At 67.3% G+C, this 456,057-nt stretch carries 397 protein-coding genes, 9 tRNA genes, 1 other RNA gene, 3 pseudogenes and 2 riboswitches (2 of these 412 cut by a window edge); of the genes and pseudogenes, 191 read left to right on the plus strand and 219 right to left on the minus strand.

The genetic code is table 11. From position 1 onward, the window contains the following. Together V5740_RS05420 and V5740_RS05425 are read right to left on the minus strand one after the other, a co-directional pair. Positions 1-751, minus strand: the 5' end (the start) of a protein-coding gene (locus tag V5740_RS05420) for a sugar ABC transporter ATP-binding protein (protein WP_347304054.1). The gene continues 767 nt to the left of window position 1, outside the view; only the first 751 of its 1,518 coding nucleotides appear in the window; it begins with the start codon at positions 749-751; its stop codon lies off the left edge, out of view. Next, a complete protein-coding gene (locus V5740_RS05425; RefSeq protein WP_347304055.1) occupies positions 748-1,377 on the minus strand; it encodes a DUF2291 domain-containing protein in 630 nt (209 codons plus the stop codon). The genes V5740_RS05420 and V5740_RS05425 overlap by 4 nt, the downstream gene beginning before the upstream one ends. Positions 1,378-1,665: 288 nt before the next feature. On the opposite strand from V5740_RS05425, the gene V5740_RS05430 reads away from it, so the two are divergent. From V5740_RS05430 to V5740_RS05445, 4 genes are all read left to right on the plus strand, one after another. Continuing rightward, entirely contained in the window at positions 1,666-4,539 is a 2,874-nt protein-coding gene (locus V5740_RS05430) for a TonB-dependent receptor (RefSeq protein WP_347304056.1), read from the plus strand. 64 nt (positions 4,540-4,603) lie between these two features. Further along, positions 4,604-5,830, plus strand: a complete 1,227-nt coding sequence (argJ, locus tag V5740_RS05435) for a bifunctional glutamate N-acetyltransferase/amino-acid acetyltransferase ArgJ (RefSeq protein WP_347304057.1) — start codon at positions 4,604-4,606, stop codon at positions 5,828-5,830. Beyond that, positions 5,827-6,624, plus strand: a complete 798-nt coding sequence (locus V5740_RS05440) for an inositol monophosphatase family protein (protein WP_347304058.1) — start codon at positions 5,827-5,829, stop codon at positions 6,622-6,624. Before argJ ends, V5740_RS05440 begins: the two co-directional genes overlap by 4 nt. Before the next feature lie 121 nt (positions 6,625-6,745). Continuing rightward, the gene (locus V5740_RS05445) at positions 6,746-7,465 is read left to right on the plus strand and encodes a siderophore-interacting protein (protein WP_347304059.1); all 720 of its coding nucleotides are present in this window, start codon (positions 6,746-6,748) and stop codon (positions 7,463-7,465) included. Here V5740_RS05445 and V5740_RS05450 read toward each other — a convergent pair whose 3' ends face one another. The 5 genes from V5740_RS05450 to V5740_RS05470 form a co-directional block, all read right to left on the minus strand. Beyond that, positions 7,466-9,070, minus strand: coding sequence for a peptidase dimerization domain-containing protein (locus V5740_RS05450; protein WP_347304060.1), 1,605 nt, complete (start codon positions 9,068-9,070; stop codon positions 7,466-7,468). 147 nt (positions 9,071-9,217) lie between these two features. After that, positions 9,218-9,757, minus strand: coding sequence for a transcription termination/antitermination protein NusG (nusG, locus tag V5740_RS05455; protein WP_347304061.1), 540 nt, complete (start codon positions 9,755-9,757; stop codon positions 9,218-9,220). Between the two features lie 53 nt (positions 9,758-9,810). Further along, positions 9,811-10,005: a preprotein translocase subunit SecE gene (gene secE / locus V5740_RS05460; RefSeq protein ID WP_347304452.1), complete on the minus strand. Its 195-nt coding sequence runs from the start codon at positions 10,003-10,005 to the stop codon at positions 9,811-9,813. Between the two features lie 237 nt (positions 10,006-10,242). After that, positions 10,243-10,395, minus strand: a complete 153-nt coding sequence (locus V5740_RS05465; RefSeq protein WP_347304062.1) for a hypothetical protein — start codon at positions 10,393-10,395, stop codon at positions 10,243-10,245. Between the two features lie 169 nt (positions 10,396-10,564). Continuing rightward, positions 10,565-10,640, minus strand: a tRNA-Trp gene (locus V5740_RS05470). Positions 10,641-10,732: 92 nt separating this feature from the next. Between V5740_RS05470 and aat the strand changes: the two genes are divergently transcribed. Further along, positions 10,733-11,554 (plus strand): leucyl/phenylalanyl-tRNA--protein transferase, encoded by an 822-nt coding sequence (gene aat, locus V5740_RS05475; RefSeq protein WP_347304063.1) that lies wholly within the window; start codon positions 10,733-10,735, stop codon positions 11,552-11,554. Between the two features lie 35 nt (positions 11,555-11,589). Here aat and V5740_RS05480 read toward each other — a convergent pair. From V5740_RS05480 to V5740_RS05495, 4 genes and pseudogenes are all read right to left on the minus strand, one after another. Next, positions 11,590-12,108 (minus strand): annotated as a pseudogene (locus V5740_RS05480) (DUF2155 domain-containing protein); the annotation flags it as partial. Continuing rightward, positions 12,002-12,403, minus strand: a complete 402-nt coding sequence (locus tag V5740_RS05485; protein ID WP_347304064.1) for an NADH:ubiquinone oxidoreductase subunit NDUFA12 — start codon at positions 12,401-12,403, stop codon at positions 12,002-12,004. The pseudogene V5740_RS05480 and the gene V5740_RS05485, both read right to left, overlap by 107 nt. A 63-nt stretch (positions 12,404-12,466) precedes the next feature. Further along, the gene (locus tag V5740_RS05490; protein ID WP_347304065.1) at positions 12,467-12,928 is read right to left on the minus strand and encodes a DUF192 domain-containing protein; all 462 of its coding nucleotides are present in this window, start codon (positions 12,926-12,928) and stop codon (positions 12,467-12,469) included. A 44-nt stretch (positions 12,929-12,972) separates the two neighbouring features. Continuing rightward, a complete protein-coding gene (locus tag V5740_RS05495) occupies positions 12,973-13,491 on the minus strand; it encodes a RecX family transcriptional regulator (RefSeq protein ID WP_347304066.1) in 519 nt (172 codons plus the stop codon). A 197-nt stretch (positions 13,492-13,688) separates the two neighbouring features. Between V5740_RS05495 and V5740_RS05500 the strand changes: the two genes are divergently transcribed. Beyond that, a complete protein-coding gene (locus V5740_RS05500; RefSeq protein ID WP_347304067.1) occupies positions 13,689-15,416 on the plus strand; it encodes a fatty acyl-AMP ligase in 1,728 nt (575 codons plus the stop codon). A 44-nt stretch (positions 15,417-15,460) separates the two neighbouring features. Further along, the gene (locus tag V5740_RS05505; RefSeq protein ID WP_347304068.1) at positions 15,461-15,844 is read left to right on the plus strand and encodes a VOC family protein; all 384 of its coding nucleotides are present in this window, start codon (positions 15,461-15,463) and stop codon (positions 15,842-15,844) included. Positions 15,845-15,859: 15 nt separating this feature from the next. Here V5740_RS05505 and V5740_RS05510 read toward each other — a convergent pair whose 3' ends face one another. Further along, entirely contained in the window at positions 15,860-16,267 is a 408-nt protein-coding gene (locus V5740_RS05510) for an MAPEG family protein (RefSeq protein ID WP_347304069.1), read from the minus strand. Between the two features lie 137 nt (positions 16,268-16,404). Here V5740_RS05510 and V5740_RS05515 point away from each other — a divergent pair, with 137 nt between their 5' ends. Genes V5740_RS05515 through V5740_RS05525 form a run of 3 tightly spaced genes read left to right on the plus strand, consistent with a single transcriptional unit; the run spans position 16,405 to position 18,676 of the window. Beyond that, a complete protein-coding gene (locus V5740_RS05515; RefSeq protein ID WP_347304070.1) occupies positions 16,405-17,607 on the plus strand; it encodes a toxic anion resistance protein in 1,203 nt (400 codons plus the stop codon). Continuing rightward, positions 17,607-18,380 carry a hypothetical protein gene (locus tag V5740_RS05520; protein WP_347304071.1) on the plus strand — a complete coding sequence of 258 codons (774 nt, stop codon included), beginning with the start codon at positions 17,607-17,609 and terminating at the stop codon, positions 18,378-18,380. The genes V5740_RS05515 and V5740_RS05520 overlap by 1 nt, the downstream gene beginning before the upstream one ends. Beyond that, positions 18,380-18,676, plus strand: a complete 297-nt coding sequence (locus V5740_RS05525; RefSeq protein WP_347304072.1) for a polyhydroxyalkanoic acid system family protein — start codon at positions 18,380-18,382, stop codon at positions 18,674-18,676. The genes V5740_RS05520 and V5740_RS05525 overlap by 1 nt, the downstream gene beginning before the upstream one ends. Before the next feature lie 18 nt (positions 18,677-18,694). On the opposite strand, the gene V5740_RS05530 is transcribed toward V5740_RS05525, so the two are convergent. Then, positions 18,695-18,769: transfer RNA gene (locus V5740_RS05530), tRNA-Thr, on the minus strand. 115 nt (positions 18,770-18,884) lie between these two features. On the opposite strand from V5740_RS05530, the gene V5740_RS05535 reads away from it, so the two are divergent. The 10 genes from V5740_RS05535 (at position 18,885) to dxs (ending at position 27,014) form a co-directional block, all read left to right on the plus strand. Further along, the gene (locus tag V5740_RS05535; RefSeq protein ID WP_347304073.1) at positions 18,885-19,052 is read left to right on the plus strand and encodes a hypothetical protein; all 168 of its coding nucleotides are present in this window, start codon (positions 18,885-18,887) and stop codon (positions 19,050-19,052) included. A 39-nt stretch (positions 19,053-19,091) separates the two neighbouring features. Then, positions 19,092-19,778: a 2,3-diphosphoglycerate-dependent phosphoglycerate mutase gene (gpmA, locus tag V5740_RS05540; RefSeq protein WP_347304074.1), complete on the plus strand. Its 687-nt coding sequence runs from the start codon at positions 19,092-19,094 to the stop codon at positions 19,776-19,778. After that, positions 19,778-20,287 (plus strand): 5-(carboxyamino)imidazole ribonucleotide mutase, encoded by a 510-nt coding sequence (purE, locus tag V5740_RS05545; protein ID WP_347304075.1) that lies wholly within the window; start codon positions 19,778-19,780, stop codon positions 20,285-20,287. Before gpmA ends, purE begins: the two co-directional genes overlap by 1 nt. Beyond that, a complete protein-coding gene (locus V5740_RS05550) occupies positions 20,284-21,348 on the plus strand; it encodes a 5-(carboxyamino)imidazole ribonucleotide synthase (protein ID WP_347304076.1) in 1,065 nt (354 codons plus the stop codon). The genes purE and V5740_RS05550 overlap by 4 nt, the downstream gene beginning before the upstream one ends. A gap of 1 nt (position 21,349) precedes the next feature. Further along, complete coding sequence (locus tag V5740_RS05555) at positions 21,350-21,838, plus strand: dihydrofolate reductase (protein WP_347304077.1); 489 nt, start codon at positions 21,350-21,352, stop codon at positions 21,836-21,838. Continuing rightward, positions 21,835-22,767, plus strand: a complete 933-nt coding sequence (locus V5740_RS05560) for a bifunctional riboflavin kinase/FAD synthetase (RefSeq protein WP_347304078.1) — start codon at positions 21,835-21,837, stop codon at positions 22,765-22,767. The genes V5740_RS05555 and V5740_RS05560 overlap by 4 nt, the downstream gene beginning before the upstream one ends. Then, positions 22,768-23,565 carry a TSUP family transporter gene (locus V5740_RS05565; protein WP_347304079.1) on the plus strand — a complete coding sequence of 266 codons (798 nt, stop codon included), beginning with the start codon at positions 22,768-22,770 and terminating at the stop codon, positions 23,563-23,565. Between the two features lie 308 nt (positions 23,566-23,873). Further along, on the plus strand, positions 23,874-24,545 hold the full coding sequence (msrA, locus tag V5740_RS05570) for a peptide-methionine (S)-S-oxide reductase MsrA (RefSeq protein ID WP_347304080.1): 672 nt from the start codon (positions 23,874-23,876) through the stop codon (positions 24,543-24,545). 21 nt (positions 24,546-24,566) lie between these two features. Continuing rightward, positions 24,567-25,028, plus strand: coding sequence for a transcriptional repressor (locus tag V5740_RS05575; RefSeq protein WP_347304081.1), 462 nt, complete (start codon positions 24,567-24,569; stop codon positions 25,026-25,028). Positions 25,029-25,094: 66 nt separating this feature from the next. Next, positions 25,095-27,014: a 1-deoxy-D-xylulose-5-phosphate synthase gene (dxs, locus tag V5740_RS05580; protein WP_347304082.1), complete on the plus strand. Its 1,920-nt coding sequence runs from the start codon at positions 25,095-25,097 to the stop codon at positions 27,012-27,014. 22 nt (positions 27,015-27,036) lie between these two features. Here the strand turns inward: dxs and V5740_RS05585 are convergent, their stop codons facing one another. Next, positions 27,037-27,447: a hypothetical protein gene (locus V5740_RS05585; RefSeq protein ID WP_347304083.1), complete on the minus strand. Its 411-nt coding sequence runs from the start codon at positions 27,445-27,447 to the stop codon at positions 27,037-27,039. Positions 27,448-27,451: 4 nt separating this feature from the next. After that, the gene (locus V5740_RS05590; protein ID WP_347304084.1) at positions 27,452-28,396 is read right to left on the minus strand and encodes a J domain-containing protein; all 945 of its coding nucleotides are present in this window, start codon (positions 28,394-28,396) and stop codon (positions 27,452-27,454) included. Positions 28,397-28,472: 76 nt separating this feature from the next. Between V5740_RS05590 and pdxH the strand changes: the two genes are divergently transcribed. Both pdxH and V5740_RS05600 read left to right on the plus strand, forming a co-directional pair. Continuing rightward, positions 28,473-29,078, plus strand: a complete 606-nt coding sequence (pdxH, locus tag V5740_RS05595; RefSeq protein WP_347304085.1) for a pyridoxamine 5'-phosphate oxidase — start codon at positions 28,473-28,475, stop codon at positions 29,076-29,078. Next, on the plus strand, positions 29,078-29,878 hold the full coding sequence (locus tag V5740_RS05600; RefSeq protein WP_347304453.1) for a PhzF family phenazine biosynthesis protein: 801 nt from the start codon (positions 29,078-29,080) through the stop codon (positions 29,876-29,878). Before pdxH ends, V5740_RS05600 begins: the two co-directional genes overlap by 1 nt. A 42-nt stretch (positions 29,879-29,920) precedes the next feature. On the opposite strand, the gene infC is transcribed toward V5740_RS05600, so the two are convergent. Together infC and pdeM are read right to left on the minus strand one after the other, a co-directional pair. Continuing rightward, on the minus strand, positions 29,921-30,442 hold the full coding sequence (infC, locus tag V5740_RS05605) for a translation initiation factor IF-3 (RefSeq protein WP_347304086.1): 522 nt from the start codon (positions 30,440-30,442) through the stop codon (positions 29,921-29,923). A gap of 106 nt (positions 30,443-30,548) precedes the next feature. Continuing rightward, positions 30,549-31,307, minus strand: coding sequence for a ligase-associated DNA damage response endonuclease PdeM (gene pdeM / locus V5740_RS05610; RefSeq protein ID WP_347304087.1), 759 nt, complete (start codon positions 31,305-31,307; stop codon positions 30,549-30,551). A gap of 44 nt (positions 31,308-31,351) precedes the next feature. On the opposite strand from pdeM, the gene hemF reads away from it, so the two are divergent. From hemF to V5740_RS05625, 3 genes are all read left to right on the plus strand, one after another. Next, entirely contained in the window at positions 31,352-32,218 is an 867-nt protein-coding gene (gene hemF / locus V5740_RS05615; RefSeq protein WP_347304088.1) for an oxygen-dependent coproporphyrinogen oxidase, read from the plus strand. Positions 32,219-32,515: 297 nt separating this feature from the next. Continuing rightward, on the plus strand, positions 32,516-34,609 hold the full coding sequence (locus V5740_RS05620) for a bifunctional (p)ppGpp synthetase/guanosine-3',5'-bis(diphosphate) 3'-pyrophosphohydrolase (RefSeq protein ID WP_347304089.1): 2,094 nt from the start codon (positions 32,516-32,518) through the stop codon (positions 34,607-34,609). Next, positions 34,609-35,424, plus strand: a complete 816-nt coding sequence (locus tag V5740_RS05625; protein ID WP_347304090.1) for an NYN domain-containing protein — start codon at positions 34,609-34,611, stop codon at positions 35,422-35,424. Before V5740_RS05620 ends, V5740_RS05625 begins: the two co-directional genes overlap by 1 nt. 4 nt (positions 35,425-35,428) lie before the next feature. On the opposite strand, the gene V5740_RS05630 is transcribed toward V5740_RS05625, so the two are convergent. Genes V5740_RS05630 through V5740_RS05640 form a run of 3 tightly spaced genes read right to left on the minus strand, consistent with a single transcriptional unit; the run spans position 35,429 to position 37,285 of the window. Next, entirely contained in the window at positions 35,429-35,824 is a 396-nt protein-coding gene (locus V5740_RS05630) for a MerC domain-containing protein (protein WP_347304091.1), read from the minus strand. A 38-nt stretch (positions 35,825-35,862) separates the two neighbouring features. Continuing rightward, positions 35,863-36,840 (minus strand): peptidylprolyl isomerase, encoded by a 978-nt coding sequence (locus tag V5740_RS05635; RefSeq protein WP_347304092.1) that lies wholly within the window; start codon positions 36,838-36,840, stop codon positions 35,863-35,865. Between the two features lie 40 nt (positions 36,841-36,880). Next, positions 36,881-37,285 (minus strand): metallopeptidase family protein, encoded by a 405-nt coding sequence (locus tag V5740_RS05640; RefSeq protein ID WP_347304093.1) that lies wholly within the window; start codon positions 37,283-37,285, stop codon positions 36,881-36,883. A gap of 99 nt (positions 37,286-37,384) precedes the next feature. On the opposite strand from V5740_RS05640, the gene V5740_RS05645 reads away from it, so the two are divergent. Next, a tRNA-Ser gene (locus V5740_RS05645) sits at positions 37,385-37,475 on the plus strand. A 68-nt stretch (positions 37,476-37,543) separates the two neighbouring features. On the opposite strand, the gene V5740_RS05650 is transcribed toward V5740_RS05645, so the two are convergent. Continuing rightward, the gene (locus V5740_RS05650) at positions 37,544-38,359 is read right to left on the minus strand and encodes an APH(3')-I family aminoglycoside O-phosphotransferase (protein WP_347304094.1); all 816 of its coding nucleotides are present in this window, start codon (positions 38,357-38,359) and stop codon (positions 37,544-37,546) included. A 103-nt stretch (positions 38,360-38,462) separates the two neighbouring features. Here V5740_RS05650 and V5740_RS05655 point away from each other — a divergent pair, with 103 nt between their 5' ends. Then, positions 38,463-39,341: a 2-dehydropantoate 2-reductase gene (locus V5740_RS05655; protein WP_347304095.1), complete on the plus strand. Its 879-nt coding sequence runs from the start codon at positions 38,463-38,465 to the stop codon at positions 39,339-39,341. A gap of 60 nt (positions 39,342-39,401) precedes the next feature. Here the strand turns inward: V5740_RS05655 and V5740_RS05660 are convergent, their stop codons facing one another. From V5740_RS05660 to cobO, 8 genes are all read right to left on the minus strand, one after another. Further along, on the minus strand, positions 39,402-39,812 hold the full coding sequence (locus tag V5740_RS05660) for a ModE family transcriptional regulator (RefSeq protein WP_347304096.1): 411 nt from the start codon (positions 39,810-39,812) through the stop codon (positions 39,402-39,404). Between the two features lie 175 nt (positions 39,813-39,987). Further along, the gene (gene metH, locus V5740_RS05665) at positions 39,988-42,693 is read right to left on the minus strand and encodes a methionine synthase (RefSeq protein WP_347304097.1); all 2,706 of its coding nucleotides are present in this window, start codon (positions 42,691-42,693) and stop codon (positions 39,988-39,990) included. A gap of 5 nt (positions 42,694-42,698) precedes the next feature. Further along, on the minus strand, positions 42,699-43,766 hold the full coding sequence (locus V5740_RS05670; RefSeq protein WP_347304098.1) for a homocysteine S-methyltransferase family protein: 1,068 nt from the start codon (positions 43,764-43,766) through the stop codon (positions 42,699-42,701). A 31-nt stretch (positions 43,767-43,797) separates the two neighbouring features. Then, positions 43,798-44,547 (minus strand): ABC transporter ATP-binding protein, encoded by a 750-nt coding sequence (locus V5740_RS05675; protein ID WP_347304099.1) that lies wholly within the window; start codon positions 44,545-44,547, stop codon positions 43,798-43,800. Further along, positions 44,538-45,506: an iron ABC transporter permease gene (locus V5740_RS05680; protein ID WP_347304100.1), complete on the minus strand. Its 969-nt coding sequence runs from the start codon at positions 45,504-45,506 to the stop codon at positions 44,538-44,540. The genes V5740_RS05675 and V5740_RS05680 overlap by 10 nt, the downstream gene beginning before the upstream one ends. Then, positions 45,503-46,372, minus strand: a complete 870-nt coding sequence (locus V5740_RS05685) for an ABC transporter substrate-binding protein (RefSeq protein WP_347304101.1) — start codon at positions 46,370-46,372, stop codon at positions 45,503-45,505. The genes V5740_RS05680 and V5740_RS05685 overlap by 4 nt, the downstream gene beginning before the upstream one ends. Beyond that, positions 46,320-48,164 carry a TonB-dependent receptor gene (locus V5740_RS05690; RefSeq protein ID WP_347304102.1) on the minus strand — a complete coding sequence of 615 codons (1,845 nt, stop codon included), beginning with the start codon at positions 48,162-48,164 and terminating at the stop codon, positions 46,320-46,322. Before V5740_RS05690 ends, V5740_RS05685 begins: the two co-directional genes overlap by 53 nt. Positions 48,165-48,282: 118 nt before the next feature. Beyond that, positions 48,283-48,481: riboswitch (cobalamin riboswitch) on the minus strand. Positions 48,482-48,504: 23 nt separating this feature from the next. Further along, positions 48,505-49,125: a cob(I)yrinic acid a,c-diamide adenosyltransferase gene (gene cobO, locus V5740_RS05695; RefSeq protein ID WP_347304103.1), complete on the minus strand. Its 621-nt coding sequence runs from the start codon at positions 49,123-49,125 to the stop codon at positions 48,505-48,507. Between the two features lie 159 nt (positions 49,126-49,284). On the opposite strand from cobO, the gene V5740_RS05700 reads away from it, so the two are divergent. Both V5740_RS05700 and V5740_RS05705 read left to right on the plus strand, forming a co-directional pair. Then, entirely contained in the window at positions 49,285-50,208 is a 924-nt protein-coding gene (locus V5740_RS05700) for a formylglycine-generating enzyme family protein (RefSeq protein WP_347304104.1), read from the plus strand. Between the two features lie 112 nt (positions 50,209-50,320). Beyond that, on the plus strand, positions 50,321-51,241 hold the full coding sequence (locus V5740_RS05705) for a pirin family protein (RefSeq protein WP_347304105.1): 921 nt from the start codon (positions 50,321-50,323) through the stop codon (positions 51,239-51,241). A 9-nt stretch (positions 51,242-51,250) separates the two neighbouring features. On the opposite strand, the gene V5740_RS05710 is transcribed toward V5740_RS05705, so the two are convergent. Continuing rightward, entirely contained in the window at positions 51,251-52,180 is a 930-nt protein-coding gene (locus V5740_RS05710) for a LysR family transcriptional regulator (RefSeq protein ID WP_347304454.1), read from the minus strand. A 112-nt stretch (positions 52,181-52,292) separates the two neighbouring features. Here V5740_RS05710 and V5740_RS05715 point away from each other — a divergent pair, with 112 nt between their 5' ends. Further along, the gene (locus tag V5740_RS05715) at positions 52,293-52,991 is read left to right on the plus strand and encodes a pirin family protein (protein ID WP_347304106.1); all 699 of its coding nucleotides are present in this window, start codon (positions 52,293-52,295) and stop codon (positions 52,989-52,991) included. Between the two features lie 65 nt (positions 52,992-53,056). On the opposite strand, the gene V5740_RS05720 is transcribed toward V5740_RS05715, so the two are convergent. After that, positions 53,057-53,377 (minus strand): GCN5-related N-acetyltransferase, encoded by a 321-nt coding sequence (locus tag V5740_RS05720; protein WP_347304107.1) that lies wholly within the window; start codon positions 53,375-53,377, stop codon positions 53,057-53,059. A 330-nt stretch (positions 53,378-53,707) separates the two neighbouring features. On the opposite strand from V5740_RS05720, the gene V5740_RS05725 reads away from it, so the two are divergent. From V5740_RS05725 to V5740_RS05735, 3 genes are all read left to right on the plus strand, one after another. Then, positions 53,708-56,269 (plus strand): TonB-dependent receptor, encoded by a 2,562-nt coding sequence (locus V5740_RS05725; protein ID WP_347304108.1) that lies wholly within the window; start codon positions 53,708-53,710, stop codon positions 56,267-56,269. Between the two features lie 100 nt (positions 56,270-56,369). Then, the gene (locus tag V5740_RS05730; protein ID WP_347304109.1) at positions 56,370-58,025 is read left to right on the plus strand and encodes a 5'-nucleotidase C-terminal domain-containing protein; all 1,656 of its coding nucleotides are present in this window, start codon (positions 56,370-56,372) and stop codon (positions 58,023-58,025) included. 110 nt (positions 58,026-58,135) lie between these two features. Further along, positions 58,136-58,345, plus strand: coding sequence for a hypothetical protein (locus tag V5740_RS05735; RefSeq protein ID WP_347304110.1), 210 nt, complete (start codon positions 58,136-58,138; stop codon positions 58,343-58,345). Here the strand turns inward: V5740_RS05735 and V5740_RS05740 are convergent. From V5740_RS05740 to V5740_RS05750, 3 genes are read right to left on the minus strand one after another with little or no spacing between them, the layout of a single operon-like run. Then, positions 58,329-59,318, minus strand: a complete 990-nt coding sequence (locus V5740_RS05740) for a bile acid:sodium symporter family protein (RefSeq protein WP_347304111.1) — start codon at positions 59,316-59,318, stop codon at positions 58,329-58,331. The two genes, V5740_RS05735 and V5740_RS05740, sit on opposite strands and share 17 nt — an antisense overlap. A gap of 16 nt (positions 59,319-59,334) precedes the next feature. Further along, on the minus strand, positions 59,335-59,913 hold the full coding sequence (locus tag V5740_RS05745; protein WP_347304112.1) for a TIGR00730 family Rossman fold protein: 579 nt from the start codon (positions 59,911-59,913) through the stop codon (positions 59,335-59,337). Between the two features lie 5 nt (positions 59,914-59,918). Continuing rightward, positions 59,919-60,452, minus strand: a complete 534-nt coding sequence (locus tag V5740_RS05750; RefSeq protein WP_347304113.1) for a phosphoribosyltransferase family protein — start codon at positions 60,450-60,452, stop codon at positions 59,919-59,921. 188 nt (positions 60,453-60,640) lie between these two features. On the opposite strand from V5740_RS05750, the gene V5740_RS05755 reads away from it, so the two are divergent. Next, positions 60,641-63,970 (plus strand): S41 family peptidase, encoded by a 3,330-nt coding sequence (locus tag V5740_RS05755; RefSeq protein ID WP_347304114.1) that lies wholly within the window; start codon positions 60,641-60,643, stop codon positions 63,968-63,970. 108 nt (positions 63,971-64,078) lie between these two features. Here the strand turns inward: V5740_RS05755 and V5740_RS05760 are convergent, their stop codons facing one another. From V5740_RS05760 to V5740_RS05790, 7 genes are all read right to left on the minus strand, one after another. Then, positions 64,079-67,216 (minus strand): autotransporter outer membrane beta-barrel domain-containing protein, encoded by a 3,138-nt coding sequence (locus V5740_RS05760; RefSeq protein WP_347304115.1) that lies wholly within the window; start codon positions 67,214-67,216, stop codon positions 64,079-64,081. Between the two features lie 155 nt (positions 67,217-67,371). After that, entirely contained in the window at positions 67,372-69,777 is a 2,406-nt protein-coding gene (locus tag V5740_RS05765; RefSeq protein WP_347304116.1) for a TonB-dependent receptor, read from the minus strand. 1 nt (position 69,778) lies between these two features. Continuing rightward, on the minus strand, positions 69,779-70,708 hold the full coding sequence (locus V5740_RS05770) for a FecR domain-containing protein (protein ID WP_347304117.1): 930 nt from the start codon (positions 70,706-70,708) through the stop codon (positions 69,779-69,781). Between the two features lie 68 nt (positions 70,709-70,776). Then, entirely contained in the window at positions 70,777-71,307 is a 531-nt protein-coding gene (locus tag V5740_RS05775) for an RNA polymerase sigma factor (RefSeq protein ID WP_347304118.1), read from the minus strand. A gap of 94 nt (positions 71,308-71,401) precedes the next feature. Continuing rightward, positions 71,402-72,028 carry a glutathione S-transferase family protein gene (locus V5740_RS05780; RefSeq protein WP_347304119.1) on the minus strand — a complete coding sequence of 209 codons (627 nt, stop codon included), beginning with the start codon at positions 72,026-72,028 and terminating at the stop codon, positions 71,402-71,404. A gap of 94 nt (positions 72,029-72,122) precedes the next feature. After that, positions 72,123-72,199: transfer RNA gene (locus V5740_RS05785), tRNA-Arg, on the minus strand. 47 nt (positions 72,200-72,246) lie between these two features. Further along, positions 72,247-72,642 (minus strand): NUDIX domain-containing protein, encoded by a 396-nt coding sequence (locus tag V5740_RS05790; protein ID WP_347304120.1) that lies wholly within the window; start codon positions 72,640-72,642, stop codon positions 72,247-72,249. A 46-nt stretch (positions 72,643-72,688) separates the two neighbouring features. Between V5740_RS05790 and V5740_RS05795 the strand changes: the two genes are divergently transcribed. Next, positions 72,689-72,877: a Flp family type IVb pilin gene (locus V5740_RS05795; RefSeq protein ID WP_347304121.1), complete on the plus strand. Its 189-nt coding sequence runs from the start codon at positions 72,689-72,691 to the stop codon at positions 72,875-72,877. Positions 72,878-72,966: 89 nt separating this feature from the next. Continuing rightward, the gene (locus V5740_RS05800; protein WP_347304122.1) at positions 72,967-73,182 is read left to right on the plus strand and encodes a Flp family type IVb pilin; all 216 of its coding nucleotides are present in this window, start codon (positions 72,967-72,969) and stop codon (positions 73,180-73,182) included. A 63-nt stretch (positions 73,183-73,245) separates the two neighbouring features. Here V5740_RS05800 and V5740_RS05805 read toward each other — a convergent pair whose 3' ends face one another. From V5740_RS05805 to V5740_RS05835, 7 genes are all read right to left on the minus strand, one after another. After that, on the minus strand, positions 73,246-74,733 hold the full coding sequence (locus tag V5740_RS05805; RefSeq protein ID WP_347304123.1) for a M48 family metalloprotease: 1,488 nt from the start codon (positions 74,731-74,733) through the stop codon (positions 73,246-73,248). 114 nt (positions 74,734-74,847) lie between these two features. Continuing rightward, positions 74,848-75,345 carry a hypothetical protein gene (locus tag V5740_RS05810; protein WP_347304124.1) on the minus strand — a complete coding sequence of 166 codons (498 nt, stop codon included), beginning with the start codon at positions 75,343-75,345 and terminating at the stop codon, positions 74,848-74,850. A 137-nt stretch (positions 75,346-75,482) separates the two neighbouring features. Next, entirely contained in the window at positions 75,483-75,824 is a 342-nt protein-coding gene (locus V5740_RS05815; RefSeq protein ID WP_347304125.1) for a hypothetical protein, read from the minus strand. 52 nt (positions 75,825-75,876) lie between these two features. Beyond that, positions 75,877-76,866 (minus strand): acetyl-CoA carboxylase carboxyltransferase subunit alpha, encoded by a 990-nt coding sequence (locus tag V5740_RS05820; RefSeq protein WP_347304126.1) that lies wholly within the window; start codon positions 76,864-76,866, stop codon positions 75,877-75,879. A 10-nt stretch (positions 76,867-76,876) separates the two neighbouring features. Beyond that, complete coding sequence (locus V5740_RS05825; protein ID WP_347304127.1) at positions 76,877-77,779, minus strand: tyrosine recombinase; 903 nt, start codon at positions 77,777-77,779, stop codon at positions 76,877-76,879. Beyond that, a complete protein-coding gene (locus V5740_RS05830) occupies positions 77,776-79,629 on the minus strand; it encodes a hypothetical protein (protein WP_347304128.1) in 1,854 nt (617 codons plus the stop codon). The genes V5740_RS05825 and V5740_RS05830 overlap by 4 nt, the downstream gene beginning before the upstream one ends. After that, a complete protein-coding gene (locus V5740_RS05835; RefSeq protein ID WP_347304129.1) occupies positions 79,626-79,757 on the minus strand; it encodes a hypothetical protein in 132 nt (43 codons plus the stop codon). The genes V5740_RS05830 and V5740_RS05835 overlap by 4 nt, the downstream gene beginning before the upstream one ends. Positions 79,758-79,826: 69 nt before the next feature. Here V5740_RS05835 and V5740_RS05840 point away from each other — a divergent pair, with 69 nt between their 5' ends. The 3 genes from V5740_RS05840 (at position 79,827) to V5740_RS05850 (ending at position 81,937) form a co-directional block, all read left to right on the plus strand. Continuing rightward, complete coding sequence (locus tag V5740_RS05840) at positions 79,827-80,408, plus strand: shikimate kinase (RefSeq protein ID WP_347304130.1); 582 nt, start codon at positions 79,827-79,829, stop codon at positions 80,406-80,408. After that, on the plus strand, positions 80,399-81,505 hold the full coding sequence (gene aroB / locus V5740_RS05845) for a 3-dehydroquinate synthase (protein WP_347304131.1): 1,107 nt from the start codon (positions 80,399-80,401) through the stop codon (positions 81,503-81,505). Before V5740_RS05840 ends, aroB begins: the two co-directional genes overlap by 10 nt. Before the next feature lie 135 nt (positions 81,506-81,640). Further along, positions 81,641-81,937, plus strand: a complete 297-nt coding sequence (locus V5740_RS05850) for a GIY-YIG nuclease family protein (protein WP_347304132.1) — start codon at positions 81,641-81,643, stop codon at positions 81,935-81,937. Between the two features lie 80 nt (positions 81,938-82,017). Here V5740_RS05850 and gor read toward each other — a convergent pair whose 3' ends face one another. Both gor and V5740_RS05860 read right to left on the minus strand, forming a co-directional pair. Then, a complete protein-coding gene (gor, locus tag V5740_RS05855) occupies positions 82,018-83,364 on the minus strand; it encodes a glutathione-disulfide reductase (protein WP_347304133.1) in 1,347 nt (448 codons plus the stop codon). A gap of 89 nt (positions 83,365-83,453) precedes the next feature. After that, complete coding sequence (locus V5740_RS05860; RefSeq protein WP_347304134.1) at positions 83,454-84,920, minus strand: DEAD/DEAH box helicase; 1,467 nt, start codon at positions 84,918-84,920, stop codon at positions 83,454-83,456. 99 nt (positions 84,921-85,019) lie between these two features. Here V5740_RS05860 and V5740_RS05865 point away from each other — a divergent pair, with 99 nt between their 5' ends. Continuing rightward, positions 85,020-86,588, plus strand: a complete 1,569-nt coding sequence (locus V5740_RS05865) for a DUF6683 family protein (protein WP_347304135.1) — start codon at positions 85,020-85,022, stop codon at positions 86,586-86,588. Between the two features lie 49 nt (positions 86,589-86,637). Here V5740_RS05865 and pgi read toward each other — a convergent pair whose 3' ends face one another. Further along, on the minus strand, positions 86,638-88,170 hold the full coding sequence (gene pgi, locus V5740_RS05870; RefSeq protein WP_347304136.1) for a glucose-6-phosphate isomerase: 1,533 nt from the start codon (positions 88,168-88,170) through the stop codon (positions 86,638-86,640). 96 nt (positions 88,171-88,266) lie between these two features. Between pgi and lepB the strand changes: the two genes are divergently transcribed. The 4 genes from lepB to V5740_RS05890 are packed head-to-tail and all read left to right on the plus strand — an operon-like array spanning position 88,267 to position 91,488. After that, positions 88,267-89,100, plus strand: coding sequence for a signal peptidase I (lepB, locus tag V5740_RS05875; protein ID WP_347304137.1), 834 nt, complete (start codon positions 88,267-88,269; stop codon positions 89,098-89,100). A gap of 38 nt (positions 89,101-89,138) precedes the next feature. Continuing rightward, a complete protein-coding gene (rnc, locus tag V5740_RS05880) occupies positions 89,139-89,768 on the plus strand; it encodes a ribonuclease III (protein ID WP_347304455.1) in 630 nt (209 codons plus the stop codon). Continuing rightward, positions 89,765-90,688 carry a GTPase Era gene (gene era / locus V5740_RS05885; protein ID WP_347304138.1) on the plus strand — a complete coding sequence of 308 codons (924 nt, stop codon included), beginning with the start codon at positions 89,765-89,767 and terminating at the stop codon, positions 90,686-90,688. The genes rnc and era overlap by 4 nt, the downstream gene beginning before the upstream one ends. Then, on the plus strand, positions 90,685-91,488 hold the full coding sequence (locus V5740_RS05890) for a transporter (protein ID WP_347304139.1): 804 nt from the start codon (positions 90,685-90,687) through the stop codon (positions 91,486-91,488). Before era ends, V5740_RS05890 begins: the two co-directional genes overlap by 4 nt. Here V5740_RS05890 and V5740_RS05895 read toward each other — a convergent pair. The 3 genes from V5740_RS05895 to topA form a co-directional block, all read right to left on the minus strand. Next, positions 91,469-92,884: an MFS transporter gene (locus tag V5740_RS05895; protein WP_347304140.1), complete on the minus strand. Its 1,416-nt coding sequence runs from the start codon at positions 92,882-92,884 to the stop codon at positions 91,469-91,471. The two genes, V5740_RS05890 and V5740_RS05895, sit on opposite strands and share 20 nt — an antisense overlap. Positions 92,885-93,284: 400 nt before the next feature. Then, positions 93,285-93,467 (minus strand): hypothetical protein, encoded by a 183-nt coding sequence (locus V5740_RS05900; protein ID WP_347304141.1) that lies wholly within the window; start codon positions 93,465-93,467, stop codon positions 93,285-93,287. Then, complete coding sequence (topA, locus tag V5740_RS05905; protein ID WP_347304142.1) at positions 93,467-96,046, minus strand: type I DNA topoisomerase; 2,580 nt, start codon at positions 96,044-96,046, stop codon at positions 93,467-93,469. Before topA ends, V5740_RS05900 begins: the two co-directional genes overlap by 1 nt. 127 nt (positions 96,047-96,173) lie before the next feature. Here topA and V5740_RS05910 point away from each other — a divergent pair, with 127 nt between their 5' ends. The 6 genes from V5740_RS05910 (at position 96,174) to V5740_RS05935 (ending at position 100,860) form a co-directional block, all read left to right on the plus strand. After that, positions 96,174-96,692, plus strand: coding sequence for an N-acetyltransferase (locus V5740_RS05910; RefSeq protein WP_347304143.1), 519 nt, complete (start codon positions 96,174-96,176; stop codon positions 96,690-96,692). 23 nt (positions 96,693-96,715) lie between these two features. Continuing rightward, complete coding sequence (locus tag V5740_RS05915; protein WP_347304144.1) at positions 96,716-97,234, plus strand: DUF1285 domain-containing protein; 519 nt, start codon at positions 96,716-96,718, stop codon at positions 97,232-97,234. Beyond that, on the plus strand, positions 97,231-97,839 hold the full coding sequence (locus V5740_RS05920) for a CoA pyrophosphatase (protein ID WP_347304145.1): 609 nt from the start codon (positions 97,231-97,233) through the stop codon (positions 97,837-97,839). Before V5740_RS05915 ends, V5740_RS05920 begins: the two co-directional genes overlap by 4 nt. Beyond that, complete coding sequence (locus V5740_RS05925; RefSeq protein ID WP_347304146.1) at positions 97,836-99,020, plus strand: CCA tRNA nucleotidyltransferase; 1,185 nt, start codon at positions 97,836-97,838, stop codon at positions 99,018-99,020. Before V5740_RS05920 ends, V5740_RS05925 begins: the two co-directional genes overlap by 4 nt. A gap of 207 nt (positions 99,021-99,227) precedes the next feature. Next, the gene (locus V5740_RS05930; protein WP_347304147.1) at positions 99,228-99,836 is read left to right on the plus strand and encodes a hypothetical protein; all 609 of its coding nucleotides are present in this window, start codon (positions 99,228-99,230) and stop codon (positions 99,834-99,836) included. Between the two features lie 154 nt (positions 99,837-99,990). After that, positions 99,991-100,860: an amidohydrolase family protein gene (locus V5740_RS05935; RefSeq protein ID WP_347304148.1), complete on the plus strand. Its 870-nt coding sequence runs from the start codon at positions 99,991-99,993 to the stop codon at positions 100,858-100,860. A gap of 7 nt (positions 100,861-100,867) precedes the next feature. On the opposite strand, the gene V5740_RS05940 is transcribed toward V5740_RS05935, so the two are convergent. Beyond that, complete coding sequence (locus V5740_RS05940; RefSeq protein ID WP_347304149.1) at positions 100,868-104,161, minus strand: DUF4450 domain-containing protein; 3,294 nt, start codon at positions 104,159-104,161, stop codon at positions 100,868-100,870. Positions 104,162-104,284: 123 nt separating this feature from the next. Further along, the gene (locus V5740_RS05945; RefSeq protein ID WP_347304150.1) at positions 104,285-107,797 is read right to left on the minus strand and encodes a TonB-dependent receptor; all 3,513 of its coding nucleotides are present in this window, start codon (positions 107,795-107,797) and stop codon (positions 104,285-104,287) included. Positions 107,798-108,073: 276 nt separating this feature from the next. Between V5740_RS05945 and pelA the strand changes: the two genes are divergently transcribed. Further along, positions 108,074-109,381 (plus strand): pectate lyase, encoded by a 1,308-nt coding sequence (gene pelA, locus V5740_RS05950; RefSeq protein WP_347304151.1) that lies wholly within the window; start codon positions 108,074-108,076, stop codon positions 109,379-109,381. A 40-nt stretch (positions 109,382-109,421) separates the two neighbouring features. Here pelA and V5740_RS05955 read toward each other — a convergent pair whose 3' ends face one another. The 5 genes from V5740_RS05955 to V5740_RS05975 all read right to left on the minus strand — a co-directional run bounded on the left by V5740_RS05955 (position 109,422) and on the right by V5740_RS05975 (position 116,941). Beyond that, positions 109,422-111,674 carry a glycoside hydrolase family 88 protein gene (locus V5740_RS05955; RefSeq protein WP_347304152.1) on the minus strand — a complete coding sequence of 751 codons (2,253 nt, stop codon included), beginning with the start codon at positions 111,672-111,674 and terminating at the stop codon, positions 109,422-109,424. A gap of 39 nt (positions 111,675-111,713) precedes the next feature. Then, on the minus strand, positions 111,714-113,081 hold the full coding sequence (locus tag V5740_RS05960; RefSeq protein WP_347304153.1) for an oligogalacturonate lyase family protein: 1,368 nt from the start codon (positions 113,079-113,081) through the stop codon (positions 111,714-111,716). Positions 113,082-113,092: 11 nt separating this feature from the next. After that, entirely contained in the window at positions 113,093-115,363 is a 2,271-nt protein-coding gene (locus V5740_RS05965; protein WP_347304154.1) for a hypothetical protein, read from the minus strand. Positions 115,364-115,427: 64 nt separating this feature from the next. Beyond that, a complete protein-coding gene (locus tag V5740_RS05970) occupies positions 115,428-116,159 on the minus strand; it encodes an SDR family oxidoreductase (protein ID WP_347304155.1) in 732 nt (243 codons plus the stop codon). Further along, positions 116,156-116,941 (minus strand): IclR family transcriptional regulator, encoded by a 786-nt coding sequence (locus tag V5740_RS05975; RefSeq protein WP_347304156.1) that lies wholly within the window; start codon positions 116,939-116,941, stop codon positions 116,156-116,158. Before V5740_RS05975 ends, V5740_RS05970 begins: the two co-directional genes overlap by 4 nt. A gap of 162 nt (positions 116,942-117,103) precedes the next feature. Between V5740_RS05975 and V5740_RS05980 the strand changes: the two genes are divergently transcribed. From V5740_RS05980 to accC, 8 genes are all read left to right on the plus strand, one after another. Continuing rightward, on the plus strand, positions 117,104-118,393 hold the full coding sequence (locus V5740_RS05980; protein ID WP_347304157.1) for an L-fuconate dehydratase: 1,290 nt from the start codon (positions 117,104-117,106) through the stop codon (positions 118,391-118,393). Then, the gene (locus tag V5740_RS05985; RefSeq protein ID WP_347304158.1) at positions 118,390-119,139 is read left to right on the plus strand and encodes an SDR family oxidoreductase; all 750 of its coding nucleotides are present in this window, start codon (positions 118,390-118,392) and stop codon (positions 119,137-119,139) included. The genes V5740_RS05980 and V5740_RS05985 overlap by 4 nt, the downstream gene beginning before the upstream one ends. Before the next feature lie 5 nt (positions 119,140-119,144). Then, complete coding sequence (fucP, locus tag V5740_RS05990; protein WP_347304159.1) at positions 119,145-120,425, plus strand: L-fucose:H+ symporter permease; 1,281 nt, start codon at positions 119,145-119,147, stop codon at positions 120,423-120,425. Positions 120,426-120,454: 29 nt separating this feature from the next. Further along, positions 120,455-123,190 carry a glycosyl hydrolase gene (locus V5740_RS05995; RefSeq protein WP_347304160.1) on the plus strand — a complete coding sequence of 912 codons (2,736 nt, stop codon included), beginning with the start codon at positions 120,455-120,457 and terminating at the stop codon, positions 123,188-123,190. 85 nt (positions 123,191-123,275) lie between these two features. Continuing rightward, positions 123,276-123,689 (plus strand): holin family protein, encoded by a 414-nt coding sequence (locus V5740_RS06000; protein WP_347304161.1) that lies wholly within the window; start codon positions 123,276-123,278, stop codon positions 123,687-123,689. 64 nt (positions 123,690-123,753) lie between these two features. Next, the gene (aroQ, locus tag V5740_RS06005; RefSeq protein WP_347304162.1) at positions 123,754-124,206 is read left to right on the plus strand and encodes a type II 3-dehydroquinate dehydratase; all 453 of its coding nucleotides are present in this window, start codon (positions 123,754-123,756) and stop codon (positions 124,204-124,206) included. Positions 124,207-124,273: 67 nt separating this feature from the next. Continuing rightward, positions 124,274-124,777 (plus strand): acetyl-CoA carboxylase biotin carboxyl carrier protein, encoded by a 504-nt coding sequence (gene accB, locus V5740_RS06010; protein ID WP_347304163.1) that lies wholly within the window; start codon positions 124,274-124,276, stop codon positions 124,775-124,777. Positions 124,778-124,781: 4 nt separating this feature from the next. Beyond that, entirely contained in the window at positions 124,782-126,131 is a 1,350-nt protein-coding gene (gene accC, locus V5740_RS06015; protein WP_347304164.1) for an acetyl-CoA carboxylase biotin carboxylase subunit, read from the plus strand. A 22-nt stretch (positions 126,132-126,153) separates the two neighbouring features. Here the strand turns inward: accC and V5740_RS06020 are convergent, their stop codons facing one another. Further along, positions 126,154-126,618, minus strand: a complete 465-nt coding sequence (locus V5740_RS06020) for an Lrp/AsnC family transcriptional regulator (RefSeq protein ID WP_347304165.1) — start codon at positions 126,616-126,618, stop codon at positions 126,154-126,156. A gap of 220 nt (positions 126,619-126,838) precedes the next feature. Between V5740_RS06020 and V5740_RS06025 the strand changes: the two genes are divergently transcribed. Both V5740_RS06025 and V5740_RS06030 read left to right on the plus strand, forming a co-directional pair. After that, a tRNA-Ile gene (locus V5740_RS06025) sits at positions 126,839-126,911 on the plus strand. Positions 126,912-126,946: 35 nt separating this feature from the next. Further along, positions 126,947-127,023: transfer RNA gene (locus V5740_RS06030), tRNA-Pro, on the plus strand. A gap of 28 nt (positions 127,024-127,051) precedes the next feature. Here the strand turns inward: V5740_RS06030 and V5740_RS06035 are convergent. Further along, positions 127,052-127,948 (minus strand): AraC family transcriptional regulator, encoded by an 897-nt coding sequence (locus V5740_RS06035; protein WP_347304166.1) that lies wholly within the window; start codon positions 127,946-127,948, stop codon positions 127,052-127,054. 154 nt (positions 127,949-128,102) lie between these two features. Between V5740_RS06035 and V5740_RS06040 the strand changes: the two genes are divergently transcribed. Further along, a complete protein-coding gene (locus V5740_RS06040; RefSeq protein ID WP_347304167.1) occupies positions 128,103-128,828 on the plus strand; it encodes an SDR family oxidoreductase in 726 nt (241 codons plus the stop codon). A gap of 44 nt (positions 128,829-128,872) precedes the next feature. Here the strand turns inward: V5740_RS06040 and V5740_RS06045 are convergent, their stop codons facing one another. The 3 genes from V5740_RS06045 to V5740_RS06055 are packed head-to-tail and all read right to left on the minus strand — an operon-like array spanning position 128,873 to position 131,641. Beyond that, positions 128,873-130,051, minus strand: a complete 1,179-nt coding sequence (locus tag V5740_RS06045; RefSeq protein WP_347304168.1) for a carboxynorspermidine decarboxylase — start codon at positions 130,049-130,051, stop codon at positions 128,873-128,875. A gap of 13 nt (positions 130,052-130,064) precedes the next feature. Then, on the minus strand, positions 130,065-130,430 hold the full coding sequence (locus tag V5740_RS06050; protein WP_347304169.1) for a hypothetical protein: 366 nt from the start codon (positions 130,428-130,430) through the stop codon (positions 130,065-130,067). After that, complete coding sequence (locus V5740_RS06055; protein WP_347304170.1) at positions 130,430-131,641, minus strand: saccharopine dehydrogenase family protein; 1,212 nt, start codon at positions 131,639-131,641, stop codon at positions 130,430-130,432. The genes V5740_RS06050 and V5740_RS06055 overlap by 1 nt, the downstream gene beginning before the upstream one ends. A gap of 106 nt (positions 131,642-131,747) precedes the next feature. On the opposite strand from V5740_RS06055, the gene V5740_RS06060 reads away from it, so the two are divergent. Next, positions 131,748-132,719: a pyridoxal-phosphate dependent enzyme gene (locus V5740_RS06060; RefSeq protein ID WP_347304171.1), complete on the plus strand. Its 972-nt coding sequence runs from the start codon at positions 131,748-131,750 to the stop codon at positions 132,717-132,719. Between the two features lie 373 nt (positions 132,720-133,092). Here V5740_RS06060 and V5740_RS06065 read toward each other — a convergent pair whose 3' ends face one another. From V5740_RS06065 to otsB, 3 genes are read right to left on the minus strand one after another with little or no spacing between them, the layout of a single operon-like run. Then, positions 133,093-134,484: a trehalose-6-phosphate synthase gene (locus V5740_RS06065; RefSeq protein ID WP_347304172.1), complete on the minus strand. Its 1,392-nt coding sequence runs from the start codon at positions 134,482-134,484 to the stop codon at positions 133,093-133,095. Next, positions 134,481-136,298: a glycoside hydrolase family 15 protein gene (locus V5740_RS06070; protein ID WP_347304173.1), complete on the minus strand. Its 1,818-nt coding sequence runs from the start codon at positions 136,296-136,298 to the stop codon at positions 134,481-134,483. Before V5740_RS06070 ends, V5740_RS06065 begins: the two co-directional genes overlap by 4 nt. Beyond that, positions 136,295-137,038, minus strand: coding sequence for a trehalose-phosphatase (otsB, locus tag V5740_RS06075; protein ID WP_347304174.1), 744 nt, complete (start codon positions 137,036-137,038; stop codon positions 136,295-136,297). The genes V5740_RS06070 and otsB overlap by 4 nt, the downstream gene beginning before the upstream one ends. Positions 137,039-137,092: 54 nt before the next feature. Here otsB and V5740_RS06080 point away from each other — a divergent pair, with 54 nt between their 5' ends. Then, the gene (locus V5740_RS06080) at positions 137,093-137,839 is read left to right on the plus strand and encodes a response regulator transcription factor (RefSeq protein ID WP_347304175.1); all 747 of its coding nucleotides are present in this window, start codon (positions 137,093-137,095) and stop codon (positions 137,837-137,839) included. Between the two features lie 33 nt (positions 137,840-137,872). On the opposite strand, the gene V5740_RS06085 is transcribed toward V5740_RS06080, so the two are convergent. Next, on the minus strand, positions 137,873-140,620 hold the full coding sequence (locus tag V5740_RS06085; protein ID WP_347304176.1) for a TonB-dependent receptor: 2,748 nt from the start codon (positions 140,618-140,620) through the stop codon (positions 137,873-137,875). A gap of 110 nt (positions 140,621-140,730) precedes the next feature. After that, positions 140,731-142,320 (minus strand): hypothetical protein, encoded by a 1,590-nt coding sequence (locus tag V5740_RS06090; RefSeq protein WP_347304177.1) that lies wholly within the window; start codon positions 142,318-142,320, stop codon positions 140,731-140,733. Positions 142,321-142,472: 152 nt separating this feature from the next. On the opposite strand from V5740_RS06090, the gene V5740_RS06095 reads away from it, so the two are divergent. The 12 genes from V5740_RS06095 (at position 142,473) to V5740_RS06150 (ending at position 155,175) form a co-directional block, all read left to right on the plus strand. After that, positions 142,473-142,913, plus strand: a complete 441-nt coding sequence (locus tag V5740_RS06095) for a tetratricopeptide repeat protein (protein WP_347304178.1) — start codon at positions 142,473-142,475, stop codon at positions 142,911-142,913. A gap of 113 nt (positions 142,914-143,026) precedes the next feature. After that, positions 143,027-143,656, plus strand: a complete 630-nt coding sequence (locus tag V5740_RS06100; protein WP_347304456.1) for a lytic transglycosylase domain-containing protein — start codon at positions 143,027-143,029, stop codon at positions 143,654-143,656. Further along, complete coding sequence (locus V5740_RS06105; RefSeq protein ID WP_347304179.1) at positions 143,653-143,973, plus strand: TrbC/VirB2 family protein; 321 nt, start codon at positions 143,653-143,655, stop codon at positions 143,971-143,973. The genes V5740_RS06100 and V5740_RS06105 overlap by 4 nt, the downstream gene beginning before the upstream one ends. A gap of 1 nt (position 143,974) precedes the next feature. Then, a complete protein-coding gene (locus V5740_RS06110) occupies positions 143,975-144,256 on the plus strand; it encodes a VirB3 family type IV secretion system protein (protein ID WP_347304180.1) in 282 nt (93 codons plus the stop codon). A 37-nt stretch (positions 144,257-144,293) separates the two neighbouring features. After that, complete coding sequence (locus V5740_RS06115) at positions 144,294-146,759, plus strand: VirB4 family type IV secretion/conjugal transfer ATPase (protein ID WP_347304181.1); 2,466 nt, start codon at positions 144,294-144,296, stop codon at positions 146,757-146,759. Next, positions 146,756-147,955, plus strand: coding sequence for a type IV secretion system protein (locus V5740_RS06120; protein ID WP_347304182.1), 1,200 nt, complete (start codon positions 146,756-146,758; stop codon positions 147,953-147,955). The genes V5740_RS06115 and V5740_RS06120 overlap by 4 nt, the downstream gene beginning before the upstream one ends. 1 nt (position 147,956) lies before the next feature. After that, a complete protein-coding gene (locus tag V5740_RS06125; RefSeq protein ID WP_347304183.1) occupies positions 147,957-148,778 on the plus strand; it encodes a TrbG/VirB9 family P-type conjugative transfer protein in 822 nt (273 codons plus the stop codon). After that, entirely contained in the window at positions 148,778-149,905 is a 1,128-nt protein-coding gene (locus V5740_RS06130) for a TrbI/VirB10 family protein (RefSeq protein WP_347304184.1), read from the plus strand. Before V5740_RS06125 ends, V5740_RS06130 begins: the two co-directional genes overlap by 1 nt. Positions 149,906-149,909: 4 nt before the next feature. Continuing rightward, a complete protein-coding gene (gene virB11, locus V5740_RS06135) occupies positions 149,910-150,950 on the plus strand; it encodes a P-type DNA transfer ATPase VirB11 (RefSeq protein ID WP_347304185.1) in 1,041 nt (346 codons plus the stop codon). 37 nt (positions 150,951-150,987) lie between these two features. Further along, entirely contained in the window at positions 150,988-153,177 is a 2,190-nt protein-coding gene (locus tag V5740_RS06140) for an RNA degradosome polyphosphate kinase (RefSeq protein ID WP_347304186.1), read from the plus strand. Beyond that, on the plus strand, positions 153,174-154,715 hold the full coding sequence (locus V5740_RS06145; RefSeq protein WP_347304187.1) for a Ppx/GppA family phosphatase: 1,542 nt from the start codon (positions 153,174-153,176) through the stop codon (positions 154,713-154,715). The genes V5740_RS06140 and V5740_RS06145 overlap by 4 nt, the downstream gene beginning before the upstream one ends. 73 nt (positions 154,716-154,788) lie before the next feature. Further along, entirely contained in the window at positions 154,789-155,175 is a 387-nt protein-coding gene (locus V5740_RS06150; RefSeq protein ID WP_347304188.1) for a hypothetical protein, read from the plus strand. Here V5740_RS06150 and V5740_RS06155 read toward each other — a convergent pair whose 3' ends face one another. The 3 genes from V5740_RS06155 to V5740_RS06165 are packed head-to-tail and all read right to left on the minus strand — an operon-like array spanning position 155,176 to position 158,387. Beyond that, a complete protein-coding gene (locus V5740_RS06155; RefSeq protein ID WP_347304189.1) occupies positions 155,176-155,916 on the minus strand; it encodes a hypothetical protein in 741 nt (246 codons plus the stop codon). Positions 155,917-155,961: 45 nt separating this feature from the next. Continuing rightward, entirely contained in the window at positions 155,962-157,968 is a 2,007-nt protein-coding gene (locus tag V5740_RS06160; RefSeq protein ID WP_347304190.1) for a TonB-dependent receptor, read from the minus strand. Then, positions 157,965-158,387 (minus strand): nuclear transport factor 2 family protein, encoded by a 423-nt coding sequence (locus V5740_RS06165; RefSeq protein WP_347304191.1) that lies wholly within the window; start codon positions 158,385-158,387, stop codon positions 157,965-157,967. The genes V5740_RS06160 and V5740_RS06165 overlap by 4 nt, the downstream gene beginning before the upstream one ends. Positions 158,388-158,503: 116 nt before the next feature. Here V5740_RS06165 and V5740_RS06170 point away from each other — a divergent pair, with 116 nt between their 5' ends. Both V5740_RS06170 and V5740_RS06175 read left to right on the plus strand, forming a co-directional pair. Then, a complete protein-coding gene (locus V5740_RS06170; protein ID WP_347304192.1) occupies positions 158,504-159,628 on the plus strand; it encodes a cobalamin-independent methionine synthase II family protein in 1,125 nt (374 codons plus the stop codon). After that, the gene (locus V5740_RS06175; protein WP_347304193.1) at positions 159,628-160,389 is read left to right on the plus strand and encodes an IclR family transcriptional regulator; all 762 of its coding nucleotides are present in this window, start codon (positions 159,628-159,630) and stop codon (positions 160,387-160,389) included. The genes V5740_RS06170 and V5740_RS06175 overlap by 1 nt, the downstream gene beginning before the upstream one ends. A gap of 16 nt (positions 160,390-160,405) precedes the next feature. On the opposite strand, the gene V5740_RS06180 is transcribed toward V5740_RS06175, so the two are convergent. The 4 genes from V5740_RS06180 to V5740_RS06195 form a co-directional block, all read right to left on the minus strand. After that, positions 160,406-161,722 carry a HAMP domain-containing sensor histidine kinase gene (locus V5740_RS06180; protein ID WP_347304457.1) on the minus strand — a complete coding sequence of 439 codons (1,317 nt, stop codon included), beginning with the start codon at positions 161,720-161,722 and terminating at the stop codon, positions 160,406-160,408. An 82-nt stretch (positions 161,723-161,804) separates the two neighbouring features. Further along, positions 161,805-162,479: a response regulator transcription factor gene (locus tag V5740_RS06185; protein WP_347304194.1), complete on the minus strand. Its 675-nt coding sequence runs from the start codon at positions 162,477-162,479 to the stop codon at positions 161,805-161,807. A 90-nt stretch (positions 162,480-162,569) separates the two neighbouring features. Further along, on the minus strand, positions 162,570-162,866 hold the full coding sequence (locus V5740_RS06190; protein WP_347304195.1) for a hypothetical protein: 297 nt from the start codon (positions 162,864-162,866) through the stop codon (positions 162,570-162,572). Between the two features lie 90 nt (positions 162,867-162,956). Then, entirely contained in the window at positions 162,957-163,682 is a 726-nt protein-coding gene (locus V5740_RS06195; RefSeq protein ID WP_347304196.1) for an SIMPL domain-containing protein, read from the minus strand. Positions 163,683-163,821: 139 nt separating this feature from the next. Here V5740_RS06195 and V5740_RS06200 point away from each other — a divergent pair, with 139 nt between their 5' ends. Then, positions 163,822-165,606, plus strand: coding sequence for an ATP-binding cassette domain-containing protein (locus tag V5740_RS06200; protein WP_347304197.1), 1,785 nt, complete (start codon positions 163,822-163,824; stop codon positions 165,604-165,606). Between the two features lie 3 nt (positions 165,607-165,609). Here V5740_RS06200 and V5740_RS06205 read toward each other — a convergent pair whose 3' ends face one another. Then, positions 165,610-166,098: a DUF6456 domain-containing protein gene (locus V5740_RS06205; protein ID WP_347304458.1), complete on the minus strand. Its 489-nt coding sequence runs from the start codon at positions 166,096-166,098 to the stop codon at positions 165,610-165,612. A 107-nt stretch (positions 166,099-166,205) separates the two neighbouring features. Here V5740_RS06205 and V5740_RS06210 point away from each other — a divergent pair, with 107 nt between their 5' ends. Further along, positions 166,206-166,781: a helix-turn-helix transcriptional regulator gene (locus V5740_RS06210; protein WP_347304198.1), complete on the plus strand. Its 576-nt coding sequence runs from the start codon at positions 166,206-166,208 to the stop codon at positions 166,779-166,781. 18 nt (positions 166,782-166,799) lie between these two features. Here the strand turns inward: V5740_RS06210 and secF are convergent, their stop codons facing one another. From secF to dgoD, 6 genes are all read right to left on the minus strand, one after another. Further along, entirely contained in the window at positions 166,800-167,783 is a 984-nt protein-coding gene (gene secF / locus V5740_RS06215) for a protein translocase subunit SecF (RefSeq protein WP_347304199.1), read from the minus strand. A gap of 10 nt (positions 167,784-167,793) precedes the next feature. Continuing rightward, on the minus strand, positions 167,794-169,398 hold the full coding sequence (gene secD / locus V5740_RS06220) for a protein translocase subunit SecD (protein ID WP_347304200.1): 1,605 nt from the start codon (positions 169,396-169,398) through the stop codon (positions 167,794-167,796). A gap of 14 nt (positions 169,399-169,412) precedes the next feature. Then, positions 169,413-169,733: a preprotein translocase subunit YajC gene (gene yajC / locus V5740_RS06225; protein ID WP_347304459.1), complete on the minus strand. Its 321-nt coding sequence runs from the start codon at positions 169,731-169,733 to the stop codon at positions 169,413-169,415. A gap of 260 nt (positions 169,734-169,993) precedes the next feature. Next, positions 169,994-171,412 carry a sugar porter family MFS transporter gene (locus tag V5740_RS06230; RefSeq protein ID WP_347304201.1) on the minus strand — a complete coding sequence of 473 codons (1,419 nt, stop codon included), beginning with the start codon at positions 171,410-171,412 and terminating at the stop codon, positions 169,994-169,996. Continuing rightward, positions 171,412-172,140: an SDR family oxidoreductase gene (locus V5740_RS06235; RefSeq protein WP_347304202.1), complete on the minus strand. Its 729-nt coding sequence runs from the start codon at positions 172,138-172,140 to the stop codon at positions 171,412-171,414. The genes V5740_RS06230 and V5740_RS06235 overlap by 1 nt, the downstream gene beginning before the upstream one ends. Positions 172,141-172,209: 69 nt before the next feature. Next, the gene (gene dgoD / locus V5740_RS06240; protein WP_347304203.1) at positions 172,210-173,355 is read right to left on the minus strand and encodes a galactonate dehydratase; all 1,146 of its coding nucleotides are present in this window, start codon (positions 173,353-173,355) and stop codon (positions 172,210-172,212) included. Positions 173,356-173,607: 252 nt separating this feature from the next. On the opposite strand from dgoD, the gene V5740_RS06245 reads away from it, so the two are divergent. Continuing rightward, a complete protein-coding gene (locus V5740_RS06245) occupies positions 173,608-174,612 on the plus strand; it encodes a class 1 fructose-bisphosphatase (protein WP_347304204.1) in 1,005 nt (334 codons plus the stop codon). A gap of 105 nt (positions 174,613-174,717) precedes the next feature. Here V5740_RS06245 and V5740_RS06250 read toward each other — a convergent pair whose 3' ends face one another. Continuing rightward, the gene (locus V5740_RS06250) at positions 174,718-177,162 is read right to left on the minus strand and encodes a beta-galactosidase (RefSeq protein WP_347304205.1); all 2,445 of its coding nucleotides are present in this window, start codon (positions 177,160-177,162) and stop codon (positions 174,718-174,720) included. Positions 177,163-177,416: 254 nt separating this feature from the next. On the opposite strand from V5740_RS06250, the gene V5740_RS06255 reads away from it, so the two are divergent. Next, positions 177,417-178,148, plus strand: coding sequence for a FadR/GntR family transcriptional regulator (locus V5740_RS06255; RefSeq protein ID WP_347304206.1), 732 nt, complete (start codon positions 177,417-177,419; stop codon positions 178,146-178,148). A gap of 63 nt (positions 178,149-178,211) precedes the next feature. Here the strand turns inward: V5740_RS06255 and V5740_RS06260 are convergent, their stop codons facing one another. Both V5740_RS06260 and V5740_RS06265 read right to left on the minus strand, forming a co-directional pair. Beyond that, the gene (locus V5740_RS06260) at positions 178,212-179,201 is read right to left on the minus strand and encodes an alpha/beta hydrolase (RefSeq protein ID WP_347304207.1); all 990 of its coding nucleotides are present in this window, start codon (positions 179,199-179,201) and stop codon (positions 178,212-178,214) included. 45 nt (positions 179,202-179,246) lie between these two features. Beyond that, on the minus strand, positions 179,247-180,161 hold the full coding sequence (locus tag V5740_RS06265; protein WP_347304208.1) for a TraB/GumN family protein: 915 nt from the start codon (positions 180,159-180,161) through the stop codon (positions 179,247-179,249). Positions 180,162-180,307: 146 nt separating this feature from the next. Between V5740_RS06265 and V5740_RS06270 the strand changes: the two genes are divergently transcribed. From V5740_RS06270 to V5740_RS06305, 8 genes are all read left to right on the plus strand, one after another. Continuing rightward, the gene (locus tag V5740_RS06270; protein ID WP_347304209.1) at positions 180,308-180,478 is read left to right on the plus strand and encodes a hypothetical protein; all 171 of its coding nucleotides are present in this window, start codon (positions 180,308-180,310) and stop codon (positions 180,476-180,478) included. A 17-nt stretch (positions 180,479-180,495) separates the two neighbouring features. Then, complete coding sequence (locus V5740_RS06275) at positions 180,496-181,785, plus strand: serine hydrolase domain-containing protein (RefSeq protein ID WP_347304210.1); 1,290 nt, start codon at positions 180,496-180,498, stop codon at positions 181,783-181,785. A gap of 60 nt (positions 181,786-181,845) precedes the next feature. Then, positions 181,846-182,415 carry an RNA polymerase sigma factor gene (locus V5740_RS06280; protein ID WP_347304211.1) on the plus strand — a complete coding sequence of 190 codons (570 nt, stop codon included), beginning with the start codon at positions 181,846-181,848 and terminating at the stop codon, positions 182,413-182,415. Then, complete coding sequence (locus tag V5740_RS06285) at positions 182,393-183,346, plus strand: FecR domain-containing protein (protein ID WP_347304212.1); 954 nt, start codon at positions 182,393-182,395, stop codon at positions 183,344-183,346. Before V5740_RS06280 ends, V5740_RS06285 begins: the two co-directional genes overlap by 23 nt. Before the next feature lie 71 nt (positions 183,347-183,417). Further along, the gene (locus V5740_RS06290) at positions 183,418-186,528 is read left to right on the plus strand and encodes a TonB-dependent receptor (protein WP_347304213.1); all 3,111 of its coding nucleotides are present in this window, start codon (positions 183,418-183,420) and stop codon (positions 186,526-186,528) included. Beyond that, on the plus strand, positions 186,528-187,658 hold the full coding sequence (locus tag V5740_RS06295) for a pectinesterase family protein (protein WP_347304214.1): 1,131 nt from the start codon (positions 186,528-186,530) through the stop codon (positions 187,656-187,658). The genes V5740_RS06290 and V5740_RS06295 overlap by 1 nt, the downstream gene beginning before the upstream one ends. A gap of 129 nt (positions 187,659-187,787) precedes the next feature. After that, on the plus strand, positions 187,788-188,762 hold the full coding sequence (locus V5740_RS06300; protein WP_347304215.1) for a rhodanese-related sulfurtransferase: 975 nt from the start codon (positions 187,788-187,790) through the stop codon (positions 188,760-188,762). Beyond that, positions 188,755-189,363, plus strand: coding sequence for a glutathione S-transferase (locus tag V5740_RS06305; protein WP_347304216.1), 609 nt, complete (start codon positions 188,755-188,757; stop codon positions 189,361-189,363). Before V5740_RS06300 ends, V5740_RS06305 begins: the two co-directional genes overlap by 8 nt. Positions 189,364-189,404: 41 nt before the next feature. Here V5740_RS06305 and V5740_RS06310 read toward each other — a convergent pair whose 3' ends face one another. From V5740_RS06310 to V5740_RS06365, 12 genes are all read right to left on the minus strand, one after another. Further along, on the minus strand, positions 189,405-190,433 hold the full coding sequence (locus V5740_RS06310) for a methionine synthase (RefSeq protein ID WP_347304217.1): 1,029 nt from the start codon (positions 190,431-190,433) through the stop codon (positions 189,405-189,407). A gap of 27 nt (positions 190,434-190,460) precedes the next feature. Continuing rightward, positions 190,461-191,444, minus strand: coding sequence for a DUF1852 domain-containing protein (locus tag V5740_RS06315; RefSeq protein ID WP_347304218.1), 984 nt, complete (start codon positions 191,442-191,444; stop codon positions 190,461-190,463). A 125-nt stretch (positions 191,445-191,569) separates the two neighbouring features. Further along, a riboswitch (cobalamin riboswitch) is annotated at positions 191,570-191,794 on the minus strand. Between the two features lie 303 nt (positions 191,795-192,097). Next, a complete protein-coding gene (locus tag V5740_RS06320; protein WP_347304219.1) occupies positions 192,098-193,975 on the minus strand; it encodes a sulfatase-like hydrolase/transferase in 1,878 nt (625 codons plus the stop codon). 61 nt (positions 193,976-194,036) lie between these two features. Then, a complete protein-coding gene (locus V5740_RS06325; RefSeq protein WP_347304220.1) occupies positions 194,037-196,703 on the minus strand; it encodes a glycoside hydrolase family 2 TIM barrel-domain containing protein in 2,667 nt (888 codons plus the stop codon). A 24-nt stretch (positions 196,704-196,727) separates the two neighbouring features. Next, entirely contained in the window at positions 196,728-197,684 is a 957-nt protein-coding gene (locus V5740_RS06330) for a fumarylacetoacetate hydrolase family protein (protein WP_347304221.1), read from the minus strand. Next, positions 197,681-198,460 carry a cyclase family protein gene (locus V5740_RS06335; protein WP_347304222.1) on the minus strand — a complete coding sequence of 260 codons (780 nt, stop codon included), beginning with the start codon at positions 198,458-198,460 and terminating at the stop codon, positions 197,681-197,683. The genes V5740_RS06330 and V5740_RS06335 overlap by 4 nt, the downstream gene beginning before the upstream one ends. After that, entirely contained in the window at positions 198,460-199,632 is a 1,173-nt protein-coding gene (locus V5740_RS06340) for an MFS transporter (protein WP_347304223.1), read from the minus strand. Before V5740_RS06340 ends, V5740_RS06335 begins: the two co-directional genes overlap by 1 nt. After that, positions 199,629-200,786, minus strand: a complete 1,158-nt coding sequence (locus tag V5740_RS06345; protein ID WP_347304224.1) for an alpha/beta fold hydrolase — start codon at positions 200,784-200,786, stop codon at positions 199,629-199,631. The genes V5740_RS06340 and V5740_RS06345 overlap by 4 nt, the downstream gene beginning before the upstream one ends. A gap of 3 nt (positions 200,787-200,789) precedes the next feature. Beyond that, complete coding sequence (locus V5740_RS06350; RefSeq protein ID WP_347304225.1) at positions 200,790-202,343, minus strand: nucleoside hydrolase-like domain-containing protein; 1,554 nt, start codon at positions 202,341-202,343, stop codon at positions 200,790-200,792. 46 nt (positions 202,344-202,389) lie between these two features. Further along, the gene (locus tag V5740_RS06355; RefSeq protein ID WP_347304226.1) at positions 202,390-203,292 is read right to left on the minus strand and encodes a VOC family protein; all 903 of its coding nucleotides are present in this window, start codon (positions 203,290-203,292) and stop codon (positions 202,390-202,392) included. A 15-nt stretch (positions 203,293-203,307) separates the two neighbouring features. Further along, on the minus strand, positions 203,308-204,429 hold the full coding sequence (locus V5740_RS06360; protein WP_347304227.1) for an FAD-dependent oxidoreductase: 1,122 nt from the start codon (positions 204,427-204,429) through the stop codon (positions 203,308-203,310). Between the two features lie 23 nt (positions 204,430-204,452). Then, entirely contained in the window at positions 204,453-206,807 is a 2,355-nt protein-coding gene (locus V5740_RS06365) for a TonB-dependent receptor (RefSeq protein WP_347304228.1), read from the minus strand. Positions 206,808-207,038: 231 nt separating this feature from the next. Between V5740_RS06365 and V5740_RS06370 the strand changes: the two genes are divergently transcribed. The 3 genes from V5740_RS06370 to V5740_RS06380 all read left to right on the plus strand — a co-directional run bounded on the left by V5740_RS06370 (position 207,039) and on the right by V5740_RS06380 (position 211,543). Next, positions 207,039-207,950 carry a LysR family transcriptional regulator gene (locus tag V5740_RS06370; protein ID WP_347304229.1) on the plus strand — a complete coding sequence of 304 codons (912 nt, stop codon included), beginning with the start codon at positions 207,039-207,041 and terminating at the stop codon, positions 207,948-207,950. 295 nt (positions 207,951-208,245) lie between these two features. Further along, on the plus strand, positions 208,246-210,555 hold the full coding sequence (locus V5740_RS06375; RefSeq protein WP_347304230.1) for a TonB-dependent receptor: 2,310 nt from the start codon (positions 208,246-208,248) through the stop codon (positions 210,553-210,555). 4 nt (positions 210,556-210,559) lie between these two features. Continuing rightward, positions 210,560-211,543: an MBL fold metallo-hydrolase gene (locus V5740_RS06380; RefSeq protein ID WP_347304231.1), complete on the plus strand. Its 984-nt coding sequence runs from the start codon at positions 210,560-210,562 to the stop codon at positions 211,541-211,543. A 44-nt stretch (positions 211,544-211,587) separates the two neighbouring features. Here the strand turns inward: V5740_RS06380 and V5740_RS06385 are convergent, their stop codons facing one another. Beyond that, the gene (locus tag V5740_RS06385; protein ID WP_347304232.1) at positions 211,588-211,719 is read right to left on the minus strand and encodes a hypothetical protein; all 132 of its coding nucleotides are present in this window, start codon (positions 211,717-211,719) and stop codon (positions 211,588-211,590) included. 307 nt (positions 211,720-212,026) lie between these two features. On the opposite strand from V5740_RS06385, the gene V5740_RS06390 reads away from it, so the two are divergent. The 3 genes from V5740_RS06390 (at position 212,027) to gloB (ending at position 214,996) form a co-directional block, all read left to right on the plus strand. After that, positions 212,027-212,103 (plus strand) — tRNA-Pro (locus V5740_RS06390). Between the two features lie 339 nt (positions 212,104-212,442). Beyond that, positions 212,443-214,143, plus strand: coding sequence for a 30S ribosomal protein S1 (gene rpsA, locus V5740_RS06395; RefSeq protein ID WP_347304233.1), 1,701 nt, complete (start codon positions 212,443-212,445; stop codon positions 214,141-214,143). Positions 214,144-214,234: 91 nt separating this feature from the next. Beyond that, a complete protein-coding gene (gene gloB / locus V5740_RS06400) occupies positions 214,235-214,996 on the plus strand; it encodes a hydroxyacylglutathione hydrolase (RefSeq protein ID WP_347304234.1) in 762 nt (253 codons plus the stop codon). Here the strand turns inward: gloB and V5740_RS06405 are convergent. The 7 genes from V5740_RS06405 to radC all read right to left on the minus strand — a co-directional run bounded on the left by V5740_RS06405 (position 214,990) and on the right by radC (position 219,124). After that, positions 214,990-215,601, minus strand: coding sequence for an NAD(P)H-dependent oxidoreductase (locus V5740_RS06405; protein ID WP_347304235.1), 612 nt, complete (start codon positions 215,599-215,601; stop codon positions 214,990-214,992). The two genes, gloB and V5740_RS06405, sit on opposite strands and share 7 nt — an antisense overlap. A 77-nt stretch (positions 215,602-215,678) precedes the next feature. Then, positions 215,679-216,251: a hypothetical protein gene (locus V5740_RS06410; protein ID WP_347304236.1), complete on the minus strand. Its 573-nt coding sequence runs from the start codon at positions 216,249-216,251 to the stop codon at positions 215,679-215,681. Further along, complete coding sequence (locus tag V5740_RS06415; protein ID WP_347304237.1) at positions 216,244-216,738, minus strand: ATPase; 495 nt, start codon at positions 216,736-216,738, stop codon at positions 216,244-216,246. Before V5740_RS06415 ends, V5740_RS06410 begins: the two co-directional genes overlap by 8 nt. 88 nt (positions 216,739-216,826) lie before the next feature. Then, entirely contained in the window at positions 216,827-217,051 is a 225-nt protein-coding gene (locus tag V5740_RS06420; protein WP_347304238.1) for a F0F1 ATP synthase subunit C, read from the minus strand. 36 nt (positions 217,052-217,087) lie between these two features. Next, positions 217,088-217,882 (minus strand): F0F1 ATP synthase subunit A, encoded by a 795-nt coding sequence (locus tag V5740_RS06425; protein WP_347304239.1) that lies wholly within the window; start codon positions 217,880-217,882, stop codon positions 217,088-217,090. A gap of 80 nt (positions 217,883-217,962) precedes the next feature. Next, positions 217,963-218,280 (minus strand): AtpZ/AtpI family protein, encoded by a 318-nt coding sequence (locus tag V5740_RS06430; protein WP_347304240.1) that lies wholly within the window; start codon positions 218,278-218,280, stop codon positions 217,963-217,965. A gap of 112 nt (positions 218,281-218,392) precedes the next feature. Next, entirely contained in the window at positions 218,393-219,124 is a 732-nt protein-coding gene (gene radC, locus V5740_RS06435; protein ID WP_347304241.1) for a DNA repair protein RadC, read from the minus strand. Positions 219,125-219,171: 47 nt separating this feature from the next. On the opposite strand from radC, the gene V5740_RS06440 reads away from it, so the two are divergent. From V5740_RS06440 to V5740_RS06450, 3 genes are read left to right on the plus strand one after another with little or no spacing between them, the layout of a single operon-like run. Continuing rightward, positions 219,172-222,375 (plus strand): YdbH domain-containing protein, encoded by a 3,204-nt coding sequence (locus V5740_RS06440; RefSeq protein ID WP_347304242.1) that lies wholly within the window; start codon positions 219,172-219,174, stop codon positions 222,373-222,375. After that, positions 222,372-222,587, plus strand: coding sequence for a YnbE family lipoprotein (locus V5740_RS06445; protein ID WP_347304243.1), 216 nt, complete (start codon positions 222,372-222,374; stop codon positions 222,585-222,587). Before V5740_RS06440 ends, V5740_RS06445 begins: the two co-directional genes overlap by 4 nt. Further along, a complete protein-coding gene (locus V5740_RS06450; RefSeq protein WP_347304244.1) occupies positions 222,587-222,973 on the plus strand; it encodes a YdbL family protein in 387 nt (128 codons plus the stop codon). The genes V5740_RS06445 and V5740_RS06450 overlap by 1 nt, the downstream gene beginning before the upstream one ends. A gap of 40 nt (positions 222,974-223,013) precedes the next feature. Here V5740_RS06450 and V5740_RS06455 read toward each other — a convergent pair whose 3' ends face one another. After that, on the minus strand, positions 223,014-225,809 hold the full coding sequence (locus V5740_RS06455; protein WP_347304245.1) for a DUF3857 domain-containing protein: 2,796 nt from the start codon (positions 225,807-225,809) through the stop codon (positions 223,014-223,016). Positions 225,810-225,955: 146 nt separating this feature from the next. On the opposite strand from V5740_RS06455, the gene purB reads away from it, so the two are divergent. Genes purB through V5740_RS06475 form a run of 4 tightly spaced genes read left to right on the plus strand, consistent with a single transcriptional unit; the run spans position 225,956 to position 228,964 of the window. Then, entirely contained in the window at positions 225,956-227,272 is a 1,317-nt protein-coding gene (purB, locus tag V5740_RS06460; protein ID WP_347304246.1) for an adenylosuccinate lyase, read from the plus strand. Between the two features lie 26 nt (positions 227,273-227,298). Beyond that, a complete protein-coding gene (locus V5740_RS06465; RefSeq protein ID WP_347304247.1) occupies positions 227,299-227,649 on the plus strand; it encodes a LapA family protein in 351 nt (116 codons plus the stop codon). Continuing rightward, positions 227,646-228,332, plus strand: a complete 687-nt coding sequence (gene pyrF / locus V5740_RS06470) for an orotidine-5'-phosphate decarboxylase (RefSeq protein WP_347304248.1) — start codon at positions 227,646-227,648, stop codon at positions 228,330-228,332. The genes V5740_RS06465 and pyrF overlap by 4 nt, the downstream gene beginning before the upstream one ends. Then, positions 228,332-228,964, plus strand: a complete 633-nt coding sequence (locus V5740_RS06475; protein ID WP_347304249.1) for a phosphoribosylanthranilate isomerase — start codon at positions 228,332-228,334, stop codon at positions 228,962-228,964. Before pyrF ends, V5740_RS06475 begins: the two co-directional genes overlap by 1 nt. Before the next feature lie 124 nt (positions 228,965-229,088). On the opposite strand, the gene V5740_RS06480 is transcribed toward V5740_RS06475, so the two are convergent. Continuing rightward, positions 229,089-229,904 (minus strand): alpha/beta hydrolase-fold protein, encoded by an 816-nt coding sequence (locus V5740_RS06480; protein ID WP_347304250.1) that lies wholly within the window; start codon positions 229,902-229,904, stop codon positions 229,089-229,091. Positions 229,905-229,953: 49 nt separating this feature from the next. On the opposite strand from V5740_RS06480, the gene V5740_RS06485 reads away from it, so the two are divergent. Further along, complete coding sequence (locus V5740_RS06485) at positions 229,954-231,120, plus strand: ABC transporter substrate-binding protein (RefSeq protein ID WP_347304251.1); 1,167 nt, start codon at positions 229,954-229,956, stop codon at positions 231,118-231,120. 6 nt (positions 231,121-231,126) lie between these two features. Continuing rightward, positions 231,127-232,530: a hypothetical protein gene (locus V5740_RS06490; RefSeq protein ID WP_347304252.1), complete on the plus strand. Its 1,404-nt coding sequence runs from the start codon at positions 231,127-231,129 to the stop codon at positions 232,528-232,530. Between the two features lie 3 nt (positions 232,531-232,533). Here the strand turns inward: V5740_RS06490 and V5740_RS06495 are convergent, their stop codons facing one another. Both V5740_RS06495 and V5740_RS06500 read right to left on the minus strand, forming a co-directional pair. Continuing rightward, complete coding sequence (locus V5740_RS06495) at positions 232,534-233,319, minus strand: ABC transporter ATP-binding protein (protein WP_347304253.1); 786 nt, start codon at positions 233,317-233,319, stop codon at positions 232,534-232,536. Next, positions 233,312-234,370 carry an iron ABC transporter permease gene (locus V5740_RS06500; protein WP_347304254.1) on the minus strand — a complete coding sequence of 353 codons (1,059 nt, stop codon included), beginning with the start codon at positions 234,368-234,370 and terminating at the stop codon, positions 233,312-233,314. The genes V5740_RS06495 and V5740_RS06500 overlap by 8 nt, the downstream gene beginning before the upstream one ends. A gap of 346 nt (positions 234,371-234,716) precedes the next feature. On the opposite strand from V5740_RS06500, the gene V5740_RS06505 reads away from it, so the two are divergent. The 3 genes from V5740_RS06505 to V5740_RS06515 all read left to right on the plus strand — a co-directional run bounded on the left by V5740_RS06505 (position 234,717) and on the right by V5740_RS06515 (position 238,189). Then, positions 234,717-235,622: a hypothetical protein gene (locus V5740_RS06505; RefSeq protein WP_347304255.1), complete on the plus strand. Its 906-nt coding sequence runs from the start codon at positions 234,717-234,719 to the stop codon at positions 235,620-235,622. A 37-nt stretch (positions 235,623-235,659) separates the two neighbouring features. Beyond that, the gene (locus V5740_RS06510; RefSeq protein WP_347304256.1) at positions 235,660-236,811 is read left to right on the plus strand and encodes an amidohydrolase; all 1,152 of its coding nucleotides are present in this window, start codon (positions 235,660-235,662) and stop codon (positions 236,809-236,811) included. Between the two features lie 124 nt (positions 236,812-236,935). Beyond that, positions 236,936-238,189 carry a cyclopropane-fatty-acyl-phospholipid synthase family protein gene (locus V5740_RS06515; RefSeq protein WP_347304257.1) on the plus strand — a complete coding sequence of 418 codons (1,254 nt, stop codon included), beginning with the start codon at positions 236,936-236,938 and terminating at the stop codon, positions 238,187-238,189. A gap of 104 nt (positions 238,190-238,293) precedes the next feature. On the opposite strand, the gene V5740_RS06520 is transcribed toward V5740_RS06515, so the two are convergent. Continuing rightward, positions 238,294-241,083 carry a pre-peptidase C-terminal domain-containing protein gene (locus V5740_RS06520; RefSeq protein ID WP_347304258.1) on the minus strand — a complete coding sequence of 930 codons (2,790 nt, stop codon included), beginning with the start codon at positions 241,081-241,083 and terminating at the stop codon, positions 238,294-238,296. A gap of 355 nt (positions 241,084-241,438) precedes the next feature. Here V5740_RS06520 and V5740_RS06525 point away from each other — a divergent pair, with 355 nt between their 5' ends. The 3 genes from V5740_RS06525 to V5740_RS06535 all read left to right on the plus strand — a co-directional run bounded on the left by V5740_RS06525 (position 241,439) and on the right by V5740_RS06535 (position 243,967). Next, positions 241,439-241,984 carry a hypothetical protein gene (locus tag V5740_RS06525; RefSeq protein WP_347304259.1) on the plus strand — a complete coding sequence of 182 codons (546 nt, stop codon included), beginning with the start codon at positions 241,439-241,441 and terminating at the stop codon, positions 241,982-241,984. An 85-nt stretch (positions 241,985-242,069) separates the two neighbouring features. Next, positions 242,070-243,296 carry an argininosuccinate synthase gene (locus V5740_RS06530; protein ID WP_347304260.1) on the plus strand — a complete coding sequence of 409 codons (1,227 nt, stop codon included), beginning with the start codon at positions 242,070-242,072 and terminating at the stop codon, positions 243,294-243,296. A 191-nt stretch (positions 243,297-243,487) separates the two neighbouring features. Then, on the plus strand, positions 243,488-243,967 hold the full coding sequence (locus V5740_RS06535) for a septal ring lytic transglycosylase RlpA family protein (protein WP_347304261.1): 480 nt from the start codon (positions 243,488-243,490) through the stop codon (positions 243,965-243,967). Positions 243,968-244,063: 96 nt separating this feature from the next. Here the strand turns inward: V5740_RS06535 and V5740_RS06540 are convergent, their stop codons facing one another. The 11 genes from V5740_RS06540 to V5740_RS06590 form a co-directional block, all read right to left on the minus strand. Next, positions 244,064-246,001, minus strand: a complete 1,938-nt coding sequence (locus tag V5740_RS06540) for a potassium transporter Kup (protein WP_347304460.1) — start codon at positions 245,999-246,001, stop codon at positions 244,064-244,066. 129 nt (positions 246,002-246,130) lie between these two features. Beyond that, positions 246,131-246,814 (minus strand): hypothetical protein, encoded by a 684-nt coding sequence (locus V5740_RS06545; RefSeq protein ID WP_347304262.1) that lies wholly within the window; start codon positions 246,812-246,814, stop codon positions 246,131-246,133. Then, positions 246,811-247,230, minus strand: coding sequence for a cytochrome c-type biogenesis protein (locus V5740_RS06550; protein WP_347304263.1), 420 nt, complete (start codon positions 247,228-247,230; stop codon positions 246,811-246,813). The genes V5740_RS06545 and V5740_RS06550 overlap by 4 nt, the downstream gene beginning before the upstream one ends. Continuing rightward, positions 247,227-247,757, minus strand: coding sequence for a redoxin family protein (locus V5740_RS06555; protein WP_347304264.1), 531 nt, complete (start codon positions 247,755-247,757; stop codon positions 247,227-247,229). The genes V5740_RS06550 and V5740_RS06555 overlap by 4 nt, the downstream gene beginning before the upstream one ends. Next, positions 247,754-249,676 carry a heme lyase CcmF/NrfE family subunit gene (locus V5740_RS06560; RefSeq protein WP_347304265.1) on the minus strand — a complete coding sequence of 641 codons (1,923 nt, stop codon included), beginning with the start codon at positions 249,674-249,676 and terminating at the stop codon, positions 247,754-247,756. Before V5740_RS06560 ends, V5740_RS06555 begins: the two co-directional genes overlap by 4 nt. Continuing rightward, the gene (gene ccmE / locus V5740_RS06565) at positions 249,673-250,119 is read right to left on the minus strand and encodes a cytochrome c maturation protein CcmE (RefSeq protein WP_347304461.1); all 447 of its coding nucleotides are present in this window, start codon (positions 250,117-250,119) and stop codon (positions 249,673-249,675) included. Before ccmE ends, V5740_RS06560 begins: the two co-directional genes overlap by 4 nt. Positions 250,120-250,128: 9 nt before the next feature. Continuing rightward, positions 250,129-250,269 carry a hypothetical protein gene (locus tag V5740_RS06570; RefSeq protein WP_347304266.1) on the minus strand — a complete coding sequence of 47 codons (141 nt, stop codon included), beginning with the start codon at positions 250,267-250,269 and terminating at the stop codon, positions 250,129-250,131. Continuing rightward, complete coding sequence (gene ccmC, locus V5740_RS06575; protein WP_347304267.1) at positions 250,269-251,012, minus strand: heme ABC transporter permease CcmC; 744 nt, start codon at positions 251,010-251,012, stop codon at positions 250,269-250,271. Before ccmC ends, V5740_RS06570 begins: the two co-directional genes overlap by 1 nt. Before the next feature lie 74 nt (positions 251,013-251,086). After that, entirely contained in the window at positions 251,087-251,659 is a 573-nt protein-coding gene (locus V5740_RS06580; protein WP_347304268.1) for a sugar O-acetyltransferase, read from the minus strand. A gap of 14 nt (positions 251,660-251,673) precedes the next feature. Further along, a complete protein-coding gene (locus V5740_RS06585) occupies positions 251,674-252,738 on the minus strand; it encodes a Glu/Leu/Phe/Val dehydrogenase dimerization domain-containing protein (protein ID WP_347304269.1) in 1,065 nt (354 codons plus the stop codon). Positions 252,739-252,784: 46 nt separating this feature from the next. Next, positions 252,785-252,861, minus strand: a tRNA-His gene (locus V5740_RS06590). A 199-nt stretch (positions 252,862-253,060) separates the two neighbouring features. Here V5740_RS06590 and V5740_RS06595 point away from each other — a divergent pair. Then, a complete protein-coding gene (locus tag V5740_RS06595) occupies positions 253,061-253,696 on the plus strand; it encodes a 2OG-Fe(II) oxygenase (RefSeq protein WP_347304270.1) in 636 nt (211 codons plus the stop codon). A gap of 6 nt (positions 253,697-253,702) precedes the next feature. On the opposite strand, the gene V5740_RS06600 is transcribed toward V5740_RS06595, so the two are convergent. Both V5740_RS06600 and V5740_RS06605 read right to left on the minus strand, forming a co-directional pair. Next, positions 253,703-254,374: an MBL fold metallo-hydrolase gene (locus V5740_RS06600; protein WP_347304271.1), complete on the minus strand. Its 672-nt coding sequence runs from the start codon at positions 254,372-254,374 to the stop codon at positions 253,703-253,705. Positions 254,375-254,409: 35 nt separating this feature from the next. Then, complete coding sequence (locus tag V5740_RS06605; protein WP_347304272.1) at positions 254,410-255,084, minus strand: S24 family peptidase; 675 nt, start codon at positions 255,082-255,084, stop codon at positions 254,410-254,412. Between the two features lie 130 nt (positions 255,085-255,214). Here V5740_RS06605 and V5740_RS06610 point away from each other — a divergent pair, with 130 nt between their 5' ends. Then, positions 255,215-255,400 carry a hypothetical protein gene (locus V5740_RS06610; RefSeq protein ID WP_347304273.1) on the plus strand — a complete coding sequence of 62 codons (186 nt, stop codon included), beginning with the start codon at positions 255,215-255,217 and terminating at the stop codon, positions 255,398-255,400. A 32-nt stretch (positions 255,401-255,432) separates the two neighbouring features. Beyond that, complete coding sequence (locus tag V5740_RS06615) at positions 255,433-255,825, plus strand: hypothetical protein (protein ID WP_347304274.1); 393 nt, start codon at positions 255,433-255,435, stop codon at positions 255,823-255,825. A gap of 47 nt (positions 255,826-255,872) precedes the next feature. Here V5740_RS06615 and cysS read toward each other — a convergent pair whose 3' ends face one another. From cysS to fsa, 3 genes are read right to left on the minus strand one after another with little or no spacing between them, the layout of a single operon-like run. Next, positions 255,873-257,348: a cysteine--tRNA ligase gene (gene cysS, locus V5740_RS06620; RefSeq protein ID WP_347304275.1), complete on the minus strand. Its 1,476-nt coding sequence runs from the start codon at positions 257,346-257,348 to the stop codon at positions 255,873-255,875. Positions 257,349-257,395: 47 nt separating this feature from the next. Beyond that, on the minus strand, positions 257,396-259,216 hold the full coding sequence (gene cobT / locus V5740_RS06625) for a cobaltochelatase subunit CobT (protein ID WP_347304276.1): 1,821 nt from the start codon (positions 259,214-259,216) through the stop codon (positions 257,396-257,398). Between the two features lie 3 nt (positions 259,217-259,219). Further along, positions 259,220-259,912: a fructose-6-phosphate aldolase gene (gene fsa / locus V5740_RS06630; RefSeq protein WP_347304277.1), complete on the minus strand. Its 693-nt coding sequence runs from the start codon at positions 259,910-259,912 to the stop codon at positions 259,220-259,222. Between the two features lie 126 nt (positions 259,913-260,038). On the opposite strand from fsa, the gene V5740_RS06635 reads away from it, so the two are divergent. Continuing rightward, positions 260,039-260,638 (plus strand): DUF2490 domain-containing protein, encoded by a 600-nt coding sequence (locus V5740_RS06635; protein WP_347304278.1) that lies wholly within the window; start codon positions 260,039-260,041, stop codon positions 260,636-260,638. A gap of 12 nt (positions 260,639-260,650) precedes the next feature. Here V5740_RS06635 and V5740_RS06640 read toward each other — a convergent pair whose 3' ends face one another. Beyond that, complete coding sequence (locus V5740_RS06640; protein WP_347304279.1) at positions 260,651-261,355, minus strand: DUF4197 domain-containing protein; 705 nt, start codon at positions 261,353-261,355, stop codon at positions 260,651-260,653. 5 nt (positions 261,356-261,360) lie between these two features. Next, complete coding sequence (locus V5740_RS06645; RefSeq protein WP_347304280.1) at positions 261,361-262,191, minus strand: outer membrane beta-barrel protein; 831 nt, start codon at positions 262,189-262,191, stop codon at positions 261,361-261,363. 203 nt (positions 262,192-262,394) lie between these two features. Between V5740_RS06645 and V5740_RS06650 the strand changes: the two genes are divergently transcribed. The 3 genes from V5740_RS06650 (at position 262,395) to V5740_RS06660 (ending at position 266,806) form a co-directional block, all read left to right on the plus strand. Continuing rightward, positions 262,395-264,569, plus strand: a complete 2,175-nt coding sequence (locus V5740_RS06650; protein ID WP_347304281.1) for a primosomal protein N' — start codon at positions 262,395-262,397, stop codon at positions 264,567-264,569. A gap of 101 nt (positions 264,570-264,670) precedes the next feature. After that, entirely contained in the window at positions 264,671-266,311 is a 1,641-nt protein-coding gene (locus V5740_RS06655) for a DUF6119 family protein (RefSeq protein WP_347304282.1), read from the plus strand. A gap of 63 nt (positions 266,312-266,374) precedes the next feature. Then, entirely contained in the window at positions 266,375-266,806 is a 432-nt protein-coding gene (locus V5740_RS06660) for an organic hydroperoxide resistance protein (RefSeq protein WP_347304283.1), read from the plus strand. 278 nt (positions 266,807-267,084) lie between these two features. Here the strand turns inward: V5740_RS06660 and V5740_RS06665 are convergent, their stop codons facing one another. After that, positions 267,085-267,534, minus strand: a complete 450-nt coding sequence (locus V5740_RS06665; protein ID WP_347304284.1) for a helix-turn-helix domain-containing protein — start codon at positions 267,532-267,534, stop codon at positions 267,085-267,087. A 59-nt stretch (positions 267,535-267,593) separates the two neighbouring features. On the opposite strand from V5740_RS06665, the gene V5740_RS06670 reads away from it, so the two are divergent. The 9 genes from V5740_RS06670 (at position 267,594) to purQ (ending at position 280,425) form a co-directional block, all read left to right on the plus strand. After that, positions 267,594-268,187, plus strand: coding sequence for an NAD(P)H-dependent oxidoreductase (locus V5740_RS06670; RefSeq protein WP_347304285.1), 594 nt, complete (start codon positions 267,594-267,596; stop codon positions 268,185-268,187). Between the two features lie 36 nt (positions 268,188-268,223). Further along, a complete protein-coding gene (locus tag V5740_RS06675) occupies positions 268,224-269,783 on the plus strand; it encodes a cryptochrome/photolyase family protein (RefSeq protein ID WP_347304286.1) in 1,560 nt (519 codons plus the stop codon). 79 nt (positions 269,784-269,862) lie between these two features. Then, positions 269,863-270,663, plus strand: coding sequence for a phosphoribosylaminoimidazolesuccinocarboxamide synthase (gene purC, locus V5740_RS06680; protein ID WP_347304287.1), 801 nt, complete (start codon positions 269,863-269,865; stop codon positions 270,661-270,663). A gap of 105 nt (positions 270,664-270,768) precedes the next feature. After that, positions 270,769-273,561 carry an EAL domain-containing protein gene (locus tag V5740_RS06685; protein ID WP_347304288.1) on the plus strand — a complete coding sequence of 931 codons (2,793 nt, stop codon included), beginning with the start codon at positions 270,769-270,771 and terminating at the stop codon, positions 273,559-273,561. A 52-nt stretch (positions 273,562-273,613) separates the two neighbouring features. Continuing rightward, positions 273,614-276,448, plus strand: coding sequence for an insulinase family protein (locus tag V5740_RS06690; RefSeq protein ID WP_347304289.1), 2,835 nt, complete (start codon positions 273,614-273,616; stop codon positions 276,446-276,448). 12 nt (positions 276,449-276,460) lie between these two features. Beyond that, positions 276,461-277,774, plus strand: a complete 1,314-nt coding sequence (locus V5740_RS06695) for a dicarboxylate/amino acid:cation symporter (protein WP_347304290.1) — start codon at positions 276,461-276,463, stop codon at positions 277,772-277,774. Positions 277,775-277,862: 88 nt separating this feature from the next. Further along, complete coding sequence (locus tag V5740_RS06700) at positions 277,863-279,452, plus strand: peroxidase family protein (RefSeq protein WP_347304291.1); 1,590 nt, start codon at positions 277,863-277,865, stop codon at positions 279,450-279,452. A 77-nt stretch (positions 279,453-279,529) separates the two neighbouring features. Continuing rightward, entirely contained in the window at positions 279,530-279,760 is a 231-nt protein-coding gene (gene purS, locus V5740_RS06705) for a phosphoribosylformylglycinamidine synthase subunit PurS (RefSeq protein ID WP_347304292.1), read from the plus strand. Further along, on the plus strand, positions 279,760-280,425 hold the full coding sequence (purQ, locus tag V5740_RS06710; protein WP_347304293.1) for a phosphoribosylformylglycinamidine synthase subunit PurQ: 666 nt from the start codon (positions 279,760-279,762) through the stop codon (positions 280,423-280,425). The genes purS and purQ overlap by 1 nt, the downstream gene beginning before the upstream one ends. Here the strand turns inward: purQ and V5740_RS06715 are convergent, their stop codons facing one another. The 10 genes and pseudogenes from V5740_RS06715 to araD1 all read right to left on the minus strand — a co-directional run bounded on the left by V5740_RS06715 (position 280,426) and on the right by araD1 (position 294,918). Continuing rightward, on the minus strand, positions 280,426-282,612 hold the full coding sequence (locus tag V5740_RS06715) for a pre-peptidase C-terminal domain-containing protein (RefSeq protein WP_347304294.1): 2,187 nt from the start codon (positions 282,610-282,612) through the stop codon (positions 280,426-280,428). It lies immediately after the preceding gene. 142 nt (positions 282,613-282,754) lie between these two features. After that, on the minus strand, positions 282,755-283,657 hold the full coding sequence (locus tag V5740_RS06720; protein ID WP_347304295.1) for an SMP-30/gluconolactonase/LRE family protein: 903 nt from the start codon (positions 283,655-283,657) through the stop codon (positions 282,755-282,757). 74 nt (positions 283,658-283,731) lie between these two features. Then, positions 283,732-284,835, minus strand: coding sequence for an arabinan endo-1,5-alpha-L-arabinosidase (locus tag V5740_RS06725; protein ID WP_347304296.1), 1,104 nt, complete (start codon positions 284,833-284,835; stop codon positions 283,732-283,734). Positions 284,836-284,899: 64 nt separating this feature from the next. Continuing rightward, on the minus strand, positions 284,900-287,776 hold the full coding sequence (locus V5740_RS06730) for a TonB-dependent receptor (protein ID WP_347304297.1): 2,877 nt from the start codon (positions 287,774-287,776) through the stop codon (positions 284,900-284,902). Positions 287,777-287,906: 130 nt separating this feature from the next. Then, positions 287,907-289,205: a glycoside hydrolase family 27 protein gene (locus V5740_RS06735; protein WP_347304462.1), complete on the minus strand. Its 1,299-nt coding sequence runs from the start codon at positions 289,203-289,205 to the stop codon at positions 287,907-287,909. Positions 289,206-289,279: 74 nt separating this feature from the next. Then, positions 289,280-290,314: pseudogene (locus V5740_RS06740) on the minus strand (family 43 glycosylhydrolase); the annotation flags it as partial. Continuing rightward, positions 290,311-291,360, minus strand: a complete 1,050-nt coding sequence (locus V5740_RS06745; protein ID WP_347304298.1) for an arabinan endo-1,5-alpha-L-arabinosidase — start codon at positions 291,358-291,360, stop codon at positions 290,311-290,313. The gene V5740_RS06745 and the pseudogene V5740_RS06740, both read right to left, overlap by 4 nt. Then, positions 291,360-292,961 (minus strand): alpha-N-arabinofuranosidase, encoded by a 1,602-nt coding sequence (locus tag V5740_RS06750; RefSeq protein WP_347304299.1) that lies wholly within the window; start codon positions 292,959-292,961, stop codon positions 291,360-291,362. Before V5740_RS06750 ends, V5740_RS06745 begins: the two co-directional genes overlap by 1 nt. Before the next feature lie 34 nt (positions 292,962-292,995). Beyond that, positions 292,996-293,925 (minus strand): Gfo/Idh/MocA family oxidoreductase, encoded by a 930-nt coding sequence (locus tag V5740_RS06755; RefSeq protein WP_347304300.1) that lies wholly within the window; start codon positions 293,923-293,925, stop codon positions 292,996-292,998. Further along, positions 293,926-294,918, minus strand: a complete 993-nt coding sequence (araD1, locus tag V5740_RS06760; RefSeq protein WP_347304301.1) for an AraD1 family protein — start codon at positions 294,916-294,918, stop codon at positions 293,926-293,928. It abuts the gene before it with no gap. A gap of 263 nt (positions 294,919-295,181) precedes the next feature. On the opposite strand from araD1, the gene V5740_RS06765 reads away from it, so the two are divergent. After that, positions 295,182-295,919 (plus strand): FadR/GntR family transcriptional regulator, encoded by a 738-nt coding sequence (locus V5740_RS06765; protein ID WP_347304302.1) that lies wholly within the window; start codon positions 295,182-295,184, stop codon positions 295,917-295,919. A gap of 37 nt (positions 295,920-295,956) precedes the next feature. On the opposite strand, the gene V5740_RS06770 is transcribed toward V5740_RS06765, so the two are convergent. Continuing rightward, entirely contained in the window at positions 295,957-297,210 is a 1,254-nt protein-coding gene (locus V5740_RS06770; protein WP_347304463.1) for a sugar MFS transporter, read from the minus strand. 210 nt (positions 297,211-297,420) lie between these two features. Between V5740_RS06770 and V5740_RS06775 the strand changes: the two genes are divergently transcribed. Together V5740_RS06775 and V5740_RS06780 are read left to right on the plus strand one after the other, a co-directional pair. Next, positions 297,421-298,539 carry an aldose epimerase family protein gene (locus V5740_RS06775; protein ID WP_347304464.1) on the plus strand — a complete coding sequence of 373 codons (1,119 nt, stop codon included), beginning with the start codon at positions 297,421-297,423 and terminating at the stop codon, positions 298,537-298,539. A gap of 13 nt (positions 298,540-298,552) precedes the next feature. Further along, complete coding sequence (locus V5740_RS06780; RefSeq protein WP_347304303.1) at positions 298,553-300,349, plus strand: IlvD/Edd family dehydratase; 1,797 nt, start codon at positions 298,553-298,555, stop codon at positions 300,347-300,349. 64 nt (positions 300,350-300,413) lie between these two features. Here V5740_RS06780 and V5740_RS06785 read toward each other — a convergent pair whose 3' ends face one another. The 8 genes from V5740_RS06785 to V5740_RS06820 form a co-directional block, all read right to left on the minus strand. Further along, positions 300,414-302,243, minus strand: coding sequence for a response regulator (locus tag V5740_RS06785; protein ID WP_347304304.1), 1,830 nt, complete (start codon positions 302,241-302,243; stop codon positions 300,414-300,416). Next, complete coding sequence (locus tag V5740_RS06790; RefSeq protein ID WP_347304305.1) at positions 302,240-303,121, minus strand: CheR family methyltransferase; 882 nt, start codon at positions 303,119-303,121, stop codon at positions 302,240-302,242. The genes V5740_RS06785 and V5740_RS06790 overlap by 4 nt, the downstream gene beginning before the upstream one ends. After that, on the minus strand, positions 303,106-306,126 hold the full coding sequence (locus V5740_RS06795) for a response regulator (RefSeq protein WP_347304306.1): 3,021 nt from the start codon (positions 306,124-306,126) through the stop codon (positions 303,106-303,108). Before V5740_RS06795 ends, V5740_RS06790 begins: the two co-directional genes overlap by 16 nt. A 212-nt stretch (positions 306,127-306,338) precedes the next feature. Continuing rightward, entirely contained in the window at positions 306,339-308,432 is a 2,094-nt protein-coding gene (locus tag V5740_RS06800) for a malate synthase G (protein ID WP_347304307.1), read from the minus strand. 63 nt (positions 308,433-308,495) lie between these two features. After that, positions 308,496-309,689, minus strand: coding sequence for a class I SAM-dependent RNA methyltransferase (locus tag V5740_RS06805; RefSeq protein WP_347304308.1), 1,194 nt, complete (start codon positions 309,687-309,689; stop codon positions 308,496-308,498). After that, positions 309,680-311,059: an NAD(P)H-hydrate dehydratase gene (locus tag V5740_RS06810; protein ID WP_347304309.1), complete on the minus strand. Its 1,380-nt coding sequence runs from the start codon at positions 311,057-311,059 to the stop codon at positions 309,680-309,682. The genes V5740_RS06805 and V5740_RS06810 overlap by 10 nt, the downstream gene beginning before the upstream one ends. Positions 311,060-311,064: 5 nt before the next feature. Beyond that, positions 311,065-312,924: a dihydroxy-acid dehydratase gene (ilvD, locus tag V5740_RS06815; RefSeq protein ID WP_347304310.1), complete on the minus strand. Its 1,860-nt coding sequence runs from the start codon at positions 312,922-312,924 to the stop codon at positions 311,065-311,067. Positions 312,925-313,030: 106 nt separating this feature from the next. Further along, the gene (locus V5740_RS06820; RefSeq protein WP_347304311.1) at positions 313,031-313,843 is read right to left on the minus strand and encodes a 4-(cytidine 5'-diphospho)-2-C-methyl-D-erythritol kinase; all 813 of its coding nucleotides are present in this window, start codon (positions 313,841-313,843) and stop codon (positions 313,031-313,033) included. A gap of 97 nt (positions 313,844-313,940) precedes the next feature. On the opposite strand from V5740_RS06820, the gene V5740_RS06825 reads away from it, so the two are divergent. Continuing rightward, entirely contained in the window at positions 313,941-315,038 is a 1,098-nt protein-coding gene (locus V5740_RS06825; protein WP_347304312.1) for an AI-2E family transporter, read from the plus strand. Positions 315,039-315,046: 8 nt separating this feature from the next. Here V5740_RS06825 and V5740_RS06830 read toward each other — a convergent pair whose 3' ends face one another. Both V5740_RS06830 and V5740_RS06835 read right to left on the minus strand, forming a co-directional pair. Then, the gene (locus tag V5740_RS06830; RefSeq protein WP_347304313.1) at positions 315,047-315,886 is read right to left on the minus strand and encodes a S1/P1 nuclease; all 840 of its coding nucleotides are present in this window, start codon (positions 315,884-315,886) and stop codon (positions 315,047-315,049) included. A gap of 16 nt (positions 315,887-315,902) precedes the next feature. Next, complete coding sequence (locus tag V5740_RS06835) at positions 315,903-317,573, minus strand: electron transfer flavoprotein-ubiquinone oxidoreductase (RefSeq protein ID WP_347304314.1); 1,671 nt, start codon at positions 317,571-317,573, stop codon at positions 315,903-315,905. 44 nt (positions 317,574-317,617) lie between these two features. Between V5740_RS06835 and V5740_RS06840 the strand changes: the two genes are divergently transcribed. From V5740_RS06840 to moaB, 3 genes are read left to right on the plus strand one after another with little or no spacing between them, the layout of a single operon-like run. Beyond that, the gene (locus tag V5740_RS06840; protein ID WP_347304315.1) at positions 317,618-318,370 is read left to right on the plus strand and encodes a hypothetical protein; all 753 of its coding nucleotides are present in this window, start codon (positions 317,618-317,620) and stop codon (positions 318,368-318,370) included. After that, positions 318,370-320,124 (plus strand): transglycosylase SLT domain-containing protein, encoded by a 1,755-nt coding sequence (locus V5740_RS06845; RefSeq protein WP_347304316.1) that lies wholly within the window; start codon positions 318,370-318,372, stop codon positions 320,122-320,124. Before V5740_RS06840 ends, V5740_RS06845 begins: the two co-directional genes overlap by 1 nt. Continuing rightward, on the plus strand, positions 320,124-320,651 hold the full coding sequence (moaB, locus tag V5740_RS06850) for a molybdenum cofactor biosynthesis protein B (RefSeq protein WP_347304317.1): 528 nt from the start codon (positions 320,124-320,126) through the stop codon (positions 320,649-320,651). The genes V5740_RS06845 and moaB overlap by 1 nt, the downstream gene beginning before the upstream one ends. Positions 320,652-320,658: 7 nt before the next feature. Here moaB and V5740_RS06855 read toward each other — a convergent pair whose 3' ends face one another. Further along, positions 320,659-321,369 carry a ZIP family metal transporter gene (locus tag V5740_RS06855; protein ID WP_347304318.1) on the minus strand — a complete coding sequence of 237 codons (711 nt, stop codon included), beginning with the start codon at positions 321,367-321,369 and terminating at the stop codon, positions 320,659-320,661. Between the two features lie 105 nt (positions 321,370-321,474). Here V5740_RS06855 and V5740_RS06860 point away from each other — a divergent pair, with 105 nt between their 5' ends. Further along, positions 321,475-322,578 carry a PA0069 family radical SAM protein gene (locus V5740_RS06860; protein WP_347304319.1) on the plus strand — a complete coding sequence of 368 codons (1,104 nt, stop codon included), beginning with the start codon at positions 321,475-321,477 and terminating at the stop codon, positions 322,576-322,578. Positions 322,579-322,744: 166 nt separating this feature from the next. Beyond that, positions 322,745-323,833 carry an OmpA family protein gene (locus V5740_RS06865; protein ID WP_347304320.1) on the plus strand — a complete coding sequence of 363 codons (1,089 nt, stop codon included), beginning with the start codon at positions 322,745-322,747 and terminating at the stop codon, positions 323,831-323,833. Between the two features lie 78 nt (positions 323,834-323,911). Here V5740_RS06865 and dnaE read toward each other — a convergent pair whose 3' ends face one another. Continuing rightward, entirely contained in the window at positions 323,912-327,388 is a 3,477-nt protein-coding gene (gene dnaE, locus V5740_RS06870) for a DNA polymerase III subunit alpha (RefSeq protein WP_347304321.1), read from the minus strand. A gap of 212 nt (positions 327,389-327,600) precedes the next feature. Between dnaE and V5740_RS06875 the strand changes: the two genes are divergently transcribed. Continuing rightward, positions 327,601-329,955 (plus strand): EAL domain-containing protein, encoded by a 2,355-nt coding sequence (locus V5740_RS06875; RefSeq protein ID WP_347304322.1) that lies wholly within the window; start codon positions 327,601-327,603, stop codon positions 329,953-329,955. Positions 329,956-330,010: 55 nt separating this feature from the next. Here V5740_RS06875 and V5740_RS06880 read toward each other — a convergent pair whose 3' ends face one another. The 5 genes from V5740_RS06880 to recG all read right to left on the minus strand — a co-directional run bounded on the left by V5740_RS06880 (position 330,011) and on the right by recG (position 336,087). After that, positions 330,011-330,292: a hypothetical protein gene (locus V5740_RS06880; protein ID WP_347304323.1), complete on the minus strand. Its 282-nt coding sequence runs from the start codon at positions 330,290-330,292 to the stop codon at positions 330,011-330,013. A 24-nt stretch (positions 330,293-330,316) separates the two neighbouring features. After that, on the minus strand, positions 330,317-331,003 hold the full coding sequence (locus V5740_RS06885) for an ABC transporter ATP-binding protein (protein WP_347304324.1): 687 nt from the start codon (positions 331,001-331,003) through the stop codon (positions 330,317-330,319). Next, positions 330,996-332,237 (minus strand): lipoprotein-releasing ABC transporter permease subunit, encoded by a 1,242-nt coding sequence (locus V5740_RS06890; protein WP_347304325.1) that lies wholly within the window; start codon positions 332,235-332,237, stop codon positions 330,996-330,998. The genes V5740_RS06885 and V5740_RS06890 overlap by 8 nt, the downstream gene beginning before the upstream one ends. A 71-nt stretch (positions 332,238-332,308) precedes the next feature. Beyond that, complete coding sequence (locus tag V5740_RS06895) at positions 332,309-333,910, minus strand: mechanosensitive ion channel family protein (RefSeq protein ID WP_347304326.1); 1,602 nt, start codon at positions 333,908-333,910, stop codon at positions 332,309-332,311. Between the two features lie 113 nt (positions 333,911-334,023). Beyond that, positions 334,024-336,087 (minus strand): ATP-dependent DNA helicase RecG, encoded by a 2,064-nt coding sequence (gene recG, locus V5740_RS06900; protein ID WP_347304327.1) that lies wholly within the window; start codon positions 336,085-336,087, stop codon positions 334,024-334,026. A gap of 80 nt (positions 336,088-336,167) precedes the next feature. On the opposite strand from recG, the gene V5740_RS06905 reads away from it, so the two are divergent. Both V5740_RS06905 and mfd read left to right on the plus strand, forming a co-directional pair. Continuing rightward, positions 336,168-336,434 (plus strand): succinate dehydrogenase assembly factor 2, encoded by a 267-nt coding sequence (locus tag V5740_RS06905; protein ID WP_347304328.1) that lies wholly within the window; start codon positions 336,168-336,170, stop codon positions 336,432-336,434. Between the two features lie 40 nt (positions 336,435-336,474). Beyond that, positions 336,475-339,975: a transcription-repair coupling factor gene (gene mfd, locus V5740_RS06910; RefSeq protein WP_347304329.1), complete on the plus strand. Its 3,501-nt coding sequence runs from the start codon at positions 336,475-336,477 to the stop codon at positions 339,973-339,975. 131 nt (positions 339,976-340,106) lie between these two features. Here mfd and V5740_RS06915 read toward each other — a convergent pair whose 3' ends face one another. Continuing rightward, positions 340,107-341,018, minus strand: coding sequence for a LysR family transcriptional regulator (locus tag V5740_RS06915; RefSeq protein WP_347304330.1), 912 nt, complete (start codon positions 341,016-341,018; stop codon positions 340,107-340,109). A 90-nt stretch (positions 341,019-341,108) separates the two neighbouring features. Between V5740_RS06915 and V5740_RS06920 the strand changes: the two genes are divergently transcribed. The 9 genes from V5740_RS06920 (at position 341,109) to V5740_RS06960 (ending at position 349,302) form a co-directional block, all read left to right on the plus strand. After that, a complete protein-coding gene (locus V5740_RS06920; protein ID WP_347304331.1) occupies positions 341,109-341,444 on the plus strand; it encodes a nuclear transport factor 2 family protein in 336 nt (111 codons plus the stop codon). Beyond that, positions 341,441-342,229, plus strand: a complete 789-nt coding sequence (locus tag V5740_RS06925; protein ID WP_347304332.1) for an SDR family oxidoreductase — start codon at positions 341,441-341,443, stop codon at positions 342,227-342,229. Before V5740_RS06920 ends, V5740_RS06925 begins: the two co-directional genes overlap by 4 nt. A 192-nt stretch (positions 342,230-342,421) precedes the next feature. After that, complete coding sequence (locus V5740_RS06930) at positions 342,422-343,630, plus strand: hydrolase (RefSeq protein WP_347304333.1); 1,209 nt, start codon at positions 342,422-342,424, stop codon at positions 343,628-343,630. Then, positions 343,627-344,640, plus strand: coding sequence for an arginine N-succinyltransferase (locus tag V5740_RS06935; protein WP_347304334.1), 1,014 nt, complete (start codon positions 343,627-343,629; stop codon positions 344,638-344,640). The genes V5740_RS06930 and V5740_RS06935 overlap by 4 nt, the downstream gene beginning before the upstream one ends. Continuing rightward, complete coding sequence (locus V5740_RS06940) at positions 344,637-345,890, plus strand: N-succinylarginine dihydrolase (protein WP_347304335.1); 1,254 nt, start codon at positions 344,637-344,639, stop codon at positions 345,888-345,890. Before V5740_RS06935 ends, V5740_RS06940 begins: the two co-directional genes overlap by 4 nt. Then, complete coding sequence (locus V5740_RS06945) at positions 345,890-346,159, plus strand: hypothetical protein (protein WP_347304336.1); 270 nt, start codon at positions 345,890-345,892, stop codon at positions 346,157-346,159. Before V5740_RS06940 ends, V5740_RS06945 begins: the two co-directional genes overlap by 1 nt. A 64-nt stretch (positions 346,160-346,223) precedes the next feature. After that, complete coding sequence (locus V5740_RS06950; RefSeq protein ID WP_347304337.1) at positions 346,224-348,056, plus strand: pilus assembly protein; 1,833 nt, start codon at positions 346,224-346,226, stop codon at positions 348,054-348,056. Then, the gene (locus tag V5740_RS06955; protein ID WP_347304338.1) at positions 348,053-348,634 is read left to right on the plus strand and encodes a TadE/TadG family type IV pilus assembly protein; all 582 of its coding nucleotides are present in this window, start codon (positions 348,053-348,055) and stop codon (positions 348,632-348,634) included. The genes V5740_RS06950 and V5740_RS06955 overlap by 4 nt, the downstream gene beginning before the upstream one ends. 71 nt (positions 348,635-348,705) lie before the next feature. After that, positions 348,706-349,302: a TadE/TadG family type IV pilus assembly protein gene (locus tag V5740_RS06960; protein WP_347304339.1), complete on the plus strand. Its 597-nt coding sequence runs from the start codon at positions 348,706-348,708 to the stop codon at positions 349,300-349,302. Between the two features lie 102 nt (positions 349,303-349,404). Here the strand turns inward: V5740_RS06960 and ssrA are convergent. Both ssrA and mscL read right to left on the minus strand, forming a co-directional pair. Beyond that, positions 349,405-349,748: a transfer-messenger RNA gene (ssrA, locus tag V5740_RS06965) on the minus strand. Continuing rightward, on the minus strand, positions 349,729-350,229 hold the full coding sequence (gene mscL, locus V5740_RS06970; RefSeq protein ID WP_347304465.1) for a large conductance mechanosensitive channel protein MscL: 501 nt from the start codon (positions 350,227-350,229) through the stop codon (positions 349,729-349,731). The genes ssrA and mscL overlap by 20 nt, the downstream gene beginning before the upstream one ends. A gap of 147 nt (positions 350,230-350,376) precedes the next feature. On the opposite strand from mscL, the gene V5740_RS06975 reads away from it, so the two are divergent. From V5740_RS06975 to V5740_RS06990, 4 genes are read left to right on the plus strand one after another with little or no spacing between them, the layout of a single operon-like run. Continuing rightward, positions 350,377-351,057, plus strand: a complete 681-nt coding sequence (locus V5740_RS06975) for a LemA family protein (RefSeq protein WP_347304340.1) — start codon at positions 350,377-350,379, stop codon at positions 351,055-351,057. Positions 351,058-351,068: 11 nt separating this feature from the next. Beyond that, positions 351,069-351,911, plus strand: a complete 843-nt coding sequence (locus V5740_RS06980; protein ID WP_347304341.1) for a TPM domain-containing protein — start codon at positions 351,069-351,071, stop codon at positions 351,909-351,911. Further along, the gene (locus V5740_RS06985; protein WP_347304342.1) at positions 351,911-352,585 is read left to right on the plus strand and encodes a TPM domain-containing protein; all 675 of its coding nucleotides are present in this window, start codon (positions 351,911-351,913) and stop codon (positions 352,583-352,585) included. Before V5740_RS06980 ends, V5740_RS06985 begins: the two co-directional genes overlap by 1 nt. Beyond that, positions 352,582-353,139, plus strand: a complete 558-nt coding sequence (locus tag V5740_RS06990; RefSeq protein WP_347304343.1) for an NUDIX hydrolase — start codon at positions 352,582-352,584, stop codon at positions 353,137-353,139. The genes V5740_RS06985 and V5740_RS06990 overlap by 4 nt, the downstream gene beginning before the upstream one ends. Here the strand turns inward: V5740_RS06990 and V5740_RS06995 are convergent. After that, a complete protein-coding gene (locus V5740_RS06995) occupies positions 353,136-354,068 on the minus strand; it encodes a 2-oxoglutarate and iron-dependent oxygenase domain-containing protein (RefSeq protein ID WP_347304344.1) in 933 nt (310 codons plus the stop codon). The genes V5740_RS06990 and V5740_RS06995 overlap by 4 nt on opposite strands. A gap of 86 nt (positions 354,069-354,154) precedes the next feature. On the opposite strand from V5740_RS06995, the gene V5740_RS07000 reads away from it, so the two are divergent. Together V5740_RS07000 and V5740_RS07005 are read left to right on the plus strand one after the other, a co-directional pair. Then, complete coding sequence (locus tag V5740_RS07000) at positions 354,155-354,898, plus strand: cytochrome c oxidase assembly protein (protein ID WP_347304345.1); 744 nt, start codon at positions 354,155-354,157, stop codon at positions 354,896-354,898. After that, positions 354,895-355,566 (plus strand): cytochrome b/b6 domain-containing protein, encoded by a 672-nt coding sequence (locus V5740_RS07005; RefSeq protein WP_347304346.1) that lies wholly within the window; start codon positions 354,895-354,897, stop codon positions 355,564-355,566. Before V5740_RS07000 ends, V5740_RS07005 begins: the two co-directional genes overlap by 4 nt. 43 nt (positions 355,567-355,609) lie before the next feature. Here the strand turns inward: V5740_RS07005 and V5740_RS07010 are convergent. Beyond that, a pseudogene (locus V5740_RS07010) lies at positions 355,610-356,170 on the minus strand (c-type cytochrome); the annotation flags it as partial. A gap of 43 nt (positions 356,171-356,213) precedes the next feature. On the opposite strand from V5740_RS07010, the gene V5740_RS07015 reads away from it, so the two are divergent. From V5740_RS07015 to V5740_RS07030, 4 genes are read left to right on the plus strand one after another with little or no spacing between them, the layout of a single operon-like run. Further along, complete coding sequence (locus V5740_RS07015) at positions 356,214-356,615, plus strand: c-type cytochrome (protein WP_347304347.1); 402 nt, start codon at positions 356,214-356,216, stop codon at positions 356,613-356,615. Next, complete coding sequence (locus V5740_RS07020; protein WP_347304348.1) at positions 356,608-357,555, plus strand: c-type cytochrome; 948 nt, start codon at positions 356,608-356,610, stop codon at positions 357,553-357,555. Before V5740_RS07015 ends, V5740_RS07020 begins: the two co-directional genes overlap by 8 nt. Continuing rightward, a complete protein-coding gene (locus V5740_RS07025) occupies positions 357,552-360,092 on the plus strand; it encodes a cbb3-type cytochrome c oxidase subunit I (RefSeq protein ID WP_347304349.1) in 2,541 nt (846 codons plus the stop codon). The genes V5740_RS07020 and V5740_RS07025 overlap by 4 nt, the downstream gene beginning before the upstream one ends. A gap of 2 nt (positions 360,093-360,094) precedes the next feature. Then, positions 360,095-360,379 (plus strand): hypothetical protein, encoded by a 285-nt coding sequence (locus tag V5740_RS07030; protein WP_347304350.1) that lies wholly within the window; start codon positions 360,095-360,097, stop codon positions 360,377-360,379. Positions 360,380-360,382: 3 nt separating this feature from the next. Here V5740_RS07030 and V5740_RS07035 read toward each other — a convergent pair whose 3' ends face one another. The 18 genes from V5740_RS07035 to V5740_RS07120 all read right to left on the minus strand — a co-directional run bounded on the left by V5740_RS07035 (position 360,383) and on the right by V5740_RS07120 (position 375,316). After that, entirely contained in the window at positions 360,383-360,757 is a 375-nt protein-coding gene (locus tag V5740_RS07035; protein ID WP_347304351.1) for a flagellar protein FliS, read from the minus strand. Positions 360,758-360,761: 4 nt separating this feature from the next. Further along, positions 360,762-362,198 carry a flagellar filament capping protein FliD gene (gene fliD, locus V5740_RS07040; protein ID WP_347304352.1) on the minus strand — a complete coding sequence of 479 codons (1,437 nt, stop codon included), beginning with the start codon at positions 362,196-362,198 and terminating at the stop codon, positions 360,762-360,764. Between the two features lie 30 nt (positions 362,199-362,228). Continuing rightward, the gene (locus tag V5740_RS07045; protein ID WP_347304353.1) at positions 362,229-363,356 is read right to left on the minus strand and encodes a flagellar type III secretion system protein FlhB; all 1,128 of its coding nucleotides are present in this window, start codon (positions 363,354-363,356) and stop codon (positions 362,229-362,231) included. Next, positions 363,353-364,135: a flagellar biosynthetic protein FliR gene (locus tag V5740_RS07050; protein WP_347304354.1), complete on the minus strand. Its 783-nt coding sequence runs from the start codon at positions 364,133-364,135 to the stop codon at positions 363,353-363,355. The genes V5740_RS07045 and V5740_RS07050 overlap by 4 nt, the downstream gene beginning before the upstream one ends. 4 nt (positions 364,136-364,139) lie before the next feature. Continuing rightward, positions 364,140-364,412 (minus strand): flagellar biosynthetic protein FliQ, encoded by a 273-nt coding sequence (locus tag V5740_RS07055; protein WP_121116583.1) that lies wholly within the window; start codon positions 364,410-364,412, stop codon positions 364,140-364,142. Continuing rightward, on the minus strand, positions 364,412-365,212 hold the full coding sequence (gene fliP, locus V5740_RS07060; RefSeq protein ID WP_347304355.1) for a flagellar type III secretion system pore protein FliP: 801 nt from the start codon (positions 365,210-365,212) through the stop codon (positions 364,412-364,414). The genes V5740_RS07055 and fliP overlap by 1 nt, the downstream gene beginning before the upstream one ends. After that, complete coding sequence (locus tag V5740_RS07065) at positions 365,209-365,496, minus strand: flagellar biosynthetic protein FliO (RefSeq protein WP_347304356.1); 288 nt, start codon at positions 365,494-365,496, stop codon at positions 365,209-365,211. Before V5740_RS07065 ends, fliP begins: the two co-directional genes overlap by 4 nt. 7 nt (positions 365,497-365,503) lie before the next feature. Continuing rightward, positions 365,504-365,830 carry a flagellar motor switch protein FliN gene (gene fliN, locus V5740_RS07070; protein WP_347304357.1) on the minus strand — a complete coding sequence of 109 codons (327 nt, stop codon included), beginning with the start codon at positions 365,828-365,830 and terminating at the stop codon, positions 365,504-365,506. A gap of 14 nt (positions 365,831-365,844) precedes the next feature. Further along, positions 365,845-366,732 carry a FliM/FliN family flagellar motor switch protein gene (locus tag V5740_RS07075; protein ID WP_347304358.1) on the minus strand — a complete coding sequence of 296 codons (888 nt, stop codon included), beginning with the start codon at positions 366,730-366,732 and terminating at the stop codon, positions 365,845-365,847. Beyond that, positions 366,729-367,298, minus strand: coding sequence for a flagellar basal body-associated FliL family protein (locus tag V5740_RS07080; RefSeq protein ID WP_347304359.1), 570 nt, complete (start codon positions 367,296-367,298; stop codon positions 366,729-366,731). Before V5740_RS07080 ends, V5740_RS07075 begins: the two co-directional genes overlap by 4 nt. Before the next feature lie 52 nt (positions 367,299-367,350). Next, entirely contained in the window at positions 367,351-368,259 is a 909-nt protein-coding gene (locus tag V5740_RS07085) for a hypothetical protein (RefSeq protein ID WP_347304360.1), read from the minus strand. 338 nt (positions 368,260-368,597) lie between these two features. Continuing rightward, positions 368,598-369,020, minus strand: coding sequence for a hypothetical protein (locus V5740_RS07090; RefSeq protein WP_347304361.1), 423 nt, complete (start codon positions 369,018-369,020; stop codon positions 368,598-368,600). Then, positions 369,013-370,341: a FliI/YscN family ATPase gene (locus V5740_RS07095; RefSeq protein WP_347304362.1), complete on the minus strand. Its 1,329-nt coding sequence runs from the start codon at positions 370,339-370,341 to the stop codon at positions 369,013-369,015. The genes V5740_RS07090 and V5740_RS07095 overlap by 8 nt, the downstream gene beginning before the upstream one ends. Further along, complete coding sequence (locus V5740_RS07100) at positions 370,335-370,895, minus strand: FliH/SctL family protein (protein ID WP_347304363.1); 561 nt, start codon at positions 370,893-370,895, stop codon at positions 370,335-370,337. The genes V5740_RS07095 and V5740_RS07100 overlap by 7 nt, the downstream gene beginning before the upstream one ends. Positions 370,896-370,932: 37 nt before the next feature. Beyond that, positions 370,933-371,955 (minus strand): FliG C-terminal domain-containing protein, encoded by a 1,023-nt coding sequence (locus V5740_RS07105; RefSeq protein WP_347304364.1) that lies wholly within the window; start codon positions 371,953-371,955, stop codon positions 370,933-370,935. Further along, positions 371,955-373,661 (minus strand): flagellar basal-body MS-ring/collar protein FliF, encoded by a 1,707-nt coding sequence (gene fliF, locus V5740_RS07110; RefSeq protein WP_347304365.1) that lies wholly within the window; start codon positions 373,659-373,661, stop codon positions 371,955-371,957. Before fliF ends, V5740_RS07105 begins: the two co-directional genes overlap by 1 nt. Positions 373,662-373,664: 3 nt before the next feature. Next, positions 373,665-374,060 (minus strand): flagellar hook-basal body complex protein FliE, encoded by a 396-nt coding sequence (fliE, locus tag V5740_RS07115; RefSeq protein ID WP_347304366.1) that lies wholly within the window; start codon positions 374,058-374,060, stop codon positions 373,665-373,667. Beyond that, positions 374,057-375,316: a sigma 54-interacting transcriptional regulator gene (locus V5740_RS07120; protein ID WP_347304367.1), complete on the minus strand. Its 1,260-nt coding sequence runs from the start codon at positions 375,314-375,316 to the stop codon at positions 374,057-374,059. Before V5740_RS07120 ends, fliE begins: the two co-directional genes overlap by 4 nt. 231 nt (positions 375,317-375,547) lie before the next feature. On the opposite strand from V5740_RS07120, the gene V5740_RS07125 reads away from it, so the two are divergent. The 3 genes from V5740_RS07125 to paoC all read left to right on the plus strand — a co-directional run bounded on the left by V5740_RS07125 (position 375,548) and on the right by paoC (position 380,014). Then, positions 375,548-376,573, plus strand: a complete 1,026-nt coding sequence (locus V5740_RS07125) for a flagellin (protein WP_347304368.1) — start codon at positions 375,548-375,550, stop codon at positions 376,571-376,573. A 114-nt stretch (positions 376,574-376,687) separates the two neighbouring features. Beyond that, positions 376,688-377,749 carry an FUSC family protein gene (locus V5740_RS07130; protein WP_347304369.1) on the plus strand — a complete coding sequence of 354 codons (1,062 nt, stop codon included), beginning with the start codon at positions 376,688-376,690 and terminating at the stop codon, positions 377,747-377,749. Between the two features lie 45 nt (positions 377,750-377,794). After that, the gene (paoC, locus tag V5740_RS07135; RefSeq protein WP_347304370.1) at positions 377,795-380,014 is read left to right on the plus strand and encodes an aldehyde oxidoreductase molybdenum-binding subunit PaoC; all 2,220 of its coding nucleotides are present in this window, start codon (positions 377,795-377,797) and stop codon (positions 380,012-380,014) included. Between the two features lie 4 nt (positions 380,015-380,018). Here the strand turns inward: paoC and V5740_RS07140 are convergent, their stop codons facing one another. The 4 genes from V5740_RS07140 to V5740_RS07155 are packed head-to-tail and all read right to left on the minus strand — an operon-like array spanning position 380,019 to position 383,061. Further along, entirely contained in the window at positions 380,019-380,375 is a 357-nt protein-coding gene (locus tag V5740_RS07140) for a DUF2794 domain-containing protein (RefSeq protein ID WP_347304371.1), read from the minus strand. After that, the gene (gene epsC, locus V5740_RS07145) at positions 380,375-381,103 is read right to left on the minus strand and encodes a serine O-acetyltransferase EpsC (RefSeq protein ID WP_347304372.1); all 729 of its coding nucleotides are present in this window, start codon (positions 381,101-381,103) and stop codon (positions 380,375-380,377) included. Before epsC ends, V5740_RS07140 begins: the two co-directional genes overlap by 1 nt. 43 nt (positions 381,104-381,146) lie before the next feature. After that, complete coding sequence (locus tag V5740_RS07150) at positions 381,147-381,767, minus strand: ATPase (protein ID WP_347304373.1); 621 nt, start codon at positions 381,765-381,767, stop codon at positions 381,147-381,149. Positions 381,768-381,777: 10 nt separating this feature from the next. Further along, positions 381,778-383,061 carry a heavy-metal-associated domain-containing protein gene (locus V5740_RS07155; protein ID WP_347304374.1) on the minus strand — a complete coding sequence of 428 codons (1,284 nt, stop codon included), beginning with the start codon at positions 383,059-383,061 and terminating at the stop codon, positions 381,778-381,780. 70 nt (positions 383,062-383,131) lie between these two features. Between V5740_RS07155 and purM the strand changes: the two genes are divergently transcribed. From purM to V5740_RS07170, 3 genes are read left to right on the plus strand one after another with little or no spacing between them, the layout of a single operon-like run. After that, positions 383,132-384,241: a phosphoribosylformylglycinamidine cyclo-ligase gene (gene purM, locus V5740_RS07160; RefSeq protein ID WP_347304375.1), complete on the plus strand. Its 1,110-nt coding sequence runs from the start codon at positions 383,132-383,134 to the stop codon at positions 384,239-384,241. A 22-nt stretch (positions 384,242-384,263) separates the two neighbouring features. Then, positions 384,264-385,214: a phosphoribosylglycinamide formyltransferase gene (gene purN, locus V5740_RS07165; RefSeq protein WP_347304376.1), complete on the plus strand. Its 951-nt coding sequence runs from the start codon at positions 384,264-384,266 to the stop codon at positions 385,212-385,214. 4 nt (positions 385,215-385,218) lie between these two features. After that, positions 385,219-386,436, plus strand: a complete 1,218-nt coding sequence (locus tag V5740_RS07170) for a sulfotransferase (RefSeq protein WP_347304377.1) — start codon at positions 385,219-385,221, stop codon at positions 386,434-386,436. Here the strand turns inward: V5740_RS07170 and ndk are convergent. The 3 genes from ndk to V5740_RS07185 all read right to left on the minus strand — a co-directional run bounded on the left by ndk (position 386,411) and on the right by V5740_RS07185 (position 388,789). Further along, positions 386,411-386,833 (minus strand): nucleoside-diphosphate kinase, encoded by a 423-nt coding sequence (ndk, locus tag V5740_RS07175; protein WP_347304378.1) that lies wholly within the window; start codon positions 386,831-386,833, stop codon positions 386,411-386,413. The two genes, V5740_RS07170 and ndk, sit on opposite strands and share 26 nt — an antisense overlap. Before the next feature lie 62 nt (positions 386,834-386,895). Further along, positions 386,896-387,330, minus strand: coding sequence for a DNA polymerase III subunit chi (locus V5740_RS07180; protein ID WP_347304379.1), 435 nt, complete (start codon positions 387,328-387,330; stop codon positions 386,896-386,898). Positions 387,331-387,334: 4 nt separating this feature from the next. Then, positions 387,335-388,789, minus strand: a complete 1,455-nt coding sequence (locus tag V5740_RS07185) for a leucyl aminopeptidase (protein ID WP_347304380.1) — start codon at positions 388,787-388,789, stop codon at positions 387,335-387,337. A 235-nt stretch (positions 388,790-389,024) separates the two neighbouring features. Between V5740_RS07185 and lptD the strand changes: the two genes are divergently transcribed. The 5 genes from lptD (at position 389,025) to V5740_RS07210 (ending at position 397,290) form a co-directional block, all read left to right on the plus strand. Continuing rightward, positions 389,025-391,253, plus strand: a complete 2,229-nt coding sequence (gene lptD, locus V5740_RS07190; RefSeq protein WP_347304381.1) for an LPS assembly protein LptD — start codon at positions 389,025-389,027, stop codon at positions 391,251-391,253. Positions 391,254-391,367: 114 nt separating this feature from the next. Further along, positions 391,368-392,777, plus strand: coding sequence for a peptidylprolyl isomerase (locus V5740_RS07195; RefSeq protein WP_347304466.1), 1,410 nt, complete (start codon positions 391,368-391,370; stop codon positions 392,775-392,777). 7 nt (positions 392,778-392,784) lie between these two features. Beyond that, a complete protein-coding gene (gene pdxA, locus V5740_RS07200; protein WP_347304382.1) occupies positions 392,785-393,783 on the plus strand; it encodes a 4-hydroxythreonine-4-phosphate dehydrogenase PdxA in 999 nt (332 codons plus the stop codon). Then, positions 393,780-394,601 carry a 16S rRNA (adenine(1518)-N(6)/adenine(1519)-N(6))-dimethyltransferase RsmA gene (gene rsmA / locus V5740_RS07205; RefSeq protein WP_347304383.1) on the plus strand — a complete coding sequence of 274 codons (822 nt, stop codon included), beginning with the start codon at positions 393,780-393,782 and terminating at the stop codon, positions 394,599-394,601. Before pdxA ends, rsmA begins: the two co-directional genes overlap by 4 nt. Before the next feature lie 334 nt (positions 394,602-394,935). Further along, positions 394,936-397,290: a TonB-dependent receptor gene (locus tag V5740_RS07210; protein WP_347304384.1), complete on the plus strand. Its 2,355-nt coding sequence runs from the start codon at positions 394,936-394,938 to the stop codon at positions 397,288-397,290. A gap of 36 nt (positions 397,291-397,326) precedes the next feature. Here the strand turns inward: V5740_RS07210 and cobA are convergent, their stop codons facing one another. From cobA to V5740_RS07250, 8 genes are all read right to left on the minus strand, one after another. Further along, a complete protein-coding gene (gene cobA, locus V5740_RS07215) occupies positions 397,327-398,118 on the minus strand; it encodes a uroporphyrinogen-III C-methyltransferase (RefSeq protein ID WP_347304385.1) in 792 nt (263 codons plus the stop codon). Continuing rightward, entirely contained in the window at positions 398,111-400,708 is a 2,598-nt protein-coding gene (locus V5740_RS07220; protein ID WP_347304386.1) for a molybdopterin-dependent oxidoreductase, read from the minus strand. The genes cobA and V5740_RS07220 overlap by 8 nt, the downstream gene beginning before the upstream one ends. Position 400,709: 1 nt before the next feature. Continuing rightward, complete coding sequence (gene nirD / locus V5740_RS07225) at positions 400,710-401,027, minus strand: nitrite reductase small subunit NirD (RefSeq protein WP_347304387.1); 318 nt, start codon at positions 401,025-401,027, stop codon at positions 400,710-400,712. Positions 401,028-401,032: 5 nt separating this feature from the next. Beyond that, the gene (gene nirB / locus V5740_RS07230; protein WP_347304388.1) at positions 401,033-403,534 is read right to left on the minus strand and encodes a nitrite reductase large subunit NirB; all 2,502 of its coding nucleotides are present in this window, start codon (positions 403,532-403,534) and stop codon (positions 401,033-401,035) included. A gap of 190 nt (positions 403,535-403,724) precedes the next feature. After that, positions 403,725-404,921 carry an alginate export family protein gene (locus tag V5740_RS07235; protein WP_347304389.1) on the minus strand — a complete coding sequence of 399 codons (1,197 nt, stop codon included), beginning with the start codon at positions 404,919-404,921 and terminating at the stop codon, positions 403,725-403,727. Then, positions 404,921-406,174 (minus strand): nitrate/nitrite transporter, encoded by a 1,254-nt coding sequence (locus V5740_RS07240; protein WP_347304390.1) that lies wholly within the window; start codon positions 406,172-406,174, stop codon positions 404,921-404,923. Before V5740_RS07240 ends, V5740_RS07235 begins: the two co-directional genes overlap by 1 nt. 218 nt (positions 406,175-406,392) lie before the next feature. Beyond that, complete coding sequence (locus tag V5740_RS07245) at positions 406,393-407,598, minus strand: CmpA/NrtA family ABC transporter substrate-binding protein (RefSeq protein ID WP_347304391.1); 1,206 nt, start codon at positions 407,596-407,598, stop codon at positions 406,393-406,395. Further along, entirely contained in the window at positions 407,595-408,179 is a 585-nt protein-coding gene (locus tag V5740_RS07250) for an ANTAR domain-containing protein (RefSeq protein WP_347304392.1), read from the minus strand. The genes V5740_RS07245 and V5740_RS07250 overlap by 4 nt, the downstream gene beginning before the upstream one ends. A 197-nt stretch (positions 408,180-408,376) precedes the next feature. Here V5740_RS07250 and V5740_RS07255 point away from each other — a divergent pair, with 197 nt between their 5' ends. The 4 genes from V5740_RS07255 (at position 408,377) to V5740_RS07270 (ending at position 413,603) form a co-directional block, all read left to right on the plus strand. Next, positions 408,377-409,165 carry an IclR family transcriptional regulator gene (locus V5740_RS07255; RefSeq protein ID WP_347304393.1) on the plus strand — a complete coding sequence of 263 codons (789 nt, stop codon included), beginning with the start codon at positions 408,377-408,379 and terminating at the stop codon, positions 409,163-409,165. A gap of 36 nt (positions 409,166-409,201) precedes the next feature. Next, positions 409,202-410,851, plus strand: coding sequence for an MFS transporter (locus V5740_RS07260; protein WP_347304394.1), 1,650 nt, complete (start codon positions 409,202-409,204; stop codon positions 410,849-410,851). Positions 410,852-410,876: 25 nt separating this feature from the next. Then, positions 410,877-411,689, plus strand: coding sequence for a ThuA domain-containing protein (locus V5740_RS07265; RefSeq protein WP_347304395.1), 813 nt, complete (start codon positions 410,877-410,879; stop codon positions 411,687-411,689). Positions 411,690-411,812: 123 nt separating this feature from the next. Beyond that, the gene (locus V5740_RS07270) at positions 411,813-413,603 is read left to right on the plus strand and encodes a thiamine pyrophosphate-requiring protein (protein ID WP_347304396.1); all 1,791 of its coding nucleotides are present in this window, start codon (positions 411,813-411,815) and stop codon (positions 413,601-413,603) included. Positions 413,604-413,701: 98 nt separating this feature from the next. Here V5740_RS07270 and V5740_RS07275 read toward each other — a convergent pair whose 3' ends face one another. The 6 genes from V5740_RS07275 to infA form a co-directional block, all read right to left on the minus strand. Continuing rightward, positions 413,702-414,352 (minus strand): PAS domain S-box protein, encoded by a 651-nt coding sequence (locus V5740_RS07275; protein ID WP_347304397.1) that lies wholly within the window; start codon positions 414,350-414,352, stop codon positions 413,702-413,704. A 297-nt stretch (positions 414,353-414,649) separates the two neighbouring features. Continuing rightward, positions 414,650-414,725 (minus strand) — tRNA-Phe (locus V5740_RS07280). Positions 414,726-414,834: 109 nt separating this feature from the next. After that, positions 414,835-414,996, minus strand: coding sequence for a DNA gyrase inhibitor YacG (gene yacG / locus V5740_RS07285; RefSeq protein WP_347304398.1), 162 nt, complete (start codon positions 414,994-414,996; stop codon positions 414,835-414,837). Further along, positions 414,993-415,964, minus strand: coding sequence for a ribonuclease (locus tag V5740_RS07290; protein ID WP_347304399.1), 972 nt, complete (start codon positions 415,962-415,964; stop codon positions 414,993-414,995). The genes yacG and V5740_RS07290 overlap by 4 nt, the downstream gene beginning before the upstream one ends. Further along, on the minus strand, positions 415,957-416,538 hold the full coding sequence (locus V5740_RS07295) for a nucleoside triphosphate pyrophosphatase (RefSeq protein ID WP_347304467.1): 582 nt from the start codon (positions 416,536-416,538) through the stop codon (positions 415,957-415,959). The genes V5740_RS07290 and V5740_RS07295 overlap by 8 nt, the downstream gene beginning before the upstream one ends. A gap of 52 nt (positions 416,539-416,590) precedes the next feature. Then, positions 416,591-416,836, minus strand: a complete 246-nt coding sequence (gene infA / locus V5740_RS07300) for a translation initiation factor IF-1 (RefSeq protein WP_347304400.1) — start codon at positions 416,834-416,836, stop codon at positions 416,591-416,593. Positions 416,837-417,055: 219 nt separating this feature from the next. Between infA and V5740_RS07305 the strand changes: the two genes are divergently transcribed. The 3 genes from V5740_RS07305 to V5740_RS07315 all read left to right on the plus strand — a co-directional run bounded on the left by V5740_RS07305 (position 417,056) and on the right by V5740_RS07315 (position 423,119). Continuing rightward, a complete protein-coding gene (locus V5740_RS07305; RefSeq protein WP_347304401.1) occupies positions 417,056-420,058 on the plus strand; it encodes a hypothetical protein in 3,003 nt (1,000 codons plus the stop codon). 61 nt (positions 420,059-420,119) lie between these two features. Then, positions 420,120-422,060 carry an excinuclease ABC subunit UvrC gene (gene uvrC / locus V5740_RS07310; RefSeq protein ID WP_347304402.1) on the plus strand — a complete coding sequence of 647 codons (1,941 nt, stop codon included), beginning with the start codon at positions 420,120-420,122 and terminating at the stop codon, positions 422,058-422,060. Between the two features lie 54 nt (positions 422,061-422,114). Next, positions 422,115-423,119, plus strand: coding sequence for a glycoside hydrolase family 43 protein (locus tag V5740_RS07315; RefSeq protein WP_347304403.1), 1,005 nt, complete (start codon positions 422,115-422,117; stop codon positions 423,117-423,119). Positions 423,120-423,122: 3 nt separating this feature from the next. On the opposite strand, the gene V5740_RS07320 is transcribed toward V5740_RS07315, so the two are convergent. From V5740_RS07320 to V5740_RS07360, 9 genes are all read right to left on the minus strand, one after another. Then, positions 423,123-423,509 (minus strand): hypothetical protein, encoded by a 387-nt coding sequence (locus V5740_RS07320; RefSeq protein WP_347304404.1) that lies wholly within the window; start codon positions 423,507-423,509, stop codon positions 423,123-423,125. Positions 423,510-423,549: 40 nt separating this feature from the next. Then, positions 423,550-424,443: an acyl-CoA thioesterase II gene (locus V5740_RS07325; protein WP_347301847.1), complete on the minus strand. Its 894-nt coding sequence runs from the start codon at positions 424,441-424,443 to the stop codon at positions 423,550-423,552. Between the two features lie 104 nt (positions 424,444-424,547). Then, positions 424,548-426,722 (minus strand): sodium-translocating pyrophosphatase, encoded by a 2,175-nt coding sequence (locus V5740_RS07330; RefSeq protein ID WP_347301848.1) that lies wholly within the window; start codon positions 426,720-426,722, stop codon positions 424,548-424,550. Between the two features lie 99 nt (positions 426,723-426,821). Next, the gene (gene thiL / locus V5740_RS07335) at positions 426,822-427,709 is read right to left on the minus strand and encodes a thiamine-phosphate kinase (RefSeq protein ID WP_347301849.1); all 888 of its coding nucleotides are present in this window, start codon (positions 427,707-427,709) and stop codon (positions 426,822-426,824) included. Then, entirely contained in the window at positions 427,706-428,170 is a 465-nt protein-coding gene (gene nusB / locus V5740_RS07340; protein WP_347301850.1) for a transcription antitermination factor NusB, read from the minus strand. Before nusB ends, thiL begins: the two co-directional genes overlap by 4 nt. Further along, positions 428,167-429,459 carry a histidinol dehydrogenase gene (gene hisD, locus V5740_RS07345; protein ID WP_347301851.1) on the minus strand — a complete coding sequence of 431 codons (1,293 nt, stop codon included), beginning with the start codon at positions 429,457-429,459 and terminating at the stop codon, positions 428,167-428,169. Before hisD ends, nusB begins: the two co-directional genes overlap by 4 nt. Continuing rightward, positions 429,459-430,124 (minus strand): ATP phosphoribosyltransferase, encoded by a 666-nt coding sequence (gene hisG / locus V5740_RS07350; RefSeq protein ID WP_347301852.1) that lies wholly within the window; start codon positions 430,122-430,124, stop codon positions 429,459-429,461. Before hisG ends, hisD begins: the two co-directional genes overlap by 1 nt. Before the next feature lie 30 nt (positions 430,125-430,154). Beyond that, entirely contained in the window at positions 430,155-431,249 is a 1,095-nt protein-coding gene (locus tag V5740_RS07355) for a spore photoproduct lyase family protein (protein WP_347301853.1), read from the minus strand. A gap of 51 nt (positions 431,250-431,300) precedes the next feature. After that, on the minus strand, positions 431,301-432,452 hold the full coding sequence (locus V5740_RS07360) for a pyridoxal phosphate-dependent aminotransferase (protein ID WP_347301854.1): 1,152 nt from the start codon (positions 432,450-432,452) through the stop codon (positions 431,301-431,303). A 279-nt stretch (positions 432,453-432,731) separates the two neighbouring features. Between V5740_RS07360 and V5740_RS07365 the strand changes: the two genes are divergently transcribed. After that, entirely contained in the window at positions 432,732-433,544 is an 813-nt protein-coding gene (locus V5740_RS07365; RefSeq protein ID WP_347301855.1) for a sulfite exporter TauE/SafE family protein, read from the plus strand. Between the two features lie 122 nt (positions 433,545-433,666). Beyond that, on the plus strand, positions 433,667-434,161 hold the full coding sequence (locus V5740_RS07370) for an Lrp/AsnC family transcriptional regulator (RefSeq protein ID WP_347301856.1): 495 nt from the start codon (positions 433,667-433,669) through the stop codon (positions 434,159-434,161). A gap of 53 nt (positions 434,162-434,214) precedes the next feature. On the opposite strand, the gene V5740_RS07375 is transcribed toward V5740_RS07370, so the two are convergent. Continuing rightward, a complete protein-coding gene (locus tag V5740_RS07375) occupies positions 434,215-436,839 on the minus strand; it encodes a TonB-dependent receptor (protein ID WP_347301857.1) in 2,625 nt (874 codons plus the stop codon). A 300-nt stretch (positions 436,840-437,139) separates the two neighbouring features. On the opposite strand from V5740_RS07375, the gene V5740_RS07380 reads away from it, so the two are divergent. After that, a complete protein-coding gene (locus V5740_RS07380; protein WP_347301858.1) occupies positions 437,140-438,138 on the plus strand; it encodes a LacI family DNA-binding transcriptional regulator in 999 nt (332 codons plus the stop codon). Positions 438,139-438,150: 12 nt separating this feature from the next. Here the strand turns inward: V5740_RS07380 and V5740_RS07385 are convergent, their stop codons facing one another. From V5740_RS07385 to V5740_RS07395, 3 genes are all read right to left on the minus strand, one after another. Continuing rightward, positions 438,151-438,855, minus strand: coding sequence for a TorF family putative porin (locus V5740_RS07385; RefSeq protein ID WP_347301859.1), 705 nt, complete (start codon positions 438,853-438,855; stop codon positions 438,151-438,153). 23 nt (positions 438,856-438,878) lie between these two features. Beyond that, complete coding sequence (locus V5740_RS07390) at positions 438,879-439,328, minus strand: hypothetical protein (protein ID WP_347301860.1); 450 nt, start codon at positions 439,326-439,328, stop codon at positions 438,879-438,881. Positions 439,329-439,460: 132 nt separating this feature from the next. Beyond that, positions 439,461-440,522, minus strand: coding sequence for a methylated-DNA--[protein]-cysteine S-methyltransferase (locus V5740_RS07395; protein ID WP_347301861.1), 1,062 nt, complete (start codon positions 440,520-440,522; stop codon positions 439,461-439,463). Between the two features lie 82 nt (positions 440,523-440,604). Between V5740_RS07395 and V5740_RS07400 the strand changes: the two genes are divergently transcribed. The 7 genes from V5740_RS07400 to V5740_RS07430 all read left to right on the plus strand — a co-directional run bounded on the left by V5740_RS07400 (position 440,605) and on the right by V5740_RS07430 (position 447,574). Then, positions 440,605-442,164 (plus strand): serine protease, encoded by a 1,560-nt coding sequence (locus V5740_RS07400; protein WP_347301862.1) that lies wholly within the window; start codon positions 440,605-440,607, stop codon positions 442,162-442,164. Between the two features lie 144 nt (positions 442,165-442,308). Then, a complete protein-coding gene (locus V5740_RS07405; RefSeq protein WP_347301863.1) occupies positions 442,309-442,863 on the plus strand; it encodes a F0F1 ATP synthase subunit delta in 555 nt (184 codons plus the stop codon). 28 nt (positions 442,864-442,891) lie between these two features. Then, the gene (atpA, locus tag V5740_RS07410; protein ID WP_347301864.1) at positions 442,892-444,421 is read left to right on the plus strand and encodes a F0F1 ATP synthase subunit alpha; all 1,530 of its coding nucleotides are present in this window, start codon (positions 442,892-442,894) and stop codon (positions 444,419-444,421) included. Between the two features lie 15 nt (positions 444,422-444,436). Beyond that, the gene (locus tag V5740_RS07415) at positions 444,437-445,318 is read left to right on the plus strand and encodes a F0F1 ATP synthase subunit gamma (RefSeq protein WP_347301865.1); all 882 of its coding nucleotides are present in this window, start codon (positions 444,437-444,439) and stop codon (positions 445,316-445,318) included. A 23-nt stretch (positions 445,319-445,341) separates the two neighbouring features. Next, a complete protein-coding gene (atpD, locus tag V5740_RS07420) occupies positions 445,342-446,805 on the plus strand; it encodes a F0F1 ATP synthase subunit beta (protein WP_347301866.1) in 1,464 nt (487 codons plus the stop codon). Between the two features lie 57 nt (positions 446,806-446,862). Continuing rightward, positions 446,863-447,312 carry a hypothetical protein gene (locus V5740_RS07425; RefSeq protein ID WP_347301867.1) on the plus strand — a complete coding sequence of 150 codons (450 nt, stop codon included), beginning with the start codon at positions 446,863-446,865 and terminating at the stop codon, positions 447,310-447,312. Positions 447,313-447,316: 4 nt separating this feature from the next. Beyond that, a complete protein-coding gene (locus tag V5740_RS07430; RefSeq protein WP_347301868.1) occupies positions 447,317-447,574 on the plus strand; it encodes an ATP synthase F1 subunit epsilon in 258 nt (85 codons plus the stop codon). Between the two features lie 5 nt (positions 447,575-447,579). Here V5740_RS07430 and V5740_RS07435 read toward each other — a convergent pair whose 3' ends face one another. Next, entirely contained in the window at positions 447,580-447,870 is a 291-nt protein-coding gene (locus V5740_RS07435) for an HNH endonuclease (protein WP_347301869.1), read from the minus strand. Next, complete coding sequence (locus V5740_RS07440) at positions 447,857-448,783, minus strand: DMT family transporter (protein ID WP_347301870.1); 927 nt, start codon at positions 448,781-448,783, stop codon at positions 447,857-447,859. Before V5740_RS07440 ends, V5740_RS07435 begins: the two co-directional genes overlap by 14 nt. Before the next feature lie 83 nt (positions 448,784-448,866). Here V5740_RS07440 and V5740_RS07445 point away from each other — a divergent pair, with 83 nt between their 5' ends. From V5740_RS07445 to odhB, 5 genes are all read left to right on the plus strand, one after another. Beyond that, positions 448,867-450,384 (plus strand): CpaF family protein, encoded by a 1,518-nt coding sequence (locus V5740_RS07445; RefSeq protein ID WP_347301871.1) that lies wholly within the window; start codon positions 448,867-448,869, stop codon positions 450,382-450,384. A 420-nt stretch (positions 450,385-450,804) separates the two neighbouring features. Continuing rightward, positions 450,805-451,767 (plus strand): malate dehydrogenase, encoded by a 963-nt coding sequence (gene mdh / locus V5740_RS07450; RefSeq protein WP_347301872.1) that lies wholly within the window; start codon positions 450,805-450,807, stop codon positions 451,765-451,767. Positions 451,768-451,778: 11 nt separating this feature from the next. Beyond that, positions 451,779-452,669, plus strand: a complete 891-nt coding sequence (gene sucD, locus V5740_RS07455; protein ID WP_347301873.1) for a succinate--CoA ligase subunit alpha — start codon at positions 451,779-451,781, stop codon at positions 452,667-452,669. Between the two features lie 85 nt (positions 452,670-452,754). Continuing rightward, positions 452,755-455,562: a 2-oxoglutarate dehydrogenase E1 component gene (locus V5740_RS07460; protein WP_347301874.1), complete on the plus strand. Its 2,808-nt coding sequence runs from the start codon at positions 452,755-452,757 to the stop codon at positions 455,560-455,562. Positions 455,563-455,577: 15 nt separating this feature from the next. Continuing rightward, a protein-coding gene (gene odhB, locus V5740_RS07465; RefSeq protein WP_347301875.1) for a 2-oxoglutarate dehydrogenase complex dihydrolipoyllysine-residue succinyltransferase crosses the window boundary here: on the plus strand, positions 455,578-456,057 show its 5' end (the start). 777 nt of this gene lie beyond the right edge of the window; 480 of the gene's 1,257 nt are visible here — the first part of the coding sequence; the start codon lies at positions 455,578-455,580; the stop codon falls past the right edge of the window.

Here is a 456,057-nt window from a genome sequence, read left to right on the forward strand (position 1 = left end):
CTGGCGTGCCGCTCGCATGCGGGCGCGGCGTGCCTTCCGACCCCATCATGTGCTGGATGATCCACGGGATCGAGAACTCGCCCCGGTCGGCATAGGCAACCCGGCGTCCGTCCCGCAGGATGGTGACGTGGTCGCCGATCCGCTCGATCTCCTGCATGCGGTGGGAAATGTAGATGATGGCAACGCCGGCGTTCTTCAGTTCCGCGATGACGGCGAACAATTGCTCGATCTCCGCGGCACTGAGCGCGGAGCTCGGCTCGTCCAGGATGAGGGTAGACACGTCGCGTGACAGGGCGCGGGCGATCTCCACCACCTGCTGTTCGCCGATGCTGAGCGCATGGACCGGTGTGTCGGGGTCGATGCGCGCACCCAGGCGGCCCAGGATCTCCACGGCGCGTGCCCGTTCCGCCCGATGATCGAGCATGCGCCCGCTGTTGACGCTGCGGTCCAGGAAGATGTTCTGCGTCACCGTCAGGTTCGGGCACAGGCTGAGTTCCTGATGCACGATGCCAATCCCGTGCGCCGCCGCGTCGGCGATCGATCGCAGAACCACCGGTTGCCCATCGATCGACAGCGTGCCGCCGTCACACGTCTCCACTCCGGCGACGATGCGCATGAGGGTGGACTTGCCGGCGCCATTCTCCCCGATCAGCACGTTCACCGCGCCGGCATGGGCGTCGAAGTCGACGTCATCGAGCGCCCGAATGACTCCGTAGCGCTTGATTATGTTGCGTGCCGCGACCCTGATCATTGGATCGCCAACTGGATCGGAGTGACCACAGGCGGCTCCACCCCGCCGTTGGCGCTGACCGTGCCAACGAAGGTGACCCGATCGCCTACTGCCACCCGGCTCAGCGTGGGTTCGAGCCGCTGAAGCGCGGCATCGGTCAGCGCCATGCCGGCTTTGGCGAAGCTGATCTGATCTGGGAAGCCATCAAAGGTGATGGACGGCATGGCATCACGGATGGTGCTGCCGGATACCACGGGCCCGGTCTGGATCAGCACCGGCCCGGAGGCGGCCTGCACTTCCATCCGGCCGCGCGGACCATCCCGATCGATCCTGCGGACCACACCGGTGCCGCGGACGGCGAAAGTCCATGGCGACCCCTCGCCCGCGCGGTTGCCGCGGCTCTCGCCCAGCTCGTCCAGCGGCCCGCCAAGCCGATCCAGCGGGATCGCCCGTGCGCCAAGCTCCTGCTCGACCCGGGTGGGCCATGTCTCTGCCATGAACCGTGCAAGGTCAAACGCACCGCTGTCCCGCGCGCGCACCGCGGCCACCTCGTCCAGCGGCACGACGGTGCAGCCGGCCAGCGGCACCAGCAGCCCCGCGATGGCGACGCCCCGCCATACCCCTTGCGCTATGCAGGTAATCCGCACCAACGATCCTCTCACCTACGCATGGCTCTGCGGCCATGTTGTCGTCGGCCAGAAAGCTAGGCGGCGGCGACAGCCCATGTCAAACGGTCGTTTGTCAATTTCTTCGAACGTCTGCCCCCGCATGGTGTAGCGCAACAGCCGCAATCACCGTCGAGCATGAACACATTGACCGCTCGCTCAACCCGCAAGCTCGGATGTACCGTGTTTTCGCTTGCTTTCGCTTGGTTGTGGTGGAAAACAAATCAGACGCAAACGCCAGATTTGCGCTCGACCAGGGAAAGGTTTGCCATGAATTCTCCCGAAACCGTACGTGCGTGCGTCCGGCTTGCACCCCTTCGTGCCACGCTGCTGGCGGGTGCCAGCATGCTTCTTGCCATTCCCGCCGCCGCGCAGGACGCAACCCTGCCGGACCAGACAGCGATCGTGCCCGGCGGTGTCGAGGGAGACGACGAGATCGTCGTCACCGGCTTCCGCAGCAGCCTTGCCCGCGCGCTGGAGATCAAGCGCGAGAGCACCGGTGTTGTCGACACGATCGTGGCGGAAGACATCGCCAAGTTCCCCGACAACAACCTGGCCGAATCGATTCAGCGTGTGCCGGGCATCGCCATCTCGCGCGACCAGGGACAGGGTCGCTCGATCTCCGTCCGCGGCCTTGGCGGCGACTTCACCGCCACTCGCATCAACGGCATGGAGAGCCAGGCCACGACCGACGGCTATAACGGTGCGAACCGGTCGCGCGGGTTCGACTTCAACGTCTTTGCATCCGAACTGTTCAGCCAGATCGACGTGCGCAAGACCGCCTCCGCCGACCTGCCGGAAGGTTCGCTGGGCGCCACGGTGGATCTCACCACGTCCCGTCCGCTCAGCTTCAACGAGACGGTGGTCACCCTGTCGGCGCAGGCCGGCTACAACGATCAGGCCGACAAGCTGGACCCGCGCCTGGCCGCGGTGTTCGCCACGCAGAACAGCAGCGGCACGATCGGCGCGCTGGTCTCCGCCTCTTACTCCATCGCGTCCGGCAACTTCCAGCAGAGCAATTCGGGTGACTGGAACCAGGGCATCGGCGATGGCGGGTTCTGCAATCCGGTGGCGCGGCCGACGCCCTGTGCCGGGACGAACATCGCAGTCTACAACCAATTGCAGAACCCGGCGGTCTACAACCCCCGCTTCCCGCGCTACGTCCAGGGCGTGGGCGAGACGGAGCGGCTTGGCCTGACTGGCAGCCTGCAATGGCAGCCGAGCGACGAGACCAACCTTGTGCTCGACGTGCTGTATTCAAAGTTCGACGTCCGGCGTGACGACTGGGCGCTGGAGCCGATCGGCTTCAGCCGCGCCGCTTCGCAAGGCGGCAAGCCGGAATCAATCGTGCGCGACGGCGTGATAGATGACACCAACTCCCTGGTTTACGGGCTGTTCGACAATGTCGATCTGCGTTCCGAACATAACCGCGACAACTTCACGACGGAATTCATCCAGGGCACGCTGGCGGGCGAGCACGAGTTCAGCGACCGCTTTTCCGTTCGCGGGCTGGTTGGCCACTCCCGGTCCGACTTCGACAACTTCATGGACCTGTCGACGCAGATCGACTCGTTCAACGTCGACAACTTCTCCTATGACCTGAGGCCGCTGGGGCAGACGGCGCCGGCGATTAATTGGGGTATCGACGTCACCAACCCCGCCAGCTGGTACTTCGGTCCGCGTGTGACGCAGCCCGACGGCACCGGTGCGACCGGGCCGGAGATCCGGCTGCGGCCGAACTACATCCAGAACCGCAACACCACCGCCCGCGCCGATGCCAGCTTCGCGGCGAGCGATGCGGTGAAGCTGACGGCCGGGGCGGAGTACAAGCAGTACAAGTTCGCCTCGCAAGCTCTGCGCTACGTGGAGGGAGAGGCGAATTTCCCGGCGATCCCGGCTGGCTACGACATCCAGGCGTTGACCCAGCCGTTCTGCGGGTTTGAAAACTTCGACATGCCTGACGGCAACACCAAGTGCTGGGTATCGCCGAACATCGATGCCTATGACGAAGCGTACAACATCTTCGGCAACCAGGGCCGCACATTGCTGTCGAGCACCGTCGCGGCCGCGCGGGGCGACAATCGTGCCGTGACCGAGCGCGACTGGTCGTTCTACGGCATGGCCGCGCTTGACACGGAGGTGGGCGGCATGCGGCTGCGCGGCAATATCGGCGGGCGCTACGTCATCACGCGTCAGCGATCGAACTTCCTCACCACCGTGCCGGCCAGCGTCTCGCCGACCGGTGTTGTCCCTACCGAAGTCGTGCGCACCTACCGCAACTTCTTGCCCTCCGTGAACGTTGTGCTGGAGCCGACCGACGATCTGGTTGTGCGGTTCGCGGCGGCCAAGACGATGTCCCGCCCGCCGCTGGGCAACCTGGCCGGCGCGACCACCGTCAGCGTGTCCGGCGGCTCCCGCACGGTCAACACCGGCAACCCGTTCCTGGAACCGTTCAAGTCGAACAATCTCGACCTGTCGGTGGAATGGTACCCGTCTGCCGGATCGATCGTGTCGGTCGGCGTCTTTTACAAGGACATCAGCACCTACATTCAGTCGAACACTCTGACGGCGCCCTACTCCACCACCGGCCTGCCGGCGGAACTGCTGGCCGGGACCAATGTGACGCCCGACACCGACTTCGTCATCACCAGCGTGGTGAATACCGATGGCGGGCCGCTGAAGGGCGTGGAGATCAACCTGCAGCAGCAGCTCGACTTCCTGCCGGGCGCGCTGGACGGCTTCGGCGTTCTGGCGAACTACACCTACGTCGATTCGACCATCGAGTATCAGGCGGGAACCAGCTTCGTGACCGCGACGCTGCTGAACCTGTCGAAGAACTCCCTCAACGGCACACTCTATTACGAGAAGGAAGGTTTCCAGGCGCGCGTTTCCGCCAACTTCCGCGACAAGTACCTGACCGGCGTCCCGGCCGCCTTCAATCAGGATGTCGCTGGTACGCGTGCCGCGACCTATGTGGACGCATCGGTTTCGTATGACCTGAACGAGAACGTCACGATCAGCGCCGACGCCATCAACCTGACCAACCAGGCCGACGTGCAATACAGCGATTCCCGCGCGGACCGCTGGGTCAATTACCGTCTGAACGGTCGACAGTTCTACCTGGGTGTCCGCACCCGGTTCTGACCGGCGCGAGTCCATCAGCCATCAGGGTTGCGAAGCCGGCGTCCCCGCCATAGGCGCAACCCTGATGGATCTGTCCCGCTCCCCCCTCGCCCAGCCATTCCCGGCCATCCCGCCCATCGCCGGCGTCACCCTGCGCGTGGCGCGGGCGCGGTACAAGGATTGGGATCGCGCCGACTTGACCTATGCCGAACTGGCGCCCGGTACCGCGGTGGCGGGCGTCTTCACCAGGAATGTGTGCTGTTCCAGTGAAGTGGAACTGGGACGGGAGAATGTGCGTGAGGGGTCGGCCCGCGCGCTGATCGTGAATGCCGGCAATTCCAACGCCTTCACCGGCTATCGCGGACGCGAGGCGGTGGATGCGATCATGGCGCAGGTCGCAGGGCATCTCGGCTGCGCGCCGCGTGAGGTCTTCGTGTCATCCACCGGCGTCATTGGGGTGCCCCTGCCGCAGGACAAGGCGCGTGCGGGCGTGACCGAGGCACTCTCCGCACCTGCCTGCTCCTGGGAAGAAGCAGCGCTAACCATCGGAACGACCGACACTTTCGCCAAGGGAGCGGTCGCACAGGCGGTGATCGGCGGCCGCACGGTGACGCTGGCCGGGATCATCAAGGGCAGCGGCATGATCGCGCCCGACATGGCCACCATGCTGGGCTACATCTTCACCGATGCGGCGGTCTCGCCGGCCTTCCTGCAACAAGCATTGAGCAGCGCGAACGAGCGTACCTTCAGCTGCATCACGGTGGATAGCGACACCTCCACAAGTGATACGGTGCTGGCCTTCGCCACTGGGCAGGCGGGCAACGCACCGCTGACCGGGTGGGATGATGCCGGGGCCGACGCCTTTGCCGCGGCGCTGCATGACATCTGCCGGCAACTCGCCTTGCTGGTGGTCCGCGACGGGGAAGGTGCGCAGAAGCTGATAGAGGTCCGGGTGACCGGGGCCGTCAGCGACGAGAGTGCCCGACGCGTAGGTCTCGCCATCGCCAATTCGCCGTTGGTAAAGACGGCGATCGCAGGGGAGGACGCCAATTGGGGCCGGGTCGTCATGGCCGTCGGCAAGGCGGGCGAGCCTGCTGACCGCGACAGGCTGTCGATCGGCTTCGGTGGACACTGGACAGCGCGAGATGGCCAGCCCGTTGCCAATTACGACGAAGGGCCGGTGGCGGACCATCTGCGCGGACGGGAGATCGCAGTGGCGGTGGACCTCGGCCTTGGCGACGGACAGGCCATCGTGTGGACCTGCGATCTCACCCACGGCTACATCGCCATCAATGCGGATTACCGATCATGAGCATGCTTGACCGCGAGATCCTGGCCTTGTGCCGGGACGTTACCAGCCGCATCATCCTGCCGCGGTACCAGAACCTGCAGGCTGGCGAGGTGGAGGACAAGGGCGGCAACGACCCGGTCACCATCGCCGATCGGGAGGCGGAGATCGCCCTGTTCGAAGGGCTGGCCAAGCTGGAGCCCGGCATCGGCCATGTCGGGGAGGAAGGCGCCTTCGCCGATCAGGCGGTAATGGAACAGTTGCGCGGCCCGTGCTGGATCGTGGATCCGATCGACGGCACGCGCAACTTCGCCGCCGGGCAGCCGCCCTTCGGCATCATGATCGCGCGGGCCGACGGCGGCTTGGTGCAATCGGGCTGGATCTTCGACTGCCTGACCGAACGCTTCTGCGCCGCGCACAGGGGCGCCGGCGCCTTCGTCGATGGGGAGCGGATCACCGCGCAGACCACCGGGGCCGAAGTGCCGGTTGCAGCGATCAGCCTGATCTTCCTCGACGATGCGCACCGGCAACGCGTGCTGGACGGGCTGGGGCCGCATTATACGCTGGCCGACATCCCCTATTGCGCGGCGGAGCAATATCCGCGTCTTGCCCTGGGCGTGAACGATGTGTCGATCTTCGAACGGACGCTCGCCTGGGATCATGCCGCCGGCACCCTGTGGCTGGAAGAAGCTGGCGGCAAGGCCGCGCGCAATGATGGCTCACCCTACCGCGTGGACGAATGGGATCGCCGTGGCCTGATCGCCGCCGCCAGCCCGGCCATATGGCAGGTGATGGCCGATCGCTTAAACGTCCTGTGACATTCGGATACCCTTTTTGCGATTGATTTGCAGGTTGGCGTGACTAGATGGTTCTTGAACGTAATACGGAATAGCGATCTTGACCGCCCAACAACGCCCCGCCCCACGCCCACTTACGGTGATGAGCAAGCGCCTGCTGACGCCCAACATGCTGCGCGTAACGCTGGGTGGCGCGGGCCTCGCGGGTTTCCCGGCAGGGCAGGCCGGTGGCTACCTGAAGCTGCGCGTGCCGGCACAGGGTGGTGGCAAGCCATGCGTGCGCACCTACACGATCAGCGCGCAAGGGCAGGACGGGCTGGAGGTCGACTTCGCCCTTCATGCCGACGCACATGGCAAGGCCGGCCCGGCCACGGCCTGGGCGCTGGGCACCGACGTCGGTGACGTGCTGGAAGTGGGCGGACCGGGCGCGGCCAAGCCGCTGCCGGCGGGCCATGACTTCTACCTGGTGGCAGGCGACATGACCTCCCTGCCCGCGATCAGCGTCAATCTGGCGGCGCTGCCTGACAATGCGCGCGGGCTGGCGGTCATCGAGATCAGCGACACGGCCGACCGGCAGGACCTGCCCTGCCCGGCGGGCGTGGAGCTCGCCTGGCTGGTCAAGCAGCCAGGCAGCGATCCCGACCTGCTTGCCCGGACGCTGCGCAGCCGTCCGTGGCCGCAAGGTTCGGTCTACGCCTGGGCAGCATGCGAGTTTGCCGCCATGCGGGCGCTCCGGACCTATTTGCGAGACGAGCGCGGCTTGATGCCAGACCGGCTGTATATCTCGAGCTACTGGCAGGCCGGCAGCACGGAGGATCGCCATCGCGAGGTGAAGCGCGCCGATGCCGAAGGCGCCGTCTGACTACTTGCCCGCTGCTTCGTAGTCGATGCCAAGCTGTTCCAGGTATGATCCGTAACGGCTTGAATCATAATAGAATGGTTCCATTAACGGGCGGTAGTCGCGCATCGCATCTGCGTTGAGGTGGATCGCCGGCTGGTCTTCCGGCCCGATCAACGGATCGTAGGTCTGCTCCGCCCCCTGCACATCGTTGAAGAACGCCTTGGCATCGCGCACCAGCTGCGGCGTCGTCATGATGTCGAGCACGGTCATCGCCACCGCCTTCGCCCCCTGCACCGCGCCCTTGTGCGCGATCGGCGTAGCCATCGCCATAGCGGCGAGCTGGTTGTGGTAGATTACGTTCGGAATGTTGGAGGGATAGCTGATGGTGATCGTCGGCACCGTCCACATGATGTCGCCGATATCGTCCGACCCGCCGCCAAGACCCGGCCCACGCGTCTCCGGGGTGGAGAGCGGCGTCACCTCCTTGCGCAGCGGCTCCACCGTCAGCCCGTTGTTCTGCTGGACCCTCGCGGTGAAGGCCTGGTCGGCGGCGGACCATTCCGGCATGCCCACCGCGGCGATATTGACATACGCCGCCTCTGCCAGCGGGCGGTTGCCATAGTTCGGCGCGGCGTAGCCCAGCACCCGGCGGCTGACACTCGTGCCGGTTCCCAGGGCAGCCGCGTCGGCGATGATGTTGCCGGTTTCGTACAGCGCGCGCAGCGAGGCGAAATCCTTCTCCCGGAAGAAGTACCAGGCGCTGACCTTGTCCGGCACGATGTTCGGCTGCCGCCCGCCTTCGGTGATGATCGAGTGCGACCGCTGCGTCAGCGGCAGGTGCTCACGCCTGAGATTCCACATCACGTCCATGGCGGTGGCGGCATCGAGCGCGCTGCGGCCAGACCATGGCATGCCGGCGGCGTGAGCGGGCTTACCGGCGAAAGTATATTCGACGGAGACCAGCGCATTCAGCCCCATGTCCCCCCATGCGGTGGTGAACCGGTCGCCGACATGAACGAAGATGGAGGCATCGACGTCGCGGAACAGGCCGGCGCGCACGTAATATGCCTTGGTCGCCAGCAGCTCCTCCGCCACACCCGGCCACACCATCAGCCGCCCGGGCAGGTCGTGGCGCTCCATCACCTGCTTGATCGCGATCGCCGCCGCGACAATCGCGGGCATGCCGCTATTGTGCCCTTCGCCGGGACCGGGCGCCCCCTCCACCATCGGCTTCACCTCGGCCGTGCCGGGCATCTGCGACAGTCCGAGCAATTGATCGATGTCGCTGCCGAGCGCGACCTTGGGCCCGCCTTCGCCCCAGCTTGCGGTGAAGGCGGTCGGGATGCCGGCAACGCCGCGCTCCACCGTGAAGCCGTGCTGTTCCAGGATGCCGGTCAGGTATTCACTGGTCCGCACCTCCTGGAAGCCGGGCTCGCCATAGGAGTAGATCTGGTCGACCATGACCTGCACCTCCTTGCGCTGCGCCTCCACGGCGGCGGCCACCTCCGCCTTCAGTTCGGCGCTGGCCTCGGCATGGGCGGGCGGCGGCAGGATGGCAGGCACGGCGGCGCACAGCGCCAGCATGGCCGTGGCATATCGGATCGAAGCGGAAAATCTGCGGCGCATGTGAACCCCCTGCCCTGATGCACCCTGCTTTTACGCAGGACGGAGCAACGGTTCACGTCGAATGCATTCACCAACAACAAAGGGCGCGCAGTTTTCCTGCGCGCCCTTCCATGTTCCTGCAACTTTTCGGCAGCAGGCGAATCGGCGTTACTTGACCAGCTCGACCTCTTCGAAGCCCAGCTCCACCGGCGTGGCACGGCCGAAGATGGAGACGGACACCTTCACGCGGCTCTTGTCGAAGTCCAGTTCCTCCACGATGCCGTTGAAGCTGGTGAACGGGCCGGCATTGACCTTGACCTGATCGCCGATCTCGTAATCGACGCTGACCTGCTTCTTGGGGGCGGCTTTCGCCTCCTCCATGCCGCCGAAATAGCGCGCCGCCTCCCGCTCCGAAATGGCCTGCGGCTTGCCGCCATTGCCCAGGAAGCCGGTGACCTTGGGCGTGTTCTTGACGAGGTGGTACACGTCGTCCGTCATGTTCAGCTTGGCCAGCACATAGCCGGGCATGAACTTGCGTTCGACCTGCACCCGCTTGCCGCGCTTCACCTCGTTAACGGTCTCGGTCGGGACCTGCACCTCCTCGACAGCCTCGGCCAGGCCCATGCGCTCGGCCTCCGACAGGATGGATTCGCGGACCTTGTTCTCGAAGCCGGAATAGGCGTGGATGATGTACCAGCGGGCGGGCATCGGCGGTTCCTTCGCGCGTCTTTGTGCAGGGCCGTGCGGCCCCGGTAAATGAATCAAACCAGCGAGAGCAGCCAGCGCACGGCGACGCCGAAGATGGAATCGACGCCCAGGAAGAACACGGACAGGATCACCACCAAAATCGCGACGAAGATCGCCGTGCGGGTGGTTTCCTGCCGGGTGGGCCAGACCACCTTGTTCGCTTCCGCGCGTACCTGGCGGATGAATTCGCCGGGACTGGTCTTTTCCATCTCATGCTCGCTCGGCTGGGCCATAAAGGCCTTGGCTGCTCTTGGCGCCTGCCGCCATGGGCTCATCGCCGCCCCGGCCGTGGCGGGCCGGGAGGGGCAGGATGGCTCCGATGTCGGAAAGCAAGCGCGCATGTAGCGCGGGACCACGCCGGGCGCAAGGCAGGCACCCGGCCCCCATCCGCCCCATACGAAAACGGCCCCGCAATGCGGGGCCGTGCGATTCATCGGCGCAGCGGTTCAGAACCGGCGCAGGAACCTGGCGAGAAAACCGGGCCGTTCCTCCATGGGCAGGATCGGGCCGTAGATGCGATAGCGGGTGCTGGCATCCTGGTGCGGGCGGGGCATGGTCCAGCGGTCGGGCTGAGAACTGCGGAAACTGAGGCTCGACATCGGTAAACCTCCCTGATGCGATGCTGATTACCGCTGTGAATGAACGGCCTGCCGCAAAGGTTCCCGTTCTGATCGCATCGGCGCGCGTCCTTGGTCACAGCTGTTACGTAGCTGCAACACTTTGCCCGATGTCAGGGCCCGGTCGGGGAGTTCGTCCGATGTCAGGAATTGGCAGGAGTGGAGGGACTCGAACCCACGGCCCTCGGTTTTGGAGACCGATGCTCTACCAACTGAGCTACACTCCTGCGGGAGACGCGCCCTTAGGCAGGCATTCGCCGCTTGGCAAGCGTGTCTGCCCGCTTTCCCGCGTGGCAGGGTGTGCTAGGGAACTATAAGCATGCACGCACCGACCTCGGCGCCGATCCCTACCGACCTGCTGCTGAACGCCTATCGCAGCGGCATCTTCCCCATGGCCGATGGCCGGGCGGACGATCAGATCTTCTGGGTGGAGCCGCGCGAACGGGCGATCATCCCGCTGGACGGGTTTCATTGCTCCCGCTCCCTGGCGCGCACGCTGCGCCGCGAACGTTATCGCGTTACGATCGACCAGGCCTTCAATGCGGTGCTGGACGCCTGCGCCGCACCGCGCGCCGATCACCCGGACACCTGGATCAGCGAGCGCATCGCCGCCAGCTATCGCGCGCTGTTTGCAGCCGGGCACGCCCATTCGGTGGAGTGCTGGGACGGCGACACGCTGGTCGGGGGCCTTTACGGCGTCGCGTTCGAGCGGGTCTTCTGCGGGGAGAGCATGTTCAGCCGCAGCCGCGATTCCAGCAAGGTGGCCCTTGCCTGGCTGGTCGTATTGCTGCGCAGGGCCGGCTTTCGCCTGCTCGACTGCCAGTTCATGACGGAGCACCTGTACTCGCTCGGCGCAGTGCCGATCAGTCGGGAGGAATACCTGGAGGCGCTCGCCGAGGCGATCTCTTATGGGGATGCAGGTGACCTGCGGACCGCCTATTCCGGGATAGTGTCCGCGGTCCCCGCGGCAGGCTCCGGCTCGGTTGGTGCGGGGGTTGCCGGGGATGGCGTCGCCGCCGGGGCGGGAGCCGCCGTGGCCGACGCCGTCGGCTGCGGGGCCGACCGGCCGGGCGACGGCACGCGGACTGCGGCCTCTTCTCCCGGGAAGGTCATTGCGCAATCCTTGATCCAGACATCGTAGATCGGGTGCTCCACGACGTTCAGGCTCGGTGAGTTCCTGAACAGCCAGCCCGAGAAGATGCCGCGCCATTGCGGCTCGCCCCCGGCCTGCGCGCGTTCCTGCACCAGCACCTGCACGAAGGCGCCGGTTTCCGGCTGCGGTTCCCACGGGGCGGTCCGCTCGCAGGCGGACAGGCGCAGGATCACGTCGCCCACCCGCCGGCTTTCGCCAGGACGCAATTCGATATCCTGGGTGATGTTGTTGCGCTTGTTCAGCAGACCCAGCGTGGCCACGCGCTGCGACATGGGGGTGCCGACTGTCTCCCCCCGTGCGGCAGCGGGCGGCTGCGGCTGTGCCAGGTTGCGCGGGATCGCCGTGCTCTCCGGCTCCGGCGCGGGTGGCCCGTCCGAACAGGCCGACAGCAGCAGCATCGCGGCCGCCGCCGGGACGGCAAAGCGGCATGTCATGTCAGGCGTCGGGCGACCAGGATTCGTAATCGCCGGTGGCACGTGCGCGCCGCCCACCCTTCTCCAGCGCGCCGGCGGGGCGATAGGCGCCCAGGGTACCGGTGGCATTGGGAGTGTAGTCGGCTTCCCAGATCTTGGGCGCCGGCAGATGGCTCTGCGGCAGGGCGTCGAAAGAATGGTGCAGCCAACCGTGCCATTCGGATGGCACGCGGCTGGCATCGTTGGCGCCGTCGTAGATCACCCAGCGCCGTTCCCGGCCATTCGGATCGCGCACCTTGGTGGAGCGATAATACTTGTTGCCCTGCGCGTCGGTGCCGACATGTTCCCCCTTGCGGGCGGAGAACAGGGAGGTGCCGATGGTCGCGCCATCCCACCAGGTGAAGATCTTGCCGAGGATGCCCATTGTGTCCCTGCCGTTAGCGTGGCCCCGCCCCAGGGTCCAGACCCTAGCGCGTGGCCGCGTTCCTCACCATTCGACCGTTGCGCCGGGACCGATGCCCAGCTCCGCCGCGCGGCCGCCGTTCAGCTCCAGCACGGCGATTGCCGGCCCATCGGACAGCAATTGTTCTTCCGAATATGGCTGCGCATTGGCAACGACGTTCAGCACCTTGCGGTCCGCACCGATGAAGACGAGGTCGAGCGGCAGCACGGTGTTGCGCATCCAGAAGGACAGCTGCTGCGGCGCGCGATAGGGAAAGATCATCCCCTCGTCCGCGCCCATTTCCGTCCGGAACATCAGGCCGCGGGCCTGCGCCTCGTTGGTCTCGGCCACCTCCACACGGAAGCGGTGCGCCCGCCCGCCAGTCGTGACGGTCAGGGGAATGACCTGCAGCCCGGACTGCGGGTGAACCGATGGCGTGGCCCCTTCCACCGGAGCAGACGCCCCGGCATCCTGCGGCGCACAGGCGGGCAACACGCACGCCAGCATAAAGGAGAGCAGAAGGGGGGCGCGGCGCATGGAATACCTCGTCTCTATTCGTCGTCCTCGGCGGCGGCCCAGCTTTCGGCCTCCGCCACGCTGCGCGTGTCCATCACGCCGCGCACGTCGGCCAGCATGTGGCCCGCGCGCAGCATGGCCGCAATCTGTTTCTCGCGCCGGGCGGGATCGGGCGTGCCCGTCCCGAACGGACCGAACCGCCGCTTGCGCGCCAGGGCGAGCACCGCCTGCCGGCGGGCAGCAGCACCGGGCCGCACGTCCTGCCGGATGGGCTCGGCGATACCGGCCTCGCCCAAAGCCTGGCCAATGCGCCGCGGGCCGTAACCTCGCCGCAGCAGCGATCCCGCCTTGGCTCGCGCGAAGCCGGCATCGTCGATGTAGCCCAGTTCCACATGGCGGGCGATGATCGCGGGCACCGGCGGCTGCCCTTCCCCGTCCCACCCTCGCTCCCTCAGCTTGCGTTGCAGGTAACGTTCCAGCTTGCCCGCACTGGTCGCGAAACGGGCAACATAGGCGAGCGCCAGTTCCTCCAGCCGGGCGCGATCGAGGGGCACCGGTGGGCGCCGGCTGCGACCCTGCGCCTGTGGATCAGCCCGGTCATCGCCTTGCATCGGACGCATTTCGCCTTATTGCTGCCACACTCCTTATCGAAGGGAGCGATTTGGCCCGGCGCATCCAGCAGGATCGACGCCGCATGAAGATGTTCAGGCGCACGAAAGCAGCGCCACGGGATGGGTTTGCCTTGCAGCATATGACGACACTGGTTCCAACCCCCAATGATTGCCCGCTGCCGCGCCGGCGCGCCGATTTCGCCACCTTTGTGGAGGCGATCGACTATGCCGCGCAGAGCGAGAAGGGCCTGAACTTCCACGATCCCCGCGGGGAACTGGCGGAGGTGTATCCCTATGCCCGCATGCGGGAGGATGCTCTGGCCGTTGCCCGCCGCCTGCTGGCGCAGGGCATCGGCAAGGGTGACCGGGTCGCGCTAATCGCGGAAACCGCCGCACCGTTTACCGCGCTGTTCTGCGGCGCGGTCTATGCCGGCGCGTGGCCGGTGCCCCTACCCTTGCCGACCACGTTCGGAGGGCGGGAGAATTATATCGATCAGCTGGCCGTCCAGCTGGCCAGTGCCGACCCGGTGATCCTGCTTTATCCCCCCGAACTGGCCGACATGTGCGGCGAGGCGGCGGCCCGGCAGGGTTGCGAAGGCGTGGACTGGGACAGCTTCGCGCAGCGTCCGGCACCGGAGGTCGCGCTGCCCACCCCAGCGCCCGATGACATCTGTTACCTGCAATATTCCAGCGGCTCGACCCGCTTCCCCACTGGCGTTGCCGTCACGCACCGGGCGTTGCTGCACAATCTGTACGGCCATTCGACCAGCATGGAGGTCGGCGAAGGCGACCGCGCCGTCAGCTGGCTGCCGTGGTACCACGACATGGGCCTCGTCGGCTGCTTCCTGTCGCTGATCGCGAACCAGGTCAGCGTCGACTACCTGAAGACGGAGCATTTCGCCCGTCGCCCGCTCGCCTGGCTCGACCTGATCAGCCGCAATCCCGGAACGACGCTGTCGTACTCCCCGACCTTCGGGTACGACATCTGCGCCCGGCGCATTTCCAGCCAGAGCAACGTCGCCGACCGGTTCGACCTGTCCCGCTGGCGGATCGCCGGCAACGGCGCGGACATGATCCGGCCGGACGTGATGCAGGGCTTCGTCAACGCCTTCGCCCCCGCCGGGTTCAAGGCCGCCGCCTTCACCCCGAGCTACGGCCTGGCGGAAGCAACGCTGGCGGTCACCGTCATGCCGCCGGGCGAAGGCATCCGGGTGGAGCTGGTGGAGGAGGAGCGTCTCAGCGGCACGCGCCGCGACCTCAGCCGCCCTGCCCGCTACCGCGCGATCGTCAATTGCGGCAAGCCGCTGCCCGACATGGAGGTGGAGATCCGCGGCGAAGGCGGCCGGCTGCAATCCGACCACCAGATCGGCAAGGTATGGTGCCGTGGACCTTCCGTGATGCATTCCTACTTCCGCAATCAGGAGGCGACGGACGACTGCCTGGTGGATGGCTGGCTCGACACCGGCGACATGGGCTACATGGGCAACGGATATCTGTTCATCGTCGGCCGGGCGAAGGACATGATCATCATCAACGGCAAGAACCATTGGCCGCAGGACATCGAGTGGGCGGTGGAGCAACTGCCCGGCTTCAACCACGGCGACATCGCCGCCTTCTCCATCGAAACCGACAGTGGCGAGGAGGCACCGGCAGTGCTGGTCCATTGCCGCGTTTCTGACCCGGAGGAACGTGTGCGCCTGCGCGACACGATCCGCGACAAGGTTCGCGCGATCACCGGCATGAGCTGCGTGGTAGAGCTCGTGCCTCCCCGCAGCCTGCCGCGCACCTCAAGCGGCAAGTTGAGCCGTGCCAAGGCCAAGAAGCTGTATCTGTCGGGCGAGATCGAGCCGTTCACACTGGCGGCGTGACGTCGCGCTGACGGTCGCCAGAGACAGCCTTTCAGGAGTTTAGCATGTTCAGCCACGTGATGCTCGGCGCCAACGATGTCCCCGCCGCCAAGGCATTCTACGATGCCGCGCTGGGTGCGCTGGGCGTTCCGGCGGGCGTGACCGACGAATGGGGTCGTGTCGTCTACATGACCGATACCGGCAGGTTCCTGCTCACCAGGCCAATCAACCAGCTACCCGCCACCGGCGCGAATGGCGGCACGATCGGCTTCCTTGCGAAAAGTACCGCGGAGGTGGATGCCTGGCACGCAGCAGGCCTGGCGAACGGCGGCTCGGACATCGAGAGCCCGCCGGGGGAACGCCAGGTCACCGGTGGGCGGGTCCTGTACCTTGCTTACCTGAGAGATCCCTCCGGCAACAAGCTGTGCGCGACATATCGCGTCGCGTGACCCGCATCCCGTCGCTCAACTGAACAGCAGCACGCCCAGCAGCACTACCAGCGCCAGCGTCGCCACGGCCCACGCCAGCGATCGGACGTAGGGCACCCCTGCCCAGTACAGCGGAAGGTACGCCACCCTGGCCCCCAGCCAGATCCATCCGGCGATAGCCGTCACCGGCCCCGTCTTGCCCGCCAGCACCACGCCGATCAGCGCCACGATGGCGACCGGGAACGTTTCCTGGAAATTCAGCTGCGCCCGTTCAAGCCGGCCGGCGACCGCGTTCAGCGGCGGCATCGGCCCGTCACGCGGCCCCGCGTTCCAGTCCAGCCCGTATTGCTGCGTTTTGAACTGCCCGGTCAGCAGAATATGCACCAGCAACAGCACCGCGCCCAGCACCAGCACGCCTAGTTCGGTCGGCAAATACACCTCCATCGTTCTCCTGCCATGCGGGCGCGGGCCCGCCGGTGATCCGGTCCGCATGATAGGGCCAGGCGGCCCGGCCTGTGAACCGCTTGTATTGCGTGTCTTGCCCTCTTAATACAGTAGCAGGCTGCCGGGAGACACAATGCATGGCCACCACGCCCACCGCGACCAAGGACGATTTTAAGCTGGAACTCACCCCGCCCGATCCGGTGCCGGTGGTTGCGGCGGAACGTGCCGCCGGGCTGGTGCCGGTCGATCCGGCCCAGAAGACGAAGCTGGACGAGCGGGTAGAAGGCTTCGTCGCCGAGCTGGTGGCGCTGGATGCGAACTCCCCCGACTTCGGCAAGAAGGTCGATCAGATCACCAACATGGGCCGCAAGGAGATCGCGGCCGCGGCGCAGATGTCGAACCGGTTCCTCGATCGTCCGGTTCGCGCGATGGACAAGGATACCGGTGTCGGCACCGACCTTGCCGAACTGCGCCGCACGGTTGAGGACCTCGATCCCGGCCGCAAGGCGACCGCGCCACGCAAGCTGCTGGGCATCATTCCCTTCGGCAACAAGCTGAAGACCTACTTCGACAGCTACACCAGCGCACAGGGGCACATCCAGGCGATCCTGGCGCGCCTCGCCAGCGGCAAGGACGAGCTGCTGATGGATAACGCCGCCATCGATGTCGAACGGCAGAAGCTGTGGGAGGCGATGGGGAAGCTGGAACAGATGATCCACATCTCCAAGTCGCTGGACGCCCGGCTGGAGGAGGAGGCAGCCAACCTGGACTCGGTCGATCCGGCCAAGGCGAAGGCGGTGCGCGAGACGGCACTGTTCTACGTCCGCCAGCGCACGCAAGACCTGCTGACGCAGATGGCGGTCAGCGTGCAGGGCTACCTGGCACTGGACCTCGTAAAGAAGAACAATGTGGAACTGGTGAAGGGCGTGGACCGCGCCAGCACCACCACGGTTGGCGCGCTGCGAACCGCGGTGACGGTGGCGCAGGCGATGACCAACCAGCGCTTGGTGCTGGGCCAGATCACGGCGCTCAACCAGACCACCGCCGGCATCATCGATTCCACCGGCAAGCTGCTGCGCGAGAACACCGCCCGCATCCACGAACAGGCGGCCAGCAGCACCATTCCGCTGGAAACGCTGCAGCGCGCTTTCCAGAACATCTACGACACCATGGACGAGGTCGATCAGTTCAAGGTGCGCGCACTCGAATCCATGCGCCAGACCGTCGACACGCTGAGCGTGGAGGTGGAAAAGTCCAAGGGCTACATCGCCCGGGCAGAGGGGCAGTCACAGGCCGCCGCGCAGATCGAACAGCGCGGATTGCTGAGCCTCGATAGCTGATGGCCGACAGCACGCACGACAGCGACGCGATCCTGCGCGGCGCCCGCAGCGCGCTCGACGCCAATCGGCAGGGCGGGCGGCGGACCGGCGGACGGCCGATCGGCGAAGGATCGGCCCGCCTACGCCGCAGGAACCTGGTCAAGCGGGTCAAGCTGATCGGCGTGGCGGTCCTCGCCATCCTGCTGGCCGCCATGGCCGCCGGTATCATCCTGAACGGGATCGGCTTTGCCGGAGTCATGCTGACGGCGGTCGCTATCCTCGTCGCGCTGCTGGTGTTCAGCAACTTCCCCCGGGTCAAGGTGCCCCGCCGCGCCGACCTGACGCGGACCCAGGACGCGCGCCAACTGGTCGCCCGCACGGAATTGTGGCTCGAGCATCAGCGCCCTGCCCTGCCCGCCCCGGCCGTCACCCTGGTGGACCGGATCGGCGTGCAGCTCGATGCGCTGGGCCTGCAGCTCGAAACCATCGACCCGGCGCACCCTGCCGCGGCCGAGACGCGCAAGCTGGTGGGCGAGCACCTGCCCGAGACGGTCGAGGCATGGCGCCGCGTGCCGGCATCGCTGCGGCGGGAAGAACATGCCGGCGCCACCGCGGATGCGCGCCTTTCCGAAAGTCTCGGCCGGATTAGTGACGAGCTGGACCGCGTCACCCGCCAGCTTGCCGACGGCGCGCTGGATGATCTGGCGGTCCGCACCCGCTACCTCGAATACAGATACAACGATGGCGAGACGCTGGCCGACACGCCGCAGATCGCCGCGCCGGAGAAGAACTGATGCAGGTCGCCATTCCCCACACGCTCGGCCGGGAAGCGGCGCGCGAACGGCTGCGCAGCCGCGCCCACACGCTGGGTGACGCGATCCCCGGCGGTGCCGCGCAGGTGACGACAGACTGGCCCACCCCCGACCGGATGCATCTGAACATCACGGCGATGGGCCAGGTGGTGGACGGCCATGTCGATGTGCAGGACAGCCAGCTGCTGTTCGACGTGACCCTGCCCGCGATGCTGAGCTTTCTGGAACCGATGATCGCCGGCGCGATCCGCCAGCAGGGGCCGAAGCTGTTGCGCTGAGGCGCCGCGACGGCCCGATGGTGCTGCTAGGGAGGATTGAACTCCCGACCTCACCCTTACCAAGGGTGCGCTCTACCACTGAGCTACAGCAGCGAACCATCGGGCCGATCGGCGTTCCTGACCAGAGCAGGAGCCGCGGCGAGGCGCGCCATTGGCCGGTCGCCTTCCTCTTGTCAAGCGCAGCCGCACCCGGCATCGCGCCTTTGCGATGAACGACCCGGCCAAGCCCACCCGCGAACAACGCCTGGCGCAACGCCTGCGCGACAACCTGCATCGCCGCAAGGCGCAGAGCCGCGCCATGGCGACGCAGGATAGCGCTGACGCCACCGGTGATACGGATGCCGGGCATCTTCCCAACGGCGCCCCACCTCGCTAGGGCGCGGTCCATTCAAGCCTTCGTCAATCGGGAGCCGCCATGCCCACGCTGATCCTTGTCCGCCACGGCCAGAGCCAGTGGAACCTGGAGAACCGCTTCACCGGCTGGTGGGACGTGGACCTGACCGATCAGGGCGAGGCCGAGGCGATCGCTGCGGGCAAGCTGCTGGCCGAACGCGGCATCCTGCCGACGATCGCCTTCACCTCCGTCCAGCTGCGCGCGATCAGGACGCTGCACCTGGCGCTTGAGGCATGCGGCCGGCTGTGGATCCCTGAGATCAAGGACTGGCGCCTGAACGAGCGGCACTATGGCGGGCTGACCGGCCTCAACAAGGCGGAAACCGCGGCGAAGCATGGTGAGGAGCAGGTGCATGTCTGGCGCCGCAGCTTCGACGTGCCGCCTCCGGTGCTGGAGGCTGGCGGCGATTTCGACCTTGCCGGTGACCCCCGCTATGCCGGGCTGGACGTGCCCGCGACGGAAAGCCTGAAGCTCACCATCGAGCGGGTGCTGCCCTATTGGGAAAGCGCCATCGTGCCGCAATTGCAGGCGGGCGAGACGGTCATCATCAGCGCGCATGGCAACTCGCTGCGCGCTCTGGTCAAGCACCTGTCGAACATCTCCGACGAGGAGATCACCGGGCTGGAGATCCCCACCGGGCAGCCGATCATCTACCAGTTCGACGATGCGATGCAGCCGGGTGAGCGGCGGTACCTGAAGGATATCTGATGGCGACCTCGCCCTCCGCCACGCCTGTCGCAATCGTGATGGGCAGCCAGTCCGATTGGGCGACCATGCGCCACGCGGCCGATGTGCTAGATGCGCTGGGTGTGGGGCACGAGGCGCGGATCATCTCCGCCCACCGCACGCCCGATCGACTGCACGAGTTCGGCAAGAGTGCGCACGAGCAAGGCTTCCGCGTGATCGTGGCCGGCGCGGGCGGCGCGGCGCACCTGCCGGGCATGGTCGCGGCGCTGACGCATTTGCCGGTGCTGGGTGTGCCTGTGCAGTCGCGCACCCTCAGCGGGCTCGATAGTCTGCTGTCGATCGTACAGATGCCCGCCGGCATCCCTACCGGCACGCTGGCGATCGGGCAGGCGGGCGCAACCAATGCGGGCCTCCTCGCCACCTCCATCCTGGCGCTGGGTGACGAGGCGCTGGCACAGCGGCTGATCGCCTGGCGCACGGCGCAGAGCGAGGCTGTCGCCGACCACCCGGTGGACGAGACCGCCGCGTGACGATCGCACCGGTCGTGCCCGGTTCCACCATCGGCATCCTTGGCGGTGGCCAGCTCGGCCGCATGCTGGCGCTCGCGGCCGCGCAGCTCGGCTATCGCTGCCATGTCTACGCCCCACCCGGTGACAATGTGGCGGCCGACGTCTGCGCCGCGATGACCGAGGCGGCGTGGGATGACGAGGATGCGCTGACCCGGTTCGCCGCCGTGTGCGACGTCGTCACCTACGAATTCGAGAATGTGCCGGTCGAACCGCTCGGCCTGCTGCCGCGCGACAAGCTCGCCCCGGGCCTTGCCGCTTTGGAAGTGGCGCAGGATCGCCTGCGCGAGAAGGATTTCGTGGAAGGCCTGGGCGGCCGCCCTGCCCCCTATTGCCCGGTGGACGATCACGACGATCTGCGCGTCGGCATCAATGCCATCGGCCTGCCCGGTATCCTGAAGACCCGGCGCGAGGGGTATGACGGCAAGGGGCAGTGGCGGCTGGAAACGGCCGCCGATGTCGCCGCGCTCGACCTTTCCGACGGTGGCTACATCTACGAGGGGCTCGTGCGCTTCGAGGCCGAGTTCTCCGTCATCCTGGTGCGCGGGCGCGACGGGTCGGTGCGGTTTTGGGATTCGACCCGCAACATCCACCAGGGCGGCATCCTCGCCACCTCCACCCTGCCCGCCGGCGCACTGGTGGAGTCCCAGGTGGCAGAGGCGCGCGCCCTTGCGGTGCAGATCGCCCGGCAGCTCGATTATGTCGGCGTGCTGACCTGCGAGTTCTTTGCGGGTGCAAGCGGGCCGGTGTTCAACGAGATGGCCCCCCGGGTCCACAATTCCGGGCACTGGACGATCGAGGGTGCGGTCACCAGCCAGTTCGCCAACCACATCCGCGCGATCTGCGGCCTCCCGCTGGGCGACACCGCCACCCGTGCGCTGCCCGTGACCATGCGCAACCTGCTGGGCGACGATGTCGCCGATCCGTTCGCCTTGCTGACGGACGATGCGGCGCAGCTGCACCTCTATGGCAAGGCCGATGCGCGCGACGGGCGCAAGATGGGGCACCTGACGCGCATCGGCTGACATGGCGGACCGGCAGATCATCTTCGTGGTGGCGCGCGCCAGCGACGGCACCATCGCGCTTGCCGGCGACGTGCCATGGCGCATCCCGGCCGATCTACGCCGGTTTCGCCGGCTGACCACCGGCCTGCCAATGGTGATGGGGCGCAAGACCTTCGACAGCCTGCCAGGTCTGCTGCCCGGGCGGCGCCACATAGTCATCACCCGGCAGCCCGACTGGCAGGCGGAAGGCGCGGAGGTCGCGCATGATGTCGCCGGCGCGCTGGCGCTGTGCGGTGAAGGGGACGTTATGGTGATCGGCGGCGCGGAGATCTTCGCCCTGTTCGAACCCCTCGCCACTCGGCTGGAAATCACGGAAGTGGAGGAGGACACCGGTGGGGAGGTGCGCATGCCCCCGCCCGGCCCCTACTGGATGGAGGTGGGGCGGGAGGCGCATCCCGCCGCCGATGGCTGGCCCCCATACGCCTTCGTCACCTACCAGCGCCGCCCATGATCCGCCTGACCCACCGCGACCCGGTACCGGACGGCCTGCGGGGCGCGATCGTCGCGCTCGGCAATTTTGACGGCTTCCACCTCGGCCATCAGCGCGTCGTGGCGGAGGCGGTAACATGGGCCCGCAGCGAGGGCCGTCCGGCGATCGTCGCCACCTTCGATCCGCATCCAGTGCGCCATTTCGCCCCCCATGTGCCGCCGTTCCGCCTGACCACGCTGGACCAGCGGCAGGAACTGTTCGCCGCCGCCTGGGCGGACGCCATGCTGGTGTTCGCTTTCGATGCGGAGCTTGCCACCATGTCGGCCGAGAGCTTCGTCGCCGACCTGCTGGCCGCCCGCATCGGTGCCGCAGGCGTGGTGACCGGGCAGGACTTCACCTTTGGACGGGGTCGCGGCGGCAGCACCGCCACTCTGGCGGGCGAAGGCGCCGGCTGCGGCATTCGCGCCCGCGCGATCGCGCCGGTCACCGCCGCCGGGCTCACCGTCAGTTCCAGCCGCATCCGCGATGCGCTGAAGGCGGGCGAGTGCGAGGTGGCAGCGGCGTTGCTGACCCGCCCCTTCGCCGTGCGCGCCCGCGTGCAGCATGGCGACAAGCGCGGGCGCACCATCGGCTATCCCACCGCCAACATGGACATGGGCACCTATCTGCGCCCCCGGTACGGCATCTATGCCGTGACCGTGCGCGACCTCGCCGGCAGAGGCATGTGGCAGGGCGCGGCGAATCTGGGCGTGCGCCCCCAGTTCGAACCGCCGGTCGAACTGCTGGAGGCATACCTGTTCGACTTTGCCGGCGACCTCTACGATCGGGAGCTTGAGGTCGCCCTGCACCACTTCCTGCGGCCGGAGGCGAAGTTCGATTCGCTGGCCGCGCTGACCGCGCAGATGGATGCCGACTGCGCGCGCGCCCGCACGTTGCTGTCCGCCCGATAGATGGACCTCGCCGCCGAAGCTTTCGCGCTACTGGTCGCGGTCGCCTTCGTCGCGGGCACGATTGATGCCATGGCCGGCGGCGGCGGATTGCTGACCATTCCGGCGATGCTGGCCGCCGGCCTGCCGCCGGTCGCGGCGCTGGGCACGGGCAAGCTGATGAGCACGCTCGGCACCGGGTCCGCCGTCTGGGCCTATGCCCGCGCCGGGCAGATCGACCTCAAAGCGTTCGCAGGCCCGGTCGCGGCCGCCTTCACCGGCAGCGCGCTGGGCGCGGTGGCGGTGCAGCATGTCGATCCCAGCTTCCTTGGCGCACTGGTACCGGTGCTGCTGATCGCCATGGCGCTGTATTTCTGGCTGGCCCCGCCGATGGGCACACTGGATCGCCACGCCCGATTGGGCCGGGTCGGCCTTTCGGCTGTCTGCGGGTTAATCGGCTTCTATGACGGGTTCTTCGGCCCCGGCACCGGATCGTTCCTGACGCTGGCGCTGGTGGCGCTGGGTGGCCTGGGGCTGGTGCGCGCCATTGCCAATACGAAGCTCATCAACCTTGCCACGAACGTATCCGCCCTTGTGGCGATGATCGCCGGCGGCCATGTGCTGTGGCCGCTGGGACTGGCGATGGCGGCGGCCAATGTGGCGGGCAACCAATTGGGTGCATTCCTGGCGATCCGCTTCGGCGGTCGCGGGGTGCGTCCCTTGCTGGTGGTGCTCAGCCTGGCGCTCACTGTTCGCCTGCTGGCCGACCCGGCCAATCCGCTGCGCCAGCTGGTCTCCAATTGGGCAGGTTTTTCGTACTAACAGGTACGTAATAGACGTTGACAACATTCCATACTGATGGGTATGGAAACTCTGCGTGGTGACCGATAACCCGCCTGCCCAGATGGGCGCGGACCGGTTTCCATGCATGACCGGCTGCCTGAACGGCAGCCAACGCCTGCATTCAGTACCGGGCAAGTGCCGAGCGCGCATCACGCGTGTCACGGCGTATCGCCCTTGGAGTTTTGCCATGTTCCTGTTCAAGAAAGATGCCGTCCTCTCCTTCCTCGTCGGCTTCGGCTTCACCGCGACCGCCATGCTGGCGACACTGACCACGGTCTGATGCACCAATGACCCTGCGTCCGCCTCTGTTGCTCGTGGCCGCGGCGCTTGCCGCGTGTGCGCCCGCGGCTGCGGCGGACAACGTGGTCGAGGCGCCCGCCGCCACCCGCACCGCGCAGGAAAGCGGCGGGCTGAAAGCCGCCTATTTCGCCGGCGGCTGCTTCTGGGGTGTGGAGGCCGTGTTCAGCCATGTGCGCGGCGTGACCAGCGCCGTATCCGGCTATCACGGCGGTAACCGCGCGACTGCCAACTATGACCGTGTGTCGAGCGGCGTTACCGGGCATGCGGAAACCGTGCGCGTCATCTACGATCCGGCGCAGGTTCGGTACGACGAATTGCTGCGGATCTTCTTCTCCGTGGTGGCTGATCCCACCCTGCGCGACCGGCAAGGTCCCGATCGCGGATCGCAATACCGCGCCGCTCTGATTCCCGTCGATGCGGAACAGCGCGCCGTTGCCGCCGCCTACCTCTCCCAGATGCGGGCGAGCGGCGTTTGGCAGCGGCCCATCGTTACCGAGATTGAGCGCCCGCGCGAGTTCTTCGTGGCGGAGGATGAGCATCAGGACTTTGCTCGCCGCAATCCCCGGCACGGCTACATCCAGCGGTGGGATGCACCCAAGGTCACAGCGCTCGCCCGCCTGTTCCCCGGCCATTACCGCGCCACCTTCCGCAACGGCTGATCGCAGCCTATATCGCAGCGCATGGCAAGTCATGCGCACACCGAACATAGCGGCCCGGGTCTGACGGCCGAGGCGGAGCAGGCGCTTACCCGCGCGGGCGAACAGTGGACCGCCATGCGCGCCAGCGTGTTCGACACCCTCGCCCGGCAGCAGCGCCCCGTCAGCGCCTATGACATCGCGGAGGAGGTCGGGAAGGCGCGCGGCAAGCGGGTCGCGGCGAACTCCATCTACCGTATTCTCGACCTGTTCGTGCGCACCAACCTCGCCAACCGGATCGAGAGCGCCAATGCCTTCGTCGCCAACACCCATCCGGGCTGCCGGCACGACTGCATCTACCTGATCTGCGATGATTGCGGTGCCGCCACCCATCTCGACGACGACCGACTGACCGGCGCGCTGCGCGAGGCCGGGACCAAGGCCGGGTTCGCCGATGTGCGCCCGGTGGTGGAACTGCGCGGCCTGTGCGCATCCTGCGCAGGTTGAACGATGTTCCGGATGAACGGCCGGGGATAATCGACACGACCCCCCTGCCTGTGTAAGCCTCTGTCGATGAACGTTCCTTCAACTCCCCTGCTCGATCAGGTCAATTACCCTGCAGACCTGCGCGCGCTGGACCCGCGCCAGCTGCGCACGCTGGCGGATGAGCTGCGGACCGAGATGATCGACGCGGTCGGTTCGACCGGGGGCCACCTCGGCTCCGGCCTCGGCGTGGTCGAGCTGACCGTCGCCATCCATTATGTGTTCAACACGCCGACCGACCGGCTGATCTGGGATGTCGGCCATCAGGCCTATCCCCACAAGATCATCACCGGGCGGCGCGATCGCATCCGCACCCTGCGCCAGGGCGGTGGCCTCAGCGGCTTCACCAAGCGCAGCGAGAGCGAGTACGACCCGTTCGGCGCGGCGCACTCCTCCACCTCGATCTCCGCGGGCCTTGGCTTCGCCATCGCCAACAAGCTGACCGGCTCCGCCGGGAAGGCAATCGCCGTCATCGGCGACGGCGCGATGAGCGCGGGGATGGCGTATGAAGCGATGAACAATGCTGAGGCTGCCGGCAACCGGCTGGTGGTCATCCTGAACGACAACGACATGTCGATCGCTCCGCCCGTGGGTGGGCTGTCGGGCTACCTCGCCCGGCTGGTCAGCGGCGGCAAGTTCCTGGGCCTGCGCGACCTCGCCAAGAAGCTGGCGCGCAAGCTGCCCCAGCCGCTGCACCGCGCAGCCAAGCTGACGGACGAATATGCCCGCGGCATGGCGATGGGCGGCACGTTGTTCGAGGAACTGGGCTTCTACTATGTCGGCCCGATCGACGGGCATGATCTCGACCAGCTGATTCCTGTGCTGGAAAATGTCCGCGACGCGGCGGAGGGCCCATGCCTCGTCCATGTCGTTACGCAGAAGGGCAAGGGTTACGCCCCGGCCGAAAGCGCGGCGGACAAGTACCACGGCGTGCAGAAGTTCGACGTCATCACCGGCGAGCAGAAGAAAAGCGCCGGCGGCCCCCCCGCCTACCAGAACGTGTTCGGCGAAACGCTGGCAAAGCTGGCGGATACGGACAGCCGCATCTGCGCCATCACCGCCGCCATGCCGGGCGGCACGGGCGTGGACAAGTTCGGCACGCAGCATCCCGAACGCACCTTCGACGTCGGCATCGCCGAACAGCACGCCGTGACCTTCGCCGCGGGCCTCGCGGCGCAGGGAATGCGTCCGTTCTGCGCCATCTATTCCACCTTCCTGCAACGCGCCTTCGATCAGGTGGTGCACGACGTGGCGATCCAGAACCTGCCCGTCCGCTTCGCCATCGATCGCGCCGGCCTGGTGGGGGCGGATGGCGCCACTCATGCCGGCAGCTTCGATGTCACCTACCTCGCCACTTTGCCCAACATGGTGGTGATGGCCGCGGCGGACGAGGCGGAGCTGGTCCACATGACCTACACCGCCGCGCTGCATGACGATGGCCCGATCGCCTTCCGCTATCCGCGCGGGAACGGCATCGGCGTGCCCCTGCCCACCACGCCCGAGCGGCTGGAGATCGGCAAGGGTCGCATCGTACGGCAAGGCAGCAAGATCGCGATCCTGTCGCTCGGCACCCGCCTGGCGGAAGCCCTGAAGGCGGCCGACCAGCTCGAGGCCAAGGGCCTGTCGACCACCGTCGCCGATTTGCGCTTCGCCAAGCCGCTCGACACTGACCTGATCCGCAAGCTGATGGCCACGCACGAAGTGGTCATCACCGTGGAGGAAGGTGCCATCGGCGGCCTCGGCGCCCACGTCCTGACGCTGGCCAGCGACCTGGGACTGACCGACGCGGGCCTAAAGATCCGCACCATGCGCCTGCCCGACGTGTTCCAGGACCATGACGCGCCGGACAGGCAGTATGACGCGGCCGGCCTCAACGCCCCGCAGATCGTCGACACGGCGCTGTCAGCTCTCCGCCATAACAGCGCCGGGGTGGAGGAAGCGCGGGCTTAAGCCTGGGGCTCGCGCAGCCGGGTCAGAGCTGCGCGCCCCTCGCCGTCCACGCCGCCATCTCACCATCGGCGATGGTCAGCGACACGCGCCAGCGGTCAGTGTGGCGCAGGATGTAGACATGCTCCCACTCGGCGACGATCTCGTCGCCGACGCCCATCATGCGGTATGCCACCCGCGCCTCCGCAACGCCGGGAAACAGCTCGCTGGCGGACAGTACCGTGCCGACTGGCCGGACGACGCCCTGCTGGCGGTAGAAGCCCATCAGCGTCACGCAATGTTCGCGAAACTGTTCACGCGGCATGCTGAAGTTGCCCGCGGGCGACGGGAACAGTCCGACCTCGTCCCACAGCAGGCTCAGCGCCTCGGCATCCTCCCGCGCGAAGGCGTCGACATATTCGGCGAAGAAGGCGGCGATCTCGTCATGGAATGTCATCGCGTCAGACCCCCAGCCTCGCGCGCACCGGTGTGGTGTCGCTCCACCCATCCAGGCGTTCGGTCAGGTCGGCCAGGTCGGCGGGCAGCGCCACGTTCAGCGTCACCAACTGGTCGCCCCGGCCACCTGCCTTGCGGGTGAAGCCGCGTCCTTTCAGGCGCAGCACCTTGCCCCCGCCGCTACCCGGCGCGACCGTCAGCATGACCGGCCCGTCAACCGTCGGCACCTTGACCTTGGCCCCGCGCACCGCCTCGTCCAACGTCACCGGCAGGTCCAGCCGGACATTGTCGCCATCGCGCACGAAGAAGGCGTGCGGCTGCACCTCGATCGTCACGGTCGCATCGCCGGGGCCACCAGGACCGGCCTCGCCCTTGCCCTTCAACCGCAACTGCGTACCGTCCTCGACACCGGCAGGCAGCTTCAGATCGATGGTTGCCCCATCGCCCAGCGTGATGCGCTGCGGCTCCAGAGTGGCCGCATCGGTGAACGGCACGGCCAGGCGATAATTGACGTTGGCTCCGCGCTGCGGCGCGCGCCGGCCGGCGCCGCCACCCATGCCGCCGAAGCCGGCCGGCCCGCCCCGCTGGCCGAACAGCCCTTCGAAAATGTCGCCGAGGTCAGCTTCCTGCCCGGCGAACCCTTCGAAGCCGCGCGTCCGCGATCCGCCGCCGCCTGGGAAGCCGCCGCCGAACCCGCCGCCACCGGCACCGAACGGCATGGCCGGATTGCCGTCCGCGTCGATCTCGCCCCGGTCGAACCGGGCGCGCTGGTCCTTGTCGGACAGCAGGTCATAGGCGCGCGTCACCTCGCTGAAGCGCTGCGCCGCGCTGGGATTGTCCGCGTTGCGGTCGGGGTGCAGTTCCTTCGCCAGCTTGCGGTAGGCGGACTTTATCTCCGCCTCGCTGGCCGAACGGGATACGCCAAGGGTGGAATAAGGATCAGCTGCCATGGTGTGTTAGCTAGGTAAGGCAATGAGTTTGGGCAAGCAGCTTTGCCAGCCCGGCGATGCGCTCTAAGGCAGGTGCATGACCGAACCGCAAGACGCCATCCCCGATACCGATCCTTTTGCCCTGTTCGCCGAATGGTTCGCGCTGGCAGAGGCGGCGGAACTTAACGACCCCAACGCCATGGCACTCGCCACCGCCACGCCGGACGGGTGCCCGTCCGTCCGCATGGTACTGCTGAAGGGGCAGGATGCGGACGGCTTCGTGTTCTACACCAACGCCGAAAGCCGCAAGGGGCAGGAGATCGCCGACAATCCCCACGCCGCGCTGCTGTTTCACTGGAAATCGCTGCGCCGGCAGATCCGCGTTGAAGGCGTGCTGGAGGAGGTGACGCGGGAGGAGGCCGACGCCTATTTTGCCTCCCGCGGCCGTGCATCGCAACTGGGCAGCGCCGCGTCCGACCAGTCGCGCCCGCTGGAGGATCGGCAGGTCTACCTCGACCGTGTCGCCGCGCTGGAACATGCGCTCGGTGATGCGCCCGTGCCCCGGCCGCCTCACTGGACCGGCTTCCGCCTGGCACCCGCACGGATGGAGTTCTGGCAGGATCGCACCGCCCGCCTGCACGAACGGCGACAATTCACCCGGCTTGCGGACGGCAGCTGGACCAGCACGCTGCTCTACCCATGATGACCGCGACCGCTCCCTACTGGCACATCGATGCCTTCGCCGCCCGTCCCTTTGCCGGCAACCAGGCCGCCGTGATCGAGCTTGCCGAATGGCTGCCTGATTCCGTGCTGCAGCAGATCGCGGCGGAAAACATGTTCTCCGAAACGGCCTTCCTGCTGCGTGACGCCAGCGAGGTCGCCGACTGGGAACTGCGCTGGTTCACGCCCGAGTACGAAATCCGCCTGTGCGGCCATGCGACACTCGCCAGCGGGCACGCGCTGCTGGGTCGCGATGGCGGCACCCGCGTGACCTTCCGCACCCGCCGGGCCGGTATGCTGGAGGTACGGGTGGACGGTGACGGCTATTGCGTGGCGCTGCCAGCCATTCCGGTGCAGCGCACGGACTGGCCTGAAGGTGCCGGCCCGCTCGGCACCAAGCCGCAGGAGGTGTGGCGCCACCCCGCCGGGTACAACGTCTTCCTGTTTGCTGGAGAGGAGGAGGTACGCACGCTGGCGCCAGACATGGCTGGGCTCGCTCGCCTAGGGCCGGACCACCAGTTCATCTGCACCGCCGTCGGCAGCGCCACCGATGTGGTCAGCCGAGTGTTCGTGCCAGGTGCCGGCATCCCGGAAGATCCCGTCACCGGCAGCGCGCATGCCGTGCTGGCGGGTTTCTGGGCACCGCGCCTCGGCCGCGACAGCTTCACCGCGCATCAGGCATCTGAACGCGGAGGGGATATCGCCTGCCGGCTCGATGGAAACCGCGTGTGGCTGACCGGACAATGCGTCACGATCGTGGAGGGGCAGTTCCGCCTGCCCTGAAGGCGAATGGCGGCGATCCCATCGCCGCCATCGCCGGTCGCCTTACTTGGGCGACAGCACCATCAGCATCTGGCGGCCTTCAAGGCGGGGGTATGCCTCCACCTTGGCGACTTCCACCACGTCGTCCTGCACCCGCTTCAGCAGGTCCATGCCCAGGTGCTGGTGCGCCATCTCGCGGCCGCGAAAACGCAGGGTCACCTTCACCTTGTCGCCGTTCTCGATAAACTTGTTCACGTTACGCATCTTCACGTCGTAATCGTGGTCATCGATGTTCGGACGCATCTTGATCTCCTTGATCTCCTGCGTCTTCTGCGTCTTGCGGGCGATGTTCGCCTTCTTCTGCGCCTCGTACCGGTGCTTGCCCACGTCCAGGAACTTGCAGACCGGCGGATCGGCGTTCGGCGATACTTCGACCAAGTTCAGGCCAATCTCGTTCGCCTGCTCGATCGCCTGGCGCGTGTACATGACGCCAAGGTTCTCGCCCTCGTCATCGATGACGCGGACCTTGTCGGCCTGGATGAAGTGATCGAAGCGGGGGCCGGACTTGACCGGGGGCGCCAGCATGCGCCGGGGTGGACGGGGTATGGTTTGCTCTCCTGTAGCCCTGTAGAATCACCCGCCCACATAGTGCGTGCGCCGCCTTTTCGCTAGGGGCACACGGATTTGGCGCTCAGGCGGCGGCGCGCCACAGCGGGAATTGCGCCAGCCGGCCTTTCGCCGCCACCACCGCGCGGATCGCGCGCGCGGGCTGCAGCGCCGCCAGGATGGCCGGATCACCCGCATCCATGCCGCCGGTCAACGCGCCGAATGCCGGCAGGATCATGCGCCCGCCGGCATTGCCGACGCCATCGCTCACCACGGCGCAGGGGCGGCGGATGCGCCGGGCGCGCACGGTTACCGCCAGCTTGGGATGAAAATGCCCGGACAATTCCGGCCGCATCTCCCCGGCGATCGCATGGTGGCGCAGGATGATGCCTGCGAGCTCTACCTCCGCCAGCACCGTTCCGCCCAATTGCTTCTGCAACTCCGCATGCCGGTCCGGCCCGGCACGATCGTGATTGCCCGTCAGCCACACCCAGTCGAGCACACCCGTCAGCGCCGCCAGCATGCCCGCCGCATGCGACTCCAGCCGGGATGGTCCGCCCGCATCGTGGAAATTGTCGCCCAGGGTGACGATCCGCCGCGCACCCGTCTGCCGCACCTCCGCCGCCAGTCGCGCCAGCGTCTCGCGACTGTCATAGGGGGGCAGCATCTGGCCGGACCGCGCGTAGAAGCTGCCCTTCTCCAGATGCAGGTCCGCCACCAGCAGCGTACGCTCGCGCGGCCAGTACAGCGCGTGGCCGGGCGTCAGCACGAACTCTTCCCCCGCGAAGGGCAGCGGGCAGCCGGTGGGGGTGCAGGGATCGGGGCCGAACGAAACGGGAACCATGCCCGCGCCTTGCCGCAGCCGCCCGGCTTTGGCAAGCAGCCGCAATGGAACAGGTAACCGACTGGACTCCCTACACCGCTCGCGCTCGCGACTGGTTCGAAACGTTGCGCAATCGCATCTGCGCCGAGTTCGAGGCGATCGAGCGGGAGGCCGGCAGCGACGCTGCCTTCACCTACACGCCGTGGGACCGCACCACCGATGACGGCAGCGAAGGCGGCGGCGGGGTGCGCGGCGTGATGAAGGGCCGCGTGTTCGAGAAGGTGGGCGTCAACGTGTCCACTGTGTCGGGCGAGTTCGCGCCCAAATTTGCCGCCACCATCAACGGCGCCAGCGCCGAAGCGCCCGGCTTCACCGCCACCGGGATCAGCCTGGTCGCGCACATGGCCAATCCGCATGTCCCCGCCGTGCACATGAACACCCGGTTCCTTACCACCACGGCGGCATGGTTCGGCGGCGGCGCGGACCTGAACCCGCCGATTCCCTATGCCGAGGATACCGAGGCATTTCACGGCGCCCTGCGTGCCGCGTGCCAGCCCTTCGACCCCGCCTGGTACGATCGCTACGCCAAGTGGGCGGACGAATATTTCTTCATTCCCCATCGCGGCGTCGCGCGCGGTGTCGGCGGTATCTTCTACGATCATCTTGAATGCGCCGATGACGCGCATTGGGATCGGCACTTCGCCTTCACCCGCGCAGTCGGAGAGACGTTCCTGGACGTGTTCCCGCGCCTCGTCCGCCGCCGCATGGGCGTGGAATGGACGCCCGCCGACAAGCAGACCCAGTTGGAATGGCGGGGACGCTACGCCGAATTCAACCTGGTCTACGACCGGGGCACGCTGTTCGGCCTGAAGACCGGCGGCAACGTCGATGCCATCCTGATGAGCCTGCCGCCCGAAGCGGTGTGGAGTTAGGAACAGCTTCGCGGCGATCGCCGCCCTCTCCGCTGTCCTACATCAGGTCCATCTGTCATGTCGGGCCGATGCCCTGCCATTTTCTCTCACATCCCTCATTCGATCGGCAAACCCGCGCATCATCCTGCCCGTCACCCCGGGCCAAGGTAGGTGTCAACTTAGTGTAAACTTCCAGCGTTTTCGGGTCACCGCCCCAGGGCGCCGCTTGCGGCACAGCGGGCGGCGGGGCAGAACCACCTCACCCCTTCGCGCGATAAAGTCTTGCCCTTCGCGCAACAATCCGCACATCGTATAGCAATGCTGCGGCAATATGAACTGGTGGAACGGGTCAAGGCCTACGACCCCGATGCGGACGAGGCGCTGCTGAACCGCGCTTACGTGTTCACCGTGCAGAAGCACGGCAGCCAGAAGCGCGCGAGCGGCGACCCCTATTTCAGCCACCCGGTGGAAGTCGCCGGGCTGATGACCGACCTCAAGCTGGATCAGGAGACCATCGCCACCGCGCTGCTGCACGACACGGTGGAGGACACGCTCGCCACCATCGCCGACATCGAGGCGCAGTTCGGCCCCGACATCGCCCGGCTGGTGGACGGCGTGACCAAGCTCTCCAAGATCGAGACGATGGCGGAGAACGAGCGGGCGGCGGAGAACCTGCGCAAGTTCCTGCTGGCTATGAGCGAGGACATCCGCGTCCTGCTGGTGAAGCTCGGCGACCGGCTCCACAACATGCGCACGCTCCATTATATCAAGAGCCCGGAGAAGCGCCGCCGCATCGCCCGCGAGACCATGGAGATCTACGCCCCGCTCGCCGAACGGGTCGGCATGTACGAATACATGCGGGAGATGCAGGCCCTCGCCTTCGAGCAGCTGGAGCCCGACGCCTACCACACCCTGACCGGCCGGCTGGAACAGCTGCGCAGCACCGACCATGGGCAGGTGGACAAGGTCGCTCTAGCCATCAAGCACGCGCTGGCCGCCGCCGGCCTGCAGGTGGCGGTCTGGGGGCGGGAGAAGCAGCCCTATTCCATCTGGCGCAAGATGGCCGAAAGGCACGTGGCGTTCGACCAGGTGACGGACATCATGGCCTTTCGCGTGCTGACGCAATCGGTTGGCGACTGCTACCGCGCGCTCGGGGTCCTGCACACCGTCTGGCAGTTCCTGCCCGGCCGGTTCAAGGACTACATCTCCACACCCAAGAGCAACGGCTACCGCTCGCTCCATACGGCGCTGATTTACGAGAACTCGATGCGGGTGGAGGTGCAGATCCGCACCGGGGAGATGCACCGCACCAACGAGTTCGGCTTGGCCGCACACTGGGCGTACAAGCAAGGCGACCGCCCCGACGGGCAGGTCGGCTGGTTGCGCGACCTGATCGAGATCGTGGATGCCAGCCACGATGCAGAGGAGCTGCTCGAGAACACGAAGATGGCGATCTACCAGGATCGCATCTTCGCCTTCACGCCCAAGGGAGCGCTGTTCCAGTTGCCCAAGGGGGCGAGCGCGGTCGATTTCGCCTTCGCCGTCCACACTGATCTCGGCGCGGCGGCGGTCGGCGCCAAGATCAATGGCCGCCACGTACCGCTGCGCACCGTGCTGGAAAACGGCGACGTGGTGGAGGTCATCAAGGGGCAGAGCGCGGAGCCGCAGCTGAGCTGGCTCGGCTTCGTCACCACCGGCAAGGCCCGCGCCGCCATCCGCCGCGCGCTCCGCGCCAAGGAGCGGGCCGAAGTGGTGGAGACCGGCCGCCGCCTGTACGAGGAGATCACCGATCGCCTGCCCACCAAGGTTGGCCGCAAGGCTATCCGGGAGGCGCTGGACCGTCTCGGCATGGATGACGAGGACGACCTGATGCACGCCATCGGCGCCGCTCGCCTGTCCGCCAGGCAGGTCATGGAGGCGCTGGTGCCCGGCAGCACCGCCGACCTGCCGGCCGAGCCGGAGGAGCGCGCCATCACCATCCAGGGCCTGCGTCCGGGTACCGGCTTCCGCCTCGCAGAATGCTGCCACCCTGTGCCCGGCGACCGCATCGTCGGCCTGCACGAGGAGGACGGCTCCGCCCGTGGCACCGTGGTCATCCATACGATCGACTGCCCGCGCCTGGCCGCGGAAGAGACAGAGGACTGGCTGGACCTTGGCTGGGGCGAACAGTCGCGCGGTGCAGTCGGCCGCCTGCGGGCGGTGCTGTACCACCGCACCGGCACGCTGGCGGAGATGGCCGGCATATTCGCCAAGAACAACGCCAACGTCATCGGGTTGGATCTGACCGAGCGGCGCGACGATCCGTTCCACACCTATGTGGTCGATCTGGAGGTCCAGGATCTCGCCCACCTCACCCGCATCCGCAGCGCGCTGCGCGCCAGTGACGCGGTCGCGGAAGTGGAGCGGGTCTGATGGCGCGTGACAATGCCGACCGTCGCATTGCCCTGCTGATCGATGCCGACAATGTATCCCACACCAAGATCGCGGCCATGCTGGCGGAACTGGCCAAGTACGGCACCGCCAGCATCCGGCGCGCCTATGGCAACTGGGCCAGCCAGGGGCTGAAGGGCTGGACGGAGAAGCTGCACGCCCACGCGATCCGCCCGATCCAGCAGTTCAACTACAGCACCGGCAAGAACGCCACTGACATCGCATTGGTGATCGATGCCATGGAGCTGCTCTACACGCAGCGCCCCGACGCCTTCTGCCTCGCCTCCAGCGATGCCGATTTCACGCCGCTGGTGATGCAACTGCGCGCCAACGGGCACGACGTCTATGGCTTCGGGGAACGCAAGACACCCGACCCCTTCGTGAACGCCTGCACCACCTTCCTCTACCTCGACACCTTGGAGGAGCCGGAGGGATCGGAGCCGCTGCCACCCAGGAAGGCCGCGCCGGCCAAATCCGCCAAAGCGAAGAAGCCGGCCGAGCCGAAGAAGGACGACGCACCTACCAGGCCCGACAAGCCGCTGGCGCTCGATGCCAAGCTCGTCACCATCCTACGCGGCGCGGTGGAGGCGGCGGCGCGTGACGATGGCTGGGCGCTGCTCGGCACCGCGGGCAGCGCAGCCAAGCGGCAGGCGCCGATCGACCCACGCAATTACGGCTGCAAGAACTTTCCAACCCTGTTCGAGGCGACCGGCCTGTTCGAGATCGTGGAGGCCGCCGGGCAGCGCTATGTCGCCGATCGCCGCAACACCGACCGGACAAAGGCGCCGGAGGTCTGACGCTTCAGGCGAGTCGCACAGTCCGTGCCCGCCAGTTTGCCAGATGCGCGCCCGCCAGCAGCAGGCTGCCTGCCACGGTGGCCGCAGTCTCCGCCCGGTCGGTCGGCATGAACAGACCCAGCGCCATCAGCGACAGCCCGGCCGCACCCGCCAGCAGGCATGCCCTGCCCTCCGGCCGCCGCGTCGCGCCCCACAATGCTACCGCACTGGTCGGCACAGCCAGTAACAGAACCGCCACGTGGAAGGCCTCGCCGGCGAACAGCGTCTCCGCGAGGATCGGCAGCAGAGCGAGCGCCAACGGCAGCGCAAGGCAATGCACCATGCACGCCACAGACGCCACGACGGCGAAGCTGTCCAGCATGGCGAGCGACGTACGGCGAGCGGGCTGATCCGGAACCATGCCGGGCCAGATAGCGCAGGCAAGTCAGTGTTACAATATCACATTTCCACGCGCCGCACCGGAACCGGCGCGTTACACAGATCCACTCCGCCCGCTGGTTGGAGATAGAAGCTGTCGCGCCGATTGGCCTTCACCGCCAGGTAGGCGGCGAAGCTGGCACCATCGGTGGCGAGATATTCGAACCGTGGCTGAGCGTCCGCTGGTAGGCTGTCGCCCAGTCGAATGGAGAGGATCGGGGTATGCTCCGCCTCCGTGGCGTAGACGCCCGCCTCTCCGGTGCCGCGCGACAGCGTAGCGAGGTGCTCAATTCCTTCGACGACCCGGCCGACTACCGCGATGTTGCGGTCAAGCTGGCGGGGCGCATGGCCGATCACCGCATATAGCTCGGCACCGGTGCCCGTGTCGGGCGACATATCGCGCGCCACGCCCACTGCGCCATAGCAATGAACCGGCCACGCCGTCCCGCCACCCTCGCTATCCAGCGCCAGCGGCCAGCCGGCGACATGGGCGCCGATGGCGTAGGAATCTATCCACCTGCTCACGGTGATCGGCTCTCGCCGATCCGGCCCGGTCAGCACGTAATCGCGCCCATCCTCCGGCCCACGTTCGACCGGGGTGATATAGGCGCTTTCGGGAACCGCCATGATGTCCGGCGGCAACGGCTTGGCGGAGGTGGCCGGGTCCTCACCCTCCCCCGCACCCCATTGCGCCACCCAATTGTCGACAACGCGATAAACGCTGGTGCCGTCCCACCAACCGGCCTGTGCCAGGGTGCGGATATTGCCGATCCAGCCCTGGCTGAAGGGCGGCGGCAATAGCTGTATGACCACCTGCCGCGTCCGGCCTGCAGCGTCGGGTGCCAGTTCCATCACCAGCAGATCGGCCGGTGGGATGGTACGCCATTCCGCCGCCGGCGCAGCCGCGATCACCGATGTAGGCGTGGGTGGCACGCTGTCCTGCGCCAGCGCGGCGGCAGGCAGAACGAGGGAGATGGCGGCAAGAGAGAGAAAACGCATGCGACCATCCTGCCAACCCGTGCGATCGGCGCAAGCGCGATCAGCCTGCCGCATCCTCCAGCGCATGCATGTCACCGTCGGACAGGCCGAAATGATGCCCGACCTCGTGCACCAGCACATGCGCGACCAGATGCTCCAAGGTGACGTCGCCGCGTTCTACCCACTCGTCCAGGATCGCACGGCGGAACAGCCGGATGCGGTCCGGCATCGTGCCCGAATGATCGATACTCTTGGCGCCGACCGGCAGCCCTTCATACAGCCCCGTCAGTTCGAAGGGGTCCTCGATCCCCAATTCCGCCAGGGTCTCCTCGTCGGCGAAATCCTCCACCACCAGCCGCACGCCCGCCAGGTGGCTGGCGAACGGCTCTCCGATCCGGCCCAGCGCATCGCGAGCCATGTTTTCGATGTCGGAAAGATCGGGCGACAGGTCGAAAATGCGTGACATGATGGCTTGAGCGTACTGTCCCTGTCGATGGTGACAAGTACAACCCTTGCCATGCGTCGCCCCGCTCGCTAGGGGCCGCGCTCTTGCCAGCAGGCATGCGGAGCGGTGGCCGAGTGGTCGAAGGCGCACGCCTGGAAAGTGTGTATACGTCAAAAGCGTATCGTGGGTTCGAATCCCACCCGCTCCGCCAAATACCGGTTCCGACAAGGGACCGCGTCACGCCTGCAGGGAAATGGCCCAACCCTGCCGATCGACGCCTCAGAACAGCTCGTCCAGCAACAGGTGGAACCGTAGCTTTCGTCGGTCCGGCTCGATCGCATATTCGGTGAACAGCCGATCCTGAAGGTCGGCGCCAAACTCGCCGAGACAGTTCCAGAGTACCGCGAGATCCTGGTAGCGGTCGCCAATTCCGGCGCGACCCACATCGATGCAGCCGACGACCTCGCCAGCGACCATCAGCAGATTGTCGAGCGAGAAGTCTCCATGGGTGACCACCGGATCAGGCGCGAGCGGCAGCAGGCTTTGCAGCGCATCCCACACCTGCCCCGCGGTCCACCCTTCCTGCTCCTCGTCAAAGTCGCTCTCATCGACCAGTCCAGCCTTGATGCGCTCCTTCGCCAGCAACAGCCTGTAGGCGTGATCGCTGCTGAAGGGGCACGCGGCAACCGGGACCGCGTGCAGCCGCCGCAGGAAAACCGCCAACGCATCGACAATGGCGGGCCGATCGTTAGGACAGGCGACAAGGCGTTGGTAAGCGGTTTCTCCCGGTAGCGCCGTGCTCAGCAACCACGCCGTATCCGTCGTCATGACGAAGCGCACAACCGCAGGCGCGGGGACGCGGCCCGCCATCCAGCGCAGCCTCGCCGCCTCCGCCATCAGATCGTCGGCAAGTATCCCCTCGCCTTGCTTGAGAAACAGATCGGGCGCGTCTGACCGGCCATGCAGCTGGTAGACGGCAGCGCCGGCCTTCCCGACGAGGTTCCTGGACCATCGGTAGCCGGACAGCGCGGCTGACATGCAGGCCGGCACCTCCATTGCCGCGCAGGCTTCCTCCCGTTCCGCCTCCTTGCGCATGATTGCTCCCCAATCAGTCCTGTGGCCTTGGCCTCCTGTGATCCGAAATGGCTTGCCAACGGTCAAGGATCGGCGAGACAGGCCGGACGGAAGATGTCCGATAATGGGGAGCGACAAAGTGACGCGGATCGCGATCGTGGGGGCAGGCGCGATCGGCGCCACGGTGGGGGCATGGCTGACCACCAACAGCCAGTTGGAAGTGACCTTCTGTGTGCGAAGCCACTTCGACCGCCTGCATGTCGAAACACCCTCTCGCGTGATCGACACCGTACCCGGGCTGTTAAGCGAAGTGGCGCAGGCAGCCCCGGTCGACTGGGTCATCGTCGCGACCAAGACCTACGATGCCGCGGGCGCCGCCACCTGGATCGACGCACTGACAGGCCCGGCCACGCGGCTGGCGATCCTGCAGAACGGGGTGGAGCACCTGACGCGCTTCACGACGCCCGGCCGTGACCGGCAGGTGCCGGCGATCGTGGACATCCCGGCGGAACGGCAAGCTCTCGGCCGGGTGCTGCAACGCCGGGACGGCTCCATCCTGATCCCGGCGGACGACAATGGCCGCGCCTTTGCCGCACTCTTTCGTGACACGCCGATTGACGTGCAGCCGATTGCCGACTGGCAGAGTGCGGCGTGGCGCAAGCTCGCCATCAATTGCGCCGGTGCGGTTAACGCTCTCACCCTGAAGCCCGCCGGAATTGCCGCTGAAGAGGATATTGCCGAACTGATGCGAGCGCTGGTGCGCGAATGCGTCGCGGTCGGCCGGGCGGAGGGTGCCACGTTGGGCGACACCCTGCCGGACGAGGTTGTCGCGGGCTACCGCGCCAGCGACCCGGACTCCGTCAATTCCATACATGCCGATCGGCAGGCCGGTCGCCAGACGGAGGCGGATGCGCGCAACGGGGTGATCGCACGCCTTGCGGCACGAAACGGATTGACGGCACCGCTGAATGCAATGGCGCACGTCCTGCTGACGGCACGCTGAGGCGGCTGGCTGCAGCCGACCGCCACCTCTTGAAAGTCATCGGCAGCGCGGAGGCGGCGCTTACCGCAGCGGTGGTGCAGGCTCGCTGACCGCCGACCCGGATTTCGGCGGGCGCGGCTGGTCCAGCAGTCCCGCCACGAGGCGCTCATAGGCGGCGCTCCCAGTCACCTGCGCTGTCACGGCCTCCAGCTCCCGATAGGCTTCCAGCACGGTACGGCCCTGAGCTGACAGCCGCGCACCGCGTTCGCGGCCCCCACCGGCAAGCGTATCGACCAGCCGTTCGCTGAAGCAGCGATTCATCTCGTCCACCAACAGCCAGGTACGGCGATAGCTCATGCCCAGCACGCGGCCGGCGGCCTTGATCGAACCTTCACGGTCGATCGCTTCCAGCAGGTCTGCCTTGCCCGGTCCCATGGCGAAGCTGTCCCCACAGACGAGCTGCAGTTTCAGCTTGAGCGGGCCGATCAGCATCTCGCCCGCCGTTCATTCCGATGCGGTGAGCCACGATCGCCGATTTGGCGGACGGAGGGTCGAGCGCCGCTGCATTCATCGGCGATCTGCTTGCAGGCGCTGATCATCATGTCCCCTCAGCTAGAACCTGCCGGCGGAGCGATGCAACCAAAGACCAGCCCCCGCGCCTGGTTCCTCAGGTCAAGTTTGGCCGCAGCCAGCGCTGCGCGTCCTCGACAGGCAGGTCACGCCGTGCGGCGTAGTCCGTAACCTGGTCCATGCCTATCTGCGCGACTCCGAAATAGGCCGCCTGCGGGTGTCCGAAATAGAACCCGCTGACAGCGGCGGTCGGCAGCATGGCCATGCTCTCGGTCAGCGTGATGCCGGCCACGTCATCACCACCGTCAGCGAGCATGGCGAACAATTGCGGTTTCAGCGTGTGATCCGGACAGGCGGGGTAGCCGGGCGCCGGGCGGATGCCGCGATATTGCTCCCGGATCAGCGCCTCGTTGGTCAGCTGCTCTTCCGGCGCATAGCCCCACAGCGTCGTACGGACATGCTGGTGCAGGCGTTCGGCGAAGGCTTCGGCGAAGCGGTCGGCCAGCGCCTTCAGCAGGATGTCGTTGTAATCGTCGTGGCTTTCGCGGAACCGCGCCAGATGCTGGTCAATGCCGTGGATCGCCACGGCGAACCCGCCCAGCCAGTCGCCGGCAGGATCAATGAAATCGGCCAGGCACATATTGGCACGCCCTTCCCGCTTGGCGACCTGCTGCCGCAGCATGGCAAGCCGGGTGCTGCCTTCGTTGCTGCGGTCCATATCCGGCACGGCGAACCCGGCCGGCACGCTGGCGCCGTCAGGGCTCCGATGGTCGGCCGAATGGCGGTTCTGCACGAAGATGTCGTCGCCATGCCGGTGCGCCGGCCACAGCCCGACCACGCCCCGCGCAGTCAGCCACTTTTCCGCGATGATCTGCGCCAGCATCGCCTGCGCATCCGCCCACAGGCTGCGCGCGCTTTCCCCCACCACCGCGTCATCCAGGATCGCAGGGAAGTTGCCCGCCAGTTCCCATGACCGGAAGAACGGCGTCCAGTCGATCACCTCCGCCAGATCGGCCAGATCCCAATCGTCGTAGCGGTGGATGCCTGGTTGCACGGGCGCGGGCGGCTTCAGCGCCATGTCGGCCTCAAACGCATTGGCGCGCGCCTGTTCCAGCGGGACCAGCGTGGATCCGCCAGCATTGGCGCGCTTGACCCGGACCTCGTCATATTCGGCCTTGGTGCGAGCGGTGAAATCCTCCGCCTGCGTGTCCGACACCAGCTGCGTGCAGACGCCCACCGCGCGGCTGGCGTCCAGCACATGCACCACCGCGCCTTTGTAAGCCGGATCGATCCGAAGCGCGGTATGCACCCGGCTGGTCGTGGCCCCACCGATCAGCAGCGGCATGGTCATGCCGGCGCGGGCCATCTCCTCCGCCACCGTCACCATCTCGTCCAGGGAGGGGGTGATGAGACCTGACAGGCCGATCATGTCGGCATTATTGTCGTTGGCGGCATCGATGATCGTCTTCCATGGCACCATCACGCCCAGGTCGATGATCTCGAACCCGTTACACTGGAGGACCACGCCGACGATGTTCTTGCCGATGTCGTGCACGTCGCCCTTTACCGTGGCGAGGACGATCTTGCCCTTGCCCTTGGCGCCCGGCTCCTTGGCCGCCTCGATAAAGGGGAGGAGGTGCGCGACCGCCTTCTTCATCACGCGCGCCGATTTCACCACCTGTGGCAGGAACATCTTGCCGCTACCGAAGAGGTCGCCGACAACGTTCATGCCATCCATCAGCGGGCCTTCGATCACCTCGATCGGCTTGGCTGCCGCCTGCCGCGCCTCCTCGGTATCCTCCACCACGAAGGCGTCGATGCCGCGCACGAGCGCATGTTCAAGCCTTTTGGCGACCGGCAGGGTGCGCCATTGCAGCGCTGCCTTGTCGTCTGCGCCACCTGCCTTCTGCCCGCGATAGCGCTCGGCAATGCGCACCAACCGGTCGGTCGGTGTCTCGGCCGGATCGCGCTGTGGCCGGTTCAGGATCACGTCCTCGCACGCCTCGCGCAGTTCGGGGTCGATCTGGTCGTACACGTCCAACTGCCCGGCATTGACGATCGCCATGTCGAGGCCAGCCGGAATGGCGTGATACAGGAAGATCGAATGCATCGCCCGGCGCACCGGCTCGTTGCCGCGGAAGCTGAAGGACAGGTTCGACAGGCCGCCGGAAAAGTGCGCGTGCGGGCAGCTTGCGCGAATGCGCTTCACCGCCTCGATGAAGTCCACCCCGTAATTGTTGTGCTCCTCGATGCCTGTCGCCACGGCGAATATGTTAGCATCGAAGATGATGTCCTCTGGCGGAAAGCCCATGCCGGTCAGCAGCTTGTAGGCGCGCTGGCAGATCTCGACCTTGCGATCCTCCGTATCCGCCTGACCGACCTCGTCGAAGGCCATAACCACCACGGCGGCGCCGTACGCCATGCACAGCCGCGCCTCGTGCAGGAACTTGTCCTCACCCTCCTTCATGCTGATGGAGTTCACGATGGGCTTGCCGCTGACGCATTTCAGGCCCGCCTCGATCACCTCCCACTTGGAGCTGTCGATCATCACCGGCACGCGGGCGATGTCAGGCTCGGCCGCGATCCGCTTCAGGAAGGTGGTCATCGCCTCCACCGCATCCAGCAGACCTTCGTCCATGTTGACGTCGATGATCTGCGCGCCGTTCTCGACCTGGTTCAGCGCGACGGAGACTGCGGCTTCATAATCGCCCGCCATGATCAGCTTCTTGAACGCCGCCGATCCGGTGACGTTGGTCCGCTCGCCAATATTGACGAAGCGGACGGAGGATGCCTGTTCGGTCATGTCGATCACGCCATGGTAAAGGGTTCGAGGCCAGCCAGGCGCGTGCGCACCGCCGGTGTCGGGATCACGCGTGGCTGCAGCGGGGCGACGGCAGCAGCGATCGCCCGAATATGCGCGGGGGTGGAGCCGCAGCAGCCGCCCAGCACATTGACTTGCCCCCGCTCCGCCCAGTCGCGCACCAGTGCGGCGGTGGTTTCCGGCGCCTCGTCATACTGGCCCAGTTCGTTAGGCAGGCCGGCATTTGGGTAGACCATGATCAGCGTGTCGCAGGTCTCGCTGAGGGTCTTCACATGCGGTCGCAACTGCTCCGCACCGAAGGAGCAATTAAGGCCGATCGTCACTGGCCGCGCATGGCGCACCGCATGCCAGAACGCTTCCACCGTATGGCCGGACAAGTTGCGACCGGAAAGGTCGGTCAGCGTCATCGACAGCATGATCGGTACGTCCCGGCCGAAGCCGTCCGCCGCCTCCTGCGCGGCCATGATGCCGGCCTTGGCGTTCAGCGTGTCGAACACTGTCTCGATCAGGATGAAGTCCGCCCCACCTTCGATCAGGGCGTCGGCCTGTTCGCGGTAGACATCCTTCAGGTAGTCAAAGTCGATCTCCCGATATCCGGGATCGTTGACGTCTGGGCTGAGCGAAAGGGTCTTGTTGGTTGGCCCGATCGCGCCCGCCACATAGCGGCGCCGGCCGTCCTGCGCGGCGAACTCGTCCGCGATGCGGCGGGCCATGGCGGCGCTTTCCCAATTGATCTCCTGCACCAGCCCTTCCGCACCGTAATCGGCCTGGCTGATGCGGTTGGCGGAGAAGGTATTCGTCTCCGCGATGTCGGCCCCTGCCGCGAAATAGGCGCGGTGGATGCTTTCGGGCACCTCCGGCTTGGTCAGCGCCAGGATGTCGTTGTTGCCCTTCTGATCGTGGCCCAGCGCCAGCGTGCCAGCATAATCCGCCTCGCTCAGCTTCCAATTCTGGATCTCGGTGCCGAAAGCGCCATCGGTGATGAGGATGCGATCCTGCGCGGCGGCGATCAACGCCTCGCGGGCACCCGGCGGGGCGAACTGGAGATTGGCCATCCGGGGCGCATATAAGTGATTGCTTATATATTCAAGCCGGGCCCTGAGGCACGATCACCGGCCCGTCAGGCTGCGCCAGGATCGTCACGTCAACACCGTAGGCTGCCGCTATGTTCGCCGCCGTCAGCACCTCGCCTGCCGGGCCGTTGGCCAGTTCGGCACCATCCTTCAGCAGCAAGACGTCATCGGCGACGCGGGCGGCCAGCGTCAGATCGTGCAGCACCAGCACCACCCCCACGCCCCGCCCCGCCGTTGCCCGCAACATCTTTAAGGTTTCCAACTGGTGCAGCGGGTCGAGGCTCGCCAACGGCTCGTCCGCCAGCAGCCAGGCGGGTTCTCCCGCCAACACCCGGGCCAGCAGCACTCGCGCGCGTTCCCCACCGGAGAGGGAGCGGACTGGCCGGTCGGCCAGCAGCGCCGTATCAGTGGCGGTCAGCGCCGCCTCGATCGTCTGCGGATCGATGTCGCCATGCGGCAGGCGGCCCAGTTGCACCAGCTCGCGCACCAGCATGTTCCAGTGCACGGCGGCATCCTGCGGCAGGTAGCCGATCGCGCGTGCCCGTTCCCTCGGCGGCAGCGCCGCCACGTTGCGGCCGTCCAGCAAGACGTGGCCACCGCTGACCGGCAGCAGCGCGGCGCAGGCACGCAGCAAGGTGGACTTACCCGCGCCGTTGGCTCCCAGCACCGCGATCACGCGGCCGGGCTTGAAGCTGGTGGTCACGCCGCGCAGCACGTGCCGCCGGCTCAACACCACCTGCAGGTTCTCGATGCTCAGCCCCATGACCGGCCCCGCTCGCCCAGCAGCAGCACCAGAAAGTACGGCGCTCCGATCAGCGCCATGGCCACGCCCAGCCGCACCTCGCCCGCGCCCGGCGCCAGGCGGCACAGGATGTCCGCCGCCAGCACCAGCGCCGCCCCGCCCAGCGCACTTGGCAACAGCAGCGCGCCCGGCCGTGCACCGGCCAGCGGTCGCAGCATGTGCGGCACGACCAGCCCGACGAAGCCGACCACGCCTGTGGCCGCCACTCCGGCGCCGACGCACAGGCCCGCCCCGGCGATCACCAGCGCCTGCAACCGCGACAGGCTGATGCCGAGGGAGCGCGCCGCATCCGTCCCCAACGTTAGCGCATCCAGGCTGCGCCCAGTCGTCAGCAGCAGCGCACAGCCGGCCAGCATGAACGGCGCGGCATGAGCGAGGTCTTCCGCGCCGCGATCGGTCAGCGCGCCCATCAGCCAGTCGATCGCCGCCGCCACGACATAGGGGTTGGGCGCAATGGAGATCAGGAACACCGTCAATGCGGCTCCCAGGCTGGCCAGCACCGTACCCGCCAGCACGAAGGCCGCAGGCGTCTCCGCCCGCCACGTCAGCGCCGCCAGCAGCGCCAGCCCGCCACCCGCCGAAAGCATCGCCGCAGCGAAAATACCCCATTGGCTCGCCCCGCCCAGTACGATCGCCGCGACGGCCCCCAGTGCAGCGGCGCTCGACGTGCCGAGCACGCCAGGGTCAGCCAGCGGGTTGCGCAGCCATCCTTGCATCACCGCGCCCGACAGACCCAGCGACGCGCCTAGCAAGGTCGCCAGTGCGGCGCGTGGTACTCGCAACTCTGCGATGATAGACCAGCGTGCGTCGCCCGCCCACCAAGCGGACAGTGGCACGACTGCCTTGCCCACAGACAGCGAGGCGAAGAACAGCGCGAACACCATGACAACCAGCAAGATCAGCAGCGTCACGCGCCTCATGGCGCCACCTGTCGTCGCACCGCCGCAAGCCGGGCCAGTGCCGCCGGTATCGTCGGCCCGCCGCAATTCACGAGTTCGCGCGGAAACGTGACCTCTCGGGTGTCCGCGTCAGTCCGCTCCAGCAGTCGTCGGCGGAGCGCCGCTGTCCGCCCGCCCCTATCGGGGCTGAGGATCACGGCGGGGGGATCGGTCAGTATTATCTCCACCGGCAGCGACCCGGTCATTGCCAGCCCGTAATCCGCCGCCGCGTTCCTGAAGCCTGCCACCTGCATCATCTCGTGCAGCAAGGTGCCGGCCCCGTTTGCCAGATCGCCCGATATATAGAGCAGCGCCGGAACCGCCGCACCACTCCATCGCGCCCCCGCCACCGCGTGGTCAATCCGGGCATTGATCGCCGCGCCGCGCGCCTCCGCGCCGATCGCGTGCGCCAGTTCGGCAACCTGCGCCTTGCTGGCGGCGATGGTCGTGGGGCTGTCGAGATAGAGCACCCGCAGACCAGCCTTGGCGAAGGCGGCGCGAGTGGCAGGGGGCGTGTAGCTGGTCGCGACCACCAGCCTGGGCGCCAGCGCGATCACCTCCTCCGCCGTGCCGCCCGTGCTACGCAGCCCGCGGGCGACGTCCAGCGGCACGGAGGTGGCGCCGGCCTGTTGCGAGTAGTGACTGATCGCCGCAATCCGCCCGGCCGGCACCAGCGCCAGCAGCAACTGGTCCGAACACGGGTTCAGCGACACGATGCCACCCTGCCGCTGCTCGCCCGCCGGGGCACACCCGGCCAGCAGCAACAGGAGCAGGGGCAGCAGCCGGCGCATCGCCTTAGTCGAACCGCAGGCGCACGCCGCCATGAACGGCACGCCCGATAGTGCCATAGCCGCGGACGACCTGGTATTCCTCGTCAAAGGCGTTCTCGACCCGGCCGTAAATCGACCAGCGCTCCGCCACCGGCATCTCCGCCCGGACAGCAACCAGCGTGTAGCCATCCAGCCGCGCGGTGTTCGCCGCATTGTCAAAGCTGTCGCCGACTAGTTGCACCGTGCCCCCAAGCGACAAGCCGAAGGCGAAGCGGTAATCGGCCGAAACGCTGCCGCTGTGGCGTGGGCGTCGGGCCAGCTGGTTGCCCTCGAACCCGACGCTGCGGTTCTCCGTATCGATCAGGCTGTACGACCCAGCGAGGGTCAATCCCTCGACCGGGCGGGCCACCAGCCCGATCTCTAACCCGTTGGCGTGCGTGCGGGCGATGTTGGAGTAGGTGAAGGTGAGCGGATCGAAATCGATCTGGTTCACCGTATCGCGGTGGAACCAGGTCGCGCTCGCCAGCAGGGCATCGCCCAGCAGGCGCTGCTCGACGCCAACGTCCCAGCTTTCCGCGGTCTCCGGCCGCAGGCTGGCCGTGCCGTAGAAGGGGGCATACAACTGGTACAGGGTCGGCGCCTTGAACCCTTCGGCGTAGGAGCCTCGCAGCACCGTTCCCGCCCTTACCGCAAGCGCAGCATTCGCGCCGAAGGTGGTGCGACCGCCGAATGCGTCGTCATCGTCATGCCGGATCGCACCGGTAATGGTCAGCGGGTTCAGAGGCGTCGTGATCGCCTCCGCCCACACGCTGGTGGTGCCTCGGCTGAAGCCCTGCACGCCATCGCTGAAGCGCGTATCCTCATGCTCCGCGCCGACGATCAACCGCACACGGTCCATCGCGTCGATGTCGCCCTTGTAGGTGTAGCGTTCCGACCGTCCGCGCGTCAGGAACAGCGGCTCCGCCCCTGCATCCCGGTCGTAATTGTCGCGATCCACGTTGGCAATTTGGAATGCGATCGTATTGCGCCAGCGCCCGTCCAGAATGTCGGCGTGTAGGCCAGCATAGCCGTACAGCTCCTCGGCGGTGGAGTATTCATCCGTGTCGGCGAAGGCGAAGGCAGGCGCGGGGAAGCCATCCAGATCGGTCCGGCTGTCCGCCCAAAAACCGCGCAGGTCCAGCCCCAGGTCGGGCGTGAACGCCACCTCGCCCCGCGCGCTGGCGCCATATTGCCGATACCCGTCCCGCTCCGCGCCGCCGTCGAATGCAGAGATGCCGTCAGTGCGCAAATACCCGCCGGTCAGTGCGCCCGACACGATGCCGCTGCTACCGGATACGCCGCTGCTGGCGAACAGCGTATCCATGCTGCCATATTCGACATTGCCGCGTGCCTGCAGACCTTCGGACGGGGCCTTGGTCATGATGTTGACCACGCCGCCGATCGCCTGGCTGCCCCACGGGACGGAGTTCGGCCCGCGCAGCACCTCCACCCGTTCGACATTGGTGGCCAGCAGACTGGCGAAGTCGAACCCGCCGCCCGGCGCCGCCGGATCGTTGACCCGAACCCCATCGATCAGCACCAACGTCTGGTCGCCTTCCCCGCCGCGTATGCGAAGGCTGGTCAACGTGCCCAAGCCGCCATTACGCGTCACGGTAACTCCCGGCGTGGTCGCCAGCAGGTCGCTGATCGCGATGGTCTGCCGTTGCTCGATCATGTCGCGGTCGATCACCGTCACCGCCTGGCCGGTCGTGGAGGCATCCTGTGGTGCGCCAATGGCGGTGACGATGATGTCGCCTCCCCGCTCCTGCGCCCCCGCGGGAGACACGGCCAGCACCGCCGGCGCTGCGGCCAGCAGATAAGAAACCTTCATTGACAAGCCCAATCCATCAAGGGCCACCGCCGCGCCACAACATGCGCGTACGAAGGCCAAACGCCCTGTCGCCTCTCGAGGATTTCGGCCTCGTCCGCGCGGCACACCCCGTCCGCACGATGGATCGACTGCGCCCGGCAGGTCTCCTGGCTCTCGGATCACCATGTCGCCCGGCCTTCCCGGATCGAGATCCAGTGGCCATTGCGGGCGAAATTCCCCGATCACAGTTGCGGGGGCAGCGCGGGCTTCGGCCCATGGCCGGTCCCGACTTCCCTTTTCATCCCCGCTTCCGGGGAACCGTTCGCACGCTAGGGGCCTTAAGCGCCGCTCGCCGGCTGCGTCAATATTCCACACCCTTCTGCGCGTTGAAGCCGGCATTGAACGGGTGCTTCACCTCTCCGAACTCTGTCACGAGGTCGGCCATCTCGGCCAGTTCCGCCCGCGCGCCGCGGCCGGTGATGCAGATATGCTTGGCCAAAGGCCGCTCGCGCAGGAACGCCAGCACCTCCGCCGACGGCAAAGTATCGTCGGCCAGCACGATGTTGAGTTCGTCCAGGATCACGAAGTCGATCTCCGGGTCGGCGATCAGGTCCTTCGCCCGTTCCCACCCGCGCCGGGCGGCTGCAATGTCCTTCGCCCGATCCTGCGTGTCCCAGGTGAACCCCTCCCCCATGCTCTCGAAGCTGACGAGATCAAGCGGCATCGCGGCGAAGAAATTGCGTTCCCCCGTCTCCCACGTACCTTTCACAAATTGCAGGATTGCGACGCGCATGCCCCAGCCGATTGACCGGATCGCCATGCCGAACGCAGCCGAAGACTTGCCCTTGCCGTTGCCGGTATGAACAATCAGCAGCCCGCGTTCCGCCGTGCGACGGGCCTGCAGCTTGTCACGAGCCACCTTCATCCGCTTCATGCGGGCATTGTGGCGGGAATGGTCGACGTGTTGCGAGGGATCGGACATGCAGCGCTTCTGGTCCGGCCATCGACACACGACAAGGCGGAACTGACGCCGAACCTCGCCCTGCGTCCGACCATGGGTTACAGGAGACCGACCGCATCGGTTTGACAAACGAAAGGTAGAAGCTGGATGGCCACGGCTGCATCCGCGCGCGGATCAGACATGATCCATATCGAAGGCGGCCGGTTCCAGATGGGTTCGGACCGCTTCTATCCGGAAGAGGCGCCGGTTCGCCCAGTGCGGGTGGACAGCTTCCTGATCGACGCGGTGCCGGTCACGAACGCCGCCTTCACCGCGTTTGTCGCCGCCACCGGCTATGTCACGGAGGTTGAGCGCATCCCCGATCCGGCCGACTATCCAGGTTTGGACCCCGCGCTGGCGATCGCAGGATCGCTGGTATTCGAGAAGACCCGCTCCCCTGTTGACCTCGCTGATTTCAACCAATGGTGGCATTTCCGCGCCGGTGCCGACTGGCGCCATCCGCTGGGCCCCGACAGCACAATCGACGGGCTGGGTGATCACCCGGTTGTTCACGTTTCCTATGAAGATGCGGTGGCTTTCGCGACCTGGGCAGGCAAGCGCCTGCCGACGGAGGCCGAATGGGAGTTCGCGGCGCGTGGCGGCGCGGATACCGATTACGCCTGGGGAGATGAGCTTGCGCCCGGCGGCGCGATGCTGGCGAATTACTGGCAGGGCCTGTTTCCCTTCTCCAACCAGCAGCTCGACGGTTATGAGCGGACCTCTCCCGTCGGGACCTATCCGGCGAATGGCTATGGCCTGTTCGACATGATCGGAAATGTCTGGGAATGGACCAGCGACTGGTACGCCCTGCCGAGCGGTACAGCTCCGGCGAGGGCCGGCAAGGCGGCATCCTGTTGCGCGATCCCGAACCCGCGCGGTGGGCGCAAGCGCGACAGCTACGACCCTGCGATGCCGGCAATGAAGATCGGGCGCAAGGTGCTGAAGGGCGGATCGCACCTTTGCGCCCCCAATTACTGCCAACGTTACCGGCCAGCGGCGCGACACCCCCAAACGGTCGACAGCGCCACCACCCATATTGGATTTCGCTGCGCCATAACGGTCTGACCGTTACCATGGCTTTTCCAGTCTCTCGAACGGATCAGGCAGGTTTATCCGCCTTTCCTGCACGACCGTGCTGCGCCAACATCCCGCCAGTATCCTTGCGTTGGAGAAAGACATGACGCTCCGCACCAGTACCGTCGACGGGGTCGACGCGGTCATACTGCCCCCGCTACGTGATCTGGGAGATGGGTTCACCGTGCGCCGCGCGCTGCCCAGTGCACATCGCCGCATGGTCGGCCCCTTCATCTTCTATGACCAGATGGGCCCGGCCGCGTTCCGTTCGGGCGAAGGGCTGGACGTGCGCCCGCACCCACATATCGGCCTCGCGACGGTCACCTATCTGCTGGATGGCGAGATCCTGCACCGCGACAGCGTCGGTTCGGTCCAGTCGATCCGCCCGGGCGAAGTCAACTGGATGACCGCCGGCCGCGGCATCGTTCATTCCGAACGCACCGGGTCGGAGGTGCGCGCGGCCGGTGGCGGATTGTTCGGGCTGCAGGCCTGGGTCGCCCTGCCCGCCGCGCTGGAGGAGACCGCGCCCGCCTTCGACCACTACGCCGCCGACGCGATCCCTGTGGTGGAGGATGCCGGCATGCGCCTGACGCTAATCGCCGGCAGCCATGACGGGCTCGTGTCCCCGGTCGGTACCCTGTCCGACATGGTCTATGCCGACATAGTGCTTGCCCCTGGCGCCCGCTATCGACTTACGGCGGAGCATGTGGAACGCGCGGTCTACCTGGTGGAAGGCGAGGTCACGGCCGAGGGGCAGGATGGCGGCTTCGCCGCCGGGGAGCTGATCGTGTTCAAGCCCGGCGCAGAGATCGTCCTGGCCAGCGCGCGCGGTGCGCGGCTGATGCTGATCGGCGGGGAACCCTTCCCCGAGAAGCGCCACATTTACTGGAACTTCGTCTCAAGCCGGGCCGACCGTATTGAGCAGGCGAAGGAGGATTGGCGCGCGCGCCGGTTCGCCGACGTGCCGCAGGAACACGAATTCATTCCCCTGCCCGACGAACCGAAGCCCGTCCGCTATCCCTGACGGACTTGACTAGAGATCGGCCGCGCCCGGCAACGGCCGATCCTCCAGTCCCAGGGCCACCATCTGCTCCACCAACCAGGTGCCTCCCGGGCCAGGCGGGCGGTCACGGCGGCTGATCGCATGAAAGCGGTAGGTGCCGCCCGGATCGTCCGGCATGGCCAGCCGGACCAGCGTGCCTGCCACCAGATCGGGTTCGATCAGGGGCAGCGGCATGTTGCCCCAGCCGATCCCCTCCCGCAGCAACTGATGCTTGGCGCCAAGATCAGCCAGCCGCCAGGTCCGCGGCGACAGGACCGCGAAGTCCCGCCCGTCGGTCAGCGGAGATCGATCGGTCAGCACCAGCTGCACATGGTCGCGCCCCGCGCCCGGCGTGATCCGTTCCATCCGTGCCAGCGGGTGATCGGGCGCCGAGACTGGCACCAGCGGCACACTGCCGGCAGCGCGCGTCTCCAGCCCGTCCGTGCCGCCGGGCAGCGGGCCCGACAGGCCGATTGCCGCGCGCCTATCCAGCACCAGCGCTGCCACCGCCCCCAGTGCCTCGACGTGCAGGCGCAGGGTGACGGTCGGACAATGCACGGCAAAAGCGCGCAGCAATGCTCCCAGTCGCGCGGCAGGAAGCATCACGTCCACCGCCAGCGTGACCTCCGCCTCCCATCCTTCAAGCAGGCCTTGTACCTTGGCCTTCAACCCATCCATGCCGCTGGCTACGGTTCGCGCCTCCGCCAGTACGGCGCGGCCCGCCTCTGTCAGTTGCGGCCGACGGGTGCCCGCGCGGTCGAACAGCAATACGCCAAGCTGCGCCTCCAGATTGGCGACGCCATAGCTGACGACGCTGACCGCCCGGTTCAGCCGACGGCCGGCCGCGGCGAAGCTGCCCGTTTCGACCACCGCCAGGAAGATGCGCAACTGGTCGAACGTGGGCGTACCTACGGCACTCATTTCCATTCTCTCGAACATTTGGCACAGCTTTATACAGGTTTTCCGGCGACACACAGCCGTCTATTTGGTGCCCAACAGCCGGCTCGACCGGCTTGCACAGGAGGACACCGACATGATCGAACTGCGACCTTTCGACAGCCTGGGTGGCGCCAATCACGGCTGGCTGGATGCGAAGCACCACTTCTCCTTCGCCAACTACTACGATCCGGCGCGCACCAGTTGGGGCAATCTACGGGTGTGGAACGACGACACGATCGCTCCCAACAGCGGCTTTCCCCCGCATCCCCACCGTGACATGGAGATCATCACCTATGTTCGCGAAGGGGCGATCACCCACCAGGACAATCTCGGCAATCACGGGCGGACCGAAGCGGGTGACGTGCAAGTGATGAGCGCGGGCACCGGCATCGCCCATGCCGAGTACAACCGGGAGGATGTGACCACCCGCATCTTCCAGATATGGATTCAGCCGACCCGCACGGGCGAGCAGCCAAGCTGGGGCGCGCGTCCTTTCCCCAAGGGGGAACGTGCAGGTCAGTTCGTGACGCTTGCTTCCGGCTTCGACGAAGATGGCGACGCGCTGCCGATCCGTACCGATGCGCGGGTCGTGGGCGCTACGCTGAAGGCGGGCGAGACGGCGGATTACCCCCTCGGTCGCAACCGGCGGGCTTACCTGGTGCCGGCGACCGGCGCGGTGGAGATCGGCGGGCAGCGGGTGAATGCCCGCGACGGTGCCGCCATCCGGGACGAGGATGTGCTGCGGATCACCGCGCTGGAAGACAGCGAGGTCGTGCTGGTCGACGCCGCCTAAAGGCATCGGCGAACATGGGGGAAGGACGGGCCGGCGGTCCGTCCTTCCTCGTATCGGCGATCTGGCTAGTGGGCCCCCTCCTTGCCCCGCCAGCGCAGCGATCGCGCATTGGCAGCGGGCAGGTCAAACCCGCCCGCCTCCGCCGCCAGCCCCAACGCGACCGCCTCCCCCAGCTGCGCATCGCTCGCTTGGCGATAGGCAGGTCGCCCACTGATGAAATCGTACCAGCACCCACCCACCGCATTGTCGAGCAGCACGCGGGCGAAGCAATGATCCAGGCGGATCGGCCAGTCGCGTTCGTCCGCCAGAGCGGGCAGGCGGCGGCGTACCAGGTCCAGCCATTCAGCTTCCAGGGCTGTGCGTCCAAGCTGGCGGGATTCGTTCATTACAGTGATGTGTGACGTTGCACGCATCTCGGCAAGCAGCCGGACGCGCCGCCCTACGTTCGTAACCGCACACTGTTCCCGGCAAAGTGTTGTATCCATGCCGCACTGCGGCAGAGAAGTTGCCGGCGAAACGGCCTCGATCTCCCGTCTTCGCGCTTGTGTCGCGCAAAAACAGTCACTTACGCGGACATGCCGCCTTTGCGGCAAGCGCGAAAGATGTCGCATCACTGTAACAATATTTGTATCTAGCCGCTCGCAAGGACGGCGGGCCCGGTGCGGTGCGACGCGTCCAGCTACAGCTCACCCCATCGCAGGCAGGAAATCCTCGCAATGAAGAACATCCTTTTTGGCGGCTGCTCGATCCTCGCGCTCGCCATCCCCGGCACGGCGCTGGCGCAGTCCGCCGCTTCCACCGAAGTTGAAGGCGAAGCCATCGTCGTCAGCGGCTCCGTCACGCGCGACGTTGAGGGCATTCTGATGCCGCAGACCCCGCGTGCAAAGCAGGTCCTGACGCAGGAGCAGCTGGAGCGGAACGGGCCGGGTCAGACGGTGCTTGATTCAATCAACATCATTCCCGGCGTCACCTTCACCAACAACGACGCCTACGGTTCCGGCGGTGGTCAGCTGTCGATCCGCGGCTTTTCCGCCGACCGCATCAGCCTGACCTTTGACGGTCTGCCGCTGAACGACACCGGCAACTACGCCATCTATTCGAACCAGCAGCTCGATCCCGAGATCATCGACAACGTCAATGTGAACCTGGGTTCGACCGACATCGACAGCCCGACAGCCGCGGCCTCCGGCTCGACCGTAAACTATCAGAGCCGCACGCCGAGCGAGGACATGGGCGCGCTGTTCTCCGTTTCGGCCGGTGACTTCGACATGTTCCGCATCTTCGGCATGTTCGATACCGGTGCGCTGACCAGCAGCGGGTTGCGTGCGTTCATCTCGGCCAGCAAGCAGGACTACAAGAATCCGATCAACAACTACGGCAAGGTCGACAAGACCCAGTTCAACGCGAAGATTTACCAGCCGCTGGCCGGCGACGACTACGTCTGGATTGCCGCGCACTACAACGAGAACCGCAACAACTTCTTCGGCTCGGTGCCGCTGCGCACCGACACCACTGGCGGCCGCGTCGTCGGTCCGGGCTCGGCCAATCGCTTCCCGCTTAACCGGGGCGAGGCGGAGTACGACATCAACTATCCTTGCGCGGTCAACCTGGAAGCCCGCCCGGGCGTGGCTGATATTGCGAACACCTGCGGTACCGAATTCGACCGCCGCTACAACCCGTCCAAGACCGGCAACATCCGCGGCGTCGGGCGCTTCACGCTGACCGACCAGCTGGTGCTGACGGTCGAGCCGAGCTTCCAGTGGACCCGCGCGAACGGCGGCGGCACCATCGCTGCGTTCGAAAGCCTGACCCCGACCAGCCTGTCCGGTGGCATCCCGAGCGGTCTCACCGGCAATGTCGGCGGCCAGTTCTACTTCGGTCGCGACCTCAATGGCGATGGCGACATCCTCGATCGCGTCACGGTCGTGCAGCCCAGCCAGACGCGCACCAACCGCTATGGCGTGATCTCCAACCTGATCTACGACATCACGCCCGATCACACCGTGCGCCTCGCCTACACGCTGGACTATGGCGATCACCGCCAGACCGGCGAAGCAGGCTTCGTCTACGGCAATGGCGAGCCGATCAGCACCATGCCGGCTTACGATAACCCGATCACCGATCGGGACGGCAACGTGCTGCAGAAGCGCGACCGCGAAAGCAAGGCGATCCTGCACCAGGTGTCGGGCGAGTATCGCGGCGCCTTCATTAACGGCCGCCTCAACGTGGTTGCCGGCCTGCGTGCGCCGTTCTTCACGCGTGACCTGCAGAACAACTGCTTCACCACCAGCGACAGCGGCTTCGTGGATTGCTTCGCCACGGATGCGGCCAACGCGGCCTATGCCGCGGCCCGCCCGACCATCCAGGGTCCGCAGCAGCGTGAGCTGGACTACAACAAGGTCCTGCCGAGCGCCGGCTTCACCTTCGACCTGACCGATCCGCTGCAGCTGTTCTTCAACTACTCGAAGGGGCTGCAGGTCCCCGGCACGGACGCGCTGTACAACTCGTTCTTCTTCGCACCCGACGCCGGCCCGGCCAACCCCGATCCGGAAACGACCGACAACTTCGATCTGGGTCTTCGCTATACCAACTCGATCGTGCAGGCGCAGGCGGTCGGCTGGTACACCAAGTATGCCAACCGTCTCGCATCGGCCTACGATCCGGAAACCGATCGCAACGTCTACCGCAACCTGGGTGACGTGGAGAAGTACGGTATCGACGGCAGCATCAACGTGACTCCGATCCCGGAAGTCTTCGTGGGCGTGTTCGGCTCCTACCTCCACTCGGAGATCAAGGAAGACGTGCAGAGCGGCGTGCGCAATGGCGTGCCGATCTTCGTCGCCACCGCGGGCAATCGTGAAAGCGGTGCGCCGGAATACAGCTACGGTGCGCAGGCCCGCGTGATGCTCGGCCCCGTGGACCTGGGCGCCACCGCCAAGCGGACCGGCGGTCGGTTCATCTACGACACCAACCTGCCGGTCTATGCCGGTACGGCAACCGCCCCGGTTGAGGTCTTTGGCGCCCAAACCCCGGCCTACTGGCTGGTGAACCTGGATGCCCGCGTGAACATGGAATGGGCCGGCCTGAACGACCGCACCTTCGTGCAGGTGAACGTCTATAACCTGTTCGACGACCTGTATGCCGGCACCTACACTGCCGGCCTGAACCAGGGCAACGTGCTGGGCAATGGCGTGTTCACGGGCACGCCGGGCAGCGTTCCCAACGTCCAGATCGGTGCGCCGCGGACCTTCTCGGTGTCCTTCACCGCAGGGTTCTGATCGATCGCGCCTATGTGGCGATGACGATAATTGCGGGGAGGCGTCTTGCGGCGTCTCCCCGTTTTTGTTTGGGAACATGATCGTTCCAGGAGTTTGCCCGATGATCCGCCGCCTAGCCCCTCTGTCGCTGCTGGCGCTGAGTGCCTGCGCTACCCTGCCGACCACATCATCGGGCGAGTTGCAGATCCTGGCTATCAACGACTTCCACGGCAATCTGGAGGTGCCAGCGCAACCGACCACCTGGTACGGCACGCCCGCCAACGTGCCCAGCGGACAGCAGAGCGCGATCCTTGGCGGCGCGGCGCGGCTGGGGGCGCAACTCGCCAGCATGCGCGAAGGCCATGCGAGCAGCATCACCGTGGCGGCGGGCGACCTCATCAGCGCCAGCCCGCTGATTTCCTCCTATTACCTCGACGAACCGAGCATCGCGGCGCTGAGCCAGATGGGGCTGGACCTCGCCGCTGTCGGCAACCACGAATTCGATCGCGGCACGGCGGAACTGACCCGCCTGCAACAGGGCGGCTGTGGGCAGAACACGCCCAAGCAGCCCTGCGCGCTGGAGCCGTTCAGCGGGGCCAGTTTCCAGTACCTCGCCGCCAATGTGCTGGATGAAGCAGGCAACACGCTGTTCCCCGGTACTGCCGTCAAGCAGTTCGGCGATGTCACCGTCGGCTTCATCGGCATGACGCTGAAGGAGACGGCGCAGGTGTCCAGCCCCGCTGGCACCGCGGGCTGGCGCTTTGCGGAGGAGGCGGAAACGGCCAACCGGCTGGCGGGCGAGCTGCAGGCAGAGGGCGCGGACCTGATCGTGCTGCTGCTGCATCAGGGCGGCGCGGTAGATGGCATGTTTCGCGCGGACGACTGCCCGGGACTGGACGGCGCGGTGGTGCCGATCATGGAGCGGCTTAGCCCGGCGATCCCGCTGGTCGTCTCCGGCCATACACACAATGCCTATGTCTGCCGAGTGCCGCAGGCCGGCGGGGGCGAGCGGCTGCTGACCAGCGCCGGCCGCTACGGCAATTTCGTGACCGACATCCGCGCCGCCCGCGATGACAATGGCCGCTGGACCTTCAACGCGCTGAACGTGCCGGTCACCGGTGCCGCGGGGGAGCAGCAGGGCATCGCCGCACTGGTCAGCCGCTATGCCGCTGCGACCAGCGGCGTGAGCAACCGCGTGGTCGGGCAGATCGCCGGATCGCTGGAGCGCGGGACCCAGATCGACGGTCCGTTAGGCCGGCTGGTGGCCGATGCGCAACTCGCCGCCACACGCGCGCAAGGGGCGCGGATTGCCTTCATCAACCAGGGCGGCGTTCGCACGACGTTCACGCCGGCAGCTGATGGGTCGGTGACGTTCGGACAGCTTTACGCCCTGCAACCCTTCGGCAACACACTGGAAGTGGTCGAATTGAGCGGGGCCGACCTGCTGCGCCTGCTGGAGGAGCAGTTCCAAGTAGGCCAGGACGGCGGCACCATGCTGTTCCCGTCGCGCGGCTTCGCCTTCGCCTTCGATCCCTCGCGGCCGGTCGGCAGCCGGATTACCAGCGCGACGCTGGATGGACAGCCCTTGGCACCCGGCGGCACCTACCGCGTGACGGTGAACAACTTCTTGGCGAGCGGCGGCGACGGCTTCACCGTGTTGAAGGGCGGCACCAACGTGGGCCATGGCGGCGTGGACCTGGATGCGCTGGTCGCGTTCATCACGGGCGGCGTATCAGTTGATCCCGCCGCGCGGATCACGCGGGTGGGCGCACTCTGACGCCGCCGGTCACGCCTGACGGCCGCTACATCGTGGTGCGCGGACGCTTGTGGCGACGCACCAACCCGGCGTTGCCAGCGGCCGAGCGGCAGGATTTGGTAAACCAGCTGATGGCTGCACGCAGCGCCGTCGGACGGGCGATGCGGGCTGGCGACACGGCGGCGCTCTCCACGGCGCGGCGGGCGGTTGATGCCGCAAAAATCGCGCTGGGCGAACGCGGGCCAGTATGGTGGGACGATGGCGCGCCGGACCTGAACCGGCACATGGCGCGCAACACGCCGTATAGGGGCTGGTTCGAAAATCTCAGCGAGCCGGGTTGACCTCCGTCTCCGGCTGACGGGCGTAGCGTCCGGCAAGCCACGCGCAGACCATCAATTGCAGTTGGTGGAAGATCATGACCGGCAGCAGCACGGTACCGACCTCCGCCGGGACGAACAGCACGCCCGCCATCGGCACGCCGGAGGCCAGGCTCTTCTTGGACCCGCAGAACAACAGCACGATCCGGTCCTCGCGTGCAAAGCCGAACAGCCGGCCAAGCATGGCGGTCGCCCCCAGTACGATGGCCAGCAGCAACAGCGATACCCCGGCGATTGTCAGCAGGTCCGTCAGCGAGACCTGCCCCCACAATCCCTCGACCACGGCAGCGCTGAAGGCGGTGTAGACCACCAGCAGGACCGATCCGCGATCGACCACCGTCAGCATGCGCTTCTGCCGCGCCACCCAGCCGCCGATGCGGGGTTGCAGCAGGTGCCCGGCCAGGAACGGCAGCAGCAGCTGCGTCACAATGGTAACCACCCCCGCGCCGGAGATCGCACTGCCATTGTCCTGTCCCCCGATCAGCAGCGCCACCAGCAGCGGAGTCAGCGCGATGCCCGCCAGGTTGGAGAACGCCGCGCTGCACACAGCCGCCGCCACGTTCCCGCGCGCCATGGCGGTGAAGGCGATGGAGGATTGCACGGTGGATGGCAGCAGCGTCAGGAACAGCAGCCCGGTGCGCAAGGCAGGGTCGAGCACCGGCAGCGACCATATGCCGAGGCCGAGCAGCGGAAACAGCACGAAGGTGACCGCGCCCGTCGTCAGGTGCAGGCGCCAGTGCCGCGCGCCATTCATCACCGCCTGACGCGACAGACGCGCGCCATGCAGGAAGAACAGCAGCACAATGGCGACGTTCGCCGCGTCGTCGGCGATCGTCGCGCCAACGCCGCGTGCCGGCAGCAGCGAGGCTAGGATCACGGTGCCGACGAGCAGCAGGATGTAGCTGTCGATGCGCAGCCGGGAGAGGAGCGAGTTCATGCCGAACGGGCCCGGCCTACCGGTCCCCTTCCCCCAACCAATGTTCGTTGGCGGGCGGCACGAAGCTGGCGATCCGCTCGATCATCGTTGCCGGATCGCGCTCCACGATCAGCATCGCCCGGTGGCGCGGCTGCAGGAAGCCTTCGGCCACCACGTCGTCGATGAAGCGGCCGAGCCGGCTGTAGAAGCCGTTCACGTCCAGCAGGCCGACCGGCTTGTTATGGTAGCCGAGCTGCGACCAGCACCATGCCTCGAACATCTCCTCGAACGTGCCGATACCGCCGGGCAGCGTGACGAAGCCATCGGCGAGATCGGCCATCATGGCCTTGCGCTCATGCATGGTCTTGACGACGTGTAGTTGAGTGATGCCCTGATGGTCATGCTCACGCGCGCGCAGCGCCTCCGGAATGACGCCGATCACCTCGCCGCCGGCGGCGCAGGCCGCATCGGCGACCACGCCCATCAGCCCGACCGTGCCGCCGCCATAGACGAGGCCAATGCCGCGCTGCGCCAGCAAGGTGCCGAAATCGTGCGCGGCTTGGGCATAGAGCGGGTTGGCCCCCGGAGAGGAGCCGAGATAGACACAGATGCGCATGGGGTTCAGTCCAGCCTTTCGGGCACGGAGCGCGCCTCTTCCAGGATGGTCTCGCGGTCGCTGACGGCTTCCCACGGGAACACGAACCAGCGCTTGTCCGTGTCGCGGTCGATCTCGTCCACCCAGATGTCCGCCGCCGCCCGGCTGCGGACATTGTTGATCAGCATGGCGAAGCGCAGGTTTGCCGCGTCGCAGCCCTGATCGGTCAGTAATTGCCGGATGTAGGCGACGGTGCCGCCGCTGTCGTTGATGTCATCCACGAACAGCAGCCGGCTGCCGCCCGCGCTCATGGTCGCGATCTTGCCCAGCAGCTCGTCGGCGAAGCCCGGTACCTTCGCCGAATGGTCGATCGAGAGCATCGGCACGTCCAACTGATGCGATACAAACACGGCCGGCACCAGCCCGCCGCGGCCGATCCCGATGATGAAGTCGGGCTGCCATTCCCCCTGCGCAACGCGCGTCGCCAGCAGGCGGACCTTGTCGAGGAAGTCGTTGTAATATTCGAGGTAGAACAGCTCGGGCTCGGCGTCGTCACTCATGCATCATGTGTCCTGTCGATGGCATGGACCCGCTGTTATCGCATGCACCCGGGGGCGGCAAATCGTGGTGGGCAAATCATGCGGCGGGTGGCGCGCCACACTCGTCGGCGATACGATGGGATAACCGACCGGGCCGCTGCTCCCGGGAAAAGCGCGGCATGCATCCGTCGGCAGGGGGAATAACGGATATGTACCGACTGGGCTTCGCCGCCGCCGTCAGCCTGCTCGCGCTGGCCGCATCACCCGTGCGGGCCGATACCGGCTTCTACCAATATCCGGCGGTCCGGGGCGACCTGCTGGTCTTCGCCAGCGAAGGTGACCTTTGGCGCACGGCGCGCGATGGCGGCACCGCGGTGCGCCTGACGAACCATGAGGCGGAGGAGACGGACCCCAAGCTGTCGCCTGACGGAACGATGGTAGCCTTCACCGCCAGCTACGACAGCAACCAGGACGTCTATGTCATGCCCGTCGCCGGCGGGACGCCGCGTCGGCTGACCTACGAAGGCGGGTTCCTGCGCACGGTCGGCTGGACGCCCGACGGCAAGGTCATCTTCTCCTCCCGCTTGACGGGCGGCGGTCAGGGCGAGGTGCTGTACATGATCGATCCTGCCGGCGGCGCACCCGTCGCCATCCCGCTGTGGCGAGCAAACGATGCGACCTTCGGCGTGGACGGGCGCACGCTGTTCTTCTCCCGCCGGGGCCTCTACGCCCGGGCCCGCGACAATGCCGTGCTGTATCGCGGCGGCGGGATGGAGCAGCTGTGGCGCTGGACGATGGGCTCCGCCGAGGAGGCCGTGCAGTTGCTGCCCGATTTCGGCGCGCCCATCCGCATGCCGATGGCGCATGGCGGACGCATCTGGTTCGTCTCCGACAAGAGCGGCGCGGATGCCATCTGGTCCGTGTCTGAAGATGGCAGCGGCGTGACGCAGCACGGGCCGGAGATGCCGTTCTCCATACTGCAGGCGAGCATGGATGGCGGCGACATCATCCTGCAGAACGGTGCGGACCTGCATGCCTTCGCCACCGCGACCAACACGCTGCAGCCGCTGACGATCGACATCGTGACCGACCGGGAACAGACCCGGCTGCGCTCCATCGCCGATCCGTTAAGCCAGCTGGAGGCAGCGCGCATCTCCCCGTCGGGCGAGAGCGTCGCCGTGACCGTGCGTGGCCGCGTAGCGCTGGGCGCGCCGCGCCAATTGCGCCGCGTGGAGTTTGCGGTGCCGCTGGACGCCCGCGCGCGGCAGGCGGTGGTGGATGCGAAGGGTGAGCGAGCCTTCATGATCCTGGACCAGGGCGAACGTGGCGACATCTATGCCATGGCGGCTGACGGATCAGGCGCGCCGGTGCGGGTGACGAGGGGCTATGACGCTTACATATGGTCCTTCGCCGTCGCGCCCGACGGCAAGACGATCGTGGTGTGGGACAAGCGGGCCCGTCTGCAGAAGGTGGACGTCGCCACAGGGCGCGTCACGCTGCTGTCCCAGAACGACACGGGGGAGGACGACGTCTTTGCCGATCTCGTCTTCTCGCCCGATGGCACCCACATCGCCTATGCGGAGCGGTCGCGGTCCAACAACGCCAACACGTCCGACCTTTTTCTCCAGAACCTCGCCACGGGGGCACGGGTACGGGGCACGTCGGGCAAGTACAACAGCTACGCGCCTGCTTTCGCGCAGGATGGTGCGTGGCTGTACTTCATCTCCGACCGCAACTTCGTGCCGTCCCCCGGCAGTCCGTGGGGTGACCGCAACATGGGCGTGGACTTCCCCGATCGCGGGGAGATCTACGCGCTGCAACTCGACCCGTCGGCCGACTTCCCGTTCCGCGAGGATAACGAGCTGACCGGGGGTGACGATGAGGAGTCGGACGAAGCCGAGGCGGACGGCGCGAAGGACGCGCCCGCCGACGACGTGGACGACAACGAGGAGAAGGAGACGAAGAAGCCCGCACCCATCGTCCTCTCGGGTCTGGCGGAGCGGCTGTACAAAGTGCCCGTGGAGCCGGGAATGGAAGGCACGCTGCTCGCCACCGAGGAGTTCCTGTACACCATCAAGGACAAGAACGTCGTTTCCATAGCGATCGACAAGAGCGATCCCAAGGAAGAGACCTTTGCGGAAGACGCGCGCGACATCGAACTCTCCGCCGATGGCAAGACGCTGCTGCTGGTGTCCGGCTCGCCCGAAAAGCCGTCGCTGGCGCTGGTGCCCGCCAAGGCCAAGCTGCCGGAGGAGATGGACCCATTGAGGGTGCGGCTGGATGACTGGCGGCTGGCAGTCGATCCCGTGGCGGAATGGAGGCAGATGTTCGTCGATGCCTGGCGTCTCCACCGCGACTTCGCCTTCGACCCGGCGCTGCGCGGCGTGGACTGGAACGCGGTACGCACTCAGCACGAGCCGTTGCTGGCGCGGATCGGTCATCGGGCGGAGCTGAACACGATCCTGGGCCAGATGGCGTCGCGCCTGGGCATCCTGCACAGCCAGGTGCGTCCCGGCGACCTGCCGCGGGATGACGAGAACAGCGAGATGGCGTTCCTGGGCGCGCGGCTGACGCCGGTTTCCGGCGGGCTGCGCATCGACAGCATCTACCGTGCGGAAGCGGACCTCGTGGCGCTGCGGCCGCCGCTTCGCCGTCCTGGCGTGGACGTGCGGCCGGGCGACATCGTGCGGCGCGTCGACGGCCGGCAGGTGACATCCATGGCGGACCTGCAAATGGCGCTTGCCGGCCGGGCGGGGCAGCAGGTGCGCCTGGACCTGGTGCGCGGCGGCGTGGCACGAACCGAGATCGTCGAGCCGATGACGATGGAAGGACTGGGAACAGCCAGCTATCTCGATTGGGTCGAAGGGAAGCGGGCGGAGACACGGACGCTGTCCGACGGCCGGATTGGATACCTCCATCTGGAAGCCATGGGGGCGGAGGATGTCGCCAGCTTCGCGCGGGACTACTTCTCCCAGCTCGACAAGGACGGCCTCATCATCGACGTCCGCAACAACTCGGGTGGCAATGTGGACAGCATCATCATTTCCATGCTGATGCGCGAACCTTGGGCATATTGGGCGCGGCCCGATGGTACGGGCGTGCCGACGACCAACATGCAAAACGCCTATCGCGGGCATGTGGCCGTGCTGATCGACGAGCGGACCTATTCCGACGGGGAGACCTTTGCCGCCGGGATCAAGTCGCTGGGTATCGCGCCGCTGATCGGCACCCGCACAGCGGGCGCCGGCATCTGGTTGTCGGACCGCAATCGCCTGACCGACAATGGCGCCGTCCGTATCGCGGAGAACGCGCAATATGCGATCGATGGCAGCTGGATCGTCGAAGGGATCGGGATTGCGCCTGATCACGAAGTGGAGAACCCGCCCCACGCTGCATTCGACGGGCAGGACGCGCAGTTACAGGCGGCCGTCACCCTGCTTAAGCAGCGGATCGCCGCGGAGCCGATGACGCCGCTGCGGCCGCGTCCGTTGCCACCGCTGGGTACCCCGGCGGGCGACGTGCGCCCGATTGAACAATAAGGAAAAACGGGCGCCGGGACCGAGGGGGGGGGGTTCCCGGCGCCCCAGAAGCAGACGGCGGCGCGTGGATGGGGGGTCAGGGTCCACACCGCCGTCCGCTGTTCCGCATCAGAAGCCGATCTTCAGCGTCCCGCGCAGGGCCACGGCATTGGCATCAAGCCGGTCCTCCAGCCGGACCTCGCCCGACATCTCGAACGTCTCGCCACCGCCCAGCGCGCGGAGGCCAGCGAACCAGCCGCTTTCCATCTGTTCAGGGTCGAGCGTGAAGCGGGTGCCGGCATCGCCGAAGCGGGCGGTGGTGGAACCCAGCGATCCGCGGGCGATCTCGCGCCAGCCGCCCTCGCCTTCCACCCGGAACCAGCTTTCGTCCCCCTGCCCGCGTCGGCCGCGGCCATTCCCCATGAAGTCGATACCAGCGACCAGCGATCCATTGACGCCCAGCTCGTCACTGGTGCGCTCCTCCACGATCAGGTTCAGGCTCTCGCCGCCCGTCTCGGCATAGCCGTCTTCCTGCAGGCGCGTGTAATCGACGCTGACCTGTGGCCGCACGAAGAAGTTACGACCGCCGAACTCGTAGGCAAGGCCCGCGCTGCCGCCGGTCACCGTGCCGTCCCATTCGCCCTCTATGTCCCGCGTGACCACGTCATCGCCGGCCTGCCCAGTGAAGGTGCGCTCGGATTCAAAGTTCGACTTGCCGACAAAGCCGCGGACATGTGCGCGCAGGCCGTCCCAATTGCCCCGCCAATAGGCGGCAAGGCCGTAGGTGTTGCCGGTTGTCTCGCTGCCGGCATCGTTGTTGTAGTCGGTCCACAGCCAATTCACGCCAACGCCCAGGGCGCCAAACCCGGTGTCAATCTCCGCCGCGGCGCCGTAGCCGAGGCCGTCCTGCATGAAGCTGTCGGTGACGCCTTCCCCCTTCTCCGTGCTCCAGCCGGCGACGGATAGGATCACGTCCACCCCGCCCAGTGACCAGGTCGGGCTAGGCGGATCCATGATCTGCCGGCCTAGCGCACGGGCGCCCTGGCTGATGCTTTCGAAACTGCCGCCGGCATGGTCGGGCAGCATCTGCCGCACGGTGCCGCGGAACTGGGCACCATCGGTGATGCCGAGGAACACGTCTTCGATGTCATCGTCCGCGCCGATCGCCGCGAACACCGCATTGTAGGCGCTGGTCTGCGACCGGTTCAGGCCAAGCTCCGTGGCGGAGCGGCGGGCTACGTCCACCGCCAGTGCATTGGCGGGTGCGTTGCTGGCGACGCTGGCCTTGAACAGGAAGGGGATCAGCGTTGTATCGGTGACCAGCCCGCCAGCCCCGTTCAGGCTGCCGGCCTGCAGGATGGTATAGCGCCCTTCCGCATTGGTGACGTCGCTTAGGCGCAGTTGCAGCTTGGCATCGCGGCCAAAGTTTGCCGCGCCTGTGACGGTGAGAGCCGTGCCCTCCCCGGCCGCCTTGCTCAGCGTCGCGCCGAAAGTGGTGCCCACCGCCATGTCGAGCGAAGCGATGGTCGCGGTGCGGCTGATGTCCAGCGTACCGCCGCTGACATTCACCGCCAGGTGTGCCGAATTCGCCAGCGTGCCGGAAAAGCGTGCGGTTCCCCCAATCGTCAGCCGGTCGGCGCCGCCGCCGAAGTCGGCCTGCCCTGCGAAGATCGCGGTGCCGGCAAGGCCCAGCGTATCGGATCCGCTACCGAATATGGCGGCGCCCGCATGGATCGCATCGCCAGACAGCGCCAGCGAGTTGGCGCCGCCGCCGAACCGAACCGTTCCGGCAAGCAGCCCGTCCGCCACCTCGACCCGGTCGTTGCCAGCCCCCAGGCGAACATCGCCCGATATGGACGGCGCGGCGATGCCGGTGGCGACCTGCGTCTGCCGGATCGTCACACCGGAATTGTTGGCGGAGAGGTCGATGGCGACGTTGCGGCCGGAATCGGCGCGTGCGCCGCTTGCCGCGATGGCGCCGCTGTTCTCCAGCAGCGTGACCGTGCCGCTGCGGTCGATCACCGCAGTGGCGCTGCCATTCTCTCCGCTGGCGGCGGCACGGATGATCCCGCTGTTGCGGATCGTGGGCAGGCTGGCGCCGGCATCGATCACCACCGCTTGTGTCTGAGCCGTATCGGCATTGCCGCCGCGTGCGTCGACCGTGCCGCCGACCTGCAGCGCGCCCGTGCTGGCGCCGGCGCCAAACCGCAAGGCGGTGGCGCTGGTGCCGTTGGAGTTGGCGCTGACGGTGCCGTTCACCGTTACCCCGTTGGCGATCGTCACGGCACCACCACGGCCGCCGATAATCAAGCCGTTACCAGCGACGCCGGCATATACCCCGTCGCCAGTCACCCGCCCGTCGATCTGCAGTCCGTGCCCGCTGGAGGTGCCCGCAACCGCGCCGATCGTGATCGCCCGATCAGTTGCGCCGATGACCATCGCGGGTGCCGCACCCAACGAAATGACCTGCGCGCTGCCTTCGCGGGCATCGTCGATCCCGTCGGCATCCTCGTCATTATTGGTGGGGGATGCGTCGCGCGGCGGCACGGCCAGCACGATCCCGCCGGTGACATTGCCGTCCACCACCAGCGCCGACCCGCCCTGCAGCAGGTCGTCAGCGTCCAGCCGGGTGGCGCCGCTGGGCGCCGCGTTGTAGCGGTAGCCGGTGGCGGTGATCGCCCCCTGCACCACCATCACGCCGGCGACATCGCCGGCGAAGCGCGCACCCACCGCGTCGACGCCGCGCGCGGTCAGCGGACCGGCGAGCCGGACATTGCCGGCGATCGCCTGCGCCTGCAGGCCGATCGCGCGGTCACCCGTGACCGTGGTGCTGCCATCATGCACTAGCGCGCCGTTCAGCGTCCCCCCCAGCACGATGCCAGCAGAATCATTGCCCTCCACCACGATGGTGCCCGTATGGCTGAGGCGCCCGGCATGCGCACCGGCGGTCCGGATGGCGAAGCGGTTGCGCCCCAGAGCCAAGGGCCCGTCAAGATCGCCGTCATTGTCGGTGTCGGTGGGCGTGTAAGGCTCGTCCAGCGTGATCGTACCGGTATTGGCAATGTCGCCGCTGGTGCCCGCCTGTGCCAGGATGCCGGTGGAGTTGTCGGCATTGGCGATCGTGATCGCGCCCGCATTGGCGACCGCATTGTTGCTGTCCACCGTAACCGCGGTGCCACCACCGACCACGACCGATCCGGCGGAAGTGATGGTGACGTTGCCCGGCGCGCCATTGGCGATGGTGGCGGTGCGGACCGGATTGGTCACGCGGGTTGTGATGTCTTGCGCTACGGCCGGCGTGGCCACAGCCATCGCTGCCGTGGAGGCAAGCAGGTAACGATGCATTGAGAACCCTTCCCGTCCTAATCCTGTCATCAGGACGGAGTGGAAGAGCGCCAGCCTTGGCCGGCACCCGCATTTCGTCAGAACGCGGCGTCGAATCCCAGGCGAATGGTGCGCGGGCGCAGTGGCGTCACCTGCTGGCGATCCTGCACGAATGGCGTGCCGAGCGCGAAGCGATTGCCCCGCGTATCAGCAAGGTTGGTCACGCCAAGCGTGACGCCCATGTCGGCCCGCCCAAGCCGCAGGGTCAGACCGCTGTCGAGGTAGTCGCCCTGCGGCTCCCCCAGTTCCGGCCCGATGCCAAGTCGCGACCTGCCGACATAGCTGGCCCAGCCACGCGCGGTCAGCTCCAATGAAGGGCCAACAGGTCGGCGCCAGTCGAACCCCGCCCTGACCGACAGGTCCGCGATGTTGGGCACCTGCCGGGTCCGCTCGATCGTCTCCGCCCGCGTCACCCGGTCCACCGCCCCGATGCTGGCCAGGAAGAAACTGACGTCTTCCGCCCGGACCCTGCTGCTGTTGACGGAGAGCCCACCATCCAGGCGCAGTTCGGAAGTAATGGCCACGCTGCCCGACAGCGTGGCGGTCCACACCCGGCCGTCGCCGATATTGGCGGTGCTGGGGAAGCCCGTGCCGTCGATGAAGTCGGCCTGAATGTCGCGCCAGTCTGTGAAGGAGACGCTGGCCGCGATATCGAACGGCCCGCGTCCGGCGGTGCCATGGCGGGCGCCCAGTTCGTAGGTGCTGGTGCTGTCGCGATCGAACCGGCGGACAATATCACCTTCGATCGCCAGGCCGCCGGGCCGGAAGCCTTCCTGATATCGCAGATAAAGCGTGGTATCCGGCTGCAATTGCGCCAGTAGCGCGGCCGATGGCAGCAGCACCGTCTCCCGCCGTTCCCCTGTGATCGCGCGCAAGGTGGCGACCAGCGGCAATGGCAGGTTCTCCCCCTCGCCATCCAGTTCTGACCGGGTCAACCGCGCGCCGGCCGTGGCGGTGAGGCCGGGCAACAGGCGCAGGCTCGCCTCGCCATAGACGGTCGCTTCCTCGATCCGGTTGGTGACCCCGGTAGTGGCGATGCGCTGCTGCGCTGCGGTGTCGTCGATGGCGCGGGTCAGCCGGACGCGGTTGCGCATGTAGCTGATCCCCGCCAGCCAGCCGAACCGCTCCCCGGTGGGCTGCCACAGGCGGGTCTCATGCGCGAACATGTGCGTGTCGTTTTCCTGCACGAACAGGCGCGGCGTGACGGGGTCGCGTGTGGCGTCGTAGCGTTCGGTGAGATCCTGCCGCGTCAGCCCGGTGGTGGAGCGGAGCTGCAACCCGCCGATCCGGCCCGACAATACGAACTGCCCCTGCGCGAAGCCGGCATCGGAGCCCTCCGTCACCAGGGCATCGCGCGTCAGTTCGTGCGATCGGGTGATTGTGCGATCGGCGTACTGGCTGTCGGCCGCGTCGATCCGCTGGCCGATACCCATCACATCCGCCGTCCAGCCCGGCGCCAGCTCCACCCGCAGCATGGCGCGGCCACCCAGGATGTCCGAACGGTTGACGTCCTGCTGCCCGATCAGTGGCTTGTCGATGTAGCCGCCGCTGCGCATTGCATCGACCACCACGCGCAGCGCGGCGGCATCTGCGGCCACCGGCAGGTTCAGCGTCGCGCCTACGTCCACGCCCGGTCGGCCATGCTGGGTCAGCGATCCGCCGATGCGCGCACTGGCGGCGGTCACGTCCAGTTGCGGAACATTCGGCACCAGGCGGATGATGCCGCCCAGCGACCCTGCGCCGTACAAGGTGCCCTGCGGCCCTTCCAGCACCTCCACCCGTGCAAGGTCGGACAGGCGCAGATCGGGATCTGGTGCGTTGTAGCCGAGCCTGAGGTCGCCGAGATACTGCCCGACCGTTGCCTGCGTCGGCCCGGTGAAACTGCTATCGGCGATGCCGCGGATGAAGAGTTTGTTGCGTCCGCTGCCCAGGTGAGTGGAGGAGACGCTGGCGAGCGCTTGCGTGATCCGCTCCGTCCCGCCGACTCCGCCGAAAGTGAGCACCTCCCCTTCCCGCACCGCGACCTGCCCAGCGAATTGACTGAGGTCGAGGTCACGCTTGCTGGCGACCACGGTGATCGGCTCACCGACGACCTCGGGCGGGGGTACCTCCGGGCGTGGCGCAATCGATGTGGCCGGCGCGCGTCCCGGCACGATCCGCCAGGCGCCCGTACCCACCATGACGGCCCGCCCGCCGACGGTGGCCGCGATCCGCCGGACAGCATCGACGGCGCGATGCCGGCCACGCAGCGCGGGGACCCGGCGACCGGCCAGCAGCGGATCGGCGATGACGATGCTGGTGCCGCTCTGCCGGGCGATGGCGATCACCGCCTGCCCTGCCGTGGTGGCCGGCACGTTCAAATCGACCTGCCCGTCCCGCGCAACCGCCGGAACAGCCAGCGCGGCACCCGCCATCAACAGCAGCGCACGCGCCGCATGGCGCATCTCAGCCGCCCCCGATCAGCCAGGTTGCGCCCTGCCGACGAACCGGAACGCCCAGCAGGGCGGCGGCCGCCGTCGGATCGCTGCGCACGGCGGCGATCTGGATCGAACCTGTCAGGCTGCCGCGCGGCGCACCGGGCACGATAGCGAAATGGTGTCCGCTCGCGCGTGTCAGTTCTGCCGCGACTTCCGCCAGGCTGGCATCGGTGAAGGTCAGGCGGCCGTCACGCCAGCTGCCGATGTCGGCCGTGGCGACCTCCTCGACGATCAGCCGATCCTCGCCCGCCATTTCGCTCAGCCGGTCGCCAGCGTCCAACCGTACCGCGGCACCGGACGGGTCGACGATCACCGCCCCTTCCGCTACCGCCACGGCGAAGCCACCCGCATCGTCGCGCACGTCGAACACGGTGCCTGCATCCAGCAACTCATGCCCCCCCGCCTCCACCACGAAGGGATCGGCTGCGTCATGGCGAACCGTAAATAGGGCCCGTCCGCCATCCAGCCGGGCGAAGCGCGGATTGTTTCGGTCGAGCGTCAGGCGACTGCCGCCCGCAAGATCGATGCGGCTGCCATCCTCCAGCGCCACGGCCAGCACCTGGCCGGGCGCGGTCTGTCGCACCTGCAGGTCGGGCGCCGTGCGCTGCCACAGACCGATGGCCAGCAGGCCGGCAACCGACGCCGCCAACGCCCCGCCCAACCAGCGGCGACGGGTGGCAGAACCGACCGGCGCGGATGCGGCGTCCGGCACGGCCGCGCCGCTTGCCGCCAGCTCGCCCGCTTCGACTGCTGCCGCGGCGATCCGGTCATAGGCGGCACGATGCTCCGCACTCGCCTCCAGCCAATGCGTGAAGCCGTCCCAATCGGCGAAGGCCGGGTCCAGCGTGCGTACCGCCCAGCCCAGCGCCTCTTGTGTCACCTGATCATCCGGCTGCATGGCGCGGTCCTCCTGCACACCAGACGGAGCCACCAGCCGCCAGCCTCGACACGGAGCGCAAAGGCGCGTCAGTCGGCATCGAACTGCTCCCGCAATTCGGCCAGCGCGCGGTACGCGATCCGCAGATCGCTCTCCACGGTGCTGAGGCTGACGCCGAATTCGGCGGCGATCTGCCGCTGTGCGATGCCGTCCACCCGGTGCCGGCGGAAGATGGCAGAGACGCGGGGCGGATGCAGGTCGGCCAGCAGCGCCTCGACCGCAGCCATCAGGTTGCGCCCCAGCACCGTCCGTTCGGCCGAGGGCGCAGCAGACACCAGTGGGTCACCCGCGCCCTGCGTATCGCTCCACGCCCGATCGCGGGACACCGCTTGGCGGCGGGCGCGATAGCGGTCGATCAGCACGGTGTTGGCGGCACGGTAGAGGTAAGCCAGCGGGCTTGCCACCGGCCCGCTTTGCGTGGCCGCGATCCTCAGCCAGACATCCTGCAATACATCCTCCGCCTCGTCCCCGGCACCACGCGCCGCAACGAAGCGCAGCAATTGCGCGCGATGCTGCAGAAAGGCCGCTTGCAGGCCGGATGAGGGCGGAGTGTCGGCCATTGCTCCCTTGCCGGCCGGGATTATGGCCGCATTGTACCGCGCCGCTTTGTGGCGTCTTGCGAACGCCAGTCAAGTCACTCGCCGCGCCGGGGCTTCATCCGGCATCGGCTTCGATCAGCCCGCTACGGCGGATCACCGGGGCGACCTGCTCCAGCTGCCGGGTCCGCTCCGCCACGGCGAGCAGCCGGGGTGCATGCGCGGCAAACCAGTCCCGCCGTGGGCGCCAGCTGGTGATGCACGCCACATAGGCATCGAGCATCGTCACCTGCCTGCCCATGACGAACGGCCCGGCAATCTCGGTCTCAAGCCACCGGTACAGTTCTTCCCGCCGGCGGTCAGTCGCCTGGCGCAGCTCGTCCGGGGCAGAGGGCGTCCAGCGTTCAGGATAGTCGCCGTAAGTGAAGGTCGGGTAGACGTTGGCCACGTACCACACCAGCAGCCGCAAGAAGCGGGCATGGTCGCTGGTTCCGGCAGGCGGCGCCAGATGCGGGTGCCGGCCGCACAGCCACAGCGCGATTGCGGCGGATTCGGTCAACACCAAGCTGTCATCCAGCACGAGCGTGGGCACCTGGGCCAGCGGGTTGATCGCAAGCAGCCGATCACGCGCAAGGCCGGGCCGGTCGAAGCCGTCGACGTCGACGAACTCGTACGGCTCCTCCGCCAGGGCGAACATGATCTCGACTATGGTCGATCCCCATCCGGGTACGCCGTACAGCTTCATCTGCCTCTCCGCCTGCCAAGCCTTGCCGGACAGTCGGGGGGAGACGACCTGTTTGCAACCGCAGTTTGCGCGTCGCGGACGATGATGGGGAAATTGGCGCACCCGGAAGGATTCGAACCTCCGACCCCCAGATTCGTAGTCTGGTGCTCTATCCAGCTGAGCTACGGGTGCGCTTGGGAGGGCGCCGAATAGCAGCCCGCGCCGGCTTGGCAAGGGGTTTAATGCAGGCGCGAAAGCAATTCCCGGTCCAGCGGCGCCAGCGGCAGGTCGGCAGCCTCCGCCCGCGTGAACCAGCCCCATCGCTGCCCTTCGAGTGCCCGCACCTCCGCCCCGTCATGGGACGCGGCGAACAGGAGCAGCAGCAGGCGCTGATCCTCGGCAAAGCCGGTCGGGATCAGCGCCGCCGCATCGAGCCGGAGGAACAATTCCTCCGCAATCTCGCGCACCAATGCCGCGCGCGGGCGTTCGTCCGGCTCCACCTTGCCGCCGGGAAATTCCCACAGGCCGCCGTGATGCTTGCCGGGCGGTCGCTCTGCCAGCAGCAGCCGGTCGCCGTCCCGCAGGCACAACGCCACGACCAGCATAGGAGGTTGCACCGCTTGTTTACCGGGCATGTGCGACAGCCAGCGGGATCAAGAGCGGTGACGAAGGGCGTGGCAGATGGGGATCATTCATCGGTTCAAGCGGCGACTGATAGCGGATCGCACAGGAGCGACAATGATCGAGTACGCGCTGCTGGCCGCCCTGCTGGCGATGCTGATCGTGGGAACGCTAGGTCAGATCGGCGACCACTTCGACGCCATCCTGCAGGCCGCGGCCGACGGGTTCCAGCCCAAAGAGGAGGGTTAGCACAAAATCAACTGGTTGACCCGTAACTTGCCCCTGCCTGATTCGAGAACTTGGACGGGCAGTCGGGTAGTGCACACCAGGAGACAAACATGCGGTTCTTTACCAAGCTGCGCCGGGACGAAGCCGGCGCCACGGCCATCGAATATGGCCTCATCGCGGCGCTGATCGCGGTTGCTGCCATTGCTGGTTTCAACGCACTGGGCACCCAGCTCAAGACGACGTTCCAGGGCGTCAGCTCCGAGCTGGTGATCACCGAAGGTGGCGCTGAGGGCGGCGGTGAGGGCGGCGGCGAGACCCCCGGCTAAGATCGCCCGGGCCAATGACATGATAAGGGCGGCGCCGGTTGGTGCCGCCCTTTTCGTATCCGGTCAGTTCGCCCGCACCACCAGCTTGTATTGCTGCCCGGCCACCACGGCAGCGTTACCGGCAAGGCCGTTCAGCACGCGGAAGCGTTCTTCCTGGCCGTTGGTATAGGCCATCCGGCGGGCGAGCGTTGCTACCGAATCGTTGCGGCCTGCGGTCACGACATCGATGCGGCGCGGTACGACCTCAGCCGCCTCCTGCGCGCTGATCCGGCGCATGGAATTGAACATCGGGTTGAACACCCCAGCCCCGCCCGCCGGGCTGATCGTGGCGAAGTGGAACGCCTGGCTGCCGGAGAACTGATAGGCGAACACCACCACGTCCAGCTGCTGCTGCCCGGAAGTGACGCGCGCCGTGCCGTAGGCGGCGGGAATGCCGTTCACCGTGGTGCGCTGCAGGCTTTGCGGGGCGAGCGTGCTGCCCTGCCCGCCCAGCGCCTGGAACACCTGACCGACATAGGTTTCCAGATTGCCGCTGAACGGCGCGGTGGACAATTGCCCCTGCCCGTTGCCGCCAGTGATGGAGACCGCCTGCGCGCCGTTCACCATGGTGAAGCCCTGGGGCACGCTGAAGGTCAGGCGGTACTGCGGATGGATGAAGCTCTGCCCCTCGATCACGCCCTGCGCCGGGTCGTCGTCGTAAACGAGACCGTCGATGCTGCGCAGGAACGTCTCCCGGTTCAGCGTGCCGCCGGCCTGCGCCCCGGCCATGTTGCGGGCGGCCTGCACGCGGCTGGCGGGATCGGGGTGGGTGGAGGCCCATTCGGGCACCGTCGCCCCCCGCCCCTGCAATTGCAGGTCGAGCGCGTTCTGCCGCGCCAGGCTTTCCAGCACGGTGGCCATCGCGCCCGGATCGTAGCCGGCGCCGCGCAGATACTGAATGCCGAGCTGGTCGGCCTCCGTCTCCTGCCCGCGCGAATAGCTGAGAGTCGCCAGTTGCGGCGCGGTGGAGGCTAGCTGCGAGCCGAGCCGTCCGAGCGAGGTATCGCCCAGCAGCACACCCGACAGCACCTGCCCCAACACGCCGAAGATCTGATTGCGCTGCGATGTCTGCGCCCGGCGGGCCGAGTGGCGGGCAGCGACGTGGCCGACTTCATGCCCCAACACGCCGGCCAGCTCCGCCTCGTTATTCATCAAGCCGACGAGCTGGCGCGTGACATAGACGTACCCTCCGGGAACGGCGAAGGCGTTGTTGACGGACGAGTTGAGCAGCGTCACCCGGAAGGAATCGGGCGTTGCGGCAAGGCCCGACTGGACGGCGATGTTCTGGCCCACGCCGACCACGTAATCGGCCTGCGGGCCGCGCACGGCGCCGCCGAATTCCTGCACGAACTGTTCGTGATATTGCGCGCCCTGCTGCGCCTCCGCCTGGGTGATCGGCGTGCCGGGCTGGATTCCGGCGCCCGGGACGCTGGCGCAGGCGCCAAGCGACAGCGTGGCAGCGCCGGCCAGGGTGATACCGGCGACACGGCGGCTGGATATGGATCGAGACATCGGCACGAAAACTCCCTGATCTCCATCGCCCCGGCTTAGCGGGTGCGGACGCATAAACATGTGTCAGGCGAACCGGCGGAATGGAGCTATGTTCCCCGAAACCTCCGCCGTGGTTTACACGAAACGGCGCGAAAGTGCGCGCGGCAGGAAGCCGTTACACGAGCCCGCATCGCCGTCGCCGGTCATCCGGTCGAGGCCCGAGACCAGCGCCAGAAGCGCGGAAATGCTGGGATTGCGCTGCACGCCGGTGAAGCGGCCCCGCCACAGGCGCGCGGTGAGCGTTCCGGTAGTGGCGAGTTCCATGCGATCGGCGGGTGTGAACTTCCAGCGCGGCTGTGTGCGACCGGTGAGCGCGGTGGTCCAGGCGGCGATGAACGAGCCGGCGCCCGGCCGGCGGCGAAGGCGATACGCGCTTTCCCGCGTCAGGCCTACGCGGCGCGCGGCGGTGGCGACGCAGCCGCCTTCCGCAAGGTAGCCGATGAAGCGCGCCTGCCGGTCCGGGGTCCAACCATCCCGCCGCGCGCGCAGCGGGACGGGCAGGAAGGCGGGCAGACGCAGATAGGGCTGCCAGGGCTTGCGACGACGGGGCGACGTATTGCGACGATTGCTCATGCGCGCGGGCGTAGGCGCGCGGGGCAGGTATAGGAAACTGGTCCGCGCGGATTTTGCGGGTGCCTGTGCCGCCGACCGTCATCCTGGACCTGTTTGAGAATCCATTGTGCCACCGCCATCGTCGCGGAGGCGGGCGGTCAGATGCAGTCTTCGGCCAGCTGCTCGACGCCCTTCTGCTCGAATTCGGCGATCAGCGTCTGCAGGCGCGATGCGGGGATGCCGTAGCGGTCCAGCAGCGCGGTCACCGCCTTCTGCCTGTCCCGCCCTTCCGCCGTGCCGGTGGCGGCGAGGCCCATGGCATCGAGCACGATCTCCCCATCCTGCCCCGACCGGATCAGCCCCAAGGCCATGCAATTGCACGTTGCGTGCGGCACGTCACCGGCACGGCAATTGGCGACGAAGGCATCAAAATGCGCCTGCGGCACCCGTGTCCTGATGCTCTCCTCCGCTGGCGACGCGGCCGTCGTGGCAGCTGCCATCAGCAATATCGCGGACCCAAACTGCATCTGCCTGCCTTCCCCCTTCGGCCGCCTAGCGCTTGCCCTTCTTCGCCGGCTTTGCGATCGGCGCGACCCCGCTGCCCAGCGCCAGGAACCGGTCTTCCCGCTGGCGGCGCAGCTCTGCCGGGGGCACTTCGCCGAGCTTGTCCAGCTCTTCCCCGATCGCTTCGCCGAGCGACAGGGCGGCAGCGCGCGGATCGCGCTGCGCACCGCCGGCAGGCTCGGACACGATACGGTCGATCACGCCCAGCTCGGCAAGATCCTGCGCGGTCATCTTCATCGCCTCCGCCGCCTGGGGCGCCTTTTCGGCCGTGCGCCACAGGATCGACGCGCAACCTTCGGGGGAGATCACGGAATAGACCGCATGTTCGAACATCAGCACGCGGCTGGCGCTGGCGAGCGCGACCGCTCCGCCCGATCCGCCCTCGCCCACGATGGCCGCGACCATCGGGGTGGGCAGCGCCAGGCAAGCCTCGGTGGAGCGGGCGATGGCTTCCGCCTGGCCGCGCTCCTCCGCCTCAATGCCGGGGAATGCGCCGGACGTGTCCACCAGCGTGACCACCGGCAGGTTGAAACGGCCGGCGAGTTCCATCAGGCGGATCGCCTTGCGATAACCCTCCGGCTTGCCCATGCCGAAATTGTGGCGGATGCGGGTCTGGGTGTCGTGGCCCTTTTCATGCCCGATCAGCACCACGCGGCGCCCGCCAAGCGTGGCGAGGCCGCCCATGATCGCCTGATCATCGCCATAAAGGCGATCGCCGCCGAGCGGCATCCAGTCGGTGAAGGCATGCGCCAGGTAATCGCGGAAATGCGGCCGCTGCGGATGACGGGCGACCTGCGTCTTCTGCCACGGGGTCAGCCCGGCATAGAGGTTAGCCAGCATCTCCGCGCTCTTACCCTCCAGCCGGGCGAGTTCGGCGGAGATGTCGACATCGCCGCTCTCCCCCGCGGTGGTGCGAAGGCCCGCGATGCGGCTGTCGAGTTCGGCCAGCGGCTTCTCGAAATCGAGGTACGAAGTCATGGCACCCGCGCTACGGCGAGTGGGAGCCGCCCGCAAGGGGGTGCCGTTCGTTCACCAGCGCGACCAGCCGCGCGGCATCGACATGGGTGTAGATCTGCGTGGTGGCGATGTCGGCATGGCCGAGCAGCGTTTGCAGCACGCGCAGGTCCGCGCCCCCTTCCAGAAGGTGCGTGGCGAAGGCATGGCGCAGCACGTGCGGGCTGACCCGTTGGGGATCGATATCGGCGCGCGCCGCCAGTTCGCGGATCAGCTGATAGAGGCGGATGCGGGTCAGGTGCCCGGCGGCGCTGCCCGACCGGCCGGGAAACAGATGGCGCGTGTCCGCCGGGCGGACCGCCAGCCACGCCGTCAGCGCGTGACGGGCGCGAGTGGAGACGGGCACCATCCGTTGCCGGCTGCCCTTTCCCGTGACGGTCACGAAGGGTGCGTCGCGCGGCACGGCGGAGAGCGGCAGGCTGACCAGTTCCGTCGCGCGCAGGCCCGATCCGTACAGCATCTCCAGCAAGGCCAGCATCCTGACGCCCTGCATGGTGCCGGCGGTGGCCTCCGTCTCCGCCCGGTCGAACAGGCGGGCGATCTCCGCATGATCCAGGATGCGCGGCAACGGGCGGCGGGTGGCCGGGCGCGGCAGAGCGGTGGTGGGGTCGTCGCTGCGCTGTCCTTCATCCACCAGGAATAGGTAGAACTGGCGCAAGGCCGAACATTTGCGTGCAAAGGAAGCGGGCGAGAGGTCCGCCCAGGCGGAGGTCAGCGTGCCGATCGCGGCGGCATCCGCCTGCGCCAGCGGGCCCACCTGCTCCTGCGCGCCCAGCAGATCGCTGCGATAGGCGGCCAGCGTGTTCGCCGCCGCACCCCGTTCCGCGGCGAGCATGGCGAGGAAGCCGTCGATCGCGGATGCGGGCGGCGCCGTCACGCCCGCGCGACCGCCTCCGCCGCGATCATCCGCGCCTCCGGCTCCAACCCGACCTGACTGAGCGCGCGGACGATGTGGAACAGTTGGCGCGCGGTCATCCGGTCCCAGCCATCCCCCTGCATGCCGACACCGGCCAGCAACGCGACCAGCGCCTGATTGCGGTACTGCGCGGCGGCGTCGATCCGCCGGCTCCAGGCGCTTTGGAGGCGTAGCGTCGCATCCATGTCGACCAGCAGGTCCTGCGCGGTTCCCGCATCCAGCCGGCCCAGCCCGGCGAGACCGGCGACAAGGAAGCGACCCTTGCGTCCTTCGCTGCTGCTGTCGTCGGCGATGAAGTCGTCCAGCGCGCCCTCGTCAACCGCGCCCGCGCCCGGCGTGCCCACCGCCAGCAGGGCCCAGCCGAGGCTGCCTTCGGGCACCACGTCGGCCCAGCGGGCGGCGTTGCGGTCGAGCCCGGCGGCCAGCATCGATCCGATCAGCTGCGGGGCGTCCGCCTCCACATCGGCCAGCACCGGCAGGCGCGCGGCGGCGTAGGCGGTCAGCACCTGGCCGGCATAGGCATCGCCGCCGCCCCACAGGTCGCGCATCGCGGCGACGCGGGCGGCGGGGTCGCGCGCCACATAGGCGAGGCGCAGGGATTGCGCACGATCGCGGGCCGGCCCTTCCAGCCCGGGCTCGTCATAGGCGAGCGAGAGCAGGTCGACGGTGGCGCCGGCGGACAGCACACCGGCCGCGCTGGCGGGACCGGCCGCGGCGACGCGCCGCGCCAGCGGGGTCGCCGGGATCAGCGCATCGGCATAGGTCAGCCGGGCAGAACTGTCCGCCAGCAGCCCGTCCGGCACTTCCAGCCCGAGCGCGCGCGCAAGACCCAGCCGCCACGGATCGATCGCGTCGACATCGTCCCACTCTATCGTCACCGACCGGCGACCATTGCCTGCCGCGCCGGCATATCGCTGCGCCAGGCGAACATCGATGGCATCGGCATCACCGCTCGCCAGCATGCGGCGCAGCGTCCGCTCCGCCTCGCGCGTCTCGCCGCTATGCGCCTCGCAGATCGTGCGGGCGAGCTGCCATTGCGTATCCTCCCGCAGCGTGCCCTGCACGCCCATGACCGGGCAGATGCCGAGAATGTCGCCGGTGCCGAGATAGGCGGACAGGGCAACCGCGCCCAGGCCCGGCGACCAGGCGGCCGATTCGATGTCCTGCACCAACGCGCGCGCCGCCGCCGGCTCCCCCAGACGGTTCAGCAGGTCGGCGCGCAGGGCAGCGAAGGCGACCGGGTCCATGCCGGCGGGCGCCTCCATGCGACTGGCCAACACTCGGCGCAGCAGGATGTGGCCCCAGCGCGACACCAGCGGCCCGCGGGTGCCGATCAGCGCCGCACGCACCAGCCCGGCGGGTTGCCCGGCGAGGGCGCCGGGGCCGAAGCCGCCTTCCGCCTGGTCGATGATACCCAGCCGGCGTAGCGCCCGGCGGGCGCCCGGCGGGATGTCCGCCTGCGGCTGCAGGCCGAACAGGGCATCGAACTCCGCATCGCTCATCGCCTCCAGCTCCCGCACGCTGGGCAGGCGGGCACCGGTGACGGTGGGAATGCCGATGGCGACCGGCGGGGAAGGCGCACGCGGCACCGGCAAAGGCTGCACCACCGCCGATGCGGATGGCTGCGGCGCGGCCGGGCTGGGCCGGGGCGAAGGCGCCGGTCGCGGCGTGGGTGCGGGACTTGGCGACGGGGTTGGCGCGGCCTGTCCGAAGCCGGGCGGCAACAGCGATTCCGGGGTGGCGAGCGCCCATCCGGAGGTCAGCGCCAGTGCGCCGCCCGCCAGCAGCCGGGCAAGAAGGCCCGGCTTCATCGCGCGGCTTCCAGCACGACCGGCTGCTCGATCATGCGCTGCGGCTCCCGCCCGCCATCGATCCAGGCCAGGATCACAAAGACCACGACCGCCCCGATCAGGACCTGCTGTATCGTTTTCCGGCGCATCGCCACTTCTTGTCCGCACTTCCTCGCAAGCTTGCGCAGGCGGGTAGCGCAACTATAGCGCGCCCGGCAATGACCATCGAGCCTTACAGCCCGGCCGACGCCCGAACCCGTGCCCTCGCCACCAGGGTGGCGGGGCGTGTTCGGCGACCGATCGTGCTGGTCGGCCTGATGGGTGTGGGCAAGACGAGCATCGGCCGGCGCCTGTCGCATATCTTGTCCCTGCCCTTCACCGATGCGGATGAGGAGATCGAGCGCGCGGCGCGGATGACCGTGTCCGAAGTGTTCGCCCAGTTCGGCGAGGCCTATTTCCGTGATGGCGAGCGGCGGGTGATCGCGCGGCTGATGGCACAGGGTCATGGCGTGATCGCTACCGGGGGCGGCGCCTTCGTGCAGCCCGACACGCGCGCGCTGATCCTGGAAAGCGGCATCGCCATCTGGCTGGACAGCGACATCGCGACACTGGTCGATCGCGTGGGCCGCAAGGATACCCGCCCGCTGCTGCGCGGGGGCGATCCGGCCGAGATCCTCCGCCGGCTGCAGGCGGAACGCGAACCCGCCTATGCCGAGGCGCCGATCAGGGTACAAAGCGGCGCCGGTCCGCAGGCAGAAACCGTGCAGCGCGTTTTGGAGGCACTTGATACATGGCTGTGATCCCCGTCGCCCTGGCCGGCCGGCCGTACGAAGTGCGTGTCGGCAGCGGCCTGCTGCCCGGCCTTGTCGCGGAAGCCGGCGCCCTGCTGCGCAAGCCGCGCGTTCCGGTGGTAACCGACGCCAACGTGCATGCCCGCTGGGGTGCGGTGGTGGAGCAGGCGCTGACCGCGGCCGGCAAGGAAGCGCGCTGGCTCATCCACGAACCGGGTGAGCAGGCCAAGAGCTGGAGCGGCCTTGCCCGGACGGTGGATTGGCTCCTGGCGGAGGAGGTGGAACGGGGCGACCACATCGTGGCGCTGGGCGGCGGGGTGATCGGCGACCTGACCGGCTTTGCCGCCGCGATCGTCAAGCGCGGCTGCGGGTTCATCCAGCTGCCCACCAGCCTGCTGGCGCAGGTCGATTCCTCCGTCGGCGGCAAGACCGCGATCAACACGCCGGCGGGCAAGAACCTGGTCGGCGCGTTCCACCAGCCCGCGCTGGTCCTGGCCGACCTCGACACGCTGGCCACCCTGCCCCCGCGTGAGCTGGCGGCCGGTTATGCCGAGGTGCTGAAATACGGCGTGCTGGGCGACCGGGCGTTCTTTGACTGGTGTGTCGCGCATGGCGGGTCGGTGGTGGCCGGCGATGGCGGCGCGCAGGCCTATGCCGTGGAACAGAGCGTCGCCGCCAAGGCGCGCATCGTTGCCGCCGACGAACGCGAGACGACCGGCACCCGCGCGCTGCTGAATCTCGGCCACACATTCGGTCACGCGCTGGAGGCGGAGACCGGCTACAGCCAGCGCCTGCTGCATGGGGAAGCGGTGGCGCTGGGGATGGTGCTGGCGGCGCGCTATTCCGCGCGGCTGGGCTACATCAGCACCGTCGATGCCGCCCGCGTGGCCGAGGCGGTGGACGCGGCCGGGCTGCCGGTGGAGATCCGCCCGCTGCAGATGCAGGCCGACGGGGCGGCGCTGGTTCGCCACATGCTGCATGACAAGAAGATGGATGCGGGCACCCTTCCCTTCATCCTACTGCGCGGCATCGGCGACGCCTTCGTGGACCGGCAGGTGCAGCTGGATGATGTGGCCGCGTTTATGGAGGAGCAGTTGCGGGGATAGCGGCAACTTGCCCTGTGAGCCGTTGGATTTGCGCCAGCGGCCTGATGGATCCTGAAACGAGTTCAGGATGACGTGTTCTGAGGGGTTCGTCATGCTGAACTTGTTTCAGCATCTATCCAGCGGCACTTTCCGACTATGCCGATCGAGCGCCATCCATGCGTCTACATCCTTGCCAGCGAGCGATATGGCACCCTGTACATAGGCGTCACATCCGATCTGACGAAGCGTGTATGGCAGCATCGTAAGGGTGTGACCGGCGGCTTCGCCAGCCGCCATAAGGTGCATCGCTTAGTCTATTTCGAACAGTTCGACGACATGGACCGGGCCATCGCGCGCGAGAAGCAGTTGAAGAACTGGCGGCGAGAATGGAAGATCAACCCGATCAACGGCGCCAATGCCCCTTGGCCCGATCTTGCGGTCAGCTTGGACTGAAGCCGCTACGGCCGCGCGAGCGGAGGGATGGATCCTGAAACGAGTTCAGGATGACTGGAAGGCGCGGCAGTGCGGCACCCTCACCGCATCAGCACCAGTTCCTCTGCCATGGTGGGGTGGATGGCGATGGTGGCGTCGAAATCGTCTTTGGTAAGGCCCGCCTTCACCGCGACGGCCGCAGCCTGCATGATCTCTGGCGCGTCCGGCCCGATCATGTGGATACCCACGATCTTGCCCGAATTGCTGTCGCAGATCATCTTGTAGAGCGCGCGTTCATTGCGGCCAGCCAGCACGTTCTTCATCGGGCGGAAGTCGGAAAGGTAGACCTTAACCCCGCCCAGCTTGTTGCGGGCATCCGCCTCCGTCATGCCGACGCCAGCCATCGGCGGGTGGCTGAACACGGCGGCGGGCACGCAATCGTGGCTGGCGGCGGTCGGCTTGTTGCCGAACAGCGTGTCGGCCAGCGCCTGCCCCTCGCGGATGGCCACAGGGGTCAGTTGCACCCGGTCGGTGACGTCGCCGACCGCGTGGATGCTGTCGATCGCCGTCTTGCCGAACCGATCCACCACCACTTCGCCCCGCTTGCCAAGTTCCACGCCCACCTCCGCCAGGCCGAGCCCTTCGGTGTTGGGCACGCGGCCGGTGGCGAACAGCACCGCATCCACCTCCATCGGGTCGTGGTTGGTCATCGACACCAGCAGGCTGCCATCGGCCTGCTTCTCTATCCCGCGGAAATCCGCGTTGAAGCAGAAGGCGATACCCTTCGTCAGGCTGATCTGCAGCAGCCGGTCGCGGATGCTCTCGTCATAACCGCGCAGGATGGTATCGCTGCGATTGATGATGGTAACTTTGCTGCCCAGCTCGTTGAAGATGCCAGCGAATTCATTGGCGATGTAGCCGCCGCCGGCGATCAGCACGCGGCGCGGCAGAGCGTCCAGGTGGAACGCCTCGTTGCTGGTGATGCCGTGTTCGTGTCCCGGGCAATCGGGCACGTGCGGCCGGGCACCGGTGGCGATCAGGATGTGCCGCGCCGTCACCACCGTGCCGTCCGCCAGCGTCACCTCGTTTGGACCGGTCACGCGAGCGCGCTGCTGGATGATCTCGACGCCAGTGTTCTCCAGCGTCTGGGTGTAGAGCCCTTCGATGCGGGTGACGTCGTTCAGCACATGGTCGCGCAGCGCGATCCAGTCGAACCGGGCGTTCTCCACTGTCCAGCCGAAATTCCTGGCGTCCTGCAAATCTTCCGCGAAGTGAGCGCCGTAGACGAGCATCTTCTTGGGCACGCAGCCGCGGATCACGCAGGTGCCGCCAACCCGGTACTCTTCTGCGACCGCGACCTTCGCGCCATGCGCGGCGCTGACGCGACTGGCGCGGACCCCGCCGGAGCCCGCGCCAATGGTGAACAGGTCATAATCATATTCGGGCATGGCGCACTCCGCGTGGGGAGCCGCGCATATGGCGGGCGCCACCCGGCTTGCCAACCGGGCGGGCCCGTTACCCGATCAGCCGCGCCTGATTAAGCCCTGGGCGCGCCTGCCGCACGGTTGCCACTACCGGCACCGCCGCCGCCACCGCGACGACGCCGGCGCTGACCGCCGCCATTGCCGCCGCCGGGGCGCGCTTCGCCCGATGCCGGACGGCCGCCGCCGGCCGCACGCTGGCCACCCTGGCCCTGGCCCCCATGACCCTGCGGTACGCGGCGCTGCTCGCCATTCACCGGCCGCGCCTCCACGATGCGCTGCGGCTTGCGGGGCCCGCGCTGCTGCTGCTGGCGGCGTTCCGGCCGGTCGGCATCCTTGGGGCTGGTCATCGGCAGGGCGGCGACCCGCTCCACTTCCTTGCGGAAGGATTCGGGCAGCGGCACCTGATCCAGCGTGACCTTGGTCAGCTTCTGGATGTCGCGCAGATATTCCTTCTCGTCCTGCGCGCAGAAGGACAGCGCCACGCCCTCACGCCCGGCGCGCGCGGTGCGGCCGATGCGGTGGACATACTGGTCGGGCACGTTGGGCAGTTCGAAGTTCAGGACATGGCTGACGCCCGGGATGTCGATCCCCCGCGCGGCGATGTCGGTCGCCACCAGCACGCGCACGCTGCCCTCGCGGAACTCGCCCAGCGCCTTTTCACGCTGCGGCTGGCTCTTGTTGCCGTGGATCGCGGCGGCGCGGATGTTGCTCTGCGCCAGCTTGCGGACCACGCGGTCGGCGCCGTGCTTGGTGCGGGTGAACACCAGCGCGCGATCGATCTCATTCTTGGTGAAGCCGTCGCGCAGCACCAGATTCAGCAGCGCCTGCTTCTCCTGCTGGCTGACATGGATCACGTACTGCTCGACCCGTTCCGCCGTCGTGGCGGCGGGGGTGATGGCGACCTGCGCCGGGTTGGTCAGGTACTGGCCCGCCAGCGTGCGGATCGCGGTCGGCATGGTGGCGGAAAAGAACAGCGTCTGGCGTTCCGCCGGCAGCATCTTCACGATCTTGCGCAGCGCATGGATGAAGCCAAGGTCCATCATCTGGTCCGCCTCGTCCAGCACCAGCACCTCCACATGGCCAAGGTCGAGCGCGTTCTGGTCCGTCAGGTCGACCAGCCGGCCCGGCGTGGCCACCAGGATGTCGACGCCCCGCGCCACTTCCTGCCGGTTGCGGTTGACGCTGGTGCCGCCGAACACGGTGACGATCTTCAGATTGGCAAAGCGGGCATAGTCGCGCGCGCTGTCGGCGATCTGCCCGGCCAGCTCGCGGGTCGGCGCCAGTACCAGCATGCGGCAGCAGCGCGGGCGGGGCCGCTTGTCGGCGGCGACCAGCCGGTCGATGGAAGGCAGCATGAAGGCCGCGGTCTTGCCGGTGCCGGTCTGCGCGATGCCGAGCAGGTCGCGCCCTTCCAGCACGTGAGGAATGGCCTGCTCCTGGATCGGGGTGGGCGTGTCATAGCCCTTCAGCGCCAGCGCCTGCACGACGGGCTGCGACAGCCCGAGGGTTTCGAAAGTCATGGATGAAATACTCGCAATATCTGCGGCGCGCGACGCACATGGGCGCGCGCGATCCGCGGGGGAGAGGTAAACCGCCCGCGTGAAAGGGAAGCCTTGTGCTTGGACCGAGACGCCGCCGGGGCGGTCCATCAGGACCGCTCGTTCACGCTGCACGCGCCTCGATGGCGCAGCAGATGGCTGCTGCAGTGCAAAAAGTCAATCGGATCGTCGCATGCCCGGCACGCAAGGACGGCTTGTCTTGGACCTGCCATCGCCGCTGGGGAAGCATCAAGCGCGTTTGCGAATCGCCAACGAAGGAGAGCCGCCATCCCGTATCTGCGACTGTTCGCCGCCGCCCTGCTGCTGTCCCCTGCCCTGGCGCCTCAGCCGGTATCGGCACAGGCCGCTGCCAGTCCGGCGACGATCACCTTCACCCGCGACCCCACCCGCTTCGAGGCGAAGAAGGAACAGATCGCAGCGACCTTCCAGCAGGCTTCGCCAGAAGCAGGTGCGCAGGTCCGCCAATTCCTGGCGCAGGATCTCCTTGCCTTGATCGCGCAGCCGATGGCGGCCATGGGCCTCGATACGCAGAACGTGATCGACATGGTGGCGACATACTGGATCGCGGCGCATGACGCGGTGAACGGCGTTGTGGGGCAACAGACCGATCCCGCGCTGGCCCGCGCGGCGCGCGACCAGATCGCGGCCACAATGGCGGGCGATACGCAATTGACGCAGATGAGCGAGGCCGAGCGGCAGGACTTGGCCGACACCATGTTGCTGCAAGCGCTGCTGATCGAGGGCCGAATGCAGTCAGCCGCAGGCTCCGGTCCTGCGATGGTGCGGCAGATGAGTGACCAGATCTATCAGGAAGCGTCCGCGCTCACCGGCACGGACCTGCGGGCAGTCAACCTGACGACCGCCGGCTTCGTGCCTAAGGCCGGCGCGGCGGCGCGCTCCGCCTCGTCCACAACTGCGGCGGCGACCGCCTCCTCGCCCGCGCAGAGTGCGCCCGCAGCGCACGCCGCCAACTGGGACAAGGTGGACGGCGTCTATTTCAAGCTGTTCTACGGCACGGGCGTCGGCGGCATGATGACGATGGATTACGAACCGGTCGTGCTGTTCACCGACGGCACCTACTACGAGGTGGAGGGTCCGGCGCTGGAGGATGTGGACCTCGCCGCCAGCCGCCAGGCCGAGCCGCGCAACTGGGGCCGCTGGACCCGCAGCGGCAACAGCTTCACCCTGACCGACTGGGAAGGTGACGGCGACACGCTGGACCTGCAGGACGGGCAGTTCTTCAAGGCGTTCGATGGCCCGGCCGGCGGCGACCGGCTGGACATGAAGTACGAACGCATATCCGGTGGCGGCAACACCGCGCTGGGCGGGGAGATGATGATCGTGTCGCAGAGCGAGCTGACCTTCGCCCCCGACGGCCGCTACACCAAGGGCAGCTTCGGCGGGGCGATGGGCTCCGGCGCGCAAAGCGGCGTCGGCATGACGGTGGGCAGCAATCGCCCGGCGACAGGCATCGGCCGCTACACAATCGACCGGCACACGATCACCCTGGCAGAGCCGGACGGCAGCACCAGCCGCCAGTTCTTCGCCTTCGGCTCCAGCGGCAACCCGGCGGAACTGGACCGGGAGCTGATCTTCGTGGGGGAGCGCGTCTTCGTCCACATGGACTGACGGCGACGCACCAGCCGCCTTTTGCGAAAGGCGGCTGGTGCGGACCCGATCAGCCGAGGCCGGCCGCCTTCAGCAGGGCATCGGTGCTGGCATCGAAATCCTCGGCTCCGCCCTCGATCTTCTTGGCGATCTCCTTGCCCAGTTCCACGCCGAACTGGTCGAACGGGTTGATGCCCATCAGCACCGCGTTGCAGAAGGTGCGGTGTTCGTGGAACGCGATCAGCGCGCCCAAGGTGGCGGGGTCGAGATCGTCCACCAGGATGGTCGCACTCGGCCGGTCGCCGGGATAGGCGCGAGCCGGATCGTCGCTGTGCTTGCCCGCCATCAAGGCGGCGCCTTGCGCGAAGCAATTCATCAGCAGGATGCGGTGGTGCGCCGGGTCCTGCAGGTCGCCGGGCGCGATGCTGGCGATGAAGTCGATCGGGACGATATGCGTGCCCTGATGCAGCAGCTGGAACACCGCATGCTGCGCATCGGTGCCGACGCCGCCCCAGGTGATCGGCGCGGTGTGGCCGTCCACAGCCTCGCCCTCTGCCGTCACGCTCTTCCCGTTGGATTCCATCTCCAGCTGCTGGAGGTAGGACGGCAGCAGCGCCAACCGCTGGTCATAGGCAAAGACCGCGCGCGTCTCGCAACCCATCAGGCGGCTGTAATACAGGTCGGCCATGGCGGCGCGCAGCGGCAGATTGTCGATCCCGTCCGTGTCGCGGAAATGCCGGTCCACCGCCGCGGCCCCGGCCAGCATCGACTCGAACTCCTCCCACCCGATCGACACCGCGATGGGGAAGCCGATGGACGACCACAGCGAATAACGCCCGCCGACGCTTTCGGCGAAGGGCAGCACGCGCGTTTCGTCCACACCCCACTCCACCGCCTTCTCCGGATATGCGGTCAGCGCGATCACACGGCCATAGGGGTCCTCCACGCCGTTATCGGCCAGCCATTTCAGCGCGCTGGCGGCGTTGGTCATGGTCTCGATCGTGGTGAAGGTCTTGGAGGCGACGGCGATCAGCGTCGTTTCCGGGTCACACGCGGCGAAGGCATCCTCCAGCGCGACGCCGTCGATGTTGGCGACGACATGCACGTCCACCAGCTCCAGATCGCGGGAAAGGGCGTCGATTGCCACCGCCGGGCCAAGCGCGCTGCCGCCGATGCCGATATGGATCAGGTGGCGCACATCGCCCAGCGCACCGTCATGGATCGCATCGACCAGCAGCCCCATGCGCTGGCGCAGGGCGGCGGCTTCCTCCACGCTGGTGTCCTTGCCGACGCCGCGCAGCGCGGAATGTTCGGCCGCGCGGTTTTCGGTCGGGTTCACCACCTCGCCCGCGAACAGGCGGCGGCGCATCTCCACGAAGTCGCTCGCCTCGGCCAGTGCCTCGAACCCGGCCACGAGATCGCGCGTCAGGTGCGTCTTGGACCAGTCGAGCAGCATGCCCGCGGGCTGTTCGGCATCGTCGCTGAGATCGAAGCGGGTCGCCAGCCAGTCGACCCGGGCCGGATCGGCGGCGAACAGCTCCGCCAGGGTGGCACGGGGCTGGTCCGCCAGCTGCTGCCAGGCATTGGCGCGCGCTTGGGTCATGGAAACTCCTCTTTGATGCTGGCGATACCCGGACGGGTAGCGTGATTCGGCGACACTAGCTTGACGCCGCGCCCGCCTGCCAACAAGACCCCGACGATGCCAGACACCGTTCCCCACACTGCCGACATGCCCGCGCCGCCCCCCGCAAAGCCGGAAAAGAAGGAGGACAGCCTGCCCGTCTTCCTGCTGAAGCTGGTTGTTGTCGTGCTGGTGTTCCGGACGCTGATCTTCTCCAGCTTCTCCATTCCCAGCGAATCGATGATGCCGCGCCTCTTGGAAGGCGATTACCTGTTCGCCGCCAAGTGGCCTTACGGCTATTCGCAGGCATCCATGCCGTTCGACCTGCCGCTGGTCAGCGGGCGCGTGCCCGCCGGCATGCCCGATCGCGGCGACGTCGCGGTGTTCAAGCATCCGGTGGACCGCGTCGATTACATCAAGCGCGTCATCGGCCTGCCGGGCGATCAGGTGCAGATGGTGAACGGCGTACTGCACCTGAATGGCACACCCGTCCGCAAGGTGCCGGCGGGCGCGCTGATCGTGAAGATGCGCCCTGAGGGGCGCTGCGCGGAGCCGCAGTTCCAGGAGCGGGAAGAGGACGGCATGCTCGCCTGCCGCTATCCGCGGTTCCGGGAGACGTTGCCGAATGGCGTCACCTACGAAGTGCTGGATTTCGGCTTGCGTCAGGCGGACACGACCGCGCCGGTGATCGTGCCGGCGGGGCACCTGTTCATGATGGGCGACAACCGCGACAATTCGCTCGACAGCCGCTTCCCCGCGGTGCCGGGCCAGGGCGTCGGCCTGGTGCCGGTCGAAAACGTCGTCGGCCGCGCCAGCTTCGTTTTCTTCTCCACCGATGGCAGCGCCGAATGGCTGAAGCCGTGGACCTGGTTCACCGCCGCGCGGTGGAACCGGATCGGGAGGGGTATCTGACCCCCCTCGATCCCGCGACCCGCGCCTGGCTGGAAGCCATGGGCTTTGGCGTGGCGGAGGAGGCCTTGTGGGTCGAGGCACTGACCCATGGCAGCACCGGGGCCGCGCGCGATTACCAGCGGCTTGAGTTCCTGGGCGACAGGGTGCTAGGCCTGTGCGTCGCCGAATGGCTCCACGCCACGCATCAGGGTCCCGAAGGCGAGCTGGCGCAGCGGTTGAACGCGCTGGTCAGCCGGCAGACCTGCGCCCGCATAGCCCGCGCCATCGGCCTGCCGCCGCATCTGCTGCTGGGCAAGCAGGCGCGCGACGATGGCGGGGCCGACAGCGACAATATCCTGGGCGACGTCATGGAGGCGCTGCTGGGTGCGCAGTTCCTGGTGAATGGGTGGGAGCCGACCCGCACCCTCATCCGCAGCCTGTGGGCCGACGCGGCGGAGGGAGCGAAGGGGGGCGCCAAGCATCCCAAGAGCGCGCTGCAGGAATGGGCCGCCGGCAATCGCCGCCGCGCGCCGGTCTACGAGATCACCGACCGTTCCGGCCCCGATCACGCGCAGCGTTTCACCGTGCGCGTCAGCGTGCATAATGTCGGCGAAATCGAGGCGACCGCTAACAGCAAGCAGGATGCGGAAACCGCCGCCGCCCGCGCCTTCATGCAGCGATTTGGATGATTATGGAAAACGAGAATACCTCTGGCGAGCCGACCTCCTGCGGGTTGGTGGCCGTGATCGGCGCGCCCAATGCCGGCAAGTCCACGCTGGTGAACCAGCTGGTCGGGCAGAAGGTCGCCATCACCAGCGCCAAGGCGCAGACCACCCGCGCCCGCCTGCTGGGCATCGCGCTGGAAGGCAGCACTCAGATCATCCTGGTGGACACGCCCGGCATCTTCGCGCCCAAGCGGCGGCTGGACCGCGCGATGGTCTCCGCCGCGTGGGAAGGTACCGTGGCGGCCGATGCGGTGCTGCTGGTGGTCGATCCGGTGAAACAGCGCCGGCACGAGCTGGAGCCGCTGCTGGAGCAGCTGAAGGACCGCAAAGAACGCCGCCTGCTGGCGCTGAACAAGGTCGATGTCAGCAAGAAGGAGCCCTTGCTGGCGCTGGCGCAGGACCTGGCGGGTCGCATCGGGTTCGAGGAGATCTTCTTCATCTCCGCCCTGACCGGTGACGGCGTACCCGAGCTGAAGGCGCATTTGGCCAAGGCCATGCCCGCCGGCCCGTGGCACTACCCGGAAGATCAGGTGAGCGATGCCAGCGAGCGCCTGCTGGCGACCGAGGTGACGCGCGAGCAGCTCTACCGCCAGCTGCATGAAGAATTGCCATACGACTGCGCCGTCCGGCCGGAGGCGTACAAGCAACGCCCTGATGGCAGCGTGGAGATCCACCAGCAGATCGTGATCGCCCGCGACAGCCAGAAGCCGATCGTGCTGGGCAAGCACGGCGCCCGCATCAAGGCCATCGGCGAGGCGGCCCGGGCGGAACTGTCCGAGATGCTGGGCGCGCCGGTGCATCTGTACCTGCACGTCAAGGTCGATGAACGCTGGCAGGATAGCCGCGAGATCTTCGAGGAGATCGGGCTGGACTGGGTGCGTTGACGACGCATCGCGGCCTGCTCTGGCTAAGTCTCGCGCTGCTCGCCCCGGCTGGCGCAAGCCGGGCGCAGGATGCGGCGCTCTGTTCCGACCGGCCCGGAAAGGCGACGCCGGCCTGCGTGCTGGAGGCTGGCGGAGTGCAGATCGAGACCAGCCTGGCGGACTGGAGCCGCGAACGCAGCGAGGGTGAGCGGACCGACACGCTGCTGCTCGCAGACAGCCTGATGAAGTTTGGGCTGGGCGGCGATACCGAATTGCAGGTCAGCTTCACGCCTTACCAGCAGGAGCGCATCACAGGTGACGCCGGGCGGATGACTGATCGGGGGATCGGCGATGCCGGATTGGCCGTGCGCCACCTTCTGGTCGACGGTGGCGGGGAGGCACCGTCCTTCGCGTTGCAGCCCTTCGTCACGCTGCCGGTCGGGGCGGCCGCGGTCAGCGACGGTACCTGGTCCGCCGGGCTGATCGCGCCACTCGACCTGCCGCTCGGCGGCGAATGGCAGTTCAACATCAGCCCGCAGCTCGCCGCGCAGGCGGACGAGGACGGCGACGGGCGGCACCTGCTGTATGGCGGCACGGCTGAACTGCAGCGTTCGCTCGGCCGCACGCTTACCGCATCGGCGGAGCTGTTTGCGGAGCGGGACGATGATCCGCTGGAGCCGACCACCGCCGTCACCGCCGATGCGACGTTGGCCTGGCAACCCTCGCCTTCGACCCAGATCGACGTGGCGAGCTACGTCGGGCTGTCGCACGACGCGCCGGCGATCCAGCTGATCCTCGGCTTTACCCGCCGGCTGCAGTAGCGGCCCTGACGCTGCGGAACCGGGCGAAGCTGCACCCCGCCGCCACCAGCGCCAGCGCGCAGGCGACCAGCAGCGGTGCCGGGCCGGTGCCGAGATTGCCCGCCAGCAATATCCCGATCGTCACCGCCGCCAGCGTTTGACCCAGCAGGCGAGACGTCGACAGCAGCCCGCCCGCTGCCGCCGAGCGGTGCTTGGGCGCGCGGCCGATCAGAAGGCGGCTGTTGGGAGCGAAGAACAGGCCGAAGCCAAGTGCGCTCAACGCCAGGCGCCAGGCGATGCCGGTCTCCCCGGCGCTGACCGGCATGGTGGCGAGGAGCAGGAGGCCGGCGATGGCGATGGCCATGCCGGTGACACCCAGCTTCGATGGCGCCACGCGGTCGGACAGCCAGCCGGCGAGCGGACTGACAACCAGCATGGTCAGCGGGAACGGCAGCAGCAGCAGGCCGACCTTCTGCGGGGCATAGCCGAACACCTCCTCCAGCCGGAAGGGCAGCGACAGCATCAGCGCGCCGCTGGCGATGAAGCAGGCGGTCGCCGCCAGCGCGGACAGCCCCAGCACCGGCTGGCGCAGCAGGTCCACCGGCAGCACCGGCTCCGCCCGCGTACGCTCCCGCCGGATCAGCAGCACCAAGGAGGCGACGCCGGCGATCACGCCCAGCCCGCCAGGCAGCGGCGCGCCGTGGCTGGCCAGTTGTACGCCGCCGATCAGCAGCAGCATGGTGGCCGCGCTCCATAACCCGCTGGTCCACTGCGCGGGAATGTCGCGGCGGATCGGATCGGGGAGCGACCGGCCCAGCAGCAGCGACATCAGCGCCAGCGGCGCGGCGGCGACGAACACCCATTGCCATGGCAGGTGGCCCACGATGTACCCGCCCAGCGTGGGCGCCAGTGCAGCGCTGCTCGCCACGACGACGGAGTTCACGCCCATCCCGGCACCGAGCTTCGCCGCCGGGTAGATCTGCCGCACCATCGCCGCCGACACGCTGAGCACCATGCCCGCGCCCAGCGCCTGCAGGGAGCGCAGCGCCAGCAGCACCGGCAGGTTGCCGGCGAACAGGCAGGCCGCGCTCGCCAGCATGAACAGCACCTGCCCGCGCTGGTACAGCCGACGATGGCCGATCCGGTCGCCCAGGCTGGCGAACGGCAGCAGCACCATCACCAGCACCAGCTGGTAGATGGCGACGACGTTGGTGACGGTGGAATTGCTGACGCCGAGATCGCGGGCGATGGTGGGCAGCGCGACATTGGCGATGTTGGTGTCCAGCACCATCACCGCCGTGCCGAAGCTGATCGCAGCGATCGCCCACCAGCGGCGGGGCGGCGGCAGCCCATCGTTGGACGCGGCGCCGACGACGGTGTGTTCTGCCACCGCGGCGGCCGCTTGCGTCTGCAACATGGCGGGCATGTGATGCCCGGCGCGACCGAGTTCAAGCACGCGCCGGCCCGGCGAAGTCGACACATCTGACACTGTTCAAGGGATGGCAACGGACTGCCCGCCTTGCCCCCGCTGCCGGTGCGAAGTTGACACGATCGATACCGTCACCCGACCGCCGCCGCACCGGCTGCCCTACCCCGCCGACGGCGCGAAGTTGACACAATTGACACTGTCCAAGGACCGGTCGCGACCACGTGCGCAGGGGAGCGGGCGCAGAATGGATGCGGGACTGTCGAGGATGAGTGGCCATGACCGACCCCGTGGCACAGGTGCCGGCCTGTAGGACAGCGGCGTTGCGCCCGCCCAACCAGACACCCGCACCCCGGAAGTGATCGGGATGACGTGGATGGATGATGGAGGATCAGCGCTTCTTGACGATCTCGATCCCGTTCTTCTTGGCGAAGTCCCTGGTGCTCTCCTCGCTGCGGTTCAGCGATTTGGCGATGTCCTTCAGCCCCTTCCCCTTGGCGGCGAGGGTACGCAGCTGGCCCGCCTCCTCCGCCTTCCAGGGTTGCTTGTGGCGTTCGAATACTTCCTTGCCCATCAGCTATCCGCCTTTGCCTTCTTCGCCGCCGGCTTCTTGGCAGCAGCCTTCTTGGCCGGAGCCTTCTTCGCGGCGGTGGCCTTCTTCACCGGGGCTTTCTTCTTCTTGGCCGGAGCCTTGGCCGCGCGGTCGCGGATCAGGGTGATCGCCTGTTCCTCCGTCAGGTCCTCCGGCTTCACATCCTTGGGGATGGTGGCGTTGGTGGTGCCGTCGGTGACGTAGGGGCCGAAGCGGCCGGGCAGGACCTTCATCTCCGCGCCGCTGTCGGGATGCGCGCCGAATGCCTTGATCGGCTCCGCCTTGGTGCGCGCGCCACCCTTGCGATTGGCCGCTTCCGCCAGCAGGCTGACGGCGGCGTTCATGCCGGTCTCGAACACCTCGGCGGTGGAGGTCAGCCGGGCATACTTGCCGTCATGCACCAGGTAGGGACCATAGCGGCCGATACTGGCCTGGATATCCTTGCCGGTCTCCGGGTGCTGACCAACCGTGCGCGGCAGGCTGAGCAGCTTCAGCGCCCATTCCAGGTCGAAGTCGGGCAGATCCTTGGGGATGGAGGCGCGCTTCGCCTCCTTGCCCTCGCCAAGCTGGATATACGGGCCGAAGCGGCCGACCTTGCGTTCCACCGGCAGGCCCGTTTCGGGATCGTTGCCCAGTGTCTCGTCCTGCGCCTCCTCCCCATCGGCACCCGGCTGGCCAAAGCGGCGGCGGAAGGTGCATTCGGGGTAGTTGTTGCACGCGATGAAGGCGCCGAAGCGACCGCCGCGCAAGGACAGGCGACCGCCATCTCGCCCTTCGGCCACGCATTTGGGGCAGGTGCGCGGGTCGCCGCCATCGGCCTGCGGCGGGAACAGATAGTCGGACAGGAACTGGTCCAGTGCCTCCGTCACCTCGGACGGCTGGCGTTCCATGACCTCATCGCTCTTGGGCTTGAAGTCGCGCCAGAAGGCTTCCAGCACCGCCTTCCACTGGGCGCGGCCGCCGGACACGTCGTCCAGCTCCTCCTCCATCTCCGCCGTGAAGTCGTAGCCGACATAGCGGGGAAAGAAGCGTTCCAGGAACGCGGTCAGCAGGCGGCCGCTCTCCTCCGCGAAGAAGCGGTTCTTCTCCATGCGCACATAGGCCCGGTCTCGCAGCGTCTGGATGGTGCTGGCATAGGTGGACGGACGGCCGATGCCGAGCTCCTCCATCCGCTTCACCAGGCTCGCCTCGGCAAAGCGGGGCGGCGGCTGGGTGAAGTGCTGGGCGGCCTCGACCCCCTTCTTCACCGGGCTGTCGCCCTGGCGCATCAGCGGCAGCAGGCCTTCCGCCTCATCCTCGTCCTTGGCATCGCGGCCCTCCTCGTACACGGCCAGGAAGCCGGCGAACTTCACCACCTGACCGGTGGCGCGCAGCGCGTGGCGGCCGGTGGGATCGCGCAGGGTGACGCTGGTGCGTTCCAGGCTGGCGGCGGCCATCTGGCTTGCCATCGCACGCTTGAAGATGAGGTCGTACAGCCGCGCCTCGTCCCCGCTGCCGGCGCGATCCTTCACGAAGTCGGTCGGGCGGATCGCCTCGTGCGCTTCCTGCGCGTTCTTGGCCTTGGTCTGATACTGGCGCGGCTTTTCGGGCAGGTAGTGCCCGTCATAGCGGTCGGCGATGGCCTTGCGGCAGGCGCTGATCGCGCTGCCGTCCATCTGCACGCCGTCAGTCCGCATGTAGGTGATGTGGCCCGCCTCGTAGAGCGTTTGCGCCAGCCGCATCGTGTGCTGCGCGGAGAAGCCGAGCTTGCGCGCCGCCTCCTGCTGCAGGGTGCTGGTGGTGAACGGGGGCGCGGGGTTGCGCTTCAGCGGCTTGGTCTCGACCTCCTCCACCGTGAAGCGGCCCTGCTCGACCGCCGCCTTCGCGCGCTGCGCGGTGGCGCCGTCGCCGATGCTGAGGCGATCGAGCTTCTCGCCGTCGAACTGCACCAGCCGCGCCGGGAACTGTGTGCCGTCCTGTTCCAGTTGCGCGGTCACGGACCAGTATTCCTGCGCCGTGAACGCCTCGATCTCGCGTTCCCGATCGACGATCAGGCGCAGCGCGACGGACTGGACGCGGCCGGCCGACTTGGCGCCGGGCAGCTTGCGCCACAGGACCGGCGACAGGGTGAAGCCAAACAGGTAATCGAGGGCGCGGCGCGCCAGATAGGCGTCGATCAGGTCGGTATCGAGCTGGCGCGGCGCCTTCATCGCCTCCGTCACGGCCTGCTTGGTAATGGCGTTGAAGGTCACCCGCTCGACATCATCGGGCAACGCCTTGCGCTTCTTCAGCAGTTCCAGGACGTGCCAGCTGATTGCCTCCCCTTCCCGGTCGGGGTCGGTGGCGAGGATCAGGCGGTCGCTCTTCTTCGCCGCGTCGGCGATGGCCTTCACCTGATCCTTGTTGCGCTTGTCGTCATAGATCTCCCAATCCATGGCGAAGCCTTCATCCGGGCGGACGCTGCCGTCCTTGCGCGGCAGGTCGCGGACATGGCCGTAGCTGGCGAGGACGCGGAAGTCCTTCCCCAGGTAGTTCTCGATGGTCTTGGCCTTGGCCGGCGATTCGACGATAACAAGCTGCATGTGCGGGTTCAGGTAGGCTCTCTCGTGTGTACGCGCGAGGGTGGAAAGGCAGCGGGGGCGTCGTCAAGCCTCTTGCTGCGCCTGAATCGTTGCCCCGCGTGGCATCAGGCCCTATGCGCCCGCCGCCATGGAAGCCGCCACCGCCCAGCTGATCCCCCTCGCCGATCACGACCCCATCGCTGTCGAAGCCCTGCTCGACCTGGTGTTCGGGGACGACCGCTTCGGACGAACGGCCTACGCCATCCGCGAAGGAACCGATTACCTGCCGGGCCTGAGCTACGCCGCGCTGGCGCCCGATGGCACGCTGGCGGGCACGATCCAGGCGTTCCCGGTGGCGCTGACGGACGATAATGGCCGCGCGCATCCGTTGATCATGGTGGGGCCGGTGGCCGTCCACCCCGATCGTCGCGACCAGGGGTTCGGCCGGGCGTTGATGGCGGCGCAGACCAGTGCGATCGATCCGCGCGCGCCGTTGCCGCAGGTGCTGATCGGGGATCCTGGCTACTACAATCCATTCGGCTTCCACGCCGATTATACCGGCGGCTGGCGCTGCCCCGGCCCGTGGGAGGCGCACCGCCTGCTGCTGCGCGCCAGCAACCCCGCCGTGCTGCCCGCCACGGGCATGCTGGGCCCTTGGCGCGGCTGACGGGGCGTGGCAGGGATCGTGGCGTGACCGGCGCCGACGATCTCCTGCACCATGCCTCCCGCCCGCTGCCGCCGGTGGATCGGTGGCAGCCGGAGCAGAGCATCGACAGCCAGATGCGCATCGATGCTGCGGGGCGCTGGTTCTACCAGGGGTCGCCGATCGCACGTCCTGCGATGGTGCGGGCATTCTCCACGCTGCTGCTGCGTGACGGGGACGGCCAGCACTGGCTGATGACCCCGCAGTGCCGGCAGTCGATCGCGGTGGAGGATGCAGCCTTCGTCGCGGTGGATGTTACGCGGGAGGGGGAACGACTGATGTTCCGCCTGGCCACAGGTGAGACCGTCGCCGCCGGGCCGGACCATCCGTTGCGCGCCGCCGGGACCGAGGATGCGCCGGCGCTTTACCTTGCCGTCCGGCATGGGTGCGAGGCGCGTCTGGACCGGTCGACCTGGCTGCAATTGGCCGACTTGGCGGAGCAGGCGACGGACGGCAGCTTCCATGTCACGAGCGACGGCATGCGGTTCGCGCTGTCCCCCGCTTGACCCTGTTCGACCGCCTCACCGCCCTGTTCGACGAAGGGCACGGGCTGACCCTGCCCGGTCTCGCCAGCGATGCCGACCTCGCGCCCGCAGAGTTGCGCCCGGCCGCGGTGCTGATCGCGGTGACCGAACGGGCCGAGCCCGGCGTGCTGCTGATCCATCGCCCGCGCACCATGCGCGCCCATGCCGGACAGGTTGCCTTCCCCGGCGGCAAGATCGATGCGGGCGAGAGCGCGACACAGGCCGCCTTGCGCGAGGCAGAGGAAGAGCTGGGCATCACGCCCGCAGCCGTGCGGCTGATCGGGGCGAGCGACCGCTTCGTGACGGCGACCGGCTATGACGTGACGCCGGTGCTCGCGACCGTGCCCGCCGACCTGCCGCTGCGGCCCAACCCGGCAGAGGTCAGCGCGTGGTTCGAGGCGCCGCTGCGTTTCCTGCTCGACCCCGCGAACCACGTGCAGCGCACCGGCGAGTGGCTGGGGCAGCGGCGCCAATATCTGGAGATCACGTGGCAGGATCATCGCATCTGGGGGATCACCGCCGCGATCCTGTCCAACCTGTCGCGTCGCCTGCGCTGGCAGACGCTGTTCGACGGGGAAGTGCCATGACCCGCCTGCCCCCGGTCCCGTGGACCGCGCGCGCCGACCTGGCGGAGCTGGTGGCGGCCCTCGGCCCCGGCAATCTGCGCTGGGTCGGCGGAGCGGTGCGCGACACGCTGCTGGGCCAGCCGGTGAAGGATGTGGATGCCGCGACCCCGCTGTTGCCGGAGGAGGTGCAGCACCGGCTGGCCGCGACAGGCCTGCGTTCGGTGCCCACGGGAATCGCGCACGGCACGATCACTGCGGTGCTGGCGGAGGGCCCGGTGGAGGTGACCACCCTGCGGCGCGACGTCGCCACTGATGGCCGCCACGCGACCGTAGCTTTCGCGACCGAGTGGCGCGACGATGCGGCGCGGCGCGATTTCACCATCAATGCCCTTTACGCCGATCCCGTGACGCTGGAGATCAGCGACTATTTCGGCGGTCTGGCCGACCTCGCCGACAGGCGTGTGCGCTTCATCGGTGATCCGGCGGAACGCATCCGCGAAGATCACCTGCGGATCCTGCGCTACTACCGCTTCCAGGCGCGTTTCGGGGCCGAGCTGGACCCGGCGGCCGAAGCGGCCTGCGCCGAGCTTGCCCCCACGCTGAAGGGCCTCAGCCGGGAGCGGGTCGCGGCCGAGCTGCTGAACCTGCTGGGCCTGTCCGATCCGGCATCGACGGTGGCCCGCATGGACAAGGCCGGCGTGCTGCCGATCGCGCTGCCCGAACGTACGCCAGACGGCATCTCCTTGCTGTCACAGGTTATCGCGTGGGAGCAGGCCCACGCCATCGCGCCCGATCCGCTACGGCGCCTTGCAGCCCTGCTGCCAGCGGATGTGCGGCTGGCCGACGGAGCGGCAGCGCGGCTCCGACTGTCCACGGCGCAACGCAAGCGGCTGTCGAAGGCGGCGGGACGCGGCGGCGACGATGCGATGGATGCGCGGGCATTGGCTTACCGGCTGGGCATGGCGGAGGCACTCGACCAGATGGCTCTCACCGGCGGCGACCCGGCGCCGATTGTCGGGTGGACGGTGCCTGCCTTCCCGCTGAAGGGCGGCGCGATCATCGCGCGCGGGATACAGGCCGGTCCGGACGTCGCCCGGATATTGCGGATGGCGGAGGATCGCTGGGTCGCGGAAGGCTTCCCCGACGCGGGTCGCGCAACACAATTGCTGGAAGCAAGCATCGCGGACGCGAAGATCGCGTGAAATGCTGCAACGCAACCAACTCATCCGATCTGAGTAACAGCTGGACGATAATGATTGGGCATATCGGCCCTTCATGCATTCTTTGACCGCAACGGGCTTTTCATGCGCAGCCGCGGCACCAGCCGGCGGCCGGTGCATTCAGACCCGTGACCCGCATTGCCGCTGTTGCCGGCGGCGGCAGGTAAACGTTCAGATGGAGTAGATTTTATGAACTTCAGGACCATTGCGATCGCCGCGGCTCTCGCCGGCAGCACGGCCCTTGCCCCCGCCGCCATGGCGCAGGCCACCGCACCCGCCGCCGGTGCCCCCGCGGCTGGTGCCACCGCCAGCACCGGTGTGACTGTCGGCGCGACCGTGTACGGACCGGACAGCACTGCCGTGGGCACCGTGGAAAAGGTTGAAGGCACCAATGTGGTCGTCAACACCGGCACGATGACCGCCACCCTGCCGTCCAGCGTGTTCGGCGCCAGCGAGAAGGGCCCGACGATCGGCTGGAACAAGGCTGACCTGGAGGCCGCGATCTCGGCCGAGACGCAGAAGACCGCCGCCGCGCTCGACACCAAGCTGATTGCCGGTGCCCAGCTGTTCACCGTCGACAATGTCGCGGTCGGCACCATCACCGAGGTGAAGCCTGACGGCATGGTCGTGGTCGACCACACCACCGCCGGCCCGATCCAGTTGCCCAAGGATCAAATGACGATTCAGGGTGAGAACCTGACCTTCTTGGCCACCGCGGCCGATCTGAACGCCGCCGTGTCGGCGCAGGCCGGCGCCGCTTCGACTGCGGCCACGCCGGCCACGGACGCGGTTAGCTGATCCAGCCAAGAGGCTGAGCAAGCGAGGGGCCGGGTCACCGAAGGGTGGCCCGGCCCTTCTCGCATCCGGGCAGCCGATCCGGCGCAAAGCGGTTGCCGACAGGGGCGGGCCGGCTATCGTGCATGAATCTGCAACTTCCCGGCGTCTCCACCACATGCCAGATCGTCAAGTTACCGCCGGCACGATTGATCGGGTGATCGACAGCCACGTTCACCTATGGTCGCTCGGCAGCGAGTTCCACCAATGGCCCGAAGCTGATCTGCCGGCGATCCATCAGGATTTCAACGAGGCTTCGCTGGTTGACCTGCCGGACGAAGTCGGCGCCGTGATCCTGGTTCAGGCACAGCCGGATATCCGCGAAACGGAGTGGCTGCTCTCGCTGGCAGAGCCGAACCCGCTGGTCGCCGGCGTGGTCGGCTGGCTGCCGCATGATCCGGCGGAGGCCGCCGGCCATGTGCGCCAGGTGGCTGATCGGCCCAAGCTGGTGGGGTTCCGGCCCATGCTGCAGAACCTGCCCGACATCAACTGGCTGCTGGATGCCGCAATGGAGCCGGTGATTGCGGTCATGACCGAGCGCTCGCTCCGCTTCGATGCCCTGGTCCGCCCTACCCAGCTTGGCACGCTGCACAGCTTCGCACGCGCTTTTCCCGGACTCCGGATCGTGATCGACCATGGTGCCAAGCCGGTGCTGGATGGGTCCACGCTTGATGGATGGCGCGAGGGGATGGCCCGGCTCGCCGACCTGCCCAACGTCTGGTGCAAGCTGTCGGGTCTCAGGACCGAGCAGCCGACAGGTGCCGCCGAAAGCGACCTGTTGCCCGTCATCGAGCATCTGCTCCGCCTGTTCCCCGGACGGCTGATGTGGGGCAGCGACTGGCCGGTCCTGCGCCTGGTCGGCGACGACTACCCGGACTGGCTGCATTTCGCGCACCGCGCCGTCACGAGCATGGCGCCGGCGCAGGTGCGCAGCATCTTCGCCGATGCGGCTGCGGCGTTCTACGGGGTGAACCGCGCTCCCGACTGAGAGCGCGTTAAACCCCTTCGTCGATTGTGGCGGCGAGCAGCCCGATCACCACCTCGTTCGCGCGCGCCCGCACGGTCAGCGATTGCAGCGTCCGTTGCGAGTCGAGCGGCAGCCCCAGCACCGTGGCGGAGCCGCCCGGGATGCGCCGCTCCGGCCCGGTGCCGCCATCCGCACCGCCGGCCTGCCGCACCTTCGCTGTTGCCAGATCCACGCGCAAAGGGCGCGGACCGGGGATGCGGAACTGGTAATCGTCAGCCAGGTAGTCACGCTCGATCGGCCACCACGTCGTCGGATTGTGCAGCGCCAGGCGGGTGGTCGTGCCGTCAGTGTAGGTGACGATCACCTCGCCATTGTCGATCCGGCTCTGCATCGCGTTCGTGGTGCCGGCCACCAGCAGGCGCAGGAACGCGCCCTTGCCGGACAGCGGCACCGTGGCCTCGTCCGGGTAGTTCTCCCACTTCGACACGAACAGCGCGTTGTGCCCTTCCGCGGGGGTGCGGAAGCGCCCGCCGTCGGGCAAGGTCAGCCAGCCATCCCCGGCCTGCGCCGCTGTGCGCAGGCCAGCATCGTCGATCTCCGCCGTGGCCTTCACATGGCCCGCCCATGCGCCGAGCCCCTGCGACGGCAGCGCCAGCGAGGTGAATGGGGAGCGCGGGGCGACATACTTGCCGGGCGCGAAGATCGCCTCGATCCCGTCATTGAAGGTCAGGTCCACCGCACGCTGCCGACCGACCGGCGCGCGGTCCGTCACTTGGGGCGGAACCTCCGCCTGCGGCGCCTCGCCCGTCGGCTGCCACCAGCGCATCGCGCCCTGCTGCCGCTCCACGAAGGTCGTGCCGGAGCCTGCGCCGGTCACCACCGGCCTTCCGCCCCAGCGAACGACGATCTCCGCCTGATGACCAAACGGTGCCTCGATCAGGATCGCAGGGCCGCCCACAGCCTCCGCATCGACCTGCCACCGGGCCGGCTGTCCGTCGACCGTCACCGCCGCGACATCGTCCATCGGGGCGCCGAGCCGGAGCTGCACCATGGCGAAGCGATCGGCGGGCTGGCGCACCGTCCAGCGTTCGGTCGCGCCGTCGCGCCGGAAGGAAAGGCTGACATCGGGATGGTCGAGCGCCGCGTGATCCCACGCGGCCGGCAGGCCGGGCGCGACCTCCAACCGGCGAGCCAGCGCGTCAGGGCGCACGCCGAACAGGCCCTCCACCATCGCCCGCGAGGTGACGCCCGAACCGTCCGCGAAGTCGCGCTGCGCCTCCCGCCGGTGGACGTCGAGGTAGTTCATGGAGCCTACATTGCCGGGGCTTATGCCCATATACATGCTGGCGAGCAGCGCGCCCTTGGCCAGCGTCACCGCCTCCTCCGCCCGGCCGGCCTGCCACAGGGCAAGGGCTGTGTGCAGGTTCTCCCCCATCACCACATTGTTGACCGACCAGGTGTAGGGCATCCAGTCGCTGCTGGCATAGACGCCGTATGGGCGGTCATCGGGCACACCGGCGCCATGGACCGGCAGGCGCGGCATCGTGCGGCCCAGCGCATCGGCCATCCGCCATGCCTCCTGGCGGTCGGGCACGCCGCTGTCGACGGTGTGGTAGAAGCTCCACAGGCCGGCACTGGGGTGCAGCATGCCTTCACCCAGCCAGTCGCGGTATTCGGCGAAGACGCCCTGCCCCGGCATCCACAACTGCGCGCGCATGGCGCGGCCGATCGCTTCTGCCTCGGCCTCGTAGGCGGTCGGGTCCTCGCCGAGCGCGCGGGCGATGCGTGCCGCCTCACGATTGTGGAACAGGTTGTAGGCGGAGGCATAGGCGACGCCCCCGCCATTGTAGCCGATGTCGTCGCTGGCCCAGATCTGCGCATACGCCTCGTACAGCGGCAGTCCCTCTGGGCCGAACGGGCGCCGGAACAGCCGCTTCTCCCACGCAAGGTGCCGCTGGATCGCCGGCCATGCCTCGCGCGCGAAGTCGAGATCGCCGGTCCACGCAAGATGGCGGAACAGCGCGTCGATGAAGACGGCGTTCATGTCATAATGCGAGTTCGAGAAGTCGCCGTTGGAATGCAGCGCCGCCTCGCTGCGGGCGAGGTTACTGTCAGCGTCGGCGGGCGGGGTGCTGTCGGGCACCGGATCGGTGTTCTGCCGCGGCAGCCAGGCGCGGAAATTGGCGCGCGCTCGGTCATGCCAGCCCAGCGCGTCCAGCGCGTAGGGACCGCGCCAGCCGAGCAGCTTGGTGCGCCAGGCGACAGCGCCATGCATGATCGCCTGCTGCGGCCCGTCCCACACCGCATCCGCCGCCACGTTGAGCGAGGCTACCGCGGCATTCAACCAGGGATCGGGCGTGGTGATGCGGACCTGCCCGCGCAGATCGGCGAAGTGCCGGCGCGCGGCGGCGAACTTGGCCGGCAAATCGGCGGCGGCGAAGGCATCCGCCAGCGGCGGGCGCGGCGGCGGCGCACGGCGATCGGCGCTGACCGCGGAATAGGTGGCGAGGTCGGCGCCCGATGCCGGGGCATAGCCGGTGCGCTGGAGGAGGAGGAACGCGCCTTCACCTGCCAGGGCCAGCGTGCCGGTGACGACCGGCCGCTGAACCGCGGCGTCGGCAGGGGTGAACAGCGTGGCCGCATCCTGCCAGCCCGCGCCATCCACGATCCCCTGTGTCGTCCCGTTCAGCACCGTTCCGGTGATGGTCCCGGGCTTCCCCGCCAGGGTGAAGCTGTCGCGCGACAGGGTGGCGATGTTGCCGTCGGCAAATTCGGGCTGGAACCCAAACCATTGGCTGATCGGCACGCGTTCGGTGCCGATATCCCCATCCCGCGTGCCGCGCTGCCCGCTGACGCCACCAAACGCCCAGTCGAGTGCGATGCCGCCGGCGATGCCCTCCCCTTTCGCGCTGATGGCGAGACCTTCAGTCTCCGCCAAGGCGACAGCGATCAAAGTGATGGTGCCGGACCCGAGGCGCGGATCAGTGATGCTATATTCCAGCTCACCCGGACGATAGCGGGTGGTGATGGCGGCTGCATCGTGCAGCCAGAAGCGGGTGCCGTCCGCCAGCCGCACGGCAAAGCGCAAATTGCCGCCGCGGCCAGGCAGGTAGAGCACGAACTCGGGCAAGTCCCCGCCATCGACACGGAAGGCAGTGTTGCCGCCATAAAGCGGCCGGTTGTAGCGTTCGGTGCCGTTCTCGATCCGGAAGGCGTCGCCATCAGGCGTGTAGCGGACCGGGCGCGCCAGTTCGCCTTCAAGGTTGGGCTGCACGCCTTCGGTGGCGACCAGCGTCTGGGCCGAGACGACGGGAGCCAGCATGACCGACAGGGCGAACGAGGCCGCCGCTTGCTTCCACAACAGGATAATCAGACTCCGTCAGATAAAGAAAGCCCGGCCTCGCACGAATGCGAGGTCCGGGCCAGTCAAACCTCCGGTGGGGCTTCAGAGGTCAGCGATAATACCGAAATAGAAGGTGCGGCCGACGAACACCTCGTCGAACATGTAGGGCGTGCCACCACCGATCACGCGGAACTCGTCCGGCGTGTACTTGCCGATCGAGGTGTTGAGCAAGTTCTTGCCTTCGACGAACAGTTGCAGCTTGGGGAAGAGCTGATACGAGGCCCGCGCATCGAGGTTCTCCGTACCCGTCTTGTAGACTGGGGGCACCGTCTTGAAGTAGTTGGCAACGGTGCTGCCATCCAAGCCAGCGCTGGCCGGGATGCGGTTTTCCGCATCAGGATCGGTCCGGTCGTAGAACATGTCGCGCCGTTGATAGGCGATACGGGCGTTCAGCTTGCCATCGTCGTACCACAGGTTGACGTTGTAATAGTACTTGGACTGCGACCGCGGTGGCAGCGCGATGCCGGTGAACAGGTCGACCTCCGTGGTCTCCTCGTTCGACTCGGTGTAGGAATAGTTGAAGCCGCCGCCCAGATATTGCAGCGGGCCCGGCAGGAAGGTGAACGCCGTGCGCCCGGCGATCTCGAACCCGCGCTGGGTCAGTCCACCGGGGCCATCGCGGTAGGTGTCCACGGCATAATCATCGCTACCCAGCGTGTAGCCATCGGTGGAGAAGCCTTCCGGTCGGCCGGTCTTCACGGCGATCTGGTAGATAGCGCCGGTCAACTGCGTATCCGCATTGGGATACCATTCCAGCGATAGGTTCTGCGTGGTGGCACCGTAACCGGCCAGTTCGGGATTGCCGATCCGGCCGGAGCAGCGATTGATGAAAGCGGCGAGCAAGCCTTCCGCGGCCCCATCGTCATCCGTGTCAGGATTGTCATCCTGAATCCGGTTTGGGTACTGCGCGTTGAACGCTGCCAGTTGGTCGTACAGGCCAGCGGGCACCGTCGCGCAGTTGGCAACGGTGGCCCCGGTCAGTTCGGCAAGGCTGGGGCGGGCACGCTGCTTGGCAATGGAATAGCGCAGGCCCAGAATGTCCTCGACCGGCCATGCCGCCAGGTTGAAGCTGGGCAGCCAATCCTCGCTGGTGCGCTTGATCTCCCCAACATCGCGCCGCAACAGCTGCGTGCCGACTACATAGCTTGGCAGCCCGTCGGCCTCGGTGATCAGCGTCGCGGTACGATTGGAGAAGTCGATCACCGGCGCGGCATCGACCTTGATCCGCTGGTACCGGACGCCGACATTGCCTTCGAACAGCACGCCGAAGGGGCGGACGGCGAAATCCGCCATGATGTAGGCGGACGAGGTTATCTCGTCCGTGTGGTAGGGGGGACGTTCGTAGACATTGCCGTCGGATGCGATGCATTCGTACAGGCAATCGAGGTTCCAGTCGCTGAGATCGGCCACCTTGCCCAGCTCGCGGGCGAAGACCTGGGTGTCGATGGTGCCCCAGTTAATCGTGCCGTCGTCACGGCCGGCCCCCGGCAGCTTCATTACCGACGCATTCAGGATCTGCTGGTACTGCTCTACCGTGATGGTGTGCAGTTTGTACAACCGGTCCGCGGTGGTGTTGAAGTTGGCGGGCGTGATCGCACGCGGGACCGAACCAAATACGCAGGGGTTACCCGCCGCGGCGGCCCGAACCGGGTCGCAGGCGCGGATCTGGTCCAGGCTGCGGGCGCGGGACAGCACGGTACCCGGCGTGATGATGTAACCGCTTTCGTTGAAGGTATCATTTTTGCGGATGCGGTGTTGCGCACCCATCTTGATCCGAGTCAGCGGCCCGAAATCATAGAAATCATGCTCGCCATCGAGCTGGAAGTTCCACTCGCTGTCCCGGTTCGCCGCCGGAATGACGTCGATTTGCGGGTTGGAGCTGTAGCCGGTGGCGCCGATCACCGGATAATACGTCGCCGGGTCATACTGATCGATGCCGGGGGTATCGACGGTCCACAGGCCGGTATCCGGCTGCAAGGCGAAGCTGGCCCGTTCCAGCGGCGCAAAGGCGCTGATGGCGATATCCTGCCGCTCGAACTTGGACAGGCTGTACTGGACGCGCCCCTTGATGGTCCACGGGCCGGAATCGAAATCCACGCCGCCCTGAGTGTAATATTGCTGGACGTCCCGCCGGATATCGCGATTTTGCGTGGTCATCTGCAGGTTGGTGACATAGCCCGGAACGGTCGTGGCGAGGCCCGCCGGCCGGTTGATCATGTCGTACGAGGTTACGAAATGGTTCTCGTTCACGACCACGTTGCCGATATTGGACGTGGCGAGTTGCCCGGCGGCGTTGGTGGTGCCGACAGGAATGGCAACGCTGTAGTTATAGTCCTGCGAGTTCACCTTCCGGATGTTCGGATTGTACGACACGAAGGCGATCAGATCGTCATTCACCTCCCAGTCGAGGCGTGCCTGCACGGAGAACCGTTCCTCCCCACGGATCTGGCGACCGGGGCGGACGTATGACGGGACGAAATCCTCCCACTGGGCATAGCAGTTTAGACGGCTGTTGATCCCGGTGGTGGGCAGCGCGGCGCAGCCCGACTTCTGCGTGACAGCGGCAGCGGCAGGATCGAAGGGCGTAGTGAAGCTCTTCTCCGGCGAATTGTCGAGGTCGCCCAGCGGGATATAGCCCTGCTGCGCACGCGAGACGCGCGAGTAATCGGTGCCGATCGACTGCTTTTCGTAAGTGCCGTTGATGATGAAGCCGACACGATCGTCGAAGAACTTCTGGGTGGCGATGGCGTTGATGCGCGGATTAATGTCCTCGCTCAGCGTCTGATACGCAGCTTGTGCATTGAGACGATACAGCGGTTCGTTGAAATCGAGGCCTGAACGCTGCTCGATCCGCACGGTACCGCCGACCCCGCCCGGCGTCATGTCGGCGGTCTGGCCCTTGATGACGTCCACGCTCTTGATGAGGTCGGATGACAACTCGCCGATCGTCGCAGCGCGACCACCCGTGCCGCCGCCAGAAGGCAGGGTGGTCATGCCGTCGACCTCGATACGGATCAGGTCAGCCGACTGGCCGCGGATGGTGAAGCCGCCCTGTTCGCCGGAATCGCCCACGTCCAGCGCGACGCCGGCAATGCGGCTGATCGCTTCCGCCGCGTTCTTGTCGGGGAACTGGCCGACATCGTCCGCCACGATCGAGTCCTGCGCGGTGCGCGCGGTGCGCTTGCGGGCGATGGCGGACTGTTCCGCCTGGCGGACGCCGGTGACGAGGATCTCGTTCCCGTCGCCTTCGGCCGTCACGCTGCCGGGCGCGTTGATCGACTCATTGTTGGGCACGGTGCTGTTGGCGACCCCCGGCCCCGCCTCCGCCGAGGTCTGCGCCGTCGGCGTGCTGCCGCCGGTTGGCGGAACCGCCTGGTTGCTCACCCGCTCCCCATTGACCACGGGCAGTGAGGAAGGCTGCTGCTGCGTCGGCGCCGGAGCGGGTTGTTGCGCGGCCTGCGCGTAGACCTGCGGACCTGATCCGGTCGCGACCGCCAGTGCGATCAGCGAAATGCCGGAACGAGATACAATACCCCTGAAAACCCCATGCGCCATCGGCGTCCTCACCCCTGTTTGCCGGCCGGCTATTGCCCGGTTCCGGTGGTTGTCGGCGCGGTGAGCCCATCTGCCCGTATCAGCGCCGGCGATGGCAACCGGTGTCATGACGAGCATGACCGATCCCCTTCGCAGCCCTGACGCTACTACATTCGCAGACGAATGGAAGCGGAAATTATCACCAGTGGAAAAGACTTTCATCTACGGACTGGCGGGAATATTATCTCCCGAGAAGATGGTGGTGACCGGTCGAGGTCGCCTGACGGGAGATAGGACATGAGAATCGCAGCCATATCGATCTTGCTGGCGTCGGCGACGATGACGGTGCCGCTGGCTGCCAAGGTGATCGGCACCAACGTGCCGGCGACGGAACTGTCGGCAGAACGGATCGCCGAACTGCCGGCGGGCGAGCGCGCGGAATGGCAGGCCTATCTCGAACGCTCCCAGCGGCAGCTTGCGGCGGACCGGGCATCGCTGGTCGCCGAACTGCCTGCGGGTGCCACCCCGCCCCCCGCGCCGGAGCCGTATGGTGCGGGCCCGAAATCGATGCCGATGGACCGCGAGACTGCCTGGTATGCGGGGGACGAGGCCCGGCGGATCGCCGATACGGTGGTCAGTTTCCAGACGCCAGCCGGCGGGTGGAGCAAGAACCAGAACCGCGCCGGTCCGCCGCGTCTGCCCGGACAGCGCTACAGCGCCAGTGCCGGTTCGGCCACGAGCAACCCGGGTAATTTCGACGAGCCGGTCGACCGCAACTGGACCTATGTCGGCACGCTAGACAACGGGGCCACCACGGCGGAGATGCGGTACCTGGCCAAGGTCGCGGCAGCGGTGCCGGGCGCGACGGGCGAGCCGTACCGGAACAGTTTCGTGCAGGGTGTGCGCTACCTGCTGGCCGCGCAGTACCCGAACGGGGGCTGGCCGCAGGTCTGGCCGCTGCAGGGCGGCTACCACGACGGGATCACCTTCAACGACAATGCTGTGGCGCAGGCGGCCATGTTGCTGGACGAGGTGGCGCGCGATCCGCAATTCGCCTTCGTGCCGACGGAGCTGCGCACGCAGGCGGCCGGGGCGGTGGAGCGCGGGATGGCCGCGATCCTGGCCGCACAGGTGCGGGTCGACGGCAAGCTGACCGGCTGGCCGCAACAGGTCGATGCCCTGACCATGGCACCGATGTCGGCCCGCAATTACGAGATGCGCTCCATCGCCGCGGGGGAGACCACTGATGTGGTCATGTTCCTGATGAACCAGCCCGACCCCTCGCCGGAGGTGCGCGCGGCGGTGGATGGCGCGATCGCATGGCTGCGCGACAAGGCTGTGAATGATGTCGCCTTCACGCGGGTTGAGGGTGAGGGGCGCAAGCTGATCCCGCAGCCCGGCGCCGGCCCGCTATGGTCGCGCAATTACGACATCGTCACCGGGCAGCCGATCTTCGGCGACCGCGACAAGTCGATCCACGACGACGTCAACGGCATTTCCGAAGGGCGACGCAATGGATACGCCTGGTGGGTCGGCCAGCCGGCCGAGGCGCTGGCCGCCTACCCCGCATGGCAGCAGCGGGTTGGCGTAGCGAACGGCGGCTGACCAGACTGGCCGGGGCACCCTGCCCCGGCCACCATCCGGTTTACCGGGCCGGAGCGAAGTCCAGCCGCTCCGCCCGGGCGTAAGCTTCCCAGGATGCCCGGTCGTTGAAGTCCAGCCCGTTCTCCCACGCAGCCCCGCTGTAGTAGGTAAACGGCTGGCTGGGCGTGACGTTGAGCAGGATCATGTAATTGTCGGCATCCTCCGCAAAGCCGGCCACCATGGCCGGATCGACGCGGATGGCGAGGCCCATGCTGCCGTTCTGCGGGTGCGGCGGTTCCCAGAAGGCGAGCAGGCCGGCGGCCGCGTCCTTCGTGACGAAACCCGGCCCGGCCGCGTTGCCCGGACGCTTGGAGATGCCGATGGCGACCACCAGCGGCTCCTGGCTGGAGGATGTCAGCGTAGAGGTGAAGCGGGTGAAGTTGGTGCCGAGCGGCAGGCTCGCCACCCGCTCCTCCGCCACGGAGCGCTCCACATCGACGGGCCAAGGGGCGTAGCGGACGCGGAAGCGTGCCTCGTTGCCGCCGGTCGCCAGCACCTCGTGCTCCGCGAAGTTGCGGGACGTCCACAGCTTGTTGTCGTGCCAGATACCCAGGCCACCGACGCCGCGGCCACGCCCGACGTCGTAATAGTCCAGCCCCTCGCCACGGTCGGTGTGGTAGTTCGGGAAGCGAAGCTGCCGGTCCATGAACGGGTAACGCACCCGCTTCGCCCAGACGTCGATCCCCGAACCCGATGGCGGCTCCTGCTTCTCCAGCGCGGGGCCGTACATGCGGAAGGCGACGCGGTCGTTCTCCCATAACAGGTCGTCGAAACGGTCGGGCGCGAAGCGGGCGACGGCGACGACGCGCTGCTCCGCCGCGGTCGGCGGGGTGAGCGGTTCGATATTGGCAGGCCGGGTGGGCGCTGCATCGGGATCGAAGGCGAGCGCGCGGGTGGCGCGCATCTCCTCTGCACGGCGGCGCTGCTCCGCCTCGCCGCGCACCGTCGCCGGCGGCGGCGGGGTGGGCGTGGTGGCGGCGATCGTTTCCGCATCGTCCTTGGTCGGCTGCGCGACCGGCAGCGTGGCAACCGGCTGGCTCAGTCCCATCATTTCCAGTCCCGCGAGCAGATAGGGGCCGGTGCCGTATGGCCCGGTATCCTCCGCCGCGGTGGGCACCGGCTGGTCGCCGGTCTTCTGTACCGCGCCCAGCAGGCCGCTGGGCAGGATCTGATCGTTCAGCGCCGCCCAGCCGCGCGTGACGTGCGGCAGCATCGTCTCCCGGTCGAGCAGACCATGATTGATCCCCCATGCAAGGCCATAGACGAGCAGGGCCGAACCGCTGGTCTCGGCCTCGGGGAAGGCTTCAGGGTCGAGCAGGCTTGCCCGCCACAGACCATCGGACTGCTGCAACTCGGCCGTGCGCGCCGCCAGCTTACGGAAGATGTCGAGGTAGAACTCGCGGCCCTCATAATCAGCGGGCATCGCCTCCAGCGTGCGGGCGAGGCCGGCGAGAACCCAGCCGTTGCCGCGCGCCCAATAGATCGGCCTGTCATTCTCCGACCGGCGATCGGCGAAGCGCTCGTCGCGCAGGAACAGTCCTTCTTCCGGTACCCACAGGCGTTCGGCGGTGCGGCGCCATTCCTTGTCCATGGCACGCAGATATTTGGGGTCGCCAGTCAGCGCGCTCATCCGCGCCATCACGGGCGGGGCCATGAACAGCGCGTCGCACCACCACCAGATCAGCGGATCGTCCGCCTCCGTCGTCCGGTTGAAATACGGCACCTGATGGTCGAGCCGCTGCTGCAACGGCATCAGCACGCCCTGCTGCCGCCGGCGGGCGTACAGTTCTTGGTACAGGTCGCCGATCGCCATGTCGTCCGCGTTCAGCAGCGTGCGGCTCTCTCGCGCGCCACGGAAGGCATAATTGTAGTGGTCGGCCACGTTGCTGAGGAAGCGCAGGGCACGCGGATCGTCGGAGATCCGGGCGACACGCGCAGCCCCGACATAAAAAGTCGCCGCCACCCAGTTGGACGACATAGAATCGAGCGCGCCGCCAGTGGTCAGCGGGATCGGCCGCCGGGCCATGTCGGCGATCTGCGCCGCCGTTACGTAGTCGAGCATCCGTGCAACGGCCGCACGATCGGGAACGGCATCAGGGGAGAAGGTGACCGCCGGACGGGCCGGCACAGTCAGCCAGGCGCTCTCCACACCGGCAACAGATGCGGCAGCAGGTGCGGCACCGGCCTGCGCCAGCACCGGATTGCTCGCCAGTGCGGTTGCCAGCAGCAACCCGCGGCTCAGGATACGCTTCAATGCCCTTCTCCCCAAAATATCGAACATGCGGCCGGCCCCTCAGGCGGGGGTCGGCGCAACCTCCACCATGTAGACGTGGTTGGAACCATGCATGTTGGACCCGAATACGATCCACTTGCCATCCGGCGTGAAGGTGATGTTCGGTTCCAGCCGGTAATCATGCGCCGACATGTCCACCAGCCGCTCGGACCGCATGTATTCCGGCGTGACCAGGTCATCCTGATACGTGTCAGGCTCCGCATCGGTGACCGTTTCCGGACGCAATGCGACGATCCATTTCCCGTCAGGCGCATGCGCGACCATGTCAGCATCGCCGCCGTCGCCGGCGAACAGCTTGCCATCGGGCGACACGTTGAAGTGGACCGACCAGTCGTTCTGCTCGATCCGCCGCCACATGCGCCGGCCGGTCGCCAGTTCCAGCCCGGCGACCCAGAACACCTGGCCGCGCGGGGTCTGCAGATCGTACCACAGCCATTGCCCATCCGGCCCGAAGAACTCGTGCCCCCAGATCTCGAAATTCATGGTCCGCTCGTGCAGCGGGGCAAGGCCTGTGCCGTCCGTGCGGATGCGCCACATGCGCGTCACCCGGTGCCACGGCCCTTCGTGGGAGAAGATCAGCTGATCGGGATCGGTGGGCGAGAACTGGGCGTGGTTCAGCCAGTCATTCGCCTTGTGGACCACGCGCCGCTCCCCGGTGCGCAGATCCAGCACGAAGAGCTCCATCGGAACGCGCGCGGCCCAGCGGGTCAGCATGCGCACGCCCTTGGCCTTGGCGAAGTTCAGCGGCTTGCCGTCCGGGCCGACGGCGGAATATTCCGCCTGGCCGAAGCGGCGATTGCGCGGGTCGGGAACATCGGGCTGCAGCGGCGCATCGCCATAGGCGACCGTGCCGACCATCAACGTCTCATCCGCGTTCATCTGCCAGATCTGGCCCGCTTCGATCCGGCCGACCTGCCTGCTTTCGCCGCTGTCTATGTCGGCGGCGTAGAGCGTGCGCGGGCGATCCGTCGGTTGCCCCTCCCCCTCGTCCGAGATGTAGTAGAACGCCGTGCGGTTGCGGCGCGACGTGAACATCAGCGACGCGCGCGGATCGGCCACGATCACGCGCCGCGCGCGCGTGGCGAGGTTCACCGCGGTGATCCCCTGCGGCGTAGAATAGACCAGCAGGTCGCCTTCGGGCGTGAACTGCTGGCGGTAGAAGTACAGCTTGCCGCCGCCCTCGTCCCCGCTCAGGCGGACGATGCGATGATTGGTCTTGGGATCGACCCAGTCGCTGGGCACGGCGCCGTTCGCGGCAGGGGCGGACGGCTGCGCCGCCTGGGCCTGCGCGAAAGCGGGCGCATAGGCGAGGCCGGCGGTGGCGCCGGCCAGCGCGCCGAGCGCGGCCCGGCGATCAAGATTGGTCATGTGCTCTCCTTTCACGGCGCGGGGGTGAACCCCTCTGCCCGGACGACCCAGCCGGTCCGGGGGAAGCCCGGGGCCTGACCCTGCGCCCCGTCCCATCCCCCGGCCATCAGCGCAACCGCCATCAGCAGCGATCCGTTGGACGGGAAGTAGGTTTCTGCCGCCCGCTTGTAGTCCGGTCCGTCAGGGCTGACCGCCTGGTCCACGCCACCGGCACCGCCGGTGGTCGGCACCAGGTCGTCCGCGTGCCCTTCGTAATGGACGCGCGGGGTCATGCCGGTCGGCCCCCACTGGTTGTTCTTCTGTTCTGCAAACAGCCAGGCCACGGCATCGTCCGGCCGGCCCAGCCGCGCGGCGGTCATCGCCAGCATCGGGAAGTCCCAGCCCCAGGTCTGCCGCAGATCCCAATGCGCCTTCACCGTGTCGTAGGTGCGCGCCATGATTGCGGGGTCGATCCGCTCGCCACCGATGAATCCATGCGCCATGAGGAGGGAAGGATGGTCGCGGTTACGGCAATTGGCCGCTGCGGCATGCCCGCTGCATTCTGCAGAAGTGGTGACTTCCCAGAAATCGGGCAGGCTCTCCACCGGCAGGTACAGCCCGTCGGCGGTCGCGGGCGGGGCGATGGCGGCAAGCGCCGTATCCCATGCGGCCTTGCGCGGCAGCCCCTGCCGCTCCCGCCATGCCTGCGCGGTGGCAAGGCCCCAGCGGAAATACTCGACCTCGAACGTCGGGTTCACCGTGGTCGCCGCCGGATAGTTCTCCTGCGCCGGAATCAGCGGTGGACCAAGATTACGCCGCGCGCCCTCCCCAACCGGCCAGCTGGCGAGCAGGTCGGCGCTCGCCTCCACCAGCTCGGCATAGCGGGCGGTGACCGCCGCATCGTCGCCCGAGCGGCGCAGGAGCTCGGCCAGCAGGATCGGATGCGGCTGCTGCCACATCAGGTAGGGGGAGATCGGGCTGGGACTGTTGCGCCCCTCCGGCCCGACCATCTTCGGCCACCAGGCACCTTCCACGCCGTGGCGCGCGGCTTCCGCCCGGGCGGCGGGCAGGTGGTCCAGATACCAGCCCATGCTGCGTTCCAGCAGCTCGGGCCGGCCCCACAGCGGCTGCCAGGCGCTGTGCCACGGATGCATTTCGAGATGGAACTTGCCGAACCAACTGTTGGAGAACAGCCCTTCTTCCTGCGGGGGCAGCGACCCGGCGGAATTGAGGGCCGACAGGTACTGCGAGAGCACCACCCGCCGCTCCAGCTCCGCCGCGCGGGGGTCGGTGCTGCCGGTGAAGTCCACCGCCGCGCCGCCTTGCCAGAAATCGTGCCAGTGCGGCGCCACCGCCGCCGCCGCATCGGCATAGGTGGGCAACGGCGCGGACGCCTCCTCCCGCTCAAACCGGACGATCAGGGTCAGGCGATCGCTGCCTTTGCCGGTGACGAGTGCGCCGTCGGGCCGCTCGGCGACCGAGCCACTGGCGCTGATGGTGGACCAGAACTGCGTGTCGTCGATCGTCCGGCTGAGGTGCAGATGATCGGCCCCGCGGCTTGCGACCGTGATCGACTGTGCGCCAGTGCCGGCGAAGCTGGTCGGGTCCGGGTTGATCCCCTCGGCCACCGAGGGATAGCGGACCGCGATCCCCAGCCGCCCATCGGCGATCAATTTCGACTGCACCTCCACCAGCAGCGCGTCGCTGTCCGGGTGCATGCGGGTCACAACCTCGACCGGCACCCCGCCATAGGTGAAGCTGCTGGTCAGCGCACCGCTCCACAGGTCGAGCTGCTGCCTGGTGCCGGCAACCTCGGAGAAGTCCGGTGTGCCGCCATCCGGAGTGACGAAGCCGATCCGCGCCAGCGAGAAGCGGTGCGGGTTGGCGCGTAGCCAGGCGTCGGCGGGCGTCTGCTCCGCGAAGGATGTCATCGCCGCATAGGGCTGCTTGCCGCGCCCGGGCACCTCCACCATGCGCAATCCGTCCGCTTCCGTGAACCCTTCGGGATTGGGGAAGCTGTGCCAGGCCCATTGCGCCATCGTCAGCAGCGGAGCCAGCGGTGAATAGCGGTCGGCGAAGGTCTGCAGGCCGGTGATGTCGGCGGTGAAGCCCAGTTCGCCATTGCCGATCATGACCGGCGCGTGCGGGTCAATCTCCTCCAGCGTGACATTGTGCCGCGTGACCAGTGCCTGCCGGTCGATCTCCTGCCCCTGCACCGCCACCGGGGCGAGCACCAGCAGCAGGGCCGCGCCCGCCTTCCCGCCCGCGCGGATCGTGAATGATCCGGCCGGCCTGCGGGTCATCCCGCGTGGTTCATGCCGCACTGCTCTCTCCCATTCCTGTATCACGTCAGCACCTTACGGCGGTTCAGGCCATGGTCCACCCGCCATCGATGGCGACAAGGGTGCCAGTCGTATAGGCACTTTCGTCAGCGGCCAGATACACCGCCAGCGCGGCGATCTCCGCCGCCGTTCCCAGCCGGCCCATCGGCTGTCGCGCGATGAAGGCGGCCCGCGCCGCCTCCGCATCGCCGGTCGCCGCCATGCGCTCGTCCAGCGACGGGGACTGCACGGTGCCGGGGCAGATCGCGTTGCAGCGGATACCCTGCCCGACATAATCCACCGCGACCGCACGGGTCAGCCCGGCAATCGCCGCCTTGGACGCGCAATAGGCGAAGCGGTTGGCGACCCCGATCATCGGCCCGGCGACGGAGGACAGGTTGACGATCGAGCCACCCCCGCCCGCCAGCATCGCCGGCAGCAAGGCCCGGATCAGGCGCGCAGGGGCATGGACATTGAGCGCGAAGGACAGGTCGTAGCCTTCGTCCGACGTGGACAGCAGATCGCCCGCATCGACGTAGCCCGCGCAATTCACCAGCACGTCCACCCGTCCGGCAACCTTGCCGAAGGCGGCGATGGCGGCGGGGTCGAGCAGGTCGATCGTGTGCGCCTCCGCCGGCAGGTCGGCCAGGCCCGCACCGTTGCGGTCCAGCGCCAGCACGGTGGCGCCTTCGCGCGCGAAGCTTTCGACGATGGCGCGGCCGATGCCCTGCGCCGCGCCGGTCACGACCGCGCGCTTGCCTGCGAGCCGCCCGCTCATCGCGGCACCACATGGCCGAGCGCCGCCGAAATGCGGCTGGCCGACCCGCCCAGCAGGGCCAGCGTCTCGTCCAGCGTGGTGCGCTGCGATCCGTCGATCATCACCAGGAAGGGGATGGTCAGCGCAGCAGCGATCTGACCATCGAAGCCGAACACGGGGTAGCTGAGGTCGGTCACGCCTTCGATCCGGGCGCTGGGCTGGGTGCGGAAGCCATCGGCCCGGACCTGCTCCAGCCGGCCCTGCAACTGCGCCCGCGACAGCCCCTTGGGCCGCGGCAGCACATCCAGCAGCGCGGCCTGGCGCGCCTCCGGCAGGAAGGCGAGCAGGACATGGCCGGAACATGAGGTCACGAGGTCCACGATCGCGCCCAGCCGAATGCCGAAGCCAACCGCGCCCGGATTCTCCTGCCGCTGCACGACCATCGCGCGCTCATCAGCCCGCAGCACCAGGTGGCATGACTGGCCGACTGCGCTCGCCAGTTCGAACATCACAGGGGCGGCGGCCTGCGCCAGCATCTGCGCCGGTGTCGCGCGGAACGCCACGTCCAGCGCCCGGTAGCTGACGCCATAGCGGTCATTGTCGTCCTTCTGCAGCCACTGCCGACGCTCCATCACGATGATGATGCGGAACACCTCGCTGATGGATCGGTCCAGCCGCTGCGCGATCTCGCTGATGGTCAGGCCGCCCGGCGCATCGGCCAGCAGCTCCAGGATGTCGAACGCCTTCTCCAGCGCCGGCGCATTGTAGGTCGGGGCTGGCTTGTCCCTGGTCAAAGTGTCCATGCCTCGCAAAACTCGACCTCACATTCTCTTCAACGCGACAGAGCGCAAGCCCACTTGCTAGACCACGCAGGTGGAAGTAGCTTCCAGATTTGAAAATAGCTGAGGCTGCAAGATGTGCAAGCACGGGATGGGGGTAACTGGGATGCTGGCAGGCGTGGCGCGATGACGCGGATCACCGGTTTGCGCACAGCGGATGTGCGCTTCCCCACCAGCCTGCAGCTGGACGGGTCGGACGCGATGAACCCCGATCCGGACTATTCGGCCGCCTATGTCGTGCTGGAAACCGATTCGGGGCTGGAAGGTCACGGGCTGACCTTCACCATCGGGCGTGGCAACGAAATCTGCATCGCCGCGATCGAGGCATTGGCGCCGCTGGTGGTCGGGTTGGACTTAATGGAGATCACGCAGGAGCCGGGACGGTTCTGGCGGCGGATCACCGGCGACAGCCAGTTGCGCTGGATCGGCCCAGACAAGGGTGCGGTACATCTCGCCACCGGCGCGGTAGTCAACGCCGTGTGGGACCTGTGGGCGAAGAGCGCGGGCAAGCCCGTCTGGCAGCTGGTTGCCGACATGACGCCCGAGGAACTGATCCGCTGCATCGACTTCCGCTACCTGACGGACTGCATCATGCCGGAAGAGGCGCTCGCCCTGCTGCGGTCGAGGGAAGCGGGCAAGGCGGAGCGGATCGCGCGGCTGCACGCGGAAGGCTATCCCTGTTACACCACCTCGGCCGGCTGGCTCGGCTATTCGGATGACAAGCTGGTCCGGCTGGTGCGGGAGGCGGTGGCCGACGGTTATCGGCACATCAAGCTGAAGGTCGGGCGCGATCTGGAGGAAGATATCCGGCGCGTGACCCTGGCGCGCGAGGCGATGGGCTCCGATGCGGTGCTGATGATCGACGCCAACCAGAACTGGGACGTAGGCGAGGCGATCGAGTGGGTGAACCAGCTCGCCTTTGCGGAGCCCTGGTTCATCGAGGAACCGACCAGCCCCGACGACGTGCTGGGCCATCAGGCCATTCGCGCCGGCATTCGCCCCACCAAGGTGGCGACGGGCGAGATGTGCCAGAACCGCATCCTGTTCAAACAGTTCATCATGGCCGGCGCGATCGACGTCGTGCAGATCGATGCATGCCGAGTGGGTGGGCTGAACGAGGTGCTGGCGATCCTGCTGATGGCGGCGAAGTACGATCTGCCGGTCTGCCCGCATGCGGGCGGTGTCGGCCTGTGCGAGTACGTCCAGCATCTCGCCATGATCGACTACATCGCCATCGCCGGCAGCAAGGAAGGACGGGTGATCGAGTATGTCGACCACCTGCACGAACATTTCGTGGATCCTTGCGAGGTGCGCGGCGCGGCATACTGGCCGCCGAAAGCGCCCGGCTTCTCCATCGAGATGAAGCCGGCCTCGATCGAAGCCTACCGCTTCGGCCAGTCGGGACAGCCGGCGTGAAGCTCGGCCTGGAAGACAAGGTGGTGCTGGTCACGGGCGGCGCGTCCGGCATCGGCGCCGCCATCGTCGCCGTTCTGGCAGAGGAAGGCGCCCGCCCCGTCATCCTGGACCGCGCGACACCGCCGGCGGAGCTTGCCGGACTGCCGAACGTCACCGCTCACCAGCTGGAACTGTCAGACGAGGCCGCCTGCCGCGCCATTGTCCAGCAGCTCGGCACGATTGACGGGCTGGTCAACAATGCCGGCACCAATGACACGGTGGGGCTGGATGCGGGGACGGAGGCGTTCGAGCAATCGCTGCGCCGCAATCTGATCCATTGCTACACCCTGGCGCATCTGTGCGCCCCGGCGCTGCGTGCCAGTGCCGGGGCGATCGTCAATGTCGCATCCAAGGTGGCGCTGACGGGGCAAGGCGCCACCAGCGGCTACGCCGCGGCGAAGGCTGCGCAACTGGGCCTGACGCGCGAATGGGCCGCTGCCTTCGCCGCCGACGGGGTCAGGGTCAATGCGGTGCTACCGGCGGAGGTGATGACGCCGCTCTACAACCGCTGGCTCGACACGTTCGACGATCCAGCCGCGCAATTGGCGACGATCACCAGCCGCATTCCGCTGGGACGCCGGATGACGACGGTGCAGGAGATCGCCGACACCGTGGTGTTCCTGCTGTCGCCGCGTGCATCGCACACGACCGGCCAGTGGATCGTGGTGGATGGCGGTTATACCCATCTCGACCGCGCGCTGGGCTAAGACGGGTGCCCTCCCCCTCGCGCGTCAGCCCAGCAGCATCGCAGCATTATCGCGCGGCACTCGCCATCACGGTCAGCCTGTTCTTCCTGTGGGGCATGGCCAACAATCTGAACGACATCCTGATCGCGCAGTTCAGGAAGGCGTTCGTGCTGTCCGACTTCGAGACCAGCTTCGTCCAGCAGGTTTTCTACCTTGGCTACTTCCTGTGGGCGATCCCGGCATCTCTGGTCATGGGCCGGCGCGGCTACAAGGCGGCGATCGTACTGGGGCTCGTGCTGTACGGAACCGGTGCGCTGCTGTTCTACCCGGCGGCGATGCTGGGTGAGTACCTGCTGTTCCTGCTCGCTTTGTTCGTGATCGCCTCGGGCCTCGCCTTCCTGGAAACCTCCGCCAACCCGTTGATGACGGAATATGGCGCGCCCGAGGGCGCCGCGCGGCGGATCAACTGGGCCCAGGCGGCCAACCCCATCGGCTCGCTCGCCGGGATCCTGATCGGCCGCACGTTCATCCTGTCGGGCATCGAGCATGACGAGGCGGCGCTCGCCACCATGTCCGCGGCCGAGCAGCTGGCCTATTACCAGATGGAGGTGCGCGCGGTCGCCCCGCCCTATGTCGTCATCGGCCTGGTGGTGCTGGCCTTCGCGATCGCCGCGGCGCTAGTGCGCTTCCCGGCGGGTTCGGGCAGCGAAGGTGTGGCCGGGCCTGCCGCGCTGCGGGCCGCGTTCCGTCGTACGCGTCTGCTGGCGGCGGCCGGCGCGCAGCTGCTGTATGTCGGGGCGCAGGTCGGTATCTGGAGCTACACCATCCGTTACGCCCAGGCGAACGTGCACGGCATGGGGGAGCGGGCGGCGGCGGATGCGCTGTTCGTGTCGCTGGTGCTGTTCGCGGCCGGCCGCTTCATCGGATCAAGCCTGATGTCGCAGGCGCGGTCAGCGACCTTGCTTGCCGTGTTCGCCGGCATCGCCTGCTGCCTGACGCTGGTCGCAGTCGGTGCTGGCGGACGCACCGGCCTCTATGCGTTGGTCGCGGCCAGCTTCTTCATGTCGATTCAATTCCCCACCATCTTCGCACTGGGGGTGGAAGGGCTCGGGCCATTGCGGCAGGCGGGTGCATCGCTCATCATCATGGCCATCATTGGAGGGGCGCTGCTTACCGCCATGATGGGCTGGCTGTCGGACCTTGCCGGCATTACGACAGCGATGCTGGTGCCAACGGTGGCGTTCGCGGTAATTACGCTGTTCGCCATGGCGGCGCGGCGACCCATCGGCGCTGAGCGGCTGCGCTGAGCACTAACAAGAACAAGGGGGAGTATCTCATGGCAAGCTCGGGACGGCGGAACACCGCCTGGCGGGTGATCGCCGCGCTTGGGCTGCTGAGTTCGGCAGCTATGCTGCAGGCCCAGCCGACCGGCGACGCGGGCCTGTGGCAGGGCTTCACGGAGCCGCCCACCGAAGCCCGGCCGATGATGCGATGGTGGTGGTTTGGCCCGGCAGTGACGCCGGAGGAGATCGACCGCGAGTTGCAGGCCATGAAGGATGGCGGCATCGGCGGGGTAGAGGTCCAGCCGGTCTATCCGTTGCAGCTCGACACGGCGGGTAGCGAAACCGCCAACCAGCGCTTCCTGTCGCCCGAGTTCCTGTCAGGGCTGCGCCATGCGGCCCAGACGGCGCAGGCACAGGGTCTGCGGATCGACGTGACCGCCGGCAGCGGCTGGCCCTTCGGCGGACCGCAGACGACGGTGGACCACGCCTCTGCCGAGATACGCATGGTCCGCGTGCCGGTCGCCGCTGGCGAGACCTCCGCGATCATGCCTGCTGTCGGTCCCGGCGAACGCCTGGTGGCCGCGCGCATCGGCCCGGTCACGGACGAAGCCACTGCCGACAGGCCGCTGCAGGAGGTGCCGATCGACCAGCCGCGCGCGGAACTGCGTGCGAGCGATCAGCCACGCGAATTGCTGGTGTTCGTCGCCGGCCGCACCGGCCAGATGGTGAAGCGGCCGGCAATCGGTGCGGAAGGCTACGTGCTCGACCACATCGACCCCGCAGCGGTGTCGACGCACCTGGATCAGGTTGTCGCGCCCTTGCTGACCGCCTTCGACGGCCTGACGCCGCCACATGCGATCTTCTCCGACAGCCTGGAAGCCTATGGCGCCAGCTGGACCCCCGATCTGCCGGCGGAGTTCCGCCGCCGGCGCGGCTACGACCTGATGGATCACTTGCCCGCCCTGTTCCTGGATACGCCGGACAGCGCAGGCGTGCGGTATGACTGGGCGCGTACCCTGTCTGAACTGGTGGACGAGCGTTACCTCGCGCCGATCGATCGATGGGCGCGTGATCACGGTACGCAGTTCCGCGCGCAGGTCTACGGCTTCCCGCCAACGACCCTGTCCAGCAACGCGCTGGTTGCCCTGCCCGAAGGCGAAGGCCAGAACTGGCGCGACTTCACCTCCACCAGGTGGGCGACATCCGGCGCGCACCTGTACGGCAAGCCGGTCGTCTCGTCGGAGACATGGACCTGGCTCGCCTCCCCATCCTGGGCCGCGACGCCGCTGGACATGAAGATGGAAGCCGACCGCCACTTCCTGCAGGGCGTCACCCAGCTGGTCGGTCATGGCTGGCCGTACAGCCCGCCCTCCGCCGGCGAGCCGGGCTGGTCGTTCTACGCCGCGGCGGCGCTGAACGATCACAATCCGTGGTATCCGGTCATGCCGTCGGTCAGCCGCTATCTGGCACGGATATCGTACATGCTGCGGCAGGGTGCGCCGGACAACCAAGTCGCGCTCTACCTGCCGATCGAGGATGCCTTCGCCACGATGCGTCCGGCGCGCGCCTCCGCGAACGAGATGATGGAGCGCCTTCTGCCCGAAGGGCTGACGGGCGACGTGCTGACGGCAGGGTACGGCTTCGACTTCGTCGATGCTGCGGCGGTGGCGGCTGACCGCCTCACGCATGACGTGTTGCTGCTGCCGACCCTCAATCGGATCGATGCAGATGCCTACGCGCAAGTGGAGCGCTGGCTGGATGCCGACGCCAAGCACCGGCTGGTGGTGCTGGAAGCCCTGCCGCAGACCTCCGGCGGGCTGCGGGACAGTGCGGCGGTCCGGCAGGTCAGGGCGATCAGCGCCCGTCTGGCCCGGCACCGGTCGGTCAGCATCGTACCGGCGAGCAGCGCGAGCGAAGCGCTGCGCGCCGCGGCGGAGCCCGACATGCTGCTGGCGGAGCCGAACCCCGCTGTCGGCTTCGTGCGGCGCGCCACCCAAACAGCGGACATCTATTTCGTCGCCAATACCGGCAATCGCCCGGTCCGCGTGAACGCCCGCTTCGCCACCCGCTTCGGCGCCGGCGAATGGTGGAACCCGATGACGGGCGCCCGGTCGCCCGCGGGTGACAACGAGGTCACGCTGGAACTCGCGCCGTACGAAAGCCGGCTGCTGGTCTTCGGCGACGCAGGCGAGCCGGCGGCCGAGCCGGCGCAACACGCCGCCGCGTTCAAGCCCTTGTCCGATGGCTGGTCGTTGCGCGTGGATGGCAAGCGGGTCGGGTCCGATGCCCTTGGCGACTGGACCCGCGATCCCGAACTCCGGCATTATTCTGGCGTGGGCAACTATACGCGCCCGGTCCAGCTCGACAGGGTTGATCCGGGCCTCTGCTATCTTCTAGCCTTCACCCATCCGGATGGCCAGGACACACAGCCAGTCGATGCTGCCGAAGGCGAACGTCACCACGCGGAAATCGCCACACCGATCCGTGATGCCGCCACGATCCGCGTCAACGGGCAGGAGGTCGGTGCGCTGTGGGCACCGCCCTATCGCATCGACATCACCCCGGCTCTGCGCGCGGGCAGGAACACGATCGAGGTGGCCGTCGCCAACACGGCTTTGAACCAGCTGGCGGGGGAGGCACGCACCGATTATCGGCTGCTCAACCGCCTGTATGGGGAGCGTTTCCAGCCGCAGGATCAGGCGCGGATTGCATCGCGCCCCTCCGGCATCGTCGGGAATGTGTCACTGGCGACCGTGATGCGCGGTGCACCTGAGTGTGCGGGGCCATAGACGCCCGCACGCGGTTCATCATTCTTTCCTACATGAACCAATGTGGTTCATTCACCGGCTCCCGACTCATATCCGGAGCTTGCCCATGGCTGTTTTCGAAACCCTCATCTCCCCAATTGCCTCGCTGATCGACAAGATCATCCCCGACAAGGAAGCGCAGGCCCGCGCCAAACTGGAATTGCTGAAGCTGGAAGGCACGCATGAGCTGGAGACGATCCGCACCCGCCTGTCCGCCATTGTGGCGGAAGCGGAATCCAGGGATCCGTGGACCAGTCGTGCACGGCCGTCCTTCCTCTATGTCATGTATCTCATGATCCTCATGGCCATCCCCATGGGCGTGCTGTCCGCGTTCCGCCCGGAAGCGGCGGCCAGCATCGCCAGCGGCATGAATGCCTACCTCAACGGCTTGCCGGAAGAGCTCTACGTCCTCTTCGGCACGGGCTATCTCGGCTACACCGCCGCCCGCCAGTGGGGTAAGGCGAAAGGCGCACCGCAATAGCTTTACCGATCCTGCCCCGGCGCTATGCAGACATTGCACTGCAGCGCCGGGGAGTTTGCCTGCCATGACCCAGACCGTACTGGTCCTGAACGGACCCAACCTGAACCTGCTGGGCACCCGCGAGCCGGAGATCTACGGCAACGAAACGCTGGACGACATTGCCGAACGGCTGGAGAACCTGGCGCGGACCCTGGACCTGACGGTCGACCTGCGCCAATCCAACCATGAAGGGCATCTGGTCGACTGGCTGCACGAGGCGCAGGCGCGCGACGCCAGGGGCGTGATCCTCAACGCCGGTGCCTTCACCCATACCAGCGTGGCGCTGCACGACGCCATCAAGGCGGTCCGCACCCCGGTGCTGGAGGTGCACCTGTCCAACCCGCACACGCGGGAGGCATTCCGCCATCACAGCTATGTCGGCATGGCCGCGAAGGGCACCATCGCCGGCTTCGGTGCTTTAAGCTACGAACTGGCGTTGCGCGCCATCGCGCAGCTCCAGACCAAGGTTGCCCCCTGACACTTGCTTTGCAGCAAGGGTGACCCCATAGGCCCGCGTTTATCGAATTACACCTTGGAGGTACCCCATGGTCGCAGACACGGGCGCGGATAATGCCGTGCCAGCGATGAAGATCGACAGCACGCTTGTGCGCGAATTGGCCGAGATGCTGGTCGATACCGGCCTGACCGAGATCGAGGTCGAGGAAGGTGCGCGGCGTATTCGCGTAGTGCGGCAGAACATCATCAGCGCCCCGCCCATCACACAGGCGGCCATGCCGGTCGCCGCACCGGCCGCCCTTCCCGCCGCCGCCCCGGCCGCTGCCGCGCCGGCGGCAGCGGAGCAGGCACCTGACCTTGCCAACGCCCTGCGATCGCCGATGGTCGGCACGGCCTATCTCTCGCCCGAACCGGGCGCGGCCCAGTTCGTGAAGGTGGGGGACCGGGTGAAGGCAGGCGATACCCTGCTGATTGTCGAGGCGATGAAGGTGATGAACCCGATCACCGCCACGACTGACGGCGTGGTGCAGGAGATCCTCATCACCAATGCCCAGCCGATCGAATTCGACCAGCCGCTGATGGTGATCGGCTGAACCGATGGGAATTTCGCGGATACTGATCGCCAATCGCGGCGAGATCGCGCTGCGCATCCACCGCGCCGCGCATGAGATGGGTATCGAGACCGTCGCGGTGCATTCCACCGCCGACGCCAACGCCATGCATGTGCGCCTTGCCGACCATGCGGTGTGCATCGGGCCGCCGGCCGCTTCGGAAAGCTATCTCAACATCGCCGCGATCATCGCCGCGGCGGAGATCACCGGCGCGGACGCGATCCATCCGGGTTATGGCTTCCTGTCGGAAAACGCGCAGTTCGCGGAGATCGTGGAGGCACATGGGCTCGCCTGGATCGGTCCCAAGCCCGAACATATCCGCACCATGGGCGACAAGGTGGAAGCCAAGCGCACCGCCGGCGCGCTCGGCCTGCCCTTGGTGCCAGGGTCGGATGGGGCGCTGACCTCCGTCGAGGAGGCGATGCGGGTCGCGGATGAGATCGGCTATCCCGTGCTGGTCAAGGCTGCCAGCGGCGGCGGCGGACGCGGCATGAAGGTGATCCCCGGCCCCGACATGTTGGAAAGCCTGATGCGTCAGGCCAAGAGCGAGGCCAAGGCCGCGTTCGGCGACGACACGGTCTACCTCGAGAAGTATCTCGGCAATCCGCGGCACATCGAGTTCCAGGTTTTCGGCGACGGCAACGGCAACGCCGTCCATCTGGGCGAACGCGACTGTTCGCTTCAGCGCCGCCATCAGAAGGTGCTGGAGGAAGCGCCCTCCCCCGTGCTGAGCGCGGCCGAGCGTGATCGCATGGGCGGCATTGTCGCCAAGGCAATGTCAGACATGGGCTACCGCGGCGCAGGCACGATCGAGTTCCTGTGGGAGAACGGCGAGTTCTACTTCATCGAGATGAACACCCGTCTGCAGGTGGAACATCCGGTGACGGAGGCGATCACCGGCGTCGATCTGGTACGCGAACAGATCCGTGTTGCCGAAGGCAAGCCCTTGTCCGTGACGCAGGACGAGATCACTTTCACCGGCCACGCCATCGAATGCCGCATCAATGCGGAGGATCCGTTCACCTTTGCTCCCTCCCCCGGCAAGGTGTCGGCCTACCACGCGGCGGGCGGCATGCATGTGCGCGTGGATAGCGGGCTCTATGCCGGTTATTCGATCCCGCCTTATTACGACAGCATGATCGCCAAGCTGATCGTCTACGGCCGCACGCGCGAGGGCTGCATCATGCGCCTGCGCCGCGCGCTGGAGGAGATGGTGATCGAAGGCGTTAAGACGAACATCCCGCTGCATGGTGCGCTGCTGCACGAGGATGACGTGCTGAGCGGCAATTATTCGATCAAGTGGCTGGAGGAATGGCTCGCCCGCCGCGAGGGTTGAGGACGATCGTGCCCGGTGCCCGTCAGTCGAACGGGACGCCGGGCTCGTTCTTGGCGGTGCGGATCGTCAACGACGTCTTGACGCTGGCGACGTTGGGTGCGGGCGTCAGCTTGCTGGTCAGGAATTCCTGGAAGCTCTGCAGATCGTGGCTGACGATCTTCAGGATGAAGTCGATTTCACCGTTCAGCATGTGGCACTCGCGCACCTCCGGCAGGGTGCGGATATGATCCTCGAACGCGCGCAGGTCTTCCTCCGCCTGGCTCTTCAGGCTGACCATCGCGAACACCGTGATGGCAAAGCCGAGCTTCGATGAATCGAGGTCGGCATGGTAGCCGCGGATCACGCCGGCGATCTCCAGGCTGCGGACCCGGCGCAGACATGGCGGCGCGGTCAACCCCACGCGGCTGGCAAGGTCGACATTGGTGATGCGGCCTTCCGCCTGCAATTCGGCCAGCAGCCTGCGATCAATCGCATCGAGCACCGCCATTTCATCTTTCTCCCAACACCTGCGATTGCGATGATGTGCGCGAAAGTAAGCGCACTTGCATCAGCAGGTTCACGTAACAAAGTTGTCCATGCCCGCAAGTCATAGCCATTGCAACAGCTTGATTGAGGCTGAGTTCTGCCCGTCCGGCATCCGACAAGACCCGCTTGCACGGCGAGCCCGGCGCGGCTAGGCGCAGTGGCGCAGCACGTGCGGTGCGAAGGGGCTCGTAGCTCAGCGGTTAGAGCTGGCCGCTCATAACGGCTAGGTCGCGGGTTCGAATCCTGCCGGGCCTACCGCGCATCGCACAGCCGCAGCCCCCAGGGGCGGTCGGGGAGTGGCGCAGTCCGGTAGCGCGCTTGCTTTGGGAGCAAGATGTCGCAGGTTCGAATCCTGTCTCCCCGACCAGTTCCCCTCACTCCACTGGTGCTTCGCCTCAAACGGGTGTCAGGATGCTACCGCTCATCTGCAGGCGCTGGATATCGCGGCGTGGTGGGGCGCCGAACAGGCGGGCATATTCGCGGCTGAACTGCGACTGGCTGTCATAACCGACGGCAAACCCGGCGGAGCCGGCACTGGCGCCCTGCGACAGCATCAGCCGACGCGCTTCCTGCAGGCGCAACTGCTTCTGGTATTCGAGCGGCGTCATGCGGGTCACTGCCTTGAAGTGCTCATGCAGAGATGACGCGCTCATGCCGGCTTCCGCCGCGATGTCGGCGACGCGCAGCTGCCGGTCGAAGCCGCGGCGGATGGTGGCTATGGCACGGCTCACCTGGCCCAGATGGCTGTCGCTGACCGCCATAGCCCGCAACGCCGGGCCCTGCGGACCCGCCAGCAGCCGGTAGAGGATCTCCCGCTCGATCAGGGGGGCAAGCGCGTCGATGGTCTCCGGCCGGTCGAGCAGACGCACCAGGCGACACGCGGCATCGATCAGGTCGGCATCGCTGGCGTGGATCGCCATCGGCGCCACGCCCGTCATCGGTGCTTTCTCACCCTCCACCAGGATCAGTTCCGCCAGCGCCGCCTGATCGATATCGATCTTGCAACACAGGTAGGGCGCATCCGGGCTGGCCTGCGTGACGTGGCCAACCAGCGGCAGGTCGACCGAGACCAGCAGATGATGCGCCGCATCGTAGACCAGCTTCTGATCCCGCAACGACACCTCCTTGGTGCCCTGTGCGATCAGGCAAAGCGAGGCATCATAAACGGCCGGGACAGGCGCCGTCGGCTCATCCGCGCGGAACAGCGACAGCCGGCCGATAGCGGTCGCCACCATGCCCGTGCGTGGGACATGCCGTTGCACCAGCGCGGCGAGGTCAGCGATGCGTTCCATGCGGTTGTTCTGGCATCCCCCGGCTGCCCTGCGCAAGCACAGCCAGTCACTTCCCGGAGGATCGTGCAAAAACTGCGGGCGATCGCTCTCACGCTGATGCCTGTCTTCGCGCCATCTGTGTGCAGCCCGATCGGGTGACAGGAAAGGAACGATAATGACCTCTTCGATCAACAAGACCGTGCTGATCAGCGGCGCTTCCGCCGGCATCGGCGAAGCGACCGTGCGGGAACTGGCGGGAGCGGGTGCGCGCCTGTTCATCGGTGCGCGCCGCACCGATCGGCTGGAAACGCTCGCTCGGGAGCTTGGCCCCAATGTCGCGTGGCAGGCGCTGGACGTGACCGACGCTGCCAGCTTCGCCGCCTTCGCCGACGCGGCCGAGCAGCGCTTCGGCCCGATCGACGTGCTGATCAACAATGCGGGCATCATGCCGCTGTCACCGCTCGCCGCGCTGAAGCAGGATGAGTGGACGCGCATGATCGACGTCAACATCCATGGCGTGCTCAACGGCATCGCGGCCGTGCTGCCCCGCTTCGTGGCGCAGGGGCACGGCCATGTGGTGAACGTCGCATCCATCGCCGCGCATGTCGTGCTTCCCAGTGCCGCCGTCTATTGCGCCACCAAGCACGCGGTGTGGGCGATCACGGAGGGATTGCGGCAGGAGCATGACGAGATCCGCAGCACCATCATCTCCCCCGGCGTCGTCGCCACGGAGCTGGGCCATGACATCACCGACCCAGCGATCGCCACCGCCCTTACGGAGTGGCGGCAGAAGTCGCTGACGCCCGACGCCATCGCGCGTGCGGTCCGTTACGCGCTGGAGCAGCCGGAGGGTGTCGACATCAACGAGGTGATCGTGCGCCCCACCGCGGCCAATATGTGACGGGGTGGCGGGGCGGCTCCAGTAGCCGTCCCCGCCCGCCCGCATCAGCTCAGCCGGTTGCGGAAATCCTCGTACTCGAAACGCTTGATGCATTCCAAAGCATCGGTATCGCTGTCCCACAGCCAGATCGACGGCAGCGGAACCCCGTTGAAGGTCGTCGTCTTGACCATGGAATAATGCGCCTGATCCAGGAAGGCGAAGCGCTCGCCGGCACGCGCCGGCACCGGCAGGCGGTAGTCGCCGATGACATCGCCCGCCAGGCAGGACGGGCCGCCCAGCCGGATCGGCTCGCCCTGGCCTTGCTCGGCCTCGCCCAGCATGGCGGGGCGATACGGCGCCTCGATCACGTCGGGCATGTGGCAGGTTGCCGACACGTCCGTGATCGCCAGCGGCATGGCGTTCCAATGGGTATCCAGCACCGTGCCGACCAGGATGCCGGCATCCAGCGCCACCGCCTCGCCCGGCTCCAGGTAGATCTCCGCGCCGGTATCCTCCGCCACGTCGCGCAGGAACTCGACCAGCTCCTCCCGCTGGTAATCGGCGCGGGTGATGTGGTGGCCGCCGCCGAAATTCAGCCATTTGATCTGCCCGAAATAGGGCTCCAGATGATCGAACAGCACATCCCAGGTGCGTTTCAGCGGCTCCAGGTCCTGCTCGCACAGAGTGTGCAGGTGGATGCCGTCCACCATCGCCATGTGCTCTTCCGTCAACTGATCGATCGGCCAGCCCAGGCGGCTGTGCGGTGCACACGGGTCATACCGGGGCACCTCCCCCTCGGCATGCATCGGGTTCACGCGCAGGCCGATGTCGAACCCGCCGCCGCGCACCCGCGCATCCTCCAAGATCAGGCTGGCGCGTTCCAGCTGCTGGGGCGAATTGAAGATCACATGGTCGGACAGCCGGCAGATCTCCGGCAGGTCCTCCGGCTTGTAGGCCGCGCAATAGGTCGCGATCTCTCCGTCGTAGAACTCGGATGCGAGCCGCGCCTCCCACAGGCCGGAGGTACACACGCCGTCGAGGTACTCGCCGATGATCGGCGCGACCGACCACATGGAGAACGCCTTCAGCGCCGCCAGCACCTTGATGCCCGCCGCATCGCGCACATCGGCCAGCATCTGCAAATTGGCGCGCAGCTTGGCCGCGTCGATGACGAAGGCCGGGCTGTCCACCCGATTCAGATCGAAATGGGCGAATGCGCCCGGATCGCCGGCTCTGGTTTCCATCAGTCCCCCGGAATCAATCTATACAGATCCCGCCGGTCGCTCGGCCGTTCTCCACCTTGGAGAAGCAGCCGAACGGCCGGTCGTCGGCCTGGCACTGGCCGGTGACCTGCGCATTGTCGGCGACGGCCTCGGTCACGACGCAATCGGCCGCGCACTGGCTGCCGTCGGTGCATGCCTTGCCCGCGTCGGCATAGGGCTTCACGCACAGCTCCGCCTGCAAGCGCCCGCGGCGTTCCACCACACCACCCGCCGCACGGCAATCGGCCGCGGCGCTGTCGGCCATGGTGGCGTTGGGGCCGATCGGCGCGCTCTCCTCCGCCGGGACAGGCGCGCAGGCGGCGAGCAGCGCCAGTGCGGTGACGATCAGCGGCCGCATCATCAGAACTCCAGCGGGGCGGAGAGCTGCTCGACCGTCCAGGGCAGGCCTTGCGTGTTCAGCATGTCCATGAACGGATCGGGATCGAACTCCTCCATGTTGAACACGCCCTTGCCTGTCCACGCACCCGTCAGCACCATGGCGCTGCCGATCATCGCGGGCACGCCGGTGGTGTAGCTGACCGCCTGGTTGCCGGTCTCGGCAAAGGCCTCCTCATGGTCGCAGATGTTTTTGATGTAGAAGGTCTGCTCCCCCGAACCGTCCAGCGCCTCGCCCGTGGCGATCACGCCGATATTGGTCTTGCCCTTGGTCGTGGAGCCCAGGCTGGACGGTTCCGGCAGCACGGCCTTCAGGAACTGCAACGGAATGATCGGGCGCCCTTCGTACATCACCGGGTCGATCCGGGTCATTCCGACATTCTGCAGCACGGTCAGGTGCTTGATGTACTCGTCACCGAACGTCATCCAGAACCGCGCCCGCTCCAATTCCGGCACGAACCTGGCCAGGCTCTCCAGCTCCTCGTGATACATCAGGTACATGTTCTTGGGGCCGACGCCCTCGAAGTCGAAGCCCTGCTTGACGCTCATCGCCGGGGTCTCGACCCACTCGCCGTTCTCCCAGTGGCGGGCGGGCGCGGTCACTTCGCGGATGTTGATTTCCGGGTTGAAGTTGGTCGCGAAGCTCTGCCCGTGATCGCCGCCATTGCAGTCCAGGATGTCGAGCCGGCGGATCGTCTTCAGCTTGTGCTTCTTCAGCCACATGGCGAAGACGCTGGTCACGCCGGGGTCGAAACCACTGCCCAGCAGCGCCATGATCGCGGCCTGCTTGAACCGGTCGTGGTACGCCCACTGCCAGTGGTATTCGAACTTGGCCTGATCCTTGGGTTCGTAATTGGCGGTATCGAGGTAATCGACGCCGGCTTCCAGGCAGGCATCCATGATCGGCAGGTCCTGGTACGGCAGCGCCAGGTTGACCACCAGCTTCGGCTGCACGCGGCGGATCAGGTTGACCATCGCCGGCACCTCCTCCGCATCGATTTCGTACGTGGCGACGTCCTGCCCGGTCCGCTCCTTGACGGAGACGGCGATGGCATCGCACTTGCTCTTTGTCCGGCTGGCGAGATGGATCGCGCTGAAGATCTCGGCGTTCATCGCCATCTTGTGCACCGCGACCGAGCTGACCCCGCCCGCGCCGATCACCAGGATTGTGGACATGCAAACTCCCATTTCGCAAAGCTGCGCTGCCGGCCATAACGCATGAGGCAGGGCACCGGCGCCAGCACAATGGCGCCCGTTTAGGCGAATGGAGCGGGTGAGCAAGATGAGTGTCGAAGCGGTCAGAATTCCGACACAGGCCGGCGTGGCGCGCGCGGCGGAGAAGATCGCGGCGATCCTGCCGCCCACCCCGCTGCTGCCGTTCACTTGTCGCGAACAGCAGGTGTACGCCAAGGCCGAGTGCCTGCAACCGATCGGCGTGTTCAAGATCCGCGGCGCCTGGCACCGCCTGTCCGACCTGACGGAGGAGGAGCGCGCGGCTGGCGTGGTCGGCGTGTCGAGCGGCAACCACGCGCAGGGCGTCGCCTGGGCCGCGCGGCGGCTGGGTATCGCGGCAGCGATCGTGATGCCGGCCGATGCGCCGCAGGTGAAGCTGGCGCGCGTGCGCGAATTGGGTGCGGAGGTCGTGACCTATGACCGGCGGACCGAGGATCGCGACGCCATCTCCCGCGCTCTGGCGGCGGAACGGGACGCGACGCTGGTTCACGCCTTCGGCGATGCATGGGTGATCGAAGGTCAGGGCAGCACCGGCATCGAACTGTCGGCGCAGATGCAGGCGCTGGCGGGTGGCGACCCTACGCGGATCATCACCCCGCTGGGCGGCGGCGGCCTGGCCGCGGGCCTCGCTCTCGCCTGCCCCGATGCCGAGATCGTGGGCGTGGAGCCCGAAGGCTGGGACGACGTCGCCCGCAGCCTCGCCACCGGCACGATCCAGCGCGTCGCTGCCGATGCCCCTGCCACCGCCTGCGACGCCTTGCAGACGCCCGCCACCTGGCCAGTCAACTTCGCCGTCCTCAACGGCCGCATCAGCGCGGTGACGGTGTCCGAGGCGGAGGTCCGCGCCGCCCAGCGCTTCGCCTTCGCGCAATTGCGGCTGGTCCTGGAACCCGGCGGCGCCACCGCGCTGGCCGCGGCGCTAGCGGGCAAGGTCGCGCTGGACGGGCGAACGGCACTGGTGCTGTCAGGCGGCAACACCGATGCGGCGAGCTTTGCCAGGGTGCTGGAGGAGGCGGCTTAAGGGTGGACTTACCTAAGCATCAATGGCCGGAATGGGTGGATTTCGGATCTTCGCCACAAGCTCACACGTCGTCCCGGACTTGATCCGGGACCCCGCTTCTTGATGCCACGCCAGAGGGTTAGCGGGCCCCCGGATCAGATCCGGGGGAAGATACTGATTTCGGCGCGGCAGATTTGGGACGTTTTCCGCCATTCCTGCCAGCGCCGCTGTCCTACATCAGGTGCATCTGTTATGGCACACCCATGCCCCGCCGGATTTCCTCGCGCACGCACTCAACGCCGGTCAGCTGCCGCGCCGCAGTACCTGACGCGGCGGCCCACGGTAGGTGTCAACTTAGTGTAAACTTCCAGCGCAAACCCTTGAAACAACACACTCACGCTGGCGCCGACACCCGCTCCAGATCGCCGATGAAATCCTCCGTCCAGCGCAGGACATTTTCCTCCCGCACGGTCACGATCAGCTGCTCCCACCGCGCCTTGCGCTCGGCCAGCGACATGTCCAGCGCCAGCCGGATGCTGTGGGCCACGTCATCCGGGCTGTACGGGTTCACCAGCAGCGCCTCGCCCATCTGCAGGGCCGCCCCGGCGAAGCGCGACAGGATCAGCACGCCCGGATCCTCCGGGTCCTGCGCGGCGACATATTCCTTCGCCACCAGGTTCATGCCGTCACGCAGCGGGGTGACCAGGCCGATCTTGGATGCGCGATAGAAGCCGAACAGCTCCGCCGTGCTGTAGCCCCGGTTGACGTACCGGATCGGCACCAGGTCCACATCGCTGCGTGCGCCGTTGATCATACCGGTCTTCTGTTCCAGCATCGTGCGGATCTTCTGGTACGATCCGATATCCTCCCGGCTGGGGGGCGCGATCTGGATGAACAGCAGGTCCTTGATCCGCTCGGGATAGGTGTCGAAAAACCGGCCGATGCCGTCGATCCGTTCGGGCAGGCCCTTGGAATAGTCCAGCCGGTCGACACCGATCATCGCGGTCCGCGTGCGGCTGGAATCCTTCAGCCGGCGGAACGCCGTCTTGGCCGCCATGGTCTGGCCCTGCGCCATGAAATGATCGTAGTCGACGCCGATCGGGTAAGCCTTGGCGATCGTGCGCCGGCCGTCCAGTTCCACCACGCAGCGTTCGTGATCGACCGTCGCATGCAGTTCCCGCTCGCAATAGTGCAGGAAGCTTTCCAGCCACTCGGTCGTCTGGAACCCGAGCAGGTCGTAATGCAGCATCGCCCGCACCAGCCGCTCGTGAAACGGCAGGCTGACGAACAGCCGCGTCGGCGGCCAGGGAATGTGGAGGAAGAAACCGATCCGGTTCTTGATCCCCCGCGCCCGCAACCTCTCGCCCAGCGGCATCAGGTGGTAGTCGTGGACCCAGACAGTATCCTCGGGCTCGATCAGCGGCAGCACGCTTTCGGCAAAACGTTCATTGACCCGCTCGTACCCGCGGCCGAACTCCTGCTCGTACTCGGTCAGGTCGATGCGGTAGTGGAACAGCGGCCACAGCGTCGAATTGGCGTAGCCGTTGTAGTATTCTTCGACATCCTGCTGTTCCAGGTCGATCGTGGCGGTGGTCACCCCGTCCGATCGCTGGACATTGATGTTGCCGGTGAACCTGTCGGTCTCCTGCCCCGACCAGCCGAACCAGATGCCGCCATTCTGCTTCAAGGCCGCGTTCAGTGCGCCGGCCAAGCCACCCTGGGCCCCTGCGGCCCCCCGTGCCTTGGGAACTGCGACGCGATTGGAAATGACGACAAGACGGCTCAACGGACAGTGTTCCAGTTCTTAGAGAGGAGGCCAGCGCAATTGATTACCCCAACGAGCGAATAGGTCTGGGGGAAGTTCCCCCACAACTCGCCCGTGACGAAGTCCATGTCCTCCGACAGCAGGCCCGACCGGGTGCGGTGGTCCAGCATGATGCAGAACAGCTCCCGCGCCTCGTGGTGCCGGCCCATCCGTGCTAGCGCATCGATCAGCCAGAAGGTGCAGATGTTGAAGGCGGTTTCCGGCGGGCCGAAATCATCCTCCCGCTGGTAGCGCAGCATATGCTCGCCCCGGCGCAGCTTGCGTTCGATCGCATCGATGGTCCCGGCGAAGCGCGGATCGTCCGGCTCCAGGAAGCGCATTTCCAGCAGCTGGAGCAGGCTGGCATCGAGGTACTCGCTCTCGAAGCTCGCCTTGTAGAAACCGTCCCGTTCGTCGGAATCCGCGACCCAGGCGTCGCGATCGATGCGGGTGCGAATGGCATCGGCACGATCGTGCCAGAGCGTCGCGCGATCCACCCTGCCCAGCCGCTCGGCCACATTGGCGAGCCGGTCACAGGCTGCCCAGCACATCACCACGGAATAGGTATGGACCTCTTCCCGGGTGCGGAATTCCCACAGGCCCGCATCGGGCTGATCGTGCATCTTCCAGGCCATCTCGCCCACCTGCTCCAGCCGGGCGAAATCACGTTCGTCAGCCACCCGCAACAGACGCTGGTCGAAGAACGCCTGCACGGTCGGCAGCACGATCTGGCCGTAGCAGTCGTGCTGCACCTGATGGTAGGCGGCATTGCCCACCCGTACCGGCCCCATCGCGCGATAGCCGGACAGCGCCGGCGCGACATTCTCCGTCAGCTCCGCCACGCCCATCACCGAATAAAGCGGCTGGATCTGCCCGCCACGCGCATCGTCCACGATGTTGCGCAGATATGCGAGGTACTTCTCCAGCACGTCGAGCGCCCCCAACCGGTTCAGCGCCTGCACCGTGTAGTAAGAATCGCGGATCCAGCAGAAGCGGTAGTCCCAATTACGGCCGCTGTCGGGCGCTTCGGGGATCGAAGTGGTCAGCGCGGCGACGATCGCGCCGGTTTCCTCGTGCTGGCACAGCTTCAGCGTAATGGCGCAGCGGATCACCTCCTCCTGCCACTCGAACGGAGTGGCGAGGCCGCGGACCCACAGCCGCCAGTATTTGCGCGTCTGCTCCTCCAGCTGCCGCAACTCGGCGCGAAGATTGCCGACGAACGGCTCGTCCGGCCCCAAGAAGAAGTGCTGATCGCTTTCCACCCGGTAGGTCTTGCCTGTCTCCACATAGCCGACGGGCGCATCGGTCGACAGGCGCAGCGTCTGCTCACCCAGCAGGTAGCGGATGTGGTTGCTGCCGCTGGTGGTGACAGGCTCGGCCGCGCCGTAATCGTGCACGGGAGCAAGCGTGATGGTCAGGCGCGGCACGCCGGCGACCGGGCGCACGATCCGCACGAACGCGACCGGGCGGTACATGCGCCCGGACCGTTCGAAACGGGGGCAGAAGTCGGTGATCTCCACCGCGCTGCCGTCCTCCGCCTCCAACCGGGTGACGAGGATCGGGGTGTTGCGTTCATATCGCTGCGTGGCGCGCACCTGCCCCTCCAGCGCGAAGCGCCACACTCCGCGATCCGGCCGCTCGCCATTCAGCAGGGAGCAGAACACCGGATCGCCATCGACCCGCGGGATGCAGCCCCAAACAAGGCCGGCGCGATCATCGATCATGCCGGAGACCTGGCAATTGCCGACCGGCCACAGTTCAAGGCTGGCGGGATTGGCGCCGTCCGCGGCGCTCACAGGCCGAGCCAGTCGTGAACGGCGATGACGTCAGGCAGCCGGTGCCGTGCGCGCGTAGGAGTGCGGTCGCCGACCAGGACGCCGAAGCCGCCCAGCGCCTCGGCCGCGCGGAAGCCATCCTCGTCGGTGATGTCGTCACCCACGAACACCGGCATGGCGCCGCTGAACGGCGCTACCTGCATGAAGGCACGCACCGCCCCTTCCTTGCTGACGCCGGGCCGCACAAGCTCGATCACGCTCTTGCCGCGCTTCACCTCCAGCAGGTGCACGGCCGCCAGTTCCCCCGCGAAGGCGAGGCCCGCCGGCTCCAAAGCAGGGTCGCTGCGATAATGGAGCGCCGCGCCGTGAGGCTTGGCTTCCAGCATGAAGCCGTGCGCGGCGGCGAAATCCTGCAGCGCAGCCTCGGCTTCCGGCGGCAGTGCCACCGGCGCATCACCCAGCAGCGAGCCATCGGCGAGTTCGCGGGCGATGCCATGCGATCCGGCACGTGCCACCCGCAAGGGCCCGAGATGCCGCTGCAGGTCGGGAATGGCCCGGCCGCTGACCAGGGCCAGCCGGCCGTCAAGCTGGTCAGCCAGGTCGGCCAGGCGATCCGCCAGACCATCACCGACGGTGATGCTATCGGGCGTCGGGGCGAGATCGATCAGGGTGCCGTCGAAATCGAGAAACAACGCTATTGGCCGGTCGGCGCGCAGAGCGGCGAGGGGCGGAGGCGACGGGGGGAGATTGTCCGGTAACATGCCAAATGTGTAGCCATGCAGGCCCGCCGGTCAACCGCTGCGCCGTGTTGTAACATGCGTCACAAGCCGGTCATACCGGTGCTGCACCGCTCCCGCCTCATCGTCCATGGGGGACAGGCGCACATGGCCAGACGGCACAACATCTTCAGCACCGATCCGGCTTGCGCCCATTTTGCGCCCTTCGTGCATGGTGACACCAGCTACAGCTTCCACCTCCTCGGCTCCGTGGCGCCTGCCCGGCTGCTGGACAGCGGCGCCTGGCTGTTCGTCGACTGGTTGCTGCCCGACCTGTCCGGGCTGGAATTGTGCCGTCGCCTGCGGGCCGATTCGCAATTGGCCGACGCGCACATCACGCTGGTGCTGGAGGAAGACAGCCTGGAAGACCGGCGCCGCGCACTGGCGGCAGGCGCCGACGATTACGCGATCGGTCCGCTAGACCGCCAGGCCATGCTGGACCGGGTCCTGGCGCTGAGCGCGGGCGGCGCCAGCGTGCTGCCGGAACAGCAGATCACGCTGGGCGCATTGCAGATCAATGTGGCCGGCCAGCAGGCCAGTTGGCAGGGGCAGCTGGTGCCGCTGCGCCCCAACGAGTTCCGCGTGCTCCGCTTCATGGCGCAGCAGCCCAACCGCGTGCTCAGCCGGCAGGATCTGGTGGTGGCGCTCGGCAAGGCGGGTGATCCGGATTATCTGCGCACCGTGGATGTGTGGATCAAGCGCCTACGATCGGGGCTGAAAGCTGCCGGCGCGCCGCGCTTGCTGCGTACCGTGCATGGCCGCGGCTACGTGCTCGACATTTTGTAGCGGACAGGGCCGGCTGAGCGCCGGCCCCATCGGTCAGAAGGTGACGGACAGGGAAGCACCGAACGTGGTGCCGATGTCCCAGGAATTGATCTCGATCCGGTTGGTGCCGTTGTCTTGGAATTCCTGATGGTCGGTGCCGAAGATGTTGCGCGCCTCCAGCTTCAGCTCGGCATTGGTTCCGCCCAGTTCCAGCCCTTGTCGGAACACGACGTCTAGCCTTGTGCCCGGCGTCTCCAGAATGTCGGGCAGCTGGTTGAACCCGCGGCTCACCACACGGTCGCTGGCATAGGAGAACAGGAACGTCAGCTGCTGCAGCTGCTCGCTGTCTTCCAATCCGAGCTGCAGGTTCACCAGGTGATCCGACTGGCCGGTCAGCGGCGCATCAGGACGGAAGAAAAGCGTGGCATCATCGGTGCCGTAGCCGAACACGGCGGTCCTATCGCCTTCCTGCACGCTGATGGACGATTGCGTGTAGGTATAGTTGGCGACCACCAGCAGTTCCTTCGTGGAGAAGAAGTCGCCGATGTCGGCAAGGTCGTACCGGTACTCGAACTCGGCCTCCGCGCCGTAAAGTTCGGCGGAAGGAGCGTTCGCGAAGCTCGTCAGCACGCGGCCATCGGCATAGGTGGCGAAGGCTTCGATCGGGCGATCGATATTCTTGTAGAAACCCGCCACCAGCGCACGCACGCCGCCGGCGGGGTAATATTCGGCGCGCGCTTCCAGGTTCAGCAGCTCGCTGTCGGTCAGCAGCGGATTGCCCTGGAACACGCGGGTGGATTCCGGATCCTGGTACGCCTGGAAGATCAACTCGCGGAACTGTGGCCGGGCGATGGTGCGCGAGGCGCTGAGCCGCGCCTGCAACCCGTCCGTGACTTCGTAGGTCAGTGTCGCGGCCGGCAGGAAGTAATCATTGCCGAGCGAGGTGGTCGCCCCGCTGTCCGGCAAGGGATTGGTGTAGACCGACAGGTCCGGCGCAACCGTCTGCACCGCATCCTCATACCGGACGCCGGCATCGATCGTCAGCCCGGCGACAGGCTCCGCGCGAGCCTGGATGTAGGCGCCATGCACCTCCAGGTCGGCCAGGAAGGTCGGGGTCGCACTGGTCGTCTCGTCCAGGAGCAGCTGGTAGCGGGAGGACGGATCGGTGTTGGCGTCGCTCTCGCCGAAGTCGATCACGTCGTCGCTCAACAGACCGGCCGGCTGCAACAGGCTGAACGCCGCAGGGAACGCACCATTGGCGCGGATGCGGAACTCCCTGCGGGAGGAGATACGGTCCGTCTTGGTGTAGGCATAGCCGACCGTCGTGGTCAGCCAATCCAGCACCGGGTAGGACAGGTCGAGACCGGCGGAATAATTATCCTCCGTGAGGTCGGAGAACACCACCCGCGCATCACTGCGCTGCCCATCCAGCGTGTTCTGCCACAGGCCGGGGAACGGGTTGCTTTCGCCCGGGCTCTGGAAATAGTCGAGCGAGTATTCGAACGGTGCCTCGCGCTGGGTCTGGGCATAGCCGGCGCGAAGGTCGACGCCCAGATCGCCAAATTCCATCTCGCCGACGAATTGCGTGTCGATCAGCTGGCGCTCGAACCACGAGGTGTTCTGGTCCACCTCCGCATTGCCGCTGTCGAAATTGGTGCCGATGCCCAGCACCGACTGCTTCAACGTGTCGCGGATATACAGGTTGGTCCAGCGGAAGCGATGCTCGCCGATCTCGAAACCGAGACCCAGCAGGCCGTTCACCAGCACGCGGTTGTCGGTGGTGTAGTTGAGGAACGAGGAATTGAGCTGCAGGTCCGCGCTGCCCGATGCATCGCTCTGGATCAGGCGGTTGCGCCAGCGATTGTTGATCCCGGCCGTGGCGATGATGCCAAGCCGCCCCTCGCCCACATCGATGCCGGTGCCCGCGGTGATCGCGCCGGAGAAGTTGACCGGCAGGCGGTTCAGCCGCTGCAGCGTCATGAATTGCGGGTTGGTGATATCCTTGATGATATCACGCACCGTGCCGCGATCGGTCACATCGCTCAGCTGCTGACCACTGTCGAAGAACGCCTGCAAGGCCGGCGGCGTGTCGCGCGAACCGTCATCGAAGCCGGTCCAGTCGCTGTCCGATCCGAAGTAGCTGTAGCCCACCTGGCCGGTCGTCTCGGTATCGCCGCTGATCCCACCGCCGACAGTGACGAAGCTTTCGTCAGGCACTGCGGAGGTCGTCAGGTTGATGACGCCGCCGCCGAACTCGCCCGGATAGTTGGCGGAATAGGTCTTCTGCACCAGCGAGGATGCGACCACGTTGGTCGGGAAGATGTCGAGCGGGACCACGCGGCTGAGCGGTTCCGGGCTCGGCAGCGGAAGGCCGTTCAGCAGCGCGAGGGAGTACCGGTCGCCGAGGCCGCGGACGAACACGAAGCCGTTGCCCTGCACCGACAGGCCGGTCACCCGGCCCAGCGCACCGGCGATGTCGCCCTCGCCCGTTCGGGCGATCTGTTCCGCCGACAGGATGGACAGCACCTGCGTCGCGTTGCGCTGCAGGTCGCGGTTGATGCGGCCCGTCACGATGATCTCGCCACCGGGAACGGAGATGTCCGCTTCCGTCGGGACCGGCTCGCCCGTCGCCGGATCGATCTGGTCGGCGGTCGCATCCTGGACGGCCGGCTGCTGGTTCGGCACGCCCGCGGGCACGCCGGCATTGGTGGACGCGGTGGTGCCCTGCGCGCAGGCGCCGAAGGGGGCCGAAAGGCCGGTGGTGAGCAGCAACAGCCCTGCCAGCTGCTTCGCAGTGGTCATGGTACGGACCCCCTCATGGATCGAAACTGGGGCGGGCGTTCTGCCCGCATCATGCAAGAACGGGCGCGCCCCAGCAGCAACTGGCGCGCGCCCGACATGGCTTCCTTGCCTTACTGGTAGACCGGCAGGCTGGTGCAGGCGCCGGTGTTGCCGGTGCCGAAGTTCGCCGTGGCCGAGTTGCAGGTCCATCGCGCGTACCAAGTGTCAGAAGCATCACGCACCGCACCGATATAGGTGGTGGCGTCGAAGAAGCTGCTCAGCGTGCTGGCGTTGAAAGCGGACACTGCGCTCTCGTTCGCGCCGTTCACGAACAGGTTCGTGAGGGTCGGCGTGAAGCTGGCATTGTTGTTAGTGCCGGCGTTGAAGATGGTGCGCACGTTGTCGGCGGTGACGTTGTTGCTGCCGATGAACTGGGCCGCACCACCGCACTGCATCACGACCGACTGGAAGATCGGCGGGCCGACATCGTCCAGGCCGCTGTCGCTATTCCGGATCGTTTCAGAATGCTGCACGCGAATGCACTCGTCCTGCGGGCTGACCAGCACGCCGTTCAGCAGCGCATAGTCGGTGCCGCCGCGCAGCCGGATGGCCGCCTGGCCGTCCGCCGCCGCCGCACCCTGCACGAACACGAAGTTGCTGATGCGGGTGTTCTGACGCGGGGTGGAGTCGCGCAGATCGTCCGAGTCGGCTTCGATGATGGTGTCGTGCGTGTTCGTGTTGTGGACCACGATCACGTATTGCAGGTTGGCCTTAACACCGGTGTCGCTGTCGATCGAGTCATCCTCGGCCCCGACGACGATGAAGTACTTCATGTTGACGTAGCCGCCGAAGAACTCGGCGCCATCGTCAGAACTGTTGTAGCTCATGATATGGTCAAGCTGCGTACCGGTACCGGTGCCGCCGGTGGTCAGCGATTGCAGTTCGCTGTTGCTGCCCAACACAAAGCCGGAATAGCGGATCTGGACGTAGCTCATCCGCCCGGAATTGTCGTTCACGGTGGCGCCGCCGAAGAAGGCGGGGCTTGCCGACCCTTCAACCTGGCGTTCGCACTGCGCGCTGCCAGGCACGGCGCCCGACGCCGCGCAATCGGTGACCGGCGCACGGCCGCTCAGCACCACGCCGCCCCACTGGCCGGAAGACGATTCGGTGTTGAACCCAACTACGTTGTCGCGGCTCGTGAAGATGATCGGCCGTTCCGCCGTGCCGACCGCATTGATGCGGTTGCCACGGTTGACGTTCAGGAAGGCTGCGCCGCTAGAATAGACGATCACGCCCGGATCGATGGTCAGAACCACATTCGTGTCGCTGGACCCGTCGGAGGCGTCGGGCACCGGCCCGCCATCCGTGCCGACGTCCACGCGGCCGTTCATGCGATACAGCACGCCCGCGAAATACGGTAGGCGACTGGACGCGTTGAACCGCGACGGCAGGGTGCAGACGCGATAGGTGCCGGTCGGTCCAGCAATCGTACCTTCGTCAGCCAGACCCTGCGGGTCGGCGATCGTCGGGCAGCCGCCGGCCGGCGTCACAGTCGCCGGCGGAGTCGGTGCAGGCGACGGTGCAGGCGACGGCGCAGGTGTAGCGGGCGGGTTGATGATGATGTTGCCGCCTGTCCCGGGAGAGGCGATTTCGTCGGGTCCGCAGGCGGACAGCGCCAGCAGGCTGCAGCCCAGAACGAGCGAACGGGTCAGGTAAGTCACAGCACATCCCCCATGTGGTGGCGAGAATCAGGCGATCGGCATCGCTGCGCCGCGACTAGGACCGTGCTGTGACACTTTCTTTGCAACGAGGATCAAGTTTGACGAACGTCGCAAGGTTGCAGTTTTGTGACAATGTGACGTTTTCATTGCACATGGCGATCATCGGCGTAGCCTGCATCATCAAACATTTAATTGCGGAGAGTATCGCCATGACCTCGCTTTCCCTTCTTGCCGCCGCCATCGTGCTGGTCGGCCAGCCGATCACCTCCGTTCCCGGCCCTGACATGAAGATCACCGAACTGCGCGAAGTCGCTTACGAGGAACTGATGGACGGCCAGACCGAGGCTGCGGTCTCGGTGATCGAGGCCGAGCTGGCGGAGCGTCCGGGCGACCCGGCCCTGCTGATCAACTTGGGCAGCGCCTATCTCCGCCAGGGTCGCGCGGCAGAGGCTGCGACCTTGTTCCAGCAGGCCGCGGACAGCCGGGTGCGCTACGATCTGGAACTGGCCGACGGCCGCTGGATGGATTCGCGCCGTGCGGCCAAACTGGCGCAGGTGAATGCCGGTGGCAGGATGCTGCTCGCGAGCAGATGAAGCAACGATCCCCGGCGCGGCAGGTCCGCGCCGACGATCTAGGTGATCCGGCAAGCAGTTGTGTCACGCGGCTGTCATCTGGCATAAGCATTGGCGCGCTTTCTGGAGCACCGATGATTCTGCGCACTGCACTGATTGCCACAGCAGCGATGCTGGCCACGCACGGTCTGCCTGCGCACGCCGACGTGCTGGAGATCGGGGCGAATGGCGACGCCGTGTGGCTGACCGGTTCGTCGGCAACCTCTCCCGTGGATGCTGGCGCCCCGGCGTCGCTGGCGGAAATACCACCGGAAGCCGGGATTGTTCCCGACCACGCGATCGCCATGCTGGCAGCGCAGGCAGGCACGGTGCCGCAGCTCTACGCCGCCAAGGTGGCGGAGCTTGCCGCACGCTATGATCTCAGCCCCGCACTGATAGAGGCGCTGGTCTGGCAAGAAAGCCGCTGGCGCGCCGATGCCCGCAGCCCCGTGGGCGCGCGGGGCCTCGCCCAGTTGATGCCGGGCACCGCCCGCGACCTGGGCGTGAACCCCGATGATCCGTTCGCCAACCTGGAAGGCGGCGCGCGCTACCTGCGCGAGCAGATCGATCGCTTCGGCGGCGATATCGAACAGGCGCTTGCCGCCTACAATGCCGGGCCAGGTCGTGTGATGCGTGCCGGCGGCGTCCCCCGCATCCGCGAGACCCAGGGCTACGTTTCTGCCATCATGGGCCGCCTTTCCGATCATTCCCGGAGTGACAAGTGAACGCCAAGTCCATCCTTCCCCGCCTGCTCGCCGCACTCGCCGCCATTGTCGCGCCCATGGCCGCCCAGGCGCAGCCGGTTGCCGGCAGCCCGCAGGGTTCCGGCCCCATCAACGCCGCGCTTGCCTGGATGCAGGGCACGCTGCTGGGCAACGTGGCCACGGCGGTGGCAGTGATGGCGGTGGCGGCGGTCGGCTTCGGCATGCTGACGGGTCGCATGAACTGGCGCTTCGGCGCGACGGTGATCATCGGCGTGTTCATCATCTTCGGCGCCGGCAGCATCGTGTCGGGCATCCAGTCCGCTGCAGCGGTTGGGTAAGGTGGACCTCATCCGCCACCCCGTCCATCGCGCGCTGACCCGGCCGCAGATGTTCGCGGGCGTGACCTACAACTATTTCATCATCAACGCCGCGCTGACGACGGAGCTGTTCCTGATCACGGGCAGCTTCCTCGCCCTGTTGGCGGCGGTGGCGATCCATGGCGTGGGTTATTTCGCCTGCCTGCGCGAGCCGCGCATCTTCGACCTGTGGCTGACCAAGGTCAGCAAGTGTCCGCGCGTCAAGAACTGGAAGCATTGGGGCTGCAACAGCTACGCCCCGTGACGGCGCCCAACCCCGTCGTCCGCAAGGAGCAGAACGCATGAAGACCAAGTGGCTGGGTGCCGCGGCATGGAGCGCCAAGGAAGCGCATGCCGGCGAGCGTCTGCCCTATGCGCGGCTGCTGGACGGCAATACCGTGCTGCTCCGCGACGGATCGCTGATGGCCGCGCTGCAGGTGCCGGGCCTGCTGTTCGAGACGGAGGACACGGACGCGCTGAACGCCCATGCGGCGACGCGCGAGGTGATGCTGCGTTCCGCTCTCGACGCGCGCTTCGTGCTGTATCACCATGTCATTCGCCGCCGGGTAGCGGTGGACCTGCCAGCCCGGTTCGACGACCCGCTGGCCGCGCATATCGACCGCCGCTGGAACGAGAAGCTGCAGGGCGGATCGCTGTTCGTGAACGACCAGTTCGTGACGCTGGTGCGCCGTCCGGCGCGGGGAAAAGCGGGTCTGGCAGAACGCGCGGGCAAGTTCTGGCAGCGTCGCGGCAAGGAACAGGCGGAGGCGGACCCCAAGGATTTGCGCGCCCTGCGGGCCGCATTGCAGGCACTCGCCGCGTCGCTGGGCGATTACGGTGCGCAGCCATTGGGCGATTATACCGGCCCTAGCGGCGGCACCAACAACGAGCTGCTGGAACTGCTGAGCGCGCTGTTCAACGGCGAGATGCGACCGGTGCGACGGCCCGAAGGCGACACCGATATCGGCCGCATGCTCCCCTACCGCCGGGCCAGCTTCGGCCTGGATGCGATGGAACTGCGCGGCGCGGGCGGGCAGGCGGGCACTGACTTCGCCGCGATGCTGAGCCTGAAGGACTACCCCGACGCAACGAGCCCGGGCCTGCTCGACCCCGTGCTGCGCCTGCCGTGCGAGCTGATCGTGACCGAAAGCTTTGCGCCGCAGGAACGGCAGACCGCGCGCGAGCGCATCGACCTGGCGCTGCGCCGCCTGCGCTCTGCCGACGAGGAGGCGATGGCAGAGCGCGCCGATATGCTGGCCGCGCGCGACCACTTGGGCAGCGGGTCCGTCATCTTTGGCGATCATCACCTGTCCGTGCTGGTGCGGGAGAGTGACCTTGCCCGGTTGGACGATGCTGCCGCCGCCGTCGCTGCCGCGCTGGCCGATACGGGCGCGGTCACCGTGCGGGAGGACACCAACCTGGAGCCCGCGTTCTGGGGCCAGTTCCCGGGCAACGAGGGCTACTTGGTCCGCCGCGCGCTGATTTCCAGCGCCAATATGGCAAGCTTCGGCTCGCTTCACGGCTTTGCGCTGGGGCAGGCAGATACCAATCATTGGGGCGATGCCGTGACGCTGCTGGAAACGACCAGCGCGACGCCGTTCTTTTTCAATTTCCACCACGGCGATCTCGGCAATTTCTCCGTCATCGGTCCATCGGGCAGCGGCAAGACGGTGGTGATGAACTTCCTGGCGGCGCAGGCGCAGAAGTTCGCACCCCGCACCGTGCTGTTCGACAAGGATCGCGGCGCGGAGCTGTTCATCCGCGGCATCGGCGGTCGGTACGATCGCATCCATGCGGGTGAGCCCACCGGGTTCAACCCCCTCGCCCTGCCCGATAGCCCGCATACCCGCGCCTTCCTGCGTGACTGGCTGGGCGTCCTGCTGAAGGCGGAAGGGCCGGAGGAGCTGGCGACCGTGGCCGGTGCGGTCGATGCCGCCTACGCCAACGCGCCGCATCTGCGTCGGCTGCGCTTCTTCCGCGAATTGCTGTCGGGCAGCCGCCGGCCGCAGCCGGGTGATCTGGCCGATCGCCTCAGCCCGTGGATCGACGATGGCGAGCATGGCTGGCTGTTCGACAATGCGGCCGACCGGCTGGACCTGTCCACCCGCGTCATGGGCTTCGACATGAGCGCGCTGCTGGAGAACCCGCGGCTGCGCACGCCGACCATGATGTACCTGTTCCACCGCATCGACGAGCGGCTGGACGGCAGCCCGACGATGATCCTGATCGACGAGGGCTGGAAGGCGCTGGACGACGAAGTGTTCGCCGCCCGCATCCGCGACTGGCTGAAGACGCTGCGCAAACGTAACGCACTGGTCGGCTTCGCCACGCAAAGCGCCCGCGATGCGCTGGACAGCCGGATTTCCACCGCGCTGGTCGAACAGACGGCCACCATGGTGTTCATGCCCAACGCCCGGGCCCGGGCGGAGGATTATTGCGAAGGCTTCGGCCTGACCGAGCATGAGTTGAGCCTGATCCGCAGCCTGCCCGCACACAGCCGCGCCTTCCTGGTGCGGCAGCCCGATGCCAGTGTGGTCGTCCGGCTGGACCTCAGCGGCGCGCCGGAGGTGCTGACCATCCTGTCCGGCCGCGAAAGCACTGTACGCCGGCTGGATGCGCTGCGCGCCAGCGTGGGCGACGATCCCGCCGCCTGGTACCCGCTGCTGACCGATACGCCCTGGCCCGGCGACGTGCCGGAGGACATGGCGGAGGTCACGCCTCTGCCGCCTGTCATGCCCGCCTTCGTGGCGCGGGAGGCGGCGGAGTGAGCGCCGGCTTCAGCCCGGCATTGTGTCAGGAGGCGCTGGACGGCGTCGGCAGCGGGGTCGCGGCGTCCCTGCGTGCGGTCGATTGCGCCGCAGCCGCCACCAGCCAGGCGGCGTTCGGCCGGCTGTTCGGCTCCGATGGCGCATTGCTGCCGGCGCTGACCGTGCTGCTGACGCTGTATGTCGCCTTCTTTGCGTTCGGCCTCATCACCGGGCGCTCCACGCTCGGCATTTCCGCCCTGACCCCGCGCATGGTGACATTGGGCCTGGTGCTGACCTTCGCCACCAGCTGGGTGGCCTGGCAAGGCACGGTCTACAACTTGGTCGTCGGCGCGCCCAACCAGATCGCCAACATCCTGATGGGCGGCGACGGCTCCGCCACGGACGTCTTCGCCGACAAGGTGGATACGGTGTTCGCCGTGTTGGTGCAGGCGAGCGGGGACGAGGCGATGGAGGGGGCAACCTCCACCTTCAGCCCGCCCGGCCTGCTGTGGCTGGGCGCCACGCTGCTTCTGCTGGGCACGGTGGGCCTGCTCGCCACCACCAAGATCGCGTTGGCGGTGCTGATGGCGGTCGGTCCGGTCTTCGTGGTGCTGGCGCTGTTCGATGCCACCCGCGGGCTGTTCACTGGCTGGCTTAAGGGCGTCGTGCTCCTAGCAGTGACGCCGCTGTTCGCAGTGCTGGGTGGGTCGCTGATGCTGGAACTGGCAGTGCCCGTGCTGCAAGCCCTGTCCATGACGCCGGGCAAGATCGAGCCGCAGCCCGCGATGGCCTTCTTCATGATCGGCGCGGTGCACCTGGCGCTGATGGTCATGGTGCTGAAGGTCGCCGGCACGATGGTGGCGGGATGGACCGTGTTCGGCCTCGCCAATACGAAGGAGGACAAGGGCGGCGCCGCGACTGCCGCTGCCGCCGCGCGCGGTGCCGCCGCCGCGGTAGTCGCCGCCACCCCGGCGGAGGCACGTACAGGCGCGGCGCCCTCGCGTGAGATCCGCCTTGCCGGGGCGGTCCTGCCTGCTGCTGCCAACGATCGTGGCGGAATGTCCTCCAGCATCACGCGTGAGACGCGCATCGTCGGCGGCGCGGGCCCATCCTCTGCCGCCGGCGCCTCGCCCGCCGCTGGCCCGTCGCGCGCGCGCGGGATCGGCAGCCGTTTTCGTGCCGCGCCGCCGCGCGCCAATCCTGCCAGGACTTCGTGACATGATCCGCCCGCTGTTTCTCGCCGCCACGCTGTTGGCTGGTCTTTCCGCGGCGTTGCCCGCCCAGGCAGACGACCGCCGGTTGATCGAACGCATGTTCGAAGAGAACGAGATCGTCACCATCCAGGGCCGCGCAAATGTGCAGGCGGTGATCCGATTCAACGAGAACGAGCATATCGAGAACGTCGCCATCGGCGATGCGCAAAGCTGGCAGGTGACGCCCAACAAGCGCGCCAATCTGCTGTTCGTGAAGCCGCTGGCCGATCGTGCGGCGACCAACATGACGGTGGTGACGGACAAGCACACCTACCTGTTCGACCTCGTCGCCAGCCCGGCCAACCGCAATCCGGTTTATCTGTTGGCCTTCACCTACCCGCCGGAGCCGGAAGAAGAGGACGCGCCGCTGCTGGCCGGCGGTGCGCCGGCACCCGCGCCCAGCGCCGTGGAGGTCGCCGCCGCGACGGACCCGTATGCCGTGGTTGATCCCGCGACGCTGAACCATGACTGGCGCCGCTTTGGCGCTGCCCAATTGCTGCCGCAGACGATCTACGACGATGGCGATGCGACCTTCCTGTCGTGGGACGCCGGCACCCCGCTGCCGGCCATCCTGGTGCAGGATCTGGAAGGCACCGAAGGCCCGGTGAACTACGCTGTGCGCGGCGACCAGATCGTGGTTGACGGCGTGCCGCGCCGCATAATTCTGCGATCGGGCGAAGACGTCGCTACCCTGGTCAACGAAGGGTCAGTCCGGCCGCGCCCGGCAGCCGCGGCCGCTGCCACCCCTGCCCAAGCCCGAGTGCTCGCCAGCACGGAGTCCCGCTGATGAAGCTTGCCAACCGCCTCTCGCCCGTGCGCGCCGATGGCCAGCCCGCGGCTCTCGACCGCGATCCGCGCGAAGGCGCCTCTGCCGAGGTGATCGATCTCGCCAGCCGCACCGCCTATCCGACCGTCGCCAATCGCAAGGGGCGCTCGGATGCGGTGGGCCTTGCCGCCGGGATCGGCTTCGTCGCGTTGCTTGGCGCCGCGACCCTGTGGGGCCTCAACGCCAGCCGCGTGCCCGAAGGATCGGCGGGTGTCGCACCTGTGGTGCAGAACGGTCCCGCACCAGGCGCCTTCATCCCGGCCGAACCGGCGCAGCCAGTCCCGGTGTTGAATGGTGAACCCGCCGGCGCACCCGCGCCGAGCCCGGTCTACAGCGCCCCGCCGGTCACCGCCGCTGCACCGATGGGCAATCCATATGCCAGCCCCACTGTTGTGTTCGACGCAGGTGCGCTGCCGGCTGAAGCTGCCGGTCCTGCGCCCGGCACGCCTGCCGCCGCTGCGGCGGCCGCGGCTGCGGGCACCGGTGCCGGCGACTTTGCCAGCCGCGTGGGCGGTGTGGGCGGTGGCCCGGCCGTGGCGCGCACGGATGTCGATCCGCGCACCACTGTGACGCAGGGCACGATGATCCCCGCCGTACTGGAGACCGCGATCAACACCGACGTGCCCGGCTACGTCCGCGCGGTCGTGAGCCAGGACGTGCGCAGCTTCGACGGAACGCGCATCCTGGTGCCGCGGTCCAGCCGGCTCATCGGGCAGTACCAGTCGGGCCTGCAAGCCGGGCAGAAGCGCGCCTATGTCATCTGGACGCGGCTGATCCGGCCAGACGGCGTTTCCGTCGCGCTCGCCAGCCCGGCCAGCGCGTTCGACGGCAGCGGCGGCCTGCCGGGCCGGGTCGACAACCACTTCTTCCAGCGCTTCGGCTCCTCCATCCTGCTGTCTGTCATCGGCGGGCTGACCGCGGTTGCCAGCGGCGGCACCAGCGTGGTTCTGGGTGGCGGGCAGGATGCGGCCAGCACCGCCCTGCAACAGAGCGGCCAGATCGGCCCCACGGTGCGCGTGCGCCAGGGCGAACCGATCCGCGTGTTCACCGCACGTGATCTGGATTTCAGCCAGGCACCGCGGATCTAAAGTCATGGCTGCAGAGATCGTGCAACTCGGCAGCCCGGTCGACGAGCCCGGCGCCGCAGAGCCTGACGCGCCGCGTATCAACAGCGGCAGCGTCTATCTCGATGCCTACCTCGCCCCGTTCCGTCCCTGGCTGGAACGCGATACGGTGACGGAGATCATGGTCAACCGCCCGGGCGAGGTCTGGGTGGAGGATGCCGCCCGATCGGGCATGCAGCGGATCGAGGCGCCGGGGATCGATGACCGACTGGTGCAGCGCCTGGCCGAACAGGTCGCCCGCGTCAGCCACCAGGGCATCAACCGCGAACATCCGCTGCTGGGCGCCACGCTGCCGGCCGATGGATTCGGCGGCGCGCGTATCCAATTCTGCGGCCCGCCGGCCACCCGCCGGCACTGGGCCATGGCGATCCGCCGGCATCGCCGGCTGGACCTGACGCTCGACGCGTACGACACCGGCCCGCTGCGCCCACCGGTCGAGACAGCCATGCCCGATCCGGCAGAACAGCCCGTCGCGTTCCTCCGGGCAGCGATCCGCGCGCGCAAGACGATCCTGATTTCCGGCGGCACCAGCACCGGCAAGACCACGTTCCTGAATGCCATGCTGGGTGAGATACCGGCGCATGAACGGGTCATTCTGGTAGAGGACACCCCCGAGCTGCGGCTGCCCGGCGCCAACGGTCTGGGGCTGGTGGCGGTGAAGGGCGAATTGGGCGAGGCGAAAGTCACCGCTAACGAGTTGCTGCAATCGGCCCTGCGCCTGCGGCCGGATCGGATCGTACTGGGCGAACTGCGCGGGGCGGAGAGCGTCAGCTTTCTGCGGGCGATCAATACCGGCCACCCCGGCAGCTTTTCCACCATCCACGCCAATTCGCTGCGCGGTGCGCTGGAACAATTGGCATTGATGGTGATGCAGACCGGCATCGGCCTGACCCGGCCCGACACGATCGCTTACGCCGCGTCCGTCATCGACGTCATCGTGCAGCTGGACCGCAGTGACGGACGCCGCGGGATCAGCGCCATCGCCCGTCCAGCCGACATCGTGAACTAGACAGGCACCATCCGGCTAGGGAATAGGTTCGTCGATCATGAGTACCATCGCGCCAGACCCCCGCACTGAGATCGCCGCCCTGCCCCACGCGGGTCCTTCCGCGCCGGAGGACCGCTATTTCAACCGCGAGCTGAGCTGGCTGTCGTTCAACGACCGCGTTTTGGCGGAGGCATGCAACAGCGCCTACCCGCTGCTGGAACGGCTGCGTTTCCTGTCGATCAGCGGCAGCAATCTGGACGAGTTCCTGATGATCCGCGTTGCCGGCCTCGCCGGTCAGATCCGATCGGGCGTAGGGAACATGTCGCTGGACGGGCGTACACCCGGCCAGCAGCTGGCGGCGATCAGCGGCAAGGTGCTGGACCTGACAGGTCAGCAGCAGGCGATCCTGGCGGACATCATGCCGCTGCTGTCGGCCCAAGGCATCCATATCGCGGGGGAGGACCGCCTCGACACCGCCGCTGACGAATGGCTGCGCGACTACTTCCTCAACTCAATCATGCCGGTCATCACCCCGCAGGCGATCGACCCGGCGCATCCCTTCCCCTTTGTCGCCAATCGCGGCATCGGCGTGCTGTTCAACCTGACGCGGGAGGATGACGGCAGCAGCCTGGTGGAAATGGTGCTGATCCCCAGCGCGCTACCCCGCTTCGTCCGCGTGCCCGCCAGTGTTGCGGGCGATCAGGCCATCTATGTCACGACCGAGCAGATCGTCTGCCGCTACGCCACGTTGCTGTTCCCCGGCTTCCGTGTCGATGGCGACGGCGTGTTCCGCCTGCTGCGTGACAGCGACATCGAGATCGAGGAGGATGCCGAGGATCTCGTCCGCTACTACCGCTCCGCCATCCAGCGTCGCCGGCGCGGCAAGGTCATCCTGCTGGAACTCGACCACGCCTTCGATCCGGCGGGTGAGCAGATGCTGCGCGAGCAGCTCGGGCTGGAACAGGCCATGGTCCTGCAGCTCGACCATCTGGTCGGGGTGGTCGACCTGTCGCAGATCGTGGGGGAGGACAGGCCCGATCTGAAGTTCACCCCCTACGCCCCCCGTTACCCTGAGCGGGTGATGGAGCATGATGGCGACTGCTTCGCGGCAATCCGCGAGAAGGACATTGTCATCCACCACCCTTACGAAAGCTTCGAGGTGGTGATCGACTTCCTGCATCAGGCGGCGAACGATCCGGCGGTCATCTCCATCAAGCAGACGCTATATCGCGCCGGCAACCAATCCCCGGTCATCGCCGCGCTGGTTCAGGCCGCGGAGGCCGGCAAATCCGTCACCGCCGTAGTCGAGCTGAAGGCCCGCTTCGACGAAGAGCAGAACCTGAAATGGGCAAGCGAGCTGGAGCGGGCGGGGGTGCAGGTCATCTACGGCTTCGTCGACTGGAAGACCCATGCGAAAGTCTCCCTGGTCGTGCGGCAGGAGGAGGAGGGTTATCGCACCTACTGCCATTTCGGCACCGGTAATTACCATCCCGTCACCGCGCGCATCTACACCGATCTCAGCTTCTTCACCGCGGATCCGTGCATCGGGCGGGATGCGGCCAAGCTGTTCAACTTCATCACCGGCTACGTCGAGCCGCAGGGCCTGGAACGGCTGGCGCTGTCGCCGCTCAACCTGCGCGAAACGCTGTACGAGAAGATCGACCGCGAATGCGCAAACGCTCGCGCCGGGCGGCAGGCAGCGATCTGGGCCAAGCTGAACAGCCTGACTGACGAGGGTGTGATCGACCGGCTGTATGCGGCCAGCGTGGCTGGGGTGCCGGTGGTGCTGGTGGTCCGGGGTATCTGTTGCCTTAGGCCCGGCATTCCCGGCCTGTCGGAAAACATCACCGTCAAGTCGATCATCGGCCGCTTTCTGGAACACAGCCGCATCTGGGCCTTTGCCAACGGGACCGAACTGCCCAGCGGGGAAGCCGAAGTGTTCATCACCAGTGCCGATGCCATGAGCCGCAACCTGAACCGGCGGGTGGAACTGCTCGTACCGATCCGTAACGCCACCGTGCATGACCAGGTGCTGGAACAGGTGCTGCTGGCCAATCTGCTCGACACCGAACAAAGCTGGCTGCTGGATGGCGAGGACGGCAGTTGGGAACGCGTCGCCGACGATGCGGATGGGTCCGGCTTCAATTGCCACGCTTATTTCATGACCAACCCTTCCCTGTCCGGCCGCGGCGACGCGCTGAAGGAAAGCCGCGTGCCCAAGCTGACACTGCGCCGGGGTGCTGCATGATCTCCCGCGCGCGCATTCGCCGGACCGCGGCAGCGCTGGAACGGCCCGATCGCGCAGTGATCGACATCGGGTCCAATACCGTGCGGCTCGTCGTCTATGCCGGTTCCGCCCGCGCGCCGGAGGTGTTCCTGAACGAGAAGGTCACCGCCCGCCTGGGACAGGACCTGGCGACGACCGGGCTGCTGCCTGATGCTGCGATGGAGGCGGCGCTGACCATGCTGGCCCGGTTCGCCACCATTCTCGACGATCTCGACATCGAAGATGTGCAGACCGTCGCCACCGCCGCCGTGCGCGATGCGGGCAATGGTCCCGACTTCCTCGCTCGCGTGGAGAAACTGGGGCTCCGCCCTGAGCTGCTGAGCGGGCAGGAGGAGGCGCAGCTTTCCGCGCTTGGGGTCACTGGCGCTTTTCCCGATGCGGCAGGTGCAGTTGCGGATATCGGCGGCGGCAGTTTGGAACTGGTCAGGATCGGTAACGGTCAGGCGCAAAGCGGCGTGACCCTGCCGCTCGGCACCTTGCGGCTGCCCGCCCTGCGCGATGCCGGGAATGGCGGTGGCGATGGTTTCCGCGCCCGGCTGGCGCAGATCATCGGCAATGGCGGCTTCTCTGGGGAGCCGGTCGGCCAGCTCTACATGGTCGGCGGTACCTGGCGCGCCTTCGCCGCATTCGCGATGCGGGAAGCCGATTACCCGCTGACCGATCCACACGGCTATCGCCTGTCAACGGCTGATGCCGATCGCTTCGCCCGCAAGGCGGAGAAAGTCCCGTCGGCGGAATTGGCCCGGATCAAGGGCATCTCCAACTCCCGTGCCGCCGTGTTGCCAGATGCGGCCGCCCTGCTGCGCGTCCTGCTCGCGCAATTGCAGCCTGACGGACTGACCTTTTCCGCCTGGGGTCTGCGCGAAGGATTGCTGCAGAGCCGGCTGGCGGCGGCCGCACGGCAGCAGGATCCACTGCTTTCCGCCATCGGGCAGTTCACCGAACCGCGCGGTGCCTCCCTTTCAATGGCAACGACGATCACCGGCTGGACCGCGGACGTGGCCGGTGGTGGCAACGGGATGACCGAAGGTGGCGGCAGCGAGCGGCTGCGTCTTGCCGCCACCCTGCTGGCGATCGCCGCCGCCCGGCTGGAGCCAAACATGCGGCTGCGTCACGCGCTCGACTGGGCGTTGGAGAAGCGCTGGCTCAACATCAGTCCGGGTGGCCGCGCCAGGCTGGCAGCGGCGCTGCACGGCGCCTGCGGCAAACCGCAGATCGAACCCTCGCTGCTGCGCCTGGCGCCTGAAGCCGCCTTGCGGGAAGCGGTTGGCTGGGGTCTGGCTATCCGCCTGTGTCGGCGGCTCGGTGCCGGATCGCACATATCGCTCATGACCAGCACGCTGCGGCGGGAGGATGACCGACTGGTCCTGTGGGTCGATCCGCAGCGGGCCACGCTGGCGGCGGGGCCGGTGCTCGGCGATCTCAGGAACCTGGCGCAGTGGCTTGGGCTGGACCACCAGTTGCGGGTTGCCGAACGAACGGCCGCCCTGCCCGCCTGACCCGGCGAAGGTTCAGTCGCCGTTCACCGCCGACAGCGCGTTTGTCATGGCTCCAACAAGCCGGGAATCCGCCATGTCTCGACTGATCGCGATTGCATTATCCGGGTTCGCCTTTGCCGTCACGTCCAGTTCCGCCGCAGCCCAGATCGCCTCTCCCCCGCCGCCGCCGGCAGTGGATCTGCCCGTAGATGTTCAGGTGACGGAGATACCGGCCGGCGCCGAGTTGGAGGCGCTGCGCGACAGCATCAGGGATGGCCGCGCAAGTGGCCAGTTGACCCGCCGCCAGGGCCGACGTCTGCGGAAAGAGGTCCATGTGCTGGAAAGCACCGCCGACCGCTATGCGCAGGACGGGACATCAGCCCACGAAGAGCGCGAGATGCAGGTTCGCGCTATCGTCGCGCGCCAGCAGGCAGACGCCATGCGCGGCGTCACGGTGGGCTCGCCTTCGCCGCCCCGCTGATCAGCCGGCCACCCGCCGCGCGAAGTTCGCCAACAACAGTTCCAGCCGCCGATCCGCCGTGCCGATGCTCCGCATCGCGGAAACATGGTCATGTCCGGCCAACAGGTGCATCGGCGGATAGGCCGCATGGGCGAGGCCCCAGGCGCCGGCAAGCTGCGCCGCCTGCACCTGACGATCCACGCTGTCACGCTCCGCCACTGTGAACAGAAGCGGCAGCTCCGTGCCGAGCAGACCGGCTATGCAGGCGCCTGCCGCATCGCTCCGCCAAGCGGCGCCGAACAGGGCCGCCATGTCGCCTTCCTCCGTACAGGTGCGTGTGTCGTAGATGCCCGACAGCATGGCCGCGCCTGCGATGCCGCCGCCCGCCGCCACATGGATCGGCTCGTCCACGACATAGCCTGCGACATGGAGCGCACCCATGCCATGACCGATCGGGACGATACGGGCTGGATCGACGCCATGCTCCTCCGCGTGGCTGCGCAACCAGCCGATCGCCGCCGCCAGTGAACGCGATCCGGGCAGGAGCGGATCGGCGGGCGTTGACCGGTAACGCATCGCGGCGCTGGCGATGCCGTGGCCAGCCATGGCGCGGCAGAGACGCGCGCCATCCTCTCCGACTCCGTCGGCATCGCCGACAAACAGCGCCAGCGGTGCAGCCCTGGCCATGACTGGTGCGCACAGCAGCAATTCCTGCGCGGGATCAACGCCATACTGGCGATGGTGCAAGGGCCAATTGGTCATAATGTTGCTTAGCGCGGGGATCACGACGCGGATAGTTCAGGCTGGTCACAAACCGTACCGGAAACCGATCCATGCGGTGAACGGTGCGCCGAGGTCGATCGAACCACTGCTATTCCGCGTGACGATGCTCTCGTCCAGCAGGTTCTCGACCCGGGCCACAAGTGACAGCCGGCGATGCAGCGGAACCTCGCCAAACAGGTCGAGCGTGGTTGCTGGCATAAGGGCATCATCTTCCTGGTCGCCTTCGAACTGCCGGCCCACGTGCCGAAGGGTGAGCGCCAGCCGGGTAGCCTCCGCCGGCTGCCAGCCGAGCGTGGCGCTGCTCGCGATGGCCGGCGTTTGCGCAGGGCGGAACCCATCCAGTTCCGCTGCCTGGCCGCCCGCTTCCACCTCCGCATCGGTCAGCGCGAGCGAGCCCTGCAGCGACCATGCCCCATGCGTGACTTCACCCGCCAGTTCCACTCCGTACGCCCGAATTGCCGGGAGGTTCTGCCGCTGACGCGTGGTCGCATCCAGCGTGACATTGGCAATGGCGTTCTCCAGCCGGTTGTCGAACACTGTCACCGCCAGGCGAGCGGCCGGCGTCACCTGCCAGTCTACGCCGCCCTCCATACCTGTCAGCCGTTCGTTGCGGAGCTGCGGGTTGGCCAGCGTGGTGGAAGGAAAAACCACGAACGGGCGGTACAGTTCATTGAGGTTGGGCAGCCTGAACCCGCTATATCCTGCGATCCGCAGTTGCACGCCAGGCGTGGCATCGTAGGTCGCGCCCGCCCGCCAGTTCACTGCCCAGCCCCGCCGGTCGGCGTAGTCCTCGTTGAGCAGGACCATGCCCGTCGGGCCGACATTGCGCTGGTACCCCTCGCGAATGGTCCAGCGATCGGCCCTGATGCCGCCTGTCAACATCAAGGGGCCGAGCTGCGCATCGTCCTCCGCAAACAAACCCAGCACCGTGTTGGCACCGCCGGCAAAGCGGCTGCCGTTGCCCGCCCCGCTCGCCAGATAGCGATCCTCTACCAGATCGCCCTCGGTCCGGCGGTAATCCACGCCGAGCCGCACGGTCTGCGAACCGATGGCGCGGCGCACCTCCACCTTACCGCCGATGCCGGTGGAAGGCGTATCGCGCTGATCCAGCGTCAGCGCGTAGGAGGTGGCGGAGATCACCCGATTGGTGAAGTTGCGCCACTGGACGTAAGCAAGCGCATCCACCTGCCACGCGCCCCGGCCGACCAGCCGCAGCGACAAGTCCTGCCCGTTGCTGCTGCTGTCGGCCCCACGGAACCGCAGTGTGCGCCGGTCATCAAAGGCGAGACCGCGCGCTTGCAGCTCAAGTTCGGGTGCCACCTGCTGCACCAAGCGGCCACTGGCCGACCAGCTGTCGTAACCGGCCCGCACGGTCGCCGGCACCCGCTGGCCCGCCGGCGTGGTGAAGAAGCCCTGCCCCCGGTCCCAGCGCCCGCTGACCACGGCAAAGCCATCGCCAATCTCCGGCGCGAGCGTCGCGGATAGTGCGGTCTCCCCCCGCTGATCGATCAGCGCCTCCCCCGAAAACAGGCCGAGCGTCTCCGCCCCGGCGCTCTCCAGTTCCACCGTACCGGCCAGCGCGCCCGCGCCGAACGGCCCCGCCCCGCCCCCGCGCGTCACTTGGACGCGGGCCAGACGCTCCGGCACAAGGGCGCTGAACGGGATGTAGCCGAAGAACGGATCGGCCATTGGCACGCCGTCGAGCAGCAATTGCGCCCGGCTGCTGGCGTTCCCGCCCAGCGCGCGCAGTGTAATGCCCTGCGCCGACGGATTACTGGACCGGCTGTCCGACCGCCGGAACTGCTGGAACCCGGCGACATTCGCCAGCACATCCTCCAGCCGACCGGACGCGCTGCGGGTGATCTCCTCCCGTTCCAGGGTCACCGTTCCGTATGCGGGCGTCGCCGGGCTATCCGGCAGGCCGGCCCCGGTGACGATGATCGGGACCGGATCAGCCTGTGCCAGCGCCGGCGCACAGGCCGCGGTGCCTAGCGCAAAGGCGGCGGTACCCGCCAGATCGCGGCTCATCATGGCTGGAAGTCGAGCGCGCCGACCCTTTCCGCGAAACGCCAGCCATCAGCTTCACGCACCAGCCGATCGGTGTAGCTGCCGATCAGCGGTGCCAGCCCCGCTCCGGTGAACAGCAGGATCACGCTGAAGGCGCGGGCACAATCGGCGCTTTCAGCATCCACCACTACGTTGGCGACCACATGCCGCTGCGCCCGCGCCGGGCGGGCGGTGAAGCTGGCGAGGATCGCATCCCGCCCCTCGACCCACTCGCCGGGCTTGCTTGGCCGGGCAAAGCGGGCATCGGCAGTGTAGAGGTCCGCAACCGCCGTCCACCGCCCGGCATCCGCCAGGTTCACGTATTTATGGATCAACCGCGCGCAATCCGCCTCGATCGCGCGGCGCTCCGCTTCGCTCAACCCCGTGGGCAGATTGTCGTGCATGCCCCGTGCCTTGGCACAGGCCATTGCCCACGCCAAGCCGCGCCTCCTCGCACTTGCGGCGAGTTCGCGTATGTGAAAGACGGTCGCTGTAACTGGCATATGAGACTGTTTTTACGATGATCCATACCACCCATGTCGGCAGCCTGCCGCGCGGTTCCGACCTCGTCCCGTTGCTGATCGCCCGCGACAAGGGGGAGGCGTATGACGAGGCCGAGTTCGACCGGATCGTGCAGGCTGCCGTCGACGACGCGGTCGCCCGACAGGTTGCGGCGGGCGTGTCGATCGTGTCGGACGGCGAGCTCGGCAAGGTGGGCTATTCGACTTACATCCAGGAACGGCTGTCCGGCTTTGGCGGACATACCCCGCGCAAGCCCGCGCTCGATCTGGCGGAGGTGCCCGATCTCGCACGCAAGCTGGCAGGGATCATGGGTGCGCAGGAATTCACCCGCGCCAGCGCCATCTCCAAGGTGGAATTGGTAAACCTGCAGCCGCTGCACGATGATGTGCGCCGCTTCCGCAGCGCGCTGGATCGGCATGGCGACGGGGTCGCCGGCTTCCTCAATGCGGCAAGCCCCGGCCTTATCACCGCATTCCAGCCCAACGCCTTCTATCCCGATCACGAAGTCTACTTGGCCGATTTGGTCGCGGCCATGCGTCCTGAATATGAGGCGATCGTGAATGCCGGCTTCGACCTGCAGCTCGATTGCCCCGACCTCGCGATGAGCCGGCACACCGGTTACCAGGACATGGACGAGGCGGAGTTCCTGCGCACCATCGCCGCCAATGTGGAGGCGCTGAATGCCGCCACCGCGAACATCCCGCCTGAACGGCTGCGGATGCATGTGTGCTGGGGCAATTACGAAGGGCCGCACGACCACGACATCCCGCTCGAGCGGATCATCGACGTGGTGCTCGCCGCCCGACCGCAGATCATTCTGTTCGAAGCGGCCAACCCCCGGCACGAACATGAATGGATCGTCTGGCGCGCGGCGGACACGGCCGGCAAGGTGCTGGCCCCAGGCCTGATCGACAGCTGCAGCAATTACATCGAAACGCCGGAACTGATCGCCCAGCGGATCGAACGCTTTGCCGGTTTCGTCGGCAAGGAGCGGGTGATCGCGAGCACTGACTGCGGCTTCGGCACCTTCGCCGGTTACGGCAAGATCGACCCGGCGGTGACCTGGAAGAAGCTCGCGAATCTGCGCGCAGGTGCCGATCTGGCGGATGCGCGGATCGGCTGATGCCGACGGACGCGAAGACCTCTTCCGCCGGTCCTGCGGCGCAGGTCAAATCGGCAACGCGCACGCTCGACATCATCGAACATGTCATCGCGGCCGACCGGCCCCTTGTGGCGCAAGAAATCGCCAGCACCCTGGCCATTCCGGTCTCCAGCCTGTCCTACCTCCTCGCCACGCTGGTGGAGCGGCGATACCTGCTGCGCGAAGGGCGCCGCTATCTGCCGGGTCCCGGATTGCAACGGCTGCACGCCCGGCCGTCAGGGCCGAGCTTGGTCGAGCGGGTCACGCCGCTGGTGCAATATCTGCGCAACCAGCTGAACGAAACCGCAAGCTTCCTGGTGCGCGTGGGCTGGGAGGCTGAAGTGCTGGTGACGCAGACCAGCGACCACGCCTTGCGTTACTCGCTGGATACCGGCGGGCGCCTGCCACTTCACGCGCTGGCCGGCGGCCGCGCCTTGCTGACTTTGTTGAGCGAGGCCGAACTGGAACAGTATTTCGCGGCCAGCAACCGTCATGTGATAACCCGCTTCACCATCACCGGCGAACAACCCCTGCGGCATGCGATCGCCGCGGCACGCGATAACGGCGTGGCGGAAACGGACCAGGAATATACGCTGGGCATTCACGGCATGGCCTGCATCGTCCATGCCGGGGGACAGCCTGTCGGGGCGCTGGCGGTCGCCATCCCCAAGGCGCGTCTCGCGCCGGATCGTCACGATCAGGTGCTCGACCTGCTGCGGCGTGCGGCCACCATGCTGGCGTAAGCCGCGCCGCCAACCCCTAGCCAGCCGCGCGGGGCAGGCGCAGGCGAACGAGCAAGCCCCCCAGATCCTCGCTCTCGTCCAATTCTACCGTGCCGCCATAGATGCCTACGACGTCACGCACGATCGCCAGGCCGAGGCCGGTTCCAGGCTTGCCCGTATCCAGCCGGGCGCCGCGACCGAATATACCCTCCCGCTTGGCTTCGGGAATGCCCATGCCGTCATCCTCCACCCAGATCGCGCAGGTTGGCCCTTCCCCTTCGGCATCGACGGTCAGGAACACGCTGCCGCCACCATACTTGGCCGCATTCTCCAGCAGGTTGCCCAGCACTTCGTCCAGATCCTGCCGCTCTATCGCCACCTCTGCCGTGGCGGAGCCAGCGATGTCGAACCGACTGTCCGAATACAGCCGCGCAACGGCCCGCTCGACCCCGCGGGCACTCTCCATCACATTGGTGCGCGACAGGCCGATCGCTCGACGACCCAGCGCGCGCGCGCGGGCGAGGTGGTGATCGACATGGCGCCGCATCGCCGCGACCTCCCGCAGCACGGTCTGGTCCAAGTCCGGTGAATGGGCGCTGGCCGCGTTGGTCAGCACGGTCAGCGGCGTCTTCAGGGCATGGGCGAGGTTCCCCGCATGGGTGCGCGCCTCCTCCGCCTGTCGGTCCGTATGAGCGAGCAAGGCATTAAGCTCCTCCACCATGGGCTGCACTTCGGTGGGCAGCGGTTCGGTGACCCGGTTCGCGCCGGTGCTGCGAATGCGGGCGATGGCCTTGCGCACGCGCCGTAGCGGCACCAGCCCCAGCCAAGTCTGCAACGCGACCATGCCGAACAGGCCAAGGCCGAGCACGGCGAAGCTCCACACCAGAATGGCGCGGCTATCGGCGATTTGCGCGTCCAGTTCGCCGCGTGCCGCCGCCACGGCGAACTGCCATTCGGTGTTGCTGCCCGGCAACCGCAAGGTGCGCTCGGCAATGCGCAGCGGCTCCTCTTCGAATTGCTGCGTGTCGTAGTAGTGCGGGCGGTAATCGTGCGACCTGTTCGACAGGGTCAGCGTGCGATCCCACAGCGAACGCGATGGCCAATCCTCGTGCCCCGGGCCGCTGATCTGCCAGTACAGCCCGCTGTTCGGCTCCAGGAAGCGCTGATCGCCCAGCGGACGGTTGAAGAACACCTCCCCCTCCGGCCCGATCTCGGCCGACCCGATCATACTGGTCAGGACATATTCCAGCTGTTCGTCGAACTGGCTGGTCAGCAGCGTGCCGATCGTACGATCCAGCGCCAGACCGCCGACCAGTAGCAGCACGCCGATCCATGCCGCCGCGATCAGCAGCATGCGACGCGCCAAGCTGCCCGTGGGCGGCGGCGTCACGTCCTCCGCAACGGTGGTCACCGGCGGCAGCGCAGCCGCGGCGACGTCACTCGCGCGGGGCGTCGGGGTCGTCGAGGCTGTAGCCAAGGCCACGGATGGTGGTGATGACATTGGCGCCCAGCTTCTTGCGGATACGCGTCACGAACACCTCGATCGTGTTGCTGTCCCGGTCGAAGTCCTGGTCGTAGATATGCTCGATCAGCTCGGTCCGGCTGACGACCTTGCCCTTGTGGTGCATCAAGTAGCTCAGCAGCTTGTATTCCTGCGCTGTCAGCTTGACCGGCTCCCCCGCCAGCGTCACGCGACCGCTGCGCGTATCCAGCCGCACGTCGCCCGCCATCAATTCGCTGCTGGCATTGCCCGTCGCGCGACGGATCAGGGCGCGCAGACGTGCGATCAGTTCCTCCGTCTGGAATGGCTTGGCCAGGTAATCGTCCGCGCCGGCGTCCAGCCCCGCGACCTTGTCGCTCCAGCTGTCGCGCGCCGTCAGCACCAGTACGGGGAAGTTGCGCCCCTCCCGCCGCCACATACCAAGCACAGTCAGTCCATCGATCTCCGGCAAGCCGAGATCGAGGATAACGGCATCGTACTCCTCCGTGGAGCCCATGAAGTGGCCATCCTCGCCGTCGACCGACAGGTCCACCGCGTAGCCGGTCTGTTCCAACGTGGTCTTCAGCTGTTGGCCGAGCGTCGGTTCGTCCTCGACGATCAGGATGCGCATGTCCAATCCCTTGCAAATACCCCGCGAGAAACGCCTTGGGGTTTTGCAACGAACGCGTCAACAATGCGGCAGGGTCCCGGATCGCCTGCCTTAGCGGGAGACGCGCAGAACACGGGCGGTGCGGGCATCGACATCGACCCAGATCACCTGCCCATCGCGAATGAACTTCAGCCGGTAAGCTGTGGCAACGCCGTCATATTCGAAGCCGAGATATTCATCCCCGCGCATCTGCGGGATGATCCGCCGCTCGATCTCGCGCACGGACATCACCCGGCCTGCCTGCATATGGGTCCGGGCGCTACGCTGGTCTTCCCGCGACTGCGCCGCAGCACCGTTGGGCACGGATGTGACGAGGGCGGCGGCGAGCAGAACAAGGGCTGGGCGCATGACACCGGTGTGTCTGCGCCCAGCCCATTGAACAAGAACTGAATGTTGGCCGGCAGGCCCGCGCTATGCGTTCTGCCGGGCAGTGTTGCCTCAGCGCGTCAGTTCGTAAGTGGTGACGATGGTGACACCGGCCTCCACCATGCCGGGCTGGATCGGCGGCGCGGCCGCCTCCATCGCCTGCACCCGCATCACCGGCTGCGGCATGCCGGGCGCCACACCCTCCTGCACCTGCACCAATCGCACATCGCTGTAACCGGCCATGCGCGCGTAATCGCGCGCCTGCGCCTGCGCCGTTGCCATCGCCCGCTGCCGCGCCTGTGCCCGGGCGGCACTATCGTCTGCCACGGAGAAGTCGGGCCCACTAAGGTCGGTAGCGCCCGCCGACACCAGCGCATCCAGCACCTCTCCCGCGCGGTCGATCTCGCGCAGCTTCACCTGCACGCGGTTCGATGCCTGGTAGCCGCGGAATACCTGCCTTTGCGCAGCCTGATCGTAGTCGTAGCGTGCGCCAAGGTTGATGCCGGTGGTCTGAATGTCACGCTCCGCAACGCCCAGTTGCTTAAGCCGGGCGATCACCTGTGTCATCTGCGTCGAGTTATTGCGCAGGGCTTCCACTGCGGTCGGCGCTTCGGTGGTGACGCCCGCGCCCACATTCACCTGATCCGGCTCGACCTCCACGCTCTCGCTCACCGTCAATTCGACCACCGGACCGGTGGTCGCGACCTGAACGGTCGCGGCCTGCACCGGCGCGTTGAGGATCGCGGCCGCGGCGACGGCACTTGCGACAAAGGCGGCGGCGGGTCTGAACACGTTCATCGCTTGGCGTACTCCGTTGATCTTTGTTGATCGTCGTCTGCTGCGCGGCGGCCGATGACCGGCAGATGAACCCACCGGCACCTGTGGGCAACGGCAGCTTGTGGAGCCGAGACGGAGACCTTAGGTGCCCGCCTTGATTATGGCAGATGCACCAATCCTTTCCTGGGAAAACCTCTCCCTGCAGCAGGGCGGCCGCTGGCTGTTCACCGACCTCGCCGTGCATGTCGGCCCGCGCGACAAGCTGGCGCTGATCGGCCGCAATGGCGCGGGCAAGACCACGCTGCTCAAGCTGATCGACGACCGGATCGAGGCGGACAAGGGCAAGCGATCCGTGCAGCCCGGCACGCGGGTCGTCCTGCTGGAGCAGGAGCCCGATTTCACCGGCCATGCCACGCTGATGGACTTCGCCCTTGCCGGAGCGGATGCACCACAGCGGCACGAGGTGGATGCGATCGCCGGCCAATTGGGCATCGCAATGGATCGCAGCGCCGCCAGCGCCAGCGGCGGCGAGAGGCGGCGCGCCGCCATTGCCCGCTCGCTGGCCATGGATCCCGACCTGCTGCTGCTGGACGAGCCAACCAACCACCTCGACCTCGCCGCGATCGACTGGCTGGAAAGCTGGCTGCAACGTTACCGCGGGGCGTTCATCGCCATCAGCCACGACCGCACCTTCCTGAAGCGACTGACCAATGCGACCCTGTGGCTCGATCGTGGGTCGATGCGCCGAAAGGAGATCGGCTTCGGCGGGTACGAAGCGTGGGAGGAGCAGGTCTATGCCGAGGAAGCCCGCGCGGCGGAGCGCATGGACGCCAAGCTGAAGATCGAGGCACACTGGCTGGAACGCGGCGTCACCGCGCGGCGCAAGCGCAATCAGGGTCGTTTGGAAGCGTTGTACAAGATGCGCGCGGCACGCGCCGCGATGATCAATCCCGCCGGCACCGCCAAGCTGGCCCTTGCCACCGATGACGAAGTACGAACCAAATCGGTCATCGTGGCGGAGAATGTCAGCAAGAAGTATGGCGACCGCACCGTCATCCGTGATTTCACCCTGCGCATCCAGCGCGGTGATCGGATCGGCGTGGTCGGGTCAAACGGCGCTGGCAAGACCACGCTCCTGAAGCTGCTCACCGGCGAGATCGCGCCTGACAGCGGCGAGGTAACGCTCGCCAAGACACTATCGGGGGTGATGATCGACCAGCAGCGTGCGCTGATGCAGGGCGACCGCACCGTGCGACAGGTGTTGGCGGAAGGCGGCGACTGGATCGACGTTCGCGGCATCCGCAAGCATGTGCAGGGTTACCTCAAGGAATTCCTGTTCGATCCCGCGATCGTCGACATGAAGGTCGGCGTCCTGTCCGGCGGGGAGCGCAGCCGCCTGCTGCTGGCGCGTGAATTTGCCAAGGCATCGAACCTGCTGGTGCTCGACGAGCCGACCAACGACCTCGACCTCGAGACACTGGACCTGCTGCAGGAGGTGATCGCTGACTACGACGGCACCGTGCTGATCGTCAGCCACGACCGCGACTTCCTGGACCGGACCGTCACGGTCACGCTGGGCCTTGATGGCAGCGGCCATATCGACATCGTCGCGGGCGGCTATGCCGACTGGGAAGCGAAGCGCAAGGTTCGCCAGCCAGGCGCCGCCAAGCCGAAGTCGGATACGCCGACACCGCCCCCTCCTCCGCCGCCCCGCGCCACCAAGCTCAGCTACAAGGACCAGCGCGATTACGACCTCCTGCCGGCGCGGATCGAGGAATTGGACTGTCTGATCGCGAAGGGCGAGGCGGCGCTGGCCGACCCCACACTCTACACCAGCGATCCGGCGAAGTTCGCCCGCATCTCCGCCGCGCTGGATCAGACGCGGGCGGAGAAGGACGCGGCGGAGGAACGCTGGCTCGCCCTCGCCGAGATGGTCGAGGGCTGAGGCTCACCGGATGCGGTAGTAATCCGCCACTCGTTCGAGCGCCAGCTTCAGCACCAGCTTGCCGCTGCGTGCCGGCCAGTCGAGCGCCTTTTCCGCGATCGGCAGCGTCTCCCCGCTGCAAACGACGCGCCAGAGGATATCCTGCAATCCCTTGCCGGCGCTGGTGCAGGCCTCGTCGAAGCGGCGCTTGGCGGCGATCTGGCGCTCGGTGGCGGTCAGACCCTGATCACCGGTGCCGCGGATGCGTACCGCTGCCCAGCTCATCGTGATGCTGGGGCCGAGTTGCGCCCGCTCGAAATCGGCGCGTAGCCGTTCGCCGGCCTCGAACAGACGATCCTCCAGGTGGCCATGCGCATGCAGCCAAGTCAGCGGCGATTCCGCGATGTTGACGGTGACGCTACGTCGCTTCGTGCCAGCACCACGCGCGCCCACCTTGCGCCCGCGCACCGTTCCTTCGCTGGTCAGTTCGCGCGTCACCAGTTCCTGCTGCATCATGTCTTTGAGCCCCTTGCCGTCGTAATGCGGCAGGGTTGCCAAAGCCGCCATGCTGTAGGAAAACGAAAACCAAACAGGTTATCGATTTTCTGAGTGGGGGCAGCATGATCAACCGCATTCGTGACATCCGGCAAGAAAAGGGGCTGACCTTGGCGCAGGTCGCCGCGGCTTGCGATCCGCCGACCACCGCGCAGACGATCGGCCGGCTGGAAACAGGAATGCGCAAGCTCAGCCTGGACTGGATGAACACCATTGCGGCCGCCCTGAAGGTGGAGCCGAACCTGCTAGTGCGGGAGGGCAGCGAGACAGGCCAGCCCAAGATCGTGGCGCGTCTGGGTGAGGGCGGGGCCGAGGCGCTGACCGTTCCGCGCGATGCGATCCTGCCGACAGCGCTGGGCGGGGAAGCGCCGCTGATGTGCCTGGCGATCGAGGCGACGCAGGGCGAGTACCGCGCGGGCGACCAATTGTGGCTGCGTCAGCACGCGCCGGAGGAGGCGCCGCGGCTGGTCAATCGGGATGTGCTCTGCCCCCGTTCGGGCGGGCGGTTCGCCTTCGGCCGCCTGATCAATCGGGAGGGGACGCGGATCGGCCTGCTGCCGCCTATGGCGGGGCAGTTGCAGGTCGTTGTCGACAACCCGCCGTGGATCGCCGTCGCGGAAATGCTGGTGCGGCGCCTCTAGCCAGGCGCCGCCCCTCGTTCACGCTTCGGGTCGTCCCATCGCCTTGCGCGCCTGCCGGTCCGCCGCGCTTTCCTTGGGCACGAAGCTGTCGGAGGTGACGCCCAGCCAGATCAGGAACGGCGCCGACATGAAGATCGACGAATAGGTGCCGATGAAGATGCCCAGCGTGATCGCGGCGGTGAAGCCGAAGATCACGTCCGGCCCCAGCAGCAGCAGCGACACCAGCGTGATCAGCAGCGACAGGCTGGTGACGATGGTGCGTGACAGCGTCTCGTTCACCGAGAGGTCCAGCAGCTCGGGCAACGGCATGCGCCGGTATTTCTTCAGGTTCTCGCGGATGCGGTCGTAGACCACGATCTTGTCGTTCAGCGAATAGCCAATCAGCGTCAGCAGCGCGGCCACGATGTTGAGGTCGAACTCCCACTGGGTCAGGCTGAACATGCCCACGGTCAGCAGCACATCCTGCACCAGCGCGAACAGCGCACCGACGCCGAACTGCCATTCGAACCGCACCCAGATGTAGATGGAAATGGCGATTGCGGCCAGCGCCAGTGCCTGCATGCCAGTCTGGAACAGTTCGCCCGACACTCGGCCGGATACCGCGTCCACACCGTCGATACGCGCATCGGGGTGGTTCTGGCGGATCAGCGCGGTCACCTTGTTGGTCATCTCCGCCGACAGTTCGGGCCGCGTGTCGGCACCGTCCGGCAAGCGCATGCGGATCGACACCTCGTTCGGCTCGCCAAAGGCCTGGATCACCGGTTCGCCGTAACCGAGTGCGTCGATCTCCTCGCGCAAGGCGGCCGTCGGCGCCTCCGCGCTCTGGGTAAAGGTCGTGCGGATCATCTGCCCGCCGACGAAGTCGATGCCCAGGTTGAGGCCGTTGGTGAACAGCAGCACCACCGCCGCCAGCATCGCCAGCACGTTGACGATGAAGAACGGCCACTGCCACCTCAGGAAGCGGATGTTCGTATTGTCGGGGACCAGCTTCAGCAGTTTCATCGCGCAGCCCTTACAGCACGAGGTCGTTCGGTCGCGCGCGGCGCAGCCAGCCGGCGACCCACATGCGGGTCAGCGTCACGGCCGTGAACACCGACGTGATGATGCCGATCACCAGAACCACGGCGAAGCCCTTCACCGGCCCGCTGCCGAAGAGGAACAGCAGCCCGGCGGCGATGACATTGGTGATGTTGGCATCGAAGATCGCCCGGCTCGCCTCGCGATAACCGCTCTCCACCGCCTGCACCACGCGCCGTCCGCGGGCCCGCTCCTCCCGGATGCGTTCGTTGATCAGCACGTTGGCGTCCACCGCCGCGCCGATCGTCAGCACGAAACCGGCAATGCCCGGCAGCGTCAGCGTGGCGCCGACCACTGCCATGACACCCAGGATGATCAGCACGTTGATGACCACCGCGGCGTTGGCGTAGAAGCCGAAGCGCGGACCGTAGGTGGCGAAGATGAACAGCACCAACGCCAGCGTGCCGACCCCGATGGCGATCGCACCCTTGCTGATCGAATCGGCGCCAAGCTCAGCGCGGACTGTCCGCTCCTCCACCACGGTCAGCTCCACGGGCAGCGCGCCGGAATTGAGCGCCACCGCGAGCTGGTTAGCGGACTCGACGGTGAAGTTGCCGGAAATCTGCGCCGTGCCGCCCAGGATCGGTGTCTGGATCACAGGGGCGGACAGGACTTCCCCATCCAGGATGATGGCGAACTGCCGGTTGACGTTTTCCGTTGTCAGCCGAGCGAAGCGTTGCGCGCCCTGCGGATCAAACGTGATCGACACAACTGGGCGATTCGTCTGCTGGTCCACCGTCTGCTGCGCATTGGTCAGCGAATCGCCGCGGATGCCGCCCAGCCGCTTGACTGCGATGGCGCCGCCGATCTGGGCATCCGCCGCATAAGGCACGATCTCGCTGCCGGGGGGGACGATGCCGGCGGCGATGTCGGACGGCAGCGCGGTGGTGTCGACCAGCTTGAACTCCAGGTTGGCGGTCTGCCCCAGCAGCTCCTTCAGCGCCTCCGGGTCCTCAAGGCCGGGCACCTGCACCACGATGCGGTCGGCCCCGGACTGAATGATGGTCGGCTCGCGCGTGCCCAGCGCGTCGATGCGCTTGCGCACGACCTCCGTCGCGCTGGTCATCGCTTGCTTGATCGCCAGGTCCAGCCCGGCGCGCGTCTGCGTCAGGATGAAGCGGGTGCCGTCCACCACCTCGATGGTCCAGTCGCGCTGGCCGGTCAGGCCCGCGCCAGTGGTCAGCGGCTCCAGCACGTCACGCGCGGCGTCGACCTGTCCGGGATCCTCGACCATGAAGGACAGGCGCCCGCCACTGGTGGAGATGTCGCCATGGCGGATGCGCGGGCTCGCCTGGCGCAGCGCGTCGCGGACATCCTCCTCCATCGACAGCAGTCGCTGCGCACCCACTTGCCGGGCATCCGCCTCCAGCATGATGTGGGAGCCACCGGCGAGATCAAGGCCGAGATTGACGACCGGGTTCGGCAGGAATGCGGGCCAACTACCGCCGGCCAGTGCCACCATGCTGGGCAGTGCACACAGCAGGCCGACAATGGTCAGGCCCCACAGCCATACACGCTTCCAGAGCGGAAAATCGAGCATTGCGGGCGACCGGCTCAGTCGTTGGCGGGCTTGCCGCCGGGCGGCAGGATATCGCCCAGGGTAGACTTAACCACCCGCACGCGCACGCCCTGCGCGATCTCGACCTCGGCGGAATCGTCATCGACCCGCACGACCTTGGCCAGAATGCCGCCCGCGGTCACGACCTGATCGCCCTTCTTCACGCCGGCGATCTTGGTCTGGTGATCCTTCTGCCGCTTCATCTGCGGGCGGATGATCAGGAACCAGAAGATCGCCACCATGCCGATGATCGGCAGGAACTGGAGCCATGCCGGCGGGGCGGAACCGGCGGCGCCGGCGGCAAGGAGATCAAGCATCATGTCGGCCTATCAGGGACGAGAGGAAGCACGCAGCCGTGCAAGAACAGCACCGCACGGACGCGCTGAGGCATCCGGCGGCGATTGGCGGCGGCGACTAGCAGCATTGCAGGTGTCGCGCAATCAAGCGGCGCGGTGGTGCGACTGCCCCGACCGAGTGTGGCTATCCGGTGGCTGTAAGTGCACCCGGTTCTGCCGGGCGAACCCCACATGCACCGTCTCGGGACAGCCGAGATACAGCACTTCTCTGTCGCCGTCATTCAGGTCCAGCTTTGCTCGATCTGCTCGAGGGTCCGCCCCTTCGTTTCCGGCAGACGTCTATAGATAAAGATCATCCCCAGCGCGCAGATCACGCTGTAGAGCCAGAAGGTCATGCCTGTTCCGGCCCAGCTGTTCAGCAGTGGGAAGGTGAACGTCAGCACGAAGCTCGCCGCCCAGAGCGCGGTCGTGGCAATCGCCATGCTGGCTCCGCGGGCTTCGCCAGGGAAGATCTCGGACAGGGCCACCCAGATCACCGGAGCCAAGGTCATGGCGTAACAGGCGATCGCCGCGACAACCAGCAACAGCAGCGGCCAGCCCTGCAGACCGGCGATGTAGCAGGCCCCCAGCACGGCATAGATGGAGGCCAGTCCCGCACAACCGATCAGCAGCAGCCGACGCCGGCCCCAGCGCTCGACCATGAACAGTGCCGCCAGGGTGAAGACGCAATTGACGATGCCGGTGATGACGATGTTGAACAGCGTGTCCGACACGGCATAGCCGGCCGACGCGAAGATCTCCTGCGCGTAATTGAAGATCACGTTGATGCCGCACCATTGCTGCAGCACGGCCAGGCCCACGCCGATCACCAGCACGCGGCGGAAGCGCGGCTCCGCCAGGACGGCGCGAAAATTGCGGCCTGGCGCGGTGGCGAGAGCGCTGCGGATCTCCACCACGGCCTGTTCGGCATAACGGTCACCGCCGAACCGGCGCAGGACGGTCGAGGCTCGCTCCCAATGCCCATGCTGCGCCAGCCAGCGTGGGCTTTCGGGTATGAGCAGGCAGCCGATGAAGAAGGCGACGGCAGGGACCGCCGCGGCGCCGAACATCCAGCGCCAGCCGGTCGTGCCGTTCCACGATGCGGCGATCTGGTCGAGCGATGCGCCTGCCGGGGTCGGCTCGGCGATCAGGAGGTTGACGATCTGTGCGCCCAGCAGGCCGAAGACCAGGGCGATCTGGTTGAGCACCACCAACCGGCCGCGGCTGGAAGCGGGCGCGATTTCAGCGATGTAGAGCGGCGACAGGCCCGAGGCCATGCCGATCGCGACGCCGCCCAGGATGCGCCAGGCCACGAAGGATTGGAGGCCGGTCGCCAGTGCGGTGCCGACGGACGATACTGCGAAGATCAGCGCGGCGAGCAGCAGCGCCGGCTTGCGGCCGAACCGGTCGCTGATCCCGCCCGACGCCATGGCACCGGCGAGGCAGCCGATGAGCGCACAGCTGACCGCCCATGCCTGATCAGCCGGCGCGGTTATGCCGAAGCTCGCCTCGTAGAACGGCTTCGCTCCGCCGACGACGACCCAATCATAGCCGAACAGCAGCCCACCAAGCGCCGAGACGCACGCAGCCAGCCATACAACGGCGGTGACCCTGTCGGCAGCAACGCTCGTGCCGGCATCCGCTTGCATCACCTGAACCATCAGAGTCGTCCCATCCGGCCGCCATCGGCCACTATGTCCTCGCCAGTGATGAAGCCTGCCGCATCGGACGCCAGGAAACGGGCCAGCGCCGCGATGTCCTCCGGCTGGCCCAGATCGGCCGGGTCAATCACCTCCGCGCCGGAGGCGATGTTCGGGCTTTCGCGCAGCATGGGCGTCTCGATGGCGCCGGGCAGGATCGCGTTCACGCGGATGCCGAGCGGCTTGCCCTCTATGGCGGCCGACCGCGTGAGGCTGACCATCGCCGCCTTCGCCGCGGCGTAGGGCGCCACCAGTGCCGATGTTCGCCGAGCATGGACCGACGCGACATTGATGACGCATCCACCGGGTTGCATCAGCCGCAAGGCATGTCCGGTGAACAGCGCGGCGCTGACGAAGTTGATGTCGAGCAGGCGCCGCCAGTCGGCCGCATCCAGTTCGGCGATCGGCTTGTAGATCATGGCGCCGGCGACGTTCACCACCACGTCGAGGCGCCCGAACCGCGACAGCGCGCTTTCGACCACGGCGGCGATCGCGGCTTCATCCTGCACATCACAGGCGACAGCGGCGACATCCGCCGCCCCAGCCGCCAGCAGGGCCGATCGGGCGGTGCCGTCATCGCCCCGCCGGTCGATCAGCAGCAGCCGGGCACCCTCCCCCGCAAAGGCGTGCGCCACCGCCATGCCGATGCCGCCAAGCCCGCCGGTGACCAGAACTACCCGATGCTGCATGTTATTTTACCCTGCGTCAGAGGTTCGGCCGTTCGTCTCGGGTCAGGTTCGCGTATGATACCGGAGCGATCACCATTCGCGGAGGTCCCCGTCAGGCCCGCGCAGGACGGGATTGCGCCAGCGATGCGGCGCTTGCGCCAGTTCCCGCACCCGCGCTTCGTCGATTACCACGCCCAACCCCGCGCCGCCGGGCACCGCGACGGTGCCGTCCGTCACGTCGAACACCGACGGATCAACGACAAGATCAAGCAGGTCCGCACCCACGCCGTTGTAGTGGATGCCGAGCGAAATCTCCTGAATCACGAAGTTGGGCGTGGTGGCGGCGAGCTGCAGGCAACTTGCCAGAGCCAGCGGACCGAGCGGGCAGTGCGGCGCGATGGCGACATCGTAAGCTTCCGCCATGGCGGCGATCCGGCGCGACTCCGACAGGCCGCCGGCATGGGCGAGATCCGGTTGGGCGATGTCGATCGCGGCCCGTTCGAAGAACGGCTTGAAATCCCAGCGCGTATACAGCCGTTCGCCCAGCGCCAGCGGAACGGAGGTCTGCGCGGCGATCTGGGCGATCGCCTCGGGCTGTTCTGACAGCAGCACCTCCTCCGCGAAAAGGGGCCCCAGAGGTTCGATGGCGTCGAGCACGCGGCGCGCCATCGGCTTGTGAACGCGGCCATGGAAGTCGACGCCGACGTCGATGCCGGTGTCGCGCACCAGTCCGACCCGTTCCGCCACCTCATCAGCCACCTTCGGGCTGTCGAGGCGGGAGAGACCGTCCGACCCGTTCATCTTGACCGCGGTGAAGCCCTGTTCCTTGCGCGCGAGCGCGGCCGCCGCAACGTCAGTCGGCCGGTCCCCGCCGATCCAGGCATAGACCCGGATGCGGTCCCGCACCTGCCCGCCCATCAGCTGATGGACGGGGACGCCCAGCTTGCGCCCCTTGATGTCCCACAAGGCCTGATCGATGCCGGAGATCGCCGACATCAGCACCGGTCCGCCGCGATAGAAGCCCAGCCGGTACAGCATCTGCCAGGCATCTTCGATCCGGTCGGGATCATGGCCGATCAGCCGGTCCCGGAACGCGTCGAGCGCGCCGGCCACAGCCTCGCAGTGCCCTTCCAGACTGGCCTCGCCCCAGCCGACTGCCCCTTCCCGCGTCTCTACGCGGACGAACAGCCATCGAGGCGGCACCAGGAAGGTTTCGATGCGACCGATGCTGTCCATGACTTGCTGATGGCCCCTGTTGTATCTTCACGCTGTTCGGGCAAAGGTCCCCGCAGGCGAATACCAGGGCGGACGGCGTGACGATCCGCACCCTGGCTCTTCCCCTGCCCGTTAGCCTGCTTGGCCGACGGTCCTGCGATTGTACGATTTCACCTCCGACGGTCAATTTATATATCATACTTTTGAAGCCGTCGGCTTCCACTGACCCCCGAGTTCCACCATCGGCCGCCCGGCCCCATTGCGAGTATGCGTATGAAGCGACTTACCCTTACCCGGTTCATGATCGAGGAACAGCGTCGCTCCGGCGTTCTGCAGCCTGAACTGCGCCTGTTGATCGAAACCGTGGCACGCGCGTGCAAGACGATCAGCCACGCCGTCGGCAAGGGCGCGCTCGGGGAGGTTCTGGGCAGCCTCGGCAGCGAGAACGTGCAGGGCGAGGTCCAGAAGAAACTGGATGTCATCGCCAACGAATTGCTGCTGGAGGCGAATGAGTGGGGCGGCCACCTGGCGGCCATGGCCTCAGAGGAGATGGAGGCGATCCACCGCATTCCCAACCGCTACCCCAAGGGCGAATACCTGCTGCTGTTCGATCCGATCGACGGGTCCAGCAATATCGATGTGGACCTTTCGGTCGGCACGATCTTCTCCGTCCTGAAGGCACCGGCCGATGCGTCGGGCCGCGACATCGTGGAAGCGGACTTCATGCAGCCCGGCACCGTGCAGGTGGCGGCCGGATACGCCATCTACGGCCCGCAGACGATCCTGGTGCTGACGCTGGGAAGCGGCGTGTACGAGTTCACCCTGGATCGGGAAGTCGGGTCCTGGCAGATGACGGACGGCCCGATGAAGATCCCGGCAGGCACCCGCGAATTCGCCGTCAACATGGCGCGTCATGAACAATGGTCGCCCGGTATGCGCCGCTACATCGACGAGCGTCTGGCAGGCGCGAACGGTCCGTGCGGGCAGGACTACAACATGCGCTGGACCGCATCCATGGTCGCCGATGTGCACCGCATCCTGAAGCGCGGCGGCATCTTCCTGTACCCCGCCGATCACCGTACGCCCGGCAAGGCCCGCCTGCGCCTGATGTACGAGGCCAATCCGATGGCCTTCCTTGTCGAGGAGGCCGGTGGCGCGGCGACGAATGGAACGGACCGCATCCTGGACGTGCAGCCCACCAGCCTGCACGAACGCGTCGGCGTCATCCTGGGTGACCGGGACGAGGTCGGGGCGGTTATCGATTACAATCGCGAGTGACGAACGCCGCAGGGTGAGCGCACCCGGCAAGCCATTGACGGTTCGTTCCTACCCGCAGGAACGAACCGTCAGTGGATCAAGCTGCTGCGTGGCGGCAGATCGCCATCAGGGCTGGACCGCCAGGCGCAATTCGTATTCGGGGATGATGCTGACCTTCCCGATCGCGGCGACCTGCCCGTCGGTGATCCGGGGCTTGATCTCCTCCTGGATGTAGATCGGGGCGTCGGCCCGCAACGGCAGCACGGTCAGCGTCCAGGGGCGCGCCAGCCTGTCACCGAACCGGCTGAGGCCGATTTCCCACGGCCGGCCGTAGAAGAACTGGTCGTCCAGCAGGTCCACACCGTCCAGCAACCGGGCCACATCGCCGCTGTAATCGATCCGCAACCACGCCTCGCTCAGATCGTCGAGGGTGTTTGGCGGAAGGTCGATGGTCCAGGCAGCCGACCGGCCATAGGTTTCCGGATAGGGTTGCAGCCCCGCATTGGCCCTGCCGCCGATCTCCGGCACGGGCATCTGGCCCGCCGGGCGCAGCGGCTTCACCTCGACATCGAGATTGCGGGCAGGCGCGCGCGAGGTCCACGTCTGGAACATGCCGTTCCTGGTCCGGGCGAGCCGAAGATTGGCCTGCGGCGCGGCATCGAGGGTGGGAAACACGCTGACGCGGAAATCGGCATCATCGCGTGACCGCACCCGCAAGGTGCCCCCTTCCATGAATGCCGGATCTTCGGTGTGCACCAGCCGACGCTGTCCTGCGATGTCGAACAGATAGAGCTGCTGCGCCTGCTCCTCCTCAAGGACGATAATCCGAACGGACTTGCCGGATGGCGTGGTGAAGCTGAGCGCTTCGCCGAAGCCGGGACGCACGTTCCGGATCACGGCGCCCTCCCCCGACGGGCCCGCGCCCCTGCCGCCGCGAATATTGCCGGCGCCGCGCAAGGCCAGTTCGACCGGAATGCCTTCTACGGCCGAGAACACGTAAACGGCACCCGCCCCGTCCTCCAGCCGGGTGACCGGCTGGGCCGTGGCCCAGCTCAGCGTGACGCCGTCCAGGTCCATGTTGATCGGCCAGATGAAGTGAGCGCCCGACGGGATATCGACAGGCTGGCTCGGGAAGCTGAGCGGACCGGACGGCAGCCGGACCGTGAACCGGGTGCCCGCCTGGATGGGCGTTTCGTACTGCCGGACATGATTGTTGAAGAACAGGAATCCGCGGTCGCCCTGCGACCTGACCGACCAGCGGGGTGTCGAGACATCGTCCCGGGTGGTCGGTTCCTGCGGCGGACGGTTCACCTGCATGGGCGCAAGCAGAGCGCCAAAGGAATTGATGAAGTGGTGATAGGGGCGGATCGCATCGGCGACAGGCTGTTCCTGCCCGTACTGTCCAAGCGGTGCCTGGAAATCATAGTTGACGATCGGCATGCCGTTGTAGCCGCCAAGGCGATCATCTTCCTCCAGGGTCGTGTGGCTTTGCGGGTTCCGCCCGCCGTGGAACATGTAATAGCCGTAGAGATTGGCGCCGGAGCCGAGCTGAACCGGTAGCATAGCGGCAATATCGTCAGGCGCGATCAGCGGGCGCCGGCGGTACATGATGGGGACGCCGCCACCATATTCCGCACCCAGGAAGGGTGTGTCGTCCATGTCGCTGGCGATGGTCCCCGCGCGACGCGACGTCGTCTGCGCGCCGACATTGCCGGCCACCCTGCTGTCGAAGCGGAAGGCGTAGACCTCCTTGGGCGGCAGCCTGTTTGCTGTCGCGCCCCAAGGTTCGTCCGGGTATCCCGCGAATACCGGCAGCACTTCGCCCCGCGGGTAGATCGCGCTGTCCCAGCCCGTGACCGTGTAAAGCGGCGCGTCGAAGCCGATGCCGCGCGCAAGGGTCTTCAGGGTCGAGATATGCTCCGCCCCCATGCCCGGACCATCCAGATTGTATTCGTTTTCAAGCTGCACGCCGATGATCGGGCCGCCATCCTTCCAGAACTGCCCCTGCACCTGCTGGTAGAGCTGCCGCCACCAGCGTTCGACATACTGGAGATAGACGGCATCGTTGCGGCGCGTGGGCATGGCATTGACCACCCAGTCCGGCGTGCCGCCGAACCGCACCTCGCCATGGGCCCAGGGACCGATCCGGATCAGGACCTTGAGGTCGTGCGCCGCCGCCTTCTGCACGAATGCACGCAGGTTGCGGTCGCCGCTCCAGTCGAATTCGGCCGGGCGCGCCTCGTGATGGTTCCAGATCACATAGCTCGCCACCACGTCGAGCCCCTGCGCCTTGATCTTGGCAAGCTGCTCGTCCCACTCTTCGGGCGGGAAGCGGGTGTAGTGGAACTCACCCATCACGGGCATCCACGGTTCGCCGTTCAGGGTGAAGTACCGGCTGTTCACGTCGATGATGTCGCCGTTCGGTGACGTGTTCGACCCCATGTTGAGGTGGCCCGTACGCGGAGCGGCGGCCGGCGCAGACGCGTCGATCGTCAACTCCTCCGCAGCGGCAGGGATGGACGCCAAGGCCGAGATGGACAGGAGGAGTGGCAGCTTCACGTTGTTACCCATCGTTGTTGTCCACTTGCTTGAAGCGCGGCTGGCGGCAGCCGCGATATGCTGCATGCGCCCCCGATCAGCTCATATATCATACTTATGTAGTATGAAGCTGGTTGCGGTGGCAAGCTACGTCGCCGGGTTGCTGATTGGCTGTGGTGTCGCCACCCGGCTCTGCAGCCGCTACGACACGGCGGTGCGACATTTGAGGATATAGATGGTCGGAGGATTGCTGGAGTGACGCGCGACTTGCCGGTGCTGCCGGTCTGATGGAAACGCCAGCCGAGACCGGCGGTAAAAATCTCACGCGCCGGATCGTGGAAGATTTGGGGCGGGCGATCGTGGTCCAGCATTATACCCCCGACACGCCCTTCCCGTTCGAGGCGGATCTGTGCCGGCAGTACAATGCCAGCCGATCGGTGCTGCGGGAGGCGGTCAAGATGCTCACCGCGAAGGGGCTGCTGGTCGCGAAGCAGCGCTCGGGCACGCTGGTCCAGCCGGAGCATGAATGGAACCTGCTCGATCCGGATGTCCTGCGCTGGATGCTGGAGCGGGAGTTCTCGATCGACCTGCTGATCGACTTCACCGAAATCCGCATGTCCATCGAACCACGTGCCGCCGCGCTGGCGGCGCATTCCGCCACTGGGCCGCAACGCCAGGCGATCGTCGCCGCGATGGACCGCATGTTCGCGGCGGAGCGCGGTGAGGACGACCCGCTCGCCTCCGACATCGCCTTCCATGTCGCGGTGCTGCAGGCGAGCAACAACCGCTTCATGCGCCAGTTCACCGACCTGACCGACACCACGCTGCGCTTCTCCATACGCCGGACTAACGAGTACAAGGGCGTCTCACGCGCGAGCGCGCGCGACCACAAGCGCGTGGCGGACGCGATCATCGAAGGCGACCCGACCCTTGCGGCGAAGCGCATGCGGGATCTGATCCAGGGCGCGCTCGACCTGCTTTTGACGGCGGGAGGGCACCCGAAGCGTCCGGAACATTGAAGCGACAGGTTCCGGCTGCGCTCAGAGCGGACGCAGCATTCGCGTCAAGGCCGATGCGTGAGTTCAGGGCGCCGCTGTCTGCGCCGGTTGGAGGTCCTGCAGGAACGTGTCGATTTCCGCCACCACCTGACTGGTGTAGGGTTGGAACAGCCAGAATGTGTGCGGCTGGTCCGCGAAATGAGCGTGATGGTGGGGAATGCCATGCGCCGCGAGGATGGGCAGGACCTTCTCCATCCCCGCCGTAAACCGATCCCGCTCCCCACTGATGACCAGTGTTGCGGGCGAGTTCGGCCCGACATGGGTGGCCGCGCTCGCCTCACGCCAGCGGTCCGGCGCCTGCTCCCACGAGCCGCCCAGCCAGCGCGCTGCCGGAGTGGCATCGTTGCGGTTCTCATTCGCCAGCGCCAGCGGCGTGGTGAAGTCGATCACGCCATCGATGTCGATCAGAGCGTTGACGCTGGGTGCCCGGTCCGATCCGCCGCTGAACAGGGTGGAGCCGCCGGTATACGCGACAAGGGCGGCCATCTGCCCGCCCGATGACTCGCCGCCGATCGCGACGCGTTGTGGGTCGATACCGAACTCCGCCGCCTGCGACATGGTCCAGCGAATGGCATCGTTCACGTCGATGACCCCGGCCGGATAGCCCGCCTCCGGAGCGAGGCGGAATTCGGGCAGGACAACGACATAGCCACGCTGCGCCAGCAGATTGGCCATGGAGTAGAAGTTGGACTTGTTACCCGAATGCCAGCCGCCGCCATGGACCAGCACGATCGCCTGCCCCGACCCCGTTTCGGCCGGCGGCAGGAAGACGTCGCTGTGCAGTTCCCTGCCACCAACGGTCTTGTAGAGGCGGTCGAACAGGATCTGCTGTCCTGCCACGGTGGTCAGCACCGGCAGACGGTAATCCGGGTGCGCTGCCTGGTTCGCCAGGAAGCGGCTGGATACCGTGTAGCTGTCATCGACTGGAATCGTCGGGGACTGTGCCGCCACCGGCATGTGCGACATCGCCAGCACCAGCAACCCTGCAGCGCCCCATCCCGCCTGCACCATCATTCCTTCTCCCTTCCTGATCGTACACCCGACAAGCTGCCCATTCGATCAGCGCCAATCCGGCCCCGAAATCACGAAGCCACGCGCCTGCAACCGGTCGAGCACGCCGCGTTGTTCGGCCAGTACGCGCAAAGGCACGACGGCGAGCGTCACCCCCCGCGCCCGCGCCGCATCAGCGATCATGCCGGTCCATTGCTCCCGGATTTCCGTCCCTAGCTCATCATCGGCCCATGGCCAGCATGTGCCGAGCGCCACTTCCAGCGGGTTCGCCATGACACCCGGCACGTCGGACCTGCGCCAGTCATCTGCGCGAGCCTCGATGATGCCGCGGCCCGCCTCTGTTGCTGTCATTGCTGCATCCAGGCAGGCTACGTGGCTCGCCGGCTCGGCCGCGGCCAGATTGTCGAGCAGGTCCTCACCGCGGAACCGGTCCGGCCGTTGGATCGGCACATCCGCGCGGTCGGCGGCCTTGCGCACCACGTCCGTCGCATCGTCGGTCGTGTTGTCATCGAAATCAAGCCGTCTGGCCAGCAGGTCGAAGGCGGACATCAGGAAGCTGCGGCGGTCGTAATCGACATCGTACAGCGCCTCCAGCGCAGCCAGTCGCGCGCGCTGGCCGGCCGTCAGGTAATCCGCCGCGACCGTGTCGTCAGGCAGTCTGGTGACGCGACCGCCAGCGAAGATCAGGCGCAGCACGTCGCCCGGCGAGAATTTAGGCAAAGCCCGCAGGATGACGCGGTCTGCCGCTGCGCTTGCCTGCTTCAACCGATCGGGCTGCCATGGCGTTGATTTCGGCACGGCGCGTATCTCGCCGACCAGGATGACGGCGCCGGCCGGCGTATCGATGGTCCACATGGGCGCGCCGGAACGTTGTGCCGTCACGACGATGGCATTGTCATCAACATCGGTCTGCGCGGTGGCCGGGTCGGCAACGACCATGCCAATGGCGAGGATGCCTGCCATGCCCAAGCACGCCGGGCTCGCGCGGGAAAGGCGGTTGCGGATCGCGTGGCTGGCCATGACAGACATATGCTGCGGCGGGCGGGCACATGATAGTCCCGGCTTGTGTCGAACTTGCAGCATTCCGTAACAGCGCCTCTACAAGGCCGATGACCGACCAACTGTGGCCAACACAGGCGCGCGGAGAGTTCGTCTCCATGTCGGTCGCCCAGCCGCAGGCAGAAGCGATGAATGCCAGCCCTGCAGATGCCAGCTCGTGCCGATGCCGCGGCGACCTTCTTCTTGAAACCGGCGAATGCGTGGTAAGGCGGGTGAAATAGATCGAGGGGGAGCGAACATGCGGGTGAACAGGGCGATGACATGGCTGGCCGCGCCTTTGCTGGCGGCACTGGCGCTGCCGGCAGGCGGCAACATGGCCCATGCCCAGTCCACGACGGCCGCCACGCCCGGCATTTCGGAAGAGCGGCTGGACCGGCTGCGCGCCGAATTGCAGCGCTATGTCGATGATGGCCGCATCGCCGGCGCGGTGATGCAGGTCCGGCAGAACGGCCGGTCCGTGTTCTCCGAAGCGGTGGGCTGGCGCGACAAGGAAGCGGGCGATCGGATGCGACCCGACAGCATCTTCCGCATCGCGTCCCAGACCAAGGCGCTGACCAGCGTTTCCATCATGATGCTGCTGGAAGAAGGCCGGCTGCTGCTGGACGATCCGGTGGGCAAGTTCCTGCCCGAATGGCAGAACACCACGGTCGCCGTGCCTGATGCGGCCGGCGGCTACACGATCGCCCCGGCGGAACGGCCGATCACCATCCGCGATCTGCTGACGCACACGGCCGGCCTGTCCTATGGCGGCGGCCCCGCCGAACAGGCGTGGCGCGATGCGGGGTTCGCCGGATGGTACTTCGCCGACCGGACGGAACCGGTGGCCGCGGCGGTCGCGCGCATGGGATCGCTGCCGATGGCGGCGCAACCGGGCACGAAATTCGTCTACGGCTACAACACCGATGTGCTGGGCGTGATCGTCGAGACGGTCAGCGGCATGTCATTGCAGGCCTTCTTCGACGAGCGGCTGACCGGCCCGCTGGGGATGAAAGACACGTTCTTCTACCTGCCGGCCGACAAGGCCGACCGACTGGCCGTGGTGTACGAAGCGGACGGGCGCGCCGTCCGCCGGGCGCCGGATGCAGATGCCGGAACCGGCGGGCATTATCATGGCCAGGGCCATTACCTCCAGGGTCCGCGCATCGCCTATTCCGGCGGTGCGGGCCTCCTGTCCACTGCGGCGGATTATTCCCGATTTCTGGAGATGATGCGGCGGGGCGGAGAGTTGGACGGGCGGCGTTATCTCAGCCGCAAGTCGGTCGACCTCATGACCGCCAATCACCTGGGATCGGTCGAATACGATCCTGGCATGAGTTTCGGCCTCGGCTTCTCCGTCCGCACTGACCTTGGCGCCGCGGGGGAACTTGGTTCGGAAGGGGAGTTCGGCTGGGGCGGAGCCTACCACAGCCAGTACTGGGTCGATCCGGCGGAAGGGCTGACGATCGTGTACCTGACCCAGCTGATCCCTGCGGGCGACATCGACGATCATGGCAAGGTCCGGGCGCTGGTCTACCAGGCGATCGAGTGAGCGCGGCATGATCTGCGGCTCCGCTGACGGAAAGTCGGTGGCCGTGAATCCATGGCAGTGATGGACCGGCGAGAACTGACGATCTGGATCGCGCGCGAGATCCTGCCGCACGAGCGGGAGGTACGCCGCTGGCTGCGCCGCACCGTCGTCAACTTCCACGATGTCGAGGATATCGTGCAGGAATGCTATGCCCGCTTCGCCAAGCTGCAATCGGTCGCCCATATCGAGGAGCCGCGCGCTTATTTCCGCATCACCGCACGCAATATCGCGCTGCGCCAGCTGCGTCGGGCGCGCATCGTACGGATCGACGCGCTTACGGAGATCGACGCCGTCACGCTGCCGGCTGATGAACCCTCCCCCGAACGGATCACCGGGGGGCGGCTGGAACTCGCCCATGTGCGCGCCCTGATCGCCGCCCTGCCGGACCGCTGCCGCCGGGTGGTGGAGATGCGCCGTATAGAGGGATTGTCTCAGCGCGACATTGCCCGGCAGCTCGGCGTGACCGAGAACGTGGTCGAGAACGAGGCTGCCCGTGGCCTGCGGCAGGTGCTGCGGCAATTGGCAGGCGAGCGGCTGAACGGCGGCACCGACGGCACGGAGGGGACCGATGTCCGACGCGCACAGGATTGAGCGATCCGCCTGCGAATGGGTGGTGCGCTATCCGTTGACCCCGGCTGAGGAAGCGGAGCGCAATGCCTGGGTCGCGGCGGACGAGCGGCATGCCGGCGCCCTGCTGCGGGCGGAGGCGGCCTGGCACCTGCTAGGCGATGCTGCACCGGAGCTGTCGGCGGAGCCGACTGCCGATGCCGCGCCGCCTCGCTCTCGCAGTCGCCGATGGTGGCTGGCCCTGCCCGCAGCGGCGGCCGCCGTCGCCCTCGCGCTGATCGCGCCATGGCAGGAGGGCGGCGACCGGATGGCCACGCAGGCAGGAGAGATCCGCCGCGTGCCACTGGCCGACGGGTCCGTCACGCTGATCGACGGCGGCAGCGAACTGGTGGTGGACCTGCGCCCCAGGGAACGCCACGTCACGCTGGTGCGGGGCGAGGCCTGGTTCGACGTGCAGCGCGACGAGCAGCGGCCCTTCGTGCTCGATGCCGGGCGGGCGCAGGTGCAGGTACTGGGCACCGAGTTCGCGGTCGAACGGATGGGTGGGTCGGTCCGCGTATCGGTGACCGAAGGCACAGTCTCGGCATGGTCCACCGCCACGCCGGGCGTGCGCCAGGTGCTGCATGTCGGGCAATCCGCCCTGTTCCCCGCATCGGGCGAGGCGCCAACCATCATCACGGAACCCGACGCGGTGGAGCGGCGGCTGGCCTGGCGGCAGGGCACCATCGCACTCAGCGGGGAGACGCTGTACGAGGCGGCGTTGCGCTTCAACCGCTACAACCGTCAGCAACTGGTAATCGAGGGTGCGGCGCTGCGCCGGCAGCAGCTGGTGGGGCTGTTCCGCATCGGCGATCCGCAGGGTTTCGCGCGCGATGCGGCCACCCTGCTTGACGCCCGGGTGGAGGTCGACGGCGACACCATCCGCCTGCGCGAAAAAGATTTGCCGAACCCCTGACGGAAGGCCACCGCGCCGGGCTCCTGTATTGTGACGCCCGGGCAAACCGGGCGCGTACAGGGGAGAGATACATGGACCATCGCGCCATCGCGCTTGCGGGCGTTTCCATCGTCGCTGTCGCCACCATGCCGGCTGCCGCCGCCGTGGCGCAGGAGCGTACCTTCGACGTGCCGGCGCAATCGGCCGAGACCGCGGTGCCGCTGTTCGCCCGGCAGGCGGGCATACAGGTGCTGGCGACGCAGGACGCGTTGCGCGGCCAGACCCTGCGCGCCGTGCGCGGAGTGATGAGCGTGGACGAGGCGCTGCGCCTGATGCTGTCGGGCAGCGGGCTGACCGTGACCCGCAGCCAGGGCACGATCCTGCTGCGTCGTCAGCCGCCGATCGCCGGGCAGGCGTCCTCCATGCTGATCGCCGCCAACGCCCAGGTGCAGCCGCAGGCGGGCAGCAGCGCCGCCGGCACGCTGGGCCAGGTTCCCGCCCAGCAGAACCCTGTCGACCAGACGCCGCTGCCGACGGGCGATGCGACCGACACCGGTGAGATCGTCGTCACCGGCTTTCGCGCCGCGATCGACCGCTCGCTTCAGGAAAAGCGGCAGGCGAACGGCATCGTCGATGTCATCACGGCGGAGGATGTCGCCGACTTCCCCGACAACAACTTGGCCGAAGCGATCCAGCGGCTGCCCGGCGTGTCCATTGCGCGTGATGCGGGCGAAGGACGCCAGATCACCGTGCGTGGCCTGGGTCCGCAATTCACCCGCGTGCGCGTGAACGGGGTCGAGGGGCAGAGCACCGCCGGCGGCACCGACAGCTCAGGCGGCAACAACCGTAATCGCGCCTTCGACTTCAACGTCTTCGCGTCGGAGCTGTTTAACAACATCACCGTGCGCAAGACGGCGAGCGCGGAGACAGAAGAAGGATCACTGGGCGCCACGGTGGACCTCACTACCGCCCGCCCGTTCGATTATGGCGAGTTCACCGCCGTGGTCAGCGCGCAGGCCGGGTACAACGACCTGTCGCAGAAGTTCGACCCGAAGCTGGGCGCAGTAATCGCCGACACCTTCGCCGACGACACGCTGGGTGCGCTGTTCTCCGTCTCCTACACCGGCCGTCGCATCTTCGAGGAAGGGCATGGGTCGGGCGGCTGGCTCGACGGGCAGAACTCCGGCGGGTACAGCCCGACCTCCCCGTTCGCGGAGGCGAACGACGTCGACACCTACAGCCCGCGTTTTCCGCGCTATGGCCGGCTGACGCACGACCAGAACCGGCTGGGTCTGACAGGATCGCTGCAGTGGAAGCCGGGCACCGACACGCTGTTCAGTCTCGACGTGCTGTTCTCCCGCTTCGAGGCGACGCGGACGGAGAACTGGCTGGAAAACCTCTCCTTCGCCCGCCCGCTGTCGCAGGGCGGTCGACCCGAGGCGGTGGTGCTGGATGGCGAGATCGATGCCGGTGGCGACATGGTCTATGGCCTGTTCAATCAGGTCGACATCCAGACGGAAACCCGGCGGGACGAGCTCAGCACCGAATACTCGCAGTACACCCTGACGGGCGAACACCGGTTTGGTGACCGGCTGCGGGTCAACGGCCTGGTCGGCTACTCCCGTTCCTATTTCGACAATCCGGTGCAGACCACCGTGATCCTCAACCGCAACAACACGGACGGCTACAGCTACGATTACCGACCCGATGCCAACTTGCCGCTGATCGATTACGGATTCGACGTCACGGATCCCGCCAGCTTCGCCTTCGGCATCCCCCGTTCGGAAATCAGGCTGCGGCCGAACTCGGTCGACAACCAGATCCTGACCGGACAGGCGAACCTCGCCTACGAGCTGACGGACAGCTTCACGATGAAGGCAGGCGTCAACGTGAAGCGCTACACCTTCGATTCCGATGCGCGTGCGCGCGTCAACGAAGGCGTCGTGCCGCAGCTGCCCGCGGGCACCACGCTGGCGGGCCTGACCTTCCTGCTCGACGATTTCGGTCGAAACCTGGGCGACCCCGACGGCAACGCCACGGCATGGATCGCGCCCGACATCGACGCCTTCGCCGACCTGTTCGACATCTACGACAACCAGGGTCTGTTCGAACTGTCGGGTGCCAGCAACGCCAATGCGCGCGGCAACATCCGCAGCGTACGCGAGACGGACACGGCGGCCTACCTGCAGCTCGATTTCGACGTCGATGTCGGCATTCCGCTGCGCGGCGATGTGGGTCTTCGCTACGTGAACACCGAACAGCGATCACAGGGCTACCAGCTGGTCGCGGGCGCGGCGCAGCAGGTCACGGCGGAACGCTCGTACGACGACTGGCTGCCCGCCTTCAACCTGACGGCGGAGGTCACGCCCGACTTCCTGCTGCGGCTGGGCGCGGCGCGGGTGATGACGCGGCCCAATCTGGGTTCGATCACGCCGGGCGGGAGCCTGAGTACCGTTGGCGTATTCTCGGTCAGCTCGGGCAATCCGCTGCTCGACCCGATCCGCGCCAACACCGTGGACCTGTCGGCCGAATGGTACTTCGCGCCAGAGGCGTTCCTGGGCGTCGGCCTGTTCTACAAGGACATCAAGACCTACATCCAGACCTCGCGCGTGACGCAGCCGTTCAACCAGTCCGGTCTGCCGCTCGACCTGCTGAACGGCCTCGGCGTGTCGCCCAACGACGAGTTCGTGTTCAACCAGCCGGTCAACACCGAAGGTGGTCCGCTGAAGGGGGTGGAGGTCAGCTACCAGCAGCCGTTCAGCTTCCTGCCGGGATCGCTCGCTAATTTCGGCACCCTGCTGAACTACACGTTCGTAGACTCCACGATCACCTATTTCGACCGGCTGTCGGCCAGCGGGTTCACCGATGCGGACCTGCTGGGCCTGTCCAAGCACGCCTTCAACGCGACGCTGTATTACGAAGACGACCGGTTCAGCGCACGCGGGTCCATCGCCTATCGCGACGATTACCTGACCGCCATCCCCAGTGGCACCAGCTTCAACAACGCCGATGGTGTGCGCAGCACGCTGACGCTGGACGGGTCGATCGGCTACTCGGTCAACGACAATCTGCGGCTGACGCTGGAAGGGCTGAACCTGCTCGACACGTTCAACCGCCAGTTCACCGATACCGGGCGCGACAGCATCCTGGTGAACAGCCATACGGGGCGGCAGTTCTATCTGGGAGCAAGGTACCAGTTCTGATGCACCAGACTGCCAAGGGACGATTGTGGACCCTGACCCGGCGGCAGGCGATCGCCGCCGCCGGGCTGCTCTCCCTTCCCGGCTGTATCACCGGCCAGGGCGGCACCGCCGCCGCTTACGATGCGGTAGTCGCCCCCGCCGCCCGCACCGACGTGCCGGCGGGGTCGCGTCACGCCAGCCTGGGTGCGGCGCTCGCTGCGGCGCCGTCCGCCGGCACGCGACCGTTCCGCATCTGGATCGCGCGCGGGGAATGGCGCGAACAGTTGACCGTGACCGCCCCACAGGTTCACCTGATGGGGGAGGATCGCGTCGCCACCCGTCTGTGCTTCACCGCCGCGTCGGGCCTGATCGCGCCCGATGGTCGGCCCTACGGCACCTTCCGCACCCCGGTAATCACCGTGACCGCCCCGGGCTTCGCCGCCAGCAACCTGACCATCGAGAACACGTTCGACGGCATCGCCGAGATGCGCAAGACCGGCCCCAAGCTGCTGTCCGACGATCCGCGCGGGCCGCAGGCGGTGGCGCTGATGCTGAGTGGGGAGAGTGACGGCGCGCTGCTGGAACGCGTGACGATCGCCAGCCACCAGGACACCTTCTTCCCCGACGCCGGCCGCACGATCCTGCGCGATTGCCTGGTCAGCGGCAGCTACGACTTCATCTTCGGCGCAGGCGCGGCGCTGTTCGAAGGATGCGAAATCCGCTCACGCCTTCGGCCCGACCCGGCGCAGGTGACCGGCTACATCGCCGCACCCAGCACGCTGCTGCGTAATCCGGTCGGGCTGGTGTTCGACCGCTGCCGTCTGACCCGCGACGATGGCGTGCCCGACGGCAGCGTGTTCCTCGGTCGCCCATGGCGCCCGTCCGCCAGCTTCCCCGATGGCCGTTATGGCAATCCGCAAGCGACCGGCATGGCCGCGTTTCTTGATTGCTGGATGGATAGCCACATCGCGCCGGCCGGCTGGACAGAGATGTGGTACACCGACCGCAGCGGTAACCCGCGTACCATGCTGCAGCCTGAAGAAGCGCGCTTCGCCGAGCATGCCAGCACCGGTCCGGGTGCACGGGGCCAACGCCGGGGTGCGGAGATCGGCCAGGCCGAGGCAGCCGTGCTGCGGCAGTTGCCTTCGTGAGGGTGAAGTTGGACGCGACCACCCCATAGGGGGCATTCAGCACCCTCGCTTAGGTGCTCAGCTCCGGAACGAACGCCTGAAATCGGCCGCTGTAGAGACGTGCCTTCGACGTGGCGCTATGGGCGGGGTATGAGCTCTATTCCGCAAGATCAGGCCCTCCTCACCGTGGCGGCCTTGTACCGCTTCACCCACTTCCCCGATTGCGGACAGCTGCGCGCGCCGCTTGAGAACATCTGCCGCACTCATGGTGTGCGGGGCACGCTGCTGCTCGCACCCGAAGGGATCAACGGCACGATCGCCGGCCACGACCACGCAATCACCGCCGTGCTGGACCACATTCGCCAATTGCCCGGTTGCGCGGATCTCGATGTGAAGCTGTCAACTGCCTCCACGATGCCCTTCCACCGGCTGAAGGTGCGCCTGAAGCGCGAAATCGTCACAATGGGGGAACCGGCGATCGACCCCAGGACAGGTGTCGGCACGTATGTCGAGGCGCAGGACTGGAATGCGCTGATCACCGACCCGGCCACGATCGTGATCGACACGCGCAACGAGTACGAGGTGGCGATCGGCACGTTCGATGGTGCAATCAATCCAGCGACTGCATCCTTTAGCGAATTTCCTGCGTGGTTCCGCAAAGTCCGCGAAGATCTGCTGAAAAGCGGACAGCAGACAAAGGTTGCGATGTACTGCACCGGCGGCATACGCTGCGAGAAATCGACCGCCTTCCTGAAGCAGGAGGGAGTTGAAGAGGTCTATCACCTGAAGGGTGGGATTCTTAAATATCTGGAGACTGTTCCCGAGGAGGCGAGCTTGTGGCGGGGCGAATGCTTCGTGTTCGACCAGCGGGTGGCGATCGGCCATGGCCTGGCGCAAGGCACGTTCGAACTTTGCCACGCATGCCGCCGTCCGGTGGACGCGCAGGATCACGCATCCCCCCACTTTGAAGCAGGAGTGAGCTGTCCCGCCTGCTTCCCTGAACGAAGCGATGCGCAGCGCGCCTCTTACCGGGAACGTCAACGGCAGGAGACGCTGGCTGCAGCGCATGGTCGTTCCCATGTCGGTGCTACCCGGATTGCGGGGCAAGACAGCCAGGATGGCTGATCTCATCCTCTACAGCTTCCGCCGGTGCCCTTATGCGATGCGGGCAAGAATGGCGCTTGCGGTGAGCGGTACGCGCTACGAGTTGCGCGAGGTCAGGCTGCAGATGAAGCCGGACGCCATGTTGCTGGCCTCGCCAAAGGGCACCGTGCCGGTGCTCGTCCTGCCGGACGGCAGTGTCCTCGACGAGAGCCTCGACATCATGCGCTGGGCCTTGACGCGATGCGATCCCGAGGGTTGGCTGTCACGAGACGATGCCGCCCTGATCGCCAAGAACGACCAAGCCTTCAAACGGCATCTGGACCGCTACAAATATCCGGAACGGCACGACAGCAACCCACTCGAGCATCGCCGGAGCGGGTTGACGTTCCTGCGCGAGCTCGACGTCCGTCTTTCCGCGCAGAGCCAACTTTGCGGCCCTGCGCGGGGACTCACCGACGCCGCGATACTACCGTTTGTGCGGCAATTCGCTGCGGTCGACCGCGAATGGTTTGCCGCCCAGCCGCTAGCCCACCTTCAGGCCTGGTTGAAGGAGCATCTGGAGTCCGACCTCTTCAACACGGTGATGATGCGGACAGCCCCGTGGTCACCGGACGATGCGTAACATCGTCAGAACCGTAGGAGCGTGAAGATGTCGGTTACCGCCTAGCCTGCCAGTTCCTTGCGGATGAGCTGCGCGCCGGCCGCCAATGCCTTCAACTTGCCCCACGCGACGTCGCGCGACAGCGGCGCCATCCCGCAATTGGTGGCCGGATAGAGCTTATCGGCGTCGACGAAGCGCAGTGCATTGCGCAGCGTGTCGGCGACCTGCCCAGGCGTCTCGATCGTGTTCGTCGCAACGTCGATCGCGCCGACCATCACCTTCTTGCCACGGATCAGTTCGATCAGCTCCAACGGCACGCGCGAGTTCTGGCATTCGAGCGAGATGATATCGATCTTCGACTTCTGCAGATTGGGGAACGTCTGCTCATATTGCCGCCATTCGGAGCCGAGCGTCTTCTTCCAGTCGGTGTTGGCCTTGATGCCGTAGCCATAGCAGATGTGGACGGCGACCTCCGCCTTCAGCCCCTCGGCCGCGCGCTCCAGCGTGGCGATGCCCCAGTCGTTCGCTTCGTCAAAGAAGACATTGAACGCGGGTTCGTCGAACTGGATGATGTCGACCCCGGCGGCTTCCAGCTCGCGCGCTTCCTCGTTGAGGATGCCGGCAAACTCCCACGCCAGCTTCTCGCGGCTCCGATAATGCGCGTCGTACAGGGTGTCGATCATGGTCATGGGCCCGGGCAGCGTCCATTTGATCGGCTGGTCAGTCTGCGCACGCAGGAACCGGGCGTCATCGACGAACACCGACGTTGGCCGTGAGACGGCGCCAACGACCGTCGGCACGCTGGCGTCGTAGCGGTCGCGGATGCGCACCGTCTCGCGCTTCTGGAAGTCGACACCGTCCAGATGTTCGATGAAGGTCGTGACGAAGTGCTGGCGGGTCTGCTCGCCATCGCCAAGAATGTCGATGCCTGCCTGCCGCTGATCGTCGACCGCCAGTCGCAACGCATCCTGCTTGCCCGCGATCAGATCGTGGCCCGCCAGCTTCCAGGGCGACCACAGGCTTTCGGGCTGGGCGAGCCAGGATGGCTTGGGTAGGCTGCCCGCGGTCGTCGTCGGCAACAATGTCGTCATGATGCAAATACCTTCGTGTCGTGGCGTTCAGAGGCCGCAGGTCGCGGACCAGCGCTGGAGCGTGGGCCAATGCGGCTTGATGAAATGCTCTTCGGCGAACTTGCCCTGCTCTACGGCAAGGCGGCTGCGCTCCTCGCGATCGTAGACGATGCGGGTCAGCGAATAGTCCTGATACCTCAGGCTCGGCTGGTAATGTTCAGCCGCGACGGAGTTCGCGTTGTAGATCTCAGGACGGTAGATCTTCTGGAACGTCTCCATCGTCGCGATCGTGCTGGCGAGTTCAAGATTGGTATAGTCGCTGACCAGATCGCCGACATGGTAGAAGGCGAACGGCGCGACACTGTGCGGAGGCATGAAGTAGCGCACCTTCATGCCCATCTTCGCGAAATACTGATCGGTGGGCGAGCACTTGTTGTTGCGATACTCGACGCCGAGGATTGGATGGACGTTGGTCGTCCGGTGATAGACCTCCTTGCTCGATACGCTCAGGCAGATGACCGGGGGCTTGGGGAAATTGTCGCGGTAGGCGCTCGACGCGAGGAAATGCTTGAACAAGTTGCCGTGCAGATCGCCGAAGCCCTCCGGCGCGCCGCCGCCCCCGGCCTTCAGGTGATCGGGCAGGACGACGCTGAAGTCGTAATCGCGGACATAGGACGAGAAATTGTTACCGATCATGCCGTCGCTGCGCTCGCCACTGATCCGGTCGGTCACGGTCGTGTGCAGGATCTCAATCAGCGGAAACGCCTGGTCGTCGGCGCCGCATCCGATCGTGAGCGCGGCCGAGACGATCTTCAGCTCCAGCGTGTAACGATCGCCCTTGGGATTGTCCCAGTGCATCAGCGCGTTGAAGCGGTGATCGATCATCACCAGCGTGTTGCGCAAATTCGCCTGGCGGCTGGTCCCGCGCGCGAGATTGGCGAAATTGGTGGTGATGCGCGTGTTGTCGGCCGGACGATAATCCTCGTCGAAGGGGATACTGCTGATCGAGAATGTGAACCCGCTATTCGTCATGACTCACCCAGGCTTTGCGGGCGGGAAATCAGGCGAAAGCGCGCAAGGCGTGAACAGGCCCGGACGGCGGCAAGCCACGGACCGTCGCATCAAGCGCGATCCACCGGAGGAACCCCCGTCCGAGGAACGTTATGGCGTCGATCGGCAGGTCTCCTGGCTTGCGGGTCAACGCAGCGGCTCCGGCCTTCCCAGGATCCTTGCGGGAGCCCAGTGGCACGTCATGGAGCCGCCACTCACCGCTTACAGTTGCGGGGGCAGCGCCGGACTCTGCCCGTGAAGGACACCACCGGCTTCCCGTCTTAGCCCCATCACCATGCCTGGAATGGGGAACCTCGACAGGGCTGCTCAACACCATCGGGCAAGCGGTGTCAATAATAATATAAGGAAGTCTTTATACATTGATGCACGGCTGGTGGGGCGGGTCTACACCGGGCGACGGAGGTGCTGAATGCCGGGTCCTGATGCCCCGGATGTTAATGCCATCGGCGACGGATTGTGACCTTGAGATCGCGTCGAGGTTGGGTGGGCGGGCAACACGGACATGCTGGCGGTTCAGCGATTACGGCGGCAGCATGACGTTCGCATTGGCCATACCAACACTGCACCTGATCAGCCTGCGTCACCATCCTGCTTCCAGATCATGAGCCTGTGACTTACGCTCCGCCGGGGCCACGCAGGAAGACCATCGACGGAGTATAGGTTCCGTTCAGCACCGCCACCTGATAGGACGCGGCGCGGGCGAGATACGGGTTCTCGTCCTGCGCTGCCGCTTCCAGCGCCGGCAATGCCGGACGGGCAGCTTCGCCAAGGGCGTCCAGCGCGTTCAGCGCCATCAGCCGGGGCGGCATGGGCAAGGCCGGGTCGGCGGCGAGTTGCGGCAAACCGGCATCTATCGCGCCTGACACGCTCAGCGCCTCAGCCGCGGCAACCCTGACGGCGTGGGATGGATCACCTTCCGCCAATCGGATCAAATCGGCGTGCGATGCTTCTGGGTGCGCCTTCAGGATCGCCATCCCGGTCGCCGCCCAATATCGCATGATCGGGTTCGCATGGCGCAGGTTGGCGACAAACAGATCCATGCTGGCCTGATCGCCACGCGCCGCCGCGGCGGCGAGGACCATGATGTCCTTCAGTGGGTAAAGCTGCTCGTCGCGGCTCGGCCGAAGACCTTCGCCAATCTCGCCTTCGGGGATGAAGCCATTGTCGCGGATGGCCAGCATGTGTTCGTCCAGCTGGCTGCGGAACTGCGCGATGCGCGCGGCATGCGCCTGATCGTCGATCAGGTTGGTCACCTGATCCACATCCGCCACCCGATCGTACAACTCCTCGAACGGCTTGGTCTGGAAGAAGCGCGCCTGCACGTCATTCAGGCGCCCGGCGATGCGCTCCTCATCCCATGACTGGTAACTTTTCAGCATCCATTCGAAGGCGCCATGCGTGCCCCAGATGCGGTTGGGCGAGTAGTTGCGGATATAGCGGTAACGCCCATCGGTCACGGTACGGGTGAAGTCATACCGTTCGTCCATCCTGTTGCGCATGCCGAAGGCCACGCCGGCCGGGGTTGCGACATGATGACCCAGGAAGGCATTGCCGCGCATCTGCTGCGGCCGTTCGATGCCGGCGATCGACAGCAGGGTGGGCGCCAGGTCGATGAAGCTGACAGGCGTGGTCACCTCCGTTCCCATCGGGACCGGCGACAGATGCTGCCATTTGGGCGGAACATGGACGATCAGGGCGCATCGCAGCCCTTCGTCGTAGCAATATCGCTTGCTGCGCGGCAGCACGCCACCATTGTCCGAATAATAGAAGATGATCGTGTCGTCGGCGAGACCATCGGCCTCCAGTTCCGCCAGGCGCTGGCCGATCTCGGCATCCATGGCAGACACCAGGTTGTAATAACTGGCAAAGTCGCCGCGCACGGCTGGCGTATCGGGCAGATAGGCGGGCACGCGCACCTCATCCGGCGTGACCGCCCCCTGGGTGGGGCGGAACAGCCGCGATTCATGCGTCGTCATGGAGTTGAACACGGCCATGAACGGCTGCCCCGCGGGTCGATCCCGCCAATGCGCCGTCTTGCCGGACGCATCCCAGATGCGTTCAGGCGCGATGTCGCAATTGTAGTCCGTCTTTTCGTTATTGGTGCAATAATAGCCGGCGGATCGCAGATATTCGGGGTAGCTGCGCAGGTCCGACGACACCTCCGCCACCGCCCGCATATGATGCGCCGGGCCGCAGCTTTCCGCATGCACGCCGGTCAGGATGCTGAACCGCGACGGCGCGCAAACCGGCGCATTGGCGTAGGCGTTGCGGTACAGGACGCCGCGCTGGGCCAGCGCGTCCAGCACCGGGGTGCGGGCGACAGGATCGCCATAGGCGCCGATGAAGGGATTGTTGTCCTCGCTCGTCAGCCACAGGATGTTCGGCAAGGCTCGGCCGGTTGTGGCCCCTTGCGCCAGCGCCTGGCCGCCCGCCGCCATTGCGGCCAGTGTGCTGCCGGCCAGCGATCCCAGGGCCTTGCGTCTATTGATCATCGCTCTGTCCTCAAACTCATCTCTGTCACGGCACACCCGCGCCGACCATCCTGGCCACGCGTCAGAGCGGCCGGACGGCAATTGCCGACACCACCGCCTCGCCACCGCGCGGTTCGAATGCCAGGTCCAGCGTCCCGCCCCGGCTCTCGACTTCGAAGCTGCGTTCGACCGCCTTGCGCGGCGCGCCGGCCTCCTGCTGGGGGGCGAACGCGTCGATCACGACGGTGCCATTGGCCTTTACGGCGAAGCTGCGCCCGGTACCGCCTGCGGGATCGGGTTCGAACGTGGCTACTGTCACTGCCCAGCGCCCGTCAGGCAAAGGAATGCGGTAGCTGAAGCTGCCTTCGCGATAGCTCTGGAACAAGGCGGGGTTCTCGGTTCCGTCCACCGCAGGCGGAGGTGCGGCGGGCCTGCCGCCGCTCAACATCCTGCCGGTGCCGCCCGTGAAGAACGTGTCGGAGCCGTAGCGATCATCGCCAAAGGTCCGGCCCACCAGCGCCCCGGCATCGATGAACACGCCGCGCGCCGGATCGGGCGCGTTCCATTCAATACGGTCGGTAACCTGCTCGCCGGCAATGGTTGCGCTCGCCACCAGCACGTTCGCACCCGCCGCCAGTTGCACACCGCGCCACACGCAGATCCGGTCGGGGCAGGCCGCCTCGTCGATCGGCTTGCCGTTCAGCGAAAGTGCCACCCGATCCGCGTTAGAATAGGCGCGCACATCCACATTGGCGTAGGCACGGTCGGTATAGCGCCGGCCGGTCAGATGCAGCGTCGGTGTGTCGGCCCAGTTCGCCTTGAAGAGGTAGAACGCGTCCTTGCGCGTTTCCCGGTCATAGCTGACCAACCCCTTGGTGTTGATGTCGGTCGCGTCGCCTTCGTTGCGGGAAGTGGTGGCGAAATCGAACATGTTCCACACCCAGCTGCCCGACAGGTATGGCCGTTCGCTGATCGCCTTCCAGTTCCCTTCCAGCACCCAGCTCTGATATTCCTCCGGCTGGGGACGGCCATAGGCGTTGACCGGCCCACCCAGCGGATTGTCCGTATGCTGCGTCAGCGCGCCCCCCGCGCCATATTCGCTCAGCATGATCGGCTTGCCGGGATACTTGGCGCGGATATTGTCCAGCGCGGGGCCGAGCATCTCGGGTCGGCCGTAATACCAGCCGAAATAGCGGTTGAGGCCGACGATCTGCGGCAGATCGCTCAGCTTCTGCGCACCCTCCAGCGACAGCGGCGATGGGGTGTCTTCGCAGCAATCCGCGTAGACAGTCGGGCGTGATGGATCCTCCTGCCGGGCCAGCGCCTCGACATTGGCCAGCATGTCGCGCGATTGCGCCGGCGGCCCCTTCGCTCCCTTCGTCAGCGCCGCGATCGCGGCACCGATATCCACCTCGTTGCCCACCGACCAGGTGACGATGGAAGGGTGGTTATAGTTCTGGCGGATCAGCTCCACCAACTGCATGCGAGCGTTGGCGATCAGTTCCGGACTGGCGGGTCCACCATTGAGCGATGATTGGTGGACGAAAGGCAGTTCCGCCCACACTGCCATGCCGGTGCGATCGGCGGCATCGGCCCATTCCTGCGCATGCTGGTAATGCGCGTGGCGGACGGTGTTCGCGCCGATCTCCTCGATCATGGCGATGTCGCGGGCGTGGTCCTCGGCCGTCAGAGCCCAACCCTTGCCTTGCATGTCCTGATGGCGCGAGACGCCGCGCAGCGGAGTGGCGGTGCCATTCAGGATGAAGCCGCGATCGGCGTCGAAGGCGAAGCTGCGGATGCCGAGCGGCTGGACCTGGCGGTCAATCACACGATCCCCGTCGCGCAACTCGCTGACTACCGAATACAGGTATGGATCTGCCCGCCCCTGCCACAGCCGGGGCGACGGGACCTGCAAGGAACGGTCCTCACCCTGCGACTGGCCGGGCCCGAGCCGGAGGGCGGTACTGTCGGTCGCGACGCCCTTCCCCTCTGCATCAATAATCGAAGTCATTAGCGTCAGCGCGCGGCGGCGCGTGCCGCTGTTACGCAGCAACGTTCGCACGGAGATGGTGGCGCGATCCCCTTCGATCCCCGTGGTGTTGACGTAGACACCCGGACCGCCATGGTCAGACAGGTCGATATGGGCATCGCCGACCGACACCAGCCGCACGCCGCGATATATGCCGCCCTGCATGAAGAAGTCGCCGCCCAGCGGGATCACATGTTCGGTCCGGTTGCCCGGAGCGGGTGCGCTGTTGTCGGCACGCACAACGATCAGGTTCTCGCCTGACCGGAGCAGGGGCGTGACGTCGATGCGGAAGCGCGAGAACGCACCGGCATGGCTGCCGGCATGGCGGCCGTTGACCCAAACATCGGCCACGCTGGAGACCGCGTCGAACTCCAGGAAGTGGCGGGCCGCGCGGCCGCCCGCCGGCAGGGTGAAGCTACGGCGGTACCAGCCGGGCCCCTGACGCATGTCGCTGTCGGCGGCGCGGGTGGTGGCGTAGGTGCCGATGCTGTTCCAAGTATGCGGCACATCCACGGTCTGCCACGCTGCATCATCGAATGTCGCTGCGACCGGCGCATCAGTGGTATCGCCGAAGGCGAAGCGCCAGCCGGTGGACAGGTCCGTCGTCGCCCGCGGCGAGGCGGATTGCTGCGCGCTGGTGGCCTGGGCCGCCACCGGCGGTACGATGCAGGCGGTGGCGGTCAGCAGGCCGGCGGCGAGGGCCGATCGAAGATTGAACATGATCCTCTCCTGATTCTATTCGTATCAGCCGATGCCGGATGCGACACGTTGATCCAGTTCGCCGAACGGGCTTGCCCCGCTGCCGGCCCGCATCGCCACACGATCGCCGAAGCTGAGGAACGGGGTGCGAAGGGCGCCATGCTCGATCATTTCGATCGCGCGTCGTTCGCTGATGCAGGTCGATCCCACATCGGCGTGACCGGCATTGGACACCGTGCCGGACCCGATGATCGTGCCAGCTGGCAGGCTGCGGCTGTGCGCGGCGTGGGCGATCAGTTCATGGAAGCCGAACTCCATCGCATCGCCGACCGGACTGCCGAACCACTGCCCGTTGACCTCCACCGTCAGCGGCAGGTGCACGCGGCCATTCCGCCAGGCATCGCCCAGTTGTTCGGGCGTCACCGCGAAGGGTGCGACGCTGCATGCCGGCTTGGCCCGTACCCAGCCGAAGCCGGTCTTCATCTCGACTGGCGCGATGGCGCGAAGGGACCAGTCATTGATCATCACGATCAGGCGAATGTGCGCCAACGCCGCCTCCGCCGTGCAGCCCATCGGCACATCGCCGGTGACGATACCGAACTCGCCCTCGAAATCGATGCCGTCCGCCTCACTCGGCAACGGCACATCGTCGGTCGGCGGGATGAAGCGGTGCGACAGGCCCTGGTACATCAGCGGCCGGTCGGTTTCGATCGGCGGCAGGTTGAACGCCTGCTGCATCAATTCGCCATGGGTGGGGAATGCCGATCCGTCCAGCCACTGCCAGGCGCGCGGCAGCGGGGCGGCGAAGTCCGTCGCGGCGACGCCCTGCCCCGTCTCGGCGGCGATTGCGGCACCGCGCAACGCCGGCAGCGCCGCCTCCCAATCGTCCAGCGCCATCTGCAGGGTCGGCCAGCCGGGCACCTCCGCCACGCGCGCGCCATCGGCGCTGACGGCCACCAGCGTTCCGTCACGCCCCCCGCGCTTCAGCGTCGCCAGCCTCATGCCTCGAAGATCGCGACTGCGCGAGTCCAGCCCGCCGAAGCGCCCTTGATCTTGTGCGGGAAGCAGCTGACTGTGAAGCCGTTGGGTGGCAGCGTGTCCAGATTGTGCAGCTTCTCCAGGTGGCAGTACCCGATGTCGCGTCCAGCCTTGTGCCCTTCCCAGATCAACGCGGTGTCTCCCGTCTCCTTCACCTTCTGCGCGGTGTAGCTGAACGGCGCGTCCCAGCTCCATGCATCGGTGCCGGTCACGCGGACGCCGCGGGTGGTCAGGTACATTGTCGCCTCGTACCCCATGCCGCAGCCGACATTGACGAAGTCGGGCCGGCCCAGCGCCGCGCCCGCAGCGGTGTTGACCAGCACAATATCGAGCGGCTGGAGGTCGTGTCCGATCCGCGCCAATTCCGCCTCCACATCGGCGGCGGTGGCGACGTAGCCATCGGGAAAATGGCGGAAGTCCAGCTTCACGCCCGGGCGGAAGCACCAGTCCAGCGGCACCTCGTCGATGGTGATCGCCCGCGCGCCGCCATCCATCGTCGGGTGGTAATGATATGGCGCATCCAGATGCGTGCCGTTGTGGGTGGTCAGCGTCACACGCTCCGCCGCGGCGAAGCCGGCGCCGTCAGGCGTCTGGTCCTGCGTCACGCCGGGGAAGAAGTGGGCCAGCTCCTCCATGGTTTCAGCATGAGACTGGTAGGTGATCTGGGGCCGCATGAACGGCGGATCGGCGATGGTGTCATTGTCCAGCATGATGGACAGGTCCACAAAACGGCGGGACATCAGACGGTGACCTTTCGGCGGAGAAACAGGGTGGTGATGATCGCGCCGGCCAGGCTGGCCGCCGCATAGAGCAGCAGCACCGCATCCAGCCCGCCGAGCGGGACGGTCAACGCACCGGCGACGATCGGTGCGGCGAACTGACCGAAGAAGAACGCGCCGGTCCACGTCCCCGTGCCGCGGCCGCGCACGGCGGGCGGCAGTAGCCGGACAGTCCAGGTCAGCATGTTGGGCAACAGGATGCCGCAGCCGATGCAGACCAGCACGGCGCAAGCGGCAGCCGGCAGGAAACCGTCCAGCAGGCTGGCGCCGGTATAGCCGATCGCGACCACCGCCAGCCCCAGTGCGAGCAGCTGCGGCCCCGCGGCGCGCTTCAGCCGCGCGAAGATGGCGGTGCCCAGCCCCACGCCCAGATTGGCCGCCGCACCGGCCGCCCCGATCCATCCGGGCGTAACCTCGCCCGACAGTTCCAGCACCGGTCCAAGCTGCACGATGATGGTGTAGAACAGCAGACCGATGCCCAGCGTGATCGCCACCGGGGGCAGCACTCGCCGCCACGGAAAGGCCGTGTCCGCTTCGTAGGCGCCGCGTCGCACCTCTGGCTCGAACAGGATCGCCGCCGCCGCCAACGCGATCGGCAGGGCCAGCAGATACAGGCCGAACGGTCCGCGCGAGCCGAACAGCTCCCCCAAAGCGCCGCCGATCGCGATCAGCGCGATCGCGCTGACGCTGGTAACGGCGACTTGCGTCGCGAACCAGCGTTCGCGCCGCTCACCGTCAAAATAGTCGCCCAGCAGGGTGGTCGCCACCGTCATGATCGATGCCTCCGCCAGACCCAGCGCGATACGCGCCGCGATCATGTGCGACAGGTCAGACAGTAAGATCGGCAGGGTACCGAAGGCGGCATAGGCGATCAGCGCGACCAGCAGCAGCGGCTTGCGCCCGACCCGGTCGGCGATCCACCCCGCCGCAGGGGAGAACAGCGCCACGCACAGCGCCGGCACCGTCATCATCACCGGCACCAGCACGCCGGCGCCCGGCACGCCGGCAAATTCGCGCAGCAGCAATGGCAGTACGGGCACCAGCGAGATGATCGCCATGACCGGCATCACCGAGGCTATCAGCAGGATCGCCCCGTGACGCGTCTGCGCCTGCCGCTGACCGGCCAGGTTCATGCGGTGGCACCGCCCAGCGTTTCGGCGAACCAATCCGAAATCAGGTCACGGCCATAGGCCATGTTGTCTGCCCCAACATGCTCCACCCCGCCCTCGCGCGGCGTGAAGATCACCTTCTCACGGTGCGGCGAGTTCACCAACTGGTCGTAGAGGTCATCGGCATAGGCGACGCTGATCTGGCGATCACTGGCACCATGGGTGACGAGGAACGGCACCTTGATGCGGTCCATATGGCCGTTGAGGTTCATCGCTTCCGACCTGGCGAGGAAATCCTCCTGGTCGGTCGCGCCGAACGCCCAGTGGACATGCGCCCAGTAATGCGGAACGGGGTTCTCGCCCTCCCGCGCCATGCGCTTGTCCTGCACTTCCCGCCAATTATGGTTCGCGCCCCACACCGCCCCACTGGCAAAGCGGGGTTCATAGGCGACGGCACGCGGCGCGAAATGGCCGCCCAAGGAGATACCGGTCATGCCGATCCGCGCGGGATCGACCTCCGGCTGCTGTTCCAGCCAGTCAACCGCCTTGCTGGCCCAGCTTTCGCTGTGCGGATCGACCGCCAGACCCTGCAGGCGCAGCGCCTCCCCGGAACCGGGCTGGTCGACGCACAGGGTGGAAATGCCGCGCCGCGCCAGTTCTGCCGGCAGGCGGGTCCAGTACAGCAATTCCTTGCAGCTATCGAGGCCATTGCAGAACACCACCACCGGCTTGCGGCCTTCACCCGGCGCCCGCGTGAACAGCGCCGACATCGTGCCGTTCGCCAGCGGGATCTCGACCCGCTCCCGGTTCAGCCTACCCAGCTTCGTCGAACGGTCGAATGCGCCGCGCGCCTTGGCATAGGTGTCCTTGCGGCCTGGCGCACCATGGCCCTGCATCCGCTCCGCCGTGAACAGGTACAGCGCGGCTCGCTCCAGCTTGTTGGAGGCGGAGAAGGAACGTCCCTTCGCCTCATCTTCCGCCGCCATTTCCATCAGCTTCCCGCCCATGGCCGCCCACGCCTGCATGAATTGCGGCGTACCCGCATCGGCGCCGTTGGCGGCGGCATCCTTGATGGGCTGGCACATGTCGACGATCTCGCCGATTTGGCCGCCGCTCTCCATCGCGATCGCGACCGACAGGTTCCAGATGTAGTTCGGAAATGGTTCGTACAGTGCCACGGTTCAGGAGCCTTGTTCAGGAAGGTTGCCAGTGACGCGCAGGACGACGCGTTCATAGCGGGTAAGGGCCGGCGTACCGTTGTCGGTCGCCTCCACGATCAGGTGCAGCGTGTCGCCCGGCCGGACGTCGCCGGGCACGAGGAGCGACACGCGCCCTTCCGCCCCGTCCGGCTGCAGTGCCACGGACCCGGCATAGCTGCCGACTTCCCGCCATTGCCGCCAGTGCAGCGTTACGCGATCATCATCGGGATCACGCACGCTTGCGCCCAGCACGACACGTTCGCCAGGCGCGACCTCCATTGTCCGTGGCGTCGCCAGCGCGATATGCGGCGGGTGGTTGGCAGCGCGATAGTCCGCCGTCGTCGCCCAAGCAAAGCGTGCGGCGAAGTCGCGCTGTGCAGCCTCCAGGAATGGGTGGGTTGGCGCTTGCGGGAGTTCGGGCGGCACGCCCGTTGTCGGCTGCGGCTCTGCAGGACCGCGCATGCTGGTGATCTGCGCGGCCGGGTCGGCATAACCACCCCACCCGCCATAGCTGTCGCCGCGATAGCCGCGCAGGCCGTTGTCGATCAGGTTGAGAAAGGTCGGCGTGTCACCTTCACCGATGAACGATCCAGCGGGTTGGACCGGCAGCCAGACATTGTAGCCCGCTTCCCGCAACTGCCCGGTCGATTTCCCCGCAATACCGAAATAATCGAAGATATCGCCTTCCACCATCTGCCGCCCGTCGCCCCAGACGCGGTAAAAGGCACCAAGCGTGCCTTGAGTGGAGATGTTGCGCCGCGTCCAGTCGGCCGAGAAAAAAATTGCATCGGCCGGGCTGGCGAGAAGTGGCGCCAGGTAGCTCAGCTCTACCCCATCCTTGTTCATGCGATAGCGGATCTCGGGCCAGTGCGGCCGGACATAATTGGCGAAGGTGTCATCCTGATCGCCCGAGGGGTGGATCACCGCCTTGCGGATCACCTTGGCCCGTATGCTCGACCATTCCGGGGTGTCGGCGTACCGTTCCTCGATCGACTTCAGCGCGCGCGCGATCGTGCTGCCTCCGCCCCAGGCGTGGAGATAGATCGGCGCTTCCTCGTCATCGACCAGCAGATCCCGGATCAGGTCCGATCCCGGCGTGTCCTGCTCCATCTCGCCATCGAAGGCGACATTGCCCCAGCGAATGCGAGAGCGCAGCACATCTGGTTCGGAATAGCCGGGGTCGTGCCTGACCAGATTGGGAAAGGCGCCCGCATAGGCAGCGACGGCCTCGTCGATGAAGCGTTCGCCCGGTGCCCAGCGCCAGGACAGGCACGGGCACAGGTCGCGGCCAAGGCGGCGGTAGTCGCGCCCGTCCGGGATCGCCTCGCGCTGACCATCGCCCGACCAGTGGAACTGGCTGCTGGCATAGATCAGCCCCTCGGTACGGAAATCCGCACTGTAGAGGAGGTAGCGCACCAGCGAGTTGGAATCGTCCAGCTCTGGATCGGTCGTGATCACGACGCGCGGCTTCTGGCCGGGCGGCGTTTCCAGATAGGTCGGCGACCCGGGCGCGGCCGCGCTCGCGCTGCCGATCACGGCAGCGGCAAGCGCAACTGCAACCCGGCCGACGGTTCGCATCGCCTCAGGCTTCGGCCGGTTGGAACAGCCCCGCATCCGCCTCAGGATGCGGCATGGTCTGTGGGCCGCCAGTACCGATGCCCCACTGGTCCATCACCTTCGGACCCGGCACATGCACCTGCGCCTCGTGCGTCTCGAAATCAACGTCCTCCAGTTCGGAGGTGTATTCGACCGCGAAGCCGCCCGGCGTGGTGAAGTAGCTGAAGGTATTGTTCCCTGCCGTGTGTCGCCCCGGGCCCCAGCGGATGTCGGTGCCCTGCTGCTTCAGACGGCTGATCCCGGCCATCATGTCGTCGACGCTCAGCATGTCATATGCAACGTGGTTCAGGCATGGCGGCCCCGGCAGGAAGGCAACGCGGTGATGCGCCTCGTTGCACCGCAGGAAGGCCATGAAGTCGCCCAGCCAGTCCGATAGGCGGAAGCCCAGCACGTCGATGAAGAAGGCGACCGCCGCCTTGTGGTCGGGCGAATGCATGACGATGTGGCTGATCTTCTGCGGGATGCCTTCCCAACGCGCCATCTGGCGCGCATCGCCGCGGGCCACATCGCTTGACACTTCGAACGTCAGTCCGTCGGGGGAGAAGAAGCGGAAGCCGTAGCCGCCGCCGAACCCGGTCAGCTCGCGCGGTTCGAAGATGATCTTCGCACCGGACTCGCGGACCCTGGCGGCCAGCGCATCGACATCAGCGCGGCTGTCGGTCGCGAGCGCGATGACGTCGATCCGCTTCGTGTCCGCCTGGCGCAGGCGCACGACGAACAGTTCCTCGTGCCCGTGCGTGGCGAAGTAGACCATGCCATCCTGCTCGGCCACTTCGCGCAGGCCCCAGTCATCGCGATAGAAAGCGCGTTCCGCCTCAAGGTCAGGAACGCCGTAGCCGATGTAGCGAATTTCTGTGACGCGGCTCATCTACGTAACTCCGTTTCAGATTGCTTTGGCGACAACTTCGAACATGCCGACGGTTGCTGCGTGATTGTCGACCGGCGGGCCGCGGCCGATCTGCCCGTCGCAGATCGCGCGGGAGGACTGGACGATGTAACGGCAGCGATCAAAGCGGCGCGCGCGGTATGCTTCGAAGGCGGCGGCAAGTTCATCATGCGCCGCCAGCTCCTCCGCCAGCACGATCGCATCCTCGATCGCCATACCGGCGCCCTGCCCCAGATGCGGCGTGGTCGAGTGGACGGCATCGCCCAGCAGCGCGATGCGCCCCTTGTGCCATGGCCCTTCCAGGAAGAAGGTTTCCAGCGGACGATAGACCACGCCGTCATTGTCGGTGATGGCCGCCGCCAGCGCCCGGATCTGCGGCGCCGGCACGCCGGCCAGCTTGTCGCGCATCGCCGCTGCCAGATCGGCCTTGTCGTACCAGCGGTTGTCCGGTTCGGGCGTGGTCACGAACATGTACATCAGCTCGCGCGACATCGGGACCAGGCCGATACCGATCGGGCCGTTGAACACGCACAGTCCCGTCAGGTTGGCAGGACGGGGGAAGTTGTAGCGCCATACGCTCTGCCCGGTGAACTCGGGCGCCGGCGCATCAGGGAACAACTGCTTGCGATGCACTGAGTAGATACCGTCAGCTGCGATCACCGCGTCATACCGGGCGGTGCCCCCGTCAGAGAAGCAGACGTCGACCCCCGAACCATCGTCGAGCAGGTCGCTGGCGGTGATGCCCAGCCGGATATGGGTGCCCGACCCAATCGCCCGGTCGGCCAGTACCTTCTGCAGCGCGCGCCGACCGATGCCGACATTGGCCGGCTTGCCCGGCACCAGTTGCGGGGACGGCACGGTGGCGACCTGCTGCCCCGTTGGGATATAGATCTCCACTTGGTCGAAGCCGCAGCCGGCATCCAGGTACTCGTCCAGCAGGTCGAGCTCAGCCATCGCACGGATGACGTTCGACTGCTGGATGATCCCCACGCCATAGACGCTCCAGTCGGGATCACGCTCGATCAGGTCGACCTCAATGCCCTGCCGGCGCATGGCGATCGCTGCGGTTAGCCCGCCGATCCCGCCGCCGATCACAAGAATTCTGCGGGTCTGCGTCATGTCCCTCACCCCTGCCAATCGGATCAGTAGTTGAGCCGAGCGCGGACACCCACGTACCGGCGCGCATCGCGCGGCACGAACTGGATAAGTCCCAGATTGGTGTTGTTCACGCCCGCATCGGTCGTCGAGCCGGCAGCGGCGCCGATGCTCGTCACATAAGCCTTGTCCAGCAGATTGTTGACAAAGAAGCTTAGACGGAACTGGTCGGACTCGATCCCAACCGAGCCGTTCAGCACCCCATAGCCCTCCTGCAGCGCCCGCGGATTGCCACCGATATCGAAGTTCACGGAGCTTTGATGCGTCCAGTCCGCCTGGAGGAAGCCATCAAAGGGAAGCGCGGGCAGTTCGACCGTGTAAGTGCCCGCAATGGTGTATTTGAACTTCGGCGAGTTGGCGAGCCGTGCCCCGGCAAGATCCTGCGTGCCCGTCGCGGGCGTGGCGCCCACGCAGACGCCCGGTTCGGTCGGCGTGCTTCCCACGACAAAGGGCTGGCCGGGGTAGCAGCCGGCATTTCCGAATTCCCGGATCTTCGCATCGACATAGGAAGCCGACGCATCGATGCGCAACGGCCGGAAGGGACGGACCGAGATATCACCCTCGATCCCCCGACTGCGCAGGCGCGGCGCATTGGCAAGGTTGAAGGTCGGCACACCGCCTACGAAGTTGGCAACCTGCGTCTGGAAGTTGTCGTAGTCCGTCCAGAAGCCTGCCAGGTTCATCTGCACCCAATTATCGAAGAACTGGCCCTTCAGGCCGATCTCGTATGCCTTGGACGTTTCCGGCTTCACCGGGTTGTTGGCGCGTGCGGGGTTGAAGCCGCTGGTCACGTCGAAACCCTGCCCCTTGTAGCCGGTGGCGTAGGAAGCGTAGGCCATGACGTCATCCGTCACATCCTGCCGCAGCGCGATCTTGTACGTCACCTGGTTGTCGCTCGCGCGCCCGGTGCAGGTCGTGCCGCAGCTCGCCGCCGTCGCATTCGCGCGTCGGTCGGTGAACTCCACGTCGATGATCTCGCGGTTGAAGCGGATGCCGCCATCGATGTGCGTCGTCGGCGTCACGTCGAACGTGGCTTGGCCAAATGCGGCGTAACTTTCGGTGCCGGCGCGCGAGTCCCAAAACTGCGCACCTGGACCGAAGGCGAAGCGGCGGAAGGCGCGATCGGTATCGCCGTCCGAATAGTACAGGCCCAGCACATAGCTGAGCGGGCCGGACGTCTGCGACACCAGGCGCAGTTCCTGCGAGAACTGGCGGGCATGGAACTGCGAAGGTTGCGTGACACCGCCCGGATTGTTGCCGATCGACGGCAGGTCCGTCATGTCGACGTCTTCCTGCACGTCCAGCTTCCAATCCTGGTAGCCAGTGACGCTGATCAGGTTCGCGAAACCCAGGTCGAGCGTGATGCGCCCGGTGTACATCTGCTGCCGGCTGTCCGACAGCGAGTCGGCATTCAGGCGGACATTGCGGTTCTCTGGCCCGGGGGTCACGCCCACGATACCGGGCGCGACCAGGTTGCCGGGGAAGAACGGCTGCACGGCGAAGATGCGCAGGTTCGGCGCCACGTAACGGAAGGTGCGCGTGATGTCGTTCTTGTTGCGCGAGTAGCTTGCCGTCAGTGACACGTTCAAACGATCGGTGGGCGTGATGTCGGCGCGCAGGCGAGCGCCATACGCCTCCTCATTGCCCTGCTTGGAATTGTCCGACAGGTTGGTGAGGTAGCCGTCGCGATTGACGTAGAAGCCGTTCGCGCGCACGCCCAGCCAATCGTTGACCGGTCCGCCCATCGCGGTTTCGACGCGGTAGTCCTCTTGCGACCATTGTCCGCCGATCGACACGGTCAGTTCGGAACCGGGCGCCTGTGTGGCGATGTTGACGACACCGGCCGACGCGCCCTTTCCGAACAGCGTGCCCTGCGGGCCGCGCAGCACTTCCAGGCGCGCGATATCGGCCAGGCCGGAGAAGGCCTGCGCCTGCTGCAGCAGCGCGACATCGTCCAAGATCACCGCCACCGCCGGCTCCACACCGGTGCTGAACGCGCTGGTCCCGATCCCGCGGATGTTGATGCTGTTGTTCACCGGGTTCTGACCCTGGGTCAGCGTCAGGCTGGGAACGGCGCGCGTCACTGACGCGACATCGGAAATTCCGCGATTGACCAGCGCCTCTGCCGTCAGCGCGGTTACGGCGACCGGTACGTCGCGCAGGCGCTGCTCGCGCTTCTGGGCTGTCACCACAATTTCGCCCAGGCCGACATCATCCGCCTGCTGCGCATTATCCTGCGTGCCCAGATCGGCTTCGGCCGGCGTGTCGAGATCGCTCGGCGGGACGGGCGGTGCGGGAAGAACCGTGCCGACCTGCGCCATCGCCGGCGTTGACACGACCATTGCTGACGCCAGCAACAAATGAAGGGTGCGCATGTGTTCTCCCAAACAATCGGCCTTGTTGGCTCCGATGGTGAGTTAGCAGCAAGGCAGGCATGCCGAAAATTGTTTGATACAATAGATATCAATCCAATTTGGTGATAATTGTTGTCGTGCGGCGCCTTGCTGACTGTGGGCGCTCCGACCCACGCACCAGCGTTGAGGCTTGGTGGATGAGAGGCAGGCAAAGGATCTATGCGCTTCAAAGGTCTCGACCTGAACCTGCTGCTGCTGCTCAGCGTATTACTGGAGGAGCGCAATGTCTCGCGCACGGCCGAACGGCTTAACCTCAGTCAGCCGGCTGCCAGCGCAGCGCTGGCGCGGCTGCGCGAGTTCTTTGGCGACCCGCTGATGACGGTTGTCGGCAAGCGGATGATACCCACTGCCCTGGCTGAGGATTTGCGGCCGCTGGTCAGGCAATTGTTGCACGATGCCGAACTGCTCGTCGGCACGTCCTCCGGCTTCGATCCCGCTTCCTCTCAGCGCCGCTTCAGGATCGGCGCGTCGGATTACATCGTGGCTGTGCTTGTCTCGCCGCTCTTGCGCGAGATCGAGCAGATCGCTCCCCGGCTGGCGATCGAGGTATTCCCGACAGGCCGTGAGGTCTTCGCCATGCTGGAGCGAGGCGAACTCGACCTTGTCATCGGGCCTGAGCCATACCTATCGCCGCTTGCCCCTTCGGAGCTGCTGTTCGAGGAGGAGCATGTCGCGGTCGGATGGTCAGGCAATTCGAGGATGCAAGAGCCCCTCGACGAGCAGACTTTCTTCGACCTTGGTCACCTGGCCGTGCGTATCGGCTTCGGTCGAGACATGTCGTTCGCCGAATCGCAGATGTTACCCTGGCGTGATCGGCGGCGTGTCGAGGCGACCGCTTCCAACTTCTCGTCAGTTCCATGGATGATTGTCGAGACACAGCGCATCGCAGTTCTGCAAAGGCGGTTTGCGCTCGCATCGTCGCGCTATCTGCCCCTGACCATCCAGCCGCTTCCGATAGCGATGCCCGCTTTGGTGGAGAAGATCCAGTATCACGGAACCCGGAAAACCGATGCCGGGCTCAAATGGCTCATCTCCACGTTACACAAGATCTCGGACTCGACAGCGTTCTAATGGCGCACCCGAACACTTGATCAGGTCACGGCGTTGATCGAGTGGTGTCACGCTGCCGGCCTTCCGCCTGCAATGCGCCCCTAGCGCAATCTGCCCGCGCTGCGCTGGACCGTCGAGTGCGTAGCCAAACGAGGCCGCATCACCTTGTATTGCATGATGATGCGTCATCGGCGCTCGAACCGAGTTAGCCCCATCAATCAGTTTCATTTATGCAAACCGATAAAGATAATGCATTTTACTGATCGCCCCGAGGATGTCATCCGCTGACCCAATAAAAACAAAAGTGGGATGAGGTATGAAGCACCACCTGTTGGTGGCGGGCGCCATTGCGGCCGTCGCCACTGCACCTGCGATTGCGCAGGATACCCAGTCGAGTTCCGACCAGCCGGTTTCGGAGCAACCGACCGAGGGCCTCCAGGAAATCGTGGTCACGGCACAGCGACGCGAGGAGAGCCTGCAACGCGCGGCTATCGCGGTAACGGCCGTAACGGGTGATGCGCTGGTGAATTCCGGCATCACCGAAACCACGAGCCTGGGCAAGCTGGTGCCAGCCCTGGTCGTTCAGCCGACGGGCGGCACGACCAGCTTCTTCCTGCGCGGAGTCGGAACCAATTCGCAAAACTCCTTCTCCGAGAACGCCATCGCCTTCAATTTCAATGGCGTATACGTCAGCCGTCCCACCGCCCCCGCGGGAGCGTTCTACGATCTTGAGCGTGTGGAGGTCGTCAAGGGTCCGCAGGGCACACTGTACGGCCGCAACGCCACGGGTGGAGCCATCAACGTCCTGCCAAAGAGGCCACGACTGGGCGAGTTCTCGGGCGAGGCTTTGTTCGAATATGGCAATTTCGACAGCAAGAAGGCCGTTGCCGCGCTGAACATGCCCTTCGGCGACAATGTCGCCTTGCGTGCTGCGGGGCAAGTCATCGATCGCGACGGCTATATTTCCGATGGTTACGACGACGATCGGGGTGAGGCGTTGCGCGCCTCGCTGCTCTTCGAGCCTTCGAGCCGCTTCTCGGCAACGATCGTGGCGGATTACTACAATCAGCACGGCAAGGGCGCAGGTGCGGTGTTGCTGCCCAACGCCCTGTTCGAGGTTCCGCCACTGGAAGATCGCGTCAGCGTGTCGGACCCGCGCACCGTGGCGGCGATCACGGCCTATGCGGCGACGCTGCCGGCTCCGCCCTTCTGCGTCGGCGGTTTCGTTGCCAGCGGCTGCATCGCCAACGCCGGCAGCGACGGCTTCCTCGACAACAAGTTCTATGGCGTTAGCGCGCAAATCGATAGCGACCTGGGTTTTGCGACGTTGAGCGTCATTACCGCCTGGCGCAAGTCCGATGCGCGCTATCGCACCTATGTGCCCGGCTTCCAGGGCGATGTGACCGACAGTGCCGAGCAATTGTCGGGTGAAGTACGCCTCGCCTCGAACGGCGACAACGTGTTGCGCTATGTTGTGGGCGCGTTCATCTTTTCCGAAGACCAGACGGCCGAGAACTACTTCCGCCAGGGCCGGCTTTCGACGACGCGGTTCGCACCCCGATTGGAAACGGACAGTATCGCTGCCTTCGGACAGCTGACCTACGATCTGGCAGCCTCCTTCCGCATGATCGCGGGGGGCCGATACACGCGAGAGGACAAGAGCCAGCAGACAGCGTCGGTATCTGGCGGCCTTCCGGGCGTTGTCGACCCACCGCTCGGCGCGCCCTTCGAAGGCGATCTCAGCTTCGAGAAGTTCACGTGGAAGGTCGGGGTGGAGTACGATGCCGGCCCGGCATCGCTCGTCTATGCCAATGTGGCGACCGGCTTCAAATCCGGCGGTTTCTTCGTCGCAGCGCCCCCAGCGAACACCTTCGCGCCTGAAACGCTGACCGCCTACACGATCGGTTCGAAAAATCGGTTCTTCGACAACAAGCTGCAGCTGAACTTCGAGGCCTTCTACTGGGACTACAAGGATCAGCAGATCACCTTTGTCGGCGGCATCCGGGCCGGGAACGGCCTGTTCGCCCAGGGATCGCTGACGACGAATGCCGGCTCGTCCAAGATCTACGGTACCGAGGTAGAGGCTCGCTTCGCACCGACTCGCAACGATCTCTTCAGTCTTAACATCCAGTACCTGAAGGGCGAGTATGAGAGCCTGATCACGGCCAACTTCTCGCCGACCGGGTCGCCGGTGCCCACCGGCTGCACGGTATTGGGCAATCGACCGGCAAATCCGGGTGTCAATGCCGCCCGTTTCTACGACGTCGATTGTTCGGGCAAGCCGACGGTCAACTCGCCGGAATGGGCGTTCAACATCGGGTACGAACACACCTTCGAGATCTCCAATGATCTCAATCTAGTGGCGGGCGTTCGGTCCAATATCGAAACCAGCCGGTTCACCAACTCGAACTTTCGGGAAGACGAGAAGCAGGGCAGCTTCATGATGTCGGATGCATTTGTCACCCTGGAAGGACCGGGCAGGCGCTGGAGTGTGACCGGTTTCGTGAACAACATCGAGGACGAAGAGGTAATCGCACGCGCCGGGTCGCGCCCCGTGCTCAACTTCCCGGTCGCCACCCTGCGTCCACCGCGGACATACGGCGTTCGCCTTGGCTACAACTTCTAAGATCATGGATAAATCGATGAAGCCCACATTCCTCGCGATGTCGCTGCTGCTCACGGCCGTGCTTCCAAATGGCGTGTCGGGGCAAGCGCCGACAGCGGAGCCGTCTTTCATCACTCTGGGAACGATGGGTGGTCCCGTCTCGGACGGCCACCGATCCCAGCCGGCGAACGTTCTGCTTCGGGGTCAGCGCGCCTATCTGATCGATGCGGGTGACGGGGCGGTCCAGCAGCTTTCCAAGGCTAATATCGGCCTGCCAACCGTCAAGGCGGTCTTCATCAGCCACCTGCATGTCGACCATACTGGCGGACTGGCGGCTGTACTGGGCCTGCGGAACCAGACCAACGTCCGCGAGGTGCTGACAGTCTATGGCCCTGTCGGAACACAGGAGCTGGTCAACGGCATTGTCGAATCCATGCGCCCGTCCGCGGCGGCTGGCTACGGTATTCCTGGCCAGCCCTGGGCACCGCCGGAGACGACCGTGCGTGTCGTCGAACTGCACGACGGCGGCGACATACAGGTCGACGACATGCGTGTGCGAGCGGTCAAGAACACTCACTACGATTTCGAACCGGGCAGTGCCGAGGACCAGGCTTTCCAGTCGCTTTCCCTGAGGTTCGACACGCCCGACCGATCGATCACCTACACTGGTGACACCGGACCGAGTCCGGCTGTTGAAAGGCTTGCTGCCGGATCGGATATCCTGGTCAGCGAGATGATCGACCTCGACGCAACGCTGGCCAACGTTGCGCGAAACTCTCCGAACATGCCCGAAGTGGTGAAGCGGGGCATGGTGCAGCACCTTTCCACGCATCACCTAACGCCATCGGAAGTCGGGGCGATGGCCGGCCGGGCGAACGTCAAGTCAGTGGTTGTCACGCACTTCGCCGGCGGCACCAGCGATGCGGAGCGATTGAAGACCTATCAAGGCGAGATCGGCGACCTTTATCAGGGTCCGGTGACCATCGCCAACGACCTCGATCGCTTCTAACGGTCTGCGCTCTCTTCAACCAATACGTAATGAAGAGTGGCGAACTACTCTTTGCGGAAGGTGGTATCAATGGCCTCACGTTTGCCATCGCGCTTCGGCAGCGCTGTGAGGTTCAGCGCCACTTCCTCCCCGAAGCCGAACGCCGCATCACCACTGCGGGTGAAATCGCGTTCCACGAGGCGACCGGCACTGTTGACCAGTATGTGAAGTCGGCCAAACCGCTAAGTCACTCGGCCCAATATGGCTGTCCGGTCGGCATTGCTGGTCAAGTCAGCGCGGATCGCCAGGACTGTCGTGCGCCGTGCCATACCCTTCCACCACCCTGCGGACGGTCGCCCTCCCCATCTGCGATGGGGAGGATCAAGGTACCCCGGCTAAAAAGCAGTGTCCGCTCTCCAGCCATCTGCGCCACCCGCATCGCGCCCACTCACACCGGGTTGCCACACCTGAAACCCGCGCCTATAGGCCCGCTTCCACTGGTCTCGGGACGTAGCGCAGCCTGGTAGCGCATCACACTGGGGGTGTGGGGGTCGGAGGTTCGAATCCTCTCGTCCCGACCAGTGGCAATCCCCCCTACAAACACCCTTGTTACGCTTGCCTTGCCCGCGCGCATCGCCTATGTGCCCGCGCGTCCGACGGGGTAATGCTGCCCGGTCCGGCGAAGCGGGGCCGCGGCAGACGGCCTGTTCAGGTCAATCCGGTCGCCCGCCGCGGAAAGAGCCAGCCGGCTTCCCGCACCGGGCATCGCTTTACCCGACCCCGCCCGCCTGATCGCCAGCCGCCATCATCCCTGACGATGTCCCGCCGGCATCCGGCCGTCGGGACGTATCGGCCATCCAAGACCGGCGGAGACAACCGCCTGGCCGGAAAAAACGTAAACGACAGGATACCACTCCTTTATGGCATCTACCGCCACCCCCAGCCGCGACGATTTCGCGGCAATGCTTGATGAACAGCTCGGCGGCGCCGACGGCGGCTTCGAAGGCCGCGTCGTCCACGGCACCGTCACCGCGATCGAGAACGGCATGGCCGTCATCGACGTCGGCCTGAAGAGCGAAGGCCGCATTTCCCTGCGTGAATTCATGCGTGGCGAGGACGACCACGGCCTGACCGTCGGTTCCGAGGTCGAGGTCTATGTCGACCGCGTCGAGAACGCCGATGGCGAAGCCATGCTCAGCCGCGACCGCGCCCGCCGTGAGGCCGCGTGGGACAAGCTGGAAAGCGAGTTCGGCGAAGGCAAGCGCGTCGAGGGCCGCATCTTCGGCCGCGTCAAGGGCGGTTTCACCGTCGACCTGGACGGCGCCGTGGCGTTCCTGCCCGGTTCGCAGGTCGACATCCGCCCGGTGCGCGATGTCACCCCGCTGATGGACGTGCCGCAGCCGTTCCAGATCCTGAAGATGGATCGCCGCCGCGGCAACATCGTCGTGTCGCGCCGCGCCGTGCTGGAAGAAACCCGTGCGGAACAGCGCAGCGAACTGATCGACCGTCTGGCCGAGGGTCAGGTGATCGAGGGCGTGGTGAAGAACATCACCGATTACGGCGCCTTCGTGGACCTGGGCGGCATCGACGGCCTGCTGCATGTCACCGACATGAGCTACAAGCGCGTCAATCACCCGAGCGAGGTGATCAACATCGGTGACACCGTCACCGTGCAGATCATCCGCATCAATGCCGACACGCAGCGCATCAGCCTCGGCATGAAGCAGCTGGAAAGCGATCCGTGGGAAGGCGTCGCCGCCAAGTACCCGGTTGGCCTGAAGACCACCGGCACGGTCACCAACATCACCGAATACGGCGCCTTCGTGGAGCTGGAAGCCGGGATCGAGGGCTTGGTCCACGTCAGCGAGATGAGCTGGACCAAGAAGAACGTGCACCCTGGCAAGATCGTCTCCACCTCCCAGGAAGTGGACGTCATGGTGCTGGAGGTCGACAGCGACAAGCGCCGGATCAGCCTGGGCCTGAAGCAGGCGCAGCGCAATCCGTGGGACGAGTTCTTCGATGCGCACCCGGTCGGCTCGATCGTGGAAGGCGAAGTCAAGAACGCGACCGAGTTCGGCCTGTTCATCGGCCTGCCGGGCGACGTGGACGGCATGGTCCACATGTCCGACATCGCCTGGGGCATCTCGGGCGAGGACGCGCTGGCGCTGCACCGCAAGGGCGAGACGGTCCAGGCCGTGGTGCTGGACGTCGATGTCGAGAAGGAGCGCATCAGCCTCGGCATGAAGCAGCTCGAGAAGGGCGCGCCGGCGGCCGGCGGCACCGCTTCGGGTGGCAGCCTGCGCCGCAACGAGGTCGTCACCGTCACCGTGCTGGAAGTGCGCGACGGCGGGCTTGAGGTCCAGGCGGGCGAGGATGGGGCCACCGGCTTCATCAAGCGTTCGGACCTTGGCCGCGATCGCGACGAGCAGCGCCCGGACCGCTTCCAGGTCGGTCAGAAGCTGGATGCCATGGTGATCGGCTTCGACCGGTCGAAGAAGCCCAACTTCTCCGTCAAGGCGCGCCAGATCGCCGAAGAGAAGCAGGCGGTCGAGCAGTACGGTTCGTCCGATTCGGGCGCGTCGCTGGGCGACATCCTGGGCGAGGCGCTGAAGCGCCAGTAAGCCTGTCGGCATAGCTGAACCGGAAGGCCCGTCCGCTCTACCCGAGCGGGCGGGCCTTTCCGTTTGGGGCGCATGTGCCTAGCTGTCGGGCATGACCCTACAACTCCACACCTTCCCCGCCCTCTCCGACAATTACGGCTTCCTGCTGCACGATCCGGCGAGCGGCGAAACCGCCTGTGTCGACACGCCCGACGGCGCGGAGTGCCTGACACAAGCGGAGGCGCGCGGCTGGCGCATCACGCAGGTGTGGAACACGCATTGGCATGCCGATCACACGCAGGGAAACGCGGCGGTGAAGGCCGCAACCGGCTGCACGATCGTGGCCCCGGCCGCGGAGGCGGCGAAGATCCACGGCGTGGATCGCGCGGTGGAGCCCGGCGACACGGTGATGCTGGGCGGCTGGCACGCGGAGGTGTTCGCCGCGGGCGGGCACACGCTGGGTCACATCGCGTACCACCTGCCTGCCGCCGGTATTGCCTTCGTCGGCGACTGCCTGTTCGCGCTTGGCTGCGGGCGCATGTTCGAGGGGACGCCGGACCAGTTCTGGGCCAGCCTGCAACGGATCGCCGCCCTACCCCCGCAGACCATCATCTGCGGCGCGCACGAATACAGCGCCGCGAACGCTCGCTTCGCGCTCCATGCCGATCCAAATAATGCGGCCCTGCAGACCTATGCGGACGAGATCACCGGCAAGCGAGACCGCGGGGAGCCGACCATACCCTTCCCGCTTGACCGGGAGCTAGCGACCAACCCGTTCCTGCGGGCGGGCGATCCAGCGATGCAGGCGCGGTGGGGCGGCGGCGATCCGGTGACGACCTTCGCTGCCCTGCGCGCCGCCAAGGACCACTACTGACCGGGGTAAGGCTTTGCCTTGAGCAGGCTGGCAAGATGCGCGGCATTGCCGGCGACCATGGAAGCGGTCTTGCTCACTTTGTCGGGCACCGTGTCCAAGTCCTTGAAGTTGGTCGAGCCCATCGCCTCCCCCACCCAGTAGCAGGCGGCGACCGCCGGGATCGTCCAGCCGGTGTCGTTGAGCGACTGGAACAATTGTGCGCTGCTCCAATGCGCGCCGTCCTCGTTGCCGACGATCGCCGCGACCGCAACCTTGCCATAGCTGGGCATGCGGCCCGCATCGTCGGTCTCGTCCAGGAAGGCATCCATCCGCTCCAGCACGCGCTTGGCGATCGAGCCGATCTGGCCCATCCAGATGGGACCGCCGAAGATCAGGATGTCATGCGCCAGGATTCTCACCCGCAGGGCCGGCCAGTCGTCGCCCTCCCCTTCGTCTGACGTGACGCCTGGCTTCACATTGTAGTCGGCGATGCGCAGCACCTCCGCCACTTCAACATCGTGCTGCTTGAAGGCGTCGGCGAGCACGCCGATCATCCGGTCGGTGCTGCTGTCCTCCCCGCTGCTCGGCTTCAGGGTGCAGTTGATGGCGATGGCACTGACAGACATGCAAAAACTCCCGCGCTGATTGTGTCAGCACGGGAGCGTCTGGTTGCGGTGAACGGTTCCGAAAGAACCGGTTGGGATCAGAGAGCGGCGATCGCCTCGTCCACCAGCCGGCGGTCGGCCCCGGCATCGTGGCGCTGCGCAATCAGGTCGCGGCTGGCCTGCGTCGCCGCACGGGCGGCATGGCTGCGAAGTTCTTCCACGGCGGCGCGTTCGGCGGCGGCGATCTTGTCCGTGGCCATCTGCTCGCGTCTTGCGATCAGTGCGGTGGTGTCATCCTCCGCCTGGCTCACGATGGCGTCGGCTTCGCGCCGCGCATTGGCCAGCATGTTGGCCGCGTCCTGCTCCGCGCCGGCGATGCGGCGGGCATATTCGTCGCGCAGGGTCTCGGCCTCGGCACGCAGCTTCTTCGCCTCGTCCAGCTGAGTGCGGATCGCGGCGATGCGGCCGTCCAGCCCGCCGGCAATCTTGCGGTGCACCTTGGCGCCGAAGAACGCCACCAGCAGCAGGATCAGCATGGCGATCGACACCCACTGGAACGGCGCTAGGCCGAGCAGAGCGGGTTCGACATGAACGGTATGACCGTCGGCCGTGGTCGCATGCAGCGCCGGATCGGCCTCGCTCGTGGCGAAGACGTGGGGGGCGTTAGCCATGGACCAGAACCTTCCTGACGGCATCATGCGCCGCGCCGCCATCGACATCGATGCCGGCCACGCGCGCGACGATGTCCCGCGTCGCCTCGCTCGCCACCTGCTCGATCTCGGCCGCCGCGGCGGACCGGGCGGTTTCGATCCGCTGTTCGGCCTCGTTCAGGCGAGCGTCGAGCGTGGCCCTTACGCCCGCGAGCCGCTGCTCGGCAGCGCGCTTGGCACCGTCACGGGCTTCGTTGACCAGCGCCTGTGCCGCCTCGCGATTGGCGGTTTCCCGCGTGCGCCAGGCCTCTTCCCGCGCATCCGCCTCGTCACGCGCGCCCTGCGCGGCGGCGAGGTCGTCGGCGATGCGGGCATCGCGCGTGGTCATGGTGTCCATGACCCGGGGCACCATGCCGCGGCCGATGATGAAGAATGCCAGGGCGAAGATCACCAGCAGCCAGAAGATCTGGCTGGAATAGGTGCCTGCGAGCTGTTCGATCTGGGGCATGGGTCGCCTAGCCGGTGTGAACTGTCATCGGGTCAGCCGCCACCCGGCGCCGTTGCTGGCACCGGGTGGGCGACGGACATTCACGTGCTTACTGGAAGATCAGCAGCGCGGCGATGACGAAGGCGAGCAGGCCCAGCAGCTCCGCACCGGCGAAGCCGATGAACAGGCGGCCCTGCTGCGCGTCGGCGGCGCCGGGGTTGCGCAGCGCGCCTTCGAGGAACTTGGCGAACACGTTGCCCACGCCGATGGAGGCGAGACCAGCACCGATCGCGGCGAAACCTGCACCGAGCAGCTTGGCGGCTTCAGGATCCATGATTAACTCCTTTGAAGAAACAGATGATTGAACAGGTCAGTGAAGGTTTTCAGCGTCGTTGATATACAGCGACGTCAGAAGGGCGAAGACATAGGCCTGAATGCCGGCCACCAGGATCTCCAGCGCGCAGATGCCGACCATCAGCGCCAGGCTGGGCAGCCCGATGAAGATGCCATAGCCAATGCCGGCATTGCCGCCGCTGATGACGAAGGACGACAGCACTTCCAGCAGCACGTGCCCGGCCATCATGGCCACGAACAGTCGCAGACCCAGGCTGAACGGCCGCACCATGAAGGAGATCAGTTCGATCGGCGCGATGATCGGCGCCATCCACCATGGCGTGCCGTGCGGCAGGAACAGGCTGAAGAAGTGCAGGCCGTGCTTGGCGAAGCCGACGATCAGCACGATGGAGAAGCTCATCACCGCCAGCACGCCGGTCACGGTGAAGTGGCTGGTGAAGGTGAATGGATGCACACCCACGATGCCCAGCGGCATCAGGCCCAGCATGTTGGCGAACAGGATGAACATGAACAGCGTGAAGATGTAGGGCACGTATTTGCGCCCGGCCGGGCCGATATTGGCTGCCAGCATGTCGTCGATGAAGCCGGTGAAGCTTTCGACCGCCATCTGCCAGCGCCCCGGCACCAACGACCGCTTCATCCCGCCCAGCATGAACAGCCACAGCACAACGGCGCTGATGGCCATCCACAGCGCACTGTTCGTGAAGGCGATGTTGTAGCCTGCGAGCTGCCAGTCAGCAGAGCCGAACAGCGGCTCGATCGTGAACTGGTGCATCGGATCGACCTTGGCCGGTTCGGCTGCCACGCTCATGTCCCCGTTTGATGACGCCGGAAAAAGCACGGCGTCGCTTAGTCAGTCGGCGCCTTTTCCAAACCCTGCCCCTGCAGGGTTCAGTCCGGGCGCCGGCTCGAAATCCGGATGATGTTCCTGAAGGCCACCACTATCCCCAGGGACAGCATGACCAACAGACCCCAGGGCTTGGTCCCGGCGAAGTGGTCGATCACCCAGCCAATCACCGCACCACCCAGGATCCCGCCCAGCAGTTCCGCCAGCACCCGGTTGCCCAGCTTGTAGGAAGCGTCGGCGCCGGTACCGCGCGGACGGTTGCGCTGCTCTTCGCGCTCCTGCGCGGCCTTCAGCCGTGCACCGAGCGCGTCGATCCTCGCATCCCCCTCGACAGGTTCCCGTGCGGACTGGTCATCGTTCATGTCCGGTTCCCTTCCATTGGGGCACGGGCATGACAGACGGCCTGCCCGCCAGGGGCGCCGACCCCTTAGGCGGGCTTCAATCCCGCGTCAACCGCGCCACAGGTGCGATACCTTACCTTGCGAGCAATCCTCGCGCGCGCAATGAGACATGCTGCCCCCGTCCAACGATTACATGGTCATGCAGGGTGATGCCCATGGCGTGCGCCACGTCGGCGATTTGGTGCGTCAGCTCGATATCGGCGCGGCTTGGCTCCGGATTGCCGCTGGGGTGGTTGTGCACCAGGATCAGCGCCGCAGCCCCGATATTGGCGCCCTTCAGCACCACTTCCCGCGCATAGACGGCCGCACCGTCCACCGTGCCGTTGCCGAAATTGTGATCGTCGATCAGGCCGTTGCGCGAATCCAGGTACAGCACGCGCACCCGCTCCGTCGTCAGGTGCGCCATGTCGATGGACAGATAGTCGATCAGCGCCTGCCAGTTGGCCAGCACCGGGCGGGCGCGCGCCTGCCCCTGCGCCATGCGCCGCGCCGCCACCGCCGCGATGCGCAGCGCGCCGATCGCGCCCTCCCCCATGCCCTTGACCTGCCGCAACAGGATCGGGTCTGCGTCCAGCACGCCGGCCAGGCTGCCAAACCGGCGCAGCAGGTCCTTCGCCAGCGGCTTGGTATCGCCGCGCGGATTGGCGCCGAACAACAGGAACTCGACGATCTCGTAATCGGCCAGCGCGTCCGGTCCGCCGGTCAGCAGCCGTTGCCGCAGGCGCGCGCGATGGCCCGCCGCGCCGTCAGCCGCACGCACCGGCGCCGCGGGTGGCTCATCAAGGGGCAGAAGCGGCGCGGCCATCGGATCGTGCATTGCCTTTGGCATGGCTTGCTTGCAAGTGGACCGCAATGGCCGACGACGCCGCACCCTCGCCTGCTGCCTCCGAGCCAACGCCTGCGGCGCCACCGGCGCGTCGCGTCGGCTGCTGGGCCGCCATCGGCATGCTGGTGCTGCTGGTGGCGGGCCTGCTGGTGGTGTGGCTGAACCGCGAACGGATCGCTGGCGACATCATCACCGACCTGCTGAACGACAATCGCATCCAGGCGACCTACGATATCGAGCGGATCGGCCCGACCGAGCAAATCCTCACGAACGTGGTCATCGGCGATCCGGCCCGCCCCGACATGACGGTGGAGCGGATCGTCGCGCGTATCGGTCCGCGCATCGGCACTCCGGTGCTGGAGTCCGTTCGTCTCGTGCGACCGCGCCTTTATGGCAGCTACCGCGACGGCCGGCTCAGCTTCGGCACGTTGGACCGGCTGCTGTTCGAAGGGCACAGCGCTGAGCCGTTCACCCTGCCCGACCTCGACGTGGCGCTGGAGGATGGCGGCGCATTGCTGGTGGGAGATGATGGGCGCATCGGCTTCAGCCTGTCGGGCAGCGGCTGGCTGCGCGACGGCTGGCGCGGGGAACTGGCGGCGATCGCCCCCCGCTGGCAGCAGGAAGGCTGTACCGCGGCGAACGCCGAACTGTACGGCCGACTGGAGATCCGCAACGCCCGCCCCTCTCTCGTCGGGCCGCTGCGCATGGATCGCCTCGCCTGCCCCGCAGCCGGTATTGCGCTGGCGAACGTGACCGCCCCCGTACAATTGCTGGCGGAGCAGGCGCTGGATGGCGTCAGCGGCCGCGCCCGCTTGCAGACCGGGGCCGCCAACCTGCCGCAGGTGACACTCGCCGGCACCCGGTCCGACCTGCGCTTCACCTGGGCGCGGCGTGCGCTGACGGCGGCCTTCGACCTGTCGGGGGAGCGGCTGCGCGCCGACGGCGTCCAGGTCGCGGCGCTGACGCTGGAAGGTGCGCTGCGCACCCGCGACGGGCTTGCCCGCATGGAGCTGGAGGCGGACGCCACCGCCACCGGGATCGCCTCCGGCCCGGCGATCGACCGCACGCTTGGCGGAGTGCAGGCGAACACCCGCGGCACGCTATTGTATCCGCTGCTCGGCCGGTTACGGGCGGTGCTGGCGCGGGAGGCGCGTGGCAGTTCCCTCTCGGCACAGCTGATCGCCCGCCGCACCCCGCAGGAAGGGGAATCGGCGAACCTGTCGCTGCTGGTTCCCTCCGCCCGGCTACGCGGCGGCAGCGGCGATACGCTGCTGCGGGTATCGCGCGCGCAACTGGCGACAGGCGGCGGCCGGCCGCTGCGCTGGTCGGGCAATCTGCTGACCGGCGGCGACCTGCCGCGCATCACCGGACGGCTGGAGCAGGCACCCGGCGGCCGGTTGGAACTGGTGGCCAGCATGGCGCCCTACCGCTTCGGTGGTTCAAGCCTGGCGGTGCCGCGCCTGCGGCTGGCGCAGGGCCGGGGCGGCATGCTCAGCTTCACCGGCGCGCTCGCGGCCAGCGGGCCACTGCCCGGCGGCAGCGCGCGCAACCTGCTGCTGCCGCTGGACGGGGATTGGTCGCGCACCGCCGGGCTCAGCCTGTGGCGCGGCTGCACGCCCGTCCGCTTCGACCGGCTGGCCTATGCCAATCTCTCGCTCGATCGTCGCCAACTGACCCTGTGCCCGCCGCGCGGTCGGGCCATCCTGCGCCTGCCGCCCGGCGGCGCGCTGCAACTGGCGGCGGGGGCCCCGGAACTGCAATTGAGCGGCCGACTGGGCGAGACGCCGATCACGCTGGCCACCGGCCCGGTCGGCTTCGCCTGGCCCGGCACGCTTACCGCCCGCGCGGTTAACGTGGCGCTCGGCCCGGCGGAGACTGCGACCCGCTTCGTACTGACCGACCTGACCGCGCAACTGGGGCAGGAGATTGCCGGCACCTTCGTGGGCACGGATGTGCTTCTCAATGCGGTCCCGCTCGACATCCGTGATGCGGCGGGCCGCTGGACCTATGCCGGCGGACGCCTGCAATTGAGCGAGGCGGCCTTCCGGCTGGAGGATCGCGCGCCGGTCGACCGGTTCAACCCGCTGGTGGCGCGCGATGCCGGCCTGACCCTGCAGGACAACCGCATAACTGCCGATGCGCTGCTACGCGAACCTGCCAGTGACCGGGCGGTGACCCGCGTCGCCATCGCGCACGATCTGACATTCGGCAGCGGGCGGGCTGACCTGGCGGTGGACGGCATCACCTTCGACAAGGAGCTGCAGCCGGTGGCGCTGACCCCGCTGGCGCTGGGCGTGGTGGCCGACGTGGCGGGGACGGTCACGGGCGCCGGACGGATCGACTGGAACGCCTCTGGCGTCAGCAGCAGCGGCACCTTTACCACCGACGATCTCGACCTTGCCGCCGCCTTTGGCCCGGTGACGGGCGCATCGGGCACCATCGCCTTCTCCGACCTCCTCGGCCTCACCACCGCGCCGGATCAGGTGCTGCGCGTCGCCAGCGTGAATCCCGGTATCGAGGTGACGGACGGCGTCGTGCGCTATCAGCTCCGCAACGGCGAGACACTGGAGGTGCTGGGCGGGCGCTGGCCGTTCTTCGGCGGCACGCTGGTGATGCAGCCCACCGCCATCACCTTCGGCAAGCCGGAGGTGCGGCGCTACACGTTCGAGATCACCGGCCTCGATGCCGGCCGCTTTGTCACCAATTTCGGCCTGTCGAACCTGTCGGCCACCGGCACGTTCGACGGCACCCTGCCGATCGTCTTCGACGCGGACGGCAATGGTCGCGTGGATAGCGGCCTGCTGATGTCGAACGCGCCCGGCGGCAACGTCTCCTACATCGGCGAACTGACCTACGAGGACCTGTCCCCGATCGCGAACTTCGCGTTCGATTCGCTGCGCTCGCTCAATTACGAGCAGATGAGCATCCAGCTCGATGGCAGCCTGACCGGGGAGATCATCACGCGCGTCAGCTTCGACGGGATCAGCCAGGGCGAAGGCACCAGCAGCAATTTCGTTACCCGCAAGCTTGCCAGCCTGCCGCTGCGGTTCGTTGTGAATGTCCGCGCGCCCTTCCTGGCGCTGATCGGCTCGGTCCGCTCGCTCTACGATCCCACCGCCATCCGCGACCCGCGCACGCTGGGCCTGCTCGGCCCGGCTACTCGGCCGGTCGATGACACTGCACGGCCCGGCGCGGATATTCAGCCTTCTGAAAGTGAGCCCATGCCATGACGCTGCTTGAATTGACCTGCCGGCATCCGCATCTTGCCTACCGGATCTGGCCGGTCCCGCTGTCCGCGATGCTGCTTGCCGGCTGCATCACGGTCAACGCGCCGGAGGAGCCGATCGTGATCGAGCTGAATATCAACATCAAACAGGAAGTGATCTATCGCCTTGCCGAAGATGCCGGCAGCGCGATCGAACAGAACCAAGAGATCTTCTGATGACCACCATCCGTTCCCTTGCAATTGCCCTTCCCGCGCTGGTGGCGCTCGCATTCGCGGCCCCCGCAGCGGCGCAGCGCGATCCCGCGTACGAAGCTGCGCGCGCCGCGGGCACCGTGGGTGAGCGGACGGACGGCTACCTCGCGGTGATCGGCGGCGGCGATGCCGCGCTGCGCAAGATGGTGGACGACATCAACATCCGGCGTCGCGCGATCTTCGCCCGCCGCGCGCAGGCCGAAGGCGCCACGATGGAGGAATACAGCTTCACCGCCGGCTGCCTGACCATCGCCCGCACCCAGCCGGGCGAGAAGTATCAGGCGCCGGACGGCAGCTGGCAGACCCGCGGCAATGGCGCGCCGGTCCGCGACAGCCGCTGCCCGGGCTGAACCCGACTCCGGCCGTCGCGGTTCGACACTCCCCGACCACTCAGTCCACTTCGATCCCGTACAGGGCGTAATACCGCTTCAGCGACGGTACGCGCGCCAACGCCGCGGCTATGTCGGCTTGGCCACCGGTATCGCCCATCTCGCGGCGAACGACCCCGCGCATGAACAGTGATCCGTCCATCTCCGGGCTGGCGGCCAGCGCGGCATTGAGGTCCTTCAGCGCCTCGGGCAGACGACCCAGGCGAAAATTGGCGAACCCGCGACTGTCCAGCACCGGTGGCGACCAATCCGCTGATTCGAGCGCCCTGGTGCAGATGTCGGTCAGGTCCTGCGTGTTGAAATCCCAAATTGCCTGATACCAGCACCGGGCATTGAGCAGCGCCGGATCGTCCGGCCGTTCGTCCAGCAGTGCATCCAGCCGGTCCAGACCTTCCTGCTTGCGGCCGGCCTGCGCGTCCAGGTCGCTCAGCATGGCTGCGAAGTTCCGCTGCTCCTCGCTGGTGCCGCCATAATCGTGGATCAGCGCGATCGCCTCCTCCACCTGCCCCATGTAGCGCATCAGCGTCGCCCGCTGGTCCACCGCGGCCATGTCGCCATTCAGCTCGTATGCCTGCTCCGCATCGGCCAGCGCCAGCTCCATCTCGCCCAGATCGGCATGCAACCGCGACCGCCACAGCAGGGTATCCGCATCGGGCTCCTGATCGATCACACGGGTCAGGTCTTCCTTCGCGCCGGCGAAGTCGTAGGTCATCTGGCGGAATCGCGCGCGGTTGCGATATCCCTCCACCTCGTCGGGGTCGTCGGCGATCAGCTTGGCATAGGCCGCCTCGATCGGCGCGACCCGCGTACGATCTGCCTTGCCCGCAAACGCGAAGCGCCGCTCCACCCCGTCGGGCGCGCGCAGGGTCAGGGTGGTGGAGCCGAACCGGCTCGCCTGTCCGCGCGCCTCGGTCGCCGCCGCGGGCGCCAGTTCACCGCCCGGCCAGCCGGCGCTGTCTGTCACGATCAGCGTGGAGCCGTCCAGCGTGGCCTGCCGCGCCAGCCGCATGCCCGCGATCTCCTGCGTGAAGCTGTCCTTGCCGTCCAGCCGGTATGCCGCGCTGCCACTCTCGGGCAGCAGCACCGTCATCTGCGTCTGCTGCCAATAGGGGCCGGGCAGCACCACCGGAATGTCGCGCCAGGCGGATCGGGCGCGGTCCGGGCGGAACTCGAAACCGCTGGTCGGCAGGTCCACGCTCCGCGATCCGCGTCCACGCTCCCACCGCCACGGCGAGGTCATCAGCGCCGTCGCGCACAGCGTCGCGGCATTGGCCGCGCTGTCGACCGTGATGGCGCTGTCCACCACCGCCGCCTCGCCCAGCACGTTGCTGACGAAGCCTTGCGCGAACTCCTTGCGCTGCTCCTCCGTCGCCTGCGCATCGATCATCCGGAACGCGCCGGCCGCCGCGCCCAGCACCTTCCATTCCCCTTCCACCAGCACCGGCAGGTCCAGCCCGGCGCGATGGTCGAAGGTGACGCGGCCCTGCTGGTCGAAACTGGTCTGCGGCCGCTGTGCCATGGCGATCAGGTCGGCGCCTTCGTCACGCAGCGGCAAGGCATGGTGGAAGGCCGGCACCTCCTCCACCACGGCCAGGCTGGCGCCGCTGCTGGTGCCGTCCAGCCAGTAATCGGTGCCCGCGACCGTCGCGCGAACGATCACATGGTCGAACGCCCCCGGCAGCGGCAGCATGCCCGGCAGCCCGTCGCCCGCCTGGCTCGACACCAGCACCGGCTCCGCCTCGATCCCCAGACCGCGCAGCAGGGTCAGCAGCAGCACCGTCTTGGCCTTGCAGTCGCCATAGCGGGCGGTCCACGTCTCGCCGGGAGCCTGCGGCATGTAATTGCCGCCGTTCATTCCGTTGGCGAGGTAGGCGATCTCGTCCTGCACCAGGCGCAGGGCGGCCACCGCCCGCTCCAGCTCGCCGGCGTGCCCTTCCCGGATCGCCGCCACCTGTGCGGTCAGTGCCTGATTGCTGTCCAGCACGCCGTCCGTCGCGTAAAGCGGCGCCATGATCCGGCTGACCTCCGCCCAGTCGGCGAAGGTGCCGGCCTGCATCAGGCGCGGCATGCGGTAACGGACAGGTGCATCCTCCGGCATCGGCGCCGGCTCGGCCAGCGGCAATGCCAGTTCCACGGTGACGAAGCCGCCCTGCGTCTTTGCCTCGGGCGCGGTCACGCCGTCGCTGACCTGCCAGCGTACCGGCGCGTTCTCGGGCCAGGACATGCGCAGCCGTCCGAACGCCGCCTCCATCGGCTTGGCCGGCAGCGGGCTGATCTGCTGCACTTCCCCATCCAGCGTCTGATCGGCCTTCGTGATGGAGAAGGCGAGCCGCAGCACGTCGCCCACGCGCAGGCCGGGCACCGCCAGGGTCGCGGTGCGTGCGCCGTCCAGGCTGCGCTGCTCCAGCTGCATCTCCCGGCGCAGCACGTCGAAGGTCGCGCCGCCGGCGACAACGTCGATCTCCTCGCCCCCGCGCATGATCGCGACACGATGGATGATAAGGTCGCCCTTGTCGGGCAGCCACGATGCCTGCAGCGTGCCCGCGGCGCTCAGCATCTGCGGGCTGTCGATCCGCACCGCCTGCTCGGCATAGCTCCAGAGGCGGCCGTCCTCGATCCGGTGCTGCTCGTCCCAGATCTGCAGCGGCGTGGTGCTGCGGCCTTCGGGCAGGCTCGCCACCTCCACCCAACCCGGCGCCGGCTGGTACAGCACCGTTTCGCCCGCCAGTGCCGGCGCGCCGGCCGCCCACATCATCACCGCTGCCGAAACCAGCGGCAGCTTGCCCCCAAATCGCATTGATAAGTCCCCGTAATCCCCGTCTGGCGCGCATAGAACCACGCCAGCGGCCCCGTGGCAATCGCCCGCGCCGCCTTGCCAAGCGGACCCCTGCGCCATAACGGGCGCGCTCACCCGCCTGCCCCTCGCCGATGGAGCTACGCCCGATGGTCCCCCGCTATTCCCGCCCCGCCATGACCGCCCTGTGGGAGCCGGAGGCGCGCTACCGCATCTGGTTCGAGATCGAGGCGCTGGCGACGGAGAAGCTGGGCGAGCTGGGCGTCGTCCCCGCCAGCGCGGCGGAGGCGTTGTGGGCCTGGTGGCGGACCGATCCGGCGATCGACGTGCCTGCGATCGACGCGATCGAGGCGGTGACCAAGCATGACGTGATCGCCTTCCTCACCTGGGTGGCGGAGCAGGTGGGCGACCAGGCGCGCTTCATGCACCAGGGCATGACCAGTTCGGACGTGCTCGACACCACGCTGGCGGTGCAGCTCGCGCGCTCGGCCGACCTGCTGCTGGCCGACATGGACGCGCTGCTCGCCGCGCTGGAACGCCGCGCACGCGAACACAAGTACACCCCCACGATCGGCCGCAGCCATGGCATCCATGCCGAACCGGTGACATTCGGCCTGAAGCTTGCGGGCTATCACGCTGAATTTGCGCGCAACCGCGCCCGCCTGCTGGCCGCGCGGGCGGAGATCGCCACCTGCGCCATCAGCGGCGCGGTCGGCACCTTCGCCAATGTCGCGCCGGAGGTGGAGGAATTCGTGGCCGAGAAGCTCGGCCTGCAGCCCGAAACCATCTCCACCCAGGTCATTCCGCGCGACCGGCACGCGATGTTCTTCGCCACGCTGGGCGTCATCGCCAGCTCCATCGAACGGCTGGCGGTCGAGATCCGCCACCTGCAACGGACCGAGGTGCTGGAGGCGGAGGAGTATTTCAGCCCCGGCCAGAAGGGCAGCAGCGCCATGCCGCACAAGCGCAACCCGGTGCTGACGGAGAACCTGACCGGTCTTGCCCGCATGGTCCGGTCCGCCGCGATCCCCGCGATGGAGAACGTGGCGCTGTGGCACGAACGCGATATCAGCCATTCCAGCGTCGAGCGCTTCATCGGGCCCGATGCCTGCATCACGCTGGACTTCGCGCTCGCCCGCCTGACCGGCGTCGTCGACAAGCTGGTGATCTACCCCGACCGCATGCAGGCGAACCTCGACCGGATGGGCGGCCTCGTCCATTCGCAGCGCGTGCTGCTGGCGCTGACGCAGGCGGGGGTCAGCCGGGAGGATTCCTACCGGCTGGTGCAGCGCAACGCGATGAAGGTGTGGGAAAGCGATGGCAGGCTGTCGCTGCTCCAGCTGCTGCAGGCTGACCCGGAAGTGACTGCGGCGCTGTCGGCTGACCAGTTGGCGGAACGCTTCGATCTCGACTATCACTTCGCGCAGGTGGACCGGATCTTCGACCGGGTGTTTGGCGCCGCCTGACAAGGGAGCGAAGGCCGATGCGGATCATGCGCACCATTCTGTGGGTCCTGCTGCTGGCGGCGCTGCTGCTGTTCGCGGTGACCAACTGGACGCCGGTGGAACTGCGCATCTGGGACAACATCGTGCTGGAAACCCGCCTGCCCGCGCTGGTCATCGTCGCCTTCGTCGCGGGCCTTGCCCCCATGTGGCTGCTGCACCGCGCGCGGGTGTGGAACCTGAAGCGGCGCATCGCCTCGCTGGAAAGCAGCGTGCGGACCGCCGCGATGGCAGCGCCCGCGGACACCCCCATCGCCGCCACACCCGTGACCGCGACCGCGACCGCTTCGGCGGACCCGGCCCCGGCCGGTACACCGCATCCTTTCGGAGAGCCACTTTGACCAACCCCGTCTTTCTTGCGCTGGACCTGCCGCGGCTGGATGCGGCGGTCGCGCTGGCGGGCAAGGTCCGCGGCCATGTCGGCGGGCTGAAGCTCGGCCTCGAATTCTTCTGCGCGCATGGCCACCACGGCGTGCACGAGCTGGCACAGCTCGGCATGCCGATCTTCCTCGATCTGAAGCTGCACGACATCCCCAACACCGTCGCCCGCGCGATGCAGGCGATCCATGTGCTGGAACCGGCGATCGTCACCATCCATGCCGCTGGCGGGCGTGCGATGATGGAGGATGCGAAGGCCGCCGCCGGCGAACGCTGCAAGGTAGTCGCCGTGACCCTGCTGACCAGCATGGACGATGCCGACCTCGCGCAGACCGGGGTGGGCGGCAGCGCGCATGACCAAGTGCTGCGCCTGGCCGACTTGGCGCAGGAGGCCGGTGTGGACGGGATCGTCTGCTCCGGGCACGAGGTCGCCGCCGTCCACCAGCGGTGGAAGAACGGGTTCCTGGTGGTGCCCGGCCTGCGCCCGGCCGACAGCCTGCCCGGCAATCGGGCGGGCGACCAGAAGCGGGTGGTCACGCCGCGCGCGGCCCGCGATGCCGGCGCCTCCGTGCTGGTGATCGGCCGCCCGATCACCCGCGCCGCCGACCCGCTCGCCGCCGCCCGCGCGATCGAGGCGACCCTGTAGTGCCGGCACCCGCCGTCAAGATCTGCGGTCTCAGCACGCCCGACACGATCGACGCGGCGGTGGCTGCCGGTGCCAGCCATATCGGCCTGGTCCACCATCCCGACAGCCCGCGCCACGTCTCTCTGGCGGACGGCGCCCGGCTGCGCGCCCGCGTGCCCGAACGCGTCAAGGTCGTGCTGCTGCTGGTGAACCAGCAACCGCAACCCACGCTGGAGGCGATTGCCGCCATCCGGCCGGACATCATCCAGTTCCACGGGCGCGAAACGCCCGAATGGCTGGCGCTGCTGCGCGGGCAGACCCGCATCGGCGTGTGGAAGGCGTTCGGCCTGCGCGATGCCGCCGCGCTGGAACGCGCGCGCAAATACGAAGGCACCGCCGACCTCCTGCTGTTCGACGCGCCCGCCAGCAAGCTGCCCGGCGGCAACGGCCTGCGGCTCGACTGGTCGCTGCTGACGGGCTTCCGCCCCTTCATGCCCTGGGGACTTGCCGGCGGTTTAAATCCCACCAACGTCGCCGACGCCGTGCACCAGACCGGCGCGCCGCTGGTGGATGTCAGCTCAGGTGTGGAAACTGCACCGGGCGTAAAGGACCCCGGCCTGATCCGGGACTTCGTGAAGGCGGCTGCGGCGTAAGCTCGCGCTCGCCGTCGCAACCACTCGTCGCCCCGGACCTGATCCGGGGCCCCGCTGAACCTTTGGGTGCAGCGTCAGAAATGCCGGATCAAGTCCGGGATAACATTACGTCAAGTCCCTCTCCTTACGCCCCGGAAGCCATCCGCAGCATCCGCGGCACTGCCGCCGACAGCACCGATGCATGGTCCTCCTCCGGCAGCAGGCGGAACTGCGCGTGCTCCTCCCCCAGCACGCCCGTCAGCAGCGCGGCGATGTCGCGCGCCCCCGCTACCATCTGCCGCGCCTGCCGCCGGGCCAGCGCGCTCGCGGCGTCGGGCGCGCTCGCCTGCCATGGTGGCAGCGCATCCTCCCACTCGCCGATGCACACCAGCGCGCGCCGATCGCCTGGCGCACGCGCCAGCCCCGCCTCCAGCACCGGCCGGTCCCACCAGGTGGACGGGCTGATCGCGGCATAGTTGCGGAAGGATCGCGGGTGCGTCGCCAGCACCCACAGGGTGAAGTACCCGGCCAGCGAATGCCCCCACAGGGTCGTGCGCCCCTCGTCCAGCGGCGCGCGCGCGGCCACCTGCGGCCGTACCTCCTCCAGCAGGAAGCGCAGGAACGCCTCCGCCCCGCCGGCCTCCGGCCGGTCCGCCATGGGCGAGGTGAACACCCGCTGCCGCCGTGCCCGATCACCGTCGGCTGCGCTAATGCCGACGATCACCAGCGGCACGACCGCCGTCGCATCGCTCCGCCGGCTCATCCGCCGCATCGCCTCCACACAGGTGCCGAAGCAACCGGCCCCGTCCAGCAGCCATACCGAAGGCCAGCCGCCCTCGGGCGCCGGTCCTTCGGGCACCAGCAGGTCGATCCGGTACTCGCCGACGACCTGGCTGGTCGCACCCGGCAGGCGGAAACAATCGTCAGGCTGCGTCATCACGTTCTTTACAATCATTATCATTTAGGCAAAAGGCGCATGCAGCCTGCAGCATCAGGGGGGACGGGGCAAGATGACCATTCGCATGGGCGTGACCACCGCCCTGCTCGCGTTCGCGCTGGCTGGGCTCGGTATCTCCGGTTGCCGGCAGGCCGATGCGCCGCAAGCCGACGCAAGTGCCTCCACCACCCTTGTCGATGTGCGTGGCCGGCCGGTGCGGGTGAACGGCCCGGTCAGCCGCATCGCCATTGACGATTCACGCTACCTCGTCGCGCTCGGGCTGATCCATCCCGATCCCGGATCGCTGCTGGTCGCCTGGCCGCAGGACGTGAACCGGCTGGGCGACGAGACCTACCAGCAGTTCCTGGCGAAAAGCCCCGCCCTCGCCACCCTGCCCAAGGTGGCGAGTTCCGCCGGCAGCTTTGATCTTGAACAGGTGCTCGCCGCGCGCCCGCAACTCGCGCTGCTGTCGCTGGAAAGCGGCGTCACGGACGCGCAGATCGCCCAGCTTGAAGGGGCCGGCATCACCGTCGCGGTGGTCGATTTCTTCGTCCAGCCGCTCCAGAACCTGGAACGCAGCCTGCGCCTGCTTGGCGAAGTCACCGGCCGGCAACAGCAGGCCGACGCATTCATCGCCTTCCGCAAGCAGCACATGGACCGCATCGCCACCGCCGTCGCCACCCTCCCCGCCACTGACCGGCCGACCGTCTTCCTGGAGGCGCATGCCGGCATGGGTGGTGATTGCTGCAACAGCCCGGGACGCGGCAATATCGGCGACTACCTCGCCTTTGTCGGCGGGCACAATATCGGCGCTGACGTGATCGAGCAGAGCTTCGGCAAGCTGAACCTTGAATATGTCATCAGCCGCGATCCCGCGATCTATATCGGCACCGGCGGGCCGCATCTGGCGAAGGCCAACGGTCTGGTGCTGGGCGCGGGGGTCACGCCGGCCCAGGCGCAGGCCGCGCTGCGCCGCGTGACGCAGCGGCCGGGCATCGCCGGCCTCACCGCCGTACGGCAGGGCCGCGCCTATGGCTTCTCGCACCAGCTCATCAATTCCCCGCTCGACATCGTGGCGGTGGAGACATTCGCCCGGTGGCTGCACCCGGACCTGTTCGCCGACCTGGATCCTGCCGCCACGCTCGACACCATCAACACCCGGTTCCTGGCCGTGCCCTATCGCGGCACTTTCTGGACGGGGCCCCTCACCGGTTCTTCGGCCGCTTCACCTCAGGAGTAAGTCCTCATGCTGCCCACCTTCCGCCGCGCCGGCTTGTCGCTGCTCGCCGCCACCTGCCTGCTGTCGGGCACCGTCCATGCACAGGACGCGTTCTCCACGCTGGACCGCACGGCGGAGGCGCGGATCAGCTTCTCCGGTCCTGACCGGATGACCCCGATCAAGGCCGGCTCCACCGTCACGGTCAGCGGCCAGGGGTTCGAGCCGGGGCAGCAGGTCACGCTGATGATCGGCACCACCCCGCTCGGCACCCCGCTGACGGCGGATACCGAGGGCGCGATCACCGGTACCGTCGCCGTCCCCGCCGGCGCGGTCAGCGGCAACCACCCGATCGTCGCCGTTACCTCGGCGCCCTACACCGCGCTTGTCGCCGACCTGAAGGTCAGCCCGGACGTGCCGCTGTCCGGCCAGGACCGCTTTACCATCGCCAGCGGCGTCGCCGCGCGTGGCATCTACCAGACGGCCTACAGCCCGAAGGCGGACGCGATCTTCGTCACCACCTCCGTCGGCCGCCCGCCGGTCACGCAGTCCGAACTGGTGAAGATGGATCCCGACACGCTGGCGGTGGAAGCCCGCGTGACCCCCGCGCCCGCCCCGGCGCAGGCGCCCCGCCCCGGCCAGCCGGCGCGTGAACCGGGTGTCTTCGCCGTCTACGGCGTGGGCGTGGACGATGCCGCCGGCACCGTGTGGGTCACCAACACCCGCCAGAACACCGTCGCCGTCTACAACCAGGCCGATCTGTCGCTGGTGAAGCAGTTCGATCCCGGCGCCGTCGCCCACCCGCGCGACGTGCGCGTCCACGCGGGCAAGGCCTATGTCGCCGCCACCAACGAGCCCTATGTGGCCGTGATCGACACCGCCACGATGGAGCCGCTCGCCCCTATCCAGATCCAGTCGGGCAAGCGCGGCGAGGCGTTCGGCGGCGCCAGCCTGTCGCTCGATGCGGCGAACAACCGCCTCTACGTCGTCAGCCTCTCCTCGGCAGAGGTCGCGGTGATCGACACGACCAGCGGCCAGGTGGGCAAGGTATTCCCGCTGCCGGGCGCGCAGGGTGCGATCGGCGTCTCGCACGATCCCGCCACCGGCCGCATCTATGTCGCGGCGCAGGGTACGGACAATCTGCTGGTGCTGGACGGCCAGACCGGCGCGGTGATCGCCGACACGCCCGTCGGCGCCGGCGCGCTGAACGTGGTGTTCGATCCGGCGACGAAGCAGGCCTATGTCACCAGCCGCGGCGCGGGCACCGTGACCGTCACCGATGCGGATGGGAAGATCGTCGCCAATCTCGGCCCTGCGCCGATGGCCAACCATGTCACGCTGGGCGAACCGGGCGTGGTCTACGCCTCCGTCAAGTCCGGCCAGGCCGCGGGCGAGGATGGCGACACGGTGATGCGCATCACTCCCAAGCAGTAAGGATCAGGGCAGGATGTCGTCGATCAGCACGCGCAGATCGGCGCCATCCTGCTCCACCCGTCCGGCCACGCGGTAGACCTCCGCCAACACACCGGCACTGATCGCCTGCGCCGGGGCGCCATCGGCCATGACCCGCCCTTCGTGCAGCACCACCACCCGGTCGGACCAGCGCGCCGCAATGGCGAGGTCGTGCAGCACCATCACCACGATCATCCCGCGCTCCGCCGCCAGCTGCCGCACCAGCTTCATGACGCGGAGCTGATAATACAGGTCCAGCGCGCTGATCGGCTCGTCCAGCAGCAGCACGCGCGGCCCGCGCGCCAGTGCCTGCGCCAGCGAGGCCAGTTGCCGCTGCCCGCCCGACAGGTGATCCAGGCCCGTCAGCGCCTTGCGCCCGATCCCGACCAGCTCGATCACCTTCAGCGCACGCGCCATTAGCGCCGCGTCGGATAGCGTCGGCCCCTCCACCGGGCTGGCGCGCAAGGCGCCCGCCACCGCCTCCAGCACGCTCAGCGCCACGCGCTGCGGCAGGCTCTGCGGCATGTAGGTGACGGCGCGCGCATGCTCCACCAGCGGCAGCGACAGCAGCTCCTGTCCGCCCAACCGCACATGGCCGGTGGCAGGGTGCAGCCCGGCCAGCGCGCGCAACAGCGTCGTCTTGCCCGCTGCATTGGGGCCGATCAGCGAAGTCACCGTCCCCGGCCGCAGCTCCGGCAGGTCCAGCCCGCCGATGATCGCGCGCCCGCTATAACCTGCCGTCAGGCCGGTGATCTCCAGCCCGTCAGACACGGTTCGGCCGCCGCAGGATCAGGAGGAGGAACACCGGCACCCCGATCAGGCTGGTGACGATCCCGACGGGCAGCAGCACGCCCGGCACCAGCACCTTGGACAGCACGCTCGCCAGCGACATGATGACCGCGCCCGTCAGGATGGAGGCGGGCAGCAGGAACCGGTGATCCTCCCCCAGCAGCATCCGCGCGATGTGCGGGCCGACCAGGCCGATGAAGCCGATCGTGCCCACGAACGCCACCGCCGTCGCCGCCAGCGCGCTGATGCGCAGCAGGCTGAACAGCCGCAACCGCCGGACATCGATGCCGAAGCTGCGCGCCCTGTCTTCCCCCAGCCTCAGCGCGGTCAGCGCATCCGCCGCGCGCCAGCTGAACGGCAGCACGGCGGCGACCACCACCGCCAGCGTCGCCAGCCCGCCCCAGGTCGACCGGCCGAGCGAGCCCATGGTCCAGAACACCAGCTGGCTCAGCGCCTCCTGGCTCGCCACGAACTGCAGCAGCGCGACCGCGGCGTTGAAGGTGAACACCAGCGCGATGCCGAACAGCACCACACCCTCGGTGCCCGCCGCGCGGCTGCGCGCCAGCGCCTCCAGCAGCAGCACGGATGCGAAGGCGGCGATGAAGGCGTTCAACGGCACCATCCAGTCCGCCGGCACGAACGGCAGGCTGATGCCGCTGACGATCGCCAGCGCCGCGCCGAAGCTCGCCGCGCTCGACACGCCCAGCGTGAACGGGCTCGCCAGCGGGTTGTTCAGGATCGTCTGCATCTCCGCGCCCGCCAGCGACAGCGCCGCACCCACCAGCAGCGCCATCAGGGCATAGGGCAGCCGCACCTGCCGGATGATGGTTACTTCCGGCATGGTCAGCTGGTCGGGACGGAACAGCCCCAGCACCACATCCGCCAGCCGCAAGGGCGACGGCCCGGTGGAGATGTCGAGCAGGAACGCCGCCAGCCCCAGCACCACCATGCCGGCGAGGATCAGCTCCCGCCGCCGCCGCGTGGCGCGATACGCCGACAGGATCGCCGCGCCATCATGTCCGTTCCCGTGCATTGCGGCCCGCGTTGACGCAAACGCCCCGCAAAGTCACGCACCCTTGATCCTCCCCATCACCGATGGGGAGGGGGACCGCTCGCGCAGCGAGTGGTGGAGGGGCATGGCGCGACGCCTCGCGCCACGGCTGTCCTACACGCCCCCATCTGCATAATAGGCCCGATTCGCCCACCCGCTCCCCAGACCGGAGACACCCGCGAATCATGACGCCGCAACCCGCCCCTGCAACGATCCGCCATGACGGCTGGACGCCCGAACGCACCACCCGCTTCCTCGACAGCCTGGCCGCGCGCGGCAATGTCCGCCGCGCCTGCGCCGCCGTCGGCCTCTCGCCGGAGGCGGCCTATTGCCATCGTCGCCGCGATCCGCTGTTCGCGCGCGGCTGGGCCGCCCCCTGGTGCTGGCGCGGGAGGAGGCGGAGCAGATCCTGGCCGATCGCGCGCTGGACGGGCAGGAGGAGGATGTCTGGTTCCGCGGCGAGGTGGTCGGCACCCGCCGCCGGTACGACAATCGCCTGCTGCTCGCCCATCTGGCGCGGCTGGACCGCGCCGCGGAGGCGCCGGTGGCCCGCGCCGATGCCGCCCGCTTCGATGAAGTGCTGGCCCGTGTCGCCGGCGAACTCCCGCCGCCCGAACTGCTGGCCCGGCCCGATGATCTGCTGCCGCGCGACCGGGCCGGCGCACTCGCCCATGCGGCGGAGGTCGAGAGCCTGTGGCAGGACATCGTGGTGCGCAAGCACGGCCTGCAAGGCTGGATCAACGGCGCTGCCGAACAGGCGGAGGAGGCGGAGGCCGCCGCCACCCGCATCCGGGAGGAGGCGCATGCCGACATCGAGCAGCCGGAGCCGACCGGGCCCCGGCCGCAACCCGGCTCCGACGAATATTACGCCAACATCCGCCGCATCAGGCGCAACCGCACGATCCGCGCCCGCACACAGGCCGGCACGCTGTGGGATGGCTGGCGCGATACCGCCTGGCGGCTGGTGGACGCGCAGACCGGGCGGCAGGCATCGCCTGGGACAGTGTCAGATGTGTCAACTTCGCTGCCGGCGGCACCGCCCCCGGACCTTGCCCCGCTGGCCGTGCTCCTCGCCAGCGCCGCGCCCGCTCTGCCGCCCTTCATCGCGCCGGCGCCGGTCGTCCCTGCCGTCGCAAGCAAGCGCGCGATGTGCAGCATGGAGCGGGGCGCGGACACCCCACGCGCCACGATGCGGTTCACGCCGGTCAGGCACAAGGCGGCTGCCCTGCGGTGACTGGCACGCATCCGCCCGGCCCGCTACAGCCTCCGGCATGACCATCCCCGCCGACCTGCACGATCTCGCCCCCGTGATGACCGGGTGGCGGCGCGACCTGCATCGCCACCCCGAACTCGCCTTTGCCGAACACCGCACCGCCGCCTTCGTCGCGGAACGGCTGCGCGCTTGCGGGCTCGATCCGGCGACGGGCATCGGCGGGACGGGAGTGGTAGCGGTGGTGGACAGCGGCCGGCCCGGCGCCACCATTGCGCTGCGGGCCGACATGGACGCGCTGCCGATGACGGACGAAGGCGGGCGCGACTGGCACTCCACGGTGCCGGGCGTCGCCCACACCTGCGGCCATGATGGCCATACCGCCGCGCTGCTGGGGGTGGCGCAGCACCTCGCCGCGCATCCACCCGCCAGTGGGCGGGTCGTGCTGATCTTCCAGCCGGCGGAGGAGAACGGCCAGGGTGCCCGCGCCATGATCGCGGACGGCCTGCTCGACCGCTGGCCGTTCGACGAGGTCTACGCCTTCCACAACATGCCGCTGCTGCCACCCGGCACCGCCGGCATCCGCACCGGCCCGGTGCTGAACGGCTACATAATCTGGGACATCTTGGTGGAAGGTGTGGGTGGCCACGGCGCCGCCTTCTTCAAGGCGGTCGATCCGTTGCAGGCCGCCGCCCGCTTGGCGGTGGAGATCTCTTCCATCGCCGGGCGCTACCTCGATCCGGCGGAAAGCGGCCTCGTCACGTGCTGCTCGCTGCAGGCGGGCAGTTCGCACAACATCATCCCCGCCTCGGCCACGCTCGGCGGGACCCTGCGCGCGCTGAAGCCCGATGTGCTGGCGCTGTTGTGGGACCGGTTGCAGCAGGCCTGCACCGGCATCGCCGCGCTGACCGGCTGCACGATCACCTGCCGCGCCCAGGCGGAGGTGCCGCCATGCGTCAATCATCCGGACGCCGCCGACCACGCCGCCGCCATTGCCGCGCAGGTGTTGGGGCAGGGTCGCGTGGTGCGCGACCATCCGCCCTACCCCTTCACGGACGACATGGCCCTGCTGCTGCAGGCTGCCCCCGGTGCCTATCTGTTCCTGGGGCAGGACAGCGCGATGTGCCACCACCCGGCCTACGATTTCGACGATGCGCTACTGCCCCAGGCGGCGGCGATCTTCGCCGGGATCGTCAGGCACAGGTTGGGATGAACGGCATGCCACACCCTCCGATTGACAGGCTCTGCAGCGCGTCCGTATCGCCATACCGCGCCGCAACAGCAGGGAGGCAAGCATTGAGGCAGCAGCACCTCACCATCGCCGCAGTGACGCGCGCATGACCCTGTCGGAACGCATCTTCGCCCGCGTGCTGGACGCCATGGTGCGGCAGGGCACCCTTGCCGTGACCTTTGCCGACGGCACGACCCGCACCTTCGGCACGCCTGCCGCCGCTTTCCCCGACGTGGCGATACGCTTCGCCGACCCGCAGGTGGCCCGCGATACGCTGCGCGACATGCGGCTCGGCTTTGCGGAGGCGTGGATCGACGGGCGCGTCGGGATCGAACGCGGCGACATCATGCAGCTGGTCACGCTGCTGCGGCATAACAACCGCTGGGAAGACAAGCGCGACCTCGCCCCGCCCTCGCCAACGCGCCGCGTGCGGCGGCGGGTCGGACACCTGCTGGAAGGATTCAACCGGCCCGGCTCGTCACGTCGCAACGTCGCGCATCACTACGACATCGGCAATCCGCTCTACCGCCTGATGCTGGACGCGGCGCATATGCAATATAGCTGCGCCTACTGGCCACGGCCCGGCATGACGCTGGAGCAAGCGCAGGAGGCGAAGCTCGCTCATATCGCCGCCAAGCTGGCGATCGAACCGGGCATGGACGTGCTCGATATCGGTTGCGGCTGGGGCGGGATGGCGATCTTCCTGGCACAGCGCACCGGCGCCTTCGTCACCGGCATCACGCTCAGCCAGGAACAGCTCGCTTTGGCGCGGGAACGGGCGCACGCGGCGGGCGTCGCCGACCGTGTCCGGTTCGAACTGGTCGATTACCGCCTGCTGGCCGAACGCGGGGACCGCTTCGACCGGATCGTGTCGGTCGGCATGTTCGAACATGTCGGCCAGCCGCAATTCACCACCTTCTTTCGCAGCTGCGCTCATTTGCTGGCGCCGGGCGGCGTGATGCTGCTGCACACGATCGGTCGCATGGGCGGCCCCGGCCGGACCGACGCGTTCACCGCCAGGCACGTCTTCCCCGGCGGCTACATCCCCGCGTTGAGCGAGATCGTCACCGCCAGCGAGAAGGTGCGCCTGATCGCCACCGACGTGGAGGTCTGGCGACGGCACTACGCCCCCACGCTGCACGCCTGGTACGCCAATTGCCTGGCCCACCGGTCGGAGATCGAGGCGCTGCATGGAGCACGCTTCTTCCGCATGTGGACTTTCTACCTCGCCGGGGCGGCTACCTCCTTCGAAAGCGGGGCGATGTGCAATTTCCAGCTGCAATATGTGCTGGACCGCGACGCCCTGCCCCTCACCCGCGACTACATCGCGGAAGGGGAACGGGCGCTGCTCGGCACCTGAAACAGGAAGCGGCCGGCCGGACGTTCCCGGACCGGCCGCTCGCCGTTACATTCCTGGCCGGCCGGCGGGCATGACCCGCCGACTGGATCCGATCAGGCCTTCGATCAGGCCCAGGCTTCGTTCAGCATCATGGCGTTGCTGCCGGAACCCGGCGCGCCGGCGGCAGGCATGACGGACGCCATCATGTCGGCGGCGGAGACGCCGATGAAGTCGGCGACCAGTTCGCCGCGGAAGAACATCTGCGCGCCTTCGGTGCTGTCCTGGAACGTCACCTGCCGCATGGGCACGCCGAGGGCGAGCCGGTCTTCCGTCACGTCGAAGTCCAGCACCCGGTCGACGCCCTGGTTGGCGCCGCTGAAGCGGAACGTGTCCGCCCCGTTGCCGCCCGACAGGATGTCGTTCCCGCGCCCGCCATCCAGGATGTCGTTGCCGTTGCCGCCTTCCAGCGTGTCGGCGCCATTGCCGCCCAGCAGGGTGTCGTTGCCGGCACCGCCGAACAGCGAATCGTCGCCGCCCGCACCGTCGAGCAGATCGTCACCACCATTGCCGAACAGGAAGTCCTGCCCGCTCTTGCCGTTGATGATGTCGTCGCCGCCAAGCCCGCTGATGTTGTTGAACTGGCCCGCACGGGCATTCAGCGTGTCCGCCTGCGCGGTGCCGTAGGCGGTGAAGCCCGCTTCCACGCCGTCGATCACCACCGAGATGGAGGCGACGCGGAACTGGTATTCCTGCGATGCCAGTACCTCGTACACGCCGGTGTCGAGGATCGTCGCCACGGCCACGTTGTTGGCGTAGACGATCGTGTCGCCCTCGACCTCCTCGTACCGCACCCGGCCACCGCCAAGCGTGTCGATCCGGAAGCTGTCGCCATCCTCCCAATCGGTGATCGTGGCGTAGCTGGCGTTGAGGAACGCCCCGCTGACCACGAAGGTGTCGTTGCCGGCGCCACCGGTCAGCGTGTTGTTGCCACGACCGCCATACAGCGTGTCGTTGCCCTCGCGGCCCAGCAGCGTGTCGTCGCCATCATTGCCGGTCAGGACGTTGTTGGCCCCATTGCCCAGCAGCACGTCGTTGCCGGCACCGCCGGTCGCGTTCTCGATCACCACGCCGCGCGCGATGGTGTAGCCGCCCCAGATGTTGTCGACGAACGACACGACGCCGCCGCCGGTCGGCGAATAGTCGATGGTCGCGGCCAGCAGGTCGATCTGCGCGGCCTTGGTGCCGTTGTACTGGATGACGTCGACCCCGCCGGTATCCCAGATCGTCTCGTAATAGGTGCCGGCATCGTTCGCGTCACCCAGCAGGTAGACGTCGTCACCCTGCGCGAAGGGATTGTTCACGCCGTAACGTTCCTGCAGCGCCGCGATGTCAAATGCGCTGAGCGTGCCGGACCAGCCGCTGTCGATATTGCTGAGGGAATACGGCGTCGGGCCGTCCGGGTGGAAGTCCCACGCATCGTTGTAGGACATCACGGTGTAGACGCCCTGGTTCAGGTTGAACACGCCGTAGGAACCGGTCGACCCCGACACGCCCAGCATCACGTCGGACCCGCCGCCCCGGTCATGCGGGTGCGCCAGGCCATGCGCGTGGCCGAATTCGTGCAGGATGACGCTGAAGGCGTAACCGCCCTGTTCCAGGCTGATCTGGTCGCCGGCCAAGTTCTGACCGGAGAAGCCTTCCTTGTCCCAGCCGCCGCTGTCCACGTTGAAGGCTCCGATGCCCTGCTGCGTGCCATAGGCCGGATCCTGCGGGTAGAAGTAGGCGCCGTACTGTTCGCTGGTCGTGGTGATCAGGCGGAATGTCGCCTGCTCGACATTGTCCGTGATGGCGTAATTAATGCCCAGGATCTTGGTATATTCGGTCAGCGCCAGCATTGTCTGCTGGATTTCGCGTTCGTTCCAGCCGAACGACGGCAGCGGGCTGGTGCCGTCATCGGCCAGCTCGCCAAAGGTCTCCCCCGCGGTGGCGAAGTAGACGTAGACGGTGTTGTCCTCGCCTACGGGAACGTTGGCCGCATTGTCCCAGATGATGGATTCGAGCGGATCGACCTCCGACAGGTCAGCGGCCTGACTGGTGATGGAGAAGCCGCCGGTCGATCCCCGGTAGGACGTCACATCAAGGAAGTAGGTCCCGGTTTCCGGCACCAGGAAACTGACGCGCGAGGAAACATCGCCGGGGAAGGCGACATCGTCGTTCACGGCGATCTGATTGCCTTCGGCGTCATAGATGACGGCGATGGTGTCGAGTTCGCCCGGACGCAGGTCGAAAGGATCGGTCTCGTAATCGGCGCCGCCACTGATCTCGATAGTGACATAGGTGCCGGCAACGGCCGCGAACTGGTAGGTATCAACCTCGTTGAAGCTCGACCCGTACGGACTGACCGCGTCACTTTCGTCAATGAAGCCGTAGACGACCGGACCACCGATGGTGATCACCGGGGCATTCACGAACGTGTCGCCGACTACGTCCCCATCCGGCGCCTGGACCGAGTCCAGCGTGAAGGTGCCCCCTGCGGTGGGATCGAAGGAGGTGGCGAGAAGGTAGTAGGTGCCCGTGACGGTCGCGGTCAGCGTGATCAGCGAATTGACGCCCGCGCCGCCGTCATCATCCTGCTCCAGCAGGTTGCCGTTGGGGCCGAAGATCGCCAGCAGGGGATCGGACAGCGGGCTGTCGCCATTGCCGTACAGGCTGAACAGATACGTCTCGCCCGCGGTCAGGGTGATCGTGTAGACTTGGTCTTCGCCGGGGGCCACGGTTCCGTCGACCAGCAGTTCGGCGGGCGCGGACACTGTTCCTTCCGCGATCGCAGCGGCGATGCTGGCATGGGCGGCCGCCATGACCGCATCCTGCGCGCCGGTGAAAGCGGCTGTCAGCACGCTGCCGGATTTCTCCATGCACATGGTGCAGCCGCAACCCAGGACATCGGGATTCGCAACCTTACTCGTCAGATGTTCGATATTACGCATGATGCGCCTTCCCCCATCGAAGTGAACGCCCCCCGTGCCCGTCCGCTGCGCGGCTCTCCCAGGGCACGACCCGGAGAAGCAATGAGCTGGTTGTTCATCGAATTTTAACCGGGCGCAAGACTTGCTTATGCGCGGCTGCAATTTTTGTCTGATATCGCAACTTTCGGATTGCCTGGCGCAATGCCGCCGAAATGCGACAGTTCAAAAATGGTATGATTTGTGCCAGGCGGGTAATGGCAACCTGCCTTGCCACACAAAGTGACAGGTCATAGTCTGCCGCCCTATGACATGTCCGCCGGGCCTGGCCCGATGTCTTGCCCCGCTGCTGCTGGTTGTGCTGGCATTGTTGCCGACGACCGTACAGGCGCGAGTGACGGCGCATTTTCATTCGTTCAATGGATCGGTGTTGGTCGGCCGCTATCCGCATACCTTTGTCGTGTTCGAAGGGCGACTGGACGATACCGGTACCCCCATCAGCGAGAATTGGGGCTTTTCCGCCCGCCGGGTCACGCCCGCGATCCTGTCCGGCCCGGTCGAGCACATCGTGATGACGGAGGAGCAGCGACAGATCGATCGGACGAACCGCCACTTCTCAATCACAGTGTCCGATGCGACCTTTCGCCGGATGCGGGCCGAGGTCGAGGCGTGGCGCAACGCGCCCGGCCGCTATTACGATCTGAACAGCCGCAATTGCATCCACTTCGTCGGCCGGCTGGCCGAACTGGCAGGGCTGCGGGTCGATTACCCGCGGGAATTGCTGCGCAAACCACGTGCGTGGCTGAACCATGTAGCCCAACTGAACCCGCAGCTTGGCGCGGCGCAAATCTGACCGGAGGCGCATGGGCGCCGCGCGGATTGCAGCGAACGGGCCGGGCTGATAGGCGCGCCGCGATCTCGCCAACCGGAGCCTTCGCATGACCACCCAGCCCCCCATCAAGCGCGTCGTCCTTGCCTATTCCGGCGGTCTCGACACCAGCGTGATCCTTAAGTGGCTGCAGGTGACGTACAATTGCGAGGTGGTGACCTTCACCGCCGATTTGGGCCAGGGCGAGGAGCTGGAGCCGGCCCGCGCCAAAGCCAAGCTGATGGGCGTGCCGGACGAGCACATCCATATCGAGGACCTGCGCGAGGAATTCGTGCGCGACTTCGTGTTCCCGATGATGCGCGCCAACGCCCGGTACGAAGGCGATTACCTGCTGGGCACCAGCATTGCCCGCCCGCTGATCGCCAAGCGGCTGGTTGAGATCGCGCGTGAGACGGGGGCCGATGCGGTCGCCCACGGCGCCACCGGCAAGGGCAACGATCAGGTCCGCTTCGAACTGGGCGCCTATGCCCTCGCCCCCGATATCCGAGTGATCGCCCCATGGCGGGACTGGGACCTTGCCAGCCGCACCGCGCTTATCGCCTGGGCGGAGGCGCACCAGATCCCCGTGCCCAAGGACAAGCGCGGCGAAAGCCCGTTCTCCGTCGATGCGAACCTCTTGCACACCTCGTCGGAGGGCAAGGTGCTGGAAGACCCGTGGGAGGAGGTACCGTCCTACGTCTTCAGCCGCACCGTCGACCCGGAGGATGCGCCCGACCAGCCGGAATACATCACGATCGATTTCGAGAAGGGCGACGGCACCGCGCTGAACGGCGAGGCGATGAGCCCCGCGACGCTGCTGGCGGCCTTGAACGACCTCGGCCGCAAGCACGGCATCGGTCGCCTGGATCTGGTGGAGAACCGTTTCGTCGGGATGAAGAGCCGCGGGATGTACGAAACGCCGGGTGGCACGATCTACGCCGCGGCGCACCGGGGCATCGAGCAGATCACGCTGGATCGCGGCGCTGCCCATCTGAAGGACGAGCTGATGCCCCGCTATGCGGAGCTGATCTACAACGGCTTCTGGTTCGCGCCGGAACGGGAGATGCTGCAGGCCGCGATCGACCATTCGCAGGCGCAGGTCAGCGGCACGGTTCGGCTGAAGTTGTACAAGGGAATGGCGAGTGTGGTCGGCCGCAAGTCGCCGAACAGCCTGTATTCCGAAGCACATGTCACGTTCGAGGATGATGCCGGCGCCTACGATCAGCAGGACGCCGCCGGCTTCATCCGGCTGAACGCCCTGCGGCTGAAGCTGCTGGCCAAGCGGGACGGACGCTGATCGAATCGCCGGGGCAGGCGCGCCCTGCCCTGGTTCGCCTCACCTGCGGCGAGGTGAGTAGCAGCCGCGATGAGCCGAAAAACGCCTGAACGCTTCGTTCCTGCATAACCGATGAATGGAGCAAGGCACGGGTTGAGTGGAGCCCGCCCGGGTTCCTGACATGAGCAACTCACCCTATCCCGTCCATGGACATGGAGGGATTGCACACCATGAAGCGGATCGCGCTGGCCGCACTGGCCCTGGCTGCTGCCGGCACGTCGCTGCAGGCGCTGCGCGCCGAGGAAGTGGCCCAGCCGCTGCCCGCGTCCTACATCGCCCCTAACGATGCCGACCTGCCCCGGTTCCAGATCGAGGACGATCTGGTTGTCGAGGATGCCGGAGAGGCCATCGATGGCGGCGTGGCCAGCTGGTATGGACCCGGCCTTGCCGGTCGGCCCACCGCCAGCGGCGAGACGTTCGATCCGGGCGAGCTGACCGCCGCCCACCGCACGCTGCCCTTCGGCAGCCTGGTGCGGGTGAGCCGCGGTGATCAGTCGGTGATCGTCCGCATCAACGATCGCGGGCCGTTCCACGGCAATCGCGTGATCGACCTCAGCACCGCCGCGGCCGAGCGGATCGGCCTGCGCCGCGCCGGTTCCGGCCGCGTGCAGCTGGCACTGCTCAACAGCTGAGCTGTTCCGGCGGCTGAGCAAGCCGCCCGTACCTTCAAGCGCCGGATTAGTGCTGCCCCGTCAGATCGCCGGGCCCCTTCCGCGTGACCGCCCGCGTCAGATCTCGACCTGGCTGCCCAGTTCGACCACCCGGTTCGTTGGCAGGTTGAAGAACTGCATCGGCGTCGCCGCATTGCGCATCATCCAGGCGAACAGCCGTTCCCGCCAGATCGCCATGCCCGGGCGCTCGGCCGACAGCAGGGTCTGCCGCGACAGGAAGAAGCTGGTCTGGATCATCTCGAACGGACCGCCGCCGATCTCTATCCGCTGCGGCTCCGGCTCGATATAGTCCGGCCCCTTCTTGGCGCGGCTCAATGCCTTCAGCGCCGCCGGCACGTCCGTCTCCTCCATGAAGCCGTAGCTCAGCCGCACGGAGTAGAAGCCGTCACCATGCTCCGCCACCTGGAACCGGTCAGCGCCGTCGACGAACGGCACCTCCGCGATCTGCACGGTCAGCACCACGACGCGTTCATGCAGCACCTTGTTGTGCTTGATATTGTGCAGCAGCGCGGACGGTGTGCCGCTGGCGCCTGAATGCATGAAGATCGCCGTGCCGGGTACGCGCGCGGTGGAATTGCGCGCGCTCTTGGCGAAGATGTCGAGCGGCAGGCTCACCTCCGCCATGCGGGCGCGCATCAGGCGGCGCCCCTTGGACCAGGTGGTCAGCAGGATGAAGGCGAGCCCACCCACCAGCAGCGGGAACCAGCCGCCGCTGGGGATCTTCGTCGCATTGGCCAGGAAGTACGCCCCGTCGACAATGAAGAACAGGGCCGCGACCGGCACCCACAGGTACCATTTCCACTTCCACACGGCGAACAGCAGCACCGCCATGAGGCAGGTGTCGATCAGCATCGCGCCCGTCACAGCGATGCCGTACGCGCTGGCGAGGTTGGAGGAATTGCGGAAGAACAGCACCAGCAGGATCACCGCGATGCACAGCGTCCAGTTGACCAGCGGAATGTAGATCTGCCCCTGGTGCTGCTGGCTGGTATGGTGGATGGTCAGGCGCGGGATGTAGCCCAGCTGCACCGCCTGATGCGTGACGGAAAACGCGCCGGAAATTACCGCCTGGCTGGCGATGAAGGCGGCGGCGGCGGCCAGCAGCACCAGCGGTAGGCGCAGTACCTCGGGCGCCATCACGAAGAATGGGTTGCGGATCGCCTCCGCCGCGGCGGCATCGCCCATGCCGATGATCATCGCGCCCTGCCCGAAATAGTTCAGCAGCAGCGCCGGCATCACGAAGCCGAACCAGGACAGCCGCATCGGCCCCCGGCCGAAATGGCCCATGTCGGTATACAGCGCCTCCGACCCGGTCACCGCCAGCACCACGGAGCCGAGCGCGAGGAACGCCAGCCAGCCGTCCAGCATGAAGAACTGCACCGCATACCACGGGTTCAGCGCCACCAGCACCCCGGGCGCCGTGGCGATGTGGAACACCCCCAGCACCGCCAGCGTCACGAAATAGACGATCATGATCGGCGCGAACAGCGTGCCCACCCGGCTTGTGCCGCTCTTCTGGATGAAGAACAGGGCCAGCAGCATCACCAGCGCGATGGGGATGACGAAGGGGTCAAGGCCATCCTGCACCACGGTCAACCCCTCCACCGCCGACAGGACGGAGACGGCGGGCGTGATCATGCAATCGCCAAAGAACAGGGCGGTGGCGAACACCGCCAGCATCAGTGTGTACCAGTGCCAGCGCGATCGCCCGATATGCTGGCTGATCAGCGTCACTAGCGCCAGCGTCCCGCCTTGCCCGCGATTGTCCGCGCGCATCAGGATGGTGACGTACTGGACCGACACGATCAGCGTCATCGACCAGAAGATCAGGCTGACGACGCCCAGGATATGCGCGTCGTCGATGGTCAGCTTGTGCGGGCCGACGAATGTCTCGCGGAAGGCGTAAAGCGGGCTGGTGCCGATATCGCCGAAGACGATGCCAACGGCGCCGGCCGCAAGCTTCAGCTTGGCGGAGGTGCGCTCTTCCCCTTGCATGGCGGTCAAGGCATGCGGCCCTTCGAGTAGACGCGGTTCACGGCCGCGACGGGTATCCCGGCACGAACAGGCGGCGCGCTTAGCAGCCTGTTCACCCCGCTGCAATGTGGCGACACGCCGTCGGTTCCGTCAGGGCGCCGGTGGCGGTGGCAGGGCTGGCGGATCCTGCGAGCCAGGCTGGCGCAGCGCGCGGGCCAGCAGTTCGTCCAGCCGCGCCAGCCGCACCGTCAACAGGGCACGTGGCCCCTCCCCGTCCGCAGGTGCGGCAGCCAGCGTCGTTTGCCAGGTCTCCCGCGCACCGATGATGTCCCCGCCGCGCAACTGCGCCAATCCCAAGAAATAGCCGGCGGCAACCGCGGTGCCATCCTGCCGGCCGGCCTGCGTGTAGGCGTAACGCGCCGGCGGCGTGAGCAGGCCGTCGGCATGTTCGACCAGCGTGTTGGCGAGCGTCAGCCACGCCTCTCCATCTGCCGGGTCCTGCGCCACGGTGGGACGCAGCAGGCCGGCTGCGGTGCGGTAATCCCCACGTGCGGCAAAGGCATCGGCGGTGATCAGCGCACGCGCCATCGACCAGTCCGCCGAATCGATCATCTCCCGCCGCAATTCCCGCCAGGCGAGGCCCGGAACCGGCTGAGCGGCAGCCCCGGCAGCCGGCGCGGCGGGTACGTCCGGGCTGGCCTGGAGCGCATAACCGGCCAGCCCCAGGGTCAGCACGGTGGCGAGCGTCAGCAGCGCGCCGCGTGGTACGCGCAGCACCAGCGCCGCGATCGCCAGCGCCAAGGCGGCGAGCAGGATGACGGCTAGCCAGCTCATGCCAGCCCCTTCCCGCGATCGCGCCGCAACCGGCGGCCGATCACCAGCGCGGCCCCGACCAGCAGTAGCGCAGGCACCGCGAACAGCGGCCAGGTGGTCGCGCCGATCGCCGGCTGGTAGCTGATGTAGTCGCCGTATCGGCCGATCAGCCAGGCGCGGATCTCCTCCGGCCGTTCCCCGGCGGCAAGGCGGCTGCGGACCTGGTGCCGCATGTCCCCGGCCATGGACGCGTCGCTGTCGGCGATGGACTGGCTCTGGCATGTGAGACAGCGCAACGTCGCCATCAATTCGCGCGCCTGCGCCTCCAGCCGTGGATCATCGAGCTGCCGATAGGCGTAGGGGGCGGGCGGCAGCCCCTCCTGCGCCGGCAAGGCGGCGGGCACCAGCACGAGCAGCAGGGCGAGCAGCAGCCTCACTCGCCCGCCTCCGCCAGCTGCTCCAGCAACAGCGGCACGTCGCGCGCGCGGATATCGCCGATATGCTGATGACGGATGATGCCCTGCCCGTCGATCACGAAGGTCTCCGGCACGCCGGACGAACCAAGCGCGATCTGCAGCTGGCTGTACGGGTCGGCTCCGATCCGGGTGAACGGATCGCCATAGGCGTCGAGGAAGGCGGCAACGTCTGACGGCTTGTCCCGGATGGCCACCGCCACGATCTCCGCCCCGCCGGCGCGCAAGGCGGCGAGCTGGGGTGCCTCCGCCGCGCAGGGTACGCACCAGCTGGCGAAGACGTTGAGCAGGCGCGCCCGGCCATCGGCGAAGTCGGTATTGGCGAGACCGTGCTTGCCGGGCACCTGAGCCTCCAGCGCGAAGGCGGGCAATGGCTGGCCCACCAGGGCGGAGCGCACGAACTCGTCCTTCGGCCGGGCGAGCTGCAGGGCGAACAGGCCCAGCAGCAGGGCGATGCCCAGCAGCGGCAGCCACAGGCGCCAACCCTTCATGCCCGGCCCCGCCGCCAACGGCGCAGGTCGGTCGCAAGGTGGCCGACCAACGCCAGCAGGCCACCAAGGGCGATCAGACCGCCGCCATACCAGATGCAGGTGACGAACGGCTTCCACCACAACCGCAACTGCCAGCGCCCGGCATCCTCGCCCGCCGCCTGACCGCCCATCACGGCATAAAGCTGCCCGTTCCAGCGGGTCAGCAACGCGCTTTCGCTGGTCTGCTGCGCCGGCGCCCAGAAGCTGCGCGCCTGCGGATGGATGAGCGTCGGCTCGGCCCCGGAGTAGGACACCGCCAGCCGGGCTGACAGCGCGGTCCAGTTCGGTCCCGCGACCGGCTCCACATTCGCCAGGATGACACGCCACGGGCCGACACTTGTCTCTTCCCCGACGCGCAGGGCAACCAGCCGCTCGGCGGTGAAGGCGCTGTCGGCGGACATGCCGAACACCGCCACCGCCACGCCCAGATGCGCCAGCACCGTTCCCCACAGCGTCAGCGGAGCATGGCGCAGCCGGCGGCGGACCAGCGGCAACACGCTGCCCAGCGCCACTGCGGCAGCCAGCGCCATGCCGAGCAGCGGCAGCAGCGCGATACCCGCCAGCACTGCCGCCAGCAGCGCCGCGCCGAATGCGGCCGCGATCGCCAGCACCTGCCACCGGATGCGGGCGAGCGTGTCGCGCCGCCAGCGCAGCAGCGGCCCCACCGCCAGCATCGCCATGGCCGGCAGGAAGAAGATCGCCCCCACCGGATTGAAATAGGGCGGCCCTACGGACACCCGGAAGCCCAGCGCCTCCGTCAGCAAGGGGTACAGCGTGCCCAGCAGCACGATGCCCAGGATCGCCGACAGGGCAACATTGTTGATGACGAGGCCGCCCTCCCGGCTGACCGGCGCGAACCGCTCGCCTTCCAAGACGGTCCCTGCCCGAAGCGCGAACAGCGCCAGCGCGCCGCCGATATACAGCGCCAGCAGCGCCAGGATGAAGGTGCCGCGTTCCGGATCGACGGCAAAGGCATGGACGCTGGTCAGGATGCCCGACCGGACCAGGAAGGTGCCAATCATGCTCATGGAAAAGGCGACCACCCCCAGCATCAGCGTCCAGGTGCGCAGCGCATCCCGCGCGGCCAGCACGCCAGCCGAATGCAGCAGCGCGGTCGCCGCCAGCCATGGCATCAGCGACGCATTTTCCACCGGGTCCCAGAACCACCAGCCGCCCCAGCCCAACTCGTAATAGGCCCAGTACGATCCGGCGGTGATACCCAGCGTCAGTGCCACCCAGGCGCCCAGCACCCATGGCCGCATGACGCGGGCGAAGGCCGGCGTCACCTCCCGCGTCAGCATCGCGCCCACCGCGAAGGAGAAGGCGACCGACAGCCCGACATAACCGAGGTAAAGCACCGGCGGATGCAGCGCGAGGCCGATATCCTGCAGCAGCGGGTTCAGCCCGGTCCCTTCCGGCGGCGCGGGATCAAGCCGGGCGAAGGGATTGGAGGAGAGGAGCAGGAAGGCATAGAAGCCCAGACCAACCCAGGCCTGCGCCGCCAATGTCGCTGACAGCGTGCGTTCGGGCAGCCGCCGCTCCACCGCGGCGATCAGCCCGCCGGCCAGAGCCATGACGCTGACCCACAGCAGCATGGACCCCTCGTGATTGCCCCAGGCGCCTGCCAGCTTGAAGATCGCGGGCTTCGCCGAATGCGAATTGCCGGCCACCAGCGCCACCGAAAGGTCGGTCACGGCAAACAGGTAGAGCAAGGCCGCAAAGGACAGCGCGCACAGCACCGCCTGCAACTGCGCGGCCGGGCGCACCATTTGGCCAAGCAGCGCCTCTCCATCGCGCAGCACCGCGATGCCGCCCAGCAATTGCAGGCCGGCGAGCGCGGCGGCGAGCCACAGCGCGGCGAGGCCCAGCTCCGCGATCATTGCGTCTCCGCGACCGTCTCGCGCGCCTCGTCCGCGTTCATCTCCGCCAGTTCGCGCGGCATGTAGTTCTCGTCATGCTTGGCCAGCAGGTTGGTGGCCAGGAAGGTGCCATCCGCGCCCAGCGCCCCTTCCGCCACCACGCCCGATCCTTCCACGAACAGGTCCGGCACGATGCCGCTGAACTGGACCGGCACCAGCGCCTGCCCGTCCCCGACGGTGAAGCGGATGGTGACGCCATCGGGCAGCGTGCGCAGCGATCCCGCCTGCACCATCCCGCCCAGCCGCACGGGCCGGCCGACCGGCGGCGGGTCGGCGGCCATGGCGCTGGGCACGAAGAAATAGCTCGCCTGGTTGCGCAGCGCCCACGCCGCGAGCAGGCCCGCGCCCACCAGCGCGACCAGCGCCAGCACTACCAGTACCAGCCGCTGATGCTTGGGCTGCAACGCCGCCACTCAGCGGTCCCGCATCGCGTCGCGCCGCCGTTCCGCCCGGCGCATAGCGAGCCAGCACCACCCAGTCAGCACAAGGGTCGCGAGCACCGCCACGCCATAGGCGGCGAGCACGAAGGTCCACTGATCCAATCCCTCGCGCATCAGCCGAACTCCGCCCCGAAGCCGGGCGCGGCCGAGCTGCGCCGGCGCAGCCGCGCCTCCGCCTGCGCGTCCGCCAGCAGCGTGCGCATCCGCGCCAGCACCACCCCGCCGAACAGCAGCGAGAAGCCGAGCGTCGCCAACAGCAGCGGGCCGAGGAACACGCCGTCGATCGACGACTGCCCCAGGGTAATGGAAGGCGGCTGGTGCAGCGAATTCCACCACACCACCGACCGGTTGATGATCGGCACGTTCACCGCGCCCACCAGACCATAGATCGCCAGGATGCGGCCGGACGCGCCATCGCGCGCGATCGCCCCGGCGAGCGCCAGATAGCCGAGATACAGGAACAGCAGCACCAGCATGGAGGTCAGGCGCCCGTCCCACACCCACCACGCGCCCCAGGTCGGCCGGCCCCAGATGGAGCCGGTGACGAGGCACACCGCAGCAAAGGTCGCACCTGGCACCGCTGCCGCGCGCGCGGCGATGCCGGCCAGCGGGTGACGCCAGACCAGCTCTACCAGGCTGGCGATCGCGATCGTCATCCATCCGCCCATGCCCAGCCAGGCGGCGGGCACATGGACGAACAGGATGCGCACCGTCTCGCCCATCAGCCGGTCCGGCGGCACCGCCAGCAGGCCCCAGCCGAGCGCAGCCGCGACGATCGCCAGCCCGCCCGCGAGCAGCGGCAGCGTCAGCCAGCGGGCGATCCGCAGGAAGCGGGCAGGATTGGCGTAGAAGTGCATGAATTGGCGCGTGACCTGCCCGACGTTCTAGTGCCTGTCCCGCGCGCCGCAAGCCCCCGCAATCGGCCTGCCGATCACGCGCCCGCGCGATCCTCCGGCAATAATTCGCGCACCACACGGCACGGATTGCCGGCGGCGAAGACCCCGGCGGGAACGTCGCGCGTCACCACGCTGCCGGCTCCGATGACGCTGCCCTCCCCGATCGTCACGCCCGGCAGGATCAGCGCCCCGGCGCCCACCCAGACATCGGCCCCGATGGTGACGGGCCGGCCATATTCCTGTTGCCGGCGCAGCGCCGCGTTCAGCGGGTGCATCGGCGTCAGCACCTGTGCCCCCGGGCCGAACATCACATGGTCGCCGATCGTCACCGGGCAGACATCCAGCACGATGCAGTTGAAGTTGAAGAACACGCGGCGGCCCAGCGTGATGTTGCTGCCGTAATCGCAGAAGAACGGCGGCTGCACCCACACGCTGTCACCACCCGCGCCGAAGATGCGCTGGCAGAGATCACGGCGCAACGCCCCGTCCTCCTCGGCAGAGGCGTTCAGCTGCTGGCACAGGCCGCGCACGCCATTGCGCCGCGCCACCAGATCGGGGTCGAGGGCGTCGTACAGTTCGCCCCGCACCATCTTGTCGTGTTCGGTCATGCTGGCAGGAACGCTCAGGCCCGGCCGATCAGTTCCTGCGCCATGCGGTCCGCGACTTCGTTCGCGGGGCGGCCGGTGGCCTCGCTCTGCTGCCAGATGGTCTGCAAGCGACCGGGGATCTGGTCGATGCGGCCCTGCACGTCTTCCATGTCCACGCTCGCGCCATGCTGGCGGGCGAGATATTCCAGGCTGACATTGATGATGCCGCCGGCATTGATGACGTAATCGGGCGCATACAGGATGCCCCGTTCCGCCAGCAGCGCGCCATCCGCCGCGCGGGCGAGCTGGTTGTTGGCCCCGCCCGCGACCACCCGGCAGGCGAGCTGCGGGATGGAGGCATCGGTCAGGATGGCGCCCAGCGCGTTGGGGCTGAACACATCGCACGGCGTCACCAGGATTTGGTCCGCCGGCACGCTGGTTGCGCCCAATTCGCTCGCCAATGCCTGCGCGCGGGCGCCGTCGATGTCGGCCAGCACCAGCTCCGCGCCGTCCGCCGCCAGGAGGCGGGCGACACCGCCGCCGACGCTGCCGCAACCCTGCACCGCCACGCGCACGCCCCGCATGTCGCCGGCGCCCAGCGCATGCGCCGCCGCGGCCTTGATGCCCAGATAGATGCCACGCGCGGTGAACGGGCCGGGATCGCCGCCGATCTCCCCCTCACCCGACGGCAGCCCGCAGACATGCGCACTCCGCTGGGAAATGGCGACCATGTCCGCCTCGCTGGCGCCGACGTCTTCCGCCGTCACATACTGGCCACCCAGCGCCTCCACCGCATCGCCGAACGCGGCGAGCATGGCGGGCGTCTTGGTGCGGTCGTGATCGAGCAGCACCACCGCCTTGCCCCCGCCCATCGGCAGGCCGGCCATGGCGTTCTTGTAGCTCATCCCCCGGCTCAGCCGCAGGGCATCGCGCATGGCGCCGGCAGGATCGGCATAGTGCCAGAACCGGGTGCCGCCCGCGCCGGGGCCGAGATGCGTGGAATGCAGCGCGATTATCGCGGTCAGCCCGCTGGCGCGATCGTGCACCAGTTCGACCCGCTCATGCGCGTCGTAATCGCTCTCGGTCCAGAATGCCGGCATACCTGCTCCGCTGATCGGGCGACCGGCGGGAAAGCCGATGGGCAGGTGGGGCGATTGACGGGGTTCGAACCCGCGACCTCCGGTACCACAAACCGGCGCTCTAACCAACTGAGCTACAATCGCCATCAGCCTGTCGCCGTGGGAGCGGCGCTGATTATGCCCGTGCGGCCCGCCGTCAAGCGGCGATCTGCAGAGGCTGGCGCCTGTTGCACACTTCGCGGCGGCGATGCAAATCCAAAAAGATGCGCGAGCCGGATTGCGCAAGATTATTACGTCGCCCTGCGATGCTTGCTCCGCCGCGCGGCCGTTCTACACCGGCACCATGGCGAATCCCGGAGAGACCAGCGCAGACCGATTGCTCGCCCACAAGGGTATCCGGCGCGTGCCCACGCCGCGAGCGGAACTGTTCGACCTGCCCGGCTTCCTGCCGGCACAGATGTGTGCGGACCTGATCGATCTGATCGACCGGGACCGGCGGCCCTCCACCATCGCCGATCCCAATGGTGACAATTACTTCCGCACCAGCGAGACCTGCGACCTGCCGGCCGACCTGCCGCTGGTGCAGGATCTGGAGAGGCGGCTGCATGACCTAAACGGCATCGACCCCGTCCATGGGGAACCGGTGCAGGGTCAGCGATATGCCGTGGGGCAGGAGTTCAAGGCCCACACCGACTATTTCGAACCGACCGGGCAAGATTTCGCGCAGTTTTGCTCAGTCGCGGGCAACCGCACCTGGACCTTCATGATCTACCTGAACGATGTGGAGGCGGGTGGCGCGACCCGGTTCAAGGTCGTCGACAAGATCTTCCAGCCGGAAACCGGCAAGCTGGTCTGCTGGAACAATCATCGCCCCGACGGCACGCTCAACCCCGCTACCCTGCATCACGGCATGAAAGTGAGGAAGGGCGTGAAATACGTCATCACCAAATGGTACCGCGAGAAGCCCTGGGGTTGGTGACGCACCCTACCCGCGCCCCAGCGCCGCATCGCCGACGAAGGGATTGCTCGCCCGTTCCTGCGCGAAGGTGCTGACCGGGCCATGGCCGGGGATGAAGGTCATGTCGCCCAGCGGCCACAGCTTGGTGACGATGCTGTCGATCAGCGCCTCGTGATCGCTCAACGGAAAATCGGTGCGCCCGACGGAGCCGGCGAACAGCACGTCCCCGACGAAGGCGAAGCGCGTGGGCTTGTGGACGAACACCAGGTGGCCCGGCGTGTGGCCGGGACAATGCAGCACGTCGAGCGTGATCTCGCCGAAGCTGACCGTGTCACCCTCCACCAGCCAGCGGTCCGGTTCGAACACGACGCCCGGTGTGCCGAAGCGCATGCCGTCCTCATCCAGCCGGGCGATCCAGAACCGGTCCTGTTCCTCCGGCCCCTCGATCGGCACAGCGATCTCGTTCGCCAGTTCCCCGGCGAGGCCGCAATGGTCGATATGGCCGTGCGTCAGCAGGATCTTCTCGACCGTCACGCCGGCACGCGCGACCGCATCCTTGATCTTGTCGAGATCGCCGCCGGGATCGATCACCGCAGCGCGCATCGTCTTCGTGCACCAGGCGAGGCTGCAATTCTGTTGCAGCGGGGTGACGGGAATGATCGCCGCGCGCAGCGGAGGAAGGGGCTTGGTGTCGGTCATGCCCCCTCGTTGCGCGCCGGGCGCGCCGATTGCAATCAGACGCGGCCGCTCTTCCACACGACACGGCCGATGATGTCGACCTCGTCCTGCGCCACCTCGATCGGGGCATAGGCCGGATTGGCGCTGATCAGCACCACACGACCGGGCTTGCCGATCTGCAGCCGCTTGACGTTAAGCACCTCGCCCAGCCGCAGCACATGGATGCCTTCCCGGAACGGGCGCGGCGTGCGGTCCACCAGGATCTCGTCGCCATCCTTCAGCAGCGGGTCCATGCTGTCGCCCGACACGCGGATGGCCGACAGCTTGGTCGGGTCCAGCCCCTGTTCGCGCAACCAGCGGCGGCTGAACATCATGGTGTCGAAGGATGTTTCCTGCGCCCCGACGCTGCCCGGCCCGGCGGATGCCTCGATCGCCATCCGGTCCAGTTCGACCCACTGATCGCTGTCCACCGCCAGGCTGCCGCCGAGGCCCGCCACATTGGTGACGGGAGGCGGATCGTAGGATTTATACTCCGGCGCACCGAGATGCGACTCACTGACATTGAAGAACTGAGCCAGCCGGCGCCGGTCCTCCTCCTCCAGCTTACGGGGGCTGCCCTTGGTGATATATTGCTGCAGATACGTGGCATTACGCCCGAGCATGCGCGACAGCGCGGCAAGGCTGGTGCCCTTTTCCCGCGCCAGATCGGCCAGCTTTTCCCGCGGATCCATGGTTTTTTCCTGTGTTCCTATGATGTCCCACATAGTGGATGCATTTTTCCTAGACAAGTAGGATTTTTCCCGCGATACATCGGCTCAGGCGATTCGCCTACCGGGTCAGTCTTCCACAAGTGAGGGCACAATGTTGTTGGGTCAGATCGAAGTATTCCTGGATCAAACGGGCATGGCGGCAACGAAGTTCGGGCGGCTTGCCGCACACGATCCCCGTTTCGTGCTCGATCTGCGCATGGGCCGTACGCCGCGGGATCATACGGCAAAGCGCACAGAACATTTCATGAACGACTACATGCAGCGCCACGCTGCCTGATTTTCTTCAACACATAACAGGGGGTCACCATCATGTTCACAGAAACCATCAACACCGCCGCCATCCACGCCACCGCCGCTTTCAAGAGCGCCGATGCCGGCAAGCGCCGCCGTCTCACCCCGGCCGATCGCCTGCGCGCCGCGCTGATCGCGCTGGCCGACGGCCATGGTACGGTGACCGATCATGGTGAGCGCGCCTGGGCCAGCATCACCTTCGCCGGGACCCGCCACCAGGTCACGCTGGTCTTCACCGGGGCCGACGCGATCGAGGCGGGCGAGAAGTTCGTCGCCTTCCTGCCCGAACATGACTTCGCCATTCCGGGCCAACTGGTCGCGGACGCCGCGGTCAGCGCGGTCGACCACCAGATGCTGCCGGTGGAGCGCATGGTGGTTCAGGTCGAGATCCTGATGCTTGACGACAACTGAGTTGCCGCGGGATCGGGGCGGCCTGATTCACCGCCCCGGTCCGCCCGCTACAGGCGCCACTCCCAGCCGAGCGGATCGCCGTCCATCGCCTCCACGCCCGCTTCGGTCAACCGGTCGCGCAGCGCATCGGACGCCGCGAAATCCTTCGCCGCCCGCGCCTCCCGCCGCTGGCCGAGCAAGGCTGTGATCTCGTCCTCACCGATCGCCGCCGATGACGGCCGCAGCCTGAGGTCGGCGCGGGTCAGCCGGCCGAGGTCCAACCCCAGCACGCCGTCCATCGCCGTCGCCGCCGCCAGCTTCAGCGCCGGATCGACCTTCTTGGTCGCCAGCACCTCCTCCAGCGCGGTCAGCGCAACGGGAGTGCCGAGGTCATCCGCCAGGGCCGCATCGAACCGGTCCATGGCCGGCTGCAACTTGCCCCAGTCCTGCGCCTGCGCCGCCGCCCGCGTCCATGCGGCCCAGCCGGCATCCGGCGCCCGTTCCTGCAGCGCCGCGATCGCCATCACCAGCCGCTTCAACCGGGTCAACGCCGCACCCAGCGCCTCCCAGCTGAATTCCAGCTCGCTGCGGTAATGCGCCTGCAGGCACATCAGGCGATAGGCGAGCGGGTGGTAGCCGCGCTCCACCAGCAGCGGCACGCGCAGGAACTCGCCCGCCGACTTGCTCATCTTCCCGCCGCGTTCGACCAGGAAATTATTGTGCAGCCACATCCGCGCACCCGAATTCACCGGATCGGTCAGTGAGCCGCAGCCGCAGAACGCCTGGTTCTGCGCGATCTCGTTGGGATGGTGGATCTCCCGGTGATCGATCCCGCCGGTATGGATATCGAACGGAAAGCCCAGCAGCTTGCCGCTCATCACGCTGCATTCCAGGTGCCAGCCGGGCGCACCGCGACCCCATGGGCTGTCCCATTCCATCTGCCGCGTCTCGCCGGCGGGCGTGGTGCGCCAAATGGCAAAGTCGGCCGCATTGCGCTTCCCCGCGACCGCCTCGATCCGCCCTTCGCCTTCCTCCGTATGCGCGCGCGCCAGCCGGCCGTAATCGGCGACGGTGCTCACATCGAAATACAGGCCGCCTTTCAGCCGGTAGCAATGCTTCGCCTCGATGCTGGCGGCGAAATCAATCATCGCGTCGATGTAGTCGGTGGCGATCGACCAGTGCGCCGGTTCCCGGATGTTCAGCGCGCGGATGTCGGCCCAGTACGCCTCGGTATAATGGCGCGCGATGTCCCAGATGGACTGGGCACGCGCCGCCGCCATCCGCTCCATCTTGTCCTCACCCGCATCGGCATCGTCGGTCAGATGGCCGACATCGGTGATGTTGATGACATGCGTCAGCCGATAGCCGCGCCAGCTGAGGGTGCGGCCCAGCAGGTCGGCGAAGACATAGGCGCGCATATTGCCGATATGCGGGTAATTGTAGACCGTCGGCCCGCAGGAATAGACCCGCGCCTCCCCGTCATGGATCGGCCGGAAGGGTTCGAGCTGCCGGGTAAGGGAGTTGAACAGGGTGAGTTCGGTCATGCCCCGGCGCTTGGCCCTGCATGGTGCCGCCGGTCAAGCGGCGCGCCTCAATCGGCGTCGAACAGGTCCGCCAGCTGTTCGATGATCGCGCCGCCCAGCTGCTCCACATCCATGATCGTCACCGCGCGCTTGTAGTAGCGGGTGACATCATGCCCGATGCCGATCGCCACCAGCTGCACGGGCGATTGCCGCTCGATCCAGTCGATCACCTTGCGTAGATGCGTCTCCAGGTAACCGGCACTGTTCACGCTCAGCGTGCTGTCGTCCACCGGCGCGCCGTCGCTGATGACCATCAGGATGCGCCGGTCCTCCGCCCGCGCCAGCAGGCGGCTGTGCGCCCACAGCAGCGCTTCCCCGTCGATGTTCTCCTTCAGCAGCCCCTCGCGCATCATCAGGCCGAGGTTCCGCCGGGCCCGCCGCATCGGCTCGTCCGCGCGCTTGTAGATGATGTGGCGCAGATCGTTCAGCCGGCCGGGCTGCGGCGGCTTGCCACCCGCCAGCCACTTCTCACGGCTCTGACCACCCTTCCACGCCCGCGTGGTGAAGCCCAGCACCTCCACCTTCACGCCGCACCGTTCCAGCGTGCGCGCCATGATGTCGGCGCTGATCGCGGCGATGGAGATCGGCCGTCCGCGCATCGAGCCGGAATTGTCGATCAGCAGCGTGACGATCGTGTCCTTGAACTCCTGGTCCTGCTCGACCTTGTAGCTCAATGACTGGCCTGGGCTGACGATCACCCGCGCCAACCGCGCGGCATCCAGCAGGCCCTCTTCCTGGTCGAAGTCCCAGGCGCGGTTCTGCTGCGCCATCAGCCGCCGTTGCAGCCGGTTGGCGAGGCGCGTGACCACGCCGGCCAGGCCGCTCAACTGGCTGTCGAGATAGGCGCGCAGACGGTCCAGCTCCTCGTGGTCGCACAGTTCCTGCGCCTCGACCACCTCGTCGAACTGCTCGGTATAGGGGCGGTAGTCGAACTGCTCGGGCAGGTCGGTCCATGGGCGGTTCGGGCGGCTGGGTATGCTGCCCTCCTCGCCATCCTCGCCGGCCTCACCCTCCGGCATCTCGCCGTCGCTCTCGATTTCGGAGGAACCGTCATCCTCCGCCTCGCCCTCGCCGGTCTCGCCGGTGACCTGTTCCTGGCGGCGCTCCTCGGCTGGCGATTGCTCAGTGCCCTCGTCCTCGCCATCCTCGTCGCCCAGCGCGTCGTCGTCCCCCTCGTCGGGATCGGGCTCCGCCGGCGCTTCGGTCTGCACCAGATCCAGGTGGCGCAGCATGTCGAGCGACAGGGACTGGAACGCGCGCTGGTCGCCCAGCCGCTCCGCCAGCTGCTCGAAGTCGTCGCCGATGCGCGCTTCCACCCACTCGCGCACCAGCTCCACGCCCTCGCGGGCAACCTCCGGCACCGGCTGGCCGGTCAGTTGCTCGCGCAGCATCAGGGCGACCGCGCTCGCCAGCGGCACCTGCTCCGCCTCCCGCGCCCGCGCGATGGCATCGCCACGCATGCGCTGCGCGGTGGAGGCGGCCAGATTGTCGCGCATCCCGGCGAAGGCCGTTTCGCCCAACGCCTCGTACCGCACCCGCTCGATCGCGTCGAAGCAGGCCCGTGCCACCGGATCGCCCGGCGCGACGCGGCGGTGCAGCCCTTCGTCGTGGTGGCGCAGCCGCAGGGCGAAGCTGTCGGCGAAGCCGCGCGCCTCGCGCGCCTGCTCCGCCGGCAGGCTGCGATGCGGCACGGGCACGCGCAGCGTACGCCCGGCCAGCAACGGCGTGTCGGGCGCCCAGCTGACCTCCGCCTCCGGCTCCTGCGCGATCGCGCGCGCAGCGCCGGTCAGCGCCAGCCGAAACCGGTCAAGGGGCGACTGTTCCGCCACGTATCAGCCGGCGGCCTTCTCGCCCGCCGCCTGCTCGATCTGCTTGACGATACTCTGCCCGGTGCCGGCCCAGTCCGCCATGAAGGCGTCCAGCCCCTTGTCGGTCAGCACATGCTTGAACAGGCTCCAGATCACCTTGGCCGGCATGGTGGCCACGTCCGATCCGATCCGCGCGGCTTCCAGCACATGCACCGGATGGCGGATGCTGGCGGCCAGGATCTCCGTCTCAAACGCATAATTGTCGTAGATCAGGCGGATGTCGCGGATCAGCTCCATCCCGTCGAAACCGTTGTCGTCATGCCGGCCGACGAAGGGGCTGATGAAGCTCGCGCCGGCCTTCGCCGCCAGCAGCGCCTGGTTGGCGGAAAAGCACAGCGTCACGTTGACCATGGTGCCATCGTCGGACAGCGCCTTGCAGGTCTTCAGCCCGTCGATGGTCAGCGGCACCTTGATGCAGACATTTGGCGCGATGGCACGCAGCACGTCGGCCTCGCGCATCATCTCGGCATGTTCCAGCGCCACGACCTCGGCACTCACGGGACCGTCGACCAGCGCGCAGATCTCCCGCGTCACGGCGATGAAATCCTTGCCGGACTTGCTGATCAGCGACGGGTTGGTGGTCACCCCGTCCAGCAGGCCGGTTGCGGCGAGTTCGGCGATTTCTGCTGTGTCAGCCGTATCGACGAAGAATTTCATGGTCGTTGGTGACTCCTCTGCCGTCAGGCGCTTGCGGCGCTACGCGCCGGACGTATAGGCGCGCTCATGCTCCGCACAACCGGGTTTATCCGCGCTTTCTGCATAGGCGTCGCCGGAATTGCGGCGATGACCGCGTCCGCGGCGCTGGCGAATGACGATACCCAGTACTGGCAGTTCCTGATCCTCAATGCCGCGGCCGGGAAGGATGGACGCTTGACGTTCGAGATCAGCCCGCGCGCCCGCGCCGATGCGGTGGGCGACGAACAATTGCTGACCCGTATTACTTACGATCACCGGCTGAACGATCACGTCACGATTGGCGGGGGTAGCGCCTTCGTCGGCGCGGTCGGGCCGGACGAGATCCGCCCGCACCAGCAACTGATCCTGACCAGCGGCATGGTAGAGGCGCGCACGCGGGTGGAGGAACGGTTCTTCGTCGGCGCGGACCGCATGGCCGTGCGCCTGCGGCAACGCCTGCAACTGACGGTGCCGCTCGCCCGCGCGGTCCGGGGTCTCATCTCAGGGGAAGTGCTGTACAATGCGCGCACGCAGAACGTGGGCATGCCGACGGGGGTCGATAGCTGGCGCTTGCGCACCGGCCTGCAATATCGCCTGGCTGACCAGCTGGAGGTAACCGGATCGTATCTCCTGCTACTCAGCCCGCGTGGCGTACGCGAAGATCAATGGAGCCATGTGCCGCAGATCATGCTGACCTGGCGCATGTAGCCGCATCGCCGGCTAGAGAGCAGCGGCGGCGCCGAACACGCCGGTCAGCACGGGGTCGCGCGTTCCGACCGGATCGGCACGGATACCACCCTCCTCCCGGCCGATCTCGCTCCAGATCGTGTCCTCCACGGTGGTAGCAAGGCCGCGCACGATGGCGGCACTATCGACCCCCGTCGCGGCATTGAGCAATCCGCCCAGCAGCGGATCGGACAGGGCGCCCAGCACCTCGTCCACCTCGGGCAGCAGCACGGATAGCAGGCGCCCGCCAAGTTCGCCGCGCAGATACTGCGTCGCTGCAGATGGCCCGCCGTTCACGATCGCCAGCGCGTTGCTGATGCCGATCGTGCGCACCGCGTCCGTCACCACGGGCGCCGCGCGGTAGCTTGCGTCGATCGCGGCGCCGGCGAAGACGTCGCCCATCCGCTGCCGGAACAGCGGAGATGCCAGCACGCGGGTCAGCGCGTCGCCCCGCGCACCCATGCGGTCGGACAGGTCGGCACGGGCCAGCGCCTCGTCCCAATAGCCGCCCGGTGCGGTCAGCCGGGCGAATGCCCGCTCGCTCGACAGCAGCAACAGGCGCCTGACCGCTTCGGTCAGGCTGATGCCGGGGCCGCCGGCGGCACAGCCGGCAAGGCCCAGCGGCAAGGCGGCGGCCAGCCCCGCCGCCAGCGCGCCGGCCATTACGGTCCGGCGCGTCGGGACAGGGCTGGCCGCCATCCGCATCAGAAGCGGAAGTTGACGTTGGCGGTCAGACCATGCGTCTTGAAGCGGCCGTTCAGCCGTTCGATGTCGGTGCCACCGGCGCCGCCGATCAGGAACGGGTTGGTCGCCGGCGCGCTACCGCGGCCCACCGCCACCTGGAAGTCGTCAGCCTTCAGGTTGCGCCACTGGTATTCCAGGCCCAGCGATACGTTGTCGGTCAGCTTGTGCTCGTAGCCGCCGCCCAGGACATAGCCCCACGCGCCTTCCTCGTCGTTGTTCGGCGTGAAGCTGTTGGCGGTGTTGGTGGTGGTGAAGCGGTTCTGCACGCGCGCCCAGGCGAGACCGCCCGTGGCATACAGCAGGCCGTCGCCGGAGGTCACGCCGGCGCGGGCGCGCAGCGATGCCTGGTTCCGCACGGTGCGGGTGAAGGTGTAGGACGCCGGCGTGGTGCTGAACCCGCTGACATAGTTGCGCAGCTTGCTCTGCGTGTAGTCGGCGACGACACCCAGAACCACCGGGCCGACCTGACGGTCGTAACCGGCGCGCACGCCCGCCAGCCAGGAATCCTGGTCATCCTCGCAACCGTTGGCCGCGACGCCGCTATTGGCGTTGCCGTCGCAGAAGCCGGGGCTGAAGGCGTTGGCACCCGCGGCGGTGCGAACGGTATCGGTGAAGTTCTCATCGCCATTGCCGTCGAACACCAGCGTCTCGCCGCTGTCGGCTTCGGTGATGGCGTAGCCGCCCTGGATGCCGACATAGGGGCCGTCCCAGGTGGTCGTGGTGGACTGGGCCATGGCCGGCGCCGCGATCACCGCGGTGCCCACGGTCAGGGCGGTCAGGAAAGCTTTCATTCTTCGATACCTTTTCACGTTGCACATACAGCCCGTAAGCTTGCCAGCCACGAACCGCCGCCTTCCCGTTTGGCTCCCGCATTTTGTTGCGGCGAAGATGATCCGTGACCGCCATGTTGCCTTTTCGCAACACGCGCCACAGTCCATCGGACAGGCACATCGCCCTTGTCGGATGGTGGCTGTCACCCCAATGAACCCCCGGCATGACCCGCATCCGCCTCCTGCAGTTCAATCTCGCGCTCGGCCCGCTCGACTATCGGGTGCCGGAGGGAATGGAGGTGCAACCCGGCAACACCGTCGTCGCACCCCTGGGCCCGCGCCAGATAATCGGCATTGTGTGGGAACCCGACCGCCTGCCCGCCGCCGACGTGCCGGAGGCGAAGCTGCGCCCGCTGCTGGCGAAGCTGCCCGTCCCCCCGCTGCAACCCCAATTGATGCGCCTGATAGAGTGGACCGCGGACTATTACTGCGCCCCTCTGGCGGCCGTCGCCCGCATGGTGCTGGCATCGGGCGGCGCGCTGCGTGGCCCCGCCACCACCACCGAATACCGCCTGTCGGGGCACGAGGCCCAGAGTTCACTGCGCCTCACCCCGCAGCGGCGGCTGGCGCTGGATGCCCTGCAGGGGGAGCAGGCGACGATGCGCGAACTCGCCGCCCTCGCCGGCGTCAGCGAAGGGGTGCTGCGCGGCCTCGCCAATGCCGGCGCGCTGGAACCGGTGCAGGTCGATATCGACCGCCCCTACCCCCCGGCCGATCCGGACCACCACCAGCCGACGCTCAGCGATGGCCAGCAGGAGGCCGCCGCCACCATGGCGCAGGCCGTCGACGCGCAACGCTTCGCCCCCTTCCTGCTCGACGGCGTCACCGGCTCCGGCAAGACGGAGACCTATTTCGAAGCCGTCGCCGCTGCCCTGCGCGCCGGCCGCCAGACGCTCGTCCTCCTGCCGGAGATCGCGCTGACGGAGGCGTTCCTCACCCGCTTCGCCAAGCGGTTCGGCACGGCACCGGTCCTGTGGCACTCCTCGCTCAAATCCACGGAACGCCGCCGCGCCTGGCGCGCCATTGCGGAAGGGCGCGCGCAGGTGGTGGTCGGCGCCCGCTCCGCCCTGTTCCTGCCCTATGCCGATCTCGGCCTGATCGTCGTGGACGAGGCGCACGAGGTGTCCTTCAAGCAGGATGACGGCGTCCGTTATAACGCCCGCGACGTGGCGGTGATGCGCGCCCGGTTCGAACAGATCCCGGTCGTCCTCGCCAGCGCCACCCCCGCACTGGAAAGCCTGCAGATGGCGGAGAGCGGCACCTATACCCGCCTCGTCCTGCCCAGCCGGTTCGGCGGCGCCACCCTGCCCGCGATCAGGATCGTCAACCTGACGGAGGAGAAGCCCGGCGCCGGCCGCTGGCTCGCCCAGCCGATCGTCGCCGGCATCACCGAACGCCTGCAACGCGGCGAGCAATCGCTGCTGTTCCTCAATCGCCGCGGCTACGCCCCGCTGACGCTGTGCCGCAATTGCGGCTACCGCTTCAAATGCCCCAATTGCAGCGCCTGGCTGGTCGAGCATCGCCTCAGCCGCCGCCTCGCCTGCCACCATTGCGGGCACGAGACGACGCCGCCCCCCGCCTGCCCCGAATGTGGCGAGCCCGACTGCATGGTCGCCTGCGGCCCCGGCGTGGAACGCATCGCGGACGAGGTGGCGGAGCTGTTCCCCGACGCGCGCACCGCCCTCGTCACCAGCGACACGCTGAACACGCCGGACAAGGCGGCGGCCTTTATCGCTGAGGCGGAGGCGGGCGCCGTGGACGTGATCGTCGGCACGCAATTGATCACCAAGGGGTTCCACTTCCCCGACTTGACGCTGGTCGGCGTGGTCGATGCCGATCTCGGCCTGGAGGGCGGCGACCTGCGCGCGGCGGAACGGACCTACCAGCAGGTCGCCCAGGTCGCGGGGCGCGCGGGGCGCGGCACCAAGCCCGGCGAGGTCCTGATCCAGACCCGCCACCCCGACGCGCCCGTAATCGCCGCGCTGGCGGCAGGCGACCGCGACGCCTTCTACGCCGCCGAGACCGAAGCCCGCCGCGACGCCGGCGCGCCTCCGTTCGGCCGCTGGGCCGCCATCATCGTCAGCAGCGAGGACGAGGCGGAGGCCCGCGAAGCCGCCAACCGCCTCGGCGCTACCCGGCCGGAGTTGCCCGACGTCGAAGTCCTCGGCCCCGCCCCCGCCCCGATGGCGTTATTGAGGGGCCGCTACCGCTACCGCCTGCTGCTTAACGCCCGGCGCACGGCACAGGTGCAGGCGGTGATCCGAGACTGGCTGGCAGAACATCGCCACTCACAGGGGGTGCGGGTGAGCGTGGATATTGATCCGTATAGTTTTGTGTAACCGACGTAGAAATCACTTCTTAGTGGATAATTCTGTCATTTCACCTTGAAAGATACCTCTGATGCTGGTCGAATGCTTAGCGGGCAGTTCTCGAGGTTGGAATGGGTGAGAAGACGCAAAACATTGCATTACGATTGCTTCGGAAAGAGGTCTGCCCAGAGGACGCAGTCAGAGCGGGTGTATCTATAGAAGCTTGGCCAACACTCGAAGGAGCGATGATTTGTACGGGATCAGCTGGGGGCTCAGCTCCGACTTGGACGGATTTTCTTGAACTTAATGGCACTCAGAAAGAGGAGCTAAAGCAAAGGTTTTCTTTCGGCCTTGTTTTTATACCAGTTGATGAACGCTGGTTCGCAGTCTCTTTCGGCTTCGGCCATACCAAGCTGAAAGCTGATGTCGTTCAAGAAGATTTCGGCTTGAGGGTCGTCATCAATTCTGTTGACCACCGCAAGCTACGAAGCGCGGATCTACGCACCCCCGACACGACCACAATGAGCCGTAGGTCGCAAACGAGTCGTGGGTCAGGGCGCGACGTGTTCGCCATTGACCCAGAGCGCGACATTGTTCGTGGCCTTTTAGGGGAACCAAAGGACCCTTCTTTCGCAACAAAAATCAGCGGTAGCGACTCCCTGATGATCAGGAGAAAGATGAAAGTCGCAGACCTACCCGACTTGTGCGCTAAAGCATTAGAACTGCATGACTGTGACGAGTACAAGACTGAATTTGGATGGATTGATCAGGTTCGCCATGTTCGCGAACCCGATAAATTGGATGAACTTCAAACGGCGCTTGTCAATGCGATGACCGAGGCGTTGAACCTGCCGCCCGATGAAGCGGATGACCTAGCACTTGCTTTTCCAGCCATCTACGACCCGGAAAAGTCAGCTTGGGTAAGATTCCGCGGCCTACGTCGCTCGATTGTATATCCTGATCTCGACATTAGACATTACCTTGAAGAGCTAAGAAGCAAGAATATACTATTGTACGAAGCTCAGTACTTAACTTCTCATTTAGTAGAAGAATGCGATGAGGACGGTGCCCGCACGGGCTCCTCGTGGCCGATTCGAGATTGCTTGGTATTTGAAACATCAATCGCCGATGAGCGATACACACTTACCGGTGGGCGATGGTACAAAATCGACTCTGATCTTGCGGCAGAGGTAACAAGCTTTTTCGATGGCGTGGAGAAAATCACTCTTCCGTCCGCGGAACCTGGTGACAACGAGAAAAGATACAATGCCCGCGTGGCAAGCACCAGCAGCGATCTTCTCGACTTGGATGTTAAGCTTGTAAGACCCAGCGGCTCTACATCTTCTATTGAGCTATGCGACTTCCTGGGTTTGGATGGTCGCTTTATCCACATCAAAGACAAAAGTGAATCGTCTCGGTTAAGCCACCTGTGGAACCAAGGTTTGATATCAGCTGTCACCCTCAAGCGCGACCCACTTTTCAGGGATGAGGCGCGCACTGTGATCGCTGACCAGCCCAATGGCGCGGCCTATGTGAACATTATTGCTGACTCGAACAGTTCTTTTGACCCGAGCAAGCACAAGATTGTTTTCGGCGTGCTAGTCTCAGGAAAACGGGAGCCTAACTTACCGTTCTTCAGTCTGATTTCCTTCCGGCATGCAGCCCGGCGGATTTCTGCCGAACTTGGCTTTCCCGTAGCCTTCAGTTGGATCAAGAAGTCCGATGTGGGGTTAGGCAAGCCGGTGCCTCGTAAGACGAAAATGGCTGCTTAACGATAGCATTGGATCGACAGCGTTCTGATGCGTTTAGAATGACGACCCTACGAGGAATCCGAAATGACCCCCATTACCCCCGTCTACGAAGCCCAGGCCACAGCCACCGGTGGCCGTGATGGCCGCGCCACCACCTCCGACAACAAGATCGACCTGAAGCTCTCCCCGCCCAAGGAGATGGGCGGCACCGGCGAAGGCACCAATCCGGAACAGCTCTTCGCCTCCGGCTATTCGGCCTGTTTCCTGGGTGCGATGAAGTTCGCCACCACGCAGGACAAGTCTCTGCCCAAGGTGCCGAATGACGCCAGCGTGACCGCCACCGTCGGCATCGGCCCGCGCCCCGACAAGGGCTTCGGCCTCGCCGTCACCCTCTCCGTCAACCTGCCCGGCGTGGACCGTGCGGAGGCGGAGCGGCTGGTGCAGGCGGGGGACGAGATCTGCCCCTATAGCCACGCCACCCGCGGCAACATCCAGGTCGACCTCCAGGTCGCCTAAAGCTCCTCCCCATTCGTGGGGAGGGGGACCGCGCCGCGACCCGAGCTTGGTGGAGGGCGGCGTGGTGGAGGGGGCGGGCCGCCCACACGCCGGCCCGCTTCCCACACTCCCTGACGAAGAACCGCTTTCCTACAGCCCCGGTTCTGTGGCTCAAGCGGCCCCATGCACCGCCGCCCCGCCGCCTTCGTCTCACCCCCTGCGCAGCACCGCCCGCGCTGGAACCTGAACAGCGCAGGAGCCGTCGCGGTAGGTGTCAATTTAGTGTCAACTTCCAGCCCTCAACCGGCGTCGGAGTCATCCTCCCGCCCGTCATAATCCGCCCGCGCCCGCGCCACCTGCATCCGGTTGTCGATCGCCCATTGGCCGATCACCGTCACCGGCGCCTGCAGCGACCGGCCCAGCGGGGTCAGCGAATATTCCACCTTGGGCGGCACGCTCGGCTCCACCAGCCGGCGGACCAGCCCGTCGCGTTCCAGTACCCTCAATGTGCGGGTCAGCATCCGCTGGCTGATCGCATCGATCTGCCGCCTCAGCGCATTGAACCGTTGCGGCCCCGCGCCCAGCGCCATGATGACGCGGATGGTCCACTTGTCCCCAACCCGCGCCAGCACGTCGTTCACCGCGGTGCAGCTGCCATGGTCGGGAACCTGCAAGGGTGGCGTGGTTACACCGGTGTGCCCATCGGACATTGATGTGCCTTCTTGCGCGTCGATGCTCAGGGTCGCCATATTCGCCTCCAGTCACCAACAGTAACCACACCGCTCATAACCACAAGGGGCCGTACCCAATGCAGATCCTCCGCATCGACAGCGCCACGACCGGCGATGATTCCGTCAGCGGCAAGCTGACGCAGATGCTGCTCGACCACTTCACCGCGCAGCATCCCGATGCGACGGTGATCGAACATGATTACGGCACCGATCCCCTGCCGCACCTCGACCCTGTTACAACCGGCGCCATCCGCCGGCCGGAGGAGGCGCGCACGCCGGAAATGCAGGCCGCCTTCCCCGAACAGCGCGCCATCCTGGACGAGTTCCTGGCCAGCGACATCGTGATCCTGGGCGCGCCGATGTACAACTTCACCATCCCGACGGGCCTCAAGACCTGGCTGGACCGGCTGGGCGTGCCCCGCGTCACCTTCGCCTACGACGAGAACGGACCGAAGGGTCTGGCGGGCGGCCGCCGCGTCATTATCGCCAGCAGCCGGGGCGGATATTACGAGATCGGCGATGCGGGGGAGCATCAGGAGACCTACCTCAAGACCTTCTTCAACTTCATCGGGATCGAGCCTGAGTTCGTCCGGGTGAACAAGGCCGGCTTCGGCCCCGATGCCGTGGCGGAAGGGCTCGCCGCCGCGAAGGAGCAGATCGCGACGCTCTGACGGGCACGGCCGGCGGGCCGGCGCGTTGCCTTGGCGATGCCCGGCCCCGTTCTCGTCCCCATCCTGGGCGACCAGCTCACCCCCACCCTCGCCTCGCTGGCCGGTCGCACCCCGGCGGACACGGTGCTGCTGATGATGGAGGTGGCGGAAGAGACCACCTATGTCCGCCATCACAAGGCCAAGATCGCCCTGATCCTGTCCGCCATGCGCCACTTCGCGGCCGAGATGCGCGATGCGGGCTGGCAGGTCGACTACGTGGCGCTGGAGGATGCGGGAAACACCGGCAGCTTCGCAGGCGAGATCGCCCGCGCCGCCACCCGCCACGGTGCCAGCGCGGTGCAGATGGTGGAGCCGGGCGAGTACCGGGTGATGCAGGACCTGCGCGCCCTGCAGGCGGACAGCCCGGTGCCGATGCGCATCCTGCCCGACGACCGCTTCATCTGCTCCCTGCCCGAATTCTACAGCTGGGCAGCGGGGCGGCGGGAGCTGCGGATGGAGTTCTTCTACCGCCAGATGCGGCAGGAAACGGGCCTGCTGATGGACGATGGGGAGCCCACCGGCGGCCAGTGGAACTATGACCGAGACAACCGCGCCCCGCCGCCCCGCCAGCTCGACGCCCCCGCCCCACCCCGCTTCACCCCGGACGCGATCACGGCGGAGGTGATCGCCATGGTCGAGCGCCTGTTCCCCGGCCATTTCGGCGATCTCGCCGCGTTCGGCTGGCCGGTCACCGCCCAGCAGGCGGAGGAAGCCGCGACTGCCTTCATGACGCAGCGCCTGCCGCATTTCGGCACCTGGCAGGACGCGATGCTGCATGGGGAGGATGCGCTGTTTCACTCCCTGCTCTCCACGTCGCTGAACTGCGGGCTGCTCGACCCGCTGGACCTCTGCCGCCGCGCGGAGGCGGAGTACCGGGCCGGGCGCGCGCCGCTGAACGCGGTAGAGGGCTTCATCCGCCAGATCATCGGCTGGCGTGAATTCATCCGCGGCATGTACTGGCTGAAGATGCCCGCCATGCGCGATGCCAACTGGTTCGGCGCGGAACTGCCGCTGCCGGACTTCTACTGGACCGGGGAGACGGACATGCGCTGCATGGCCGATTGCGTCCGCTCCACCCGCGACAACGCCCATGCCCATCACATCCAGCGATTGATGGTGCTGGGCAACTTCGCGCTGATCGCCGGGGTCCGCCCGCAGGAGCTGGAGGACTGGTTCCTGGTCGTCTACGCCGATGCCTACGAATGGGTGGAGCTGCCAAACGTCGCCGCGATGGCGCTGTTCGCCGATGGCGGCACGCTCGCCAGCAAGCCGTATGCCGCCAGCGGCAATTACATCAACAAGATGTCCGATTATTGCGGCGCCTGCCGCTACGACGTGCAGCAGAAGACCGGACCGGACGCCTGCCCCTTCAACCCGCTCTACTGGCATTTCATGGCACGCAACCGGGACAAGCTGGAGCCGAACCGGCGCATCGGCCGCGTCTACGCCACCTGGGACCGGATGAGCGAGGGGCGCAGGGCCGACACGCTGGCCAGCGCGCAGGCGGTGCTGGACGCGCTGGTCCCCGCCGCGCCGGGCTGGGCACGGGCGCCTTAGCGGTTCGATTGCCTTCCGCCGCCATTGCCCCTAAGTGCGCGCAAAAGCCGCCCGCCGGGCGCCAGCAGGAAGCAAGCCCATGTCCCGCCGCCGCCAGATCTACGAAGGCAAGGCCAAGATCCTGTACGAAGGGCCGGAACCCGGCACCATCATCCAGTACTTCAAGGACGATGCCACCGCCTTCAACGCCCAGAAGAAGGGCACGATCAACGGCAAGGGCGTGATCAACAACCGGATCTCGGAACACGTCTTCCTGCGGTTGTCGCATATCGGCATCCCCACCCACTTCATCCGCCGCCTGAACATGCGCGAGCAGCTGGTGCGTCAGGTGGAGATCATCCCGCTGGAAGTGGTGGTGCGCAACGTCGCCGCCGGCAGCCTGGCGAAGCGCCTGGGACTGGAGGAAGGCGAGCCGCTGCCCCACACGCTGATCGAATATTACCTGAAGTCGGACGAGCTGCAGGATCCGCTGGTGGCGGAAGAGCACATCGCCTGCTTCGGCTGGGCCAATCACGAGGAGATGCAGGACATCGCCTCCATGGCGATCCGGGTGAACGATTTCATGTGCGGGATGTTCGCCGCGATCGACATCCGCCTGGTCGACTTCAAGCTGGAATTTGGCCGCATCTGGGACAACGATTACGCCCGAGTGATCCTGGCGGACGAGATCAGCCCGGACAATTGCCGCCTGTGGGACATGACCACTGGGGAAAAGCTGGACAAGGACCGGTTCCGCCGCGATCTGGGCGGCGAGGAGGAGGCTTATCAGGAGGTCGCCCGCCGGTTGGGCCTGCTGCAAAGCGAGGATGGCCCGGGCGAGGTGTTCGACCTGTCAGTCCACCGGTCCCGCCTGCGCAGCCCGGCCAAGCCGAAGAAGTAATGTGCCGGGCCGTTCCGGCCGATCGATCCGGAACCACCACTTAAGCAGTTGAACACTATTGCCCTTTAAGGTCGCCGGCATCCGCATCTGGCGCCGAGGGGCTGCATGTTTACCGTCCTGTATTGCATTCGCGATCAACATGATTGGCGCCTGCTCGCGCTCGCCCTGCTCCTGTGCGGCGCCACCTGCTGGGCGACGATAATGCTGCTGCGTACGGCACAACGATCGCGCAACCGTGCCCGTCGGCGCTGGACAGGGCTGTCCGCGATAGCCGCGGGGGTCGGTGTCTGGGCGACCCACTTCATCGCCATGCTGGGCTACGACCCGGGCGTGGTGCAAGGTTACGGCTTCCTGCTGACCGCCGGATCGCTGGTGATCGTCGTGGCGGCGGCAATGGTCGCATTCTGGCTGGCCCTGCGGCTGGATGGGTGGTCGGGGACGCTGTCGGGCGGCACTGTCCTGGGCGGCGGCATCTCCGCCATGCATTACACCGGCATGATGGCCCTGCAGTTGCCCGGCCACCTGGTATTCGCCCCCGGCTATGTCGCTGCATCCGTGCTGCTGTCGATCGCACCGCTGTTGCCGGCGCTGCAACTGGCGCTCGCCCGTCGTTCGGTATCGAGTGGGGTCAACGCCGCCCTGCTGATGGCACTGGCCATCCTGCTGCTGCACTTTACCGGCATGGCGTCCCTGTCGATCAGGCCTGATGCCGGCCTGATGATCCAACACCCGATGGTTCTGTCAGCCATGAACCTGGGGGCGCTGATCTGTGTGGTGGCGAGCGGCCTGCTGGCGCTGCTGGGCATGGCATCGCTATTCGCATCTCGCGCCCGCATCACGATCGCCACCCGCGAACACGAATTCGCGCTGCTGGTCCAGTCGGTCCCGGGTCTGGCGATCTACATGGTGGCGCCTGACGGCCGCATCTGCTCCTGGAACCGGGGTGCCCGCAGTCTGAAGGGATATACCGAGGACGAGGCGATCGGCCTGCCCTTGTCCGCCTTCTACCCGCCGGAAGTACCCGCCGGTGCCATCACCGAAACGCTGGCTGCCGCTACCGAACAGGGCACCTACCGCACAGAAGGCTGGCGCTGTCGCAAGGACGGTTCGCGGTTCTGGGCGCATATCGTGGTGATGGCGATGCGTGACGATGAAGGCCGGCTGACCGGCTATGCCAAGGTCACGCGCGACATGACCCAGTATCAGGAGAATCAGGAGCGGCTGAAGACGCTGACCGCCAATCTGGACACCGCCCTGACCCATATGCATCAGGGCCTCTGCCTGTTTGACGAGCGGGAGCGGCTGCTGCTGGTCAATGCGCAGGCCTGCACGATCAGCGGCTTCGAACCGGGCGAGATGACGGTTGGCATGACGCTGGCCGACATCATGCGGTTGCATGCCCGGCGGCGCGACGGGGTGGAGCCGACACCCGAGATGATCGAGCGCACGCTGAAGCGCCACCGGCAGACTTACGCCGACCCCGACGGGGGTACGATGGTGTTCCAGACCTCGCTGGGTCGCACCCTGTGCATGACCCACCGGCCGCTGCCCGCTGGCGGCTTCGTCACCACCTTGGACGACATCACCGAAAGCCGCCGCGCGGCAGAGCGGATCGAGCACATGGCGCTGCACGACGCGCTGACCGGCCTGCCGAACCGGACGGGGTTCGCGCAGGGGTTGGAGGAGGCGCTGGCCAACGCGGCGGATAATGGCGGGCAATTGGCGGTCATCGGCATCGACCTCGACCGGTTCAAGGAGATCAACGACAATCACGGCCATGCCGCGGGCGACCTGGTCCTGCGCGACCTGGGCCATGCATTCCGCACCATGCTGCACGAAGGCGAACTGATCGGTCGCATCGGCGGGGATGAGTTCGCCGCCGCCAAGCCGTTTGCCGACAGCCATGACCTTGCCGAGTTCCTGCACCGCGTCGAACAGGCGCTGGAAACACCGGTGATGGCAGGGGAGCAGCGGATCCTGCCGGGCGGCAGTATCGGCATCGCGGTGTATCCCGGCGATGGCGCCACGCGGGAAGAGCTGGTCAACAATGCCGACCTTGCCATGTACCGGGCCAAGGGGTCTCCGACGCAGACCACCTGCTTCTATCAGCAAGGCATGGACCAGAGCGCCCGTGCCCGGCGCTTCATGGCGGCGGAGCTAAAGGAAGCGGCCGAACGGGACGAATTGCGGCTCGTGTACCAGGTGCAGCGTTCGCTGACCGACCAGTCGATCACCGGCTACGAGGCGCTGCTGCGCTGGCAGCACCCGATGCTGGGCTGGGTGTCGCCGGCGGACTTCATCCCGGTGGCCGAGGAATCGGGGTCGATCGTCGCGATCGGCGAATGGGTGCTGCGCACAGCCTGCCGGCAGGCCGCCGCCTGGCCGCGGCCCTGGCGTGTGGCGATCAACCTGTCCCCGCTGCAGTTGATGCATGTGGACCTGCCGGCTCTCGTGGCGGAGGTGCTGCTCGAGACCGGCCTCGCCGCACATCGGCTGGAGCTGGAGGTCACCGAAAGCGCCGTCATCAGCGACAAGCTGCGGGCGCTGCACGTGTTGCGCCAGATCAAGGCGCTGGGTGCGACCATCGCCATCGACGATTTCGGCACCGGCTATTCGTCGCTCGATACGCTGAACTCCTTCCCCTTCGACAAGATCAAGATCGACCGCTCCTTCCTGATCGAGTCCTCCGGCAGCGACCGGGCGAGAGCCATTATCCGCGCCGTGCTGGCGCTGGGCCGCAGCCTGGATGTGCCGGTGCTGGCCGAAGGACTGGAGAGCACCGACCAACTTGCGCTGCTGCAGGCGGAAGGGTGCGACCAGGCGCAAGGCTACCTGTTCGGCCGGCCGGTCCCGCTCGACCATGCGGAGATCACGCGGCTGGAGGCGGTCGTACACTGAGGCTGCGGAGACGCATTGCCGGTTCATCCGTGGCGAGGCATGACCGGGGGCGATGCACCGCCTTTCCCTTGCGCTCCTCGCCACGCTCTGTCTGCCCGTGTCCGCTTTGGCGCAGCAGCCCGCTGCCCTGCCGGCGATCGCCGCCAGCGATCTGCCGGTCGATCCCGACTGGCGGATCGGAACGCTTCCGACCGGCCTCACCTACCTGATCCGCGCCAACGGCACGCCAGCGGGGCAAGGGAGCGTGCAGCTGTGGATCGGCCATGGCGCGCTCAGCGAACATGATGGCGAGCGGGGGCTGGCCCACTTCATCGAGCACATGGCGTTCAACGGGTCCACCAACGTGCCGGAAGGCGAGATGGTGCGCCTGCTGGAACGCGAAGGGCTCGCCTTCGGTGCGGACACCAACGCCTCCACCAGCTTCGAACAAACAGTGTATCGGCTGGACCTGCCGCATGCCGATCCGGACATGCTCGGCATTGCACTGATGCTGATGCGGGAGACGGCGGGTGAGCTGAGCTTCGACCCTGCGGCCGTCGATCGGGAGCGTGGCGTGGTGCTGGCGGAGGCGCGCACCCGCGCGAACTATGCCTATGCGGAAACGCTGGACGAGTTCGCCTTCCTGTATCCCGGCGCGCGCTTTACCCATCGCATGCCGATCGGCGACAGCGAGGTGATCCGCGGGACGAGCGCGGCACAGTTGAAGGCACTTTGGCGGCGGCTCTATCGACCACGCAATGCGGCGCTGGTCGTAGTCGGCGACTTCGATCCGGCGGCGGTGGAGGCTGCGGTCGCGGCACGCTTCGGCGACTGGACCGGGGCCGATCCAGTGCCCGCACCGGGCGCCGGGCCGGTGCCGCTGCAGCTGGCGGGACTGACCGATATCTATGTCGATCCCGCATTGGCGGAGCGGGTGACGGTGGTGCGTCATGGCACGTGGACGCAAGAACCTGATACCGCCGAGCGGCGGCGCACCCGCCTGCTGCGGCAGATCGGCTATGCCATCGTCAACCGCGGTCTGGCGCGGCTGGCGCGCGGGGCGGACGCGCCGTTCAAGGCGGCAGGGTTCGGCACGGGGGAGGTGTTCGGCGTGGCCCGGTCGACCCGGCTGATCGTCGACGTGGTGGAAGGCGGCTGGCAGGCCGGCCTCACCGCCGCGCAGGCGGAGTACCGGCGCGCGCTGGCGCAGGGCTTTACCGCTGCCGAGCTGGCGGAGCAGTTGGCGCAACTGCGTACAGCGCATATCGAAGCGGCCGCCGGTGCCGCCACGCGCACCCATGCAGTCCATGTCGCCGCAGCCATCGCCCTGCTGGATGACGGCACCGTCCCGACCACGCCGGCCAGCGCCCTCGCCCGGTTCGAGGCATTCGCGCCGACTATCACGGCGGAGGCGGTGCGTCAGGCATTGCTGGTCGACGCAGTACCGCTGACCGAACCTCTGATCCGCTGGGAAGGACGCACCGCGCCGGAGGGCGGAGTAGAGGCACTACGCACGGCATGGGATGGCGGCATGACTGCACCGATCACGGCGGCAGCAGACGGTCCGGAAACGGAGTGGGCCTACGCCGATTTCGGAGCGCGTGGCGGCGTGGTGGCAGACGGCACGGATCCTGAACTTGGCATCAGGACACTGCGCTTCGCCAACGGGCTGCGGGTGAACCTCAAGCGCACGACCCTGTCTGCCAATCGCATCCTGGTGCGGCTTGGGGTGGATGGCGGCCAGTTGCTCGACACCGCCGACCATCCACTCGGCACAGCACTGGTTGGCGCGCTGCCGGCAGGGGGTCTGGGGCGCCATTCGGCGGACGAGCTGCAATCGCTGTTTGCCGGGCGCACGGTGCAACTGGGGCTGTCGGCGGGAGAGGACCGCTTCACCTTCTCCGCCGCGACGACGCCCGATGACCTCGCCCTGCAATTGCAGCTGATCGCTGCCGCCCTGACCGACCCCGGCTATCGGCCGGAGGGACAGGCGCAATATCTCCGGCAAGTGGCAGACTTCTTCGCCCGGACGGAGGCAACGCCGGAAGGTGCGTTGGCGACGCAGCTTGGCACGATCACCAGCGACGGCGACCCTCGCTTCTCCCTCCAGCCCCGAGCATTGCAGGAGGCGGTCACCTTCGCTGACCTGCGCGCCACGATCGGCGACCGGCTGGCCACGGGCGCGCTGGAGCTGGCGATCGTGGGAGACCTCGACGAGCAGGCGACGATCAACGCCATCGCGGCCACACTGGGCGCCCTGCCCGCACGGGAGGCGGAGTTCCGCCCCTATGCCGATAATCGTGTGCGCAGCTACACAGCCGACCGCACGCCGCGCACCCTGTATCATGGTGGCCCGGCGGACCAGGCACTACTGCGCCTGTCCTGGCCCACGACCGACGGCAGCGACCAGCAGGTATCGCTGAGCCTGGAGCTGCTGGAACGGGTCGCGCAACTGGCGCTGACCGAAGCTTTGCGGGAGCGGCTGGGCCAGACCTACTCGCCACGGGCGAACGCTGCGCAATCACGCACCTACGCGGGCTATGGCGAGTTCGCGCTGACCGCTGCCATCGCGCCCGCCGACCTGCCTGCTGCCCGCGCCGCGATGCTGGCGGAAATCGTTCGGCTGTCCACTGATCCGGTCAGCGAGGACGAACTGCTGCGTGCCCGACGTCCGCTGGCGGAAGCCTACGCCAACGCGTTGAAGGACAATGGTGGCTGGCTAGGTCTCGCCACTCGCGCGCAATCCCGGCCGGAAGACATCGTCCGGTTCCAGGCCGCACCTGCAATGCTGGCGGCGATCACACCCGCGCAGTTGCGCGACGCGGCCGCCCGCTGGCTCGACCCGGCACAGGTGCTGGAGGTCGCGGTGCTGCCCCGCCCCCTTCCCAACGATGCCCCCGATCAGTAGCCTGCCGCTTTGATGGCCAAGATAGCGCACCCGCCCGTAGCCGAAGCTCCACCCCGATCGCTGCCGTGGTGGCGACACCTGTATGTCCAGGTGCTGGTGGCGATCGCAGCGGGCGCGCTGCTGGGCCACTTCGTGCCGGACGTGGCCCAGACGCTGAAGCCGTTGGGCGATGGATTCATCAAGCTGGTGAAGATGGTGATCGCACCGGTCATCTTCCTGACGATCGTCACCGGCATCGCCGGCATGCGCGACCTTGGCGCAGTGGGGCGGGTGGCGGCCAAGGCGTTCGCCTATTTCCTGACCTTCTCCACGCTGGCGCTGATCGTGGGACTGATCGTCGCCAACACCATCCGTCCGGGTGACGCACTGCGGGTAGACCCGGCGACACTGGATGCAGGCGCAGTCAGCCGGTATGCGGAAGCCGCGCATCATGGATCGACACTGGCCGAGTTCCTGCTGGGCGTTATCCCCGACACGGCGCTAGGCGCCTTCACCTCCGGCAATATCCTGCAGGTATTGCTGCTGGCTGTGCTGTTCGGCATCGCGCTGGCGCTGACCGGCGCGAAGGGCGACCGGGTGCTAACCGTGCTAGAGGACCTGTCGACCATCATCTTCAGGCTGGTCGCCATCGTGATGCGCGCGGCGCCGATTGGCGCGTTCGGCGCGATGGCGTTCACCATCGGCGCCTACGGCATCGGCGCGCTGGCCGGCCTCGCCGGGCTGGTCGCCACCTTCTACCTGACCTCGCTGCTGTTCGTCGTGGTGGTGCTGGGCACCGTAGCGCGGGTTGCCGGCTTTTCGCTGTGGGACCTGGTGCGGTATCTCCGGGCGGAACTGCTGCTCGTTCTGGGCACGTCCTCCTCCGAATCCGCGCTGCCGTCACTGATGGAAAAGCTGGAACGGGCCGGCTGCCCCAAGCAGGTGGTCGGGCTGGTCGTGCCGACCGGCTATTCCTTCAACCTGGACGGGACCAACATCTACATGACGCTGGCCGCCCTGTTCATCGCGCAGGCGACCGGGGTGGAGCTGTCATGGGGTGAGCAGGCGCTGCTGCTGGGCGTCGCCATGCTGTCGTCCAAGGGGGCGGCGGGCGTGACCGGCGCGGGCTTCATCACGCTGGCCGCGACGCTGTCCATCGTGCCCAGCGTGCCGATCGCGGGCATGGCGCTGATCCTGGGTGTCGACCGCTTCATGTCCGAATGCCGCAGCCTGACGAACTTCATCGGCAATGCGGTGGCGACAGTGGTGGTCAGCCGGTGGGAAGGCGGGTTCGACAAGGGCCGTTTCCACGCCGCGACGCATGGCGAATTGCCGCCGCAAGGCTAAGATTGCATGATTTACGCAAAGGCGTAGAACATAGCCTGCAAAGCATAATCAGGAGGGTCGCCAGGGAAGTCCGGGAGGGGGCAAGTCCATGGCAAGTCTGAAGCAGACGCTGGTCGGCGGCGTCATCGGCATCGTCAACAATGTATCGCCGTTGCGCAAGCTGGTCAGCAAGCAGGTGATCAACAAATACGCGTACAAGACGCCATGCCGCCCGCGCGCCGTGTCCATGGCGGCGGACTACACCACCTGGCCCGGCCTGACGGACAAGCGTTACACCGGACGGCATCTGTGCCGCGCCAGCGATGCCGACCGTCCCGCCGCCCCGCCGATCGACGAGGTCGTTCGCCTGTTCGAACGTCGCCAGTTCAGGCCGGCGACCGACACCAACCTGCTGTTCCCGTTCTTCGCCCAATGGTTCACCGACAGCTTCCTGCGGACCAAGTGGGAGGCTGAAGGCAACCGCACCTTCCGCGAGAACGAGAGCAATCACGAAATCGACCTGTGCTCGATCTACGGCGTCAGCGAGGCGCAGACGACCATGCTGCGCGAAGGCGTTGGCGGCAGGCTGGCGCACCAGATCATCAATGGCGAGGTCTGGCCCGCACCGCTGTTCGCGGAGGAAGGCGGCGAGTTCCAGCTGGCGGAGCGGTACCGCCGCATCGCCGAGGTGGACGAGGATCACCCGGCGCGCGCCGGATTGTACACCGGCCCCAATTTCCGGCGCGTCACCAGCAAATGGTCGCCGGACGACAAGCGCCGCGCCTTTGCCGTGGGGCTGGAACACGGCAATTCGACGATGGCCAACCTGGTCATGAACACGCTGTGGCTGCGCGAGCATAACCGCACGGCAGCGATTTTGCAGACGGCGCATCCTGAATGGGACGACGAACGCCTGTTCCAGACCGCGCGCAACGTCACGATCGTGGTGCTGCTGAACATCGTGATCGGCGACTACATCGTCCACATCGCGCCGTTGGACGTGAAGCTGGAGCCGGTGCCCGGCATGGCGGAGGAGGAGCGCTGGTACCGCAACAACTGGATGGCGGTCGAATTCGCGCTGCTCTACCGCTGGCACGATCTGATCCCCGACAGCTTCACCCTGGCCGGGCAGACCTACCCGTCGGAACGGATGACCCGCGCGCACCAGTTGGTGACGGAGGCGGGGCTGGATCAGGTGCTGCGCGACGCCGCCGGGCAGAAGGCCGGGCGTATCGGCCTGGGCAATACGGCGGCTTTCCTGCTGGCGAAGGAAGGCGCCAATGTGAAACGCCTCAGCCTGGAGATGGGCCGCGCCTGCGGGCTGCCGTCCTTCAACGCGTACCGCCGGTATTACGGCATGAAGCCGGTCAGGAGCTTCATCGACCTCACGGGAGACAAGGACACCGCCGGCGCGCTGGAACGCCTCTACGGCCATATCGACCGGCTGGAATGGTTCGTCGGCATCTTTGCCGAGAAATACGGTTCAGCCAACATGATGGGCGAACTGCTCACCACCATGGTCGCCAACGATGCCTTCACCCAGGCGTTGACGAACCCGCTGCTGGCCGAAAACGTGTTCAACGAAGCGACCTTTGGCGCGGAAGGTATGAGCATCATCGGCAGTACTCGCACGCTGGCGGAGGTGATCGTGCGCAATACCGGCATCCGGGACAAGGGCAGCGTCCGCTTCACCGTCTGATCGCGGGCGCCCTTGCCCCGCAGCCGTCGCCGCGATAGGCGCAGGCGCATATCTGCAGCAGCGGGAAAGTTTGATCCATGAAGGTCCGCGTCCATGTCAGCCTGAAGCCCGGCGTGCTCGATCCGCAGGGCCGTGCCGTTCACCATGCGCTGGAAGGGCTGGGTTTCACGGGGGTCCATGACGTACGCGTCGGCCGGCTGATCGAACTGGACGTGGCGGACGACACCAGCGACGAGGTGCTGGACGAGATGTGCCGCCGCCTGCTGGCGAACGGCGTGGTGGAAAACTACCGGGTGGAGCGCGCCTGATGCGCACCGCCGTCATCACCTTCCCTGGATCCAATTGCGACCGCGACATGGCCGTCGCGCTGGAGAAGGTCAGCGGCACTGCCCCGCTTCGGGTGTGGCACGGCGACGCCATCCTGCCCGACAGACTTGACCTGATCGCGTTGCCCGGCGGCTTTTCCTATGGCGATTATCTGCGCAGCGGCGCCATGGCCGCGACCAGTCCGATCATGCGCGCGGTGGTGGAGGCGGCGGGCTGCGGCGTGCCGGTGCTGGGAGTCTGCAACGGGTTCCAGGTGCTGACGGAAGCTGGGCTGCTGCCGGGTGCGCTGCTGCGCAATGCCGGCCAGACCTTCATCTGCAGGACCGTTCCGCTGATGGTGGAAAACAGCCAGTCGCTGTTCACCGCCGGGTACCAGCAGGGTCAGCAGATCCGTATTCCGGTGGCGCACCACGACGGCAATTACTTCGCGGACGAGGATACGCTCGACCGGCTGGAAGGCGAAGGTCGCGTGGCATTCCGCTACGTGGAAACCTGCAACGGGTCGCAGCGGGACATTGCCGGCGTGCTGAACGACGCGGGTAATGTGCTGGGCATGATGCCCCACCCCGAACGCGCGGTGGAGGACGATCATGGCGGCACTGACGGCCGCGCCCTGTTCGAGGCCGCAGTCCGCCAGCTCGCCTGATCAGCGCGCCGCGAGACGCGGCTGGCCGACGCGCAGCAATACCTGTTCGTACGCCATCCCGTCCCCGCCCCGATCCACCAGGATATGCTGGTGTCCATTGCCGACCTGCCGCACGTCCCGGTCGTGCACGCTGACCGACAGATCATCGGTCAGCGCAATGCGGTAGAATGTGCTGCGCATGTATTCGGACAGTTCACCCGCCGTCAGCGCGCCGTTGGCGTCCCCGTCGGCATGGCCACTCAGGGCCTGCTGCAGGATCATGGAGATGTAGCCGCCGGCCTGGAACTTGTCGGCCACCAGGCTGGTGAGATCGCTGTCCGAACTGAAGATGCCCATGCGGCCCGTGCGCCGCTTGATGACATTGTCGAACCCGCCTGAAAAACAGCTGTCCAGCACCAGCAGGCTGCGTGCCGGGATCTGGTCGAACAATTGCGCCAGCTCGTAATCGCGCAGGGCGGCATCATACAGCTCGATCGTCTCGGCGCTGCCATCGCCTTCCATGATCGTGTCGACGTTCTCCTTGCTGCCATGGCCGGAGAAGAACATCAGGAACAGGTCGTCCGGCCCGATCTGCGCCGCGATCCGGCCGAACGCCTGCTGCACCGCGCCGCGCGTCGCCTCCGCGTTCAGCAGGGTCACGCTGCCGGGCGCCAGCACGCCGCCAGTCTGCAAGGTCTGCGTCAGCTTGGCCGCGTCGCCATCGGTCAGCGTCAGCGGGTTCATGCGGTTGTAGTCGGCGACCCCTACGCTGAGCAGGAAGACCCGCCCGGCACCCGCGCCCACATCGGCCACGACAGTGCCGCTGTCCCGCTCCATCCGCAGGGTATAGCCGCCCGTTTCCCCCGCGGCGTAGCTGGTGGCGGCAATCTCGTAAGTGCCATCCTGCGGCAGGGTAATCGCCAGACGGCTGTCGGTGCCATCATTGCCGGCACGATCGTCATTGGTCTCGATCGCGCCATCGGGCAGGTAGAGCGACAGGAAGGTGTCGAAATCGCCCGACTGCATGTCGAACACCAGCCGGTCCCCCCGGCGACCGGAGAAGCTGAACCGATCCTGGTACTCGCCGCTGGAGAAGGTCTGATCCCCCTCCACCAACGATCCCGTAACCGCACGGCCCAGGGCCAGCGTCGCGGCAGGCGGTGTCGCGGCGACGGTCGTCCCATTCTCAGCCGCCAGCCGGTAAGCGCCGCTGCCCCCGTCGGCGTAGGTGCCGACCGTGACCTGGTAGGCGCCGCTTTCCGGCAGCGTGACCTCCAGCAGGCTGTTCAGCGTGTCGCCCGCGGGATCGTCATCGTTGCTGGCGGAAAAGCCGCCCGGCCCGCTCAGCGCAACGGTCGGGTCGAACGCATCGGAGCTGAGCGAGAGGCGGACTACCTGTCCGGCCCGGCCCTCCAGCGTGTAGCTGGCTGATCCCGGCAGGGTTCCGGCGACCGACGATCCCAGCGCCAGCCGCGCGCCGCCAGTCACCGGCGCCACGTCGCCCGTCGCCTGCGCCGTCAGCGTATAGGCGCCCTGTTCGCCCGCGGCGTAGCTGGTGGCCCACAGGTCCAGCCGTCCACTGGCGGGGAACTGCACCTCCAGTTCGCTGTTGCCGCCGCCACCCGGCGCATCGTCGTTGAAGACCTGGTACTCGCCCCCGTCCGACGCCTGCAGGAACGTATCGACCGCATCCGATCGCATCGTCAGCATCAGCCGGCTGCCCGGCGTACCGGACAGAGTGTAGACATCAACGAACTCGCCGCTTTCCAGCGTGGCATCACCGGTCGCCAGTGCGCCCTGCACCGCATCGCCCGCCCGCAGGGTGCCGGTACCGGAAGGGGCCGTCGCCTGTTCCGGCCCGACGCTCGAGCCCACCGTGGTTTCCAGCTGATAGCTGCCGGTCTCGCCACTGGCATAGGACGTGACGAAGACCTGATACGTCCCGCTCGCCGGCAAGGTGAAGGTCAGCCCGGCGTCGCTGGTACCGTCATTTGCATCGTCGTTGCTGAATTCCGCATCTTGCGGCCCACGCACGAAGACGTAGGCATCGAAATCGCCCGAGCTGAGCGTGATGGTGACGGCATCGCCGGCCTGACCCGAGATGTCGTAGGTGTCGTAGAACTCACCGCTTTCCAGCGTCGCATCGCCACTCGCCAGCGTACCGCTGACCGTCTCTGCCAGGACAGGTAACGGAACCAGGGTGCCCAACAGGCACGCCGCGCCAACAGAAAGCCCCCGCATCCCAGACCCCCCAGCCCTCGCACAAGCGAACGGCAGCAGTATGGGCGACGGACGGCGCGGCGCAAAGCGCTTTGTTGCCGCGCGCGTCCGGCTTCAGAACAGCCTGGGCTCAGGCAGGAAGGGCGATCCGCACGGGCGGCAAACCGGTGACGTCCACCGGCAACGCGAACAGGTGCCCCGCCAGCGGTTCACGCGCGCGCCCCTCCGCATCCAGGTGGACGCTGGCGGTGGTGGCGAACAGGGTGCGCCCGTCCACGCCGCCGAACGCGACCTTGGTGATGGCGCTGACCGGCAGCGGGATTGCCTCCATCAGGTCGCCCGCAGGCGAATAGCGGCGGATCTGCCCACCGCCGAACAGTCCGACCCACACGCATCCGGCCGCATCTACGATCACACCATCGGGGAAGCCACCGCCCTGTTCGATGCGGACGAACACCCGCTCCGTCCCCACGGTCCCATCCGGCGCGAGCTCGGCGGCGTAGATGGTGCTGCCCAGCGTATCCACATGGTACAGCGTGCCGCCCTCCGGGCTGACCGCGGGACCATTGCTGACGATCACGGGATCGCTGACCGCGATGGTCCGCGTACCATCATATCGGTATATGCGCCCGCTCGCCTCGTCTTCCGGATCGTGCATGGTGCCGAACCACAGGCGACCCTGCTGGTCCACATGGCCGTCGTTCAGGCGGTTATCCGGCAGGTCCGGTTCCGGATCGTGCAACGGGGTAAAGGTGCCGTCCACAGGATCGAACCGGGCGAGCCCGGTCTTCAGCCCGGCAATGAAGCTGCCATCCGCGGCAGGCAGGCAGAAACCGACGGGCGCCGGAGCGGGCCAGCTGCGCCGGTCACCGGTCGCGGGGTCATAGCGGTGGACGGCCGGCGCCTTGATATCAACGAACCACAGCGCACCGCCGGAACCGATGGGATCGCTGTCGACCCAGACCGGCCCCTCGCCCAGCGTTGCACCGAGGTCCCACACGACCTCCGGCTCGCCCAATTGCACCTGTGCCATCGACCATCCTCTTGCCATTGTCGTGCTGCCGCCATGCCGCAAGGGCGCAGCGATCCGCAAGGGGGCCGCTGCGACTATCGCGCGACCGGCCAGCCGTCCGCCCAATCAAGCCGCTGAATCTGCAGCACCGGAAATCCGTTCCGCGTGGTGTCGTAGGCGTGATGGACGATGTAATCCTGACCACCATTGGCGACCACCGCCACATGGCCCCGCCCGACGTAACGGCTGCCGGTGCCCTGCCCGCTTTCGAGCACCACCGTTCCACCGCCATCCATCATCGAGCGGCCGTCCCGGTCAAGATATGGTCCAGTCGGACTGGCCGATCGGCCGACGCGGGTGTTGTACGTGCTGGCCGCGCCCTGACAGCAGGCGTCGAACGACACGAACAGGTAATAGAACCCGCCACGCCTGACTACGAAGGGAGCCTCCACCGCGCCGGGAAACGGACGCGAGGCGATGGACCGGATCGTGTCGCCAGCGCGGCGCATGCCGGTCGCGGGATCGAGTTCGATCAGCTTGATCCCGGTCCAGAAGCTGCCGAACGCCATCCACATGCGGCCATCGGCGTCGGTGAAGACCGCCGGATCGATGGCGTTGTAATTGTCGCTGCTGCGCGACTGGATCACCGGCCCGCGATCCTGCCATGTGGTCGCGGGCGCCGCCGGATTGATCGAGGTGGCGACCGCCATGCCGATGGCGGAGCGGTTCTCGCCAAAGCGCGAGATGGAGTAATACAGCCGGTACTCACCGCCGACCTTCACGATATCAGGGGCCCACATGCCCCCGGTGCCCGGCACCTCGGTCGCCGTCCAGGCGGGCAGCGCGGTGTAGCTGCCACCATGCAGCGTCCAGTCGGTCAGGTTGGGTGAGGTGCGCAGCGCCAGCAGCCCTTCCCGGTCGCCATTGTTACCGGTCGCGAACAGGTAGAACGTGCCGTTATCGTTCAGGATCGCAGGATCGTGCACGGGACCGGTGGCCCCCGTCAGCGCCAGCGTGCCCGATGGCGAAGGCGATGGAGCCGGCGAAGGCGACGAGGAAGGTGATGGCAGGGGTGCCGGCGCCGGCGTAGGTGTCGGGGCGACCAGCAGGCTGTCCCCGTCATAGGTGTCGTCGTCTCCGCCGCATGCCGCCAGGGCGAACAGCAGCGCGGTGGCCGTACCGGCCGCAAGCTTCCTCATCAGGCTTCTCCCATGTCGGGCCGCGCAGGATCTGTCGCCCGTGCTGGCCCGGTCGCCGTCGCCGTCAGTCGAAGGTGTAGCGCACCCCCAGCGCAAAGGTGCGCGGCAGCAGCGTGGTACCCAGATTGTGGGTGTCCTGCCCACCGGCATCCTCGAACTTGTAGTAGCTCTGCTGCAGTTCCTGCGTCAGGTTCACCGCATCGAAGGTGACCCCCAGCTCATCCGTGACTGCGACGGTCAACTGGAAGTCCAGGCTGCTTTCCGGCCGGCGCCACACCCCGATCGGATTGGCGAACAGGCGCGCCTCGTTGTTACTGAGGAACGCCTCGCGCCAGACATAGCTGAGCCGCGCGCCCACCGGGCCGCGATCGTAAGCCAGGGTGACGTTGTACGACAGGTCGGACACGCCGAAGAACGAGCTCTCGTCTTCCCCCACCACATTGCCGGCGGAATCGGTCAGCGGGATGTTCTGGTTGGAATCCAGGATCGTCAGGCTACCCTGTGCGCCCAGGCCGTTCAGCACGCCTGGCAGCTCCGGGAACAGGATGAACCCGAGCTCCGCCCCTTCCAGCACGCCGTTGCTGGCGTTCTCCGGCCGGGTGACGGCGAACACGTTGGTGTTGAGGCCGGTGCCGGGAATGGTCAGAACAGACGTGAACGGGACCACCAGACCGTCGATCTCCCGCCGGAACAGCGTACCGAAGATACCGGTGCTGCGATTGAAGTAATATTCGATGCCGATGTCGTAATTCTTGGAGGTGGTCGGCTGCAGATTGGCGTTGCCGCTGGTACCGCTGCCACGGCCGATGCCGGTAAGATCGCCGACGAGCTGCGGGAACGGGTTCAACTCGCCGAACGCCGGCTGGCGCAGCGTTTCGCCATAATTGAACCGAACACGGAGCTCTGGCGTGATATCCCAGCGCAGGGTCAGCGATGGCAGGACCGCGTCGGTGCTGGCTTCCGCATCGGTGACGATGCCAGTCACCCGATCGGTAAAGGTAAGATCCCTGTCCACCTTCACGTACCGCACGCCACCCTGCACCAGCATCGGGGCACCGAACAGGTCGATCTCCGTATCGAGCTGCAGATAGGCGGCCATGTTCTTCTCATTGATGTCAAAAACATCGACCATGGTCAGGGCGTCGGTAAGCAGGATACCGGGATCAACACTGGAACGGTATAGCTCACGCACGAGATCGGTATTGTCGTAGATGAACTGACCATTGGGGACCAGCCAGGATGTCGGCACGTTGGCCCGGCCCTGGAAGAAGTCCGAATTGGTCTGCTGCAGGTCCGGGGTCAGTTCGTTGAAGCGGACGGGAATACGCGGAGCGGTCGGCGTGACGCCGGCGCGGGTCAGCGCGGGCGCATCCTGCGTCCGGACGGAGTCCATCGCCTTGCGATCGTCGTAGCGGACGCCGAAGCGGATCTCACCGTCGAAGAACTGCTCGAACTCCTGCATGGTGTCGAGATGCGCGGTGAAAGCGCTGCCCCTGGACCGGTTGGCGTTGTCGTAGAACTCTCCAACGGTCCACTGCGCGGGGTCGAGCAGAAGCGAATTGTCGTCAAAATTGTAAGCCGGGAAGCCGTCCCGTTCGTTGAAGTCGACGTTGATCTCGTTCGCCACGCGGTTCAGGCGCATGGCCAGAAACTGCGTGTTGAACTCGCTGTTCTGGTACGACAGGTCGGCCGTGACGTAGCCGGTGTCACCCGTCTCCCAACGGCCGTTCAGCGCATAGACGAAGCTGTCGGTGCGGCTCTTGGTGTAGTCGCCGCTCTGGAACCCGAAAACGCTGCCGACCGTGCGTGACTTGATGATGTTGGTCCCGTCGAATAGCTCGAAAGTGGAGCCGGGGTTAGGCCCCAGATCCTGCCACCAGTCCACGAAGGAGAAGAACAGACTGTTCATCGTGGTCTGCTCGAACCGGTTCCAGAAGAACTCCGCCGTGTAGGTGGAGGTGCTGTTAGGCGACCATTGCAGCGCGGCGCTGACCGCCGGCCGCTCCCGTTCACCCTGCACATCCGGGCTGAACACGGCGTCACGCGACAGATAGTATGGCGTGTCCACCCCACGCAGCCGGAAGGTGGAGCCCGCCTCCGTCGGCAGGCCCCGTTCAGTGCCCGGCTGCCATGCGCCAGTTTCGGGGAACACGCGCTGCAGCGGGGTGAACCCGGTGGCGGGCGGTGGATTCTCCGTTACGAACGGCACCATCGCGCCGGCGGTGATGCTCTGTTCACGGAAGTTGTTCTTCCAGTACGACCCGCTGACCAGCAGGCCCACTTCGCCGATCCCCGTTTCCCACCGGTCACTGACCAGGGCGCTGAGGTTCGGGTTGATGCTTTCGTCCTGCTCCAGATAGATGCCGCGGGCCAAGCCGCTGATGGCGAAGCCGTCGAAATCGAATGGGCGGCGGGTGAACACGTCGATCTGCCCGGCGATGCCGCTCTCGATCTGGCTGGCGGAACGCGTTTTGTAGACATCGATCCGCGAGACGAGGTTCGCGGGGATGTCCGCCAGCGAGAATGAGCGGCCCGAAGCGGTGAAGATGTTGCGCCCGTTCTGTGTGGTCAGCGCATCGCCCAGCCCGCGGATTGAGATGCCCTGCGCTTCGCCGGAGCCGCGGTTGGTGACCTGCACGCCGGTGATCCGCTGCAGCGCCTCGATCACGTTATTGTCCGGCAATTTACCGATGTCTTCTGACACAACCGAATCGACGATCTGCACGGATTCGCGCTTCACATTCAATGCCCCGACAAGGCTGGCGCGTACGCCGGTGACGACGATCTCTTCGCCCTGAGCCTGCGGCGCCGTGTCATTTTCCGTCCGTGCGGTGCTGCCAGTGGCGGGGGATGGTTGGGATGCCTGCTGCGCCAGAGCCGGGTTGGCCAGCACCAACGCGCACGCAGACGCAGACAGCAGCAGCGAAGCTCTCTCGATCATGTCTCTCTCCCTAATGGCTACTTTTGAGCCTTTCATTACTCGGACAACTACGACCGATTTGAGCCGCTCGCAAGCCGTTCTGCAGCAGGAAGAGAAATCGTCGAACTGGCTGTGGGACGTGCGTAAGTCTTCAAACCAGGCGCAGCAGCAATGCCCCATGCGGCTCGACCCGCTTGCCAAGCCGACCTTCCGCGATCGGCAGCGCGGTGCTGGCCCATATGTCGGTGGCGCTCTTTGCCGCGCTCAGCCCCACATCCGTCAGCGCAACCGACAAATCTTGCGGCTCCTTGTCCAAGTTGAACACGGCGAGCCACGCATGCACTCCGTCGGCACTGCGCGCGGTCCACACGCGCAAGCCGTCCTTCAGAAAGTGCGGACGATTGTCGTGGCTGGACTGGTTCAGCGCGATCACTGCGGGGTTGGTCAACAGCGCCAGCGTGGCATCGTCGAGGTGGCGCAGATCCCCGCCCATGATGAGCGGACTGCGGGCGATCGCCCACAGCGTCATCAGCGTCCGCTGCTCCGCCGGGGTGAAGCGGGTATCCCGCTCCCCGAGCGCGAGGCGCCCCAGCGGCAGCATGTCGGCATCGGGCCAGCTACCCGGCGCGACATGCGGGTGCCAATTCTCCAGCCGGGTGAACTGCGCCTCCAGCATGCCCCAGTCATCCCAGAAATCGTCGGAGATGCGCCACATCTGCGCGTGGCGGCGCACATGGTCGGCGCGCGTCACCGGCGTCTCCCCCGGTGAAAGGCTCAGCACGATGGGTCGCCCGGCCCGGTCGATGGCCCGGTGCGCCGCCTCGATCTCCGCCGCATGCGCGTCATACGGGCGGCTCATGTCATCCATCTTTATGAAGTCGACGCCCCACTCGGCATATTGCCGGAAGATCCCGTCATACCAGTCCTGCGCGCCGGGACGGCCCATGGCGACGCCGTACATGTCCGGGTTCCACGAACAGATGCTGGAGGTATCGGCGATCTCCGCCGCGCGCACGCCGCTACTGCCGAACACCGGCAGGTTCTGCATCACTGCGGCGCGCGGGATGCCGCGCATGACGTGGATGCCGAAGCGCAGGCCCAGCGCATGGACCTGCTCCGCCAGCCGGGCGAAACCGCTGCCATCCGCGGCGGAGGGGAAGCGGTTGGGCGCGGGCTGCAACCGACCCCAGCGATCCATCGCGGGCTGCGGCCGGGCATTGTAGGTGTAGCTGCGCGCGTCCGGCTCATACCACTGGATATCGACGGTGAACACGTCGTAGCCCGCCGGCAGCAGCTTGTCCGCCATGATGCGGGCTGTTTCCAGCGCCTGCTCCTCCGTGATGGTGGTGGCAAAGCTGTTCCAGCTGTTCCAGCCCATTGGCGGGGTCGGCGCCAGCGTAGCGGCGGCGGCGGGCACCTGCGCGCCTGTCGTCATCGAAGTCATCGCCATGGCGCCGGCCCCGGCGCCCCCTGCCCGCAGCAGGGTTCGCCGGTCCAGCGCCATCGTCACGCGCCCAGGCTGGCGGGCAGCGGCCCGTTCGCCACAGGAGCGCCAAATTGCGGCACACCATCGGCGCTGTAGGTGAAGTACTGCACCCGCGTGTGGCGATTGGGGTCGAGCAGCGGATCGCCCTCGATCTCCCGGTAGTCGCGTCCGTGATAGACCAGCACGTCACGCCCCGCCGCATCTACGGTGAAGCTGTTGTGCCCCGGACCGTACACGCTGTTTTCCGGGCTGGAGCGGAACACCGGCTCCGGCGACTTGGTCCAAACGGCCGGATCCATGATGTCGGCATCGTCGCGCGCGGTCAGCAGGCCTAGGCAATAGCGGTCATCGGTCGCGCTGGCGCTGTAGGTCATGAACAGGCGGCCGTTCCGGGCCAGGATCGCCGGTGCCTCCGCCACCTTGTAGCCGCGCACCTCCCACGGCAGCGTCGGCACGGTCAGGCGCGCCGGCGGCGCGGCAAAGGTCAGCGGGCTGGCCATCGGCGCGAGATAGAGGTTGGAATTGGTATCGATCCCCGGCTCCTTCTGCGCCCACGCCATGTAGCGGGTGCCGCGATGGTGGAAGATCGTGCTGTCGAGGTTGAAGCTGTCCCACGGGGTTTGCAACTGCCCAAGGACAGTGAAGTCGCCTGCCATGGCATCGGCGCTGTCGGTGGCGACGGCATAGGTGCGGATGCGGAAAGGGTCCTCCCCGCCGCCGGCTGGCCCGGCAGCGAAATACATCACCCACTTGCCGTCGACCCAGTGCAGTTCGGGCGCCCACAGGAAGCCGGACATCGGCCCGCTCGCCTGATGGTGCCACAGCACCCGCTCCTCCGCCGTGGCGAGGCCCGCGATGGTGGCGGCGCGGCGCAGCACCAGGCGGTCATACTCGGGCACCGAACCGGTCATGTAGTACATGCCATCCGTGTGGCGGAAGACCTGCGCGTCGGCACGGTTGCGTACCAGCGGATTGCCGGCGACGGCACCCCGCCCGTCGGGCATCGTGGTACAGGCGGCAAGGCCGCTGGCCGTGCTGCCGGCCAGGAACAGCCGGCGGGTCAGATGGATCATTCGCTCTCTCCCTTGTCGTCGATCCCGATCACCTGCGGCCAGCCATCCTCGCCCCAAGCGATGCGGCCGACCTGCAGCGTCGGGATGCCATTGTTCTGCTTGTCGTAAGCGTGCCAGACCAGGACGTCGGTTCCGTCCACGTCGCGCATCGCGCCGGCATGACCAGGGCCGCGAAATCGCTCCTGTTCCGGCAGGTCGGCGCGCAGCAGAATCGTGCCCCCGCCCTCCAGCATGCTGGAGCCGTCCTTGCCCAGGTAGGGCCCGGTGATCTCCTGCGCGCGGCCGACCACGGTGTAGTAGGTGCTGTTAGCGCCCTTGCAGCAGTAATCGTATGACGCGATCAGCCAGTACCAGCCACCGTGATCGATGATGAATGGCGCCTCCACCGGCGCCGGCCCGCCCGCAGGTGCCGGGCGGCGGGCGATGGCGATCGGCTCCGCCGTGGTATCGGCCGGCTTGCCAGTGGCGGAATCCAGCCGGAAGAGCTTCAGCCCCGTCCAGAAACTGCCCAGCGCCAGCCAGTGATCGCCATCCCGATCCACCACGAAGTTGGGATCGATGGCGTTAAAGTCGGACTGCGGCGTGGACTGCACCACCAACCCCTCGTCCCGCCAGCCATAATCAGGACTTTTCGGGTCCAGCGTAGCGCTGGTGGCAAGGCCGATGGCCGATTGGTTGGAGCCGAAAGACGACACCGAATAGTACAGCCTATACCGCCCATTGACGTAGCTGATGTCGGGCGCCCACAGGTCCCGCGCCTTGGGCACCGCCTGCGTCGCCCAGGCGGGCAGCTCGGCGATCAGCGATGGCCCTGCAGTCCATTGTCGCAGGTCGGGCGAAGTGAGGCTCGGCACGAACCCCTCCTGCCCGCGCCTGCGTCCCGTGGCGAAGACGTAGTATGTGTCCCCTTCACGGATGACCACCGGGTCGTGCACCGGCGCGACATCGCCGGTCGGCACGCCGGGCGCCAACGGCACCGCAGTCTCCTGCGCCGCGGCCGGGCAGGCGAGCCATGCCAGCAGCGCTGCGGCAAGACCTGCGCGCATCAGCGCAGGTCCAGCATCACCACCGACTTGGCCGGCAGCGTCACCGTCAACGTATCGCCCTGCACACTCGCGCCGCTGAACGCGGCTGGCTGCACCGCTTCCGGCGCGTCGAACGTGTTCAGCGCCGTCATTGTGTCAGCGGTCAATACCCGGCCGCTGGCGGTGCCCGCCTGCAAACCCTGCAGCCGGACGGTGACGGTGGATGGGCGGTCGGGATCAGCATTCGCCAGCCCCATATGCACAACGCCATCAGTGCCGCGGACCGCTGAGGCGCTGACCGCCGGCAGGATGGAGGCGCCGGCAGCATAGTAGGGCGACTGCACCTCCACCGGCAGCACGTTTCCGTCCATGTAGTCGCGGTACATGTGGAAGACATGATAGGTCGGCGTCAGCACCATCTTCGGACCGTCGGTCAGGATCATGGCCTGCAGCACGTTCACCATCTGCGCTATCGCAGACATCTTCACCCGGTCGGCATGCTTGGCGAAGATGTTGAGGTGGATGGCAGCGACCAGCGCATCGCGTAGCGTGTTCTGCTGCCGCAGGAAGCCGGGCGTGGTACCAGGGTCCTGCGCATACCAGGTGCCCCATTCATCCACTGCCAGCCAGATGCGCTTGTCGGGATCGTACCGATCCATGATGGCCGTGTGCCGGGTGATGAGGTCGTCCATCCGATATGCCTCGGCCAGCGTCAGCGCCCAGCCATTCGCATCGAAGTCGGTCGCGCTGGCGCGCGGCGGCCAGCCGCCCGGCACCGTGTAGTAATGGAGCGAGAGCGCGTCGATCTGGCGCGACGCCTCCCGGATCAGCACCTCCGTCCAGTTGTAGTCGTCGACATTGGCGCCGGCGGCGATCTTCAGGATGCGCGTGCCGCGCGGTGCCTTGATGAAGGTGGCGTAGCGGCGCGTCAGGTCGGCGGCATATTCTGCCCGCATATTGCCCCCGCAGCCCCATAGCTCGTTGCCGACGCCGAAGTAGGGAACTGCCCACGGTTCGGGATGGCCGTTCGCCGCGCGTTCGTCCGCCAGGCTCCCGGCGGGCGCGGTCATGTATTCGATCCACTCGGCCATTTCCTGAGGCGTGCCGTTGCCGACATTGCCCGCGACGTAGGCCTCCGCGCCAAGCAGTTCGACCAAGTCCATGAACTCATGGGTGCCCACCGTGTTGGGCTCAGTCACGCCGCCCCAATGGGTGTTGATCTTGACTGGCCGGTCGCGCTTGGGCCCGATCCCCTCGCGCCAATGATACTCGTCGGCGAAGCAGCCGCCCGGCCAGCGGACCACCGGCACGCGCAACTCGCGCAGGGCGCCGATCACATCGTCGCGGAAGCCGCGCGTGCTGGGGATGGCGCGATCGTTGCCGACCCACAGCCCGCCATAGATGCCAGTCCCCAGATGCTCCGCAAACTGGGTGAAGATGCGCTTGTCGTAGACCGGACCGGGCGTGTCCGCGCGCACGGTGATCGTAGCGGTTCCCGCCGCCGGAAGCGACGGAACAGCCGGACGCTGCGCCGCATCCTGCGCCATGGCAGGCGACAGGATGGCGAGCGGCGTCGCGGCCAGCAGCAACGCGGTGGCGAGGCGGCGGCAGGTTCTCAGCATTGGTAACTCTCCGCTGTATGTTTTTGGTATCAGGTCAGTCGTGGAACTCTTCCACCGTGTGGATCTCACCCCGCAGGAATGCGTCGGCAACCAGTTGCAGCGGCCGTACATCGGCTTCACTGCGGCCGGCTGCCACCAGTTCGGCGAAGCGGGCGTAAAGGCCGGGATATTCCCGGTCCGGCGCGCGCATTTCCTCGCCATCCAGCACCAGCACCGCGCCCCCTTCGCTGAGGCGCAGCGGACCGGCATCGGTCTCCACGTCGATGTCCCAGCTTTGCGGGCCGGTTTGGCGGAAGTCGAAATCGGCGGAGACGGGCACCCCGCCGCCCGACCGGAACTGGATGCGCGCAGCGATCGGGCTGGCGCAATTGGCCGGCCGTTCAAGCACCGCCTCCGTCAAGAAGAAGTGCCACGGCAGGATTTGCGTTGCGATGGAGAGGGCGTTGATGCCGGGATCGAACACGCCCAGGCCGCCGGCTTCCCAGATCCAGTGCTGACCGGGATGCCACACACGAACATCCTCCCGCCAGGTGATGGTGACACCGGTGATGGCCTTGTCGGCTAGCCACTCCTCCGCCCGCGCGACGCCGGCGGCGAAGCGGGAGTGCCAGCTGGCGAACAGCGTCCGGCCGGCCTTGTCCGCCTCCGCCTGCAGCGCGGCCACCTCCGACACGGTAGCGCCCGGCGGCTTCTCCAGGAAGACGTGCAGCCCCCCTGCCAGCGCCTGATGTGCCAAATCGTAACGGACCTGCGGCGGGGTACACAGCGCCACGGCGTCAATCGACGGGCCCTCTGCCAGCAGCGTGTCCAGCGTATCAAACGTCGGCACGCCGTCGACATGGACGTGGCTGCGACTGACGAGCGCAACCAGTTCAAACCGGGGATCGGCGGCAATGGCGGGCAGATGCTGGTCGCGCGCGATCTTGCCCACGCCAACAATGGCGATGCGGATCGGGTCGGCCACTTACAGCTCCCGCACGGTAACGTTTGCCGCCGCCGCCCGCCGCAGCGGATTGCGCAGCGGCAGGGTGAACGGAGCCGCCTCGATCTCGAACTCGTCGCCTTCCTGCGTCTTCACGGCATCGCTGAACGACAGGGTCGCGGTCCCAAAGAAGTGGACGTGTACGTCGCCCGGACGGCGGAACAGATCGTACTTGAAGTGGTGGTGTTCCAGGTTCGCCAGGCTGTGCGACATGTTCGCCTCGCCCGACAGGAACGGCTTTTCCCACAGCACCGCGCCATCGCGGTGAATGCGGCTCATGCCCTCAATATGGGAGGGCGGCGGGCCGAGCAGCAGCTCCGGCCCGAGGGATGCCTGGCGCAATTTGGAATGGGCCAGCCACAGGTAATTATGCCGCTCTGTCACGTGGTCGCTGAATTCATTGCCGAGGCACAGGCCAAGGCGGTGCGGCGTGCCGTCAGGCCCGATCAGGTAAATGCCGGCAAGCTCCGGCTCCTCGCCACCATCTTGCGCGAAATGCGGCATGGTCAGCGCAGCGCCGGGACCGACCAGCTGCGACCCGTCGCCCTTGTAGAACCATTCGGGCTGCTGGCCGACCGCACCGGCGGCGGGCTTGCCGCCTTCCAGCCCTTCCAGGAACATGCGCATGGAATCGGTCTGCTTCTCTGCCGCAGCCGCCTCCCGGTGCATCTTGTCGCGTCCCTCGGCAGAGCCGAGGTGCGTCAGGCCCGTGCCGGTCAGCTGCACATGGGCAGGATCGGCATGATCGATCGGCGCGATGATGCGCCCGGCCGCCAGCTCGGCCGCCGGATCGATCGCCTCACCGCGGCCGGCATCGTCCACCACCTGCGTCAGCGTGCTGCCGGCGCCGATCGCCTGTTCGGCCAGCGCGCGGATAGTGGTGGCGCCGGGCACCAACCAGGCCTCATCCCCATGCGCTGCGATAACGGAGCGGGTACCGTCGGCGGCACGATGTTGCAGCAGGCGCAGATACATCAGGTCATCCTCTGTTGGGCGTGCCGCCCCTGCGACACTGCCAGCGATTGGGTCCAAATGTCAGACCACGTCAAGTGCCGGCATCATGTCCAAGTGACCCGACCCATGCACGTGACCTATCGAAATGAAGCGCCTAAGCGATCTTTTACTCGGACATATCTGTCGAGTGCGGGCTTGGCAATGTTTGCCGTTGCAAGCAGGCGAAGCTTTGATACGCAGGTGCCATGACGGAGAGTGAGGGCAGAACGCCTAGTGTCGAGCCCATGAAAGAGGGTGCAGAAACGGTCGGCACGCCGGTACGGCGCGGCACCGGCCGAAGGCTGCATGGCGCGATCGCGCACAAGCTCGGCACCGCGATCGTTTCCGGGCAATACCAACCCGGCGATGTGCTGACGGGCGAAGTCGCCTTCTCCGAGGCGCTGGACGTCTCGCGTAGCGCATATCGAGAGGCGATCCAGGTTCTGTCGGCGAAGGGGTTGGTGGAAAGCCGCCCAAAGGCGGGCACCCGCGTGCTGCCGCGCAATCGCTGGAACCTGCTGGATCCGGACGTGCTCGCCTGGGCCTTCGGCGGCTCACCCGATATCAGCTTCGTGCGCAACCTGTTTGAACTGCGCGCGATCGTGGAGCCTGCGGCGGCGCGGCTGGCGGCGGAACGGCGGACGCGCGATGATGTGCGCTTGCTGAAGGATGCGCTGGCCCGGATGCGCCGTCATACCTTGGCGACGGACGAAGGGCGGGCAGCGGACCGCGATTTCCATACCGCGATCCTGCAAGCCACCGGCAATGACGCGCTGGTGGTGTTGAGCGCCAGCATCGGCGCCGCCGTCAGCTGGACCACCCGCTTCAAGATGCGCGCGCGTGATCTGCCGCGCAATCCGCTGCCCGATCATGCCCGGGTGGCTGACGCGATCGCTGCCGGCGATCCCGCCGCGGCGGAGGAGACGATGCGCCAGCTGGTCGAACTGGCGCTGGAGGATACGCGGATCTCGATGGTGGAGTGAAGCGTCGCAACGCTTCGCTCCACCATGTGACGCTGTTTCAGACCACCTGCTGCGGTGGCAGGGCGTTGGTCGGGCGCGCACCCCACACGGCGTAGAGCACCACCAGGATCTCGCACACCACCGTCAGCAGGAACGACCATTGCAGACCGTAGGCATCCGCCAGCACGCCCTGCACCGCCACCAGCGCACCGCCAGCGATCGCCATGATGATGAGTCCGGAACCCTCCTCCGTCAGCGGGCCAAGGCCACGGATGCCGAGGGTGAAGATCGTCGGGAACATGATGGAGTGGAACAGGCCCACGCTGATCAGCGCCCACATCGCCGTCTCGCCAGATGCGAAGGTGGCGATCGTCATCACGATCGTCGCGCCGATCCCGGCGATCGCCAGCGCATGCGCCGGGTCCATCTTCTGCATGGCAAAGGCGCCGACCAGACGGCCGACCATCATGCCGCCCCATAGCAAGAACAGGTAATTGGATGCCTGCTGGTGCGTCAGGTTGCCGATGTCGGGTTGCGACACGAAGTTGATGAACAGGTTGCCGACCCCGATCTCCGCCAGCAGGTAGGCGATCATCGCCGGGATCGCGAGCACCAAGTTGCGATGCGCCCACAGCGACTGACCACGCCGCTCCTCCTTGGCCGAGCGCTGCGTGGCGGCACCCAAAGCCGGGAACGGGAAGCGCGCGATAACCAGCGCTAGCACCGCCAGCACCGCCGCCACCATCAAGTAAGGCAGGATAACCGATTGCGCATCAGCCAGCCGCTCCGCCTCGGTCAGCACCACCTCGCCCGCAGTGGACGTGCCGGAAGTCGTGCGGCCAAGGATCAGGTATCCGCCAAACAGCGGAGCCAGCGTCGCGCCGGCGGAGTTGAACGCCTGTACCAGGTTGAGGCGAGAGGATGCCGTCTCGGGCGAACCCACGACCGCCACATACGGGTTGGCCGCAACCTGCAGCAACGTGATGCCGCTGGCGATCACGAACAGCGCGAACAGGGTGACCCCGTAGGACGGGATCATCGCCGCCGGTACCATCAGCAGCGCGCCGCCCGCCATCATGCCCAGCCCGGCGACCATCGAACGCTGATATCCGATCCGCTCGATCAGCTTGGCCGAGGGGATGGAGGCGAAGAAGTAGGCGATGAACCACACGCTTTCAATCAGCGTGGTCTGGAAATACGACAGCTCGAACACGGATCGCAGATGCGGCAGCAGCGTGCCGTTGATGACCGTGATGAAGCCCCACATGAAGAACAGGCTGGCCAGCAAGGTCAGTGCCGGTCGGTAATTCATCCCCGGCTGCGTCGCCCCTGTCACGGCAGGCGCACCTGTGGTCGGCAATGCCATCGCGTCACTCTCCCTGTATCTGCACTGCCGGCGATTTCCGCCGCCGGAGCGATCAAATCCTTGCCTCGCCTTTTTTAGTCCGACTATATAGCCCGATAAGGCTAGTCAACGATGATGGGAGAGAACATGCGGGAGCTTGCCATGTCACGGCGAATGATGTCGCTGGTTGCGCTGTTCCTTTCGGGCACTGCCCCGGCGCTTGCCGGCGACATGGTGCGAGAGGAGGCAGGGCGCCTGCCCGGGGGGGCCGTGATAGAGGCTGTCACGCTCACCAACGACAATGGCGTTTCCGCCCGTATCCTCACCTACGGCGCCACGCTACAATCGCTGATCGCGCCTGATCGCAACGGCAACCGCGCCGATGTGCTGCTGGGCTACGATACCGCCGCCGGATACGTCGAGACACCCAACTATTTCGGCGTAACCGTAGGCCGCTATGCCAATCGCATCGCGAACGGCCGCTTCTCCATAGACGGGCAGAACTACCAGGTGCCACAGAACGACGGCACGAACTCCCTCCATGGTGGTGGAGCTGGTTTCGACAAGCAGAACTGGCAAATCTCCAGTGCCACCAGCGGCACAACTCCGAGCGTGGTCATGACGCTGAACAGCCCGGACGGTGATTCCGGGTATCCTGGTGCGGTGACGGCGACAGTCACCTATACGCTCGACAATCAAGGCAATCTGGCGATTACCTTCACAGCCGAGACGACCAAGCCGACCGTCATAAATATGACAAATCATGCCATCTTCAATCTGGCAGGTGAAGGCATGCCGGGCGGCATCGAAGGGCATCGGCTGACCATCCCTGCCGCGCGCTACACTCCGGTGTCGGAAATCCTGATCCCCACCGGTGAACTCGCGCCGGTTGCCGGCACACCGTTCGACTTCCGCCAGCCCAAATACATGGCCTGGGGCCTGCGTGACGGTACGAACGAACAGATCCGTTATGGCCGCGGCTTCGACCACAACTGGGCGCTGGACAAGGGCCTGACCGCCGAACCGCAGCTTGCCGCCCGTCTGGAGGATCCGCACTCTGGCCGCGTGCTGGAGGTGCTGACCACGGAGCCGGGCGTGCAGATGTATGCGGGTAACTTTCTGGATGGCACGCTGGTCGGCAAGAATGGCCACCTGTACCGCATGGGTGACGGCATCGCGCTGGAACCGCAGAAGTTCCCCGATGCGCCCAATCAGTCCGCCTTTGTTTCCCCTCGGGTCGATCCCGGCACGCCATACCGTCATGCCATGATCTACCGGATAACCACTGCGCGTTAAGGACGCCCGCCCAATGCTAGACAAGACAACGCGCCAGCTCCGCTCGCGCGCCTGGTTCCACAATTCCGACAATGTCGACATGACGGCGCTCTATCTGGAGCGTTACCTGAACTACGGCCTATCGCTGGAAGAGCTGCGGTCGGGCAAGCCGATCATCGGGATCGCCCAGACCGGCAGCGATCTCAGCCCCTGCAATCGACACCACCTGGTGCTGGCCGAACGCATCCGCGAGGGCATCCGCGAGGCGGGCGGGATTGCGATGGAGTTCCCGGTCCATCCGATCCAGGAAACTGGCAAGCGCCCGACCGCCGGGCTGGACCGGAACCTGGCATATATAGGCCTGGTGGAGGTGCTGTACGGCTATCCGCTCGACGGCGTGGTCCTGACCACCGGCTGCGACAAGACTACGCCTGCCTGTCTGATGGCGGCAGGCACGGTGAATATCCCCGCAATTTCCCTGTCCGTTGGCCCTATGCTGAACGGCAATTACAAGGGCCAGCGGACCGGGTCGGGCACGATCGTGTGGAAGGCGCGCGAACTGCTCGCCACGGGCGAGATCGACGAGGTCGGCTTTATCCGCCTGGTCGCCTCCTCCGCACCGTCGACCGGCTTCTGCAACACGATGGGCACCGCCAGCACGATGAACTCGCTGGCGGAGGCGCTGGGCATGTCGCTCCCCGGCTCCGCCGCGATTCCGGCGCCCTATCGTGACCGCCAGGAATCCGCCTACCTTACCGGCAAGCGCATCGTGGAGATGGTGGCGGAAGACCTGAAGCCATCCGACATCATGACGCGCGAGGCGTTCCTGAACGCTATCGTCGTCAACTCGGCGATCGGCGGTTCGACCAACGCGCCGATCCACCTTGCTGCCATCGCCCGCCATGTCGGCGTGGAGCTGCCGATCGACGATTGGCAGGAGCATGGCCATAAGGTGCCGCTGCTGGTTAACCTGCAGCCTGCCGGCGAGTATCTGGGCGAGGATTACTATCGCGCAGGCGGCGTTCCCGCCGTTGTCGCGCAACTGATGGGCCAAGGTCTGATCCACGAAGGTGCTATGACCGTGAACGGCCGCACCATGGGCGACAATTGCCGTGGCGCCGTGATCGAGGACGAGGACGTGATCCGTCCCTTCGACCGCCCGCTGAAGGAGGAGGCCGGCTTCATGGTCCTGCACGGCAACCTGTTCGATTCCGCGCTGATGAAGACCAGCGTGATCTCGCCCGAGTTCCGTGAGCGCTACCTATCCGATCCGACCGATCCGGAGGCGTTCGAAGGGCCGGTAGTCGTGTTCGACGGGCCGGAGGATTACCACCACCGAATCGACGATCCCGATACCGGCATTGATGCCAGCACTATCCTGGTGATCCGCGGCGCCGGGCCCGTGGGCTATCCCGGAGCGGCGGAAGTGGTTAACATGCGTCCGCCCGCCCATCTCATCAAGGAAGGCGTCCACGCACTGCCGTGCCTGGGTGACGGGCGCCAGTCGGGCACCAGCGGCAGCCCGTCGATCCTGAACGCCAGCCCTGAGGCCGCCGCCGGCGGCACGCTGGCAGTGCTGCGGACGGGCGACCGGGTGCGCATCGACCTGAAGCAAGGCCGCACGGACGTGCTGCTGTCTGCAGATGAACTGTCGGAACGCCACGCCGCGCTGCAGGCTGCGGGCGGCTATGCCTATCCTGCATCGCAGACGCCGTGGCAGGCGATTCAGCGCCAAAGCGTGGGCCAGCTCGAAACCGGCGCGATCTTGGAGGGTACCGAGCGGTTCCAGCGGGTCGCCGAAACCTTTGGCATCCCGCGCGACAGCCACTGACATGGCCGCCCTCACCGCTGCGGCGGGGAGGGCGGATCCTTTCGGGTAATTGCCCAGCGAAAGCTCAGGCAGTCACCTCTGCCTCCACCCCGTTCAGCAGGGCCAGCGTTCGCCGCAGGTCAGCCGGGGTGAACGGCTTGCTCAGGATCGGCCGGTCATGGAACGTGGCCGGGAACTGATCCAGGCTGTAGCCGGTGACGAAGGCGAAAGGCGTGCCCCGTTCTACCAGCGCCTCTGCCACCGCAATCACCGGCTCGCCGTTCAGATTGCCGTCCAACAGGACCGCCGCCAGCGGTTCGGCCGCGATCATGGCCAAAGCCTGATCGCAGGACGTGGCGGGGCCAACGGTGACAAAGCCCTGCTCCTCCAGCTCCAGCGCCAGTTCCATGGCGACGAGCGGCTCGTCCTCTACGATCAGAATGTGGCTGCCCGGACCGATCGCGCCTACGGGCTGCAGGGCGGCGGCGATCGCTGCGCAACCTGTCGGCACATGCGGTTCCACTTCGCCGGTAGCTTGCGTCAACGCCTCCATCGGCAGAGCGATGTGCCAGGTAAGGCCGTCTTGTCGCACCTCCACGTCGGCCTTGCCACCGGACGGGCGCAGGCTGCCGGTAATCAGTTCGAAGCCGAAGCCGCGCCGGTCCAGTGCCTCAATCATCGGGCCACCGCTTTCGTGCCAGCGGAACTGCAGCGTGCCAGCAAGCACCTCGCAAATGACCTCCACCTGCCCACTGCTACCCGACAGGGCACCATATTTGTGGGCGTTGGTCGCCAATTCATGCAGCACCAGGGCGAAACGCAGCGCGGTTTCCGGCGGCAGATGGATGTCCGGCCCACTCAGCCTCAGCCGATCGTCAGGCACGGTGCCTATAGCCAGTTGATCCGAGATCAGGCGGTGCAGGCTGGCGCTGCTCCAAGTTGTCGCACTCAGCAGTGCGTGCGCACGGGCGAGCGATTGCAACCGCCCGGTAAAATTGGCCTCGAACTGCTCGAGCGATCGGGCGCGCTTCAGGCTCAGTCCCGCCATCGCCTGCACCGTGGCCAGCGTGTTCTTGACCCGGTGGTTCAGTTCGCCGACCAGCAGACGCTGCGTCTCCTGCGCGCGGTGCCGCTCCGTTACGTCCTGCACCTGCAGCATCAGCGTACGCGCCGGGCCAGCCTGCCCGCTCAGGGAGGAGCAGTACCATTCCCCTTCCCGTACATTGCCATCGGCATGGGCGAAGCGATGGCATTGCATTTCCCGCCGGTCCCCGACCGCCAGCAGATCGGCCATGGCGGACAGGAAGCCTTCGCGCATGTCGGGCAACAGAAAAGGCGCGTCGGCAATGCGCGTGCCCAGCATGGTGCGCGCTTCCAGCCCGAATAGCCGCCGAGCGCCTTCGGCCCAGGTGATGATCCGTCCATCCGCGTTCAACTCGATCACCGCGAGCGGCGAATTATTGCCATGCGCCCGTAGTCGACCCAGCGCTGCGCCGAGTTCATCACGCTGTCGCGCGAGTTCATGGCGTTGGCGGGCCAGTTCCACGAACACCGCCACCTTGCTGCGCAGAATGGTAAGGTCGAGCGGCTTCAGCAGGTAGTCGACCCCGCCGGCCTCGAATCCCTGGAACCGGCGGCGTTCGTCAGTGGCAACGGCGGTCAGGAAGATGATCGGGATGCCGCGCGTCCGCTCCGTCCCGCGCATCAACTCGGCTAGCTCGAACCCATCCATCTCCGGCATCTGCACGTCGAGCAGCGCCAGCGCGAAATCGCCGTGCAGCAGTTGCTCCAGCGCCTCGATCGCACCGCCCGCGCGCACCAGTTCCACGCCGGGCAAATCCAGCGCCGCCTCCAGCGCGGTCAGATTGGCGGCAACGTCGTCCACCGCCAGGATGCGGATCGGTTCTGGCGTCATGCAATCACATCCCTTGGCGGCACGCTGGCCGGCTCCAGCGCAGTGCGCCGGAAAATCTTGTCGTCGCGAGCGAAGTCGCTGAAGAGCGCCGCGCGGGAGGAGAGGTGCAGCGTCTCTTTCGCCCCCAGTCCCAGAAAACCGCCGCGCCCAAGCGACCGGGCGAACAGGTCCAGCGCCCGGTCCTGCAGGGCGCGGTCGAAATAGATCAGCACGTTCCGGCTGGAAATCAGCTGCACTTCCGAAAAGACTTCGTCGCTCGCCAGATTGTGGTCGGCGAATACCGCCCGGCGGCGCAGCGTCGGGTCGAAGCGCGCGGATCCCGTCCCGGCGGTATAGTAGTCGGCCAGCGACCCCTTGCCGCCGGCCGCCTGATAGTTCGCGGAAAAGCCGGCGAGCCGGTCGGTGGCGAAAATGCCCGCTTCTGCCCGCGCCAGCGCCGCCCGGCTGATGTCGGTGCAATAGAACAGCGTCCTGTCCTCCAGACCCTCTTCCCGAAACAGGATGGCCAGGGAATAGAACTCCTCCCCATTGGCAACGCCGGCGATCCACACCTTCAGCGACGGCCAGGTGCGCAGATGCGGCACGACATCGCGCCGCAGCGCCGCGAAGTAGGTCGGGTCACGGAACATCTCGCTGACCTGAATGGTCAGGAACGACAGCAGCGCGGTAAAGACGGACGGATCGTGCAGCACTCGGTCCTGCAACTGCGACAGGCTGGACAATCCAAAATGCGCGCAGGCCCGGTCCACCCGTCGCTCCAGCGACTGACGGGCATAAGATCGGAAATCATACTGGTAATGGCGCCAGATCGCCTCGACCAGCAGGTCGAGCTCGATCGCCCGCAGCCGATCGCCGGTGTCCATCAGCGCGGCATCCATACCCGCACCAGGCTCAGCAACTTGTCCACGTCCAACGGCTTGGCAAGATAATCGTTGGCACCTGCTTCCAGACAGTCCGCCTGGTCACGCTCCATCGCCTTGGCCGTCAACGCGATGATCGGCAGGCTCTGCCAGTGCGGCTGCGCGCGAATGTGGCGCATGGCGGTGAGGCCATCCATTTCCGGCATCATGATGTCCATCAGGACCAGATCGACCGGCATGGCGCCCTCACCCCGCGCCTTGTCCAATGCTTCGATCGCCTCCCGGCCGTTGCGTGCCACACGCAGACGCACGCCGTGCGGCTCCAGAATCCCGGTCAAGGCGTAGATGTTGCGGACATCGTCCTCCACCACCAGCACCTGCCGCCCTTCCAGCATGGCGTCGCGCGCCATCGCCCGTTCCAGCATCTGCTGCTGCTCGCCCGGCAGGTCGGCGACGACCTGGTGCAGGAACAGCGTCACCTCGTCCAGCAGCCGTTCCGGCGACTTCACCCCCTTGACGATGATCGACTTGGAATAGCGGCGCAGCGCCAGCTCTTCCTCACCGCTGAGGTCGCGTCCGGTATAGACGATCACCGGCGGGAAGCTGAACGCCTCGTCATTGCTCAGCTTCTCCAGCAGCTGCAGGCCCGACATGTCCGGCAGGTTGAGGTCCATCACCATGCAGTCGAAGGTCTGCTCGGCCACCAGCCGCAGGCATTCGGCGGCGTCGTGCGCCTCGACTGTTTCGACGTCCCGGCTGGCAAGCAGGTGGCGAATGCTCTGCGCCTGCGTGGCATCGTCCTCCACCACCAGCACGCGGCGCAGGCGCTGCTCCATCCGCGCTTCCAGGCCTTCCAGCATCTCCACCAAGGAGTCGCGGCTGACCGGCTTGAACAGGTAGCCGACCGCACCGCTGGCCAGTGCCGCCTGCATATCATCGTCGACCGACACGACATGGACCGGGATGTGCCGCGTGCGCACGTCGCGCTTGATTCGGTCCAGCACCGACAGGCCGGTATGATCGGGCAGGTTCATGTCCAGGATCACCGCGTGCGGCACATATTGCCGCGCCAGCAGCGTGCCTTCGTCCGCGGTCCCCGCGACCAAGCACTGGAAGCCGAGTTCCTGCACCAGATCCCGCAGGATGCGGGCGAAGACCGGATCATCCTCCACCACCAGGATCAGCCGCTTGCTGCCGGCCAGTACCCCGCGGTCGTCCTCAACCTGCTCGACGGCGGCAGGCCCGGGCTGCGGCATGATCCGCTGCGGGCCTGCGCTGCGGCTGACGAGCGGGCGCGCCGGCTCCACCGCGCCGCTGGCGCTGAACCGTTCCGGCAGTTCCAGGGTGAACGCGCTGCCCTGCCCCGGCGTGCTGTCCAGCAATATCTCGCCTCCCAGCAGCCGCGCCAGTTCCCGGCTGATCGACAGGCCGAGCCCGGTTCCGCCGAAGCGGCGACTAATACTGCCGTCGGCCTGTCGGAACGCCTCGAAGATCACCTCCTGCTGCTCGGCCGCGATGCCCGGCCCGGTGTCGCGCACGGTCAGCGCCACGTGTCCAGGCGCCCGGCCCGCGCCAATCGTCAGGCCAACGGAACCTTCCGCCGTGAACTTCACCGCGTTGGACAGGAAGTTACGCAGGATCTGCTCCAGACGTTGCGGGTCCGTCTCCAGCTGCCGAGGGGCGCCGGGCGCCATCGTGACGTCGAACCGCAGGCCCTTGTCCGCTGCCGCCACGCCGAACACGCCACGCAGCTTCTCCGCCGTGGAGGCAAGGTCGACGGCGCGCGGCTGCAGGTCGATCCGCCCCGCCTCGATCTTGGAGATGTCGAGAATGTCATTGATCAGGGCCAGCAGGTCATTACCCGATCCCTCGATCGTCTCGGCGAAACGTACCTGTTCCGCCGTCAGGTTGCCGCCGCGATTGTCCGCCAACAGCCGCGCCATGATCAGCAGGGAATTCAGCGGCGTACGCAGCTCATGGCTCATATTGGCCAGGAACTCGCTCTTGTACCGGCTCGCCTGCGCCAGCTCGCCTGCCTGATTTTGCAAAGAAGCCTGCGCACGCGCCAGTTCGTCACGCTGCGCCTCCAGCGACTGGGTCTGCTCCTCCAGTTGGGCGTTGTTGCGCTCCAGCTCCGCTTGCTGATCTTCCAGCTGTGCCTGGCTGGTCATCAGCTGCCGCGCCTGCGCGTCCAGTTCCTCGTTGGTGGCGCGCAGTTCCTCGCCCTGCGCCTGCAGCTCGCTTGCCTGTGCCTGCGTCTCGGCCAGCAGGTCTTGCAGGCGCATGCGGTAAAGCGCCGACCGGAACGCCACCGCCAGCTGCCCGGAGATTAGGTCAAGGAACTCGGTGACCTCCGCCAGTTTCGCTGGAGTATCATGGACGAAGCCTAGCTCGACGACGCCGTTGGCTAGGCCGTCGGCCGCACTCACCGCCACGACCATGCTGCGCGGCTCCGCCTGACCGAGCGCGGTGCCGAAGGTGAGATAGCCGACCGGTACGGGTGTCAGCACATGACTGCGACCCTCTCGGACAGCATCCGCCAGCAGGCCATCATCCGCACCGATCTGGTCCGGTATGGCCGCACCGGCGGGCACCCCATAGGTGGCCGCGCGTCGAAACTGCTCGCCATCGCGCAGATACAGCGCGCCGACCTGCGCCCCCTTGCGTTCCACCAGAAAGCGCAGGGCACGTTCCGCCGTTTCGTTCGGGGTCAGCTCTCCGCCAAGTGCGCGGGCCAGCAGTGCTTCACCCTCTCGGAGGCGCTGCTGCCGGCGGTTCTGCATGCGATAGCCGACAAAGAGGAAGCCGATCGCTGCCAGCAGCAGGTTGGTGGCGGTGGCAAGGCCGCGATTGATCAGCGCAACCTCCGCATCGATGCCTGCCGGGGCATAGGCGAAACCGATCACCATCAGAACGGTGGCCATCCCCGCCACGATCACCGGTGCCCAGCGACGCTGCACCGTATAGGCGAGCACTGTGGGGACCAGATACAGCACCCATACGGCTGTACCCAGCGGCAGCATCAGATCAGCGAAGAAGGTTCCTGCCAGAAACAGCAACAGCCCGGCATAGGGCAGCGGGCCCGTATCAAAGCCTGTTCTTGCCGGCATTCAAGCACTCGTAATGCGGGAATTACTTCGGCATCGAGTGCCGCGCCCCCGTCATGATCGCAGCATGCCTTCGATAATGCGCGCCCTAACGCGCGCGCGCGTCATATGGTTCCCGCCCTTGGGCGTCACATTTCCTCCTTAACGAAACGCCGCCAGCGGTGCAGCACCGGCTCCGTATACCCGTTCGGCAGCGCTGCACCGTCAAACACCAGTTCCGCGGCCGCCGCCAGTGCCGGATGCGCCATGCCTATGTCCGCCATCGGACGGTAGGTGGGGTCCGCGGCATTCTGCGCGTCTACCTTCGCCGCCATGCGCAGCAGTGCACTTTCGATCTCGCCCCGGCTGACCACCCCGTGCAGCAGCCAGTTGGCGAGATGCTGCGCGCTGATGCGCAGCGTAGCACGATCTTCCATCAGGCCGACATCATGGATGTCTGGCACCTTGGAACAGCCGATCCCCGCGTCCACCCAGCGCACGACGTAGCCCAGCAGGCTCTGGCAATTGCCGTCCAGTTCCTCCGCAATCTCCGCCGCCGACCAGTGGACGACCGGCTGCGACGGGATCTCGAGCAGCGTCGCCAGTTCGGGCGCAGACGGCAGTTCCGCACGCGCGTGGGTCACATCGATCGCATGGTAGTGCAGCGCGTGCAGCATCGCGGCACTTGGCGACGGCACCCATGCCGTGCTGGCACCAGCCAGCAATTGCGCGCCCTTCTCCCGCACCATGGCCGACATCCGGTCGGGCGCGGCCCACATGCCCTTGCCGATCTGCGCCTGACCTGCCAGCCCGCAGGAAAGCCCGACCGCGACGTTGCGACGTTCGTAGGCTTCCAGCCAGGCCGTGCCCTTCATCGCCCCCTTACGGACCACCGGGCCGGCCTGCATCGCGGTATGGATCTCGTCCCCGGTCCGGTCCAGGAAGCCGGTATTGATGAAGCACAACCGATGGCGGAGCGCGTGGATGCAGCACGCCAGGTTCACGCTGGTCCGCCGCTCCTCGTCCATCAATCCCAGCCGGATCGTACGCGGAGGCAGATGAAGCAACTCCTCGACGGTCGCCATCAGCCGATCGACGAAGCGGCATTCCGCGGGGCCGTGCAGCTTCGGCTTGACGATGTAGATGGCGCCGGCCGCACTGTTACGCCACCGGGTCAGGCCGCGCACGTCCAATGCACCGATTGCTGCGGTAATCACGGCGTCCAGCATTCCTTCGAATACCTCGGCGCCGTCGGGCAGCAGCATGGCGTCGCTGGTCATCAGCAGGCCGGTATTGCGCACGAACAGCAGGCTGCGCCCTTTCAGCGCGGCCGGGCGGCCGTCCAATCCCGTATAAGGCAAATCGCCGGCCAGTCGCCGGTAATGCCGCTCGTGCCCTTTCTCGAAGCTCGTCGTCAGGTCACCGCGCAGTACGCCCAGCCAGTTGCGATAGGCTGAGAGCTTGTCGGATGCATCGACCGCAGCAACGGAATCTTCCAGATCCACGATGGTGGTCAGCGCGGCTTCGACCCTGATGTCGGCAATACCGGCGCGATCGTCGCGGCCGATCGGGTCGGCGCGGTCCATCACCACCTCCACATGCAGGCCCCTGTGGCGGAGAAGAAGGCCCTGTTCCGTCGTGCCGACCATCTGCGCAGGGTCGGAGAGGCGGATTGCATCCACATCGGGCAGATCGACCCAGCTGCCCGTCGCCAGCGGCACAGCCTCATCCAGGAACGCGCGCCCGGCCGCAATCACCCGTGCGCCCCGCCCCGGCTCGTAGCCGTCGCCCAGCGGCAGGTCGCCGAGCGCGTCGGTGCCGTACCATGCATCATACAGGCTGCCCCAACGGGCATTCGCGGCATTGAGCAGGTACCGGGCGTTCAGCACCGGGACCACCAGCTGCGGCGCAGGCGTCACGATCTCCGGATCGATCGGCGCCGCATCGATGACGAAGGGCGCAGGGTCCGGTTGAAGATAGCCGATCGACGCAAGCATCGCATAGTAGGCGATCGCATCATGCGGCTGGCCGCGGCGTGTGATATGCCAGTCGTCGATTGCCCGCTGCAGCTGTGCCCGTTCCGCCAGCAAGGCGCGGTTCTCCGGCGTGAACTGTGCCAGCAATCCAGCGAAGCCGTGCCAGAAGCCGTCGTTTGCAAGGCCCAGCGGTGCCAGCACCTCGGCCTCCAGCCATTCCGCCAATGCCGCATCGACCCGCAGCCCGGCCCGCTCGACCCGCGCCATCCACCTGCTCCCGCCTGTTGTTCTGCCGGCAACGTAGCGTGAATTCAGGCAGCGCTGAACACCTCAGTCGCGCACGAACAGGCTGGCCAGCTCGACATGGGTGGACCAGCGGAACTGCCCCACCGGCCGCAGCTCCGCCAGACGCCAGCCGGCTTGCACCAGCACCGCCGCATCCTTCGCCCAGCTTGCAGGGTTGCAGCTGACATATACGATGCGTGCCACTCCGCTTGCCGCCAGCTGCACCACTTGCTCGCGCGCGCCGGCGCGTGGCGGATCAAGCAGCACGGCATCGAACCGTGCAAGCTCCTCTGCCCGCAGGGAGTTGCGGAACAGGTCGCGATGCACCGCCTCCACGGGCAGGCGGGCGCGGCCGGCGGCCGTGCGGCAGGCGAGATGCGCATCCCGTGCCGCCTCCACCGCCATCGTCCGTACGCCATCCGCCGCCAACGCCAGCGCAAATGTGCCGAGCCCGGCGAACAGGTCCGCGACCTGCGTAGACCCGCGCAGCCACTCGCGCGCAGCGGAGACCAGCGCCGCCTCGCCATCGGTCGTCGCTTGCAGGAAGCTGCCGGACGGATACGGCACGGGCATCCCGCCCAGCGTGACAGTCACCGGCTGCGGCTCCCGGAAGGTTTCGGGCCCATAACCCTGGTCCAGCGTCAGGCGCGCCAGCGCAAGCTCCTCGGCGAAGGCGATCAGCGCCTCCGTCTGTTCCAGCCCTTCGATCGGCAGGCCCTTGATCGTGCAATCGACGCCCTGGTCGGTCAGGGCCAGCGTGATGTCCGCCGCGTGCCGACCGCGGCGGCTCGCCAGCATGCGCCGCAGCGGGGCCACGGCGGCGAACAGGTCGGGCGCCAGCACGTGACACTCGCGCATGTCGACGATGCGGTGCGATCCGGCTTCCCGGAATCCGACGGAACCGCCGCCGGCATGCAGCGTCGCCCGGCGGCGGCTGCGTGGCGGGCTGAGATGTGCCAGGGCAGTCGTGGCCGGTGCCAATGTTTGCGCCGGCAGGGTTACCCGGTCGCTGACGAAGCCGGCCAGCGCCGCTTCGTCCAGATGCTGCAATTGGCAGCCGCCGCAGCGGCCGAAATGGCGGCAGGGTGGCTGCGCGCGGTGCGGCCCGGGCTGGACGGTGCCGTCCGCCAGCACCACGTCACCCGGCGCCGTCAGCGGCAGGTGACGCCCGTCTTCGGTCACACCGTCACCCTTGGCGGCGACGCGGACGATCGTGCTGGTGGACCCGGTCACCGGCATGCCCGCCAGGTCGCGGGCAACGCGGCGATCAGATCATTGGGCACCAGCACCGGGCCCGCGATCCGCGCCGCCTCCCCATGCAGCCAGACCGCATTTTCGGCGGCTCTCATCGGTTGTTTCCCGGCGGCGAACTGGCTGGCGACGACGCCCGCCAGCACGTCGCCCGTACCCGCGATCGACAGCCATGACGATGCAGCGGGCGTGAACACCAGCGCGCCGTCTGGCCCCGCCACCAGCGTGTCCGGTCCCTTGGCGATGACCACGCCATCCAGCGCCGCTGCCAGCGCCGTCGCCTGCGCCACCTTCCCCTCTGCTGCCACGCCGAAGGCCTTGCACACGGCAGCCAACTCGCCCGCATGAGGGGTGACGATCAGCGGCGCGCTACGCCGGTGCAGCCGTTCCGGCGTCAGCAGGTGCAAAGCATCGGCATCAATCACCAGCGGCACGCCGCTTGCCAGCGCTACATCAAGCCGCGCGTCGGCGGCGGCATCTCGGCCCAGCCCCGGCCCGATCAACGCCGCATGGATCCGGGGGTCATCCAGCGCATCGGTGAGCGGTCGGGCATCCACCACCAGATCATCGGGCGCGCCGTCCGGCCGCTCCGCCACCAGCAGCTTGACGTAGCCGGCTCCACCCCGCATCGCTGCCCGTGCCGCCAGCAGGCCGGCGCCCGGCATCGCTCCGCCGACCACCGCCAGCAAACCACGATCGTACTTGTGCGAGTTCCGCGGCGGCGCCTGAAGGTTTGGCCGCTGGAGCAAGCGCCCGGCACCCGCCACTTGGTCGATGCCGATCGAAACCAGCCGCCGCTCCCCCATTAGGTCGCACGTATCCATCAGCCAATGAGCCGGCTTCCATGCGCCCAGCGCCAGCGTCACATCATACCGGGCCAGGCTGCGGCCGAAAAGGTCGCCAGTGTCGCAGTCCACGCCGCTCGGCAGGTCTACAGCTACGCATCTGCTGTGAGATCCCGCCAGGTGCGCCAGCAATCGGGCAAGATCGTCGGAGAGAGGCCGCGACAGCCCGGTGCCGAACAGGCAGTCCACCAGCACGTCGCCCTCGGCCTGCGCCACCGGCTCCCCGCCCCACCGCGCCCGCGCCGCCTTGGCCGCGTCCGATGCGGGGGCGAGCGGCGCGACGACGCTGACCGGCACACCTCGTTCCGCCAGGATCCGCGCGATGACGTAACCGTCGCCACCATTGTTGCCCGGCCCGCACAGCACAGTGACCGCCCGCCCGGCACAGATGCGCCAGACCCATTCCGCGGCGCCGGCGCCGGCCCGCTCCATCAGCGCATCCACGCTGTCGCCATCCGCGATCAGCGCCGCTTCCGCCGCGCGCATCTGCGCGGCGGTCAGAACCTGGGACAAGATGATCAGCCGCCCCGCTTCAACTGCGAGATGTCGCGCACCGCGCCACGCGCCGCGCTGGTGGTCATCGCCGCATAGGCCTGCAAGGCGACAGAGACCTTGCGCGGCCGCGCCTGCGCGGGAGCCCACGCGGCATCACCCTTTGCCGCCATGGCGGCCCGCCGATGGGCAAGCTCTTCGTCGGTCACCTGCAGGTTGATGGTGCGGTTTGGGATATCGATGGCGATAGTGTCGCCATCCTGCACCAGCGCGATGGCACCGCCCGCTGCCGCCTCCGGGCTGACATGCCCGATGGAAAGACCGCTGGTGCCGCCGGAGAAGCGCCCATCGGTCACGAGCGCGCAGGCCGCGCCCAGTCCCTTCGATTTGAGATAGCTGGTCGGGTACAGCATTTCCTGCATGCCAGGCCCGCCCTTCGGGCCTTCGTAGCGGATCACTACCACATCACCTGCCACAACCTGATCGGTCAAAATGGCGGCAACCGCCGCATCCTGCGATTCGAACACGCGCGCCGGGCCGGTGAACGTCAGGATGCTCTCGTCCACGCCGGCCGTCTTCACGATGCACCCGTCCAGCGCCATGTTGCCGTACAGCACGGCAAGGCCGCCATCCTGGCTGAACGCATGCTCGGCATCGCGGATCACGCCGTTGGTGCGGTCGAGGTCCAGGCTTTCCCACCGCCGGCTCTGGCTGAAGGCGGTCTGCGTCGGCACGCCGCCGGGTGCGGCGGCGTAGAATTCATGCACCCGGTTGTTGCGCGTGCGGCCAATGTCCCAATCATCCAGCGCGTCGGCCATGGTCGGGCTATGCACCGTCGGCAGCGCGGTGTTGAGCAGGTCCGCCTTCTCCAGCTCCCCCAAGATGGCCATGATCCCGCCTGCCCGGTGGACGTCCTCCATGTGGACGTCGTTCTTCGCCGGGGCGACCTTGGACAGGCACGGCACCTGCCGGCTCAGCCGGTCGATGTCGCGCATGGTGAAATCGACCCCCGCCTCGTGAGCGGCGGCCAACAGGTGCAGCACGGTGTTGGTCGATCCGCCCATCGCAATGTCGAGGCTGATTGCGTTCTCGAACGCGGCGAAGGTGGCGATGGAGCGGGGCAGGACGCTCTCGTCCTCCTCCTCGTAATAGCGGCGCGCCAGCGTCACGATCAGCCGCCCGGCCCGCTCGAACAATTGCTTGCGGTCGGCATGGGTCGCCAGCGTCGATCCATTGCCCGGCAGCGACAGACCCAGCGCCTCCGTCAGGCAGTTCATCGAATTGGCGGTGAACATGCCGCTGCACGATCCGCAGGTCGGGCACGCGCTGCGCTCGATAGCGGCGACTTCCTCGTCGCTCATCCGGTCATCGGCGGCCGCGACCATGGCGTCCACCAGGTCCAGCGCGACCTCCTTGCCGTTCAGCACCACCTTGCCCGCTTCCATCGGACCGCCACTGACGAACACGACGGGGATATTGATGCGCAGCGCCGCGTTCAGCATGCCGGGCGTGATCTTGTCGCAATTGCTAATGCACACCATCGCGTCGGCGCAATGGGCGTTGACCATGTACTCGACGCTGTCGGCGATCAGATCGCGGCTGGGCAGGCTGTAGAGCATGCCGTCATGGCCCATGGCGATACCATCATCGACGGCGATGGTGTTGAATTCCTTAGCGACGCCGCCCGCCGCCTCGATCTCGCGCGCGACCAGCTGGCCCAGGTCCTTCAGGTGGACGTGGCCCGGCACGAACTGGGTGAAGCTGTTGACGACGGCGATGATCGGCTTGCCGAAATCCTCGTCCTTCATGCCGGTCGCCCGCCACAGGCCGCGCGCGCCCGCCATGTTGCGACCGTGGGTGGTGGTGCGGGAGCGATAGGCGGGCATGGGCACTTCCAGACAGACAAGCGGATGGTGGATCGGTTTTGCCGCTACACCATTGTGCCCCGCGCTTGAAGCCGCGCAAAACTTTGCAGGCGTGAAGCCGCGGTGGTCAGCGCAGCCTGCCCACCAACTGCCACCAGCCGGGCTGTTCAGCGGCGATCGCGGCAGCGGCCGCATCGCGCGCGGCTGCCTCGGCATAAAGGGCGAAGCAGGTCGCGCCTGATCCGCTCATCCGTACCAGCCACGCGCCCGTGCGTTCCAGTGCAGCCAGCACGTCGGCGATCGTGGGGCACAGCGTGATGGCTGGCGCTTCCAGATCGTTACGGCCATCCCGCGCGATCAGCGATGGCGGCCCGTCGGGCATGGGCCCGCGATCCTGCCCGTCCCAGGCCTGGAACACCGGGCCGGTCGCCAGCGGCAGGCGCGGGTTCACCAGCAGCACGGGCGTGCCGGTCAGGTCACTTGCCACCGGCTCCAGTTCCGTCCCGGTGCCGCGTCCGATGCAGGTGACGCTTTCGACGCAGGCGGGCACATCCGCGCCCAGCCGGGCAGCGCGCCGGTGCCAATCATCCGGCAAGCCGGCGCTGTCCCGCACGGCGCGAAACAGCGCGCCCGCATCGGCCGACCCCCCACCAAGGCCGGCAGCAACCGGCAGGCTCTTCTCCAGCGTGACCGCCAGCCCCCCGCTGCGCGGCAGGGTGCCCAGCGCCCGCGTCACGATATTGGCAAACGGATCATCCAGTGCGTCGGCGAACTCCCCCACAGTTACCACGCTGTCCTGCGCCGCGGCACGCATCGTCAGCCGGTCGCCGGCGTCAACGAAGGCGAACAGCGTCTCCAGTTCGTGATAGCCATCCTGCCGCCGCCGGCGCACATGCAGCGCCAGGTTGATCTTGGCATAGGCGGTCTCGGTCATGCTCATGCCCGACCTCATAGCGCGGCGGGCCTGCCGCGCCAGCAATGTTGCGGAACGTCGCGTGGGCAGCTTGGTTGATGCGGCAATGCGATTGGGGGGCAGCATGGACGATCTGGGTATGGCGACTGGCACGCAGGACAAGTCGTGGACGATTGGGCGGATCGTCACCGCGGCGGTCGCAATCCTGGCGGTCCTTGGCCTCGCCTGGCTGCTGGTCAGCCTGTCGGATTTCGTGCTGCTGGTGTTCGCCGCAGTGGTGCTCGCCTGCATCTTCGATGCCATGGCACAGGGGATCGGCAGGCTGACCGGCCTGAAATCCCGCGGATTGAAGCTCACCATCGCCGTTATCGTGCTGCTGCTGGTGTTCATCGGCACCTTTGCGCTGTTCGGCGCGCAGTTCGCACAGGAGTTCGAGACGATCACCGCCTCCATCCCGCCCGCGTTGCAGCAGGTGGAAGGGCTGCTGCAACGGCTGGGCTATGGCGGCACGCTGACCAGCCTGTTGGACCAGGGCACGCAGGATTTGTCCTCCGTCGCCAGCCGCATCGGCACCTATGCACTGGCCGTGGGCAGCGGCCTGACCGACTTCGTGCTGGTGTTCTTCGCCGCGATCTTCATCGCCGCCGATCCGGGCCTCCACCGGCGCGGGCTGGTGCTGCTGATGCCGCGGAAAGCGGAAAAGCCCGCGCGCGACTTCCTGGACGATTGCGGCAATGGCCTCCGCGGATGGATGCTGGGGCAGGCTGTCTCCTCCGTACTGGTGGGCACGCTGACCTGGGCGGGCCTGGCTCTGCTGGGGGTCCCGGCGGCGGGCGGCCTGGGCCTGATCGCCGGGCTGCTGGACGTGATCCCGCTGGTCGGCCCGGTGCTGGCCGGCATACCGGCCGTGCTGCTGGCCTTCACCGTATCGCCGATGACCGCCTTGTGGAGCGTGGGCCTGTTCCTGGTTATCCAGCAATTGCAGGGCAACGTCCTGCAACCCATGATCCAGAAGCGCGCGGTCGACGTGCCGCCGGCGGTGTTGCTATTTGCGGTATTTGGCGCAGGCGTGCTGTTCGGCGGCCTCGGCGTGCTGCTGGCCGCGCCGTTGACCATCGTCCTGTTCCTGTTCGTGCAGCGGATCTACGTCCGCGACATCCTGCGCAAGCCGATTACCGTAGCCGGGCAGGAGAAGCCGGACGAGTCCGGCGCCGGCGACTGAGCCGCTGGCTACCTGCTGGCGGGCGCGCCGCGAGCATCGGTCGCTTCCGCCCCAACGCCCGCACAATGGCCGAACATCGCGTTCAGCGTACTCGCCAGCCGCAAGCCAGCCTTGGTCATCTGCTGGTGCAGCAATGGCCGTGCGCGGAAGATGTAGGTGCCGTCGATCTGATCAGTGGCCGGATAGACCTGCGAATGCAGCGCGCGTGACTCATTGGCCCAGGTCGCCGGGTCGGTAGTCGCCCAGGCGATCGCCTCCTCCGCCGTAAGCTGGTTCTGCAGGTAATCGGCCCATTCGCGATACGACATCTGCTCCATATCGATCAGCCCGCTGTCCCACAGCGCATGCAAGTTCGTCTGCTCGCCGCCGCGAAGCGTTACGGTCACGTCGTTGCCGCCGCGATCGTGATCGTTGCCGGCATGCAGCGGCTGGTTCAGATCGCCGACGATGTGGATCACCATCCGCAGCGCCGCTCGTCTCTCCTCCAATGGAGCGTCGGCGTCCAGCACCGTCGCGCGGTAGGCGGCGAGAGCGGAGATGGCGTCACCCTCCGCCGGGGCGCCCGCTTCGGCATAGGTCTTGCCGTCCGGAATGGTCACGAAGTGCCAAGGGTATGTCTTGTCGTGCCATTCGGGGTCGGGCGACAGGCGCATGTAGTCGGCCCAGTTGGCGGCATCGGCCGGTGTCTCGGGCCCGAGCAGCTCGCGGATTTCCAGACGGGTCTGGCCGCAGACGAAGCGGTCGGCCAACTCCGCCGCGACCCGGTGTCCGATCGGTCCCCACGCCTGGGCCGGACCGGGGATCATCAGCATCGCGGCGGCGCAGCACGCGGCAAGGATGGGGCGCACGATCATCTTCCTGTCATCACATATTGGGGTAATTCGGCCCGCCGCCGCCTTCGGGCGTGACCCAGACGATGTTCTGGCGCGGATCCTTGATGTCGCACGTCTTGCAATGGACGCAGTTCTGCGCGTTGATGACCAGTTCCGGTCGCCCCTCTTCGACGCCGGTGTATTCGTACACGCCGGCCGGGCAGTAGAACTGCTCCGGCCCGGCATAGATCGGGAAATTGACCTCGCGCGGGATCGCCGGGTCCTTCAGCGTCAGGTGGCTCGGCTGGTCCTCTTCATGGTTGGTGCCCGACAGGAACACCGATGACAGCCGGTCGAAGCTGACGACGTTGTCGGGCTTGGGATAGGCGATCGGCCGGAACATATGCGCCGGCAGCGTCGCGGCATGGTCGGGATGGTGGCCCAGCGCGCCCAGGCGGATGCCGGCGGTGCGCAGCCACATGTCCGCGCCGGCCAGTACCGTGCCGATCTCACCGCCGAACTTGGTCACCAGCGGCTGCGCGTTCTGGACCTTCTTCAGCTCCTCCGCGATCCAGCTGGAGCGGACCGCCGCGTCGTAGCTGTCGAGCTGGACGTTCTCCTCACCCGCCGCGATGCTGGCGGCGGCGGCCTCGGCCGCGAGCATGCCGCTCTTCATTGCGGTGTGGGTGCCCTTGATCCGGGGTACGTTGACGAAACCCGCGCTGCAGCCGACCAGCATGCCGCCGGGGAAGGCGAGCCTGGGGACGCTCTGCCAGCCGCCTTCGTTGATCGCCTTCGCGCCGTAGGCGACGCGCTTGCCGCCTTCCAGCAGGGTGCGGATGGCAGGGTGCTGCTTCCAGCGTTGGAATTCCTGGAACGGGCTGATGTACGGATTGGCGTAGTCGAGCGCGGTGACGTAGCCGAGGGCGACCTGGCCGCCCGCCTGGTGGTACAGGAACCCGCCGCCCCACGCCTTGTCATGTTCCGACAGGGGCCAGCCCTGCGTGTGCACCACCTTGCCCGGCTCGTGCTTCGCGGGATCGATGTCCCACAATTCCTTGACACCCAGGCCATAGACCTGGGGCTGGCAGTCCGCCTCCAGGTCGAAGCGGGTCTTCAGCTGCCGTGCCAGGCTGCCGCGCACACCCTCTGCGATCAGCACCTGTTTCGCCAGGATGCCCATGCCGGGCTGGTAATCGTCCTTTGGCGTCCCATCACGGCCCACGCCCATGTCCTGCGTCACCACGCCGATCACCGCGCCGTCGTCGCCCCACATCAGGTCCGCCGCGGGGAAGCCCGGAAACACCTGCACGCCCAGCGCCTCCGCCTGCTCGCCCAGCCAGCGGGTCAGGTTGGCGAGGCTGCCGGTGTAGTTGCCGTCATTGCTCATCAGCGGGGGCATTAGCAGATGCGGCATCTCGTACTTGCCGCCGCGCGTCAGCACCCAGTGGTGGTTGCCGGTCACGGGCATGTCCGCCAGCGGGCAGCTCTCCCGCCAGTCGGGCAGCAATTCATCCAGCGCGCGCGGATCGATCACCGCGCCCGACAGGATGTGCGCGCCGACCTCGCTGCCCTTTTCCAGCACGACGACTTCCAGCGCATCGTCGATCTGTTTCAGGCGGATAGCGGCGGAAAGACCTGCGGGACCGGCGCCGACGATCACCACGTCGACCGGCATCGTCTCGCGCTCGACACCTTCGACCAAAGTGCTGTTCTGGTTCATGGACCGGACTTGATCGTTGCACCCGTTGACGTCAAGACGGGCGCGTGACCGACAACGCCGCCAAAGCCCCGCCGGCGCAACATGCGGCCGACACGATCGCGGCGGTGCTCGACTGGTGGCAGGCGGCCGGGATCAGCCATGCCTTCCATGACGAGCCGCAGGACTGGCTGGCCCCGCCCGAACCGCCGGCAAAGCGCAAGGCACCCGCGAACCCGCCCGCGCCGGAGCCGGAAGTTCACAAGATCGGCGGCGATCCGGCGGGCTGGCCGGCCGATCCGGCCGCCTTTTCCGCATGGTGGATGGCAGAGCCGAGCCTGCCCGGCCCCGATCGCCGCGTCGCTCCACGCGGCACGGCAGAGCCGGAGCTGATGGTGCTGGTCGCAATGCCGGAAGCGGAGGATGGCGAGCAATTGCTGTCGGGGCCGCAGGGTCGCTTGATCGGCGGGATCGCCCGCGCGCTGGAGCTGGCAGAGGACGACCTGTACCTCGCCAGCGCCCTGCCCGCGCACATCGTGCTGCCCGACTGGACGGCCTTTCAGGATATCGGGCTGCCCGCGATCATCCAGCACCACGTCGCGCTAGTGCGGCCCCGCCGCCTGCTGGTGCTGGGCGCTGGCGACGTTCTGCCGCTGCTGGGGCACGATCCGGCGCAAGCATCTCCCGGTGTTCACACTCTGTCTGCTTGTGGCGTCGCAAGCCCGGTGCTGGCCAGCTTCGCGCCCGACGCGCTGCTGGCACGCTGGCAATTGCGCGCGCAGCTGTGGCGCGCGCTGCTCGACTGGACGGACGGGGATTGATGATCAGGACCATTCTTGCAGGCGTGGCAGCACTGGCGCTGTCCGCCACGGCGGGACAGGCCCGCAGCAGCCATGATTACTATGCCGGCCGGGTGCAGCTGGCGGCGACCGAGGTCCCCGCGCAGCTGAACCAGGTCGACCGCGAATATTACCGCGCGGTGTTCGCCGCGATCCGGCGGCAGGATTGGCCGGGCGCGCAGGGGCTGCTGGCGCAGCGCGGAGACGGCGTGCTGCACCCCGTGGCGCTGGCCGAACTCTACACCGCGGCGGGCAGCCCGCGGGTCGAGCTGTACCAGATCGACGCGTGGATGCAGCGCGGGCGCACCCTGCCGCAGGCGGAGCAACTGGCCCGGCTGGCGCTGACCCGCGGCGCCACCAGCCTGCCCGGCCTGCCGATGCCGCAGCAGATGCAATCGCAGGGCGGCATTCCCAAGCGCATCCTGCCCTCGTCCATCAATGACGGCACGATGCCGGCGACGCTGAGCACCGCTATCCTGGATCGGATCAAGAACGACGATCCCGATGGCGCGCGCGCTCTGCTGGACGGGGTGGATGCGCTGCTGAGCCCGGCTGCGCGCGCCGAATGGCGGCAACGGGTGGCGTGGAGCTATTACATCGAGAACCGCGATGCCGCCGCCCTGGGGCTGGCGCAGACGGTGGCGGCGGGCGACGGTCCGTGGGTCGGCGAAGGCGAATGGACCGCCGGCCTTGCCGCATGGCGGCTGGGCGATTTCGTCACCGCCGGCGACGCGTTCGAGCGGGCCGCCTATTACGCGCACAATCCCGAACTGCGATCGGCCGCGCAATATTGGGCGTCGCGGGCGGCGCTGCGCAACCGGAGGCCGGACCACAGTGCCGAATTGCTGCGGGGCGCGGCGCTGGCGGACGAGACGATGTACGGCATGCTGGCGGCCGAGCAACTGGGCACCGCCCTGCCCGCCCGCGTCGATACCGCCGATTTCAGCGCACGCGACTGGCAACAGGTCGGTGGGCAGGAGAACGTGCGGGTCGCCATCGCGCTGATGGAGGTCGGGGAAGACGACCTCGCCAGCGAGGTGCTGCTGCACCAGGCACGGTGCGGCGATGCGAGCGATTATGCGGCATTGTCGCGCCTGGCGCGCGATCTGGGGCTGCCGTCCACCCAGCTTTACATGGCGTACAACGCGCCCAACGGCGCGCGCAGCGATCCGGCCAGCTATTACCCGGCCCCGCGCTGGGCGCCGCGCAATGGCTGGCAGGTCGATCCGGCGCTCGCCTTCGCGCACACGCTGCAGGAATCGAACTTCCGCGCCAGTGCGGTCAGCCCGGCGCAGGCGCAGGGTCTGATGCAGATCACCCCCATCACCGTGCGCCAGCACGCCCCGCGGCTGGGCATGGATGCGGGCAGCCTGAACATCTTCGACCCTGCAGTGAACCTCGCATTCGGGCAGCAGAACCTGGCCATGCTGCGCGACAGCCCGGCGACGGGCGGCGCCCTGCCCAAGATCATGGCCGCCTACAATGCCGGGCTGACCCCCGTCACCCGCTGGAACGGGGAGATCAATGATGGCGGCGATCCCCTGCTCTACATGGAATCGATCCCCTATTGGGAGACGCGCGGCTATGTCGCCATCGTGACCCGCAATTACTGGATGTACGAACGGCAGGCGAGCGCCGACCTGTCCCCCAGCCGCGTCAGCCTGGCGCAGAACCAGTGGCCGGCCTTCCCCGGCGCCGGCGGGCAGGTGTACCTTTCGGCCGGAGGACAACGCTGATGGCGATCGACGAGAGCCGCACCTTCCGACCCATCAACATCGCGCTGCTGACCGTATCGGACACGCGCGGACCCGATGACGACACGTCCGGCGACATCCTGGCCGCGCGGATCACCGGCGCCGGCCACACGCTGGTCGCGCGCGCGATAGAGCGGGACGATGCGGGCGCGATCATGTCCCGGCTGGAAGGGTGGATCGACGATCCGGCGGTGGACGCGGTAATCTCCACCGGCGGCACCGGCCTGACCGGGCGCGACATCACGCCGGAGGCGGTGCTGCGCGTGGCGGACAAGGAGATCCCCGGTTTCGGCGAGCTGTTCCGCTGGATCAGCTACCAGACGATCGGCACCAGCACGGTGCAGAGCCGGGCATTGGCGGCCGTGGCGCGCGGCACCTACATCTTCGCGCTGCCGGGATCGAACGGCGCGGTGAAGGATGGGTGGGACGGCATCCTGGCCGAACAGCTCGACAGCCGGAACCGGCCCTGCAACTTCGTGGAACTAATGCCCCGCCTGCTGGAGCGGTAAGCCGGCGTCACCCGTGGGCAAGGCCGGTCACCACCCACATCAGCACCATGCCCGCCAGCGTCGCCAGCGTGACGCGCAGGCGCGGGTCGCGGGCATGACTGCGCGGCACCAGCTCGCACGCGCCGATATACAGGAACACGCCACCGAACACCGCCAGCAGCGGAGCCATCAGCCCGTCCGGCACCGCGATCAGCAGGCCCGCCAGCGTGCCTGCCAGCGGCGCCGCGCCATTGATCAGCAGCCACCGTTTCGCGATGCGCGGGCCCGACCGGGCGAGCGACAGGCTGACCGTGTTGATCCCATCGGCCACGTCATGCGTCAGCACGGCAGCGGCGATCAGCCAGCCGATCTCCGCCGAGACCTGGAAGGCGATGCCGATCATCGCGCCGTCGATGAAGCTGTGCAGCGTCAGGCTCGCCGGCCCGAGATGCGCCTGCCACGGCTGCGGCCGGTCCGCGCCGGGCAGTTGGTGCAGCAGCAGGTAGGCACCGACGCCGAGGCCCAGCCAGGCGAATAGCTGGTGCATCTCGTAACGGTCCGTGGCGAGCTCCACCGCCTCCGGGATCAGGTCGAACAAGGCGACACCGAGGACGATGCCGGCGGCAAGGCCCAACACCAGCGTCGCCCGGTTCTGCAGCCGCAGTGCGAGCAGCCCCCCCAGCAGCGTGGCGGCACTGGCAAGGACGCCAAACAGGATGGGGAGCAGCATCGCGGGCATGGTGGCCCGGCGACCTAGCCTGTCCCGCGGAATGTCACAACGTCACAGATGGCGGCGAGCCCCAGGTTGATCCACTTGCACCAATGTTCTATGTTTGTTCTTGTCATGGCGCCTCCACCGAGTCCTCCGCCGATCCGTGGCCGTGGCGCGCAATCGGCGGAGCGGTCCCGCCGCTTCGCCGGGCAGGACAGGGAAGTCGACGGCGACTGGCGCGACCATGTGGCGACGCTGGATGGGCCCCCGGTCAAGCTGCGCACCACCGTCACGGCGGAACGCGCGAAATCGGTGCTGTCCTACAACACCTCGCCCGACATCGGCTTCGACCGTTCGGTCAATCCGTATCGTGGGTGCGAGCACGGCTGCATCTACTGCTTCGCGCGGCCGACCCACGCCTATCACGACCTCTCCCCCGGACTGGATTTCGAGACGCAGCTGTTCGCCAAGCCCGATGCCGCCGCCCTGCTGCGGCAGGCGCTGGCCAAACCCGGCTACGTTCCACGGCCGATCGCGCTGGGCACCAATACCGATCCCTATCAGCCGATCGAGCGGGACTGGCGGCTGACCCGCGCGGTTCTGCAGGTCTGCCTGGAAGCGGCGCACCCCGTGACCGTCACCACCAAGAGCGACCGGGTGCTGGCGGACATCGACCTGCTGGGGGCGATGGCGCGGCGGCAATTGGCGGCGGTGGCGATCAGCGTAACGACGCTGGACCTGCGCCTGTCCGCGCTGCTGGAGCCGCGCGCGCCGGCGCCGGCGCGGCGGTTGGCGGCGCTGGAGAAGCTGGTGGCGGCCGGCGTGCCGGTGCATTGCGCCATCTCCCCCATCATCCCGGCCATCACCGATGACGGGCTGGAGGCGATCATCGCGCGCGCCGCGGCGATCGGCGTGCAATCGGTCGGCTACATTCCCTTGCGCCTGCCGCACGAGGTGGCGCCGCTGTTCCGCGAATGGCTGGCGGTCCATTTCCCGGATCGCGCGGCGAAGGTGATGGGGATCGTGCGCGAGATGCGCGGCGGGCGCGACAACGATCCCGACTTCTTCAGCCGGATGCGTGGCCAGGGCCCATGGGCGCAATTGCTGTCCGCGCGCTTTGCCGCGGCGCGCCGCCGGGCCGGGCTCCAGCCGCTGCGATTTGCGCTCGACTGTGGCAGTTTTGCCGTGCCGCCGCACTGGCCGGAGGCGCCGGGCCAGTTCATGCTCGACCTGTAATGGTACAGGCTTGCTGTTTGACAACCGACAAAGGGCAGCTTCCAGGAACCTGATGAGGTAAGTGGCGTTGGGCGCGTAATCTGCACAGATTGCCGCACTTGGCGCGGCGTGCGGACGGGCATGTGGCGCGCCTGACTTTCGCGGTCCGGCATACAGGGGAGATTTCATGAGCAAGCTGCTAATCGGGCTGATGACGGCGGGGGCGGTTATCGCCACCCCGGCGCTCGCCAAGGACGGTCAGGTCTATGCCGGCGCCCAGGGCGGCGTCGTGCTGCCGGACGATATCGACTTCCGCCTGCCGAATGGCGGCACCGTGGCGCGTGCCGAGACGGCCAGCACCGGCTGGGAAGCCGGTGGCCTGGTCGGCTATGACGCCGGGCTCGGCCGGATTGAGGTCGAGGGCAATTACATGAACTTCGGCGTCGACCGCCTGAGCGGATCGGCAGTGCCACGCACCGGCGATTCCGATGGCAAGATTCAGGTGGTGAGCGCGATGCTGAACGCGCTGGCCGATTTCGGTGGCGAGACCGGCCTCGGCCTGTCCTTCGGCGGCGGCGTCGGCATCGCGCGCGTGGATGCCAGCGGCATGCAGGCTAGCAACGGCCCGACCGTGATCAGCGGCGACGACAAGGCGCTGGCCTACCAGGGTCTTGCCATGTTGCGCCTGCCGGTGAGCGACGCTTTCGACGTGGGCGTGAAGTACCGCTACTTCCGCACGGACGATCTGGAGTTCGGCGACGGCCTGGGCCGCGATGTCGAGGCGCAGCTGACCACCCATTCGATCCTGGCGACGCTGCTGGTGAACCTGGGTGGTGCGGACGCTCCGCCGCCGCCCCCCCCGCCGCCCCCGCCGCCTCCGCCGCCGCCCCCTCCCCCGCCGCCCCCGCCGCCGCCGGTGGCGCAGTGCAATCGCGGGCCGTATGTGGTGTTCTTCGATTGGGACAGCTCGACCATCACGCAGGAAGCGGCCGCGGTGCTGAACAGTGCGGTCACGGCCTATGGCAATTGCGCCAACGTGCCGATCATGCTGGCGGGCTACACCGACACGTCGGGTTCCACCCGCTACAACATGGGTCTGGCCGGCCGCCGCAACGAAAGCGTGCGCACCTACCTGACCGGCCGTGGCATCCCCGCCGCGCGCATCACCAGCCAGGCCTTCGGCGAGCAGAACCTGCGTGTGCCCACCGCCGACGGTGTGCGCGAGTTGCAGAACCGCCGCGTCGAGATCAGCTACGGCCCCGGTTCGGGCCGCTGATCGCAGCAGCAGGCTGATACAGGAAGGGCCGGGGGAGCGATCCCCCGGCCCTTTCTTCTTGCGCCGACGCGCTTTGGTTCAGGCGACCAGTCGCAATCGGCCGCGCTGCCCGCCCGCAGGCATCGGGTGCAGCGATACCGCCGAAAGGCCCGGCACCGCGGCCAGCCGTTCCGACAATTCACCATCCAGTGCGAAGTCGCGGCCGAGCCGCAATACGGGGTCGGCCGCGCCATCACCGACGCGCAGGGTCGCAAGCACCTCCCCCCGCCCCGCATCGCCGGGCTGCAGCAGGTCGCGCAGGCCTTGCAGGGCGGACAGGTCCGCGACGTCCAGCGTCAGTTGCATGCGCACGCTGCCGGTCACTTCGGACAAGGGCCGCGCGCCGCGCACGGTGATGCGCGGCGGCTCGTCCGGGCTGGGGCTGTCGAGTTCCACCTGCAGCAGCACGCAGGTGCCATCTTCCGCCCAGCGCCCGAACGGGTCCACCAGCGTCTCTTCGAAACAGGCGGCGCTGAACTGGCCGGTCGCGTCGGAGAAGTCGGCCCGCACGAAGGCCGCGCCCTTGCGCGTGCGGCCCTTGCTGACGCCTTCCACCAGCGCGGCCATGACCGCCGTGCGGCGCCCGCCAGCGACGCCTTCCCCGATGATCGAGCCGTAGGACCGCGCCCCTTGCGCCGAGGCCACCGCGCGGAACTGCTGCACCGGATGCGCGGCGAAGAAGAAGCCGAAATTGTCGCGTTCCGCCGCCATCTGGTCCTGCCGCGACCAGGCCGGCGCATCGACCAGCCGCAAGGCAGGCTCCACATGATCGTCCCCGCCGAACAGCCCGGCCTGCCCGCTGCTGCGTTCGCGGCTGGCATGGTCGGCGACCGCCAGCAGCATGTCGGCATTGGCCAGCACCTTCGCCCGGTTCGGCTCCAGCGTGTCGAACGCGCCGGCCGCTGCAAGCCCTTCCAGTTGACGGCGGTTCATGCAGCCGGGCGGCATCCGGCGGAACGTGTCCTCCAGCCCGGTGAAGCGACCATGTGCCTGTCGCTCCGCCACGATGGCCTCCATCGCCTTCTCGCCGACATTGCGGATGCCCGCCAGCGCGTAGCGGACGGCGAGGCCGGTGTCGGTCTGCTCGACGATGAACTCCGCCTCGGACGCGTTGATGTCCGGCCCGAGAAGGTCCAGCCCGGCGCGGCGCATGTCGTCCACGAACACCGCCAGCTTTTCAGACTGATGCATGTCGAAGCACATGGAGGCGGCGTAGAACTCCTCCGGATAGTGGGTCTTCAACCAGGCCGTCTGGTATGACAGCAGCGCGTAGGCGGCGGCATGCGACTTGTTGAAGCCGTAACCGGCGAACTTGTCGATCAAATCGAACAGCTCGTTGGCCTTCTTCGCCTCGATCCCGCTGACCTTGAGGCAACCCTCGACGAAGCGGGCGCGCTGCGCATCCATCTCCGCCTGGATCTTCTTGCCCATCGCCCGGCGCAGCAGATCGGCATCGCCAAGCGAATAGCCCGCCAGGATCTGCGCGGCCTGCATTACCTGTTCCTGGTAGACGAAGATGCCGTAAGTTTCGGCAAGGATGCCTTCCAGCTTGGGGTGCGGATATTCGATCGGCGCTTCCCCGCCCTTGCGCTTGCCGAACAGGGGGATGTTGTCCATCGGGCCCGGGCGGTAGAGCGAGACCAGCGCGATGATGTCCTCGAACCGGGTGGGCTTCACCGCGGTCAGCGTGCGGCGCATGCCTTCCGATTCCAGCTGGAACACACCCACCGTGTCGCCCCGCTTCAGCAGCGCGAACACCTGGTCATCGTCCCACGGCAGTGCCGACAGGTCCACGCTGATGCCGCGTCGGCCCAACAGGTCCACCGCCCGCTGCAGCACGGACAGGGTCTTGAGGCCAAGGAAGTCGAACTTGACGAGGCCGGTATCCTCCACCCACTTCATGTCGAACTGCGTGACGGGCATGTCCGATCGCGGATCACGATACAGCGGCACCAATTGCGCCAGCGGCCGGTCGCCGATCACCACGCCGGCCGCGTGGGTGGAGCTGTTGCGCGGGAAGCCTTCGATCTGCTTGGCCAGCAGGATCAGGCGCTTGGTCTCGTTATCGTTGTCGAATTCGCGCTTGAACTCGGCCACGCCGTTCAGCGCGCGGCCGAGGTCCCACGGGTCGGTCGGATTGTTGGGCACCATCTTGGTCAGGCGATCGACCTTGCCGTAGCTCATCTGCAGGATGCGGCCGCAATCGCGCAGCGCGGCGCGGGCCTTCAACTTGCCGAAGGTGATGATCTGCGCGACGTGGTCATGGCCGTACTTGGCCTGCACGTAGCGGATCACCTCCCCCCGCCGGGTTTCGCAGAAGTCGATGTCGAAGTCCGGCATGCTGACGCGTTCGGGGTTCAGGAACCGTTCGAACAGCAGGCCCAGCCGGATCGGATCGAGATCGGTGATGGTCAGCGACCAGGCGACCAGCGATCCCGCGCCGGAGCCGCGACCAGGCCCCACCGGGATGCCCTGCCCCTTGGCCCATTTGATGAAGTCGGCAACGATCAGGAAATAGCCGGGGAAACCCATGCGGGTGATGACCTCGACCTCGAAATCGAGCCGGTCGGCATATTGCTGCCGCTCCTCCGCCGTCAGCTCGCCATAAGGAGCCAGCCGCGCGGCGAGGCCGGCGCGCGCATCCTCCGCCAGCATCCGCGCCTCGCCTTCGAGATCGCCCGCCAGGCTGGGCAGGATCGGCTTGCGGCGCGGTGGGGCGAAGGCGCAGCGCTGCGCCACGATCAGCGTGTTCTCAATCGCCTCGGGCAGGTCGGAGAACAGGTCCGCCATGGTCTCGGCATTCTTGACCCACGCCTCCGGCATGGAGCGTGGCCGGTCCGTGCTGTCGACCTGGCTGCCATGGGCGATGCACAGCATGGCGTCGTGCGCCTTGTGCATGTGCGATTCGGCGAAATTGGCAGGGTTGGTGGCGACCAGCGGCAGGTCGCGGGCATAGGCGAGTTCGACCAGATCGTCCTCCGCCGCGTCCTCCGTCGCGTCACCCCGGCGGGCGAGTTCGATATAGAGGCGGCGGGGGAACAGCCCGGCAAGGTCACGCAGCAGCGCCTCGGCCGCGTTCGGCTTGTTCGCGGCCAGCAGGCGGGTGACGCCGCCCTCCGCCGCGCCGGTCAGCGCGATCAGCCCGTCCGTACGGCCGGCCATCTCGGCGAGGGTTACATGCGGCTCCAGCTCCAGCGGGCGGTGGAGATGGGCCTGGCTGACGAGATGGCACAGGTTGAGCCAGCCGGCCTCGTCCTGCACCAGCAGCGGCAGGTGGTCGATCGTGCCGCAATCCGGGCGCGCGACGCCCAGCAGGGCGCCGACGATCGGCTGCACGCCTTCACCCATGCACGCCTTGGCGAACGCGCTGACGGCATACAGGCCGTTGCGATCGCAGATGGCGATGGCGGGGAACCCGTTCGCCTTCGCCAGCTTGGCGATGTCCTTTGGCTCTATCGCCCCTTCCAGCATGGAATAGGCGGAAAAGACGCGCAACGGAACGAAGGGGGCATGCATCGTCAGACGATAGTGATTGTGGTGCGCCGTGGCAAAGGGCGGCGGGGCTTTTTGCACTGTGTCGAGGTGGTGGCGGGGTCACTCGCGCACCTCTCCAGCTGCGGTTGGCGCCGCCAGCACGACTGTTCGCCACGACACCAAAACGCGTTAATGCTGCACAAGTTTACAGTTATATAACTTTGCTGTGGTCCCTTTCACATGAAAGGACGACCATGCTAGAAGTATTTGAATGCGTGATAAACCAACATGATCCGCTGATTGTATCACTAGCATGCATGATTTGGATCGTTGGAAGTATTACGTTTTTTCTTGCACTTGGACGCGCGGAAGAATGCCGCTCCGAACGTAGGCAGGCTTGGCTGGTAATGGGTGCGTGCGCTGCGGGCCTGGGAGTCTGGGCGACGCACTTCGTCGCGATGCTCGCTTATCAAGGCGCCATGCCGATCGCATACGACCTCCACATCACGCTTGTTTCCGCAGCGTTAAGCGTACTGGGCTTCTGGATTGCCCTTCAGGTGCTGCAAGGTTTCTCCTTGTCCAGATGTGCGTTGGCCGGGTGTGTCGTCGCAGTCAGCGTCAGCGCCATGCACCTGGTCGGCATGGCCGCCATCCGGGCGCAGGCCCGTATCGAACTCGACTGGTTGTATTATGCCCAAAGCACGCTGACAGCCTTCGTACTGTTCACCGCGTCGTTCCAGGTGTTCGCCCGCACATCGGGCATCCGGCGGCTGGTCCTAAGCGCGTCAGGTTCGATCATCGCGGTCTGCGCCATCCATTTTACCGGCATGGCGGCCGCGACGCTGCGCTACGATCCGTCGCTGCCGATGGTGGAACCGGCCGACAGCCAGACGTGGCTGGTCGGTGCCGTCACCGCATCGACGATCCTGCTCGTCATCCTGACCGCGCTGGCCACGCTCATCGACCGCTATCTCACGGATCTAAGGGGGTTTGCCGACGCCACGCTGGAAGGCATCGCCATCGTAAGGGGCAATCGCATCGTGGAAGCGAACCAGCGGTTCGTGGACATGATGCAAAGCAGCACGACCGACCTGCTGGGCCAGGATCCCGATGGCTTCCTCGCCGCCGCGGACGGTCGCCCGATCCTGCACCTGCGTGAAAAACCGATCGAAGCCGTGCCGCGCGACATGATGGACGGCTCAGTCTACGAAGTGATGATCCGCGAAGTCGAATATCGTGGGCGCCTGTCACAGGTACTTGCGGTGCGCGACCTGACCCAGGCCAAGGCCGCCCAGCGCGAAATCGAACATCTCGCCCGGCACGACCGGCTGACCGGCCTCGCAAACCGCACATTGTTGCAGGAAAGAATGGATCACGCGCTCGCCTTGTCGCAACGGACGCTTACACCGGTGGCGCTGCTGGCTCTCGACCTCGATCGCTTCAAGGCGGTCAACGATCTGTTCGGACATGCCCAGGGCGATCAGGTCCTGCAGAAGGTCGCCGCGATCCTGCGCAGGTGTGTCCGCGACTCCGACACGGTAGCGCGTATCGGCGGCGATGAATTCGTCATCCTGCAGGTCGGCTCTGCGCAGCCCGAAGGCGCCCGCGCGCTGACAGCCCGCCTGTTGGCGGAGTTCAGCAGGGAGATGGACGTCACGACCGATCCGATGGCGGTGGGTGTCAGCATCGGCGTCGCCATCGCTCCGTCCGACGCCGTCGACGCGATCAAGCTGCATCATGCGGCCGATGTCGCGCTTTATCGCGCGAAGACGTCCGGGCGCGGTGTGGCCATGTTCTTCGACCGGCACATGGATGCGGCGGTGCGGGATCGCCGCCAGATCGAGGGCGACCTGCGCCAGGCTATCCATCGCCAGCAGCTTCATCTGGTGTACCAACCACTTGTCGCGGTCGCGGGCGGTCGCGTGACTGGTTACGAGGCCCTGCTGCGCTGGACCCACCCGGAACGGGGGAACGTGTCCCCTGAACTGTTCGTGCCCATTGCGGAGGAATCGGGATCGATCCTCGCCATCGGCGAATGGGTCTTGCGCAGGGCGTGCCAAGATGCGGCCGCTTGGGACGAGCCGCTTTCCCTCGCCGTCAATATATCGGCCACCCAGTTTCAGGCGCCCAACCTCCAGGCCATCGTAATCTCTGCGCTGGATGAGAGCGGGCTGGCACCGTCACGGCTTGAACTGGAGATCACCGAAACCGCGATGATGAAGGACCGGATCAGAACGGTGAACACCCTCAAGGCGCTGAAGGAACATGGCATCAAGGTTGTCATGGATGACTTCGGCACGGGCTATTCTTCGCTCAGCAATCTGCAGAGTTTCCCGTTCGACAAGATCAAGATCGATCGCAGCTTTGTTCAGGCGGAACACGACGACAAGGCCGCCCGATCGATCATCCGCGCGATCGTCGGCATCGGAAAAAGCCTGTCTCTGCCGGTGCTTGCGGAAGGCGTGGAGACCGAACTGCAACGGCAGATGGTGTTGCAGGAAGGTTGCGCGCAAGCCCAGGGCTATCTGTTCGGACGACCGGGCGCCGGGCCCGCGCCGAAGGTCGATGCGCTCCCCTGCGCGGATATGGCCTGCCGAGCCACGGCGTGAACCTGCGCGGGTGATGGATGGGCGCCGGAGGTCGGCGCCCTCGTCAGACTGGTGGTCAGGCGCCCCGCAGCGGGAAGTCGCTTCGCGCCGCCAGTGCCATGACTTCCGGCAGGGTCAGGACGTGATCGTTATCCTTGTAGATCACGTACTTCGCCCGGTCGCCCTCGGGCATGGCGCGGATCATGCCGACCATCTGCGCCAGCGTGCCGCGATGCAGCCCGGCGAACCCTTCCAGGATGCCGCCGCCGCCCGCCAGGTGGATGGAGGCATGCGCGCCCCAATCCGTGCCCACGGGGCCGGAGCTTTCGCCCTGAATGGTACCGGGGTGGTCGGTCATCGTTGGTCAGCCTCTCTCAATCAGTCAGGTCAGCACGCCGTCGTGCAGCCGGACCACACGGTCCATGCGTGCCGCCAGGCGTTCGTTATGGGTGGCGACCAGCGCCGCGCTGCCGGTGCCGCGCACCAGGTCCAGGAACTGGGCGAGCACGCGGTCACTGGTATGTTCGTCGAGATTACCGGTCGGCTCATCCGCCAGCACCAGTTGGGGCCGGTTGGCGAGCGCGCGGGCGACGGCGACACGCTGCTGCTCCCCGCCCGAAAGCTGGCTGGGCCGGTGGTGCAGCCGGTGGCCGAGGCCAAGTGCGGTCAGCAGCTCCTCCGCCCGCGCCAGCCCTTCGGCGCGCGGGCGACCGGATACGAGCTGCGGCAGCAGCACGTTCTCCAGGGCGTTGAAGTCCGGCAGCAGATGGTGGAACTGGTACACGAAGCCCAGGTGATCGCGCCGCAGCGTGGTGCGCGCGGCGGCGTCCAGCCGCGTGGCATCGATCCCGGCGATGGCGATCCGCCCGGCGAAGCCCCCTTCCAACAGCCCCACCGCCTGCAGCAGCGTCGACTTGCCGGAGCCCGACGGGCCGAGCAGCGCGACGATCTCCCCCGGGGCGATCGTCAGGTCGACGCCCTTCAGCACGTCGATCGTGACCCCGCCCTGCACGAAGGAGCGAGCGAGCTTCTCCAGCTTCACCACGGGCGTTGCGACAGCCTCATTCATAGCGCAGCACCTCCACCGGATCGGTGCCAGCAGCGCGGTAGGCGGGGTAGAGCGTCGCGAGGAAGGACAGGCCCATGGCCATGACGCAGATCGCCAGCACCTCGAACGGATCGGTACGCGCGGGCAATTGCGTCAGGAACCGGATCTGCGGGTCCCACAGGTTCTGGCCGGTGATCGCCTCTATCCCGCGCACGATCGGCTGGCGCAGCAGCAGGATCAGGAAGCCGAGCGCCAGGCCCGCAAAGGTGCCGACCGCGCCGATCACGCTGCCGGTGGTGACGAAGATCTTCAGCAGCGACTGGCGCGTGGCACCCATGGTGCGCAGGATGGCGATGTCGCGCGTCTTGGACCGGACCAGCATGACTAGGCTGGACAGGATGTTGAAAGCGGCCACCAGCACGATGATCGACAGCGCGAAAAACATCGCCACGCGTTCCACCTGCAACGCTTCGAACAGGCTGGCATTGATGGTGCGCCAGTCGGTCACCACCGCGCGGCCGGCCAGTTCCCGGTTCAGCGGAGCGAGAATTTCCCCTACGCGATCGGCATCCTCCGTCGTCACCTCGATCATGCCGATGGCATCGCCCGTCAGCAGCAGGGTCTGCGCCTGCGGGATCGGCATGACGACGAAGGCCTGGTCGTAATCGTAGACGCCGATCTCGAAGATGGCGGTGACGGTGTAGCCGACCTGGCGCGGCACGGTGCCGAACGGGGTGGAGCGCCCTTGCGGGTTGATGATGGTGATGGAATCGCCGACCCGCACGCCCAGGTTCATGGCGAGGCGCGAGCCGATGGCGACATTGTCGGCGCCCGGCTGCAGCGTGGCGATGCTGCCCGCGACTACCTGGCCCTGCAGCGCGCCGATATCGGCCTGCGTGTTGCCGCGCACCAGTACCGCCTCCACCCGGCCGTTATAGGTCGCCAGCAGCGGCTGTTCGATGAGCGGGCTGGCATCGGTAACGCCAGGGGTCGCCTGCACGTCGCGCAGCACGTTCTCCCAATCGTCCAGCCGGCCGCCATAGGCCTGGATGATGGCATGGCCGTTCAGGCCGACAATCTTGTCCAGCAATTCCGCGCGGAAGCCGTTCATCACGCTCATCACCACGACCAGCATGGCAACCGACAGCATGACCACGCCGATGGAGATGGACGCGACCAGCGCGATCACCGCCTCCCCGCGGCCAGGCAGCATGTAGCGCTTGGCAATGGTCCATTCGAAGGGGGAGAGGATCAAGGAGCGGGTCTTTGCGGCAGGGGTGAAGGTTGCCGCGATCTAGCAGCTTTGTCGCGCAGCGGAAGGGTTGTTCAATCGGCGTGCGGTGCCGGCCGTTCCACCGGCAGGCTGTTGCCGAACACCACCGTGCGCGTGGGGAAGGCGATGCCGATGCCCGCCGCCTCGAACCGGTCGAGGATGGAGAACAGAATCTCCTCCTTGTGGATCAAGCTTTCGGCGAAGTCGCCCACCTCGATGTAGGAGAACACCTCGATATCGAGCGAGCTGGCGCCGAAGGCGTTCAGCCGCGCGCGGGGTCCTTCCGCGATCCTTGGATGCTCCTCCAGCACCTGCCTGACGATATCGACCGCCTCGCGCACCTTGGCGGCGGGCAGGCTGTATTCGACGCCGATCACCGGGTTGAACAGGAAGCGGTCGCGCGTGGCGTAGTTCTCGATCTGCTGCGATGAGAGATCGCCATTGGGGATGGTGACGACGGTGCGATCGTTGGTGCGGATGCGGGTGGAGCGGATGCCGACATCCTCCACCGTGCCGATCACGCTGCCGACCTTGACGAAGTCGCCGACCTGCGCGGGCTTGTCGACGATCACGGTCACGCTGCCGACGAGGTTCTCGACCGTCTTCTGCGCACCCAGCGCCAGCGCGATACCACCGATACCAAGGGCCGCGATGCCCGTCGTCACGTCGATGCCGAACGTGTCGAGCACGGCGATGAAGACAAAGGCGAGCAGCAGAATCTTCACCACCCGCCGCAGCAGGGAGACGATGCTGATCGCCTGCCGCCGTTCGTGCCGCTGCATCCGGGCGATCGACAGGTCGGAGACGGCGTTGACGACGCGGAGGCCGAACCAGACCAGCGCGATCAGCGCGACGACGCCGGTATAGCGCAGCAGCAATTGCCGGGCGACGATGGAGGCGGGCAGTTCCTCCGCCCAAACGTAGAAGATGGCGCCCGCGGCCAGCAGGCTGACCGGCGGCAGCGCGGCGTTGAGCGCGCGGTAGGCGGTGCTGGTCTGCGGCTCAGGAATCATGCGCCGGGCGAGCGTCAGGATCGTGCGCGCGACCAGGTACAGCCCACCGAACAGCAGCAGCGCGGCCCCGATCAGCAGCGCCCAGTCGCCGACCGGCGCGCCCGCCAGCATGGTGTGCTCCTCCGGCGGGGGTGCCTCCGCAACCTCTTCCGCCGCTTCGGTGGTGGCGAGCCGAGCCACGGTATCCTCACCGATGCGCCACAGTTCCGGCCCGCCTTCCTGCGCCGGGCCACGGACCATCAGGATGGGCACTTCCTCTCCGCCCAGCGGCAGGGCGCCGACCTGCTCCTGCTCCAGCGGCAGGGCATCGTCGGTACGGCCGGCGGCATCGTTGCTGAGCGTGCCGAAGGGCACCAGCGTGCCGCCGCTGTCGAGCAGGGTCCGCAGCCGCTGCGCCAGGGTCGCCGCGCGGGCCTGCTGCGCCGGCGTATCCAGCGGGACATCCAGATATTGCGCCGCCCGGTTGTAATCGCCCTGCCCCAGCGCGGCGAGCAGCGCGGTGACGCTGGCGCGAGGGGTCAGCCGGTCATACGGATCGACGATCTGCGCCACCGCCGCCTCGGCCTCCGTCGCCTCCTCCTGCGCCATGGCCTGCACCGGCAGGAGGATCAGCAGAAGCGACAGCAGGAAGCGCAAGGGCAAGGACAGTTCTCCGGGATCGTCACGGGCGGTTGTGGTTACGGGCGCGCCCTCGGCGCTTTGCCGACAGGGGTCAACCGCCCCACCGCCCGGACCGTTCCGCAGGTGCGGCAAACTCACCCGCCGCGCAGCAATTGCACGCCCCAGTCGCGTTCCAGCAGGTAGAGCAGGATGCGCGCCGCCTCGCCGCGCGGCCCCGTCAGCCCGCCGTCGCGTTCCAGCAGCAGGCGGGCGTCGTCCTGCGCCATCTGCCCCATGCGGCTGGTCTGTTCCAGATTGGCGATGCGGAACGCCTCCTCCCCCGATTGCCGCGTGCCCAGGATCTCCCCGCCGCCACGCAACTTCAGGTCCTCCTCCGCCAGCCGGAATCCGTCCTGCGTCTCGCGCATCAGGGCCAGACGCTGGCGGCCGACCTCCGACAGGGCCTCCCCACGCAGCAGCAGGCAGGTGCTCTTGCCGGTGCCCCGCCCCACCCGGCCGCGCAGCTGGTGCAGCTGCGCCAGGCCGAAGCGTTCGGCCTGTTCGATCACCATCAGCGTGGCGTTGGGCACGTCCACGCCGACCTCGATCACGGTGGTGGCGACCAGCAGCTTCGCCTCGCCCCGGCTGAACCGCTCCATCGCGGCGTCCTTCTCTTCCGGCCGTAGCTGCCCGTGGACCAGCGCAACCTCGTCGCCGAAGCGGGCCTTCAGCGAAACGAAGCGCGCCTCGGCCGCGGCGAGGTCGTCCTGTTCGTTCTCGTCGCGCACCATCGGGCAGACCCAGTATGCCTGGTGCCCGCCTTCAATGTGCCGGGCCAGCCCGTCCACCACGTCGGCCAGCCGGTCCAGCGCGACCACGCGGGTGTCGATCGGCTGGCGGCCGGGGGGCAGCTCGTCCAACCGGCTGACATCCATCTCGCCATATTGCGCCAGCACCAGCGTGCGCGGGATCGGCGTGGCGGTCATCGCCAGCACATGCGGGGTGCGCCGGTTCTTCTGGGTCAGCAGCAGCCGCTGTCCCACGCCGAAGCGGTGCTGTTCGTCGATCACCACCAGCCCCAGATTGCGGTAGTTCACCGTGTCCTGGAAGATGGCGTGCGTGCCGACGACGATGTCGATGCTGCCATCAAGCAGACCCATCAGGATACTTTCGCGCGCGCGGCCCTTGTCCCGCCCCGTCAGCAGCGCGACCTGCACGCCGGTTGGCGCGGCCATGCGGCGCAGCGTTTCGAAATGCTGGCGGGCGAGGATCTCCGTTGGCGCGAGCATCGCGGCCTGCGCGCCGCATTCGACTGCGCCCAGCATGGCCAGCAGCGCCACCGCCGTCTTACCCGCGCCCACATCGCCCTGCAGCAGGCGCAGCATCGGCGATTCCTGCGCCATGTCGCCGGCGATCTCCTGCACGCTGCGTTGCTGCGCCCCGGTCAGCGGGAATGGCAATTGCAGCTTCGCCGTCAGCCGACCGTCGCCCGCCAGCCTCTGCCCCTTGCGCCGGCGGTTGTCCGCGCGGACCAGCAGCAGCGCCAGCGCATTGGCCAGCAACTCGTCATAGGCGAGGCGATCGCGCGCGCCGGCATCCTCGCCCCGATGCGCCGCCACCAGTGCATCGCGCCAGGCGGGCCAGCCGGCGCGGGCCAGCACGCCGGGTTCGATCCATTCGGGCAACTCCGGCGCACGGGCCATCGCCTGATCGGCGAAGCTGGCGATGCGCGGCTGGGTCAGCCCCTCCGCCAGCCGGTAGATCGCCTCCACCTGCTTCGCAGTGGCGGCGTCGCTGCTTTCCGCGACATGATCGGGATGCACGATCTGCAGCATCTGACCATACTGGTCGAGCCGCCCGGCGACCCACCGGCGCTCCCCCACTGGCAGCGCCTTGCGCGCACTGAACGCGGCCTTGCCGAACCAGGTCAGCGCGATGACGTTGCCGGCCGCATCGCTGGCGAGGATGCGGAACGGCGCGCGCGGGCTCGGGCTGCCGCGATGTTCCGTCACCGTCAGCGCCACCACGATCTGCTCGCCCACATTGGCGGCGTCGAGGTCCGGCACCGCCCGCCGGCTGACGAAGCGTTCGGGCAGGTGGTAGGCGACGTCGCGCACGCGGGCGAGGCCCAGCCGTTCGAGCGGCTTCTTCAGCTTGGGGCCGACGCCGTCCAGCCCGTCGATCTCGGCGAAGAGGGGATTGAGGAGATCGGGCCGCATCGTCCGCCGGCCTTCGCCTGCCATAGCCGCGTGGGCAAGGGGTTGGATCAATCAATCACGCTCTGCTAGGCGCCGCATCCATGGACGACACCCTCAAGCCCCGGCTCGCGCGCGCGAAGTTCCGGGCATGGCATCGCGGCACGCGCGAGGCGGATTACATGATCGGCGGCTTCTTCGATCGCTACCATTCCGAGTGGGACGAGGCCGCGCTCGCCTGGTTCGAGGCGCTGCTGGAGGAAGAGGACGTCGACATCATGGGCTGGGCGCTCGGCAGCCTGGCCGTGCCGCCGGAATATGCCGGCGAGCAGATGATCGCGTTCCGCCGCCTCGATTTCGTCCGCATCTGAAGGAACCATCGCGCCACGCGGCGCACTTTGCATCCGTCCCATGGCTGATCTTTCCCGCATCCTCTCGGCCACGCGGCCGCTCACCCTTGCCTCCCTGCCACGCGGCGCCCAGCCATTGGTGCTGGCCGACCTTGCCCGCACCGCCAAGGCGAAGGGCGGCCGCGCCGTGTTCATCGCGCCCGACGATCAGGCGATGCGCGCGATCAGCGATGCGGTCCACTGGTTCGCGCCCGAATTGCAGGTGATCGAGCTGCCGGCATGGGACTGCCTGCCCTACGACCGCGCCAGCCCGGCGCTGTCGGTCAGCAGCCGGCGCCTGTCCGCCCTGCATCAGTTGCAGCAGCCGATGGGCGATGGGCAATTACTCATCACCACGGTCAACGCGGCCTTGCAGCGGGTGCTGACCCCGTTCCGCATCCGGGAGGCGGTTCGCGAGCTGAAGCCGGGCACCCGCATCGGCCACGAAAGCCTGACGCACCTGCTGCGCAGGCAAGGCTACAGCCGCGTGGACACGGTGGTCGACACCGGCGAGTTCGCCGTGCGCGGGTCCATCTTCGACATCTTCCCTAGCGGGCTGGAGGAAGGCCTGAGGCTCGACTTCTTCGATGACGAGCTGGAATCGCTACGCCTGTTCGATCCGGGTACGCAGCGCACCACCGCCACCGTCGCCGGCCACCTGCTGCTGCCCGCCAGCGAGGCGCTGCTCGACGACGACACGATCAAGCGGTTCCGCACGCGGTATCGCGAGCTGTTCGACGCGCATGCCACGCAGGACCCGTTGTACCAGGCGGTCAGCGACGGTCGCCGGCTGGCAGGCATGGAACACTGGCTGCCCCTGTTCGAGGAGCGGCTGTCCACCGTCTTCGACCATCTGGGCGAGCATGACCTGATCGCGGTGGAAAGCACCGCGCTGACCGCGGGGGAGGAGCGGCTGGGCGACATCGCCGACTACCACCGCCAGCGTACCGAAGGCGCCGGGCCGAAGGCGGGCACGTACCGGCCGCTGCCGGAAGACGCGTTGTACCTCACCCGCGATGAATGGGCCCGCGCGTTGGAAGGTTGGCCGGTCCACCGCGTGTCGATCTTCGCGGAGCCGGAGAGCGACAAGGTGGTCGATTTCGGCTTCCGCTCCGCCCGCGACTTCACGCCCGAACGCAGCGCCGGCAGCAATGTCTATGTCGCCGCCGCCGAGCACCTGAAGGCCGTGGGCAAGAGCGGGCGCCGGCCGTTGCTGGCGGCCTATTCGCAAGGGTCGCTGAGCCGCATCACCTCCATCATCGAGGAAGCCGGCACCAAGACCAAGGTCGCCAAGAGCTGGCAGGACGCGCTGGGCCTGTCGGCCAAGGGCGTGCCGGTGGCGATGGTCCTCCCGCTGGACACCGGCTTCGCCAATGACGAGCTGGAGCTGTTCACCGAGCAGGACCTGCTGGGCGACCGGCTGGTCCGCCGCCGCAAGAAGCGCAAGGATTCCGACGCCTTCCTGGCGGAGCTGTCGGCGCTCAATCGTGGCGACCTGGTGGTCCACCTCGACCATGGCATCGGCAAGTATGTCGGGCTGGAGCCGATCAGTGTCGGCCAGAGCCAGCACGATTGCGTCCGGCTGGAATATGCCGGCGGCGACAAGCTGTTCATCCCGGTCGAGAACCTGGAGGTCCTGACCCGCTACGGCAGCAGTGAGGAGGCGGTGCCATTGGACCGCCTGGGCGGCGAAGCATGGCAGAAGCGCCGCGCGAAGCTCAAGGAGCGCATCCAGGCGATCGCGGGCGAGCTGATGCGCACGGCTGCCGCCCGTGCCCTGCGCCGCGCCCCCGTGCTGGAGCCGGAGGAGGCGAGCTTCCGCCCCTTCGTCGACCGGTTCCCATGGCAGGAGACCGACGACCAGGAACGCGCGATCGAGGATGTGCTGGGCGATCTGGCCGATGGCAAGCCGATGGACCGCCTCGTCTGCGGCGATGTCGGCTTCGGCAAAACGGAGGTGGCCCTGCGCGCCGCCTTCGTAGCCGCCATGCAGGGCCAGCAGGTGGTGATGGTCGCCCCCACCACTCTGCTCGCGCGCCAGCATTACAAGAGCTTCTCCGAACGGTTCGCCGGCTTCCCGTTGAAGGTCGGGCGGCTGAGCCGGCTGGTGACGGCCAAGGAGCAGAAGGAGACGCGCGACGGCCTGGCCGATGGCACGATGGACATCGTCGTCGGCACCCACGCGATCCTGTCCAAGACCACCAAGTTCAAGCGCCTGGGTCTCGTCATCGTGGACGAGGAGCAGCGCTTCGGCGTCACCCACAAGGAGAAGCTGAAGCAGCTGCGCACCGACGTCCATATCCTGACGCTGACCGCCACGCCCATTCCGCGCACGCTGCAGATGGCGATGAGCGGCCTGCGCGAACTCTCCACCATCCAGACGCCCCCGGTGGATCGCCTCGCCGTGCGCACCTACGTCATGGAATGGGACGACATGGTGATGCGCGAGGCGCTGATGCGGGAGCATCATCGCGGCGGGCAGAGCTTCATCGTCGTGCCCCGCATCGCCGACATGGAGCCGCTGGAGGCCTGGCTGCGCGAATATGCGCCGGAGATAAAGTTCGTCTCCGCCCACGGCCAGATGGCGCCGACCGAGGTGGAGGAGCGGATGAGCGCCTTCTACGAGGGCAAGTACCAGGTGCTGCTGTCCACCACGATCGTCGAAAGCGGCATCGACATTCCATCCGCCAACACCATCATCATCCACCGCGCCGACCGCTTCGGCCTGGCGCAGCTCTATCAGCTGCGCGGACGCGTGGGGCGAGCCAAGCTGCGCGCCTATGCCTATCTCACCTACGCCAAGGACATGGCCCTGTCCGAAGTGGCGGAGAAGCGGCTGAAGGTGCTGGGCGACCTCGACTCGCTTGGCGCCGGCTTCCAGCTCGCCAGTCACGACCTCGACATCCGCGGCGCCGGCAACCTCTTGGGCGACGAGCAGTCCGGCCATATCAAGGAGGTCGGGTTCGAACTGTACCAGTCCATGCTGGAGGATGCGATCCTCTCCGCCAAGGCGGGCGTTGCCGGCATCGGCCGCAGCGAGACCGACGGCCTCAGCCCGCAGATCACCGTCGATGCGCCGATCATGATCCCGGAGGACTACGTCCCCGACCTCGCCGTCCGCATGGCGCTGTACCGCCGGCTGAACGATGCCAAGGACGGCCGCGAGATCGAGGCAATGGCGGCCGAGATGATCGACCGCTTCGGGCCATTGCCGCCTGCCACCGCCAACCTGGTCAAGCTGATCGAGATCAAGCACCAGGCCATCGCCGCGCATATCAGCAAGATCGACGTCGGCGCGCGCGGCACGCTGGTGGCGTTCCACAATGACAGCTTCCCTGACCCGATGGGCCTGATCGCGTATGTCGAGCGGCTGAAGGGCACGGCAAAGCTGCGGCCGGACAACAAGCTGGTCATCAACCGCGCCTGGGGCGACCCGGTGAGCCGGCTGAACGGCCTGTACCAGCTGACGCGGGGGTTGAGCGCGATTGTGCGCAAGGCCGAGAAGGAGGCGGTGGGGGTCTAGGGGTGGCGGTATGTTCCTGACGGTACTGCTCTTGCAAACAGCGACCACTCTGCGCCCAACTATCTGCCTCCAGGCCCGTCTATCCGCCGGCTTGGCCTAACGCTCGCCCCGGCGACGCGCTGCGGCCGCGATCAGATTTGCGCCAGGCGTCCCGCGGCGAAATCTCGCGCGAGCGCGACAAAAGCTTGGAAGGCCGCTGATGCATTGCGCCGATTGGAATAATAGAGGCACAGCGGCGCGAGTGGTGGCGTCCAATCTTCGAGAATGCGGACGAGCCGTCTCGCTGCAAGATCCTCTCGCACATCGGACTCCATGAAATAGCCGATGCCGGTGCCGCTTATCACCGCAATCCTGGCAAGTGACGCTTCGTCAAGGGTGATCGGGCCCTCGACGTCGAGCTGCAGTTCTTCGCCGCCCTTCTCGAAACGCCATCGGAACAGGGCGCCATCAGGCAGCCGCACGCGAATGCAGGGATAGCCAAGCAGCTCCTGCGGTACCTGAGGGACAGTACTGTGTCCGAAGAAAGTGGGGGCAACCACCACCGCCATGCGTCGCTTCTGGCCAAGTGGTACGGCGATCGCATCGCTGGGCACCAAATCCGCGCTGCGCACCCCCAGATCGAAGCCTGCCGCCACGACGTCAACCAGCCGGCCTTCAGTGACAAGATCGATATGGACCCGCGGATAGCGCTGGAGATAGGCAAGAACCAGCGGCGCCATGATCTCGCGCGCTGCGGTCGCAAAGGCGTTGATGCGCAAGGTTCCGGACGGCGTCTCCTGCTGGGAGCGCGCGGTGTTCATCGCTTTCTGGATGTCGTCGAGCGCTGGCTTGATCTGTGCGACGAATATCCGTCCGGCATGAGTGAGGGAGACACTGCGCGTCGTTCGATTTAACAACCGCACCGCAAGCTCCCGCTCGAGCTTGCTTACTGCGTTGCTGATGGCCGTCGCCGACATGCCGAGATCTAGCGCCGCCGCCCGGAACGAGCCGCACCGGACGATCGCGAGCACTGCCTCAAGCTCGATCAGGGAAGCACCTGCCATTATCCCGATATCCGTGACACCTCATGCCCGTTTGTCCTGATTATCAGCTAGAATGTCTATCTCTAAAAAGGGTTCGTCACCCGTGAGGAGATGAACATGGTAGACCTTCCCAAGCCGATTGCCGCCTATGTCGAGGCTAACGCCCGCCTCGATATCGACGGCATGTTGAAGCCTCTTCTTCCCGACGCAGTCTTCATCGACAACGGCAAGCACTTCGCTGGTCATGCGGCTATCCGCCGGCTGTTCGAAGAGGAAGTTGTTCCTGTGAAGGCGATCTTCACGCCCGACATGGTTCGGGAAGAGAGCAGCAATGTCGTGGTCGTCGAAGGTCCCGCGCACGGCGACTTTCCGGGCAGTCCGCTCCGCTTCACCTATTCCTTCAAGCTGGCGAACGGCGCCATCACGATGCTGGAGATCACGGTATGAGCATCACGTCGGATACAGCCGAGTTCGCCGGCAAGCGCGTGCTGGTCAGCGGGGGCACTAAGGGCCTCGGCCGCGCCACGGTCGTGCGCTTCATGGCCGGTGGCGCGCGAGTTATCACCGCTGCCCGGACAACCAACGATCCCATCGAAGGCGTCGAATATGTGGAGGCTGACCTGACGACGCCGGATGGCGGTGAAAAGCTGGCCACGGTGGCGATCGAGCGACTGGGCGGCATTGACATCCTTGCGCATGTCGTCGGTGGCTCCGCATCACCCGCCGGCGGCTTCGCGGCTCTAACGGACGAGCACTGGCTTGCCGAACTGAACCTCAACCTGTTGGCGACCGTCCGCCTCGATCGCCTTCTGATCCCGCAGATGCTCGATCGGGGCAGGGGCGTCGTGGTGCACGTCACCTCCATCCAGTCCGTCCTGCCGCTGCCCGAATCCACGACCGGCTATGCTGCTGCCAAGGCTGCGCTGAGGACCTACAGCAAGGCAATCTCGAAGGAGATCGGTCCCAAGGGCGTGCGGGTCAACTCCGTCTCGCCCGGCTGGATCATGACGGAGGCTGCCGGGGACTTCCTCCAACGGCTGCAAACTGCCGACGGCGGCTCGGTCGAGGATGCGCGCCGGTCCGTGCTCGATGCACTGGGCGGAATTTCGATAGGGCGGGGAGCCGAGCCCGATGAGGTCGCCGACCTCATCGCCTATCTGGCCTCGGACCGTGCCGCGGCGATACATGGCGCCGAGTTCGTCATTGATGGCGGGACCATCCGCACCGTTTGAGGGGCCGATTGACACGCCGCGCTACCGAGCAAGAGCCACGGGCGGGCGTCCGTTGTTCCTCAGGTGCAGGCGGATAGCAGCCGCGTAATCGCGGCGACGATACGTCCGCTCGAATGGGAGCAGACGCCCCTTCGCCCCCGGTCCTCTTGCAGGCCTTTCCCTCCCCCACCCCAGCCCGCTACACCTGCCCCAATGGGCCTAAATCATACCAGCCACCCCGTCCTCGCCACCATCGACGCGGCGGCGATCCTTGCCCGCACGGAGAGCTGGTGCGCCATCAACAGCGGCACCAGCAATCTCTCCGGCCTCGCCCGCATGGCGCACAAGTTGGCGGAGGCCTTCGCCGCCCTCCCGGGCCAGATAGAGCTGGTCGATCCCGCCCCCGTCACCACCATCGCCCCCTCCGGCGAGCAAACCGAACAGCCGCACGGCCAGCACCTCGTCCTCCGCGTCCGCCCGGATGCGCCGCGCCGTGTGCTGCTGACGGGGCACATGGATACGGTCTATCCCCCGGACCATCCGTTCCAGGCCGCGCGCTGGCTCGACGCCGAGACGCTGAACGCCCCCGCCGCCGCCGACATGAAGGGCGGCCTCGCCATCATGCTGGAGGCACTGCTGGCATTCGAGCGCTCGCCCGAGGCGGCCACGCTCGGCTACGACGTGATGATAAATTCGGACGAGGAGACCGGCTCGCTCGCCTCCGCCGCGCTGATTGCCGATCTCGCGCGCGGCAAGCTGGCGGCGCTCACCTACGAACCCGCCACCGCGCCCGACGGCACGCTCGCCCATGCGCGCGGGGGCAGCGGGAATTACAGCGTCGTCGCCGCGGGCCGCTCCGCCCATGCGGGGCGCAATCCGCAGGACGGACGCAATGCGCTGCTGGCGCTGGCCGACCTCGCGCTCCGCCTCAAACAGCTCACCCATGCCGACCTGTCGGTGAACCCCGCCCGGATCGACGGGGGCAGCGCCAACAACGTGGTGCCCGATCATGCCGTGCTGCGCTTCAACATCCGCCCCCGCACCGTTCGGGCCGCGGAGGATTTCGCGCGCAGCTTCGCCGCTCTGCTGGCCGATATCGCCGCCGCGCACGAGGTCACCCTCACGCCCCATGGCGGGATCACCCGTCCGCCCAAGCCGGTTGACGCACGCGCGCAGGCGCTGTTCGACCTGGTGCAGCAGGCCGGCGCCGATCTGGGGCAGCATTTCGGCTGGCGGCCCAGCGGCGGGGTGTGCGATGGCAACAATATCGCCGCCGTCGGCGTGCCGGTCGTCGACACGATGGGCGCACGCGGAGGGGCGATCCACTCGCCGGAGGAATATCTGATCGTCCCCAGCCTCGCCGAACGCGCCCGCCTCTCCACGCTGGTGCTGCTGCGCCTCGCCACCGGGGCGCTGGCGTGAGCCACGTCATCCGCACCGCCGGGCCGCAGGACCTGCAGCCGCTGTACGAGATGGCGAAGCTCACTGGCGGCGGCTTCACCAACCTGCCGCCCGAACGCGCCGCGCTGGCCGCCAAGCTGGAACGCAGCGCCGATGCGCTCGCCCGCACGGAGATGACGCTGGCGGACGAAAGCTTCGTAATGGTGCTGGAGGATGCGGAGACCGGCGCCGTGCGCGGCACCGCGCAGCTGTTCACGCAGGTGGGGCAGCGCTGGCCGTTCTACTCCTACCGCCTCACCACAATGACGCAATATTCGCGGGAGCTGGAACGGTCGATGCGGGCGGAGCTGCTGAGCCTCGTCACCGATCTGGAGGGGTCGAGCGAGGTCGGCGGGCTGTTCCTGCATCCGGGGGAGCGCGCCGGGGGGCTGGGCCTGCTGCTGGCGCGGAGCCGATATCTGTTCATCGCCGCGCACCGGCAGCGCTTCGGCCCGCGCATCCTGGCGGAGCTGCGCGGCATCATCGACGAGCGGGGCGGATCGCCGTTCTGGGACGCGGTCGGCGGCCGGTTCTTCGGGATGAGCTTCCAGGAGGCGGACGAGTTCAATGCGCTCCACGGCAACCAGTTCATCGCCGACCTGATGCCCAAGCACCCCGTCTATACCGCCATGCTGCCGGAGGATGCGCGCCGGGTGATCGGCCTGCCCCACCCCAACGGCCGCGCGGCGATGCGCATGCTGGAAGGCGAAGGCTTCGCGCATCACGGCTATGTCGACATCTTCGATGGCGGGCCGACCATGACCGCGGCGACCGACAGCGTGGCCAGCATCCGCGGGGCGCATCGCGGCACGGTGGCCGATGCGTTGCTGGCCAAGGGGGAGAAGGCGCTGATCGCCGCGGGCACGCTGGCCGATTTCCGCTGCTGCTTCGGCGCGCGGGAGCTGCGCGACGGGGAGGTGGCAATCGACGCGCGCACGGCGGACCTGCTGCGCGTCAGCCCCGGCGATCCGGTGTGGAGCGTGGCGCGATGAGCCTGGTGGAGATCAACTTCGACGGCCTGATCGGTCCGACGCACAATTACGCCGGACTCAGCTGGGGCAACCTCGCCGCGACCGCCCATGCCGGGCAGGTCAGCCAGCCCCGCGCCGCCGCGCTGCAGGGCCTCGCCAAGATGCGCGCGAACATGGCACTGGGCCTGCCGCAAGGCTTCCTGCTGCCGCTGCCCCGTCCGAATGCCGGCTGGCTGGACCGGCTCGCCTGGGCACCCGGCGCCGACCCGGCGCTGCTGGCTGGTGCTTGGTCGGCGAGTGCGATGTGGACGGCCAATGCAGCCACGGTCAGCCCCGCCCCCGATACAGCGGACGAGCGTTGCCACCTCACCGCGGCCAACCTCGTCACCATGCCGCATCGGGCGCAGGAATGGCCCGACACGGTGCGCCAGTTGAGGCTCGCCTTTGCCGATGGCAGGCACTTCGCGGTGCATGACGCGGTGCCGCCATGCTTCGGTGACGAGGGTGCGGCCAACCACATGCGGATGGCGGCGGCGCATGGCGCGCCGGGCATCGAAATCTTCGTCTATGGCCGCCCCGGCGGCCGCTTCCCCGCGCGCCAGCATGAGCAGGCGAGCCGCGCAGTCGCCCGCCGGCATGGCCTTGCCCCTGCACGCACGCTGTTCGTGGAGCAGTCCCCTGCCGCGATCGAGGCCGGCGCGTTCCACAACGACGTGGTGGCCGTGGCGAACGAGCGGGTGCTGTTCGCCCACGAGCAGGCGTTTGCCGACACCGACGGCACCTGTCGCGCGATCCGCCGCCTGCTGCCTGAGGCGGAGATCGTGATCGTGCCCGCGGCGGAGGTGAGCCTGGCGGACGCGGTCGCCTCCTACTTGTTCAACGCCCAGTTGGTGACGCTGCCCGCCAATGAAGGCATGGCGCTGATCGTGCCGGGGGAGGCGTGGGCGCATCCGCGCGTACGTGGCTGGCTCGACCGGATGCTGGCGGGCAATGGTCCGATCCGGCAGGTGTTGCCGGTGGATGTGCGTGAAAGCATGGCCAATGGCGGCGGCCCGGCCTGCCTGCGCCTGCGTGTGGTGGCGGACTTGGCGACAGTCGATCAACGCTTCCTGCTGGACGAGCGCAAGGCGGCGCTGATCGTGCAGATCATCGAAGGTCACTGGCCCGAAGCGATCGCACCGGATCAGCTTGGCGATGCCGGCCTGGCGCGCCAGATTGTCGCAGCCCGGCACACGCTGCTGGGCGAGCTTGGACTGGAGGAACTGGCGTGATGGCTGACGTTTTCCCCGGCATGATCCGCAGGCTCCGCCGCATATCCCGACTGTTCGTCATCCGCACCCGGTTCGAGGCGTTCGCCATCATCTACGCGCTGGCGCTGGGCGCCACTCAGCGGGGTTCCGTCTATCTGGACCAGTTCCCCGGCTGGGGCGGACGGCTGCTGTTCGGCGCGTGTTGCCTGGCGGTGCTGATGGCGGGCGCCAAGATCCTAGACTGCCTGAAGCTGGAGGCAGCGGCGGCCGATCGAGACAAGCCCGGCTGATCCGCTTTACCACCGTTTAACCGACCCCGGCCTATGACCCTGTCCCATGCGGACAGGTCGATCGATGATGCGCCGGATGCGCGCGCTGCTGCGGGACCGGCAGGGTGCGGCCCTGCCGATCATGGCGGCCGGGCTGCTGCCGGTGCTGGCCGGGATCGGCGCAGCGATCGACATCGGGCGGATCGTGGTGGTCCGCGCGCAGATGCAGGCCGGTGTCGATGCCGGCGCGCTGGCGGGCGCGCGCGCATTCGGGCTGGAGGAGGACCGCGATGAGCAGGTCGCCGCCTATTTCCAGGCCAACATGCCCGACGGCTATGCCGGCGCCGACCCGATCGAGCCATCGCCCATTTTCGAGAAGGTCCGGGGCGTCAGCCGCGTGCGTGTCGCCGCGGAGACAGATCTGCCGATGGTATTCATGCGGCTGTTCGGCATGGCGACCACCACCATCAGCGTGGAATCGACGGCGGAGATGCAGCCCAAGCCGCTGGAGGTGATGGTGGTGCTGGACAACACCGGCTCCATGAAGACGACGCTTGGCAGCGGCACGCGGATGGACGCGCTGAAGACCGCGATGCACGACTTCATCGAGATCCTGCACCAGGGGCAGGATCGGCGCGCCGACCTGGCGATGGGCATCACCACCTACACCGTCACCACAAATGTCGGGCATATCCTGCGCGACGCTGGGGTGACGATCGGGGAACGTGACGGCTTCACCAATATCGGGACGTATGTCGGTGGGAACGAGAACACGGCTGCGCTGGGCTGGAGCGGGTGCGTGGAAAACGACCAGACCGTACGCGACATCAGCGCCGCTGCGACCGTCATGGAGGCGAACGCCTATGACATCGATCGGTATCTGCCGGGCGAGAGGGATGCGCGCCCGGGTATCCGCCCGTACCACTACATGCCGCTGACCACCACGCAAAGCAGGAAGGCACCGGGCGAGAACACCTCAAAGAGTGGTGCGTGGGCGACAAGCGCGCGCAAGCCCGATCATTACTGGGCGGCCCACCAGAACAACAATACGAGCGACGGTAGACGTAATAATCTGTACCGTCTTGACGCCGGCGGTAACGCCAGTTTGGCTGAGATCCTGGCCAACAAACCGGCGTACCGACAATATTTCCACGACTTCTACATTGGCCTCAACTACGATCGATCGAGCGACAGCGATGACGTTATCGTCCGGGCTGACAATGGCGGCTATTTCGAGCCTGGATCGGTTGCCGACTACAAGGTGGTTTATTCGCGCATCCCGCGCCTGAACGTCACCACCGACTGGGACAAGCCGAATGCCCATTATGGCTCCCCCCTGCGGTCGGGCACCAACCTCAGGATGCCGACGCCCAACTGGCAATGTCCAAGCCCGGCGCTGGAGCTGGCCTATGACCAGCCGCGATCGACCTACGACGACTACATCAAGTATGACAACTACCCGCTGATGCCCGCGAGCGGCACGCTGCATCACATCGGCATGCTGTGGGGCTATCGCCTGCTGACGCGTGACGACGTGTTCAAGCGCGAAAACCCCACTCCGTCCGAGAGGCCGCTCCGCGCGCTGGTGTTCATGACTGACGGCGACACCCAGGCGAGCAGCGACAATTCATGGTATGGCGCCTATGGCGCGCTGCGCGAGAAGCGCATCACCAACGCCACGGACACCGGCACCTTCAAGGTGCAGGTCATGAACCGCTTCGCCAAGGTGTGCGAGAACGCCAAGCGCGACGGGATCGCCGTGTACATCGTCTCGCTGCTGCCCGCGCCTGGGGACACGCAGAGCGTCTTCCGCACCTGTGCGGGCGCCAACTACCTGGAAACCAGCACGCAGAGCGAGATCCAGAACGCCTTCCGCCAAATCGCGGTCGATCTGGTCGACCTGCACCTGACGCAATGATCGCGCGCCGCCGCCTGTCTCACCTGCTTCGCGCGCGTGAGGGCGTGGCTGCCGCCGAGTTCGCCATGTTGGCGCCGGCAATGTTCCTGCTGCTGATGGGCACGGTCGAGGCGGCGCATTTCCTGATGGTGCAGACCACGCTGGAAGGTGCGGTGTCGCGCGCCGCGCGCGAGAACGCCGTGGCGTTGACCATGGGCGATGACGAGCGCGACACCGCCATGCGCGCCCGCATTGCCGACATCATGGGCACCTTCAAGGTGGCTGACGGTCAGAGGCTGGAGATCGACACCCGGGTCTATGGGAACTTCGCCTCCGCCCGGACCGAGCCGTTCGACGATGCGGACGGGAACGGTCAGTATGACGAGGGCGAGTTCTTCCAGGATGGCAACGGCAACGGTATCCGTGACGTGGAGGTACGCAAGGCTGGCAAGATGGGCGAAGTAGGCGATGTCGTCGCATACAGCGTGACCTACCCCGTCGATCCCGTCTTTGCCTTCCTGACCCCGGTCTTCGGCGGACCGCTGCGCATGACCAGCAGCACGGTTGTCCGCAACGAACCTGAGAAGTCCGTCCTGTGACGGCGCTCACCGTACCCGGTCCGATTGGAAGGGGGCGCGCACTGCTGCGTTGCCGCCGCGGCGTTTCGGCGGTGGAGTTCGCGTTGGCGCTGCCGCTGTTCCTGGCGCTGATGGGCGCGGGAATCGAGCTGTCGTTCGTGATGGTCACGGCGGTCAAGGTTCAGCGGCTGGCGACCATGACCGCCGACCTGGTGGCGCGCGACGGCTCGTCCGATCACCGCCTGACCGAGGCGCAGGTTTACGACATCTTCGCCTCCATGAACCTGTCGGCGGAGCCGCTGGACGTGCGCCAGAACGGCCGGGTCATCATCACCGCCGTGCTGGGGGAAGATGGCGACGGCGATGGAGTGGCGGAGGTGAACCGGATCAAGTGGCAACGGTTCGACGGCGGGCTGATCCCGACCCGTTCCCAGATCGGCTGCTGGAGCGAGAGCACCGTCGCCGCCGGCATCGGCCGGCAGTTGAACCCGGCGGAACCGTTGTTCCATGCGCAGGTGAGCTACGATTACGAACCCGTGTTCAGCTCCACCCTGGTGAAGTGGCTGAACGTGCCGCAAACCATCACCCGCACCGCCACATTCCGTGGACGCGGGGCAAGCTATCATCCGGTGATGGCCGTTGCCGGCTTTGAACCTAAGACCGACTGCGATTCACCCACGGGGCTGTGATCCACACCGGTGGTGCGATCCAGCGATGGCACGCGGGCGGGCTGCACCCGCATGAGGTGGGAAGGTGGAGGGACTTCTGTTGCCCGGCGCCCTCCGTGCCGCTGGTGTCCCTTCTGTTGCCCGGTGGGTCCAACCGCGCTTTAGCTTTGTAAGATCAGGCCGTTAGGCCGTCAGATTACGCAGCGATTGCGAGTGCTTCGTTGTCGTTGGCACTTGTGTGTTTTGAGCCTTATGCGGGTTACTCAGCCCGAGCGAAAACGATGTCTTTCAACACACGTCGATCCTGGTTCGGCCCCGTCATCAACAGCAGTCGCCTGCCGGTGGTGGTGGAGCCGCCGGGTACTGCCCCCGGGTCCGCTGTGCCTATTGCACACCACAATTTATCGCCATAGCCGACCGAAGCCGGCAACGACCCATATAGTGCGTTCAGATGAATTGTGAAGTGGGCGGCACATCGGGACCCTGCCGCTCCTTCAGCTCGGCCAGGATTTCCTTCAGCACGTCGAGTTGCGGATCGGTCGGCACGTCGGGCACGGCCGCGGTATCTTCCGCCGCCTTCTGCTTGGCCTGCACCTCGTCCAGCACCCGGTTGACGGTCTTGATCAGCAGAAAAAGCGCAAAGGCGACGATCAGGAAATTGATCAGCTGGGTGACGAAATCGCCATAGCCCAGCATCGCGACGCCCGCCGCCTTCAGATCGGCGTAGGAGGTGCGGTCGCCCGCGTAATCTGCCGGGATCTCTCCCAACAGGACAAAGAAGTTGGAGAAATCGACATCGCCGAACACCCAGCCGATCAGCGGCATGATGATGCTTTCAGTGAGCGATGTGACGATCCGCCCGAAGGCCGCGCCGATGATGACGCCGACGGCGAGGTCGAGCACGTTGCCCCGTGCGACGAACTTCTTGAATTCTCCGAACACCGCCATGCCCTGCCCCCAAGCTGTCACTGACATAGCTTAACCCGCAGTCCTGTCTGTTGGCAACCGGACGCTTGAACGGTGGCGGACGTGTGCTATCTGCATAACACAGTTTGTGCCGGCGATGGGCCGGCGATGGCGAGAGAGACACAACGCATGATTCGCTCCAACCCCTTCCGCTTCGTGGTCGTGGCGCTGGCCGCGCTGAGCCTCGCCGCCTGCGGCATCAACTCGGTCCCGACCAAGGAGGAGGCGGTGAACGCGCAGTGGGCCAATGTGCAGAGCGCGTATCAGCGCCGTGCGGACCTGATCCCCAACCTCGTCAGCACAGTGCGCGCGGCGGCAGGATCGGAGAACCAGATCCTCGACAACGTGACCTCTGCCCGCGCCCGCGCGACCAGCATCAATATCACGACGGAGGATCTGTCGAACCCGGCGGAGTTCCAGCGTTTCCAGGACGCGCAGAACCAATTGACGCAGGCGATGGGTCAGCTGCGCACCGTGGTGGAGGCCTATCCCCAATTGCAGAGCCAGGGTCGCTTCGCCGACCTGATGACCGCGATCGAGGGATCGGAGAACCAGATCAACGTGGAACGCATCCGCTACAACGAGGCGGTGCAGGACTATAACACGGAGATCCGCACCTTCCCGAGCGTGATCGGCGCCAAGCTGGTCCACGGGGCGCAGGCGAAGGTGCCGTTCCAGGCGAGCGCCGGCGCGCAGGATGCGCCCGACGTCGATTTCGGCGATGCGTTCGAAGGCGGCGCGCAGACCGGGACGCCGGCCAATGACAATGCCGGGCAGCAGCCCCGGCAGCCGGCGGCGGCTGCGAACTGAGCGCAATTCCGGTGACCTTGCTCCGCTGGCTGCTGACGCTGCTGGCCCTCACCGCCGGCACCATGGCCGCCGCGCAGGATTACCCCGCGCGGCCGGCCGGGCCGGTGCTGGATCAGGCCAACATCCTGCCCCCGCAGCAGGAGGCGACGCTGGATGCGCGGCTGCGCGAATACAATGCCCGCACCGGCCGTGCGGTGGTCGTTGCCACCGTGACCTCTCTGGGCGGAGAGCCCATCGAGACCTATGCCCCCGACCTGTTCCAGACCTGGGGCATCGGCGGCGAGAAGCGTGACCAGGGCTTGCTGCTGCTGGTCGCGCCGACCGAGCGCAAGGTGCGGATCGAGGTCGGGTACGGCCTGACGCCTTATGTCACCGATATCCTGTCCGGCCGTATCATCCGGGACACGATCACCCCTGCCTTTCGCGCCGGCAACTTCCCCGGCGGGATCGAGGCTGGCGTAAGCGCGCTGCTGACCCAGCTCGACCGAACGCCCGAAGATGCCGCGGCCATCGCGGAAGCGGCCGCTGCGGCTGAACGGGACGGGCGGCGCGGCCGCAGCGGTGCCTCGATCGCCACCATCGGCGGTGCAGTGTTCTGGGGTGCGCTGATCCTAGGGTTCATGCTGATGTTCGGCCGCAAGGGGCGGCGCGGCGGACGCCGTCGTCATCGCCGTTACGGCGCCGGTGACGCGGTGGGTGACGTGCTGCTGTGGAGCGCGGTCAGCAGCATGATGAACAATTCGGGCGGCGGTGGCTGGGGCGGCGGCGATGGCGGCTTCGGCGGCGGCGGTGGTGGCTTCGGTGGGTTCGGCGGCGGCATGTCCGGCGGCGGCGGCGCTTCGGGGAGCTGGTGATGGCTTATCTCACCCCTGAGGAGCACACCCGCGTCAGCGCCGCGGTCGCCGCGGCGGAGGCGCATACCAGCGGCGAGATCGTGACGATCGTCGCCGACCGGTCTGACGGCTATACCGACGTGGCGCTCGCCTGGGCGGCGCTGATCGCCTTCGCCGTGCTGGCGCTGCTGCCGTTCATCGCCGCGCCGGCGCTGGATGCGCTGGCGATCTTCCACGGCGGCTGGAACGTCGCGTGGGAGGCACCCGGCATCTTCGCCGCCGCGGCAGCGATCGGAATCGTGAGCTTTCTGATCGCGCTGGGTGTGCAAGCCTGGTTCCCGCTGCGCATGGCTCTGGTGCCCGGTTCGATCCGCACCGACCGGGCGGAAGATCGCGCGATCCAGCTGTTCAAGGTGGGCGCGGAGCGGCGCACGACGGGGCGTACGGGCGTCCTCATCTACCTGTCGATGCAGGAGCATCGGGCGGAGATCGTGGCGGACGAGGCGATCAACGCGCTCGTTCCGCCGGACACCTGGGGCGCGGCGATGTCCGCCCTGCTCGCGCCGATGAAGGACGGGCGCATCGCCGATGGCATGGTGGCGGGCGTGGAGCAGGTCGGCGCGGTGCTGGCGCAGCACTTCCCGCGCGCAGACGACGACCGCAACGAACTGCCCGACCGGCTGATCGAGCTGTGACCCGCCGCCTGCCGCCCGATGCCGATGCGCCGGAGGAGATCGTCTGGCGTGGCAAATTCGTGGAGGCGAAGCGCCGTGGGCGCTGGGAATATGCCGGAAGGCCGAGCAACATCCGCGCGGCGGTGATCCTGGCGCTGGATGGCGATCACGTGATCCTGGTCGAACAATACCGGGTGCCGTCCGGCCGCTACTGCCTGGAACTGCCCGCCGGGCTGATCGGTGACGAAGCCGGGCTGGAAGGCGAGGACGCGCTCGCCAGTGCCCGGCGCGAACTGGAGGAGGAGACCGGCTACCGCGCAACCGACTGGCAGGTGCTGGGCGAGTTCATGTCCAGCCCCGGCATGCTGAGCGAAGGCTTCACGCTGGTGCGGGCCACCGGCCTGACGCGGGTGGGCGATGGCGGCGGCACCGACAGCGAGGACATCGTAGTCCATCGCGTACCGCTGGCGCGCATCCACGACGTCGTGGCCGAGCACCGCGCCAAAGGTCACGGGCTCGACGTCAAGCTGCTGCTGCTGCTGGGCGGCGGGTGGCTGACCGCCAGCCCCGCTTAGGCCAGCTTGATTTCCCGCAGGCGCTGCTTGAGGTAGTCGTCGGCCGTGATCGGCTCCTCGGCATTCGCCCCGCCGCGATCGATCTGGCCCGGGTCGATCAGGAAATCCGGCCGAAAATGCAGGAAGAACGGCATCGAATAACGCGGGCGGGCAGCGGCCGGCCCTGTGGGGTTGACCACGCGGTGAGTGGTCGACGGCAACTGGCCGGCGGTTAGCCGTTGCAGCATGTCGCCGATATTCACCACCAGCGCACCTGGCGGCGGCGCGACATTGAGCCATTCGCCCGAGCGGGTCAGCAGTTCGAGGCCCGCCTCCTCTGCGCCCAGCAGCAAAGTGATGGTGTTGATATCCTCGTGCGGGGCGGCGCGCACCGCCCCCTCGGCCTCGGGCGGCACCGGCGGGTAGTGCAACAGGCGCAGCACCGAATTGCCGTTATCCACCGTGGGATCGAACCAGTGTTCGGGCAGGCCCAGATGCAGCGCGATGGCTGACAGGATGCGCGCTCCCACCAGTTCGAAACGGGCATACAGCTCCAGGAAGGTCGGGCGAAAGTCGGGCAGCACCTCGTCCGGCCAGATGTTGGGCGCCATGAACGCGGCCAACGGGTCGCCGGCGGGCAGTTCCCGGCCGACATGCCAGAATTCCTTCAGGTCCCGGACAGTGGCGCCCTTGGCCTGTTCGATCCCGAACGGGGTGTAGCCGCGCGCGCCGCCCTGCCCAGCCTGGTGCCACTCGCGCTTCTGCTCCTCCGGCAGCGCGAACAGGGCCTTCGCCTGCGCTTGCGCGCGGGCGATCAGGTCGGCGGGGATGCCGTGGTCGGCGACGATGGCGAAGCCGTATTGCTCGAACGACTGGCCAAGATCGGCGGCAAGCTCCGCCGCCGGGCGGGTGAGCGAAGTTGTGGCGATGGTGGACGTGGGGGTTGTCATGGCGCAAGGTCCTACTCCGCTTTGGCGCGTGGCGGAACCCTCGCCGCCGGTGGTCGTATGCAGGGGATGAAGCAGGTGGGGCGGACGTGACCGGGGCAGGCCAGTGGATACCCTATTGCGGGGCGGCCCCGCTGCCTGCCGAATGGCTGGCGCGGTGGAATTTCGATCCCGTGCTGCTCCTGGCGCTTGCCGCGCTTTCCTTCGGTTGGTGGCGCTGGCGCGATGCCGCGTGCAGCGGGCGGGCGGCGGCAACGGCACTCGGCATCGTGTTGATACTGTTCGTCAGCCCGTTCTGCGCGCTCGGCTCGGCATTGTTCGCGGCGCGTGTCGTGCATCACGTCGTATTGGCAACCGCGCTGGCGGCTGCGCTGGGTTCCGCGACGGGGCTGCACACCTGCCGCCTGCCCGGGTCGCTGCCGGTGCTGACCGCGATCCAGGTCCTGTGTTTCTGGGCGTGGCATGCGCCGCCACTCTATGCCGCGGCGTTGAGCCATGATGCGATCTTCTGGGCCATGCAGGTCAGCATCACCGGCACTGCCGCCTTGTGGTGGGCGCGGGTACGGCAGGGGAGCGCGGCCGCGGCTGTCACCTCTCTGCTGGCGACAATGATGCTGATGGGTGTGCTCGGCGCGCTGATCACCTTCGCCGGACGGGCGCTGTACGCGCCGCACTGGCTGTCGACGCAAGGCTGGGGACTGTCACCACTGGGGGATCAGCAACTCGCCGGCATCCTCATGTGGGCACCGGCCAGCGCGATCTACCTGCTGGCGGCCATGGCGATCCTGTACCGGGCCTTGCGCCGCGACGCGACGGAGCGCGCCGCGGCATGAGGCAGACTGTAACGGAATGGGCCGAGTCATACCGGCAGCGTGGCAAGTACACTCCGGTCGGCGTCACGTTCCACTGGGTCATGGCCGCGCTGGTGATCTACCAGCTCTGGTCCGGCTGGGTGATGCAGCGCGAGCTGGTCGGCGGCGACAAGCTGGAATTTTACGGCCGGCATACGGAACTGGGGCTGCTGCTGCTGCTGCTCGCCTTCCTGCGCTTCGTATGGCGGATGATGGTGCCCGGCCCCATCAATGATGGCGATCGGATGGGCTGGAAGACGACTGTCGCCCACGCGATGCATTGGGCGCTGTATACACTGTTCGCCATTCTGCCGCTGACCGGCTGGCTGATGTGGTCGGCGATCCAGCCGCCGCGCCCGCTCTACCTGGCGGGTGTGATCCCGCTGCCGCCCATGCCGCTGCACGACCTGTCGGTGGAATGGCAGTGGTGGGTCATGGACGTGTCACTGACCGTGCATGTCTTCGGCGTGATCGCGCTGACCGTGCTGGTGATCGGTCATGCGGGCGCCGCCATCAAGCACCACTTCTGGGATCGGGACGACGTGCTGGAGGGCATGTTGCCGGAGGTGCCCGATACCCAGTGGCACCCGGCAGGGCCGCGCTATAATCCGCAAGCGGCGCAAGCTCATCCTGTGCCAGCAGACGGCTGACATGGGTCATGGCGTCTAAAGCGTCGCCGTACCGCTTGCCCGTGCGCCATAGCTTCAACTGTTCCAGCAGATAGGGCGCCGGCTGCCCCGCCAGCGGCGGATTGCCCGTGCCGACACCTTCGCCGCGCGCACCATGGCAGGTGGCGCACGAGGCGATGCCGCGGTCTGCATCACCCTGCTGGTACAGGATCGCGCCGACGGCAGGAATGCACGCTTCCGGCAGGGCCGCGTCCTGTTTCACCGGCTCCGGCAGCGGAAGCTCCGCATAATAGTCGGCCAGCTTGACGCGCGCCTGGTTGTCCAGCCGCCCGGCGATCCAGGCCATCTGCGCATGGTTGCGCGCGCCGTTGTCGTAGTTTTCCAGCTGCTGCAGGAAATAACCGCGATCCATCGCGGCAAGGCGCGGGACCAGTTCGCCATCACCCTGTCCCTGCAGGCCGTGGCAGAGCACGCATGCCCCATCCACCCCGGCATCGCCGCCGCCCATGGCGATCACCTCGCCACTGGTTTCGAACGGCCGCGCCCGGTGCTGCTGCGAGCAGCCGGACAGCGCCAGCACGACGGCAGTTGCGGAAAGAAACGAATTGTTACGGATGCGCCCCATCCCATCGGGAACCGTCACGGCTTTGTACCGGTTCCCGACTTACATGCGGGGGCACAATCAGTTTGGCGGCATCAGCCTGTGGCCGGCGGTCAGCCTGTGCGTGCTGGCCCTTGCCGCCTGCAAGCCGCCGGAAGAGCCGCGCTACCAGCCGGAGGCGGATCTTGCCGAGAAGGGTTTGGCAGTGATCGAGCAGGCGGGCTGCGCCTCCTGTCACGAGATACCGGGTGTCGCCTGGCCGGAGGGGCGGCTTGGCCCATCACTGCGCGGGTTCGACGATGTCGGCCTGATCGCCGGCGCCGTGCCCAACACGGCGGAAAACCTCGCCGCATTCCTGCGCAACGCCCCGGCGGTGAAGCCGGGATCGACCATGCCGCCCATTCCCATCTCGCCTGATGAGGCGCGGGCGGCGGCGGCCTATCTATACGGGATCGACGACGATGTTTGAGGCTCTGTGGGGCTGGCCGCCGCCAGTGCTGGACCCGGCTGGGCCTTATGCCGACAAGGTGACGGTGCTCGCCTGGGTGCTGCTGGCGCTGGGCGTGATCGTCACGGCCATCGTCTGCGTGGCATTGTGGATCGCCATTCGTGGTCCCGCACCGCTGAAGCAGCGGCTGGGCGGGGAAAGCGCGGTATGGATCGGCGGCATCGCCTTCCCCGGCATCGTGCTGACCGCGTTGCTGATCTGGGGCCTGACGCTGACCGCCAACCTGACGGATGACATCACCGGGAACGAACGCCGCATCCGCGTGACAGGGGAAATGTGGTGGTTCCGCGTCCAGTACCTCGATGCCGCAGGCCGCGTCACCATGGAGGACGCGAACGAGATCCACATTCCGGTGGGCGAGCCGATCGTGCTGGAACTGCGCAGCGGCGACGTGATCCACAATTTCTGGGTGCCGCACCTGTCGGGCAAGAAGGACATGCTGCCCGGCAGAACCAATCTCCTGCGCCTGCAGGCGGGCGAGGCGGGGCAGTTCGGCGGGGTCTGTGCCGAATATTGCGGGGGTCCGCACGCCTTGATGGGCTTTGTCGCCATCGCGCATGAGCCGGCCGATTTCGCCCGCTGGGAACAGGCGCGGATGCAGCGGCTGGCGACGGTGAATGCGACCGGTGGCGCAGGGCGGCAGCTGTTCATGGATAGCGGTTGCGGCGCGTGCCACCGGGTTGCCGGAACGGAGGCCAACGGCCTTGCCGGACCTGACCTGACGCATGTCGGCACGCGCGCTTCGCTGGGCGCGGGCATCCTGCCCAATCATCGCGGTACGCTGATCGGCTGGATTGGGGACAGCCAGGGAATCAAGCCAGGCAATCGGATGCCAAGTTACGACACGCTGTCCGCCGGGCAGCTGGACGCCATTGCCCAGTGGCTGGAACAGCAGCGATGAGATCGGAGACAGGGTTCGACCACGCGCTGTACGACCGTTTCCCCACCAGCAATCCCCGGCCGGAAGGCGAGGTGGAGGAGCTGGAGCGGATCTGGTGCAAGCCGCATGGCTGGGAATACCTGCAGGCGGTCAACAACAATTACATCGGCTTCATCTATGTGGTGACGGCGCTGTGCTTCTTCCTGGCGGCGGGCGTCCTGTCGCTGGGGATGCGGGTGCAGCTTGGCGCCCCGCTGATGGAGTTCCTGCCGCAGGACACCTACAACCAGTTCTTCACCATGCACGGCACGGTGATGATGTTCCTGTTCGCCGTCCCCATGGTGGAGGCGATCGGCGTCATGCTGCTGCCACAGATGCTGGCCGCGCGCGACCTGCCCTTCCCGCGCCTGTCGGCCTACGCCTTCTGGGCCTACGCCGTGGGCGGGTTCTTCTTTTTCTGCAGCCTGTTCGTGGGCCTGGCGCCTGATGGCGGCTGGTTCATGTATCCGCCGCTGACCAGCCTGCAATACAGCCCCGGTCTCAACACCGACATGTGGTTGCTGGGCATCGGCTTCATCGAGATCAGCGCCATCGCCGGTGCGGTGGAGATCATCGTGGGCGTGCTACGCACCCGCGCGCCGGGCATGACGCTGGATCGGATGCCGATGTTCGCATGGGCCATGCTGGCCTTTGCCGTCATGATCCTGATCGCCTTCCCCAGTGTGATCCTATGCACCCTGCTGCTGGAGCTGGAGCGCGCGTTCAACTGGCCGTTCTTTGATGCGACACGCGGTGGCGACCCGCTGCTGTGGCAGCACCTGTTCTGGTTCTTCGGCCATCCGGAGGTGTACATCATCTTCCTGCCCGCGGCCGGGTTGATGAGCATGATGGTGTCCACCATCGCGCAAACGCCGTTGGTGGGATACCGGCTGAACGTGCTGGCGATCGTCGCCACCGCATTCATCAGCTTCGGCGTGTGGGCGCACCACATGTTCGCCACCGGCATGCCACGCGTGTCCACCGGCTATTTCAGCGCGGCCAGCATGGCCGTCAGCCTGCCTGCCGGCATCCAGGTGTTCTGCTGGATCGCGACCATCGCGTCGGGCAAGATCCGCTGGTCCACCCCTGCCCTGTACGTGGTGGGATCGGTGATGATCTTTACCATGGGCGGGCTGACGGGCGTAATGGTCGGCATGGTGCCGTTCGACTGGCAGGTGCACGATACCTACTTCATCGTCGCCCATTTCCACTACGTGCTGATCGGCGGCATGGTGTTCCCGGTGTTCGCCGCGTTCTACTACTGGGCGGGCATGACCAGCCGGCGACCGCTGAGCGAGCGGCTGGGCAAATGGAGCTTCTGGCTGCAATTCGCCGGCCTGCACATCACCTTCCTACCGATGCACCTGACGGGGTTCATGGGCATGCCGCGGCGGGTCTACACCTACCTGCCGGATCGCGGTCTGGACCTGCTCAACATCACCAGCACGGTGGGTGCCTTCGTCATGGCGGCAGGCGTGCTCGTGTTCCTGGTCGATTGCGCGCGCAACTTCCGCTTCACCACCGACGATGATGCGGGCAACACCTACAATGCAGGCACGCTGGAATGGCTGCCGACAGGCCTCTATTCCACCCGCTCCATCCCCATCGTGCGCAGCCGCGATCCGCTGTGGGATCAGCCGGGCCTGGCGAAGGAGGTGGAGGATGGCCGCTATTTCCTGCCAGGCAGCATCACGGGCCTGCGCGAAACGCTGATCACCAGCCCGATCAATGCGGAACCGCAATATATCCAGCTGATGCCCGGCCCATCGCCCTGGCCGCTCGCCGCCGCGGTGTTCACGGCCGGCATCTTCCTGGCGCTGACGGTGCAGGCCTACAGCTTCTCCGCCATCAGTTGCGTCTTCATGCTCTATGCCACCTTGCGCTGGCTGTGGGAGACGGATCGCCCCATCCGGCTGAAGAAGGGCGACGTCGGCGGCGGCATCATCCTGCCGATCACGATCACGGGGCCGAGCAGCCATAGCTGGTGGGCGCTGAACGCCACGCTGGTGGTCATCGGCATGATCGCGCTGATGACGCTGTTCGCCTACCTTTATCTATTCGGCATCCATCCGGAGGTCTGGTTACCCGCCCCGCCGCTGGCGCAGACGGGCGGCATTGCCGCACTGCTGCTGCTGGCGCTGGCCGCGGCATGGTGGTCCCGCCGGTCGCTGGCGCAGACGGAGGATGGCGACTTCGCCGGACAGACACCGTGGATGAGCGCGGCGGCCGCCGCCGCCTTGCTGACCGTCGCCCTGTACTGGGACGTGACCGGCTGGCTCGCCAGCGGCCTGCATCCTACCGCCACCGGACAGGGCGCCACGGTTTTCGCCCTGCTGGCACATCAGGGGACGTGCGTGATCACCGCCATCATCATGGCGGCGTATCTGGGCTGGCGCAGCGCACGCGGGCTGCTGACCGGGTCCGCCAATGTGACGCTGGACGTGGTTGTGCGCTGGATCGGCTTCACCGCGTTGCAAGGGCTGATCGGCAGCATGATCATACGGTTGCTGCCGGGCTGATCATGACCGATCCCGTCACTTTCAACCGCATCGACTGGTTCACCGCCTTCTGGGCGCTGTGCGTATGGTTCGCCCATTTCATGCTGGTGTGGAGCGCCAGCGTGATCTGGCCGGTCGGGCCCATCGGGCGGATCGTTGCGCTGGGGCTGACGCTGGTGGCACTCGCCGTCAATGGCTGGCTGTGGCGACGGGTCCGGCCCGTCTCCATCCGCTCCGTCGCGGGGCTTGGGCTGGCGATCGCCACGGTGGCGATCAGCTTCAGCACCGTGCCGGCGCTGATCGGCTAGCCCTCAGGATGCGTTCGCGAAGGCGGTGCGCAGGTCGGTGAAGTCGCTGCGCACCTCCTCCAGCGCGGGCGTGTCGAAGCGGATCGCGCAATCGAGCACGCGTGTCCGCGCCGCGCCGTAAAATTGCAGCAGCGCCTCCGCCAACGGCGCCTGCCGGTCGATCCCCATCTCCAGCGCCGTCAATGCAGTGATCGTGCGGGTCAGCCCGTGGCTGCGCATCTGGTAGTTGCGCTGCCGATGCGCCAGGATCGCCAGCGCCAGGCTGTCCACCACCTCTGCCACGCAAACGCGCACCAGATCCGCGGCGGAGGCCCCGTTGATCCGCGCGTCGAACTGGCTTCGGCGATATGCCTCGTTTGGGTCCCTCAGCGCGAGCATGGGATCAGTCGCCCTGCGCGTTCCACACGTCGATCTGCTGCTGCAGGAAGCTCAGCGTGGACTTGAAGCTGTTGACGGTGGTTTCCGTCCGGCTGAACTGCGTCACCATGCGGGTCCGCAGCGCCTCCTGCTGCTCGGCCAGCTTGACCAGCTCCGCCTCGATCCGGCTGTTCTGCTGCTGGTAGACCTTCTGCGCAGAATAGGCGAGCGTGCCGCCCACCTGGCTGTTGCCGGTGTTTCGCGCCAGCCGATCCATGGTGCTGTAGACGCCGTTTAAGCCGGTGGTGAACATCGCGGCGACACCTGCCGGATCGGCCGCCAGCGTTGCCTGCAGGCGGGCGGGATCGATGGAGAAGGTGCCGTCCCGTTCTAGCTTCATGCCCAGATCCGCCAGCCGCGCGGGGGAGCCTGTGGCGGCGCCCGGCATGACCATCTGGCCTGGCAGTTCCCGCAATTGCTGGCGCAGCGTACGGGCGCCAAGATCGGTCGCCAGCTCACCGCCGATGCCCATGGCGGTGTTCAGCACACCGACGATCTCGTTCAGGGAGGTGACGAAATCGGTCATCCAGCTGCTGATGTTTTCCACCGGGCTGGCAAAGGTGATGGTGGTGGGCGCACCCGCATTGGTCCCCGTCAGGCTGAGTTCCAGACCAGGTGCCACCTGCCCGGTCTTGTTAGTGGCGCTGCGCATTTCCAGACCGTCCAGCATGAATAGCGCGTCCTGCGCCGCGCCCTTCAGCCGCGTGGCATCACCCCCGGCCTTCGGGTCCCAGGCGAGCGGGGCAAGGCCGCCGCCGGTGGTCTCCAAGATGAAGCCGTTGGCCTCCCCCTCCGCACCCTTCAGCACCAGTTGCGCGCCGGCCGCGGTCGTGGCGACATAGGCCGTGACGCCTGCACCCTTCGCATTGATGGCGTTCGCTGCGTCCGCCAGCGTGGCGCCGGCGGGCAGTTCCACCTCCAGCGCGGGCTTTGCGGGGCTGGCGGGGGTGAAGCTGCTGCCGGTCGTCGCGCCGAAGCGGATGGTCAGCGTGCCGGCATCCACCGGGGCGCTGCTGCTGGCGAACACGCCGGAAGCAAGCGTCTGTGCCCTGGCAACCTGCGTCACCTCCAGCGAATAGCTGCCCTTGCCGCTGGTGCCGAGCGGAGAAGAGACCTGCGCCACCACGCTGTTGGCGATTGCGGGCTGAGCCGACAAATTGCCGGTGCGCACCCCTTCCCCAATTGCGGTGGCGAGCGAGGACAGGCCCCCGCGAATGGCGGAAGCCGTGCTGATGCGGGTCTCCATCAACTCGCTCTGCTGTTCCAGCCGTTGGCGGCGGGCCTGGAACTGCACCGTCGACAAGTCCGTCGCAAGTTGCGACCAATTGACCCCGCTGCCCGCATTCAGCGACGCTATGATGGAGGAGGCGGAGTTCGCCGTGCTTGGGGGAGTGCTTGCCATGCCGGGTAGAACGGCCGCCACTGCGCCTGCTTAAGAGGCCAGCCGGCCGTCCGCATCGAAGCGCAGCGCCACCGGCACGTCCACGGCGGGCAGCGGGCGCGCCTCCCCCCGACGAAGCGAGAAGACATGGGCCAGCACGACGGCGAGCGCGCCGTACAGCTCTTCCCGGATCGTCTGGTTCTCCCGCGTGGTGTAGAACACGCTGCGGGCGAGCTGCGGGTATTCCAGCATCGGCACCGCCATCTCGAGTGCCAGTTCCTTCATCGCGGCCGCCTTGTCGCCGCGCCCCTTGGCCAGCACGACCGGAGCGGCGGCACGAGCTGGATCGTAAGTCATGGCAATCGCAAAGTGCGTGGGATTGGTCAGCACGAATTGCGCATCGCGCATGGCGGGCGCCACCGCCCCCCGGGCGATCTCCCGCTGTCGCTGGCGCCGCATTGCGCGGGTCTCCGGACTGCCTTCGCTTTCCTTGTTCTCGTCCCGCAGTTCCTGCATGCTCATCTTCAGGCGGCTGTTGCGGCGCAGCCATTGCACCGGCACGTCCGCCAGCGCGATCAGGACCAGCCCACCGCCCAGCGCCAGCAACAGGCTGAGCAATGCGCCCCAGCCCGCATCCAACTGCCCGGACAGCGTGCTGCGCCCGAGGCCCACGATCGTGTCGAGCCAGGACTGGCCCCACCAGAAAGCGATGGCGCCCAGCAGCGCCACCTTGGCGAGGCCCTTGGCCAGTTCGATCAGCCCCTGCATGCCGAACATCCGCTGCAACCCCGCCAGCGGATCGATGCGTGATCCCTTCCAGCCCATGTTGCCGGGCACCCAGCGCCCGCTGCCCAGGCCCAGTTGCGTCACCAGCGTGACCGCGATCACCGGCAGCGCGATGCTTGCGATCAGCGGCAGTCCGATCAGCAGCGCGTTGATCAGCAGGCGAGCCGGACTAAATTCATTGATCTGCCCGCGGTCGAACTGGAACGCGCCGCGCAGCAATGTGCCAAGCGCCTGCAACAGCCATGGGCCGGCAAAGGCGAGCCAGGCGGCGGCCAGCAGGATCACGCCCGCCGTCGCCAGCTCCCGGCTGCGCAGCACATCGCCCTTGTTGGCGGCGTCGCGCAGCCGCTTCTCCGTCGGGGCAAAGGTCTTCTCGCCAGCGCTTTCGCTCATTTCAGCACCGCGACGGTCTGTTCCACGGCCTGCCCGGCAAGCATCGCCAGCTGTTCATGCAGCAGCGGCGCGGTCACGATCAGCGCCGCGATCCCGGCCAGCACTGCGGCGGGCAGGCCCAGTGCGAACAGGTTCAGCGATGGCGCGGCGCGGCTCAATACACCCGTGACGAACTGCACCAGCAGCAGGATCAGCGTGACGGGCAAACCGATGCGCAGGGCGGTGGCGAACATCTCGCCGGCGAAACCCGCCACCAGCTGCAACCGCTCCGCCCCCAACCAGGTCTCGCCCGGCGGAAAGGCGCGGTAGGATTCCATCAGCAGCGCGATCCAGTGGAGGTGCGCCCCCACACTGAGGAAGATCAGCACCAGCACGATATTGAAGTACTGGCCAAAGGCGGTGGTCTGCCCGCCACCCTGGGGGTCGGCGGAAACGGCCATGCTCATGCCCATGGACCCGGCGATGACCTCTGCCGCCAGCGGCGGTGCGGCGAAGGCGATCTGCAGCACGAACCCTAGGGTGGCCCCCACCAGCACCTCGCCCGCCACGGACAGCAGGCCGGCAACGGACAGCAGCGCGGGCGGGGTCGGCACGTCGGGCAACCAGATGGAGGCGAAGATGGCGAGCGCGCCCGTGACACAGGTCCGCACCGTCACCGGCACCCCCGCCCCGCCGAAGAGCGGGGCGGCGAGCAGCGCGGCGCCGATCCGCGTCATCAGGAACAGCACGCGCCAGAACTCCGCCTCCAGCGCGCCGAAGCCGAAATCGAGCTGGATCATGGGCTCAGTCGCCGATCCGGGCGATCTCCACGAAGATCTGGCCCATGAAGTCGGACACCAGCACCATCATGGAAGAACCGAGCAGCACCAGCACCAGCGCGATGGCGGCCAGTTTCGGCACAAAGGTCAGCGTCTGTTCGCTCACGCTGGTGGCAGCCTGCACCAGGCCGATCACCAGACCCACGGCCATGCTGGCCAGCAGCACGGGCGCAGCGACCAGCGCGGTGACCCACAGCATCCGGTCGGTCAACGACAGGAAGAGCGCGAGGTCGTCCATCAGGCGAAACTGCTTGCCAGGCTGCCCATCAGCAGCGCCCAGCCATCGACCAGCACGAACAGCAACAGCTTGAACGGCAGGGACACCAGCATCGGGCTCATCATCATCATGCCAAGGCTCATCAGCACGCTGGAGACGACAAGGTCGATCACCAGAAACGGCAGGAACAGCATGAAGCCGATCTGGAAGGCGGTCTTCAGCTCGCTGGTGACGAAGGCGGGCAGCAGGATGGAGAACGGCACGTCATTCGCCCGCTCGAACGCCGGCACCTTCGCGATGTCGGCGAACATGCGCAGATCGTTCTCCCGCGTTTGGCGGATCATGAAGCGGTGGAACTCGTCACCCGCACGGGCGACCGCATCCTCCGCATTCATCTGCCCGGCGGCATAGGGGGCCAGTGCGGCATTGTTCACCCGGTCCAGCGTGGGCGCCATGACGAACAGCGACAGGAACAGCGACAGCCCGATCAGCACCTGATTGGGCGGCGTCTGCTGCAGGCCCAGCGCCTGGCGCAAGATGGCCAACACCACGATGATGCGGGTGAAGCTGGTCATCATCAGGATCAGCGCGGGCAGGATGGTGAGGAGACCCATCACCAGCAGCAGCTGCAGCGACAGGCTCAGCGGCTCGCCCCCGGCCCCGCCCAGTTCGCCGAATGCACGGTCCAGCGCGCCGGGCACCGCGGCGGGTGGCGCGGGCACGCCGGGCGGCATCGCTGGAACGGCGGCCTGCGCCCAGGCGATCGCGGGTGTTGCCATCGCGCCGACAGTGCCGGCGATGGTGGCCAGCGGACGGATCATGCCTGGGTCTCCAGCATCGGGGCAGCGGGCCGCGCGGGCGCCTCCGCCAGCCGGGTCACGCCGCCGCGCCCCGTGGCGACCAGGATCTCGCGCCCATGGAATTCCAGCACGGCGAGGCGCAGGGTGGGCGAGAGCATCACCGTCTCCACCACTCGCACGGCCCGGCCGCCCGCCTTCGGCGCGCCGATCGTACCCTGCATGCGCTGCGCCAGCTTCAGGCTGCCCCAGATCAGGCCGCCGATCAGCGGCAGGAGGATCAGCAGCTTCAGGCTGTACCAGAACATGCGTCCGTCACCCCTTGGCCGCGCGGGCGCCGGCGGCGCGGGGCACCTTGGCCTCGATCTCCGGCGCGGTGGCCGGGGTCGCCGGCGGTGCGGCGCTGACCAGTTCCAGGATGCGCAGGCCGAAGCGGTTGCCCTCGGCCACCACTTCGCCCCGGGCGATCAGCTTGCCGTTGACCATCACGTCCAGCGGTTCGTCCACCAGCCGGTCCAGCCGGACGACACTGTCCTCGGCCAGGGCCAGCACATCGCGCAGCCGCATCTGGGTGCGGCCCAGTTCGACCGTCAGGCGCACATCAATGTCCTGGATCAGGCCGAACCCGTCGACGATGCTCATCGTAAAACGTCCTTTCAGGCAAAAAGAGGGTGTGAAATCTGCACGGCGACCTGGTCGTCCAGCTCGCCCACCGTGCCGCGTGCGATCAGCGTGCCGTCGATGCTCAGCGGCACCGCGCGCGCGACGCCGACCGGCAGCACCGCACCGGGCTTCAGCCCGGCCAGGCGACTGAGCGGCAGGGTCATGTCGACCAGCGTCGCCGACAAGGGCAGCGGCAGGTCGGCGAACGGTTGGTCCAGCGGGCCCGCCGGAACGCGCTTGCCTTGTGGACGGGCGCTTTCATCGGGCGCCACCATCGCCGGCAAGGCATCGGCCGGCACCACGATCGTCACCGTCGCCGCCTGGCGCCACGGCCGACCAAGCTCGCATGCGACCAGCACGACCGGCAGTTCATCCGCATATGGTGCCATGATCTCCAGGCTGGTGTCGCGCTGGGCAGGGGCGAGCGGGCAGGCCAGCGTGTCGCCGACCGCCTCCGCCACCGCGCGTTCCAGCTTCTCCGCCAGGCGATCGGCGGACAGTGGCAGGGTGGCGGGCAGCGGCCCCTCCAGCTCCCCCGTCCCGCCGAAGGCACGATCCAGCTCGGCCAGTATAGCCTTGCCTTCGACGGAGATCAGCAGGCGATGGCCCGTACCCTCGATCGTCCATAGCGCGTTGGCCGCCATCGGGGCGATGCTGCGCCACAAATCGCCGGCCGGCATCTCCTCGATCGCGGTGGCGCGCACCTGCGGCTCGTCCACCGCCAGCACGGCGGCAAGGCCATCGGCGAGGCGCCGGGCTAGTCGGCCATGCTGCGCCTTCAGCCGCGGTAGCGGCGCGGCGCGGGTGGGCGCGGGGCGGCACAGGGCCGCCGCATGGGCGGCAGCGCGCCCAGCGGCCTGGATCGGCGCGAACTGCATCATTGGACGATGATCTGCGTGAACAGGACGTCGTCGACGCCTCCAAAACCCTCGTGCTTCTCCAGCTCGTCATTGAACGCGTGCGCCAGCCGCTTCTGCAGGTCGGCGCGGCCTGGCGCGGTATTCACGGCCATCTCGTCCGTATTCGCCAGTTCGACCAGCGCACGGCTGCGCAGCGCCAGCTCATGCTCCTTCAGCCACATCAGCACCCGCCCGTCGCGCTGGGTAGAGGCGACCAGGCTGACCTGCACCATCGCAGGCGAATCCTTGAGGTTGCTGGTGAAGCTGTCGGTGAAGTTGAAATAAGCGGTGCGGTACTTGCTGCCGCCATCGCCATGGACCACGGCCACGGCATCCTTCTCTCCCGATGCGACGGGATAAGGATCGTCCTCTCCCTTGCGCACCAGTTCCGGCCCATCAGCCTCGTCCGCGCCATGCCCGTTGCCGACCACGCCAGCGGCCATCAGGCCCATGGCGCCGCCACCGCCCGCGCCCAGCAGGACAACGCCCAGCAGGACCTTCATCAACAGGCCCTTCTTACCCTTCTTCGCTTCGCCGCCTTCGCTCACGTCCGAAAACCCCCGTTACGATGTCTGGTTAATGGCGCGGAAGGAGTTAACCTCACGCATAGGTCCCGCTACGCGCTTCCCCGTGGCCGACGGGCTGCTGCTGCTGCTCGCGACGGCTCTGGTCGAAGCGCGAGTGTGGCTGTCCGGCGAAGCCGTCGCGGCCCTGCTGCTGCCCGCGCCCTTCCCCGCCGGGCCTGGCACTCTCCCGCTCCGGCGGAGACTCGCGGCGATCTGGCGCGCTGTCGAAGTGCGGCAGGTCGGCCCCAGCCATCGCGGCGACCAGCGCGGCCTGGCTGTCGGTGTCGGCAGCGGCGACCTGGATCGCCAGTTCGCCGCCCCTCCCCTGCTCGATGGAGAGCGACAGTGGCCCAAAATCGGCATGATCCACCGCCAGCTGGGTGGAGACCGGCGCCACCGCCTCACGCGCTGCGGCGAGCCGCTCCACGATCTGCGTGAGATCCTGCATCGCCAAAGGCTGCGCCTGCGGCGCGGCAGGGATGGTGACGGCCTGATCCACCGCTCCCGCAACGGATTGCAGGTCAAGGGCGGGCGATTGCGCCGCTCGGGGCATCGCTGCCGACGGAAGGCCGGGCATTGTCGAACGCTCGCCCGAAGCGGCGACCGGCAGATCCGCGGCGACCAGCGTCACGGCAGCCGGGGCCCCCGGCGCCGTAACGGCGGTTTGAGGCGACGCGGTCTCCGCCGTGCGGTCGCGCGCCGCACCGGCGAACGGCACGGTCCCCGCACTCACCGGCGCGGCCGTGAGAACGGGCGTGGGTGCCAACGCTGGCACAGCGGCAGGCACGGGCACAGAAACAGGCGTCGGCAGCTCCTCAATTGTGGCAACCGGCAAGCCGGATGCCGGGTCGGAGCTCTCGCCACCCGCTTGGGGTTCGCCATCTTGGTTCGCGTCGATGGTCCCCATGGCGGTCGCCACGCTTTCCAGTGCCAGCGCTGGCATCGATCGTGGCAGCAAGCTGCCACCGGCAAGGAGAGGCGGCAATTCCTTGCCGGTGGCCGATGCCGGCACCCGGCAAGGCAAGGCTGAAATAGGGTTCGCCGCAGCCGGCTGGACCTGTGCCAGCGCTGGCACGATCGCCGTATCTCCTTTCACGCCGGCGGGGGCAGACGCCACCGCCCCCTCCAGCATCCGGGCGAAAGGCATGTCCGCGGGTGGCTCTGCGCCCTTTTCTGCCGTTCCGTTCCCCAGCAGGCTCAGCAAGCTATCGCCGCCGGTCATCCTGGTTGCGTTGAGAGGTGCCATGTCGATGTGTCCTGCGCTGTGATCCCGCAGGCGCATCAATCAAGAAGCGTGCCATCCACCCGTTGCGGCACCGCTGCATCGCGCCGCTCCCGCTCCGTCTGCAACAGCGCGGCAAGATCGCGGCGATCCTCCGCCGAGCGCTGGCGGCGCCGATCGGCGCGCGCCAGTTCGGCAAAGCGCGCCTCCGCCTCCGCTCGCGCCTGTTCGGCCTGCATCTTTGCGGCGCGGCCGATTTCGCCCAGATGCGCGCTGAGCGTGGTGGCGGCGACGAGGTCCGCACCATCGCGGGCATTGTCGCGCAAGGAATAGAGTTCGGCGAGCGTGCGGGTCCGGTCGGACAACCCCTCCAGCCGGGTGCGCACCGCTTGCGCCGCCTGAGCGTCGGCGGCAGCGCGGCGGTATTCGGCGCCGCGCATCCGCTCGATCAGCAGCGCCCGGCGCAGGCGCGCCTTACTCATCGCCGATCAGCGCGGTCAGTTGATGCGCCGCTGTCGCCAGCGGCACGCATTCGCCGATCTCCTGCGACAGGAAAGCGGACAGCGCCGGCGCCAGCGCGATGCCGCGGTCCAGCAGCGCATCGGCCCCGGCGCGATAGGCGCCCATCAGCACGAGATCGCGATTGCTCTCGTAAGCCGACACCAGCGCGCGGAACCGGCGCGCGCGCGCCAGCTGCGCGGGCGGCACGATGTCGGTCATCACCCGGCTGAGCGAGGCGCCGATGTCGATCGCCGGATATTGCCCGCGCTGCGCCAGATCACGCGACAGCACAATATGGCCATCCAGAATGGATCGGGCGGTGTCCACCACCGGGTCGTTCTGGTCGTCGCCATCGGCCAGCACGGTGTAGATGCCGGTGATTGAGCCGCCACTCGTTGCCGAATTGCCGGCACGTTCCACCAGCTTGCCGATCGTGTTCAGGGCCGAGGGGGGATAGCCGCGCGCGGCGCCCGGCTCCCCCAGCAGGATGCCGATCTCCCGCGCGGCATGGGCGATGCGGGTCAGGCTGTCCTGGATCAGCAGGACGTTGAGGCCCTGGGCGCGGAAATGTTCGGCCAGCGACGTCGCCAGCAAGGCGCCGCGCAGGCGGACATTGGCGGCATGGTCCGCGGGCACCGCCACCACGCAGGTGCGGCGCGCCGCGTCCCCCTGCATATGCCGGTTCACGAAATCCGACACTTCGCGCGCGCGTTCGCCGATCAGGCCGACCACGACCACGTCGGCGGCGGCCCAGCGGGCGATCATGTCGATCAGCACGGACTTGCCCACGCCCGATCCGGCCATGATACCGACCCGCTGCCCGATGCCGAAGGTGGTGAGCGCATTCAGCGCCCGGATGCCGGTGTCGAACGGCTGGCGTACGCTGGCCCGGTCCAGCGCGCCGGTGCGCCGGCCGTTCGCCGGCCAGTCGGCTAGAGCGCGCACCGGCGGGCCGCCATCGATCGGCCGGCCCATGCCATCCACCGCCCGACCCAGGAACTCGGGGCCGACCGGCACCATGCCGGGCCGCCCCTCCGGCCGGACCACCAGGCCGGGACGCAGCAGCACCGCATCGCCCAGCAGCATCATCATCGTGCGCCCGTTGCGGAAGCCGATCACCTCCGCCATCAGGTCCGTGTCGCGGCCATCGTCGATCCGGCACAACCCGCCGACGGGGACCGTCAGCCCGCTCGCCTCAATCAGACCACCGTCGCATGCGGTAATCCGGCCGAAGCGGCGCGGCGCGCAGTCGAACGGCGTGACGGCGAGATCGTCCAGCAGGCGGTCCAGCTCCCTCAGCATTCGCGAAATGCCTCCGCCAGGATGCGGCGCCATTGGGCCGGGCCATCCTCCACGCCGCCATCGGCCGTCTCGATCCGCAGGGCACCGCGTTCGACGTCTGGGTCGGGCGCACACTCGAGCCCTGCCGGCAGGCGCGCGGCGATCAGGCTGAAATCGTCGGGATGCAGCAGTACGCGCTTTTCATCCTGCGCGCGGCGAAGCAGCGCGGCGGCCTTCTCCACCCGCAAAGCGAGACCATCGGGATCGATCGCCAAGGGCGCGATCGTCTCCTCGCAAAGGGTCAGCACTGTCTGACGCAGGCGATCGCGCAACTCCACCAACGCATCGGCATTCATGCGGGCGAAGGCAAGCTCGATCTGGCCACGCGCGGCATCGCGGTCGGCCTCCTCCCGACGCGCATCCTCCATGGCCTCCAGCCGGCCCTGAGCGCGACCTGCATCGAAGGCGGCCTCCGCCGGGTCGATAGCGGGTTCCGCCGGCACGGCCAGCGGCACAGGATCGACCGGCACAAGGCTGAACCGCCGGTCGGCGGCGAAGCCACCGCCGATGCGCATGGGGCGAAACGCGCCACCGGGTGCAGGCGGCGGCAGGCTAGACATAGTCCTCCTCCCCATCGCCCAGCACGATGGTGCCTTCCGCGGCCAACCGCTTCGCCGTAGCGATGATCTTCTTCTGCGCGTCCTCCACGTCGGCGCGCTTCAGGCGACCCCGCTCTTCGATCTCGTCGCGTACGCCATCGGCAGCGCGGCTGGACATGGCGGCGAAGAATACGTCGCGCTGCGCTTCGTCGATGCCCTTCAGCGCATCGATCAGCACCTCGCTCTCCACCTCGCGCAGCAGCGCGCCCATCATCCTGGGGTCGAGGCCGAACAGATGCTCGAACCGGAACAGCTCGTTCTCCAGGTCGCGGGCGAGCTGCTTGTCGACCTTGGTGATGGCCGGCATGACCCGGCGTTCCAGGCTGCGCGCGGCGCTGTTGATGATGCCGGCGGCATCGCGCACGCCGCCCATCCGGTGCGCGGGCACGCCGTGGATGCGCTCCAGCCGGGCGGACAGGGTTTCTTCCAGCAGCGCGATGGCCGGGGCCGGCACATTGCCAAGGCGGGCGATGCGATGGACCACCGCCACCTGCACGGCATCCGGCAGCAGCGCCAGCACCTTGGCGGCGAGGCCTGCATCCAGTTGCACCAGCAGCACGGCGATCACCTGCGGCGGCTCCTCCGCGATCAGCGGAACCAGCACGTCCGGCTCCAGCCAGCGGGCGATCTCCAGCGCAGGGGTCGGCGGGGGCAGCGCGTCGGGCGCGACCTGGCGCATCAGGCTGCCAGCGCGAAGGTCGCCCAGTGCGCCGGTCATCAGCTGGCGTACCTCCTGCATTCGGTTGAAGGCCGGGATGCCGCCCTGCCCAGCCTCGCCGGCGAAGGCGGCAATAGCGTCGATGATGGCATCGGGGCCGATCTCGCCCAGTTCCAGCATCCGGCTGCCCAGCGTGCGCAGCTCCTCCTGGCTCAGGCGACCGATCAGACCGGTCGCGTCCTTCTCCTCCAGCAGCATGACCATGACGGCAGCCCGATCCGCGCCCCGGACGGGCGCTGCTTCCATCACCTCGCTCATCACGCGGCCTCCTTCCGCTCGGGCTCGTTGATCAGACGGCGCAGCGCCTGCAGTGCGTCGTCCGGCTTGTCGCGCACGATCTGACGCGCCAGTTCCATCTGCGCGGCCAGGCGGCGCGGATCGTCGGGCGGTAGCAGGTCAGGCAGCTGCGGCACCGCGTCGGGCGCGCCCAGCTTGAACGGCTTGCCATCGGCGTCGAGCTCGTCCTCCTCGCCGTCCTTGTCCACGTCATTGGCGGCTGCCTCGGCCAGCTTGTCGGCCTTGCTCTTCTTCGCCTTCTCGCCCGTGACGGCGCGGACCAGCGGACGCACCGCCAGCAGCAGCACCAGCAGCACCGCCAGCAGCGCCACGACATTGCGCACCACCGTGGCGAACCACGGCTGTTCCCAGAAGGCGGTCTCCTCCTCCACGACCGGGCTGAACGGGCGCACGATGACGGCGACGGTATCGCCGCGCTGCGGATCGGCGCCGACGGCGGCGGCGATCAGCCGTTCCAGCGCCTGCGTGTCGGCAGGCTTCATGCCGGCCAGCGCCTCCCGGTTCAGGGCCACGGCGACCGAAAGCCGTTCGAGATTGCCGGGCGAGCTGTTCGACACCGCGACTTCGCGCCCCAGCTCGTACTGTCGGGTGGAACTGCTTTCACCCACCTGGCCCGGGGCGGGCGGCGGGGTGGCGCCGGGCGCCTCGTCCACCGGCTGCGCGGGCGGCGGCGGCGTGTTGGAGAGCACGCCGGGGACGCCCATCGCCGGGCCGTTGCCCTGCGATTGCTGCTGCGTCTCGCGCCGCAGCGCCCCTTCCCGGTCGTAGCTTTCGCGGGCGGACGTCGTCTCGTCCATGTTCAGGCGGACCTGGATCTCGCTGGAAAAGTTGCCGACGCCCACGATGGGCGCCAGCAATTGCTCCACCTGGCCGCGCAGCTTGCTTTCCATCCGCGCCTGCAGGTCCAACCGGTCCGGATTATCGGCATCGGGCTGGCTCAGCAGCCGGCCGTGTTGGTCAGCAATGCGCACCGCGTCGATCGCCAGACCCGGCACCGATGCGGCGACCAGATTGGCGATGGCGGTCACTTGCGCGTCCGACAATTGCCGGCCCCGCGCCATGCGCACCATGACGGAGGCCGAGGGGGGGATATTCTCCCGGACGAAGACGGACCGGTCCGCCTCCGCCAGGTGGACGCGCACGCCCTCCACCCCGTCGATCTCCGCGATGGTCAGCGTCAGCTCCCGCTCTTTCGCGGCGCGCAGGCGGTCGCCTTCCAGCGTGCGGCTGGCACCCATCGGCAGGCTGTCGAGCAGCTCCGTGCCGCTTTCCGGCTCCGCCAGCGCGCCGTCCTGCGCGACGAGCATCCGGGCGCGATAGAGATCGTCCTCCGCCACGCTGAGTGCGCCGGTCGTATTGTCGATCATGTAGCCGATCCCGCCGGTATCGAGTGCGGCGACAATCGCCGCACGATCGGCATCGTCGAGCGACGAGTAGAGCACGCGCTGCGGCGCGGGCGCCATCGCCGCCCAGGTCAGCGCCAGCACGCCGGCGCCTGCCATACCGGCGAACCAGGGTAGCGCCTTTTTCACCGGCGGTTGCGCGGCAAAGGCGGCCAGCCGGCGCGGCAGCGGGCCGCCGACCGGATCGCGCAGCGGCGCCAGCAGGCTGGCGGGCGGCGCGGCCGGCGATTGCGGCACGGCGGGAGAGGAAACCAGCTCAGCCATCTATCAGACCCCCATCCGCATGATTTCCTGGTACGCATTCAGCAGTTTGTTGCGCACCTGCAGCGTCGCTTCGAACGCGACACCGGCTTCCTGCCGGGCGAGCATGACCGACGCGATGTCGGTCACCTCGCCCCGTTCATAGGCTTCGGTCACCTGGTTGGACCGCGTCTGCGTGGCGTTGACCCCGTCCAGCGCCGCTTCCAACGTCGCTGCAAAACTGGCGCCTGCCGGCTGAACCGCGCCGGGCGCGCCAACGATGCCGGGAGCGCCCTGCGGCGACACCGGTTGCGCCCGGTGCAGTTCGCGCAGGGTCGCCGACCGTTCGATCAGTTCGGCGCGCATCTGCATGATCTGCTGCACGGTGCCCATGCTGGCACCGATCGCCCCCACGCCGTTCATCGCGCACCCGCCGCCAGCAAGCCGGCCTCACGGTAGGACGCGAGACGATAGCGCAGCGTGCGTTCCGAAATGCCCAGCTGCCGTGCCGCCTCGGTACGCCGGCCGCCGCAGGCATCCAGCGTTTCCAGGATGGCGCGCGCTTCCGACAATTGCACGATCCCCGCCAGCTTGCTGGCGGCGGTCGGTTCCACCGGGGCGACTGCCGCGGGCTCGGCCGCCGTGGTGACGAGACGGGCGGGTCGGTCGAACACGATGTGCTGCGCCCCGATCGCCCGTTCTGTCCCCGCCAGTACCAAGGCCCGGCGGATCACGTTCTCCAGCTCGCGGATATTGCCGGGCCAGCCATGCGCTTCCAGCATGGCCAGCGCCTCGTCCGCGATCCACGGCACCGGGCGTCCCTTGGCGGCATGGCGCAGCACCATGGAGAAGGCGAGCGGGGCGATGTCGGCCGGCCGCTCGCACAAGGCGGCCAGCGCGACGGGAAAGACGTTCAGCCGGTAATAGAGGTCGGCGCGAAACCGACCCTCCTCCACCTCCTGCGGCAGGTCACGGTTGGCGCAGGCGATGATCCGAACGTCGATCTTGATGGGTTTCGTCGCGCCGACCGGCACCACCTCGCCTTCCTGCAGCGCGCGCAGCAGCTTGGCCTGCAGCGCCAGCGGCATCTCCGCGATCTCGTCCAGCAGCAGCGTGCCGCCATCAGCCGCGCGGAAGAAGCCTTCGCCCGCGGCGTTGGCGCCGGTGAAAGCGCCCTTCTGATGGCCGAACAGCAGCGCTTCCAGCATGGTTTCGGGGATTGCCGCGCAGTTCACCGCCACAAACGGCCGGCCTGCCCGTGGCGACCGATCGTGAATAAAGCGGCTGACCACTTCCTTGCCCGTTCCCGTCGGACCGGCGATCAGCACCGGTATGTCCGCGCGGGCGATCCGGTCGGCCAGCGCCAGCACGGACAGGCTGGCGGGATCGGCCGCCACCGGCGCCCGCCGTCCACACATCAGCGCAATCAGCGCGGCCAGACTGCCCGGGCTGCGCGCATCGTCATAGGTCAGCCGCGCGCCGGCCCCGGCCAGCTCGATGCCAGGCACCGCCCCGCGCTGCACACTGATCGCGGGCTGATCTCCTGCCGCCCGCTCCCCCGCATCGGCCAGCAGCACCGGTCGATCGGGGAACAGCGACGATGCCACCCCCGCCAGACGCGCCGCCAGAGCCGCGTGCGCGCCATCGAACGCCCGCGTCGTTTCAAGAACGCTCATCACTGTCCTTCGCCGTAACCCTTCCTGCGGCGACTCATGCGGCGTGGACGGACAAGACGCGCTTAATTTCAGCCCCGGTGTTTTTCCGTAGCCGGCGGAAGGTTCCCGATGACGGCCAAAAAAAGCGCTTAAAAAACCGGGCGCCCGGTCGGTCTAGCCCCTGACTGCCACGCACACTGGGATCGTGATGGCAGCACAAACCCAACGGTTTCACACGCCAAGGAGTTAGCTGAAATGGCTGTCATCAACACCAACATCTCGTCCATGAAGGCGGCCAACGCCTCTACTGCCGCCGACAAGCTGCTCGGCACCGCGATGGAGCGTCTGTCCACCGGCAAGCGCATCAACAGCGCCAAGGATGACGCCGCGGGTCTCGGCATCTCGACCAGCATGACCGCGAGCATCCGCGGCATGAGCCAGTCGATTCGCAACGCCAATGACGGCATCAGCCTGGCGCAGACCGCCGAAGGCGCGCTAAGCGAGGTGACCAACATCCTGCAGCGTATGCGTGAACTGGCCGTGCAGGCATCGTCCGGCACTTACCAGCTGAAGGATCGCGAGAACATGCAGGCGGAAGTCACCGAGCTGCAGAAGCAGCTGGTCGACATCACCGAGACCGAGTTCAACGGCGTGACCCTGTTCGACGCGACTGCTGACAACAACATCTCCATCCAGGTCGGCTCCGGTTCGGACGAGCAGCTGGTCCTGAAGGTGTCGCAGCTCAACCTGACCGCGGTGCATGGCACCGCCACGCTGGGCACGCCCGGCAGCCTGTCCACCGCCCTGGTCGCGGGCCATGCCCTGATCGGCGCCACCCGCACCGTGACGGCGGAAGACGTCGCCTACGGCGCCACCATGGAAGGCGCCGTTGTGCTGGCCGCCGATATCGGCACGGACAAGGTGCTGGAAGAGAACGACACCTTCTACATCGCCGATGGCGACACCGACGTGGCGGGTGGCGTGTCCGTGCTGTCCGCGGCGAGCGCGCAGGGTGCGCTCGACACGATCGACACCGCGCTGGACGATGTCGCCACGACCCGCGCCAGCCTGGGTGCCGGCCAGAGCCGTCTGGAATCGGTGGTCAACAACCTGACTGCCGGCGTCACCAACCTGTCGGACGCCCGCAGCCGGATCGAGGATACCGACTATTCGGCCGAGACGACCGCCCTGTCCAAGGCCCAGATCCTGAGCCAGGCATCGACCGCGATGCTGAGCCAGGCGAACCAGAGCCAGCAGAACGTGCTGTCGCTGCTGCGCTAAGCATACCCTTCGCCCACCCTTCCTAACCGGGCAAAGGAGGCCCGCACCGCTCCCCTTCACGGGCGATCGGTGCGGGCCTTTCCTGTTGGATAGTCATCGGCGATAGCGACGCCGATGGACACACGATCCCCGCTGCTGGCGCCACTTGCCACGCTGCGCACGCTGCAACCCAGCGATCGCCCGCCGGAACTGGCCCTGACCTGCTCGCTTTGCGCAGGGTTGCCGCTGCTGGCCGGGATCCACTTCGGGCAGGTCGGCGCCGGACTTGCCGGCTCTCTTGGCGGTATGGTGCTGCTGTACCTGCCCCGCACGCCGCTGCTGCACCGGCTGCGGATCGTGGCTTTGTTCTCCCTCGCCATGATCGCGTGCTACGCCGCCGGGCTGTGGCTGGCCGGGCGAGGCTGGCTGGCGGTCGCCGGGATCGGCGTGTTGACGGCGCTCGCCGCCACGCTTTGCCGCCTGCTGCAACGCAGCCCGCCGGGCAGCCTGTTCCTGGTCATGCCGGCCGCCATCGCCGCCGCAGGGCCGCCCCCGCCACCCGTCACCGCGTTGAACGATCTTGCGGCGCTCACCACCGGATGCCTGGTCGCGCTGGTGCTGGGCACGATATATTCGATCCATATCGGGCGGCGCCGCCCGCGCTTGCCGGTGCAGAAGCTGGCAGAGGCTGTCCCCACCATCATGCGGGAGGCGGCGCTGCTCGGCGCCAGCGTCGCGCTGGCGCTGACCCTGGCCACCATCCTCGGCCTGCCACGCCCGTACTGGGCGGCGATCAGCACGCTGACCGTGATGCAGGGCGCATCGGTAGCGCAGGCATGGCAACGCAAGATCCACCGCGTCACCGGGACGCTGCTTGGCCTCGCCATCGCGGTTCCGTTGCTGTTGCTGATCGCCACCCCATTGCAGGCGGCGCTGGCGATCATGGCCCTGCTGTTCGCGGTGGAGGTGCTGGTGGTGCGGCATTACGCCCTGGCAGTCGCCTTCATAACGCCCATGGCGATCCTGCTGGCGGAGACCGTCTCGCTGACCACCACCGGGGGCATTGCCGATCCTGCCGGGCTGCTGCTGGTGCGCGGGGTGGACACGCTTCTGGGTGCGGCGATCGGCGTCATCGGCATGGCCGCGCAGGTGGCTCTTGCGCGCGGGCGCGAAACGGCTCGCCCGCTGGACCGTTAGGCTGGACAACTGGGCCGGTGATCCGGCGCCGCAAAGGAATGTCCGTTGAAGTTCGACCAGCCAGCAGGCAGCAACCCGATCGACCGGCAGAGCGTGGTCGGCCAACCGACCCATCGCATCGATGGCCCGCTGAAGACCACCGGCACAGCCCCCTACGCGCATGAGCGGCATGGCCCGGTCAACGGGGTCGCGGCGAACCAAGCCTATGGCTACATCCTGGGTGCCGGGATCGCGAAAGGGCGAGTGGCCGCGATGGATATTGCCGCCGCGCAGAAGGCGCCGGGGGTGCTGGCCGTCATCACCACACTGGACCACGATCTGCTGCCGCCGGGTCAGGGCATCGTCGCCAATCTGTTCGGCGGGGCCGACATCCGCCACTACCACCAGGCGATCGCCGTCGTGGTGGCCGAAACATTCGAGCAGGCCCGTGCCGCGGCGAACCTGATCGGAGTGGACTACGAAGAAGCGGACGGCCACTACGACCTCGCCGCCGTCGCGCCTGAAGCGCGCATCGCGGACGAGAGCGGCACCCTGGAGGAGGAACCCTTTACCGTGAAGGTCGGCGACTTCACCGGCGCCTTTGCCGCCGCGCCGGTGACGCTCGACGCGACCTATTCCACTCCTGATGAAACACATGCGATGATGGAGCCGTTCGCCTCCGTCGCAGCATGGGATGGCGACAATCTGACCATCTGGACATCCAACCAGATGATCGCGTGGTCCAAGGGTTCTGTCGCCAAGATGCTGGGGCTGAAGAAGTCGCAGGTGCGGATCGATGCACCTTATGTGGGCGGCGGCTTCGGCGCCAAGCTGTATGTCCGGGCCGACGCGGTGCTGGCCGCTCTGGGCGCGAAGCAGGTCGGTCGCCCGGTGCGCATAGCGATGCAACGCCCGCTGGTGGCTAACAACACCAGCCATCGTCCGGCGACAATCCAGCAGGTGAAGCTGGGCGCCAGTGCGGATGGCAGGCTGACCGCGCTGCATCATTCCAGCACCAGCGGCAACCTGCCCGGCGGCGAAGTGGAAACGGCCGTGAACCAGAGCCGCTTGCTCTACGCCGCGCCCAATCGCGAGATCTGGATGAAGCTGGCGGTCACCGACCTGCCCGAAGGCAATTCGATGCGCGCGCCGGGCGAGGCGCCGGGCCTGATGGTGCTGGAACTCGCCATGGACGAACTGGCGGAGAAGCTGGGCATGGATCCGGTCGAGTTGCGCATCGTCAACGACACGCAGACCGATCCGGAAAAGCCCGAACGGCCGTTCTCAGAACGGCATCTGGTGCAATGCCTGCGCCGCGGGGCGGAGGAGTTCGGGTGGCAGCATCGCAATCCCGTGCCCGGCAGCGTGGCGGAAGGGCGCTGGCTGATCGGCATGGGCGTGGCCGCCGGCTTCCGCAATTCCATGGCTACCAAGTCGGGCGCGCGAGTCAGGCTGGGGGCGGACGGGCGCGTGGTTGTCGAGACGGACATGACGGATATCGGCACCGGCACCTACACCATCCTGGCGCAGACCGCGGCGGAGATGCTGGGCCTGCCGCTGGACCGGGTCACCGTGAAGCTGGGCGACAGCGATGATCCGGTGAGCGCCGGCAGCGGCGGCCAGTGGGGCGCGGCCAATTCCACCAGCGGCGTCTATGCCGCCTGCGTCCAACTGCGACAGGCCATTGCCGCCGCGCTGGACATGGACCCGGACGCCGCCGAGTTCGCGGATGGCCAAGTGCGCGCGGGCAACCGCGTCTGCCAATTGGCCGACGCCGGTGCGCAGGTGGGCGAGGATGCGATCGAATACGGCGACCTCGACGAACAATACCAGCAATCGACCTTTGCCGGCCATTTTGTGGAAGTTGCAGTGGATCGCTTTACCGGGCAGGTGAAGATACGCCGGATGCTGGCCGTGTGCGAGGCGGGGCGCATCCTCAATCCCGTGACCGCGCGCAGCCAGGTGATCGGCGGCATGACCATGGGCGTCGGCGCCGCGCTGATGGAGGAGCTGGCGGTGGACACCCGCCACGGCCTGTTCGTCAATCACGACCTCGCCACGTACGAAGTGCCGGTTCACCTCGACATCCCGCACCAGCAGGTGATCTTCCTCGACCACCCGGACAGCACAGCCAATCCGATGAAGGCCAAGGGGGTCGGCGAACTGGGCGTATGCGGCGTCGGCGCGGCGGTGGCTAACGCGATCTACAACGCGACCGGCGTGCGCGTGCGCGACTACCCGATCACGCTGGACAAGTACCTGGAGGGTATGCCGGAGGTAGCCTGAGGGATCAGACCACCTTCAGCAGCCGCCGCTCCACGACCGCCAGCACGCCGGCAAGCTCGTGCCCGCGCTTCAATACCTGGCCATGTTCGCCGAATAGTGCCCACATTCCCTGCTTGCCGCGCAGCGACGGGCGCTTCTCCAGCCGCATCTGCGGATTTTCGGCCGTGCGGCGGAATGCGGAGAAGCTCGCATGGTCCTTGGTGAAGCCCATGGCATAATCGCGCCATTCACCGGCTGCGACCATGCGGCCATACAGGTCCAGAATGCGGGTCAGTTCCGCCCGGTCGAACCCCACCTGCTGCGCGGCGCCGCGTGGCTGCGGCAGGCCGGCACCCGGAAAGGTGATGATGCCGCCGTCCATCACCCTTCCGCCTTCTTGACGGCGCGCACCCGGCGGGTGGCGGGCGGCGTGGGTTCGGGTTGATGACGCTCAGCCCGCAACAGGGCCACTTCAGCCCGCAACTCGGCGATCTGCGCCTCCAGCAGGCCGGTGCGATCGGGTCGCGCCTCCTCGCACTCACCCTCCCGGCACGGAGTGCCATAGGGGATGAACTCACGCAGCCACGTCTCCGCCGGGACTAGGGTGGATCGCGCCTTCAGGCCCACCATCGTGGCGCCTTCCGGCACATCGTCGGTGACCACCGCATTGGCGCCGACACGCGCGCGCCGGCCGACCGTGATCGGCCCGATGATCTGCGCACCGGAACCGATGATGACGCCATCCTCCAGCGTCGGGTGCCGCTTGCCGCCCTGCCCATTGGTGGGATTGCTGCCGCCTAGGGTCACACATTGGTAGATCGTGACATTGTCGCCGATCTCCGCCGTCTCCCCGATCACGGTAAAGCCATGGTCGATGAAGAAGTTGCGCCCGATCCTGGCACCTGGATGGATGTCGATCGCGGTCAGCCAGCGGCCCAGATGATTGACCAGCCGGGCCAGAAAGAACAGCCGGCCGACGAACAGCCAGTGCGCCACCCGGTGGAACCCGAGCGCCCAGACCCCCGGATAGAGAAGGATTTCCCACCGCGAACGCGGCGCAGGGTCACGCGCATGGATCGAGTCCAGATAGGCGATCAGGCGTTCGAACATCGGACCCTCATTGTCGCATCACCCGCCGCGACGGGCAAGCGGATCACAGCAGCCGCGGCTCGGCCGGGCCCATCGCCGCTTCCAGTGCGGCGCGCCATACAGTTTGGGTGGCGGGCCCTTTGCGTTCAAGGCTGAGCCGGTCGATCTCCGCCACCAGCCGTTCCAGCATGGCGTGGGATCGGCCTGCCCGCGGCACGAGATAGGCCGCCGCCTCCGGCCCCAGCGCCAGCCCGCGCTGTTCCGCCAGGGCCAGCAGCAGCTCGGCCGCCATGGCATCGTCCGGCTGCCCGATGGATAGCTGCAGCGCAGCGCCAAGGCGGCTGCGCAGATCGGGCAGGCCGATCCGCCATGCCTGCGATCCACCGACGATCAGCAATGGCGCGCCTTCCGCCTGCGCGCGGTTCCAGCGGTGGAACAGCGCGTCTTCGCCCAGCAGCGGCGCATCATCCACTGCCTGCCCCCGCCCACCTTCGGCGAACCAGCGGGCGAGCAGCGACTTGCCCGAACGGGGCGGCCCGGTGAGCACGGCGGTCCGGTACGGCCACGCCGCGGGGTTACACAGCGCGGCAACCACCTGCGCATTGGCTGGGCCGGTCACGATCCGCTCCGCCACGCCGTGCAGTGGCGCCAGCGGCAGGGCGATCTGACCGGCGGCGCTGGCCATCGCCAGCCTGCTATCGCGTGATGGCGAGGGCGTTGGACCCCTGCGTCACGGTCCAGCCGCGAGCGCGCAGCGCGGCGGCGAGTGCCGCCAGATCGCCGGCATAGCCGACCTGCAGCACCGACGTGCCACCGATGGCAATCGACGGCGTCGTCACCTGCCGTACGCCCGGCGTGCCGCGCACGGAGCCGAGCGCCGCGTCGATGGAGGCAGGGTCGGGTGTCGTCACCTGCACGGTGAAGCTGGCGACCGGCGCCGCAGGCTCCGTACCCGGTACGGGGCTTGGCGGGGTGACCGGCGTTGGCGGTGCCAGCGGCTGCTCCGCCGCGATCCTGGCCGCCTCGTCTACCTCGGCCTGCCGCGCGGCGTCGATCAGGGCGCGCACTTCGGGGCTGAGGTCGATCTCCTCCAGGCTCAGCGTCGGATCGGGCCGCAACTGCCCACTAGCGAGCGCCTGCGTGTAGAGCTGGTCGAACCGTTCCACCGCCTGCGCCAGCATGGCGGGCAATTGCTCGCTGTTCGCAGCGCGCAGGGTGAAGCTGCCCAGTACCAGATTGTCGGGTCCGTGGCGGGCGGTGAAGCGCCCTTCCACCGGCCCGCCGGGATAGACATGCGTCAGCTGCGCCACCGGCGTGATCACGTCGGCAGCCCCGAACTGGTCGAGGATCGCGTTCCACCACGCGCGGCTGCGGCGATTGGCCTGCCCCGCGGTCAGCAGCAGCGATTCCCAACCTGATCCGGTGGGCCGCACGTAATCCACCGCGCTCGCGCCCGTCTGGAACTCCGCCCAGGCGCGCTGCCAGGGATTGCGCACTTCGAACACCGTCTCGGTCCCGCCGGTCACCAGGACCGGCAGCACCAGCATCGGCGCGCTGCGCGCCCGCGCCCCTCCACCGCCCAGCAGGCCGCCCGCCCGTGCCCGGTCGAACACCACGCCCAGCGTCGCGATGTAGCGGCGCGGCCCCAGCTGTTCCTGCCCGACGATGATCGCCGTGACGAGGCCGTCCAGCTGCGAATCGGGCAGCTTCGGCCCACCGATCTTGGCCCAGGCCAGCCGCTGCGCCTCCGCCCAGCCGGCGCGGCGCGCGGCTTCGGCGTTGTCGCCGGTGACGTTCACCTGGATGCCGCGCACCTCGATATCGGTGGTTGCCGCCACGGGGCGGATGCCGCGATCGCCCGCCACCTGCGCCCACAATGCCGCGCCTCCGGCCGCCATGCCAGCCAGCAGCAGCGCGGCCGCAGCGGGACGCAGCGCGGGCAGACGGAGAGGCAGAGAGGGGGGGATCGAGATAGCCATTGGGGAAATCGCCGGCCTTGTGCCCAATGGCGAGTGGAAATCCAAGCGCGAAAGACTAAGGCACTGGCCCATGGCCGACGACACCACACCCTCCACCGCAAGCTACACCTATGCCGGCGCCGGCGTCTCGATCGAGGCGGGCAACGCGCTGGTCAAGGCGATCGGCCCGCTGGTCCGCGCCACCCGCCGCCCGGGTGCCGATGCGGAGATCGGCGGGTTTGGCGGCTTTTTCGACCCCAGGGCCGCCGGCTATACCGATCCGCTGCTGGTCGCGGCCAATGACGGCGTCGGCACCAAGCTGAAGCTGGCGATCGATCATGACGCGCATGATACCGTCGGCATCGACCTTGTCGCCATGTGCGCCAACGACCTGATCGTGCAAGGCGCAGAACCGTTGTTCTTCCTCGACTATTTCGCCACCGGCACGCTCGACACCGGCGTGGCGGAGCGGGTGATCGCCGGCATTGCCGAAGGCTGCCGCATCGCTGGCTGCGCGCTGATCGGCGGCGAGACGGCAGAGATGCCGGGCATGTATGCTGCCGGCGACTACGACCTCGCCGGTTTCTGCGTCGGCGCGGTGGAGCGGGGCGAGCAACTGACCGGGGAGCGGGTTGCGCCGGGCCATGTGTTGCTGGGCCTCGCCAGTTCGGGCGTCCATTCCAACGGCTATTCGCTGGTCCGCCGGCTCGCCGCCGATCTCGGCTGGCGGATGAAGTCGCCGGCACTGTTCGATCCGGAGGTGATGCTGGTCGACGCGCTGATGGCGCCGACGCGCATCTATGTGCAAAGCCTGCTGCCGGTGATCCGGCGTGGCAAGATCGACGCGCTTGCGCACATCACCGGCGGGGGCCTGCTGGAAAATGTGCCCCGCGTGCTGCCCGCGGGCGCGCATGCAGTAATCAACGCCGATGCGTGGGAGCAGCCGCGGCTGATGGCCTTCCTGCAAGGGCAAGGGAACATCGAGCCGGCCGAGATGGCGCGTACCTTCAATTGCGGCATCGGCATGGTGCTGGCCGTCCCGGCAGAACTGGCGCGCGAGGTCGCGGCGGAACTGGAGGCGGCGGGCGAGGCGGTCAGCCGCGTCGGCGAGATCGTGGAAGGACAGCGCGGCTGCACCGTGCGCGGCTCCGCCGGAACGTGGAGCGGGCGCGGCGACTGGCAGGCTCAGCACCTTGCCTGAGCGGGGCGCGGAACGGCCGAAGATGCGTGTCGCGGCCATGCTGTCCGGCACCGGCACGACCATGTCCGCGCTGCTGTTCCACAGCCGCCTGCCCGGCTGCCCCTATGAAGTGGTGCTGGTCGCCAGCAACGTGCCCGACGCGCCCGGTCTCGCCATCGCCGCAGCCGAGGACGTGCCGACCTTTGCCCTGTCGCACAAGGGCATGAACCGCGCCGATCATGACGCGGCGATGGACGCCGCCCTGCAGGAGGCCGACGTCGATTACATCGCCATGTGCGGCTACATGCGCATTCTGACGCCCGCCTTTGTCGAACGCTGGGCCGGACGGATGGTCAACACGCATCCTTCCCTGCTGCCCAAATACAAGGGGCTGGACACCCATGCCCGCGCCATTGCCGCGGGCGACGCCCATGGCGGTTGTTCGGTCCACGTGGTCACGCCGGAGCTCGATGATGGGCCGGTGCTGGGCCAGATGCCGGTCGCTATCCTGCCCGGCGACACCTCCGATGCGCTGGGCTACCGCGTGCGGCTCGCCGAATACCAGCTGCTGCCGCGCGTCTTCGCCGATTACGTCGGCCGCGCCTATCGTGCCGAATGGGTGGTGGAACAGCTTCGCACCCTGGCGCTGGCGCATCCGGAGGCGGAGGAACGCGACAGCCATGGCGCGATCGGCTGGCATACCGGCGGCAAGAGCGGCAAGTTCTTCGCCTATTTCGATCACCATCATCACGGCAGCGCGCGTCTGGCGCTGCTGGTGAAGACGGACGGGCCGGACGAACTCGCCGCCCTGGTCGAACGGGACCCGGACATCTATTTCCGGCCTGCTTATTACGGTGCCTCCGGCTGGGTCGGCATCATCCTCAATCGCCCGCGCGTGGACTGGGATCATGTCGCCGAATGGCTGGATCGCAGCTGGCGCCGGGTCGCGCCGGCGCGGCTGACCCGTCTGCAGGCCGCGGCCGACCAGTTCTGATCCGGTGAGCCGCCGCCCTCGCCCTCACCCGCTCGCCCGCGGGCCGCTGGTCGGCCGGCTGGACCGGCTGCTGGACCGCCTGTGGTCCACCGGCATGGCCCACCGGCCCTCGCTCGACCCGGCTGTGCTGTGGGCCAAGGGGTTGCGGCAGGCACCCGCCGTGGGTGAAACGGGCGGTCGCGCCGATGCGGAGGTGTCCGACTTCCGTGAACGGTTGGTCCGCCTGACCACCGCGCTGGAGGCTGAAGCGGACCTCAGCAATCTGGGCCGCACGATCGCGCACGGGCAGCTGGTGCGCGTGCTGCGGCAACGGCTGCAATTGGGTGCCCGCTGGCTGGAGCGGCCGGACCTGCCGGCCACACCTGTCGCCGCGCCGATCATCGTCGTGGGGCAGATGCGCGGCGGCACCACACGGGTCCACCGCCTGCTCGCCGCCGACCCGGCGCATGCCGCGACCCGCTTCTGCGATAGCTGGCACGCGGTGCCGCCCCGCCCCGGCCACCCGGACCTGCGCCCGCTATGGTCCGGCCTGTCACTCGCCTTCGCCCGGCGGCTGGATCCGTGGCTCGACACGATCCATCCCTTCGGCGCCACCCGTCCGGACGAGGAGCTGGGCTGGCTGGCGGCCGCGCTCGATCATTGCGCGTACGAGGCGCAGTGGCGCATCCCCAGCTACAGCCTGTGGTCGGAAGAGCGCGATCCGGCGCCAGTCTATGCCGAATTTGCCCGCCTGCTGGCCACGGACGCAGCGATGCGCGGCAATGCCCATCTGCCACGCGTGCTGAAGGTGCCGCAATTCGCGGAGGACCTGCCCGCGCTGCTCGATCGTTTCCCCCAGGCGAAGGTGCTGGTGGCGCGCCGCAATCATGACGATGTGGTGCCCAGCGCCGTTTCGCTGGTGGCAAACCAGATGGCGCTGCAATCGCACAGCGCCTGCCTGACCGGGATCGAGGCGGAGTGCCGCCGCAAGATAGCCCTGCGGGAACAGCGCATGGCGCAGGCGCTGGCCGGCTTTACCGGCCCGCTGGCGGAGGTGGATTTCGCCGCGCTGGATGCGGATTGGGAGGGGGAGATGACCCGCGCCTATCATGCACTGGGCCTGCCGCTCACCCCGGCGGCGCTGACGGCCATGCGGGCGGAGCAGGGCCGCGCGACGCGCCAGCCCCACCATGCCCACAAGGCCGCCTATCGCGGTTTCAGCCGACGATCTCTTCGGGCTTGAAGAAGTAGTCGATCTCGATCGCGGCGTTCTCGTCGCTGTCGGAACCGTGGACGCTGTTCGCCTCGATGCTCTCGGCATAGGTCTTGCGGATCGTGCCCTCGTCGGCATTCTCCGGGTTGGTGGCGCCCATCACAGTGCGGTTGGCGGTGACGGCATCCTCGCCTTCCAGCACCTGCACCACGACCGGGCCGCTGATCATGAACTTGACCAGATCGTTGAAGAACGGGCGTTCCTTGTGGACGGCGTAGAAGCCTTCGGCCTGCTCCTGCGTCATCTGGATGCGCTTGGACGCGACGACGCGCAGGCCGGCATCCTCCAGCATCTTGGTCACGCCACCGGTCAGGTTGCGGCGGGTCGCGTCGGGCTTGATGATCGAGAAGGTGCGGGTAACCGCCATCGTATGTATCCTTGCAGGGGTAAGAAGTTGCGCGCGCCTTTAGGGCGGGCCCGGCGGCAAGTCTAGCCGCGGCTGTGCCAGCGGGTGCCGTCATGTTCGTGGAACTCCAGTTCCACGCCCTCGCGCCCCTTCAGGTCGCGCCACAATGCCCGGCTGGCATCGCGCCCGCTCTCGTCGAAGAACAGCAGCGCGCGGGCGAAGGCCAGCGCGTCGTCGCGCCACTGCCCGTCGGCCAGCGCCACCAGTTGCGCGCCATTGGGCGCCCGGCATTCGGCTGACAGCAGGATCGGCTGGCGCGCGGCATGTGGCTGGTCGGCCGGGCCATGCGCCAGGAAATCCTCCGCCGCGCTGTCCCACAGCGCCTGATCCAGCCGAGCGAGCAGCGGGGCATCACCCACCACCAGCATCCGCTGCCCCGCACGAACGGCTGCGCGCGCCACCTGCGGCAGCACGCGCTCCACCGGCTGGGTCGCCGCCAGGTAGAACCCGACGCGCAAGGGCTCAGCCTTCCAGGTGCGCCCGGACGTAGCGGTCGATCAGCCGCACGCCGAAACCGGTTGCGCCCTTGCCCCAGGTGTCACCGGGCTTGTCCGCCCACACCATGCCGGCGATGTCGCAATGCGCCCACGGCGTGTCGTTCTCCACGAAGCGGGCGATGAACTGCGCCGCGGTGATCGATCCCGCACCGCGCGGACCCACATTGCGGATGTCGGCAATCGGGCTGTCGATCAGCTTGTCGTAAGCCGGCGACAGCGGGAAGCGCCACAGCTTGTCCCCGGTGTCGAGCCCGGCCTGCAGCAGGTCGCCGGCGAGCTGGTCGTTGTTGGAGAACAGACCGCCATGCTCGCTGCCCAGCGCGATGATCATGGCGCCGGTCAGCGTGGCGAAATCGACGATCGCCGTCGGCTTGTGCGTGCGCTGCAGCCAGGTCAGCACGTCGCACAGGACCAGCCGCCCCTCAGCATCGGTGTTGATGACCTCGACCGTCTGGCCGCTCATGGTCGTGACCACGTCACCCGGGCGCTGGGCGTTACCGTCGGGCATGTTCTCCACCAGCCCGACCACGCCGATGATGTTGGCCTTGGCCCGCCGCTTCACCAGCGCGAGCATGGCGCCGGCCACGGCACCCGCGCCGCCCATGTCCCACTTCATGTCCTCCATGCCGCCGGCGGGCTTGATGGAGATACCGCCGGTGTCGAAGGTGACGCCCTTGCCCACGAAGGCCATCGGCGCCGCGCCGTCCACGCCGCCGTTCCAGCGGATCGCCAGCACCCGCGCCTCGCGCACGGAACCCTGGCTGACGCCCAGCAGCGCGCCCATGCCCAGCTCCGCCATCTCGGCCTCGTCCAGCACGGTCAGTTCCGCGCCCGTACCTTCGAACCGCGCACGGCAGCGTTCCACGAAGGTTTCGGGGTAGATGATGTTCGCCGGCTCCGTCACCAGCTCGCGGGTGAAGCCGACACCTTCAACCAGCGCGGACGCATCCGCCCATGCCGCCTCGGCACCCTCGGGCACGCTGGCGACGATGACCTTCTGCAGGGACACCTTCTGGTCGTCCTTCAGCCGGGTCCGGTAATTGTCGTACCGCCAGCTGCGCAGCGTCAGTCCGGTCAGCAGGTGCGCGACCGCCTCCGCCGACAGGTTGCTCGCCTCGATCACGAGTTCCTGGTTGCCGGAGGTCAGGAACCGCGCCGCCAGCGCACCGCCCGCCTTTTCCAAGGCGTGTGGCCGATCGGCATCGTCCGCGCCCATGCCGGCCAGCACCACGCGCACCACGCTGCCGTCACGCTCCACGAAGCCGTCGAACAGCTGGCCCGGCTTGCCGGTGAAACGCATCGCCGCCGCACCCTGCGCCAGCGTCGGCTCCAGCCCTTGCGGCAACTGGCCTTCCGCGAAGACGCCGGCGATCAGCGGGCTGGTCGCGGCGGGGGCAACGGGGGTGAACTCGATCTGCATGCTGTCTCCGATCCGGGGGAATCGCGGTCAATTCGTCGTCCCGCCGCAAGGCGTTAAGCAGATGCGCCGGGACGTGGGCCGCCAGTGAAAGGCTGGCGTTGCAGTTAAGGACCGGCGGTGCGATAGGCAAGCCATGCTCCCCGGCCAGACCATCAGGTTGCAAGCCGCGCTATCCCGCTTGCAGCCCGTGCGGACGGCTGCGCTGGCGACGTGCGCGGCACTTGCCTTTGTTGCCGTGCCAACGCTGGCACAGGAGGCGGGAGATCCGCCCCGCCTCGGCCGTGCCGAATTGCTGGGCGAGCAAACGCCCGCCCCCGATCCGGCCGATCCCGCCCCCGCCCCGTCGCCCATCACGGACGAGCCGATCGCGTTCGAGGCGACGACGCTGGAATATGACAGCGACGGGGAGACCGTCACCGCATCCGGCGACGTGATCCTGCGCCAGGGCGACCAGTCGGTGCGCGCCGATGCCGTCACTTGGGACCGCACCACCGGCCAGATCGTCGCCACCGGTAACATTCGCCTCGTGGACCAGGACGGCAACCAGCTGTTCACCGACCGGGTCGAGCTGACGGACGAACTGCGGGCCGGCGCCATGAGCAACCTGCTGCTCGCCTTCAACGCCGGCGGACGGCTCGCCGCCAATGAAGGGCGCCGGGACGATGCCGGCAACGTGGTGCTGGAACGCGTCGCCTACACCGGGTGCCGGGTGGAAACTCCCGAAGGTTGCCCCGACACGCCGAGCTGGCGCATCACCGCCAGCCGCGTGATCTATGATGCGGAACAGCGCGCGATCAGCTTCGAAGGCGCCTGGTTCGAGATGTTCGGCCGCCGCCTGCTGCGCCTGCCCGGCCTGGCCTTCAAGACGGACGGATCGGCCAATTCGGGTATCCTGGTGCCCAACGTGGGCTACACCCCGGCCAACGGGCTGGAGGCGAGCGCGGGCTATTTCTGGCGGCTGGCCCCCAACCGTGACCTGTCCGTCACCGGCACGGTGTTCACCGGGGCGAAGCCGATGGTGTCCGGGCAGTATCGTCAACTGACGGGTAACGGCGCGTACCAGATCACCGGCTACGCCACGCAAGGTGCCCGGATCCCGCTGGACCAGGCGGAGACCGGGCAGGAGAAGGACAGCTTCCGCGGATATATCTTCGCCAATGGCCGATTCCAGCTGGACCCTGCCTGGTCGGTCAGCGGATCGCTGCGGCTGGCGAGCGACCGGACCTTCCTGCGCCGATACGACATCAGCCGCGACGATCGCCTGCGCTCCACCGTGGAGGCGCAACGGATCGGTGACCGGTCCTATTTCTCGCTGGCGGGCTGGGCGACGCAATTGCTGCTGGTCCGGCGCGATCAGGACCTGGTGCCGCTGGCGCTGCCGGTGCTCGACTATCGCCTGAACCTCGCCGACCCGGTGGCGGGCGGCACGGTGCAGTTGCAGGCCAACACTCTGGCGATCACCCGCAACGAAGGGCAGAACACGCAACGCGCCTTCACCAGCGCGCTGTGGCAACGGCGCCGGGTGACCGATTGGGGGCAGGAGGTGACCTTCTCCACCCTGCTGCGCGGCGATGTCTACCACACCGGCGGCGACCTGCTGACCTCCGCCGAGCCATACCGCGGGTCCGATGGCTGGACCGCGCGCGGGATCGCGATCGGCGCGATGGACGTGAAATGGCCGCTGGTGGGGGAGGCACTGGGCGGCACGCAGGTGCTGACGCCGCGAGTCCAGTTCGCCGCCAGCCCGGACATCAAGAACATCGCCATTCCCAACGAGGATTCGCGCGCCTTCGAGCTGGAGGACAGCAACCTGTTCTCGCTCAACCGCTTCCCTGGTTACGACCGGGTGGAGGATGGCGCACGCGTCACTTACGGCGCCGATTACCAGCTGGACCTGCCCGGTTGGCGGATCACCGCCAATGTCGGTCAGTCATACCGCCTGTCGGACAAGCCCAACCTGTTCCCCGACGGGACCGGGCTGACGGACCGCTTTTCGGACTATGTCGGGCGGGTGGATGTGCAGTACCGCAATTTCCTGCGGTTCACCCATCGCTTCCGGCTGGACAAGGACAGCCTGGCGGTGCGCCGGAACGAGATCGATGCCGCGATCGGCTCCACCCGCACCTATCTGGAGCTCGGCTATCTCCGGCTGAACCGCAACATCGATGCCGGGTTCGAGGATTTGCAGGATCGGGAAGAGGTGCGCGCCGCCGGGCGGGTGGCATTCCTGGATTACTGGTCGGTGTTCGGTTCCGCCGTGGTCAACCTGACCGATCGGGAGGAAGATCCGCTCAACACCTCCGACGGGTTCGCGCCCGTCCGGACCCGGCTGGGCTTCGCCTATGCGGACGAGTGCCTGGAACTGGGCTTCACCTGGCGGCAGGACTACACCTCCATCGCCGACTCCCAGAACGGCAGCAGCTTCCGCCTGCATTTCGCGCTGCGCAACCTGAACTTCCGTTAGGTTGGCAGCGGGGGGCTGACCGGCTAAGGCGGGCCGAAGGATCAATCCGCGGTTCAGCCGGGTGGTGCCATGCGCCAGCTCTCCCGCAAACGTGTTTTCAAGGATATGTGCGTGATCGGAACTATCGGGCGGCTGCAGCGGCGTGAAAGCTGGTGGAACCGCGTGGCGACCCCTGCCCTGGCCGCCGCTCTGCTGAGCGCACCCGCGATCGGACAGGCGCAAGATCAGGCGCCCGACCCTTCGACGGAGGAGGCTGCGGACGCAGATGCCGCCGGGGATGCGCTGAACATTCCCGCCGATGTGCAATTGATGACCCGTGCCGACCCGAACAAGCGGCGCGCGACCGCGCGGGTCAATGGCACGATCATCACCGGCACCGATGTGGACCAGCGCGTCGCGCTGATCCTGGCTGCCAACCAGTCGAACCAGATCAGCCCGGAAGAAGAGCAGCGGCTGCGGCTGCAGGTGCTGCGCAACCTGATCGACGAGACGCTGCAAATTCAGGAAGCCCGCTTGCAGGAGATTGAGGTCACGCCCGAGGAGGTCGACCAGACCTACAACCAGCTCGCGACCGAACGCTTCGGCCGGACGATCGACGGGATGACGACCTATCTCACCGGCATCGGCTCCTCCCCCGCATCGCTGAAGCGTCAGATTGAAGGCGAGCTGGCGTGGGACCGGCTGCTGCGCCGCAACGTGGAACCGTTCGTCAACGTCAGTCAGGAAGAGGTCGGGGAAAGGTTCACCGACCTTGAGGCGAGGAAGGGCACGGACGAATACCGTATCGGCGAAATCTTCCTGGCGGCGACCTCCAACAACCGCACGGAGAAGCTGCAGCAGGCGCAGCAGATCATGGAACAGCTGCGCGGCGGCGGCAGCTTCATCGCCTATGCCCGGCAATATTCGCAGGCGTCGACCGCGGCGGTCGGTGGCGATCTCGGCTGGATCCAGCTGGCGCAGTTGCAGAACCCGCAGCTGGAACAGGCGGCCCGCGATCTCGCCCCCGGCCAGCTGGTCGGCCCAGTGGAGATTCCCGGCGGCTTTTCCATCCTTTACCTGATCGACAAGCGGCAGATCGGCATGGCCGATCCGCGCGATGCGGTGGTCAGCCTGAAGCAGATCGCCATCGACTTCCCCGCCGGCACGACCGAGGCGCAGGCCCAGCAAAAGGCCGCCGCCTTCGCGCAGGGCGTGGCGGCGATCCGCGGCTGCGGGGAGGCGGACGCCGCCGCCGTGCAGCTGGGTGCAGAGGTGGTCACCAATGACGAGATCGTCGTCCGGTCTCTGCCCGAGGCGCTGCAATCCGCGATGCTGAGCCTGAATGTGGGCGAGACCACCCCGCCCTTCGGTTCGCTGGAGGATGGCGTGCGCGTACTGATGCTGTGCGGCCGCGACGATCCGCAGGTCGCCAGCGGTCCCAGCCGGGACCAGCTGATGCGCCAGATGGAGGACGAGCGGGTTAATCGCCGTGCCCAGCGCTACCTGCGCGACCTGCGCCGAGACGCGGTGGTCGAATATAACTGATCCGGTGATGTCCCCGCTGGCCTTGTCGCTGGGCGACCCGGCGGGGATCGGCCCCGAACTGATCGCGGCCTGCTGGGCACAGCGCCGGCAGGTCGGGCTGCCGCCCTTCTTCGTGGTCGGCGGGGCCGAACTGCTGGTGGCAGCAGCGGCATCGCGCGGCATCGACCTGCCGGTGGTGCGCATCGACAGTCCGGACGAGGCGGCCGATCATTTTGCCGATGCGCTGCCGCTGCTCGGTGCGGTGGACGGTCCGTTCCGGCCGGGCCAGCCGGACGAGGACGGCGCCCGGCTGGCGCTCGCCTCCTTGGAACAGGCGACGGCACTGGTCACCCGCGGCGCGGCGGCGGCGCTCGTCACCGGGCCCATCGCGAAGGCGGAACTGGCGAAGGTCGGCTTCAGCTTCCCCGGCCAGACCGAATTCGTGGCCGCCGCCAGCAATGTGGCGGCGGAGGACGCGGTAATGATGCTGGCCGGGCCGGCGTTGCGGACCGTGCCGCTCACCGTGCATTGCTCACTGGCCAGCGTGCCGGCCCGTCTCTCGGTCGATCTTATCGTGCGCCGCTCCACCATCGTGGCGCAGGCCATGCGGCGCGACTTCGGCATCGCCGCTCCGCGCCTCGCTATCTGCGGGCTCAACCCGCATGCCGGGGAAGACGGTCGCATGGGGGATGAGGAGATTCGCATCATCGCCCCTGCCATCGCCGCCCTGCGTGCCGCCGGCTGGGACGCGAGCGGCCCGCATCCGGCGGACGCGCTGTTCACCCCGCGTGCCCGCGCGACTTATGACGTGGCGATCGCCATGTACCACGATCAGGCGCTGATCCCGCTGAAGGCGCTGGATTTCGATCAGGGCGTGAACGTGACGCTGGGCCTGCCGGTGATCCGCACCTCACCCGACCACGGCACCGCCTTTGCCATCGCCGGCCGGAACATCGCGGATCCCGGCGCCACGATCGCCGCCATCCGCATGGCCGCGGACCTCGCCGGCCGCCGCGCCGCGGCATGACCGCTCTGCCGCCCTTGCGGGAGGTGATCGCCGCGCATGGCCTCAGCGCCAGCAAGGCGCTCGGCCAGAACTTCCTGCTGGACGAACAATTGCTCGCCCGCATCGCCGCCATCGCGGGCGACCTGCAGGACCACGCAGTGCTTGAGATCGGCCCGGGTCCTGGCGGCCTGACGCGCGCCGCCCTGCGCGCCGGCGCCCGGGTCACCGCGATTGAGATGGACCGCCGCTGCCTGCCTGCCCTGGCGCAATTGGGGGAGGCGTTTCCCGGCAAGTTGCAGGTGGTGGAAGGAGACGCCACCCAGATCGACCACGACGCGCTGATGGGCGAGCCCTACGCTATCCTCGCGAACCTGCCCTACAATGTCGGCACGCCGCTGTTCACCGGCTGGTTGGGCGGCGAAAGCTGGCCCCCGCGCTGGCAGAGCCTGACGCTGATGTTCCAGCAGGAAGTCGCCCAGCGCATCGTCGCCGAACCTGACACGGATGCGTATGGCCGGCTGGCGGTGCTGGCGCAGTGGCGCAGCACCGCGAAGCTGGCGCTGAAGGTCCATCGCAGCGCCTTCACCCCCCCGCCCAAGGTGATGAGCGCCATCGTGCACGTCGTGCCTACGGAGCAGCCGGACGGCGTCAGCGCCCGCGTGCTCGAACGCCTGACCGCCGCCGCATTCGGCCAGCGCCGCAAGATGCTGCGGCAGAGCCTTAAGGGACTGCCCGGCGGGCTGGCCGCCCTGGAAGAGGTCGGCATCGATCCGCAACGTCGGGCGGAAACCCTGTCGGTCACCGAGTTCGTCGCCATGGCGCGGGCGCTCACTAAGTAGACCTGCACTGATCCGCGCGGCATGACCGAGAACGGTTACTGTGCAAATGATCGCGCGACATCATCGTCTTTCTGATCCACCACAAGGCAACGAATACTTGCACTTGCAGTGACACTGCACGTGTAAGTACCTGATTTACACACATATCAACCGCAATCGTCCGATTGGCACTTCCTAGCGACTTCGTAACAAAGAGTTGCTAGTGACTCTCAGGAACGCTGGGCAGTTGACCAAACGGCGGGCGCCCCGCATCGGCGACGCGCTGATCATGCGATCCATTTGCATTATCGGCTGAGTTGGGCCGCGGGATCGGCCCGCAGCAGGGGAATAATCAATGTCCATTTCGCGAGCGGCGCTGAGGGGCGCCGTGTCTTTGCTGGCCTGCGCCGGTGCCATGCCGGTCATGGCGGAAGATGCTGCCGACCAGGGCGCACGCACGGACGAGATCGTGGTGACCGCCGCCGGATTTGAACAGAAGATCACCGACGCGCCCGCCAGCATCACCGTCATCACGGAGAAGGAGTTGCGCGAACGCCCCTATACCACCCTGATCGATGCCGTGCGCGATGTCGAAGGTGTCGATGTCGGCGAAACCAGCGACAAAACCGGCCAGCGCACGATCAGCATCCGCGGCATGGGCGCCGATTACACGCTGATCCTTATCGACGGAAAGCGTCAGAACAATCACGGCGACATCTATCCCAACAGCTTCGGCGGCAACCAGTTCAACCATGTGCCTCCGCTCGATGCGATCGAGCGGATCGAGGTCATCCGTGGCCCCGCCTCCACCCTGTACGGCGCCGACGCGCTGGGCGGCGTGATCAACATCATCACCCGCAAGGTGGCCGATCGCTGGACAGCCTCCGCCACCATCGGCCGCGTCATCCAGGAAGATCCCGTCTTCGGTGACGACATGACGTACGACGCAACGGCGCGCGGCCCGCTGGTGCCGGGCCTCGCCGGGCTCACGCTGCGCGGATCGCTCTATCGCCGCATGCCCTCCAGCCCCGACTTCACCCCTGCCGTGGACCCGGCGGGCGTCGTCCATGTGCGCAGCCTGGGCTTCGGCGGCGGCGGGCGGACCGTGGACAACACCAACCGCAATATCGGCGGATCGCTCAGCCTGACGCCAATTGACGGGCACAGTCTGGTGTTCGACATCGACTATTCGCGGCAGGAATATGACAACACCCCGATCGTCGATCCGGAGACGGGCGCGATCTCCTACCCGCTGGGCACGCTTGACGGGATCGACAGCATCTGGCGCGCGACCCGCAACGTTGTCCAGCCGCGAGTGGGTTACACGGAAGAACAGGTGTTCGACCGCCTGAACTGGGCCGCCACGCACCAGGGCGAATATGGCGCGGTGCGCAGCTTCGTGTCGCTCGCCTATATCCGCACCAACAACAAGGGCCGGACCATGCCCTTCTCCGTCGCCGAACGGCTGCACCTGCAGGAGATGTGGAGCGGTACCGGTATCTATGCCGGCCTGCCCGTCGCCGAACGCCGCCAGATCGCGGAGGACACCTTCCTGCCGCGCCCGCTGCGCACGCTGGAAAGCAACCAGTACACGCTCGATGCGCGGCTCGACATTCCCGTGGATGGCTGGCTCGGCGAACATCGCTTCGTCGTCGGCGGACAGTATATCGATGGCGAGCTGGACGACGGCGTGTTCGGGCTGGAGGCGAGCACCGGCGGGGTCGAGGCGGTGCAGGCCCACCGGATCTGGTCGCTATTTGCGGAGGACAACTGGACCCCGCTCGACGGGCTGACCATCACCGGTGGCCTGCGGTATGACGATCACAATCTGTTCGGCGGCCGCTTCAGCCCGCGGCTGTATGCGGTCTACAACGTCACCCCGATCCTGACGGTCAAGGGCGGCGTCAGCACCGGGTACAAGACGCCGCGCACCACCGACCTGTATGACGGCATCCGCGGCTTCGGCGGCCAGGGTACCAGCCCGTTCATCGGCAACCCCGACCTGCAGCCGGAAACCAGCGTCAACAGCGAGATCGCGGTCTACTGGAACCCGTCACCCTTCAGCGGCATCAACGTGACGCTGTTCCAGAACGACTTCAACGACAAGATCGCCAGCACCAACGTGCAGCCCTGCGCGGTTACCGGCTTCGTGCGGCCCTGCGCCAATCTGGGCGATTACTGGGAAGTGCTGGGCCTGGGCGGCAATATCAGCATCCCGGTGAACGTGGACGAGGCGCGCATCCGCGGCGCGGAGATTGCCGGACGGTACGAGTTCTTCCCCGGCCTCTCAGTACGCGCCAACTACACCTTCACCGACAGCGAACAGCTCAGCGGGCCGGAGGAAGGCCTGCCGCTGACGCAGACGGCGCGGCACATGGCCAATGCGACGCTGAACTGGGACGTGCTGCCCAGCGTATCGACGCAGTTGATGGCGGAGCATCGGTCGGAACGGTATCGCGGCGTCGATGTCGATGGCAGCCACCTGTATTGGCGGCCTTACACGGTGCTGAACCTTGGCGCGCAGTATCAGCTGAACGACAATCTCACGATCGGCGGGCGGGTGAACAACCTGCTGGATCGGGATTTCACCAGCTACGACACCAGCTTCATCGACAATGGCGACGGGACCTTCACCCCGAACTACCAGGATCATTACAATAACAAGGACCGGGCGCGCAGCTACTGGATCAGTCTGAACGCACGCATCTGATCCGGCTTGCGGCGGGGCTGCGATGTGGTCCCGCCGTTACCCCGTGCAGGCAGCCGAACTGGCGACCTCACGGGTTTCTCGCACCTGCCCGGCCGCGTCACCCTGCGCCACCGCGTCCCCGATCAGCATCAGCGTCGGCAGATCGGCGGCGAAGGCGCGGACTGCCAGGGGCAGCAGGTCCAGCCGGGTGCGCAGCATCTGCTCGTCCGGCAGGCTGACATTGCACGCGATCAGCGCCGGCGTGCTGCCGGGCAGGCCGTGCGCCATCAACTGCCGGCTGACCTCGCCCGCGGCCTCCCGCCCCATATAGATGCCCAGAGTTGCATCCGCCTGCGCCAGCGCCGCCCAGTCGAGGTCCAGCGCCGCGCCGCGCCGGCTGTGCGCGGTGACGAACTGCACCCGCCTGGCGATCCCGCGCAATGACAGCGACACGCCCGCGCTCGCCGCGGCGGCGCTCGCCGCGGTGATGCCGGGGCACACATGGACCGGCACGCCGGCTGCACGGCACGCGGCCAGCTCTTCCGCCGATCGCCCGAAGATGGAGGGATCACCCCCCTTCAGCCGCACGACCCGCCGGCCCGCCAGCGCAGCCTCGACCAGCACCGCGTCGATGGTCGCCTGGCTCGCGCTGTGGCGGCCGGCCCGCTTCCCCACGGGCACCAGCCGCGCACGATGCGCAAGGTCCAGGATCGCCGGCCCGACCAGTGCATCGTGGAACACCACCTCTGCCAACTCCAGCAGTCGGGCCGCCCTACGCGTCAGCAGGTCGGGGTCGCCCGGCCCTGCACCGACCAGCCAGACCGTGCCTGCGGGAAAGTCGTCAACCATGCGCCGTCTCCAGGGTGTGTTCCGCCAGGATGCGGGCGAGTGCCGGACGGCACGATCCGCAATTGGTACCCGCGCCAAGCGCCGCGCCGATCGCCGCGACGCTGACGAGCTGCTGATCGCGGATCGCCGCCACGATGGTGTTGAGCCCGACATCCAGGCACGCGCAGACCACCGCCCCGCGCTCCTGCTGCCGGCCCGGCGCCCGCCCGGCCAACACCAGCGGGCCGTGCTGCGCCCCCAACTGCGCCACCAGCCAGTCTCGTCCCGGCAGCTCGCCGGTGGCGGTGACGAACAGGGCGGCGATCAGGCGGCCGTCCTGCAGCACCGCGATGCGGCGGGTGCCACGTGCCGGATCGCTCGCCTCCATCCGCTGCCCTGCCGGCAGGCTGCCTTCGGGAATGTCGGTCATGCTCTCGCCGGCGAGTTCGAACAGCACGCCGCCAGGTACCGCCACCCGCACCGCCCAGGGAATGCCCGGCAGTTCCGCCCCGCCGCGCACGATCAGGAAGCCCCGCCAGGCCAGCGCCACCGGCTCCAGCCGGGCGGGCGTCTGCTTGAAGCCGGGCTGACCCGAGTGGGGATCGGTGCCGTCGCGCGGCAGCAGGCCGGTGCGCCCACCGCTGGCGGTGCGATCGGTCCAGTGGATCGGCGCGAACACCTCTCCCCTTCGTTGGCCATCCGTCAGCGTCACGCGGAACAGGCTGGCGCCCTGCGGCGTGTGCAGCCGTGCCAGTCCCCCGTCGGCCAGGCCCAGATCGGCCGCATCAGCCGGATGCACCTCGACCAGCGGCTCCTCCCGATGGCGTGCCAGCCTGGGGCTGAGGCCGGTGCGGGTCATCGTATGCCAATGGTCGCGGTAGCGGCCCGTGTTGAGCAGCAGCGGCCAGCGAGCAAGCGGCGCCTCCAGCTCCCGCTGCGCCACCGGGATCAGGCGCGCCAGGCCGTCCGCCGTGGGGTAGTGTCCATCGGCAAACGGCTGGCCACCCCACCGGAACGGTTCCAGCGCCTCATACTGCGCATTCGTCAACATCGCCTGCGGGCCGAGGTCCAGCAGCCGCGCGCCATTGTTGCGATAGGCGGTCAGCCCCGCATGTTCGCGCCAGATCTCCGCCGGGTGGCGATAGCCGAAGGCATCGCTCCACCCCATCCGCGCGGCCACTTGCGATACGATCCACCAGTCCGGCCGGGCCTCGCCCGGCAGCGGCAGGACGGCGCGCTGGCGGCTGACCGTCCGTTCGGAATTGGTGACGGTGCCGTCCTTCTCCCCCCAAGCGGCGGCCGGCAGCCGCACATCGGCGTGGAGCGAGGTGTCGGTCCGCTCGATCACATCCGACACGACCACGAAGGGGCAGCCGGCCAGCGCATCGCGCACGCGCGCGGCGTCGGGCATGGAGACGGCGGGATTGGTAGCCATGATCCACAGCGCCTTGATCCGGCCCTCACCCACGGCACGGAACAGGTCCACCGCCTTCAGCCCCGGCTTGCGCGCGATGTTCGGCGCGGCCCAGAACCGGGCGACGTCGTCACGATCCGCCTCTGCGAAGCCGCGATGCGCCGCCAGCGTGGTGGCGAGGCCGCCCACTTCCCGGCCACCCATGGCATTGGGCTGCCCGGTGATGGAGAACGGCGCCGCACCCGCCTTGCTGATGCGTCCGGTGGCCAGATGCAGGTTCAGGATCGCATTGCCGCCATCGGTGCCGCGGATCGACTGGTTCACCCCCTGGCTGAACATCGTCACCGTGCGCGGGTTGGCGGCGAACAGGTCATAGAAGCGCTGCACGTCGCCCGGCGCCAGATCACACCCCTTCGCCACGCTCCACAGATCGTGGCCTTGGTCCAGCGCATCCCAGAACCCCTCGGGCACGCTCAAGGCACCGTCATCGACCAGCCCTTCACGCCAGCAATGTGCCAGCAAGCCGTTCATCAGCAGCACGTCGCTGCCCGGCCGCAGCGGCAGATGCAGGTCGGCGCCTTCCGCCGTCTCGGTCCGGCGCGGGTCGATCACGACCAGCTTGGTGCCACGCTCCTCCCGCGCCGCCATCATGCGCTGGTACAGCACCGGGTGGCACCAGGCGGTGTTCGATCCCACCAGCACGACCAGCTCCGCCGCCTCCAGATCGGCATAGCTGGCGGGGACCACATCCTCGCCAAAGGCGCGGTTGTGCGCGGCCACCGCACTGGACATGCAGAGCCGCGAATTGGTGTCGATATTGGCAGACCCGATGAAGCCCTTCATCAGCTTGTTGGCGACGTAGTAATCCTCCGTCAGCAGTTGGCCGGAGACGTAGAAGGCGACGCTGTCCGGGCCGTGCTGCCGGACCGCCTCGGCGAAGCGCCGGGCCACCAGATCGAGCGCCTTGTCCCAGCTTGCCCGCTTCCCCGCCCCGGCACGGCCGATCAGCGGATGCAGCAGTCGCCCGTTTAGGCCGACGGTTTCGCCCAGATGCGTGCCCTTGGAACACAGCCGCCCGGCGTTGGCGGGGTGTCGCTGATCGCCGGCGATCTCCAGCGTGCGATCCCCCGTGCGGCGCGCCAGCACGCCGCAGCCGACCCCGCAATAGGCGCAGGTGGTGCGGACGGCCTGCTCCATCTCAGGCGGCGACCTTCAGCGGCGCCGACAGCAGGATGCGGCCGTCGACCACCTCCACCTGTACCGTGGGCGTGCAGCCCTTGTCCGCGCCCAGCGCCTCGCCCGTTTCCAGGCTGATGCGCCAATTGTGCAGCGGACAGGCGACCGCATGACCGTGGATGATCCCCTCGCTCAGCGGCCCGTGCTTGTGCGGGCAGCGGTTCACCAGCGCGAAGATGCGATCGTCACCGGTGCGGAAGACCGCGATGCTCTCCCCCTCCAGCATCACGGAGCGACTGCCGCGCAGGGGGATGGCATCGACCGGGCCGATATCGATCATCTGGGTCACTCCGCCGGTTCGAGATGCTGGTGCAGATGCGCGTCGGCCCCTTCGACACGCTGTCGCCAAGGGTCGTCCTGCGAGAAGGTCTGCGAATGATGGAACCGCTCGGCCAGCGCGGCGCGCTCCTCCGCGTCGCCCAGCAGCCGTTCCTGGATGTAGGGGAGACCCACCCGCTCGATCCACGGTGCGGTCCGCTCCAGGTAGCGGGCTTCCTCGCGGTAGAGCTGGATGAAGGCAGCGCAGTGCTCCAGCGCCTCCTCCTCCGTCGCGACCTTGCACAGCAGGTCCGTCACGCGGACCTTGATCCCGCCATTCCCGCCGACATGCAGTTCGTATCCGCTGTCGACGCACACGATCCCGAAATCCTTGATCGTCGCCTCCGCGCAATTGCGCGGGCAGCCGCTCACTGCGATCTTGAACTTGTGCGGCATCCAGCTGCCCCAGGTCATCCGCTCCGCCTTGACGCCCAACCCGGTGGAATCCTGCGTGCCGAAGCGGCACCATTCGCTGCCGACGCAGGTCTTCACCGTGCGCAGCGACTTGCCATAGGCATGGCCGCTGACCATGCCAGCCGCGTTGAGGTCGGCCCAGACAGCGGGCAGGTCCTCCTTGCGGATGCCGAAGATGTCGAGCCGCTGGCCGCCTGTCACCTTCACCATCGGCGCGTTGAACTTCTCCACCACGTCGGCGATCGCGCGCAGCTCGCGCGGGTTGGTGAGCCCGCCCCACATGCGCGGCACGACGGAGTAGGTGCCGTCCTTCTGGATGTTGGCGTGCAGCCGCTCGTTGACGAAACGGCTCTGCTGGTCGTCGACATATTCCCCCGGCAGCGCGCACAGCAGGTAGTAGTTCAGCGCCGGCCGGCAGGACGAACAGCCATCGGGGGTGGACCAGTGCAGCCGCTGCATCACCTCGGGGATGGAGCGCATGCCCTGCGCCACGATCGCCTGCCGGACATCGTCATGGCCGAAACTGGTGCAACCGCACATCGTCTTCGGCCCGCTCTCCACCGCTTCGCCCAGCGTGAGTGCCAGCAGCGTCTCCACCAGGCCGGTGCATGAGCCGCAGCTCGCCGACGCCTTGCAGCCTTGCCGCACGGCATCGAGGCTGGCCGCGCCTGCACCGATGCACTCTACCACCTGCCCTTTCGTGACGCCGTTGCAGCCGCAGATCTCCGCATCTGCCGGCAGGGCCGCAACGGCGGCATTAGGGTCCGCGGGGCCGCCCCCGGCGGCGAAGGCCTGGCCGTAGATCAGCACATCGCGCAGATCCGCGATGTCCGTGCCCTTTTTCAGCAGGTCGAAATACCAGCTGCCATCAGCCGTGTCGCCATACAGCACCGCGCCGACCACCCGATCGCCGCGCAGCACCACCCGCTTGTAGATGCCGCGGGCCGCATCGCGCAGCACGATGTCCTCGCATCCCTCCCCACCGGAGAAGTCGCCGGCGGAGAACACGTCGATCCCCGACACCTTCAGCTTGGTGGAGGTGACGGAGCCGCGATACGGGTTCGCCGTGCCCACCAGTCCGTCCGCCAGACTGCGGCACATGTCCCACAGCGGCGCGACCAGACCATAGACCTGCCCGTCATGCTCCACGCATTCGCCCACCGCCAGGACCCGCGCGTCGCTGGTGACCATGTGATCGTCCACCTGGATGCCGCGCCCGACCGCCAGGCCGGCCTCCCGCGCCAGCCTGACCGACGGGCGGATGCCGACGGCCATCACGACCAGGCTGGCGGGGATCTTCCGCCCATCCTTCAGCCGCACACCTTCCACCCGGCCCTCGCCGAAGATTTCGGCCGTGTCGGCGCCGGTCAGGATCACCTGTCCCCGCGCCTCCAGCGCGGATTTCAGCAGCCAGCCGGCCGCTTCGTCCAGCTGGCGCTCCATCAGCGTCGGCATCAGATGCAGCACGGTCACGTTCATGCCGCGCAGCGTCAGCCCGTGCGCGGCCTCCAGCCCCAGGAGACCGCCGCCGATCACCACCGCCGATCCCCCCGTGGCGGAGGCGGTCAGCATGGTCTCGACATCGTTCATGTCGCGGAACGAGATCACGCCCGGAAGGTCGTGGCCCGGTACCGGGATGATGAACGGGTCGGACCCGGTAGCGATCAGCAGGCGGTCATAGCCGATGGTGCGACCCGAACGGCTGGTGATGGTGCATGCCGCCCGGTCGATGGCGATCACCGGGTCGCTGGCGACCAGCTCGATCCCGTTGTCGTCGTACCAGGCGCGCGGATTGATGACGATCTCGTCGAAGCTCTTTTCACCCGCCAGTACGGGCGACAGCATGATGCGGTTGTAGTTCACATGCGGCTCGGCCCCGAAGATCGTAACCCGCCAGTTCGCCCCGTCGCGGGCGAGCAGTTCCTCCACCGCGCGGCAGCCGGCCATGCCGTTGCCGATCACCACCAGATGCTGCCGAGCAGCCACCGGGCTGATGGCCAGGCTGTCCTCGCCATCGATAAAGAGAACCGGGTCGGGTCCGGTCTGCAGATCCATGCCTCATGCTCCAGAACGAAAAAGGCCGCCATCCGGGCCCCGGTTCGATCCGGAGCCTGGATGGCGGCCTTGCCATCATGCGGTGCCTTGGCGGTCCTGCGGCGGACCGACGCGGCGATGTGGAAACGAAGGCGTCCTTGCCTTGCTTGCACCTCTTGTAGAACGATTCACCCGCAAACTCAAGCGCCGGCTACAGGCTCCAGTCGATTTGCAGCCACAAGCGGTCGGAATCACTGGCGAAGCTCTGAGCCTCATAATGCGCGTAGCGGGCCGACAATGCCGTCTTTCCGAAGCTTGCACTCGCCAGCAGGTTCAGCTCCCGACCATAGGGTCGCTGCTGTCGGTCGCTGCGGTACCAGTGCCAGGCCGCCTGCAGGCTCAATGCATCTGCCGGGCCGACCGCCTTGAAGGTGCGCTGCCCCTGCACGTACCAGTCCGCCACCCCATCGGGCGGAGTCGTCAGGAACCGGTCGGCCCAGCCCTGGAACTTGAAATTGGTGCCCAGCGGCGTCTGGAAGCTGGTCAGCGCGCGGCCGTCGGCGGCACCAAGCAGCTCGTACCCGCCGCCCAGCCGCCAGCCATGTCCCTCCATTACCAGATCCGCCAGCCAGTACCGGGCGCGGTAATCGTTTGGGTTGCCGCGCCAGTCGGCCTGCCGCGCATGGCTCGCCTGATAGGCAACGCTCCAGCCGGCGGACACCGGCTGCGCACCCGTCAGCCGCAGGCCGTAACTCTGGCTGGACTGGCGGATCAGCGCCGTGCTGTCCTGTTCCAGCAGATAGGCGAAGCCGGTGACCTTGCCCACCGGGGAGGCCCAGGACAGGTTGGCGAAGATCTTGTCTCCGCCCGCAGCCTGCGGCCGCGCGCCCGCACCCTCGAACCCCCAGATCGTACGCACGCTCCAGGCATAGGTCAGGTCTGCCTTGACCCCGGTCGTCGGCGCGATCTCGGCCCTGATCGCGTCGAAGGTCTGCGCATTGGCACGGAACGCGACATTGCCGACGAACCGTTCGTCATCCAGCGCGATCCGCTGCCGACCGGCGGTCAGCACCAGCGGATCGCTGCGGTACTGCACCTGCGCGCGGTACAGCGCCCAGTTCTCCGGATCGGCCACGATGGGGCGCGTGGCGGGGCCATGCAGCCCGTCATTGTAGCGGTCGATCGGGGCGAACAGCGCCTGCCCCTCCGCCAGCAGGGCGAAGCGGCCGCTGGTGACCGTGGCTCCAGCGCGAAGGCGCATGACCAGCGCGTCGGACTCGTCCGGCAGATCGGCCTGCTCCGCATGTTCGTAGCGGAGGCGGGCGTCGAGCAGCGGCGTGATTTCCTGCGCGGCGGCCGGGCTGGCGAGGAGCAGCACGCCCATCCCCAGCAGATGCCTGCGCCCCATCAGATCCGCGCCGCGGTGGACCAGCGTGCCCGCCAGCCATCCTTCACCAGCAGCAGCCCGGCGAGTGCCAGCAGCGCCAGCGCAGCGAAGATCAGGAACCCGCCGGCGAAACTGCCGGTGAATTGCCGCGCCACTCCCAGGGAGGAGGCGAGCCAGAACCCGCCGACCCCGCCCGCCATGCCGACCAGGCCGGTCATGACCCCGATCTCCGCCTGGAACCGCTGCGGCACCAGCTGGAACACCGCACCATTGCCGGTGCCCAGCGCCAGCATCGCGGCGACGAACAGCGACAGCGCCATCACCAGCGTTCCCGCCATGCTGACCCCCGCCAGCGCCGCCGCGGCGACCGCGAACACCACCAGCAGCGCGCGCACGCCGCCCACCCGATCGGCCAGCGCGCCGCCCATCGGCCGCACCAGCGATCCCGCAAAGACGCACGCCGCGGTGCAGTACCCGGCGGCGACGGTCGTCAGCCCGAACCGGTCGGTGAAGTAGATCGTCAGGGAGGAGGCAAGGCCGGAAAAGCCGCCGAATGTGACGGCGTAGAACCCCATCAGCCACCAGGCATCGGCGCTCCTCAGCGGAGTGAAATAGGCTGCGATCGGCTTCGCCGCCGGCTGGTTCGGCGCATCCTTAGCCATGATCATATAGGCGACGAACACAATCGACAGCGGGATGCAGGCGAGGCCCAGCACCGCGTTCCAGCCGAACAGCTTGGCCAGCGTCGGTGCGAACAGCGCCGCCAGCACCGTGCCCGAATTGCCCATGCCCGCCAGGCCCATCGCCTTGCCCTGGTGCTCCGCCGGATACCACCGGCTGGCCAGCGGCAGCGCGATGGCGAAACTTGCGCCGGCGAAGCCCAGGATCACGCCCAGCACCAGCGTTCCGGCAAAGGAGTTCACCCCCAGGGCCCAGGCGCTCAGCAGCCCGCCGATTACGATCAGCTGGCCGATCGCGCCCGAACGCTTGGGACCGATCCGATCCACCAGCAGGCCGTTCACCACCCGCAGCAATGCCCCCATCAGCGTGGGCGTCGCGACCATCAGCCCCTTTTGCGCCGGGCTGAGCGACAGGCTGGCCGCGATGTCGGGCGCCAACGGCCCCAGGATCACCCAGACCATGAAGGCGAGATCGAAATACAGGAAGGCCGCGACCAGCGTGGGCGTGTGCCCGCTGCGCCAGAAACTGGTGGTCGGTGCGGTATCGCCACCCGGCCGTGGCCGGTCACTGCCGTCGAGAAAGGCGGTTGCCATGATGCTGTTCCCCCAGGCGACCGGCGCCCTTGGGGCCGGATCGTGGACACGAAAAAAGCCGCGGCCGGACAGGCCAAGGCGGCCCATCCGGTCAGCGGCTTTGCTGCGGTTTTGCTGATGCTGGCCGTGCCCCGCCCCTGGGGTGGTCAGCCGATCCATCCGCGCAGCGTCGCGCGAACGCAGATATATTCACGCAACAGGCGCGATTCCGCAAGCGATCATTTGGCAAACCCGGCCAGATAGGCATCGATCGCATCGGGATCGAATACGCGCCCGTCAAAGAAGCCGTCCGGCCCCAGCAGCAGCGCGCCACCATGCGCGCCGACCCCGGTCGGTGTTGCGACCGCCCCCTCCAGCTTCGCGCTGGCGCCCGGCATCACCGCGCCGCTGCCGGCCAGCGCACGGCGATAAACGTCCGGCCGGAACACCGCGCCGGCCGCCGCCTCCGCCTCTGCCGATCGGTCCGCCTGACCCCAGCGGACCAGTTGCGACCAGATCCACAATGCCTGGCTGCGCCACGGGAAATTCGCGGCCTCGCGATGGAACAGCAGGAAGTCGTCGGCCGGCAGCGGCGCCGCACCCGCGCGCGGCACGAATTGCCCGTTCAGCGATGCCGCGATCAGCTCCGCCGGCATGCCGACATGATCGGGGCGGGCCAGCATCTCGGCCAGCTCCGCCCGGTTCTCCGGCGCGTCGCACCATGCCGCCGCGTGTGACAGAGCCAGCAGCAGGCGGTCGGCCACCGCGGCATTTCCGGCCAGCCAGTCCGCGCGGCAGGCCAGCACCTTTTCCACGCCGCGCCGCCAGATCCGCGCGCCCAGCACCACCGCTTCGGCCAGACCTTCGGCGATGGCGGCGGCTGGCCACGGGTCGCCCGCGGTGAAGCCGTCGATCTCCCCGCTGCGCATCGCTTCCAACATCAATGACGGGGGCAGCACCCGCAGGCTGACGTCGCGGTCCGGGTCGATCCCGGCGCTGGCCAGCCAGTATCGCAGCATCAGCGCATGGCTGGAGAAGCGATGCACGATGCCGATCTGCGGCTTGCGGCGATAAAGGCCGATGGCGGCGGCGAAATCGTGCGCGGTGGCGAGCGGATCGGCCAGCCGGGCCGCCGGATCGGGGTCCAGCGCGGCGGCGAAGTCGGGCCGCATGACCAGGGCGTTGCCATTCACGTTCAGGCGGAACGGCGTGGCCAGCGGCGTCGCCGCGCCGCCCAGCCCCAGGCTGACCGCGACCGCCAGCGGCGCCAGCATCTGCGCCGCCTGCACCTGGCCATAGACCAACCGGTCGCGCAACGTGGCCCAGCTCTCGGTACGCACCAGCTCCAGCGCGATCCCCTGCTCCGCCGCGAAGCCCTGCTCGCGCGCGGCGATCAGCACCGCGGCATCGGTCAGCGGCAGGAAGGCGGCACGAATCGGCGTCATGGCTGTCCTTTGCCCAGCAGGCTGCTGGCGGTGATCAGCGCCTCCGCCACCTCCGCCATGCGCTTGTTGGCGTTCATCGCACTGGTGCGCAGCAGCGTGTAGGCATCCTGTTCGTTCAGGCCGCGCTGCTGCATCAGGATCGCCTTCGCCCGGTCGATGACCTTGCGGTCGGCGAGCTGCGTCCGCGCCTCCGCCAGTTCGGCCTGCATCCGGGCAAAGGCGGTGAAGCGGCCCACGGCCAGGTCCAGGATCGGCTTCACCCGTTCCTTGCGCAGGCCATCAACCACATAGGCCGAGATGCCGGCATCGATCGCCGCGGCCGTCATCTGGTCGTCCGACTGGTCGACGAACATGGCGATGGGCTTGGCCAGCGCACGGCTGACCAGCAGCATCTCCTCCAGCGTGTCACGGCTTGGGCTGCCCAGGTCCATCAGCACGACGTCTGGCACCAGCCGCTCTATCCGGCTGACGAACGCGCCGGACGGCTGCACGACATGAATATCGTCGTAGCCGGCCTCGTGCAGGCCGTCTTCCAGGACCGAAGCCCTGGCACCCGTATCATCGATGATCACGATCCGCATGTTCGCAGCCGCAGCATGGGACAGGATCGCCGCTTTGGCAACGATCCGCGTGTCCGATACTTTCATCCCCGGCGCAACTGGCTGGCATGATGTCGCATACCTTGCGAATGGTCGCGCTTGCTGGAAAAGGTGATCGCGACACAGATTGGCGGCAATGACCGGAGAGGTCCGCGCCGCGTTGAGAAAAGGCGAGCGGAGTGGACCAGGAAAAGGGGGAGCGTGGCGCGACCGGCAGTCAGACGCTGCAGCGCGGGCTGGATGTGCTTCATGTGGTGGCGAACGGATCAGCCACCCTGGCGGAGCTTGCGAGTCAACTCGGCCTCAGCCGCAGCACCACGCACCGGCTGGCCAATGCCCTGCTGGAACGGCGTTACCTGACCCTCGCGCCCGGCCGCGGCTACCAGCTCGGCCCCAAGCTGCTGGAGCTGGGCTACCAGGCGCAGACGCAGACCGACCTGATGGCGCTGGCGCACCCGGTGCTCGCCGACCTGTCGGAACAGACCGGCCTGCCCAGCTTCCTTGGCCGCCGGGACGACGATCATTCGCTCAACCTGCTGTCAGTCCCCGGGCGGCAGCGGGTGGCGGTGATCACCCCCGTCGGCACCCGCCGCCGCCTGGCGGAGACCAGCCTCGGCAAGGCGCTGATGCTGGACGACACCCCGGCCGAGTGGAAGCGCCACTTCGCCGCGGCCGATCCCGCGCATTGCCCGCCCGACTGGCAGGCCGCGATGGAGCGGAGCGTGGCGGAGAACGTCGTCCTCCATGCCGGCCCGCCGCCCGATCACGTCCGGGCGATCGCCACCCCGGTGCGCGATTTCTCCGGCAAGATCGTCGCCGGGATCAGCATGGTCACGGTGTCGCAATACCTTAAGACGGAAGAGTTGGCGCATCTTGCCCCCCAATTGAAGGAGGCGGGGCAGAAGATCAGCGCCCAGCTCGGACACCGCCAGGATCGGGAGACATCGGGCAAGAGGAAGGCACCTTGACGCTTACCCGCGGGACGATCGCGCAACTGGCCCGGCATGGCCGGTAACAAGGCCGACGCGCCGCTTTCCATACCCGTGTTCCGTGCGGTGTGGATCGCCAGCATGGCATCCAATTTTGGCGGGCTGATCCAGTCGGTCGGGGCATCGTGGCTGATGGCCTCGCTGACCCCGTCCTCCCAGATGGTCGCGCTGGTGCAGGCCTCCACCGCGCTGCCGATCCTGCTGCTGTCGCTGTGGTCCGGGGCAGTGGCGGACAATCTGGATCGCCGCCGGGTCATGCTGGCGGCGCAGTTCTTCATGCTGCTGGTGTCCGTCACGCTGGCGGTGATCACCTTTGCCGGTTGGATCACGCCCTGGCTGCTGCTCGCCTTCACCTTCCTGATCGGTTGCGGCGCGGCGATGAACGGCCCGGCGTGGCAGGCATCGGTGGGCGACATGGTCCCACGCGCCGCGTTGCCGGGGGCGGTGGCGCTGAATTCCATGGGTTTCAACATCGCCCGCAGCCTCGGCCCCGCGATCGGCGGCGCAATCGTCGCGGCCGCGGGCGCCGCGGCGGCCTTCGTGGTCAACGCCGTCAGCTATGTCGGGTTGATCGCGGTGCTCAGCCGCTGGCGGCCCAGCCTGGCGGAACGTGTCCTCCCGCGTGAGACGCTGGGCCACGCGATGGCGGCAGGCGTACGCTACGTCGCGATGTCACCCGACATCCGCATCGTGCTCGCCCGGGCCTTGCTGTTCGGTGTCGGCGCCAGCGCGGTGCCAGCGATGATGCCGATCATCGCCCGCGACGTGATCGTGGGCAATTCGCTTACCTATGGCGTGCTGCTCGGCGCGTTCGGGATCGGCGCGGTGGGCGGCGGGCTGATGGTGCGCCGGCTGCGCGACCGCATCACGGTGGAAACCATCGTGCGCGCCGCCGCCGCCGCGATGGCGACCGGCAGCGTGGTGACCGGGCTCAGCGGGACGATGCTGCTGACCGTACCCGCTCTGGCACTGGCGGGCGCGGGCTGGGTGCTGGCGCTGTCGACCTTCAACGTCACCGTCCAGCTCTCCGCGCCGCGATGGGTCGTGGCCCGCGCGCTGTCGCTTTACCAGATGGCGGCGTTCGGCGGGATGACGGCGGGCGCGGTGCTGTTCGGCGGCATCGCCGATGCACAGGGCGCGCCGGCCACCCTGCTGGTCGCGGCCGGCGTCCAGACGCTGACGATTCTGGCCGGCCTCGTCCTGCCTCTCCCCGCCGCCCGCGATCTCGACCTCGCCTTGCGCGAATGGGCGGAGCCGGAGACCGCCGTTTCCGTCGACGAACGCAGTGGGCCTGTCGTGGTGACTATCGAATACCGTATCGACCCCGGCGACATCCCGCGCTTCCTCGGCGTGATGCACGAACGCCGACGCATCCGCCGGCGGGACGGGGCGCGGCACTGGACCTTGCTGCGCGATCTTGGCGAAAGCGAGCTGTGGGTCGAACGCTACCACGTCGCGACCTGGCTCGATTACATCCGGCACAACCAGCGCCGCACGCACGAGGATGCGCAGAACACGCATGACCTGCTGGCGCTGCATACCGGCGACACCAAACCGGTCGTCCACCGGATGATCGAACGCCAGACCACGACATTGCCGGGCATGCGCGACATCACGCCGCGCGAACTCGCCGACGCGGTGACCGACACCGCCCGACAAAGCTGATGCCCTGCACCGGAGCCTTCTGACCATGCGCAAGATGCTGGCCGTGATCGCCTTGCTGACGATGGCGCAGGCGGCACCCGATCCCCATCGTCCGACCCCGACCTACGATGTCGTGGCCCCTGCTTTGCCCGGCCGTCTGGACGACGCCGTGCTGATCGTATCGAAGACCAACGCCTGGCGGCATCTCGAACACATTCCCCATTCCAATGCGGTGCTCGCCCGCATCGCCGATGATCTTGGGCAGGCAAGCTACGTCACCGAGAATGCGGCGGTCTTCAACGACGAGCAGCTACGGCACTTCTCCGTCGTGGTCCTCAACAGCACCAGCGGCGACTTCATGACGCCCGATCAGCGCGCCGCCCTGGCCGCTTTCGTGGCACGCGGCGGGGGCGTGGTGGCGCTGCATGCCGCGGGCGACGGCAGCCATGCCGACAGCTGGTATACCGGCACGATCATCGGCGCGCCCTATGCCGGGCATCCGGGCGGCGCGGACCAGTTCCAGTCGGCCCGGATCATCATCGACCAGCCGGACCATCCCGTCATGGCCGGTGTGACCCTGCCCTGGTCGCCGGTCGACGAATGGTATGCCTACACCGCCAGCCCGGCCGCCAGCGGAATGGTCGTGCTCGCCCGCATTGACGAGGCGACGTACCGGCCGGCTGCCGGGCGGGAGATGGGATCGCACCCGGTGATCTGGACCAATCCCGCCACGAAGGGCCGCGTGCTCTACTCCGCGCTCGGGCACCTGCCGGACGCCTACGACGATCCGAACTACCAGCGCATCCTCACCAACGCCATCGCCTGGGCAGGTCGGCACCCTAGCCCCGGCGCCGAATAGCCCTGCCCGCACGGTTGGCGGACCTCGCGCCGGAGGCCATCGCTGCCCGCAGGCCGCGATCCGTCGAGCCCGATGAGGCGCCTCAGGCGTTCAGGACATCTGCGCGCCACACAAGGAGCACCCATGGCTCAGCTTACCAGCGACTTCTTCGTCGAACGCCTGCGGGCCTGGGGTGTCACCCGCATCTACGGCTATCCCGGTGACGGCATCAACGGCGTGCTGGGAGCGCTCCAGCGCGTCGAGGGGACGGACGCCGGTATCGAGTTCATCCAGGTGCGCCACGAGGAGATGGCGGCCTTCATGGCGACGGCCCACGCCAAGTTCACCGGCGAGATCGGCGTCTGCCTGTCGACCGGCGGCCCGGGTGCCACGCACCTCATCACCGGCCTCTACGATGCAAAAAGCGACCATGTCCCCGTGCTCGCCATCTCCGGGCAGGCGGAACGGACGGTACGGGGCGCAAGCTACCAGCAGGAGCTGAACCTCGATCGCATGTTCGCCGACGTCGCCGACTTTGTGCAGGAGGCGGTGGCGCCAGCGCAGCTCCGCCATCTGGTCGATCGCGGGCTGCGGATCGCCCGTGCGCGGAACGGCATCGCGGTCCTGATCCTGCCCAAGGACCTGCAGGGCGAGCCTTACGAGGAGCCGCAGCGCGCTCACGGCTTCACCCGCTCCGGCCCCGGCTACTCGCCGCCGCGCGTGGTGCCGCAGCAGGCGGACCTGCGCCGTGCCGCGGAGGTGCTGAATGCGGGCTCCAAGGTCGCGATCGTCATCGGTGCCGGCGCGCGCAACGCGGCGGAGGAGGTCGTCGCCGTGGCCGACCGCCTGGGCGCGGGTGTCGCCAAGGCGCTGCTCGGCAAGGATGTGCTGCCGGACGACCTGCCCTTCGTCACCGGTGCGATCGGGCTGCTCGGCACCAGGCCATCGTCGGACATGATGGAAGGCTGCGATACGCTGCTGATGGTCGGCACGGGTTTCCCATGGGCGGAGTTCCTGCCCACGGACGGGCAGGCCCGTGCGGTACAGATCGACATCGCGCCAGAGATGCTCGGCCTGCGCTACCCGGTGGAAGTCAATCTGCACGGCGATGCCGGGGAGACGCTGCGCGCGCTGCTGCCGCTGCTGAACCGGCAGGAAGATCGCGGCTGGCAGGACGGGATCGTCGCCGGAATGGCGGACTGGCGCGAAACACTGAAAGGCCGCGCCATGGCGGAGGCATCACCCGTCAATCCGCAGCGCGTCGTGTACGAGATGTCGCCCCGCCTGCCGGCCGACGCGATCGTGACCTCCGATTCCGGCTCCTGCGCCAACTGGTACGCGCGCGACTGGCAGGTGAAGCAGGGGCAGCGCGGATCGCTGTCGGGCGGCCTTGCGTCGATGGGCGCCGCCGTGCCCTATGCCATCGCCGCCAAGTTCGCCCACCCGACCCGCCCCGTGGTGTCGCTGGTCGGTGATGGCGCCATGCAGATGAACAACATGGCCGAACTCATCACCGTGCAGAAATACTGGCGGCGCTGGGCCGACCCGCGGCTGATCGTCTGCGTCTTCAACAACGAGGACTTGAACGAAGTGACCTGGGAACAGCGCGTCATGGAAGGCAATCCGCGCTTCCCCACAACCCAGTCGCTGCCCGACGTGCCCTACGCACGCTTCGCGGAGATGCTCGGGCTGACCGGCATCTTCGTGGACCATCCGGAAGAGTTGGGCGACGCCTGGGACCGTGCGCTCGCGGCCGACCGTCCGGTGGTGATCGAGGTCAAGACCGATCCGGATATCGCCCCGCTACCGCCGCATGTCACGCTGGAACAGGCGAAGGGCTTCCTGTCCTCCATGGCTAAGGGTGATCGCGGCACGGCGCGGGTGCTGGCCGACACCGCACGGCAGATCATCGGCGGCGTCCGCGAACGGCTCTGACTCAAGTGCAACTCGGAACCGGCATGGGCCAAGCTGACCTGCTGTCGGAGCATTCCACAACCCCGTTTGCTGGCAAGCCGAGCCAACCACGATGATCCTCAGTCGCCGACGCTCCTGTCGAGGAGATGCTCGATCTTCTTCCATGCCCGATCCGTGAGCTGAAGCGGTTCGTCAGAGGAGCGCGGCGGCTCGATCAAGCGCTTGTGCTCCAGCACAACAAGCTGGCTGGTGACCAGCGACGGGCGCATGGCGGCGCCATCACTGATCGACCTGATCGTCGCGCTCTTTCCCTCGGCTTCCGCTAGGTAGATTTGTAGCAGGATAAGCCAGGGAAAGTCGGAGAATAGGTCTTCCCCGAACTGCAAGCGCCGCCGCTGCAGGTAGCTGTCTTCGAGCCGCGCCGCCTCCATCAAACCCTTCGGATTGCGCCTGAGCTGCCCCGCATCGGCCAGTTGGATGGTGGCGACAATCTTTCCGCCATCCTGTGCGTGCAACCGTGACGCCTGCACGGTCGCCCAGATCGAGGTGCCATCTGGCCGCATATACCGCTTGCGTAGAACAGACGGTCCTTCACCCAGGCGGAGGCTGGAGACGACAATGGTACTGCGGACGCAATCATCAGGGTGCGTCAAAGCCTGGAAGCCCACGCCGATGAGTTCGTGCTCCTCCCGCTGCATGATCTCGCAGATGTGCGAATCCACCGCTAGCAGGGTGCCGTATCTATCAGCGAGAGTATGTCCCGTCAGCATTGCAGCATGCCTCGGTATCGATGCGGGTTGGTTCAATCATCAGATACGTTGCGCAGACTTAGATGGTTGCACAAGTATCTTCATTGGGCGGGGTGTCGGGCGCACTATATGGAGGTATCGGCACTCCGGTGCGCTCAGTCTCCGGTGCCCCGGTCAGGTAATCGGGTGCCCTGTCAATGCCCTCAACGTGCTCCGGAACAGTCCGGAATAATATGGATTGCTCTGAACTGTCGCTGAGGTGTGACCGGCAAACAGGCAAGCTTTCGCGCCAGATCTGGGACATTCCGGGACGGGAAATGGTGCCCGGGGACGGATTCGAACCGCCGACACTGCGATTTTCAGTCGCATGCTCTACCAACTGAGCTACCCGGGCAGGGTCCAACCGGTCAGGCAGATGCCCCCGCGCATGGCAGGCGGACCGGCGTTGGAGGCGGCGCTATGGCGGAGGGTCGGCGGCTTGGCAAGCGCCTTTTCGACCACCCTCAGCCCTCGCCCGCGATCTCCTCCGGCGTGGCAGGGCGGCCGGGCACGGCATAGCCGTCGTTGAACCATTGCGCGAGGTCGCGGTCGCGGCAGCGGGTGGAACAGAACGGCGTATGCGTCTCGCTACGGGGCTTGCCGCAGATGGGGCAGGAACGGGTCATCGAGTGATGATCTGGGCATGCGGCGCCCCGATGGCAAGCCGCGGATCGGGCGCCACCTCCACCCGCCGCCCGCTGCGCCGCGCCAGCTCCGCCAGCCAATCCGGCTGCAATTGCGCCGCGACCGCCGGATGGCAGGCAAGCTGCACCACCCCGCCCGCCATGCCGCCCTCACCCGCCACTTCCGCCCGCCGCAGCAGCCAGCGGGCGGCACTCTGCGCCGGCTGCAATTGCGCGCGGTGCAGCAGCGACGGGCGGACCAGCCGCGACACGATCTGCACGAAGCCGAAGCCATTGGCGGCGGTGCGTTCATGCGGCCAGTCGGCGAGCGCCACGCCCAGCGCCTCGTCCACCATCCGACGATCCGCCTTGGCGTCCAGGCTGGGGAAGTCGATGCCGACCGGCCCGCCGAGATCCAGCCGGTGCAGCGTGGCGGCCAGCGGCGCCACCGCGCCTTGTGCCAGCGCCAACGCCGGCAGCGTGCCGTCCACGTCCACCAGCACCATGGCCGGCGTGGCGTAGAGCACCAGCGATCCACCCGCGAAGCCGACCTCGCCCGCAAACGCTTCGGCCAGCAATTCGTCCCACAGCCCTGCGGGGAAGCGGTGCACGATCCGTCCGCCAAGTTGCCGTGCCAGCGTCGGCGCCGGCCGCACCGCCAGATCGCTCGGCCGCGCCCGCGCAAGCTTGGTCCGGCCTCGTTCTCCCATGGCGGGGCGCGTCACTTCCAGCCGGATCGTCGCGCCCTCCGCCGCGTCGGCGGGCAGGCGATCGACCAGCGCCTCCGCCCCATCGGCGAAGCGGGCGGTGCCGCGGCGCGCGCCCTTCGTCCGGTGGACCAGCACCGCGTCGGCGACCAATCCGGCCTGCAGGCCATCGTCCCACCGCCAGGCGGCGGCGCGCACCTCGTCATCCGCCAGCAGGATCGCGCGCTCCTCCGCGATCCCCTGCTCGACCAGCCACTCAGCCAAGCGGGAACCCGGCCGCCTTCAGCAGCGCGCGGGTCTCGAACAAGGGGAGCCCGATCACGCCCGAATGGCTGCCCGCCATCCACGCGATCAACGCCTCCGCACTGCCCTGGATGGCGTAGCCGCCGGCCTTGCCCGCCCACTCGCCCCCGGCGACATAGGCGGCGATCTCCGCATCGGTCAGCGGCTTGAAGCGGAGCTGCGTCTCGCTCACCCGCTCGCGCATCGTCCCGTCGGGCGCCAGCAGCGCGATGGCGGAGAACACGCGATGCCGCCGGCCGGACAGCAGGCGAAGGCACCCCTCTGCCGTTGCCGCATCCTCCGCCTTGGGCAGGATGCGCCGGCCGACCGCGACCACCGTGTCGCCGGCCAGCACATGCGCGCCGCCGGCCTCGCCCGCCAGGGCCAGCGCCTTGCCCCGCGCCAGCCGCAAGGCGTGCGAGCGCGGCAGTTCGCCGGGTTGCGGCGTCTCGTCGATATCGGCAGCGGCGACCCGCGCGGGCGCGATCCCCAGCCGGGCCAGCAATTCGCGCCGGCGCGGGCTGGCGGATGCCAGGATCAGCGACGGGGCGCCGATCAAAGGGATTGGGGCCGATGCGGCACCCTGTGCCTCGGCCACCAGCGCGGCCTCAGGCGAGGCCGGGGCCGCCGCGACCGGGCATGAAGCGGTAGGTGATGCGCGCCTTGGTCAGGTCATACGGGGTCAGCTCGCACAGGACCTCGTCCCCCACCAGCACGCGGATGCGGTTCTTGCGCATGCGGCCGGCGGTGTGGCCCAGCACTTCGTGGCCGTTTTCCAGCTCGACCCGGAACATGGCGTTGGGCAGCAGTTCGACCACCCGGCCGCGCATTTCCAGCAGTTCTTCCTTCGCCATGCGGGCTCAGGCTGCGATGCTTTGATTGATCATGGTCGCGGCCCATAGCGGTTGCCCGCACAAAAGGGAAGCCCGCCGGCCATCGTTGCGACAGCCCGCGCGACATACCTGCAACAGGTGCGACACATTGATACCGGCCGCTGCTTGCCCGCACAACCCGTTGTCGCAAGAAGCGCGTTGGGGGGCCTGAACAACACGCCCACATGAGGACCATCGACTTTGCGCCATCTGCCGCCCAGCCTGCTGACCCTTGCCGCGGTCCTGGCCGTCTTTCCCGCGACCGCCGTGCTGGCGCAACAAACCCCGGCCGAAGGCGGGGAACAGGCGACGCCGGGCGGCGCCGTGGTGGACGAGGCGGCGAACGAGATCATCGTCTTCGCCCGTTCCCTGCGCGGCCAGGTCGACGCGCCTGAACCCCCGCTGCTGGAACTGGGGGAGGAGGATATCGCCAGCTACGGCGCCGGCTCCATCGACGAATTGCTGGAACTGCTCGCCCCGCAGGTCACCAGCGGCAGCGGCCGGGGTGACGGGCGCCCGGTGATCCTGGTCAACGGCGTGCGCATCGCCAGCTTCCGCGAACTCAGGTCCTACCCGCCCGAGGCGATCGAGAAGGTGGAGGTGTTCCCCGAATCCGTCGCCCAGCGCTATGGCTATTCGGCGGACCAGCGCGTCGTGAACATCATCCTGAAGAGCAATTACGCCAGTCGGGAGATCGAGGCGGAATACGGCCAGCCCTGGGATGGCGGCTTCTCCACGCAGGAGGTGGAGGCCACCCTGCTCCGCATCAGCGGCCCCAGCCGCTTCAACGTCAACCTGCGCTGGAACAACAGCAGCATCCTGACGGAGGCGGAACGCGGCGTGCTGCAGGCGGTCGGCAGCGTGTCCACCGTGCCGGGCGACCCGGATCAGGCCCGTTACCGCAGCCTCGTCAGCGACACGGCCGGGCTGGAAGGCACGGTCAACTGGACCACCCGGCTGGACGATGCCGGCACCTCGCTCAGCGTCAACGGCACCGTTGAACGCGACGATTCGCTCAGCCTGCAGGGCCTCGACACCGTCACGCTGGCTGATCCTTCGGGAGCGACCGCCTTGCGTGTGCTGGGGGAGGAGGATCCACGCACGGTGGACCGGCGCACCACCACCTACTCGGTCGCCAGCGCGCTGAACGCCACGGTGGAGGAATGGCAGCTGACCGGCACCGTCGATGCCAGCCGGCAGGATCAGCGCACGCTGACCGCGCGCCGGGCGGATACGTCCGGGCTAGTGGCGGCGGCTGCGGCGGGCACGCTGCCGATCACCGGCGATCTCGGCCAGTTGCCCGATGCGGGCTTCGACCGGGCGGACAGCACCACCGATACCCTGTCCAGCAAGATCACCGCCAATGGCCGCCCCTTGCTGCTGCCCGCGGGGGAGCTGTCGGTGACGCTGGATGCCGGTTACGACTGGACGCGCCTGACGCGGGAAGACACCCGCTCCATCAACGAAGATGCCCGGCTGACGCGCGGCAACGTCAATGGCGGGATCAGCGTCAGCGTGCCGCTGACCAGCGTGCGCGACGACTTCCTGGCCGATGTCGGCAATCTGTCGCTGAACCTGACGGGCGGGGTCGATCACCTGTCGGACTTCGGCACCCTGACCGACTGGTCGGCGGGGCTGATCTGGGGCGTGACCGACACGCTGACCTTCCGCGCCACCCGCGTCGGGCGTGAACAGGCACCCTCCCTGGCGCAGCTCGGCAATCCGACGATCGAGACACCCAACGTGTCGATCTTCGACTTCAACACCGGGCAAACCGTGCTGGCGACGGTCATCAGCGGCGGCAATCCCACCCTGCCCGAACAGCAGCAGAGCGATTGGAACATCGGCGTCAACTGGCAGCTGCCGTTCCTGGAACGCTCCAATGTCGAGCTCGAATATATCGACACCAAGTCGGAAGATGTGGCGCAGGGCTTCCCCGTGCTGACCCCGACGATCGAGGCGGCCTTCCCCGGACGGGTCATCCGCGACGCCGACGGCCGGCTGATCTCCGTCGACCAGCGCCCTGTCACCTTCGCCGAACAGAAGGCGCGCCGCATTCGCGTGGGCTTCAACCTGTCTGGGCCGCTGGGTGATCCATTCACGCCCGAACAGCAGGCAGCCCGGCAATCGCGGGATCCGCTGCGGTCTGCCCTGCGGCCCGGCGGCGGTGCGCCCGGCGGCAATGCCGCGCCCGCGCAGGCGCCATCCGCCCCGGCGGGCGGTACGCCCGACGGGCAGGGTCGCCGGCCGGGCGGCTTCGGCGCCAACCTGACGCCGGAGCAGCGCCAGCAGGTCGCCGCCTTCCGTCAGACCTTCTGCAGCAGCGATCCGGCGGTCAGCGCCGCCGCCGACATTTCGGTCCTGCCCGAAGGATTGCAGCAGCGGCTGCGCGGACCGGACGGGCAGATCGCACCCGAACGCCTGCAAACCTTCCGCGAACGGTTCTGCAGTCGGGAGGCGCCGTTCGGTCGCCCGGCGGGGGCCGAAGGGCAGGCGGCGTCCGGTGGCGCCGGCGCCCCGACCACGCCGGAAGAGCCGGAGGACCGGGACCGGGATCGGCCCCGGCCGGCGGCCGCCGGCGGCGCGGCCCCGCAGACAGGTGGCCCCGCCGGCGCGCCTCCTCCGGGCGGTGCGGGTCCGGGCGGCGGACCGGGGGCCGGTCCGGGCGGCCCCGGCGGTGGTGGACGCGGTGGCGGTCCCTTCGGCGGCGGCAACAACGGTCAGGGTCGCTGGAACCTGAACGTCGATTACACCTACGAGATCGAAAACGAGGTGCTCGTCGCGGAAGGTGGACCGGTGCTCGACCTCCTGAATGGGGAGGCATTGTCCGGTGACGGCAATCCGCGCCATCGGGTCCGCGCGCGTGGCGGCCTGTTCTATCGCGGCATGGGCGGCTTCCTGCAGGCCGAATATATCGGCTCCAACCGGCTGCGCGGCAGCGCCGCGGCGGGCGGGACCGACCTGCTGTTCAACGATTACGCCACGTTCAGCCTGCGTACCTTCGTCAACATGAACGAACGCGGCAACCTGACCGAGAACGTTCCGCTGCTGGAGAATGTGCGCGTGTCGTTCAGCATCGACAACATCTTCGACGCCCGTCAGCGGGTCACTAACGACGATGGGGTCGTGCCGATCCGCTACCAGCCGTTCCTGGTCGATCCGATCGGCCGCCGGTTCGAGATCGAATTGCGCAAGCTGTTCTGATCGCCGCATCCGCCTGCCGCGCCCGCTTCCATGGCGGGGCGGCAGGCCCTATCTGCCCCCCATGTCCCGTACGCCTGCCGGTACCCCCCACGATCCCCGCGGTTCGGCCCGCTTCAACGAAGATCGCGCCGCCTACACCGTCTCCTCCGCCCAGCCCGATCTGGAGACGGGCGTCGCCGCCATTAGGGAGACGGTCCGCACGCTGAAGCCCAAGCCCGGCGTGTACCGCATGCTCGATGCCCGGGGGGAGGTGCTGTATGTCGGCAAGGCGCGCGCGCTGAAGAACCGCGTCGCCAATTACACGCAGATCGCCGGCCTCTCCAACCGCCTGCGCCGCATGGTCGGCCAGACGCGCAGCATGGAGATCGTGACCACGAACTCGGAGGCAGAGGCGCTGCTGCTGGAAGCGCAGCTCATCAAGCGGTTCCGCCCGCCCTATAACGTGTTGCTGCGCGACGACAAAAGCTTCCCCTTCATCCTGCTGCGCGCCGGGCATGACTTCCCGCGCATCCAGAAACACCGCGGCGCGCGCAAGATGCAGGGCCAATATTACGGCCCCTTCGCCAGCGCGGGCAGCGTCAACACCACCATCAACGCGCTGCAGAAGCTGTTCCTGCTGCGCAGCTGCACCGACAGCTTCTTCGCCCGCCGCGACCGGCCCTGCCTGCTCTACCAGATCAAGCGCTGCTCGGCGCCCTGTGTGGGCCGCATCGACAAGGCGGGTTATGGCGAGCTGATCCAGGAGGCGAAGGACTTCCTCGGCGGCCGGTCGGGCGCGGTGCAGAAGAAGATCGAGGCGCAGATGGCCGAGGCGGCGGAGGCGCTCGACTTCGAACGCGCCGCCATGCTGCGCGACCGGTTGCGCGCGGCGACCTTCATCCAGGGCACGCAGGCGATCAATGCCGGCGGGGTCGGCGATGCGGACGTGTTCGCGCTGGCATGCAAGGGCGGGCATGTCGCCGTGCAGGGCTTCTTCATCCGCGGCGGGCAGAACTGGGGCCACCGCGCCTTCTTCCCCAGCCACACGGCGGAGGTGAGCGAGGAGGAGATCCTGTCGCGCGTGCTGGCGCAGTTCTACGAGGAGGTGCCGCCGCCGCCCACCATCCTGGTCGATCGCGAACTGCCGGAGCGTGAAGTGCTGGAGGAGGCGCTGGGCGCCCTCGCCGGCCGCCGGGTGGAGCTCAGCATTCCGCAGCGGGGCGACCGCCGCCGGCTGATGGAACAGGCCCGCCGCAATGCGGAGGAGGCGCTCGACCGCCGCATGGCGGAAACCGGCACGCAGGCCAGGCTGATGGCGGACCTCACCGAGTTCCTGGAGCTGCCCGATGTGCCGCAGCGGATCGAGGTCTACGACAACAGCCACATCCAGGGCACCAAGGCGGTCGGCGCGATGATTGTCGCCGGGCCAACCGGCTATCTCAAGAACCAGTACCGCAAGTTCAATATCCGCAGCGCGCAGACGAACGACGACTTTGCCATGATGCGCGAGGTCATGGGCCGCCGCTTCGCCCGCGCGCTAGAGGAGGACCCGGACCGCGACAGCGGGATGTGGCCCGATCTTGTGCTGATTGACGGCGGCAAGGGGCAGATGTCCTCCGTCCGCGACGCGCTGGAGGAATTGGGGATCGAGGACGTGCCGCTGATCGCGATCGCCAAGGGCCCGCACCACGGGCGCGAAGGGCGGGAGGTGTTCCACTTCCCAGACGGGCGGGAAAAGATGCTGCCGGTCAATTCGCCACTGCTGTTCTACCTCCAGCGCCTGCGGGACGAGGTGCACCGCTACGTCATCGGCGCCCATCGGGAGAAGCGCAGCCGCGCCATCACCGCCAGCCCGCTGGACGAGATCCCCGGCATCGGCCCCGCCCGCAAGCGCGCGCTGCTCCTCCATTTCGGCACCGCCGGCAAGGTCCGCGCGGCGGGGCTGGAGGACCTGCAGCGCGCGCCCGGCGTCAGCGCGGCGGTGGCGCAGGCGGTGTACGATTTCTACCACCCGCGGGGGTGACAGGCCGCGCCGCTCCCGTTTATGTCAGACAAAACGCTGACCCGGGAGACTGCCATGATCCGCCGCGCCGCCCTTGCCGCCACCGCCGCCACGCTCGCCCTCACCGGCTGCGCGCCGAGCGGGCCGCAAGGCGCCACGCCGCTGGCCGCCGCCGACGGCTGCAACCCGCTGTTCCGCAACCGCTGGACCGCCGACCCCGCCCCGCTGGTAACGGGTGACCGCCTGTACCTCTACGCGGGCCACGACAATGGGGAGGAGCACTTCCGCATCGACGAATGGGTCGCCTACTCCACCACCGATATGAAGACCTGGACCGATCACGGCGCCTTCATGAAACCGACCGACTTCACCTGGTCCACCGGGGAGGCATGGGCATCCCAGATGGTCGAGCACGGCGGCAGGTACTACTTCTACGTCACCGCGCAGCATGCGAAGCCCCATGGCGGCAAGGCCATCGGCGTGGCGGTCGGCGACAGCCCGCTGGGCCCGTTCACCGATGCCCGCGGGTCCGCGCTGGTGCTGGACAACAAGGACACCTGGCGCACCTGGAGCGATATCGACCCCACCGTGCTGGTCGACGATGACGGTACGGCGTACCTCGCCTGGGGCAATTCCAACCTGTACCTGGCGAAGCTGAAGCCCAACATGATCGAGCTGGACGGCCCGCCGCAGGAACTGCACCTCACCAATTACCTGGAGGGGCCGTGGCTGCACAAGCGCGGCGACCTGTATTACCTCACCTACGCCTCCATCAAGGAGCCGGAGCAGAAGAACGAGCGCATCTCCTACGCCACCGCCCCCTCCATGGCTGGCCCATGGACCTATCGCGGGGAATTGACCGGGGAGGCGGAGAACAGCTTCACCATCCATGCCGGGATCGAGCAGTTCAAGGGCGAGTGGTACTTCTTCTACCACAACGGGCTGCTGACGATCGACGGCAAGCCGGGCTCGCAATATCGCCGGTCCGTGGCGGCGGAACGCATCGTCTACAACGGCGATGGCACGATGCAGCCGATCACCCAGACGCGGCAGGGGGTCGCCACCGGTCCCTGCCGGTAACGCTCAGCGGCGGTGGTAGCTCTGCGCCGCCGCCGCGTCCTGCACGTCGTAGCTGAACCAGGCGCCCGCCCCATGGTCGTAGACCTGGACCATGCCGTCGGCGACCCGCGCCTCGAACGAAGTGCCCGATCCGCGATCGTGGCCGGTCACCCGATCGCCTTCGCGCACGAAGGAGACGAAGGTCACCTCCTCCGTGCTGTAGATTTCCGGCAGAGTACCACCGAACCCGGCGGAACGATCCCCGTCGAAACCCTGCAACCGGTCGCCGCGGCATTCGGCCGCGATGCGCCGGTCGTGCCCGGCCGCATGGTCGTAGATGCCGGCAACCTTCCTGCCGGTGACGGAGGCGAAGGTCGCGGCAGCGACCATGGCGCGAACGTGGGGCTTCATGATGGAACGCGGCACCGGCTCACGGGAAGGCACACCTTCCTCACGCCAGCCGCACCATTCCTTCCTGCGCGACACTCGCCACCAGGCGCCCGTCGCGGGTGAAGATGCGCCCCCGGCCGAAACCGCGCGCCGCGCCGGACCACGGGCTCTCGATCACGTAGAGCAGCCAGTCGTCCGCCCGGAACTCGCCATGGAACCACAATGCATGGTCCAGGCTCGCCGCCTTCACGTCGCCTCGCGGGAAGCTGAGGCCGTGGGGTTGCAGCGCGGTCGACAGCAGCTGGAAATCGCTGGCATAAGCCAGCACCGCATTGTGCACGGGGCGCCCGTCGGGGAGCGGCGCGACCGTGCGGAACCAGACATGCGCCACCGGCGCCCGCTTCTGCGGGTCCAGCCAGTCGCGCGGTTCCACCGACCGGAAATCGATCGGCCGGCTGCGGATCATGAACTGCTTGGCCAGCCCTTCGGGCAATTGTTCGGCCACTTCGCGCCGGATCTGCGCGTCGGACACCAGCTCCTCGGGCGGGGGCACGTCGGGCATCTCCGCCCATTGGTGCGACGGCCCGTCCTGCGCCTCCTGGAAGGAGACGAGCAGCGTCAGGATCGGCTGGCCCTGCTGGCTGGCGACGACGCGGCGGTTGGAAAAGCTGTTGCCATCCAGATCACGCTTCACCCGGAACTCGATCGGGTGCTGGTCCGTGCCGGCGCGCAGGAAATAGGCGTGCAGCGAATTGGCCATCCTGCTTTCGGGTACGGTCCGCCGGGCGGCGCCCAGCGCCTGCGCGATCGCCTGCCCGCCGAACACCCGGCCCGCCGCGTCGGGCTGCCGCCGGCCGATGAAGCGATCACCCCCGCGGGGTTCCAGGTCCAGCAGCAGCGTCAATTCCGCCACAAGTTGTTCGGGCGTGGGTCGTCTGGAGTCAAAGCTGGCCATCGTCCGTCGCAGATGCGCGGCACGCCATGGCTAGTCAACTTTATTGCAGCGCGGTGTCACAAACCGTTACGCGGGCCCCCTCCTTTCCCTGTGCCGTCCAACTTTCAGCCGGCCAGCGCCGCCAGCAGCAGCAGCGCGACGATGTTGGTGATCTTGATCATCGGGTTGACCGCCGGACCCGCGGTATCCTTGTACGGGTCGCCCACCGTGTCGCCGGTGACGGCGGCCTTGTGCGCCTCCGATCCCTTGCCGCCGTGGTTGCCGTCCTCGATGAACTTCTTGGCATTGTCCCACGCGCCGCCGCCGCTGGTCATCGACAGCGCCAGGAACAGCCCGCCGACGATCACGCCCAGCAGCAGGGCGCCCAGCGCCGCGAAGCCGTTCTGCTGCCCGGCGACCAACGTGATGCCGTAATACACCGCCACCGGCGCCAGCACCGGCAACAGGCTGGGCACGACCATCTCCTTGATCGCGGCCTTGGTCACCAGGTCCACCGTGCGGGCGTAATCGGGCTTGCTGGTGCCGGCCATGATGCCCGGATTGCCGGCGAACTGCGCGCGCACGTCCTGCACCACGTCGCCCGCCGCGCGGCCCACGGCCGTCATGCCCATCGCGCCGAACAGGTATGGCAGCAACGCGCCCAGCAGCAGGCCGACGATGACGTAGGGGTTCTCCAGGCTGAAATCGACGTCGAGGCCGGGGAAGAACTCGGCAAGATCGGTGGTGTAGGCGGCGAACAGGACCAGCGCGGCCAACCCGGCCGACCCGATGGCATATCCCTTCGTCACCGCCTTGGTCGTGTTGCCCACCGCATCCAGCGCATCGGTCCGTGCGCGGACCGTGGCGTCCAGTCCAGCCATCTCGGCGATGCCGCCGGCATTGTCGGTCACCGGGCCGTAGGCGTCCAGCGCGACCACCATGCCCGCCAGCGCCAGCATGGCCGTCGCGGCATAGGCGATGCCGATCAGGCCGGCGATCTCGTAGGCGCCGATGATCCCGGCGACGATCACCAGCGTGGGCAGCGCGGTCGCCTCCAGGCTGATGGCGAGGCCCTGGATCACATTGGTGCCGTGCCCCGTCTCGCTCGCTTTCGCGATGGAGCGGACCGGGCGGAAGCCGGTGCCGGTGTAATATTCGGTGATCCAGATGATCGCGCCGGTGATCAGCAGGCCCAGCAGGCTGCACCAGAACAGCGCCCAGCCGGTGAACGGCCGCACCTGCGCTGCCATGCCCTCCACGTCGATCGGCTCGCCCGGCGCCACCCCTTGCGTGGTGATGGTCAGCGCGTCGCCGCCGATCGCGGCGTCCATGCCGCCCAGCGCCAGGTTGATGGCGAACCAGATCGCGGGGATCGACAGCAACGCCGTCAGGCCGAACCCCTTGTACATCGCGCCCATCACATTGGTCGCCCGGCTGCCGCTCTTGCCCAGCCGCACGGCATAGGTGCCGATGATGCTGGTGACGATGCACACTCCGCCGATCAGCAGCGGCAATGCCATCAGCGGCAGCAGCAGGTCGCCCGCATCGCGCACCAGCAGCGCGGTCAGCACCATGGTCGCGCCCACCGTCACGACGTAGGTTTCGAACAGGTCGGCGGCCATGCCGGCGCAATCGCCCACATTGTCGCCCACATTGTCGGCGATCACGGCGGGGTTGCGCGGGTCGTCCTCTGGGATGCCGGCCTCCACCTTGCCCACCAGATCGGCGCCGACATCGGCCGCCTTGGTGAAGATGCCGCCGCCCAGCCGCGCGAAGATGGAGATCAGCGACGCGCCGAAGGCCAGCGCCACCAGCGCGTCCACCACCTGCCGGTTGTTGGGCGCCAGCCCCACCGGCCCGACCAGCAGGCCGAAGAAGCAGGCGATCGCCAGCAGCGCCAGGCCCGCCACCAGCATGCCGGTGATCGCGCCGGACCGAAACGCCAGCGTCAATCCTTCCTGCAGGCCCGTCGCCGCAGCTGCGGCGGTGCGCAGATTGGCGCGCACGGAAATGGTCATGCCGATGAATCCGGCGACGCCCGACAGCACCGCCCCCACCACGAAACCACCCGCGCTGATCGGCCCCAGCAGCAGCAGCACGACCAGCGCCATGACCGCGCCGACCACGGCGATGGTGGTGTATTGCCGCCGCAGATATGCCGTCGCGCCCTCCTGGATGGCGGCGGCGATCTCCCGCATGCGGTCGGTTCCGGTGGCGCTGCCCAGCACCTGACGGCTGGTGAAAAAGCCGTAGACAATGGCCAGCAGGCCCAGCGCCACGGCGATACCGATCAAGTTCATCGGCGATCCTCTCCTGATGGCCCGATCATTGTCGCCGGGTCCAAACAGCGGAGGCTAAGGGCTAAAACGTCATGCGCAAGCGAAAAGCTGGCACGCTAATCAGTCGTGCTGCCAGCCCAGGCCCCCGGCATTGGCGACCGGCTGCCCGTCCACGAACATCGGCACGAAGCCGCGCTGTTCCACCTGCCCGACCTGCGTGGCGGGGACCGGCGGCGTGGCGCCTGGCGGCAGGGTGAACAGCAATTGGTAATCGTCGCCCCAGCTCAGCGCCTGCAACCGGCGCCGGTCCGGCAGGGCGATCGGCACGGCGTGCGTGTCGATGGCGATGGACACGCCGCTCGCCTCCGCCAGCCGCCAGGCATCCAGCAGCAACCCGTCCGACACGTCCATCATCGCCGTGACCAGCGGCGCCAGCGCCCGCCCTTCCGCCAGCAGCGGCACCGGCCGGCGATATGCGGCGCTGTCCGCGCCCGTGCCCCCACCCGTGCCATCACGCAGCGCCTCGAACCCCGCCAGCGCCGCGCCCAGCGTGCCGGTGACCCACAACCCGTCGCCCGGCTGCGCCCCATCGCGCCCGGGCACCGGGCAATGGGTCGCCCGGCCGATCGCGGTCAGCCCCCAACTGCGCGGGGGGCCGCCGCTGACCGTGTCCCCGCCCAGCAGCGGCACTTTGTGAATTCGCAAAACCTCGGCCAATCCGCCGAGAAATCGCTCATCATCCGCGCCCAGCATGTGCCCCAGCAGCACGCCGACCGGCTCGGTCCCCTTGGCGGCCAGGTCCGACAGATTGGTGGCGACCAGCTTCCAGGCGATATCTGCCGGGTCCTGCCCCGGCAGGACGTGCACGCCTTCCACCAGCATGTCGTGCGTCAGCACCAGCGTCTCGCCGCCGACCGTCAGCACGGCCGCATCATCGGCCAGCCCGCGCGCCGCCGGATGCCCGGCCAGCACGCGCAATCCTTCGATGAAGGCGGCCTCGCGGCTCACTTGCCGGCGGAGGGGCGCACCGCCTTGGCCACGGCATCCAGCACGCCATTGGCGAACTTCGCCTCGCGCGCATCGAAGAAGGCGTGGGCGACGTCCAGGTACTCGCTGATGACGGTGCCGACCGCGATATCATGGCGGGCCAGCAGCTCGTAGGCGCCGCAACGCAGGATCTGCTTCATGGTGCGGTCCAGCCGCGCCATGGTCCAGCCGCTCGCCAGCTTGCTTTCCACCAGCGTGTCGATCTCCTCCGCGCGGGCGATCGCACCCTTCACCACGTCGTCGAAGAACGCCATTTCCGCCTGCGCGATCGGCTCCTCCTCGATCGGGCGGCCCAGGCGGTGCTGGTGGAACTCGTCCAGCAACTGCGGGATCATCGTCCCTTCCATCTCGCGCTGATACAGCGCCTGCACCGCGGCGAGGCGCGCGGCGGAACGGGCGACGGACTTGGACCGGGAACTCATTTCAGGCGCAACTCCACCGAACGGGCATGGGCTGGCAGCCCCTCGGCATGGGCAAGGGCGATGGCGGCAGGACCGATGCGGCCCAACGCCGCCGCATCAAGCGCGATGAAGCTGGTGCGCTTCATGAAATCGAGCACCGACAGCCCGCTGGCGAAACGCGCGCGCCGGCCGGTGGGCAGGACGTGATTGGGACCGGCGACATAATCGCCGACCGCCTCCGGCGTGTACCGGCCCAGGAAAACGCTGCCCGCGTGCCGCAACCGGGCGAACATGGCTTCCGGATCGGCGATGGCCAGCTCCACATGCTCCGCCGCCAACCGATTCGCGAGCGCCGGCGCCTCCGCCGCGAGGTCGTCCACCACGATGATCACGCCATGCGCGTTCCAGCTGTCGCGCGCGGTCCGCTCCGTCGCCAGCTGGCTGCACTGCACGTCCACCGCATCTGCGACGAGATCGGCGAAGGCGGCATCGTCGGTGATCAGGATCGACTGCGCCGCCGGGTCATGCTCCGCCTGGCTCAGCAGGTCGGCGGCGATCCAGTCGGGATCGTTCCGCCCGTCGGCGATCACCAGGATCTCCGACGGCCCAGCGACCATGTCGATACCCACCACGCCATACAATTGCCGCTTGGCCTCCGCCACATAGGCATTGCCCGGCCCGACGATGGCATCCACCGGCGCGATCCGGTCGGTGCCGTAGGCTAGCGCCCCGATCGCCTGCGCCCCACCGACCCGCCACACCTCGTCCACCCCGGCGAGATGCGCGGCGGCCAGCACCAGCGGATTGCCCTGCCCCTTCGGCGTCGGAGTCACCACCACGAGCCGCCCCACCCCGGCGACCTTCGCCGGTATGGCATTCATCAACAGGCTCGACGGGTAAGCGGCCCGCCCGCCCGGCACATACAGGCCGGCGGCATCGACCGGATACCATTTCGCGCCGAGCCTGACGCCCGCATCGTCCGTGAAGTCGCGGTCCGCCGGTAACTGGTCGCGGTGATAGGCGGTGATCCGCTCCGCCGCCAGTTCCAGCGCGCCGCGCAGATCGGGATCAAGCGCGTCGAACGCCGCCCGGCAATCCTCCGGCGGGATGCGCCAGTCGGCATCATCCGTCAGCGTGTGCCGGTCGAAGCGCTGCGTATATTCCGCCAGCGCCGCATCGCCGCGAAGGCGAACGTCCTGCAGGATGTCCGTCACCGTGCGGGCGACGTCGCCCTCGCTTTCCCGCCGGTCATCGACCAGCCGGGCGAAACGCCGCTCGAAATCCGCAGCCTGGCTGTGAAGGCGCAGCATCAGGCCGGCTCCGCCACAAGGGTCAGTGCCCGGAAACGCTCGACCAGATCGGCCACGCGGGCATCGGTCTTCAGCGCGGCGCGATTGACGATCAGGCGGGCCGACACGTCCATGATCCGATCAGTCTCGACCAGCCCATTGTCGGCCAGCGTGCGCCCGCTCGACACCAGATCAACGATCCGGCCGCTGAGACCCAGCGACGGGGCAAGCTCCATCGCGCCGTTCAGCTTGACGCATTCCGCCTGGATGCCACGCCGCTCGAACCAGCGGCTGGCGATGTTGGGGTACTTGGTCGCAATGCGCAGGTGACTGGCGCGCCCTGGCAGATCCTGCGCCCCGCCACGCGGCTCCGCCACCGACAGGCGGCAGTGGCCGATGGCGAGATCGACCGGAGCATAGAGTTCGGAGTAGTCGAACTCCTCGATCACGTCGGAGCCGACGATCCCCGCATGCGCCGCGCCGAACGCCACGAAGGTGGCGACATCGAACGCGCGCACGCGGATGATGCTGGTTGCGCCGTCCTGGCTCGCGAAGCTGAGCGCGCGATTGCCCTTGTCATGGAAGGCATCCTCCGGAACGATGCCGGCGCGCGCCATGACGGGCAGCGCCTCTTCCAGGATGCGCCCCTTGGGCACGGCAAAGGTCAGTGGTCGGGATTGGCCCATGGCAGGGCCGCACATAAGGGTGGCGGCCAATCAGGTCCAGTAGAGGATACGCGCCTGCGGCAGGTCCGTGGCGATCCGCCCCTCGAAGAAGCGGCGCAGGTCGCGCATGGTAGCCGCATCGTAGACCTGCTTCTCGCTGCCGAACTTGGTCCGCTTGGTGGTGCGATTGGCCTCGGTCATGTCGAGAGCGGAGCCGGGATACCATTCCGTAAGCACCGCTTTCGACCCCGGTGTGAACCGGTGGGTGATGAGCTCGATCGTCAGGTCCAGCCCGGCAATCCCGTCCAGCGCCGCCGCGGCATCGGCGATCAACTCGCCATAGGCCTGCTGCCAGCCGGGTGCGGCGATGATTGGCGCGATCGTCAGCCCGACGGGGTATCCGGCGACCGCCATATCAGCCAGCGCGGTGAGGCGTTGCGCCACGGGCGATGTGCCGCCTTCGAACCGGGCGAAGGCGCGCGGATTGACGGAGGCGCGCATCCGTGTTCGCCCGCCATGGTCCAGCGCCAGCAATGGTGCGACATCGGCGAACTTGGTGGTGAAACGGAGCTGCGCGTCAGCCTGCCAGCGGCCGAACCAGGCAATCGTCGCGGACAGCGATCCGGTCAGCGGCTCTAGCGCGAGCGGGTCGGTGTAGCACGATGCCTCGAACGTGGTGCCCTCCCCCGCCCGTGTGCGGCTGCGCGAGGTGATGGTGCCCTGCCCCAGATAGGCGGGCAGTCCATCGAGAATTTCATCGAGATTGGCGTAGACGCGGGTGATCGGCGGGCCCTTCAGCGATCCAGCGAGATAGCAGTAGCTGCAATGGGCGGGGCACCCCTCAGCCAGGTCCACGCGCCAGTCGGCACTGGGCGCGATCGGCTGCAGACGCCGTTTGGAAGGCGAGGCGACGGTCAGCGCCAGAGTGGCTTTCGCCTCCACATAGGCGCGGCGGGGATCGTCTGGCAGGTCGAGCTTCAGCCGGTCTCCCGCAAGCTCCATCACCTCAATGCCCAACTTCGCGGCGCGCTCGGCAATCGAGCGGCCATGAGCGAAGCCGAGTGCCGCGCGGGTGGCGATCACTCGGCGAGGGCGCCAGGCGGCGGGTGTCGTGACCGAACGAGAAAGGGCGGGGGCCAGCTGCACGAGACATGCAACGGCCGCCCGCCACGTTTGGTTCAAACAGTCATAGCCAGGTCAGGCCATGATCTTGTCCACCGCATTGCTGAAGGCCATCATGTCGGCCGCAGAGCCGATGGTGACGCGGGACACGTTCGGCCAGATGGGCCACGAACGGCCGATCTGGATGTTCTCCGCCATCAGCGCTTTCTGCATGTCGGCCGCCGGGCCGCGCTTCCAGTCGACCATGATCATGTTCGCCTCCGACCCGCCGTGCACGATCACGTCGTGGCGATTCAGGCGCGCAATCGTCTGTTCGCGATTGGCGATCATCGCCGCCCGGCGGGCGGCGATCTGCGGCGCCAGCGTGTAGGCGGCATTGCCGCAGGCGAGCGCGGTGATTGGCAGCGTGCCGGTCACCTGCCGCCCGTCATACCGCATCATCTTGTCGTGCAGCGCCGGTGCCGCGAACGTCAGGCCGAGGCGGATGCCGGCCATGCCGAACAGCTTGGAGAAGGTGCGCATCACCACCACGTCGTCACGCGTGGCGGCAAGCTTGGCGGCGGACGGCGCTTCCGAGAAGTGGATGTAGGCCTCATCCACCAGGATCACCGAGTCGGCCGGCTTGTTGGCCGCCAGCCATTCGATGTCGGCCAGCGGCGTGACCGTGCCTGTCGGATTGTTGGGCGTGCAGACATAATACAGGCCGGCATTGGGATCGGCGGCGAGCATCGCGCGCACGTCCAGCCCCTTGCCCGGTTCCAACGGTACCTTGGTCAGCGGAGCTTCCAGCCAGGCGGCGGCGCGCCAGGCCGATTCGAAGGTGGGATCAGCCGTCACCAGCCCGCGGGTGGGCGAGCAGAACGAGATCACGGACCGGACCAGCGGGTCGCCCGAGCCCGGCCATGGCAGGATGCGATCCTCCGGCAGCCCCTCCGTCTGCGCCACGGTGCGCAGCAGCATGCCACGCTGATCGTCCGGGTCGTAACGGTTGCCTTCCGCCACGATCCGGGCGGCGGCGGCGGTCGCTTCCGGGAACGGGCCGGTCCAGCATTCATTGGCGCCGATCCGCACCGCACCGGCCACGCCGCGCGCGGCCTGGCTTTGCGCCTGAGCCTGCCCGGCGACCTGCGCCAAAGCCATTCCGCCGCCGACCAGCGCGGCGATGCGGCCCAGCTGCCGCCGCGAATAGCCACGGTCGAGCAATTCCTCGCGTGCTTGCTGTTCCATCACCTGAATTCCCCCGATTGCGTCACCGAAAAGTCGAAGGCGGCAGCTGCGCACAGCCCACACCGCCCCCGGCGGCCCCGCTCTAACACTATCTCCCACCCGCAACGGCCTGCGTCAAACATTTTTAGAGCCAATCTGACGCTTTGACGCATGATTCTTCTGTCACTCAGCCCTTGTCCAGATTGAACATTGCACCTAACGAGGCTGTGGCGATGGCTTCCGGGGGCAAAATGCGGAGCACGCCGGGGGGCGGACCTTTGATGTGCAGGGGTTGGAAATATGATCGACATCATCGTGCCGGGGTTGAGCCTGCTGGCAGCAGGTCTGGTTGCCGGCTTTGCCGCCGGGCTGTTCGGCATCGGCGGCGGCTTCGTGGTGGTTCCGGCGTTGCTGGTGGTCCTGCCGCTGCTGGGCGGTGATCCGACTCACTTGGCGCATGTGGCCATCGGCACCAGTGCCGCGACCATCATCGTCACCTCGCTCCGCTCCCTGTCTGCCCATGCACGGCGCGGCGCCGTTGAGTTCGAGGTCCTGCGCGGCTGGGCCATCTGGATCGTGGTGGGCTGCGGCCTAGGCGTACTGCTGGCCGACCATGTGGACGGGCGCCTGCTGACCCTGATCTTCGCCACAGGCGTAGCGTTGATGTCCATCAACTTCCTGGTGCCGGCACTTGGCGACAAGGTCGTATCGGACCAGATGCCGGGTGGCCCGGTGCGAATCGCCTTCGCCACCGGGCTCGGCACCTTTTCCAGCCTGTTGGGGATCGGCGGCGGGACGCTCGCCATCATGATGATGACGCTGTGCGGCCGGACCATCCACCGGGCGATTGCGACCGCCAGCGGCGTCGGCGCGCTGATCGCGGTTCCCACAACCATCGGCTTCGTCGCCATCGGGCTGGGGCAGCAGGGCCTGCCATGGGGTTCGCTCGGCTACGTCAACCTGCCGGCTACGCTGGCGGTCGCGGCCATGTCGATCCTGACCGCACCTTATGGTGTCGCGGCGGCGCACAGCCTGCCCAGCCGGCCGCTGAAGATCGTGTTTGGGCTTTACCTGCTGTTCGTGGCGGCGGTGATGTTCAATCGCAGCATGTAGCAGTGCCGGATTGGCCGGGCGCGAGATCAGGCCGGGCTAAACATGCCTCTGTAATCATACGACACTGGCGCGTGCCTGCCGCCTGCCCTATTGGCGTGGCGATGAAAGTTAGCACAGTCAGTATGGTTGCGCTGGACGAAGCGGATCTGAAGATCCTGGATGTCCTGCAGCAGGATGGTTCCCTCTCCATCGCGGCGGTGGCCGAACGAACAGGCCTGTCGCAGAACGGCTGCTGGCGGCGCATCCGCCGGCTGGAGGATGAAGGCGTCATCTCCGGCCGGGTCACGCTGCTCAACCCGCGCAAGGTGGGACTGGACCTCACCGTGTTCATCGCGGTCAAGGCGAGCGAGCATTCGCAGGAATGGTTCGACACCTTCACCACCACCGTCCGCGAGATGCCGGAGGTGGTCGAGTTCTACCGCATGGCCGGTGAAACCGATTACCTGATCAAGCTGGCCGTGGCGAACATCGCTGCCTACGACGCGGTGTACAAGCGGCTGATCAAGTCGGTGAAGATCGTCAACGTGACCAGCACCTTTGCAGTGGAGGTGCTGAAGCTGACCACAGCCCTGCCGCTGGAGCAGCGTGCCCGTATCCCCGAACCGTCCGCCTCATAGAAAAGGGCGGAGCCGCCAGGCCCCGCCCTTCCCTTTACTTGACGTGGCCCGACCTAGAAGTCGGCGCCCACCCGGACGTACCAGAACCCGCCCAGATACCCGATTGGCGAGGCATCGTTGTAGATGCGTCCGCTGCCCTGTGCGCCAGTCTGTGGGTAGATGTTGCGGATCTCGCGGTCCGGATATTCGTCGAACAGATTTTCCACGCCCGCAGCGAGGCGGAACCGTTCGGCGATGGTGGTTCCCACTTCCAGGTCGAAGGTGAACTCGTCACCAAAGGTCTGCACCGTCGGCCCGCTCGCCAGCACATCGTTGTACGATGTGATCTCACCCGCATAGTTCACCCGGCCCGTGACGTACCACAGGTCGGCATCGAAGGTGGTGGCGAACACGCCGCGGAACTCCGGCGTGAGCCCTTCGATGTTGAGCGCCCGCTGCGCGGTGATCGCGGCAGGGCGGGTGATGTCGGTCACCTTGCTCTTGTTGTAGTTCATCGCCAGCGAGCTGTTGATCGACCCGAAACCAAGCGGCGCGCGATACGTCAGCACCGCATCGACACCCTGCGTGCGGGTGGCGAAGCCGTTGGTGAAGTAGTTCACCTGGCCAAGGTCGAACGCATTGCTGACGCCTTGCGCGAACAATGCCTGCTGCTGCGCCGCCGTGACGTTGAACGGGGAGGTGATGGCGATGCGGTCCGTCACCTCGATATTGTAGTAGTCGACCGTCAGGTTCAGTCCGTTGTCGGGAGTGATGACCACACCGCCCGAGAAGCTGACCGATTCCTCAGGCGACAGCGGTTCCGACCCGAAGAACAGGCCGGTCACGCTGTTCGGCGTCACGGTGGCGGTGGCGACCGGGACGGTGCTGCCGTTGGGAAAGCCCGTCTGCACGTTCGATGTCGCCGACTGACCCGGCGTCGGCGCGCGGAAGCCGGTCGACACGTTGCCGCGAATGGCGATCGCGTCGGAGAAGGCGTAGCGGGCGCTGACCTTCCCGTTCACCGTCGAGCCGAAGTCGGAGAAGTGGTCGAACCGCCCGGCGACACCAAGCGTAAACGCATCGACGATATCGGTCTCAAGATCGATGTAGGCCGAGTAGCTGTTGCGCGACTGGTCCGACACCGACGCCGGGCCGTAACCCGGAAAGCCGTTGGCACCCACGGCCGCAGTCGCCTGGAACCGGGTGCCATTGGGCCGCTGCACCGTCTGCGTGGCATAGGGGCCGATCGCCCATGAAGCCTCGTCACCCTGGCCCACGACATAGGTTTCGCGCCGGAATTCCAGGCCGGCGGCGATGTTGAGCGGGCTGGCGAAGCCAACTTCCAGCGGATAGCTGGCATCGAAGTTGAGGTTGGTCTCCCGCTGCTCCAGCGAGCCGAGATAGAACTCGGTCGGCGATTGCGGTCCCAGCGACGGGTTCAGCGTCTCGTTCATGTGGTACCGGATGCGATTGCGCCCGGTCGCGGCACTGAGGTCGAAGCGCATGCCGAACGATGTCTCCCCGCGATAGCCGAGGACGCCGTGGATATCCGTGTTGGTGGACATGAACAGCGGCACAAAACCTTCGGGGAAGAACTCGCTCGCCTCGAACGTGCGGCCGATGCTGCTGTAGACCGGTGCACCGGTGGCGGTCTGCAATCCGGGGATCGCGTCGAGGTAGATCGTCCCGACCGACTTGCCGAAGGTCTGCGGCGCGGCCGGTGTCACCCCGGGGAAGGCGATGACGCCGGGCACGGTCACCGCGATCGGGCGGCGGTAGTTGAAATCCACCTCCTGATCCGCGCGGCCGTAATTGCCGAAGAAGTAGAGCTCCGTCGCCTCATCGACCGGGATCGCCGAGTTGATGACCACGCGATAGGCGGTGTTCTCCGGCTGGCCATAGCGGGTCGGCGGGAACGGCACGTCCACGCCCGCCGCACGCAGCGCGGCGGAGTCCGGTCGGTCGAGCGCACGGTTGAACAGGCCCTGGTCGATGAACTCGCCGGAGATGTTGAAGAAGCCGTCACCCAGCTTGAACCCGGCATTGGCCGACAGCTGGATATCCTCCGCATCCCCTTCGTAAGACTGGCCGTAGCGGGCGTTCAGCTCCAACCCGTCATCATCCTCCCTGAGGCCGAGATTGATCACGCCGGCGATCGCGTCCGAGCCGTACTGCGCGGCTGCGCCATCGCGCAGCACTTCGACCCGGCCCAGCGCCACGGACGGCAGCTGCGACAGGTCGGGCCCCTGTGACCCAGTGGAGAGCGAATCGCCGGCCACCTGCACGAGCGCGCTGCGGTGCATGCGCTTGCCATTGATGAGCACTAGGATCTGGTCTGGCGGCAATCCGCGCAGCGTGGGTGGGCGGACGAAGGACGCGCCGTCTGCGCCGGCATTGCGCTGCTGATTGAAGGACGGAACCAGGTTGCGGATGATGGTCTGCAGGTTTGGACTTGGCTGCGTCGCCAAGTCGTCGGCCGTGAACACATCCACCGGCACTGCGGATTCGGTCACCGTACGGTCTATTCGGCGTGTACCGGTAACGATGATCTGGTCCTGGTCCAGCTCCTCACCAAATGTGGCGGTACCGCTCTCCGCGCCCGGAGCGGCTTGCGCCAGCGCGGCCGGCGCGCCTAGCGGGGGCACAGCGACCAGCGCCGCCGCCACCGCAGCGCGCGAAACCCATTGCTTAGAAATCATTCAGCTAACCCCCCGATTCTGTGATCTTCCGGGCGCCTCTCCCTCACTGTCCGGCCGTTCGCTCTGCTGTTCAGCAAGACCCCTCATGCTTACGGCGGACGCTGCGACCGCATCCCGCCCCGTTGCAATGCAAATTACGAACATGCTGCCAAAGTGCAAACGGTAATGTCGAACTTGCAGCTACTTGTGCAATTTTGTTTGGCCTGCGCGGCGTATTGCGGATAATTCATTCGCTCCATACGTCTGGACGGTACGCAGGAGGCTTGCGTCGAGAGCGGTAGCGTGACCATTAAAGGCAGCATGACGGGCAAACGAGTGACACGACTGGCGGACATAGCCGCGCTGGCAGGGGTCACGCCGGCCACCGTCTCGCGCGCATTGTCGGGGCATACGCAAATCAGCACCGCCACCCGGCAGAAGGTACTGGCGATCGCGCGCGATCATGGTTTCCAGGTGAACCAGACTGCGCGCAACCTGCGGCTTGGGCGGACACAGGCGATCGGCGTGGTGATCCCGCTGGGCCATCGCAGCGCGCAGCGGGTGTCTGACCCGTTCTACACCGCCCTGATCGGTGAACTGATGGAGGGACTGGCGCGACGGGGGCATGCCATGCTGCTGCAGAGCGGCGCGCCGGACGATACCGACTGGCTGGAGAGCCTAGCCCGCAGCGGGCGGGTGGACGGGATCATCGTGCTCTGCCAGTCAGATCAGGACCCGGAGCTTCGCGATGTCGCGCGCACCTACGGCCCGTTGGTGGTCTGGGGAGAGGCCACCGAAGGCTATTGCTGTGTCGGCACCGACAATTTTGCGGGGGGCCGCCTGGCAACGGAGCATCTGCTGGCCGCCGGTCGACGACGGATCGCCTATGCCGGGATGACCGACATTCCGGAACTTGCCGCCCGGCATCAGGGCTACCTTTCGGCTCTGGCGGAGGCAGGCGTGGCGCCCGGACCGCAGGTACCCGTGCCGCTGGCCTTTGACCGCCGGGACGCCTGCCTGCATGCACTGATGGACAAGGCCGGGCCGGTCGATGCCGTAGTTGCCGCGTCGGACGTGATCGCCATGGGCGTGATCGCCGCATTGACGGAGGCGGGGCAGCAGGTCCCGGCCGACGTTGCGGTCGTCGGCTATGACGACGTCAGCCTAGCCGCGCATGTCGTGCCCGCGCTGACGACCGTGCGGCAGGATCTGACGGGCGCGGCGGAGGTCATGCTGGACCTGCTGTTCCGTCGCATCGGGGGAGAGATTGCAGCCTCCGTCAGCCTGCCCCCGCAACTTATCCGCCGGCAATCGGCCTGACGCCAGGCAAGTTCAGAAGCTGAAGCGCGCGCGTGCGACCAGCCGGTCGTCATGGTCGCCTTTGGCATCGCGGTCGGGAATGTCGGTGCCGACATATTCCAGCGAAAAGGCCAGCGGTCCGGTGACGTGATCGACCCCGACCCGCCAGTCGCGATAGGTGCCACCCGGCCGCAGGCGGCTGGCGCGCAATGGATCGTCCACATCGCCTGACGACCGGCCGACATGGCCATACACGGTGAATGGGGTCGCCGGGATGCCGGCATCCGCGCCGGCGAACAGATAAAGGTTGCTACCGCCGATCGCGTCCTGGGCCGGCGCATAGAACGCCCCGCCGGTGGCACGGATCGGGCCAAGGGTGTAGCCGGCGGTGACGCCCAGCTCCGCGTAATCCTGCTTGCCCACGGCGCCGGTGAACAGGTGCACGATGCCTTGCGCGGTCAGTTCCACCGGCCCCGCCTGCTGCCTGGCGGCGAGGCCCAGATCGATGACCGCGTCCGCCCCGCCATGCAGGCCCGCATCGCGCAGGGCGCCCACGCGGGCCGTCCCCTCCAGCGCGCCGATGCCCAGCGCCACGTCGGCAGAGGCGGTCGCCCGGCCTTCGCTCCAGCTCACGCCGCGGCGGTTCTCCTCCGTCGCCATCTCCACGCCCGGACGCACGGATATCACGTTCTGTGCCGAGGCGGCCGTGCCGGCGAACGACACGGCCGCCACAACCACACTTGCTGCTGGTCGGAGCAGCTTCACTCGCCCGCCATCGCCAGCTGCCGTTCCACCTGCGCGATCAGCACGGCGCGGTCGGCCTCTGCCGTAGCGACAAGCCGGCTGCGCAGTTCATCCGACCGTTCCGCAAAGTGCTGCGCCACATCGCTGCGATGGGCGTTGCACCAGCCGGCCCGCGTCAGCGTAAGTGCCTTGCTGCCGTCGATGCTGCGCGACAGCAGGCTGCCATTGGCATGGCGCGCTTCCCGCTCCACCGCCATGTCAGCGTTCCATTCGCAGCGCAACGTGGCGGCGCGGCCACCCGGCGCCGGGTGGCCGATCTGCCGTGCGTCCAGGGTGACGATGCCGCGATATTCGGCATCGATCGCCCCACTGGCATGCTCGATCTGCGTGCGGTGTTCCAGCGGCTGCTGCGGCGATACGACAATGGCGCCGAGCGTGAGCCCGGCGGCGGCAAACAATCCGATCATAAGCGTTCTCCACCTGCGATGCCCCGGCCTTTGTGACCGTGGGCGTTGTCCGGCCTGTTGGCCTGCGGCTCACGTTGGTTCGCGCCGGACGAGGTACAAGTTACAAATCGTTACATCTCCGCGGACGGCTGCTCAGCCCTGCCCCTCCCTTTCCCGGCGTAGCAGTTCGCGCTTGATTTCGGAACCGTAGGCATAGCCGCCCAGCGCTCCGCCGCTGCGCACAACGCGATGGCAGGGGACCAGCACGGCAACCGGGTTTGCGCCATTGGCGCTGCCCGCGGCGCGAACCGCCCTGGGCTGCCCGGCGGCGGCGGCAAGCTGCGCGTAGGAACGGGTTTCCCCGGCCGGAATGCGCTTCAGTTCGGCCCAGATGCGTTCCTGGAACACGGTGCCCTGCACATCCAGCGGGATGGTGCTGCCACTGGCACCGGGTTGCTCAACGGCGGCGACCACCCGTTCCAACAGGGCGTGGAAAGCCGCGCCGCCCTTCGCCAGATCTGCCTTCGGGAACCGGGCGGCAAGCTCAGCCGGACCTTCCGCAAAGGACAGGCGGCACACGCCTTTGCCGGTCGCGGCGACCAGCATCTGCCCCAGGCTGGTATGGACAACCGCCCACTCGATCCTGACACCCGCCCCGCCTCGCGCCCAGACCGAAGGCGCCATGCCCAGTCGACCATCCACCGCGGCGTAGAAGCGGCTGGGGGCGGCGAAGCCCGCATCGTAGACCGCCGGCGTGACTGCCCCCGCCTCGCTCAGCGCCGCTGCCGCGCGCTCCTGCCGCAGGGCACGGGCATAGGCGGCCGGCGACAGGCCGGTCGCGCGGGTAAACAGGCGCTGGAAGTGCGCCGGCGAGTAGCCGGTGGCAGCGGCCAGCTCCGCCAGAGACACGGGCTGCTGCGCCGCGCGGATCAGCGCCAGCGCATGCTCCACGGCGGCCACGTCGCGCGCCTGCTCGTCCGGGCGGCAGCGCAGGCAGGGGCGCAGACCTGCCGCCTGTGCGGCCGGCCCATCCGCGAAGAACCGCACATTGCCGCGCCGTGGGTGGCGAGCGGCGCAGGACGGCCGGCAATAGATGCCGGTGGACAGCACGCCGGTGACGAAGCGCCCGTCGGCGGCCGCATCACGGCGGAGCACGGCGGCCCAGGCTTCGTCATCGTCGATCGGCGCGGTGGTCATGATGGCGGTGTCGGTCATGGCACCGGGTTGTGGCAGGTCCTGCGCGCCGATGCATCCCGCGCCTTGCGTTCAAACCGGACGGGCGGCAAGTACCCGCGCCATGCGCCTTGCCCTTCTTCGCCTGCTGCTGTGTGCCCTGACGCTGCTCGCCTGGGCGCCGCAATCGCGTGCCGAGCCGTCGGACATCGCGGCGGCGGCGCGCGGCGTGGTGCGCGTCGTCATCATCGACCGGCGCGGCGGGCAGGTCACGCCGGTCTCGCATGGCAGCGGCTTCGCCGTGGGGGCCGAACGCGTGGTGACCAATGCGCATGTCGTGCAGCAGGCGGTCGATGACCCGGCGCTCGCCATCGGGCTGGTCCCGTCGGACGGAGGCGACGCGATCTACGCCCGGCTGGTGGCGGTCTCGCCCCGTAACGATCTCGCGCTGCTGGCGACCACCGCACCCATGCGCCTGCCGCCGCTGACCATCAGCGGCAACCCGGAAGCGGAAGCCGGGCCGGTCACGGCGGTGGGGTACCCGATGAACGTCGACCGGGCGCAGGGCCTGTCCGCAGGCGACCTGTTCCGCGCGGTGCCCCCGGTGAAGAGCTCCGGCTTCCTCAGCGGCCGGCGCCCCTCGCGCGAGTTCGATTCGCTGCTGCACACTGCGCCGATCGCGCGCGGCAACAGCGGCGGCCCGCTGCTGGACGAATGCGGCCGGGTGGTGGGAGTCAATTCCTTCGGCGCGGAAAGCGGCAGCGCCGATGCCGAGTTCTTCTTCGCGGTCTCCACGCGGGAGCTGTTGCCCTTCCTGGGCGAGCACGAAGTGTCGCCCGTGGTCAGCGTCTCGGCCTGCCGCACCCTGGCAGAGCTGGACGCGGCGGAGGCGGCGCGGGCCGAACGCGCCAGCGCCGATGCCGCGCGGCGGGCCCAGACCGCCGCTGCGGAGCGTGCCGGACAAGTGGCGGATGCCCGCCAGGCAGAGGAATGGTCGATCATTGCCGAGCGCGAGAACGGCATGGCTGCCGCCTTCGTGCTGCTGCTGGCAGGCTTCGCGGCGGCGCTTTACGGTTTGTTCCTGCGCGAATTCCCGGCTGCAGAAGGCGCGCAGGATGCACGGCACCAGCGGATCGCCTTTGCCGTCTCCGGGCTGGCGCTGGCGGGCGCCGGCGGAGCCTGGGCGCTGCGCCCCGGCTTCAACGTCATCGACGATCGGGTGGCGGATCGACTGGCGGCGGGCACGCAGGCGGGGGCAGAGGCACCGGCAGCAGGAGATGCGGGTGAATATGTCTGCACCCTGGACGATGCACGCAGCCGCAGGATCGGCGATGCCGCGACTGATGTGACGATCGGCTGGGTGGAAGGCGGCTGCATCAACGGCCGCACGCAATATGCCCTGACCGCCGGCCGCTGGACCCGCATCCTCGTGCCGGAGGAGGAGGCCGCCGTCTCCGTAAACCGCTTCGACCCCGTCACCGGAGAGTACCGCGTCGACCGCTATCTGCTCGGCCGTGACGTGCTGGGACGGGCGCGGCAGGCGCGCGGAAGCTACGAGGCGCCGGGATGTGGTGGCGGAGCCGAGGCTGCGGTACAACTGGCCGAGCGGCAGCAGGCCGTGCTGAACGTGTTGCCCCCGCGCCCCAACGAACGGCTGGTCTACCAGTGCCGTCGCCAGCCCTGAACGTGCAAGGCAAAGCGGTCCGGTTGCAAGCTGCGCATGTGGATGCTAGGCGCGCGGCAATTCTGCCGGGGGGCTGATTCAGCGATCCGTTAAGCGGCAGGTCCGTGTTATCACCTTTGTCCGTCTTGAGAGGACCTTCGCGCCGTGGAGCTTTCCGCCGGTATTCAGGCAAGTCTTGCAGGCCGCTACGCCTCCGCTCTGTTCGATCTGGCGAGCGAGGCCGGTTCGGTCAGCCAGGTGGAAGGCGACCTTGATCGCCTGTCCGCCGCTCTGACGGAGAGCGCCGAACTGCGCGCGCTGATCCGCAACCCGCAGGTCAGCCGCGATGCTTTGCGCAGCGTCTTCGACGAGATCGGCGAAACGCTGGAGATTTCCGGCCTTACCGCCGGCTTCCTGGGCACGCTCGCGCAGAACCGCCGGATGGACAAGCTGCCGGAGATCATTCGCGCTTTCGGCGCCATCGCCGCCGCGCAACGGGGCGAGGTCACGGCGGAGGTCGTCAGCGCTCATCCGCTCGACGATCAGCAACTGCAGGTGATCGAGGGCAAGCTGCGGGCGCGCGAAGGGCGCACTGTCAAGCTGCGGTCCCGCGTCGATCCCGACATTCTCGGCGGGCTGGTGGTCACCATCGGCTCGCGCCGGATCGACAGTTCGATCCGCACCCGTCTCAACACCCTCTCCCAGGCCCTGAAGGCCTGAAGATCAGACCCTGCACGAAAGGCAGAGCATGGAAATCCGCGCCGCAGAAATCTCCCGCGTCATCAAGGAGCAGATCGCCAGCTTCGGCACCGATGCGCAGGTGTCGGAAGTCGGCACCGTGCTGTCCGTCGGTGACGGCATCGCCCGCATCCACGGCCTGGACGAGGTGCAGGCGGGCGAGATGGTCGAGTTCGACAACGGGCTGCAGGGCATGGCCCTGAACCTGGAGGCCGACAATGTCGGCGTCGTGATCTTCGGCTCCGACGCGGGCATCAAGGAAGGCGACAGCGTGCGCCGCACCGCCACCATCGTGGACGTGCCCGTGGGCAAGGGCCTGCTGGGCCGCGTGGTCGATGCGCTGGGTAACCCGATCGACGGCAAGGGCCCGATCGATACGACCGAGCGCAAGCGTGTGGAGGCCAAGGCCCCCGGCATCATCCCGCGTCAGTCGGTCCACGAGCCCGTGCAGACCGGCCTGAAGGCGATCGACGCCCTGGTGCCGGTCGGTCGTGGCCAGCGCGAGCTGATCATCGGCGACCGCCAGACCGGCAAGAGCGCCGTGGCGATCGACACCTTCATCAACCAGAAGGAAGCGAACGCCGGCACAGACGAGAGCAAGAAGCTCTACTGCATCTACGTCGCCGTCGGCCAGAAGCGGTCCACCGTGGCGCAGATCGTGCGCCAGCTGGAGGAGAACGGCGCGATGGAATATTCCATCGTCGTTGCCGCCACCGCCAGCGAGCCTGCCCCGCTGCAGTACCTGGCCCCTTATACCGGCGCGGCGATGGGCGAGTTCTTCCGCGACAACGGCATGCACGCCGTGATCGTGTATGACGATCTGTCCAAGCAGGCTGTCGCCTATCGCCAGATGTCGCTGCTGCTGCGCCGCCCGCCGGGCCGCGAAGCCTATCCGGGCGACGTGTTCTACCTGCACAGCCGCCTGCTGGAGCGTGCGGCCAAGATGTCCGACGCCAATGGCGGCGGCTCGCTGACCGCGCTGCCGATCATCGAGACGCAGGCGGGCGACGTGTCGGCCTACATCCCGACCAACGTGATCTCCATCACCGACGGGCAAATCTTCCTGGAGACGGGCCTGTTCTATCAGGGCATCCGTCCGGCCATTAATGTGGGCCTGTCGGTCAGCCGTGTCGGTGGCGCCGCGCAGACCAAGGCGATGAAGAAGGTCGCGGGCTCCATCAAGCTGGAGCTGGCGCAGTACCGCGAGATGGCCGCATTCGCCCAGTTCGGCAGCGACCTTGATGCCGCGACGCAGCGCCTGCTGAACCGCGGTGCGCGCCTGACCGAGCTGCTGAAGCAGAAGCAGTTCGATCCCATGCCGTTCGAGGAGCAGGTCGTCTCCATCTTCGCCGGCACCAACGGCTACCTCGACAATGTCCCGGTCGCCCGCGTGACGGAATACGAGGCGGCCATGCTGTCCTTCATGCGCAGCGAACATTCTGCGGTACTGGGCGAGATCCGCTCCTCGCAGAAGTTCGAAGGCGAGGTGAAGGACAAGGTCGTCGGCGCGCTGGACGCGTTCGGCAAGACCTTCGCGTAAGAACAGGGACAGCCGGTGCCTTCGCTCAAGGAACTCAAGGGTCGGATCAACTCGGTCAAGTCGACCCAGAAGATCACCAAGGCCAAGCAGATGGTCGCCGCGGCCAAGCTGCGGAAGGCGCAGGCGGCGGCGGAATCCGCGCGCGCCTACGCCGACCGGCTGGCGGGCGTGATGGCCTCGCTCAGCGGCAATGTGGCGGGGCAGGCCAATGCCCCGTTGCTGATGCGCGGCACGGGCGCCGACACCCGTCACCTGCTGGTGGTGGCGAACAGCGACAAGGGACTGGCAGGCGCGTTCAACTCCAACATCGTGCGCGCCGCGCTGCAGAAGGCGCGCGAGCTGGAGGCGGCGGGTAACAGCGTCGAGTTCTACCTGATCGGCCGCAAGGGCCGCCCGGTGATCCGCCGCACCTATCCCGACCGGATCAGCGCGCAATTCGACACGACCGAGATCCGTGAGCCCGGCTTCGCGGAGGCGGAGCGGATCGCGGACGAGCTGGTGGCGATGTACGAGGCCGGCCGGTTCGACGTCGCCCACCTGATCTTCAGCCGCTTCCGCTCCGCCCTGGTGCAGGAGCCGACGGTGCAGCAGATCATCCCGGTGCCCGCGCCCGAGGCTGCGCCCAAGGCCGGCAGCAACGACGCGGTGGTGGAATACGAGCCCGACGAGGAGGAAATTCTCGCCGAGCTGCTGCCCCGTTATCTCAAGACCCGCATCTTCGGCGCGCTGCTGGAGAATGCGGCCAGTGAACAGGGCGCGTCGATGACCGCGATGGACAATGCCACGCGTAATGCCGGCGACCTGATCAACAAGCTGACGATCCAGTACAACCGCAGCCGCCAGGCCGCGATCACCACCGAACTCATTGAAATCATTGCTGGCGCGGAAGCGCTCTGAGCTAAGGACCAAGGACGAACACCATGGCCACCGCCCCCGCTTACAACCCGAACATCACCGAGAAGGGCACGATCGCCCAGGTCATCGGCGCCGTCGTCGACGTGACCTTCGCCGGTGAACTGCCCGCGATCCTCTCCGCGCTGGAAACCACCAACAACGGCACCAAGCTGGTGCTGGAGGTCGCGCAGCATCTGGGTGAGAACACCGTGCGCTGCATCGCCATGGACGGCACCGACGGCCTGGTCCGCGGGCAGGACGTGGTGAACACCGGCGCGCAGATCAGCGTGCCCGTCGGCCCCAAGACGCTGGGCCGCATCATGAACGTCATCGGCGACCCGATCGACGAGCGCGGCCCGATCGGCGCCGACCGCTCCGCCCCGATCCATGCCGAGGCTCCGCTGTTCGTCGACCAGTCGACCGAAGCCGCGATCCTGGTGACCGGCATCAAGGTGATCGACCTGCTCGCCCCCTATGCGCGCGGCGGCAAGATCGGCCTGTTCGGTGGCGCGGGCGTCGGCAAGACCGTGCTGATCCAGGAACTGATCAACAACATCGCCAAGGGGCATGGCGGCGTGTCCGTCTTCGCCGGCGTGGGTGAGCGTACCCGCGAGGGCAACGACCTCTACCACGAGTTCCTGGATGCGGGCGTCATCGCCAAGGATGCGGAGGGCAACGCCATCTCCGACGGGTCCAAGGTGGCGCTGGTGTTCGGCCAGATGAACGAGCCGCCGGGTGCCCGCGCGCGCGTCGCGCTGTCCGGCCTGACCATGGCGGAATACTTCCGCGACGAGGAAGGCCAGGACGTGCTGTTCTTCGTCGATAACATCTTCCGCTTCACCCAGGCAGGTTCGGAAGTGTCGGCGCTGCTCGGCCGTATCCCCTCGGCCGTCGGTTATCAGCCGACCTTGTCGACCGACATGGGCAACCTGCAGGAACGCATCACCTCCACCACCAAGGGGTCGATCACCTCGGTGCAGGCGATCTACGTGCCTGCGGACGATCTTACCGACCCGGCGCCCGCCACATCCTTCGCTCACCTCGACGCGACCACCACGCTGAACCGCGCGATCTCCGAACTGGGCATCTACCCGGCGGTCGATCCGCTGGATTCGACCAGCCGCGTGCTGACGCCGGCCGTCGTCGGGCAGGAGCACTACGACGTGGCCCGCCGCGTTCAGGAGACGCTGCAGAAGTACAAGAGCCTGCAGGACATCATCGCCATTCTGGGGATGGACGAGCTGTCGGAAGAGGACAAGCTGACCGTCCAGCGCGCGCGCAAGATCCAGAAGTTCCTGTCGCAGCCTTTCCACGTGGCCGAGGTGTTCACCAACATCCCCGGCAAGTTCGTGCAGGTGGAAGACACCGTCCGTAGCTTCAAGGCGGTGGTCGATGGCGAATACGACCATTTGCCGGAAGCAGCCTTCTACATGGTCGGCGGCATTGACGAGGCCGTGGAAAAGGCCCGCAAGATGGCCGAAGGTTCCTGATGATTGGGGGATCGGGCCGGTTCTGCCATTGGCGAATCGGCCCATCCCTCTCAGGTTATGGCCGATTGGCTGCTGCGGCGGCTGGTCTGGGCCGGGATCGCCTGCTTCCTGGCGATCTCCGCATTCGATATCCATCGTTGGCGCGTGACCCATTGGCAGCAATTCGATGCTGCCTTTGCTATGCTGAAGGGGCATGTACTCGGCGTTCCGCCGCAGCCGGTCTGGCTTTATGCGGTCGGTCTGCCGTTCATCGCCGTCAACTTCTACTGCCACGTTCAATTGCTGCGCGGGCAACGCCGGGGCCTGCTGCGGCTGTTCGTCGGCAGTGCCGTCGGCATCGCGCTGGTACCGCTCGCGGGATTGCAGACGGTCAGTTACCAGATGATCTGGCCCGACCTGCTGCGCCTGACCGGCTACGGCATCACCGGCGCCATCGCCATCATCCTCGCCTTCGGGCTGGACAGCCGCTCCGCCGCGTTGGTAGACGCGCGCCCGTCAAAGGATTGAACCCATGCCGCTCCATTTCGAACTCGTGACCCCTGCCAAGCTTGTCCGTAGCGAGGACGTCCACATGGTCGTCGTCCCGGGCACCGAGGGTGAGTTCGGCGTGCTAGAAGGGCATGCGCCTTTCATGTCCACCATCCGCGATGGTGCGGTGCAGGTCTACCGTACGGCCGATTCCGCGCCCGAGACGATCCAGGTGCGCGGCGGTTTCGCCGAAGTTGGTGATCGGGGCCTGACGGTTCTGGCCGAGCACGTCGACGACTGATCGACTCAACGTCGCTTCGTGCGGGTCGGCGCATGGAAGTCAGGCGGCTTGCCCGCCACCCAGCGCACGAAGGCCGCAATATCGGCATTCTCCAGCAAGGATCCGTGATCGGCGCCAATGCGCGCGAGTTGCGCGTTGGTGAAGTTCGCATGGATTGCCTTGTGGCAGATCGGGTGCAGCGGAACGGTCGCACGTCCTCCCTTCGACTTGGGCACTGTATGGTGCTGCTGCACCCGGCTGCCGAGCGACCGCCCGCATAGCCAGCAAGCCGGCGCCAGATCATCAGCCGACGGCATTGTCCTCCGCCATCACCAGCGGCCCCTGCGTGGCTCGCCACAGATACAGGCCGGCCCCGACAATCAGCGCGGCACCTGCCAGCGCGGTCATGTCGGGCACTTCCCCAAAGAACAGCGCGCCCAACGCCACCGCCACCAGCAATTGGCCATAGGTCATCGGCGCAACTGTACCCGCCCCTGCGCGCGACACGCCCAGGTAGATCAGCCAGTGCCCCAGGCTTGCGGTGCCGCCGATCAGGACGCAGCGGGCCAGCACGCTCCAGTCCGGCCAACCCACCTGGAACGGCGGAAGGCCGGTCGCATGCAGCACTGCCACCAGCGGCAGCATGAAGATGAAGGCCGTCACGCACAGCCAGTATTGGATGCGCAGCACGCTTGCATGCCCCACGCTGGCACGATTGGCCACCATCACAACCGACATCCCCGCCGCCCCTACCAAGGGCAGAAAGGCGGCGGCGCCCGCTTCGGCAAGGTTGGGTCGCAGAACGATAGCGACCCCGGCAAAGGCGATGGCAGTGGCGATCCAGGTCTGTCGTCGGGCCGGCTCCCCCAGCAGCAGCATGGCGAGCAGCGCGGTCATCATCGGCTGGGTAAAGGTGATGGTCGTCGCCTCCGCCAGAGGCATGATCCACAGTGCGAAGAACATGCCCAGGGCGGACAGCGCGATGCCGATCCCGCGCACCCATTGCAGCGGCGCCCGCGGTACGGCCAAGGCGCCCGCGCCCTCCTTCCGGACCAGCAAGGTCCCCAGCAGCGCCATGGCGGCCAGATAGCGGACCAGCACCATCGCCGGCGCCGCCCATTCGCCGGCCATGCCTTTCACGATCGCATCGCCGACCGAAAGCATGGAAAACCCCGCCAGCGTGAACAGCAGCCCTGCCCGTTCTCCACCCTGCATCGTGTCGCCCTGCATCCCTGTCGCGGTACCCGTCCGCCGCGCTTAGCCGGGCCGCGGCATTTAGGGAAACGCAAGCATTGCCCCCTACGCACTAACGTATGACCGCCTTTGGACAGAGAACCGTCGCCGCCCGCCCCCGTTTCGGCGTGGCCCAGCCTATGCAGGGCAAGGCTGGCGGCTTCAGTCCTGTCTCCGCCCCGCCAGAGCCGCTTTTGCCTGAAGGTCTCGATGCCGGAGCGCCGGGTGCGTTGATCGCGACGAGCGTCTCGGGATCGAGCAAGGCCGATGCGATGAGCCGGCTGGAAGATCGCGCCCGCGCATTGCTGAACACCGGCGTGGACGATGCCGGAGGGTTCGAGGCAAGCATTCACCGTATCAAGGAACAGGTGCTGCCTCGCCTGCTGGAGCGCGTCGATCCTGAAGCCGCTGCGACCCTCAGCAAGGACGAGTTGGCGGAGGAGTTCCGCCCGATCATTATGGAGGTGCTGACCGAGCTCAAGATCACACTCAACCGGCGGGAGCAGTTCGCGCTGGAGAAGGTGCTGATCGACGAGTTGCTCGGCTTCGGCCCGCTTGAGGAACTGCTCGGCGATCCTGAAGTGACCGACATCATGGTGAACGGGCCGGACCAAACCTATATCGAAAAGAAGGGCAAGCTCCAGCTTGCCCCCATCCGCTTCCGCGACGAGGTGCACCTGTTCCAGATCGCCCAGCGGATCGTGAATCAGGTCGGTCGACGTGTCGATCAGACGACTCCGCTGGCGGACGCCCGCCTGAAGGATGGCAGCCGCGTCAACGTGATCGTCCCGCCTTTGTCGCTGCGGGGGACTGCCATCTCCATTCGGAAGTTCTCCGAAAAGCCGATCACGCTGGACATGCTGAAGACCTTTGGGTCGATGAGCCAGCCGATGTGCACCGCGCTGAAGATCGCGGGCGCATCGCGCATGAACATCGTGATCTCTGGCGGTACCGGTTCTGGCAAGACCACGATGCTGAACGCCATGTCGAAGATGATCGACCCGGGCGAGCGCGTGCTGACGATCGAGGATGCGGCGGAGCTGCGGCTGCAGCAGCCCCACTGGCTGCCGCTGGAGACCCGCCCGCCCAACCTGGAAGGTCAGGGCGCGATCACCATCGGCGACCTCGTGAAGAACGCGCTGCGCATGCGACCGGACCGCATTATCCTGGGCGAGATCCGCGGCGCCGAATGCTTCGACCTGCTGGCCGCCATGAACACCGGCCATGACGGGTCCATGTGCACTCTCCACGCCAACAGCCCACGCGAGGCGCTGGGCCGCATGGAGAACATGATCATGATGGGCGACATCAAGATTCCCAAGGAGGCGATCAGCCGCCAGATCGCGGAGAGTGTCGACCTGATCGTGCAGGTCAAGCGTCTGCGAGACGGCAGTCGTCGCACCACCAACATCACGGAAGTGATTGGGATGGAAGGCGACGTGATCGTCACGCAGGAACTGTTCAACTTCGAGTACCTGGACGAGGGCGAGGATGGAAAGATCCTGGGCGAGTTCCGGTCCAGCGGCCTGCGGCCCTACACGCTGGAAAAGGCACGCCAGTTTGGTTTCGACCAGGCCTATCTGGAGGCGTGTCTCTGACGTCCGTCGACCGCAGATTGTAGGGCCGCGCACAGGTCCCAACCGACGTCCGCAACCATGTCGCCGCGATACGCATGACCCCCTCCGGGAATCAGGAACATTTCCGAGTGCTGAGCGGATCGGCGCTAATGACTTGGTCCGCATTTTGGAAGGCAATCCGCAGCGTGCTGGTCGATCATCTGGGTATGCTAGCCAGCAGGTGGCCGCCGAGAAATCTGGCGCGCCAAGTTAAACGAAGACGTTAATGTAATTGCGAACTGATTGCAGTAATTGTTTCCCGCTGATCCTTTTAGTCGGTTGCCAAGCGTCTCCCGCGCGCCTACGGCGGGACCACACTGGCGACGTGCCCGTTTGCGGGATGCAGGGCCGCGCCTGGAGAGCCGAGAGAATGCGCCCGCGCTGAAGAGGATACGGCACACCATGGCCCGCAAGAAGATCGCCCTTATCGGCGCCGGCATGATCGGCGGCACTCTGGCGCACCTCGCCGCCAAGAAGGAAATGGGCGACATCGTCCTGTTCGACATTGCCGAAGGCATGCCGCAGGGCAAGGCGTTGGATCTGTCGCAGTGCGGCCCGGTTGAAGGCTTCGACGCGAAGATCACCGGCACCAACGATTATGCCGACATCGCGGGCGCGGACGTCATCATCGTCACCGCCGGCGTGCCGCGCAAGCCCGGCATGAGCCGTGACGACCTGCTCGGCATTAACCTGAAGGTGATGAAGGCGGTCGGCGAGGGCATCAAGGCGCATGCGCCCGACGCCTTTGTGATCTGCATCACCAACCCGCTGGACGCGATGGTGTGGGCGCTGCGCGAATATTCCGGCCTGCCGCACAATAAGGTGGTCGGCATGGCCGGCGTGCTGGACAGCGCACGCTTCGCCACCTTCCTGGCGTGGGAGTTCGATGTTTCGGTGAAGGACGTAAACGCCTTCGTACTGGGCGGTCATGGCGACACCATGGTGCCGGTCACCTCCTATACCACCATCTCCGGTGTGCCGGTCGATGACCTCGTCGCCATGGGCAAGTCCAGCAAGGAGGCGATCGATGCCATCGTGCAGCGCACCCGCTCCGGCGGCGGCGAGATCGTTGGCCTGCTGAAGACCGGCAGTGCGTATTACGCACCCGCCACCAGCGCAATCGCCATGGCGGAGGCCTATCTGGGCGACCAGAAGCGTATTCTGCCATGCGCCGTCTATGTGGACGGCCAGTATGGCCTGGACGGTCTGTATGTCGGCGTGCCTGCGGTGCTGGGCGCCAATGGTGTGGAAGAAGTGATCGAAATCGCGCTGGACGACGAGGCCAGGGGCAATCTCCAGGTCAGCGTCGATGCGGTCAAGGAACTGCTGGTTGCCTGCAAGGGCATCGACGGCGAGCTGGGCTGAAAGGGACCATCATGAGCATTCTGGTCGACAAGAACACCAAGGTCATCACGCAGGGGATGACCGGTGCAACGGGCACTTTCCACACCGAACAGGCGCTGGCCTACGGCACGCAGATGGTCGGTGGCGTGACTCCCGGTAAGGGCGGCACCACGCACATCGACCTGCCGGTCTATGACACGGTGGCGGAAGCGAAGGCCGCGACCGGCGCGACCGCAAGCTGCATCTACGTCCCGCCGCCGTTCGCCGCCGATTCCATCCTGGAGGCGATCGACGCCGAGATGGAGCTGATCGTGTGCATCACCGAAGGCGTTCCGGTGCTCGACATGGTGCGCGTGAAGCGTGCGCTGTCCGGCAGCAAGAGCCGCCTGATTGGCCCGAACTGCCCCGGCGTGCTGACGCCCAACGAATGCAAGATCGGCATCATGCCGGGCTCCATCTTCTCCAAGGGGTCTGTCGGCGTAGTGTCGCGTTCGGGCACGCTGACCTACGAGGCGGTGTTCCAGACCACCAATGCGGGTCTGGGGCAGACCACTGCGGTCGGCATCGGCGGTGACCCGGTGAACGGCACCAATTTCATCGACGTGCTGGAGCTGTTCCTGGCCGATGACGAGACCAAGTCGATCATCATGATTGGCGAGATCGGCGGATCTGCCGAAGAGGAAGCGGCCCAGTTCCTGAAGGACGAGGCGAAGCGCGGTCGGTCGAAGCCCATGGTGGGCTTCATCGCCGGGCGCACCGCCCCTCCGGGCCGTCGTATGGGTCATGCCGGTGCGATCGTCTCCGGCGGCCAGGGCGGCGCGGAAGACAAGATCGCAGCGATGGAAGAGGCTGGCATCCGCGTCGCCTCCTCCCCGTCCGAACTCGGCAGCACGCTTGACGCGCTGCTCAAGGAGCGCGTGTAACGCCTCCGAAGCCGGCGCCCCGCCATGGGGCGCCGGTATTGCCTGCCGCGGCATCACGCGGGCACCAACAGGTCTGGAACCGATCATGGGTAACGAAGCGCACTCCTTTCTCCCCGAGCTGACCGACCAGGAAGGTCAGCAGCCCGGTCCCAGCTGGCAGAATGCCAACTGGCCGCTGACCGAAGGCGGCGCCGGCGACGATCTCGCGCTGGCGATGGACCCCACCCGGATGAGCGTGGTGGTGAAGGAGGCCGCGGCCAAGGCTGGCAAGGCGCTGGACGCCAGCCAGGTGGAACAGGCCGCGGGCGATTCGATCCGCGCCATGCTGCTGATCCGGACCTATCGGGTCCGTGGACACCTGGCGGCGCAGCTCGACCCGCTCGGCTTGGCGAAGCGTGAGCTGCCTGAAGATCTTACGCTGGAGTGGAACGGCTTCACCGGCGCGGCGCTGGACCGCGAGGTCTATGTCGGCGGCAATCTGGGCCTTAATTGGGTCAAGCCCGCCAAGCTGCTGGAAGTCCTTCAGGCCAATTACTGCGGCAAGGTCGGCCTTGAATACATGCACATCGCGGATGTGGAGGAGCGCCGGTTCCTGCAGGACCGCATCGAAGGGCCGGATAAGGTCATCACCTTCACGCATGAGGGCAAGCGCGCCATCCTGCAGGCGGTGATCCGGGGCGAGGAATACGAGAAGTTCCTGGCCAAGAAGTATGTCGGCACCAAGCGCTTCGGCCTGGATGGCGGCGAGAGCATGATCCCGGCGCTGGAGGCCGTCATCAAGTATGGCGGCGCGCTGGGCGTGCGCGAGATCGTGTACGGCATGGCCCATCGCGGCCGGCTGAACGTGCTCGCCAACGTGATGGCCAAGCCATACCGCGTGATCTTCCACGAGTTCTCCGGCGGCAGCGCCAACCCCGACGATGTCGGTGGTTCGGGTGACGTAAAGTACCACCTCGGCACCAGCACCGACCGCGAGTTCGACGGCACCTCCGTCCACATGAGCCTGGTGCCGAACCCGTCGCACCTCGAGACCGTTAATCCGGTCGTGCTGGGCAAGGTCCGCGCGCAGCAGGCGCAGCGCGACGACCTGAACAAGCACCAGCAGGTCCTGCCTGTGCTAATCCACGGCGATGCGGCTTTCGCGGGCCAAGGGATCGTATGGGAATGCCTCGGCCTGTCTGGTCTCAATGGATATGACACCGGCGGGTGCCTGCACTTCGTCATCAACAACCAGATCGGCTTCACCACCAGCCCGCAATTTGCGCGCTCCAGCCCCTATCCGTCCGATGTGGCGAAGGGCGTGATGGCACCGATCCTGCACGTAAACGGCGACGACCCGGAAGCGGTGACCTTCGCCTGCAAGCTGGCGATCGAGTACCGCCAGCAGTTCAGGCGCGATATCGTAATCGACATGTGGTGCTATCGCCGGTTCGGCCACAATGAAGGCGACGAGCCCAGCTTCACCCAGCCGCTGATGTATTCCAAAATCCGCAGCCACGCGCGGATCAGCGAGCTGTATGCCTCCCGTCTCGCCACCGAAGGCGTGGTGGCGGCCGCGGATGCGGATGGAATGCGTGCCGAGTTCGAGGCGACTCTCGCCGGCGAGTTCGAGGCTGCCAAGTCGTACAAGCCGAACGAGGCCGACTGGTTCGCCGGACGCTGGAGCGGGTTGCACAAGCCGGCCGACCCGGAGACCGCACCCCGCAACGTGGAAACGGCGATCAGCCCCAAGCTGTTCGACAGCCTGGGTCGCACACTTACCACGGTGCCGGAGGACCTGACCGTCCACAAGACGCTGTCGCGTGTGATCGACGGGCGCCGCACCATGTTCGACAGCGGCGAAGGGTTCGACTGGGCCACGGCCGAGTCGCTCGCGTTTGGCAGCCTGGTCACCGAAGGGTTCGGCGTCCGTCTGTCCGGCCAGGACTCGGGCCGCGGCACCTTCAGCCAGCGGCACGCAATCTGGGTCGACCAGCAGGACGAGCGCAAGTTCGTGCCGCTGTCCACCTTGCCGCACGGCAAGTTCGAGGTCTATGACAGCCCGCTGTCCGAATACGGCGTGCTCGGCTTCGAATATGGCTTCGCCTTGGCCGATCCCAAGACGCTGGTTCTGTGGGAGGCGCAGTTCGGCGACTTCGCCAATGGTGCGCAGATCGTGATCGACCAGTACATCGCGTCGGGCGAGTCCAAGTGGCTGCGTGCCAACGGCCTCGTCATGCTGCTGCCGCACGGCTACGAAGGCCAGGGGCCGGAGCATTCCAGCGCCCGGCTCGAACGCTTTCTGCAGCTGTGCGCGGATGACAACATCCAGGTGCTGAACATCACCAGCCCGGCGAACTACTTCCACGTGCTGCGCCGGCAGATGCTGCGGCCGTTCCGCAAGCCTATGGTCATCATGACGCCCAAGTCGCTGCTGCGCCACCCGCTGGCCAAGAGCGCCGCGGCCGACTTCCAGGGCACCAGCCACTTCCAGCGGCTGCTGTCCGACATGACGCCCGTCGCAGACGAGAAGGTGCGGCGCCTGGTCCTGTGCAGCGGCAAGGTCGCCTACGACCTGTTCGAAGCGCGCGACAAGGAAAGCCTGACCGACGTGTCGATCGTGCGGGTGGAGCAGCTCTACCCCTTCCCAGGCGAGCCGCTGGCGGAGCGGATCGCCAGGATGCCCAACCTCACCGAAGTGGTCTGGTGCCAGGAAGAGCCCAAGAACAACGGTGCCTGGTTCTTCGTGGAAAGCCGGATCGAGGAGGCGCTGATCGCCGCCGGCAAGACCGGCATGCGTCCGTCCTATGCCGGACGCGATGCCTCCGCCTCCCCCGCGACGGGTCTCGCCAGCCGGCACAAGACCCAGCAGGAAGCCCTTGTTTCGGCCGCGCTCGGCCTTTCGCAGAATTGATGGCAGGAAATCGACATGGCGATTGAAGTTAAGGTCCCCGTTCTGGGGGAATCGGTGGCCGAGGCGACCATTGGCGAGTGGCTGAAGAAGCCGGGTGAGGCGGTCGCTGCTGACGAGCCCATCGCCAGCCTGGAAACGGACAAGGTGGCGGTGGAGGTCCCCTCCCCCGTGGCCGGTGTCATGGGCGATTACCTAGTGCAGGTCGGCGACACGGTCGAGGTCGGCGCGGTGATTGCCACAGTCAACGACCAAGCCGGTGCCGGTGGCGCCGCCCCGGCGCCCTCCCCCGCCCCGGCCGCGGCGCCCGCACCCTCCGCCTCGCCTGCTCCCGTCCCGACGCCCGCCGCTTCCGGCGGCAGCGATAATAGCGGTGACCAGACCCTGTCCCCCGCGGTGCGCCGCGCGGTACTGGAACACGGCATCGACCCCGCGTCGGTCAAGGGCACCGGCAAGGATGGCCGCCTGACCAAGGAAGACGTGCTCGCCGCCGCTCAG

Origin of the sequence: Croceibacterium sp. TMG7-5b_MA50, assembly GCF_039830145.1 — a bacterium.
In the GTDB taxonomy this organism is placed as follows: Bacteria; Pseudomonadota; Alphaproteobacteria; order Sphingomonadales; family Sphingomonadaceae; genus Croceibacterium.

What these genes read in the sequence shown, in the direction of transcription:
- radC (WP_347304241.1), bottom strand. Translation starts at nt 219,124, where the DNA reads ATGGCCGCGCCGCTTCTGCCCCTTGATGAGCCACCCGCGGCGCCGGTG.
- infA (WP_347304400.1), bottom strand. Translation starts at nt 416,836, where the DNA reads ATGGCGAAGGAAGAACTGCTGGAAATGCGCGGCCGGGTGGTCGAACTG.
- V5740_RS06085 (WP_347304176.1), bottom strand. Translation starts at nt 140,620, where the DNA reads ATGACCACTGCGAAGCAGCTGGCAGGGCTGTTGCTGCTCACCACCGGC.
- V5740_RS06855 (WP_347304318.1), bottom strand. Translation starts at nt 321,369, where the DNA reads ATGCCCGCGATGCTGCTCCCCATCCTGTTTGGCGTCCTTGCCAGTGCC.
- V5740_RS05510 (WP_347304069.1), bottom strand. Translation starts at nt 16,267, where the DNA reads ATGGAGGTGTATTTGCCGACCGAACTAGGCGTGCTGGTGCTGGGCGCG.
- V5740_RS07245 (WP_347304391.1), bottom strand. Translation starts at nt 407,598, where the DNA reads ATGACGCCGATTCGTGCCGCCTTCCTGCCGCTGACCGATGCCGCGGTG.
- rnc (WP_347304455.1), top strand. Translation starts at nt 89,139, where the DNA reads ATGGGCTTTGGCGTGGCGGAGGAGGCCTTGTGGGTCGAGGCACTGACC.
- V5740_RS07035 (WP_347304351.1), bottom strand. Translation starts at nt 360,757, where the DNA reads ATGCTCGCGCTGAGGGACCCAAACGAGGCATATCGCCGAAGCCAGTTC.
- gor (WP_347304133.1), bottom strand. Translation starts at nt 83,364, where the DNA reads ATGCCCGAATATGATTATGACCTGTTCACCATTGGCGCGGGCTCCGGC.
- V5740_RS07325 (WP_347301847.1), bottom strand. Translation starts at nt 424,443, where the DNA reads ATGGCCAGCTTTGACTCCAGACGACCCACGCCCGAACAACTTGTGGCG.
- V5740_RS06290 (WP_347304213.1), top strand. Translation starts at nt 183,418, where the DNA reads ATGGACCATCGCGCCATCGCGCTTGCGGGCGTTTCCATCGTCGCTGTC.
- V5740_RS06140 (WP_347304186.1), top strand. Translation starts at nt 150,988, where the DNA reads ATGAGTACCATCGCGCCAGACCCCCGCACTGAGATCGCCGCCCTGCCC.
- rsmA (WP_347304383.1), top strand. Translation starts at nt 393,780, where the DNA reads ATGACCGCTCTGCCGCCCTTGCGGGAGGTGATCGCCGCGCATGGCCTC.
- V5740_RS06185 (WP_347304194.1), bottom strand. Translation starts at nt 162,479, where the DNA reads ATGCGCATCCTGATCGTCGAGGACGAACCGACGCTCGGCCAACAGCTG.
- V5740_RS05555 (WP_347304077.1), top strand. Translation starts at nt 21,350, where the DNA reads ATGGCGGACCGGCAGATCATCTTCGTGGTGGCGCGCGCCAGCGACGGC.
- V5740_RS06035 (WP_347304166.1), bottom strand. Translation starts at nt 127,948, where the DNA reads ATGGAACGCATCGCTGACCTCGCCGCGCTGGTGCAACGGCATGTCCCA.
- V5740_RS06415 (WP_347304237.1), bottom strand. Translation starts at nt 216,738, where the DNA reads ATGCCCCAGATCGAACAGCTCGCAGGCACCTATTCCAGCCAGATCTTC.
- purM (WP_347304375.1), top strand. Translation starts at nt 383,132, where the DNA reads ATGGCCGACGACACCACACCCTCCACCGCAAGCTACACCTATGCCGGC.
- V5740_RS06545 (WP_347304262.1), bottom strand. Translation starts at nt 246,814, where the DNA reads ATGAGCTGGCTAGCCGTCATCCTGCTCGCCGCCTTGGCGCTGGCGATC.
- V5740_RS07370 (WP_347301856.1), top strand. Translation starts at nt 433,667, where the DNA reads ATGGTTGCGCTGGACGAAGCGGATCTGAAGATCCTGGATGTCCTGCAG.
- V5740_RS07050 (WP_347304354.1), bottom strand. Translation starts at nt 364,135, where the DNA reads ATGATCCAGCTCGATTTCGGCTTCGGCGCGCTGGAGGCGGAGTTCTGG.
- V5740_RS06600 (WP_347304271.1), bottom strand. Translation starts at nt 254,374, where the DNA reads ATGACCGACACCAAGCCCCTTCCTCCGCTGCGCGCGGCGATCATTCCC.
- V5740_RS06165 (WP_347304191.1), bottom strand. Translation starts at nt 158,387, where the DNA reads ATGCACGACAATCTGCCCACGGGGTTGAGCGAAGCGGAGCGCCGCGCG.
- epsC (WP_347304372.1), bottom strand. Translation starts at nt 381,103, where the DNA reads ATGTTCGAACGCCTGATCGCCTATCTGGACTCGATCCATGCGCGTGAC.
- V5740_RS06515 (WP_347304257.1), top strand. Translation starts at nt 236,936, where the DNA reads ATGACCCTGTCGGAACGCATCTTCGCCCGCGTGCTGGACGCCATGGTG.
- V5740_RS06445 (WP_347304243.1), top strand. Translation starts at nt 222,372, where the DNA reads ATGACGCTGCTTGAATTGACCTGCCGGCATCCGCATCTTGCCTACCGG.
- V5740_RS05940 (WP_347304149.1), bottom strand. Translation starts at nt 104,161, where the DNA reads ATGCTGGCTCCCGTCGTCTCGGCCCAGACGCTGGTCGCCACCGAAGGC.
- V5740_RS06525 (WP_347304259.1), top strand. Translation starts at nt 241,439, where the DNA reads ATGACATGTCCGCCGGGCCTGGCCCGATGTCTTGCCCCGCTGCTGCTG.
- V5740_RS07440 (WP_347301870.1), bottom strand. Translation starts at nt 448,783, where the DNA reads ATGCAGGGCGACACGATGCAGGGTGGAGAACGGGCAGGGCTGCTGTTC.
- V5740_RS05740 (WP_347304111.1), bottom strand. Translation starts at nt 59,318, where the DNA reads ATGAACTCGCTCCTCTCCCGGCTGCGCATCGACAGCTACATCCTGCTG.
- hisG (WP_347301852.1), bottom strand. Translation starts at nt 430,124, where the DNA reads ATGGGCCAATCCCGACCACTGACCTTTGCCGTGCCCAAGGGGCGCATC.
- V5740_RS06880 (WP_347304323.1), bottom strand. Translation starts at nt 330,292, where the DNA reads ATGACCGACCACCCCGGTACCATTCAGGGCGAAAGCTCCGGCCCCGTG.
- V5740_RS07395 (WP_347301861.1), bottom strand. Translation starts at nt 440,522, where the DNA reads ATGACCGACACCGCCATCATGACCACCGCGCCGATCGACGATGACGAA.
- V5740_RS06780 (WP_347304303.1), top strand. Translation starts at nt 298,553, where the DNA reads ATGCTAGACAAGACAACGCGCCAGCTCCGCTCGCGCGCCTGGTTCCAC.
- V5740_RS05515 (WP_347304070.1), top strand. Translation starts at nt 16,405, where the DNA reads ATGGCCACCACGCCCACCGCGACCAAGGACGATTTTAAGCTGGAACTC.
- recG (WP_347304327.1), bottom strand. Translation starts at nt 336,087, where the DNA reads ATGCGGCCCGATCTCCTCAATCCCCTCTTCGCCGAGATCGACGGGCTG.
- V5740_RS06750 (WP_347304299.1), bottom strand. Translation starts at nt 292,961, where the DNA reads ATGCTGAGAACCTGCCGCCGCCTCGCCACCGCGTTGCTGCTGGCCGCG.
- V5740_RS07155 (WP_347304374.1), bottom strand. Translation starts at nt 383,061, where the DNA reads ATGGCTATCTCGATCCCCCCCTCTCTGCCTCTCCGTCTGCCCGCGCTG.
- V5740_RS06650 (WP_347304281.1), top strand. Translation starts at nt 262,395, where the DNA reads ATGACCCGCATCCGCCTCCTGCAGTTCAATCTCGCGCTCGGCCCGCTC.
- V5740_RS05585 (WP_347304083.1), bottom strand. Translation starts at nt 27,447, where the DNA reads ATGACATTCCATGACGAGATCGCCGCCTTCTTCGCCGAATATGTCGAC.
- V5740_RS06450 (WP_347304244.1), top strand. Translation starts at nt 222,587, where the DNA reads ATGACCACCATCCGTTCCCTTGCAATTGCCCTTCCCGCGCTGGTGGCG.
- V5740_RS05860 (WP_347304134.1), bottom strand. Translation starts at nt 84,920, where the DNA reads ATGACTTTCGAAACCCTCGGGCTGTCGCAGCCCGTCGTGCAGGCGCTG.
- V5740_RS07445 (WP_347301871.1), top strand. Translation starts at nt 448,867, where the DNA reads ATGACCGCCTTTGGACAGAGAACCGTCGCCGCCCGCCCCCGTTTCGGC.
- purE (WP_347304075.1), top strand. Translation starts at nt 19,778, where the DNA reads ATGGCGACCTCGCCCTCCGCCACGCCTGTCGCAATCGTGATGGGCAGC.
- V5740_RS06270 (WP_347304209.1), top strand. Translation starts at nt 180,308, where the DNA reads ATGACCGACCAACTGTGGCCAACACAGGCGCGCGGAGAGTTCGTCTCC.
- V5740_RS06635 (WP_347304278.1), top strand. Translation starts at nt 260,039, where the DNA reads ATGACCGCGTCCGCGGCGCTGGCGAATGACGATACCCAGTACTGGCAG.
- atpD (WP_347301866.1), top strand. Translation starts at nt 445,342, where the DNA reads ATGGCCACCGCCCCCGCTTACAACCCGAACATCACCGAGAAGGGCACG.
- fliE (WP_347304366.1), bottom strand. Translation starts at nt 374,060, where the DNA reads ATGAACGGCGTGGGGGCGATCGGTGCCAGCATGGGCACCGTGCAGCAG.
- V5740_RS07105 (WP_347304364.1), bottom strand. Translation starts at nt 371,955, where the DNA reads ATGAGCGAGGTGATGGAAGCAGCGCCCGTCCGGGGCGCGGATCGGGCT.
- V5740_RS06535 (WP_347304261.1), top strand. Translation starts at nt 243,488, where the DNA reads ATGGAGGGATTGCACACCATGAAGCGGATCGCGCTGGCCGCACTGGCC.
- cysS (WP_347304275.1), bottom strand. Translation starts at nt 257,348, where the DNA reads ATGACCGAACTCACCCTGTTCAACTCCCTTACCCGGCAGCTCGAACCC.
- V5740_RS05965 (WP_347304154.1), bottom strand. Translation starts at nt 115,363, where the DNA reads ATGACCCGCAGGCCGGCCGGATCATTCACGATCCGCGCGGGCGGGAAG.
- V5740_RS06325 (WP_347304220.1), bottom strand. Translation starts at nt 196,703, where the DNA reads ATGTTCAATCTTCGATCGGCCCTCGCCGCCGGCCTGCTGACCGCCACC.
- V5740_RS05620 (WP_347304089.1), top strand. Translation starts at nt 32,516, where the DNA reads ATGCTGCGGCAATATGAACTGGTGGAACGGGTCAAGGCCTACGACCCC.
- V5740_RS05930 (WP_347304147.1), top strand. Translation starts at nt 99,228, where the DNA reads ATGAACTTCAGGACCATTGCGATCGCCGCGGCTCTCGCCGGCAGCACG.
- V5740_RS07045 (WP_347304353.1), bottom strand. Translation starts at nt 363,356, where the DNA reads ATGAGCGAAAGCGCTGGCGAGAAGACCTTTGCCCCGACGGAGAAGCGG.
- V5740_RS07055 (WP_121116583.1), bottom strand. Translation starts at nt 364,412, where the DNA reads ATGGACGACCTCGCGCTCTTCCTGTCGTTGACCGACCGGATGCTGTGG.
- V5740_RS06665 (WP_347304284.1), bottom strand. Translation starts at nt 267,534, where the DNA reads ATGGCGACCCTGAGCATCGACGCGCAAGAAGGCACATCAATGTCCGAT.
- V5740_RS05970 (WP_347304155.1), bottom strand. Translation starts at nt 116,159, where the DNA reads ATGAGCGGGCGGCTCGCAGGCAAGCGCGCGGTCGTGACCGGCGCGGCG.
- V5740_RS05565 (WP_347304079.1), top strand. Translation starts at nt 22,768, where the DNA reads ATGGACCTCGCCGCCGAAGCTTTCGCGCTACTGGTCGCGGTCGCCTTC.
- V5740_RS06640 (WP_347304279.1), bottom strand. Translation starts at nt 261,355, where the DNA reads ATGGCGGCCAGCCCTGTCCCGACGCGCCGGACCGTAATGGCCGGCGCG.
- V5740_RS07375 (WP_347301857.1), bottom strand. Translation starts at nt 436,839, where the DNA reads ATGATTTCTAAGCAATGGGTTTCGCGCGCTGCGGTGGCGGCGGCGCTG.
- V5740_RS05735 (WP_347304110.1), top strand. Translation starts at nt 58,136, where the DNA reads ATGGCTGCACGCAGCGCCGTCGGACGGGCGATGCGGGCTGGCGACACG.
- V5740_RS07025 (WP_347304349.1), top strand. Translation starts at nt 357,552, where the DNA reads ATGAGATCGGAGACAGGGTTCGACCACGCGCTGTACGACCGTTTCCCC.
- gpmA (WP_347304074.1), top strand. Translation starts at nt 19,092, where the DNA reads ATGCCCACGCTGATCCTTGTCCGCCACGGCCAGAGCCAGTGGAACCTG.
- V5740_RS05465 (WP_347304062.1), bottom strand. Translation starts at nt 10,395, where the DNA reads ATGTCGAGCCTCAGTTTCCGCAGTTCTCAGCCCGACCGCTGGACCATG.
- V5740_RS05830 (WP_347304128.1), bottom strand. Translation starts at nt 79,629, where the DNA reads ATGAAGCCGGGCCTTCTTGCCCGGCTGCTGGCGGGCGGCGCACTGGCG.
- aroB (WP_347304131.1), top strand. Translation starts at nt 80,399, where the DNA reads ATGGCTGTGATCCCCGTCGCCCTGGCCGGCCGGCCGTACGAAGTGCGT.
- V5740_RS05650 (WP_347304094.1), bottom strand. Translation starts at nt 38,359, where the DNA reads ATGCGCAAGGAGGCGGAACGGGAGGAAGCCTGCGCGGCAATGGAGGTG.
- secD (WP_347304200.1), bottom strand. Translation starts at nt 169,398, where the DNA reads ATGCTCGATTTTCCGCTCTGGAAGCGTGTATGGCTGTGGGGCCTGACC.
- V5740_RS05625 (WP_347304090.1), top strand. Translation starts at nt 34,609, where the DNA reads ATGGCGCGTGACAATGCCGACCGTCGCATTGCCCTGCTGATCGATGCC.
- V5740_RS06695 (WP_347304290.1), top strand. Translation starts at nt 276,461, where the DNA reads ATGGCCAAGATAGCGCACCCGCCCGTAGCCGAAGCTCCACCCCGATCG.
- V5740_RS06155 (WP_347304189.1), bottom strand. Translation starts at nt 155,916, where the DNA reads ATGACCAATTGGCCCTTGCACCATCGCCAGTATGGCGTTGATCCCGCG.
- V5740_RS05630 (WP_347304091.1), bottom strand. Translation starts at nt 35,824, where the DNA reads ATGGTTCCGGATCAGCCCGCTCGCCGTACGTCGCTCGCCATGCTGGAC.
- V5740_RS05440 (WP_347304058.1), top strand. Translation starts at nt 5,827, where the DNA reads ATGAGCATGCTTGACCGCGAGATCCTGGCCTTGTGCCGGGACGTTACC.
- V5740_RS07020 (WP_347304348.1), top strand. Translation starts at nt 356,608, where the DNA reads ATGTTTGAGGCTCTGTGGGGCTGGCCGCCGCCAGTGCTGGACCCGGCT.
- V5740_RS06585 (WP_347304269.1), bottom strand. Translation starts at nt 252,738, where the DNA reads ATGCCGGCATTCTGGACCGAGAGCGATTACGACGCGCATGAGCGGGTC.
- msrA (WP_347304080.1), top strand. Translation starts at nt 23,874, where the DNA reads ATGACCCTGCGTCCGCCTCTGTTGCTCGTGGCCGCGGCGCTTGCCGCG.
- V5740_RS06915 (WP_347304330.1), bottom strand. Translation starts at nt 341,018, where the DNA reads ATGGCAGGTGCTTCCCTGATCGAGCTTGAGGCAGTGCTCGCGATCGTC.
- V5740_RS05675 (WP_347304099.1), bottom strand. Translation starts at nt 44,547, where the DNA reads ATGGGGCTGAGCATCGAGAACCTGCAGGTGGTGTTGAGCCGGCGGCAC.
- V5740_RS05975 (WP_347304156.1), bottom strand. Translation starts at nt 116,941, where the DNA reads ATGGACACTTTGACCAGGGACAAGCCAGCCCCGACCTACAATGCGCCG.
- V5740_RS07235 (WP_347304389.1), bottom strand. Translation starts at nt 404,921, where the DNA reads ATGGGGCGCAGGCATCTGCTGGGGATGGGCGTGCTGCTCCTCGCCAGC.
- nusG (WP_347304061.1), bottom strand. Translation starts at nt 9,757, where the DNA reads ATGCCCGCCCGCTGGTACATCATCCACGCCTATTCCGGCTTCGAGAAC.
- V5740_RS05775 (WP_347304118.1), bottom strand. Translation starts at nt 71,307, where the DNA reads ATGGCCGACACTCCGCCCTCATCCGGCCTGCAAGCGGCCTTTCTGCAG.
- V5740_RS05575 (WP_347304081.1), top strand. Translation starts at nt 24,567, where the DNA reads ATGGCAAGTCATGCGCACACCGAACATAGCGGCCCGGGTCTGACGGCC.
- V5740_RS05715 (WP_347304106.1), top strand. Translation starts at nt 52,293, where the DNA reads ATGATCGAACTGCGACCTTTCGACAGCCTGGGTGGCGCCAATCACGGC.
- V5740_RS07260 (WP_347304394.1), top strand. Translation starts at nt 409,202, where the DNA reads ATGGCCGGTAACAAGGCCGACGCGCCGCTTTCCATACCCGTGTTCCGT.
- V5740_RS05935 (WP_347304148.1), top strand. Translation starts at nt 99,991, where the DNA reads ATGCCAGATCGTCAAGTTACCGCCGGCACGATTGATCGGGTGATCGAC.
- metH (WP_347304097.1), bottom strand. Translation starts at nt 42,693, where the DNA reads ATGACCGAACAGGCATCCTCCGTCCGCTTCGTCAATATTGGCGAGCGG.
- V5740_RS07460 (WP_347301874.1), top strand. Translation starts at nt 452,755, where the DNA reads ATGGGTAACGAAGCGCACTCCTTTCTCCCCGAGCTGACCGACCAGGAA.
- V5740_RS05725 (WP_347304108.1), top strand. Translation starts at nt 53,708, where the DNA reads ATGAAGAACATCCTTTTTGGCGGCTGCTCGATCCTCGCGCTCGCCATC.
- lepB (WP_347304137.1), top strand. Translation starts at nt 88,267, where the DNA reads ATGCCAGACACCGTTCCCCACACTGCCGACATGCCCGCGCCGCCCCCC.
- fsa (WP_347304277.1), bottom strand. Translation starts at nt 259,912, where the DNA reads ATGAAATTCTTCGTCGATACGGCTGACACAGCAGAAATCGCCGAACTC.
- V5740_RS06530 (WP_347304260.1), top strand. Translation starts at nt 242,070, where the DNA reads ATGACCACCCAGCCCCCCATCAAGCGCGTCGTCCTTGCCTATTCCGGC.
- V5740_RS06805 (WP_347304308.1), bottom strand. Translation starts at nt 309,689, where the DNA reads ATGCCGGTGACCGGGTCCACCAGCACGATCGTCCGCGTCGCCGCCAAG.
- V5740_RS05805 (WP_347304123.1), bottom strand. Translation starts at nt 74,733, where the DNA reads ATGTCTCGATCCATATCCAGCCGCCGTGTCGCCGGTATCACCCTGGCC.
- pdxA (WP_347304382.1), top strand. Translation starts at nt 392,785, where the DNA reads ATGTCCCCGCTGGCCTTGTCGCTGGGCGACCCGGCGGGGATCGGCCCC.
- V5740_RS06595 (WP_347304270.1), top strand. Translation starts at nt 253,061, where the DNA reads ATGGCGAATCCCGGAGAGACCAGCGCAGACCGATTGCTCGCCCACAAG.
- V5740_RS06955 (WP_347304338.1), top strand. Translation starts at nt 348,053, where the DNA reads ATGATCGCGCGCCGCCGCCTGTCTCACCTGCTTCGCGCGCGTGAGGGC.
- V5740_RS07095 (WP_347304362.1), bottom strand. Translation starts at nt 370,341, where the DNA reads ATGCTGAGGGAGCTGGACCGCCTGCTGGACGATCTCGCCGTCACGCCG.
- pelA (WP_347304151.1), top strand. Translation starts at nt 108,074, where the DNA reads ATGAGAATCGCAGCCATATCGATCTTGCTGGCGTCGGCGACGATGACG.
- topA (WP_347304142.1), bottom strand. Translation starts at nt 96,046, where the DNA reads ATGCAGCTTGTTATCGTCGAATCGCCGGCCAAGGCCAAGACCATCGAG.
- V5740_RS05705 (WP_347304105.1), top strand. Translation starts at nt 50,321, where the DNA reads ATGACGCTCCGCACCAGTACCGTCGACGGGGTCGACGCGGTCATACTG.
- V5740_RS07425 (WP_347301867.1), top strand. Translation starts at nt 446,863, where the DNA reads ATGGCCGATTGGCTGCTGCGGCGGCTGGTCTGGGCCGGGATCGCCTGC.
- V5740_RS06080 (WP_347304175.1), top strand. Translation starts at nt 137,093, where the DNA reads ATGCGTCACAAGCCGGTCATACCGGTGCTGCACCGCTCCCGCCTCATC.
- V5740_RS07005 (WP_347304346.1), top strand. Translation starts at nt 354,895, where the DNA reads ATGAGGCAGACTGTAACGGAATGGGCCGAGTCATACCGGCAGCGTGGC.
- V5740_RS06315 (WP_347304218.1), bottom strand. Translation starts at nt 191,444, where the DNA reads ATGACGAATAGCGGGTTCACATTCTCGATCAGCAGTATCCCCTTCGAC.
- V5740_RS05640 (WP_347304093.1), bottom strand. Translation starts at nt 37,285, where the DNA reads ATGTCACGCATTTTCGACCTGTCGCCCGATCTTTCCGACATCGAAAAC.
- V5740_RS07315 (WP_347304403.1), top strand. Translation starts at nt 422,115, where the DNA reads ATGATCCGCCGCGCCGCCCTTGCCGCCACCGCCGCCACGCTCGCCCTC.
- V5740_RS06785 (WP_347304304.1), bottom strand. Translation starts at nt 302,243, where the DNA reads ATGACGCCAGAACCGATCCGCATCCTGGCGGTGGACGACGTTGCCGCC.
- V5740_RS05710 (WP_347304454.1), bottom strand. Translation starts at nt 52,180, where the DNA reads ATGAGTGCCGTAGGTACGCCCACGTTCGACCAGTTGCGCATCTTCCTG.
- V5740_RS06685 (WP_347304288.1), top strand. Translation starts at nt 270,769, where the DNA reads ATGTTTACCGTCCTGTATTGCATTCGCGATCAACATGATTGGCGCCTG.
- nirB (WP_347304388.1), bottom strand. Translation starts at nt 403,534, where the DNA reads ATGGATCTGCAGACCGGACCCGACCCGGTTCTCTTTATCGATGGCGAG.
- V5740_RS07075 (WP_347304358.1), bottom strand. Translation starts at nt 366,732, where the DNA reads ATGATGCAGTTCGCGCCGATCCAGGCCGCTGGGCGCGCTGCCGCCCAT.
- V5740_RS05525 (WP_347304072.1), top strand. Translation starts at nt 18,380, where the DNA reads ATGCAGGTCGCCATTCCCCACACGCTCGGCCGGGAAGCGGCGCGCGAA.
- V5740_RS06570 (WP_347304266.1), bottom strand. Translation starts at nt 250,269, where the DNA reads ATGCGCGAGGGATTGGATCAGTGGACCTTCGTGCTCGCCGCCTATGGC.
- V5740_RS06020 (WP_347304165.1), bottom strand. Translation starts at nt 126,618, where the DNA reads ATGGCGGTGCTCGATGCGATTGATCGCAGGCTGCTGGCCGAATTGCAG.
- V5740_RS06320 (WP_347304219.1), bottom strand. Translation starts at nt 193,975, where the DNA reads ATGATCAATAGACGCAAGGCCCTGGGATCGCTGGCCGGCAGCACACTG.
- V5740_RS06940 (WP_347304335.1), top strand. Translation starts at nt 344,637, where the DNA reads ATGAGCCTGGTGGAGATCAACTTCGACGGCCTGATCGGTCCGACGCAC.
- V5740_RS06405 (WP_347304235.1), bottom strand. Translation starts at nt 215,601, where the DNA reads ATGTCTGTCAGTGCCATCGCCATCAACTGCACCCTGAAGCCGAGCAGC.
- V5740_RS05945 (WP_347304150.1), bottom strand. Translation starts at nt 107,797, where the DNA reads ATGGCGCATGGGGTTTTCAGGGGTATTGTATCTCGTTCCGGCATTTCG.
- hemF (WP_347304088.1), top strand. Translation starts at nt 31,352, where the DNA reads ATGGAACAGGTAACCGACTGGACTCCCTACACCGCTCGCGCTCGCGAC.
- V5740_RS06210 (WP_347304198.1), top strand. Translation starts at nt 166,206, where the DNA reads ATGATCAACCGCATTCGTGACATCCGGCAAGAAAAGGGGCTGACCTTG.
- V5740_RS07330 (WP_347301848.1), bottom strand. Translation starts at nt 426,722, where the DNA reads ATGAACTTGATCGGTATCGCCGTGGCGCTGGGCCTGCTGGCCATTGTC.
- mfd (WP_347304329.1), top strand. Translation starts at nt 336,475, where the DNA reads ATGGCTGATCTTTCCCGCATCCTCTCGGCCACGCGGCCGCTCACCCTT.
- V5740_RS05810 (WP_347304124.1), bottom strand. Translation starts at nt 75,345, where the DNA reads ATGAGCAATCGTCGCAATACGTCGCCCCGTCGTCGCAAGCCCTGGCAG.
- V5740_RS06365 (WP_347304228.1), bottom strand. Translation starts at nt 206,807, where the DNA reads ATGGTCGTGTCAACGCCGGCGATGGCGCAGGTCGGCACGGTTCTTCCC.
- V5740_RS05765 (WP_347304116.1), bottom strand. Translation starts at nt 69,777, where the DNA reads ATGCGCCATGCGGCGCGTGCGCTGCTGTTGATGGCGGGTGCCGCGCTG.
- gloB (WP_347304234.1), top strand. Translation starts at nt 214,235, where the DNA reads ATGACCCTACAACTCCACACCTTCCCCGCCCTCTCCGACAATTACGGC.
- V5740_RS06355 (WP_347304226.1), bottom strand. Translation starts at nt 203,292, where the DNA reads ATGAGCCGCGTCACAGAAATTCGCTACATCGGCTACGGCGTTCCTGAC.
- V5740_RS06860 (WP_347304319.1), top strand. Translation starts at nt 321,475, where the DNA reads ATGGCGCCTCCACCGAGTCCTCCGCCGATCCGTGGCCGTGGCGCGCAA.
- V5740_RS07265 (WP_347304395.1), top strand. Translation starts at nt 410,877, where the DNA reads ATGCGCAAGATGCTGGCCGTGATCGCCTTGCTGACGATGGCGCAGGCG.
- sucD (WP_347301873.1), top strand. Translation starts at nt 451,779, where the DNA reads ATGAGCATTCTGGTCGACAAGAACACCAAGGTCATCACGCAGGGGATG.
- araD1 (WP_347304301.1), bottom strand. Translation starts at nt 294,918, where the DNA reads ATGTATCTGCGCCTGCTGCAACATCGTGCCGCCGACGGTACCCGCTCC.
- purN (WP_347304376.1), top strand. Translation starts at nt 384,264, where the DNA reads ATGCGTGTCGCGGCCATGCTGTCCGGCACCGGCACGACCATGTCCGCG.
- purS (WP_347304292.1), top strand. Translation starts at nt 279,530, where the DNA reads ATGAAGGTCCGCGTCCATGTCAGCCTGAAGCCCGGCGTGCTCGATCCG.
- aat (WP_347304063.1), top strand. Translation starts at nt 10,733, where the DNA reads ATGCACGCACCGACCTCGGCGCCGATCCCTACCGACCTGCTGCTGAAC.
- V5740_RS06945 (WP_347304336.1), top strand. Translation starts at nt 345,890, where the DNA reads ATGGCTGACGTTTTCCCCGGCATGATCCGCAGGCTCCGCCGCATATCC.
- V5740_RS06190 (WP_347304195.1), bottom strand. Translation starts at nt 162,866, where the DNA reads ATGCGCCCAGCCCTTGTTCTGCTCGCCGCCGCCCTCGTCACATCCGTG.
- V5740_RS05720 (WP_347304107.1), bottom strand. Translation starts at nt 53,377, where the DNA reads ATGAACGAATCCCGCCAGCTTGGACGCACAGCCCTGGAAGCTGAATGG.
- V5740_RS06730 (WP_347304297.1), bottom strand. Translation starts at nt 287,776, where the DNA reads ATGATCGAGAGAGCTTCGCTGCTGCTGTCTGCGTCTGCGTGCGCGTTG.
- V5740_RS06095 (WP_347304178.1), top strand. Translation starts at nt 142,473, where the DNA reads ATGGCGATCATCGGCGTAGCCTGCATCATCAAACATTTAATTGCGGAG.
- V5740_RS06310 (WP_347304217.1), bottom strand. Translation starts at nt 190,433, where the DNA reads ATGACGACATTGTTGCCGACGACGACCGCGGGCAGCCTACCCAAGCCA.
- V5740_RS05560 (WP_347304078.1), top strand. Translation starts at nt 21,835, where the DNA reads ATGATCCGCCTGACCCACCGCGACCCGGTACCGGACGGCCTGCGGGGC.
- V5740_RS06615 (WP_347304274.1), top strand. Translation starts at nt 255,433, where the DNA reads ATGTTCACAGAAACCATCAACACCGCCGCCATCCACGCCACCGCCGCT.
- uvrC (WP_347304402.1), top strand. Translation starts at nt 420,120, where the DNA reads ATGTCCCGTACGCCTGCCGGTACCCCCCACGATCCCCGCGGTTCGGCC.
- V5740_RS05910 (WP_347304143.1), top strand. Translation starts at nt 96,174, where the DNA reads ATGGAAGCCGCCACCGCCCAGCTGATCCCCCTCGCCGATCACGACCCC.
- V5740_RS07435 (WP_347301869.1), bottom strand. Translation starts at nt 447,870, where the DNA reads ATGCCGTCGGCTGATGATCTGGCGCCGGCTTGCTGGCTATGCGGGCGG.
- dnaE (WP_347304321.1), bottom strand. Translation starts at nt 327,388, where the DNA reads ATGCATGCCCCCTTCGTTCCGTTGCGCGTCTTTTCCGCCTATTCCATG.
- V5740_RS06000 (WP_347304161.1), top strand. Translation starts at nt 123,276, where the DNA reads ATGGCTGTTTTCGAAACCCTCATCTCCCCAATTGCCTCGCTGATCGAC.
- V5740_RS07090 (WP_347304361.1), bottom strand. Translation starts at nt 369,020, where the DNA reads ATGAGTAAGGCGCGCCTGCGCCGGGCGCTGCTGATCGAGCGGATGCGC.
- V5740_RS05730 (WP_347304109.1), top strand. Translation starts at nt 56,370, where the DNA reads ATGATCCGCCGCCTAGCCCCTCTGTCGCTGCTGGCGCTGAGTGCCTGC.
- V5740_RS07150 (WP_347304373.1), bottom strand. Translation starts at nt 381,767, where the DNA reads ATGGCCAGCGCCGCCGGTCAGATCGCCCTGCCGCTGGCGCCACTGCAC.
- V5740_RS05600 (WP_347304453.1), top strand. Translation starts at nt 29,078, where the DNA reads ATGACCGCGACCGCTCCCTACTGGCACATCGATGCCTTCGCCGCCCGT.
- V5740_RS05700 (WP_347304104.1), top strand. Translation starts at nt 49,285, where the DNA reads ATGATCCATATCGAAGGCGGCCGGTTCCAGATGGGTTCGGACCGCTTC.
- V5740_RS06130 (WP_347304184.1), top strand. Translation starts at nt 148,778, where the DNA reads ATGAAGCTTGCCAACCGCCTCTCGCCCGTGCGCGCCGATGGCCAGCCC.
- cobO (WP_347304103.1), bottom strand. Translation starts at nt 49,125, where the DNA reads ATGTCCGATCCCTCGCAACACGTCGACCATTCCCGCCACAATGCCCGC.
- V5740_RS06645 (WP_347304280.1), bottom strand. Translation starts at nt 262,191, where the DNA reads ATGAAAGCTTTCCTGACCGCCCTGACCGTGGGCACCGCGGTGATCGCG.
- V5740_RS06100 (WP_347304456.1), top strand. Translation starts at nt 143,027, where the DNA reads ATGATTCTGCGCACTGCACTGATTGCCACAGCAGCGATGCTGGCCACG.
- V5740_RS06985 (WP_347304342.1), top strand. Translation starts at nt 351,911, where the DNA reads ATGGCTTATCTCACCCCTGAGGAGCACACCCGCGTCAGCGCCGCGGTC.
- V5740_RS05835 (WP_347304129.1), bottom strand. Translation starts at nt 79,757, where the DNA reads ATGCGCCGGAAAACGATACAGCAGGTCCTGATCGGGGCGGTCGTGGTC.
- V5740_RS06375 (WP_347304230.1), top strand. Translation starts at nt 208,246, where the DNA reads ATGAAGCACCACCTGTTGGTGGCGGGCGCCATTGCGGCCGTCGCCACT.
- V5740_RS06490 (WP_347304252.1), top strand. Translation starts at nt 231,127, where the DNA reads ATGCTGCCCACCTTCCGCCGCGCCGGCTTGTCGCTGCTCGCCGCCACC.
- V5740_RS05670 (WP_347304098.1), bottom strand. Translation starts at nt 43,766, where the DNA reads ATGGCCAATCTCCAGTTCGCCCCGCCGGGTGCCCGCGAGGCGTTGATC.
- V5740_RS07365 (WP_347301855.1), top strand. Translation starts at nt 432,732, where the DNA reads ATGATCGACATCATCGTGCCGGGGTTGAGCCTGCTGGCAGCAGGTCTG.
- V5740_RS05520 (WP_347304071.1), top strand. Translation starts at nt 17,607, where the DNA reads ATGGCCGACAGCACGCACGACAGCGACGCGATCCTGCGCGGCGCCCGC.
- V5740_RS06555 (WP_347304264.1), bottom strand. Translation starts at nt 247,757, where the DNA reads ATGAAGGGTTGGCGCCTGTGGCTGCCGCTGCTGGGCATCGCCCTGCTG.
- secE (WP_347304452.1), bottom strand. Translation starts at nt 10,005, where the DNA reads ATGGAAAAGACCAGTCCCGGCGAATTCATCCGCCAGGTACGCGCGGAA.
- V5740_RS06045 (WP_347304168.1), bottom strand. Translation starts at nt 130,051, where the DNA reads ATGGAAACCAGAGCCGGCGATCCGGGCGCATTCGCCCATTTCGATCTG.
- V5740_RS06200 (WP_347304197.1), top strand. Translation starts at nt 163,822, where the DNA reads ATGGCAGATGCACCAATCCTTTCCTGGGAAAACCTCTCCCTGCAGCAG.
- V5740_RS06145 (WP_347304187.1), top strand. Translation starts at nt 153,174, where the DNA reads ATGATCTCCCGCGCGCGCATTCGCCGGACCGCGGCAGCGCTGGAACGG.
- V5740_RS06660 (WP_347304283.1), top strand. Translation starts at nt 266,375, where the DNA reads ATGACCCCCATTACCCCCGTCTACGAAGCCCAGGCCACAGCCACCGGT.
- V5740_RS07140 (WP_347304371.1), bottom strand. Translation starts at nt 380,375, where the DNA reads ATGGACGGCGGCATCATCACCTTTCCGGGTGCCGGCCTGCCGCAGCCA.
- V5740_RS06235 (WP_347304202.1), bottom strand. Translation starts at nt 172,140, where the DNA reads ATGCAGCATCGGGTAGTTCTGGTCACCGGCGGGCTTGGCGGCATCGGC.
- V5740_RS05820 (WP_347304126.1), bottom strand. Translation starts at nt 76,866, where the DNA reads ATGACTTCGTACCTCGATTTCGAGAAGCCGCTGGCCGAACTCGACAGC.
- V5740_RS06265 (WP_347304208.1), bottom strand. Translation starts at nt 180,161, where the DNA reads ATGGCAGGCATCCTCGCCATTGGCATGGTCGTTGCCGACCCGGCCACC.
- V5740_RS06790 (WP_347304305.1), bottom strand. Translation starts at nt 303,121, where the DNA reads ATGGATGCCGCGCTGATGGACACCGGCGATCGGCTGCGGGCGATCGAG.
- V5740_RS05755 (WP_347304114.1), top strand. Translation starts at nt 60,641, where the DNA reads ATGTACCGACTGGGCTTCGCCGCCGCCGTCAGCCTGCTCGCGCTGGCC.
- V5740_RS07125 (WP_347304368.1), top strand. Translation starts at nt 375,548, where the DNA reads ATGGCTGTCATCAACACCAACATCTCGTCCATGAAGGCGGCCAACGCC.
- V5740_RS06485 (WP_347304251.1), top strand. Translation starts at nt 229,954, where the DNA reads ATGACCATTCGCATGGGCGTGACCACCGCCCTGCTCGCGTTCGCGCTG.
- V5740_RS06735 (WP_347304462.1), bottom strand. Translation starts at nt 289,205, where the DNA reads ATGGCGATGACTTCGATGACGACAGGCGCGCAGGTGCCCGCCGCCGCC.
- otsB (WP_347304174.1), bottom strand. Translation starts at nt 137,038, where the DNA reads ATGTTACCGGACAATCTCCCCCCGTCGCCTCCGCCCCTCGCCGCTCTG.
- V5740_RS06055 (WP_347304170.1), bottom strand. Translation starts at nt 131,641, where the DNA reads ATGTCCACAATCCTGGTGATCGGCGCGGGCGGGGTCAGCTCGGTCGCG.
- V5740_RS06800 (WP_347304307.1), bottom strand. Translation starts at nt 308,432, where the DNA reads ATGGCGCGGGTCGAGCGGGCCGGGCTGCGGGTCGATGCGGCATTGGCG.
- V5740_RS07030 (WP_347304350.1), top strand. Translation starts at nt 360,095, where the DNA reads ATGACCGATCCCGTCACTTTCAACCGCATCGACTGGTTCACCGCCTTC.
- V5740_RS05445 (WP_347304059.1), top strand. Translation starts at nt 6,746, where the DNA reads ATGAGCAAGCGCCTGCTGACGCCCAACATGCTGCGCGTAACGCTGGGT.
- V5740_RS06500 (WP_347304254.1), bottom strand. Translation starts at nt 234,370, where the DNA reads ATGCACGGGAACGGACATGATGGCGCGGCGATCCTGTCGGCGTATCGC.
- V5740_RS07320 (WP_347304404.1), bottom strand. Translation starts at nt 423,509, where the DNA reads ATGAAGCCCCACGTTCGCGCCATGGTCGCTGCCGCGACCTTCGCCTCC.
- V5740_RS06410 (WP_347304236.1), bottom strand. Translation starts at nt 216,251, where the DNA reads ATGGCTAACGCCCCCCACGTCTTCGCCACGAGCGAGGCCGATCCGGCG.
- cobA (WP_347304385.1), bottom strand. Translation starts at nt 398,118, where the DNA reads ATGGTTGACGACTTTCCCGCAGGCACGGTCTGGCTGGTCGGTGCAGGG.
- V5740_RS07270 (WP_347304396.1), top strand. Translation starts at nt 411,813, where the DNA reads ATGGCTCAGCTTACCAGCGACTTCTTCGTCGAACGCCTGCGGGCCTGG.
- V5740_RS05690 (WP_347304102.1), bottom strand. Translation starts at nt 48,164, where the DNA reads ATGAAGGTTTCTTATCTGCTGGCCGCAGCGCCGGCGGTGCTGGCCGTG.
- V5740_RS05660 (WP_347304096.1), bottom strand. Translation starts at nt 39,812, where the DNA reads ATGCTGATCGGCCCGCTCAAGCTGAAACTGCAGCTCGTCTGTGGGGAC.
- V5740_RS06920 (WP_347304331.1), top strand. Translation starts at nt 341,109, where the DNA reads ATGAACATGGTAGACCTTCCCAAGCCGATTGCCGCCTATGTCGAGGCT.
- dxs (WP_347304082.1), top strand. Translation starts at nt 25,095, where the DNA reads ATGAACGTTCCTTCAACTCCCCTGCTCGATCAGGTCAATTACCCTGCA.
- V5740_RS06510 (WP_347304256.1), top strand. Translation starts at nt 235,660, where the DNA reads ATGACCATCCCCGCCGACCTGCACGATCTCGCCCCCGTGATGACCGGG.
- hisD (WP_347301851.1), bottom strand. Translation starts at nt 429,459, where the DNA reads ATGCTGCGCCTTCACAGCCAGGCTGCGGATTTCGAGCGGCGTTTCGCC.
- nusB (WP_347301850.1), bottom strand. Translation starts at nt 428,170, where the DNA reads ATGAGTTCCCGGTCCAAGTCCGTCGCCCGTTCCGCCGCGCGCCTCGCC.
- V5740_RS06425 (WP_347304239.1), bottom strand. Translation starts at nt 217,882, where the DNA reads ATGAGCGTGGCAGCCGAACCGGCCAAGGTCGATCCGATGCACCAGTTC.
- fliD (WP_347304352.1), bottom strand. Translation starts at nt 362,198, where the DNA reads ATGGCAAGCACTCCCCCAAGCACGGCGAACTCCGCCTCCTCCATCATA.
- V5740_RS06300 (WP_347304215.1), top strand. Translation starts at nt 187,788, where the DNA reads ATGAGCTCTATTCCGCAAGATCAGGCCCTCCTCACCGTGGCGGCCTTG.
- V5740_RS06720 (WP_347304295.1), bottom strand. Translation starts at nt 283,657, where the DNA reads ATGGCACAGGTGCAATTGGGCGAGCCGGAGGTCGTGTGGGACCTCGGT.
- V5740_RS06700 (WP_347304291.1), top strand. Translation starts at nt 277,863, where the DNA reads ATGGCAAGTCTGAAGCAGACGCTGGTCGGCGGCGTCATCGGCATCGTC.
- V5740_RS06745 (WP_347304298.1), bottom strand. Translation starts at nt 291,360, where the DNA reads ATGCGCGCAGGTCTTGCCGCAGCGCTGCTGGCATGGCTCGCCTGCCCG.
- V5740_RS06420 (WP_347304238.1), bottom strand. Translation starts at nt 217,051, where the DNA reads ATGGATCCTGAAGCCGCCAAGCTGCTCGGTGCAGGTTTCGCCGCGATC.
- V5740_RS06610 (WP_347304273.1), top strand. Translation starts at nt 255,215, where the DNA reads ATGTTGTTGGGTCAGATCGAAGTATTCCTGGATCAAACGGGCATGGCG.
- V5740_RS06975 (WP_347304340.1), top strand. Translation starts at nt 350,377, where the DNA reads ATGATTCGCTCCAACCCCTTCCGCTTCGTGGTCGTGGCGCTGGCCGCG.
- V5740_RS05535 (WP_347304073.1), top strand. Translation starts at nt 18,885, where the DNA reads ATGAACGACCCGGCCAAGCCCACCCGCGAACAACGCCTGGCGCAACGC.
- V5740_RS05770 (WP_347304117.1), bottom strand. Translation starts at nt 70,708, where the DNA reads ATGCAGCCGGATGATCAGGTGACACAAGAGGCGCTGGGCTGGGCGGTA.
- nirD (WP_347304387.1), bottom strand. Translation starts at nt 401,027, where the DNA reads ATGATCGATATCGGCCCGGTCGATGCCATCCCCCTGCGCGGCAGTCGC.
- ndk (WP_347304378.1), bottom strand. Translation starts at nt 386,833, where the DNA reads ATGGCGGTTACCCGCACCTTCTCGATCATCAAGCCCGACGCGACCCGC.
- V5740_RS06540 (WP_347304460.1), bottom strand. Translation starts at nt 246,001, where the DNA reads ATGCAAGGGGAAGAGCGCACCTCCGCCAAGCTGAAGCTTGCGGCCGGC.
- V5740_RS06885 (WP_347304324.1), bottom strand. Translation starts at nt 331,003, where the DNA reads ATGAATGAGGCTGTCGCAACGCCCGTGGTGAAGCTGGAGAAGCTCGCT.
- V5740_RS07275 (WP_347304397.1), bottom strand. Translation starts at nt 414,352, where the DNA reads ATGCTGACGGGACATACTCTCGCTGATAGATACGGCACCCTGCTAGCG.
- rpsA (WP_347304233.1), top strand. Translation starts at nt 212,443, where the DNA reads ATGGCATCTACCGCCACCCCCAGCCGCGACGATTTCGCGGCAATGCTT.
- aroQ (WP_347304162.1), top strand. Translation starts at nt 123,754, where the DNA reads ATGACCCAGACCGTACTGGTCCTGAACGGACCCAACCTGAACCTGCTG.
- V5740_RS06245 (WP_347304204.1), top strand. Translation starts at nt 173,608, where the DNA reads ATGAAGCGACTTACCCTTACCCGGTTCATGATCGAGGAACAGCGTCGC.
- accC (WP_347304164.1), top strand. Translation starts at nt 124,782, where the DNA reads ATGGGAATTTCGCGGATACTGATCGCCAATCGCGGCGAGATCGCGCTG.
- mscL (WP_347304465.1), bottom strand. Translation starts at nt 350,229, where the DNA reads ATGGCGGTGTTCGGAGAATTCAAGAAGTTCGTCGCACGGGGCAACGTG.
- V5740_RS05745 (WP_347304112.1), bottom strand. Translation starts at nt 59,913, where the DNA reads ATGCGCATCTGTGTCTATCTCGGCTCCTCTCCGGGGGCCAACCCGCTC.
- V5740_RS05850 (WP_347304132.1), top strand. Translation starts at nt 81,641, where the DNA reads ATGCCGATCGAGCGCCATCCATGCGTCTACATCCTTGCCAGCGAGCGA.
- atpA (WP_347301864.1), top strand. Translation starts at nt 442,892, where the DNA reads ATGGAAATCCGCGCCGCAGAAATCTCCCGCGTCATCAAGGAGCAGATC.
- V5740_RS06655 (WP_347304282.1), top strand. Translation starts at nt 264,671, where the DNA reads ATGGGTGAGAAGACGCAAAACATTGCATTACGATTGCTTCGGAAAGAG.
- V5740_RS06050 (WP_347304169.1), bottom strand. Translation starts at nt 130,430, where the DNA reads ATGATGCGGCCGCTGATCGTCACCGCACTGGCGCTGCTCGCCGCCTGC.
- V5740_RS05450 (WP_347304060.1), bottom strand. Translation starts at nt 9,070, where the DNA reads ATGCGCCGCAGATTTTCCGCTTCGATCCGATATGCCACGGCCATGCTG.
- V5740_RS06280 (WP_347304211.1), top strand. Translation starts at nt 181,846, where the DNA reads ATGGACCGGCGAGAACTGACGATCTGGATCGCGCGCGAGATCCTGCCG.
- V5740_RS07360 (WP_347301854.1), bottom strand. Translation starts at nt 432,452, where the DNA reads ATGGAACAGCAAGCACGCGAGGAATTGCTCGACCGTGGCTATTCGCGG.
- V5740_RS07240 (WP_347304390.1), bottom strand. Translation starts at nt 406,174, where the DNA reads ATGGCAACCGCCTTTCTCGACGGCAGTGACCGGCCACGGCCGGGTGGC.
- V5740_RS06845 (WP_347304316.1), top strand. Translation starts at nt 318,370, where the DNA reads ATGATCAGGACCATTCTTGCAGGCGTGGCAGCACTGGCGCTGTCCGCC.
- V5740_RS06820 (WP_347304311.1), bottom strand. Translation starts at nt 313,843, where the DNA reads ATGAGCATGACCGAGACCGCCTATGCCAAGATCAACCTGGCGCTGCAT.
- V5740_RS06430 (WP_347304240.1), bottom strand. Translation starts at nt 218,280, where the DNA reads ATGAACGATGACCAGTCCGCACGGGAACCTGTCGAGGGGGATGCGAGG.
- V5740_RS05800 (WP_347304122.1), top strand. Translation starts at nt 72,967, where the DNA reads ATGCGGTTCTTTACCAAGCTGCGCCGGGACGAAGCCGGCGCCACGGCC.
- V5740_RS06675 (WP_347304286.1), top strand. Translation starts at nt 268,224, where the DNA reads ATGCCCGGCCCCGTTCTCGTCCCCATCCTGGGCGACCAGCTCACCCCC.
- V5740_RS05500 (WP_347304067.1), top strand. Translation starts at nt 13,689, where the DNA reads ATGACGACACTGGTTCCAACCCCCAATGATTGCCCGCTGCCGCGCCGG.
- V5740_RS05685 (WP_347304101.1), bottom strand. Translation starts at nt 46,372, where the DNA reads ATGGCACTATCGGGCGTGCCGTTCATGGCGGCGTGCGCCTGCGGTTCG.
- V5740_RS07390 (WP_347301860.1), bottom strand. Translation starts at nt 439,328, where the DNA reads ATGATCGGATTGTTTGCCGCCGCCGGGCTCACGCTCGGCGCCATTGTC.
- V5740_RS06905 (WP_347304328.1), top strand. Translation starts at nt 336,168, where the DNA reads ATGGACGACACCCTCAAGCCCCGGCTCGCGCGCGCGAAGTTCCGGGCA.
- V5740_RS06770 (WP_347304463.1), bottom strand. Translation starts at nt 297,210, where the DNA reads ATGAATTACCGACCGGCACTGACCTTGCTGGCCAGCCTGTTCTTCATG.
- V5740_RS05635 (WP_347304092.1), bottom strand. Translation starts at nt 36,840, where the DNA reads ATGCGTTTTCTCTCTCTTGCCGCCATCTCCCTCGTTCTGCCTGCCGCC.
- moaB (WP_347304317.1), top strand. Translation starts at nt 320,124, where the DNA reads ATGGCGATCGACGAGAGCCGCACCTTCCGACCCATCAACATCGCGCTG.
- accB (WP_347304163.1), top strand. Translation starts at nt 124,274, where the DNA reads ATGGTCGCAGACACGGGCGCGGATAATGCCGTGCCAGCGATGAAGATC.
- V5740_RS06260 (WP_347304207.1), bottom strand. Translation starts at nt 179,201, where the DNA reads ATGATGGTGCAGGCGGGATGGGGCGCTGCAGGGTTGCTGGTGCTGGCG.
- V5740_RS06605 (WP_347304272.1), bottom strand. Translation starts at nt 255,084, where the DNA reads ATGGATCCGCGGGAAAAGCTGGCCGATCTGGCGCGGGAAAAGGGCACC.
- V5740_RS06205 (WP_347304458.1), bottom strand. Translation starts at nt 166,098, where the DNA reads ATGCAGCAGGAACTGGTGACGCGCGAACTGACCAGCGAAGGAACGGTG.
- V5740_RS05780 (WP_347304119.1), bottom strand. Translation starts at nt 72,028, where the DNA reads ATGAAGCTGTACGGCGTACCCGGATGGGGATCGACCATAGTCGAGATC.
- V5740_RS06040 (WP_347304167.1), top strand. Translation starts at nt 128,103, where the DNA reads ATGACCTCTTCGATCAACAAGACCGTGCTGATCAGCGGCGCTTCCGCC.
- V5740_RS06275 (WP_347304210.1), top strand. Translation starts at nt 180,496, where the DNA reads ATGCGGGTGAACAGGGCGATGACATGGCTGGCCGCGCCTTTGCTGGCG.
- V5740_RS05980 (WP_347304157.1), top strand. Translation starts at nt 117,104, where the DNA reads ATGACGCGGATCACCGGTTTGCGCACAGCGGATGTGCGCTTCCCCACC.
- V5740_RS06775 (WP_347304464.1), top strand. Translation starts at nt 297,421, where the DNA reads ATGTCGCTGGTTGCGCTGTTCCTTTCGGGCACTGCCCCGGCGCTTGCC.
- V5740_RS06560 (WP_347304265.1), bottom strand. Translation starts at nt 249,676, where the DNA reads ATGATCGCGGAGCTGGGCCTCGCCGCGCTGTGGCTCGCCGCCGCGCTC.
- V5740_RS06255 (WP_347304206.1), top strand. Translation starts at nt 177,417, where the DNA reads ATGGAAACGCCAGCCGAGACCGGCGGTAAAAATCTCACGCGCCGGATC.
- V5740_RS06195 (WP_347304196.1), bottom strand. Translation starts at nt 163,682, where the DNA reads ATGAACGTGTTCAGACCCGCCGCCGCCTTTGTCGCAAGTGCCGTCGCC.
- infC (WP_347304086.1), bottom strand. Translation starts at nt 30,442, where the DNA reads ATGCTGGCGCCCCCGGTCAAGTCCGGCCCCCGCTTCGATCACTTCATC.
- V5740_RS06180 (WP_347304457.1), bottom strand. Translation starts at nt 161,722, where the DNA reads ATGCTGCTGATCGCGGCGGCATGGATCGGCGTGCTGCTACTGGTCGGC.
- V5740_RS06825 (WP_347304312.1), top strand. Translation starts at nt 313,941, where the DNA reads ATGGACGATCTGGGTATGGCGACTGGCACGCAGGACAAGTCGTGGACG.
- V5740_RS06925 (WP_347304332.1), top strand. Translation starts at nt 341,441, where the DNA reads ATGAGCATCACGTCGGATACAGCCGAGTTCGCCGGCAAGCGCGTGCTG.
- V5740_RS05960 (WP_347304153.1), bottom strand. Translation starts at nt 113,081, where the DNA reads ATGACCAATCTTGATCGCCGGGCCGCGCTCGGCGCGCTGGCCGGCGCC.
- purC (WP_347304287.1), top strand. Translation starts at nt 269,863, where the DNA reads ATGTCCCGCCGCCGCCAGATCTACGAAGGCAAGGCCAAGATCCTGTAC.
- ccmC (WP_347304267.1), bottom strand. Translation starts at nt 251,012, where the DNA reads ATGCACTTCTACGCCAATCCTGCCCGCTTCCTGCGGATCGCCCGCTGG.
- V5740_RS06170 (WP_347304192.1), top strand. Translation starts at nt 158,504, where the DNA reads ATGATCCATACCACCCATGTCGGCAGCCTGCCGCGCGGTTCCGACCTC.
- virB11 (WP_347304185.1), top strand. Translation starts at nt 149,910, where the DNA reads ATGGCTGCAGAGATCGTGCAACTCGGCAGCCCGGTCGACGAGCCCGGC.
- yajC (WP_347304459.1), bottom strand. Translation starts at nt 169,733, where the DNA reads ATGCTTGATCTCCTTGCCGCCGGCGCCGCCGGTTCCGCCCCGCCGGCA.
- V5740_RS06480 (WP_347304250.1), bottom strand. Translation starts at nt 229,904, where the DNA reads ATGATAATGATTGTAAAGAACGTGATGACGCAGCCTGACGATTGTTTC.
- V5740_RS06950 (WP_347304337.1), top strand. Translation starts at nt 346,224, where the DNA reads ATGATGCGCCGGATGCGCGCGCTGCTGCGGGACCGGCAGGGTGCGGCC.
- V5740_RS06115 (WP_347304181.1), top strand. Translation starts at nt 144,294, where the DNA reads ATGAAGACCAAGTGGCTGGGTGCCGCGGCATGGAGCGCCAAGGAAGCG.
- V5740_RS06690 (WP_347304289.1), top strand. Translation starts at nt 273,614, where the DNA reads ATGCACCGCCTTTCCCTTGCGCTCCTCGCCACGCTCTGTCTGCCCGTG.
- pgi (WP_347304136.1), bottom strand. Translation starts at nt 88,170, where the DNA reads ATGACCCAAGCGCGCGCCAATGCCTGGCAGCAGCTGGCGGACCAGCCC.
- V5740_RS06995 (WP_347304344.1), bottom strand. Translation starts at nt 354,068, where the DNA reads ATGACAACCCCCACGTCCACCATCGCCACAACTTCGCTCACCCGCCCG.
- V5740_RS05895 (WP_347304140.1), bottom strand. Translation starts at nt 92,884, where the DNA reads ATGTTGCAGACGCAAGCGGCCGCCGCGGTGGCAGAACACACCGTCGTC.
- V5740_RS05505 (WP_347304068.1), top strand. Translation starts at nt 15,461, where the DNA reads ATGTTCAGCCACGTGATGCTCGGCGCCAACGATGTCCCCGCCGCCAAG.
- V5740_RS07100 (WP_347304363.1), bottom strand. Translation starts at nt 370,895, where the DNA reads ATGCGCATCGGCGGTGGCTTCGCCGCCGACCGGCGGTTCAGCCTTGTG.
- V5740_RS06125 (WP_347304183.1), top strand. Translation starts at nt 147,957, where the DNA reads ATGATCCGCCCGCTGTTTCTCGCCGCCACGCTGTTGGCTGGTCTTTCC.
- V5740_RS05925 (WP_347304146.1), top strand. Translation starts at nt 97,836, where the DNA reads ATGACCCGCCTGCCCCCGGTCCCGTGGACCGCGCGCGCCGACCTGGCG.
- V5740_RS05790 (WP_347304120.1), bottom strand. Translation starts at nt 72,642, where the DNA reads ATGCCCGGTAAACAAGCGGTGCAACCTCCTATGCTGGTCGTGGCGTTG.
- V5740_RS06330 (WP_347304221.1), bottom strand. Translation starts at nt 197,684, where the DNA reads ATGAGGCTGGCGACGCTGAAGCGCGGGGGGCGTGACGGAACGCTGGTG.
- V5740_RS07220 (WP_347304386.1), bottom strand. Translation starts at nt 400,708, where the DNA reads ATGGAGCAGGCCGTCCGCACCACCTGCGCCTATTGCGGGGTCGGCTGC.
- V5740_RS05840 (WP_347304130.1), top strand. Translation starts at nt 79,827, where the DNA reads ATGACCATCGAGCCTTACAGCCCGGCCGACGCCCGAACCCGTGCCCTC.
- V5740_RS06360 (WP_347304227.1), bottom strand. Translation starts at nt 204,429, where the DNA reads ATGACGCAGACCCGCAGAATTCTTGTGATCGGCGGCGGGATCGGCGGG.
- V5740_RS07400 (WP_347301862.1), top strand. Translation starts at nt 440,605, where the DNA reads ATGCGCCTTGCCCTTCTTCGCCTGCTGCTGTGTGCCCTGACGCTGCTC.
- V5740_RS06670 (WP_347304285.1), top strand. Translation starts at nt 267,594, where the DNA reads ATGCAGATCCTCCGCATCGACAGCGCCACGACCGGCGATGATTCCGTC.
- era (WP_347304138.1), top strand. Translation starts at nt 89,765, where the DNA reads ATGATTATGGAAAACGAGAATACCTCTGGCGAGCCGACCTCCTGCGGG.
- V5740_RS06060 (WP_347304171.1), top strand. Translation starts at nt 131,748, where the DNA reads ATGAGTGTCGAAGCGGTCAGAATTCCGACACAGGCCGGCGTGGCGCGC.
- V5740_RS06865 (WP_347304320.1), top strand. Translation starts at nt 322,745, where the DNA reads ATGAGCAAGCTGCTAATCGGGCTGATGACGGCGGGGGCGGTTATCGCC.
- dgoD (WP_347304203.1), bottom strand. Translation starts at nt 173,355, where the DNA reads ATGGACAGCATCGGTCGCATCGAAACCTTCCTGGTGCCGCCTCGATGG.
- V5740_RS06250 (WP_347304205.1), bottom strand. Translation starts at nt 177,162, where the DNA reads ATGGGTAACAACGTGAAGCTGCCACTCCTCCTGTCCATCTCGGCCTTG.
- V5740_RS06875 (WP_347304322.1), top strand. Translation starts at nt 327,601, where the DNA reads ATGCTAGAAGTATTTGAATGCGTGATAAACCAACATGATCCGCTGATT.
- V5740_RS06340 (WP_347304223.1), bottom strand. Translation starts at nt 199,632, where the DNA reads ATGAACCTGGCCGGTCAGCGGCAGGCGCAGACGCGTCACGGGGCGATC.
- fliN (WP_347304357.1), bottom strand. Translation starts at nt 365,830, where the DNA reads ATGAGCATCGTCGACGGGTTCGGCCTGATCCAGGACATTGATGTGCGC.
- V5740_RS07130 (WP_347304369.1), top strand. Translation starts at nt 376,688, where the DNA reads ATGGACACACGATCCCCGCTGCTGGCGCCACTTGCCACGCTGCGCACG.
- V5740_RS07065 (WP_347304356.1), bottom strand. Translation starts at nt 365,496, where the DNA reads ATGTTCTGGTACAGCCTGAAGCTGCTGATCCTCCTGCCGCTGATCGGC.
- V5740_RS07430 (WP_347301868.1), top strand. Translation starts at nt 447,317, where the DNA reads ATGCCGCTCCATTTCGAACTCGTGACCCCTGCCAAGCTTGTCCGTAGC.
- V5740_RS06335 (WP_347304222.1), bottom strand. Translation starts at nt 198,460, where the DNA reads ATGTCCCGCCGTTTTGTGGACCTGTCCATCATGCTGGACAATGACACC.
- V5740_RS06160 (WP_347304190.1), bottom strand. Translation starts at nt 157,968, where the DNA reads ATGATGAGCCGCGATCTGGCGGGTACCGCCGCCTTTGCGCTAGGCACC.
- ilvD (WP_347304310.1), bottom strand. Translation starts at nt 312,924, where the DNA reads ATGCCCGCCTATCGCTCCCGCACCACCACCCACGGTCGCAACATGGCG.
- V5740_RS05590 (WP_347304084.1), bottom strand. Translation starts at nt 28,396, where the DNA reads ATGGCAGCTGATCCTTATTCCACCCTTGGCGTATCCCGTTCGGCCAGC.
- V5740_RS05900 (WP_347304141.1), bottom strand. Translation starts at nt 93,467, where the DNA reads ATGGGCAAGGAAGTATTCGAACGCCACAAGCAACCCTGGAAGGCGGAG.
- V5740_RS05680 (WP_347304100.1), bottom strand. Translation starts at nt 45,506, where the DNA reads ATGAGGCGCGTGACGCTGCTGATCTTGCTGGTTGTCATGGTGTTCGCG.
- V5740_RS07185 (WP_347304380.1), bottom strand. Translation starts at nt 388,789, where the DNA reads ATGCAGATCGAGTTCACCCCCGTTGCCCCCGCCGCGACCAGCCCGCTG.
- V5740_RS05485 (WP_347304064.1), bottom strand. Translation starts at nt 12,403, where the DNA reads ATGGGCATCCTCGGCAAGATCTTCACCTGGTGGGATGGCGCGACCATC.
- V5740_RS05655 (WP_347304095.1), top strand. Translation starts at nt 38,463, where the DNA reads ATGGGGAGCGACAAAGTGACGCGGATCGCGATCGTGGGGGCAGGCGCG.
- V5740_RS05490 (WP_347304065.1), bottom strand. Translation starts at nt 12,928, where the DNA reads ATGCTGGCGTGCGTGTTGCCCGCCTGTGCGCCGCAGGATGCCGGGGCG.
- V5740_RS06175 (WP_347304193.1), top strand. Translation starts at nt 159,628, where the DNA reads ATGCCGACGGACGCGAAGACCTCTTCCGCCGGTCCTGCGGCGCAGGTC.
- V5740_RS06295 (WP_347304214.1), top strand. Translation starts at nt 186,528, where the DNA reads ATGCACCAGACTGCCAAGGGACGATTGTGGACCCTGACCCGGCGGCAG.
- V5740_RS06440 (WP_347304242.1), top strand. Translation starts at nt 219,172, where the DNA reads ATGGCCGACGACGCCGCACCCTCGCCTGCTGCCTCCGAGCCAACGCCT.
- V5740_RS06285 (WP_347304212.1), top strand. Translation starts at nt 182,393, where the DNA reads ATGTCCGACGCGCACAGGATTGAGCGATCCGCCTGCGAATGGGTGGTG.
- V5740_RS05750 (WP_347304113.1), bottom strand. Translation starts at nt 60,452, where the DNA reads ATGAGTGACGACGCCGAGCCCGAGCTGTTCTACCTCGAATATTACAAC.
- V5740_RS06725 (WP_347304296.1), bottom strand. Translation starts at nt 284,835, where the DNA reads ATGAGGAAGCTTGCGGCCGGTACGGCCACCGCGCTGCTGTTCGCCCTG.
- argJ (WP_347304057.1), top strand. Translation starts at nt 4,604, where the DNA reads ATGGATCTGTCCCGCTCCCCCCTCGCCCAGCCATTCCCGGCCATCCCG.
- V5740_RS06370 (WP_347304229.1), top strand. Translation starts at nt 207,039, where the DNA reads ATGCGCTTCAAAGGTCTCGACCTGAACCTGCTGCTGCTGCTCAGCGTA.
- V5740_RS07210 (WP_347304384.1), top strand. Translation starts at nt 394,936, where the DNA reads ATGTCCATTTCGCGAGCGGCGCTGAGGGGCGCCGTGTCTTTGCTGGCC.
- V5740_RS06930 (WP_347304333.1), top strand. Translation starts at nt 342,422, where the DNA reads ATGGGCCTAAATCATACCAGCCACCCCGTCCTCGCCACCATCGACGCG.
- fliF (WP_347304365.1), bottom strand. Translation starts at nt 373,661, where the DNA reads ATGGCTGAGCTGGTTTCCTCTCCCGCCGTGCCGCAATCGCCGGCCGCG.
- V5740_RS05995 (WP_347304160.1), top strand. Translation starts at nt 120,455, where the DNA reads ATGGCAAGCTCGGGACGGCGGAACACCGCCTGGCGGGTGATCGCCGCG.
- V5740_RS07380 (WP_347301858.1), top strand. Translation starts at nt 437,140, where the DNA reads ATGACGGGCAAACGAGTGACACGACTGGCGGACATAGCCGCGCTGGCA.
- V5740_RS06380 (WP_347304231.1), top strand. Translation starts at nt 210,560, where the DNA reads ATGGATAAATCGATGAAGCCCACATTCCTCGCGATGTCGCTGCTGCTC.
- purB (WP_347304246.1), top strand. Translation starts at nt 225,956, where the DNA reads ATGGTCCCCCGCTATTCCCGCCCCGCCATGACCGCCCTGTGGGAGCCG.
- yacG (WP_347304398.1), bottom strand. Translation starts at nt 414,996, where the DNA reads ATGACCCGTTCCTGCCCCATCTGCGGCAAGCCCCGTAGCGAGACGCAT.
- V5740_RS06795 (WP_347304306.1), bottom strand. Translation starts at nt 306,126, where the DNA reads ATGCTGCCGCTGGGTACAGCCGTATGGGTGCTGTATCTGGTCCCCACA.
- V5740_RS06520 (WP_347304258.1), bottom strand. Translation starts at nt 241,083, where the DNA reads ATGGAGAAATCCGGCAGCGTGCTGACAGCCGCTTTCACCGGCGCGCAG.
- fliP (WP_347304355.1), bottom strand. Translation starts at nt 365,212, where the DNA reads ATGATCCGTCCGCTGGCCACCATCGCCGGCACTGTCGGCGCGATGGCA.
- V5740_RS07015 (WP_347304347.1), top strand. Translation starts at nt 356,214, where the DNA reads ATGCGGGGGCACAATCAGTTTGGCGGCATCAGCCTGTGGCCGGCGGTC.
- V5740_RS06765 (WP_347304302.1), top strand. Translation starts at nt 295,182, where the DNA reads ATGAAAGAGGGTGCAGAAACGGTCGGCACGCCGGTACGGCGCGGCACC.
- V5740_RS06455 (WP_347304245.1), bottom strand. Translation starts at nt 225,809, where the DNA reads ATGCGATTTGGGGGCAAGCTGCCGCTGGTTTCGGCAGCGGTGATGATG.
- secF (WP_347304199.1), bottom strand. Translation starts at nt 167,783, where the DNA reads ATGAAACTGCTGAAGCTGGTCCCCGACAATACGAACATCCGCTTCCTG.
- purQ (WP_347304293.1), top strand. Translation starts at nt 279,760, where the DNA reads ATGCGCACCGCCGTCATCACCTTCCCTGGATCCAATTGCGACCGCGAC.
- mdh (WP_347301872.1), top strand. Translation starts at nt 450,805, where the DNA reads ATGGCCCGCAAGAAGATCGCCCTTATCGGCGCCGGCATGATCGGCGGC.
- V5740_RS07250 (WP_347304392.1), bottom strand. Translation starts at nt 408,179, where the DNA reads ATGCGGATCGTGATCATCGATGATACGGGTGCCAGGGCTTCGGTCCTG.
- pdeM (WP_347304087.1), bottom strand. Translation starts at nt 31,307, where the DNA reads ATGGTTCCCGTTTCGTTCGGCCCCGATCCCTGCACCCCCACCGGCTGC.
- V5740_RS06230 (WP_347304201.1), bottom strand. Translation starts at nt 171,412, where the DNA reads ATGGTTCAGGTGATGCAAGCGGATGCCGGCACGAGCGTTGCTGCCGAC.
- V5740_RS06835 (WP_347304314.1), bottom strand. Translation starts at nt 317,573, where the DNA reads ATGAACCAGAACAGCACTTTGGTCGAAGGTGTCGAGCGCGAGACGATG.
- V5740_RS06305 (WP_347304216.1), top strand. Translation starts at nt 188,755, where the DNA reads ATGGCTGATCTCATCCTCTACAGCTTCCGCCGGTGCCCTTATGCGATG.
- V5740_RS05430 (WP_347304056.1), top strand. Translation starts at nt 1,666, where the DNA reads ATGAATTCTCCCGAAACCGTACGTGCGTGCGTCCGGCTTGCACCCCTT.
- pdxH (WP_347304085.1), top strand. Translation starts at nt 28,473, where the DNA reads ATGACCGAACCGCAAGACGCCATCCCCGATACCGATCCTTTTGCCCTG.
- V5740_RS06580 (WP_347304268.1), bottom strand. Translation starts at nt 251,659, where the DNA reads ATGACCGAACACGACAAGATGGTGCGGGGCGAACTGTACGACGCCCTC.
- V5740_RS06150 (WP_347304188.1), top strand. Translation starts at nt 154,789, where the DNA reads ATGTCTCGACTGATCGCGATTGCATTATCCGGGTTCGCCTTTGCCGTC.
- V5740_RS06465 (WP_347304247.1), top strand. Translation starts at nt 227,299, where the DNA reads ATGCGCACCATTCTGTGGGTCCTGCTGCTGGCGGCGCTGCTGCTGTTC.
- V5740_RS07085 (WP_347304360.1), bottom strand. Translation starts at nt 368,259, where the DNA reads ATGCCAGCGCTGGCACTGGAAAGCGTGGCGACCGCCATGGGGACCATC.
- V5740_RS05795 (WP_347304121.1), top strand. Translation starts at nt 72,689, where the DNA reads ATGGGGATCATTCATCGGTTCAAGCGGCGACTGATAGCGGATCGCACA.
- V5740_RS05815 (WP_347304125.1), bottom strand. Translation starts at nt 75,824, where the DNA reads ATGGCAGCTGCCACGACGGCCGCGTCGCCAGCGGAGGAGAGCATCAGG.